Source organism: Agriterribacter humi, from assembly GCF_009192765.1.
In the GTDB taxonomy this organism is placed as follows: Bacteria; Bacteroidota; Bacteroidia; order Chitinophagales; family Chitinophagaceae; genus Agriterribacter; species Agriterribacter humi.
This window is the reverse complement of record NZ_VOHQ01000003.1, coordinates 1-461,373: the sequence shown is the minus strand read 5'-3', so window position 1 is coordinate 461,373 and position 461,373 is coordinate 1. Positions and strand designations below refer to the sequence as shown.

The window sequence follows — 461,373 nt, the reverse complement described above, 5'->3', positions numbered from 1 at the left end:
CTGAAAGCGGTTTACCAAATGCATCGGTAACCTTACCGCTTACGGTGGTAGATGGTGTTTGTGCATGCAGTGCTGATCCGCAGAAATAGATCAGCAAAAATGCAAGCAGCCGTATTGTTTTGATTGTTATCGTTGATGTATGTTGCATGTATGTATCGTTGTAAGTCAATTAAACCTGTTTACTATTTACCAACCCGCGTTCTGCCAGTTTTCTCCTGTAATAGAGAGCAGGCGATTGGCTTCGGCAAGCGGCATGGGTACCCACAAAAATTTATTGGTATAACATTTACGCTCCGAATCGCGTACCGTGCGGCGGCCATATGTATAGCTACCATCATTGTTGCGCTTGATTTCCATCGCGGTGATCCACTTGTCTGTTTTAGACAGATCGCCACCGGGTTCCGTCCAGCGCCGTATATCGAAATAACGGTTTTCTTCCATCGCCAGTTCTACCCTGCGTTCATTACGCACACGCCGGATGAGTTCATCTTTTGAAAGTCCGGCCGGTAAATCAGGCATTCCTGCTCTTCTTCTTATTTCATTAACGGCATCAGCCGCTTCTGTTAACTGGTCGGCTTCTGCAGCGGCTTCCGCAAAATTGAGGATCACCTCTCCCAGGCGGAAGAGTTTCCAGTTAGCGCCTCCCACGGGGTTATCTCCTCCTGAATTGGGATGCAAAAACTTGCGTTCGAAATATCCTGTGCGGGTAGCTTTTCTTACAGTGCCATCAATACCCGTTTGCGGTTCACCAACATAGGTGGCAATAACTCTTGTGCGATTACCAATGCCCGCAGGGTAATTTTCAGGCGATTCCGGCGATTCCGAAAAATTCCAGAAACATTTTCTTTTAGAACCATTATAATAAATGGAAGCATAAAAACGGGGGTCACGGTTTTCGTAAGGATTGTTTGGATCATATAAAGCATTATCCGTATTGTAGTTGGGCTGGAGATGCTTTTCATCGAGGTAGGGATTTTCAAGATTAAGAACAGGCTTCCCGTCAATCGTTTCATAGGAATCTACCAGTTCCTGTGAAGGACAGGTGCCGGATTTATAACCATCCTGTGCGCCTATACCATCAATATTCCAGATGTTTCCCTGACCATCCCTGCTTTGGTATATCGTTTCTTTATCTACAGGATTGGCTGTATACGCCATGTTTTGTGTGAAATATTCATTGTAGAGCGCTGATTTTTCATTTTTATCAGGACCTATAAAAGCAACATCGGAAAGATAGGTTTGGGGCAGATTTACTTTGTTGTATAATTCATAGCCGTTGCTGCGCAGGTTTTGAAGTGAAGCTTTATTAACCTCGTATGCTTCCTGCCAGTAATTGGCGCCACCATTATTAAGCGGGCTGGCTGCAAAGAGGATCATCTTCGATTTGATGGCTTCGGCCATGGCTTTATTAACACGCCCTGCTTCACCATTGGTGGTAATTCTCCAGGGTAATTCTGCTGTATTTATGGCCACATCACAATCTTCCATAATAAACTTGGCCACATCATAATAACTTGCTTTTTCAAGGCTAGAAAAGTCATCCGAAAACTCAAAAGGTTCACGGCTAACAGGTAAAACGGGTCCAAACCATTTCAGCAATTCAGCGTAATAGTATGCCCTCAGCAAATGTGCTTCAGCTTTCCACCGGCTGCGGTCAGCTTCATTTTTTACAGCAGCTTCATCAATGCGGCTGATAAAAATAGTACAGTTGCGTATAGCGCTCCAATATCTTGCCCAATAGTCGCCATTGCCTGCATCTGTGCTGATATTGGTTATCGGGTGACTGCCGGCAGATGCATCGCCGTTGTACATGCGTCCTGCCATGATCCAGGACTCCGCTTCCGCATCCGTATCCCAGGCATCATCACTCCATACCACAGGTCCGCGGCTCCAGAAAAAGTACCGGGTTCCTTTTGCCGGCATATTATTATAGCAACTGTTCAGAAATGCAGCCGTTTTATCGTTGTCGGAAAAAATTTCATCCATTGTAACCTTTCCGTCGGGCGCCATATCCAGCGCCTTTTTACAGGACTCCAGTGTAAGCAACGACACGGTTAACAATAATATGATTTGTTTAATTTTCATAATTGCTTTATCTAAATTGTTAGAAAGTAATGTTTACGCCAATATTTGCCATCCTGGTTACAGGATAATCTATTGATCCTACATTTTCCGGATCAAGATGATTTAAAGGCAAATGATCCCAGGTAATAAGATTTTGTCCGCTTACGTACAATCGCAGTTCCTGTACGCCAATTTTTGTAAGGGATCTGGCGGGAAGCGTATATGCCAGTTCAATATTCTTTAACCTTGTAAAGGCGCGGTTCATAATAAAGAAGTCGTTCGCCCGGTGATTGGTGGTAGTATGTGTGCTTAAAGCGGGGTAGGTGATCTTTTCACCGCTGGCATAACGTTCAGGTGTCCACGCGGTTTTGTGATAGCCGAAATAGGTGCCTCGTATAATATATTCATATACACCCTGTGGACTGCCAAACATACTGGAATATCGTCCTACACCCTGGAAAAATGCTGTAAAATCAAAGCCCTTATACCGCAAACCCAACGAAAATCCATAGGTTATACCAGGAATGCTGGTGTATTTAATGGGCGCCTCATCTTTGGCATCAATGGTGCCATCGCCGTTTAAATCCTGGTATATAAAATCGCCCAATCGGGGTACGCCAAAACCATAGGCCGTTTTAGCAAGATAGGCATCCAGTTCCTGCTGGCTGTTAAAATAGCCGTTGCCGTTGCTGTAGTCAATTTTGTAGCCCCATTGTTGCCCGAGTGCATAGCCTGTGCTCCTGTATTGATATGCATAGGTGTCATCGCGCATGGATTCATCTACAAACTTCACCGTATTATGATTATAGCCAAAATTGCCTCTAACTGTTAAGGAAAAATCTTTAGAGAGCGACTTGTTGTAGGTCAGTTCAATTTCATAACCCCGGTTATCAACCCGTCCCAAATTTGCTTTCGGAATATTGCCTAGTGGCACACCCTGTAGTTCAGGAATCGTTCCCCTGGAGATCAGTATCTGGCTCCTGTTTTCTACAAAATAATCGAAGGAAATGTTTAGGTCACCAAAGAGACCGAAATCCACACCAAAGTTTTGCTTTTCGGCCACTTCCCAGCTTATATTTGGATTTCCCAAAAGTCCCTGGTTAACACCCTGCCCCAAACCTAAACTGCCCAGTGGCCCTCCCCCCATAGTAATGTTATCCTGGTATAGAAAGCGGGCATTGCCCATCCTGTCATTACCCACTTTACCATAAGAGGCCCTGAATTTAAGGTTGGAAACAACATTTGAGAAAGGTTGCATGAATGCCTCATTGCTCACTACCCATCCTGCAGATACCGCGGGAAAAAAGCCAAAGCGATGGCTGGGTGCAAATTGTTCTGAACCGTTGTAGCCCATATTTACTTCGGCCAGATAGCGGTTATCGTAACCATAGGTTGCTCTTGCCGCAACACCCAATACGTTGAATGGTATTTCTCCGAGTGTTGATTCCCAGTTATCGCGCTGCACCAGAACCAGACCACCAACATCGTGCTTTCCGAACTGTTGTTTATAGTTAACAGAACCCTGGAGGTTAATATTATAACGCGAATCGGCTCCTTTCACCAATGAAAGCAAGCTTTCATCGGAACGCTTAATGGCATAGCTTAACTCGTCTGTTTCGTAATTAACATTAGCAAGGTAAAGCCGTTCCGATTTGCTTCCCTGCATGGCAGTGGTTGCCTTTGAATCGTAGGAAATCATGCCCTTTATGCTTAACCCTTCTGTTACAGTTTCACTTAAATCCCAATCCAGTCCAAAGGAACTATTCAAATTAGATCTTACTTCGTTGCGGTATCCAAAACGGTTCATGATCTCAAAGGCTGAACGATCCATATAACCCGGGTCCACAATTTGGCCCGGTGCTACGCCATAGCCATCAATAGTAGTTGGTCCGGGCGTTATGGGAAGAATGGTTTGCGCCTGGTACATAAGATCTGAGATCATCCAGTGGGTATCGCCTCCATACAGCCATGCTGCAGGCATATTCACCTGTTCAATATAGCTTCCGATATTTAAAAATGCCTTAAGGTTAGATGTTATTTTATAGTCCAGGTTAGCCCTGAAGTTATAGCGATCCATCCAGGAAGAAGCATCATAACCCAGCACCGATTCCGGCTCTGTTTTGAGGTTACCACCCTGGTGAAGGTATACACCATTCACAAAATAAGAGAGCTTGCTGGTACCGCCGCTGGCGCTTACGTTTACGCGGGTTTGCGGGGAATAGCGTGCAATATATTCACGGTAATAATCGTGGTCGGGATAGATATATCTTCTGAGCGCCGCCTTGCTTTCGTAATCAGGATCATTCGGATCAAGCCCGGCAAGCGGGTTGGCATATTTATCCATTACCTCCTGCGGAAAAGGAATATCCGTAATACCATCATTGGCGGCTGCTTCATTTCTCAAACGCATATAATCAAGCGAATGAAGGCGCTCTGGTTCGCGGGTGAAGGAAGTAAAACTCTGTTCAGCATTAATGGTCAGCTTTGTTTTTCCTATAGAACCACGTTTGGTAGTGATGAGAATAACGCCATTGGCACCCCTTACCCCAAATACGGCTGTTGAAGAAGCATCTTTTAAAATAGAAACAGACTCTACCTCGTTAGGATCCAGTGTTCGTATATTGTCTCTTGGCACACCATCTATAAGAATAAGCGGTGACTGCCCGTTTGTAGTAGCAGCCCCACGCAAATACATGGTAGCGTCATCGCGGCCAGGTTGGCCACCGCCCGACTGAATGGAGGTTAATCCCGAGAGTCTTCCTGCCAAAGCATTGGCAAGGCTTGCAGAAGAGCTTTGCCTGAGCTCATCGGAATTTACAGAAGAAACAGCACCGGTTACCGATACTTTCTTTTGCGAGCCATATGCCACTACCACCACATCTTCCAATTCAGAAACAGCAGGCAATAATACGATCTCAATATTTTTTCTATTGCCTACGGTAAGCTCCTGTATCTGGAACCCAACAGATGAAAATACGAGCACTGCTTTTTCATTGGGTACATTGATGCTGAATGAACCATTGGCATCGGTGGTTACGCCTGTTGTGCTGCCTTTTAACATAACACTTACATTGCCGAGAGGGGTCCCATCGCCGCCTGTTACCCGGCCTGTAATAACAATGGCCGGAACTTCTGCAACAGCAGGCGGCAAAGGAGCGGCAACATTGTAACGCTCCCTTTTCTTTACTACTATGGTATTGCCAACCAGTTCATAAGTTAATGGTTGGTTTTTGAAGCTGGCTTCCAAAGCCTCTTCAATGGAAACATCTTTAAGTGATAAGGTCACTTTTCCGGCAAGATCCAGCCATTCTTCCCTGTACACCATATGAAGCTTTGATTGCTTCCTGATCTTTTGCAGTACTTTTTCGAGGGAAGTATTTTGCGCTGACAAGGAAATACGCTGGGCGTATCCACTGGCGTGCACCTGCATGCAGGCAGCAATTAATAAAACAATGGTCAACCTCATAATCAGCCATGTTTTGGGATGAAGAAACATACGCACCCGCCTCGTGCAGGATAATGCTTTGCGAAACGCAATCAATCGCATAGTTTTGCTTAGTTTAGGTTAAATGAATAAAATGATCCGCTACGATTATTATTAAGAGGTTAACCTGAATACTTGCCGGAGTTCCGTTGCCGCGGGACTTCGGTTTTTCAGATCACGCTTTTACTAATAATAAGTTTATCTTTTACGGGTTCACGATAATCTTTTTGTTATCAATTTTAAAATGAACCCCGCTGAGTTCCATTACTTTTAATACTTCCGATAAATTCATATCCCTGGGAATATCACCGGTGATACGTCCTTCCGGTATACCATTATCGTAAACTATATCAACATCGTACCAGCGTGCTAACTGGCGCAATACAGCAGGGATAGCAGCGCTGCTCATCATAAATAATCCATTCTTCCATGCTACCGTTTCTTCCAGATTCACGTCTTTCAGCAATTGCAGCGACCCGGTTTTATTAAGCCTGGCCTGCTGCCCCGGTTTAATAATAACAGCCTCCAATGATTTTTCTTTCGGTTTGGATGGCGATATTTTTATACTTCCTTCAAGCAGGGTTGTGCTTATTGCATCTTCGTCATCATAAGCATTTATATTAAAATGGGTACCCAGCACTTCAACTTCCGCTCCGTTTCTGCCCGGCGTATTTATTTTTACTTTAAAGGGTATTCTTTTCGCTGCCTTCCCCTTTGAGGTCTCAGCAGTAAGATGACTTATTTCAAAGTATACTTCGCCTGTTATTTCCACTTTTCTTTCATCACCGGCAAAAGAGGCAGGATAACGTATAGATGAAGACGCATTCAACCATACTTTGCTTCCATCCGATAATACCAGTTTATATTGCCCCCCACGTGGTGTTGTTAATGTGTTAAACACTGCCGGTGCAGGTTTATCAGCACTTCCTTTTGCATTGTACATTAAATTTTCTCCCTGTTTGCGAACAGCAGTACCGCCCTGCTTTGCCAGTACGCCATCCTGTGAATCATCCAGCAATATTGTTTTCCCATTGTCCAGGGTAAGTATCGCCTTATTGGTTCCCGGAAGCGCATCATTTTGCAATGGTGGAACAGTAACGCTTACGGGTACTGTTCTTTCGTGCCGGGGAAGCAAAAAATAATAAATACCTGTGCCAATGCTTACAATAAGCATGGCCGCCACAGGAAGCCAGAATTTCTTATACCAGGGAAGCGATGGATCTATAAGGCTATCATTTCCCTCTTCAGCTTCTTTATTGGTAATGCTATCATTAATATCATGGTATAGCTCTAACAACCATATGGCTTTGTCCTTATTATTCATTAACTGCCATTCCGTATTGTGCTGGCTATTTTCTTCCAGCCATTGCTCCACAAGTTTTTGCTCCTGCGAAGTGACATTGCCTGCGATATAACGGTCTAATAAACTTTTGATCTGCGAAATACTCATTAGTTCTACAGCATTAAAAACAGGGAACCGGACTATTGAAAAATAATTCCTGGTAATTAGTCGGATGAAAAGAGGAGTAGTACTATAAAAAAATAAAAAATAACAATATCGTTACATTAGTGCAACAATAACAACACTGCCAATACAGCCAGTCTTTCCAATGAGGCACGCAGATAACTGAGTGCTGTGGTAAGCTGGTTTTTTACGGTTTGTTCAGAAAGATGAAGCTGGCATGCAATTTCCTTAACAGCCAATTGGCGGTGACGGCTTAACCGGTATATTTCTTTGGTACGCAACGGGAGGTTATTTACCGCAAGCTCCAGCGTTTGATTAAGATTTTTAGCAGTCAATTCATCTTCTGCATTATTAATAAAATCATTAGTAAGGCGCTGCGTCATTTCTGCGTACTCGCGACGGGTAATATTTTTACGGATATGATCAATGATGCGATACCGTACAGCAGCAAAAAGAAAAGATTTGAAGGAAGTGGTGATGGTAATGCTGGCTCTTTCGTCCCATATATATACAAAAAGATCGTGTATAATGTCCCGGGCTTCTTCAAGGGAGGCTAACCTTGAGGCTGCATAACCAGTTAATGAAGCTGCATATAATTCGTAGAGTGCATTAAATGCAGACTGATCACCGGACTTCAATGATTGCAGCAGTTTGGTATCGTTATGTACATTATGGGCAAGCATAATAACCCAAAAGGATCGTTAATGTTGTTCAAAAATAAACGACTTCGTTTGCACAACCATCCTGCACTTAGGGGCAGGACGGTCAGTTGCCATTACAGGAACCCGCTATGCTTCATCCATTTTGTACAAACATTCATCCATTCTTCTACAGGCATTTTCAAAACAAAGCCGTGATCGCCTTTAGGATAAATATGCATTTCGGAAGGAATTTTTTTATGCCGCAATGCTTCATAAAAGGAAATGCTGTTGTCTACATCCACTACTTTATCATCGCCGGCATGAATTAAGAAAGCGGGTGGTGTTTGTGCTGTAACCTGCAGTTCATTGGAGAATAATTGTATTTTTTCGGAAGATGGATTTTTACCAAGCAGGTTATCCCTTGATCCACGATGCCCCAGGCTGTCTGTCATACTGATGACAGGATATACCAATATCATAAAATCAGGACGAACACTTACCCGTGGTTTAACGGCAATAACAGGGTGATTAAAATGCGTACCGGCAGTAGAAGCCAGGTGTCCGCCGGCCGAAAATCCCATAATACCAACCTTCGTTGTATCTACATTCCATTGCCGGGCATTTTGCCTTATCAGGGTTATAGCTTGCTGAGCATCCTGCAAGGGGCCAGCGCTTTTGTCTTTCATTATTTTATCATCGGGCAGCCTGTATTTCAATACAAATGCCGCTACGCCCTGCTTTGCAAAATATTCAGCAATAGCAAATCCCTCTTTGTTCATTACCAGCGCACCATATCCGCCCCCGGGACAAACTATTACTGCTGCACCATTCGCTTTTTCTTTTGGTGGAAGATAAACGGTTAATGTTGGCGTAAACACTTTAAAAGCAACTGCATTAGCAGAATCATAGCGTTCTTCACTGGGAGCGTTTAATGCTCCCGGAATATTTTCTTCGTATAGAGGAATCGTTTGTTGTGCAAAAGAAGTTTGCAAACCAACCGTCAAAATAAAAACACACAAGGATAATTGTAAACGCATAAACTTAAAATATTACAATATAAAAACGCGCATGGTTTTGGGACCATGTGCACCCAATACTAATGATTGTTCTATGTCGGCTGTTTTAGAAGGTCCGGCAATAAATACGCCGAAACCATAATCCGCATTCCCAATTCTTTCATAGGCATAATGCATGGTTGGAACAATATCGGTTCTTTTAATGATAACAGCTAACTGCTGAGTTATAAAAGGCAGCACTCTTTGCGGAAGCATATCATCTGTTACCCATACCGCCGCATTTTCGGCTACGCCAAATTGCGCATTTATAATAGCAAGGTCTACTGTTTCCAGCTCATGCGGATCCGCATACTTTTCCGCTCTACCCGGCATTGGCAGTTCCTTGGATAACGATATTATTCTTTGGGCTTCTTTATATTCCTGCCCGATAATATTATCTATTTCTGCGTAGCTGTTCACCACATGCGCCAAGCCGCCAATTGCTGTTAATACATTTATATATTTTTCAAGAACTTTCGTATCCGGTTTCAAAAAGGATTGCAGTTCAGGTAATATATTTTGCGCCGGTTGATTATTTTTTACTGCGGAAAGGATTTTTTCTCTGCTGTTCATGATGATATAAATGACAAATTCTAAAAAACAAGAGCCAAACCTGTCCGCCGTGGCGGATAAATTTCAAATGGTAAATCTGAAGCCTGAAATTCGAAATTCGAAACGAAATTCTAACAATAAACTACTAATCATAAACAATAAACTCAATATTGAAACGGTACCCCTGCAACTTGTACCCTGCAACCTGTAACCCGGATCAATCTCAAATCTCAAATCATAAATTATCTTTCCTGTTCTTTTTATACCATTCTCCAAATGATTGCTTTGGAGGCTCCGGCATTTCGCGTTGCTTATACCAGGGATTCAATTTATTATTTACAATAAATGGTATTTTATCCATTATCCACCGGCCTGCTTTACCCGCAAACTGATATACTCCCGGATTGGATAGGGTAAAGGTCATTCCCTGCATGGCTATTTTTTTTGCTGCAGGAGCATAGCCTTCTTTTACCAACACCTGGCGCCATTTATATAACTGATCGTGTATATCAATTTTTACAGGGCATACATTACTGCATGAGCCGCATAATGTGGATGCAAAAGGCAGGTCGGCATATTTGCGCATATCAAGATTGGGAGCTAATATAGAACCAATAGGTCCTGCTATAGCGGTATGATAACTATGCCCCCCACTCCTTCTGTAAACCGGGCAGGTGTTCATACATGCACCGCAGCGTATACATTTAAGAGAATTGCGAAAATCCGCTCTTCCCAATTGCACACTTCTTCCGTTATCCACCAGCACAATATGCATTTGCTGCCCTTTTCGCGGCTTTTTAAAATGACTGGAGTAAGTGGTTACCGGCTGCCCCGTAGCGCTCCTTGCAAGCAGGCGTAAAAAAACAGATAAATGGTTTCGTTGCGGTACAATCTTTTCAATACCCATACATGCAATATGTACATCGGCCAAATGTGCGCCCATGTCTGCATTGCCTTCATTGGTACAAACCACGAATTCTCCGGTTTCCGCAACAGCAAAATTTACTCCCGTCATTGCTGCACGCCGGGTCAAAAATTTTTCTCTCAAATTCAGTCTTGCAGCATTTGCCAGGAATTTTGGATCGGCATTACCGGCAGGCGTACCCAGGTGTTCGTGAAATAATTCTCCTATTTCTTCTTTCTTTTTATGTATGCAGGGCAACACAATATGACTTGGCGGTTCATTTGCCAATTGCACAATACGTTCGCCCAGATCGGTATCTATTACTTCAATTCCCTGCTGTTGCAGGTAGTCATTGAGATGGCATTCTTCCGTTAACATGGATTTGCTTTTCACAATCCGGCTAATGCCATTTTGCTGCAGTAAAGCATATACAATTTCATTGTGGTCTTTTGCATCTGCTGCCCAGTGTACTACAACTCCATTGGCTTTTGCTTTTTCTTCAAACTGCAATAAATATTCACTGAGATTTGATAATACATTGTTCTTGATCTGCGAGGCGGCTTCCCTCAATTGCTCCCACTCCGGTAGAGTATGTGCTGCTTTATCGCGCTTTGCACGTACCCACCATAGGGTTTCATCGTGCCAGTTTACCCTCGGCTCATCTTCATTAAACCGTTCGGCCAATGCAGCGTGATCTTTATTTCCCTGATCCATGATTTATTATTATATGACAAATGCTCAATACGTTAATGACTGTTCAATATCTCTGCGATATGCTTTACCTGCACTTTACTTTTTTGTCTCCGTAAAATACCTTCCATATGCATCAGGCAGCTCATGTCGCCACCAATTATATATTCCACACCGTGGCTCAGATGATCATCCACCCTGTCTTTACCCATTTTTACACTAACGGATTCTTCAGCAACGCAGAAGGTTCCGCCAAATCCGCAACACTCATCGGTTCGCGACAATTCAACTATTTCCAGCCCTTCCACCATTTTAAGCAGCTTATCGGGCTTTGAAAAAGGTTCTGCTACCAATTCACTCATTTGTGAAAGTTTTAATCCGCGTTGGCCATGACAGCTTTGGTGCATGCCTACTTTATGCGGAAACCTGGCATCCCATTGTTCAACCTGGACTATATCCGTTAAAAATTCGGTTAGTTCATATACATGCGCTTTTATATACTCCGCTTCCTTTTCGTTTTCAGCCTCGTGCAAATGTTGTTTTACATGTAATGTACAACTGCCTGAAGGGCATACTATATAGTCGAATCCGGTAAAGTTCTTTACAAACAATTCATTACAGCCTTTGGTCAAATGTTCAAAACCGGAGTTGGCCATGGGTTGTCCGCAACAGGTTTGTTTTGGTGGATATACAACGGTTACACCGGCCTTTTCCAATACCTGTAAGGTGGCTATGGCTACATGCGGATAAAACTGATCTATATAACATGGAACAAATAATGCTACAGTCATTTATGAAAGTAATTATAAGGGAGCGCGTTGAATAATATATCCGAAATTAATACAATTTCATTTTGGAGCCGACCTGTACTTACCTGAATGAATAACCCCGGAAGGGAAACATACTGTAAACTACCATCAAACAATGTGCATATCTTTATCATCCTTTTTTAACAAGCTGTATAATAAGTTCCTCCCTAATTTGCGTTATTATTATGGCAATGGGTGAAAACAATACACATTTTTTTGCGAGAAGCCTTGTATTAAATACCATAGGATTGCTTACCATTCTTCCTTTGGCTCCTTTAATCAATCGCTTTATACCCCCGGTAATTGTGGGTTACTGGAATGTTGACCTGTTAATATCCATCATCGCAGCTTTTTTTCTGGTAAGAGCTATTTTATGGATATTCCGACCACTTATTATTCCCGCGTTTATTGTAGTGGCAGGCTTTGTAGTGTATAGCCAGTTTACAGAAGGCTACAACCTTGGCAATATGATCCTTGATTATAAAAACCTGGTGGTAAAAAGTTGGGATATAAGAGATAATAAAGAAAAAGATCTATACCTGATAAAACCTGATATATTTGATACGGGCGTGGAAAAAGCGGTGAAGGGATTAAAGTCGAAGATCAATCCCAAAGATTCAGTTACCAGGAATTTTGCCGTAAAGCACTCTATAGAATATTTTGATGATTACCATAAAAAGTACGGACCAAAAGTAAGGTACCTTTCCCTGTTTAAGTATATCAATAATAATTTCAAGTATGTAGCCGACCCCAACAGGGATGAATATTTCGCTTCTGCCAGGGAAACCATCGAAAATGGAATGGGCGGCGATTGTGATGATCATACGATCATGATGATATCAAGTCTTAAAGCCATTGGAGCCAAATGCAGAATGGTGCTAACAGAAAATCATGTATATCCTGAGTTATACTGTGGCGATAAAAAAAATTTTACAGAGCTACAGGAAGCCATCACTCATTTATTTGCTTCAGAAAATTTTACCGGTTTATATTACCGCGAAGAAGACGGCAATTTCTGGATCAATCTTGACTACACAGCCCATCATCCCGGCGGGCCTTATGTAGACAATAAAGCATACGCGATTGTAGAATTTTGATTGGTTAAGCGTTGCTGCGATGTTGCTCCAATTGCTGAATAGCCTTTTCGGCCCTGTTGTACGCTTCCTTTACCTTATAATTATACCATTTATCTTTAAGCAGCTTTCTCATGGCATTATCAAAGTTACGTGTAAATACCAGGTTGCTGAAACCAGTAACCCTGTCGCGGGCTGAAGATAAGGCCCGTACACTTACAGAATATCCACCCGTTACATATTGTATATAATGCCAGTAACCCGAAGGCATAAACAAGGTTTCTCCAAAACGAATAACACATTCCCATCCATTGGCATATTTTAAGGCCGGAAATTTTTCAAAATCCAGGTTTTTCATATCGCCAATTCCGTGAAAATTATAGGGAAGTTTATACAGCAGGGAGGAATTACTATTAGAAAATAAGGTTACCTTCTTTTCTCCATGAAACTGTGTAAGAAAAACATGCGACATATCAATATCAAAGTGATTCCGGGTGCTGGATCCGCCGCCACCAAAAAACATTAAAGGCAGCCAGGTAAGAATATTGTCGGTAATCTTATTAAAAACCAACTGCCTGCGTATTTCCGGTTTTTCTATTAACAGGTTAAAAAGAAACAACCGCGATTCTGTAGGTTCGCGCTGTATAAGATCCAGGTATTCGCTGAATTTCATTTTAGCCATAGGGGCACTGTGTACCATATCAGGATGAGCATTTTCACTGCCATGCACAGGCACAATAAGATCACCCGCTACTTCTTTAAAATAATCGTAATTCCAAAGATCTATAGCAGGGCTTCCCTTGATAAAATCTTTGAGAATGACAGGGGTTTTTGTTCTGATAAATTTTTCAGTAAACTCCTGCTTTGTTAAACCTTCTACTCGCTGAATGGGTTGTAAGTTCATATGATGGCATCAAATTTATTAAGCAAAAGCAAACAATGATAAAAATTATTTTTGAAACATCATACAAGTGGGCCGAAAATTACCTGCAAACCTGATTTTTTTCTTAATATGTAAATTACATGAAATACATCAATATCCAAACCAGGTCCATTTCCATTATTAAAACTACCAAATGATTATTGAAAAGCCGCAAACAATGAACTCCTATCTTTGCTTTCCCCTGATAATCTTTTTTACCGCCCTCCCCAATTTATTAAAGTTATCTATCTGGTCCTGTATTGGAGTGAGTACCAGGTCTTCAGGCTGTACACCTGTTTCCAGGTACTCAGATTGTCTTTGCTCGGGATATAAAAGTATGAGGTTGTTCTTTTCAAAGTGCTTCAGCAATTTTGAAGGTATCGTTTCCATATAAGAATGGTACGAAACGGTTCCTTTCCTTGCACTAACAGCTATAATGAGATCATTACTGCGGATTTCCCTTGCCAGTACAAGGAAATCTTCTACATCTTCAAAGTGGCGGTATGAAATTTCTGCACTAACCTTGTTTTTAGCAAACTCTTTGGCAAAGGCCTTTTGGGTATCAGCGGCGCAGCATACCTGCACCCGTGCCCCTGCCTGTTTCGACAATGCAACAACTCTTTTTACCCAATGGTGAAAGCCTATTTCGTACTCTGCATTTTTGGTTAATACCAAAATTATTTTGGCTGTTGTATTAAGCGGGTAACTGAAGCGGCATATGAAAACGGTTTCCCATACACTATTCAGAATATTCTGAGTTGTTGTGCCAAATAAAGAATTGAACAGGAACCCGGTTGCTGTATTGCTTTTATCAGACCACTCCATCACCACATCAGATATGAGCAATTCTTTTACCGCGCGCCTGATGCCGTCGGCCATGTTCAGATCAACCCTTGTAACCGCCTGTACTTTTGTATCCGTTTCGGCGCCGTGTTTTATTGCTTTCTCAAGATTTTTATTGTTCAATACTACCTTTTCCTTTAACCTGTCTTCATCCTGCATTACGGTAAGCATGTATACAGGCGTTTTTTGCTGAGAGGAGTTAATCATTACGGCAAAATCCAGCAAACCATCCGTTTGATTTGTATCATTAACAGGGATAAGTATGCGTTCCTGAATATTTATTATATCCGGAACTCTGCCGGATTCCTCTACCGCCAGCCTTTTACCCGCATTAGCAGTAACAAAAGAACCAACCATGCAGGTAATTAATATCAGGATTATAGTGCCATTCAAAACATTCTCATCAATGATCTTCATATTAAACCCAATAAGAATTACTGCAATAGTAGCCGCTGCATGGGAAGTACTTAGCCCGAACATTACATTGCGCTGGGTTGCAGAATACCTGAATATTTTTTGGGTGATAAACGCCGCGATCCATTTGGTGGAAAGCGCCATAGCGGTAAGGGTTCCGGCAATGATAAGCGCCTGGTTTCCTTTCAGCAAAACCTTCAGATCTACCAGCATGCCCACGCTTATTAAAAAGAAAGGTATGAATAAAGCGTTGCCGGCAAATTCAATCCGGTTCATTAATGGCGAAGTATGAGGTATTAATTGATTCAATGCCAACCCTGCAAGAAAGGCCCCGATAATACCTTCAACACCGGCTAACTCTGCAAAAAATGCCCCAAGAAAAACCATGGCAAATACAAATATGAAATGTGTTGTTTGATCATCCTTGATCTTCTTAAAAAACCAGCGACCCACAAAAGGAAACCCGACAAGCACCGTTAAAGAAAATACCAGGAAAGAAAAACCGAGTTTAAGCCAGAATTGCTGGTTTAATTCACCTTCGATAGATCCGGTTATTACAGCAAGGATCAGCAAAACGGCTGTATCGGTAATAATAGTGCCGCCCACCGTTATCGTTACCGCTTCATTTTTAGCAATTCCCATGCGGCTGGCTAAGGGGTAAGCCACAAGCGTATGTGTTGCGAACATGCTGGATACCAGCAATGAAGCCATAAAATTAAAATGCAATAGGTAGTTACATAAAAAGAAGCCCAAACCCAGTGGAATAATAAATGTAAAGAAGCCAAAAACCAGGCTTTTATACCTGTTCTTTTTAAATTCGGCCATGTCCAGTTCAAGCCCGGCAAGAAACATGATATATAATAATCCCGCTTTGCCGAACAGGTCAATGCTACCGTTGGCTACCAGGTTAAAGCCGTGGTCGCCAATAGCCATTCCCGCCAATATTAAACCTATAATGCTGGGTATACGTAATTTCCGCAGTAAAATAGGCGCCAGTAAAATAATAAACAATACGATAACGAAAATTGGAATCGGATCATTTAATGGAAAAGTAAAACCATTCAATATCATCATAATGCGACCATTTTACCGGTTATCGTCCGGAATGGTTTCAAAAATACAAATGTTGGGGCAGTATTTAATATTGTATCCAATATCAATGCTATACTGGTTTATATATCTGTTTTTTAAAAACAGGTTGTCGTTTTTAACGGACACGATTACAAGTGGTTAGTAAATGCTAATTTTGAAATGAAAATAATTAACAATGACGGCAGGGTACAACACATCAACAGCGGAAGATAAAAAAACCCTGGTTTTAACCGAAAAGCCATACCAACTTGTTGTATGGAATGATGAGGTGAATACTTTTGAATGGGTTATTGAAACACTGGAAGAAGTGTGCGGGCATAGTCATGAACAGGCAGAGCAATGTGCTTATATTATACATTTTAAAGGAAAATACGCAGTAAAACAGGGCGAATATGATGAGCTTAAACCCCAATGCGATGCTATTACCGAAAGAGGCATAGGTGCTACGATAGAAGTAATGGTTGATTAATTGATTGGTTACTTAGTTGATTCGTTATTTGGTTGATTCGTTGTTGGGTTTTATCAGCGCTTTAACAGAACGCATCCGGTAGGCATTGATAGCAGTTACACCCAGCTTTTTAATGAGCCTGTAATTTACTATTGCCCCAACCGGGGCGCCAATGATGGGCACCAGTTGAGCCATTTTGGCTATATCAATATAATCACGATATTCCTGCTGGAAACTGCGCCAGTCGAACTGGTGAATGTCTTCCGGTAAATGCTCCCGCTGTTCTTCCCAGTTAACCATTCGCTGATAAATGTTTTTACGATGCTGCGGGCTGGAAAAAGCCAGTTGGAAAATATACAGAATATATAACCGTTCTTTATAATCCTTGAGATCATAGCCGTAAATAGTAGCCAGTTCAAAAAGAAGTTTAAGTTTTATGCCTATAAGCAAAGGAAAATCAGCCAGTCCCAGCAAAATGCCACCAGCTCCGGTAAGACCGCCTTCGGCAGCGGCTGTTTTTTGGTAAAGGCTTATTTTTTCTTCAGCAAGAGCGTCTTTTACCTGAAGGGATACATCTTTTTTAAACTTGGTTGTCGTTATATTTGCGCCATATAAAACACCCCTTACCATTTGTTTAATGGTAACCGTAATGGCCTGGTGTATTTTTTCAGGAATGAAACTGTTCACTTTATTCTGAAAACGTTTCGAAAGGCGATCAAAAAAAGAAGGCCCTGACAGCATCCGGTATTGCCACAATTTTAATTCCCGCAATACTTTTTGATCGTAGTACCGGCTCATTTATTTAAAATTAAAGATGGAATATAGACTGTTGTGTGCTGCGATCATTATACGGCGTCTACATTGACAACAATTACTACACTTCTGAATTTTTTATTTTGATGCAACAGAACGATCTGATCTTTTATAAAAGCCTTACAGCGGTTAATAAAAACAGTGTCCTTCGGAATCTTCAATAATAGCTCCATCAGGTATTGGTTACGCACCCGGTTAACAGGAGGCTCAGCCGGCCCAACTATATATTTCCCAAGTTCCTTTTGTAATCCCAACGCAAAATATTGAGCCGCTTCCGAAGTTCGTTCTTTTAATTTATGCCGGAATGTAATAAGTATAATACGGGAATACGGAGGATAGAAAAATCGTTCGCGGCCTTCTATCTCAAACCTGAAGAATGCAGCATAATCATGCTGTTGTACAAAATGAAGTACCGGATGCTTAGTGTTAACCACCTGGATCAGTACCCTGCCCCTCTCTTCTTTTCTGCCCGCCCGGCCGCTTACCTGTTCCATCAACTGAAAGGCCCTTTCATTTACCCTGAAATCTGCAAAACTTAAAAGGCTGTCAGCGTCCAGGATACCAACCAGGCTGACATGCTCAAAATCTAAACCCTTTACCACCATTTGAGTACCCACAAGAATATCTATCCGTTTCTGTTCAAACAATTGTATAAGACTATCGTGTGCATGTTTGCCCCGCACACTGTCTATATCCATCCGTGCTATTTTTGCTTTTGGAAAAGTCTCTTCCAGGTATTCTTCAATTTTCTCTGTTCCAAAATTACGTTGTACAAAAGCATAGCTGCCACATGCAGCACAAGTGGTTACATTAGGGTATATTGTTCCGCAATAATGACAAACCAGCTTGTTACTGAGTTTGTGATAAGTGAGGCTAACATCGCAGTGCTTGCATTGTGGTATCCATCCGCAAACGGCACAGATCTGGTAAGGCGAATAACCTCTCCGGTTTTGAAATAATATAACTTGTTTGTCTCTTTCTAATGATTTTTCTATCGCTTCCTTTAATTGTGGTGAAAGGATAATCTTCGACTTATCTTTTCTTACAATTTGTTTTGTATCTATAATTTCAATTGCCGGCAGATCCACACCCCCATATCTTTCGTTCAACGCCACTATGCCATATTTACCCTGCGATGCATTAAAATAACTTTCAACAGATGGGGTTGCACTGCCTAACAAAATTTTTGCCTCAAAAAGTCCCGCATAATATATAGCACTGTCTCTTGCGTTATACCTGGGAGCCGGGTCGTGCTGCTTAAAGGAAGTATCATGCTCTTCATCTACTACAATTAAACCCAGGTCGGTAAATGGAAGAAAAAGGGAAGATCGTGCCCCCAGTATGATCTTCAGTTCCCCGCTTTTGATCTTATTCCATATTTCTATCCTTTCGTTCTGGCTAAATTTACTATGATAAATTCCTATATACCCGCCAAAATGCTTTTGCAGACGGCGTATGATCTGGGAAGTGAGCGCGATTTCAGGTAGCAGGTAAAGCACCTGTTTGCCCTGGTGAACATACTGCTCAATTAACTTTATATATATCTGCGTTTTTCCACTTGAGGTGATGCCATGTAAAAGGCAAACCTGCTTCTCAACAAACAATGCATTCAGCTTTTCATATGCTTCCTGTTGTGCGGAGGTCAGGCTAAAATCAACGTTGATATGAAGCGGGAGATAACGCAAACGGTCAACCGCCCGCTTTTCAAGCCATAGAATATTTTTCTCACTTAGTCCTTTTAATTGTGCATCGGAAGCGCCTGATTTTTTGAGCAGGGCCGATTTGGTAACCTCCCCCTCAGTTTTTGTAAGATGCAGGTAACTAAGCAATAATTCCAGTTGTTTAGGCGCTCTGCCCCAGTTATTCATCAGTTCGGATAAAGCATCTTCATTTGCATATACCGGGTTAAGAACGATATAGGTCTCTTTTTTAGCACGGTATGTTTCTTTAAGTGCTTCCCATACAAAACACACATTTTTTTCGATCAATCTTTTAATAACGGGGTATACATGCGATGAATCGAGAAGCTGCTGCACTTCCGCAAGTTTTAATTCTTTTTTTATATGGAGGGCCTCAGCAATAATGTATTCATCATTGTCAAGCGCAGAAAAGTCATCCCCGTATTCCTCATTGCATAATAAAATAGTTTCACTGCTAAGCTTAAAATATGAGGGGAGGGCTGCAGCCATTACTTCGCCTTCACTGCACATATAATATTGGGCTATCCATTCCCACAATTTCATCTGCTGTTCAAACACGATAGGTTCTGTATCCAGCACATTCAAAATATCCTTTGGCTCAAATGCCACAGGTTTATTACCATGAAGCCGTTTAATAATACCGGCATATTTTTTATTCTTTCCCAGGATAACTTCTACCCGGCAACCTGTTTTTGCCTTATCCTTTAAATGATAGGGTATTTGCCATGTATAATTTTTAGGCAGCGCTAAAGGGATGATGATCTCTGCAAAAAGAGCGGCGTAAGAAGCGATATGATCTTTATCTGGATGAATATCCGTCATGAAGAATAAAGATAGGCCTGAAAAAAAGGAAAACAAATTAGTACCCGAAGAATTTAATCTCGTCTAAAATGTCTTATCAATTAAACACAGCTCAAGTATAGGCTACGCATCGGGATAAAATAGATTGGAAAATGGATTGGAACAAGGTTTTTGATATGGATCATATATTCCTATATATTTAACAGGTGTTGTAGCATCCATTTTATTAATAAAAAAATCCGTTGAAAGCAAAAAGTTACCAACAATCCGGCTACGGTCTATTTCATACTTTGTATTATACGGAAGAGAAAACAATGGATTATCAAAATGATAATGCCATTTCAATAGTTGCTGATTGGAAAATGGCAGAGCATTAACTAAACTTTTATTTTCCCTTGAAGCCAGCAGATACTTATCAATTTCTTCTGTAGAAATGCTCAAAGATGAAGTATCCTTTATTATAATCTTACGCACTAACACTTCAAAATTTTCAAAAAAAATATATCCGCCAGCAGCAACACCTGCTGCGCCTGTCGTTAATAACCAGATAAAATTTCTTCTCTTCATTATTCCAAAATAAAAATATTAATCAAAATATTTTATCCGCAGCCATTAACGATAGCGCAGATAGCGTAAGAGTGGGATTTGCCGGTGTAATGCTTGGATAAACCCCACTCCCCAGAATAAACAGGTTTCTATACTGATGATGAATGAGATTTTTGTCTACAACACCCTCTTCCTTTGAATCACTCATCCGAACAGTTGAACAAATGTGGTACTCAGATTTCTGAAAGTAGCCATCCATCTCAATTTTTTCTACAGGTAAGAAAGAAAATATTTTATCAATGTTACCTTTCAAATTTTTCATTGCCTTGTCTACATAAGAAGTATGCTTAGCGTATTGAACCCCAGGTTTTAAAAAATTATCACTCAAAACAACTTTATTATTATCATCAGGAAGGTCCTCAAATACAAACTTCAATCTCGCTATCTTTCTCCATTTTCCAGGTTCATTGCGAATAAAAGGAATATTGGAGCTTTCAATAATACAGGCAGCCTCATTTTTTCTATGATCGCCATCATAGAGCATATATCCATTAGCCGTAATAATAGAGCTACCTCCAACATTGTCAATATCCTTAAAATACAGGTAAGCAAATGTTCCTCTTTGTTCACATAAACCCTTACCAGTCTTTGGATTAGTGTCACCAGAATTCAATAAAATATGCGCATTAAAAATTGCATTTGCGCCTAAGGCGACAATTTCAGCATTCACCTCGTAGTCTTTACCATTGTACTTGTAAGCTACTCCCTTTATCGTGTCATTTTCGGTTAGCAAATGATGTACTTGCGAACCATAACGTATCGTAACTCTCTTATCAGCATATAAATAATCTAAAGTATTTTCAATAGTAAACTTACTGTTTACCGGGCACAATCCGCAGACTGCGCTTGTGCAACAGGCATTTCTTTTACCTGTTGGGACTGTAGCTCTGGCTGTTGGCTGACTAATGTACAATTCCTTATACTTATCCTGAAGTAATTTGTCTACTGAAGAAAGCGTTTGCGGCGGCAAAGGGTAAGGCTTACTCCTGGGGAAGGGTGTAATCTCTGGCCCGGCGATCATCATAATCTCTTCAGCCTGGGTGTAGTAAGGTTCTATTTCGTCATAAGATATTGGCCAATCCTGACCCATACCATAAAGCGATTTAATCTTGAAGTCATTAGGTAAAAATCTCGGAGTACAGCCTGTCCAGCAATTAGAGCTACCTCCAAAATTGGGATCAAACATCCATACTTTGTCTTCGCTATCGTTGATAAAAGTATCCCCTGTTTTAACTCTTTTTTCAAATATATCTGATTGTTTTCCTCCTGCAGCTTTTAGCCGTTCCGTATAAGGACACATTATTCCTCTTTCCAATACGAGGACCCGATTATCCAGAGGAGATTTTTCAAGATATTTCCTTAAAAAAAAACTCGAGGCAAATCCAGTGCCTACCAGTATAAGATCAAACTTTTCCATTAGCTTTTTTAACAATAATAGAATTGGCTCAAAAAAAATGGAAGCATAGAACAAGTATGCTTCCATTTAAAATTAAGTAACTAAACCTACTTCACAACAATAATTGCGGCTTTTTCTCCTTTTGGTAATCCCAGAAGCTGAATTCCATAAGTTCCCGCAGGAAGTTTGCCTCCCTTTAATCCCATCCTATGCTCACTGATTCCTTTTTTAAGATTCGTTAATGTAGTGGAGAATATTGGTCTACCTGAGATGTCTTTAAGTACCGCAATAATCTTGCCGGCAGGGTTATTCAAAGAAAGCTTAAGTGTGATATCATCTACAAACGGATTGGGATAAGCGCCCAAAATTACATTTCTATCTGTTTTTGATACAGAACCGGAATCTATATCTAATAATGCTACATTCCTGTCTCCGGCCTGAATAACTTTACGTCCGGACGGTGTACCATCTATGTCCGTACCAACGGCTTGAATACTAAGACTATTAATGTAGCCAAATCCACTAAGAATAGTCGGGGTAAGTGATATTAGCACACTTCCCGCTGCATCAGGAACTATATTATTAATTTGTACAGTATTCATCGTATTGTTTTTGGCATCCAAATTTACGTTCTCATTTTCTATTGTGTATGTAGTTATCTGGCCTTTGCCTCTATCTTTACATCCGCCATAGAATACAAAATTGTACCGCATGCTCTGGTTCAGTCCATCAATCCGAATTTTACCTATCTGCCCATATTCCAAGAAATAAAAAGTAGACATAACGATATCGGGAACAGCTCCAGAATTATTACCTGTAGTTAGAGTATTATCTTGCCGGTTAGTGCCACTAAAGGAATTTAAGCTGCCTACTATTGTCATGTTGATGCCGGTGTTCTGGTTATCATCATTCAACAGATTCGGCAGAATAAACCCTTCATAAACCAATTGATTTGTATTATTCCATGGTGCAGGCTGAGATGGTCCAAGTTCCGAGCCATCATTAAAATTAATATTAATAGAATATTTTATTGTTGCACCGCTAACGTAATCACTAAAGTCGGAAAAGCTTGAACCTGATACAGCTCGTACTTTATAATAATAAAGCTTACCGGTTTGCAGCCCACCATCCGTATATGTAAATGTGTTAGCGGGAATGGTAACAGGAAGTTTTACATATGTACCATTTGAAGCATCAGACCGCCAAATCTCAAAACCTGTCAAGTTTGTTGCGTTACATTTCCATGAGAGGCTTATAGTACTCCTGGTACTTTTGCTCATACTAAGATTAAAAGGAGGTAGGATTATCGTATTATCATACTCCTGAATCACCATTGCATTAATAACTGCATATCTATCCATATCAGCTTTAATTACCACATCAATAACACCTCCCTGACTGGGAGTTAAACTATTGATTTGTGTGGTTTGAGTACTGTTATTGGTTGCGTCTAATGAAACGGTTTGCCCCCCTGCTGTAAAATAAGTTACCTGCGCCTGGGTGTACGATCTGCTACCAAAAAAGATCAGATTATACCTTTTACCACTATTCAATCCTGAAATCCTGATTGTCTTCTGAGGAACTGTAGACTTGGTATAAAAATAATACCCGGTCATCATTACACTATCAGGAAAAATTCCCGAATTATTGCCGGTAACCATACCAGTATAAGTCTGTGCCCATGCCTCAAGCAATTGAACACTCATCGTAGTAGCACTACCCGTTTCTTCTTTAAGATTAGAGAGTAAGGTATTCTTAACTACTGCAGTCGCCCCAACCTGCGCAGCATTAAAGCTATTCCAGTGCCCAAAACTGATCGGATAATCCTTATTATTAAAATTTACTAATACGGAAGTGATATACTTATCCGTAACAGTGACCTTTATTGTTTTAACAGAGATTGCTCCATAATGATCACTTGCTTTTACCGATATATTATATGTACCGATATGTGTGCCGGTTGGGGAAAGATGAATTGTAGCATTGCCGTTGCCATTATCCGTAAATGTAGCGAATGAGGGTAAATTTGATACTGCAAGCGTTATTATATCTCCGGGGTCATCTGTAGCCACAATAGCTATACTTTTTACATCTCCACTTTTTATATATATATCTTCAGCGCTGATCACAGGCGCTTTGTTAGGTGTAACAATCATCACTATGGTTGAATTGGTTCCCCCATTGGTATTTATAGCCCGAACAGCATAAAAATATGTTTTGTTGCCCACCGCAGTATAATCATAATATGATGTCGAATCCTTATTCGTTGCTCCGGGATTCAATAACGTATAATACCCTGTTACTGACGTTGCGCGGTAAATCTCAAATCCGGTAGCATTATAAGCCATATTTGTCCACGTTACCTGAACTCCGTTAACACTACCAACAAACCGAACAGCTATATCTTTAGGTTTAGCCGGTACGGTTCCGTCGTTAGGGTCATGAGAAGCATCTACGTGAATTACCTTAACATCAAACGAGGAAGTATCTTTACCGTTACGTCCGTCTTTAACTGTTGCTTTTACTCTGTAAACACCCGCATCTCCATAATTGGGGGCAAATGATACAGAAGCAGTGCGGTTGGTAGTTGTTATAGTTGCAAATGCCGGCAAGCCTGTAAAAGACCATATCAAATAATCATCCGCATCATCATCGGTAGCAGATAGGTTAATTTGGTTGGTTTGCATTTCATTTACAGATAAGCTGGTTAAATTATTATTAAGAATCGGAACATAATTCGAATTTACAGTAAGATTAAATTGGACAGTGCTTTTATCATTTTGCGGATTAGAGGCCGTAACCACTATATTTCCATATAAGCCTTGCTGACCTTCCGAAGGAGAAAAAGTTATTATTCCTTTTCCATTGTCAGTTTGCTGAAATGCAGCAAAATCCGGAAGATTGCTTACCTGTAAAGTTATAGCAACTGGCGACCCTGAAGTGGCTTCTACCGGCACCTGAACTGTGCTGTTAAAACGCATGTACACATTTTCTACAGGCAGTATAGAAGGAATAACTCCAAGCGTACGAGCGTCTTTTTCATTGCTATACCCCGAATTACCACCTTCGCCTGTAGCCCTCACTTTGTAATAAAACAAAGAGCTGGGGTATAACTCTGTATCATTATAGGAGGTTGCGTTCGCAGGAAGTGTGGCTAGCAATACATAATCAGCATTACCATTATATGAACGATACAATTCGATATTTGTAATGTTTGCCAAACTACTATTGACCCATTTAATATTAATAGCAGAGTTACTGAATCCAAGAGCTGTTAGATTTGTTGGAGCGGCTGGAGTGGGCGGTGGTGCTAAAGTAGTGGCATTAGCTAATATATCGCCTAATACATTCCCGGGTATCGTTTGCTTATTAATACCCGGACCCTGATAACTTACGGTTAGTGCCTCGCCTCCTGTTGCCTCAAAAAAGGTAACACTTATCGGGTATATGCCTGCGTTTAATGAAACTGTACCGGACTGCTCACCGGTAGCATCATGCAATCCGTCATTATTCACAACCGGATTGTTATTGATGTATAACCTGGACCCATCGTCAGACTTGAGATAGAAAGTATAACTTCCCGTAGTCGGTATTGTAATAAATCCATCAAACTTTACTGCAAAATTATCCCCCCTTAGTTGCATACCCAATTGAAATGCGCTCACCCTTCCTGTTCTGACAGAAGTCATTGTATTGAAATCTGGCACTACCGACATACCGGTTCTTTCATAATAAGCATAATCCACACCCGGTCCTGTCTTATCAAACGGCGATTCCCCATATTGATTTATCGCCCTGATCTTGTAATAATAAGTTGTGGCAGGCTCAACCAAAGTGTCTGCAAAGCTGGTAGTATTAGCAGGCACCACTCCAACAGTAACAAAGTTTTCCTGAGGATTTGTGGAGCGGAAAAGCTCAAAAGATTTTTCATTATTGCCGTTGTCGGTCCATGTAAGATTAATTCTTTTAAAAGAAACCGCTGTAGCAGCCAGGTTCGACGGCTTTGCTGGCACAGCTCCCGCAGGCGTAGATGGAGGATCAACAAAAGCAGAATCGGGAATGGGAGCCATTGACCAGCCGTTCTGACCTGTTTTCCGCCAGGATACGCTCATGTTTGCCCCGCCACCTTGCTGGAAGAAGGTAATAGTTATGGGATAAACGCCTGCTGCGAGGTTATCAATAGCACCCTCTGCATATTTAGATCCATGAAGTCCATCATTATTAACCAATGCTGTTGCTGTACTATTATATGGAGCAAGGTATAACTTGCTTCCGTCGTCAGAAGTGGTGCTGAAAATATAGTTGCCAGTTGACGGAATCCGAATATATCCCTCCCATAAAAAAGCGTAATTCTCGGCCTGGCTGGCGTTTGCGAGCGTTACATTAGGCACTACCCCGGTTAATATTGGAGTAAGTGTATTAAAGTCAGGCAAATTATTCCAGATACCTGTATAATGCTTAAAGGTTAACCCTTTAGCCAGAGGCTGAGCTGTAACCTGGTTACTGGCTGCGGATTTGTTACCCGCAATATCAACTGCTTTAACGGTAAAATTATACGATTTACCAAAATCCAACCCATATACCGTATACTCCGTCTCTGAGGTAACATAGGATTTGATGCTATTGACATAAATCTCATAATGATCCATACCCACATCATCCGTTGATTCGCCCCAGGCGAGCGATATGTAATTTCTCGCTGAGCCTGTCACATTCAAATTACCCGGAGCCGTTGGAGGATTGATATCCTTTTGCGTAATGGCCGAAGCTTCATTTGAAACAGGGGCTGCTGCTGTACCGCTCACAGACCTTACAATATAATAGTATCTAACTCCGGGAGTTAACCCTTCTTTTACAAAGGAAAACACATTACCATCAACCAGGCTTATAAATTGATAAGGGCCGCCGGACTGGGTTGCCTGGTAAATTTCAAAATTGGTTTGAGGGTAAACCGGGTTCGGGTTGCTACTCCAATTCAATTTCAAAGAAGTATAGGAAAGCGGGATAGCGATCAGACCGGTTGCAGCATCTGGTTTATTGGGACCATTGGCATTAATAACTGTAAAAGGATCGCTAAATGCGCTGGCACAACCAAATTGTTCGGTAACCTTCACCTTATAGCTACCTATACCAACTCCATTTACCGCGTTACCAGTACTGAGTGTTGTAGTATCACCCACTTTCTCCCATTTATATCCTGCGAAACCCTTAGGCACTTCTAAATTTACAGTAGTCTTCCCATCAGGAGCGGGCAAAACTCTACTTGCCAAACCACTCACTTTTATTGCAGGCGGAATAGTGCTGGTTTTGTATTTAATCTCAACCGGAATAGGAGACCATCCTGACCAGGTTGTTCCTTTTCTTATCCGGCATGAGTAAACGCCAATATCCGTAACCGTAAGCGTATTGGAACTGGTTCCCAACCCGGTGAGCACTACATCATTTTTTCGCCATTGGTATTCATCGAACCCCGCAGTAACACCAATAGTTGTATTAACAGAACCCGGACCTGTGTTACAAAACTCAGTTCTGCCATACAAGGGCCAAGGGTTCGCTTTGTTTGCCCTGTTTAAAAAAGGAAAATAATCAGGTTCACCCCAAGCTGAATACCAACAACCATGCCCTAAATTTGGATATTCTGTATATGTAAAATTCGCACCTGCATTTTCCGCTACACCATTAAGATATTGCGAGACACTCGGCATAGGGTTTAGATCCAGGGCTCCCTGAAATAACCAGATTGGTGTAAATTTATTGTTCACTATAGTAGTATTGTGACTGGATGAGGAGCTGCTTATTGGCAAACAGGCTGCCACCAGTTTAGGATAGAATTCAAAAAACTTCCACGTTGAAAACCCACCCCCTGAAAGCCCGTCTACAGATATTCTAAACGGATCTACATTAACCTGGGGAATAAGAAAGTCCTCTAATAATTCCATTACAAACTGTCGTTGTGCCGTACTCCAGTGACCATCGGGATCAGAGGTTTGTGGATATAAAAGAAAACCATTATAGGTACCGTTATCTACTGCATTTCTATGCAATTCGCCTCCATGAAACAATTGATATTCGTTATCGTAAATACTACCTCTTTCACCTTTTCCATGGAAGAACAGAAATAAAGGATACTTCGTATTTCCGGAAATATCATAATTTTTTGGCCATTTAAGCCGAAATGCAACTCCTTTATATATATAAGCTTTAAATGAAGAAGTGTTCCAAGGCAACCGGTTTGTTTTTACCCATTTACCAGGTTGACCGAAAACGGGCTCAGTTGGGGGATTGGAAGGATTGTAAATTACTATGGGATCATTAGGGTTAAAAACAGATTGCCCCTGGGTTGACACAACCGCTCCTATCATAAAAAACGAGAGACAACCCCAAACTAATTTGTGTACGAATTGGTTCATATTAATTTTTTGTAACTGTTTAAAGGTTCCAGGGAGGAGATTGGGTATTAGTAGAAACTTACTGGTGTTTATTAAGATAAAATCAACGGCTTTGATCTTCTTTAAACATTATACGAAAAAAAACGGAAATAGGTTTGACAGAAGACAATTGGAAAGAAAATTGATGCTAAAGTGCAGACCCGAAACATCAATAGGGATTGCAAGGTATAAAAGTATTTTTGATTATACAATACATTCACATCAGAATTTTACTTTAAATAAGCACTCATTGATAACCAGCCTGTTAAAATACGCTCCCTTTATCTTATGATAAAAATGCAGAGGTACTTTCTCATTCTTTTTGTAACACTTTTTAAATACGCTGTCATTACTGTTTTTATTTAATCTTCTAATCAGAACAATTGCCGGTAGTTTTGTTACCGGTATTGAGTAGCTCTTTTTGATTAAATGAATTAATACCAGTGCAACGCTTCTTTAAATTTATTAATCATCCTCTATTAAAAAATATCATTATTTTTCGATAATGCGTTGGAAAACTATTCCTCTTATTTTCATTTGTACCACTTTTCTGAGTAGTGTTTATGCGCAAATCTGTACCAACTTAGGACAAAATCCGGGCACAGCATTCCCGGTATGTGGCACATCTACTTTTACGCAACAAACTGTCCCGGCCTGCGGCGGGCGCTCAATCCCCGTTCCAGGCTGCGAAAATGATAATGCGGCTTATGGAGATCTCAACCCGTTCTGGTATAAGTTCACATGTTTTACTGCAGGAACCCTCGGATTAACCATCACTCCACTTACTGCATCGGATGATTATGACTGGCAATTGTTTGATATTACCGGCCATGATGCTGCCGATGTATATACCGACCGCAGCTTATATGTTGGAAGCAACTGGTCGGCACACCCCGGTGCAACCGGCACCGCAACCAATGCCGGCTCATTTACAAATTGTGCCGGATTCGACTATCCCAATACAAGTAAAATGCCCGCACTTCTTGAAGGACACCAATATCTTTTGCTGGTGAGTCATTTTACAATAACCAACCAAAGCGGGTATAAACTTTCTTTTGAAGGTGGTACAGCGAACATAACAGACCCAAAAGTTCCGCATCTCCAGGATGCAAGAGCTTATTGCGACGGAACAAATATTATTGTGAAGCTGAACAAAAAAATGAGATGTAATACCCTTGCGGCTGATGGCAGCGACTTTTCCGTTTCATACGGAGGCGCAACCATCACCGGGGCAGTTGCAACAGCCTGCCTTACCGGCTTTGATATGGACTCTGTTACCATTACGCTCAACAATCCATTGCCTGCCGGCGATTATTCACTCACTATAAAAAAGGGTTCAGATGATAATACCCTCTTAGATAATTGCGACCGGGGTATTGAAGAAGGTGAAAACATTCCATTTAGCGTTTTGCCCGTTCAGCCTACCCCAATGGATAGCTTAACCACCCCGGGCTGTGCGCCAAACTTTCTGCAACTGGTATTTAAAAAACCTATACGCTGTAATTCCATAGCTGCGGATGGAAGTGATTTTATGATAAACGGATCGCCGGCAATAGCAATTGCTTCTGCTTCCGGCCAATGCAATGATAATGATATGAGCAGTGTAATTCATGTACAACTTGCTGCCCCGATCTTACACAATGGCACATATACCATTGCACTAAACAAAGGAAGCGATGGCAACACTATTATTGATGAATGCGGAGAAGAAACACCGGAAGGCGCTGCCTTACATTTTATTACTAAAGATACTATTTCAGCCGCCTTTAATTACTCTATATTATATGGCTGCAACACCGATACAATTATATTTTCACACAACGGGGCAAACCAGGCAAATTTATGGAAATGGGCATTTGAAGATAATACTTCAGGAACCGGGCAGCATTTTCAAAAAACATATTCGGTTTTTGGCCAAAAAACGGCCACACTAATAGCATCGAACGGTGTTTGCCATGACACTGCTTCCGCTGATATTATCCTTGATAATGAACTGAAAGCGGATTTTGAGGCTCCGGAATTTATATGTCCCCGGGATTCAACAATATATGAAGATGCAAGCACCGGAAATATTTTGCGCTGGGACTGGAGTTTTGGTAATGGCACAAACAGCATTCTTAAATCTCCTCCTGCACAATCCTATTCGGCACCGTTAACAGACCAGGAATACAATATCCGGCTTGTTGTTACAAATAACCATGGCTGCATGGATACTGCAGTTAAAAAAGTTAAACTGGTAAGCAGTTGTTACATTGACATACCCTCTGCATTTACCCCCAATGGCGATAACCTTAATGATTATCTCTACCCGTTAAATGCCTATAAAGCCAGTAATCTTATTTTCAGGGTATATAACTTATATGGTCAAAAAGTGTTTGAAACTACCGATCGTTTAAAAAAATGGGATGGCACGATCAACGGAAAGATGCAGGGCAGTGGCACTTATGTATGGACACTGCAATACATACATACGGATACCGGTCGGGTATTTCATTTAAAGGGCACTACCACACTAATAAGGTAACTTTCCCGTTCCTTCACGCTTTTACATTCATTTTTACTGTTCTCATTCATATCTGGCATGGAATATGAATTATATGGCTCCTGTACAAAGAAAAACAAACTATTTATACAACATTATTTACAGGAAAATCGTTTTAATTATTAATATAAACTCCTGCCGGTATGAAAAATGCAGATAAACTTTTCTTCGCCTTTGTTGCCATAAGTTATTTTATACTTTATGGGGTTATGGCTATGCTGAGTTAATTTCGTCTCCTTATCTTTATCTTTATATTTATATCGCCTTGCACAGGCAATGCGTTATATCTTTTCCCAATAGTTATAAACCCCTTTTTTTTATGAAAAATAGCATATTGTTCGGAAAATATATTTTACTATTCGCTTTTTTTTCAACTTCTATACTCATTTCCTGCCAGAAAGATAAAGAGGAAGAACCCGCTCCCCCAACCAAAAAAGAGCTGTTGTCTAATAAATGGAAGGTATCTGATGTGAAAAATGCAGGCGGAACCAGCGTTATTGATTTTCCTCTTCCACAGATAGTATGCCTGAAAGACAATATTTTTACACTCAAGAAAGATGATACTTATACAATTGATGAAGGCGCCGTAGCATGTGAGCCCTCTACTGCTCAATCGGGCACATGGAAGCTAACCGATAATGAAACCAAAATCCAGTTTACTCCAACTACCGGAGACCCGTTAATCTTTGATCTTATTGAAGTAAATACCACTACATTAAAGATAGCTTATGCAATTACAGGTACGGGTATACCTGGTGCCGATGGCACGTATACCATCATCCTGGAAAAAGCTTAAGCCGAAAGGACAGAATATTATACAGGAGTTACCTCGTACACCGGGCTGAATAAATATATTTTCCCCGTTTTTATTTCTAAGCACCTGATGCGCTTCCGCAACTGATCACCCCGCTTGAATATTCTGCCATCATCTGTTTGGAATGACCCGTTGACATCAATTTCTTCCACCAGCTTTTTCTGATCTTGTTTCTGATCATATTTTCGCAGCACTCTTATCAAACCGTCTTCGGCGCAACTGCCGGCCGCTGGACTATGCATTGTAGTTTTTATTTCCATAGCTATGTCTCCCGGAAAAATATCAAGCAAAAGGAATTGATGCAAAATCTCACCATATACTAATTTCCACTCTTTTCCATGAGATGCGATCCGGTTTCCATATTTTGCAAAGGCTATGAGATGCGCCAGTTCATGCAACAGCGTAATTAAAAATGCAAACGAATTAAGATTGCCGTTTACACTGATACGATGATTTTTTCCATGAACAGCGAACCTGTAATCGCCTAAAACACTTCTTCGCTCTCTGGTAACGGTAAGATGCACTTTGTAGTGCTGGAGGTATTGCATTACCGCATGATAAGAACCAGCGGGCAAATAAGAATCCAAAGTAGCAAGTGGGGCTTCTCTTTTTTTACGCATTTTTTTGCTTACCGGCTTTGAGCAGCATGCTTATTTCAATAAAAGTATATAACATATAAAACACCATACAGGCAATTACAGATGCCTTATTCACCTTAGTGGCCGCTTTTGCATATATCAAAGCCACTACAGCTACTAATATGAGTTTTACCAGGAAAGAAATATAGAAATAACGGACGATGAGTTGTGGCGAAGTAGATTTCGCCGCTTTTTGCTGAAGCAAAAATGAAATGATACTTAACCCAAATAAAAACACATTTCCCCACAACAATACCTGCGTGCTAAAACCATATCCGGTGAGCATACGCTGAAAAAGCACAAACAGCCCGTTGAGCAGCAGAAAAAGAAAAAAAGAAGGCAAAAAGGCTTTTAATCCACTCATATATTCAATATTCCAAAAAGCAAATCTACAACAAGCTGAATGAAAGCCAATTTCGGTTGACGCGATATAATCCTGTGCGTAGCGCTGCATTATTCTTATATTCAAAAAAAATACTGTATAACTATTTAGCCAACAACAGCTCGTGCAGTTAAGAAATTATTGTATCCTGCTTATTTTATCATTGCATAATTTCACCTGATTTTACTACCTTTGCAAACCTTAAAACAAAAAGCATGGCGAACCGGCATGAATACGAGATTGCTTTTGTAGGGCTAAAGCCGGGCAAGCATGAATATGTTTACGAGATAAATGACAAGTTCTTTGCAGAGCAGCAACCACAGGATTTTACAGATACTCACGTTACTGTAAAATTGATCCTGGACAAAAAAGCCTCTTTTCTCATGCTTAAGTTTGAGATAGGAGGAACGGTTACCTTGTTATGCGACTTATGTGGCAATACCCTGGAAAAAAGTCTGTGGGATGATTTTGAAGTATTGGTGAAGATGGTAGACAACCCGGATGAAATGAATGCCTCTGAAGAGGATCCGGATGTTTATTACATATCAAGAACAGAAAGTCATATTAACGTGGCAGGCTGGATATACGAATTTATTAACCTGAGTATTCCATTGCAACGCACCTGCGGGGAAAATTCCGACGGAAGTTCGAAATGCAACCAGGAAGCGCTGGATATGCTCAGAAAATTGAACGAACGCAATACAGAAAATGAAAATCCGATCTGGAAAGATCTGGACAAATTCAGAAACAATTAAAATTTAGTGTTATGCCCAATCCAAAACGCAGACACTCTCAGCAACGCAGTGCGAAAAGAAGAACACATTACATAGCTGAGACAGTGACGTTAAGCAAAGACAGCGCTACAGGCGAAACGCATGTACGCCACCGTGCACATGTGAGTGAAGGAAAACTCTATTACAAAGGAAAAGTAGTAGTAGAAAAATCGCCGATTAAATAGTATTTTTTACTTTTTTGATATGGTTCCCAATTCCGGATAAATAATATTATTTGGATTTGGGATTTGTATTTTTCAGATTTTCCCCAAATTTGCTGCATGAACATCGCCTTAGATATGATGGGTGGCGACTTCGCCCCTCTTGAAGCTATTAAAGGAGCATCGGCATACTTATCGGAAGCACCAGTTCCCGCCCATCTTCTTTTAATAGGAGATGAAATTCAATTGCAAGCGCTTTTGCAGCAATACCCGCTAAAGTCAGGCGATTTTACAATTGTTCATGCAGCACAGGTAATTGGCATGCACGAACATCCCACAAAAGCGCTTAAAGAAAAACAACAATCTTCTATTGCCATTGGTTTTCATTTATTAGCCTCCGGAAAAGCAGATGCTGTTATTAGTGCGGGTAATACCGGGGCTATGCTGGTTGGGGCATTATACAGCATCAAACCAATAGAAGGTGTAAGCCGTCCAACTATAGGTGCATATATGCCCCGGGAAAATGGTAAGCTTGGACTTTTATTAGACGCAGGGATTAATGCTGACTGTAAACCCGAGAATCTTGCCCAATTTGCCATCCTGGGCTCCTTATTTGTACAGCATGTATGGAATATTGAAAATCCGAGAGTAGGATTGCTGAATATTGGTGAAGAAGAAGGGAAAGGGAACCTGCTGGCACAAGCCACTTACCCACTGCTTAAGGAAAACGCTTTAATCCATTTTATTGGTAATGTTGAAGGACGTGACATCTTTTTAGACAAAGCAGATGTAATAGTTTGTGAAGGATTTACGGGTAATGTAATGCTTAAAATGGCAGAGAGTGTTTACGATATAGTAAAACGCCGCAATATCCATGATGCCTATTTCGATCGTTTCGAATTTGAGCAATATGGCGGCGTTCCGGTTCTGGGCGTTAATAAACCAGTGATCATAGGCCATGGCATTTCACATGGGCCATCTTTTAAGAACATGATCCTGATGGCTCAAAAAATTATTGAAATAGACCTTATTGAAAAAATTAAGAAGAGCTTCAAATCACAATAATGGATTTCGGCCAGGTTACTGCGGCAATAAGTACGGGTGAGGTTACCGGAAATATTCTATAGCCCGCATGCACCTAACAATAAACTATAAACGACAACCCATAAATGATTTAACATCCCCATTTAATCAATGTAGATCCCCAGGTAAACCCTCCGCCAAAAGCAGCCAGTACAATCTTGTCTCCTTTTTTCAACTGATCCTGCCATTCCCATAAACAAAGCGGAATAGTACCTGCGGTTGTATTGCCGAACTTTTGAATATTGAGCATCACCTTTTCATGCGGCAGTCCCATGCGGTTGGCTGTGGCATCAATAATACGCTTATTGGCCTGGTGCGGAACCAGCCAGGCTATATCGTCGGCGCCCAACTGGTTACGCTGCATTAATTCATAGCTTACATCCGCCATATCCCTTACGGCATGCTTAAACACAGGTTGCCCTTCCTGGTATATATAATGCTCTTTATTGGTAACCGTTTCTATGGATGCGGGCTTAAGAGAACCTCCTGCTTTCATATGCAGGTGATGCCCGCCTGCGCCATCGCTTCTTAAAATACTATCCAGCACACCATATCCTTCCGTATTGGGCTCCAGTAAAACAGCGCCTGCACCATCACCAAAAATAATGCACGTAGTACGGTCACTATAGTCAACTATGGCGCTCATTTTGTCTCCTCCGGCTACTATAACTTTTTTGTAACGTCCGCTTTCTATTAAGGCCGCTCCGGTAGTTAAAGCATATAAAAATCCTGAACAGGCAGCCGCCAGGTCAAATCCCCATGCATTTACAGCACCCAGTTTATAACAGGCAATATTTGCAGTAGAAGGAAATATAGTATCAGGTGTAACAGTTCCAACAATTAAACAATCTATTTCTTCAGCGCTTATTTTTCTTTTGTCTAAAATTTCCTGCACTGCCGGCACTACCATATCAGATGTACCTAGATCTTTGCCCTTCAATATCCTTCTTTCCGTTATTCCTGTGCGTGTACGTATCCACTCGTCATTGGTGTCTACCATTTTTTCCAGTTCAGCATTGGTCAGGCGATATTCAGGCACATAACCACCAACAGCAGTAATAGCGGCAGTAATTTTTGAACTCATATTCACTTGTATTTCAAAATTGGGCACGAAAATACAATTATAGTGATAAACCAAATCTTAGGGTACTGCTTTTCTGGTTAAATTATATTTTAAGTATCAACCAGTCTTAAAGTGTTTTTTAAACATCTTATCATTTCTGTGCCACTAAAAACACGAACAATACTCTTTCTCAAAATTCCGGCTTAAAAATTGAACAGGGTACAACAGACACACTGATTTTTAAAAAAAAACGCTTTTATGCATTGTTTTATCGAAACAACAAATATGAAATAGCTCTTTTTCTGCAAACACAATCCGTTATCTTTGCCCTCTTTAAATAAGAGATGATAGCTTTTGTAACAGGTAAGTTTGTATATAAGTCTCCTGCGGTAGTGCATGTAGATGTTAATGGAGTGGGTTATGAAGTGCAGGTAAGCCTTAATACCTATTCAAAAATACAATCGCTCGAAAAAGGTTCCCTGTACACCTGGCTGCATATCAAGGAAGACGGGCATACTCTGTATGGATTTTTTGACATGGCTGAAAAAAATATATTTACCCAGTTAATCAGTGTGAATGGGGTGGGCACTTCTACAGCCAGGATGATGCTTTCGGCCATGCAGCCCGATGAACTGGCGCAGGCTATTGTAAAAGGAGATACCACACGTTTGGAAAAAATAAAAGGAATAGGCAAAAAATCAGCAGAAAGGATCGTACTTGAACTGAGAGATAAAATGGGCAAAACCAGTTTTGAAACCACGGGTTCTGCGCTCATAAACAATACTTTGGAGCAGGATGCGTTAAATGCCCTGGTGGCATTGGGCATTGTACGCAATATGGCAGAAAATGCAGTTAAAAAAGCCGCCGCATCCGCCCCCTCTACCGAAAATCTGGAAACATTAATTAAAAAAGCATTACAGCTTATTTGAGAAAAAATTTACCTACTAAACAAGAAGGGAAAATTGGCTTTACGAAATTGGAACATACTACGTATAATAGTATGTGCTGCTGCAGTATTAATGTTTGGCGCCGGGGCATATGCCACCCCTGTGCATGCTGGTAATACATACCAGCTTAAAGATACTATACCCTTGCCCCCAGATTCACTGCCATTCCGGGATTCATTAAAATATCCCATATCAGACAGGCGGGGCGATCAGCTTACTTCATCACGGCTTCGTGGCTTTGATCTTAAAGACCCGGCCAACATTACCGATTCGGTGATTTACGATCCTAAGGAAAAGAAATATTATATCATTGAAAAAATAGGCAACAAGTATTACCGGAAACCCACATCCCTCACTTTTGAAGAATTTACCAGGATACAGGCAAGAAAGCAGGAAAATGATTATTTCAGGCAGCGTGCCAATACGATCAGTTTATTGAACAGAAGCCTCCTCCGCCCTAAGCTTACCGCTACCGATGATCTGTTTAACCGCTTGTTTGGAAATGGTAAAATTGATATTCGCCCCCAGGGTAATGTAACCATAACTGCTGGTTACCAGGGACAAAACATTAAAAACCCCACCTTGCCCGAAAGAGCCAGAAAAAACGGGGGCTTCGATTTCGACATGGCGGCAAATCTTAATGTGATCGCCAATATTGGCAGTAAAGTAAAGCTTCCCATTTCCTATAACACACAATCCACTTTCGATTGGGAAAACCAGTTGAAATTAGAATATACCGGCACTACAGACGAAATCATTAAAAAAATTGAACTGGGCAATACCAGTTTTGCATCAAAAGGCACTTTAATACCTGGTGCACAATCACTTTTTGGGATAAAAACACAATTGCAGTTTGGCAAACTTTGGGTAACCGGCGTATTTGCCACTCAAAAGTCACAAAGACAATCAAGAGCTTTACAGGGCGGTGCATCTACATCGCAAATTACAGTCAGGGGTGATGATTATGATGAGAACCGGCACTTTTTATTGGCGCAGTACTTTAACAAAAAGTATAACGATGCCATGAAAACCATACCGGTAATAAGCTCGCAGGTACAGGTAATGCGGCTGGAAGTTTGGGTAACCAACAGGATGGGCACCACTACCGATACAAGGGATATTGTTGGTTTGATGGATATTGGCGAACCCAATCCCTATGGCCCCTGGGGTGGATCAGGGAATGATCTTGAGCTGCCCGGAAACGATGCCAACAACCTCTATCGCCAGATTACCGGAAACCAGGCCAACAGGAACCCTTCTTTGGTAGTGGGCAACCTTACCGGGATGGGTTTGCGTCAGGTACAGGATTTTGAAAAGACCTTTGCCCGGAAACTTGATTCAAGCCAATATATTTTTAACCCGCAATTAGGGTACTTGTCACTAAACGGGGCGCTGCAACCCAACGAAGTTCTGGCAGTAGCCTTTCAATATTCCTATAACGGCCGGGTATACCAGGTAGGCGAGTTTTCACAGGATATCCCGGTTGATTCTGCCTCCGGCGTTCAGAAAGTGCTGTTCCTGAAATTATTAAAAGCCACATCAGCCCGCACCCAACTACCCATATGGGACCTGATGATGAAAAACATTTATACACTCAAAAGTGATAACGGGGATTATCTCTCCTCATTAGACCGTACTGACTTCCAGTTAAATGTTTTGTATGATGAACCCGGAGGAGGACAAAAAAGATATTTGCCGGAAGGCAACCAGGCAGGTGTGCCTTTACTTACTTTGCTGAATCTTGACCGGCTGAATAACCAAAACGATCCTCAGCCGGATGGCGTTTTTGACTTTATGGAAGGCTATACGGTTATGTCCGACAAGGCCCAGATCGTATTTCCCGTACTGGAGCCCTTTGGCCGCGACCTCGCCTTTGCGTTTAGTGATCCGGCCCTGCAACAAAAATATCTTTACCTTCCGCTATACGATACCATTAAAGCCATCGCCCAAACTTATGCCAATCTTAACCGCTTTGTAATGAAAGGAATGGCAAAGGCTTCTTCACTTGGACAATCCGAAATATCCCTGAATGCTTTTAATGTACCCCAGGGTTCTGTAACTGTTACCGCCGGGGGACGTGAATTGCAGGAAGGCGCCGACTATGAGGTAAATTATAGTTTGGGCACAGTTAAAATACTTAACCAGGCCATTCTCAGTTCGGGCATACCCGTAGATGTACAATTCGAAAACCAGGCAGCCTTTGGTATGCAGCAGCGCAATTATATGGGACTTCGTTTGGATTACCTGGCAAACAAAAATCTTACTATTGGCGCCACTGCAGTAAGGCTAAGCGAAAGACCCTATTTTACCAAAATGAGTTATGGTGAAGATCCCATACGCAATACCATGCTTGGTATGGATTTCAGCTACCGCAATGAAGTGCCGCGACTGAACAGGCTGTTAGACAAGCTTCCTTTTTATACCCCAGAAGGCGTGTCTACCCTTACAGCTTTTGGCGAAGCGGCAAAAATTATTCCCGGACATGCACCCCAAATCGGCAAAGGTAAAAATGGATTGATTTATATTGATGATTTTGAAGGAACAAGGGCCAGTATTGATTTACGTTTCCCGCTTATAAGCTGGGCTTTGGCCAGTACACCCTTAGGCGCCACCGATAAAGATGGTAATGTTCTTTTTCCCGAAGCGGGCGTTTACAATAATTATGATTATGGCAAAAACAGGGCAAAATTGGCCTGGTATAATATTGAACCGGTGCTGCAGGAAAGAAGGAACGCCAATAACCCGCTGCAAAACAACATAGAGGAACTTTCTGATCCGCGCGTACGTGCTGTTTCACAATCAGAAATATTCCCCTTACGAACACCGGATTTTGGGTTAAATCAATTGGTAACGTTTGACCTTGCATATTATCCAAAAGAAAGAGGTCCTTATAACTACGATGCTACCGGAATAGATGGTACCGGAAGATTGAATAATCCGTTAAAAAGGTGGGGTGGCATGATGCGTTCTATTGACCAGACAGATTTTGAAACCAATAATGTAGAGTTCATAGAATTCTGGATCCTGGATCCTTTTATAAAAAACACCAATAATACCGGCGGACAACTGTATTTTAATTTAGGCAATGTGTCGGAAGATATTTTGAAGGATGGCAAGAGAGCTTATGAAAATGGACTTCCCACGCCCAAAATTCCTGCCCAAACGGAGAATTCTATCTGGGGTACCGTTCCTGTTAATCCCATACAGGTTACCCAGGCGTTTAGTAACGAACCCGATGACAGGCCTTACCAGGATGTGGGTTATGATGGTAACAGGGATGAGGATGAACAAACATTGCATCAGCAATACCTGCAGGGATTACAAAGCACTGTTGGCGCCGGTTCACAGGCATACCAGCAGGCGCTCAATGATCCCTCTTCAGATAATTTCAGGTACTACCGGGATGGCGCATACGACCAATCCAATACAGGTATCCTTGGCCGTTATAAGAATTTCAACGGGCCACAGGGCAATTCTCCCGTATCATCGGGAAGCTCAGAATTTTCCTCTGCAGCCACCATGTATCCCGATGCCGAAGACCTTAATAAGGATAATACGCTCAATGAAAATGAAGAATATTTTCAGTACCGTATAGCAATTAAGCCTACAAACGATCCTGAAATGCAGATCGGTAATAATTTTATCATAGATAAAAAAGAAGTAGCTGTTCAGTTGGCGAACGGAAACAAAGAAAACCAGATATGGTACCAGTTTCGTGTTCCCATCAATGCATACGATAAAAAAATAGGAAACATCCCGGATTTTAAATCCATACAATTCATCAGGATGTTCCTTACCGGTTTCGAAGACTCTACCGTACTGCGTTTTGCCAAACTGGAACTGGTAAGGAATCAATGGAGGAAATTTACTTACGAATTAGATACGGCAGGCGTTTACAAGCCCATTGATGCATCCGACCCGGTAAACTTTAATGTAGGTGCAGTAAATATCGAAGAAAACGACCGGCGTCAGCCCATTCCCTATCGCATGCCCCCGGGTATTGAAAGAGTACAGTCGCTCAGTAATGGCGGCATTAATATTTTGCAGAATGAGCAATCCATGAACATGCAGATCTGTAATCTGCCTAATGGTGAATCAAGAAGTGTGTTTAAAACCCTGAACTTAGACATCAGGCAGTTTCGCAGGTTGATGATGTTCGTTCATGCAGAAAGTGTAAATGGCCAGCCAGCACTGGCAGACGGAAGAATTAATGCCGTAATAAGAATTGGCAATGATTTCATCAATAACTTTTATGAAATAAAAATACCACTGAAAATTACTCCTTCCGGTGCTACTGCCGATACAGATATATGGCCGGAAGAAAACAATCTTGATTTTGATCTCGGAATATTAGAACAACTAAAGGCAGAAAGAAACCTCCAATTGGTTAATCCCAATGCCATTTACCGCACAACCGTTGATAACCGTACGTATTCAGTAATCGGTAATCCCAACTTTGGTGAGGTAAAAGGATTTCTGGTAGGTATTGAAAATCCAGGCGATGGCACAGGATCACCCATTTGTACCGAAGTATGGATAAATGAATTGCGGCTTTCACAAATTGATGAAAAAGGAGGATGGGCCGCATTGGGCAGGGTTGATCTTGCACTTGCTGATTTGGGTACCCTTACCTTTTCGGGCAACACGCATAGCGTTGGCTTTGGGGCTCTGGAGCAAAGAGTAAACGAAAGGGCAAGAGATAATTTTGTTCAGTTTGATGCTGCTGCCAACCTTGAGCTGGGCAAATTATTACCCCGGGGCGCAGGAATAGAAATTCCTTTTTACGCCAGTGTATCCCAAACCATAAGCACACCGGAATACGACCCTTATGATATGGATATCAAACTGAAAGACAAGCTGGGGGCGGCACAGGGTAATTTAAAAGATTCTATAAGAAATGCAGCCATTGATATCACCACTATTAAAACAGTCAATTTCACCAATGTGCGGAAGGTGCTGCCCGAAGGTAAACGGCAAAGGATCTGGAGTATTTCCAATTTCGATCTCAGCTACTCCTATACTTCCATCAAACAGCACAATCCGCTGGTTGAAAACAATGAGATAAAAAAATATAAAGCGGGTATAGGATACAATTACACCGGCCAGGTAAAATCGTGGGAGCCATTCAAAAATATGTTCAAAAGTAAATCGGCATGGCTTGCTATGGTCCGTGATTTTAATCTCAATTTCACTCCTTCGCTTATTGGTATACGTTGGGATGTGAACCGGCAGTTTGGGGCCTTGCGGCCACGTGAAGTATACGTTCCCGGCACCGCTCCCAGCCCCTTTAAAATACCGGAAACCTACGACAAGTTTTTTACTTTCGACAGGCATTATAATTATCGCTGGGATATCAGCCGCTCTCTGAATTTCGATTTTGAAGCAATGAATAATGCCAGGATAGATGAGCCTGCCGGCAGACTGGATAATAAAGCCAAAAAAGATACCGTATTCAAAAATTTGTTTAAAGGAGGAAGAAATGTATTGTATAATCAAAGAACTGACCTTACCTATTCATTACCCACTTCCAAATTGCCACTATTAGACTGGACAAACGCAAACCTTGCATATAAAACAACCTATAGCTGGATAGGCGCATCGCGGTTAGCCATTAACCTCGGCAATACCATACAAAACAGCAATGCAAAATCCGCTACGGTTGATCTTGATTTTAACAGGCTGTATGGCAAATTCAGGATATTGAGGGCATTAGAGCAACAGGGCGATAACGCTCCCAAACCACCACCGGCAGCAGGCAATCAAAAAGCTGACACTTCCAATACCGGAAAAAAACGCGACCCGAATGAATTACCCGAACTGAATGGTTTTGTAAAAGGTATCGGTAAAATCATCACATCCGTTAAACGGATTAACTTTACTTACAGTGAGGGTGCTACTTCATTTATTCCTGGCTATACCGACAGCACAAAATACCTGGGGCAAAACTGGGGCAGCATGGCTCCGGGACTGGGTTTTATTTTGGGGAACCAACCCAATAGTGCCTGGCTCGACAGGGCAGCACAAAAAGGGTGGATATCAAGAGACAGTCTTCAGAATAATCTGACACGCCAAACCTTTGATCAGCAGTTTACGGCCACCGCTCAATTAGAGCCTGTACGTGACCTGCGTATTGATCTTAGCCTGAGCAAAACGTTCAACCGAACATATAGCGAATTGTTTAAAGATACGATCGGGAACGGGCAGTTTGGGCATCTTAATCCCTACGCAGGCGGCGGTTTCAGCATCAGCTATATTGCATTTCAAACCTTATTCAAAAAAACCGACCCTAATCTTATCAGCGAAACTTTCCAAAAATTCCAGGACTACAGGCTGATCATGTCGGAAAGATTAGGCGTTAAAAATCCATACAGCCAGGTAAAAGGGTCTGATGGATATTACCTCGGATACAGCCGGTATGCGCAGGATGTGCTGATTCCTTCTTTTGTTGCTGCTTATACCAATAAAGATCCTAACCAGGTATCGCTGTTAAAAACAGGCGGAACCAATGTGCGTTCCAACCCGTTTTCGGGGTACCTGCCAAAACCGAACTGGCATATTGAATATAGCGGACTGAACCGCATTGCACCTTTAGATAAAATATTCACCAGCTTTACCCTTCGTCACGATTACAAGAGCACACTCGGGATGAATGCATTTAATTCCAACCTGCTTTTCCAGGACAGGTGGAGACTGGGCTTCCCTTCTTTCCTGGACACCATGTCCAACAATTTCATTCCCTACTTTTTAGTGCCCAATATTACTATAGAAGAGCAGTTTGCCCCATTGCTGGGCATTGATTTTTCATTGACCAACCAGTTAGCCGTAAGATTTGAATATATTAAAAGCCGCACCCTGAGTTTAAGTCTTATTGATTACCAGCTAAGCGAAATGCGCTCTTCAGGCATCAATCTTAACGCATCATGGCGTATACGCGGCTTCTCATTGCCTTTCAACATTAACCTGTTCAATAAAAGCTCAGATACGACCAGTAAAAGAGCCGAAAGCGATGTGAAATTTACCATAGACTTTAGCGTAACGGACAATATTACTTCCAACAGCCGGCTCGACCAGGCCAACGCTTTTGCTACCCAGGGACAAAAAGTGATCACTATAAACCCTTCTATTGATTATGTATTAAGCAATCGTATACAACTAAAATTCTATTTCGACCAGCAAAGAACCATACCTTATATTTCTTCCTCAGCGCCAATGGTAACTACAAGGGCAGGCGTACAGGTTAATATATCGCTGGCGCAATAACAGGATTTGAGATTTGATATTTGATATTTAAAATTTGAAATGTCCCCAGACTTCGGCGGCAGCCGGTTTTTTTGTATATTTCACATTATGAAAACCATAATTATTACAGGAGCAAATGGAAATTTGGGGGCCGTTACGGTAAAAAAATTTATAGAGAATGATTACCGGGTAATTGCCGTTGCCCGTTCGGGAAGCGAATTGGGTTTTGCAAAAGACAACAAGAACTTTGAGTTGCACCAGTTAGATCTGGCCGATGAAAGTGCTTCCCTCCTTTTTATTAAAGAAGCGATCAGCTTATATGGCAGCATTGAAGCCGGTTTATTTTTGGCCGGTGGTTTTGGCATGGGCAATATAGAAAATACCACAGGTGATGATCTGAAAAAAATGTTTACTCTTAATTTTCAGACGGCTTACCATATTTCACGCATGTTGTTTCAGCACATGTTGCAAAATGATTATGGAAGGTTGATTTTCATAGGTGCAAAACCTGTAATTCAACCGGAACATGCAAAAAATTCAGTAGCCTATACCCTTTCCAAATCTTTATTATTTAATTTAGCCAATATACTGAATGCAGAAGCCAAAGGCAAAAACGTAACCGCCTCTGTTGTGGTACCCAGCACCATTGATACCGCACCTAACCGTGAAAGTATGCCCAATGCCGACTGGAGCAAATGGGTAAAATCCGAACAGGTTGCAGATGTGCTTGAATTTATCTGCAGCGATAAGGGACTTTCTTTACGGGAACCTGTATACAAGGTATATAATGATGCATAAGAGCAAGTTCGAAGCCAGGAATTCGAAGTCCGAAGAGAAATGCAACTATAAACTGCAACCATAAACCACAAATGATAAGCACACTCTGTAACCTGCACCCTGAAACCTGCAACCCCGCTCCTAACTCACCCCCGCTCCCGGTTCTATTGCTTCTTCGGTATTTATAAAATGCAGCTTGCCGTTTTTATCTTCTGCCATCAATATCATACCATTGCTTTCAATACCGCGCATTTTACGGGGTGCCAGGTTAGCAACAACTACCACCTGTTTCCCAATAATCTCTTCAGGTTTGAAATGCAATGCAATGCCCGAAACAATAATGCGCTTCTCGAAACCAAGATCAATTTCCAGCTTTAACAGTTTATCCGCTTTTTCTACTTTTTCGGCAGATAATATCTTCCCTGTTTTCAGATCCAATTTTGCAAAATCGTCGTAAACAATTTCCTGCTTAAGCATATTTTCCATCGGCTGAACCACATTGCCTCCGGCAGATTTTTTTTCAACATTTTGCGTATTGGAACCGGCAATAGCATTTGCCCTCAACTTCTCCACCTGTGCGGCTATTTCACTATCCTCTATTTTTCTGAACAGCAATTCAGGCGCACGTAAAGTATATCCCACGCTCAGTAATTTGAAGCTGCCTGCGTTTTCCCAGTCTAACATTTTTTCTACCACTTTCAGCATATGTAATATTTTCCGCGCAGTGACGGGTAAAAACGGGTTGATGAGAATGGCAAGATTAGCTGTGAGTTGCAGGCTCAGGTGGATACAATTATCTATTTGTTGCTGCCCGTTTTCCGCGCCGGCTTTCTTCCAGGGTTCCTTTTTTTGAAGATATTGATTACCCTTGCGGCTCAGGTCAATGATCTCGAACAAAGCTTCCCTAAACCTGTATTCCTCTATGGATTGTGTAACTTTTATTTTAGCAGCCTTGATATCCTCCATAAGCTGTTTATCATCTCCATCAATAATGGCATTATGAAAAGGGGGCACTTTGCCGCCGCACAATTTATGCATGAGCACCAGCGACCGGTTTACAAAGTTGCCGAAAATGGATACCAGTTCACTGTTATTCCTGTCCTGAAAATCTTTCCAGGTAAAATCATTGTCTTTGGTTTCGGGAGCATTGGCACATAGCACATACCGCAATACATCTTCGCATCCCGGAAAATCTTTGAGGTATTCGTGTACCCATACCGCCCAGTTGCGGCTGGTAGAAACTTTCTCTCCTTCAATATTTAAAAATTCATTAGCAGGTACATTATCGGGTAACACAAAGCCACCATGCGCTTTAAGCATGGCCGGAAAAATGATACAATGAAATACGATATTATCTTTACCAATAAAATGCACCAGTTTGGTATCTTCTTTACACCAGTAATCCGCCCATTGTTTTGTTAGCTCCTTTGTTGCACTGATATAGCCTATGGGCGCATCAAACCATACATACAATACTTTGCCTTCAGTACCAGGCAATGGAACTTTAACGCCCCAGTTGCTGTCGCGTGTCATCGCCCTGCTTTGCAATCCATTATCCAACCAGCTTTTACATTGTCCGTATACGTTATTCTTCCATTCTTTATGATCTTCCAGCACCCATTGCTTAAGCCACGGTTCATAATTTTGCAGAGGGAAATACCAGTGTTTGGTTAATTTTTTTACCGGCACAGCATCGCTCAGGGTGCTGCGGGGATTAATGAGTTGTTCGGGGCTAAGCGATGACCCGCATTTTTCGCACTGATCGCCATAAGCGTTAGGATTCCCGCATACAGGACAGGTACCGGTGATATACCTGTCGGCTAAAAAAGTATTGGTTTTTTCATCGTAGAATTGTTCCGTCTCTTTTTCTTCAAACAACCCGTCATCATACAATTTCTTAAAAAAATCTGCTGCTGTTTTATGATGAACAGGGTTGGTTGTTCGTGAATAGATGTCGAATGAAATGCCCATCTTTTCAAAACTATCTTTAATGATAGCATGATATTTATCAACGATCTGCTGCGGGCTCACCCCCTCTTTCATAGCCCTGATGGTAATAGGAACGCCGTGCTCATCGCTGCCGCCCACAAATTTAATATCCTGTTTTTGCGCTCTCTGGTAACGTACATAAATATCCGCAGGTATATAACAGCCTGCCAAATGACCTATATGCACCGGCCCATTTGCATAGGGTAATGCCGCTGTAACCAAAATTCTTTTATAATCTTTCATATTTGTTAAAAAGGAATGCAAAAGTAACTCAATATGGCGACATGCCTATATCAATTCGTAAAGCTTAATAACACCAAATGCTCCCATTTTGCCGTGAGGCTACAGCAATTATCTTGGCCAGACAATCTGCTAATCATAGCAATACCTACCCGATTAAGTATTGAGAATACTTAGATAAATAAAGGCTCTTATCCCGGAATTTCATACATTTACTGTCTTCTATAAAACTTGTTTTTATTCTTTACATCAAAAATAATCTTTTATGAAAAGTCTTCATTTTAGTTTTCGCAAAACAGCAATGCTTGCAACCGTAAGCTTTTGTTTCTTCGCTTTTGGAGCAAATGCGCAGGATGAATCCAAAACAGTTTCAGGCGAAGTGCTCGACATGGCCTGCTATATGGCTAAGGGCGCTCACGGTGAAAAGCATAAGGGATGTGCTGCAGCGTGTATAAAGGGTGGCGCCCCAATGGGCTTACTTACCAGTGATGGCAAAATATACTTACTGGTGGAAAATCACGATAAAAAAGAGGCGTATGCCAAAATAAAAGATCATGCCGGCGAAAAAATTACGGTTAAGGGTACTGCCTCAACAAAAGGTGGTTTGCAGGGTTTGGTTGTGGACGAATTGAAGGAAAAGAGCTAGTGTCAAGTCAATCAAATTATGTCTGTATATTATCGTGAGATGTGAGACGTGAAATGAACTTTCACGTCTCACGTTTGACATAACACGAGTATAGCACAACGTCTTTATATGAACTTTTGGTGTTGTTGGTGCTGCGATTGGCGTTTTGCAATGGCTGCATCAACAACATTTTCTTTTACTTTAAGGCATGAATCGAAAACATTTCCTTTCTTCCCTGTTTACGACCGGTGTTTCATTTAAAGCCTTATCGGCCTCCCTGCACAATCCGGATCCATCTATACGCATTCCCCAGCACCTTAAGTCCCGAGATGTGGTAGCCATTACTTCTCCTGCCGGATATATTACCATTGATGAACTTCAACCCGCAATAAAGCAGATAGAAAGCTGGGGGCTGAAAGTACGACTGGGCGATGCCATAGGGAAACGAGATTTTGGTTTTGGCGGAACCGACCATGAAAGAGCACAGGATTTTCAGCGGATGCTGGATGATCCATCCATAAAAGCCATTATGTGCGCAAGAGGTGGCTATGGCTCCATCCGGATCATTGATCAGCTTAATTTTTCAAAATTCCTTATCAAACCCAAATGGATCATTGGCTTCAGCGATATTACCGTTATGCATTGCCATATCAACAGCAATTACAAAGTAGCTACCATTCATTCAAAAATGTGCAATAGTTTTCCCGACGACTGGGTTCTAGCTGAACCTGTGCAGAGAGAAACCATCGAATCCATAAAAGATGCCTTAACAGGCGTAAAAATGAAATACACCGCTTTACCCAATTTAAAAAACCGGAATGGTATTACCGAAGGCACACTAACAGGAGGCAATTTAAAAACCATTGAAACGCTTGCCGGATCAAAATCTGAGATTAAAACTGCCGGCAAAATTCTATTTGTGGAAGATACAGGCGAATACCTTTACAGCATTGACAGAATGTTCTGGAACCTGAAACGTACCGGGAAGCTTTCGCATTTAAAAGGACTTATTATTGGCGGCTTTAAAATAAAGCCCGACGATCCGGGCGAAGAATTTGGAAGAACATTATATGATATTGTATGGGAAAAAGTGAAACCCTACAATTATCCTGTGTGCTTTGACTTTCCTGTAGGACATCAAAAAAACAATTATGCCCTTAAGTGCGGTGTATTGCATCGCCTAAGCGTTACCACTAATGGTGTGGAATTACGGGAAGTGTGAGAGAGATGTAAGTGAGATACAGAATTACAAACAAATTAACAGCGCTCAATAAATGATAAAAATACCTCCTTACCTTAAAAAAGGCGATACCATTGGCATTACCTGCCCCGCAGGATATATGGCGGCCGAAAAAGTACAGACCTGTATTGAGACATTGCAAGAATGGGGTTATAAAGTGAAAACCGGAAATACAGTTGGTGGCACTTCAACCACTTATTTTTCCGGTACCGATGAAGAAAGATTAGCCGAGTTTCAGCAAATGCTGGATGATAAAAATATAAAGGCCATTTTATGCGGACGCGGTGGTTATGGCGCTGGGCGCATAGTTGAGCATATTGATTTTAAAAAATTAAAAAAATATCCCAAATGGATCATTGGCTTCAGTGATATTACCATTTTACATACCCACATTTATTCCAACTACCGTATCGCTACCCTGCATGCCCCTATGGCTGCCGCTTTTAATGATGAGGAATATAAAAACGAGTATGTACAATCTTTAAAAAAAGCCTTAACAGGTAAAAGAGCAAAATATATCTGCGAAACAAATGCGCTGAATATAAAAGGTAAAGCTTCAGGACAGTTAGTAGGGGGCAACCTCTCCTTGTTAGCACATGTTACAGGTACTTCTTCCGACATTCAAACCAAAGGCAAAATACTCTTTATAGAAGAAACAGGTGAATACCTGTACAGTGCCGACCGGATGCTGTATCAATTAAAACGCAGCGGGAAATTAAATAAGCTGGCAGGTTTAGTAATTGGCGGATTTACGGATATGAAAGATACCACAAGACCTTTTGGGAAAACGATATACGAAATTATTTTCGATATTGTAAAAGCTTATGATTACCCGGTTTGTATGGGCTTCCCGGTAAGTCACGATAAGGAAAATTATGCATTAAAAGTGGGTGTTGTTTATCATTTAAACGTTGCACAAAAAAAAGTAGTGCTTCAGGAAATGCCTTAATGCTGCTGTATTGCATAATAAAAACAATGGTAACAAAAAGGGCCACCCAAATATACTTCAGGCAGCCCGTATCTAACCGTCCAATATTCTTTAATACTATTGTTTCAGGAGCTTCCGGGAACCAACTGTGCCATTTTCACCTGTGATTTTGATGATATAAAATCCTTTTTCAAACCGGGCGGTTTCCGCAATAACGATATTGTTGTTGCCACTGGTTACCGTTGTTGCCTTTACCAATTGCAGTTGTCCCTGAAGATTAAAAATGGCAATACTGATCTTTTCTTTCCGGAAGGATGGATAACTGATGTTGACCTGGCTGGTAAAGGGATTAGGCGAAGCTGCAATACCGTTAACCGCCTTGGAACCAAACCTGATTGTCTTAATATCACTATATTTTTCTATGCCACCGGGTTCTATAACTTTAATGCGATAGTATACTATTGCCGGCTGATTAGAGGGTAATTCCCTGTCATAATATTGATATGTCGCATTATCCTGTCGCGGCATTTTAATAAGCGGAACAAATTCTTTTCCATTGTTACTGCGCTGCACCTCAAACAATGTTCCGGGATCAGATTCGGCAGACCAGTTTAATACGGGTATTTGATTCGCAAGGCTTACAGAAAAATCATTCCACACCAGGGGCAATATGATGGGAGCGGAAGCAGTATAACAGGGATAAATGGAGGCGGTTGCAGTATCTGGCGCCTGAAATGGAAAATATATAGTGTTGGGATGCACAGTACCCCACTGATCATCAAATATTTGGGTAGTTGTGCTGCGGTTTACCGTATACACTTTTAAGGTATCGGTAGTATACCCGTTTATCCCTATCGTTCCGCTACCAGTGGTTTTACCCGTTAAATACATAAAGCCATTTCCTTTTATAATGCCGTAGTTGGTAAATTTTACAGCTTTGATAATGCCATGGCCCAGGCTTATAAAGGTTCCCTTTTTATTATTAGTGAATTCGGATGCCTTTTGATCATTAGAAGCCCAAAATAGTCCGCTGTTATAAACCATACCTGAATTAATAGTAATCGTTTTTCCTGATGCCATTCTGCAGGTATTGGTTATGGTAGCATCGCTATTCACCGTAATGCTTTTTTGAGCATACCAGTATCCTTCATTTTGTAATTGCCCGTTACCTATGGCAAAATCTTCTCCTATCAAAACATTCTTCCTGTTTATTATGGAAACAGATGCGTAAGTACTGAGATCTTTCTCTATAATTATTTCTCCATAATTGATAAAATGGCTTCCATTTGCATTTAAAGCAAGAGAACCCGTAAAGTGAATGGTCGCATTATTAGCGTTGGTCCAGGTTTGTGCACCGCCATTCATCTGGGCATTTCCGTTAACCGTAGTGGCGCCATAATTTTGCAATTCAAAGCCGTCCGCTGTTTGGAGGGAAGGTAAAATAGCTGAACCGTATACAATATATTTACTGTGGTAACCATTTACCGAGGAGGGTTTAAAAGTAGCGCCAACGGCTATTGTTACTTTGCCTCCCTGGTCCCAGTCATTTATTTTTCCCGTAAAAGTGCCTTGCCTGATATAAAGACTGTCGCCGGTTTTTAAAGTGTAAGTTGCGGAACTGCCATTATCAACATAGGTAGTTTGCGAAAAAACTGAACATGATAGCATAACAAAGAAAAGAACAAGGGTAAAATTCTGTTTCATTTTATAGGGTTTAAGGTTTTACCAAGTGCTTTTACAAATAATCCCCTATTGTTTATAGGAAAGACATTTATTTTATTCTAAAAGTTTACACTTAGTAAACTGGGCGCAAAGTAACTGTACTTTTACTAAAAAAGCATAGTATTTTTACGATTTTGACTTTTGCTAATGGAATGAAACTACACGGAACAGGTTGAGAAAGAGGGAGCTATATACTAAAGCCCTGAGACTAATAGAAGATACGGTGACGGCTATTTTATAATACCATCTACCAAGGAAATCTATGCGTGGTTTTTAGGGTAATCAAAAAACCAAAATTGTTTGGGAGCTTTTCGGAAGTCCTGCCATTCTTTGATATTGGCTTTTATTGCAAAAATGCCACAGGTAGGAATATTGTCTACTTTAATCTCATTAGTGAGGAGATTTACAAAATTGGTAATAGCAGGATTGTGGGAACATATTGCAAGATGGTGAAACTGGTTTGCAGTACCTTCTATTACTTCATAAAATATATCAGTGGAAGGCAGGTATAGTTCTGGTTTCAAAACAAGGATGCTTTCGGGCAACCCATAAGCCTTAATAAAAAATTCGGCTGTTTTTCTGGCTCTGTTGGCAGGGCTGGAAATAAAGGAGTCGAGAGGAACTTTTCTGCTTATCAGGTGCCTTGCCATCTCCGGGGCGTCTTTCTTACCCCGTTCATTCAGAGAACGGTCGAAATCGCTTACAGATGCATTATCCCAACTGCTTTTGGCATGGCGAATGAATAATACAGACTTCATCTGTTCTCATACATTTAGGGGAACAATAGTTTAACGATAGGAGCATACTTATAATGAAAATTTCAAAAGGGTACTTCATTACAATCTAGAAAACAATATAGGAAATGCAGGATCTAAAAACGGGTGCAAAAAGCATTTCAGTGTTTGAACAAAAATCAAGCCAACAATCTGTTAATATCCCCTGATATTCTTTCCTTCCATAAAATTTATGAACGCTTTATTCACAACCCTGTTGCCGCCCGGGGTAGGGTAATTACCGGTAAAATACCAGTCGCCTGTATTGGTAGGGCATGACTCATGAAGATCCTCAATAGTTTGGTATATCACATCAACCGGTATAGTAACATCCGGCGGTGTAATGAGTTGTGCTATTTTTTTAGATATACCCTCCGCTGTAAATGGCTTATAAACTCCGCGCACTACGTTTTCGGTATGTAACTGGTTGTTCCTTTCCATCTCCCTGCATTTATTGTACAAATCCTGCAGAATATAGTCCATTTTTTGTTCCTTGAGCAAGATGATAGCTGCCTGAAAAGCAATAAAATCATTCATCTTACTCATATCAATGCCATAACAATCCGGGTACCTTATTTGTGGAGCCGAAGAAACAATGATAATTCTTTTGGGTTCAAGTCTTGACAGCATCTTTATTATGCTCTCTCTAAGCGTAGTACCACGCACAATGGAGTCGTCAATTACTACGACAGTGTCTTCCCCTTTCTTTATTGATCCATAGGTGATATCGTAAACATGCTGTACCAATTCATTACGGCTAACATCTTCCGTAATAAACGTTCTCATTTTCACGTCTTTATTGGCGATTTTTTCAACCCGGATGCGCCGGTTGATCATTTCAGCAAGCTTTTCTTCATCATAATCCTTTCCCCAGGAGGTTATTCGCTGTACTTTAATTTTATTCAAATAGTTCTCCATACCCTTTAACAAGCCATAAAAAGCTACTTCCGCGGTATTGGGAATAAATGAAAAAACAGTGTTTTTAAGATCATGATCAATTGCTTTAAGCACATGGTCGCTTAAATGATTTCCTAAGGCTATTCTTTCCTTATAAATTTTTTTATCGTTACCCCGGGAAAAATAGATCCGTTCGAAGCTGCAGGCTTTACGCTCCCTGGGCTCAATAATCTGTTCAATCCCGTAACTGCCGTCTGCCCGTACAATCAATGCATGGCCGGGCATGAGCTCTTTCACTTCACTTTCCCCAACATTAAACGTAGTACGGATAGCGGCACGTTCTGAAGCCGCCACAATAATATCATCGCTTATATAATAATAGGAAGGACGTATGCCATGAGCGTCACGCATAACAAAACCATCCCCGTTGCCGATAAGCCCGCCTACATGGTAACCGCCATCAAAAAGACTTGCTGATTTCCTTAATACATTCACAATATCAAGCCTTTCAGGATGCTGCTCATCTTCTTTAACCAAAAAATGATGGACCACTTCCATCATTGCAGCAAGATCACTTTGCTTTTGAAATACGCCAGGTTCAATATTCACTAAAGCAAACAGTTCTTCTGTATTTACAAGATTAAAATTACCGGCTAATGCAAGGTTTAAAGCCGGAATAGTATGACATTTAATAAAAGGGTGACAAAATTCAACATTATTTCTTCCCTGCGTACCGTACCGCAAATGGCCCAGTAATAACTCTCCCATAAACCGCATATTGCCTTTCATCAGCCCAGGGTGCTTTTTTAATTCCGGCTGATATTTTTCCAATTCGGCAATTTCTTCCGATACCTGGCGGAACAAATCGGCAATAGCCATGTTTTGAATACTGCGGATACGATGCATAAATGGATAGCCGGGCTCTGTATTCAGTTTAATCGTAGCTATCCCCGCCCCGTCCTGCCCCCGGTTATGCTGTTTTTCCATAAGCAGGTACAGCTTATTAAGTCCGTACATTACAGTACCATATTGCTGCAGGTAATACGAGAAGGGTTTCCTTAGTCTTATAAATGCCAGTCCGCATTCATGTTTTATAGGATCGCTCATGAAGAATATTAAAAAAGAAGCCGCAAAGGTACATGGTTTATACTAAAGAATCAGTAACAACAATAATGGAGAATTACTAAATTTTTGCTTTTATAAAAAAAATGCCCGCGGAAAATCCGGCAGGCACCAACGGCTATCTTTCATAGTAGCGCACTTTTGCGCTTTAACTGTTTCGTTTTGACTTTAATTGTTCTAAAATCTTACGCTGGGTTTCTACTTCCGTTACCTGGGTTTCCTGCTTTTTTTTGTTGTCTTCAAGATCTTCCTGGAGGTTCTTGATCTTCTTTTCTAATGAAGCCTGGTCTTTTACCAGGTCGTCATATTTCTTTTGAGTTTTTTTAGTAACCTCCTCCTGGTCCCGGATATCTTTTTCCAATCGCTCAGTTACAGTGTAAGAAGCAATGCTGCTGTAAAAACCATCTCCCGACAACATGTTGTTTTCGAAGGGTACAGGTGTTGCCTGGTCACCCGGTTTACTCGCAAAAAAATACACCAGGCTGGCTTCTTTTTCTTTCCTGCTTTTTCTTTCTACTTTTATATACAGGTCACTACGTTCATTACTGATTTCCGGATCGTCAATATCTTTAAATATCATCCAGCCTTTGCTTTCCTTCGGCTTATATCCCGATTTGAGCATTTTGCTTTTTATGGCCTGCTCTACAATATCCGGCGCGTCACTTATTTCCATTGACTTTACCGTTCTTTTGGCTTTATTGAACTCCACAACCGCTTCGCCAACCTGGGCGGACACTGTTATACCACAGGCAATAGATATCAAAAGAAGTAAAAAATATTTTTTCATATACTCATTTGTAATAAGAGACTATATATTACAGAAAAAAGGTTGCATCCCTATAAAAATTTCATTCCAAAAAGCAAAAGCACAATAAAAACCATTACGCTGAAGCCGGGAAAGAAAAACTATAGCATGTGAACCCGAACGGGAGAAATTGATTATTCAAAAGGGTTTGTGATCAAAATACTTATTCCACTTATCTTTACCGCACTCTTTTTCGTTTAAACATTTTTGTTTTTGGCAGGCATTAAACAATTAGCAGGACAAACGTTATGGTATGGAGTAAGCAGTATTATTGCCAGGCTGCTAACTTATATACTTACCCCTTACCTTACGTTAAAGCTAAGCGGGGGAAGCTATGGCGATATGACCCTGGTTTACGCCCTTACTTCTTTCTTAAATGTCATTTATACCTACGGGTTAGAAACCGGCTTTTTCCGGTTTAGTCAGCACCCGCAGTACAAAAAGGATTTGTATAATACTACAAGTATTTCAATCATTACTTCTACCATTTTGCTTACAGGATTATTGTTGCTATGTACATCGCCGCTGGCCAGTTTTGCTAATGTAGCCGATCATCCTGAGTACATTACCATTGCTATACTGATAGTAGCTTTTGACAGCCTTTCTACTATACCCTTTGCCAGGCTACGGCAGGATGGCAGACCACTAAAATATGCCTTTGTCCGTTTAACTTCTGTACTTTTAAATATTGGCACACTCTATTTCCTGCTATCCGTTACGCCAAAACTTGCAGCTTCAAACCCCAACAGCGTTTTTTCCGTCCTGAACAATAAAAACATGGGGACTACCTATGTTATTATCGCCAACCTGTTTCAGTCTGCTTTTGCGGTATTATTATTATGGAGCGAATTCCGGTTAATCCGCTGGCACTTTAATGTAAAATTATGGAAGGAAATCATGATCTATTCCCTGCCCATGTTAGTAGTGGGGTTTGGAGGTATGGTTAACGAAACAATTGACCGCCTGATGCTGGGGTGGTGGGGTGTACCGCCAGCCGGTGGCGATATGAAGGTTGAAATAGGCACATATGGCGCCTGTTATAAATTAGCAATTCTGATAACAGTTTTTATACAAGCCTTCCGCCTGGGAGCAGAACCCTTTTTCTTTAAGCAGGCCTCCGGTGAAAATCCCCAGCGTATCTACGCAAGAGTGATGAAATTTTTTGTGATCATTATTTGTGTTATGTTCCTTTTTGTGGCATTGTACATGGAGGCATGGAAATATTTTATACAAAATCCTGTTTTTTGGGAGGGGCTGAAAATTGTACCTGTCCTTTTATTGGCCAACATGTTCCTGGGCATTTATTATAACTTGTCGGTATGGTATAAAATAACCAATAAAATATCAGCAGGCGCATGGATCACTATTGGAGGGGCACTGATCACTATTTTTATTAATTACCTGTTTATTCCACGCTTTGGTTATATGGCAAGTGCCTGGGCAACCTTTTTCTGCTATCTTGCCATGATGGTAAGTTGCTATATATGGGGACAAAAAGAATACCCTGTTCCTTATGCCTGGAAAAAACTCAGTGCCTATATTGTTATTGTGGTTTTATTGTTTTACCTGCACAAGCTGCTAACACACTTATGGTCTAATATGGCTTTTAATTATACTACGGCTACTGTAATATTAGGCGCCTTCCTGCTTTTTGTTCTTAAAATAGAAAAGAATGAGTTTCAGAAACTTCCTGTTGTGGGCAGGCTTTTAAAGTAAAAAATATGTACTTCTACATTAAAGCGCTTCATATTATTTTTATAGTAACCTGGTTCAGCGGTATGTTTTACATAGTGCGCCTGTTTATTTACAATACGGAAGCCGCAGAAAAACCGGAACCGGCCAAAACCATACTCCACGACCAGTACCGTATTATGATCAAAAGATTGTGGATGGGCATTACCTGGCCTTCTGCTGTACTTACCCTCGTTTTCGGATCATGGATGTGGTATATGCTGGGTTCTCTGCCAGGCTGGCTGATTATTAAACTTTGCTTTGTACTGGGATTATTTTTATATCATTTTTCCCTGCAACACATTTACACCCAGCAAATGAAAGGCATTTTCCGCTGGTCATCCCGGCAATTAAGAATATGGAATGAAGTAGCGACCATTTTTTTGGTTGCTATTGTAATGCTGGTTTCCGTAAAACAAAATATGAGCTGGGCCTGGGGATTATTGGGACTAATAGCTTTTGTAATTGCTTTAATGAGTGCAATAAAAGTATACAGAAGGCTGAGGGAGAAAGAATCCAAGGGGAGGAAATAATCGGAAAGACAAAGAACCCAGAACCAAACTACAAAAAACAAAAAAATCCTGTCCGCCATGGTAGATACAAAACCCCGAAGAATTAAATTTCGAAATCCGAAGACAAATGCAACCATAAACCACATATAATAAACGATAGGCCCAGATGGAAACGCGTTTTCCCTGAAACCTGAAACCTTTAAAAACTAATGTATGCAATACAACACCGATAGCATCAACCATCTTATCCGTAACAGGCGTTCCGTATTTCCGGACCAGTTTGATACAGGCAAATACATACCCGATGAAATCATTGAAAATATATTGATCAATGCCACATGGGCGCCAACGCACGGGCAAAATGAGCCCTGGCATTTCTCTGTATATACAGGAGACGGGATAAAACAACTGGCTTCATTCCAAAGTGAATTGTATAAGCAGGAATCCGGAAGTAAGTTTACAGAAAGCAAATACATTAAATTACAGCAGCAGCCTCTAAAAGCCTCGCATATTATTGCTTTGGGCATGAAACGGGACGCAAATAGCAAAATACCTGAAATAGAAGACATAGAAGCTGTTGCCTGTGCGGTGCAAAATATTTATCTTTCTGTTGCTGCATATGGATTAGGAGGATACTGGACTACAGGGGGCATCACTTATTATGAAAAAGCTAAAAGTTTTTTTGGACTGGGAGAAACGGATAAGTTACTTGGCTTTTTTTATACCGGTTATATTGCTGTTCCTTCTGCAAAAGGCAAACGTATCCATATAAATCGGAAGGTAAGCTGGATCCGTTAACCCAAAGCGTTAGATGTATTTTCTAAAAAAGGATACTGACTGAAAGTAGAAGTGAACGACAGCACTGATTAAATAAGAGTGTTGTTAAAATAATGCAAAATCAATAAAAAAATAAGCTCTCTATTTTTAGTCCGGCGGTTATGTAAAAGAAGAAGGGAGCACGACTGCTCCCCTCGATCCCTAATCCCTAAACCCTGGAAAAACTTAGTATTTTTATTTAAAGAAATCTATGTGTTTGTATTTAAAGAATGAAAACACTTACTTAAAATGCTGCTGTCTTCGTATGTAAGTCTTTAATTTTCAGAAACTGTGCCAAACTTTAAAGATGTGGATAAGTGAACATCTTTCACCTCATTAAATACCATTGATTACAAACCTTATAACCACTTTGAGGTATAACCTTTCTTTACACTTCCTCCTGTTTTATTTTGTGCGCATTGTGTAAATGCACACACACTTTTGGTTATGATGGGGAAATTATTCCCGCATCTGCATCATCTACCGTATATGCATACCTGAAGATTAGCGGAAGATTATCGGGTTCCGCTTTCCTCATTTGCTGAATCATCAACATCCGGTAATTCAAATAACCACACCTTATTCATTATGGCTTTAAAATGCTTCCTGTTATAACTTCAGAATAATCATGCCAACCCTGTAGTGAACGCACACACAGGAACAATATGCCGCTCAATAGCTTATATTTCTGTAACTTCGCCAACATTTTTTGGCTTTATATGGCAATAAGGTATAAGGAATATACGGGATTGAACCTGCCGGCTACAGAGCAGGAAATATTAGCAAAATGGGCTGAGGATCAGTCGTTTGAAAAAAGCATAAGCCTGCGCAACGGAGCGCCGTCTTTCGTATTTTATGAAGGGCCGCCCAGCGCCAACGGCATGCCGGGCATTCACCACGTTATAGGCCGTACCCTAAAAGACCTGGTTTGCCGCTATAAAAGCATGAAAGGATACCAGGTAAAACGTAAGGCAGGCTGGGATACCCATGGGCTTCCTGTAGAATTAGGGGTTGAAAAAATGCTGGGCATTACAAAAGAAGATATTGGCAAAAACCCGTCTGCCGGACAGGCAGGAATATCGGTTGAGGAATACAACGCTATCTGTCGCAGGGAGGTATTAAAATACAAAGACAAGTGGGATGAGCTAACCACCAAAATGGGTTACTGGGTAAACCTCTCTGATCCATATATTACTTTTGAGAATAAGTATATTGAAACACTCTGGTGGTGCCTGAAAGAGTTATATAAAAAAAAATTGCTCTATGAAAGTGTAAGCATTCAGCCTTACTCGCCCGCAGCAGGTACGGGTTTAAGCTCGCATGAATTGAACCAGCCCGGCACTTATAAAATGGTGAAGGATACTTCCGCTGTTGTTATGTTTAAGGCAGTGAAAGACGAAAAAAGCAAGTTCTTATTTGATGCCGCCCAGAGTGATGAGCTTTTTTTTCTGGCCTGGACCACTACCCCATGGACTTTGCCCTCCAATCTTGGGCTTACCGTTGGAGCTAATATTGATTATGTATTGGTGCAAACATTTAATCCTTATACACATTTGCCTATACATGTTGTGCTTGCCAAAGCCCTGATCCATACATATTTTAAGGCTGAAGATGAGAACGGAGATTTTGAAAGATACTCCCCCCCAGCCAAAACACTGCCATGGAAAATACTCAGGGAGTTCAAAGGAAAAGACCTTGAAACGATAAGCTATGAGCAACTCCTTCCATTTAAAGCAAACTCTGCTGAAGCCATCCGGGAAATAACTCCCGGCGCAGATCCATTTCGCATTATGCTGGGCGATTTTGTAACAACCGAAGATGGCACCGGTATAGTACACACGGCTCCGGCTTTTGGTGCGGATGACTATAAAGTGGGGAAAAAGTACAATATTGGCATCCTTACTATGGTAGACAGGGAAGGAAAATTTATTGAGGGGCTTGGAGAATTCAGTAACCGATATGTAAAAAACTATAAGGATCAGGAGGATTATGCGGATGTGAACGTGGATATTGCTGTAAAACTAAAAAAAGAGAACCGCGCTTTTAAAATTGAGAAATACGAACACAATTACCCCCATTGCTGGCGTACGGATAAACCGGTACTATATTATCCTTTGGATGCCTGGTTTATAAAAACAACTGCTTTAAAAGGCAGGATGGTTGAATTGAACAAAACCATCAACTGGAAACCCAAATCAACAGGTGAAGGTCGTTTTGGCAACTGGTTAGAGAATATGGTTGACTGGAACCTAAGCAGGAGCCGGTATTGGGGAACACCGTTACCTGTTTGGAGAACGGAAGATGGCTCTGAAGAAAAATGTATTGGCTCAATACATGAACTAAACGAGGAAATTAAAAAGGCGAATGAAGTACTGGGTGGCAATGTAAATGAAAATTATTTGCACAACGGTATCCTCGACCTCCACAAACCCTATGTAGATGAAGTAATTCTGGTGAGCAATACCGGGAAACCCATGAAACGCATCCCCGACCTGGTAGATGTATGGTTCGACAGTGGCGCCATGCCTTATGCCCAATGGCATTTCCCTTTTGAAAATGTTGAAATTTTCGCCCAAAACTACCCTGCCGATTTTATAGCCGAAGGGGTAGATCAAACCCGTGGCTGGTTTTATACGCTCCACGCCCTGGGAAGCCTGCTTAAAGAATCGGTACAGGAAGAACTTCAAAAAGCCGGTATAGAAGTGAATGATGAGAAATACCCCGGGCTCGCTTTCAGAACCTGTGTTTCAAATGGTCTGGTGCTGGATAAGAATGGGAACAAGATGAGCAAGCGCGTGGGTAACGTAGTAGATCCCTTTGCCACTATTGAACAATACGGGGCAGATGCTACCCGGTGGTATCTTATTACGAATGCTTCCCCCTGGGATAGCTTAAAGTTTGACCTCCAGGGAATAAAAGAAGTACAGCGCAAATTCTTTGGTACCTTGTATAATACCTACCAGTTCTTTGCGCTATACGCCAATGTAGACGGGTTCGCATTTAAGGAAGCCTATATTCCTTTAGATCAGCGCCCGGAAATAGACCGCTGGATCCTTTCTTCTTTAAACAGCCTGAAGAAGCGGGTGACGGAATACATGGACGATTATGAACCTACCCATGCCGGAAGGGCGATTGAAGATTTTGTAGATGAGCATTTAAGCAACTGGTATGTAAGATTGTGCCGCCGCCGCTTCTGGAAAGGCGAATATGAGCATGACAAGATATGCGCTTATCAAACGCTGTACGAATGTTTGGAAACCGTACTGCAACTTATGGCGCCTGTTTCACCTTTCTTTTGCGATGCCTTATTCAACAACCTGAATGCTGTTTCCGGTAGAAACAAGGCAATATCCATTCATCATACTTTATTCCCGGAACCAGACGCAGCAATAATAGATGCAGCACTGGAAGAAAGAATGCAAATGGCCCAGGATATTTCATCGCTGATACTTTCGCTTCGTAAGAAAGTAAACATAAAAGTTCGTCAACCGCTGCGGAAAGTCCTCATTCCTGTACAAAACAAACAAATGAAGGATCAGATAATCAAAGTGGAAGACCTCATCAAAAACGAAGTGAATATTAAGGAAATAGAATATATTACAGAAGGAAATGGATTTATAAGCAAAAAGATAAAGCCCAACTTTATAGCCCTGGGCAAAAAACTGGGAGCAAAAATGAAGCCTGTAAGTACTGCGATAGCATCATTTACCCAGGAAGATATAGCTACAATAGAAACAGAAGGTGTTTACACACTTCATGTAAACGGAGAAAAAATTCCGCTTCAACTGTCGGAAGTGGAAATTCAGAGCGAAGATGTACCGGGTTGGATGGTAGCCAATAAGGGAATGCTAACCGTGGCCCTTGATGTAACACTTACGCCCGAGTTAGAAAGCGAAGGCAATGCAAGAGAAATCGTTAACAGGATCCAAAAAATCCGTAAAGACAATGGCTATGAACTGACTGACAGAATTCTGGTAAAACTATCTGAAAATACTGCTCTCAAACCGTCTATCACTGAATATAATACATATATTTGCGCGGAAATTTTGGCAGATAAATTAGAATGGTTACCAGATATTACGAATGGTATTGATATAGAAATAAATGACATACCTTTAAAAATTTTAGTGACCAAAAAAGTATAAATGCATGGCAACCAATAAGAAAGCAGCAAAAAAAGCAGCAACTCCTAAAGGAAAACCTGCTAAGGCGGCACCCAAAAAAGCAGTGAAACCTGCAAAACCCGCACCTAAAAAGGTTGCAAAGCCTTCTAAACAGGCTAAACCTGCCAAAGCGGTGGCGCACAAGCCTGTTGCGAAAAAAACAGAGAAAAAGCTGGAAACTAAAAAGCCTGCACACCCAAAAACAGCAACAAAACCTGTTGCCCCTGTAAAAAAAGTTGCGCATGCAGTTAGTCACGAGCCAGCTAAAAAAGTAGCTAAGGAAGTACCGGCTGCCCCAATAAAACAATCACCTTCAAAATTTGAACAAATAAAAAAAGCAGCGAAAGCACAAGTGGAAAAGACAAAAGCAAGCAAACCCGTTGTTATTCCCAAATTAAGTACAAACCATGCAAGGAAATACGAGCCCGAATTTACCCAGTCTGTACTTGATCGTCCGGCAGCTCAGCAAAGTGGCCCTACTATGAAGTATAGCGACTCTGAATTAATTGAATTTAGAGAACTTATAGTACGGAAATTAGAAGCCGCAAAAAAAGAGCTCAATTATCTTCAGGGGCTTATTACCCGTAAAGATGATATGGGGGGAGATGAAAGTGAAAACAGGTACATGACAATGGAAGATGGCAGCATAAGCATGGAAAGAGAACAATTGAGCCAGATGGCAAGCCGCCAGATTCAATACATTGATCATTTGGAAAAAGCCATGATGCGTATTGAGAACAAAACATATGGTATTTGCAGGGTTACCGGCAAGCTCATAGATAAAGCAAGGTTACGTGCAGTGCCTCACGCTACTTTAAGCATGGAAGCCAAAATGGGATACGCTAAAAACCCCAACATTCAATAATTGTTTGCCCAAACTATTTTAAAGCCGGATGCCCATTGAAAAAGCATCCGGTTTTTTTATACCGCCTTCTGCCGAATTCCTTTCTGCGGAAGTTCTGCCAAATAAAAATCATATGCAATCAAGACTATTTCTGCTAATGCTAATTACAGCCATCACAGGCTCTATTCTCCCCATACAGGCAGCAATAAATGCCAAATTAGGTAAAGTCTCGGGAGGGCCGGTAATTGCTGCCTTTATATCTTTTTTAGTAGGAACTGTTTTTTTAGCCGCTTACCTGATGATTAGCCGTAAGCACAGCTTTCAGTGGAATGGAATACAGTCGGCGCCGCTATGGTTGTTTACGGGGGGATTGATCGGCGCTTTTTATGTAGCGGCTATTACTTTTATTATACCTACCCTTGGAACCGCCCTGACCTTTGCTCTTATTATAGCAGGACAATTGCTGGCTGCTATGGTTATTGACCATTACGGATGGCTGGGAATGAGTGTACAGGAAATAAGCGCGGGAAGAATAATAGGCGCTGTTTTATTAATTGCAGGCGTAATATTGATCCGAAAATATTAGAACGTATCAATTGCACGTTTCTACAGTTTTGCTTTGCCTATTTTATTTTTGAGGAATGTTCTTGCTGCATGTATCCTGTCACTATCGCCAAATGCATCTTTAGGCAGTAAAAAAAAACTGCGGGGATTAAAATAAAGGTGGAAAAAATTAGGTGTTTCTATCATCTCGCTAAATTCTCTCCATGCCCAGCTTTTACTTCCCTTTGGATTTTCAATAAAAAAATGATTCTCTTCCAGCGAAACCTGAAAGCTGTCGCGGAATGTAACAGATTTTTTGTAAATGGCTGAGGGTAACCATCGCCAGAAAGCGAGCATCAGCACAACCCATAAAACAAAGCTGATCAAAAAAGCGAGCGGGGTTACTTTTTTATAATAGAATAAAATGGCAGCCACTGAGGTAAAAACATTTACCAGTATGATCATAAATTTAATTTCCCGCTTACTGATAAAATGATAGCGCAGCGCTTGTAATACCTGGGCTTTTTTATATGTTACTGTTACCTGCATAAGCCATGAAGATAAAAAAAGAAAAGTTTAAATTCCTGCATTATATAAATTAGGGAATTTAAACTTTTACTGCGCTGGTAACCGGAACCGGTAAAGTTTTGCGGAACTTTAAACAGCGCCATGCACAGCATTTTATTTTCCGGAAAACGTACAGCCTGAGCCTATGCGTTTTCCCTTCACATCATCTGATATCACGGCATTTTTTGTACCCGCCATTTGCAGCCTGGTAAGGTGTTATAGATTGGGCACAGGAAGAAAGAAAAAGAACGAAAAGTAATGCAGCGATTAATCTTATCATTTTTAAAAGTTTAGACTGTAAAGAAAATACCAGGCATGCATAAAAAAAATTATATGGACGCTAATTCTACGAGATTACACTTACCGCCTGCTCAAACGCAAAAAACGATAAAAATTGTTCATTTAACGTAAACAGCTACATAACAGCCCGCTATAAAAACAATAGTTGAAGCCTTAAAGCGCCCTGTTTCAAACTATAATATTGATTTTCAATATCAGGAGGAGCAAAAAAAATCCATCCCGGAGATCCGGAACCGATTTGTGCAGTTTTATATTCCTAACCGTTATTGTTCCTAACTTTGATACATGGCAGTTTTCAAAAAATACCGGATGGATAAAACAGCTTTCAGCATTCATACATTTGAGGAAGCGGATAATGCCATGCGGGATTACAGTAATCATACGTTCAGGGAACGGTTACATATCTATTGGCACCTTACCAGCATTGCCTACAAATTTGATTTGAACAACCCACCTAAAATGGATAAAACTTTTTTTGGCATGAGAAAACATCAAAGCTGATGCCTGATATTTTCCAGGAAGATTTCAGAGATTTTTTACACGCACTTAACGACCATGAAGTAAGATATATTATGGTCGGTGGTCTTGCTGTGGTTCTTCATGGACATGCAAGAGTGACAGGCGATATGGATATTTGGGTAGACTGTACAGAAGATAATTATAAGAAACTGGCAAAAGCTTTTGAACAGTTTCACATGCCGGTATTTGATATGACATTGGAACGGTTTTTAAATGTAAGTGCGAATGATGTTTTTTCATTTGGCCGCAACCCGGTGGGTATTGATGTAATGACAGCGGTAAAGGGTTTGAATTTTGAAGACGCTTATAAACTTTCAACAATATTTGATGATGACGGACTATTCATCAGGGTGCTACATATTAATCACCTTATGGAAGCCAAGAAAGCTGCGGGCCGTTTAAAAGACCTCGATGACATTCAACAACTCCGGAAAAGAAAGGAAAAATAAAATATAGGCTTATGCCGCATTGAGCGGTATTTGCCCGGTAACCATTGTACTAAACGTCCCTGACTGCCATTCGTTACGGCAAGTAACCCGTCAGGTCATTTAGCACGTTCCTCTTATCGCTTCCGGCGATCCCTCCTGATATATAATTGTAGTCATTGCCAAACGATAAATAGTTCAGGCTGAAATAAACATTACCAATCCTCCCTTAAGCAAAAAAAATCCATCCCGGAGACCCGGAACGGATTTGTGTAGGTTTATATTCCTAACCGTCCTAAAATGATTTTTTTAGCTGCAACCCATGCTGTTGCCACAGTTCAAACATTTGTAACAGGTGCCGCTCCGTACGGTAATGTGTCCGCAGGTATTACAGGCGGGTGCATCGCTTTGCATGCTTTTAAGATGCTGGCTCACCACATTTGTACTTGCTGCCGACCTTTGCGCTTTAGAGGGCTGAACTGCAGAACCACTATTGGGTGAAGTTCCCACCACCCTTACATCACTGAGTGCCGGTGGCTTAGGAGCGTATTCCGGGCCTGCTGGCACATCGTCCCACGCATCATTACCCGCATTCCCGACTTCTGGTTTATCCAGTACATGCACTAAATCTGTCCTTCCCAAATACTCATATGCCAGGCAGCGGAAAACAAAATCTACAATAGAAGTAGTAGACTTGATATTTGGATGATCTACCATGCCGGCGGGCTCAAACTTGGTAAAAACAAATTTTTCTACAAATTCTTCTAATGGCACTCCATACTGAAGCCCAACGGAAACCGATATGGCAAAACAGTTCATCAGGCTGCGTAATGTAGAGCCCTCTTTTGCCAGGTCAATGAATATCTCACCCAATGTTCCATCTCCATACTCCCCTGTGCGGAGAAAAATCGCCTGGCCGTTTATTTTAGCTTTTTGGGTAAAGCCACGGCGTTTGGCAGGTAAGGTTTTTCTCTCCACAATCATTGATAGCTGGCGCTTTAACTTGGTATCGGTTGATTCCTGCATGCGCTTGTGCAGTTCATCTAACAATTCATCCACAGTAAGCTTACCCATATCAATAAAATGGCTGTCCTGGCCGGGTGTTGTTTCTGCACGCTCTTCTTTTTCTTTGACCTTTGTCTTCTTTGTATCGCTTTTATTACTTAGCGGCTGACTGAGTTTTGATCCATCGCGGTATAAAGCACAGGCTTTCAAACCCAGTTCCCAGCTAAGCATATATGAATCGGCTATTTCTTCTACCGTTGCTTCATGAGGCAGGTTAATGGTTTTGGAGATCGCCCCGCTGATAAAAGGTTGTGCGGCAGCCATCATACGGATATGCCCGTGTGCATGGATAAAGCGTTCGCCTTTTTTACCACATTTGTTGGCACAATCAAATACAGGATAATGTTCCTTTTTCAGATGCGGCGCTCCTTCAATGGTCATCGTACCGCATATATAGTCATTAGCTGCTTCAATTTGAATTTCTGTAAAGCCTAATGCTGCAAGCAGGTTAAAATTCCAGTCATTGTATTGCTCAGGTGTAAAGCCAAGCCGTTCTAAGCAGGGTTCTCCTAAAGTAAATTTATTGAATACAAAGCCGATCTCAAATGCAGAGGCGAGTGCAGCATCCAGCTTTTTGATCTCTTCAGCTATAAATCCTTTTTCACTTAATGTTTGAGGATTAATAAAAGGAGCGCCGGCAAATGCAGCCGAACCAACAGCGTATTTAATAATAGCGTCAACTTCTTTTTGATTATACCTCAGGTTTTTTAATGCCTGCGGTACCGACTGGTTAATGATCTTAAAATAACCTCCGCCGCTCAGCTTTTTAAATTTCACTAAAGCAAAATCAGGTTCCACCCCGGTTGTATCGCAATCCATAACCAGGCCGATAGTGCCGGTAGGGGCTATAACAGTAGTTTGGGCATTCCGGTATCCGTATTTCTCTCCCATTTCCACAGCTTCATCCCATGCGTTGCAGGCCGCTTTTAATAAGTAATCCGGACAATACTTAGCATGAATACCCTGTGGCTTAATGCTCAGTTGCTCGTATTCATCGGCATCATATGCGGCAAGGCGGTGGTTACGCATTACGCGCATCATATCTTCCCTGTTTTCTTCATACCGGGCAAAGGTCCCCAGGTGCTGCGCAATTTCAGCAGATGTTTTATAAGAAACACCTGTCATAATTGCCGTAATGGCCCCGGCAATGCCGCGAGCTTCCCTGCTGTCGTAAGGAATACCGCTTATCATAAGCATAGAACCCAGGTTGGCATATCCCAATCCCAGGGTTCTGTAATCATATGAAAGCTGGGCTACTTCTTTAGAAGGGAACTGCGCCATAAGCACAGATATTTCCAGAACAGTTGTCCATAGGCGCACGGTATATTCGAAGCCTTTTACATCGAAAACGTTGTTGTCTTCATTAAAAAACTTACGAAGGTTTACAGAAGCGAGGTTGCAGGCAGTATTGTCTAAGAACATGTACTCACTACAAGGGTTGGAGGCCCGGATACGTCCACCTTGGGGGCTGGTATGCCATTCATTAATGGTGGTATCGTATTGGGTACCCGGGTCTGCACAACGCCAGGCTGCATACGCAATCTGGTTCCATACTTCTTTGGAAGGTATTTTTTTCATTACTCTTCCGTCAGAACGCGCCTTCAGTTCCCAATCCTCGTTATTTTTCAGTTTTTCAAAGAAATCATTTGAAATGCGGATCGAATTGTTTGAGTTTTGACCGCTCACCGTTTTATAGGCTTCTCCTTCATAATCGGATGCATAACCGGCGGCAATCAATGCAGCTACTTTATTTTCTTCCTCCACTTTCCAGTTAATAAATTCCATTATTTCCGGGTGATCGAGGTCAAGGCATACCATTTTAGCGGCACGACGGGTAGTGCCACCACTTTTAATAGCGCCTGCTGCCCTGTCGCCAATCTTTAAAAAGCTCATCAATCCGGATGAAGTGCCGCCTCCGCTCAATTTTTCGCCTTCGCCGCGTATATTGGAATAATTGGTGCCTACGCCGCTGCCATATTTGAATATACGGGCTTCTCTTACCCACAGATCCATAATGCCTCCTTCGTTTACCAGGTCGTCCTCAACACTTAATATAAAACAGGCGTGGGGCTGCGGGCGCTCGTATGCCGAAGTTGATCTTTTTAATTTGGCGTCTTTGGGGTCTACATAATAATGTCCCTGTGGTTTTCCTTTAATACCATAGCTTTCATACAATCCGGTGTTAAACCATTGCGGACTGTTGGGCACGCAGGCCTGGTTTAAAATACAATACACCAGCTCTTCATAAAATACCTGTGCATCTTGTGCGGAAGCAAAATAACCATACCGTTCTCCCCATACTTTCCAGCAATTGGCCATACGATGCGCAACTTGTTTTGCTGAAGTTTCGCGACCCAGAGATCCGTCAGGCTGGGGCACGCCGGCTTTGCGAAAATATTTCTGCGCTATTATATCCGTAGCTATCTGGCTCCACTGTCTGGGAACCTCTACATTTTTCATTTCAAATACGATTTCCCCATTGGGATTACGTATTACAGAAGTGCGGTAATCGTATTCAAACTGGTCAAAAACATCTGCTCCATCCCTGGTAAAGAGACGGTGATACCTCAAGCCACCGCTTTGTTTTTCATTTGTCATAATTATGCTGGGTTTGATAAGTTTTTCTGATAAGTTAAGTTACTATTATCAAATGATAAGAGGACGAAAATATCAGGCTTAATTGTTTTGTCAAACTGTTAAATATCAACAGCGTGTGGATAAGTGCGGAATAGGTAATACAGGGTTTGCTTTTACTATTTTTTCACATTTATCTGAAAAAAAAATTTGGTTTTACGGCTAAAGTTTTTTAAATACTATTAAAGCATTGGTTAACACTGCACTGCCCGGCATTTTGCAGGCAGGGTGAAGATTTATGGAAATGCAGGCTTTTTCTTTGACCGGGTATATTTCTATTCATCAGGATAGAAATGTTCATAAAAATCTGCTATTTCAGCAAAGGCAGGAGCATTGAATATCTGCTTTTACAAACAACCCAAATAATGCGTTTTGCGTACTTTTACCCGGCGCTTCCTTATATTTACGATGCAGCAATATTATTTTTTTAAACCGGGCTAACCCAAAAACTTTTTGCATTTTTGCAAATAAGGAATTCATAGCATGACCGATCTCATTTATCAATCCATAGCAGGCAAAAAAAAGGCGGGTAAGAAATCATTTGCCGTACTTATTGATCCCGATAAAGTAGACGAACAAAAGATAACTGAACTGTTGGATCTCACCGCTGAAGCCAAAGTGGATTATTTATTAGTAGGAGGAAGCCTGGTAATCAGCAATCACTTAGATGAAGTAGTGAAACAGATCAAAAAGCAATGCAGCATACCGGTCATACTTTTTCCCGGCACCCCTTCGCAGGTTACCCGCTTTGCCGATGCGCTGCTTTACCTCTCCCTGATTTCGGGCAGAAACCCCGAATTGCTGATAGGACAACATGTAATTTCGGCCCCATTTGTGAAGCAAAGCGGACTGGAAATTATTTCAACGGGTTATATGGTCATTGATGGCGGTGCTCCCACAACGGTTTCCTATATCAGCAATGCCAGCCCCATACCGTCCAATAAAAATGAAATTGCCATGTGCACTGCCATGGCGGGTGAAATGCTGGGCATGAAACTCATATATATGGATGCGGGCAGCGGCGCTGAATGGCCCATTACCGAAGCAATGATTGCCGGGGTAGCCAACGTAATTGAGGTACCCCTTGTTGTTGGGGGAGGCATCACCAATCCTGAAAAGGCCTATCTTAACTGCAAAGCGGGCGCAGATGTAATAGTGGTAGGCAATGCCATAGAAAAAGACGTTTCTCTTATAAAAGAAATAAGTGCCGCTGTACATAGTGTGCCGGTTCGTTTATAGATTTATCTTACATTTTCAAAATTTCACATAAAAAATACCCCTGCAAGTAAAAAAAGTATTTTCTTTGCATCGTCAAAAACTTATTAAAGCGTAGCTATAATGCAAAAAAATCTCACCACAGTACTCGCTGATGTGTTTGCCAGGGCAAACGCTACATTGCGTGGGGTTTTTCCTGTTCTGCCAGGAGCAGTTTTTTTCTGTCCCCAAACGCCCTTTCGGGTACGACGTTGATACATTTTACCATAGCACACCCACCGTTATGGAAAAAACACCGCATCAGAAAAGCTGATGGCGGCATGGTGGCAGTTATCCCCTTCTATCACTTGCTATTAAGGAACAAAAAGAATGAAAACGCAGGAACAATTTCAGATACTCATTGCCAATGAAAGCCACCTCAGCTTTGCACAGATCATTTGCGATGAAATGGCTTCTTCAGCCAAAGCCCGGGGAACAGGTATAGCCAAAAGAAGCCCCGAATACATACAACAAAAAATGCGTGAAGGCAAGGCGGTGATCGCCTTTAATAAAGAAGGGATTTGGGCAGGATTTTGCTATATCGAGACCTGGAGCCATGGCGAATACGTAGCCAACTCCGGGCTCATTGTAGCGCCCCCTTTCAGAAAAGGCGGATTAGCACGCGCTATTAAAAGAAAAATATTTGAACTGAGCCGTAAATTATATCCTGAAGCAAAGATATTTGGACTTACTACTGGTTTGGCGGTAATGAAAATCAATTCCGAATTGGGGTATGAACCGGTTACTTATTCAGAATTAACGCAGGATGAGGCTTTTTGGGCGGGTTGCAAAAATTGTGTAAACTATGATATATTGATGAGTAAGGAGCGGAAGAACTGCTTTTGTACTGCTATGCTCTATGATCCCAAAGACCATTACGAACCGGAAGAAACCAAAGAAGCATTTCAGCAACATTCAAAATTGTATGAGCGCTTTATGCGTATAAAAAAATGGAAACTGCTGCAGCCTTTTTTAAGGAAGGAAAAAGAAGAATCCAAAAGCGGGCGAAATATGAAGACAATATTGCATTTTTTCTTTAACCTGTAGATTTGCAGTTCCGGAATATATTCTTTCGGCGTATATCAGTTTAAAAAGTAAAAAGTAATGAAAAAAATTGTTCTGGGCTTTAGTGGTGGATTGGATACATCCTATTGTGTAAAGTATTTAAGTGAAGACAAAGGCTATGAAGTACATTCTGTTATTGTAAATACCGGCGGCTTTACCGGCGATGAGCTGAAGAAAATTGAAGCACACGCTTATGCCCTTGGAGTAAAAACGCATACTACTGTTGACGCTGTATCATCGTATTATGACAGTATTATCAAATACCTGGTTTACGGAAATGTATTAAAAAACAATACCTATCCTTTAAGCGTAAGCGCAGAAAGACTGAGCCAGGCGCTGCATATTGCAGAACATGCAAAAAAGCTGCATGCCGATGCGGTGGCGCATGGCAGCACAGGGGCGGGCAATGACCAGGTGCGGTTTGATATGATCTTCCATATTATGATTCCCGGTGTTGAGATCATTACTCCTATCCGCGACCTGAAACTAAGCCGTGAAGCAGAAATAGCTTACCTTAAGGACAAAGGAGTACAGATGAATTTTGAAAAAGCCGTATACTCCATTAATAAAGGGCTGTGGGGCACAAGTGTAGGCGGTAAAGAAACTTTATCATCCAAAGGCATATTACCCGAAGAAGCGTGGCCTACACAGGTTACCGCATCGGATGCAAGGGAAGTAAAACTAAGTTTTACAAAGGGCGAGCTAACCGGGGTGAATAACCAGCATTTTGGTCATCCCACAGAAGCCATTCAATACCTGCAAACCATTGCCGGCCCTTATGGCATAGGGCGCGATATTCATGTAGGGGATACCATTATTGGCATAAAAGGACGTGTAGGATTTGAAGCAGCTGCACCCATGGTTATATTAAAAGCGCATCATGCACTGGAAAAGCATGTGCTTACCAAATGGCAGCTTAACTGGAAAGACCAGTTGGCGCAGTTTTACGGCAACTGGTTGCACGAAGGACAGATACTGGATCCTGTAATGCGGAATATTGAAGCGTTTTTAGAAAATTCGCAGCAAAATGTTACCGGTGAAGTATTTGTTCAGTTGTTGCCTTACCGTTTCCAGATCATTGGTATTGAATCGCCTTATGATTTAATGAACAGCAGGTTTGGAAAGTATGGCGAGATGAATACTGGTTTCACCGGTGAAGATGTAAGAGGATTCAGCAAAATATTTGGCAACCAGGTTGCTATACATCATTTGGTAAATAAACAGGTATAAGGTGGAGGATATGATACCTTATAGCTTATTTCTTAAACCTCATACTACTGTTAAGTAAGCGTAAATTATCAAAGATATAGTCACGCATGCACGAACATTCGTGCATGCGTGGAAAAAAATACCTCGTTTTATGATAAACATGACACCACTATAAACATGAAAATAAAAGCAGGAATAATAGGCGGCGCAGGATATACCGGCGGGGAATTGATCAGGTTATTACTGAATCATCCGGATGTGGATTTTTCTTTTATTCACAGCCGCAGCAATGCAGGTAAACCACTTTATTCGGTTCACCAGGACCTGCTGGGGGATACGGATTTAATATTCACCAACGACCTTACTCCCGTACAAAATGGCAATCTTGATGTTTTGTTTTTATGCCTGGGCCATGGCGAGTCAAGAAAATTCCTTTCAGAAAATACAGTGGCGGAGCATACCAAAATCATAGACCTCGCAAATGATTTCCGGCTCACCGCTCAGTCCACAATTGGCAAACGAAATTTTGTATACGGCTTACCTGAAATAAACAGGGAAGCAATACAGTCCGCACACGACATAGCCAATCCCGGCTGCTTTGCAACCGCTATACAATTAGGGTTACTCCCTTTAGCAAAGGCCGGGTTGTTAGAGGAAGTGTATACTACGGGCATCACCGGCAGCACCGGCGCCGGGCAAAGCCTTTCATCCACTGCTCATTTTAGCTGGCGGGCAAACAATATACAGGCATACAAAACTTTAACCCACCAGCATCTCGGGGAAATTGCACAGTCGCTTATGCAGGTGTCACCGCCCAATGGTCGTGAGCAACAACTTAATTTTGTGCCCTGGCGCGGGGATTTTACACGTGGCATTTTTATAAGTTCCACTGTACATTGTGAGCGTTCGTATGAAGAGCTGATCCGGTTGTATAAAGATTTTTATAAAGATCAATTATTTACTATGGTAAGTGATGTACCAATATTTTTAAAACAGGTGGTCAATACCAATAAATGCGTTGTTCAGTTAGAAAAAGTAGGTACCAAGCTGGTGGTGCATTCCATTACCGATAATTTATTGAAGGGTGCCTGCGGGCAGGCCGTTCAAAACATGAACCTGGTGTTTGGATTAAACGAAGCGGCAGGACTGAAGTTGAAGGCAACAGGTTTCTAGAGAGGTGGGTGTAGGGTGTGAGGTTGTAAGGAGAAATATTCTTCTCAATAAAGTTTGCTAACTAAAACACCAGTTATGAGAGACTATAAAAAGCTTGAAGTATGGAGGAAATCACATGAATTGTATTTGCATATTAAAAAAGTTATTGTGGTGAAATTTCATAGGAAAGAAAAATACGAACTGACCTCTCAATTACAAAGAGCGGCACTGTCTATACCACTGAATATTGCAGAAGTATGTGGAAGGGATACAGAGAAAGACTTTGCTCACTTTCTTAATAATTCATTAGGATCGGTAAACGAAACTGACTATTGTTGCTTTGCCGCATCTGAACTGAGCTATATTAACCATGCGGAATACACAATAGTAAACAAAATGATAAATGAGACCAGAGGAATGCTGATAGCATTCCTAAAATTTTTGCGATAGCAGCATGCACCTTATACCCTACACCTTAGGCCCTATACCGTACACCTAATACCCTACACCAAAAAAAATATTTTAATACCATGAACTTATTCAACGTTTATCCCATCAACAATATCAATATTGTAAAAGCCAAAGGTTCTTATGTGTGGGATGATAAAGGAGAGCAATACCTTGACCTGTATGGCGGACATGCCGTTATTTCCATAGGGCATACACACCCCCATTGGGTTCAGCGCATAGAAGACCAACTAAAAAAAATAGCTTTCTATTCCAATTCCATTAAAATTCCCCTGCAGCAGGAACTGGCAACCAAACTTGGAAAGTTATCCGGCAAGGAAGACTATCAGCTTTTTTTGTGCAACAGCGGCGCCGAAGCCAATGAAAATGCTTTAAAACTGGCCTCCTTTCATAACGGCCGAAAAAAGGTAGTGGCTTTCAGTAAATCTTTTCACGGACGTACATCATTAGCGGTGTCCGTTACGGATAATAAAAATTATGTCGCTCCCATAAATGAAACCGGGAATGTACTCTTTCTTCCGTTCAACGATGAACAGGCTTTAGAAGATTGCTTTGTAAAAAATGGCAAAGAAATTTCTTCAGTTATTATAGAAGGCATACAGGGGGTTGGCGGCATTAATGTGGCGGAAGACAGCTTTTTGAAAAAGATCCGCAGTTTATGTGATGAATATGGTGCAGTATACATTGCCGATAGTGTGCAATGTGGTTATGGAAGAACAGGGAAATTTTTCAGTCACGATTTTGCCGGCGTAAAAGCCGACATCTATTCCATGGCCAAAGGCATGGGCAACGGATTTCCGGTAGCGGGTATTATTATTGCACCGCATATTAAGCCCAAACATTTTCAGTTGGGCACCACATTTGGCGGTAACCATTTAGCCTGTGCTGCAGGGCTGGCCGTATTAGAAGTATTAGAATCGGAAAAATTATTAGGCAATGCGGTAATGGTGGGTAAATATTTGAAAGAAGCATTAAAGAATATTCCTGAACTGAAAAATGTTCGTGGCAGGGGTTTGATGATTGGATTTGATGTGCCTGAGGCATTGAAAGATTTAAAAAAGAATTTGTTGCTGAACCAGAAAATATTTACGGGAGAGGCCAAGCCCAATGTCATCCGCTTATTGCCTTCTTTGGCTTTGAAAAAAAGAGACGCTGAAGATTTTATTGAGGCTATCAAAGAAGAAATTGCCGCTATGGTTGTTCAGGAAGCATAGCCACATGCACTTTAGAATAAGAAGAAGAAAAGACTTATAAAAATATTGTACGCTTTTATAATCATTAAGAAATGGGTTTCGAATCAAAAGAACTGCTCCAAATTCCACCATCCGGCATTGCCCGGTTTGTTTCTGCAAATGACGTAAATGATATTAATGCTTTGGCAAAGCTGGCTTTAACATACAAGGCAGATCCGTTCATGCACAAAACAAGGGGACTCAATAAACGCATAGGCCTGTTATTTCTGAACCCCAGCATGCGAACCCGTTTAAGCACGCAAATTGCTGCGCAGAATTTAGGGATGGAAGCAATCGTATTTAATGTAGGCAGCGAAGGCTGGGCTTTGGAATTTGAAGATGAAGCCATCATGAGCGGAAATAAAGTGGAACATGTAAAAGATGCGGCTCCTATTATGGGCAAATATTTTGATATCCTTTGTATCCGTACTTTTCCTTCTTTAAAAAACAGGGAAGACGATTACAGCGAGTTATACATCAATCAGTTTATTAAATATGCCGGTATTCCTGTAGTAAGTCTTGAAAGCGCCACATTACACCCTTTACAAAGCTTAACGGATATTATAACTATTACTGAGGTTCTGCAAAACCACAAACCACAAATCACAAATTGCAAACCCAAAATTGTGCTCGCCTGGGCCCCGCATGTAAAAGCATTGCCTCAGTGTGTAGCCAATAGTTTTTCGCAATGGGTGAATGCATGGGGAGAAGCTGATTTTACGATTACTCATCCTGAAGATTACGAGTTGGATGAAAAATTTACGAAGGGTGCAGCTATAACACATAACCAGGAAGAGGCGCTGAAAGACGCCGATTTTGTATATGTAAAAAACTGGAGTACATATAAGGATTACGGAAAAATATATTGCAATGACCCGGAGTGGATGCTGACGAATGAAAAATTAAGCTTAACCAGTAATGCAAAAGTAATGCACTGCCTGCCAGTAAGAAGAAATGTGGAACTGAGCGATGAAATATTAGACGGATCCAGCAGTATTGTTACGCTGCAGGCTTCCAACCGGGTATGGGCGGCACAGGCGGTTTTGTCAGAAATGTTAACCGCCATCTCTTAGAGGGGCGCTGGCAAGAGCAAAATAATTTGCATAACTACAATAAAATGCAAAGTGGAAATATTCCTTTCAAATAAATATTATAGCGTCCCTTCGGGAGGAGAGGGTGGAAAGGGAGTCGGGGAAAGCAATATGTTCTATGGTGCAGGCAACCTGATTTTTGAAAGAGCCAAAGCGTTGCGTAACAAAATGACGCCTGCCGAAGAAATATTATGGAAGAAAATCTATTAAGATTTAAAAATGAAGAAATAATTAATAATTTGACACTTACATTGGCTGCAATATCGCAAACTATACATAAGCTTACAAGCCTTCCTTTAGGCCTGCCCGTTCCGGTACAGTCGGGGGATGGGGGCAAACCATCGCTTTACGTAATAAAGATTGGCGGAAACATCATTGATGATGATAGAATGCTGTGTTCTTTCCTTGAATCTTTCGCTGCGCTCAATACCGGCACTGCGCTTATCCTGGTGCATGGCGGTGGAAAGTTAGCGACCAAACTCGCAGAAAAAGCGGGCATCAAACAGCAACTGGTTGAAGGAAGAAGAATTACCGATGCAGAAACATTGAAGATTGTTACTATGGTATATGCAGGTTATATCAATAAAAACATTGTAGCACAGTTGCAGGCCAATGGCTGCAACGCGATAGGGCTCAGTGGCGCGGATGGCAATGCTATACTTGCCCACAAAAGAATAGTAGCCGGAAATACGGACTACGGTTTTGCCGGGGATGTGGATGAAGTAAATGCAGCATTTCTAAAAACTTTACTGGAACAAAATTTTGCGGTAGTGCTTGCTCCCATAACCCACGACAAAAAAGGGCAATTGCTCAATACCAATGCCGATACCATTGCGCAGGAAACGGCCAAAGCGCTCTCCACTTTCTATAATGTAACGCTTATCTATTCGTTTGAGAAAAGCGGCGTGCTGTTAGATACTGAAGACGACACAACGGTAATTAAAGAAATCAACCCCTCTTTTTACCAGGAATTAAAATCGCAACAAAAAATATTTGCCGGTATGATTCCCAAATTGGATAATGCTTTTGCAGCACTGAACAGCGGTGTAAAAAAGGTGGTTATCGGAAAAGCGGAAACACTGGAGCTATTGCTTAATGGCAGCGCCGGCACAACCATCACCAATGAGTAAACTCATTTCCATATTAGCCGCCGAAGCAATTCATTTGTTAAAAGAACTGATCACCACTCCCTCTTTCAGCAGGGAAGAAGATCAAACTGCCGGTATAATAGGTTTGTTTTTTGCCAATAAAGGAATAGCGCATTTCCGCATTGGCAATAATATATACGCCTCAAACAAATATTTTGATGAAAGCAAACCCACTATCCTGCTTAACTCGCATCACGATACGGTAAAACCCAATAAAGCATATTCACTCAACCCCTTCAATCCTCTTGAAAAAGATGGGAAGCTGTATGGATTGGGAAGCAATGATGCAGGCGGGCCGCTGGTTGCGCTGCTGGCTTCCTTTTTATTTTTTTATGATCGTGCCGATCTGAAATACAATCTCGTATATGCAGCCAGCGCAGAAGAAGAGATTTCCGGTAAAAATGGCATTGAGTACATGCTGAATAATCCTTCATTCAATCCACCCGGAAGACAGTGGGCCTTTGCGTTAGTAGGCGAGCCTACGCAAATGCAGATGGCAGTGGCTGAAAAAGGCTTACTGGTATTGGATTGTATCGCTACCGGTATTGCCGGGCATGCGGCGCGGGAAGAAGGAGATAACGCCATTTACAAGGCCATAAAAGACATTGAATGGTTCAGCAACTTCCGTTTTCCGCGGGTATCGGATTTTTTAGGACCTGTAAAGATGAGTATCACCGTTATTGAAACGGAAAATAAAGCGCATAATGTGGTGCCATCGCAATGCAGCTTTGTAACCGATATAAGAGTAAATGAGCTGTATACCTTTGAAGAAATACTGGATATCATCAAAAGCAATGTAACCTGTGATGTACAGCCAAGAAGCTTGCGCCTGAAGTCATCTTCCATCGCTTTAGACCACCCGATCGTTAAAGCCGGGCTGGAAGCAGGCAGAACCTGTTATGGATCCCCCACAACTTCAGATAAGGCCCTGATCCCCTTCCCTGCATTAAAAATGGGGCCGGGTGATTCGGCAAGAAGTCATACAGCAGATGAATACATATATATTGATGAAATAAAAGAAGGGATTGAGTTGTATGTGAAGTTGCTGGAAAAACTATTGTAGAGCGGGTTGCAGGGTACAAGATGCAAGGTACAGGGGAAATACGTAATGCAGGGTGAAAGTTCCAGGTTACAGGGGGCAGGGAAGTACGTAATGTACCGCAAACATTTGTTTTGTATTTTTATTGAAATATTCAACCATGAAAAGTTAGCATGATCTGCAGATATATGCAGAATCAAAACAACTGGCGATTGAAATTCATAAGATCACGTTGACATTACCAAAATTTGAATTGTATGAGGAAGGATCACAAATAAGACGTTCTTCGAAAAGTGTTACTTCTTCCATTGTTGAAGGATATGGCAGAAAGAGATACAAGGCGGATGTTATAAAATTTCTGGTATACGCACATTCTGAATGCGATGAAACAATAATACATTTGGATTTTCTTTTTGAAACACAATCATTAAAAGACGAAAATAATTATAAAAGAATCAGGGCAGAATATGAATCTCTTAGCGAAAAGATCAACGTATATTCAGTGAGTTTCAGCAAACCTTAACGAATTTCCCGTATCTAAAACCTGAGACGCTTGTATTCAACCCTGCGACTTGAAACCTGCAACTTGTAACTTACACACATGAAACTTTGGCAAAAAGACAACGCTTCAACGAACGAACTGATTGAAAAATTTACGGTAGGCCGCGACAAAGAATTTGATCTGCTGCTTGCCCGCTACGATGTACAGGGGTCTGTAGCCCATGTAAAAATGCTGCAGGAAGCAGGGCTGATGACCAAAGCAGACGGGGAGCAGGCCGTAAAGGGGCTGGAAATTATTCTTGGAGACATTGACCAGCAAAAATTCACTATAGAAGAAGGTATAGAAGATGTGCACTCCCAGGTGGAATACCTGTTAACCCAACGCATAGGCGAAGCAGGCAAGAAAATACATAGTGGCAGAAGCCGCAACGACCAGGTAGCCGTTGATTTGAAATTATACCTGCGGGCAGAAATTTTGAATATCAAAGATGAAGTAAAAGGATTGTTTGATTTACTGATTGACCAAAGCGAAAAGTATAAGGATAAATTATTACCGGGATACACACATCTGCAAATTGCCATGCCCTCATCATTTGGGCTATGGTTTGGCGCTTATGCAGAAAGTCTGACGGATGATCTGGAAATGCTGGCAGCCGCCTATCATGTAGCCAATAAAAATCCATTGGGTAGTGGCGCAGGCTATGGTTCTTCATTTCCGCTAAACAGAACATTAACTACACAATTGTTGCAGTTTGCCTCTCCCCACTATAATTCCGTATATGCCCAAATGAGCCGGGGTAAAACAGAAAAGTTAGTAGCTACAGGTTTGAGTACCGTTGCTGCAACCTTAAGCAAGCTGGCAATGGATGCCTGTTTATATATGAACCAGAACTTCGGTTTCATTTCTTTTCCAAATGAATTGACAACGGGCAGCAGCATTATGCCGCACAAAAAAAATCCCGATGTATTTGAACTGATACGGGCGAAGTGCAACCGTATTCAATCTACACCCAATGAGCTCACCCTTCTAATCAATAATTTACCATCGGGCTATCACCGCGATCTCCAGCTTACGAAGGAAATATTATTTCCTGCCATTGAGGAACTGAAAGCCTGCATTCAAATGGCGGTATTGATGCTATCCCATATCAGCATTAAGGATAATATACTGGATGATGAAAAATACAGATACCTTTTTAGTGTAGAAGCTGTGAATGAACTGGTAAATAAAGGCATTTCCTTCCGCGATGCATACCGCCAGGTAGGAAACGACATAGAAAAGGGAGCATTTAATTTCGATTATAAAAAACAACTCCACCACACGCATGAGGGAAGTATAGGCAATTTATGTAATGATTTAATAGTGGAAGAGATGCGGAAGGTGCTGGGGAAGTTTGCGTAAAACTTTAAGTAAGAATTACCTGAGCACTGAAGTATATATTTCCATGAGCAACCGGCATTCGTTTTAACACCTGATGGGAATCAATTGAAAAGTTGTCGGGAATCATCCTTTTCTTTCTTTAACGTGCTTATGTTTGTAGGTCATATATTAAAAGCATTCGATTATGAAATTCCGTATTGAAACGCCCGGACACAGAGCAAGTCCTTCTTTGAAAGAATTCGTGACCAAAAAGCTGGGTTCGCTCAACAGGTATTATAAAGACATCCAGGAAATAGAAGTAACGCTGCTGAATGAAGTAAAAGGTAAAAATGAAGTAGTGAACTGTACGCTCAATATTCGCATTCCGGGTAAAGACGAATACATTAAAACCAAATCTTACATTTTTGAAGATGCTGTTTTGAAAGCCGCTGAAGCAGCTAAAAGAAGGCTTCGCATCCGTAAAACACAATTACAACTGGCCAATAAAAAGAATACAGCCAACAGGAAAGTAGCTTCAAAATTGGCAAAAAAAGCGGGCAAATAACAGCAAAATCCTCTAAAGGAATTTTTTCTAAATTATTTTTCAATATTAAAAAGATGTCAACCTTTCAGGGGTTGATGTCTTTTTAGCAAATATAAAAAGTCGTCTTCCCAGGACATATATCTGCTTTCGGCGAGCTACACTCCTTCCAATGGCAGGCTGCTGTCATTCATAATTTCCCCTATCTTCGCAGCGAAAATTTCACCCGCATGCAACAAAAATTCAAACGTATCCTGCTTAAATTATCCGGAGAATCATTAATAGGCAACAGCGGTTTTGGATTAGATCCTGATATTTTAACCAGCTTCGCTACTGAAATCAAGTCGGTGCATGATGCCGGCGTGGAAGTAGCTATTGTAATTGGCGGCGGAAATATTTACCGGGGCATGAACGAATCGGAAACAGGAATAGAAAGGGCTCATGGGGATTATATGGGCATGCTTGCTACCGTTATTAATGGCATGGCATTGCAGGCCTCGCTCGAAAAGGCAGGCTTATTTACCCGCTTACTGAGTGCCATTAAAATGGAACAGATTGCCGAGCCTTATATTCGCAGAAGAGCGATGCGCCATCTTGAGAAAAAAAGAATAGTGATTTTTGGCGCAGGCACAGGTAACCCCTACTTTACTACAGATACCGCAGGTTCCTTACGGGCGATAGAAATAAAAGCGGATGTAATTTTAAAGGGAACAAGGGTTGACGGTATATATACTGCCGATCCTGAAAAAAATCCATCAGCTACTAAATATGAAACCGTCAGCTTTAAAGAATGCATTGACAAAAACCTGAAGGTGATGGATATGACTGCTTTTACGCTTTGCATGGAAAACAAACTACCCATCATTGTTTTCGATATGAATAAGCCAGGCAACCTGCTCCGTGTGGTGAAGGGTGAAAAAGTAGGTACCCTTGTAAAGTAATAACAATACGCCGTTACAGGAAACAGCCGGACTTAACTAAAAAGGTATTGCACATCTTCTTCAGTAAGCGATTTGGCAAAACCTTCATCGGCTGATACAAGATCTTCAGAGAGTTTCTTTTTCTTTTGCTGCAGGGTAATTATTTTTTCTTCGATGGTATCTTTACAAATCATTTTATAAGCGAATACGTTTTTTGTTTGTCCGATGCGGTGCGTACGGTCTATCGCCTGAGCCTCCACAGCGGTATTCCACCAGGGATCAAATAAAAACACATAGTCGGCGGAGGTAAGCGTAAGCCCTGTATTTCCCGCCTTCAGACTTATCAGAAATAAATTAACCTTATTGTCTTCCTTTTGAAATGCGTTCACCATCTCCGTTCTTTTGGCAGGAGGCGTTTGCCCGTCGAAATGATAAAACTCCAATCCTCTTTTTTTACATTCGCCGGCAAGTAAGTGCAGCATGGAACTGAACTGTGAAAAAACAAGTGCTTTATGGTTGCCCAGAATATTATTCAACTCCTCCATTAATACTTCCGTTTTTATTGATTCGGTGCAATGCTGCAACTCCTTATCAGCCAGCAATAAAGGCGAACTGCACACCTGCCGGAGTTTCGTCATGCCCTGCAGGATTGATAACTTACTTTTTGCCAGCCCGCTTTTTTTGATCTCCAGGAAAATACTGCTGCGGGTTTGCACTAAAATCTCTTCATATACATTTCTTTGCAATCCGTTCATTTCACACCACAAAATGGACTCGGTTTTCTCCGGCAAATCCTTTGCCACCTGCTCCTTGGTGCGGCGCAGTATAAATGGCGCGGTAAGTTTTTTTAATGTAGCTATTTTCTCTTCATCCTGGTTATTATCTATAGGATCGGCGTATTCTCTTTTAAAGAACTCGCGGCTTCCGAATAAACCCGGCACAGCAAAATTAAGCTGTGTATACAGGTCAAACGTGTTGTTCACTACCGGGGTACCGCTTAAGGCCAACCGAAAAACGGACTGCAGTTTCATTACCGCCTGCGCTATCTGGGTAGCCGGATTTTTTATATTATGGCTTTCATCAATTACGGCAACTCCGTAAGTCTGCTCACCGATCAGCTCCACATCGCTCCGCATGGTATGATAAGTAGTAATAATAACCTGCACCTGCGTATCTGTAAGTTGTTCTTTTTGCCGTAAGGCGCCGTGATACACAACAGCTCGTATGCCAGGGGCAAAGCGCTCCAGTTCCTGCTGCCAGTTGTAAACCAGCGATGCGGGACAAATGATTATATGCTTTGAAGCGGGAAGTTTTTCAATAATATGAACGATTGCACAAATGGCCTGCAGGGTTTTACCCAAACCCATATCATCGGCCAGGCAGGCGCCCGCACCTATTTCATTTAGCAATAACATCCATTCGTACCCTTTTTGCTGATAGGGCCGGAGCGTAGCATTTATGGTTGGCGGAAGTATATACAATTGTCCGGCGTTTGTTTGCCAATGCTTCCATTTTTGCCACCAGCTATTTTGAATAGCCAGCTTCAGCTCAGGTGTTTCTGTTTCAGAGTCCTGCTTTGCTACCGCCATCCAGCGAAGCAATTCAATTGTATTGCCTTTTATCTTGCTGTGTTTAACAATGGACGCATATTCCCCCAGCCATTCTTCCCCGAGTATGCCCAATGACCCGTCTTTTAATAAAACCGCTTTTTGTCCGGCCAATAACATTCTTTGTAATTCATTCAATGGTATTTTCTCTTCCCCGAACAACAATTCCATTTCAAACAACAGGACGTTTTCATCTTCACTTATTGGTTTCATGGTAGTTACTGCTGCATGGGAAGAATAGCGAAAATGCCGGAGCATATCCATACCCGCTATTTCAATATCCATTTGCAGCAACTGGTGATATACTTTGAGGAACCATTGTTTTTTTTGTGCATCAGCAAAAGACAGGTAAAAGTAACCGTTGCGCTGGTTGATAAAATTTGGATGAAGAGCAACCAGCGTTTGAATGAAACTCGTTTCGGCTTCCCTATTTCTCTTCATCACCTGTATAGCCCCTTCCACTTTTACTTCAAAACGATCTTTCCATTCTCCGTCAATTAAATGCCCGTTGTATAGCCATTGCGGGGTAAGCATCAAAAAAGCGTTATTCAGCTCGCTTAACATAAGCCGGTTAACAGGAACCACCGCAAGTTCATACTTAGAGAAATGATTGTTCCGGTTTACGGTATAGCGTTCTTCCAGCGGAGCCAATACGTGCAGGGCGAACAGATCAGGCGCATTTTCATACTGCTCCCCATTTACCCACTGCAGTTTTTCGAGGGTAAGATAATCGGTATAAGACAGTATAAAATATTCATTTTTACTTTCTAATAAAAAATGGGTACGGGTAAATATTTCTATCGGGTAAACATTGTTATGAATATGCACATTGATTTTTAGGTGAAGCCGCTCCTCCTCCTTAGATACCTCAAAGCTTAGCTTAGGTTTAAAACTGCTGAAGCTGCAAGGGGCGGTAAGCAATGTTTTTTTACCGGGTTGCTGCTTTTGATGATACCATTTTATTAAGGGAAAATAAGGCTGAAACGCGTCAAGTATTTTATGCCAGTATTTGACAAAATTTTTACCTGAGAATACATCAAACGCTTCCTCATTTCTCTTCAGTGCAAAAGTTTTTTTTATAGCCGAACGGGTTTCGGCCAAAGCCTCCGTGCAGCAATTCATCAGTATATCCCTGAGTGGTTTGGGATAATCCCTGAAATGCTTTCTTACCACAGACCATTCCAGAGCAGCAGTGCTGTAACTTGTTGCTTTATCTTTTTTTTCAATTTTCAGTAAATTCACCGCTGGCTTACCTTCCGGTATGATCCATGGAGAAAGCAACAATACGGTACGAACATTTTTTCCCATTAAGAATCGTATTACAAAGAGATACAATGCTGCAAAAATAAAATGATTGACGCGGCAAAAGCAGGCATGCGCCAAATAAAACAATCTTATTTGCAATTACCTTTGCGGTTCCGATCATTAAACAGTTTACATATTATGAAAAGTGAAATAGCCACCATCCGTCTTAATTATTCCCAAAAAGTTTTATTGGAAGATGATGCAGAAGATGATCCCGTTAAACAGTTTAACAAGTGGTGGCAGGAAGCTGTGCTGTCTGAAATTGATGAAGTAAATGCTATGGCGCTTGCCACCGCTTCACCGGATGGTATTCCATCGGCACGTATCGTTTTGTTAAAGGGCTTTTCCGAAAAAGGATTTATGTTCTTCACCAACTACGAAAGCTTTAAGGCGCAGCAATTAGACAATAATCCCAAGGCCTGCCTGGTTTTTTTCTGGAAAGAGCTGGAACGGCAGGTGCGTATCACCGGACTGGTTCAAAAAGCAACACCTGAAGAAAGTGATACTTATTTTCAATCGCGACCCGAAGAAAGCCGTATTGGCGCAGTTACATCGCCGCAAAGCCGGGTAATAGAAAGCAGGGAATGGATAGATGAACGGTATGAAAAAAATAAAAAACGATTATCCGGCAAAACGATTAAAAGACCCGATTACTGGGGAGGGTATATTGTTCGTCCGGTAATTATGGAGTTCTGGCAGGGCAGACCGGGCCGTTTACATGATCGCATACAATATACTTTGCAAAATAATAATGAATGGAAAATAGAACGGCTTGCGCCGTAGGAGGTGTCAGGTATGAGGTATCCAGGTTACAGGTATAAGCAATCAACGGATTGTGTCTGTGCTTCCCTGTAACCTGTAACCTGAAACCTGAAACCTGTAACCTGTAACAAGCTACAAACCATAAGCTATAAGCTCTCAGCCTGCCGTGCTATTCTGGCTTTTTTGGGGCGGTCTTGGCTTTAGCAGGTTTAGCGGGGCGGCTTTTGCCAAATGATCCCTGCGATATTTTCCCCTTTTTTGTTTTTTTATCACCTCTTCCCATATTACTGATGTTTATTGTTTTGAAAAAATAGTTTTATACCTCCCGGCAAAAATAAAAAAAGCAAGATACAACCGGTGCATCCTGCTTAAAATGTTCTTACTGCTGGAATTACAATTTTGCAGACAATTCTTTACCGGCTTTAAAGCGGGCAACTTTTTTAGCTTTGATCTTAATAACAGCGCCAGTTTGTGGGTTGCGGCCATTGCGTGCAGCACGTTTGGAAACAGAGAACGTTCCGAAGCCAACAAGCGTTACTTTACCACCGCCTTTAAGGGTTTTGGTAACCGCTTCAATAAAAGAATCCAAAGAATCGTTAGCCTGAGTTTTTGTGATGCCTGCATCATCTGCAATCTTTGCGATTAATTCAGCTTTGTTCATGATAGAGCGTTTTTAGAATTTTATTTAGGAAAAACAAATATAGATGCTTTTTGCATCCAACAAAATTTTTTTACGCTTTTTAACCTTATGCAATTTCCTTTCGGAACCCGCACCGGATAAGGATTACATGCTGAAACAGCCTGTCTGAATAGCCGGCACTAAACAGCAAAACAAGCCAAAATCCTTGCTGGCACTACGTTTCACGACCTGATAATTGAAATGCTTGCCGGTTAAGGGTTTTAAGGGAATTTACAATAAATTTCAATTCACCAAATTGTTTTTAATTCTTTTCCACAATTAGTCCACAAGCTGCATAACTGTTCTGAAAGCAATGCATTGATTTCCCCACTTATCCACAGCTTTTTTACGCGCGGAAGCAGAACAGGTATCTACATATTGCTGGTACCGCTGCCAGGAAGAAGTAAAATACTGAACCGTAAAAGTGAGCCCTTCCGATTCATCCTGCTCCATCAAACGGTAAACTTTGTATTCATCAAACAAGCCTGTAGCCATAATTTCAGGAATATGTTCATTGGTTTGCCAGTGCAGCCATTGTTCTTTAATTTGAGGGAGGATTTTTGTGGTAATGTTATATACAATCATATTATAAACAGCTAAGCCATTAAAGATTCTTTTACTTCTCTCCTTTCATCTCTGACCAGCCATACGCACATTACAATTAACCCGGCAGCAGGTGCGTATCATGGCAATACTTTATGATTCTATTTCAAGGTATACCGGGCAGTGATCGCTATGTTTTACATCGGGGTATATTTCGGCGGCAATTAATTGATCTTTCAGCCCTTTTGTTACATTAATATAATCAATACGCCAGCCCTTATTGTTTAAACGAACGCCGGGAAAACGCTGGCTCCACCAACTGTACCGATGGGGATCAGCGCAAAAATGACGAAAGCTATCTATCCATTGCGCCTCAAAAAACTTATCCATCCATACTCTTTCCTCAGGCAAAAAACCAGATGATTTTTTATTGCCTTTCGGATCATGAATATCTATCTCTTTATGGGCAATATTATAATCGCCACACAAAATCAGTTTGGGATATTGTAAACGCAGTTTGTTGAGATAAGTAAAAAATTCATCCAGCCATTCGTATTTGAATTTCTGTCTTTCTTCGCCGCTGGTGCCCGAAGGAAAATAAGCGTTGATTAATCGTATATCGCCGAAATCCAGTTGCAAAACCCTTCCTTCATCATCGCTTACTTTGTGTTGCGTGCCATATTCAATATGGTCGGGTTTAATGCGGGTAAACACCGCCACACCACTATATCCTTTTTTTTGCGCACTGAACCAGTAGTCGTAATAACCCAGCTCATTGAACCTTGTATGATCTACATTTTCTTTTTGCGCTTTGGTTTCCTGAACACAAATAATATCGGCAGGATCGGTTTTCAGCCACTCTAAAAACCCCTTTTTAATTGCCGCCCTGATGCCATTAACATTATAAGAGATAATACGCATGGTATGTAATTGTAGCTGCAAAATACTGCAACTACAAATAAAGTCAATACTCAATTGCTGGTGAAAATTATAAAGCGGCGTGCTTCCCTACTGGTAAATTAACTCCTATGCTCAATATCATTTCATAGGTGCCAAAAGCGTGTTTGGCGGTTCCTTTGTAAATTTTAAGATGGGAGTAGCGGGCATAATCCAGCTTATTGGCATACTCAATAAAAGCATATTTAAAAAAGGTTGCTTTTACTGTCGCTTCAACACCCATGTTCCACCCGCCCAACTGAAAATGCGGTGTGTTGGCGCCACCGAAGAAACTGTTTTCTACGTGTGGTATAACGGGGCCTACACCCGCTTTACCCAGAAAATCCAATTTCAGATTCCCATCTTTTGCAGAAAGCAATTCGCATCTTTTTACCAGGTTAAACAAAAGGAAATTAGCGCCATTATTCAGGTAATAATAAAAACCATTATCCTTTGAAAATCGCACGGTGGTATCTGCATGTTTTCCATGCAGGGTTCCCGTAATGGAAGCATCCTGCCCGTCTTCAAAAATAAATTTGGTATGATCAAAGTTGATCTCAACACCCCACCCTTTTTGAGGATTAAAAAAATAACCCAGCCTGTAGTTGTATTGCGGTATGGAAATAGCTTTACGAAACAAGCCGTTATCCCAGCCTTTCTTATCATGTCCTTTAATACGGTTAAAGGTATAATCGTTAGCCAATTCGGGTTGACTAATATGCACATTACTGCGTGTATACCATTCCGTATTGTACCCCCACGAGAGATACCATTCGCTTTTAGGATAAACTTTTTTGTTTTGTGCTACACTGTTTGAAACCGAAAAGATTAAACCAAGGGTTACCAGGTAAACACCAATACGCTTAATATTCATATCGCCTGTCTTAAAAATAACCAACACCGGTGAATTTTTGAATTGCGGTGCGAAATTAGGATAATGAAATTACAAATTTACAGTAATGACTAAACGAAAAAATATAAGCTTTTATTTTCTTACTGATTTGCAGGCAGGGAAGTTGTAGCAGGCATTTTCTTTAGAAAATCTGCGAGCTTTTCAATGTGATCTGTATTGATATAATCCACCTGAAGATCCATAAAAGTATGCCATGTATGAATGTTATCCGGGCATCCCCAAAAACGGATCTTTTTATGCAGGGTATGGGCTTTTTGAATAACCGTTGTTAATGCATGCTTCTCTTTTTCAGGAATATTACCTTTCCCGTCCCATCCGGAATACTTTCTGAAATTATCGCTGAACATGCCAATGCGGCTTATTTGCTCTATATGTGCCGGGTTATTGATGTTACCGTCAAAATAAATATAAGGAGGATACTGACCGAAGGTTGAGGGCGGAGGCTGATTACCGGTAATGACAAATTGTACAGCAGTGGTTTTTGTCAGCATGGGATATTTTTCAATAATCGCAATTACTTTATTAAGTGCAGAAAGCGTCTCCGTTTTAAGATCAATGAGTAAAATAACTTTACGCGTGGTATCTTTTTGCTTTAAAAGGGCATCCTGCAGTGGCTGTATATAATCCCGCTCAAAAAAAAGAGGCCTTGCAGTAATATCCTTAGTACTATGACCTACAAACAAGCTGTCATTCTGCAAAATCACATCTGCTTCAATGGAGCCAAAGCCAAGGTTATAAGCCTGTATAAAAGGAATATTGTGCTCATAATCGTTGTGGGCGTGGGCATTGGATACATTGTATTTTATGGTTTGGCCATATCCTGTATAAAAAGCAACCATAACCACTATAAAAGAGATACACTTTTTTAAGAACAATTGTTTCATCGTTGTTGTTTAATAAAAGCTGTTTAGGCGTATAAAAGATTAAAAGTAAAGAAGATTATATAGGGAGACCGTCAAAACATCACCATTCATCATTAAAATATACCATTCATCTTTTCTTAAAAAAAATATCATCCACCTAAAATTCCACGCAAAAGCTTTACTGCATTGGATTTGGAAGGATTATGAGGGATTGTTTACTACCAACTACTGAAACAAAAATGGTACTATGTATTGCATAGTATTAAATAAGTATTTATCTTTGTTTTCAGATGAGCGGAAATGTCCGGCGAAAGATGAAAGATTATAAAAGACCGGGAAGTATTGTTAAGATGATCAATAAAATGCGGACATAAGATTGGTATAACAAATTTGTTTAACATCTTGCTTTGCCCCGGCCGGAAAAAGCAGGAAAAATCCCTGAGATTATGAATATCGAGAACACGCAGAGCCAGATGAGAAAAGGGGTACTGGAATTTTGTATCCTGTCTATAATTAAGCGTGGAGAGGTATATCCGAGTGATATTATAGAGGAAATGAAAAGGGCCAACCTTAATATTCTGGAAGGAACACTTTACCCTTTATTAACGCGATTGAAAAATGCAGATTTACTCACTTACCGCTGGGTAGAAAGTACAGGTGGCCCACCACGGAAATATTTTTCTTTAACCGACAAGGGGGCTTCTTTTTATGCTGAGTTGCAGGCTACATGGAATGAACTGGCAAATGCTGTTCACGCGCTAACACAAAACGGACAGGCTATCTCTATAGACCCCAACAACTTCAACCAATAAAATTGAACTGATCATGAAAAAGGTAATAAATATAAATTTCCAGGGAAGGGTGATACCCATTGAAGAAACGGCATATGAAACGTTGAAGCAGTATGTAGAAAGCCTGCGCCGCTATTTCGCCAATGAAGAAGGTAAGGATGAGATCATCAATGATATTGAGAACCGTATTGCGGAGTTGTTTGATGAGAAATTAAAGAAGGGCTCGGTTTGTATTACCGATGAAGATGTGAGCGTGGTAATGGCAAGTATGGGCAGGCCTGAAGATTTTGAGCAGGAAGAAGTTTCGTATAGTTCGGCGTCAACAGGAAACGGAGGTGCGGGCAATAATACCCAATCATCCATACCTGAGCCTGCGCCTGCGCCACACCGGCTTTACCGTGCGGAGAATGACAGGGTACTGGGCGGGGTATGCGCCGGGGTAGCCAATTACCTGAGAATTGATCCGGCGGTGGTACGTATCATTTTTGCGCTCATTGCTTTTGGCGGATTTGGTTTCGGCTTTTTATTGTATATCATTTTATGGATCATACTTCCTTCAAAGCCATTGCAGACCAATGTGCGTAAACGGCTTTACCGCGACCCCGACAACAAAATGATTGGTGGCGTAGCCGGTGGATTAAGCGCTTACTTTAATATTGATACCTGGATTCCCAGGCTGATATTTCTGCTTCCATTTTTGTTGAGCCTTCTTCCTAACCTGTTCAGTGGCTTCTGGTGGCATTGGAAAGGTCCCTGGGTGGCATTCAGCGGATTGGGCGGCACCTTCTTCATTACTTATATTATCCTGTGGATCGTTTTGCCCCGTGCAGTATCGGCAACGGAAAAATTAGAAATGCGTGGTGAAAAAATTGACCTGGAAAGTATAAAGAACACGGTACAGGAAGAACTGCAGAATGTGAAAGGCCGGGGCGAAAAGATAGGCGCTGAATTTAAGGAAAAAGCGAAAGATGTTGGACAAGAGATGAGCAGTACCATTCAGCAGAGAACACAGGCATTTGCATCGGAAGTTGGACCTTTTGCCAAAAAAGCAGGTACCGGAATCGGAAATGCCATAGGCGTATTGTTCAAAGCATTCTTTTTATTCATCGCCGGCATGATCGCTTTTGTGCTGCTTATTGTTTTAATAGCGCTTTTGTATAGTGGTGTTGGCATATTCCCATTGAAAAACTTTTTATTGGAAGGATTCTGGCAGAACTTTTTTGCCTGGAGCGTGGTAACCATGTTTATAGGCGTACCGATCATTGCTTTTGTAGTGTGGGTCATCAGGCGCATTATGCGGGTAAAATCAAAAAATCCTTACTTAGGTTATGCATTTGGAAGTCTTTGGATAGTTGGACTGGTAAGCTTGTTTATATTGATAGGTATGATTGCCCGCAATTTCAGAACCCGCACCAGCATCAACGAAGATGTAGCCATCACTCAGCCATCAAGTGGAAACATGATCGTAAAAGTGTCTGAAGGAAAAGTGAAGTATTACAGCAGTGATTGGTTTGACGGGGAGTTTCCTTTTCTTTCGATGAATGAAGACAGTATGTTGCTGAATACGGTAAGGATAAAACTGGTAAGAAGTCCGGACAGCAGCTATCACATCCAAAAGGTAAAATTCGCCAGGGGAAATACACCGGCAATAGCAGAAGATAATGCGGCTAATATAAACTTTGCGGTAGCCCAAAACGACAGTATAATTTCTCTGGGTAAAGGCTTCCCGGTATCTAAACAAAATAAATTCCGTAATCAGCAGGTATTGCTGGTAATAGAAATTCCGGTAGGCAAAAAAATAATGATTGACAAAAGTGTGGATTGGTACGATTGGTTTGATATTAATGTGGATCGCAGAAGGGGATGGAATATTGACTGGGATGAAAGATGGGATAATTCTTATTCGTGGAGAAATAATGTGTCGTATACAATGACCCCGGAAGGACTTGAAAGAACAGAAAAAAATGATGAAGATAAAGGGAATTTAAAAAGCGGAAAGTTCAGACTTAAAGCGGATGACAGTGGTATAGAAATAGAGGCAGAAGGCGAAATGGATAATGGCAAAGGCGTTTACCGTTACAAAAAACAAGGCGATTCCATCCTCATTGAGGAAGGAAAAAAGCCGGTTCCGCCGAAAACGCCGGCAGAGCCACCGGCACCGGTTCCGCAAAGAAAAGCTTCCGTTTCTGCAGACGACAGGCAGGAAGAAAAAGTGGTTAAAGCACGGCCAAGAGAAGATTTGCATACTCCCTTTCTTTTCCTTTCCGCCCTTTAACAAAATGCTATAGGAAAAATCGTTTCAATAGACAGGTTGAAGTTGAAACAAACACTGCCCTGCAGGTAACATTGCGGGGCAGTTTGTTGTTAGTCAGTGGTAGGTGGTAAGTGGACAGTAGTAAGTGGTGGTGAAAGGTGAAAAGAGAGAAGGGAGAGGGAGATCAATGTGCTCCGCTATCTCTGCTATCCGAAGTTTTTAACTTCGGATTTTTATGTTCTTCCCCGTTTAAAACGGGGAAGAACATAGTTCTGCAAAGTCAGGGACTTTGCAGAACAGGGTGGTAAGTATTTGCTGGTTCATGAAATGGAGAGACAGTATAGTGGTGAGTGACAATCATACCTGATACCTCCTACCCAATACCTCATCCCACCCTGCAACTTGTAGCAAACCACAAATCATAAACTTCCAAACTAAAAACTATCTGTAACAGGTGTATTCCTTTCAGGTGTATCGCGCCAGATGCGCATATACCAGTAAATGGGAAATCCCATCATATTTGCGAATATGAAAACAAGGATCCAGACCAGTCTCTCATTGCTATCTATGGTTTTATTATTAACAACGTGTACAATATAGTAAATGAGCAATCCAAAAGAAAAGATCACCATCAGTGCAATCCAAATAATCATCCAGATCATGTTGCCCAAAAAATAATCAGGCATTTCTCCGGGATATTCATTGCCCGAACCGGCAGTTCCTATCATATGTACAAAGAGTCCCATGAGCCATACAAAATAGCCAAGCAGAAAAACGAAAGGCAAAAAGCTCACTATTCCCAGTATTATTTTTCCTGATTTTGACATGACTAAGAATTTATAAGAAAGTTACGAAAAGAAAATAGCAGTGACGCATCACCAATGATGCTATATTTTTTGTACATTTTGCTAAAATTACCACCATGAACTTCATTATTCGTTTGTTAGTAACCGCGGCGGTAGCCTATGGACTGGCCTATTTTCTAAAGGGGATTCATATAGATTCTTATTGGACTGCATTGGTTTTTGCACTGGTGCTGGCTATCGTTAACCTCATTGTTCGTCCGCTGCTGGTTATTCTTACTATTCCGCTCACCATTATAACACTGGGACTTTTTTTATTCGTCATCAACGCCCTGATGGTGCTGCTGGCCTCCAAAGTGGTAGATGGCATTACTGTTGACGGGTTTTGGTGGGCGCTGTTGTTTGGTTTGCTGCTTTCCATTGTTTCATCCCTGTTTTTAAGCAGTAAAAGCGAGTAAAGCAGTAAAATACCTGCGCTGGTAATATCATAATGGCCATGCAAATTACGTTTACCCTCAAACGTAAAGTCATCAAAAAGCAAAATAACCATTTTAATAAACCGGCATATTTTCAAAAACCAATAGGTTTGTATATGCATTTTGCTCAAAAGAACTTTACCCCATCCCAGCTAGAACAATTTTATAAGTCATTGTTATTGCCCCGGATGACCGAAGAAAAAATGCTGGTGTTGTTGCGACAGGGAAAAATCAGCAAATGGTTTAGCGGCATAGGACAGGAAGCCATTGCCGTAGGCGCTACAATGGCGCTGGAAAATGATGAATGGATCATGCCGCTGCACCGCAACCTGGGCGTCTTTACTACCCGCAATATGCCGCTTAACAAACTTTTTATGCAATGGCAGGGCGCCAAAAGCGGGTATAGCAAGGGAAGGGAAAGAAGTTTTCATTTTGGAAGCAGGGAACACCATATCTGCGGGATGATCTCTCATCTTGGGCCACAGATGGCCGTAGCTGACGGCGTGGCACTGGCATATAAACTAAGAAAAGAAAACAAAGTGTCCCTTGCCTTTTGCGGAGAAGGCGCTACGAGTGAAGGCGATTTTCATGAAGCCCTGAATATTGCAGCCGTATGGGACCTCCCTGTTATTTTTTTGGTGGAGAACAACGGGTATGGATTAAGTACGCCGGTGCAGGAACAATTCAGATGCGAAAACATTGTTGATAAAGCGAAAGGCTATGGCATGGAAGGGGTTCAGATTGACGGTAACAATATACTTACCGTGTACGATACGATAAAAGGAGTAAGGGAATATTGCATTGAGCGTCAGAAACCTTACTTAGTGGAATGCATGACCTTTCGTATGCGTGGCCATGAAGAAGCAAGCGGTACAAAATATGTACCTGAAGCATTATTAGCTGTTTGGGATAAAAAAGATCCGGTTAAAACATTTGAACAATGGCTGATACAGGAAAATATTTTGACTACGGCTGATATTGAAAGTATAAAAACAGAAGTTAAAACTTATATTGATACTGAAGTTGAAAAGGGTTTTACAAATACTGCAATCATTCCTTCAACGGAAGAAGAAGTAAGTGATGTTTATGCAGAGCGAATAGCATTCGGAGGCTTTGCCACAGCCATTATTGATAATGATGCCGCAATTGAACATTCCCGCTTTACCATCCGGGAAAAAAGATTTGTAGATGCCATCTCCGAAGGTATTTATCAAAGTATGATCACCCACGATAACCTGGTTTTGATGGGACAGGATATTGCGGAATACGGAGGCGCTTTTAAAATAACAGAAGGCTTGCTGAATAAATTTGGTAAAGACAGGGTGCGCAATACTCCCTTATGTGAAAGCGCTGTTATAGGCGCCGCATTGGGACTGAGCATTGAAGGATACAAAAGCATTGTAGAAATGCAATTTGCTGATTTTATAACATCGGGGTTCAACCAGGTCATTAATAATCTTGCCAAGATACATTATCGGTGGGGCCAAAACGCCGACGTAGTAATCCGTATGCCCACGGGGGCAGGTGTGGGTGCGGGTCCTTTTCATTCACAAAGCAATGAAGCCTGGTTTGTGCATACACCCGGCTTAAAAGTAGTTTATCCTTCCACCGCAATGGATGCAAAAGGATTATTGATAGCGGCGGTAAATGATCTCAACCCGGTATTATTTTTTGAACATAAAGCATTATACCGCAGTATAAACGGACCCGTGCCCGAAGAAAATTATGAAATACCCATTGGCAAAGCAAGGCGGGTGGAAGAAGGAGAAGACATTTCCATTATTACTTACGGAGCGGGTGTACACTGGGCCCTTGAATATGCTACCCGGCATATGGATATATCATTCGATATTCTTGATCTGCGAACGCTATTGCCTTTGGATTACGATGCCATCAGCGATTCGGTATCCCGTACGGGCAGGGTATTGATATTACATGAAGATACTTTAATTGGTGGTATAGGAGCAGAGATCAGCGCATGGATACAGGAACATTGCTTTGCCCGGTTAGACGCTCCCGTTTTACGCTGCGCTTCTTTAGATACACCTGTACCTTTTAATACAGAACTGGAAAAGCATTTTCTTGCCAAATCGCGCTTGCATGAATATGTTCAAAAATTACTTCATTATTAGCTATTAGCTATCAGCATTCAGCCATCAGCTATCGGTTGTGAGCAACTCACCTCTTGTCTCTCACTATTCACTATTGCCTTCTCACTATTCACCACTCACTATTCACCAATCACCACTTCCCTCTTATCTTTGCAGCCTTATGGGCCATAAAAAATTAATACGGTTTGAAGCCATCAAAACCTTTCCTAATGTGCTGCAATACCCGCAGGGCATGCAGGGAAAATGGGGTGATTTTTTTGAAAACAGCAATGGCATTACTTTAGAATTGGCCTGCGGCAAAGGCGAGTATACAGTAGCATTGGCAAAACAATATCCCGGCCGGAATTTTATTGGCGTTGATCTGAAAGGCAACCGGATATGGGCAGGTGCAAAGAAGTGTTTGGAAGAAGGAATAAAGAACGCTGCCTTTTTACGCACGCAAATTGAAAAGATCGCCGATTATTTTACTCCTGGTGAAGTACAGGAAATATGGATCACTTTTCCCGATCCTCAACTCCGGCTTTCAAGGGCAAAGAAAAGGCTTACGCATCCCCGTTTTTTACGCTTGTACCAGCAGGTACTTGCACCCGGTGGTTTAATCCATCTAAAAACAGATTCGCCCGACCTGTACCGGTTTACTAAATTAGTGGCCGGCATATATGAACTGCCGGTACTGGAAGATTACGATAATGTATATGCGCAGCAGGATATTGCTGATGAACTGAAAATAAAAACCTATTACGAAAGTCTGGATATTGCAGGCAGCAACAGTGTACACTACCTGAAATTCCGTTTACCGGCACAGCTTCCTTTGGAAAAGGATGATCAGTTAAAACAACTGATGCATGAACCTGCAGTTGATTAAAGGAAGGGATTTTATTGTATCTTCTAATTTGTAGCACAGGGAAACTTCCAGCGAATAAAAATAAGGCGTAACATGAAACGCATATCAAAACCTTCAGCTTCAAAGCCAACAATAGCCATCCCGGCAAAAGAAAAAAGAAAAGATTCTTTTTTTGAATCGGTATACGATGTGGTGCGGCTGATACCCAAAGGACGCGCTACTTCATACGGGGCTATTGCGGAATACCTGGGCACAAAATTATCGGCCCGCATGGTAGGCTGGGCCATGAATGCGGCGGGTGCGGCTTATCCGCCTGTGCCTGCGCATCGCGTGGTAAACCGAAACGGAATGCTGAGTGGCAGGCATCATTTTGCCACACCAACCTTAATGGCCGACCTTTTAAAAAGTGAAGGCATAAAAGTTAAGAACGATACAATTGTGAATTTTGAAAAAATATTCTGGGATCCCGTTAAAGAACTGGATTTGTCATAACGCAATTGACACTCAAAAGAGAAAGTTTAAATATTTGTAGTTGATGAAATGATAGTACGCATTAGGGCGCATCCCAAATTTTCGTTCCATTTTCCCTTCGCCACCAAAGGTGGAGAGGGGATTAAAGGGTGAGGTAAAAATATGCTGCGAAAATTTAGGATGCCCCTACGCATTAAGCTCATTTAGCATTGATGTATTTTTTATATAAATTGAGGACAATAGTCTAAAATGTTCATAACTAAAGTATGGGTTACAATGCTGAAGCCGTTCATTTCAAAGGGAGGATTTTTTAAAAGTATATTGCTTTTCTTTTGTCTTGCTCATGCTTATACAATCTGCGCCCAAATATCGGCTGATTATATCCGGTCTAAAGAAGGCAGACCTGTGATAGCCCGTAAATCAATGTTGATCAACTGTCTCAAAAGTTTTAAAAAAGATAGAACTGATAAAGTTGCGGTAGAGATATGTGAATGTTATTTGAATAAGGTTGATAAACGTTTCACCAATAAAGAATATAAAGAAAATACGAAAGGAAGAATGATTGACTTTGAAGCGCTGATTAATAAAGATGCGACTATTAAGGAGCAGATTGATAGTTGCTTTAAAAATTCGGGCAGGTCAATATTAATGTCTATTGAAAGTTTTCAGAAAGAAAATATAGCTGAATGCATCTCGTCGTTACAAAAAAGCACGAATAAAACCCTTGATCCGCAAAAGGTAAAAGAATTTTGTTATTGCCAGTTTGAATTAATAAAAAGAAAGAAGCTGAGTGATGCAGAATATCAGCAGATTCATAATCCAAATTCTTTATTGTATTATGAAATGATGTACAAATGCGGGAATCCTTTTGAAGACAGCACGGTTGCCAACAATCAATGGAATGAGAACGCCCAAAAAGACATTGATGGCCCGCAATCGGATACAATAAATATTTTGAGTTTTAACGGCATGGCTTATGCAAGAATTAAAATGGGAAGTACTGTTTTATTTTGGCTGTTGGATACAGGTGCAAGTGATTTGTTGATAACCAAAGAGATGGAAGAAGAATTTAAAATGGAAAATATTCTTCGACAAGACAATTATCTGGGTGTTGGTGAATATGAAATGGCAAATGGTTCTGTGGATACCTGCCGGAAATACATTGTTGACGATGTGCGCATTGGAAAATACCACCTGAAAAACATTGTTATAGCAGTTAGTGATAAAGCAAAAAAAACAATTCTCGGCAGAAGTTTACTTAATAAGTTTAGCAAATGGATATTGGATAATAGAAGTAATGTATTAATACTTGTCAAATAGGTTGCTAAATTTTACTGAATTGAACAGGAAGAAGAAACAGGGTCTGCCCTGAATTGCATTTCGCTGTGCAAGGCCTCCTCGCCCTGCACAGATATACTATCGCTCCCGGCGATTCCATCAATACCATATTAAGCGGGCAACGCTAATAAATTACTATTCGAACTTCAGTAAAATTCTTTTAGCTTACACTTAAAATAAAAAGATATGTCATTCAATGGAAAAATAGTTTTTATTACCGGAGGCAGCAGGGGCATTGGCAAAGCAATTGCCTTACGGTTGGCTAAAGAAGGGGCGCAGGTAGTTATTGCCGCCAAATCGGTAGAAGAGAATCCAAAGCTTGGCGGAACGATCTTTTCTGTGGCAAAAGAAATCGTAGAAGCTGGCGGTCAGGCCCTGCCTGTTCAATGCGATATCCGGTTTGAAGAACAGATAGACAATGCCGTAAACAAAACCATCGAAGTATTTGGTGGTATAGACGTTCTTATTAACAACGCTTCGGCCATATCGCTTACACCCACGGAAAAAACAGATCCCAAACGTTTCGACCTCATGCATGACATTAATGTAAGAGGTACTTTTTTCGTAAGCAAAGCCTGTATACCGCATTTGCGAAAAGGCAATAATCCCCATATCCTGAATTTATCACCCCCGCTTAACATGCAGCCTAAATGGTTTGGCAATCACCTTGCCTACACACTTAGTAAATACAATATGAGCATGATTGCGATGGGGCTGGCTGAAGAATTAAAAAAGGATAAGATCGGCGTTAACGCACTTTGGCCCCGGACCACCATTGCTACCGCCGCCGTACAAAACTTACTGGGTGGAGATGCACTAGTAAAAATGAGCCGTACTCCTGAAATAATCGCCGATGCGGTTTATTATATCTTATCCCGCCCTGCGGAAACTTGCACGGGCAATTTTTTTATTGATGAGGATGTATTGGCACAGGCAGGCATAACGGATCTTGAAAAATACAGCGTGCTACCCGGGGCTAAATTGTATACCGACTTGTTCCTGTAAGAAGGCATCGGCAGCAGTAGCAATTTTGTTCTCCACATTCTCTCCCGTGTCATGGCAAGCATACGCTGGTTCCATTCAATAGTATCCATCAGGTAGCGGAAAAATGAATCGCTGACCTGACTCATCAGATTATTGTGATTTTCATACAAAATATCCATAAATGTCGTTTGTAAATGACACAATTAGGACAAAAATGTTGGTTTGAGAATACACTTTTAAAAATGACTGTAGTAATAATTTAATGTCAGTAGCGGTGATGTCAGTTATAAACAAGAAGTCAAAACTGTAATTCATCATTTTTTAAGTCAATATCTATATCATCATCTTCCTACTCATTCCATATTTTCAGGCAGGGGCAATATGCTTTAAAAATACAATCCGGTGCATAGCCGCTGCAAAAATCAAAATTCATAGATATGCTGTTTACAATATTCGTTTTCATATTTAGAGAATCTACCACCATCTTATAAGCAAATGCCGCAGGCAAACTTTCAGGCAAATCAATTCTGTGGTTCCATTTAAGAGATAATTTCCTTTTAGATCATCACAACCCTGATTCAACTCTAATACAAACATGAAGTCATCTTATTACTAAGCCTTTTTTCATGGATTCGATTGGTTGAGATGTAAATGGATTTGCTTTTGAGCAATGCCGCTTTGATGAGTGCCGGACGATGCTATTGATACGCTGATGTAAAATTCTATATCTTCAGCGAGGAAACATTGTATAAACAGATTGTATTGTAAATTGTATATTCAGACCTATTGACCCTCCTGGTTTCTTTTGCAGCCTGCAGCCTTTGGCCGGAAGAAAATAACACGCGTATTGACCGGAGTGCATCACTCAGATACATTCGCATTAGATCCTTCGCAGTTATTCTGAATGCTGAATATTGCCACCGCATCATCAAAATTCTTAATTGCTTCCACCGGCACTTTCTATGCACAGGCCACTTGCACCGGTAAATCCTGCTCAATCCTTTGAACAACTTCTCCTGAATAAAATTTGAAAATGTTCAACACTACTGTGTAAATTAGCTATCAATTTACATTCCATTCCTTTAATAACCAACCTGCCTGACTGTGTAAAAACCGGGGTTTCTTTATTATCAAATTATTAAAAAGAATACGCTTGCCCACTCATCCCCAACGAAAAAAGATATTCATCAGCTACCGTGTTCAGGATACCGCGGCAGATACCGGGCGGCTTGTGGACGCTTTGAAGCAGGCTTTTTACGAGGACCAGATATTTATGGATATCGAAAAGCTTGAGCCCGGTGTTGACTTCAGGCAGGCGATTACAAAATCTCTTGAATCCTGTGATGTGCTTTTTGCCATTATCGGTACTGACTGGGCAGGAACCGACAAGAAAGGCAATCCCCGCATTAAGCAACCCGAAGACTGGGTAAGAATTGAACTGGAAACCGCTTTAAAAAGAGATATACGGGTTATTCCCGTTTTAGTGCGTGGAGCATCTCTTCCCGCAACGGAAGATTTACCGGAGTCTTTGTACCCTTTGCTTAACCGGCAAACCTATGAGATAAGCAATAAACGCTGGAGCTATGACACGGAGCAATTGATTAATTTCTTACAAAAGATTGGATTTACCCCTAAAAAACCGGATACAGCCCTTCCTGAACAAAGCTCCGGTGCAGGCAAATGGATTATCTACGGACTTTTTGCTTTAGCGGTATTGGCTATCGCGGCTTTACTGTTTGAATCAACCCGTAACAATAAGCCTGCACAGGAGGATATTACGGTAAATACAATTAAGCCTGATACCGGTAAGGTAACCGGTAATGATGGCAGCAGCACCCCATCCGATTTTGCTGATAAGGATACTGACCCTGTAAGAGAAAAAAACCCTTCTGCTATTCCCGTGAATGTAGGAGGCGCATGGTACGATGCTACCAATCAATATACCATGTACATTGAACAAACAGGCAGCACGCTGCAATTAAAAAGCGTTACAGTTGCAGGGATCACTACCGGTGAGGGAGTTGGAACTGTGGAAGGAGATAAAATGAATTTCAAAGTTCAATTGTATAATGTTGGTGTAATATCCGGCTCCGGCACGGTCAGGAAAAACAGCTATACCTTAAATGGCAAATTTGTAGTTACAGCCAACGGAGCTTCTTATACCGAAGACTTTTACTGGACAAAACAATAGCTACCGGGGCAGGTACAAATATGGATCCGGGCATTCGTGGCGCAAAATGCGTCATTTATAATAAACATACATTGGTGCTGTGTCAAATGTGAGAAGTGAGAGGTTGAAAGAATTCACAATTGCCTGTTCACTCCCTTCCATCTTTCTTCTTTCACGATTACATACAACCATCATTTGCCTGACACAGCACCGGGTAACATTTCGCCTGCAGGATGTATATAATGCAGTATATGCTGCAAAGAAGCCCGATTGTTTTAATAACCATTAACAATGTATTTTATGGACTTTAAAAATCTCAACAATTTAAGGATTGATGTTCCATACGAACTGGAACAAAATGTATTTACATGGCTGTATTACAGCAAAGTGCTTAATTTCAATATGGAGGCGCAGCTCAGGTCGAACTGGTGCTGGGCAGCAACGGCAGACAGCGTATCTCATTTTTATGCCAAACTTTTAAATCCCTGGTCGCAATGCAAAATTGCTTCCCATGAGCAGGGGTTGTCCTGTTGCAATACACCCACGCCATCGGGTTGTAATGTGCCGTGGTATTTAGATAAGGCGCTCGACTGTACACACAATTATGTATCCATGAGCGGCGGAACAATGACATGGGACGCGGTAAAAGCAGAAATAGGTAAAGGGCTGGTAGTGGGAACACGTATAGGATGGAACGGCGGAGGCGGTCATTTTATGGTTATTCATGGGGTGTCGCGGATAGGGTTTACACATTATTTTCATATTGATGATCCTATTTACGGGAAGAGTGTATTAACAGTAGACCAGTTCTCTAATAATTACCAGGGAAGCGGCAGTTGGACACATAGTTATATCACCAAAAAATATTCTTATATGCGGTTTTTGGATCTGACATTGTACGAAAAGTTATTAATCCCCATTCCCATGATCAGGCCATTGCTTAAAATTCAATTGCCCGAGCTGAATATAGAAAAGAAATTAGATCAGCTTGACTTAAGCATGCCGCATCATGTCTTTACCGTATCATTGAAGGAGATTGATAAAGAAATAAACATCTCCAAGGAGCCATCAAGTGTACGTGTTATTGAGCTTGATGCAGCAAAACCCGTAGCGATCTATGATCTGTCTACCAATGAAAGCCGGCCCGAAGTACTGCAGGTAAGTACGGATAAAGCATATTTGAATAATATCGAAAATGGAATAGAGCAACTGAGGCGCGTAGAAAGCAGCGCAGATGATGGCAATGAACTTCGCCTGCTGAGGTTTCCCGCGCTGAACTTAGAAGCATTGTGGCTTACCGGAAACGATGGTAACGATGATAAATATTACTTAGTGCGTCATTTTGAAGACAGGGACGGTGTGCTGGATCAAAAAGAATTCAATGCTTTGGTACAAAGACTTAAAGCCACAATAGAAAAACAGGACGATACAATGGGCGCATGATGATGCGCTTATAATAAAAAAAGCAAAGCGGTCAGCCACGCACCAAACGCAGGCTGACCGTTTTTTATTTTACTCCCTGAGCAGTCAGCTTCTCCTGAGCCGTCAGCTTTCAGCAGTCAGCTATCAGTGGGTAATTACTAACGATGGGATGAACTCCTGCTCATGGCTGAAAGCCGATCGCTGACAGCCTTCATCGGATTTTGGATTTGGGATTCCTTTGGTTCTTGTTTTTTGTAATTTGGTTCTTTGCAACATCAGCTATTAGCTATCAATCGGCCAATATATACTAACGACAAGCCATTCACTATTCACAATTCACAATTCACTTCTCTCACATCCCTGAGCCAAAGCTCACCAGGATAAGTTTATAAAATTTGTAACATTTTCATGTGTACAACGTACAACAGTTCATGTTTGTATGTGCTGTCAATAAAACCGTTGAAGTGGCTTTTTCTACCATTCACCGCTAATCCGTTTATTACAGCTTTTTTCAAAAATATTTTTGCTGATTATGCTGAACCGGATGTGTTTTATGAAATACTTTTTTTACGCCTTATTCTTACTGGTTACTACAAATATTTCTGCTCAAAATATAACGGGTAAAGTATATAGAGAAGATAATAAACCGCTTGCTAAAGCGACCGTTTCCTTGTTGATTGCTAAAGATTCGTCTCAGTTATTATCCACGGCAACTGATGCATCAGGAAACTTTACATTTAGAAATGTTGCCGGCAATCAATACCTGGTAAAAATTACCGCGGTTAGCTATACTACGAATTTTTCTCCGGTATTTAATATAAATGGCGGTGATTATATTGTGCCTGCGCTAACCATGAGCAAAGCCAATACTGTCTTATCAAATATAACAGTTACGGCCAAACGCCCACCGGTTCAGGTAAAAGCCGGTAAAACTGTTGTAAATGTTGATGCTTCACCAACCAATGCAGGGCTAAATGTGCTGGAGATCCTGGAGAAATCTCCCGGGGTATCGGTAGACAGTGATGGCAATATAAGCCTGAAAGGAAAAGGTGGTGTAACTATATTAATTGACGGAAAGCAAACCTATTTAAGCGGACAGAATCTTGCAGCATTTTTGAAAAGCCTCCAGGCAGGTATATTGGATCAGATTGAAATTATGACAAATCCACCGGCAAAGTATGATGCCGCAGGAGGAGCAGGTATTATAAATATTAAAACCAAAAAAGGAACCATAAAGGGATTGAATGGCAATATGAACTTTAACTATGCACAGGGATTTTATCCAAAATATAATGGTGGCGCTAACTTTAATTACCGGAATAAAAAAGTGAATGTTTTTGGCGGTTATAATGGTGACGTATGGGAAGGATTAGGCGTGCTAACCATCAACCGGAATTTCTACAAACAGGAGGTTTTTTCAGGGCGATCAGATCAAAAAACAAACAGGCACAATATAAGCAACTGGCACAATATTAAATTAGGCGCAGATTATTATTTTACGGCGAAGGATGTAGCCGGTATTGTTATCAACGGCAACATAAATCCATGGAAGAACTGGCAACAGAGCACATCTTATTTAAGAGATGTAAACCACCAGGTAAGTTCCGCTTTTATATCCGATGCATCAACTCCAATAAGTCAAACAATATAACAACAAATCTTAATTACAAGCATAGCTTCGATTCTACAGGATGGGAAATTTCAACAGACCTGGATTACGGCTATTATAAAAGCAGTGGAAAGAATTTTTTGTCTACAGAAATTTTTAATGCTGATAACTCCAAAAGGGGTAATACCATTTTGCTTGACGGACTATTTCCTTCCATTACGAAAATATATACGGGCAAGGTTGATTATGTGCATCCGTTCAGTAAAGATCTGAAGCTTGAAACAGGTGTTAAAACCAGCTTTGTTGATATAGATAACGATGTTGTATATAAAAGAGATACCAGTACCGGTTGGTTTTTTGATGAAGAAAGAAGCAATCATTTTATATACAAAGAGAATGTAAATGCAGCATATGCAATACTTAGTGTGAACATACAGAAATGGGACCTGACCGGCGGTCTGCGCATGGAGAACACCAATGCAAAAGGCACCCAGGTAAAAGGAGATTCAGCCTTTACCAGGAATTATACAAGCCTGTTTCCAAACGCAGCGATGGAGTATACTATAAACGATAAAAATCAGCTTGGTTTGAGCTACAGCCGCAGGATCAGGCGCCCGGATTATAATGATCTGAATCCTTTTGTTTTCTTTCTCGATTCTCTTACTTACGGGCAGGGTAATCCATACCTGCAACCTCAATTCTCTAATAATATTGAATTAAGCTACACTTACAACAGGTTTTTAACTACCACTATAAATTACACGCAGACCAATGATATTATTACAGAAATTTTAAAACAGAATACAGATAAGAAAACCATATTTCAAACCAAGGAGAATTTTAGTAAAATGCGTCAGTGGGGCTTAACCGTTACTGCCAGCAAGCAAATATTAAAATGGTGGAACATGAACATTTATGGGAATCTCTTTAGCAATACCTATAAAGGATTGTATAATGATGGTACTGAAAACTTCCTGATACAAATAAATGTTACCGGCTTTATGGGCAATATGACCAACAGTTTTTCTTTTGCCGAAACCTGGACGGCTGAGCTTAGCGGCTGGTTCACAAACAGGATTTCAGAAGGACTGCTGGTAGGAGGGAATATGGGTGCTATGAATATGGCACTGGCAAAACAAATCCTTAAGAAAAACGGAACCATTAAGATCGGTGTGCGGGATATATTCCGTACGCAAAACTTCAGCGGGTATTCACGCTATGCGGATGTTGATATAGATATTCTTAATGACCGGAGAAAAGACAACAGGCAATATGTTATTTCATTTACTTATAAATTCGGGAAAAACAATATAGCTCCTGCACGCAGGCGAACCGGCGGATCGGCTGATGAACAAAGCCGTATAAGGAGCGGGGAATAAACTAATTCGCGCCGGGGTCTCACTCTTCACACAGTTGCCTGACTGTGAAGACCCCGTCGGAAAGAAAAGTCTTTTTCGGCAATATATCATCAACAGCATATCAATTGTTGGCGATACCATCCTCCCATAACTTACGCATGAGCAGCGAAAAATGGAAAAGCGGTCAGCCCGCGCATGAAACGCAGACTGACCGCTTTCTTATTGTAGTTTACTACTCACTATTCACTACCTGAGCAGTCATCTTTCAGCCGTCAGCAATCAGCTAAGGTATACTAACGATAAGCCATTCACTACTCACCACTGACTCTCACCACTCACTATTGACTACTCACTAAAACCAGCTTCCTATCCATGCTTTATTAACACTATTTCCTAATTTCCTTCTTCTGCGGGCGGTACTTATCCTTTGCTGAATCATCGTATATATCATTAACAGCATGAATACAATAGTGAAAGGCGGTATGCCCAGCATAGAGATCCATTTGCCTCCAAACTGCCTGCGCATCGGTCTTCTCAGCCTTTCAGCAATCAGGTACATACTGGGCACAATGATCAGTGTCATAAAGAAAGCGAAGATCAAACCAAAGATGATCGTCCATGCCAGCGGTTTCCAAAACCGTGCACTGTCCCCGCCAAAGAAAATATGCGGTTCAAAGCTGGAGAACAATCCTACAAAGTCAATATTAAATCCAACGGCTAATGGAATCAATCCAAATATGGCAGCCAATGCGGTGAGCAATACAGGAATGATACGTGTTTTTCCCGCTTCAATCATGGCTTCCCGTGTTTTTAAACCGCGGCTTCTTAATTCATCTGCAAACTCAATCACCAGTATCCCGTTCTTCACAACAATCCCCGCCAGGCCCACAATACCCAACCCCGTAAACGCTACCGATACTTCCATACCTGTTAAGCTAAACCCTAACAACACTCCAATAATGCTAAAAATGATCTCCATTAAAATAATAACCGGTTTGCTCACCGAATTAAACTGCAATACCAGTATAAACAATATCAGCATTAATGCAATAACCATGGCATTAACAAGAAAAGCCCCTGTTTCTGCCTGCTGCTCACCTTCACCGGTTTGCTTAATCGTTACGCCATCCGCTCTTCCCGGAAAATCATCTATATAATTCCTGATCTGCTGGTTCACCGCTGTTGGCGTATAGCCCTGCGATGTAAGCACATTGGAGCGGAGCGTTATTACTCTTTTCTGATCCTTTCGTTTTACACTGCCAAGCGTATTGGTATAATCTATTGTAACCAGTGAACTGATCGGTACATTTTTTATAGCTCCTCCGCTGGCCATATCCCTGAAAGTAATATTCATATTCAACAGATCGGAAAGGCTATTGCGTTGCAATTCATTGTTTCGCAATTGTATCTTATACTCATCTTCTCCATCCTTTATTTTAGACACTTCTCTTCCAAACAATGCTGTACGGATCTCCATGCCAATCTGCGCCGACGATACGCCTTCTATCAATGCCCTTTCCCTGTTTACGGTAATGCTGATCTCCGGATTGGTTAAATCCACATCCATCTTCAATTCTTCAACACCGGGCACCTGTATGGAATCTAAGTAATTTTTTAAGCCAACGCCTGTTTTAATCAGCTTATCAAAGTCTTCACTGGCAATTTCTATATTAATGGGAGGATCCGTGGGTGGCCCGCTGGCTTCCTGGTCTACCGAAATCTCGGCGCCCGGTATACCTTTGATCGCATTCCGTATAGAGTCCAGCAAAACCGCTGTGGATGCACCATGTCTTTTTTCAAATTCAACGAATGATACCTGCACCCTTCCCAGTTCAGGGCGGGCACTCCTGTCACCGCTTTGCGGGTCTCCGGCGCCAATGGCCACGTTGGAAATCACACTTTCCACGATCGGGTTCTTTTTTCCATTTTCCATATCCAGCACCTTGTATACACGCTGCTCCAGGCTGTGCGTAATAGAATCCGTATACTCCACATTGGTGCCTACCGGCAATTTCAGATATACATAAATAAAATTAGGATCAGCCTTTGGAAAAAACACAATGGGCACCCGCTGGCTGCTTACTGCCGAGCCGAATATCATGAAGCTCAGGATCAGCAAAACAATTGTGCCTAATAATAAATGTACAGGCCGCCATCCTTTCAGAGCCCAGCGCAGTAAACTTTCATAGTGTCCCATGATCCAGGGCAGCACCCTGTTCTGAAATGCATGAATGATGCCATCCAGTACATAGCGGTTCAATAAAACCATCAGTACTAAAAACAACAGGATATTACCCAAGAAAGAGGCACCGGAAAGATCAAGCACTATACCCGCTGCAATGGCTACCCAGAAAAAGGGTTTCCGGAAAATAGCGGATTTCTTTTCCTTTGCTTCTCCTTCGGGATGATTCATGAAATCAACCGCGAATACCGGGTTCATAATAAACGCTACAATAAGCGATGCGGTAAGCGTAAAGATGAGCATCACCGGCAGGTAGATCATGAACTTACCTATAATACCCGGCCAAAACAATAACGGGAAGAAAGGCGCCAGTGTAGTGAGCGTACCCGCCAGCACCGGGATAAATACTTCTCCTGCCGCCACAATGGCCGATTTTTCAGAGGTTAGTTTACCTTTTGCCTGTATAAATATACGATGCGTATTTTCTATAACCACAATGGCATCATCTACTATAATACCCAATCCAAACAGCAGTGCAAATAATACCATGAAATTGAGTGTAACGTTCGCCCCTATGATAAGATCCGCCGCCGGTAAAAACAAAAATGCAACGAACATGCTGAGGGGAACAGAAAGCGCAACAAAAAACGCATTGGTTACACCCATAAAAAACATGAGGATGATCAGCACGAGGATAAAGCCGATAACAATAGAGTTCACCAGCTCATCAAACGAGTGTTTGGCGTTTTTGCTTTGATCACCGGTAAGGACAATGTTCAGGTCTTTAGGAAACTCACTATCCTGCATTTCTTTCACTGCCAGCTTTACCGCATCGGCTGTTTCAATAAGGTTTTCGCCCGAACGTTTAACAATATTAAGTGTAATTACATTTTTGCCATCGAGCCGTGCATAGCTTTCTCTTTCTTTGGTAGTATCTTTGATAACCGCAATATCTTTCAAATAAATGGAGGCGCCGGTTGGACTTCTCACCACCACTTTTTCAATATCCGATGCAGAACGAAACTGGCCTTTTAGCTGCAGCGTACGTTTCATATTGCCCACTTCCAATAACCCACCGGAAATGTCCATGTTTTCGCGCGATACGGCATTGGCAATATCATCAAAAGTAATATTGGCGCTGCGCATCCGGTAATTATCTACATTAATCTGGAACTCTCTTTCAGGAGCGCCCACAATATCAACACGTGTAATTTGCGAAAGTTCTTCCAGCTTATCCTGCAGATCATCGGCATACTTTTTCAGCTTCATGTTATCATAATCCCCGCTCATGTTTACATACATAATAGGAATTTCAGATAAGCTCACTTCCATAACAGTAGGCTCTTCCGTAAGATCCGTCGGCAAATCCTTTTTTGCTTTATCTACCGCATCCTTTACTTTCTGAACCGCCACATCTATAACCACATCCGTATTAAACTCTACTACAATAGCGGAAAAGTCCTGAACGGAAGTGCTGGTGGTTTTCTGAATTTTTACTCCTGTAATACCCTTGATCTGTTTTTCGATAGGCTGGGTAACCAGGTTCTCTATATCGCGCGGGGAATTACCTACATAAACCGTTTGAATATATACCGTTGGAATTACAATATCAGGAAACTGCTCCTTGGGCAAAGTGACGAACTCGTATACGCCAATGGCACTGATAAATAACATCAGCAGGTAAATGGAAGTCCTGTTCTTTATGCTCCAGGTGGTAGGCCTGAATTCTTTAAACTTAGCGGTCAGATTTTCTAAAGCACTCATATTAATTAGTGTTGTATATCCACAAAAGATTGTCTGTGCTGATTGCAAAACCAGTAAGCCCGAAGCAAACTCTGGCGTTTACAATAATCAGTCTGAAAAATTTATTTAGCACGTATAATAATAAATAATAAAAGAGAACCCCGGTGAGCACATTTCTGTGCAACAGGTACAGTGCCTGTCAGTCACCACTCTTTTTCCACCACTTATCACTTACCACTTACTCATCATTAAATCGTATTTGTTGTAAGCGGCTGGCCCTCATACAATCCCTGGAAGCCATCGGTTATGATTTGCTCTCCTGCTTTCAAACCAGATTTCACTTCTACTTTATCGCCATACAATTGCCCTATTTCAACAGGTTTTTTGCGTGCAATCCATTTGTCGCTCTCTTTTACCGCTACCATTACAAATTTCCCTTTATCATCGTTTTGCATGGTGTTCACGGGAATGGTGATCACGTCTTTAGCCGTATAATCCTGAATTTTAACCAGGGCAATCTGGTTTGGCCGAAGTGATTTATCAGCAGGCATTTTAGCTTCAATATAAAAGGAGCGGCTGTTGGGATCAATTAACTTACCGGCAACCGATACCTTAGTAGTAATGATTTTGTTTCCCAGATCAGGAAAATTAACCAGCACCTTACTTCCAACAGCTACACGGTTTAAATAATTTTCAGGCACCTGGGCCACAATTTTAAGGTCGTTTGTATTAACAATGCGTATTTGAGGGCCACCCTGGAAAAATTCGCCCACTTTCACATTCACAGTTTCCGCAACACCCGACAGCTCAGCATATACATTAGAAAAAGAAGATTGCTCTTTTGCAGTTGCAATTTGCTTGTCAATGGATTCCACATTGTTCTTTGCGCTCAGCAATTGTACCTCAGTTCCTATATGCTGGTCCCACAGGTTTTGCTGGCGTTTTAAAATATCCTTAGCATAGGCCAGTTGAGAGTTCAACTGATCAATTTGCTTTTGCGCCATAGCATCATCGAGCTTTAAGAGCAGTTGACCTTTCTTTACATAGTCACCCTGTTTAACATATATGGCTTTTACCAGTCCGCCCTGTCCGCGCGGCGCCACATAGGCGATATTGTTGGCGTCTATGCGTCCCTGCAGATCAATATAATGTGTAAAGCTGCCGGTTTCAAGCGGTGCAATTGCCACAAGCTTCGCGTTTTCTTTTTTCTGCGAAGGGTCGAGTGTGATGATCTCTTCTTCCAGAGCGACAATTTTATCACTCAGTACTTTTTGATCTTCCTTCATTTTATCCAACTGCGCTTTTTTCTCAGCAACAATTTTGTCCTTTCCTTTTTCAACTTTAGTAGTTGTTCCGCCACACGCCGCCAATAATACCAATGCGGCTATTACTGAAGCTGTTTTTAAAACGTTTTGCATATACCTGGTTTTATAAGTCATTCAATAGTTGTATTAAAAAATTATAATCTTCCTGTTGCCTTTATATAATCTATCCTTGCGATGATAGCATTATATAAAGCATTTATATAGTTGGTTTGCGCGGCTTTCATATCGGTTTGCGCCTGGGTGATCTCTGTATTGGAACCCGTACCGATCTCAAACTTTTTCTTCGTTTGCTGGAATACCGTTTCCGCCAGTTCCATATTTTTCTTTTGATAATCCATGGTGGAAACAGCCGTACTAAAATTGTTCCGTGCAGATTCAATTTCGTTGTCAATATTAATCTTCAGCGCTTCCCGCTGGTTAAGGGATTGCTCCAGGGCAAGTTTGGCTTTGGCTATACGTGCGTTGGCCGCCATGCCGGTGAATATGGGAATATTGAGTTGCAATGAAACCGCGGAAACATTAAACCAACTTCCATCGCCCAAAAAATCAAACTTGTTGCGCTGGGCGCTTTTGTTATAATATCCATTTAAATTAAGCGTAGGCAATTTGGACAACTTATACCTGCGCACATCAAATTCTCCTAAGGCTACGCCAAGGTCGGCATACTGATAATCCCTGCGTTGTGTATAATTAAACTCACTCAATTCCAGGATGCCGTTTTTAATCTGCTCATCATTTAAAGAATCTGTAAGCATCAGAGAATCTTTAACAGGCATGCCCATTAAAACTTTGAGCCCCAGGTAACCGTTTTGTACCTGGTTCAATGCGCTTACTTTTTCAGTTTGCAGATTAGCCAACTGAACCGATAGCTTGTCGAGGTCCAGCTTTTCAGCAAAACCATTTTCATGCATTATTCTGGTATCGTGCTGTAATTTATTCAGCAGCTCAATATTGGCATCCAGCAATGCTATTTGTGTTTTACTCACTACCAACTGATAATATACTTTATATATATTGGCTCTTATCGCTTCTTCCGTTATTTCAGCTTTCTTTTCCTGGAATTTGATTAAGGTTTCTCTTGCCTGTAGTCCTACAAACACCTGACCGTCAAATACTATCTGGCTTAACGAAACGCCCGCCGTAGCGCTGAATTTGGTACCAAATTGCGCCGCTATAAAACCAAAATCTGAAGGCATTTTAATCGGATTACCATCACCATCTTTTACTCCTTCATTTACCAGCACCTGGTAGGCTGCCGGCCCAATAAAGTTGGGTATTACCTGGGTGGCCACATTGGGGTTATAGGTAGTTCCTATTGTGCCATGTATTTGCGGATAAGCCATGCCGGTAACCTCGCGATTGGTTTGTTGCTGAATCTGGATGTCCAGCAGGGCATTTTTTACCTGAACATTATTTTGTTTGGCATAGTCTATGGCCTGCTGTACTGAAAAAGCATGCACTCCGGGGGATTGCGTTTGCTGTGCCTGTACGCTTGTTGAACATATCGCCACAAGTATCATTAATCCCCACTTTGCCGGTTTCCATTCTTTCATCTGTTTATTTTTTTGTTTGGTCAGATATAAACGCTATAAAATTTTATAGTGGTGGCTCTAAAATTTTATGATTTGTTTTATTTTTGATTTTTTTGTCGTTTCAAAAGATATTTCTGAACGAGTTTTTGCCCTTTGGCGGTAGTGATGCCATATAAAAAATGGATCGTTACCTCCTCAATTACTGCACCCAGATTATATTTACCAAGGGGATAGAGATCGGGGCTGAACATCATAAATACAGAAGCCAGCCTGAATCGTGACATGATCTCCGTATCAATTTCGGGGCGATACAACTGTACCGCAATACCCTGTTCCAGGTTTTCCTTTATCAGCTTATATAAAAATTCATTCTTGTGGTCGGCAATCTTCTTATAGGCAGCCGGGTGATATTTCTGCAGGTCGTACATGATCGTAGGATTCATCGTCTTCAGCATTTCCTGCACCATATCTGTAGCCACCAGAATTTCATGGACCGGGTTTTCACTTTCTTCCCTGTGGATACAGCACTCATTGGTATTACTGCTAACCACTATATCTATCGCACTATCCACCAGGGCATCCTTATCGGCATAAAACTGGTAAATGGTTTTTTTACTGATGCCCAGTTGAGAAGCGATTTCATCCATGCTTATACTGCGGATCCCGTATCTCAAAAATAAATCGTGCGCCTTCTGCGCTATTCTTTCCTGTATCTCCATAGCTTCCAAATCGGGGACAAAACTATGGAAACTTTTTTTGTTACCAAAGTTTCCGGAGTTTTTTTATATATTTTTTGATGAACGGTAAATACAGGACAAGCTCCCGTATATTATAAAAATGGTGAAATTGTTTTATGGTACAGAAGCGGAAAATCGCCAGGCCAACGGGTGCATTTCAAATTAGCCGGGCTGGCACACCAGCAAAATACGGGATATCCCTGGCTTTTTTAGGTGGCAGATACGCAGATTAAATCGGCGCATCTGCGGCATTTTCTGCATGGGGTATATATAATTGCCGCCGGTTGGTGTCCCCACCATTTGAAATGCATCTCCGGCAATGACCAACAATTGTACGCTTAGGTTACTTTTACATTTCTAAAACATACCTGATGGCTACAAAAAACTGGTTAAAAAATTTATTGCAGATTTTTTTACAAGGGTTAATTATTCTTGCACCTATTGTTATAACAATCTGGGCATTAACTTCGTTATTCTATTTTGTAGACAGGATTCTGCCTGATATTTTTGAAAGTATAATCCCTGAGTTTTCTACCTACTACCTGCCGGGCATGGGGTTTATAGTAGCGCTGCTCATCATTTTTACGGTAGGCTATGTATCTTCTTCCTTTGTAGTAGGAAAACTGGTGGAATTGTTTGACAGTGTACTGCAAAAAACGCCGGGTATAAAAATAATTTATACCACCCTGAAGGATTTCTTTGAGGCTTTCGCCGGTAACAAAAGAAAATTCGATAAAGCGATCCTGGTATCTGTTGCAGCAACAGATGTATGGCAAATCGGTTTTATAACGCAGCAGGAGGTGCAGGAATTTGGACTGAATGAATTTGTGGCCGTATATGTTCCCCAATCTTATGCTTTTGCCGGGCATCTTTATTTTGTAAAGAGAGACAGGGTACGGTTATTAACAGACGTCAGCTCCGCCAATGCTATGAAATTTGCGATATCAGGCGGCGTAACAAACATTGATGAAGAAACACATGAAAAAAGCAAATAACCCTGCCTTTTTCCTTAAACCCTTAACATATGTTAACCCGTTGCTTATTTTTATTTTTTTTACTGTTCGCCCCTGCTTTGAATCTGCTCGCCAATGATTACGAAAATGCCTGGAAAGCGCTTGACCAAAACGACAGGAAGAAAGCGCTAAGCTTACTAAAGCATGCAATGAATGATCCTGCTACCGCAGTTGATGCGTATATAACCTATGTTTACATCAAAACTTTTGAAGGGCAGGATGACAAAATACATGATTATATATCTGAAGCATATGAAAATCTCCCCGATCCTAACGCTTATGTATACGCTATGTGGTTTAACCGGGCAGTGCTCGGCGAATATGGCAAAAAAACATCAACCCAGCAGAAGCTCCTGGCAAAAATACTTGCAGATAAAAGAATCAATGGGTCGGTTAAAGCAGCGGCTTACTATGTAAAGTCATTGCATTACCAGTTTTCAAATGATATTACCAGCGCACTTAATGAATGCGGGAAGATAGGTGCCGCCGGCCCGCTATGGCAACTGGCCGGCCCCTTCGATAATTTATCGGGCAGTGGCTTTTTCAAAAATTTCGGACCCCTGGAACAGCCTGGACCGACAGCAAGGTTTACATCATTGAATAATGCGGAAATTGCATGGTTTACTCCTCCTGTAATGAACCAAAATGGCTGGACCTATCCCTTTCCTCATATCCGGTATAATACGGCATCAGTATATGCACAAACATTTGTAAATGCCCCATCCGATATGAAAGTATTACTGAATGCGGGCTGCAGTGGAGCAATTAAAGTATGGGTAAACGATGAGGTCGCTATTGCCGAACCAAAAGAAATAGTTACAGAACTGGATTATTACAAAAATTATGTACAGCTCAAAAAGGGATACAACCGGCTGCTGGTTCAATTGTCGTATACCAACAGTTCATTTCCCAATTTCATCGTACGCCTCACCGATGATAATTACAACTCCATAAAAGGACTTGAATACAATAGTGTGTTCAGAGACTACCCCAAATTAAACAAAGGGAAACAACCCACTTCGTCCATAAAGCATTTTGCAGAAGCTTTTTTTGAGAATAAGATAAAACGCGAACCAGACAATATCATTAATTACATTCTTCTGAGCCAAACCTATCTCAGGAACATGAAAACCGCCGATGCCAGATCACTTATTGAAAAAGCGGTAGAGCGCTTTCCCGATAATATGCTGCTTCGGTTTGAGCTGATGCAGTGCTATTTAAAAGAAGCAAACCGCACATCCCTGCTTCAGGAAATGGAGCGAATGAAGGAAAGAGATCCTGATTGTATGCTGGCTTTCAGATTGAACATTGAGCAATTGATGGATCAGGAGAAATATTATGAAACAGAAGCGGAGCTGAAGCGATACGACAGTCTTTATAATAATGACGGGCAACTGACAGATATAAAAGTAAAATTATACGGCGCACAAAATAAAATGGATGATCTGATAAAGACGATTGAGGATATGTATAAAACCAATCCGGATAATCCCCAGGCGGCACAAATGATGTTTAACGTAAAAATAAAAGTGCATAAAGATGTAAAGGGAGCGCTCGGTATTTATGAGCATTTTTTAAAAACGAATTATAGCTATGATATTATTAAGATGCTGGCTAATGAATACAATAAACAGGGAATAGCAGAAAAGGAATTGCAATGGCTGAAATACCTCGCAGATAATTTTTCTTACGATCCTGAATTGTATACCAACATATCCAATTATTATTTCAACCAGCAGGAATATGATAAGGCCTCTGAATTTGGCAGAAAAGCACTGGAACTGGCTCCCTATGTGGCTACTTACTGGGAAAACCTTGGAGTAGAACTGCAACAGCAAAATATAAACGGCGAGGCCGCAAATGCATACCAAAAAGCGCTGTATTACGATGGCCGCAAATACGATGCACGGGCACGCTTAAGAGAACTTCAGAATAAACCATCCATATGGAAAGCTTTTCCCGAAACCGATGTGTATGAGCTGATCAAAAAAGCAGATAACAGCATCATTGACTATGATTTTTATTACCTGCTGGATGAGAAATTTGCAGTTGTATACCCCGAAGGCACATCTGAGGAATATTATACGTTGGTGATAAATGTTTTAAACCAGAAAGGCATAGACACCTGGAAAGAAACAGATATTTCCTATAACTCCAATTCATCTGTACTTAGTGTAGAAAAGGCTGAAACGGTAAAAAAGAATGGCGTAAAGACACCGGCAGAACGAAACGGGAACCAATTGGTATTTACCGGACTTGAAGCCGGAGACGCGCTGGTACTCAAATATAAAATACAAAATTATACAGAAGGGCGCCTTGCAAAAGAATACTGGAACAAGTTTATTTTTAATGCTTTCGTCCCTGAAAAAATTTCAAGGTTCTGCCTGCTTATTGCCAACAATATAAAATTCAATCACAAAACGCTGAACACATCAATCAGTCCCAGGGTAAGCACCTATGATGATTTTACATTATACACCTGGCAAAAAGACAGCTCAATTGCACTTAAAACTGAGCCTTATATGCCAACCCTGGGAGATGTGGGAGAATCGGTAACCGTTTCTACCATTGCTTCGTGGAAGGATATCGCTAACTGGTACAGCGATCTTTCCGCACTTAAAACAGATGATGATTACGAAGTAAGGCGGGTGTTTGGCGAACTTTTTCCCAAAGGCGTTGCCGCATTAAGCCAAAAAAATATTGCCCGCATCATTTATGATTATATTACTAAAAATATCCGTTACAGCTCTGTTGCGTTCAGGCAAAGCGCTTATGTTCCGCAAAAACCTTCTGTAACTATTAATACAAGCCTGGGCGACTGTAAAGACCTTTCTGCTTTATTTGTATCGCTGACAAAACTCGCCGGTATAAAAGCCAATCTCGTTTTGGTAAATACACGCGATTACGGGCAAAACAGCATGGCGCTTCCCTCGGTAGAATTTAATCATTGCATCGTTAAATGCTGGCTCGGAGGTGCCCCGTATTATATTGAATTAACAGACAGTGATCTTCCATTTGCAAGCCTTCCATCCAGCTTGTACCAGGCAACATGCCTTGTAATACCTTCAGGCAGTAAGGATACCATTTCAGCAGATCTCGGCCAAATTACAGCTATAAACCGTACAAAAGAAAAGCTGAAAAGAAAAGCCATAATAAACATTGTTGGAAACGACATCAGCCTCAAAGTAAATGTAACCAAAACCGGCACACTTACTTCTGCACCAAGAAACCAGTTTGCGATGCTGTCGGTAGAAAAACAAAGGGAGGAGATGGAAAAAAATATCAGCGGCCGGTACAAGAACCCTGTTAAGGTAAGTTCGGTTTCATTTAGCGGTTTAGATGAAAAAATTGACTCTGTTCACTATAGCTGTGATTACACCATACAAAACGAAGTATCGGAACTGGGTGATATCCAAATGATCAAAATACCATTTGAGGATATGGTGGCCACGATAGATAATTTTTCGCTTATTCAGCGTCGTTTCCCAGTAGAATACTGGAAGTATGAAGACGTGGACGAGTATGAAACTACAATAGACATAATAGCGCCCGATGGCACACATTTTATTGAATTACCTAAAGATGAAAAATTTATTTTCCCGGGTGGCGCCTATGCCCTGCAGTACATACGCAAAAGTCCCGGCAGGCTAACCATTATAAGAAAAGCGTCTTTAAAAAGAGATAATATTCCGGCTGCCGGTTATGCCGGTATGAAAGATTTTTTAAATAAAATCGTAAAAGCCGAATCAAAATATATAGCATTCAAAAAGTGATGCTGCTCCGGTACAGTAAATAAACACATACCATGTACTTATTCATATAGCAGGTATTTTTTTCGCATAGTCTTGTATTCAGACAATGCCGGTTCCCAGGAATTGCGGATCTCCTCAGCCGACTTACCGGCGATGATCTGTTTTTTGAATGCATAGTCGCCCGCAAGCACATCAATATTACCCATCTGCCGGCTTTGTGTTCTGTCGAAAAACTTATCCCTGAACGGGTAAGCATTGTACAGGTCTATCATCCATTGTATATTGATCCTTTTTGTTTTCCGCAGCTCATTTATATCGTAGTTCCTTAAATCAATGCCATAACAAACCGTATTCATATGCAGCGGGGTTTCGCTCATCCCTGCAATACTGACTGGTGTAAACGAAAAAGGAAATTGTCCTTTCAGGCCGGGACTGCCCAGCACCGTAAAAGGAAAATAGGTGCCGCGTCCCTGGCTGATGATCGTTCCCTCAAATAAACAAACAGACGGGTACAGCATCACGCTTTGTTGTGTATTGAGGTTGGGCGAAGGTTTTACCGGCAATACATATGGCATGTCATGCCTGTAGTTGGCTACGGGAACGATCTTCAGCTTACAGATCATTTTGCCCGGCAGCCAGCCTTCACCATTGATCATTTGTGCAAACTCGCCAATGGTCATGCCGTGGGCGATGGGTATGGGAAACATACCGATGCCCGATTTCAGCCGCATATCCAGCACAGGCCCGTCCACCAGGTAGCCATTGGGGTTAGGTCTGTCTAAAATCAGCAGTTCTTTATTATGCTCCGCACAGGCTTCCATTACATCGCGCAATACATTTATATAGGTATAAAACCGGCATCCTACATCCTGTATATCAAATATCATGATGTCCACGTTTAACAGATCCGATGCATATGGCTTACGTTTTGCGCCATATAAAGAAACTACCTTAATGCCCGTTGCAGGGTCCTGCTCATCACTCACTTCCGCACCATTGCTGGCATTACCCCGGAAACCATGCTCGGGTCCAAATACCTTTACGATATTAATACCGGCGGTAATCAAACTATCCACTAAGTGCCGTTTACCAATAATGGTGGTAGGATTTGCCAGCACTGCAACCCTTTTACCCTTTAAAAATTCAATGTATTTTTCAGTCTGTCCGGCGCCCGTAATAATGCTATCGCCCCCATCAGCAAGTGCAGCGCCCACACTGTATGCTTTACCCATTCCTGTAAAGCTTAATAACAGCAATACATACATCAGTTTCATATATGGAACTTTATTGTTGAACGTTATTATTAAGTTGCTCTTCATCCGGTACAGCGCAAACCTAACACATTGCAGGATATATCAAAAAGGAATTTGGGGCTATGAGCGGCAGTACTGTTTTCAACTGCTGTTCCGGCTGTGCGCTTCAAGTCCGGCACAGTTCCCGTATACAAATCCTCACCGGGCTTTCCGCTTCCATCCGGCAGCCCATGAGCAGCAGTCCGTCAGAAATGAAATGAGAGAAGCAAAACAAATGCCTGCCTTTGTCCTCTCACCTTCTCACAAAGAAGATGCAGCATGTTATGATGAACTAATGCTACCATCATTTATTAATTGAACCCAAACTCTGGTGCTGAGTCAGGGAACCATTTTTTCTACGGCCTTTCTCAACAAGTGTCTGCATAGTATATCAGCTTCCCTGTTGTAGTTGATGGTATCATCCTGTTTTTGATGCGCCCTGATTTTAACAAACGCAATGGATCGTTCTGAAAGGAGTTCAAAGAAAATTTTTACAAGGTCCGCATTTTGCAGGGCATTCCCTTTTTGTGTGGTAAAGTTTTGGAGCACTATTTTTTCTTTGCGTGCCGGCAGGCCTGTTACATATTGACTGTCGGTGTATACCCGGATAGGAGTGCCTGAATCGCAATGAGCCAACGCGTATTGAACGCCTTTAATAACAGCCATTAATTCCATCCGGTTATGTGTAGTATGCTGTACTGTGCCAGACAATACTTCCTTTGCTGTTCCCAAAAATGCAATGGCAACCCAGGTACCAATCCTTTGTTGCGTATGACAACTTCCATCGGTATATATTTCGGCTGATGTTTCGGGCATGGTGTAAAACTAAGGGTTTAGTAATTGGATGATTAAATACTGGCAAGAGTGTAACTATCGCAGTTGATTGGTGCAGAACGAATTGCCCGGGTGTCTCACGAACCCGTTTATAGATTATTTCTGGTGGGAAGCTAAATTTATTTTATGCCAAATGTGGACAAAAGTATTTCTTACTATATATTCCCTGCGATACCTGCCGGAATATTTTTTGGCTTCTGGATTTTTTTAAATCAACTCCATGACATGGTTTTCTCAATTCGGAGTTTACTATACTCACAGGATTCTTTGAGTTAAAGGCAAATAATTCCTGCTCCACTATTTTATTATATATGTCGTTTGGAGAAGCAAATGCTCCGGTGGAAGTCTTGATTTCAGTCAATCTATTGCCAGCTTCTTTCTTACCTGCTTTAAGAGTGAGAATGATGTTTACGATTAGAAGAATCGCAATGACTGAAAGGATTATGTATACCATTGTCACGGTTTTACATTAGCGTTCAAAATATAATTCAGGTAAAATAATTTTTGATTCCTGTTCTGCATCTTCTTTCAACCAGTAAACAATGAAATTCACTTTAGCGTGTTTTAAGTGATACCTAATTGATCCAGGGCCTTGTTGTGTTTTCATCATAGAGGTATTGATCTATAATTTCATTTTCTAAATGTGGAACATTTAACGCCATGTATATATCAGTATTTTAAATAAGGGTAGAAATTTGGGTTTTAGTTCAGGCATCTAAAATTTATAATATGCAATATAACCAAGCCCGAACAATAATTCCCAGGTTATTTATCAGTCATACATTAGTCGGGCACAAACTTCCTTATTTATTCCGGTAATTTTCAACATAAATAAATAATTGTGCGTCATCTCACAAGAAGCAGGTGCTCTTTATACTCATTTGAATTGTTCAAAAGCAGGTAGAAACCCCATTTCAAACAATATATTTCACCTTAAAGCCTGCCTGTCCTTTTAAAGCCTCAAATTCATCATCGCCTGTTACCAGTGTTCCTTTTTTTTGAATAGTTAGTGCTGCAGCGAATGCATCGGCAAAAGAAAGTTTATGGCTGGCTTTAATTTTCGCAGCTTCCAGCGAAAACTCCAAATCAATTTCAATAAAATGAAGTGGAAATTTTTTCATCGCCTCCCAAACAAGGGCCGCCCTTGTAGCGCCATCTTTTCGGTGGCTCATATAAAATACTTCTCCGGCATTCACCGTAGTAATAAACAACTCATGTTTATCTTCTGCTGCATCATTTAATAATTGTTCCACTATATCCGCACCAGATTCATCACGAAAAAATGCAAGCAATGCAAAACTGTCTAACACATAATTCGCCATTCCGCCTTATTTCTTTTTAATAGTCTTATGGATATTCAATTTCCTATCCTCCAGTTTTTTCTCATCTAATTTCATTGCTTTTATTTCTTCTTTCAGTTTTCCTGAAGAAGTTAGTATACCCCTGAAAGCTTTAAAATATTGATCATTGATGGGCCGGATTACCACTCCTCCTTCTGCTTCTTCAAAAATAACTTTCACACCAGCTTCAATACCATATTTTTTTCTCAGCCGCTTTGGTATCAGCAACTGTCCTTTGGATGTTAATACAGAAGTTTCCATAGTTTCAAATTTAGTAGTTAAAAATACAAAAGTATTACCAAATAAAAAAGTATTACTTTTAAAATGTAGTAATACCCCATACGATAGTTGCATAATATGCTGCAAATACATTCTGGAGCAAGCCATCCCGTCAGGAACACCTCAATCGTAATCAGCTAATTTTTAAATAAAAACTAAACCCTACATTTATAATACCAACCCTTCCCCATTTATGACCCTGTAATTAAAGCACAATGAAGTCATCAAATATATCACGCCGGAAATTTTTAGGGAATGCATCCCTTGGCGCAGGCGCCTTCGGACTTCCCGGTTATTTTTCACAGGCTGAAGGTATAAAATCGGGGGACAATGTTCCGCGGCATGTAAATATTGGCACCGTTTCAATCATGGACATCTCTGCCTCCAATCCACCGGATATGATTCAAAAAGTTCTGGGTATTATGGAAAATATGGTTCCGTATAAGCCAGACATTATCTGCCTGCCGGAAATTTTTGCTTATGCCAATATAGCCAATCATCATTACCAGCTTAAAGACGTAGCCGAAAAGGTTCCCGGAGCCGTTGTTACTCCTTTCCTCAATTTTGCGCGTACGCATAACTGTTATGTAATTTGCCCCACCTATTCCCTTCATGGAGAAAACATATATATTTCCGCAGTTCTGATCAGCCGGCAGGGAAAAGTAGCGGGTGAATACCATAAAATGCGGCCTGCCGAAAGCGAACTGAAAATGGGTATAACACCGGGGAAAGCTAACCCGCCAGTTTTTGAAACCGATTTTGGCAAAATCGGGGTACAGATCTGCTTCGATGTTAAATACGAAGAAGGCTGGAATGCTTTAAAAGACAAAGGAGCACAGATCATTTTCTGGCCTTCCGCTTATGCAGGAGGACAGGAAATAAGCAGCAGGGCCTGGCGCCACCAGGTGTATATCGTTACAAGCACACAAAAAGATACCAGTAAGATATGCGACATCACCGGTGAAACGATTGCTCAAACCGGCCGATGGCAGCGAAACTGGATCTGCGCACCTGTAAATCCTGAGAAAGCTTTTATCCCTACATGGCCGGCAGTGAGCCTGTTCCCTGATATTCAAAAAAAGTATGGGCCAAAGCTCCGACTTACTACTTTTAGCGAGGAGGAATGGACCATTATGGAAAGTCTTGATGCGGGGTTGAAGATTGCTGACGTGCTGAAGGAATTTAACCTTAAATCAATGCATGAAACGCTGAAGGAACTTTCTGCAGCGCATAAAAAAGCAGGAGAGAAAACTTAGCGGCGAAACTGAGAATGGAAAAACCTTTTAATTTTAATTGTACATTTATATACACAGTTTTTTCATCTTTCACCACCTAACCGCTAACCATTATGCACCAAAAATTATTGTTGCTGGCCTGCTCAGCCATTATCTGTCAGCATGCATTTTGCTGGGGCTTTTACGCCCATAAAGAAATCAACCATCACGCGGTATTTTTGCTACCGCCCGCCATGATGGTGTTTTACAAGCCCAATATTGATTTCATAACGGAACATGCCGTTGATCCCGACAAGAGAAGGTATATGGTTACTGCAGAAGGGCCCCGGCATTATATTGACCTGAACCGCTATGGTTCATACCCCTTTGACAACTTGCCCCGCGCATGGTACAATGCCGTGGAGAAATACGGAGAAGATAGCCTCATGGCGCATGGCATTGTTCCCTGGTGGATCAATATTATGCTGCAAAGACTTACCAAGGCTTTCAGTGAAAAAAACCATAGCGCTATACTTAAACTTTCTGCCGAAATAGGGCATTATATAGCCGACGCCCATGTACCATTGCACGCCCATAGCAATTACAATGGCCAGCAAACGGGTCAACAGGGTATTCATGGCTTCTGGGAAAGCCGGATCCCCGAACTGCTGGCCAAAACAGCATTCGATTATTTCATCGGCAAGGCGCAATACCTTTCCAATCCCCGGCAATTTATGTGGCAAAGGGTGTTGGAAAGCTCCGCTGCGGCAGATACCGTTTTATATGTTGAAAAAGCGCTGACAGAACAATTTTCACCCGATCTTAAATATGCCTTTGAAGAAAGAAATGGTATCATTATCCGGCAGTATTCTTCTGTGTTTACTATTGCTTATGATCAGGGTTTGCAGGGCATGGTGGAACGCCGGATGCGCCAGTCTATTTTTGCAGTGGCCTCATTCTGGTATACCGCATGGGTTAATGCCGGGCAGCCGCAATTACAGCCACTGGCTAATATCAGCTTATCAGAAACAGATAAATCCACATTTGAAACGTTAGACAGGATTTGGAAAACCAGTGATCCAAAGGGAAGAACTTGCGGGAATTGACGTATATTTGGCGCCCTCAACGAACGCAAAGTCCAATATGAATTGGGTTTATCAATTTTTCAATTGTATGCAATGATACATAACTTTAATGCGGGGCCCAGCATTTTGCCCCGGCAGGTGTTTGAACAGGCCAGCCAGGCTATTCTTGATTTTAACCAAACAGGTCTTTCCATTCTCGAAATCGGGCATCGCACCCCGCTTTTCCAGGCAGTGCTGGATGAAGCCATCGCTTTGGTAAAGGAGTTAATGCAATTAGACAGCGATCACGAAGTTTTGTTTTTACATGGCGGTGCTACCACCCAGTTCTTCCAGGTGCCCATGAACCTGCTGAACGATAACGAAACGGCCGCTTATCTTGATTGTGGCGTTTGGGGTACCAAACCTATAAAAGAGGCCAAACTCTTTGGACATGTAAATGTTGCAGCATCTTCAAAAGACAGGGGTTATACTTATATACCCAGGGATTTTGAAATACCCGCTGACTCAGCTTATTTTCATTACACTACCAATAATACCATAGAAGGAACGCAGATGCATTTTGTTCCGGAAACCACTGTACCATTGGTAGCCGATATGAGCAGTGATGTTTTAAGTCGCGTAATGGATTTTAACCGTTTCAGCCTCATTTATGCGGGCGCCCAAAAAAACATCGGCGCAGCAGGCGTAAACATGGTGGTGGTAAATAAAAACATTCTTGGCAGGGTAACCAGGCAATTGCCCTCCATGATGGATTACCGCAAACATATTGAAAACGGTTCCATGCTCAATACCCCTCCCGTATTTGCCATATATGTTTGTATGCTTACCCTGCGCTGGTTAAAAGAACAGGGTGGTGTAGCTGCTATTGAAAAAATAAACAATCAAAAAGCGGCATTGCTCTACGATACATTAGACAGCATTCCTGTTTTTAAACCCACCGTTGATAAAGCCGACCGCAGTAAAATGAATGTGGTATTTGTAATGGAAAATCCAGAACTGGAAAAAGCCTTCCTTGAGCTTTGCAAAAAAGAAGGAATGGTTGGTGTGAAAGGTCATCGCAGCGTAGGCGGGTTCCGGGTTTCCCTGTACAATGCCCTGCCGCTTGGCAGTGTAAAAACTTTAGTGGAACTAATGCAGCATTTTGCATTGAAGCATGCTTAATCAAAAAATATTCTAACCAATTATTATGGCAACTATCGTTCCGTTTACCGCATTGCGCCCGCAGGCACAATATGCCAAACAGGTAGCATCGCAACCCTATGACGTGCTGAACAGCAAAGAAGCAAAGCGGGAGGCAAGAGGCAATCCCAATTCTTTCCTTCATATTACAAAAGCAGAAATTGATCTCCCGGAAGATACGGATGTACATGCAAAGGAAGTATATGAAAAAGCAAAAGACAACTTAGACGCATTTATTCAGCGTGAAGTGTTGTTCCGTGAAAATAAGCCCTGCTATTATATCTACCAGTTGGTAATGAACGACAAAAGCCAGACCGGGCTCGTTTGCGTGTCTTCTGTTGATGATTATGAAAATGATATTATCAAAAAACATGAGTATACACGTCCGGAAAAAGAGCAGGACCGCATCAGCCATATATCCACTACCGGCGCCCAAACCGGCAATGTGTTTCTGGCCTATAAAAATGTAGCTGAGCTGGATGCGCTGATCGAAAAATGGCAGACAGATAAAAAACCGGTATACGATTTTGTGGCCGATGATGGTATTAGTCATACCATTTGGGTGATCAATGACGACAAAACCATTGCCGCTATTACGCAAGCTTTTTCAGAAAAGGTGGATCACACCTATATCGCCGATGGCCACCACCGGGCTGCAAGTGCTGCCAGGGTTCGGCTTACTGCTGCCGGCGATACAGAAGGCGCAAATTATTTTCTGACCACTTTATTTCCAGCCTCCCAATTGCGGATCCTGGATTATAACCGGGTGGTAAAAGACCTGAACGGATTAAGCAAAGATACCTTTCTGCAACGCATAGCCGAAAGCTTTGATGTTGAACCCAGCGATTCTGCCTTCGCGCCGCAGCAACTCCATAGCTTTGGAATGTATATTAATAAACGCTGGTACAAATTAACCGCAAAGCCCGGCACTTATACCGGAGACCCGATAGGCGTATTGGATGTAACCATTCTGCAGAATAATCTTTTAGATCCGGTGCTGGGCATTAAAGACCAGCGTACCGACAGGCGCATTGATTTTGTAGGTGGTATAAGAGGATTGGCAGAACTGGAAAAGAGAGTAAACAGCGGCGAGATGCAGGTGGCATTCAGCTTATACCCCGTAAGCATTCAGCAATTGTTTGATATCGCCGACAGCGGTATGGTAATGCCTCCCAAAAGCACCTGGTTTGAACCCAAGCTGAGAGACGGATTACTGACGCATTTGATTGACTGAGGGGAGCTGCAGGGTGCCGGTTACAGGTTTCAGGTCTCAGGCCTCAGGTTTCAGGTTTCAGGGAAAGGAGCGGTTGTGGGCAGATGTTTAGCTTTTGTACTACCGGCGAGTTATGCTCTTTAGCTTGTCATCCTGACGAAGCTTGCCTACCGGCAGGAAGAGAAGGATCTGGATTTTGCCGTCCAAGCGGGGTCTTCATAAGGCAGGTTTGAAGCACAGCGTGACCACGGTGCAGTAATTGTAGTTGAGTTTGTCGTTTATGATTTATTGTTTATCGTTGAACCTCCTTCGGACTTCGAGTTTCTTCCTTGGAATTTAATATCAGCCACGGCGGCCAGGTTTGAATTTTACCCGCCCCGGCGGACAGGTTTGTTTTTTGTGATTTGGCTTCTTGGTGCTTCCTTTCGAATTTAGGATTCCCCGCTTTGGATTTAATTTTATCTATCCAACTCCTATTCTTCCCCGTCATTGACTTCGACTCCTTTGGAGTCGCTAAAAACTTTTCTGTTCTTCTTCTAAACCTTATATCCTTTCAGGATAGGAAGAAAGAGCTATCAAACAGTGGTCCGACCCTCCTGCGTCGGGTATACCAAACGCTTTACATATACGGACCTGTACTGACCCTGAAAGGGTCTAAACGTTTATAACTACACGATAAAAAGTATTACGACCCTGAAGGGGTCGAACATATGGCTCGTATAAAAGCATTACGAACTATGGTTTGGCCGTAAATCAATAAACTAATTCTCCGTCTTCCCCGGAAACTTTTCAAACAACGCTTTCAGCTCAGTGGCTTTCTCCGGGAATTCCGTTAATACATTGGTTCGTTCTCCCGGGTCATAAGAAAGATTAAACAATTCCTCCTTAGCTTTTCTTGCTTTACCGGAAATACCATTGGCCGGAGCAGCTTCTATCCGCCGGTATTTCCATCCGTCTTTGCGCACTGCTTCACATACCCCATTATTTACATAATAAATTTCCTTATGACCAGGATGCCGCCCTGCTTTTCCCAGCAATACATCAGATACCGACTGGCCATCAAGTGTTCTTCCTTCCGGAAGCGGGGTATGTGTCCATGCGGCAATGGTAGGCAATACATCTAAGTTGCTTATCATATCTGTAATTGTGCTTCCCGGTTTCGTGTGGCCTTTCCAGTATACAATAAAGGGTTCGCGCACTCCGCCTTCATATGATTCACCCTTTTTTCCGCGGAAAACACCCGCCGTACCTGCATGCCAGGGTCTGGTAGCACCATCGCCCGCCATGCGGTCCGGGAAATCTATCCACGGCCCGTTATCACTGGAAAAAAAGAAAATGGTATTATCCGCTAATCCTTGTTTCTTTACAGCATCCCATACCAGCGCAAGGCTGGCATCGAGCTCTTCAATTACATCTCCAAGCGGACCGCCTTCAGATCTTCCTTTATTATTTTTGGATGAGGCAAAAGCTACCGGCAAATGCGGCATGTTATGAGAAAGATATAGAAAGAACGGCTTTTCTTTTTTTTGCTGCCGTATATACCGGATGGCTTCTTTGGTATAAAGACCGGTAAGAGAAGAGTCCGCAGGCTTCATTACTTCAGGAGTACGGTTGCGAAAGATTTTTAAAGTGGTATCTGTTTTTACATACGGATACCTGTAATCATGACTATACAACAATCCATAGTACGAATCAAAACCCTGTGCTGTGGGGTGGTGGTAGGGTGCATGATCACCGAGGTGCCATTTGCCAATCATAGCCGTATTGTATCCAATGTTTTTCAACAGTTCCGCAATCGTTATTTCCTGGTCGGGCAAACCTAATGTAGAACCCGGGCCTATCGGGTAGGGCAGATTCATGCGGGAGGCATAGCGGCCGGTTAGTAACGAAGCTCTTGAAGGTGTGCACGACGGACTGGATACTGCATAATTGGTAGCCCGTATGCCATCCCTGCTCATTTTATCAAGAAATGGGGTTTTGATTACAGGATTACCATAACAGGAGAGGTCGGCATAGCCCATATCATCTGCCAGCACGAAAATAATATTGGGCTTGTTTTGGGCAGATAACATATTGCTGAAAAGAACAAACATTGCCAGTAAAACGGAGGCATATTTCAGTCGCATTTGTTTATCGTATTATTTAGTATATAAAGTTTTAAAGATACTATAATCAACCGTTGCTTTACTTCAATACTACTGCTCTGCGCTTTCAAATGTTCACAATATTTTTATTATTGCAGGCAGTATCTTTACCATCATGAAAAAACTTACCCTTTTACTGGTATACATCCTCTTTGCAGTAATTGTTTTTGCACAGCAAAATGCCGATACCCTGCAGCAAACGGGCCGCGATTATATGCGTAAAGGAGACTGGGGAAATGCCATTATGGTATTTAACCGTGCGCTGCAGCAAAAACCAAATGATATCAGCCTGCTCAATGATATAGCCTATACTTATTTTTTGCAAAGAGATTTTGCCAAATCACTCGAAACCATAAAGCCTGTGGTAGAAAGTGATGGAGCGGATGTACAAAGCTTCCAGATTGCAGGCACGGTATACCGCGCTATTGAAGAGTTAAAGGAAGGCGCCAAAATATATTTCAAAGGCTTGAAAAAGTTTCCTAACAGTGGTGTATTATACAGTGAATACGGAGAACTGCTCTGGCAGAAAAAAGATTACGCTGCCATCACCCAATGGGAAAAAGGCATTTCAGTTGATCCCAATTATCCCGGCAACTATTATAATGCCAGTCGCTATTATTATTTTACTACCGATAAAGTATGGAGCCTGATTTACGGGGAAATTTTCGTTAACCTCGAAAGCTACACGATCAGAACGGCGGAGATAAAAAATATTTTGTTTGATGGTTATAAAAAACTTTTCGCTGATCCCGATCTCCTGAAAAATTACGACAGCAAAAAGAAAAATGAATTTGAAAAGGCCTTTCTTACTTCAATGAATAGTCAATCATCGTTGGCCACAGCCGGTATTGATCCTGCCAAACTGATTGCCATAAGAACAGGATTTATTAAAAACTGGCTTGAAACCAATGCCGCAAAATTTCCATTTCGTTTGTTCGGTTACCACAAACAGTTGCTGGAAGCCAACATGTATGAAGCGTATAACCAATGGATCTTTGGTTCAGCCATCAATGCAGAGCAGTATCAAACATGGACAAAAAGCAATTCCGAAGCCTATACTACATTTAATGATTTTCAACGCGGAAGGGTTTTTAAATTACCAAAGGGTCAATATTATCAAAATTAACAGGCTTTCTTTATTCTTTATTGTTTTTTACCTAAATTGAACCAAAGCACAAACAACGATTGTTATGATTCAACCCCTGCGATTATTTGACTGCCTCAATTACCAGTTGGAAAAGTTTCCCAAGAAGGATATGCTTGTGGCAAAGGAAAATGGACAGTGGCGCCCTTACAGTACCGAAGAAGTAAAACAAACTTCGCTGAAATTAGCAGCCGGACTACTGACCCTGGGCGTTTCGGGTAATGACATGACCACGGAAAACAGGGATAAGATCGCGATCATTTCGAACAATCGTCCCGAATGGCTGATCACCGACATGGCCGTACAGCAAAGCGGCGCTATACTTGTTCCCATTTATCCTACTACCAATCCGCTCGAAATTGAATTCATCTTTAACGATGCCGCTGTAAAGTATGTATTTGTAAGCAGTGAAGAATTGCTCCAAAAGCTACAGGGTATCCGCGCTAAAATACCCACGGTTAAAGACATTTTCACCTTTAACCCAATTGACGGCGCCAAACACTGGTCGGAAGTATTGGATAAATCTACAGACGCAGGATTAGCCGAAATAGAAGCCATTAAAGGCAAAATTCAGAAAGACGACCTGGCTACCATTATTTATACTTCCGGCACAACGGGCACGCCCAAGGGTGTAATGCTGAGCCATAATAACATTGTTCAAAATGTATTTCTTTCTAAAGAATGTTTTCCTTTCGACGACCAGCCGCAATACAAAGCACTGAGTTTTCTGCCCCTGAATCATATTTTTGAAAAAATGGTAAGCTATATCTATATGTTCAGCGGAATAGGCATTTATTATGCCGAAAGCTTGGAAACCATCGGTGCTAACCTGCAGGAAGTAAAACCCGATGTATTTACCACCGTTCCCCGCCTCCTCGAAAAAGTATATGAACGCATTATGGGTAAAGGCGCGGAGTTAAAAGGCATCAAGCGACAACTTTTTTTCTGGGCCGTAGAAATAGGAAAAAAATATGATAACCTTATTGACGGCGGGTTTCTGTATAACCTTAAATTATCCATCGCTAATAAACTTATTTTCAGCAAATGGCGCGAAGCGCTGGGTGGAAATATTAAATACATTATTACCGGCGGCGCGGCCTGCCAGGAGCGGCTGATCCGCATATTTAACGCGGCTCAAATACCTTTGTATGAAGGCTATGGCCCCACCGAAAATTCACCTGTTATTGCTGTTAACCGGCGTGAGCCGGGAGGAATGAAGTTTGGTACTGTTGGACCACCCATAAAAGGAGTGGAAGTAAAGCTGATGGATGACGGAGAAATTTGCGTAAAGGGCCCATCCATGATGGTGGGTTATTATAAACGCCCCGATCTTACTGCGGAAGCCATTATTGATGGCTGGCTGCATACCGGCGATATCGGCGTATTTGAGGATGATAAATTTTTGCGCATCACCGACCGTAAAAAAGAATTGTTCAAAACCAGCGGTGGCAAATATGTAGCCCCTTCTGCTATTGAAAATAAACTCAAGGAATCCCGTTTTATTGAACAGGTCATAGTATTAGGCGCCGGGCAAAAATTTGTAGGCGCACTCATCGTTCCGTCATTCGCTAATTTAAAAGACTGGTGTGCAAAGAATGGCGTCTCTTTTCAATCCAACGAAACTGTCGTTAAAGACCCGGCGGTAATAGCACATTACAAAGAAATTGTGGAACAGCTCAATCACAACTTCAACCATGTGGAGCAGGTAAAGCGATTTGAGCTGCTGCCGCGTGAATGGAGTGTGGAATCGGGAGAAGTTACGCCCAAGCTCAGCCTGAAACGTAAAGTGATCATGGAAAAATATAAAGATGCCATAGAAAGGATATACGCTAACGGAACGATAATATAAGTTGCAGATCGCTCCCTCAAAGCTTCTTAATATATACTGTTTTAAGAATAGATAAACAAAAATTATGAGCAACACAAATGATAAAACTGCTATTGCAGTAGTAGAAGAAATAATGAACAGGGACAGCTTCAGCAGGTGGCTGGGCATAAAAGTGCTTGAGGCGGGAGAGGGATATAGCAAAATTCAAATGGAAATACGCGATGAAATGCTGAATGGACTGGGAATAGTGCACGGCGGCATTCCTTTTTCACTGGCCGACAGCGCCTTCGCGTTTGCATGTAACAGCCGTAACAATCTTTCTGTAGCATGGGATACTTCCATCACTTTTACCAAAGCTTCAAAACTGTGGGATATATTAACCGCAGAAGCCAAAGAGCTGCACAACGGCAAAAGCACCGGACTATACATTGTTACCATCACCAACCAGCGTAATGAGCAGGTAGCCCTGTTTAAAGGCACCTGCTTCAGAACAGCCAAACCATTGATCTGAGAAGAAATTATTGTACCTGCATTACGCTGTCCTCCCGGCGTATATTTTCCAGTTCATGCATAAAAGCTTTGCCCCAGTTATCAATATCGTAATGCGTTACCTGTTCAAACAAACGCTCCATGCGTAGCTTTTTTTCGTTTTGTTCCAGCGACAAAGCCTGTTCCAGCCCCTGCACCAGGTCCTTAATATCATAAGGATTGGTACGGATAGCATACGACAATTCAACAGAAGCGCCTGCAAATTCAGATATCACCAGTACACCATCAGCGGCAGGCTTAAGTCCCTGCACACCAATATATTCTTTGGCCACCAAATTCAATCCATCCCGCAGCGGTGTGATCCATGCCACATCGGCAATAGCATAATAAGTGATTACCTCCTCAAAAGGCACCGACCTGAAAAAGAAACGGATGGGTACCCAGTCTAACCGTGCATATTTACCGTTAATTTTACCAATAGCCTGCTCCAGTTCAGCTAATATTTTATCATATACTTTCATACCCGAAGCAGGTGGTGTGCAAATATTAATCAATTCCACTTTACCATGTAATTGCGGATTGCGTTCCAGGAAAGATTGAAAAGCATTTATTTTTTCGAGCGGGCCTTTTACATAATCCAGCCGCTCAACAGATAGGATTATTTTTTTACCATCCGTTTGTTTTTGCATTTTCTTTATTTTTTCCTGCGTGGCCGGCTGCTCAAAAATGTGGCGGATATTTTTCATATTAATGCCTACAGGATGTGCGCCCAATCGTATTATTCTGCCACCGGCATCTATCTCTCTTGTCATTTTATCTACGCCCAATGCACAACTATAGGTCAAAAATCTGTCGGCGCAGGATTGCTCGGAACGTACTTTAACCGGTGTATGGCTTTTTACTACGTCCACAAAATTTTCAACATACCGTGGAATATGAAACCCTATATAATCACATTGCAGCATGCTGCCAATGATTTCTCTTCGCCATGGAATGATATTAAAAATATCGGCCGGAGGAAAGGCGGTATGATGGAAGAACCCAATTTTTACATCCGGCCTTAACTGCCTTAATATTCCCGGAACCATCCACAGGTTATATTCATGTATCCATACCGTAGCATTTTTATCGGCCTCTGCCGCCGCCCTTTCTGCAAATAAGCGGTTTACATTTACATACTGCTCCCATTGCTCATGATTGAACCTCACTTTATCGGCGAATGAAAATATTACGGGCCAAAATGCTTCTTTAGAAAATAATTTATAAAAAACTTCAATCTCTTTTTTGGTGAGCGGAATGCTGGAAGCAATAAGATTAGGGTATTTATTTTCATCAATATACCTGTCGGCACGTACTATATTTTTGTTCCGCACTTCTTCCCATGCAATCCACGCGCCTGTACGACCATTGCTGAAGAATCCTAATAAGGATGGAATAATTCCATTGGGGCTCTTTGGCGACACTTTTTCTTCTATTCCGTTTACATCCTTCATTTCGTAAGGAAGCCGGTGATACATTACCAGCAATTGCGTATCGCCTTGCGCATCCTCAGGTATATTGTTAGTTTCCTTATTAACATAACCACTGAACTCGGGGAAATGCTTCATAGATTCCAGTATCCCTCCGGCGCCATGCGATGTTGCCTGCAATACATTCGGCATATCACTGGTGTAATCAATCAGCGCCGGTTCTGCTGCGCCAACAACCACCCCTTTGTACTGTGTATCATATAAAGACCGGTCGTTAAGGGTGTCGCCGGCTACCAGTATATCCTTGGAAGAAAAATGCATTAATTTAACCAACCGCTTTAGTGTAGATCCTTTATTTATATTTTTAGGAAGAATATCCAGGAATCTTCCGGCAGACAGCAATACATCCAGCCCCATTTCATCAGCAATTTTTTTTACTGCATCAATATCCGTGCGCCCATCATAAAAAAAAGAGCAACGACGTTGCTGCGATACGGGCTGCAAGCGAAGTCCTTTTACTTTTCGCATTCTTTTTTGTATAACCAATGTACCCGGCCACTGATTCTCAATTTCTGATTGTATGGGTTGAACAGGCTCCAGGGTTTGCCCGTTTAAAATAGTTGCGCCAACATCGCAAATAATATAGTCCGGGTCGGGGATCACAGGGTTATCCAGCAAGGGCATCACACTTTCAATACCACGCCCCGTAACAAACATTAAGCGTATATCTTCCTGCTCCCGTATCAAACGATATAATTTTAAACGGTCTGCCTGCCGGCCTCCCAAAAATGTTCCGTCAAGATCAGTTGCTAATAACATAAAAGAAATTTATTGCTCTTCGTTTTAGGGAAGAACTGTTAAAAAAATTATATAAAGAACAATCGCTTGTTTTTACAACAAGTGAAATGTTTGTTTTACAAGTGTTTCTAATTATTTCCGCCTGGATAGTAGGCGAAGACTAAGTTTTATCCAAAATATGCCAACACCCTGAAGTATTTAAGGTGGTTTGGAACGGATATGCAGCGCAAAGATAAAAAAATTAAGGCAGGGGTGCAAACCAAATAATAGCCAATTTGACCAGGATAACGACACATGAGCATAAATTGAATGTGTTTTATGCTATTTTACAATGACTTCCTGGCATTTAACCCCTTAGCAATCCTTATATAAATTTGATGAATCTGTTTTGCTATATCTCAATAGTGCCATGCAGGTCATATCTTTGGCCAAAGTGCAGTATGGAAAAATCGAATTTTGTTGATCAGATCAGGATATTTTGTCGTAGCGGGCATGGAGGCGCCGGCAGTAAGCATTTCATGCGCACAAAATACAATCCGCAGGCTGGTCCTGATGGCGGTGATGGCGGACGGGGCGGGCATATTATACTTAAAGGAAATAAAAATTTATGGACCCTTTTGCATTTGCGGTATTTTAAAAATGTGCTGGCAGAAAATGGTGAAGGTGGCAGCGGCAATAACTGTACGGGCAAAACCGGAAAGGATATTACTATAGAAGTGCCACTGGGTACGATAGCCTTTAATGAAGAAACAAAAGAGAAGGAAGCCGAAATAATGGAAGACGGGCAGGAAGTAATATGGATAAAGGGTGGACGCGGAGGACTGGGCAATGCTAATTTTGCCACAGCCACCAACCAGGTACCTGAATATGCCCAGCCAGGTGAACCCGGACAGGAAGCATGGAAGGTTTTAGAATTAAAGGTACTGGCAGATGTAGGCCTGGTAGGTTTTCCTAATGCAGGCAAATCCACTTTATTATCGGCTGTTACTGCGGCCAAACCCAGGATAGCCGATTATGCTTTTACTACCATTAATCCCAACTTAGGCATGGTAGCATACCGCGATAACAAAAGCTTTTGCATTGCCGATCTTCCCGGTATTATTGAAGGCGCTGCAGAAGGCAAAGGCCTGGGTCATCGCTTTCTTCGCCATATTGAACGCAATCCTGTGCTGCTGTTTCTTATTCCTGCCGATAGCAAAGATCACCGTAAAGAATTTGATATACTCGTTAATGAACTGGAACAATACAACCCCGAGCTGCTACACAAGGAATTTATTATTGCCGTAAGTAAAAGCGACATGCTGGATGATGAATTAAAAACAGCTATCAGCAAAGAATTGCCCACTGATATTCCGCATCTTTTTATTTCATCGCTTACGCATAAAGGTTTGGTTGAGCTAAAGGATATCTTATGGCAGACCTTAAATAAAAAACTGATCAATAAATAGCAAATAATAACAAAATGCTGTAATATTACTTCCACAAAAACGATTATCTCCATTTTATTATAATGTACGATTGCCTGCCATTTTTGGCATTTATAGCGAAGCCCCCGGGTTTCGCTTTTTTGTTACATCTGCTGAAGTCAACACAAGCCGGAATAAATTATGCCCTGCAAAAAGGATTGATTTTTCCTGCAGGGATTATAATCCCTATCCCTTAACTTTATAGCACTGTTTATATTTAAGCAACCGGAGCGATTGGGTATTAATTAATACGGTTATCATTTTTAAAAATTCTGTATATGGCTTTACTACCCTGGCGCAAAGGTATAGTTACACGTATCAGGGAAGAAGCTCTCCTAACCCGCAGGTATTGGATTGAAGTGCAGGATACAGATAATTTTGATTTTACTCCCGGGCAATTTGTTACGCTCGACCTTCCTATTCACGAAAAGCCCGCCAGAAGATGGCGCAGTTATTCCATTGCTTCCTGGCCCGATGGCAGCAATGTGTTTGAGCTGGTAATAGTGTTACTGGAGGGCGGCGCAGGCACCACATATATTTTCAATGAAATAAAAGAAGGTTCTGAATTTACGTTACGCGGAGCGCTTGGCGTATTTACCCTGCCGCAGCCTATTGAAAAAGATTTATTTCTGATCTGCACCGGAACAGGTATTGCCCCTTTCCGCAGCATGGTTAATTATATCAATCTGCACAATGTTCCCCACCAGGATATTCATCTCATATTTGGCTGCCGCGAAAAATGCAACCTGCTCTATTACGAAGAGATGGTTGAACTGGAACAAAAAGTGCCTCATTTTCATTATTACCCCACTTTATCACGACAGGAATGGGAAGGAAAAACGGGTTATGTGCATGCCATTTATGAAGAACTCGCCCAAAATATTCCACCTGCACAATTTTTCCTTTGCGGCTGGAAGAATATGATTGACGAGGCCAAACAAAGAATACTTGCCATGGGCTACGACCGCAAAGCCATTCACCAGGAGTTGTATGGGTAACGGCGTATATTTCTGATTTGAAATTTTACATTTGAGATTGGTCCGGGTTGCAAGTTGCAGGTTGCAAGTAACAGATTTCAGGGACAGAAAGATCCATTTCAATATGAGCTCATCATTTAATCCCCTTTCGAATTTCAGATTTTCCAATCTTCGGGCTTTCTTCGGTTCTTCCAAAAATCTTATCTTTCATCCTTCAAATGCCAATACCATTTTATATGATAAGATCGTTCACCCGTAACACAATACTTCTGTTTTTTTTTATTTCAGTATGTACTGCATCATTCTCCCAAACATTACAAAGAGCCCCGCCTGCATCCGTACAGGTTTCTGAAGAAAGGTTAAAAAGGATTGATTTGCTTATCCAGCAGTATATAGACAGCGGCTGGATCAATGGCGCTACGGCACTTATCGCCCGTAATGGAAAAATTGTATACCATAAGGGGTTGGGATACGATGATGTTTCTTCAAAGAAACCTTTACGCAAAGATGCCATTATGCGTATTGCTTCGCAAACCAAGGCCATTACCAGCGTGGCCGTAATGATACTGTATGAGGAAGGGAAATTTTTGCTTGACGATGCAATCAGTAAATACATACCCGAATTTAAAAATCCGGTGGTGCTGAACAGCTTTAATGAATCCGACACCACGTATACCACCTTTCCTGCTAAATCGGAAATAACCATTCGCCAGTTGCTCACCCATACTTCCGGTATTCACTATGCGCAAATAGGCAACAAAGCCTTTAATGCTATTTATGCCAAAGCAGGTATTGTGGCCGGCATTGGCGTAGGCAGGATAAAGCTGGCAGACATTATGAAAAAATTAGGCCCGCTGCCTTTAGCGCATCAACCGGGAGAAAAATTTACGTACGGACTGAACACCGACCTGCTCGGCTACTTAGTGGAAGTTGTATCCGGCATGAGCTTAGATCAATTTTTGAAAAAGAGGATCTTTGATCCATTGGGCATGAAGGATACTTATTTTTACCTGCCTGCAGAGAAACAAAATCGCCTTGCCACGCTGTATACAGAAGATGACAGCAAACACATCAAAAAAGCCCCGGAAACCATGGATATTAACGGAACATTTTATTCCGATTACCCTAAAATGAACGGTACTTATTTTTCAGGCGGGGGCGGATTGTCGTCTACAGCTTACGATTATGCTATTTTTATGCAAATGCTACTGAATAACGGTGTGTATAACGGCAAACGCATATTATCACGCAATACCATTCGTATGATGACCACCAACCAGATCGGGGATCTTACATTAGGCCATGGCGATGCATTTGGATTGGGCTTTGAAATAGTAACTGAAAAAGGCAGCGCATTTTCTCCACGGCCAGAAGGCTCTTATAGCTGGGGCGGTATGTTCAGCTCTTCTTACTGGATAGATCCCAAAGAAAAAATGGTGGCGCAATTCTTTTTGCAGTTGTATCCCAATAGTCATGGCGACATCCACGAAAAGTTTAAAATACTGGCTTACCAGGCGCTTAACGATTGACCTTATTAATTTCCCATAGCATGAAAAAGATCAGCTTTATTATTGTGTTCTGTTATACAGCCTCTCTATTTGCCCAGCAGAAATCCATGGATTTTGAAAAATACGATCCGGTATCCACGCTTAAAGTTCCGGAGCATATTGTTACTAAAGCAAAATTCCCTTTTATTGACGTGCATAACCACCAATGGAACCTGTCGGAACAAACCATTCCAAACCTGCTGTCGGATATGGATAAGCTTAATATGGCAGTAATGGTAAACCTGAGTGGCGGCAATGGCAGTAAGTTGGAAGGGATGACAAAAAGTATCCGCAGCAAGTCGCCAAAACGTTTTATTGTGTTTGCCAATATTGATTTTAGCGGCATAGGAGAAGCGGATTGGACAGCAAAAGCGGTTCATCAATTAGAAGCTGATGTAAAAAACGGCGCTAACGGGTTAAAAATATTTAAAAATCTTGGGTTCTCAGTAACAGACAAAGATGGTAAACGGGTAGCCATAGACGATCCCCGCTTATATGCGATATGGGAAAAATGCGGGGAGCTGAAAATCCCCGTGCTCATTCATACCGCCGACCCCAAGCCCTTTTGGGACCCGGTGGATGAGCACAATGAACGCTGGCTGGAACTGGTTACACACCCCCGCAGAAAAAGGGAAGCCAATGATCCGGAACCATGGGAACAGCTCATTGCCGAACAACACCGCATGTTTAAAAAGCATCCCTCAACTACTTTTATTGCAGCCCACTTCGGCTGGTATCCTAATGATTTGGGCAAATTAGGCAGCCTGTTAAATGAGATGCCGAATATGATGGTTGAATTTGGCGCCATAATCGCCGAACTGGGCAGACAGCCAAGGGCCGCAAAACAATTTTTTGAAAAATACCAGGACAGGATCATGTTTGGTAAGGATAGCTGGGTACCGGAAGAATACACTACTTATTTCAGGGTTTTGGAAACAGAAGATGAATATTTTCCCTACCACAAAAAATATCATGCCTTCTGGCGCATGTACGGGATGGGGCTTCCGGATGCCATTCTCAAAAAAATATATTACAAAAATGCCCTGCGGATCATCCCAAATATTGATAAAACACTATTCCCGGACTAACATTTCCAAATTTCCCGTTATCTTGCACGTCCTTAAAATGTTATGATTGATATGGAATACAGTAAGATCATTTCTGTAACCGGCTTAGGCGGTTTATTTGAATTGTTAAGCTCCAAAGCAGATGGCGCCATTGTACGTTCGCTGGAAGATAAAAGCACAAGGTTTGTATCGTCCCGCGTGCATAATTTTTCGCACTTGGAAAGTATTGAAATATTTACGGTTCGCGATAATGTGAACCTGGCAGATGTATTTCTTGCCATGCAAAAAGATACCACGCCATTGCCCAGCGAAAAAGACAATGCTGCGGTAAAAAAATATTTCGAAGCTGTATATCCCGATATGGATTTTGAAAGGGTATATACCAGTGATATGAAAAAAATGGTGAAATGGCTTGGTATTTTAACGGCGAATAATATTGAGATCAAAGCCCCTCAACCGGAAGAAGAGGAAGAAACCGTTGATTCCGAAGATAAGCAGGAAGCAGAAGCAGTAAAAGATGCTGAAGCTGCCCCACAAAAAGCCGCACCTAAAAAAACGGAAAAGAAAAAGGAAGAAGCAGCGGAAGAAGAAAAAGAAGCGAAATCCGCTCCTAAGAAAAAAGCCGCTCCTAAAAAAGCCGAAGCGTCTGAAGAAGAGCCTGCTCCAAAAAAGAAAGCCGCTCCAAAGAAAAAAACAAAAGAATAATGTAAAGTCAGAAGTGAGAGATGAGAGGTGAAAGAAATCACCCTCCTTGCTCTTATCTTTCACCTCTCACCTTTCACCTTTTTATACTACTATGATCCAGGCAAGTGCTGACATTAAAAAAAAGACAAGACATTTTCTGCCGGAAAACTTCCAGGTAACCACATGGGAAGCTCTTGAACCGTATTTTAAAGATTTGGCTGAAAGACCCATCCATTCCAAAAAAGAGCTGGAACAGTGGTTAAAGGATTCCAGCGAACTGGAAGCTGTTGTGTCGGAAGACGCCTGCTGGCGGCAGGTACGCATGACATGCGATACAGAAAATAAAGCGCTTACGGAAGCCTTTAATTTCTTTTATACGCACATACAGCCCAATATACAACCCTATGCCGACCAGATCAACAGGAAACTGATCAACTGCGCTTATACAGCAGCGTTAGACCAGGATAAATATTTTACCTACCTGCGTTCCGTAAAAAAGAGTATAGACCTGTTCCGGGAAGAAAATATTCCCATATTCTCTGAACTAAGTGTAATGCAGCAGCAATATGGCGCCGTTGCAGGCAAAATGACCATTGAAGTAGAAGGAAAAGAATACACACTGCAGCAGGCTTCCAAATTTTTAGAAAGTCACGACCGCAGCTTACGCGAATCGGTTTACCGCAAAGTGAACGAAAGACGCCTGCGGGATAAAGACACGCTGAATGAGCTGTTCACTCAACTGATCCATAAGCGTCACCAGGTGGCTTTAAATGCCGGATTTAAAAATTACCGCGATTATGCATTTGTAGAGAAAGGCAGGTTTGATTATACAAAGGAAGATTGTTTTGATTTTCACGAAGGCGTAAAACGGTATGTTTTGCCTTTGGTAGATATCATCAACAAAAAGAAAAAGAAAAAACTGGATCTGGATCCACTAAAGCCCTGGGATACAGAAGCGGAGCCGGAAGGTGTAAAACCTTTAACTCCTTTTACCGATGGGAGGGAATTATTGGAAAAATCCATTCAGTGCTTTACCCGCCTGCGGCCTTTTTTTGCAGACTGCCTGCGCCGGATGAATGAACTGAACCATCTTGATTTAGACAGCAGGAAAGGCAAGGCTCCCGGCGGTTACAATATGCCGTTAGCCGAAAGTGGCGCGCCTTTCATTTTTATGAATGCCGTGGGGCAAATGCATGATGTAACCACCATGGTTCACGAAGGCGGGCACGCCATTCATTCTTTTTTGGCTCATCCGCTTGAATTATCGGCTTTTAAAGAATACCCTATCGAATTGGCAGAAGTGGCCAGTATGAGCATGGAACTGTTCAGTATGGATTACTGGGATACTTTTTTTGCGGATGCCAATGATTTAAAAAGAGCCAAAGAGCACCAGTTGGAGAGAGTGATCACCGTTATGCCCTGGATTGCCACCATAGACAAGTTTCAGCACTGGCTATATGAAAACCCCTTTCATACCACGGAAGAAAGAACTACCCGGTGGACGGAGATTATGAAAGAATTTTCTTCTACTGAAATAGATTTCAACGGATTAGACCAATACCGCGAAATAGCATGGCAACGACAGTTGCATCTTTTTGAAGTGCCATTTTATTATATTGAATATGGTATAGCTCAGTTAGGTGCAATAGGAATGTGGAAACAATTCAAAGAAAATAAAGAAAATGCTTTGGATAATTACATGAAAGCACTAAGTTTGGGTGGTACAAAACCCTTACCGGAGCTATACAGTTCCGCAGGGTTACGATTCGATTTTTCACCAGCCTATATAAAAGAATTAATGGAGTTTGTTCATACCGAAATGCCGGCATAGAATAATCCTTAAATAGCTACTAATCAGAGCCTTAACCAAAAGTCCCGATGTTTCTACACCGGGGCTTTCTGATTTTTATCCTCACAGCAACCTGGCAGTTCAGGAAAATTCCGAAACCATTGTGAATATAATTTTATAAAATCATCGCTATTTTCGGTAAACATTGCGATTCAAATTTTACTGTATGCCTGCTAACATACCTGTATTAAAACGATACATAGGCCGGATATTCCGTATTGCCAAAGAAGAATCGGAAGAAGAAACAAAACAGGAAATACTGAGCGAAGTAAATTTTAAAGGGGCCACACTTTGGCTACTGGTATTTACCATGATACTCACCTGCGTGGGATTAAATATGAATTCCATATATGCAATAATCGGCGCCATGCTCATGTCTCCACTGATGGCGCCGGTAATTGGATTGGGATTTGCCATTGCCACCAACGACTGGCCGATGGTAAAACGCTGTGCAAGGAATTGGCTGGTTGGGTTTGGTATCAGTTTACTGGCATCCACGTTGTATTTCAGCATAACTCCTTTTAATGAACCTACGGAGATAATGACTTCTTTTACGGGGGGAACAATATATGATGTATTGATAGCTTTCTTTGGCGGATTGGCAGGCTTTATAGGCCTTTCAAGAGTGAGAGGCATGAAGGTTATGGCCGGTGTTGCCGTGGCAACCGCCTGTATGCCCCCTTTATCAACCGCCGGTTATGGAATAGCCAATTTTCAGTGGAGCCATATATGGGGCGGTTCTTATTTTTATATTATCAATTGTGTGTTCATTGGTTTAGCGGTAATGCTGCTGGCCAAATATATGCAGTATAAAAAGGTACAACCATTTAGTGAAAAACCTGTTACAGCCCGCATTGTTTACGTGATTGCCTTCATCAGCCTTTTACCTGCAGCCTATTTTGCCTGGCAATTGGTGCAGGAAAAGCAAACGACAGGTAATATTGAACGGTTTATTAAAGAAAACTTGGTTACAGGAGATATGTCTGTGTTAAAAAAAGATATTCAGGTTAAGTCAGCTTCTCCAAAAGCTGAAGTATATATAACCGGGCACCGGCTCACGGAAGAAGAAGAAACCGCGCTACGCAAAAAATGGGCCGGCTACCAGCTTACAGGCGTTGACCTGGTTATTCATGAAACAGCAGACCTGGAAAATCTTGAAAATGACCCGGCTCTGTTAAGGCAGTTTACCATTAGCCAGGAAAAAAAATTGAATAAACAGGACAGCATTATTGCAACCTTAAGCTTCCGGCTCGACAGCATGACGAAAGTTGTGAACCGGTTACATTAAATACATATCCATTTTCAAACAGCAATAGCTTCTTTCAAAATAGATCAGGCAGCAATAAACCATACTTCCTCAATAACGTACAGTTAACCTTTTTCTGCTTTTCATTTCTGTAAATAACGTAGCTTCATAAGTATAAATTCCATTTAAAACGCTTACACACATGAAATATCTTATAGCGCTTGCTGTAGTCAGTTTATCATTTTTATCGTTTACACACGTTCCCAAAAACCAACAGGATGGATGGATATCCATATTTGACGGAACGCTGAACAACTGGAAAGTCGGAAAGAACGCATCTACATTCAGTATTGAAGATGGTAGTATCAAGGTGAACGGACCTGTTGCACATATATTTTATGATGGCCCTGTGAAAAAACATATTTTCACCAATTTTGAATTCAAAGCAGATGTAAAGACTTTGCCTGGCTCTAATTCAGGGATCTATTTTCATACCAGCTACCAGGAAGGCGGTTGGCCGGACAGGGGGTATGAAGTACAGGTAAACAACTCCCACAGCGACTGGCGCAGAACGGGAAGCCTGTATGATATCGTAGACATAAAAGAAACCTATGCGAAAGACAATGAATGGTATACTGAATACATTAAGGTAGAGGGAAAACATGTAATCATTAAAGTAAATGATAAAGTAGTGGTTGACTATACCGAACCCTGCGATGTAAAAAGGGAAGACAATCACCCGTTGCGCCTGATCACCGGCGGAACCTTTGCCTTGCAGGGACATGATCCTAAAAGTACAGTGTATTATAAAAACATAATGGTTAGACCGTTGAAGGATTAAGAAGCAACTGATATACTTTGTATATCCAAAAAGAGGCTATCTCAAAAAGGGCTGGTATAGAAGATATACCACTAAGACTCAAAGTCCTGATCTTCAGGTTTTATTTTCTTCGTGGCTTAGCGACTTTGTGGCAAAATATTACTTTTTATACAGCCCCTTATTTCTATACTCCCCAATATTTACCCGCTTTTAATATTATTTTCTCCCTGAATCCCATTCCCGGACAGCCTGTCCGGTATCGGCCGTTTTTAATCATTCGAAATTCCGCAAGCTATTCATTTTCATAGTATTCTGTTTGGCACCTCTCTTGAAAAGAAACAGGTACAAAATGTATTATGGATACGATTATTGAAGAAGAAGTGCGCGCCGGTAAAAGAAAAAAAACTGTCATTATAATCTCTGCTGCGATCATACTTTTTATTGTAATGATATGGCTGCTTCGTTTTTCTCTTTCCAGTTCCATAAAGAAAGCTGACATCCATACTGCCGTGGTTGAAAGAGGCAATATTGAAAACACCATTACCGCTTCCGGTGAAGTATTGCCGGAGTTTGAAGAAATTATTACAAGTCCTATTAATGCTTCTGTACAGGAAGTTGCTATGGATGCAGGCAGCCAGGTAAAAACCGGCCAATCTGTTCTTATACTTGACAAATCTGCTGCCCAAACAGAATGTGAGAAGTTAAAGTTTCAGCTCGAATCTAAACGGAACGATATTAAAAAATTAAAACTGGAGCTGGATAAAAGCTTTTACGATATCAGATCAAACAACGATGTGAAACAGTTGCATATCAACAGCCTGGAGGCGGACGTTGAAAATACAAAACGATTATTTAAAGCCGGGGGAGGCACAAGAGAGGATATTGAAAAAGCGGAGCTCAATCTGAAGGTAGCCCAATTGGAAAAACAACAATTGGAGAATGAAATAAAAACCAAGCAGCAAACCATGCAGGTAGAAATGAAGGAAGCAGAGATAGCTGCAGCTATACAGGAAAATGATCTGCAGGAGCTGGAACGCAAGCTGAAGCTGGCAAATATCGTTGCCAGCCGGGATGGAGTGGTTACCTGGGTAAACAAAAATATTGGCGCCAGCATTCATGAAGGCGACGCGCTGGCGCGGATCGCTGATCTCAGCAGTTTTAAAGTGCAGGGCAGTATTTCAGATAATTATCTGGACGAATTGCACCGGGGAATGGCTGCTATTGTCCGCATCAATGAAACACAGGTTCGTGGTATCGTTAGCAATGTACAGCCCTCAATTCAAAACAGTGTTGTGTCATTTGATATACAATTAGACGAGCGGAATAATAAATTATTACGGCCCAACATGAAAGTAGAAGTTTTCCTGGTAACGGCTTCACAAAACAATGTGCTGCGCGTAGCCAATGGAGCAGCTTTCAGGGGTGCTTCTTCGCAGGATATTTTTGTGCTGCATCACGGCAAAGCAGAACGCAGAACCGTAAGTATCGGCATGAGCAATTTCGATTATGTAGAGCTAAAGAATAATGTACAACCTGGTGAAGTGATCATTATATCAGATATGAGCTCCTATAAGAATGCAAAAGAAATAACCATCAGCAACTGATTGCATGAAACAACAGGCGATACATATCATTTTTTTTCTTTTGCTTTTTTATAGCGGATACGGGCAACTGCATAGTGATACCATCCGGCTTAACTTACAGCAGGTTGTAGAAATGTCAAAATTAAAATCAATAGCATCCAAACAGGCATTAACTACAAGAGAAACGAAATACTGGGAATATCGTACTCACCGCTCTAACTATCAGCCGCAATTGTCACTAAATGGAATTCTGCCCGGTTATAATAAAACATTCACAGAAGTGCAACAGCCGGATGGTACCATACTGTTTCAATCCATTCATAATAACAATTCTTCCTTAGATCTTTCTTTTAGTCAAACCATTACAGCTACAGGCGGAACTGTGTTCGGCACTACACAACTACAGCGCTTTGATGATTTTGACCGGAAGAATATTTTATACAATAGCGTACCTTTTGGAATAGGATATAATCAACCTTTATTCCAGTTCAACAGTTTAAAATGGGATAAAAAAATTGAGCCGCTTAAATTCAATGAAAGTAAACAGGCATACATCGAATCTATGGAACAGATTGCTATTACTGCCAATGGATACTTTTTTGATCTGTTACTGGCACAGGTGAATCTGCAGATAGCAGAAACAAATCTTGCCAATACGCAAAAAATACAACAGATCGCGAATGAAAAATATGATCTGGGAAAGATCTCAAAAAATGAAATCCTGCAATTGCAACTGGAGCAGTTGAAAGCGCAGAAAGCGGTGGGTATAGCCAAGCGCGATAAGGAAATTGCTACACTGAACCTGCGGGCTTATACAGGTTTACAAAACACAGATGAAGTGGCATTATTTATACCCCATGCTACAATCAATATGCTGGTAACGGCAGATAAGGTATTAGAAGAAGCGTATGAAAACAGGAGTGATGCCATTGCGTTTGTGCGCCGTATGGCAGAGGCGCAGAGAGATATCGCAAAAGCAAAAGGCGATAATGGGCTGAATGCATCACTGACCGCGCAGATAGGCTTTTCAAAAAGTGCAGTAACTGTACCCGGGGTTTACCGGTCGCCCCAAAATCAGCAGGAAGTACAACTGGTATTTGCTATTCCTATTCTTGACTGGGGAAGATCAAAATCAAGAACAAAAACGGCAGAAGCAACTCTGCAGTTTACAGCATACGCTGTAGAGCAGGATAAGCAGATCTTTACACAGCAGATCGTAACGCAGGTTACGCTTTTTGAAATGATGAAGGAACAGCTAACACTAACCGCAAGTGCGGATAGCATAGCAAGCGAAAAATACCAGATAGCAAAAGACAGGTATGTGCTGGGGAATCTCAGCATTACGGATCTGAGTATTGCCTTCCAGGAAAAAGACCAGGCGAAGAGAGATTACATAGCTGCGTTACGTGATTTCTGGGGTGCATATTATCAGCTTCGCTATTTATCGTTGTATGATTTTGAAAAGAAGCAGAAGATAGTGTACAGGTGAGAAGCGAAAGGGGAAAGTGGAATATTATTAACGATCTAATAAATCAGATATGCCAAATCAAAAATATCAAATTATAAATCTCAAATTTCAAATGATATGATCCGTTTACAGGATATAGAAAAAGTTTACCGTACAGATACAGTGGAAACACTGGCGCTGAGCAGCATCAGCTTAGATATTGCAAAAGGAGAATTCCTCTCTATCATGGGCCCTTCAGGTTGTGGCAAAAGCACTCTACTGAATATCATGGGTTTGCTGGATGCACCTACTAAAGGAGATATCAGGATTGATGACCAGAAAACAGTCCGGCTTTCAGACAAGCAGTTGGCGCAGTTCCGGAATAAAAAGCTGGGGTTCATATTTCAAAGTTATCATCTTATCAATGACCTGAAAGTATTAGACAATGTAGAATTGCCGATGTTGTATCGCAGCAGTACTGCAAAAGAAAGAACGCAACTGGCTACAGAAGCATTGAGAAAAGTTGGATTGAGCAACCGGGTTAAACATTTTCCTGCTCAACTTTCCGGCGGACAGAAACAGCGTGTTGCTATAGCAAGAGCGATTGTTGGAAAACCTGAGATCATTCTTGCAGATGAACCAACGGGCAACTTAGACAGCGCTATGGGAAATGAGATTATGGATATCCTGTTGCAGCTAAATAAAACAGAAGGCACCACTATTGTAATGGTTACACATGACGAAAATATGGCCAGGAAAACACACCGGCTGGTAAGGTTATTTGATGGGAGCCAGGTGCAGTAGGCAATGGCGAAAAGTGAATGCCCGCCCGGCTGACGCCAGTAGGACGCGGGCAATAGTGGTTATTGTGTCAACACTTTAGAGCGCGCTGTGAAAAGTGAAATGCGATAACAGATCAGACATCACAAATCAAAAATCAGAAATTCTGTTTTATGTTAAAAAATTATTTCAAAATAGCCATTGCCGTTTTTAAACGAAGGAAGTTTTTCACTTTCATCAGTTTATTTGGCATCAGCTTTACGCTTACGATACTCATAGTATTAACAGCCTTTATAGACAAGGTGATTAATGATAACTATCCGGACAGAAAAAGAGACCGGTCGCTATACGTTAATAAGATGACGGAAAGAGGAGATCAGTCGTATAACGGAGAAGCCTTATCGTTTTATTTTTTAGACCATTATGTGCGGCGTTTAAAAACGCCCGTTAAGTTGGCCGTCTCATCCGACTACCGGGGCACTAATACTTATGTAAACAACAAAAAAATTTCCATCAGCTATAAATATACCAATGCTGATTATTGGGATGTAACAGAATATGATTTCCTGGAAGGGAAACCTTTTACCAAACAACAAATAGCGAATGCTGAAAGAGTAGCTGTAATATCTGCAGACATAAAGAGGGCCTATTTTGGAGATGTTCCATCCGTAGTTGGCAAATACATAGAAGCCGATAATGTGCAATACAGGGTGTGCGGTGTGGTGAAAAATGTTCCTGTTACACTATACATGTTGTACAGTGATATATACCTGCCTTACACTGTTTCAAAAACGGATTATAGCAGCAACACGGGCTATCGTGGAGGGTATTACGGCATATTGCTTGCTGCATCAAGTGCAGATGTTCCAAAGATGAAGAAGGAGTTTGAGCAGATGGTAAAAAAGTTACCCATGAGCAGCAAGGAGTACAATAAAATTTACTGCCCTGCTGAAACTTTTATCCCGGCTTATTTAAATACGGGCAATGAAGACAAATCGGGCCTGGTATATGCGCTTACGGCAATAGCCATATTTGTTCTTTTGGTGATGTTACTGCCTACTTTAAACCTGATCAATATCAATATAACCCGCATCATGGAGCGGTCATCTGAAATTGGCGTACGCAAGGCATTCGGAGCATCTTCACAAACATTGGTTTACCAGTTTATTGTAGAAAACATTATCCTTACCATTTTAGGATGTCTCATAGGCATTATTTTATCTCTTATTGTTCTTAAGGTTTTGAACAATGCAAGCCTGATACCCAACCTGGAGCTTACTTTAAATTTCACAGTGCTATCTGTCGGGCTGCTCACCTGTTTGATTTTTGGTCTTTTGTCAGGCGTATATCCGGCATGGCGAATGTCGAGGCTAAATGTAGTAGATGCTTTAAAAGCGCAATAAAAATTAATTCAATTTTAAACTAATAAAAATGTTCAGGCATTTATTTACACTTATCTGGAATAAAAAAAAGCAAAACTTTTTATTGATCACAGAGATGCTGATTTCCTTCCTGGTCGTTTTTGCAGTTTTCACACTTGTTGTATTTAACTATAGAAATTACAGGAAGCCAATGGGACTGGAATATGAAAATGTGTGGGTAGTTAATTACAACAATACATTAAAAACGACCAATGCCGACTCTGTTATGCTCTTTTATGAAGGTCTTAAGCAGATCATTAAATCAATGCCACAAGTAAGAGAAGTAAGTTATACCAGTGCCAATATTCCATTTACGCAGAATAGTATGATGAATGGTTTGGACTATAAGGGTAAGCACATCAATCCAAACTATTGCCAGTCAGACGAAGAGTATAAAAATGTATTGCAAATAAAAATGAAGGAAGGACGATGGTTTGGCAAGGAAGATATGAATGTGAGCAAAAGGCCCATCGTTATTAATAGCACTATGAAAGAGCAACTATTTGGGAAAGAAAGCGCTACGGGAAAGCTGATTGGTGACAGTAAAGATCTTAAAATAATTGGTGTTATAGATGACGTAAAAATGAAAGGTGATTATACTGATGCAGGGGCATGGTTGTATGTAAAAATAGATACTTCTTCCATGCCGGGGATCGGGAGAATATTAGTAAGTGTTGTACCAGGCACTGACGCGGCTTTTGAAAGCCGTTTATATAAAACAATTGCCAACACAATGAAAGATTCAAATATTGAAATTGAGCATTTAACCAATAAGTTAAAGGATATCAATTATTTTGCGCTGGTACCGATGATCATATTATCCATAGTAGCCGGTTTTCTTATTATCAATGTAGCGCTGGGGCTATTCGGCGTACTTTGGTACAACATCAATAAACGCAGGTCCGAAATTGGTCTGCGCAGGGCTATTGGCGCTACTTCCGGTTCGGTATCCGCCCAACTGGTATCGGAGGCATTAATATTAGCCACCCTGTCGCTAATTGCAGGTTCCTTTTTTGCTATACAATTCCCATTGCTGAATGTATTCGATCTGCCGGCCGGCGTGTATTTAACGGCGCTTGCTTTATCCGTTGTATTTATTTATATACTGGTATTGATTTGCTCTTTGTATCCCGGCAGGCAGGCTGCCGCTATTTATCCGGCGGTAGCGCTGCATGAAGACTGATGAAGGGCATAAGGTATAAGGTGGTGCAGGTTACAAGTTGCAGGTTCTTAGCTGTTCGAACTGGATAATGAAAAATTCGCCTTTAGTTGAAAAAGGAGTTTTACGTTCAAACGAGGGAAGGCGAGCAAGCTCTTTCTATGAAATTTGATTGAGCCATAATTGCGCCACAATAAAGCCATGATTGTGTTATCTCAGGCTCAAAATGGATTCAATAAAATCACAAGCCGCTTACGCCTTCAGCCCTATGCCTCACACCTTACCCCTTTCCGCGGGAAAATTACTAAATTGCTTTCCTTCTTATGATATTGATTATTGATGACGATATTGCGGTAAGAACTTCGCTGACGCTTTTGTTGCAGAATGAAGGCTATGGAATAACAGGAGCTTCTACACAAGCTGAAGCATTGGATATGCTTGCGTGTCACAGTATTTCGCTTATTATTCTCGATCTCAATTTTTCTATTGAAACATCAGGCGCTGAGGGTATGCAGCTATTAGAGGAGATAAAAGCTTTACACAGTGCACTGCCGGTAATACTTATAACCGGATGGGGTACCATTGAGCTTGCGGTAAAAGGAATGAAGCTGGGTGCAAATGATTTTATTAATAAACCGTGGAGCAATGAGCACCTGCTGCAGTCTGTAAAAACAATATTGCAGTTGCAGGAAAAAAAGATAGTGCATCACACCCGCAAGCAGTTAGACAACCTCTACAACTTTACCTATATAATAGGAGAGGATCAGCGGATGCTGGAACTACTGGATACCATCGGGCGTGTTGCTTCAACGGACGCTTCGGTATTGATCACCGGTGAAAGCGGCACGGGAAAAGAGCTGATAGCAGAAGCCGTACATCAAAATAGTTTACGCAGCAATAAATCTTTTGTAAAAGTAAACCTGGGCGGCATTTCTACTTCTTTGTTTGAAAGTGAGATGTTTGGCCATGTACGTGGTGCATTTACAGATGCGCGAACAGACAGGGTGGGCCGTTTTGAAACAGCAAATAAAGGAACCATTTTCTTAGATGAAATTGGAGACCTTGATATGGGCAGCCAGGTAAAGTTGCTGAGGGTACTGCAAGACAGAACCTATGAAGCGCTTGGAAGCAGCCGCACCAAAATGGTAGATATCCGTGTAATATGCGCTACCAATAAAAACCTGGATGATATGGTTGCCAAAGGCACATTCCGCGAAGACCTGTTCTACAGGATTAATCTTATCAGCATACATTTACCGGCATTAAGGGAAAGGAAAAGCGATATCCCGCTGCTTGTAAATTTCTTCATCAATAATATGAAAGAAATTTACACCCGGCCTGCACTTAGCGTTACCCCGGAAACCATGAAATGGTTGCAGCAATTGCCATTGCCGGGTAACATCAGGCAACTGAAAAATTTAATTGAACGTTCCGTATTAATTAGCCGGAAAGATAAGCTGGAGGTAGAAGATTTCAGTACACAACTGGCCCTCTCCTCTGTAAAAAAGGGAAGTATACAATTGCCTGAGGTGGGCACATTGACCTTAGAAGAAATTGAGGTGCTAATGATCCGGAAAGCACTCGATTTTCACAACAACAGGATATCAAAAGCTGCAGCATCGCTCGGGCTTACGCGCAGTTCATTGTACCGCCGCCTGGATAAGCATAATATTCCCTACGATGAAACTTCGGACTAAATATATGCTGTTTGTGGTGATACTGCATCTTGTTGCAGTGGTGCTATCGTTTTTTATTTTCCGGCAGAACAAAATCCTTTTTATTGTTTCTGAGATTTTTATCATCATTTCCATTATACTATCCTGGCAACTGTTTAAAGAGCTGATCCAGCCGCTGAAATTATTAATGCAGGGTACAGAAGCTATAAAAGACAGGGATTTTAATGTGAAATTTTTGCCCACCGGGAAATATGAAATGGACGAGCTCATAGCAGTATACAACCGGATGATTGATGAGCTGAGAACAGAGCGTACAAAGCAGGAGCAGCAGCATTTGTTCCTGGAAAAGCTTATCTATACTTCTCCAACGGGTATCATCATTTTAGATTATGAAAATAACATTCAGCAGGTAAATCCCAAAGCCCTGCAGTTACTGGATGTCGAGGAAAAAGATATCCTGTCAAAATCAATTCATGAATTATCACACCCCGTCATTGAAGCGCTAAAAAGCCTGGAATCCGGTAAGGCAAAAACTTTCACATTTAATGGTATAACCACTTATAAATTACAGAAATCGCATTTTATAGACAGGGGCTTCCCCCGCCATTTTATTATGATAGAAGAATTGACTGTTGAAATACTAATGGCAGAGAAAAAAGCGTATGGAAAAGTGATCCGCATGATGGCGCATGAGGTAAATAACAGCATCGGCTCCGTTAATTCCATTTTGCAATCTGCACTGGCGTCAAAAAATATCTGGACGGAACCCACCAATGAACCCCTGCAAAATGCACTGCAGGTAGCTGTTGAGCGCAATTATAACCTCAATATTTTTATGCGCAACTTTGCAGACCTCGTTCGGCTACCCCAGCCCGATAAAAAAAAGATCAACCTGCATACAGTTATTTATTCTGTTGCACGGCTTATGGAAATGAAAGCAGGTGAAAAAAATATTTCTTTTCAATATCATTTTGCAGATGCCCCTTTTTATATTTCTGCCGACAGCCGGCAAATGGAACAGGTATTAATCAATATTGTAAAAAATGCTATGGAAGCCATAGAAGCCAATGGAATTATTTCTTTTAATATCAATAGCCGGATTAAAGAGCTGACTATTACAGATAATGGAAAGGGTATAACACCTGCTGAAGCTGCGCAGTTGTTCAGCCCGTTTTACAGCACAAAAAAAGACGGGCAGGGAATAGGGCTCACACTTGTTAAGGAAGTATTGCTGAACCATGATTTTGGGTTGTCTTTAAAAACGGTGGCGGAACGGCAAACCGAATTCAGGATCAGGTTTTAAGGTGCGTAAAATTTGAATTACGGACGGCTTCGAAATATCAAAAATTGAATACCCGGGTTTGTACTGCCCTGAGAGCAGATTTGAGATATAATATCCGCTATGGTGGACAGGTTCTCTTTGTCTGTTTCTCTTTGTCACTTTTTTTACGGAAAAAAGTAACCAAAAAAGCCCCGCCCGACTGAACGTCGTTCCCGCCTGAGTGATTTATTCGGCAGGCGTGCGGGCGCCCGAAACCCAGCCTGCCACCCGCCCGGATGAGCCGTTCGGACGGGGCTGGCAGGGATTACTGCCCGTTTTCAGGAAGGAGCCCTGATTAAGCTTTTGTGCTATTGTGACTTCAGCTTCATTCCACTGTTGCTTTCTCATTTTTCAGTAGCCCGCACTATAGCTATTTTATTTGAGCGTTGAGATTGCATTTCACTTCGAATTTCGGATTTGCAACTTCGGATTTAATATCCGCCACGGCGGACAGATTTGAATATTATTTGTTTCTTGTTATTTATTATTTGGTGCTTTTCTTATTGGCTTCTTCTCTTCGTATTTCGAAATTCAGGCTTTAGGTTTTCTTAAAACCTCCCTCCTTACCTTTGCTCCATGGATTATTTCAAAAAGCTACTGGATCTATTGAAAATGGAGCGGGAGCAGGATCGCAGGGCTTACCAGCAACTCATCGAAACATCTACTGTAGCCGAACGCCGGACAAACGGACTCACCTGGTATCCCATTGCCATACGCGATACGGAATTGGGCCGCGGCGACTATTTAACGGTAGAGGTTGAACGCACTACACACCAGGATATTCCACACCAACTTCGCTTCGGCGCATCCGCCGTTATTTTTTCCAATCACGATCCACGGGAAAACAGGGTGGAAGGGGTAATCACTTTCCAGGGTGGTAACCGGTTGAAGATTACATTGCGTACCGATGAAATGCCCGACTGGAGCCGCGACGGGAAATTAGGTATTGACCTGCTTTTTGACGACAACAGCTACGACGAAATGCAAAATGCGCTGAAGCTGGCATCAACGCTCAGTGAAAAGCCAAAGGAAGGGCATTTGATTAAAATACTTACGGGCGAAAAACCAGCTACTTTTGAAACCGCCGTTCCACATTTTAGCAGTACCATATTAAATGACTCGCAGCAGGCGGCGGTAAATAAAATTTTATCGGCCAATGAACTGGCAATCGTGCATGGCCCGCCAGGCACGGGTAAAACCACCACTTTGGTGCAAGCCGTTAAAGCATTGATACAACAGGATCATAAACAGGTATTGGTAGTAGCGCCCAGCAATACCGCTGTGGACCTGCTCACGGAAAAATTATCGGACGAAGGCTTAAATGTATTGCGTGTAGGTAATCCCGCCCGTGTATCTGAACGGCTGATGTCCCTCACGCTCGACAGCAGGATGGCTGAGCACAGCAGCATGAAGGAAGTGAAGAAAATGAAGAAGCAAGCCAATGAGCTCCGTAATATGGCGCATAAGTATAAGCGCAATTTTGGCAAAGCCGAACGTGAACAACGCAAAGCGCTTTTTGATGAAGCGCACCGCATCATTAAAGATGTTGAAAAAACGGAGCAATACATTACAAATGATCTGCTCAGCCGTGCGCAGGTAATTACCGCCACGCTGGTAGGCGCCAATCATTATACCGTGCGCCATCTCAGGTATCACACGGTAGTAATTGATGAAGCAGGGCAGGCGCTGGAACCTGCCTGCTGGATACCCATCCTCAAAGCGCAGAAACTTGTACTGGCAGGCGACCACTGCCAGTTGCCTCCCACTATCAAATCGGAAGAAGCCGCCCGCAATGGTTTGAGCACTACCCTGCTCGAAAAATGCGTACAGCTCCATCCCGGATCCGTTGTGTTGCTGGAAGAACAGTACCGCATGCATGAAACGATCATGGGTTACTCTTCCGGTGTATTTTACCAGAACAGGTTAAAAGCGCATGCTTCCGTAGCGGCACATTTGCTGTTTGATACAGATTGCCCCATGGCTTTTGTAGATACTGCCGGGTGTGGCTTCGATGAAAAAACAGAAGCCACCAGTACCTCAAACCCCGAAGAAGCAGCTTTTGTCTTTAAGCATCTTACACAATTGGTAACAGAGCTGGGCGCTCATTACCAGCCCCATAATTTTCCTTCGATAGCTGTAATTTCTCCCTACCGCCAGCAGATCCAATTGTTAAAAGAGCAGTTGCAGCACAGCACACAACTGCAGGTATATGGCGATAAAATTTCGGTAAATACCATTGACAGCTTCCAGGGGCAGGAGCGGGATATCGTATACATTAGCATGACACGCAGTAACAGCGAAAGCAGGATCGGTTTCCTGTCCGACATCCGCCGCATGAATGTGGCTATGACGCGTGCCCGGAAAAAATTAGTGGTGATCGGCGACAGCGCTACGCTGAGCCAGTTTCCTTTTTATGCCAACTTTATTGCTTACGCGGAACAGCAGAACGCTTATCAAAGCGCATGGGAATTCGTGGATATGTAAGCGAATACTGAGCTATAAGATTGCAGGATAAAAAATTTTTGAACGCGACTTTTGTATTTCTTAGCATCGCCTGTTGTGTCACTCCCTTGTACGCCCGCCACTCCAATCGGCAGTATAGCCTATTGTTTTCGGAATGAGACGCTGATAAACTTTAAACGTCCAGGTTATGGCTGTCCACAATGGCTTTTTATGAAGACCCCGGCGCGAACTGATCAACGGTTATTGAGCCAACTTACGAACTAATCAACGATGATGACAAGTATGCTGCAGTTGGGTTCACAGTAAGACTTTTGTCCAATCGAAGCGAATGGCAAACGGCTGTACATCGCCCCGTCTGCAGACGGGAAGAAAGAAGAAAAAATGGCAACAACTATTTAATACTATGTCTCAACGGACTTCAATATGCATTCGTTTCTGCCATCGTCCACGACTGCGCTTTCTTTACCGTTACCTTTTCACTGCCACTGAACACTTTTACGTTCGTACTATTCTCTAATTCAGGATATACTACCTGGGTAACACACTGCCTCCCGTTGGCAAACACTTCTATGATAGAACGGTCCAGAAAAATATCAAGCTGTAATGTTTCGTCTTTCTCCAGCTCAAAAGGCGCCCTTTGTTCCGATACCTTTTCAGGAAATCCATCTACAGGTGCCCCGAACATAGCATGAGAAGGCATTTTTACAGGGCCTTTTACAGAGGATTTAATGAAGTTAATGACCAGTTGCTTTTTAAGCGGATCATAGATGATGGCGGTTTCTTCCTTCCCATCCGGAGAACAAAAAACTTTTACCCCGTATGGGGCAGTATCTCCACCTATCATTTCTATTTTCAGCTCAATGGATTTCCCTTTTGTTTTTAATGTTTGTTCTGCATTCGCTTCCAGCACCATATTATTTTCCTGCACTTCATTCAGCCTTATGGCTTTTACTTCTTCGGGCGGATTGATCTGCAGCGCACCATTTTTAGCAAGCGACAAAACCCTGGGCAAACTCATAATGCCCGACCAGCCATAATCAGGAAACGTTTCGGGCTTGCGTTCCAGCACCCATCCCCATATAATATTCCTTCCATTATCATCCTGTAGCTGTTCGGGGGCAAAGAATGTTCCGCCCGGCCAATTCATCCGGCCATGCTGTTCTATAGCATACCGGTCATTGGCAAATCTCCCGATGAAATACTGCGCACCAATATTATGGCTGATGAAAAGCAGCATGGATTTGTTGCCGATGGAAAAAAAATCCGGACAGGAAACGTCTTCAGATGCATACAACCAGCTTTTAGTACTGTCTAACAACCGGCCGATGTGCTCCCACTTGTACATATCTTTCGATTTGAACAAAGCCGGTGTTTTGCCTCCGGAGATCTGGTAATACCAGCCTGCCTTTTTATCGTACCATCCTTCCGGATCCCATGCCGTGTATTTGCCTGAATTACCAAACGGATCATCGGCGGCAGGCGTTTTTAAAACAGGGTTGCCTTCAAATTTCTTCCATACTTTCAGATCATCATCTGTTGAATACGCCACCAGGTTTGCGGAAGCGCCCTGCCCATGATACATGATATGCGGAACACCTTCTTTTGATAAGAATGCGCCACCGCTGAAAATGCCCTGTTCCATATCCCCGTCTTTTATATTCAGCATATCAGGATATAAAGTCCAGTGAAACAAATCGGTGCTTACGGCGTGTCCCCATACATGTTCCATTTTGCCATCGCGTAATTTCTGATAGATATACCCCAGGTGGTATTTTCCTTTCCAGTAAATGCCGCCATTGGGATCAAAAGGCATGGCATGACCCTCCGGGGCTACAAAATGATAAACAGGGCGGTGGGGGTCGGATTGCATCAGCGACCGCAGGGCGCGGGTATCATTGATCATCTCAGCCATATCTTTTTGCTTTTCCTGCTGTGCCATCCCGCAATGGGTTAACAGGATAGATAAGAAGAGGGCGTTTAATTTTTTCATACAGGGTTGTTGTTTATTTTATTTACGTGCTCCATGTTGCGCACCTTTAAGGTTTGCTATTGCTCCGTTAAAGCGCATTTACCAGTGCCTTCATTTTTTGCAGGCCGGTTTTGGCCACCAGCAAAGCGTCCTGCGCCCAATACGTTTTATTAAACAACTCCAGCGATAGCACTTTTGTACCGCCCATGGCCCGGAGGTCCTGCAAAATCTGCTTAAGCGGCGCCACGCCATCACCGGGGTATACCCTGTCGCCATCCGTTTGTTCGTTTACAGGTTTATTACCCGGGTAATCGTTCATATGTATTATTTCAATCGCTTTTCCATTCACCAGCTTTAATCCGTTAAATCCCGAACCACCGCGGAAAAGATGGTATACATCCGGCAATATCCGCGCAGCAGGATCATTGGCAGCAGCAGCGATGGACAGTGCCTGTCCTAAGCAATACAGTGTACCCGAAGCGCCCCAGAATTCCAATTGCGGCATTACCTTATACTTTCTTCCCAGCTCCAGTATCTCACGGTAATATATACCCGCCTGCTGAAAATCTACCGGTTCATTTTTGCCTACACCCGAGGGCGGAGCAGCTATACGGTGGCAACCCAGCGCGGCCATTATCTTCATCTCTTCTTCCAGTTCCTGCAATCCGGCTTTCCTTTTTGTGGTATCATTCACCATCCAGGTGGTAAAGCTGATCGCATCTTCTACTGTCAGGTTGTGATCTGCAATGAATTTTGCGAGTGTATCCACTTTGTTTCCCTTTTTAAGATAATCCCTTATATCGCTCACCCACAATTCCACGCCATCGTAGCCGGCCGCAGATGCAATTTCCAATGATTTAAGCAGCCCCATGTTTTGTCCGCGTATAGTGCTGGTATTAAGACAAAAGCGAAATGCCCCACCGGCATGGTTGGGACTTGCTTTGATAAAGGAGGGCATAAAGGCTGTTAAAGCCGCTGCACCTGTTAATTTAAGAAGCCTGCGTCTGTTAAGCATATATGATGGAATGAAAATTTAAGGTAAAGTATTTTTTAGTGAGAGAACAAAGTCATTGTTGTTTTTTTCGAGCGATGGAAGCTACTAACCTAAACCAGCATCTTTAATTTATTTTTCCCATTTTCCCCACTCCTACCCGGTAGGACTCTCCTACCGGAATGCTGATATCTCCCAAACGCAGCTCCTCCCGGCCAACGGAGGTAATGTGCATCGTGCCCACCAGGAAAGAGCGGTGTATACGCTTAAAATATTTTACCGGTAAAAGCTCAGCCAGGTATTTCATGGTCATATGGGTGATATACTTTCCATCTGTAGTAACAAGAACAATATAATCTCTTATGGATTGGGCATATAGGATTTTGCTGTGGAACAGCTTCACCATGCACCCGTCAACTTTAAAATAGGAGTAGTCTGGCGCAGGTGCGGGGTCTGTATGAACTTTCAAAAAATTTTCGATACTGCGCTTGAACCGTTCGTAGGTAACCGGCTTTAGCAAATAATCCACGGCATTTAGTTCATAGCTTAGCACAGCATGCTCGGGAAATGCTGTTACAAAAACAAACGCCGGTGGATTTTTAAGCGATCTGATAAAACTGATGCCCGTCACAGAAGGCATTTGTATGTCCAGAAAGATCAGGTCCGGTGGATTAGTATGAATGCTGTCAAAGGCTTCCATCGCATTGCTACATTCCGCCGCAAGCTGCAGATCAGGGTGGCGGCGGATATACTCCGCCAGTAATTGCCGGGAAAGTGGCTGGTCGTCAACTATGCTGCAATTAATCATTGTAGTTTCAAAATTAAACTAACACGAACTTCAAATATAGTTTCATCTTCCGTTATCGTCATCTCGTGCTTACCCGGATACAGCATCTGCAAACGCTGTGATACATTCTGCAGGCCAATACCGCTTTTCTTATCCTTCTTTGAATAAGTGGGCTTGCTATTCTTTATTTCTGCAAACAGGTCGTTTTCTACCAGGCAGACCACGATATGAATAAATCCCCCTCCCGTCTCTTCGAGCAAGCCATGCTTGAAGGCATTTTCGATAAAAGGGAGGAGCAGCAGCGGCTCGATCAGTGCCCGGTTGGTGATGCCCTGCGTTTCAAAGCTGATGTGCATTTTTTCTGAATAATGCATGGATTCCACTTCCACGAAGTTCTTTAGAAATTCAATTTCCTGCGTCAAACTTACCTGCTGTTTGGATGACTCATAAAGTATATAGCGCATGGTGTCTGAATGCCGGGCAATTAAAGGCGCCGCTTTATCGGATCCCCGGAGCGTTAGGGCATAGATATTGTTAAGCGTGTTGAAGAAAAAATGTGGCTGGATCTGCACTTTCAAAAATTTCAGCTCCGATTCCAGGTGTTGCTGCTGCAGTGCGCTGATCTGCTTATCCTGGCGGGCAGAACGGATAAAATAGGCTAGTGCCGACAGCACCATCAGATCACGCAATTCATAGATGCTGATAAAATGATAGAATACGTTGTTTGTATACCAGCCCCGGGCACGGGAAACCATATCACCCGGCAGAAAGTGAGCGTGGGCTATAAGCCAGTAAACGCCGAGCCGGTAGCATTGATGCAGCACCAGGTATATCAGCAATGCCAAAAGAAACCACAGGTATTTCTGCTTAAAGAGCAGTTTTTTGATGATATACTGATAGCATATCCATGCAGGTATCATGGAGGTAAAGTCATAAAAAAGATACTCGGGCAAATGTTCAAACAAACCTGGTTTATGAGGCACCGGCTCGTAAATATAATATTCTACGCCGCTCAACACCGGGAAAAATATGAAGTAAATGATAAAGAAGATCACCTCAAGCCTGTGGTATCTGTCCCTGAAATAATTATCCTTTAACAGCATAGTTGTAAAGTACAGCATATTACTTTACTGCCGCGTTCACGTTTTCGACAAATCCCGTGTTTTTTTCGACAGACATCCTTTGTCTGATTTATACGGGGGCTTATCTAAAAAATAATCATTACCTGCAGGTAAGCGCATAGGTTTGTTCCTATCAAATATTTATACAATGAAAGCGATAGCGTTGATCTGGTTTTTGATGATTGCATCTAATATTTCTTTTTGTCAAAGTACAGCAACTTCATCTGAAGTGCTGGCCGAAGTCCTGAAAGCACAGGGTGCTTTAAAAACTGCGGAATACTCAGTTGAACGCCGGGACACGCTCCTTACCGGTGATATCCGTACTATGACCGGCACGGTTGTGATAGCGGTTGACAAAACAGATACGCTCCTGGGGTTCCGCTTTTGGGCAAAGAAACACGGAGAAAAGGAGGAGAAAGTATATGATGGACGTGTTTGCTACGCCATAAGTCCTGATACGAAGACATACAGGCTAATGAACAGTCCGGCAGCTTTGCATAGTATGTTTCTGGGTGGTGGCGGGCACCTGGTTATTCCTGATCTCGTTAAAATAGACACCGCTCAATGTAATGGCATATCAGTGATGGAAAGCCAGGATCATTATGATATCATCGTCAGCTACCCCAATCTTACAGACTATGATGTGACCAAAAGAAAAAAGATCATTACGATTGACAGGAAAAGCATGCTGCCCGTTGCCGTCAGGCAACACCAGGAGAGCTATGGTAAAGTGCAGGACCTGTATTTTAAGATCACGGAGCTCAAGGTCAATCCTCCCAGGCCTTACAACTTTACATCCCTTCCCTTTTTAAAAGCGTATACTTATGTATCGCCCGAACCGGTAAAAACGCATCGCCAGCCCCTGCAGGGAAAGAACGCACCTCAATTTAGCCTCGAGTCGTTTGACGGAAAATTAATTTCGGCAAATGATTGGAAAGGGAAGGTGGTTTTGCTGGATTTTTGGGAAATATGGTGCGGCCCCTGTATTGAATCAATGCCTGAGGTAATTGCCCTCTATAACAAGTATCATGATAAAGGGTTGGCTGTATATGGCATCACAAATGATCTTAAACAACTTCCCTCCGCCAGGGCGTTTGCCGAAAAAAAGAAGATCAATTTTCCTTTATTAATTGGGAATGAACAAGTCAAAAAAGAATATCAATTGGAGGCTGTTCCTTTATATGTGCTCATTGATAAGAAAGGGATCATTCGTTCAATCAGACCTGGATACTCCGCGGAATTGGAGGAGATGGTTTTGGATATTTTGAAGTAGCTGTACAATGTTAGTAGTATGTAAGCACATCGTATTTGACATCCATATCAAGCAAAAATCTATAGCATTTACTATGCGGCAAATGCTATAGATTTTCAAAAGGAAATACGATCGGTATTGTTTACGCGGCAAAATGCAGGGAACCATCAGGACCTGTCCCAGAAAGCTGGAGGCTCTACGCTCAGCGAACGGAGATATACATAGGCCTGACCCCGGTGGTGGATTTCGTTATCAATAAAATAAAATATAAAAAAATAACCGGTGCCTTCCCATTGGCCAAATGCTGTATCGGTTTCCTGGAAACGATGCGGGGGTATCTGTGGCCAAAGTGCATTTAACGCTTCGGTTGTTTCATCCCAGCGTTCCAGCAATTCCTTTTTTGAGGCGGGTGCTGCTGTCTCTGCAAATGCCTCATCATAAGTTTGCCATTTGCCCGTAATGATGCCTTTTATTCCCGGCACCGCCATCCCAAGCATTTCTAATACCAGTTCCGAAAAGGGCCGCATGCCACCAACAGAATAAGTAAATAATTTGTCTTCGGGAAATGCTTCTATCATTTTACGGGTAAGCTTACGATGTCCCTGCCAATGTTCGAGCAATGCTTCCGGAGTGATAACAATTAAAGGTTCGGCCGCTATTGCCTGGTTATTGTTTGCCATTGTTTTCGATTTTATGGTTTATTATTGATTTGACCATACAAAGAAAACAAGGCAGGGTGACAACCCTATGGCAGCCGGTTTTTGACAGAGGAAATATTTATTTACAGATTGGGTGAAGTGCTCTGTTTTACATTGCCTTCTTGTACATTGGGTTTTCTATGGTATCCATTCCCTGTAATTTACCTCTGTATCGTTTTTTTGTTTTTTCCCTTTTGTTGATCTTCCATTTTCAATAATAGCTTTGGCAATAGCTGACAATTCCCTTACTACGGAAGGATGATCTGAGGCTACATTATTCGTTTCTCTGATATCCGTTTTTAAATTGTATAACTGCAGATCTGGTAATCCCTGTGTTTTTGCTTCTTTTTCGGTAGGCGCGCTCCACCCCCCAGATCCCCGTGCAAAAATCAGTTTCCAGTCATTTTTCCTGATGGAAAAATTTCCGTCAATGGAATGATGAATAATGCTGGTTCTGGCATAGCCATTTTTTTGCAATAGCAAAGGCAACAGGCTAAAGCTGTCTTCGCCTTCATTATCTTTTAGCGGCTGCTGAAACATATCTGCGAGCGTTGCCATGAAATCTGTGAGGCAAATGGTTTGCGCAGTTTCAGTGCCCGCTTTTACCATTTTCGGCCATTTAACTATGAAAGGAATACGGTGACCTCCTTCAAAAATGTCGGCTTTTGCACCGCGGTAAATATAACTGGGATGATGACCGGCAGCGGAAAGTTCCTCAAAGCCGGCGGAAGGAGAACAACCGTTATCACTGGTAAAAACAATGATCGTATTTTGTTCAATGCCGGCAGTCTTCACTGCATCCAGAATTTTACCCACCACATCATCTGTCATCAGCACAAAATCTCCATAAGCATTCGTACCGGATTTTCCCTGGTAGGAATGGGTTGGCAGTATGGGCGTATGCGGGGAGGTGAGCGCGAAATAAAGAAAAAACGGATTATCTGATTTTGCTTCCCGGGAAATGTAATCTACTGCTTTGTCTGTAATCCTGTCAAACACCTCTTCGTGCCTGAAATCATTTCCTGCCGGTCCTGCTCGCCAGAATCCTTTGCCACTGTTTCCGCCCGTGCTGTCAATAGCGGTTGCAGTTACCCTGTTATTTTCAATATAAAAATAAGGCTGCATATCCAGTGAAGCAGGAATGCCGTAGAAATAATCAAACCCTGCCTGCAACGGTCCTGCTGCAAGTGGTTGAAAAAAATCAAACGCACCTGACTCATTTTTCTTCCAATCAAGACCAAGATGCCATTTGCCGATACCGCCGGTGTGATACCCATTGCGTTTTAACAAGGAAGCCAAAGTTGTTCTGCTGTTTTTTATCAGCATCGTATCATACCCCCATAATACACCGTTTTGCAATACTGTACGCCACGCGTACCTGCCGGTGATTATGCCATAACGGGTGGGAGTGCATACTGCGGAATTGCTGTGCGCATCTGTAAACTTCATTCCTCCTGCCGCCATTTTATCAATGTTCACGGTATGCAGCTTGGAATCGGCATTCAGGCAACTCACATCCCCGTAACCGAGGTCATCAGCAAGAATATAGATGATATTGGGCTTTTGCTGTGCCTGCGTCATTACTGCTGCCAAGCAACAAATAGCAAGGGTTGTAAGGTTGTTTATTGATTTCATTGCATTTTTCTTTGAGCTTCTACGCCAGGATTGTCGTTATGAAAAATCAGCCATCCTGTTTCATAAGATTAAGTTTCCGCTGTTAAAGGTTTTTCAGATGTCGGTAAAATAGCCGCCTTCTTTCCGCCAGTGCCGTTGCAAGATATTTATTTAGAAATTCTTTTTGTTCCACACTGCGCTTCCTGAGTGATGTTAGCTTTTGCCGGATGCCCTCCGTATTGTACTGGAAATTCTCTACCAGCAGCCCGATCCCGTCTAACTTTTTATTTGCCTCCGCAATCAATATACTGATCGGTTCCAGCATGGTTCTTATTACTGCATCCGGTTTTTGAGGAAGGAAGCCGTTATTACGATAATGTACAAACGAATTAAAGATATCCGTAGCGGTATTCAGGTTATCTACTGCTGCATTGTACAATTGCATATCATGCTCGCCTGCAATGATGGCAATATTCATTCGGTTATAACCCTGCCATAGCTTAACCATTTCACTATTCGCCCCTGCGTTTTTCATGCGTTGCTCAATCGCAAGGTATTGCTGCAGGCTGTCCATCTGTAAGAAAGCTTTAACAGAATCTTTATAGTGTAAGATCGGTTTATTTTTTGCTGCAGTATTGCGGTAGTTTACAGGTTTTTCCAATAATTGCCATAACGGATCAAAAGGCATATGGGTTTGTATAAAGGTAGCAGGGTGCACCATAAAATACTGAAATCCACCCTGAAACCCGGCATCCCAGGTAGGATCAAACAACCACCACTCATCATCCAAGTTTACGGCGCACCAGGCATGTCCTGTATTTCCTCTTGTACTAACGCCTATGGGACATCCATAAATGACATGGGAAGTTAAGCCGAGCCTTGATGCCAGATCAGCGAACAGCCCGGCATAATTTTCACATACGCCCTTTCTTCTGCGGAGCGTAGCGGCAATTTTTGTTTCATGATCCACACTCCTGTTAAAATAATAGGAGCTGTCGTCATCGTAACGGATATTGGCGGTAACCCAGCCATAAATGGCCTGCAACTGTGCTTTTGGAGTATCATAACGATTTTGTATATATGCCGCCAGCCCGGCAGCAGAACGACTGGTGGAATCAGGCACAGCAATAGTAAACCTGCCAAACCCCGTATAGTTATTCCAAAGCTGCCCGTTTGCAACCCCACAGGCCAGTAGCATGCCATATAGCAGCAGGCTGAATTTCATACCCTAAAGTTATTACAAAGAAAGAATGTAGGGAAGCATCGGGTGCATTTCGCTTCGGATTCCCGGATTCGGATTTTTTAATTTGTGGTTTATTGTTTGTGGTTTATAGTTGCATCTCGCTTTGCATTCGAAATTTGTTATTTGAATTTTATCCGCCCCGGCGGACAGGCCTGCCTGCCCTTTAGTTTGGTTCTTGCCATTTGGTTCTTGTTTTTGTATTCTCTTACGATTGCGGTTCAAGCAATTGAAAGAACTGGTCGAGCTGGGGAAGAATAACAATCCTTGTACGCCGGTTGGTGGCCCTTCCTTCGGCTGTGGTATTATCTGTTAACGGTTTATATTCACTTCGTCCGGCTGCAGCCATTTTGGAAGGATCAAGCGCATACTCATTTTGAAGGATGCGTACAACGGAGGTAGCCCGCTTAACGCTGAGGTCCCAGTTATCGAGGAGCACTCCGCTCCGGTAAGGCACATTATCTGTATGCCCTTCCACCATAAATTCAATATCGGGCTGGTTCTTTAGCACCTGTGCTACCTTGCCTAAAACCGTTTTAGCCTGCGGCGTTACTTCGTAACGGCCGCTTTTGAACAGCAGCTTATCCGAGATGTCAATATATACTACGCCTTTGTCTACTTTGATATTAATGTCCTCATCGTCAAGGTTACCAATAGCGCCTTTTAAGTTCATTACCAATACCATGTTCAGCGAATCTCTGCGGGATATGGCGGATTGCAGTCCCTGGATATATACATCCTTTGAGCCAATATTATCCAGTGACTTTTTGATGCTTTCGGCCTGCGATGCAGAAATTACAGAAAGATCCTGCAGTTGCTTCAGCGCCTGGGTATTGTTTTCTTTCAGGAAGGCTACCTGGTCTTTCAGGTTATCATTTTCTTTCTGCAAGTCCCCGTTCTTGCGCGTAGCCGCATCCCTGGCATCTGTACATTCTTTTAAGGTTTGCTGAACATTTACATACGTTGTGTTGAGGGCTTCATTTTTGGCCTGCTCTGCTTTGAACTTTTTACTGCTCACACATGAAAAAAGAAAAAGGCAAGTAACTACTGTTAGAAGTGGCAATCGGCGTTTCATAAAATGAATTTTTATGATGGATAAATAAATATATGCAAGATAATGCAAACACTAAAGATGCACGCTTTTATCCATTGACGGCTTATCATTATTAAAGTTAACAAAAGATAAAAGATGTAGAGTACTGTAGAAACAAACTTCGCAGACCTGGTAGAGGGATCAACATGAGAAAACAAATCTGCCTTATATAGTCCTCCGGTGAGAATATTCAAGTTTTACTATAGTATATTTTAATCAAATAACAGGACAAACTACGGAAATAAAAACTTATACTTGTCCATAACTATATTTAAAATTATATTTGTGGACGGAAATAAAAACTTATACCTGTCCACAAATACATGCCAGAAACGATCATTGGCCGAGATGCCGAGAAAAAAATTCTAAAAGACATGCTCGACTCGAAGGAAGCTGAGCTAATCGCCATTTTTGGCCGCCGCCGGGTTGGAAAAACTTTTCTTATCCGAAATTACTACCAGCAAAGGCTCGTATTTGAGTGTACGGGAATTCACGAGACTGGCTTGGCCGAACAATTGTTGAATTTTAGCAGAGCACTTCAACAAGCTATGAAGTCAGTCATCCCGCCAGCGACCCCCCATAACTGGATACAGGCTTTCATTTTCCTGAGCGACTTTCTGCAAACAAAACTTAAAGAGCAACCAGCAGTTGTCTTGTTTGATGAATTCCCGTGGATTCATACTCCCAAATCTGGCTTTTTAACGGCCTTCGGACACTGGTGGAACACCTGGGCATCACGTCAGCCGCAGTTGAAAGTTGTCATCTGCGGTTCTGCAGCATCCTGGATGATTGAAAATGTTCTTCACAATCGGGGCGGTCTCCATAACAGAATAAGCCGAACTATCCAGCTATTCCCCTTTAGTCTAAAAGAATCCGAAGCTTATCTTGTGAGTCGTGGTATCGGGCTAGACCACTATCAGATACTGCAACTATATATGGCGATGGGTGGTATCCCTCAATATCTAAAACAGGTTGACAAAGGTGAAAGTACAAACCAGGTCATTGATAAACTCTTCTTTGAAAGGAATGGCATGCTAAAAACAGAGTTTAATGTGCTGTACCGATCCCTGTTTAACAATGCCAGCCATCATGAAGCCATAGTCCGGCAGCTTGCTAAAAAAGCCAAAGGAATGAGCCGGACTGAAGTAATCGAGGCTTGTGGGCTCACGACCGGCGGGACAACAACAAGGTTGTTCGAAGAGCTCGAACAGTCAGGATTTATCTCACAACATATTCCATTTGAAAAAACTTCCCGTGACGGGATTTATAAGTTATCAGATGAGTATTCCCTTTTTTATCTGAAATTCATTGACCGTGCCCGCGCTACGGGTGCAGGCACCTGGCATAAGATCGTAGAAGGACAGTCTTATAATAGCTGGAGTGGGTATGCTTTCGAAGCTGTTTGCCAGAAACACCTGCAGCAAATCAAGAAAGCCCTGGGCATTGCAGCGGTATATACGGAAGCGTCAGGTTGGAGATACAATGCCAAAAAGGGAGAAGCTGGAGCACAAATTGATCTTCTAATTGATCGCCAGGATCATTGTATAAATATATGTGAAATGAAGTTTTCCGGCGAAGAGTTCGTCATTGATAAAAAGTATGCAGCAGAACTGGACAGCAAGGTGAAAATTTTTAAGGAACAAACAAGAACAAAAAAAACGATTTTCCCGACAATGATTACGACATACGGTATCAAGCAAAATATTTATTATACAGGACGTATCATATCAGAGGTAAAGATGGGGGATATGTTCTGATGATTATTGGCTATTGTATGTTCCTGGGTGCGTAATAAATAATACAAATAACCGAGCAGCGCAATCAAAGCGCCGATGCAATCATACTTGTCAGGAACATACACGTCAAACTTTGGTTCCTTCATTAAGTTAGCATTCAAATTTCGATAGCACGACAATAGTATTTGGGTATACGGCGTGTGAATATATTCAACATTGTTGTAGCTCTCCGGAAAAAAGTCTCCTGGGGACTCCAATTAAATAGATTATTATCATGCCTACATGGTCCCATGTCGTATTCATCTGAACAGACGGTCTTCCCAACTGCAATGTCATTCCTGTTTATCACCTTTCCCATTGCTATATCCTAAACTCCTTCGATCCGAATTTAAGTTCGATGACACTTACAGGGAAAAACCAGGTGTGATGTTCAATAGGAATAGGATATTTACGAACCGTTTTCAAATTTCCCAAAAAACACTAAATTTGTATTATGCATCGCGCTGCACATAAGAAGACCCGCAAAATGCGTCCTGTATAACAGGCGTCCCTCCTTTTATTTTCCTTATTTGATTGGTTTCTCTTTTACCACTTTTAAAAAACGTTTGCTATGCTACAGCAGGACTATAGCGCCTATACGGCAACCGATCACCATACATGGTCTGTTTTATTCAACAGACAACTGGAAAAAATAAAAAAAGTCGCCTACCTTAATTTCGAACCGGGATTATCCAAACTGGATTTCCAGCCACAGCATATCCCTGATTTTACACTCGTCAACCAGAAACTAAAATCCATTACCGGCTGGCAGATTTATGCCGTGCCGGGACTGATTGACAACCGCCTCTTCTTTGAAAAAATGCTGCACCGCCAGTTTGGAGCAACCACCTGGATACGAAAGCCGGAGCAGCTCGACTATCTTGAAGAGCCCGACATGTTCCATGATGTTTTTGGTCATATCCCCCTGCTTACCGACCCATTGATTTGCGATTTCCTGCATGGGTTGGCGGAGATCGCCGGCAGGCATCAGTATGCTGAACCTGTCATCGAAATGCTTGCAAGGCTCTACTGGTACAGCATTGAGTTTGGGGTAGTGAGCTCGAATGCAGGGTTAAAGATTTACGGGGCAGGCATTCTTTCCTCCATCGGGGAAACGGATTTTTGTCTCTCCCAAAAAGCGAACCGCGTACCGTTTGATATAGAGGCCATCATTGCAAAGCCCGTCATTAAAGACAAATTCCAGGACTGCTATTTTGCGCTGGATTCAATGCGGCAGTTGCCGGGATCATTGCTCATCATTTCAGAAAAAATCAATACCCTTTCCTATGCGTCCTGACTATCCCTCTAAAAATTTTTCGGACAGACGTAATTGTTATGTCCTTCTTCTGCTTTCGCTTGAAGAGTCCTCCTGCCGTTAACGCTAAAGGCTTCTCTGCCTTACTATTTTTTATTACTCTTCAATTTTAAAAATGCTTTTTCAATGCAAACGACACTTCGTCCGGCTGCAAACGCGTCCGGCACTAAAGACTTCCTTCCGCTTTACGGAACAGATCACATAGAGTTCTATGTAGGCAACGCCAAACAGGCTGCTCACTATTACAAAACCGCTTTCGGCTTCCAGTCACTCGCTTATGCCGGCCCCGAAACCGGCTCAAAAGACAAAGTGAGCTACGTGATCCGCCAGCATAAAATCATACTGGTACTGACAACGCCATTGAGACCGGATAACGCAATCGCCGACCATATCCACCACCATGGCGATGCTGTAAAGACCATAGCGTTGGGCGTAGAAGATGCCCGTGATGCCTGGCAGCAAACCACGGCAAGAGGCGCTCAAAGTTTTCTGGAGCTAACTGAACTCAGGGATGATCATGGAGTTGTAAAACTGGCAGGCATCCATACCTACGGCGATACCGTTCACCTGTTTGTGGAAAGACAGCATTATGATGGTGTCTTCCTGCCCGGCTTTGTGAAATGGGAACCGGAATACCAGCCTTCAGAAACCGGCCTGCTCCACGTAGATCACTGCGTGGGCAATGTGGGATGGAATGGTATGGATAGATGGGTCGGCTTTTATGAAAGCGTGATGGGGTTTAAGAACATCCTTTCCTTCGATGACAAAGATATCTCCACCGAATACTCCGCACTCATGAGCAAGGTAATGAGTAACGGCAACGGATATGTGAAATTCCCGATCAACGAACCTGCGGAGGGAAAGAAAAAATCGCAGGTGGAGGAGTTCCTCGACTATTACGGCGGCGAAGGCGTGCAGCACATCGCTGTGGCAACCAAAGACATTGTGGCAACGGTGCGCAAACTGCAGTTTCGCGGCGTGGAGTTTTTAAAAGTACCACATACCTATTATGATGATTTGAGGAAAAGGATCGGTGCTATCGAGGAAGACATTGATGTGTTAGCTGAACTGGGCATCCTGGTGGACCGGGATGAGGAAGGCTACCTGCTGCAGATTTTCACCAAGCCGGTAGAAGACCGCCCCACGCTTTTTTTTGAGATCATCCAGCGCAAGGGCGCCCGGAGTTTCGGAAAAGGAAATTTCAAAGCGCTCTTTGAAGCCATTGAAAGGGAGCAGGCGCTGAGAGGTAATTTATAAAACTAAAATTTTTAAACCATGCCTTACTATAAAATACTGGGCAACGTTCCGCACAAGCGTCATACACAGTTCCGTGCGCCGGACAGAAGGCTCTATGCCGAACAACTCTTTTCAACCGAAGGTTTTTCCAGTGACTATTCACTGTTCTATCATCTCTATCCGCCTACACAGATAAAAAATACAGGGGCTACCGTTGATCTGCGGCCTGATGCAGCAACAGAAAAAAAATTGCAGCATCGCAGCTTTGACGGATTTAAAATTCTGCCGATGGAAGATTACCTGCGAAGCCGGCAGGTGATCCTTTTCAACAGCGACTGCCATATTTCCCTCGCCGCTCCTGAGCAAAGCATGAAAGATTATTTCTACAAGAATGCCGATGCGGATGAGCTTATTTTCGTGCATGAAGGCAGCGGTATCCTGCATACCCTCTATGGTGACCTGGACTTTACTGCCGGAGATTACATCATCATTCCAAGAGGTACGATTTATCAAATGGAGTTTTCGGGTACGCTGAACCGTTTGCTTATCGTTGAATCCTTCAGTCCGATACGCTTTCCGAAACGATACCGCAGCCCTTTCGGCCAACTGCTGGAACATGCACCGTACTGCGAGCGGGATATACGGGGACCAAAGGAACTCGTTACCCATGACGAAAAAGGAGATTTTTTAGTGCGTGTCAAAAAGCAGGGGCATCTCTACAATTTACATTATGCCACCCATCCTTTCGACGTGGTGGGTTGGGACGGCTGTTGTTACCCGTTTGCTTTTTCTATCCACGATTTTGAACCCATTACCGGCAGGGTGCACCAGCCGCCACCAGTACACCAGACTTTTGAAGCCAGGAACTTCGTGGTTTGTTCCTTTGTGCCGCGTCTCTTTGATTACCATCCCGAGGCCATTCCCGCACCTTACAACCACAGCAATATTGACAGCGATGAATTGCTCTATTATGCAGACGGCGACTTTATGAGCCGAAAGAATGTAACAAGAGGAATGATCACCCTGCATCCTGCGGGCATTCCGCATGGCCCGCATCCGGGCGCCGTGGAAAAATCCATCGGTACCAAAGAAACAAAGGAACTGGCGGTGATGATAGATACCTTCCATCCGCTGCAGCTCACAAAGCAGGCAGTGGAAATTGAGAACCCCGGCTACACCATGAGTTGGGCAGAATAAAAATTTTAAATATGAAACTCGTTACTTACTTATCCGGTGCGGAAGAAAGGTTAGCGATGCTCTCCGGCAGCCTGCTATATGACATGGCAGCCCTGCACCCAACGCTACCTTCCACGATGCAGGCCTTCCTCGAAGACTGGGATGAATTTTATCCGCTGGCAATGGAGAGCAAACTCAAAGGCACAGGAATACCCGTTGACAGTGCAATACTGCTGTCACCCATACCACGCCCCGCTTCGCTGCGCGATGGCTATGCTTTTCGCCAGCATGTACAGGCGGCAAGACGCAATCGTGGTCTGGATATGATCCCGGCTTTCGACATGTTTCCTGTTTTTTATTTTGGCAATCACCTGAGTGTACAGGGGCCGGGCGATGTTCATTGCATGCCTGATCATTTTGAAAAGCTCGATTACGAGTTGGAATGTGCAATTTTGATTTGCCGGCAGGGTACGAACATTCCGGCAGCGGAAGCTGACTGTTATATAGGCGGGCTGATGATCATGAATGATATGAGCGCAAGAACCCTGCAGATGGAGGAAATGCAACTGAGCCTCGGGCCAGCAAAGGGAAAGGATTTTTCCACTGTGCTTGGTCCCTGGCTGGCGACAACCGATGAACTGGAAGTGTATGAAGCACCCTGCAAACCTGGTCATAGAGGCAAATCCTGGAACCTGGAGATGACTGCCGCCGTCAACGGCGTTACGCTAAGCAAAGGCAATCTCGCTGATATGGATTGGACCTTTGCTGAGTTGATTGAGCGGGCAAGCTATGGGGTGACCCTTTATCCGGGTGATGTTATCGGCAGCGGAACCGTTGGTACCGGTTGTCTGTTGGAACTCAATGGCACCGCCAGACATCAAACCCCGGATCATAAGGAACAATGGCTGCAAGCAGGCGATAAGGTGGAATTGGAAATTACGGGGCTGGGAAAGCTGAAGAGTACGATCATACCGCAGTCCACCCACTGGAGTATTCTCAATCATAAGAAAACACATGTTACTACAACTTGCTAAACTGTCTGCCGCCACGCGGCAACAATGGCTGCAACATGCTATCGCTCCCCGTCCCATAGCGTTGGTAAGCACTGTCAACAAAAAAGGCGAAGCGAACCTTGCGCCCTTCAGCTTTTTCAACATGGTCTCCACCGAACCGCCGCTGGTTATCTTTTCACCCGCCCGCCGGCTGCGGGACAACAGCAGCAAACATACCCTGGACAATCTTACTGAAACAGGTGAAGTGGTGATCCATATGGTAACCCCGGAGATGGTGCAACAGGTCTCGCTTGCCTCCTGCGAATATCCCGCCGGGGTAGACGAGTTTGTGAAAGCAGGATTTACCAGAGAACCGGCTACGCTGGTAGCGCCTCCGATGGTAAAGGAAAGCCCGGTTAAACTCGAATGCAGGATCATAAAAGTACAGCCCCTCGGCTACACAGGTGGCGCCGGTAACCTCGTCATCGCGGAAGTGCTCTGTATGCACGTAAGCGATAATGTGCTCAATACGGAAGGCACGATGATTGACCAGCAAAAGACATCGCTGGTGGCAAGGCTGGGTGGCGATTGGTATTGCCACGTTAACCAGCGTAACCTCTTCAAAGTGCCCAAGCCCAACACGAAGCCCGGGATGGGATTTGATGTCCTTCCGGAGCACATCAAAACAAGTGAGATCCTTACAGGCAATCACCTGGCGCAGTTGGCAAACTTTGAAGCCATTCCCTCCAGGGACGACAGCTATATCCATGAGCTGCTTAGCCTACGGCTCCGTACCGTGGAGAGGAAAGAGCAAAGAATAAAACTGGTGCACTCTGAAGCCATGCACCTGCTGGATGAAGGCTGTGCAACGGAAGCCTGGCAGGTCTTGTTAATAGATATATAACGAACGCTGAAAAACAACCGCGCCGTTTTCAGGATCAATGAAAACGATTACCGGCTGATCGTGGAAATCAACTACCAGAAAGGCTGAACATGACCCGCAGGTTACACACGCACCTGAACATCTCATACGATACCCTGGTGAAGGCGTATTGAACAGCATAGCCGCCTTAAAAGAACAACAATAATGTAGGAAAGTATGACCACTTCCGCACATCTGCTGTATCAAAACCGAACAACTTTATCTGCAATATTCACTGCATTCCATTGATTCTTAATTCTCAGTAACACTGGCACCCCTTTAGCTAAGCAATCAGTAAAGAACTTTAGCGCTACATTCAATTAAAACGGGTAAATGCTTCCGGATGCTTAAAAACTATTTCAAAACCGCTTTGCGCAGCCTGGCAAAACGTAAGGGTCATGCTGTTATCAATATCCTGGGGCTTGTGGCTGGCTTTGCCGCATTCCTGGTTATCTTCCTCGTGGTAAAATATGAAAACAGCTACGATGATTTTCATGAAAATAAAAACAGCATCTATCGGGTGGTGCGTATGGGACGGGGTACGGAGAACCGTGAATACCGTACGGGGGTGCCCTTTCCCGTGAGCCTCGCACTGCGTACTGATTTTCCTCAACTTAAAAAAGTAGCATCATTCTATACGGATCGGAATGTACAGATAAGCATACCGGACGTACCCGGCAGCAAGAATTTCAAAGAGAAAAGAATATTTGCGGCCGATGCTGCATTCTTCAGTATGCTCAACTTTAAACTGGCAGCCGGTACATTCACCAGTATCAATGAACCCAATACTGTTTTGCTGACAAAAGAAATGGCCGCCAAATACTTTGGCGACTGGCAATTGGCCATGAGCCAGACGATCAATATGGGCCGGCTTGCTTTGAAGGTCACCGGCATTTTAGAAAATCCTCCTGCCAATACAGACTTCCCGCTGAACGTAGTGGTATCCTACGCCACACTGGTAAAGAATACGGATATGGATGACTGGGGCAGTATTGATGACAGCAACTATTGTCTCGTGCAGTTGGATGAGAAAGATTCAAAAGCAGCGTTCACCCCCTTCCTTGATCGCTTTACAGACAAGCATATCAAACCGGTAAACCCCGGCTATGTATTGGGTCTGCAGCCACTGAATGAAATTCATTTCGATGAACGCTATGGCACACCTACCGGTAAAACGTTCAGTAAGGATCTGATCTTCGCCCTCAGCCTGATTGGTATCTTCCTGCTGGTTATCGCCTGTGTCAACTTTATAAACCTCACTACTGCACAGGCTATTAACCGTGCCCGTGAGGTAGGCGTACGGAAAGTACTGGGAAGTAGCCGTTCTCAACTCATCTTCCAGTTTTTAGGAGAGACAGGTATTATGACCACACTATCCATGGCAACGTCGGTGATACTTGTCATCTGCAGCCTTCCTTTTATAAATGGCTTGCTGGATATACAACTCGCTGCATTCAACTTATATAATACCAGCTTTATCCTCTTCATGTTCGGTGCGTTGGTGGCGGTTACAGTATTATCCGGTTTTTACCCGGCGCTGGTATTATCCGGTTTCAAATCGGCGATTGTATTAAAAAGCCTTGTTGCGGTGGGAAGTGGCAAGAGCATATCGCTGCGCAGGGGCCTGGTTGTTTTCCAGTTTGTTATTGCACAGGTATTGATCATCGGTACGCTGGTAGTTATTTCGCAGATGGATTATTTCCGCAATGCAGATATGGGCTTTAACCGGCAGGCGGTTATCAATGCATCCTTCCCGACAGATAGCCTTAGTCGCACAAAAATAGATTTACTGGAAAATGATTTGAAGAAACTGAGGGGTGTAACTGCGCTTAGCTTCAGTTTGTTTTCACCTGCAAACGAAGGTGGCTGGGCTACCAGCCTGAATAGGCCCGCAAATCATGCTAATGAAGATATGGTGGTGCAGATGAAACCTGCCGATACCAATTTCTTCGATTTATACAATTTAAGATTAGTAGCAGGAAGAAAATATTTTCCGTCCGATACCATGCGCGAATTTGTAGTGAACGAAAAAGTAGTGAGTAAGCTGGGTTATAAGACGCCCGACCAGGCAATAGGCAATATGATTGTCGTGGCTGGAAAGCCAGGCCCGATTGTAGGTGTGGTAAAAGATTTTCACGTCAGCTCTCTGCGCGACCCGATTGATGCAGTTGTGCTGACAGGATTTAAAAATGCGTATCGGCTTGCTAATGTGAAAATTGATCCAGGGGAATCGAAGGCCGTGATTGCCGGTATGCAGGATATATGGCACAACCATTTCCCGGATTTTGTATTCGAATATAATTTCCTTGATCAGGCGATTGCCAACTATTACCAGCAGGAAGCACAGTTGACACAACTGTATAAGATATTTTCTATACTGGCGATATTTATTTCCTGCCTGGGTTTGTATGGATTGATTTCCTTCATGGCGGTACAGCGCAGGAAGGAAATAGGTATCCGCAAAATATTGGGTGCGCCGGTCAGGGACATTGTGCTGATGCTATCAAAGGAATTTACAGTATTGATATTAATTGCATTTGTGATCGCAGCGCCGATAGCCTGGTACTATATGCATGAATGGTTGCAGCAGTATACCTTCCGGATTAAAATCACCTGGTTGTATTTTGGTGCTACTATTTTATGTTCATTGATCATCGCCTGGATGACGGTAGGATATACGGCAGTAAAGGCAGCGCTCGCAAACCCCGTGAAGTCGCTACGAACCGAGTAGCGAAAGCGCGCTATAATCACTGCGTCTGTATAGATTTCCCGTCATGGTTGTTTGCTGAACATTAAATACCAAGTTAGCTTGCTTATTTTTCCGTTTATAGTATTTCTCTTTGTGATGGTCTCGAAACTTATGGATGAAATTAGTCTGTACAGTAGAAACATTGATTAATCATTGCCCATGCACCTGGGCCTGTTTGTCAGACTAAAACAACCAGGCGTTTTCCGCTCTCAATACTCATATCCCAGACTTTTTCAAGTGAAACAACTTCATCTGCACCCAGGGTTAGCAATGCTTTCAACGACTGCTCGTTTCTGTCGGTAGTAATTTTTTTTGCACTATAATGTTTGGCTATCTGCACCGAAGTTTTCCCCGTAACGCCTGTCGCTCCATTTACCAAAACAGTTTCTCCCTTTTGTAAACCTGCTCTGAAACGCAATGCCGGCGCTGAACCCATTACTGCATTGGGCAAAGCCGCAGCCGTGGCGTCATCAATTCCAGCAGGGAGTTTTACCATTATGTCTTTTCCAATCGCTGCCTTTTCGGCGATCATTCCACTTGCGGCTATGGCGTAAACACGTGTTCCGTCTGCCAGTAAGCCCACCCCGTCTCCACCCGGAACTTTTGCCGTCCATTCTTCATCTTGGGTAGAATAATGTTTTCCGCTTGCCCGCATTTTGTCGATATTTTACAATGCAGAAGCTTTTACCGAGATCAATAACGCGTTTTCGTTTTGTACTTCCGGTTCTGCAAAATCTTCCACATATTTTGGCGCTTCGCTTTTTGAAATATTACTGCTGCTTTCATTTTGTTTAAATTTTCAGCAAAGCTACAGTTCAGTATATGGTGACCCGGTAACATTTGGTTAATAATGCCAGGTTATTTTTTCCCGATCAGCAAAGTTGCATGTGGTTTAAACTGACAAGGCTTAGGAGCTGAAGCGGATTACTTGTGATTTTTGAATGACTGCCGGTGGTGCGAATGTCTGAACGTTGCAACTTTTGACAGTACAATACTGATAACAGAAATGTATTTTATCATTACTAATCATTCAGATGTTCTTTTTGATATGTTGACAAGGTTCCCAATTTTTTATTCGGTTTAGGCATTTTACCCTTGATTACTTAAGTCAGTTTATAAATCATTTCCTCTATTTCTGCTTGTCTTGCATTTGCAAAACCTGTGTCGGAACCTACTCTCACAAATCCGCATTTTTCAAGTACTTTCTGTGAGCCATAATTGTCAAATGCAACACGCCCAAAAAGGGGTCTTGCTTTTTCAATAGTTAGAAAGGTTTTAAGTGCATTTTTAGCAACGTCCTTGCCCCAAAAATTTCTGTCTATCCAATAGGTTATTTCTGCATCTCCTTCAATTACAAATTTTGCAATGCTTCCTGCAATAATATTGTCAACCAAAATTGTTTGATTATTTATGGATGGGTCGTTTAGGAACTTTGAGTGCTTGCTTATGTAAGCTGATTTATCCGTTGGGTCCAATGAAGTGAAAGCAGCCAAATAATTTGCTTCCCTGTGAAGTTGAAAGTTAAATAGAGCCTCTAAATCATTTATAACTGGTGCTCTTAAAACTATTCTATTGTGGTCTATCATATATGATTTTATCTCCGGGTTCAATTGAAATTAAATTTTAGCATTTTGTATCCCGGCTTATGCTGTCCGGTTCGAAGGTAAGTTCGAAAAAACTTTTCGAAGAGCCCGATTTCGTTAGTGGTGGATAACGTGGATGAATATTATGAACGTATTAAAAATAATAGCGCTAAAATTCTTTCTGTACCTGAAACTAAGGAATGGGGCATGAGAGAAATGCAGGTGGAATGCCCTGACGGACACATCATAAAGATCAGGGGATGGTCAGTATCCGGTGAGGGTGAAGTCCTTGCCCTGTGTCTTGCACCGGACTGGTGGCTTAATAGGATTCGGGGAAGCGGACCAGCAACTCGCACTATTGAAGAACCAACATCATTTCAGCGCAGTGGATGTCAGCGGCCAGCGCACTACTATTGAACTGGAAGGGGCTCATGCCCGCGACGTGCTTGCCCATCTTTGGGAACAGGATCTACGGGAAAAAAGTTTTCCTGTTGGCAGTGTTTCACAGGGGCTGATTGCCAAAGCACCGGTGATCGTGTGCCATGTGGCTCCGCTTCGTTACCGGATAATGGTGAGAAGTTCTTTTGCGGTGCATGTATGGAAGGCGTTGGTGGATGCGGGGGAGGAGTGGGTGTGAGGAGGAAATGATTGGTCTTGTTGTTGGTGATTCTTGTGCATATTTACGCACTTATAAATGCCGACAACGGCAGAAATAGCTCAGTACTTCCAATAGCTTACATTTATGCCAAGTTGTTACTAAATAACATTTCAGATTCTAAATATCACCCAGTTGGATTTAACCCGGCATCTTGCTAATTTCGGATAACGGTATGCAGCTTCTGCCAAGTCAGTCGACTGATCCGGAGTTATGACAGCTAATTTTAAGTTATGAGAAGATACATTATTATATCAACCCTATTTGTTTCGATTCTTTTTATTGGTTCCTGCAAAAAGGATGAGATTCCTCCGGAATATCATCTTATCTGCTATATCAATGATACATTAAGAACTTTCAATTTTTCGCCTATAGCAGGGGTTCATAGATTTAACGGCACGGATTTCAGTGGCATCAGCATACTTGGTTTCGGAGAAGCATCACAGGATATGAATTCTCCGAGCCTGGAAATAAGGGTCGAAAATTTTCACAACAAAAAAATTGTACCAGGCATTTATGCCGATACTTCCTCAATCTTTCAAATGTATGCCCAGTATCATGCTCCTAAATCCAATCCTTCACATGTTAACTGCGGCACACGTATGCAGGCAGATGCAAGAGCTGTTAATTACAAAATTCAAAACGGATTAACAGTAGTTTTCACCAGGGTGTCAAAAACTGCGATGCAGGGCACTTTTTCAGGTGACTTTTTCTACCAGGCCTTTGGCTACGGATTTGAGAAACCTGTTCGTATCAGAAATGGCAGTTTTTACGTGCAGGTCAGGGAGTAGGAATATAAACTTTTTATACCAGCTCCATCGATAACCGGTCTTCTGGATGCTTATGCACCGGTGGACGGCTTTGTGGTGAAAATAGGGATTAAAATTGAGCTGTAGCATTAAAATAATCACACGCAACCCGCCCGGTTGCCTTTGATTTAATAAAGTTTCCCTATATAGTCCAAGCATATGAACTAACATAATAATCATCTTAAAAATACGCTGGTACCAGGCGCAAGCGTCCCGCTTGTGCCGTAGATACCTAAGGGATTGCTATAATCAATTAAAGTTTTTACATTTATTAATGAGTCGTAAATACAAGTTTGGAGATCATGATAAGTTATATTTTATCAGTTTTGCAGTGGTGTATTGGATTGATTTGTTTATTAGGAATGAATACAAGGAGATAATGGTGGAGAGTTGACGATTTTGTCAGCAGGAAAAGGATTTAGAAATATATGGATGGTGTATAATGACAAGTCATGTACACATGATTATTGGCAGTAAGGGTAGAGCTTTGGATAAAATTGTTGGGGAGATGAAGAGTTTTACATCCAGGAGATTACGAAAAGCCATAGACCAACATCCTGGCGAAAGTAGAAGAGCGTGGATGGAATGGATGATGAAGCGTGCAGGCATTAAAAATGCTAATAACAATGATTGGCAGTTGTGGCAGCAGCATAATAAGCCACTGGAAATATTAAATAGCGAAATGTTTTATCAAAAACTTGAATACATTCATATGAATCCTGTAGAGGCTGGATTTGTTGAAAAAGCTGAAGAATACATTTATAGCAGTGCAAGAGATTTTCATGGCAAGAAGGGATTGATTGAATTAAACTATATTGTTTAAACGGCACAAGCGAGACGCTTGCGCCTGCATGCGAATTCAGCTTGCCCATATGGCTTAGAGTTGAGACTTTCTGGAGAAGCTAAAAAGGTAAGTAATAAATGTTAGATTAAGATGGAAAAATCTGTTTCTTCTGTAGCCATGTCACTACTTCTGGAATTCGAAGTTGCATTTCCAGGAGAGAAACCTTTAACGCCAAAGGAATATCTTAAAGGTGGAAACATGGATGTGGTATTAAAAGCCGCTGCTGCATTTCTTGCATTTAAACAACATGAGTCCAAGTTTGATGATATCAAGGATTTTTTAAGAATGTTTTTTAGCCCAGGCAATGCTGAATTTGCGAAAAAAATATTTAGCAATATTGCAGCCTTGAAGAATAAAAACTCCATTAGAGTTATTAATCCCTATACAAGCCTAAAATTATTTGAATATTTTTTCTCATTGCCGCAAGAGGAACCTACTCAGACTGATCTTGAATTCGAGCAAAACCTTTTTAAAGCTTATTTAGGTTTTAATTCAGAATTTACAAAAGCACAGGATTATATTGGGAACGATATGGAAGATTATGACGAGGAGGCGAGAATCTATTTTATACTCCTTACTATGCAGTATCCAATAGGTGACAAGACAAATTTTGATATTCGTGAAATTTGGATTTCACAGCTATATAAAGCTTTCTACTTTTTTGAATTCTTGGAAAGTACGGATAAAACTAAGCCTTTGTTAGCTTCTTTTCTTGCTCACTTTAAATGTGAGTCTTGGAAAGTCTATCTTAAGCGACTACTTCCTTTAACATTATCCGCAGTTAAAAATCAAAATGAGTCTTTTACTGATATTGTTATTTCTAAAGGAGCAACTTTCAAAGAAGATTGTGAATTTGTTGAAAAGCTAGCAGTCCAGGAGACTGACCCAATTGAACAAAATGACTTCCTCACTACGAGGGCAAAGCCATTCTACAAAGTATCTGAGGGAGATTATAGAATTATTTTTAATTTATTTGTTGTCGAAAAAATTTTTAAGGGACTGTATTTTTTTCTTCGAGATATTAACCAAAAGCTCCCAGAGAACCAAAGGATATCGAATTGGCGATCACATTATTGTGACGAGTTTTCAGAGAAGATATTATTATATAAGATTATTCCTCTTATCTATCCAGTTAAGTCTATACAATTTACAGGGCAGGAATTGGTAAATATGCATATTGGAGGAGGCCCTGATTATTATTTAAGAAAAGGAAAAGATATTCTCCTTTTCGAATCGAAAGATTTTCTGATTCTAGCAGACCTAAAAAAATCTTTCGATTTTGCTGTTTATGAGCAAGAATTCATGAAGACTTTATATCTTAAAAAAACAGATAAGGGTAAGAAAAAACCTGCAGCCGTAATGCAATTGATTGGTTCTATAAAGCAATTGCTTCTCAAGAAATTTGAGGGGGACACCAACTATTGGTACAAAGACGTACATATTTATCCCATTATAATTACACATGATCACCAGTACGACATTCCCGGACTCCACGAATTGGTAAACTCATGGTTTTTTGATCAGTTGGCGATTTTGAAAGACGCGGGGCTGTTTATTAATAAAGTGAAGCCTGTCACAATAATAAACCTTGATATTTTGTTGTGTTACCAGGCGAGTTTTTCTGATGGAGTTTATTTACACGACATAATAAAGGAGCACAATAAGTTAAAAGATGAAAAGATGCCAAAAAGTTATGTTACACTTAACGACCGTAGAAATTTTTTCTACAAAAAGGCAATTCCTTTTTCATTTTTCTTCAGAGACTATATCGAGAACCATAATTTGAAAAGAGCACCTAACCTAAAAAAATTAATTGAAAAGCTTTTAGGATGATTCTTCTACAAACTTTTGCGCAAATAAGTGACGTTGAGAGCATTGGTGGAAGAAAATTTATCTTCTAATTAGGATTAATACCAAAAACCTGTTGAATAGCCTTAGCTATAGAATAGTGATCTACAGCCAATGCATCCAAGCGCATTACATATAGTAAAATCTCAAGAATCTTCAAATCAGATAGATGAATAGGCAAAAATGTAACCCCCAAATTTCCGTGAGCAAAAGCATTTCTAATTAGACATATCCTTTCAGGCATTGCTTCTATAATCTCGTCATCACCAATTCCATAAAAATAAAAAAGAAACGGGCTGATTATTGTTTGGTATTTTTTTAGTGCTTTTTTAATTCTTGCATCAAGACTGGAATCGCTATTATCAATGATCGAAATGAACCTCTCAACATACTTTCTTCCCTTACTGTTTAATGTAGTTTTTATTTCCGAAAGCGCCATAATTGCTTTATCCTTAGTTATCAAATATCCAGCAGACCTTATGGGAGATTCACTAAAAAAATAGCTATATTCTTTTTCGAACGCGGCGAAAATAAGAATAGCCCTTGACGGACTATAACTTTTCTGACTGTCTATATTTATGCAAAAATGACTAAACAGGATTTCATCTTTTGATACAGCTTCTAAAAGATTGATAATCTTTGAATGTATCAAATCGTAGGTGATAATTCTTCTTTCTTTAACAGAACTTTTCTCTTCTTCGTATCGATTGAGCGTAAAAATCCTTCCTGAATAAACTAATAGATTGTCCTTATCTCTACGTAAAGTTGTTACGGATCGAAGATTTACGTTTGACCTGTAACAGATAAATTTAATAAATTGTCTTACATAGTGTAGGACCTCCAAGCATCTTTGGAAGCCTATAGGCTTATCAAACATTACACGCAACATCGTTTTTTTCTTTCTAATTCCACCAGCAACATGATCAATATTATAAACAGAATAAATTTCAAGTTCAAAATCAAGTTTAATATCATTATCAATGAAAGAGCCTAAAGGTGTAATTGAATCTGACGCAGTAGCAGAATGGTGCTCGTGTGGGGTAAGTTGATTGTGATAAGGCGAAAACCTGTTTACTGAACGATTAGTAATATTATGAAAGTATTCTAGTTCGTCAGAGTGCACCGCAATAGCATAAATAAAAGCATCTTTATCATCGCCTTTGCTATATTCAAAAATGTTCTCTACTTCAACTGCTTCAAACCCATTATCGTTTTTGACAGTCTCTTTTGTTTTGAAAATCACATCGGTTTCCCTATTAGTTACACCTTTATAAAACCTACTTTCAGACCATTTATTATTCGGCTGGTTGTCTTGCAGCTTCTCCAATTCGGAGATTAACAACCTTTTTTTTCTATTCCAGTCTTCATGTGAAGGTGGAAGTAAATGCAAAACAGGCTCTATATAGCTAAATGGGTAATCTATACCATTCTGGTTTATAAATCCAAGGATTTTATTAGGAAGTTTTTCCATTAACATCTTTTCCAAATTTAATAAATCTAAATAAAGTATTTGTCCATCATAAATGCGGACAAATGCTGGCGCGTATATTCAACTGGAGCCTTAAAAATGGTTTCTTGCAACTTGTCATGGTAAGGTGGTGAACATCGATAAAGAAATAGAAGTAAAATATTGTTGTAAAAAAATAAGACAACTGTTGAGTTCTCCGCAATGTCTCCTCGTGCAAAGTTCCGTGCGCAGGCAAGGGACGTTGCGGGCGACAGTCATCTTTTTTTGCCTCACCAGCTTGCCCATATGGACTGGAGTTAAAACGTTGCGGAGGGCCTAAGGTGCTTAACGCCCTGCGCAGATTTTAAAAATCAGTTCCTGGTTGTTATTTTTACAAAACTTTTAAAAGACAATATGAAATACGAAGAACTGGTAAAAAACAATGCCGCCGAGTTGATTGAAAAGCTGGTAACAGACGTGGTGACCAAAGACCCTGTAGAAATTCGCTTCGATTTTGAAGATGATGATCAGTGGGCGATCATCAGTATGCATATTTATGAAGAAGATAAAGAAATCTCTGTGAGACTTCACGCCAACCACCGTTACTCCCTTTATTTTGGCTATTATGATGATGAAGATGAATTTTTCGAGATCACCAAAACATTAACCGAAGAAGAAAAAGATGGTCTTCCGAAACGACTCCAAAAAGTAATGGAAAAAGTACTGGCTGATGAAAAAGGCATGCGCATGCCTGGCAATTTTTTATCACGATAAAAACCTGCATAGCGCAAGTATATCGCAGCCCAACAAGCTTAGTGTCCGAAATGTGCCCCCGTATAAAGTTTTGTGCGCAGGCAAGAGACGTTGCGAGGGAATATAATCGCATTACCTAATAAATCTTCATCTTGCAACAATAGGTAGCCACAAGCTTTCCTACTTCCTGGATCCAAACTAATATGTTTATACCCACCTATCGCAGCGGAGCCAGCTAACACACCTGGCCAACTGCGGCATACGTTGCGCAGAAGCAGAGAATCTCCCGCAGATTACAGCTTGCTCACATGGCCCGGAGTTGAGACGCTGCGAAAAACCGAAAATCATTTCGATATCACTTACTTGGAGCATCCGGATCAATGCTTATCTTACAGATCAATCATGTATTAGCAATACAAACCCTTTATTATTTGTTTACAGCAAATTTGTTATTATGACATCCAATAGCCGTAGAAATTTTATCAGGAATACCGCAGTAGCAGGCGTAGGTACTTCTCTTATGGGGCCGCAGGTTTTCACGTCTCCGCTTCCTTCATCCCGTGCCGTGAAAAAAATTATTGTTGCCGGCGGAGGTATTGCCGGTTTATGTGCGGGTTATGAACTAATGAAACGCGGTCATGATGTTACCGTGCTGGAAGCCTCGGGAAGACACGGTGGGCACGTTTTTACAGCCCGTGATGGCTTATCTGATGGTTTGTATGGTGATTATGGTGCCGAACATATTACCAGGCCGGGGTATGAACGCTATTGGCAATATTTGAATGAGCTTGGTGTTGAAGCGTTGCCTTATCCCCGGCGTAAAAATCTATTGCGACAAATAGATGGCAAGTTTTATACAGAAGAAATGCTGAGTGATAGATCGGTGCTTACTAAAATGGGCTTTAATCTAACAGAAGTTGACTACTTAAGTAAGCATCCTTATTGGGATCTCGTTTCTTTATACAATAAACCTTACCTCGATAAATTTACAGACGAGTACCAACCATTCGGAGTAGGGTATGATAATATGGACAACACCCCTATCGCAGATATTTATAAAAAAGGAGGAGCTTCAGCAAAAGCGCTGGACCTATTGGGAGGAGCCAATACTTCCGCCTTATTTGAATTGTGGCGCTCAGCTATTTTGAAACTGCGTGGAGTATCACAATTTCCCGTAGATGTTTTCAGACTGAAAGGAGGTAACCAGAGTTTGCCCACTGCTTTCGCTAAAAAATTGGGTGATCGTGTACAACTGAATTGCCCCATTCAAAGCATTCAACATGATAAAGCAGGTGTGCGTGTAAAATTTAAATGGATGGGAGAGCCGCAGGAGCTTTCTGCAGATTACCTGGTAAATGCTATACCACCTCCAGCGTTCAGAAAAATTATTGTTACACCCGGGTTCTCCCCTGAAAAACAATTTGTGCTGGATAATGTGCAGTATGATTCTTACCAGCGTTTTGTATTTCAATGCAGTTCAAAATTCTGGGAGAAAGATAAAATCAGCATCAATATAGAATTTGATAGTCCTGATCTATGGTCTGTTTGGCAAAGCGCAGACGAAATAGATACGCATAGAGTGATTGTTTTAGGTACCGGTGCCGGTGGTATTACACCGCAACGGGCCATGGCTGTTTTTAAAGAAAATTATCCTGGTGCAACTAAACCTACCGTAGAGCAGGTAGTAAGTAAAGACTGGACAAAAGATGGCTTTGCACCAACTTGTGAGCGGGTGCATTTTCCTATGGGGCAGTTGCACAAATTTTGGCCGGAAATTATGAAGCCCAGTGGACGGATCTATTTTGCAGGTGCCTCCACAGATAATCTTAATTGGGGTATGGAAGCTTCTACCCGCTCCGCATACCGTGCGGCAGACGAAATTGATAAAGCATAATCCTGTATCAATAAAGCGGCATGACTAAATATCTGGCATTGTTATCCTTAGTAATTATAATAGCATTAAGCAGCTTTTCATTGTATCACCAGGATAATGATATTCCTGTTGTGGAGATAATTGACCCTTCAAACAGGAGCACCGTGAGTTACGGTAGTGTCATTAATTACAGGGTTAATATATCTGATAAAGAAGACGGCACCTCGAAGTATGACGAAATTCAGCAAACAGAAGTTTTTCTGCAATTAAAGTACCTGCCTTCAGAAAAAGACGTTTCAAACTACCTGCAGAAAGAAAAACAATCAGAGAAAGCATTTATTTTAATGAAGCAAAATGGATGTTTAAATTGTCACTCATTGCAGTATAAATTAGCCGGGCCTTCGTTTCGTGATATCGCAACCAGGTATGGGGCCGCTACTACTACTTATGAAAAATTATCAGAAAAAATCATCAAAGGCTCCCATGGGGTGTGGGGCGATAGTCAACAAATGCCCCCTCATCCTGATTTAATAAAAGAAGACGCTGTAGCATTAGCAAGGTTAGTTGTACAATATGGCACTGATAAAAATATTGATTTGTATACCGGAACCGAAGGAACAATACAACTCCGCAAAAATCAAAATAAAAACGCGGCTGTATTGTTGCTGACCGCATCTTACCTTGATCATGGTATAGAATCAGCCAACAGAAAAGAGGGACGGGCTGTGGCAAAAATATATTTGAAGTAATCATTACGTAACTCCGGATTACACTTCAGCAGACACCATCTTATAACCAAGCTGCTGGTACATGCTTAGAAAATCGAAATTATCCAGCCTTCAATGATTTTACTATCTGCAATTCTTACAATAGCCATTTTTTGCTAAAGGTGGGTCTCACCACCCACCTGCGCTGAAGAACGGTTGGTGAAGACAGCAACCGATAGAGATACAAATTCATCAATACCTTTTCCCTAACAGTGGGTGTCGTCACCCGCCGGCACATCCACTGGCCGATGTTGCCTGCAGAATTTACGCACAAATCAACGGATGGAGCCATGTGGGTGCTTGAAGGAGCAGTGGAAGAAAAATATCAGGTAACACTACGGCCGGGAGACATTTACCCAAAATATACCAATTGCCTTATGCACCTGGTTAACCTTACTGACCTGAATACCAAAGAATCGCATTTATTAATGAGCATTGTACCAGATTGGAGAGAAATTAAAAGAAAAAATTGTTGTTACAAATAACATAATAATTGGCTACTTTTCAATCGAAAGAAAATGTATGAAGAAAATAGGATTTTTATCGTTTGGGCATTGGTCTAACCATCCTGCCTATAAAACCCGTACGGCAAGTGACACATTGCTTCAGTCTATTGATTTGGCTGTTGCTGCCGAAGCAATGGGTTTAGACGGGGCCTATTTTCGGGTGCATCATTTTGCGGCCCAGTTAGCATCGCCATTTCCTTTGCTTTCGGCTATCGGCGCCAAAACAAGCAAAATAGAAATTGGAACGGGTGTAATTGATATGCGTTATGAAAATCCGCTGTATATGGTGGAAGATGCCGGGGCTGCGGATTTAATTTCGCAGGGAAGATTGCAATTGGGAATCAGCAGAGGTTCGCCTGAACAGGTAATCGAGGGGTGGCGCTATTTTGGATATGAACCGATGGAAGGAGAAACCGATGCAGATATGGGGCGTCGCAAAGCGTTAGAATTCCTGGATAAGCTAAAAGGTGTTGGCTTTGCCCAGCCTAATCCGTACCCGATGTTTCCCAATCCGCCCGGCCTGCTGCGTTTGGAACCACATTCCGAAGGACTGCGGGAACGTATCTGGTGGGGAGCGGCTTCCAATGCTACGGCTGTTTGGGCGGCCGAAAACGGGATGCATCTTCAAAGTTCCACCCTGAAGTACGATGAAAGCGGCAAGCCTTTCCATGTACAGCAGGCTGAGCAGATCAGGTTATACAAAGAAGCCTGGAAAAAAGCGGGGCACCGGCGCGAACCGAGGGTTTCGGTAAGCAGGTCTATTTTCGCGCTGGTAACCGATCAGGATCACTATTACTTTGGGCAGGAAGCCGATCGTGCAGATAAAATCGGAATGATTGAACAGGACAAACGCGCCATTTTCGGAAGAAGCTATGCCGCGGAACCAGACCAGCTCATAAAAGAATTGGCCGGGGACGAAGCTATCCGGGAAGCAGATACGATCCTTTTGACGATACCCAACACATTAGGCGTTGATTACAACGTACATGTACTGTCTTCTATTTTAGAGCATGTTGCACCCGGATTGGGTTGGCGTTAATTGTCTCATGAAGCTTTATATGTGAGCAATGGTTGTCCTGGAAAAACAATGGGCTTAGGTTTCTTACATCCAAAACCAACCAGGCGTCAATAACAAAAACCCCATGTATTTTATTGATTTCATACTCCGAAACTTTTCCTAAAGTTGCAGCCAATGTTGAAGATATTCACGATTAGGAGAAATGAGACGGAGCTTCCTTTACATTTATTTGGATTTCTGATTCATCCTACTATAAATATCGTTATATACTATAGCTGGATTAGTGTTGTTACGGCTTCACATATTTATAAATGGTCCCTTTGTCACCAGCAGCCCATCCATGATTGGCGTCAATAAAATGTAATTCACATAGTTCTGCGGCTGGTGTTTTAAGCTCAACTTTCCACGTGTTTCCCCTGTCAGTTGTTTTCATGACCATGCGTCCGTTTGTCACGTAACCTGTATCGGCACTAACGAAATGTACGTCATGATAGAATGCCGTACCATAGTCATAAAAGTCATAATAAAACTGGATAGTCTTGCCAGCAGCATTATATGTTGCGAGTTCATGAGATCCGGTTAAAAAGCCTATTTCTTCACTATAGAAAAAAATTGAACCGGGGTGGTTTTCCGGTGCTGAACCGTCAAGACCAAGTTTCTTCCAGGTAATTCCCCCATCTCCTGTAAAAAAAGCCCCATTATATTTATTTATAAAACCGTTTAGCTCATCAAGAAAATATAAGCTACGGTATTCACCTTTGGAATCATTAAAATTGTACACTTCCTGCCAGGAAGCTCCGCCATCAATTGTTTTCCAAAACTTTTTACCGATCATGAATGCAGTTTCACGGTTGATAAAGAAAACATCTGTTACCTGATCATAAAATGTCAGACTATCAAAGCTGCCTCCCCCATTTTTGGTAAAATAAACGGTAGAAGGGAGATCACCTGTGCTGTATGCAGAAAGTATCACTGCATTTTCCGCGCTGCCCATGCTGATATTTCCAAAATGCTTTGGAGAAAATAAAACTTTCTCCCAATTGTCACCGCCATCAACTGACCGGTAAAGGTGCTTTCCCGCATAACAATATCCGGTATCCCCATAAAATACAATATCGTATATATAATCGTCGGTTGGCAGTTTTATTTCCTTCCAGCCAGGCGCTAAAGTTTCAGTTACAGGGCTGTCAATTGGTTGTGTTGTATCTGTAGGATCAGGCGGCGGTGAAACTACATCGTCCGTATCTCGGGTACAGGACGTAAATGTGATGACCAAAGCTATGGCATGGCAAATAATTCTGCTTAGTGCAGGGTAGGGCATTTTAGTCGAATTCTACTTAAAAGGGAATAAACGCGGATTGCCAAATAAAAGTATCGTCGGCGTCATATCAGTTATCCAATGATAATACTGTACTGTCAGCGAACGATCCGATCAGCCATTGCTATCATTACTTGACATCGGCGAAAACAGTCAAATAACGGAAAGGAACGCATTCTTTTATTATGAAAATCTGTATGTTCTTGCAGTTGGGTCAGATAAATAAAATAGCGAATGTTAGTGTCATTTTCATTACATAGCAATAGAGGATACAGTAAAGCAAAAAATGATATATAAATACAATATCTTGCAAATCTAATATTTTATGTTATAATTGCAAGAATGATCACAAGGAATGTACAAACAGAAATAGCTCGTTTGCTTGAAGAATTTCCAGCTGTTGGAGTGCTTGGCCCACGTCAGGTGGGTAAAACAACGCTGGCCGAAGCAATTGCAGCCAGCTTTGATCCTGTGCCAATTTACCTTGACCTGGAGCAAGCCTCTGACCTGGCAAAACTCACTGAACCGGAGGATTACTTTGAATTGCACAAGGGTAAGCTGATTATTCTTGATGAGATTCAGCGTGTCCCGGAGCTATTTACTGTACTTCGCGGCGTTATTGATCGGCGACGGCGGGAAGGGCAAAGGACAGGACAGTTTCTTATCTTGGGATCAGCATCACTGGAGGTTTTGAAACAGTCATCGGAAAGCCTTGCAGGGAGGATTGCTTATAAGGAATTGTCAGGACTTACCGTTGCAGAAATTAATCACAACACCCAAGCTGATTTTGACCGGCTTTGGCTGCGGGGGGGCTTTCCCGACAGCTTTTTAGCAAAAAACGATGAAGCTAGTTTAAGATGGCGATTAAACTTTATAAATACTTATCTGGAAAGGGATGTGCCGCAGTTTGGCCCCAGGATCCCTGCAGTTACTTTGCGGCGACTTTGGACAATGCTGGCGCATAGTCAGGGAGGGCAAGCCCATATTGCCAAGCTGGGAGCAAACATAGATGTGGCTGCTCCTACGGCTAAACGCTATATTGAATTACTGGAGGATTTATTGTTAATACGAACGCTTCGCCCATGGTCAGGAAATATCAGCAAGCGCCTTGTCAAAACACCCAAGATTTATATCCGAGATAGTGGCTTAACGCATGCCTTGCTAAACCTGACAACGCTTGATGATGTAATGGGACATCCTGTGATCGGTGCAAGTTGGGAAGGCTTTGTAGTTGAAAACTTATTATCGTGTTTACCTATTGGCATTACCCCCTGGTTTTACCGAACCGGTGCAGGTGCAGAAATTGATCTTGTGATTGAAAAGAATAGCAAAGAGAAATATGCAATTGAGATAAAACGCTCTATGGCACCCGCGTTATCAAAAGGGTTTCATTTGGGGTGCGATGATATCGAAGCCACCCACCGTTATATTGTTTATCCGGGTAAAGAACGCTTTCCTGTGACAAAAGAAGTAATAGCTATTCCGCTTATTGATATGATGAAGGAGTTGCGGAAGATGAGGTAAAACAAAAGAAGGAATTTTCAACTTGATCTGAAAATTCCTTCTTTGCTGCTCCCCTTCAGGACTTGAACCTGATACCCTCGGATTAATCCCGCACGTGCGGGACGCTAACCAACTGAGCCAGTTCACCACCTGGTATAAAATCTGGGTCTATCATCTTTTCTATCAGGGCTTTACTTTTTTGCTTTTTAATAAAACGTTCTACACGGATGACTTCTTTTTCATCCTCACCAACCCGGAAAAGCCCCTTAAGTATCCATGGTCTGTATTTTCTTGATAGGTATTAAAGTTTTCCTGGTGGTTGTGTTTTTCCAATCTTACCGTAATGTCAGTAGTGTAACCTATGTAATATTTATCGGCAGAAAGAGAGTATATGATATAAAATGTAATACATGAATTAAAAAAAGGTCGGCCACTGCCAACCTTTCTGCTCCCCCTTCAGGACTTGAACCTGAGACCCTCTGATTAACAGTCAGATGCTCTAACCAACTGAGCTAAGGAGGAATATTTACTATTTATGGTTTGTTGCTTCGGGTTTTTAGTTAAGTTCCTTTGCAACATACCTCCCCTTTCGGGGCGGCAAAAATAGGTTTTTTGATGCGATCCTGCAAACAATTCCAGAAATGTTTTTATCGCCGGAATTGAAATTTAATGTGGGCTTATTTGTATGATACTATTAATAAATCCCCAACATATCCATTAAATAAATTCCGTATCAACATAAGCAGTAAATTTGTAACCCGGTTACCACAAAATCCTTTTCAAATTTCCTGCCCTATCCCGGAGACGTATATTTTATTACTGGTTGCTCTCTTAAAATTAAAAGAGCTGACCTGTAACAAATAGTTGCTATTGATGAAAACACGATAAGCGAAAAATTAATTTCAAATTTAAACTATAGTATTATGGCTTTTACATTACCGGCACTGCCGTATGCGCACGACGCATTGGAACCTCATATTGATGCTTTAACCATGCAAATACATCATGGCAAACATCACCAGGCTTATGTTGACAACCTTAACAAAGCAATAGCGGGCACCCCCAACGAAAATAAATCCTTAGAAGAGCTGGTTAAAGCTGCTGGCACCATCAGCCCGGCGGTACGCAACAACGGTGGCGGACACTGGAACCACAGCTTTTTCTGGGAAATTCTTGCGCCTAATGCCGGTGGTAAGCCTTCCGGGAAACTGGCTGCCGCCATTGACGCCGCATTCGGGAGCTTTGACGAATTCAAAACAAAATTTAGTGCCGCAGGCGCCACCCGTTTCGGAAGCGGATGGGCATGGCTGACCGTTAAAGATGGTAAATTAGAAATATCCAGTACCCCCAACCAGGATAACCCCCTGATGGATGTTGCAGAAGTAAAAGGCACGCCTATACTGGGCGTAGATGTATGGGAGCATGCCTATTACCTGAAATACCAGAACAAACGTCCCGATTACCTGGCAGCAATATGGAACGTGATCAACTGGAAAAAAGTAGAAGAAAAGTTCGAAAAAGCATAAGAAAATATAAAAGCCGCCTTTTTCCGGGGCGGCTTTTATATAATTTGAAATTTGAGATTTCTTCACGGTACCGGGTCATACCCATGTCCACCCCAGGGATGGCAACGGGCAATGCGCTTTGCCGCCAGCCATATGCCTTTGAATATACCATATTTTTTAATCGCTTCTAAGGCGTACTGCGAACAGGTAGGTGTAAACCGGCATTTAGGCCCAAGTATCGGTGAAATAAATATTTGGTAAATCCTGATCAGCCCTATGAATGGAAGACTAAGTATGCGGCGGATGGTTTTCATCAATACGATGTATAAGTTTATCCAAAATTACCTGTACTTTTTCTTTTGCCAGCAAAAAATCAGGAATCTCTTTGCCGGTATAGATCAAAAAAAGGATAAGTTGCTGACCCGTTTCCGTTAATTTTTGCTGCAAAGCAGGCTTTTGTAAACGATATGCTTCCCGGGTAAGCCTTTTGATTTTGTTGCGATGAACCGCTTTTTTAAAATTTTTACTGCTTACCGTTATGCCTGCCTGTAAAGAAGATGGCAATTGGGCACCGGCGCCGGCAACAGGTAAATATAGCACACGGTAAGGGAAAACGGAAATACTTTTCCCTTCCCTGAACAACTGTTCAATGAGCTTACGGCTTTTGAGCCGCTCCTGTTTGCTTAAAGTAAAGGTCTTTTTCAAAATCGGCTGATTTCAACAAAACATATATCACAAAAATAGCCCCGTTTGGGGCTATACATATTTAACGATCTATGCACAGGGCATAGCCGGTATTATTTTGCTATTTTCTCGTCGGATACAGTCAGTTTCTTGCGTCCTTTTTTACGACGGCTGGCTAAAACCTTGCGCCCGTTTGCGGTTTGCATGCGTTTGCGAAAGCCATGAACTGATTTGCGACGACGTTTATGCGGCTGAAATGTACGTTTCATTATTTTTACTTTTTCACTTTTTGAAATAAAAGTTCGGGAGAAGCGAACCGGGTTTCAAAATCATTTACCTTTTCCAGACGGGCCACCACGCCCTTTCTGTTGAGGCTGGATGAAAGGACGGCAAAGGTAAGTGTTCAAAATTAATTTCCGGCCTTTTTTTTCAGGTACATTATCCTCAACCACATTGGTTTTTTTAATGCGGGACAGCGTCCCGGAAGCACATATAAATACGACGTTATAAACTTCGTATAGCAACGTTTTTGCAAATAATGCCTTATTCGATGTTAACATGTTCAGAACGAATGCTTTTCCCAAAGAAAGTAGCTGCATGTGTATCAAAATCCTCCGTTGAATCGGTGGTATAAAATTGTACAGCGCCCTGCTTGCTGCAACGGCTTTCCATTTCGGGGTGCCGTTTAAAATAATCCACCAGGCTGTTGGCCACAATTTCACCCTGGGAAAGCAAGTTAACCTCATCGGGCAAATACTTTCTAATCTTATCTTTCAACAATGGATAATGGGTGCAGGCCAACAGAACCGTATCAATATGTCCACCCTTTGCAAGCAGGTTCTTTACATTCTTCTCTACAAAATAATCTGCCCCGGAACTTTCATATTCATTGTTTTCCACTAAGGGAACCCACATGGGGCAGGCCTCCTGGTATACTTTTACATCAGGATAAAACTTTTCTGTTTCAATAAGATAAGAGCCCGATAAAACAGTACCCGCAGTGGCTAATATGCCTACTTCTTTTGTTGCAGTTAAAGCCCCTATCTTTTCGGTGGTAGGCCGGATTACCCCCAAAACCCGGTTTTCGGGGTTAATAACGGGAAGATCAACCTGTTGTATGGTACGCAGGGCCTTGGCGGAAGCGGTATTACATGCCAGAATAACCAAAGGACAGTTTTGTGCAAACAGCCATTTCACACATTGAAGCGTATAACGGTAAACGGTTTCAAAAGACCGCGGACCATAAGGAGCACGGGCATTATCGCCTAAATACAAATAATCGTACTGCGGAAGCGTATGAATAAATTCTTTCAAAATGGTTAATCCGCCATAACCCGAATCAAAAACACCGATGGGTTGCTGTTTCATGGCGCAAAGATAATTGTGTTGTTATATTTATACATAAAAAGCCGCTCCCGGAATGGAAGCGGCTTTTTTATATTGATAAATTAATATACTTATTGTTTCTTCCCGCTTGTAGCAGGCTTAGCAGGCTCATTTGTCTTACCCGGCTGGTCTACGCCAGTGGCGCCTGCCGGCGATTTAACCCCCAATTTTTTAGCCACCAGTGGCAGCAGGTCATCTGTTTGCGGAGCCACCAAAAGCGCATCCTGTTTAAAAACCCAGGTATAGCCATTTTCCTTGGCTACGGTACTGATCAATTCAAAAGCTTTGGCAAAATAAGGATTCAGCACTTCAGCCTGTTTGCGCTGCATTTCATTTTGCGCAAACTGATCCCAGTTTTGAATGATCTGCAAATACTGCGCAGCTTCCTGCTGTACAGTTTGCTTAATGGCTGCAGGTGTAGCGGGAGATTTTGATATGGAATCTTTACGTTTATACTCATTTATATAAAATGGAAGAGAATTGTCCAATGAGTCCTTGCGGAATTTTTGTAACAAAGAATCTGCCTTTTTTATATCCGGCATAATGGAAACAACATCTTCAAGACTGGCATGTCCAAATTTCTGCTGAGCGCTGGCTGTATTGCCTAATATTAAAACTGCTAATGTTACTGCTATAAAAGAAAAAGCCTTTTTCATATAAGTCAATGTTTCTGTTTTATGAGTTAAAAGATGAAAATATGGTTGCGTTAGTTTGATTGCCCGCAGGCTTTAACAATTATTTATTTACCCCCAGCATCTTCAGAATATCCTCGCTCCGGTCTAATTTGGGGTCGGCAAAGATAACGGTAATTCCTTCACTTTTATCCAAAATAAAATCATAGCCTTTTTCCACTGCTAATTTTTGAACAGCATTATATACCTTATCCTGGACGGGTTTTACCAGTTCCTGCCTTTTTTTAAACAGATCTCCTTCATAACCAAAGCGCTGCCGTTGCAAATCCCTCAGTTCCTTTTCTTTATTAAACAACTCATCTTCTCTTTTCTTCTTCAGTTCATCGCTCAGCATAACCTGTTCGGCTTCAAAATCGCGGTACATTTTGTCTAATGTAGTTTGCAAGGCGTCCAGTTCCTTTTGCCAGCTCTCACTTAACTGGTCCAGTTGTTTTTGAGCCTCTTTATATTCCGGCAATTTATCTAAAATAAATTTACTATCCAGGATAGCATACCGCTGGGCGTTTGCGCTGAAAATAGCCAGGCATAAAAAACCGGCAATAAACAATATTTTTTTCATCATCACTTTTTATTTAAAGTTACATAAGCTTTTTAAGTAACCGGATATGCAGTTAGCTGTCAGCTGTCAGCGATCAGCTAAAATATACTAATGACGAGCAATTTCACTCCTCTCACTTCTCACGTTTCTCTTTTCACTTCTCACAATTCACCTTTCGCCGGCCGTGCCGTTAGCTGTCAGCCATCAGCAATCAGATCAGCTAAAGCATACTAATGAAGAGCTATTCACATGTCTCACGTTACACTATTTCCCTTTCACCTCTCACCATTCACTTCTCACCATTCACCTCTCACTTCCCCACTATTCCGGCTCAAACCCGAGCATAAAGGTAAACCGCGTTGCATCTTTAAATGTAGCTCCCGGAGCCGATAACCTGTCGAGCCCTAAGCCGTAATCAAATCCAAGCAAACCAAACATGGGCAAAAAGAACCTGGCGCCCAGACCAACAGACCGGCGAAGCTGGAACGGATTCCACTTTTTGAAGTCATACCAACCGTTGGCTGCTTCAAAAAACGCCAGCCCGTAAATGGTACTGCTGGGGTTTGTTGAAAAAGGATAGCGCAACTCCATCGTATACTTATTAAAAATAGTAAAGAATTTGGTAGTAGACTGCTGATCCGGATTGATCGTGGGATCAGAATTATCATATACCGGGTAGCCTCTGTGCGCTATGATATCGTAACCCAGTATTCCAAAATTATTGGTCAGCCCTGCATCCCCTACCTGGAATCGTTCAAACGGAGAAATTTCAAGGTCTTTATTGTACTTTCCAATAAAGCCGTATTTGGCAGCCACTTTTAACACAAACTGGCGGTTCTTTTCTTCACCTGCAGGTTTACCCAGGGGCACGTACCATTCACCGTTTACACGCCATTTATGATATTCCACTAATTTGTATTTGTCTTCCGATTTAATGGAGCCGGTACTTTTAAAGGCCGAATAAGGAGGTGTAAACGCACCACTGATCATAAAGCTGGAACCACCTGTTGGAAAGATAGGCTGATTTACAGACGATCTTGACAGGGTAAGCTTCAGGTTAAGGATATTAGATGTGGCGTCTGACAATCCCTGGAAAAACCCGGGATAGTTTTTCAATTTGTACTGGGTAAAGTTCAAAGCATATATAAGTGTAAAATAATCATCCGGCCATTTAAGCTGTTTGCCCAAAGATATCGTTGCACCCATAGCTCTCAGGTACGATGAATCCGCCCTGGCATTGGTATACCTGCCCGTATAAGGGTCGTATGCGTTGGCGTATTTGGAACTATACAAACTTACCGTAAATGAATTGCGTTTTTTCCCTCCCAGCCAGGGTTCGGTAAATGAAAAATTGGTAGACCGGAAATAACGCCCGTTACTCTGGAAGCGAAGACTGAGCTTTTGGCCGTCTCCCGAAGGAAGGGGGCTCCAGGCCGATCTTTTAAATATATTGCGCAGCGAAAAATTATTGAACACAACGCCCACCGTTCCTGTTAACCCTATACCCCCGCCCCAGCCCGCGCTGAGTTCCAACTGGTCGGAAGATTTTTCTTCAACGGTATAATTGATATCCACGGTACCATCATCGGGATTGGGAACAGGATTAATGCCGATCTTTTCCTGGTTAAAATAACCGAGGTTGGCTATTTCACGCTGGGAGCGGATGAGTTCCTGGCGGCTGAACTTTTCGCCGGGCAGGGTTCTCAGTTCCCTGCGTATTACATGTTCCTTGGTTTTGTCGTTACCCGCAATGGTAACCCGTTTTATGGTAGCCTGCGGACCTTCGGTGATCCGGATTTCATGATCAATGGTATCGTTGTATACTGAAGTTTCAACAGGATCAACGCGGAAGAACAGGTATCCGTTATCTGCATACAAAGCGCTTATATCGCCACCTTCCTGTGTAAGTTCCTTGCCTACTCTCTTATTCAGCGTTTCTAAGTTATATACATCACCCTTTTTGATACCCAGTATTACATTTAATACCGAATCAGAATATTTTGTATTTCCTCTCCAGGCAATATCTCCAAAATAATACTTGTGTCCTTCATCTACCTTAATGGCAACATTGAGGTTCCCTTTGTCATTATAATATACCGTATCCTTTTCAATGGTAGCATCACGATAGCCCTGGGAGTTATAATAGGCAATAATGCTTCTTTTGTCCTCAGCGTATTTCTTTTCGTTAAACTTGGCCGAACTAAATACTTTAAAACGGAAATAGGGATCCAAATAATCCAATGTTTTAGTTGGAGAGAGAAACCCGAAATTCTTTATATATTCCTTAAATGAAATGGTTTCCTTTTCACCATAAGGACTGGTATTTTTATCGGCAAATAAGCTAAACCTGCTTTTTTCCTTTGTTCCTTTTAATTGCTTTTTGAGCTTTAGTTCGTTTATTTTTTCATTGCCAAAAATCATTACATCATTCACCCTTACTTTATTACCTTTTGCAATAATAAAAATCAGGTCTTCACCGTTGGTATAGGCGGTATCGGGGCGTTCCTGTACTGTTATTTTAGCGCCCTGGAAGCCTTTTTCGGTATAAAATTTCTGGATAGCCTCAATGGCGTTTTGTTTCCGGGCTTCCGTTACCACCTGGCTGGCCGAAATACCTACTTTCTCTTTTAGGTCTGTTGCTTCTGATTTTTTTATACCTCTGAAAATGAGTTTAGATAACCGCGGCCGTTCCACAGCCGCAATCTCTACCCATATTTTATCGCCTTCAACTTTAGTAATGTAAATTTCAATATCGGCAAACAGGTTTTGTCCCCATAATTTTTCTATCGCTTTGGCAAAATTATCTCCACCGGGGATCCTCACCTCATCTCCCACATTCAACCCGGAAATAGAGGTAACCAAGTTGGGATCAAAATACTGGGCCCCGGTTACTTTAATTTCAGCAATGGAATATCTTTTTGGAATAGATTGATTGAACAACCCTAACAGAGCGGGATCCGCAGAAGTAGTAGGCAGTGTATCGCTTACCTGTGCGTTAGTTTTGGTTGAGATAAAACTTAATCCAAGTAAAATCGTAAAAATCGTGCAGATTCTTTGCATCCGTTTTATAAGTTTCGCCCGGCAAATTAACGGGATTAATTGAAATGGTTTGTTAAAAGAATAATGGTTTAACTTTATCTAATGCATATCTGTAGCGGATTCCCGTTGAATCTGATCTCCCGTTTTGCCAAATCGTCTTTGTCTTTGCTGAAAGTTCAGGATAGCTTCATATAAATGTTCCTTCCCAAAATCGGGCCACCGGGTATCTGTAAAATACAATTCAGCATAAGCCAACTGGTATAATAAAAAATTGCTTATGCGGTATTCCCCGCTGGTTCTGATCATTAGCTCGGGATCAGGAAAGGCACTGGTAACAAGATAGTGGCGGAGCGTATTTTCGTTAATCTGATCAGGCATTATTTTGCCGGATTTTACGTCCGCTGCAATTCCTTTTACTGCCTGTAGCAATTCCCAGCGGGAGCTATAGCTTAAGGCAATAATTAACGTTAAACCGCTGTTTGCTTTGGTAAGATCAACGGCTTCCTGTAATGACTGGCGGGCATAATCGGGCAGCATTTCAATATTACCAATCATTTGCAGCTTAATGTTATTTTTATTTAAAGTAGATACTTCCTGGCGGATGGTTTGCGCCAGCAATTCCATAAGCCCGGTCACCTCGGTTTCAGGACGATCCCAGTTTTCGGTGCTAAAAGCATATAAAGTGAGGTATTCAATTCCCAGCTCAGCGCAACCTTCTACAATATTGCGCACACTTTCAACCCCCTGGTAATGCCCAAAAAGGCGGTCTTCCCCTTTTTCCTGCGCCCATCTTCCATTACCATCCATGATTATGGCAATATGCAAGGGGAGTTGGTTTTTATCAATTTTATCCAATTGCGACACACGCATACAATTTAAAAAAGTCAGACGCGGTCTGACTTCGGCGCAAAGATATAAATATTATATATAGAGCGATAATTTAGTTGAGCTAACAGGCATCGGTATGAGGCGTCAGGCTTCCTTTTTTGAGTTTATCACTGTATGCTTCGAATTTCGGGTTTCGTCTCCAGATTTGAATTTTGATTTTTTATCCGCCACGGCGGACAGGCCTGCCTGCCTAGGCAAGTTTGTCTTTTGTGATTTGGTTCCTGGTGCTTTGTATTCTCCCGGGTTCGTCCCGTACGTGCGGGATCCGCCTTCGGGCTTTAAAATTTGTGGTCTGCGTTGCATTTGCTGATAATATTTACAAACAGGCCGTAAACCACATTGTTCACATTTGGGATTGCGGGCAACGCAAATATACCGGCCGTGTAATATGAGCCAGTGGTGCGCTTTATGGATCATTTCGGTCGGAATATTTTTAATGAGTTGCTTTTCGGCTGCCAACGGTGTTTTGGCATTGCGTGTTAATCCAATTCTGGCAGCAACACGAAAAACATGCGTATCTACTGCCATATTGGGCTGCTGATCAATAACGGAGGTAATTACATTCGCTGTTTTTCTGCCAACACCCGGTAACTGCATAAGCGCTTCCACCGTTAATGGAACTTCACCATTAAATTGCTCAACCAGCATATTGGCCATGCCGATAAGATGCCTTGTTTTGTTGTTGGGATAGGAAATACTTTTTATATAAGGAAAAAGCTCATCGAAACTTGCTCTGGAAAGCTGTTCCGGTGAAGGATACTTTTCGAAAATAGCGGGGGTGGTAAGATTTACCCTTTTGTCGGTACACTGCGCCGATAAGATAACCGATACCAAAAGCTGGTAAGGATTATCATATAGCAATTCGGTTTCCGCATCGGGTGCATGCTGCCTGAACCAGTTCAGCACATAGCTATACCTTTCTTTTTGTGTCATTGGAAATTCTCCTGATCACTCAAAAATAAGATACCCGGCTGAGAATAAGTTAATGATGTTCGACCTCTTTGCCAATACCGGCATAGCGCAATAACGACTGTATTGCAGAAGGACGTGGAGAAAGATGGATGGTATTAAGACCCTCAATTGCATTTTTAAGAATCTCAAACTTCTCCCGCAGTGTCCAGTCTGTCTCCAAAGCAAACTGTATTGCAGCAGTTTCTTCGGCTGAGGTTTCTTTGTAGAGGAATCGTATCATGTTTTCAGGTGTAAAAATATCCATGCGCCATTCGTTTTAGAATTCACAATAATCTCAATTATACGGTTTTTAGGATATTCGGGACAATACGGATTAATGGTGTTTCCAGGTGTTTGTCAACGGGCGGGGATAGAGTTGCTTTTGTTAAAACGAGGCAAGAGAACAGATATTGTGAAAAGCACAAAAATTTAGTAAAATTATTTTTCTTCGATGATAAATACATCTTCGTTGTCCTTTTTCATCATATATCTTTCCCTCGCCGCTTTTTCCAATGAAGCAGGATCATTATCCAGCTCTGAAAGTTCCTTTTTCATTTCCTGTATCTGTTCTGTGTAATAGTCCTTCCCTTTTTCAAGCTGTTTCAATTCGCTTGTTCTTTCCATCTGCACAAGCAAATCATTATGATCGAAAAAAACAAGCCACACCACAAATACCAGCAGGGTAAGGCTGTACTTGTTTCTTAACCATGGTGGTATATTTTTAAAAATCTTCATAATCGTTTGGCATAACAAAAATCGAACGAAAAGCATCACTACCACTCACTACCCCACAATCATTCACCATTGACTGCTCACTACTCACTTCCTTACCCTCTTCCAAAAATAATCTTTCCCTGTGGATATATCGCATTATCGCCCAAAGCTTCCTCAATACGAATTAATTGATTGTATTTGGCCAGGCGATCGGTTCTGGAGGCGCTGCCTGTTTTTATTTGACCGCAATTTAAGGCAACCGCCAGGTCGGCAATGGTAGTATCTTCTGTTTCCCCGCTGCGATGGCTCATAATGGTAGTATAGCCGCTTGCCTGTGCCAACTGAACGGCATTAATGGTTTCGGTAATGGTGCCTATCTGGTTCACTTTAATTAATATACTGTTGGCTATACCCCTGTCAATTCCTTCCTGCAGGCGTTTAACATTGGTTACAAACAGATCATCACCTACCAACTGGCATTTTTTGCCAACTTCATTCGTGAGGTTTTTCCATCCATCCCAGTCATCTTCGGCCATACCGTCTTCAATAGATACGATAGGATATTTTTTAACCCAGTCGCTCCAGTACGCTACCATTTCATCGCTGCTGATCGTTTTGCCGCTGCTCTTGTAAAACTTGTATGATTTGCTTCCTTCGTCAAACATTTCGGTGCTGGCTGCATCCATAGCAATGGATATTTGTTCGCCTGCTTTGTAACCGGCTGCATCAATAGCCAGCAATACGGTTTCAATAGCTTCATCGTTGCTTTGGATGTCTGGTGCAAAACCGCCCTCATCTCCTACATTTGTACTGTAGCCCTTTTTCTTCAATACCGATTTAAGCTGATGAAATACTTCCACACCCCAGCGCAATCCTTCGCTAAATGAAGCCGCACCCACCGGAACGATCATAAATTCCTGGAAATCTATCTTATTATCGGCATGTACACCTCCGTTCAAAATATTCATTAAAGGCATGGGCAATACGGTAGCGTTTACTCCCCCCAGGTAGCGGTACAAAGGCAGGTTGCATTCCTGTGCTGCCGCTTTGGAAATAGCCATGGAAACAGCCAGTGTAGCATTGGCGCCTAATCTTTCTTTGTTTTCGGTGCCGTCAATTTTTATTAAAAGATTATCTATGTAAGCCTGTTTGGTTACATCAACACCGATCAACTGGTCTGCTATAATATCATTTACATTTTTTACTGCTTTTAACACGCCTTTGCCCTGGTATACGCTTTTATCGCCATCCCTCAGTTCTACCGCTTCGTGTTTCCCGGTGGAAGCACCGGAAGGAACAGCAGCCCTGCCTACCAAACCATTTTCAGTAACTACATCTACTTCTACCGTAGGATTTCCGCGGCTGTCTAAAATTTGTCTGGCATGAATATCTGATATGAAACTCATAGAAAATGATTTACGTGTGGTTGTTTTTTTGCAAAGAAACGGTTTTCATTTTTGTTGCAAAAATAAGTGTGGGGATATTATTCGCTTTTGCCCGTTAATTCTTTAAATACCGATTCCAGGCTTTGGTTTTCGCTTTGCATGGAGATAATGTCCAGGTCATGCTGCAGCGCCAGTTCCCTTAATTGCCTGCGCAACAGCTCGGGGTTTTGTGCAAACAGTTGATAGCGTGTGCCGCTTATCTGCTGCACCTGTGCGGATTCAAGGATTTGTGTAAACAATCCGACACCCACTTCAGTGGCAAACTCAACCACAATACGATGCCTGTTTCCACTGGCTGCCTGCAGGTTGGCCACTGTATCGTCTGCCACCAGTTCTCCTTTATTGATTATAATTACCCGGTTACATATGGCCTCCACTTCCTGTAATATGTGGGAAGAAAAAAGAACAGTTTTATTTTTACCCTGTTGTTTTATTACTTCTCTTATTTCAACGATCTGGTTGGGATCCAGCCCTGTAGTTGGCTCATCCAGGATAAGCACTTCCGGGTCGTATATTAATGCGGCAGCCAATCCCACCCTTTGCTTGTATCCTTTTGAAAGTTGCCCGATCTTTTTCTTTTGCTCCGGGCCTAACCCCACCATTTCAATAACATCCTTTATAGCAGTGGTTTTGTCTTTAAGCCTGTGCACCCCGGCAATGAACCCGAGGTATTCTTTTACATACATATCATAATATAAGGGATTGGATTCGGGCAGGTAACCAATTTTCTTTTTTATTTCTAAGGGATGACCGGCAACATTCAGTCCGCAAACAATTGCTTCACCGGCAGTTTGCTTCAGGTAGCCGGTTAAAATTTTCATGGTAGTAGATTTGCCCGCGCCATTTGGGCCTAAAAAACCAACGATCTCTCCTTTGTTTACAGAAAATGATATATCATTTACCGCTTTTTGCTCACCATAAACTTTATGAAGATTATTTACCCGGATTGACATGCAACAAAAATAAGGACTCCATTTTACATTTGTCTTTTATACTCGTCTTTCCATGCATACCAGCCAAATATGCACAGGCCAATGGCAATAGGTATAAATACAATAACAAATACGGCCCATTGTATTTTGGTATCTGTTACAGGATGAAGGGCAATTTGGTGCAAAGCCGTTTTAATAAGATAGAGCATAGACAATGGCCCCATCAGCATCCATATGAGGCCCATCCATTTTCGCAATTGGTTCATCATATTTTTATTTAATCGCTTACATCAGGATCTGTTTTATTACTGATATAAACAGTCCCGATAACAAGACATACAAAAGAAATAATAATAGGGTACATCAATCCTACCAGTTTGTCGCCCGTATTAATGGTAGTTAACAATAAAGCAATAAAAGGCGTTAAGCCCCCAAACACACCATTGCCTATATGATAAGGCAATGACATGGAAGTATACCGAATACGTGTGGGGAACATTTCAACCAAAAATGCGGCAATAGGCCCATACACCATTGTAACAAAAATGACCTGCACAAAAATCAGGAATACAAATTTCCAGTAAACCGGTGCTGGCAATTTCTTCTCGGTATATACAGGCGCAGCATCCACCACGGGTTTCGATGAGCCTGCAAAAACCGTGTCCCTGCTTTTTTGCGTGTAAGCAAAGCCGTTATCAAAAGTTTTTACTATGCTGGTAGTAACGATCGTTCTTTGGTTCATTTCATCTGTCTGAACAACAGGCTCACTTATACTTGCAGGTGTTTGTGTTTGATATATGGTTGTATCGGAAAGATCAAGGAATTGCTGATAGATAGGCCGGTAAAATACAATGGCCAGGAACATGCCTGCCAGCATGATCCATTTTCTTCCCACCCTGTCGCTCCAGGAACCGAATACCACAAAAAAAGGAGTGGCAAAAAGTATAGCCCAGATCAGCATGGTACGCGATTGTTCAAAGTCTATTTTACAAACCGTTTCAATAAAGCTTTGCGCATAAAACTGACCGGTATACCACACCACGCCCTGGCCCATAGTGGCGCCAAATAAGGCCAGCAAAACCATTTTAAGGTTGGTTTTATGACCAAAACTTTCTTTCAGCGGATTAACTGATGTTTTTCCTTCCGCCTTGATCTTGGTGAACAATGGCGACTCATTCATTTTTAAGCGGATATAAATGGAAATACCCACCAGCACTATGGAAACCAAAAAGGGTATGCGCCAGCCCCAGTCGTTAAATTTTTGAATAGAAACATTTACATCGCTGTCTAATCCGTGTCTTACAAGCAATATCACGCCTAATGAAACAAATAGCCCGAGAGTAGCAGTGGTTTGTATCCACGAAGTATAATAGCCTCTTCTATTGGGGGGCGCATGTTCGGCAACGTAAGTAGCCGCTCCGCCATATTCGCCTCCCAAAGCAAGTCCCTGCAGCAAGCGCAGCAATAACACAATAACAGGAGCGGCAAACCCAATACTTTCGTAAGACGGAACAAGTCCAATGGCAAAAGTAGAGCCCCCCATAATAATGAGTGTAAGCAAAAAGGTATACTTACGTCCCACCAGGTCGCCCAAACGACCGAATACCAAAGCGCCAAAAGGCCTTACAATGAAGCCTGCTGCAAAAGTTGCCAGCGTTGATAATAAGGCGGCGGTTGGATTGGTTTGAGGAAAGAATTGAGTGGCAATTACGGTAGCCAGACTTCCGAAAATATAAAAATCATACCATTCAATAAGTGTGCCTACCGAAGAAGCGCCTATAACCTTCCAGATACCTTTTGGTGATGTTGACATTATACGCAAGCAAATTAGGGAATGAATATACTAAACATGCCGGTGTGAGCAAAAGGAAAATAAAAAGTTTATCGTTTGAAAGTTTATAGTTTATAGTTTGCATGAAAGATGAAAATTTTACAATCCCATTTATATTCAACTGAATGTGGTTAATTTAGCCCTTCCGAATATGAACTAAAATTGCATCGCTATATGTCTTATCCCTATCAGTTAAAAAGCATTGAAGCATACAGGGCAGCTTACAAAAAAAGTGTTGAAGACCCGGAATCCTTTTGGACAGAAATTGCTGAAAATTTTAAATGGAGAAAAAAGTGGGACAAAGTATTGAACTGGAATTTCAAAGAACCCAGAATAGAATGGTTTGCCGGCGGTAAATTAAATATCACTGAAAATTGTTTAGACCGCCACTTAGAAACCCTGGGTGATAAACCAGCCATTATCTGGGAATCCAACGATCCGGAAGAAAGAACCAGGGTAGTTACTTATGAAAGGCTCCACAAAAGAGTATGCCAGTTTGCACAGGTACTCAAAAACAATGGCATAAAAAAGGGCGACCGTGTTTGCATTTATATGGGCATGATCCCGGAACTGGCTTACGCAGTATTAGCCTGCGCCCGTATCGGCGCTATCCATAGCGTGATTTTCGGTGGCTTTTCTGCCCGCAGCATTGCCGACAGACTGGAGGATACCAAAGCTGAATGTATTATTACCTGCGACGGCGCTTACCGCGGCGGTAAAGACATACCGTTAAAAAGCGTGATTGATGACGCACTGGTAGGAAACAACCTGGTAAAAAAAGTTATTGTATATACCCGTACAAGAATACCTGTGAGCATGATCAAAGGACGGGATGTGTGGTGGGAAGATGAAATGCTGAAAGTAACAGATACCCTTCCCGTAGAAGGCTTTGGCGATGCGGAAGTAATGGATGCGGAAGACCCCCTGTTTATTTTATATACTTCCGGCAGCACCGGCAAACCCAAAGGGGTAGTGCATACTACCGCCGGTTATATGGTATGGACAAACTATACTTTTGTAAATACTTTTCAATACCAGCCCGGGCAGGTACATTTTTGCACTGCCGATATTGGCTGGATAACAGGACATAGTTATATTCTATATGGCCCCTTAAGCGCTGGCGCCACCAGTGTAATGTTCGAGGGTATCCCCACCTGGCCCGATGCCGGCAGGTTCTGGGACATTGTTGATAAATACAAGGTAGATATTTTGTATACTGCCCCTACTGCCATTCGCAGCTTAATGGGTTATGGACTGGATCCCATAAAAGATAAAGACCTTTCTTCATTAAAAGTATTGGGATCGGTTGGCGAACCCATTAATGAAGAAGCATGGAACTGGTACAACGAGCATATTGGCAAAAAAAGGTGCCCCATTGTTGACACCTGGTGGCAAACAGAAAATGGCGGCATATTAATTTCAAATCTTGCCGGGGTAACGCCATCCCGTCCTTCCTGGGCAACCCTGCCCCTGCCGGGGGTACAGCCTGTGCTGGTTGATGAGAATGGAAAAGAAGTTACAGAAAAAGATGAAGAAGGTTTTTATAAGGGGAATTTATGCATGAAAGCCCCATGGCCGGGAATGCTGAGAACAACCTATGGTGATCATGAACGCTGCCGCACCACCTATTTTGCTACATACGATAATTTATATTTTACAGGAGACGGAGCTTTAAAAGATGAAGAAGGCAATTATCGTATAACCGGAAGGGTGGATGATGTACTGAACGTGAGCGGTCACCGGATAGGAACGGCTGAGGTTGAAAATGCCATTAATATGCATGCCAGCGTGGTAGAAAGCGCTGTGGTGGGTTACCCGCATCCTATCAAGGGCCTCGGTATTTACGCCTATGTGATCGTAACCGGTTTTCACGGAGACGAGGAAAGAACGCGGCAGGATATTGTTCAAACCGTTTCCCGCATTATTGGCCCTATTGCCAAGCCTGATAAAATACAATTTGTAACGGGCCTGCCCAAAACACGCAGCGGCAAGATCATGCGGCGTATTTTACGGAAAATAGCAGAAGGTGAGTTGGATAAAGTAGGTGATACTTCCACCCTGCTTGACCCGGCAGTTGTAGACGGCATTAAAGAAGGAAAATTATAAGCTACTTAATGAGTTTATTTCCTGATTATGAGGAAAAAATAAACGGGTTTCGGTACAGAAAAAAGGAAGAAAGTCCACTCTCTGGCTCCAATGATGAAGCAGAAGAAAATATAAAGGAAACACCTGAAGAATTAATTGAATCCGGATAATGTCATTTATGTTCAGGCTAAAAGATGGGAAGGCGTTGTAGGGCGTCCCGAACTACACAAGTTTGTTGGCGCCCTGGCAGGACAAGGCGCCAAGAAAGGTATATTTATCACAACTTCTTCTTTCACTAAGGAAGCAGAATTGTATGCGCCAAAAAATGAAACTAAGATTGTTTTGATAGATGGTGCTAAACTTTCCCAGTTTATGATAGATTATAATCTTGGCGTTTCCATTCAAAATACCTATGAAATCAAAAGAGTCGATTCGGACTATTTTGAAGAAGATTAGCCGTTCTTATTAAAAAACCATCAGCGTCTACCTTCCTGCACCGGATACCGGCTGCGGATTATAATGCTTTACGCAATAAGAAAGCAGCAGCGGAATGAAGCTGAAGTAATTATGTAAGAAAAGCATAGTGCAGTTGTTGCGGTCATGCAGCACCAGTAGCATAAAAACTCAATCAGGGCTCCATCCGGAAAACGAGGGGTATCCCCTGCCAGCCGGCAGGCTGGGTTTTCCGGCGGCTTTTTGGATTACTTTTTTTCCGCAAAAAAAGTAACAGAAATCACCACAGTGATGCGGAGACAGAAGTGCAGTCATAGTAATTTAGTACACTTTGAGGCTCAGCATTCAGAATGAATACCTGTTATCGCTTATCAGCTTATCTGCTATACGTCTTCTCGCGTCTTTGCTGTTGAAAGGCTCTGCTTTGGTGAAACGTTTTACACCCAGCAGCATCATACGTTGCTCATCTCCCCCGGCAAATGCATTTATGGCATCGCGGCCGCTTTTATTTACCCGGTCGGCAGTATCGTACAAATAGGTACGAGCCATATCGAGATATAGGGCAGCAGCCGGCTCACCCTGCTGATCCGTTATTTTGATGGCTCTTAACAATGCGCTCTCGGCATGAAAAACGTTAATCGCCATATCAGCAATATGCATCAGTATCTCCTGTTCACTTTCAATTTTCATCATCAGCTTTTGCACGGCGGCGCCGGCTACCATCAAAATCGCTTTTTTCATGCTGGAGATCAGCTTCAGTTCTTTTGCAAAAGCGCCATCATCACCACTACCAAAATCAGGGATGCTCATCAGCTCCTTTTGTACGGCTGTAGCGGGGCCCATTAAATCCAGCCTTCCTTTCATTGCCCGCTTCAATACCATATCCACCGTGAGTAAACGGTTAATTTCATTTGTGCCTTCAAAAATTCGGTTGATCCGGCTGTCGCGGTAAGCGCGTGAAATAATATATTCAGCGCTGAACCCGTTACCGCCATGTATCTGAACGCCTTCGTCCACTACAAAATCCAGCACTTCACTGCCAAACACCTTGAGCATCGCGCATTCTATGGCATATTCCTCTGCGCCTGCCAGCAGGGCTTCGCTGAAAGGTTTTCCTTCCTGCACCAATTCCTGTTCCTTATCGTCAATCCATTTTGCCGTTCTGTACAAAGCACTTTCGGCTACCCATATGCGTGTGGCCATTTCGGCCATTTTATGTTTCATAGCGCCAAACTGGGCTATAGGCTGTTTAAACTGCTCGCGGGTATTGGCATATTGAATAGCAGTAGTGGCTGCTCCTTTTGCTCCGCCCAGTGCCGCGGCGCATAATTTTAAACGCCCGATATTAAGAATATTAAAAGCGATAATATGCCCCTTGCCGATTTCACCCAATACGTTTTCAACCGGAACTTTGGCATCCTGGAAATAGAGCTGAACAGTAGAGGAGCCTTTAATGCCCATTTTATGTTCTTCCGGTCCCTGGGTAAATCCTTCTATACCACGGTCTACTATAAATGCAGTGAACCCCGTTTTGCCGTCTGCCTGTCCGGTAGGCAGGGCAGGCAGGTCATCACCAACAACTTTTGCAAATACGGTATACACATCGGCAAAGCCTCCATTGGTGATCCAGCATTTTTGCCCGTTCAATAAATAATGTTTACCATCACTGCTGAGTTTTGCAGAAGTTTTGGCACTCAGCGCATCGCTGCCGCTGTTGGGTTCCGTGAGCCCGTAAGAGCCCTTCCATTCTCCGGTGGTTAACCTGGGTATGTATTTTTCTTTTTGTTGGGGCGTTCCAAAATATAATATAGGCAAAGTGCCGATACCTGTATGTGCAGCTATGGCTACGGAAAAGGAAAAGCCACTTCCCAATCCTTCATTTACGAGTGTGGAGGTAACAAAATCTTTTCCTAATCCACCATATTCTTCGGGTATGGATACACCCAGCAATCCCTGCTCGCCCGCCTTATCGAGCAATGAAGGCATTAATCCCGGTTCCTGTTTATCAATACGCTCAATAATGGGAAGTACTTCATTACCAACAAAAGTGGTGCACATTTCCATGATCATCTTTTGCTCTTCGTTAAAATCTTCAGGAGTAAAAATGTCTTCCGGTTTACTTTCCCTGATGATCCATTCGCCTCCTTTTAGGATGGTTGTGGCTGGTGCTCCGGTATTCATACAATTATTTTTTTTATGTTAAGCAATAATTAAGTCTCACTTAAAACGCAACTATGGAATGAAATAATATGAAAAACTTCATTCCTGTCCGAATTATTATTTCAGGTTATCATATACCCTTTGCAAAACCGATTTGCACATTTCAATCTCTTCCGTGCTAACGCCACCTAATGCCTCATTGAGCGTTTGATTCGCCATTTCCATAGTTTGATCCCTGAGTGTAGCCGCTGCTCCACTTAAATAGATCATGTTTATTCTCCTGTCTTCTACAGAAGCAACCCGTTTTACCAATTTCAGCTTTTCCAAGTTATCTACCAACCGGGTAATGCTGGGCTTATCCTTGAAAGTGGCATTGCATAATTCCTGCTGGCTCAGTCCATCCTGCTTCCATAAATGATATAGAACGCTCCATTGTTCAATCGTAATATCAATGCCATGCTGCTTAAAATTTTTCTGCAGCCGCCTTGCTATAGCCGTGGAAGCTACTCCTGTTATAAAACTGTATAATTCGCCTCTTTTAAATTGGTTGTCGGACATATAGTTAGTTATGCAACTAATTCAAAGCTATATAATATCCGGCTAATTCAAAACTTATTTTCTAAGTTTTAAACCTGTGATAACAACCCCGGTAACGGAAAAAGAGCGCTCGAAATTGGAGGAATCAATTTAATCAAAGCTGTACGAAACAATAGGCGCATTATTCATACCCACCGTCAGCAGGTCTTTACTTCCCACATGTATAAACTCCATAGAACGTGCATCGCCGCGCAGTTTTAAGCCGCTTTTATACTGTGGTGCATAGTCGAACCCTCCTTTTCCATCTCCCATCAGCATAATACCATGATTGGCCCTGTACCGGCCAAACTTAATCCTTGTCCATGCATTGTTGCCGGCAAGAATAATATCCTTTTTCCTGTCGGCATTAAAGTCTGCAGACGCCATGGCATAAACCGGAGCATATTGCACTTCCTGTGGTAAGGATTTCATTACAAAACCGGAATCACCATTGTTTTGCAAATAAACGGTAGACAATATTTCAACGTTGAGTACTCCCGCATCTTTTAGCTGTTCCCCCGAAAAGACCTCTTTTATCGTGGCATTGGCATAGCTGCTGTAATCATTAAACTTCTTTTTTAATACAGGAAGTTGTTCAACGAGGTCATCACGTGAAGCGGCAGGATAAGAAATACCATTGATATAATAGCAAAAAATTGGATCAACAGAACCATTGCCATCAAAATCTTTGTAATAAATGCTAAGCGGTTCTTTTTCGCTGGCCCTGAATTGGGCATTGGAACCCAGGTTGCCGATTATAATATCCGCATCTCCATCGCCGTCAAAATCATCAGCCAGTATTTTGTTCCACCATCCCGAAGAAGCAAAATGTATATATTTTGCTGAAGCATCTTCTAATTTCCCATTTGTATTAATGAACACTTTTACAGGCATCCATTCACCCACAATAATAAGATCGGGCTTCCCGTCTTTATTCAGATCGGTCCAAAGTGCATCCGTTACCATCCCGATATTTTTAACAGAAGGAGCAATGATTGATGCTGCATCTGTAAAATTTCCCCTTCCATCATTTAACAGTATATAGCTTTCCGGAGCCATTGGATATTTACCGGGGACTACTCTTCCCCCCACAAACAGGTCCATATCGCCATCTCCCTCAATATCCGCAGCTTTTACACAACCTGTGCTGGTTATCATTTGAGGTAACGCATTGTCAGTTTTTACAAAGCTTCCTTTACCATTATTAATATACAACCTGTCCTGCAGCAAAATATCTTTTTCAGCAAATTCATACCCACCGCTTCCAGCATACAAATCAGGATACCCATCGCCGTTAGCATCAAAGAAAACAGCGGAAACATCCTCAGCTAAAGAATCCTTTATAAGATCAGGCTGCTTTGACAGCGTAAAAGTTCCACCGGCGGTTTGTATAAACAATTGACCAGGTTTCCCTTTGGCGCCGCCAATAAACAGGTCCTCACGGCCGTCTTTGTTTACATCGGCTTTAGCCATACAGGGGCCCTGCCGGGATAAATAATTCGGTAATAAAGATTGCACGGTAAAGTCGTTGAAATTATTTTCCTTATGTGTATAATTAAATGTACTTTTTTCTGCCAGGTAAGGTGTAGTTGTTACGTTGCCGTATTGCCATTTCTGCCCTGCATCCTTAATATCCACTTTCAGCGACTGGTTAGCAGGAATATTCTGCAGTACCTGGAACTGATCATTCGGCCAAATCACTTTTATTGAATCAATTTGTGTGTGTTTACCAATGCCGAAATTCAATACCTGATCAACAGAAGACTGGTAGCCCCTTACAGGAACCTGCTCCTGATAAAAAACCTGCCCTTTGCAAAAGAGCTTTACTTTTGTGCCTATACCGGTTGGGTTTTCAGCATTCCCTTTTAAATCTATTTTTAAATAATGATTAGGTTCAGTTGATGAGCCATTGTTTTTATATATACCGGCGTAATCATTGGTATTATTGATTATGATATCCAGATTACCATCGTTGTCAAGGTCGGCATAAGCGGCGCCTGCGGCCACAGTTTTGTGATCAAAGCCCCATTCCGCATTGCTTTTTATAAAAGAGCTATTACCGTTATTTTTAAACACAGTACTGGTTAGGTGATTAACAGGCATTTTATTTATATACTCCTTTACCGCGTCTACCCTTTGTCCGCCGCGTTGTTTCACGGCGAGGTCAACCGAATATTTTATAAAATCCATATCGGTATAGTCTTTCACATAGCCTGTAGTAGCCAGCAGGTCTTTGTTACCGTCATTGTCAAAATCAGAAAGCAATGCAGCCCAGCTCCAGTCTGTATTGGAAATACCAGCTAACTGGCCTATTTCACTAAAGGTACCATCGCCATTATTTCTGTGCAGCATATTGCGGCTGTACTGGTAATAAAAGCCCAGTTTAAAAAGCATTTGAAATTTGTCAAAATTTTCCGCTCCGCTGTGCATTTTCTGGGTGCGGTTATCTTCGGGCAGCATATCCATTGTAACCAGGTCAATAAGTCCGTCATTATTGTAATCTGCTGCATCGGAGCCCATTGAGTACAATGAAACTTCATCCATACAATCGGACAGTTTATCGGTAAAGGTTCCATTTCCGTTATTAATAAACAGGTAGTCGGGTTCATTAAAATCGTTGGAAACATATACATCGGGCCAGCCGTCATCATTGATATCGGAAACTGCAAGACCCAAACCAAAGCTCAGCACATTGGAAGTTATGCCCGCCTCCGTAGTTACGTCAGTATATACAGGATGTTGCTGACCTGATGTATTGCCCTCATTGCGATAAAGCTTACACTCAAATGCGGGTTTGCTTTGTTTACGCCAGCCGGGGTTTTCAACCGCGCCTGTAGTGTATTGCTGCAAAGAATGGTTGATGAGAAACATATCAAGATCGCCGTCTTTATCATAGTCGAAAAAACTGGATTGGGTTGAATAACCATCATTGGCCAGTCCATAGGCTTCAGCCGCTTCGGAAAAAGTGAGGTCGCCATTATTAATGAAGAGCAGGTTTCTTCTCATGGAAGTACCTGCATCGGCCGATCTGCAGATATAAATATCCAGGTTGCCATCGCCATTAATATCTGTCATGGTTGCTCCTGTACACCAGCCCTGTTTAGCGGCGATACCACTTTTATCCGTTATGTTTTCAAATTTAAAATTGCCTTTATTCAGGTATAGTCTGTTCTTTACCATGTTACCGGTAAATAAAATATCCTGTAATCCATCATTATTGATGTCGCCGACAGCAACACCTCCGCCATTGTAGTAATAAACATAATTGAGCACGTTCAGGTGCTCATTGTCAAACAAAGTATTTTGAAATTCTATTCCTGTACCGGTATGATCAAGCCGGGTAAACAGGTGCTTTTCGTTTTTATCTGTGCAAGACAAAGAATTGATGAGCAGCAAAATAAAAAAGATATTTATACTGTGTTTAATCATACTTACATGTTAAAATAATTTGTACATGAAATATAAAAAGATTCCACCAGTTGTCTGGTGGAATCTTCTAAAAAATACAAATTTTGAATTAGTTCTTATCCCACCATAGCGGCGTGGTAACTTTATCTTCACCGCCAAGCAGTCCCACAGCTTTCTCTACCTCTTCTCCATTGGTCTCTTTCTCAGAATCCAAAAAGGTAATTCTTCTTATCCATTGGGTTGTTGTATTGGTTATATCAGGATTTTCTGAATTGGCTACAGGGTAAAGCTTTAGTACATGGCTCCTTCTATAATCCGCCCAACCTTCCATCCCATCGGGGAACAATGCCAGCCATTTTTGAGTAGCAATCTGTTCTTTTTGCACATCAGGATCTGTTCCAAACTTAACTGGAATATTTGTCATTGCAGGGGAGTTCAAAAAATCATTTGGAGCAACCGGAGTTGCCGTACTGTTGGTATATGCAGTAATAACTGTATTGTCCGTAACTCCCCACTGCTTAAGTGAGTTAGCAATGCCTGCTTCATATAGTTCTTTTGCAGTTCCATTCATATTCCAGCCCATCAAAGCGCCTTCGGCCCGTAAAAAATAGGCCTCAGCGGTTGGCATTATATTTTGTGGCGTTTCAAGGTGAGTACCGTCTCCTCCGAAGGCGGGAGAAGACCACCTTTTACCCACATGAGAATTGTTATCTGGTTTGTTCGCGTTTACTTCTAACTGAGCAGCCGTTAATCCATTTCTTAATCCTTCGTACGTACCTGTATTTTTTGCAGGTGAAAAATAAACAGGCATTCTTGGATCGTTGTAACCCTTTAATACCGATTCCATAGAAGCGCTCATGCGAAATTCGTTCCAGTCGGACATTATAGATAATCCATTGCCATCATCACCTTTGGTTGATCGTGCAATTAGCGCATCATCATCCGGGCTGGTAGTCAGAACACCATCCGCTACTGCGGCTTCTGCTTCTGTTTTAGCCCTTGGAGGATCCACTTTTGAGATTCTCATTGCCAGGCGTAAACGAAGCGTACTTGCAAATTTTATCCACTTCGCTACATTGCCCCCATATACCAAATCGTAAGAACCGTAAGGAGTTTCTCCTGTTTTGCTTTTTAAAACATTTACTGCATCTGCTAAACGTTTCAAAAAGTCATCGTAAATTTTATCCTGGCTATCATAAGGAACTGAATTACCTGGCAGTCCTGCATTAAAATAAGGAATAGGTCCCCAGTAATCAGTAACCTTGTGAAACACATATACCCACCAAATATTTGCCAATGCATATTCAGCGGAGCCGGGATCGGTGTTTTCAAAAATACTTTGCAATTGTGGCATCACATCTGTGTACATAGGTCTGAAAGCAGCACCTACCCAGTCCTGACGTATGAATAAACGGTCTGACGGGAAATAGGTGGCTGTGCAGGCAAAATACTGGGCATATTGATCAGAGAAAAGATTTTGAGCCACCTGGTAATTCCATTGGCTATTTGTACCAATTGACTGCGCTTTGGAAAAAAGGAAAGGAAGTTCGGCAGGACCGATAATAGCAACACTGTTTTGGTCAGTGTTGATTTCCTCATATTTTTTTGTGCAGGAAAAAGCTACTAATAATAAAACTGATATGCCGACCACCTGCATTTTCCCCGCTAAATTTTTAAATCGTTTCATATTTAAATGTTTTAATATTCAGGTTTTAGAATGTAAGTTTTAGATCAAAACCTACTGTTCGGGTAGCAGGTAAAGTACCATATTCAACACCCTGGAAATTTCCATTACCTAAGCTCATGTCGGGGTCAAACCACATGGTGCGCTTTCCTAAACCGGGTATATCTAACTTCGATTTGCCTCTGTACAACCATGCCACATTACGTGCTACTGCGGATATCCGTGCATTCTTAATAAAGAAGGCTGAGCCTACGGGAATGTCATATCCTATGGAAAGTTCTCTAATTCTGAAGTTCGTTGCGTCATAGGCAAAAAACTCTCCATTGCCATAACGTTTTCCGGAAGCTATTTGCCAAAATTGCTGAGATGTAATAGCTTGATTAACAGGTTGACCGGATGCATCAACGCCACCCAGGTTCAACCCTCCTTCGCGGTACCGGCCCGTAACTTCAGGTATGCCGCTAAATGCAAGGTTCATTTCGGTACCCGACACCATCACACCGCCTGCACGTCCGTCAAGTAACAGTCTTAAAGAAAACCTTTTATACTCAAAGGAATTACTGAATCCAATCGTTGCTTTAGGATTGAAGTTTCCTATTGATCCCCTGTCTGCAGTTATAGAAGGAGTTCCATCAGCCTTAACTACAAATTGACCTTTGGCATTCCTTTCCCACAAGTAGGATATCATATCCCCGTAATGCCCGCCTTCTTCTGCAATAGGAGTGGCAGACCGCCCATAGCCACCACCCAGGTAGAATATTTTAACATTTTCGTCAAGTTTTTTGATTTTATTGGTATTCATTCCCAGGTTAAATACAACATCCCAACTAAAGTTCTTTGTTTTAATTGGGGCTCCGGTAACTACAAATTCAAACCCTGAATTCTGGATATCACCTGCATTAATGTACTGGTTAGCATATCCCGTGGCAACAGGAAGATCCACCTGCAATAACTGGTTAGTAGAATTACTTTTATAATAAGTAGCGGTAAAACCAATGCGGTTATTGATAAATCGCGCTTCTATTCCAAACTCGAGGTTTTTTACAATTTCCGGCTTTAACCCCGGAATGGGCAGTGTTGAACTGCGTGTTAAAAAACCGTTACCTGCACCTTGTGAATAGCTATAGGTGCTTAACCGTATCTGGGATCTGCCTCCATTGCCTACAGATGCATAATTTGCACTTGCCTTTAAAAATGATATCGCCGAAGGCAATTGCATTAAGTCAGAAAGAATTACCGAAGCACCTATAGACGGATAACTAAAAGAATAGGGACTTGGTAACGGAGAGGCCCAATCGTTTCGCAAACTCGCATCTAAAAAAATCGCATCTTTAAAAGAAAAGTTTAATTGTCCGAAAACAGATTGCGTTTGTGTTTCTGACGAACTTGATGAAATTGCGGGGCTTGTAGCATAATTGAGACTAAATTTGTTGGTCACATTCAAACCATCGGCTGTATTATTAACCTCATTATATTGTCCGTCCTGGTAAATAGCACCCACCCGATATTCTATTTTCAAATCTTTGGTAATCTCGTTATTCCCTTCCAACATTACATCAAACCATTTTTGGGTTGTTGTAATTTTTCGCTGTCCGTAATATCCGCCTACTTTGCCAGCCCAAAGTTTCGTTCCCGTTGCATATTGCGACTCACCGCGATCGAATATGCGGTCTAAATTTGCCCTGCCTTGTAAACTTAACCAATCCGTAATTTTATATTTAGCGGTAATAAATCCCATTATCCTGTCTCTTACTTCGTTGATGGCTGTATTGTTAATCATCCAGTACGGATTTTGATATATAGCTTCCAATGTCGCCGGCCATGGGGTTGGTTCAGCTATCCCGACATTGTTGGTCATTTCATATTGTTCGGCTTCTGCAGTACTTACATTACGGGGTATCTGGTAAATGTCAATAGTAGGCGCATTTTCCTCTCCCGTCCGGGGCCTGTTGTGAATGGATTGTGCTATATACGTGACTTTAGCATCCGTAGAAAATCGCTTACCTATTTGATTGGTTAAACGAAGATTTACTGTATGACGGAGCAAATCATTCTTAGGTATTATACCCTGAATGCTGTTATTGGTATACGACAAATAAGTTTGCATTTTCTCAGAACCACCAGTTACACCGATTGAGTTATTTAAACTGGTACCTGTCCTGAAGAAATTTTTAATATTATTAGGTTGGGCATCGTAGGTTGCCTGTTCGCCTAAATGATTGGTATAATCTTGTCCGGTCATTTTAAGTCCCCAGCTATCTCCTAAATCCACTTCCAATGCACCGCCGGAACCTGCTCTTGCCTGCCCATACTCATTTTGAACTTTGGGAAGTGATGTAGCCTGCTCAAACACTGCACCAGAGTTTACCGTTACCGCTATTTTACCTTCTTTCCCTTTTTTGGTTGTAATAACGATCACCCCATTGCCCGCTGCACTTCCATATAAAGCAGCCGCAGAAGCGCCACGCAATACGGTTACAGATTCAATATCATCAGGATTAATATTGGACGCGCCATCAGACCCCTGCACACTTCCAAAATCACTTCCTGCGGCGCCATTTGTACCATTGGTAATAGGTACACCATCTACCACAATTAATGCATTGTTATTGCCTTGCAGGGAACGATTTCCTCTCAGTACAATTCTTGCGCCGCTGCCCGGCCCACCAGATCCCTGGGATATAGTTGCATTGGCAATTTTACCCTGGAAAGAATTGAGCACATTGTTGGCATCCCTTACTTCTGTAAGCGTTGAGGGTTTAACGGTTTGAGTAGCATAAACAAGCGTCTTCGCTTCACGGGTAATACCCAATGCCGTTACCACCACTTCACTCAATTGTTGCGAATCTTCAGATAATTCAACCGATACACTGGTTGCGTTTGCTGCTACTGCTACTTCTTTAGGCAGGAAGCCGACAGAAGTAATAACTAAAGTAACCGCTCCGGAAGGTACTGAAAGCGAAAAGCTGCCATCCGTTGACGTTGTAGTTGCCTGCGAAGTTCCTTTAACGGTAATGGTAGCGCCAATTACATTAGCCTGATCACCGGAATGGGTGACCTTTCCTGTAATCGTTCTGTTTTGTGCAAAAAGAAGGAGTGTAAACAAAGAGAAGAAACACGTTAAAAGAAATTTTAACTTGCTCATAAGCTATGCAATTTTGGAGTAAGATGAATTATGAAATCTTTGTTAAATTTACTAAAAATCCAAATACGTAGTTTCACTTATCCAAAATATAACGCAAACGGTTGCCTACAAATAATGGCTAAAACTTCCATAAGGAAGCGGTTATTATAGTAATATCACACAATAAAAAACCCCTCTGCAAATAATTGCAAAGGGGTATTTTATTATTGAACAATAATAATATTAAAAGTTCGGTCCGCCGGTATCCCACCACAAACGGGTAGCGATATCATCTTTCGCGCCGGGCCCCATTTTAGATACGGCGTCGGCAACACCCTCGGCGTTACCGGTTCTTTCGGAATTAACAAAAGGCATCCTCTTAATCCATTGATCTGCTGGAATAACTCCCCAATCCGGGCTGCTGTCGTTTTTAGCAACATGCGGAATTTTAGGATAGCCGGTCCTCCTGAAATCTACCCAGGCTTCCAATGAATTGGTGTAATTGTTGATCCATTTCTGAGTAATGATCTTTTCTAATTTCACTTCGTTGTTATCCGCGTCGTTCCAGGCAACGGTTACCGTGGAGAGAGATGTAAAATTATTCCTCGCATCCAATGGATCAACATAATTCCACGGCTTACTGGTGTTATCTGCCAGGTAAGCGTCAACACCGCTTGCACCCCAATCTGCGAAGGATAGTTTTACGCCATTTTCGTAGTTTTCTTTTGCGTCACCGGCGCCCGCCCAATTCCTGAGTGCCGCTTCAGCCTTGAGAAAACTTACTTCGGCCGCGGTAAAGGCCCTCCTTTTCTGCACCGTTTGGAAATCCGTAGATATCCTTGAGAATGGAACTCTGTCGATTTTAGCAGCTACATAAGCGCCATTGCGTATGCCTTTATACGGAAAACTTGGATGATCGGCGTAATGAGTGGGGTTATCGGCCACAGAGAAAAATTTTTCTACTCTCTTGTCCTTTAAACCACCCAGGAAAGACTCCATTACTGCACCCATTCTTGTATCATCCCACTCGAAGCAAATAACTGCAAAAGGGATCTTTTGGCCCAACAATGCAACATTAAAGTTGTCAGCATTGGCTTCTATCAATCCCGCCGGATCGCTCATTGCCTTTTCTCCCTGCGTTTTAGCCACGTCCGGAGCTACTTTTGAAATACGGATGGCTAATCGCAGCCTCAGGGAATTCACAAGCTTCATCCACGCGGTAATCTCCCCTTTATAAGATGGATCGAATTTCGCAAAACCTTTATAGCCCGTGTTTGCTGCAAACTCCGCCTGTATGGCATCTAACTCAGTAAAAAACTGGTTGTACAAATCTGATTCTTTGTCGTAGAGAATTGAACTTTCGGTGGTCCCGTAGTTGGAATAGATAACCGGACCGTGATAGGCTGTTAGTTTAGATACCGAAAGAATTCTTATCAACTTTGCCCACGTTGCAAAAAGTGGCAGGTTGTTATCTTCTGCCAACTGGATGACTTGTTTTGCGGGAGACATTACACTACCGTATACGCGGTCCCAGTAAACATTCCAACGTACATAATAGGTGGTGTTGTTTACGTTACCCACAAAAGGGGTAGGAGTTTGCAAATGCCCCATCCAGGAATCGTGGCAAAGGTCTTCTTCAATCTGGTGCCCGAAAAGATTAAATAACAAACCTGAAAACGGCGAGCCTACCAGGTTAAAGTCCTGCTTGAGCAACTCATCAGATATCTGATTCGGATCTGTATTGATGCGTTCAAAATTCTTGGTACAGGATCCGAAGATGCTCAGTATCAGTATTGCGCTAATTATTTTTTTCATACTAATGATTTTAAAAAATATTAGAAAGTAAGTCTAAAGTTGATTCCGTATGACCTTGTTGGCGGAACACTGAAAACGTCGTTCGACTGCATGGAATTGCCAGTGCTCATCGCTTGCTCGGGATCATAGGGGGCCTTTTTGTAGAAGAAAAATAAATTTCTTCCAATCAAAGAAACGGAAGCATCTTTAACTACGCCGTTGCTGTTTCTGATGGGTACATTATAACCAAGAACCAATTGAGCTAACCTCACGTTTGTTCTGGAGAAAACATAAGGTTCCATGATCCTGTTTCTGTCACCAACCGCATCATAATACACTTTAGGATCAATAGAACTTACTTTAGACGATCCCTGTATTGCAAGAATCGGAATAGTACCCGCGTCCCTGGCATCTGCAGTTCTCTGGCTTGCGCCGTAGGCATCAAGGAATGCTTCTGTTTTTGAAAATGCAACTCCTCCAAACTTACCATTAACAAGTACATTGAGGAAGAGGTTTCTATAATTCAGGGAATTGTTCCATCCTAAAAGAAAATCGGGGTTTACATTACCAACTTTTACCATGTTGGCCGCTTTTGTGGGTTTACCCTGATCGTCAAGAATGATTTCTCCCGCATCATTCCTGTTAAATTTAAATATCCACACATCATTGAAAGAACCACCTGCTTTAATAATGGAAGCAAACCCTTCATCATCACCTCCTACCTGGTAGTCAGGATTTGAGGCTATCAGTTCAACAATCTCATTCTTGTTTTGCGACAAGTTGACTGATGTTCTCCATTGGAGATTGGAATTGCTAACTACATCAGCATTCACAGTTAATTCAAAACCTTTATTGGTAATCTTGCCGGCATTTACATAATATCTTGTAAAGCCAGAGCCGGATGGAGCAGCCAAACTGAGGAACTGGTTAGTGCTTACACTATTATAGTATGTAAAGTCAAATCCCAGCCTACCATTAAAAAATCTCATTTCAGCTCCATACTCGTCGCTTTTGATCTTTTCTGGTTTCAAAGTGGTAAAAGGCACCTGCGTATTTCTGTTAATGCCTCCTATTCCATCAGGGGTGCCGGCACCGCCTATCGTATTGTTAGGAGAAACCACGTTAAAAGGCACTTCATTGGCAGTAGTAGTGCGCGAAGCTCTAAGTTTTAAGAAAGAGATTGCGGTTGGCATGGCAAACATTTCGCTGACAATAACGGAAAGACCCACAGAAGGATAAAAATAAGATTGATTGCCCGTCAATGCCAGGGTAGAAGCCCAGTCATTACGGCCAGCCAGATCTAGATACACCATCTCTTTAAACCCCAGAGTCGCGTTGCCGAACAACCCCTGCTTAATGACGGTGCTGCCTGTTTTGTTAAACATCACATTGAATGGGAAGTTAGAAAATGAGAAGAAATTGGGATACTGTAAAGCAGTTGTTCCATTACCAACGTTCATACCATCGTTAAAGGTATTTCTCTGATAACTGGCACCTAAAATTGCCGAAACACTTATTGGACCAAGGGTGTTATTATAGTTTAAAATTCCGTCTGTATAAAGCGACTGGTCTGTATATTTTGAATACGACCAGGTTCCGTTTGGACTAACACTTACTGAATTTCCTGCAGCGGCCCACCGGTTATCAAAAAGTCTGTTGGCATAATCTATATTTCCTCTGGCTTCCAATCTGAGGTGCTCTGTAAGCTCATACGTTGCTTTGGCACTTGCGATTATACGATTTGTTTTGGCCAATTTAGAATTGTTATTGAGCTCCCAAAAAGGATTGTTTTGTTTTTCCTCGGTAGAATACCAGTTCATCCTGTACAAATTCCTGGTGCTGTCAAATATCTGGTAATTCTCCTTATACTGATCAAAATTTCTTTCACGGGCAAACAGGTATAAACCGGTGAGCGGATTGTTATAATATCCTGCACCAGGCCTGTTGCGCGACAATTCGCTTGCCAACATCACATTTGAACTGATCGTTAATTTATCATTCAATAACCGGGTCGATTGATTGAAAGTGATATTATTTCTATTGTATGTATTCGTTGGCACAACCCCTGTAGCATATGTATTTGCATAGGAGAAATACGCCGTTGTTTTGTCATTTCCACCAGCTATCGAAATTGAATTTGTTGCGTTAACTCCGGTTCGGAAAAAGTCTTCGATATAGCCACTTTGGTAATTGCCTTTAGTAGACGACCAGTTGTAGTCCGATCCGTTGTCTGCGCCATATACATATTGAAAATCAGGTAGGCTGGTTACCTGATCAAAAACGGTGCTGGAACTGAAATTAACACTCACTTGCCCTGCTTTTCCTTTTTTTGTAGTGATGATAACCACGCCATTAGCGCCCTGACTCCCATACAATATGGATGCATTCGCGCCTCTGAGAACCGTCATGCTTTCGATGTCTTCGGGGTTTATCGAAGAAAGTCCGTCACCCTGATCATTACCGCCGTATGAGCCGGGCTGTCCTCCTTTATTGTTTACCATGGGAATACCATCAATAACATACAATGGTTCGCTGAGACCAACAAGTGATCTGTTGCCTCTTAATACAGCCTTTGTAGAACCACCTGCCCCCGAAGCACTTGTGGCAATGTTTATCCCGGCCGCCTTTCCACTCAAAGCATCCATAAAATTGATGTTTGACGCTTTTCTGAGTTCATCACCACCGACGGTTTGTGAAGCATAGGTTAGCGCTTTTTTGTCTCGTCTGATACCCAATGCAGTTACAACAACTTCATTCATAGCTGTAGAAGAACCAGCCATTGTAACAGATACATTGTTGTTGTTTGCTTCCACAGTAACTTCTGTTTTTTCAAAACCAATTGAAGAAATTTCTAAAACAACTCTTCCCGATGGTACTGATAGGGTGAATCTCCCATCAATATCGGTTAGCGTTTGAGCGTTAATACCCTTAACTTTTACGGTGGCGGAGGGTATACCCTGGTTGCCAGCATCAGTTACAACCCCGCTTAATTGGCGGTTTTGTGCTAACACAGCATTTGCTATTAACATGAATAGCAGCAGTAATTTAAATCTGGTCATAAGAATCAATTTAGTTTTAGTTAATAAAGACCTGAATTACACATTCTAATAAAAAAGAAGTTATTAGTCGTTTGCTTATTTAGCCTTATATAAAACTATTAAGCCGTATATAGTATGCTTTAGGATCAGTTTCCCTGGTGAGTGGCCTGTGGGAATCTCTTACACTTTAGAGCGATGGCCGTAACTTCAGATGTCAAGCTAAATTAATAACGTTACCAGTTATTGCGAGGGCCTGAATAAAAAAAGTGAGGTGGGAAAAAAATGATACACGTTAAAAGAAGCTTCAACTTGTGTACACATGGCAGTTTTGGTTTAATGTAAATATGAAAATTTACTAAATATAATAAGAAACATAATATAAGTTTCACTTTCGTAAAATAATATACAAAAGATTTGTTAACCCAGGCGTACTTACCAAATATAGGTGCCTGCCGCACCCGGATTCAGAACCGCAGTAAACTGCCGGCCCTTATATTTTATATCGAATTCTTGAGTGGAACCTGCTTCATTTAATACAATCAGTACCATTTTCCCATCTGTATTTTTAAAAGCCACATTAGGCAATGCATTAAGATTATTAGAAGCGATGCGAACAGCCCCGGGACGAACAAATTTGGATGCCTGTGCAATAATATAATAAGCAGGATTACGCGTTACCGTATTACCCTCTATGGTAAGCGCCCCCAAACACTGGGTACAGCCGCCGGGCGTGTGAGGTTCGAGTTTGGTATCGGCAGCAAGGTTCCACTCCAGCGCCACCCTGCACCAATTGCGCATGGACCCTATAATTATATTTTTAATGTGCCAGTTCAGATCAGTTTTTAAATTACCGGGTGCTCCTATCCACTGCTCCGTAAAGTAAAGATGCTTATCCGGGTAGGCATTGTGCAACTGCGCTAAAGTATCAATATTGCCTCCATACAAATGAAAGGCGGCGCCATCCACATATTGGGCTGCATCTGCGTCCTTATAAATAGTAACCGGGTAATCGGGCCTGTCTGCATTGTGGTCGTACACTATAATTTTAGTATTGATACCGGCCGCTTTAAATGCCGGGCCAAGACTTTGTTTTATAAAAACAGCCTGGTCTTCTGCCTCCATCAGTAAACTGGGGTTATTGCCGGGGTGCAGCGGTTCGTTTTGAACAGTAATGGCATCAATGGTTATACCTTCCGCCTTCATGGCCAGAACATATTTTACAAAATACCAGGCATAGGCATCGTAATATTTGGCCTGTAAACTGCCGCCTTTTGAATTATTGTTGGTTTTCATCCATGCTGGTGGCGACCAGGGTGAACCTAATATTTTAATAGCAGGATTAATTGTCAATATTTCTTTTAATACCGGAATGAGATGTTCCCTGTGGGGCGCTATACTGAATTTTTCCATCTGCTCGTCTGTTTGGCCTGCAGGCAAATCATCGTACGAAAACACATTGGCATCCAGATCGGAGGCGCCAATGCTTACGCGCAGGTAGCTAACCCCTATATTGTTGCCATCCGTTGCAAATAATTCTTTTAGTATGGCAGCCCGGCCTGCGGCATCCATATTATGGAGGTGCATGGCGCTTCCTCCCGTTAAGGTATACCCGAAGCCGTCAACATTTTGAAAGGTTTGCGCATCATCCACATCAATAACAGCATTTGTATCCGATATGGCATCTGCAAATACCAAAGGTGCTGGCTGTTCTTTAAAAAGTATACCGGCATCCGGGTCTGTAAGCCACACGGTTACTTCGTTTTTTATCGTATCCTTATTGCTTCTGTTTTGCTCACCAGGATTTGTTTTACAGCCCGAAGCCATTATTAATAGCAGCATACAATGCAGAAACAGTTTGGCCATATTTTATCTTTTAATAAAGATAGTCGTTTAAATTGGGCAAATATTTACCATTAAAACCTGTCAGGTCTGCCAGGCACGGGACCTTGCCGCAGACCTTGCAGGTCAGTAGCCCGGGTTTTGCGTAAGCCTCGGGTTACGGTCTATTTCATTTTGCGGAACCGGGTACAAAAGCCGGAACTGTTGTATAGGATAATTCAACGGTTCATTATTTGCTTTTTTAGCGTTTTGCATTACGGCAAGTGTTCGGCCGGTACGCTGCAGATCGAACCAACGGTAACCTTCAAATGCCAGTTCTAACTGGCGCTCTTTTTCAATAGCCAGCCGCAGATCTGCCTGCGTGGTGGCAGTAGTATTAGCTAAACCTGCCCTGTTCCGGATCTTATTCAAATAAAACTGTGCGCCGGAAACATCATCCAACTGGTTAAGTTCGGTTAATGCCTCTGCCTTTAACAAAAGTATATCGGCAAAACGGTAAATAATAAAATTACTTATATCTCCGCCACGTACTTTATTGATCAATGGAAGGTTATTCATCGGCCAATAAGGATCAACCCATTGCCCCGAATAATCAACCCACTGTATTGAACTGTTGAACCGCACATCATCCCCTTCTGCTTCAAAAGCCCTTACCAGGTCGTGTGAAGGCGTATTGAATTTCGGCCAGCCGCCACCGATATACATGTCTTTAATCCATAAACCATAGGTTCCGCTTCCCCAGCCTTCATAGGTGATCTCCCAGATAGACTCTGAAGAATTTTTATGCTGCCCGTCAAATAAAAAATCATAATCAGGCAGTAAGGTATACCCATCTGCTATTACAGCATCACAATACTGATTTACTTTATCCCAGTCGTGGGGTTCAATGGTAGCATACACTTTAGCGAGCATGGTATTAACTATACCTTTGCTTATAATTTGTTTCAATGGTACTTCGTTAACGTTGCGCACGTTGGTAAGGGCATACTCCAGGTCAACAATAATACTGTCATATACAACAGCCACAGGTGCTCGGGGTATAGCAACCGATTCAAAGATGGTTTTTGTGTTGGTAGTAACGATAGGTTGCAGTATCAAAGGCACATCTCCCCACAAGCGAACCAGCTCAAAATAATTAATAGCTCTTAAAGCCCTCGCTTCGCCCAGGATCTGGTTTCGTCTTTCCGGAGGTAAAGCCGCATCGGTAGCTTTTGATACTTTATCAATGGTTTCGTTCAGTTTGCCAATAGAAGTATATAACCTGCTCCAGTTCCTTTCTACATTGCCATTTAACGAATTGGTTGTAAACAGATCAATGGCATGATTGGCAGGATTATCACTACCTGCATATGCGTTATCAGCCATTGCATCGCCATTGGTCGTACGGTCAAAAGCCCAGTATTCTTCGCCGTCCCAGTACATATCATTGTATGCCCCGCTTAATAACTGTTCGGCCTCTGCAGCGGTAATGCTTCCACCGGAATTTGGATCATCTATCGTAGAGGCATCAATTTCTCCAATAGGTTTTTTGTCAAGTATTTTGCTGCAACCGGTAACGAACAGAGCCATTATCACCATTATGCAGCTAAAGTTTAATAATTTTTTTTTCATCTTTATTTTTTTAAATAATTGTTGCGAACAATTATTATTAAAGAATAGGATTGCGATTCTAAAATGTTACATTCAGTCCAATAATAAATGCCTTAGACTGCGGATACGCGCCATAATCAATTCCCTGCGCAATATTTTTTACATTGCTGTTACCATCATTTCCATAAGTACTTACTTCAGGATCGAAGCCGGTGTATTTGGTGAAGGTTAAAACATTCTGACCGGTTACATATAACGAGGCATTGCTGATCGCCATTCGCCTGAGAAAATCACTGTTGAGACGATAGGAAAGCGTAATGGCTTTCAGGCGCAAATACGAACCATCTTCTAAGAACCGGTTTGAAATATACGTATTAGCAACATCATTGCGAATTGCTTTGGGAACATCTGTAATATCGCCGGGATTTTTCCACCTGTTTAATACGGTGGTTGTTTGATTGCGGGAATCATACATGCCCTCCGTTTCTATTCTTGCCCCATTAAATATCTGGTTACCCTGTGATCCCTGGAAAAAAACAGAAAGATCAAAGTTTTTGAAAGTTACCGTATTGGTCATGCCATAAATAAAGTCGGGTTGTGCATTCCCGATAAAAGTACGGTCGCCGGGATTGATCTCCTCATTTTTATCCCTGTCTTCATACATCACATTGCCTGTTTGCGGATCAATACCGGTTGCCACGTACCCGTAAAAAGAACCCAAAGGATAACCGGCCTTCACCAAAGAAGCATTGCCCCGCTGATAAATATCTCCTGCGGGTATTTGCACATTCGGATCATCGCCGAGGTTCAACACTTTATTCCGGTTGAAGCCCATATTGAAATCGGTATTCCAGTTCCAGCTTTTACCTTTTATATTTTGGGTTGAAATATTGAACTCAAATCCTTTGTTCTCCATGTCGCCCACATTTAACGAAATATAATCCAACCCCGAAGTAGTGGGAATAGGCATACGCACCAGCACATCTTTGGTTTTTTTCTGGTACCAGTCTGCTGTAACTGCAATACGGGAATCTAAGAATGTTACATCCAGTCCTACATTTACAGAAGTTGTTTTTTCCCATGTAAGGCTGGGATTAGCAAAATTAACAAGTGTAAGATCGCCCGTAACCGGGTTTTTATAATACCGTTTCATGTAATCATAATTACCAATGCCTTCCTGGTTTCCGTTCATACCCCATCCTGCACGCAATTTCAACTCCTGGACATTGTTTACGTTTTCAAAAAAACTTTCGGAAGAAATGCGCCAGCCGGCAGAGAATGACGGGAATATACCCGTTCTGTTGTTTTCAGGAAACTTTGAAGAAGCATCCGCGCGAAGATTGCCGGTAAATAAATAACGGCTATCGTAATCGTAGGTTATGCGCGCTATGCCCGACACCAATCCCCATTCTGTTGCATACCCGGTGGTATCGGGTTTGTTGCGCGAATGCGATAAAATATAATCAATGCCCTTGGCGGCTGTGTCGCGTCCAAACTTGCCGGTATTAATGCTTGAAGGATCGTACCGGGATGTTTGCGTGGTAAAGCCAGCCAACGCTGAAAAATTATGTAATCCCAACCGCTTTGTGTAGGTGAGTGTTTGTTCTGTTAGCCATACCGTTTCTTTTGATTTTGTTCGTCCGGCAGTACCTTCCTGCTGGCGGCCGTAAATGGTAAGAAACGGGTCGAGGATATTATAATTATATCCGTCTGTATAATCCAGTCCTAGAAGGGATTTGAATGTTAGCCCGGGCATCAGTCTTATTTCAGCACTGAAATTTCCAAGAAAACGATTGTCCCTGGCATGTGATTCAGAACCATCAATAGTGCCAAGGGGATTTTCCCAGCCCGAATTGGGATTAATGCCTATTGTGCCATCAGGAGCATATTTGGGAACAGTAAAAGGCGTGGTAAGCGCTGATAATACAACACCGCCCCGGGATGAACTTGCATTATCCGTCACATCCCGGCTTACTGCGTTGGAAAAACTAAGGTTGGTGGAAAGCGTTAACCAGGAAGTTGTTTTGTGCGTTAAATTAGCGCGCCCGGTAAATCGTTTAAAATAAGCCGGTTTGATCATCCCGGTTTGATCCATATATCCTAAAGAAAAATATTGTCTGAACTTATCCGTGCCACCTGAAAGGGATAGCTGATAATTTTGTTCCACGCCTGTGCGAAAAACCTCATCAGGCCAATTAACATTGTTTGCGGCTACCACCTCATCCGTAATTATATTATCGTTATATGCTTCATTGATTAATGCCTGGTATTGTTTTCCGTTTAATACATCCAATGTATGCGTAGGTTTGGAAAACCCCACATAGGCATTCAATCCCAGTTTCATTTTTTTACCACTTCCTTTTTTTGTGGTAATCAATACTACACCATTGGCTGCCCTTGCGCCATATATAGCAGCCGAAGAAGCATCTTTTAAAATAGACATGGTTTCAATATCGGTGGGATTGATAGAACTGATGTCTGTAGTAGGCACACCATCTACTACATACAGCGGATCGTTTCCCGCACTGATAGAATTGGCGCCACGTATGCGAACGGTCATCCCAACACCCGGCTTGCCCGAAGGCTGCACCACCTGCACACCTGCGGCTTTACCCTGTATGGCCTGAGCGGCATTAATAATCGGACGGTCAGCAATGTCTTTAGCAGAAACAGTAGAAACGGCTCCTGTTATATTCTTTTTACTCTGGCTTCCATATCCTACCACTATAATCTGGTCTAATTGTTTTTCCGATGGCGTTAATTGTACATCTATTACATTCCTGCCCTTTACTTCCATTTCCAAATCGTTATATCCTATATACGAGAATATCAATACGGCATTTTCTTCGGCAGTAATGGAATAGCTGCCATTGTTATCCGTAGCCGTTCCGGTGGTAGTATTTTTAATCTGCACTGTAACTCCTGCCAGGGGCTCACTATTGGCTCCGTTTACTCTACCGGTGATGCGTACAGGCTGGTTTTGCATGGTGGCCGATAATACCACCACCAGGTTATTATCCAATAGTTTATAAGTGAGATCTGTATTGGAAAATAGTGTTGCCAATGTTTCATCAAGCGAGGCATTAACCACCTTAATGTCAATTTTTTTCTTCAGGTCCGTCAGATCATAATTATATAAAAATCTGAACTGCCCCTCTTTTTCAATTTTGTGAATAACTTTGGCAATCGCTGTTTTTTGAAGTGTAAGGGTAATATTTCCCTGACTATACACTTTGGCCTGCAAATGGCTAAAACTAAGTATGATCATCAAAAAAGACAGTTTCATAACTATCAGCAATTTAATAAGGGAAGGAACAGTTGCATAGCTTCGCGGAGCCCTGTTTTTTTTCATACATTTATGCTTTAAGGTTAATAAAATAGGAAACCTTACCACATGCCAGTGCGTATAAGCGTTCCTGTATTACCCGGGCGGGGAATGTTCGTGCATTTCCCGCTCTTCGTTTTAAAAAATTACTTTTTGAATATTTCTATTTCATTCCCGTTGATTTTATATTGAAAATTATTGGTGAGTTGCAAAGCCAGCAAAGCCTGTTGTATCGTTTCATTCTCAAAAATGCCCTTAAACCGGTAATGCAGTAATTTTTCACCCCGGATATTGATCTTCACATCATACCATCTTTCCATTTTATCGGCCAATTGCCTGAAACTGTCTCCTTCAAAAATGAGTTTATTATACCTCCATGAAGTTTCAGACATCAGGCTGTCGGCCTTATTTCCAGGCAATGACGCCACTGCGATGTTCCGCTCTGTTGTATATGTTTTCTTTTTAGCTGTGGTACTGGCAACCGCAGGCTGCGTACGGCTATTTATTTCTTTATTAAATACCAGTTTTTCATGAGGACGAAGAATAATTTTAGGCGCCGAAGGATCATTTTTTTGTGCTATTTCAACCATACCCCTGATCAGTGTTGCTTCAATTGTAGCATCTCCGGGATAGGATTTTACATTGAAGGATGTGCCTAATACTTTAACGTCAATGCCGGAGGTATGCACTATAAACGGACGACCGCTATCTTTTACCACATCAAAAAATGCTTCCCCTTCCAATTCAACTTCTCTTATACGGCTGTTAAAGGTGTTATGGTAAGTAAGCCTGCTATCGGCATTCAGCCATACTTTTGATCCGTCTGGCAGAATTATTATGGTTGACCTGCTGCCCTTTTCAGCTATCACTTCATTTGTTTGCTTTCCCTGAAGATGATGGTTGTTGGTTGGCTTCGCTGAGAACGCATATATCCATAATGCGCCTCCTGCCGCTATTATAGCGGCAGCATACATCCATTTTTTCCATGGCTTGCGGCGCAACGGAATAAATAAGTTGTCGTAAGCATATTCATGCTGTATTTCCGGTTCTGGTAAATGCTCGGGTGCATGAACAGCAGAACTGATAATACGATTAAAAACTTCCTGTGAATTATCGTCATCCGGTGACAAAGCATCGGGTTCCTGTTTCCAGTAAGCAGAAAGCATTTCATATATATATTCATTATCAAAATGCTCCCCCAGAAGCCCCTGCAAGTCGCGCAGTTCCTCCTCTGTTGCTTCCCCCGCCAATTTACGGGCCACTAATAGGTATAACCGGCTATCCTGCTGCATGAGGTATGGTCTGTGATTAATAAGACAGGTAAATAAAACACATCTACTAAAAGAAAAAATAAATTTTCTGAAAGCGCAGGTAAAGCGTTATAGTGATGAAGCTACTCTTTGGGTTTTAATCCTTTGGCGCGAATGAGGGGATAATCAATCTCTGAACGAAGTCCGGACATTATTTTTTTTATCGCAATGGCCATCTGCGCGTCAATTGTATTTACTGAAATATTAAGTATTTCAGCCACTTCTTTATACTTCAGCTTGTCTTCCCGTACCAGCTTAAATATAATTTTACAACGGGGAGGAAGTTCATCAATGGCATGCTGAATTTTTTTGTGAAGTTCTGCTGTGATCATCAATGCTTCAGGAGAGTTGATTTCTGCCAGGTCAATATTAATACAATCAAAAGGCTGTGTAAGATTTTCTTTTGCTTTTTTAGCCAGGAAGTTGAGCGATGTGTTTTTTGTTGCAGTGTACAAATACACTTTAATATTATGTATGCCGGCAAGGCTTTGCCTTATGCTCCATATTTTAATAAAAACATCTTCCACAATTTCTTCCGCGGCTTCTTTGATTTTTACAATCGCAAAAGCAAAATAGAACAGCTTCTTATAATAAAAGTTGTACAATTGCCTGAACGACTGCTCATTTCCGGCAGCAATCTGTTGCATTAACTGCACAGATGCATTTGTAATATCATTTCCGCTTTCCATAAAAGCAATCGCCTCAATGGGCACACAACAATAGAAAATTATAACTAAATGACAATATAGTTACTGTATATGCTGCACAGCAGCCAATTGAACACTGATTCTTAACCGCACAAAAAACTGTATATATGTATTAGGATCGCTGGAGATTCAAGAAAAGAATCAGCTATCCTTCAGCTTATCATTTAGTTTATGCCTTTGGGCATCGCGTATGTTTTTCTTTTCAAAATTCTTTTGCAGGGCAGTGGTTAGGTCAACCCCGGTTTGATTGGCCAGGCAGAGCAATACCCATAATACATCTGCCATCTCATCAGACAAATCCTTTCCTTTATCGCTTTCTTTAAACGACTGCTCTCCGTATAAGCGAACCATCAACCGCGACAGTTCTCCTACTTCTTCCATTAATATCCCCAGGTTGGTGAGCTCGCCAAAATAGCGTACGCCTGTTGTTTTTATCCAGTCGTCTACCTGTTGCTGGGCCTGCTGTAATGTTATTTCCATAAAGGATTTATTAAAGAACAAAGATATTGAATGTAAATCCGAAGCCTGAATTTCGAAATTCGAAGACAAGAACCAAGCGTTCGGAACGGAACTCCAGGTGAAAGTGAGAGGTGAAAAGAGAGAAGCGAAAGGAGTATTTATTCTATCGTTAGTAGTTATTCTGATACCTACACCTGGAACCTGAGACCTGGAACCTGCAACCCGAATCAATCTCAAAAATTTCAAATCCGCTCTGTTACAAGCTATAAGCCACAAACCATAAACTTTTCTAAAATACTACCCTGAAACTCCCAAATATGCCAAAGCGATCGAATGTTTTTTCAGGCAAAGGACGGGGCAATACTTTCCAGATAAAATCAAGCCGGAATATCTTAAAAATATTATCAACCCCTGTTCCGATTTCCATATAGGGTTTGCCTTCAAGACTTTTAAATCCATTCTCCACATTGTCAAAATTATATTCTTTATTGGCCTGGCTTATATCACCCCACAACACTTTAGCGCTCCAAAACTGCCTGAACTTCAACATCCTTGTTAAAGGAATAAAACGAAATAAACCATTACCAATATTGTGTTCTACGTTTATACCCGCATACCAGTCTGTTAAATACTCATACCGGGTCATCATGTTGAAAGCGTATTTATTGTAATACCATAAATTATTTCCGGGGGGAATTTCAAGCAGGGTATAGGGCAGAGTACCGAATACTTTACCTGCATACGCATTGTAATAAATACTACCGAATGGTGATATTTTTTTGTAGTCTGAAACACTACCACCCAATTTGTGATAATTATAGCTGCTGCCCAATACTCCGGATATGCCTTTTGAATAATGCGCTTCCACAATCGGGTAATCACTGCCAATACTGATCCGGTAAAAATTGCCGTCTAAAAATTTCTCTAAGTAAGCAAATCTCAGTTTAATCCCCATTTCAAAGCTATTTAGAGACTCGCCGCCATTTGCTGTAGGAAAACTATCTTTTAAAGGAAGATTGGACAATGGGCTAGACCGCCTGCGCATTCCATTTAGTGTAACCGAAAAGCCACTGTTCCATTCCTTAAAATACTCCAGCTTTTCCTGCTCTATTTTCATATACCTGAGCGGCACATTGGGCTTTCTTAAGGCAATGGCAAATAAATTATCGCTTCCCACCTCATCGTAATAAACCTGTCCGTTATCAATATCATTAATGAAAGAGGCCATTAATGTGGAGCGCGGCGACTTGTTAAACAGGTATAAACTCTGGAACCTGCCTTTCCATTTTTGATCAGCAAAACCATAGGCCAGGTAACCAGTGAGATAAATTTTTTTATTAAATCCTGTATTGGTTCCCAAATCAAACCGTAACCTCAAACCTTCATAAGCATTGGCCGTAACCCAGTTATACCACGGGCCAATTTCATAATTTCCTACATTTTTATACCCTGTGCCAATAAAATATACCAGGTCTGTAAACCGTTGAAAGCTGGGCATTTCCATAAGGGTATCAATCATCTTATAAATGCCTTTCTCGGTTTTTGTTAATTGCTCGTGGCGTGCGCCCTGCCAATAAGCATCGGAGTGTTTGGATGCCGAATCGGATACCACCACTTCTTCTCTCAGCTTATTTTTTTGCAGTGCGTTTGTTACCGATGTATCATTGACTAATATATTGCGATAAGTGCTGGTTTTTCTTCCAATAAAATTCAAACGATTTTTATCTAAAAAAATAAAGTCAGCCACAAATTTATCCTTCGACAAAAACCATACGGAATCATTGATCAACTGGTATTCCTGGACAAGATCCAGCTTTTCAACAAAATTCAGGTTGGCCAGTTCCGAAACACGAAGATTCATTTTCATTACCGCATACGATGAGTCGGCTATCCATGCATCGCCTATAAAAGTATTTTCGCCTTTGTGTTTGGGTGTAAACAAAAAATGGAAGAACCGTCTTCCGCCTATATACTGTGTATCAGGAACGCGGTAATAATAGTAAGCAGAGCCGTAATCGCTGATGGGACTAACAAAATCCTTATCAAAAACCGGTATAAAGTTTTTATACACATTTACATTCTGATACATGCCACCCAGCATTTTGCTTATGCTTGGGTTATTAAATCCCATGGTTTTAACGGCCTTAAATTCCTCTCTTGTTTTTTGAGGTCTTCTTTGATAATAATAATCCGAAAGCGATTCGGTTAAATAGAGTGGCAAAATGGGCTTGGTTTCGCTTGTTGAGTCAATATTTTTATAAATAACAGATTTAAAGGGTTTCAGCAGCGGGAACCTGATCAGCTTGTTATTGGCGGCATCGTTGAGATCAGCCTCAAGCTTATTGTATAATTCGTAGGAAAAATTATCAAATCTTGCACGGTCATTGAATTGTTTATGCTGTACGATTTTACGCCACATGATCATTCCTTTGCCGATCTTGCTTTTTATGATCACTTCCGCATTGCTCTTCCCTCTCTCCATTTCAATGATCACCTGTATTTCTTCCAGCGTAGTATCTATAGGTAAAGCATAGTCTTCAAAACCAACAAAAGTAACCATAAGTGTATCGGAAGGCCAATGGGAAAGGGTAAAGGAAAAATTGCCTGCGGAGTCGCTCAGGGCGCCGATGGTGGTGTTTTTGAACTCAAGCGATGCAAAAGGTATCCGCTCTTCACTGTGCGAATCCTGGATATGCCCGGATATCTTTTTAACCTGCGCCGAAGCACTGAATGTAAAAACGGACAAAAATACGATGCTACTAATAATCAGCCTTTTCCAGCCCATATGCACAAAAGTAAACACACTGCAATGTATAACGTACAATAGTTTTATATATTTAGAATTGCGTTAAGAAGCCCCCTGCTGTGTCAAATGTGAAACGTGAGAAGTGAAACACTTCTTTCACCTTTATCCCCCGTCTGAATGCCAGCCCGAAAGAATCATTCAGGCGGGGTTCAGTCGCCCGCCCGGATGACACCAGTCGGACGGAGGCAGTCTCTCACTTTTCACGATAACATACAGACATCATTTGCCTGGTTTTAAGAGTAGTATAAACGAATAAGCATTCTGAACTTTTCAAACTTGATAGCCTTTTTGCTTAAAACGTTGCGCAGGTGCCAGCGACAATAATATCAAATAACAAATAATTATAAAAAAGTTTGCAGATACCAGTTTTTATTAGTTACTTTGAATTTCAAAGTACTTTTTATGGAGCAAGAACATCCCGCACTGCATACCTTAAAAGATATAAAACAAATGATGGAGCGCAGCAGCCGTTTTATCAGTTTGAGTGGATTAAGCGGTGTGGCCGCAGGCATTTGCGCTTTAGCCGGCGCCTGGTTTGCCCACCAGGTTATTTCTGGGAATGAGCCGGAAAGCTACGATTACGGGAGCCTGACGATTAACAATATTATGAGATATAAACTCTTTATTATTGCCTTGCTAACATTAAGTTCGGCCATAATAACCGCTTTTTTGTTTACCTACATAAAAAGTAAAAAAAACAATATTCCCGTCTGGAGTACCGCCACCAAAAGATTAATACTGAATTTTTGCATCCCCTTATTTGCCGGAGGGGTATTTTTACTGCGCATAACAGAACTGGGGTATTTTGGAATGATCGCTCCGGGATGCCTTTTGTTTTATGGAATAGCCCTTGTAAATGCCAGTAAGTATACCCTGGGAGAGGTTAGGTATCTAGGATATGCACAAATCGTATTGGGATTGACCAGTTGCTGGTTTCCTGAACTTAGTTTAGTTTTCTGGACCCTTGGATTTGGCATATTGCATATTGTATATGGCGCTGCAATGTGGTGGAAATATGATAAGAAAAGATAAAGGATACAGGGCATTTTCGCGCTGCTTCATGTCTTTAAAAAAATGGAATGAAAAATCCGATAGAAAATTTAAATAAAATATTTGACAGCCGCATACGGTTAGGCATTATGAGTTCACTTATGGTGAATGAAGATCTTAATTTTAACCAGTTAAAAGAAATCATAGGCGTTACCGACGGTAACCTGGCATCCCATTTAAAAACCCTGGAAGAAAATGAATATATTAAAGTGCAAAAAGGGTTTATAGGCAGAAAAACCAATACCACCTATGCAGTTACTAAAAATGGAGAGAAAGCATTTAAGCAGCACTTAGAAGGTTTGGGGCAAATGATCAAATTAATAGAGTAATTTTTTTTCTTAATATACTTTGAATTTCAAAGCGCTTTTAAAAAATAAAATCATGGATACGACAAGCACATCCCATTTTCTATCGTCCAACAGGCTTACCATTAAAGGTATTATAGTAGCCGGCCTGATACTTATTATGCTTATACCCACTTTATTTATCATGAACCTGGTAAGTGAAAGAGCGGACCGCCAGGAAACCGTTGCCAAAGAAGTAAGTGCTAAATGGGCAACGGAACAAACATTCACCGGTCCGATGCTGGTAATACCTTACAGGGAAAGCATTCAATCGGAAGATGGAAAAACAACAGTGTATAAAAAGTATGCTTACTTTTTACCCGACCAGTTAAAGATAAATGGGGTATTGGAACCTGAGATAAGGCACAGAAGTATATACAACATCGTTGTATACCGGGCAAACATGCAGATAGAGGGTTATTTTAGCCCCATACAAACTGAAGGACTACAAATTGCAAAGGAGGATTTACAAATGCACGAAGCATTTGTTTGCATCGGGTTGAATGATTTCAGGGGCATTGAAGACCAGTTAAGCCTTTCATGGAATGATAGCAGCCATATTTTTAATGCAGGGATGCCGGATGATCACATCATTAAAAACGGATTGCACACTCCTGTTGCATTAAATGATAATGATCTTGCAAAATCAAATACCTTTAAACTGCAGTTGCATTTACGGGGCTCCGAAAATTTGTCTTTCACCCCTGTGGGTAAAACCACTGATGTACATTTTACTTCAGCATGGACTAACCCTTCTTTTGATGGCAGTTTTTTGCCTGTAACTACACCGCAAATAACTGAAAAGGGTTTCAGTGCTGAATGGAAGGTGCAGCATTTAAACCGCAACTATCCCCAATGCTGGAAAGACGGCAACTATAATATAGCGGATTCACGGTTCGGCATTACGCTTTTGCAGCCGGTTGATTCTTATTCAAAGACAATGCGCTCCGTTAAATATGCCATCCTTTTCATCGCACTTACGTTTGGACTGTATTTTTTTCTTGAAATATTGCAAAAAAGAACTGTTCATCCCATTCAATATGTACTGGTGGGACTGGCATTAAGCATTTTCTACACTTTATTGCTATCCATTTCTGAATACATCCGGTTTAATATAGCATACAGCATAGCGGCTGCAGCAACAGTTGCACTCATTACCCTTTATACAAAAAGCATATTTCATAAGTGGAAGATTGCAATACTGTTTGGCGTTATGCTTACCACATTGTATACATTCATTTTTATATTGCTGCAACTCCAGGATGGTGCTTTGCTTTTTGGAAGCATAGGCTTATTTATAGTATTGGCCGTAGTGATGTACTATTCGCGAAAAATAAACTGGTACATTTAAAGTAAATACAGCTCATGAAATTCATTCAATCCCTGCAATATGCCTTGACGGGCATCGCTACTTTTTTCAGGAACGAAACAAACGGGCAGATCCAACTGTGCGCGGCAATAATAGCGGTAATCCTGGGATGGGTGTTTCAAATTGATGCTATGGAATGGCTGGTTGTTGTGCTTTGCATAATGGTGGTGCTAACACTTGAAATGATAAACACTGCTATAGAAAAATGGTGTGATGTAGTGCATCCCGGTTATCACCCGCAAATTAAAATTATAAAAGACATAGCCGCCGGAGCGGTATTATTGGCCGCTCTTGGCAGTGTAATGGCCGGCGCTATTATTTTTTTACCAAAAATTATTTCATTTTTTCAAAATTGGATATGAAAAAAATACAAACCATAACGGGAATGATTTACCTGTCGCTTTTGTTTACATTGTTAATGATCGGCGCAAGAATAGCCTATAGCAGGGAAGTATACGGCACATTTCTTGTATGGAATCTTTTTTTGGCATGGGTACCTTTTGCATTCAGCAAGATACTGTATGCAAAGAAAACTGCTCGCAAATGGATACCATATGCCGTGGTATTTGCATGGCTCATTTTCTTTCCCAATGCGCCCTATATCATCACAGATTTTTTTCATCTGCAACACCGGCCTCCCGTCCCTTTGTGGTACGACCTGGTAATATTGTTCTGGGCATCATGGAATGGTTTGCTGCTGGGCTTTATTTCCTTGCTGAATGTTGAAAGATTTTTATTAACACAGTTTAAGCCCAAAATAGTAAATGGAACTGTATGGCTTTTTATGGTACTTTGTGCCTTTGGCGTTTACGCCGGCCGTTACCTGCGCTGGAATAGCTGGGATATAGTAGCCAACCCGCATGATATTATGAGAGATGTAAAATACATCGCATTAAACCCCGAAGACAACCTGCGCACCTGGGGCGTAACCTTTATTTTTTCGGTGCTGATGATGACCTGCTATTTAACGATTAAAAGTTTTAAACAGGCGATTACCACGAGTAAGGAATAAGGCAAAATGAAATGTTTGTGAATGGTGAGAGGTGGAAGAGCCCACTTACCACTCACTACTCACTTAAAAATCCAGACCCAAAGAAAAATACCACATTGGTTTACCATTAAAGAAGCCGCTCATGGGCCAGCCGGCATCCACTCTCAAAAAGTAGCCCAACAAAGTGCTTCTCACTCCAAAACCATATCCTCCCACAAAAGGACCTACGCCACTACTCTTAAAAGTTACCTGAACAGGAGGGAAGCCATAAGTTGCCGATGGCCGGCCGATTTTGTCGTAAGCTCCATTCCATGCGGTTCCCAGATCAATGAACTGAACCAACTGGAAATTCCTTAAGAAAGCATTGTTTATTGGACGGCTTAATAAAGTAGTAAAAACAGGAAGTCTGAATTCGCTGTTGATGACTACCGCATTATTACCATTGGCAGCATTTTGCCTGTAACCCCTGAGGTTAACCGCCAGCGATTGATAAGCATATGTTTGATCCTGCGCAGGCTGGTTTGCATCGTTGAACTTGGGAGAAATCCAGCTATCGGTACCACCGAGATAATATAGTATTTTCTGACTACCCCATGAAATATCCACAGCGCCGCGGCCGGCCCATATAAAATTGCGGTAAATGGGATAGTAATAACGGATATCCGTACCTACATTAAACGTAAATTTCCCTTGTTTTTGTTTTGTTAGATCAGTATTAATGTCGGTATAGATTTTATACCGCAACCCATTCCAGATATTTAATGCGGGGTTGATGCTGTTATCATGCACGTATTCAAAATGAGTAAGTATCGAATTTTTTACGGTATCCTTAATCGCTAATGCAGGAGGGTAATTAACATTGGTTCTGATCGCTACCCTGTCGGTACGCAAAGCTACATTTGCACGAAGGCTTCTTACTTTATCCCAGGGATAAGAAACATTCACCTGGTAAATATTGGAATACAATTTATTCTCTAAGGCGCTCAGGGGAAAATCATCTGCTTTATAAAAAGGGAAATTTGTTACCGTTGAACGATAGTAGGTAAGTCCCCAGTCTAATCTTTTGCGCATATTATAAAAACTAAACAGCACATCTTTATCATCAAGATTAAGCCCCAAACGGAACCCGCCTATGAATTTGATATCTTCAAAAAGATCAGAAACTCCAATTCTTACAATGCCATTTAAATTAGAGCTCCCGTTTGTAAGATAGATAGGCCCGCCGCCACCGCCATAAGGTTGCCAGCGCGTCATTAATACGGAATTGTTGAAACCTGAAACGGAATATTCCGTTGCAAACTTCAACCTGTAATCATATAGCTTGGCCTGCGAAAGTACCGTTTCATCTACGGGCTGATCGTTTACATCCATTACCCGGCCTTCAACTGTACTATCCTTTTTCTCCTCTTCAAATTCACTTTGAAAAATATCGCCTTCACTCGGGGTGCTGTCAACCGGCTGATAAATGGTAGCTGCGCCTTTTACAACCTTATCGTCCTCTATTACTTTCTTCATGTATTCCGTAGGCCGCACATTTATATTTCTTCTCTTCAGCGCATCCTCATTTACTTTAAGTTTATACAACATTTTAAGATCACCCTCCTGCCGTACTTCCGACACTTGTCCGCCATCGCCTGCTATCCTGGTTTCCTGTAGTCCGCTCTGGTAATTGGTTATAGGAAAGGCATAGGCCGAATCGGTGGTAACCGCCATATAGCCTATGGAATCGGGTTCATTTTTGTTCCAAACCTGTAGTATGGAGTCTAAATCGGCAGTGGTAGGGTTGCGCAATAATTCATCGCCAACTTTGTATATCGTATCCACGCCTGCTTTACGGGTAGTAAAAAATCCGGCATACCGGTTGGCGATCCCCATTTCATCATTTACAAATGTAAAATGGTTGGTATTATACTGCATAGGGTAACGCGCATTACCATATTTTACATGGGTAAGCTGCGAAACCTGCCTGAACTCACTCCGGTTCCAGTTGTCAACTAAAAATATATTGTATTGGTTATTGGATGGTAAAGCAGTATCGCTGTTAACAGCATTGCCCGATGGACGGTTGGAAGAAAATATAATACCTGTTCTGTTGGGAAATGCCACAAAGGAAGGATCAAGATCATCATACACATCATTGGTAATTTGCTCCAGTGTTTGTTCCTTTATTTTGTATACAAAAACATCGGAGTACCCATTTTTTACTGCGCTGAACAAAAGTGTATTCTCATCAAGCATGTATTTTACATCGGTTACCTGGTCAAATTCTTCTGGCAGCTCCTGCTTAAATTTTTTGAGCCTTGTTACCAGGTCAAAAACAAACATTTTCAGCTTATTCTTTTCCATATATACTACCACCAGTTTCGATCCTTTAGGATCCCAGGCCAGTTGCGGGTAGTTGGGGTTGATCTCATTTTGATTATCAAGCACCCCCGATTTCAATAAAATTTTCCTTTTAAATCCAAAATCTTCCAGCTCAATGCGATAAATGCCTTTTTTAAACCGCACCACGGCATAGGTACTGTTGCGGGGATTGGGATTGGCCTGAAAGCGATAATAATCCAGGTTCTTGTTCACTTCTTCCAAAGCTACTACGCTGCCCTTGGGAGCATTGCGCCTTCCTCTCAGATCCTTATAGTATTTATCAGCCTCCTTTTCCATGAATTCGTTCAATACTTCTTTAAACTTCTTCTTGGTTACCTTTAAGCTGGCCGAATTCAGGCTTTTGTATATCCTTGCCAGGTAAAGAAAATAGGTAACATTGTCTTTCCTGTAATTGTCTGCAATAAAGCGCCAGAAAGCATGACCTGCCAGCTCTGGTTTATCGAATGCAAACTGGTAAAAGGTTCTGTACTCACCGGAAAGCAGGGCTGATTTTAATTTATCATCCAAAGCGGGGCTCCAGTTCTCTGCAGCATACATGATGTATCCTTCGGTTAGCCATTTAGGTAAGTCAAGCAATGCCTGGTTGCTGGCAAATTCACCCAGATCATCACCAAATAATAAATTCTCAAGTAATATTTTAGCGATTCCCTGCCGGATCTGTTTTTTTAAATTTTCATGATCACCATTAAAATAAACGATCATTTTATTGTTCACAAACTTGGTAACGCCGCCTGTATTTTGCCAGTCAATGCCCAACCCTATATTGGATTGCTCCAGTTCATTAAAGCTATTATACATTACAATATTGATCCTTCGCTGCGACCCGTATTCTACAAAATCTTCCAGTCCGGGCAATTCTTTTTCTGCCAATTGCGCAGCATATTTCCCCAATGCCAGTCCGTTTTGACTAAAGTATACATTAAAGTTTTTTGTTTGATAATACCGCCATTTAAATTTTTCATACTGTACCCTGTTTTTCCCGAATTCTACCGAATTTACCTGGGCGAATGCTTCCTGCTGTATAATGAAAGAAAGAGCAACCAACGTTAAGTTTCCAAAATAGTACCGTAGCCTGTTCTGTAAGATTCCCATAATTTCGTGCATTCTTATATTAAAATTAGCGTTTTTAAGGTACAAAAAAACATTATGCTGGCTGTTAAAGTTTTCATATTTAGCCCTGTACAGGAGAATACATATCTGCTGTATAATGAACAGAAAGATTGTATTATAATTGATCCGGGATGCTATTACGATGAGGAACGGGAAGAACTGGCTTCCTTTATAAAGAATAACGCCTTAACGCCTAAGTTGTTGTTAAACACACATTGCCATCTTGATCACGTTTTTGGCAATAAATGGATTGCAGAAAAATACGGATTAAAGCTCCACCTTCATGAAAAAGAGAAACCGGTTTTAGACTATGCACCCACCTCCGGTTTAATGTGGAACCTGCCTTTCGATAATTATAAAGGTGAAGTGCTGTATTTACGGGAAAACGATACGGTATCATTGGGTGAAGATAGCCTTGAGGTTTTTTTTACGCCAGGGCATTCACCCGGCAGCGTTATCTTTTATTGCAAAAAGCAACAGTTCGTAATTGGCGGCGATGTGCTGTTCAGGATGAGCATTGGCCGCACAGATTTACCCGGCGGTAATTATGATGAACTGCTTAACAGCATACGCAGCAGGCTCTTTGTTCTGCCCGATGAAACGATCGTATATTCCGGTCATGGAGAACATACTACCATTGGGTTTGAAAAAAAGCACAATCCATACGCGGGGATTTAAAATTTGAAACTTGTCTGCCAACAGGCAGGTTGATGATTTGAGATGGATTCGGATTGCAGTGTGCCGGGTACAAGGTTCCAACTTTCAGGATGCAGGGAGTATCCGTTGTTGCAATTAGCAATCAGGTATCAGGTGAGTTACTACTAACGACTGAATGAATACCCCTTCTTTCACTTCTCTCTTTTCACCTCTCACCACGCTCTTGATTGCATTTCGCTTCGGATTATTTCTCGCAAAGGGCGCAACGCATGCAAAAGACGCAAAGGAAATTCGTTCACTTCTTACCAATCATTTGTCAGTTGCAGCATTGTTCAATTTTATTCAATAGTTGAAATGGAAGATTTTTTGCTCGACATTGTAATAAAGCACCGTCCCTCTCTGCTGCGTGGAGAGGGAAAGTAGGGGAGGTCATCATTCCATACTGCCCATTTGCCGTGTATACGCTTTAATGAATAAAGCGCCCAGATTTTTATAAGGGGGTATATAATTATCGAATCGCTCTTTAGCTTCACCGGTTGGAAACTGAGCGGCTAAATCTTTCCATATAGGCAGCCATTCAATGTCTTTGCCTTCCTTTAAATGGTCATTTATTTCCTTCAAAATGGGTTCATTAATAACTCTTGTGCCTACCTCTTTTGAAGAAATAATATGTGCATCAGGGCATGTTCTCAACACATCGTCGAGATTGTGAAACCCGCCACAGGAGCCTAAGATTACAATTTTTGAGGAGGGGGGGAGGTTTCTGATGGTTGAACCTACCCAATAGCTATGCCCTCTGTGAATGGTTATGCCCGGTTTAAGATTCTTCTTTTCCAAAAACTGGTGCAAATGTGTTTGGGCAACCGAGTCCAGTCCTTTTTCATAATCCAATGGCAGGTTCGCATAAATAAAAACCGGTTTTCCTTTGGTTGATTTTATTTCCACCCATTCCGCACTGCGTTTTACTTTCCAGTCGGACCCCGTAAACATGGTCATAAAATTGGCATACGATTCTTTACCATCCTGGTCGCCATAAAAGAAAACCTGTTGCACAATGCGTCCGCTGTCGTCTAAAAGATCTTTATAATTTACCCTGTATACAGGTGGTATATTCAATTTTGCGGAAACATCAATGCTGCTGTCCTGTGATGACTGGAAAATGGTTTGTAAAATATCATAAATAACGATGGCTCTTTTGTCCTGTGTTTCTTTTGCCTGTATGAGGTTTTTTTCAATTTCCTGGTCTATGAGTTTTTTTACCAGTGGATTCTTAATGCTTCCATACGAGTCCGCAACATCTACTGCATCTTCAAGGGTGCCGCTCTTTTCAAGTCCCCGCACAAAAGCCATCATTAAACGCTGCGAATTGCTATCGGGCATCGTTTGCAGAAATTCATCCAGCTTATTATAACCAGCAGCCAGCCTGATGAATTTTTTAAAGCGATCAAACCGCACACTCATCAGTAACGAATCGCCCGAAGGAACGGTCATGCGCTGCATCATGCGGTTAAATACGCCTTTATAACTCGAAGTATACATTACATCTTCACCCAAAACAATAAGGTAATACAATTCCTGCGGTGTAAGCGGATCGGTAATTTTAAACCGGGCATTATCCGGGAGATCATGCAGGGCGTTAATCTGGTCAATATATACATTTTTGGCCCTGTCCTGCAGTTTAATCAATAGTTTATCATGAGCCAGCGGAGTATCTTTTTTGATCATCCTTTCTGCATAGCCAATCTGGGTTTTAACCAATAAACGGTAATACAGCAGGTTATCATCCATGGCATGAAATATATCGGGCATGGTTAAACGTCCATGTACAATCTCATCGAGAAAGGGATAATATTGCTGCCCGCTTTTGCTGCTGGCGATAGCAACAATAGCTTTAACGAGCGAATCCCTGTTTCTTCTTATCAAACGACCTGCCTGGGTACGTGTAGCGGCGGCATAATCATATAGCTGATTGGGATTTCGATGTGCCGTTGCTTTAACAAGGCTGTCGGCAAAAGGAACATTGTAGTACTGTTCCAGCATAGAAAGGGTTTTGTCGGGATATTTTTGACAGAATTTCCTGAATAAAATAATACGGGATGCTTCAAACCCCTGGTTTTCATACATAGCGCTTCCACTTCCATTAATGTTGATATTGCCCACCTCGTAAGAAGCGCTTTCAACGATAGAGCGGATATCCTGCTTTTTAATATCGGCTGCCATTAAGGCTTTATAATTTTCCAGTAATTCCCGGGCAAGAACGGCAGTAAAACTTTTGTTGCGCCAACCCGCATTAAATCCTTTAAGGAGGTTTTCCAACCCGCTCAGGTATTTTACTTTTAATCTATGATCAAGCTGGGTACCCGATTCTATTGAATCCTTTAATATATCAACTTCTTTTATTAATGCATTTGTAACCAGTGTATTTATCTCTTTATTTGCAGATGCATTGATCCAGTCTCCGTTCCCTCCATTAAAATGCAATGCCAGTTGCTGTTCCTTTTCAATATTTTCATGATACCGGACACGGGCTATATTCACTTTCTTTTTTAAAGTATCAATATTGGCAGTTGCAGCTTCTGAAAAAAGGAATAATGCGATGAGTATAGATATTGTCTTATACATATATATTGAACTGCTACAAAATTAAGGTTATTAGATGAACGAGGTTATTGCCGGATTTTGCAAAAATATCACCTGTTTAATGAAGGACAATAACTCAACCCATTAACGTTATCAGAGAGAATTTAGTGCCAAACTGCGAAATGGGTTAACAATTTCATAATCCCGGCCTTGAGGGACATATGGCCGGCCGGGTTATTTTTGCGTAAACATATTGTTAATGGAGCAGAAAGGGAAAATACTGATCGCTGATGATGAGCCGGATATCCTGGAGATTGTGAGCTACAACCTCAGAAAAGAAGGCTACGAAACAATTACAGCCAAAGATGGAGAGGAAGCCCTGCATAAAGCAAAACTTATCAAGCCTGATCTGATTATGCTGGATGTAATGATGCCTTATAAAACAGGCATGGAGGTATGCAAAACATTGCGGTCATTACCCGCGTTCCACGACACGCTTATCATTTTTCTTACCGCATTAAGCGATGAAGTATCACATATTAAGGGACTCGAATACGGTGCAGATGATTACATTAGCAAGCCGGTTAGCCCTAAAATATTGGTGACCAAAGTAAATACGCTGTTCAGGAGAGTACAAAAACCTGAAAATGATAAAATTTTACAGGCTGGCAATATAACGATTGACCCCGTAAGGTTTATTGTTCTGGTGAATGACCAGGAACTCGTTTTAGCCAAAAAAGAATTTGAACTGCTGCATCTCCTGGCTACTAAACCAGGAAGAGTGTTCCTGCGCAATGAAATATTAAGCCAGATATGGGGAACTGAAGTAATTGTTGGAGACAGAACTATTGATGTCCATATCAGGAAAATCCGACAGAAGCTGGGTATAGACTGCATCACCACCGTAAAAGGAGTGGGATACAAAATGGTAATATGATCGGGCGTCTTTTGCAATAAGGAAGATGAATGACTTCACCTGAACAGGTATTCTACTTTGTTTGTTGCCTGCTATATATGAATCCCCTGCATTTTAACTTTACATTCAGGCAATTGTAATGGCAATGTGTTATCTTATGAAATATCTTTAAGATAAAGCCCGGCGCTTGTCAATGGGCTAAATGATCAATCCTTCGACAACTGAATTTATGCTCACTAAAAAAAACTTTTCCCCCCGCCAGTTGGCAGGCTTTACGGCATTCTTTATTGCACTTCCTGTAGCCGCAGGTATCTTTTTATTAAAGCCATTGTGGTGGGTGTTTGTAATGGCATTCGTTATTGTTATGGCCGGAAGCTATGCCCTGATATTATATACCCTTCAGCGGTTTATTTACAGAAAGATTAAGCTCATTTATAAATTCATTTATCAAACAAAAGCCAGTAAAAGAGAGGAATTTTATTATAAGAATTTGCTTCCGCAAAAAAGTATGGACGAAGTAAGTGAAGATGTTGAAAAATGGGCCGAGCAAAAGAAAAAAGAAATTGAGATATTAAAAGCGAATGAAGCCTACCGTAAAGAATTTTTGCAAAACCTTTCGCACGAATTAAAAACCCCCATTTTTGCTATACAGGGATATGTAGAAACTTTGTTGGCCGGAGCTGCAGAGAACACAGAAGTAAGTACAAAATTTTTAAATAACACATCAAAAAATGTATCCCGGCTGGTAAACCTGCTCAATGACCTGGATGAGATTACCAGGCTTGAAAGCGGGGAACAAATATTGTATAAAGAGAATTTCGTTATACAGGATCTTGTTCGGGAAGTGTTCGATTCGCTTTCCTTACTGGCCACAAATAGAGGAGTTAGATTAGGGCTAAAAAAAGGTTGCGAAGCGCCTATTGTTGTTTTTGCGGATAAGGAAAAAATAAGGCAGGTGCTTATTAATCTTACAGACAATGCTATAAAGTATGGCAAAACCAATGGTAATGTAACCGCGAGCGCCTATATAACAGACGAAAGGCATGTGCTGGTGGAAATAAGCGATGATGGCATTGGGATTGCTGAAGAACACATTCCACGGATATCTGAAAGATTTTACCGCACCGATGCCGCCAGGAGCAGAAAAGAAGGAGGAAGCGGGCTGGGGCTTGCTATTTGCAAACATATTATTGAAGCGCACGGTCAAAGTATTCATATTCGCAGCAAACCAGACGTAGGTACCACCTTCGGCTTTATTTTGAATGCAAAAAAAGAATAGCACTTACAAATCAGGTAAAAAGCCCATGTGAAATCACTTACATTACCGTAAAAATACTATCGAAAGGCTTGTCAGACGTGATTTTAAGCATGAAAAATCTTGCAAAAATCAAAAAACATTGTAATTTAGTCCCAGTTTTCATAGGGTACGGATTAAAAACGGGCCAGGGTTTCCACCCAGGCCCAATTTATTAATATTATTTTTTCCTGATTTATTCTTTGTTTGAAAACAAGGTTTTTATAAATTAATTTTCTCAAATCTATATCCTTTTTCAGTAAAATGTGCCAGTACTTTCGGTAATGCATAGGCTAAGTTTGACCAGGCCTTTGCGCTGTCATGGAACACAATAATACTTCCCGGTTTAGCTGAAACTATTACATTTTTCAAACAGGATTCACCTGAAACCGTAGCATCAAAGTCTCCGCTCAGTACCGACCACATTACCACTTTCATTTTAAAAGAATCCCTAAGATATTTGAGTTGAAATTTTGATATTTTTCCATAAGGAGGCCTGAACAAAGCAGAGTCAATATTTTTTCCTGCTTCTGCAATGTCTTTGAAATACGCCATATCATTCGCTTTCCATCCATTTAAGTGATTGAAAGTGTGATTGCCTGCACGGTGTCCCTGATTTAAAATACGACGATATATATCATTGTGTTGGGTTACATTTTTGCCAACACAAAAAAATGTAGCTTTTGCATTATATTTTTCCAATTCGTTTAATACAAAAGAAGTGGCCCGAGGATGCGGCCCATCATCAAAAGTGAGATATAAAACCTTTTCATCCGCTTGCATATCCCATATGCAGGCGGGATATAATTTTTTTATCCACCAGGGTGTTTTTACAAAGTAAAACATCACTTATTTTTTTACATGCAATGCTATAACAGCATCGTAGTCATTTATGCTCAGGCCTGGTATACTAAATGAAAGCTCATCCTTTTTTAAAGTAAAAGAAACAGGGCTTTTATCTTTTAGCCAGGTGGCGGAAATGATTTTTTTGTACGGGAACGAGGTAAGGACTATCCTGCCATCTTCAGGCTTTTTGAGTAAATGAATAAATACTTTATCGCCCTTTTCCGTTACACAGCCCCACGACTGCGGAAGTACGAATCCCCGTTTGGTGTCGTAAATACTTTCACCATACATTTTCAGCCAATCGCCCATGTATTGCAGCCTGCTGATAAATTCGGGCTGAAATTTGCCGTTGGGCATAGGCCCCACATTCAATAAAAGATTGGCTCCATTGCCGGCAGCATTTACAAGCAGCGAGATTAGCTGTTGATTGCTCTTATAAGAAGTATCAGTGAGGTTAAACCCCCATGATCCGTTAATTGTTTCACAGGTTTCCAGCGGAAGCTCATCTGAAGGCTTTTGAAAATTGAGCCCCGATTTATTTTGATGCGGCAGATCTTTTTCAAACATCTGGAAGTCCTCGCCGGGGAAAGGTGTAAGATGATGGTTATTGCCAATTAAACATTGCGGTTGCAGCTTATGGATCAGCCCGTATATTTCATCATATTTCCAGTCAATCCGGGAAGTCCTGTCTTTATCTCCTTCGGGGTTTGTCTGATCCCAATGGCCATCGAACCATATTCCCGCCACTTCCCCGTAATTGGTCAGTAATTCAGTGAGTTGGTTTTTCATAAACTGCAGGTAACTGGCATAATTCCCTTTTCCTTTTCTTCCTGTTCCCTGCCCCGTGCGGCCGGTTTCATGCGGGTAATCTTCTCTCCGCCAGTCTAACAATGAATAATAAAAAAATATTTTAATGCCCTGCTTATGACATTCATCCGCTATCATCCTTACAATATCTTTTTTATAGGGTGTGTTCATGATGTTAAAATCCGAATATTTCGTATCCCACATACTAAAGCCATCGTGGTGGCGGGTAATAAGCGTAATGTATTTCATGCCGGCATTCTTAGCGATGCTCACCCATTCGGCCGCGTCAAAATCAATTGGATTGAAAAAGTCTTTCAGCCGGGTATAATTTTCAACAGTAATATTCCTGTTGTTCATCACCCATTCCCCGCTTCCGGGTATGCTGAAGGGCCCCCAATGAATAAACATGCCAAACCGGGCCGCGGCAAACCATTCCCGGGCCTGCTTATTGGCAGCGGTAGCTTCATATTGCTGAGATTGTGCCGTAAAGGCAAGCATAAGCAGAAAGACGCTAACTATAATTCTACTTTTCACGATGCATAGTTTAAGGCTAAGGTAATTGTATTCCTGCAGATTGATTTATCCACCTTACTTTTGCGGTCTATGCACACAACAAAAAAAGTACGTGTCCGGTTCGCACCCAGCCCTACCGGCGGGCTGCACCTGGGCGGTGTAAGAACTGTTTTATATAACTATTTATTTGCAAAGCAACACCAGGGAGATTTTATACTCCGTATTGAAGATACCGACCAGAGCCGTTACGTAGCCGGGGCGGAGGAGTATATATTCAATTGTTTGAAATGGACAGGGCTTGAGCCTGATGAAAGTCCCATCCATGGCGGCGCGTACGGCCCTTACCGCCAGAGTGAAAGAAAAGCACTATACAGGCAGTATGCCGAACAGTTAGTAAAAGACGGCTATGCATACTATGCATTTGACACTCCCGGAGAACTGGAAAAAATGCGGGTGGATTTTAAAACAACGCAAAATCCTTCTCCCCAATACGATCTTACTATACGCACTAAAATGCGCAACTCCCTCACTTTAGCCGAAAGCGAAGTAAAAAAATTATTAGATGAAAATACCAGGCATGTAATACGCATTAAAATGCCGGAAAATGAAACGGTAACTTTCACCGATATGATTCGTGGCGAAGTAAGCTTTAATACTTCCGTGGTGGATGACAAAGTATTGCTGAAAGCCGATGGTATGCCTACCTATCACCTGGCGGTGGTAGTGGATGATCATTTAATGGAGATCAGCCACGCCTTTCGCGGGGAGGAGTGGCTGCCCAGCGCTCCTGTACATATTTTGCTTTGGAAATATTTATTTGGGTTAGATGCCATGCCGCAATGGGCGCACCTGCCATTAATACTTGGACCAAACGGAAAGCTCAGCAAAAGAGATGGCGCTAAATATGGCTTCCCGGTTTTTGCCATGAACTGGACCGACCCCAAAACCAATGAGCTTACGGAAGGATTTAAGGAAAAAGGATTTTTGCCGGAAGCATTCATTAACCTGCTGGCGGTATTAGGCTGGAACGATGGCACGGAACAGGAAATTTTTTCTAAAACGGAATTGATTGAAAAGTTTTCTATAGAAAGAGTACACAGTGGCGGCGCCAAATTTGATTATGAAAAAGCGAAATGGTTCAATCATGAATGGATAAAGAAGTTACAGGTTTCAAGTTACGGGTTGCAGGTAAAGGAGCTACTGGAAAATAAAGGCATAGTCATAACGGATCAGGCCCGGTTTATACAAGTGCTGGAATTGGTAAAAGAGCGGTGCCATTTGCTTACTGATTTTGCAGAACAGGGCGCCTTCTTTTTTAAAGCGCCCGAAAAATATGATGTAGATGCCGTTAAGCCCAAATGGAACGAAGCAAAACAGGTGTTCTTTGCCGAACTGATTCGCAATTTTGAATTAAACAGCAACTGGAATGCGCATGACTTAGAAACCGGTTTTAAAGAAATGGCCGCGGCGCATCAAATAAAACCTGGCGAACTCTTGCTGCCACTGCGTATTATGCTAGTAGGCGGTAAATTTGGTCCGCATGTGTTTGATATTGCGGAAATACTGGGTAAGGAAGAAACGGTTGTAAGGGTAAAGCACTTTTTGGGATTGTTGCAATAAAGATATACAGGTTTTTCGTGGAACCCCAGAGGCAAGTGTGCGTCATACAAAATGTTGAAAGTCGCCGGTGTCCCTCAAGTCACACCCTATGGGGGACTACTGCTTATTTCTTTTATTAATCGGCTTCAGCCAGGTTTCATTTCGCTTCTGCTTTTATTCCTACGGCTTGCTCGCCGGGCAAAGGTCTAATATATCTTTTCAATTTCCTGCTATTCAGGAAACGAAGGTGCACCGCACCGACCAGCAAAGCGATGATACCTTCTGTCAAAACGGTATTTTGTACGCCGAAGTATTGCGATACATAACCGATGATAAGTCCGCCCAGGGGCTGCATCCCGAAAAAGATCATGGCATAGAAACTAATGACGCGGCCCCTCATATCGGGGGCTACTGTGGTTTGTATTATTGTATTAACGATAGTAACCTGCGACATCATGCCAAAAGCACCGAACGTAGCGAATACCAATGCCAGCGGATAATGCGTGGCATGAGAAAACAATACCAGTCCCGTACCCAATACAAAGGTATTTATGGCCAATATTTTCCGCAGATTTGCCGATGGCTTTAATGAGGCGAGAAATAAGGCGCCGGCAAAAGCACCCAACCCAATGGCGCTGTCAATCCAGCCGAAAGTTGCGGCCGTACCATGAAAAATATCTTTGGCATAAACAGGTATCAATGTAATGAAAGGCAATACCAGCAAGCTTACCATACCAAGCATACCCAGGAGGAATGCAATTTCAGGAGCTTGCTTTATATAAGACAATCCTTCTTTTAATTCGCCCAAAATGTTTTTGGTATGAGGTTTAGCCTCGTATCGTGGAAGCTTCATCAGCAGCAATGAAAAGATAACGGCACCAAAGCTCAATGCGTTCAATCCAAAACAAACAACATCACCAAAAGCTTCAATAGATATGCCCGCAATGGCCGGACCGATAAGTCGCGAGAGGTTTACCATAGAAGAATTCAGAGCCAGCGCATTAGGCAAATGCGCTTTGTCGTTCACCATTTCGTATACCAATGATTGTCGTGCAGGCACATCAAATGCATTGATGATGCCGAGTAATACACTGAGCGCAATGATATCCCAAACCGTATAATGCCTGAAGAATACCAGCAATGTCAATAGCACCGCCTGTAGCATGGATATAATCTGCGTAACCAATAGCAGCTTGTGGCGGTTATAGCGGTCGGCAGTTACCCCGCCAATAAACGAAAACAGAAATGAGGGAAACATCGCGGCAAACAACGTTACACCAAGCATAAGCTTGGAATGTGTTAACGAATAAACCACCCAGCTTACCGCTGTTTTCTGCATCCACGTGCCAATGAGGGAAACCGATTGACCGGCAAAATATAGCCTGTAGTTGCGGCTCCTGAACGCGTTAAATGTACTGATGCTCATAATTAAAAAACCTCCTCCACAGCCTGTTCCACAGCCCTATTCAAAATCAATTAAACGGGTTAAGGGTGGCAATGCCCGGCGCAGCAAATCGAGCTCCCGTGCAGAGCAGGTTTGCCGCAGTGCCTCGTGCAGCCACTCATCTTTTTCGTTGCGCATTTTATGTAATACGGCCTGTCCCGCTTTGGATAACGAAATAATAGCTTTTCGCCTATCCGTAGCCGATGAGCTCCTGTTGATGAGACCAAGCTCCGAAAGGTGATTTAATATCTGTGACATGGATTGTGTAGTTACTTTTTCCATGGCTGCCAGCTCGCTGGGCAGCAGGGATGTATGCTGATCAAGCAATCCGATAGTAGAGCGCTCCGTGAGCGAAAGCCGGCTGCCCTCTGGTGTTTGCTGACGTAGCTTTTTAACCAGCCTGGTAACTACCGTTCGAAGGCCGGCAGCCAGTTCTATGTCATTTTTTTTAGTTGCCATAATATTATAAAGGAAACTTACAAGTTTACTTTATAAAAGTACAATAAAGCAATGATGGCAACAATGGCTTATACAATAAAACGTTGTTAAACAGGGTACCTGGGATCTTATTTCCTCTTCTTATCCCCCAACTGATAACAATCAGTTAATCTCCTCACACAAATCAGCGGCTGCAAGCAGGTATTTCGTATCTTCAAAACTACATTTGTCCATTAAAATACATTATTCATGAAAAAGATCATTGCCGCCGTAGATTTTTCTGAACCTTCAGTAAACGCAGCAAAATACGCCATTCAGTTAGCGTCCGACATAACAGACAGTACCGTTACGCTGTATTATGTATATGAAACGATAGTTGCGGGTTCCGATGGCACCCCATTGCTGATTGATCCCGATGCCAGGAAGAATATGGCTATTGCTGCATTAAGCAACCTCAAAAGAGAACTGGGCAGCATTGCCGGAGTACCCATAGACGTTGTAGCAGAAGAAGGCAGTTTGACGCCCACCCTGGAAAAATATGTAAATCATAATCATGCCGATCTTATTGTAATGGGCATTACAGGAAGCAGCAAACTGGAACAGTTAATTATCGGGAGCAATACGCTGAATGTGATCAGTAAAGATATTTGCCCCGTTTTTATCATTCCCGGAACGGCTGTTTACCAAAAAATTAAAAACGTAATTCTTACCTCCGACCTGAAAAACGTAGAAGCCACCACGCCGGTAAAACCATTGAAAAAATTTTTAGATATACTTCAACCTCAATTATACGTACTGCATATCACTTCGGAACAAACTGCGCTACCAGATGAAGATAAAAAAGAAAGTAAAAAATTAGAGCAGTTGCTGCAGTCCTATAATCCTCAATACTTTTCTTTGCTCGAAGAAAATTTCACAGAGGCCATAGATAAATTCTCTATTGAGCATCATGCGGATATTATTATTACCGTTCCGCGCAAACACTCATTTTTAGGAAGCCTGTTCAAAAGCAGTAATACTAAAAAGTTAGCTTACCAAAGCCGCTTGCCTATATTGGCTTTGCATTCATGGGAATAAAGGGACCTCTCCGCGCTGTGGCGAGGGACGGTGCTTAATGGTAACTTCGGGCATAGGCTCTTCCCTTTCAACTTGGAATAAAAGTGGGCCAATGTTGTAGCTGATGGCTCCTATGTCTGATTGCCACAAGGAATACGGTCGGCACCCGATGCAAGGAGGGTCAGACCGCATTTGGAAATTCGCAGGAATACAGCCCAAAAGCACCAGGAGCCAAATCACAAATCATAAACCCAACATTGAAACGGACGCCCCTGTAATCTGCACCCTGGAACTTGCAACCCAAATCAATCTCAAATCCGGATGTACTCACCACTGACTACTAACACCTCACCATTCAAGTATGCACCCTATCATTAGTAGTTATTCCCCTGATCGCCGGTTGCCAATAAAGCATCCTACCTTTACCTGCACAAAACGTATCACTGCAGATGACCGGATCATCTACAAACCGCTAAAATGAATTTTTATGAAATTGTTATCCTTATCTTTTCACAACCATACGCTAATCATCACCATCAATCGTCCTGATAAGCTGAATGCGCTTAACAAAACAGTGATAGAAGAATTGAGTGTGGCCATTGATGATGTGTATAATAATGCGGAAATAAAATCAGCAGTTATAACCGGCAGTGGCGCCAAAGCCTTTGTTGCGGGAGCCGACATTAGTGAATTTGCTGCGCTTGATGCCAAAGGCGGAAAAGCAATGGCCGAAAAAGGCCAAATGCAGGTGTTTAATAAAATTGAACATTGTCCCAAACCGGTTATAGCCGCTGTAAATGGCTTTGCTTTAGGCGGCGGCTGTGAGCTGGCTATGGCCTGTCATTTTCGCGTTGCCAGCGATAATGCCAAATTTGGCCAGCCTGAAGTGAATCTTGGTTTGATACCGGGATATGGAGGTACACAACGTTTAACGCAACTGATCGGCAAAGGACGCGCCATGGAATTGCTGATGACAGGCAGTATGATTGACGCTCCTGCAGCCCTGCAATATGGATTGGTAAATTATGTGGTGCCCCAGGAAGAACTGATGAATAAAGCCTTATCTGTTACCGAACTCATCAATACGAAAGCACCATTGGCAATAGCGGGGTGCATAAAAGCAGTCAATGCCGTTTTTGAGGAAAACAAAAATGGCTACGAAACGGAAATAAATATTTTCGGTGAACTTTTTGATACCGCCGATGCAAAAGAAGGCGCTGCCGCTTTCCTCGAAAAACGGCAGCCGGTATTTAAGGGGCTTTAATATTGAATATGTCTTTTAATGCCCGCCTTGCCGCATGATAACCACACATGCCATGCACACCTCCCCCGGGCGGAGTAGAAGAAGAGCATATATACATTCCTTTTGCTGAAGTTCTGTAAGGTGAAAAGCGCAATGCCGGCCGGGTAAACAACTGACCGATATCAATTACACCGCCGTTAATGTCACCACCAATATAATTGGCATTATAGGCTTCCATTTGTTCGGTATTCATTACATGCTTAGCCAGTATCCTTTCCCTGAAGCCCGGTGCAAAACGTTCCACCTGGCGTTCAATAGCTTCGGTCATATCTTTTGCAGAGCCATTGGGCACATGGCAATAAGCCCATGCGGTATGCTTTCCTTCCGGCGCCCTCGAAGGATCAAATAAACTTTGCTGTGCCAATAATACAAAGGGTTTATCGGGGTGACCGCCATTCCATGTTGATTGTTCCGAAGCCGTTATTTCTTCAATCGTATTGCCAATATGTACAGTGCCTGCTGTTCTGCACGCTCCGGCTGCAAACGGAATGGGTGCATCCAATGCCCAGTCTACTTTAAACACGCCCATTCCATACCTGTATTTTTGTAACTGCCATTTGTATAATGAAGAGAATTTATGTCCCGCGATCGCTAACAATTGTTGCGGCGTTATATCAAATAAAATAGCCTTTGAAGCGGGCAACTGCTGCAATGAACGAACGTAAAAGCTGGTTTCTATTTTTCCGCCTAAAGAAATAAAATAAGAGGCGAGTGCGTTAGCTATCGTTTGTGATCCTCCTTTAGCCATAGGCCATCCTTTAAGATGTGCGGCCGTCATTAATACCAACCCTATTGCAGATGTTGTGAGATTGTTTAATGGTTGAATGGAGTGTGCCGCCATGCCCGCCCAAAGCCCCCTTGCTGTTTTGGTACTAAACCTTTTGGCTAAATCTGTGGCGGAGGTAATGGCTTTAAGCCCAAACTGAGCCATTGCCAGTGGATGTTTGGGAATATGCAGGGGCGCCAGTACATCAGCGGCTATTAATGGCCAGCTTTTTATTATGGGATTGATGAGTTGCAAATATGCATCCTTGTCTACGCCCAATGAAGCCGCAGTTTCTTCAGGAGATGATTTCAAAATAGCCGCAGTTCCGTCATCGAAAGGGTGTGCAGCAGCAACAGGAGGATATATATAGGAATAGCCATGCTGTTCAAGCGGAAGGCTATTAAAAAAGGGTGAGCTAACAGCCATGGGATGAATGGCGGAACAAACATCATGTATATAGCCGGGCAATGTAAGCGCTTTCGATCGCAAGCCGCCCCCAATCGTATCTCCACCTTCCAATACGAGTACAGAAAGTCCGGCCTGTTGTAACGCAATAGCTGCCGCTAATCCGTTTGGGCCTGACCCAACCACAATAGCATCAAATTCCGTTTTTTGCACCAGCTTTTTATTTTAAACTTCCTGTCATCTCCCAAAATACAGATGATTTCCGGCAAACATTCCTAAAGGAACTACAGCACTAAAATAATGCAGTGGGATCAATAAACCGTAAACTTGTAATTTTGCACCGCCCGGCGGATAGTCCGCATCGTAACCGATTTTTTAATTCCTTTAAAATGCTGCATACCACCATGGATTACAGGATAGAAAAAGACACAATGGGAGAAGTAAAAGTTCCCGCTCATGCGTATTATGGCGCACAAACACAAAGAAGCATTGATAATTTTAAGATCGCGCAGGATATTAACCGCATGCCGAAGGAAATTATCAGCGCATTCGCTTATCTTAAAAAGGCGGCAGCACTTACTAACTTAGAAGCGGGCGTTCTGCCCAAAGAAAAAGCAAAATTGATTGGCGAGGTTTGCGATGAAATACTGGGGCATCAATTAGATGATTATTTTCCGCTGGTAGTATGGCAAACCGGCAGCGGCACCCAAAGCAATATGAATGTTAATGAGGTAATAGCATACCGCGGGCATGTATTGAATGGCGGCAAACTGGAAGACAAGGAAAAATTTTTACATCCTAATGATGATGTAAACAAATCCCAGTCGAGCAACGATACTTTCCCAACGGCTATGCATATTGCCGCTTACAAAATGCTGGACGAAGTTACCATTCCCGGAATACAAAAACTCAGGGATACACTGGCTGCTAAAAGCAAAGCGTTTATGCATGTGGTAAAAATAGGCCGTACACATTTTATGGATGCCACTCCATTAACACTTGGACAGGAGTTCAGCGGTTATGTATCGCAACTGGACCACGGGCTTAAAGCCGTTAAAAATACTTTACCGCATTTAAGTGAACTGGCTCTGGGCGGTACCGCTGTGGGAACAGGAATAAATACGCCGAAAGGCTATGCCGAAAACGTGGCCAAACATATTGCCGCTTTAACCGGACTGCCTTTTATAACCGCAGAAAACAAATTTGAGGCTTTGGCCGCGCATGACGCTATAGTTGAAGCGCATGGCGCTTTAAAAACCATTGCGGTAAGCCTGATGAAAATAGCAAATGATATCCGCATGCTTTCATCCGGGCCACGGAGTGGCATAGGCGAAATTTTCATTCCCGATAATGAACCGGGCTCCTCTATTATGCCCGGTAAAGTTAACCCTACACAATGCGAGGCCTTAACAATGATTGCGGCACAGGTAATGGGAAATGATGTGGCTATCAGTATTGGCGGAGCAACCGGACATTTTGAACTGAACGTTTTTAAGCCAGTGATGATTTATAATTTTTTACACAGCGCCAGGCTGATAGGAGACGGGTGCGTAAGCTTTAATGACAGATGCGCCTCTGGTATAGCGCCTATTGAAGCTAATATTAAAAAGCATGTAGACAATTCCCTAATGCTGGTAACAGCACTCAATACAAAAATTGGTTATTATAAGGCTGCGGAAATTGCTCAAAAAGCACACAAGGAAGGCACCACATTAAAGGCGATGTCGGTTAAGCTGGGTTACGTAACACCGGAGCAATTTGACGAATGGGTGCAGCCCGCTAACATGGTGGGTGAAATTAATAAGGAGTGATATGCCAATCACTCACTACTCACCACTAACTACTCACCACTTTCCCCTACAGCAATAAGGCATCTCACCAAACGGGAGATGCCTTTTGCTTTAAACCAACTACAACATGAGAAAAAAGACGGAATTAAATATTTTAACACAGTTAGTATCCTTAAAACGGACTTTGCATAAGAATAGTATTTATATGCCGTAAATATTAAATGCAAAATTACACACACATTACGCCGTTCCCTTTCGGGTGATGTGGAAAAACTTAAATTATCATTTGGTAAGGAGCCTTAATTGTTCTAAAAAAGATTGCAAGATTATCAAAATGAAGCATTTAATCTGTTTGTATTTTTTTTATCGGTCCAATGAAAAATAAATGCAAAAGTTAAAAAGAATATTTTGAACCGTGCTCCGTTTAAATATCTCAGATATGCCAATCACAAATACATTTATATTCCTGTTCCCTAACCCATCACCTGCAGGATGCTATAAAGCCTGCTCATTAATTGTACCCTATGGCTGTGTTAATCGCACGGCCGCTTAATCCATACCCCAAACAAAGCCTGTTGATTGATTTCACAACCTCTCAGCAACTTTGTAAACAAAAAACCCTCTTTTACAGGAGGGTTTTTTGTTTATGTGGAATGGATGATCCAACAACGTGCTTATTTACATTCATATTCAAATTTGGTTAACCCGCTAACCAGCGGCAATCCATCTATTACATCACCCGATGCATATACCTCCGTAACATAATCATCGGAAGAGAACTTATAATTGGTGTATGTTGTTTTATATGTAAGTATTTCGTTACCATCTGAATCATAAATGCTAACACCAATGTTTTCCAGCAAATTTTTTGGCTTTGCACCTACATTTACTGAAAATATATAAGGAGCCAGTTCATCCGCATCGGGGAAATAATATAAAAAATTTTTCACCGTTTTGGTATCGTTATATTTTAGTTCAGATCTTAAGGCTATCCTCTTGTCGCCGGAGGCTTCATTAACCTCCACTTTGACAAGATTTTCATTAACCCATTCGTATTTATAAACAAAAAAGGGAACATCAGTATTAAACGACATCACAAACCAGTTTTTACTGTAAAGATGTCCGCCGGCATCATATTCATAGGTATACTTGTAGCGCTCAGAACTTGTGTCGGAAGGATTCTCAAGTGTATTAAATTCTTTTATACGCCCGGCGCCATCAAGGAGAAAAAATTCATTTTCATTTACCCTGATGGTATCATTGATATAGGTAAGATCTGCATGAAAGTCTACAGTTCCGGAAGTACTGTCATACCATTCTATTTTTCCTGCAAGATTATTGTTACCAGGCGTAATATGAAATGACCCATATCCCTTTCCTGAAGCCGAGTCATAAGGTGTTATAGTGGTTACAACACAATCATTACCCAGCGGCGGGTTGCCTGTTGCCCCCATTTCACGGCTATATTCTTTTGTACAGGAACAGAAAAGAATACAAAGTATTGAAACAGTAAATGCTAATCCTGGTATTCGCGTCATAATTAATGCAGCACAGGCATTATGATACCTGCACTTCATCATTTACGGTAGTATTGGTCTCTACCGTTGGGTGCGATTCCTTCTTTTTACGTTCAAAAAAGCGTTTCTGAAACAGCAGTATGGTTATAACGCCAATAGAAATGGACGCATCCGCAATATTAAAAACCGGCCTGAAGAATTCAAACTCTTCCCCCCCCCAAAATGGAACCCACTTCGGAAAATGAGTATCGGTGATAATAGGAAAATACAGCATATCTACTACACGACCATGTAAAAAGCCTGCGTAGCCCTCTGCCGGAAATATAGTGGATATGTATGGATTGAATATATCGCCGCTGTTTTCAAATATCAGCCCATAAAACATGCTGTCTATAAGATTTCCGATAGCGCCTGCATATATTAAAGCAGCACAGATAATAAATCCCCTATGGTAGCCTTCTTTAATAATATGCCGGATATAATAGGTTCCAAATACCACTGCAAAAAGCCTGAATAAAGTAAGGATGATCTTGCCCCATTCTCCGCCAAGCTTCCAGCCATAAGCCATGCCCTCGTTTTCTATAAAATGGAGCCGGAACCATGAGCCTATGAGTAGTTTTTCTTCTCCCAGGTAAAAATTGGTTTTTATCCAAATTTTAAAACCCTGATCAATAATAAGAATGGCCAGTGTGAGAAAAATAACAGATCTGAATTTCACTATCAACAGTTTAAGCGCAAACCTACATGAAAAAGCTGATTTTCCGAACACTTCGCCTGCCGGAAGCGGTTTTCTAATTTTATGAAAGAGAAGGACTTCACTTTAAAAAAATAAAATCAATTTTTACATGATATATCATTAAAATAATTCGTTAACATTTTGATATTGCTATCTAATTATCAATTTTGTACCTTCGGGCACTTCATGGCATCAAACAGTACATATAAGCTAAAACATTATGCGTCTGCAGTCTTTATGATTTTTACGCTGTTGTGGCTTACAGTCAGTACTTCCCTTATTGCAGATATTCAGCAGCAATTGAACGACAAAAGCTCATCCCGTGCTCCTGCTCAATCAATGGAAGAAAATACAAATCCATTTTCTGGTCTCAATGAAGAAAAGTGCAGCACGAATACTTTTTCAGAATATTTGCACGAATCTTTGACACTTTCCGTACTTGCACAACCCGATCTTGAACATAGCAGCCATGCGGGTTCTCTTATTTACATTGCTTATTACGGAGAATTGATTTCACCTCCTCCGGAAGCTTAGTTATTCTTTTTGCTCCTACTTACATGAATGGGCCGTTTGCTTTTAAGTGCCTGCATTTTAATAATGCAAGTTGTTGAAAGTCGGGGGAAGTTTTTTGTTTTTTTCCCCAAATTCAGCCTGCATTTATCCAGTAAATAACGACAGATTATCATCCGGTCAATACCGGTTTATAAAAAAATATTTTTAAAAAGTATCGGGAATATCAATGATAAGATTTCCTGTTATTTAATTGTTATAGATTATGAAAAATCGCATTACACCTTATATCAGGAACTTTCCGGGCGACATGGGTTCCTCAGTAGTAGTATTTTTAGTGGCTTTACCCCTTTGTTTGGGGATAGCTTTGGGCTCTAATGCTCCCTTATTCAGCGGTATTATTTCGGGCATTGTTGGCGGTATTGTTATAGGCGTTTTAAGTGGCTCGCAATTGAGTGTGAGCGGACCTGCCGCCGGGCTTACAGCAATAGTAGCAGGGGCTATTATAATGCTTCCCTCTTTTGAAGTGTTTTTACTGGCCGTAGTACTTTGTGGTGTATTTCAATTGATACTTGGATTTGTTAAAGCGGGCTTTATAGGCGACTATATTCCTAAAAGTGTGATCAAGGGAATGTTGGCGGCAATTGGGATTATTCTAATACTAAAACAAATTCCACACCTGATTGGCTACGATAGCAATTTTGAAGGCGATCAGGCCTTTTTACAACCCAATGGAGAGAATACATTTACAGGTATCTGGAGCGGGTTGGCAAGAATAGCCCCGGTTGCAGTACTGATAGGCGTCATCTGCCTGGTTTTCCAGTTTTACTGGGGTAGTCTTGTAGAAAAAAAGGGTGGTTGGATGAAACTGGTTCCGGCGCCACTACTGGTTGTATTGCTCGGCGTTGGGATCAATGAGCTCTTAAAATGGCAAAGCGGGGCTTTTGCGCTCCGGCAGGAACACCTGGTTACTATTCCTGTAGCTTCCTCTGCCACTGAATTTTTTTCTTTTTTTACTTTTCCCGACTGGAGCAGTATTATCAATAAGCAAATCTGGATTACAGGTGTTACGCTGGCGCTGGTAGCCAGCCTTGAAACACTGCTGGGGATAGAAGCTGTGGATAACCTTGATCCACAAAAAAGAATTACGCCTACCAACAGGGAATTAAAGGCGCAGGGTGTGGGCAACATTGTATCAGGACTAATAGGCGGGCTGCCCTTAACAAGTGTAATTGTACGTTCTTCGGCTAATATTCATGCCGGTGCCAAAACAAAAATGTCCACTATCTATCATGGATTTTTTATTTTACTTAGTGTGGCCTTTATACCGCGGATATTAAGCATAATCCCTTTGTCGGCCCTGGCAGCCATATTAATTTATACCGGGTTTAAATTAGCCAAACCTTCTCTTTTCAGGGCTTTTTACCGCAAAGGATGGGATCAGTTTCTGCCCTTTGTTGCTACGGTAGTTATTATTTTATTTACTGACTTACTGGTAGGCGTACTGGCAGGATTAGCCATAGGATTGTTTTTTTCTGCCCGGAGCAATTTTAAGACAGCAGTATTTATTGTAAACGATAATAACAATTACCTCATCCGCTTAAGAAAAGATGTTTCTATTTTAAATAAAAGAGGTATCAAAAGCAAACTGGATGCTGTTCCCGAAAATTCAAGTGTATTAATTGATGCAACCCGTGCCGATTTTATTGACAGGGATATTGTTGAAATGATAACTGCTTTTACGCGGGAAGCGCATAAAAAAAACGTACGGGTGGAATTCAAAACAAATCATATCAAAGACCATGGATTTGATATAGAAGTTTCAACCCGGCAACTACATAAAAAAGCAGAAATGATATCATAATTATCTACAGGGAATCTCTCTGTTAATTCATTTAAAATGATTACAATGAAATCGAACGAAAAATTATTATTGGAAAATAAAGCATGGGCAACGGAAAAAATAGCAATGGATCCCGATTACTTTAACAGGCTGTCGGAGATTCAGACGCCGGAATTTTTGTGGATAGGCTGCAGCGACAGCCGTGTGCCGGCCAACGAAATTACCGGTACTCAACCCGGCGAAATATTTGTACACCGCAATATCGCCAATATGGTTATCCATACCGACATAAACCTGTTGAGCGTGCTGGATTACGCGGTGAATTTTTTAAAGGTAAAACATATAGTGGTTTGCGGTCATTATGGCTGCGGGGGAGTAAAAGCATCCATTACAAATAATGACTACAAAGCATTATTAAATATGTGGCTCCGGAGCCTTAAAGATGTATACCGCCACAACAGGGAAGAGCTGGATGCCATTGCAAACATAGATGCGAGAACTGACAGACTGGCTGAATTAAATGTGATGGAACAGGTAGTAAGGCTGTCGCAAACCACTATTATTCAAAATGCCTGGAAAGAACAGAAAGCGCCTGAGCTCCATGGATGGGTGTATGGATTAAAAGACGGACTGCTTAAACCGGTTATGGAAATAAAAGCCGGCAGCGCTGTTGATCCGTTATACAGGTACGACAACATACAATCGTAAAAGAAAGAAGAGAAACAAAGGAGAAAGCGGAAAGTAAGAAGGATATTGCTTGCCGCTTTCTTTTACCTGCGTTAATCCTTCCATCTCCACTCTCCTGAAATTTTTAATGCCACCTTGAGGTTACTTTGTAATAATGCCGCTTTTAGTTCATCATCATTTAAACGTTTGGCCTGTAATTCAGGCGCATCGGCCAGCCCATACAGCAACATGGCGCTGAACCGTATGGTATTCTTCAGTTCCTGCTCATTCACCAGGCTAAAAACATCGCAGTCTGCATGATAGCAATTCAGCACTTCCCTGCTCAGGCTTCCTGATACACTTCCCGCAGGAATGCCCTGCAGCATAAAAGGCTGATGATCGCTGTGCAAACCAAATCCTGAACGAAATGTATTTGAAAAAGATGTGTCAATACGATTGGCAATACTGCCGATAGCCTGAAAAAGCGCTTTATCTTCATCGGTAGTGGCTGAATATCCTTTTGGATTATTAGACATATCAAGGTTGAGCATATACTTTATATTCGCCACAGTTCCATCGTGCAATGATTTTTTCATATAGGCTTTTGAACCCAGCAGTCCCTGTTCTTCTCCCATAAACAAAACAAATTCCACGGTACGTTGAGGCTGCAGGTTCAATGCTTTAAAAGTGCGGGCTATATCTATTACCGAAAAAGAACCAATACCATTGTCAATAGCGCCTGTCGCAAGATCCCAGCTATCCAGATGCCCTCCAATCACAATTTTCTCAGCAGGCTTTATTTTTCCGGGAATGCCTGCAATTATATTCCGCGCTTTTATTTTACCTGAAAAATTGGTCATGGCAATGCTGGCGGTGGCAGGGGCTGTTTTCAGTTGCTTTTTTAACCGCATGCCGTCTTCATTACCTATACATATTGCCGGAATACTGATCAGTTTGCCCGTTACAGAAGCTGTGCCGGTAAGCAAAATACCATTCGGTGCAGCATTAAAAAGTATGATGGCTTTTGCGCCATACCGGATAGCCAATGCTGTTTTTTCTGACCGGTGCAAATTACGTAAGCCGCTTTGGGAACCCGGCAATATACCCAATGAAGCCAGTACAATTTTGCCTTTAGCCGCCCCGGGATTATCAAGATAATCTTCTTCCAACCCATTACCCATATCGGCAATACTGCCTGAAATATTTGCTTTTACGGGTGAATGTGCCAGCGAAACCGATTCGTATTTTTTATTATTGATAACAACAGAGAGTGTACCCCGGCTCCAGCTTTCTGCTTCAAAAGGAGCATACCGCACATCTAATCCATAGGATTTTAAAAGTTCGTAAGCGTATGTTTCTGCTTTAGCGCCCTGGGCAGAACCCGTTAGCCGGTGGCCAATATCTTCTGTAGCCTCCTGCAAATTACCGTAAGCGGTTGAATGTTGTTGTACTTCCGCATCAATGCTTTTAAAAATTGCATCCCACTCCGGCCTGGATTGTGAGTAAAGCATATTGCCGGAAAAAAATAAAAAAAAGGCTGATAGAAAAAATCTTATCATATACAACAAGTATGGTCTTTGATGAGCATTCTATTTGAATGTATGGGTGGTTACCACGCAACAAATTATTCAATTCAGTTTGGATAGCGTATCATTGAGCTGCTGTAAGATGTAGATGCGCTTGTTTTCATAATAATCAGGCGTTGCACTATTTTTGCTCCAGTGAATTGGTTTGAAATCGAAATCGGTAAGTACGCGATAATTTTTATCTGAAAGATGTTCCGGTAATGCATCATTGTATTGAGTAAGCAGGTGAGCAAACAGGTACATCACTTCATATCCCCTGAAGGCCATTTCTGAAGGAGAAGAATAGGTGCTCATTGCGTATCGCTGTGAAAAATCAGCACTCCATGCATGCTCTTGCCCGGGGTTAAAAAACGTGGAAGAATAAATGACAGGTAATGTTCTTAGGTCGGCAGCTTCCAATTCGCGATAGTCTTCCCAGGTAGGCATTCCTACCAGTGTAATTTTGTAAGTAGCAGCAAGGGATCCAACCGCAGTGATCAGTTTTTTACTGAAGCTCTCATCAAGGCTGCCACAAATAATAATGTTTTCCCTTGTCTTATCCAATGAAGCCGCTATATTTTCCGGGGTAAAAACTGTATTTAATGTATTGGTTTTAATATTCAGCACCTGACCCGATGAAGATGCATTAAGCGACTTAAATACTTCTGTTACCCTGTCGTCTGCCGCGCTTTGCCTGCGGAACATTACAATATTATTGGTGCCGAGGTTGCGCAAAACATAGTTATAGATAGCCTGTAAATGCGTGTTTAATTTGGAGTTCACGATAATTACAAAGGGATTTCCGCTGATGCCGCCATCGTTGGGATAAGTTGCCGAAACAAAAGGAATTTGTTTTTCCCTTGCAATGGTAGCAAGGTCTAAATATTCACTGCCGCTAACAGCGCCAATAATAAGGTCAACATCATTGAATGCACCACTATCTGCAAGCTTATAAATGGAAGTTTTGTGCCTTGTATCATATACCTGAACGTCAAGTTCCAGGCCTTCTTTATCTAATGAATCTATTGCTAAAGCTGCTCCCTGGTAAAAGTCCAAACCTGTATTTATATAGCGCGGAACAGTTTTACCAAACCTGTAATTCCCGGATGCATCAAAAGCCGAATCAAGATAAAGCGGTGCAAAAAATGCAATACGGGGTGTTCTTGCTGCACTATCCTGGGCAAAACCGATGTTTGTAATGAACAGCAAAAGTGTAAAAAAAAGAAATCCGGCTTTAGTCATACTTTCAACTTTACCATAAGACGTATCATTCCCACTCTATAGTTGCAGGTGGTTTGCTACTGATATCATATACTACGCGGTTGATACCCCTTACATTGTTAATGATTTCATTAGAGATATGAGCAAGAAATTCGTAAGGCAGATGCGCCCAGTCTGCTGTCATACCATCTACCGAAGTAACAGCCCTTAATGCAATCGTGTATTCATAGGTTCTTTCATCGCCCATTACTCCTACGCTTTTTACAGGAAGCAAAATAGCGCCAGCCTGCCATACCTTATCATACAGATCAAAAGATTGCAAAGCTTTAACATATAAAGCGTCTGCCTCCTGCAGCAACCGTACTTTTTCTTCTGTTATTTCTCCTAATATCCGTATAGCTAAGCCCGGTCCCGGAAAAGGATGACGGGAAATCATAGCCGAAGGCAGTCCTAATTCGAGACCAACCTTCCTTACTTCATCTTTAAACAAATAACGTAAGGGCTCTACCAGTTCAAGATGCATTTTTTCTGGCAATCCGCCTACATTATGATGCGATTTAATGGTAACGGAAGGGCCATGCACGGATACACTTTCAATCACATCCGGATAAATCGTTCCCTGTCCAAGCAACCCTATACCTTCAATTTTATGCGCCTCTTCATCAAATATTTCAATAAAAGTTTTGCCTATGATCTTTCTCTTTTCTTCAGGATTTGTTTTTCCTGCAAGTCTTGTATAAAAGTGTTCACGGGCATCTACTCCTTTAACATTGAGTCCAACTTCGTTATAGGTTTTCAAAACCTGTTCAAATTCGCCTTTTCTTAATACGCCGTTGTCTACAAAAATGCCAAATAATCTGTCGCCAATTGCCTTATGTATTAAAGTGGCTGCCACAGTGGAGTCCACGCCCCCGCTCAATGCCATAATTACTTTGCGGTTGCCGACCTGCTTTTTCAGGTTCTCTATGGTATCATTTATAAAATGAGATGGTGTCCAGTCCTGCTTACAACCACATATTTCCACTAAAAAATTCCGGATCAGTTTTTTACCATGGGTGGAATGATATACTTCGGGATGAAATTGCAGCCCGTAAATAACATGTGCGTCACTGCCGTTTTTTTTGAAAGCAGCTACGGGTATAGTATCCGTTGTTCCCAATAGCTCAAAGCCGGCAGGTGTTTCTAATATGGAATCGCCATGGCTCATCCATACCTGCGATTCCGCAGGCACATCCGTCCAGAGCACATCATCCTGTTTAGTCTTTAATAAGGCTCGTCCATATTCTCTTTTTCCGGATTTTTCTACTTTACCCCCAAATGCTTTGGCGGTAAGTTGTGCACCGTAACAAATGCCGAGCACAGGTAATTTCTTGCTTATCGCTTCAATATCTACAACGGGTGCATTATTGTCGTTTACCGAAAAAGGAGAGCCCGATAAAATAACAGCTTTTAGCCCTGGCGTATAATTTATGGGTTTGTTAAACGGCGTAATTTCACAATACACGTTTGCTTCGCGTACGGCACGTGCTATGAGTTGGGTATATTGGGAACCGAAGTCAAGAATAAGTATTTTTTCTGTCATTTGGTTGCGAAGGTAACGAGAAATTTAAAAAATTGCTTTTCAGGGTATAGGCTCTATAGATTCAATTACCGCTATAAAAATTTTCCCGTATAACTCTCCTTCACCTTTTTCAAATCTTCCGGCACACCGGCAAAAACAACATTGCCACCTTCATCGCCTGCTTCCGGCCCCAGGTCAATCACCCAGTCGGCGCTTTTTATTACATCGGTATTGTGCTCTATAACCCAAATAGAATGGCCCTGCTCTATTAATGCGTGAAAAGAAGTCAGCAGCTTCTTAATGTCGTGAAAATGTAATCCGGTAGTGGGCTCATCAAAAATGAACAGGATATTGCCCCGTCCGACCGTGTCATCCGGGCGGGCTTGTGCTTTCCCTTTACCCAAAAACGAAGCCAGTTTAACCCGCTGCGCTTCCCCGCCCGAAAGTGTATCGCTGGATTGCCCGAGCTTTATATATCCCAGGCCCACATCCGCAAGGGGTTTTAATTTGGTGAGAATATCCTTTTCGTCTTTAAAAAATTGCAAAGCTTCCTCTACACTCATCTCCAGCACGTCAAAAATATTCTTATCCTTATACATTACTTCCAGCACCTCTTCCTTAAATCGTTTGCCATTACAAACTTCACAGGTAAGATGAACATCGGCAAGGAATTGCATTTCCACAACCTGTTCTCCTTCACCTTTACAGGCATCGCAGCGTCCCCCTTCCACATTAAAAGAAAAATGCTTCGGCTGAAAACCGTTTATTTTGCTCAGCGGCTGTTTGGCATACAGGTCCCTTATTTCATCGTAGGCTTTAATATATGTAACAGGATTGCTCCGCGATGATTTACCAATAGGATTCTGATCTACGAGCTCTACCTGGCTAATACCATCAACATCTCCGCTTATATTTTTATGCATACCAACTTTGTCCACAAACTCCCCTTTTATTTTTTTTAAAGCGGGATATACGATCTGTTTTATCAAAGTAGTTTTCCCGCTACCGCTCACCCCGCTTATCACACATAAAATATTAAGCGGTAATTCAACAGTAATATTGTTGAGATTGTTTTGACGGGCGCCTTCCACTACCAGGGAACGCTTCCATTTACGTACAACAGCCGGCGATTCAATTTTTAATTCCCCTTTCAAATACTTCCCGGTAAGACTTTTTGTATTATTGATTAAATCATTATAATCGCCCTCCGCAATTACTTCACCACCCATATGGCTTGCTAAAGGTCCCATATCAATAATATGATCGGCTTCCCGCATCATCATTTCATCATGCTCTACCACCACTACCGTATTTCCCAAATCCCTCAGTTCTTTTAATACTTTTATCAACCGGGCAGTGTCTCTTGAATGAAGCCCGATAGAAGGTTCATCCAGGATATACAAAGAGTTGGTGAGATTGCTTCCCAAACTTCTGGTTAACTGAATGCGCTGGCTTTCTCCGCCGCTCAGGCTATTGGCCAGCCGGTTAAGGCTCAAATAGCCCAGGCCCACATCAAGCAAAACCTGTAATCTTTGCCTGATTTCAATAAGCACACGTTTGGCCACCTGCTTATCATAATCGCTTAAATGAAGTTCATCAAACCACTTTTTCAGATCTTTTACCTGCAATTCGCATAGCTCACCTATATGCTTTTGACCAACTTTTACATACAAAGCTTCTTTGCGCAACCGGTAGCCCTTACATTCCGGGCAGAGCGTTCTTCCGCGATAGCGGGATAATAATACGCGGTATTGTACCTTATATAAATTTTGTTCTACCTCTTTAAAAAAATCGTTAATGCCGTTTACATGAGTATTTCCATTCCATAATTCATCGTATTGCTGTTTGGAAAGGTCAATAACCGGTTTATGTACGGGAAAATTAAAATGCTTTGCACCCCGTATAAATTCATCTTTCCAGCGGCTAAGCTTCTCCCCTTTCCATGGCGCCACTGCACCTTCATATACACTTAACCGGGGATCTGGTATTACCAGGTCGGCATCAATACCCAGCACCTGTGAGAAGCCTTCACATACAGGACAGGCGCCGTAAGGGTTATTAAATGAAAAAAGATTGGGAACAGGCTCCTCGAATTTAATGCCGTCTTTTTCAAATCTGCCGGAATACTGTAGCTGTTTTGTACCATTTACTTCAACCACCATTTCTCCTTCCCCCTCAAAAAAAGCGGTGCCAACGGAATCGGACAACCGGTGTATATCATCTTCGTCAAACTCCTTTACCACTATACGGTCAATCAGAATATAAATAAGGAATGATGACTGCTTATTGGAGAATTTCTTTTTTAATTCAGTGTCCTTTTGTTCAAGCGCATCCTCAATACGTAATATTTCGCCAGTGGAAGATTCAGCAACGGTATACAATCTTGAAAATCCTTTTTGGAGCAAAATGTTCAATTCTTCCCTTATATTTCTTTTGCCCTGAAGTCTGAATGGTGAAAGTATCAATATCTTATCACCCTCCTTCTGCGCCCCAATGGCTTCTACCACATCCTTTACGTCATCTTTCTTCACTTCTTCCCCGCTAACCGGTGAAATGGTTTTGCCGATACGGGCATATAACAAACGCATGTAATCGTATACTTCTGTCATGCTGCCTACAGTAGACCGCGGGGTGCGGGTAATAACTTTCTGTTCGATGGCTATGGCAGGGCATAAGCCTTTAATAAAGTCCACATCAGGCTTATTCATCCTGTTCAAAAACTGGCGCGCGTATGCACTAAGACTTTCCGCATAACGGCGTTGCCCCTCGGCAAAAAGGGTATCAATAGTAAGAGAAGATTTGCCGGAGCCGGATACGCCTGTTACCACAACCAGCTTATTGCGCGGAATTTCAACCGTTATGTTTTTTAAATTATGTACCCTTGCGCCTTTTATTAAAATATTATTGTTACTGCGCTGCGCCAATTGTTTTTTCTTTTTACCCGATGTTGCTATCATAAAAGTGGATCAAAATTAATACTAAATTGTTTAGCTTAATCAAAGACGCATAAATAAGCCGTCATTTAAGAAATGGTATTATTGTTTCAGCGACTATGTATTTAATATTATGCGGTTTAGCGAAGATTTTCAAATGTTAATCGAAATTTATTTAACGAAAGTTTGGTTATATAAAAAAAAGCAATATTTTAGCAGTCCCAATATCGTACGAAAGAAACTAGAATTTAAAACATTACCGCCTATTTGGTATTAACTTCTACTTCTTTATTATGCTATTGGGGATATCAAAATCCCAACCATTAAAAACCGTAGAAGTTTATGAAATCCCTAACCAATCTGCCTGACCAGCAATTGATCCACCTTTTTATGGGTGGAGATGCGTCTGCACTCGAGATCCTCATTGTCCGCCACAAGGACAAGATTTACACTTCCATTTTTCTTCTGGTGAAAGACAAGTACCTGGCCGAAGACATTTTTCAGGATGTTTTTATCAGGGTCATTGACACCATTCGCAGTGGCCGCTACACAGAAGAAGGAAAGTTTCTGCCCTGGGCTATGCGTATTGCCCACAACCTGTGCGTAGATCATTTCCGCAAGGTTAAACGCACTCCTGCTATTAAAACAGGTGATGATCGCGACATTTTTGAAGTGATCAATTTTTCAGAGGATGGAGTAGACCGCCGGATGATGCAGCGCCAAAGTCATGACCGCGTTCGCGAAATGCTTGATCGTTTGCCTGAAGATCAACGCGAAGTGATCATTTTAAGACATTACGCTGAATTAAGCTTTAAAGAAATTGCTACGTTAACCGATTGCAGTATCAATACCGCTTTAGGACGTATGCGTTATGGTTTAATCAACCTGCGCAAAATGATGCAGGAAAAACAAATTGCATTGTAACACATTTACTCAATGAAAAGGGGTTGTATATTTTTATACAACCCCTTTTCTATTTCCCTGATCCTTTACCCTGAATATTTTTATCCGCCAATATTCACTTTGAACGAAACTTCTGCAGGAGGTAAACATTCCTTATCATCGCACACCATAAATTCCACGGAACCGCCCACATTCGTTTTGATCTTCTTCTTTAATTTTACCAGTTGTACAAACTCTACCTTGTTTTCATAATAATTCACATCGCCTCCCCACACTTCCTCATGTTTTTTTACCATTTTACCTACTTCTTTAACCTTGCCATTTAAATCTATCAATGGATTGCGGGTAAAAGTAAATGAAGTGGCTACCGGACCTTCAACACCAACATTCTGGGCATACATATGGTATTTACCGTTTATATCGGCCGTAAAACGGACCTCATAAGTATCGGCTGCAATTTTTTTAGACGAAAAATTCCAGTTTACCATCCTGGCAGACCCGTTTTGTGCAAAAAGGATATGTGCACAAAATATAAGGGTTATAAATAGTACGATTCTTTTCATAATGCTATACTTTAAACGCAGATGCCGGACAAATTTCATACAAAAAGACTTAAATATTTGCCAAAAGTATTAACCCGCCGCTACAAGCGATTTTTCTGCAATAAGTAAATCGCTTAGTATTTTTCGGCCATCAGTATTTCCCAATGCTTCATTACATGCTCTCTCGGGGTGCGGCATCATACCAAAAACATTACGGGCAGTATTGGTTATGCCGGCTATATTACGCAGGCTCCCGTTGGGATTGGCAGCAGCGGTTATTTCACCGGATGCATTACAATAACGATAAACTACCTGGTTATTTTCTTCCAGCAGGTCGAGCGTTTTTTCGTCTGCATAATATCTTCCCTCTCCATGCGCTAAAGGAATTTTTGCCGGTACGCCATCTTCTCCTTTTATATATACATTCTGGCAAACGAATTTCATATTTTCATTGCGCAATAAAACGCCGGGCAACAAACCTGCTTCACATAATATTTGAAACCCGTTGCAAATACCTAAAACTTTACCACCTTTTTGGGCAAACGCAGTCACACTCTGCATCATAGGACTAAACCTGGCAATTGCCCCGCAACGCAGGTAATCACCAAAAGAAAACCCTCCCGGTAAAACAATACAGTCATCTTTATCAAAAGCGCTCAGGTCCTTATCCTTGTGCCAAAGTTCAATCACTTCATAACCAAGATCTTCCCTCAGCGCATAAATCATATCACTGTCGCAATTTGAGCCTGGAAAAACAACTACGCCAAATTTCATAACTGATTATTAATAGGCTGCAAAGGTATGCAGTTGAAAGGATATGACAAACCAGGGGCATGGCTGCAATACTATTGTGATGAGTATGAATGTATGATTTGCCGAATTATTTACCGTTTCCCGCATTATTTTGAATTATTTGCGGTTTTATCACTTATATTTATGCATGTTTATGCATTTTTATAGAGAATAATGCAACTAAAACAATATTAATATGCTTACAACAGAAATGCCATCACGTTTTGACGGACTGGATAAAATGACAGTAATGGAAATATTGGAAGGCATCAATAGCGAGGATCAGACGGTTTCATTAGCAGTAGCAAAAGCCATCCCCCAGATAAATGCCCTTGTAACAGCCATTGTGAAAAGAATGAAAAAAGGAGGGCGTCTTTTTTATATCGGCGCCGGTACGAGCGGCAGGCTTGGTATATTGGATGCATCTGAATGTCCGCCAACATTTGGTGTGCCGGAAGACTGGGTTATTGGTATTATGGCCGGAGGAGATGGCGCCATAAGAAAAGCCATTGAATTTGCTGAAGATAATAAGGAAAAAGCCATTAATGATTTAGAAGAATATGCGATCAACAAATCAGATTCCATTATCGGTATAGCCGCCTCCGGCACTACACCTTATGTTATTGGAGGTGTGGAAAGTGCCCGTAAATCCGGACTACTCACCGGCTGCATTACCTGCAATCTGAACACACCACTTGGAGCTTCCGTACAATACCCGGTTGAAATAGTAACGGGAGCAGAATTTATAACGGGCAGTACCCGCATGAAGGCCGGAACCGCTCAAAAGCTTTCATTAAATATGATCTCCACAGCGGTAATGATACAGTTGGGCCGGGTAAAAGGAAACAAAATGGTAGATATGAAACTAAGCAATAATAAACTGATCGCCCGTGGTGTAAATATTGTTATGAAGGAACTGAATGTTGACCGGCAAACGGCAAAACAACTTATTGCAGAAAATAAAAATGTACGAAAAGCCCTTGAAGCCCGGAAACAAGAGTAAGCGAAAACCAATTTATGCAGTTATTTAAAATATTTTTGCATTTTTTATCTGCTTCTTGCTGGTTATTGCATTTTTATATTTATCTTGTTCGAACAATTGATATATCTCAATTCAACAGAAATAACATAAATATTCACAGAACAAGCTACCTATTATGCCGGTTTTGACAACAGGAAGGCGTGAGATTGTGCTGTTTTTGGCCTGGGATGAATCCACCCTATTCAAATAAACTATTAAACTTTTTAAATCATTGCTGGGTGTAAAAGCCGGTTCAAATAACAAAATAAACTCCCTTTATTCTTTATTACTAAAACGATTGCTATGACCAGATTTCAGCGCTTTTTGCTTCTGACAGGCATTTTGCTTTGTCATTTGACGTTGCCGGCACAGGAAAAAACCATAACCGGCCGCGTCGTATCTAAAATTGAAAAAGAACCACTCCCCGGCGTATCCGTAACCAATGTTGCTACCAACAGCAATACGATCACCGATGAAAACGGAAACTTCAGCATTGCCGCACAAACCGGACAAAGACTAAGTTTTTCTTTTGTAGGATTTAAAACCACTTTCGCTGCGGTAGCAGCCCGCAGTAGTGCGCTCAGTATTGAACTGGAAAATGCAGAAAATGTACTGGGTGAAGTAGTAGTGGTAGGCTATGGTACTCAGAAAAGAGAAAATCTCACAGGTGCAGTTACTACAATTGATGTACAGAAATCTGTGCAGAACAGACCTATAGCGGATGTAGGAAGAGCATTGCAGGGTGGAGCAGCCGGATTGAGTGTTACGGTTCCGAGTGGTGAGATAGGTTCAGATCCTATTATAAAAATTCGCGGGCAAATAGGTTCATTCCAGGGAGGTGCTTCGCCGCTAATATTGCTCGATAACGTTGAGATACCAAGTATACAATTGGTAAACCCTAATGACATTGCCAACATAACTGTACTGAAAGATGCAGCAGCCGCTTCCATTTACGGCTCCAAAGCTTCATTTGGTGTGATATTGATTACAACAAAAAAAGGAGCAGCAGGCGGCAAACCACAGGTTAGCTACAGCAATAACTTTTCGTGGCAGAACGTATGGAAAGATCTCGAAATGGCACGTGTGAATGGTTTAAAATATACAGTTGATGCGGCCGAGCGCGTAGGTACTTTTACTCCAACAGGTGCATTTTACTATGTAGATAGAGCGAGCTACGAAAAAGCCGCTCAGTGGGAAGAAAAATATGGCAGCTCCATCGGTAAAGGCGATCCTACTGTATTTGGAAGAGACTGGTTTGTGCAGGGCTCAAACCAAAAAATGGGTATGCGCACATACGATGCTTACGATTATATGGTAAAAGAATGGGCCCCTACGCAGCAGCACAACCTCTCATTCGGGCTTACCACCGGTAAAACTTCTTATAACCTCGGACTGGGAATGCTGGATCAGAGCGGCATGATAAAACCTGCTAAAAAGGATCAGTTTACAAGGTATAACGCCTCGCTGAAAATATCCAGCGAGATCAATAAATACCTGACCGTTAGAGGAGGCGCATTATACTCAAGAAGAAATAAAGAATACCCATATGTTACAAGCTCAACTACAGCAGATCCCTGGTTGTACCTGTACCGCTGGGGACCTTTATATCCATTTGGCAATGATCAAAACGGCGACCCCATCCGCAGCCCGGTAAGCGAAATGGCAGCAGCCAATACTGCAAATATTCTTCAGAATTATGCTAATGTAAGTTTGGGTGCTACGCTGAATATACAAAGCAACTGGAAGGTAGATTTTGATTATACTTACACCAACCAGGAGGAAATGTGGAAACGACCCGGTACCAGGTATACGGCCAGGAATTCATGGGTAGCTCCTAAATTAAGAGTAGATGCGGATGGTAACCAGGTGTATGTAAATAATGAAGGTCAGGTTGTTTCATCTACCGATCCCGGAGCTATGCAGGCTTATGATTTGTCGTACGATACGTATACTTCGTATGGCGCAAACCCTGATCACCTTGCAAGAACGGCTACCAACTTTTTAAGTAATACCATCAATGCTTTTACAACATATAATCTTGGTATCGGTAGCGATCATAAATTTAAATTTATTGCAGGTATAAACCGTGTTACGGCTACTACTGAATGGCAATTTTCACAGGTTACCAACCTTTCAGATATTACAAACCCACAGTTTAATTTTGGAACAGGAACACAAACCGTTGACGGAGATAAGTTTTGGGAAGCACAATTAGGTTATTTCGGACGAATCAACTACGCCTTTAAAGAGAAATATCTTTTTGAAGGTAATCTGCGTTATGACGGTTCCTCAAAGTTTCCAACAGATCTTAAATGGCGTTGGTTTCCCTCTTTTTCTGCTGGTTGGGTGGCAAGTGAGGAAGCATTTATGCAATGGAGCCGTCCGGCATTGAGTTTTCTTAAATTCAGGGGTTCATGGGGTTCTATAGGAGACCAGAGTGTTCCCAACAATTTGTATATCGAAATAATGCCCAGCGGACAATCTACCTGGATCGGCGCCAACGGTGCCAGGGTAAATTATGTTGGGTCGCCGGCAGCAGTTGCTTCAAGGATACGCTGGCAGGATATTGTAACCACCAACATTGGTGTAGATGCCGGATTTCTTAATGGTAAGCTGAATGTAAACCTCGACCTGTTTCAGAGAAATACCAATGACATGATTGTGCCCGCAGAGGGCGTTCCATTAACCTTTGGCACCGGTGCCCCGCAAGGCAATTATGGTTCTTTAAAGACCAGGGGCTGGGATCTGGCTGTGTCTTTTAACCCTAGATTTGAAAATGGAATGGGCATACACATCAGCGGTAACCTTTCTGATTCAAAAACAACTTTAACTGCTTATGGTTCCGGTACCCAGGTTACAGGAAATTATAATGGTAAAGTGATTGGTGAAATATGGGGATATCGTACAGACCGGTTATATCAAACAGACGATTTTGTATCAGATGGCTCAAACAAGCCTGTATTGATCACATTAACCGATGCTGAAACCGCCTTGTATGCCGGCAAACAGGCTTACCAGTTAAAACCCGGGGCAGATGGCAAAAAACCTGTTTACCAGGCATACCTGCAAAACTCCGCCAACTTCAGGTTTGGCCCTGGTGATGTAAAGTTTAAAGATGTGAATGGAGACGGAGAACTGAATAATGGTAAAGGTACGTTAGACGATCACGGCGACCTGGAGGTAATAGGAAACTCCAACCCGAGGTATGAGTATGGCTTCAGAATAGGAGCTGATTATAAAAATTTTGACATCAGCGCATTTTTCCAGGGAGTAGCCAGCCGTAAGATCTGGGGACAGGGCTTTTTAAGCATTCCGGGCTTTCAATCTTCGGATGGCGCCATGCCGGAAACTATTGCGGGCAATTACTGGACGCCCGAAACGCCAAACGCTTTTTATCCCGCTGCTTACAACAATGCCGGCAGCAATACTGCCAACAATATGCAGGTGCAGGACAGGTACCTGCTGAACATGGCCTACATGCGTTTAAAAAACCTAACAATCGGGTATTCTTTGCCGCAAGCATTGCTTAACAAAGCACACATTAATACTTTAAGAGTGTATGTAGCACTGGAGAACTTTATTACCTGGGATCACTTAGGGGGATTACCTATTGACCCTGAAAGCATAAGTGGCTATTCCATGTGGAATGAATCCAATTATAATTTGGGCCGCACAGGTACAGGCGTGCCCGCTTTTAAAAGCTTTTCTGCAGGTCTTCAATTAAACTTTTAAACTTGATCATGATGAAGAACATAAAATTAATATATAGCCTGGTGGCAGTTATTTTATTGGCAGGTTGTAATAAAAATATACTCGACCGCCCTCCTTTGACCAGCTATGTAGACGGGCAATTCTGGAGGAATGAAGATGATATCCGCATGTATGTCAATAGCTATTATTCTTATTATTTCAGTGGATATAATACGTCATTCACGGCGGATTATACCCCGGTAAGAGGATATACATTTTCAGATGATCTTACCGGCAAAAATGTACAGTCCAGCTTTGAAAGCAGCGTCCCCACATCAAGAGGATCCACATCAGAAGCTGCAGCCTGGCTTCAAACTTATGCAGGGCCCACCTGGGATTTCGCATGGGTAAGAAAATCGAACATTCTGCTCGACCGCCTCGAAAACGAAGCCAAATCCGGCATTTCTGAAGATGCATACAAGCACTGGACAGCAGTTGCCCGTTTTTTCAGGGGATTTGAATACAGCCGGTTAGTAAGTGTTTTCGGAGATGTTCCGTATTTCGATAAGGTGCTAGCCGACGATGACTTACCGGCCTTATACAAAGACAGGGACGACCGCGGAGTAGTGATGGATAATGTGTATGAAGATTTCAAATACGCATTGGGCAATATGCGTGAGAATGACGGCGCACAATTTTTAAACAAATATATAGCTGCAGCATTTATTTCAAGATTCATGTTGTTTGAAGGCACTTACCAGCATTACCATGGGTTAGATGCCGCAAGAGCAAAAAAATACTTAGATTTTGCGGTAGAGGCCGCGGAGATAGTGATGAACAGCAATAAGTATAGTTTTGGAAGAGATCTCAAATCATTGTTTTCTTCAGAAAGCCTGGCAGGCCATCCTGAAGTATTGTTGTATAGGGTATATGACGCGGCATTAACGGTAACCCATTGCATTGGCTCTTATTCAAATGGAACAGAAGTGGTGGGTGTGGATCCTAATCTTGTGCTGATCAAATCATTTATTGCCAATGACGGGAAAGTATGGCAAAACTCGGGCGTACCGGATGCCGAAAGCTTTACAATTGCCGACCTTGTAAAAACAAGAGACCCCCGCTTTGAAGCCTCATTTGTTGATAAAGCCCTTACACCATCCGCTACGCTTTTGTATGGCTTTAAGTTTGCCTCAAGAGACGCGATAACTTATATAGGTAAAACCTATCCTGCTGCCTGGGGCAGCAATACCAATACAAGTGATGCTCCTGTTATGCGACTGGCGGAAGTAGTATTAAACTGGATAGAAGCAAAAGCAGTATTAGCGGAATACCTTGGCGGCAGCCCTGTTGCACAGGAGGATATTGATAAATCCATTAATGCCATTCGCCTGCGCCCGCTTGATGCTGCGGCTGCTGATAAAGGTGTGCAACAAACAGCGCCATTGATGTTAGGAGCGTTACCCAATGATCCAGACAGGGATGCAGATGTGCCTTCCCTGATATGGGAAATACGCCGCGAAAGAAGAATGGAGTTTGTATTTGAACATACAAGGCTTTTAGACCTTAAAAGATGGAAGAAGCTTGAGTATATGGATTTCAGCACCAACCCCGATTATTTCCTTGGTCCGTGGGTAAATGTGCAGGCTGAAGCGCCGGCTTATTTAACAGATGCCTATATTGGCAGAACAAAAGTTAAGCAACCGGATGGCACAGTTATTACTTATGATGGCAATAATGCTGCTTCGTTAGTAGGTTTCTGGATGGTAGACAATGCGCAAAACAGGAATCCTTTTACGGAACAATCTTACCTAGCGCCTGTAGGGCAGTCTCAGATTATTCAATACGAGGAAAAAGGATATACCCTTAGCCAAACTCCGGGTTGGTAAGAGCAGTTGCCCGTTTTGAAAAATATATACTAACCTATACATGTATAACAATGATAGAAAAATACAGTCCGAAAAAGCCGGACTGTATTTTTCTATACGCTACCTGAAACCGCCTCCTACTTTTATTCTATTGCTGCAACATTTAATTTAACTTACAAAAACATCCGCCCTTTAATGCTTTTACTGATCATTAAAAATTGTATTTGCTATGGCTGTACTGGGTATTGACCTGGGTGGAACAAAATTATTAGCAGGTGTTTTTTCGGAAAGCGGCGAGTTATTGCATAAAGAAAAAGCATCCCTTGAAAACAGGAAGGGTACGGAAGTGGGAGTGTTCATTACTCAAAAGATAAACATACTGCAATCTGAATGGCAGCAAAAAGGAGATGGCATATTGGCTACAGGTGTAGCCGTACCAGGTATCAGTAATCCGGCAAGCGGCACCGTGTGGGCGCCCAATATACCAGGGTGGGAAGCGTACCCGCTGTTGAATGAATTGCAGCAAAACTGTAAAGACACCAGTATAATTATTGATAACGACCGGTCATGTAGCCTCCTGGGAGAAATATGGAAAGGAAATGCGCGCCAATGCAATAACGTTATCTTTCTTGCTGTAGGCACAGGAATAGGTGCGGGCATTATGGCTAATGGTAATATCATAAACGGAGCACAGGGTATATCCGGAGCTATTGGCTGGATGGCATTAACTACACCTTTTCGAGATGCATATACATCATGTGGTTGCTTTGAACAGCATGCCTCGGGAGAAGGCATCGCCAAATCGGCCCGTGAATTGTTGCAGTCAGAAAAAATTACAACCAGCTTACTAAACCGCATTCCTCTAAAAGACATTAAAGCCCGTCATGTATTTAATGCTTACAGCTATGGCGATCCTGCCGCTATAAAAATAATAAGACAATGCATTCAATACTGGGGAATGGCTTCAGCTAACCTGGTAAGTCTTTTTAATCCTGAAAAGATCATTTTTGGCGGAGGTGTGTTTGGCCCCGCATTGCAGCTCTTACCAGATATTATGGAGGAAGCCTGTCGCTGGGCGCAGCCTGTTAGCATTAAGCACACAAAGTTTGAGCCCTCTGCATTAGGTGACGAAGCGTGTTTGTATGGCGCCGCATTTTTAGCTTCAAAAAATAAATATAACCATGGCTCCGGCAACATACAATAAAACAACGCTTTTCATTTCTGCATGTTGCGGCTTGTTGCTTTTTGGTATCGCACTGCTTACATTAGGCAGCGTATCGCAGGGATTGCAGCAAAACTTTAAATTAGATAAACTGGAGGCGGGAACACTGTTTGCCATCCTTCCTGCCGGGCTGCTTACAGGCTCACTTTTTTTTGGTCCTGTATGCGACAGGTATGGATATAAGATATTGCTGGTCAGTGCCTGCCTGTTGCTGGCAACAGGCTTTACAGGCATCGCTTATTCGCCATCCACCGAATGGCTTCAGTTCTCCATCTTTATTTTTGGATTAGCCGGCGGAATCATCAACGGGGCTACCAATGCCGTAGTTGCCGATATTAGTGATGAATACAAAGGCGCAAACCTCAGCCTGCTGGGTGTATCTTTTGGGATCGGGGCGTTGGGCTTACCGTTTGTGCTCGGCATACTGAAACAGTATTACACCTACCCCATCATTCTTTCGGGAGCAGCCGTCATCGCATTTGGAGTTGCATTGTTTTACCTGCTCATCCGCTTTCCTTCACCCAAAATAACACAGGGCTTACCTTTGAAAAGAAGCTTCGGTTTATTAAAAGATACGGTGTTGCTGCTGGTTGCTTTTTATCTTTTTTGCCAGAGCAGCCTTGAGGCAATTGTAAACAACTGGACAACTGCTTTTCTGATTGAGCGAAAAGACCTTTCAGAAAGCAATGCGTTGTACGCCCTTTCGGCCTGTGTTGCCGGTATGACGCTGATGCGCTTATTAACGGGAACCGTTTTTCGAAAAATTACTGCCAGAAATATTTTATTGTTTTCTTTCGGCTTATTCCTTGGCGGGATCATTTTTCTGCAAGCGACTGCCTCTTTTTTTACTGCGCTTTCGGGACTATTATTGCTGGGTGCAGGCATTGCCGGAGGATTCCCCATTATGCTGGGGATAGTGGGTAATCGTTATGCCGCTTTATCGGGCACCGCATTTAGCCTGGTGCTGGTAATTGCTATTACCGGAAACATCCTGGTTAATTACCTGATGGGCATAGTGGCAGCAACTTATGGTATACAACATTTTATTACGATATTGTATACTGAACTCGTGGTAATGGTATTGCTTTTCATTTTTATTTTTAAAAAAATACATTAAATATTCACTTTTAAAATTTCATCTCATGTTAGCATTGGAATGGCTGAAAAACGCCAGGGATATTATGTCGCAAATTGAAAATACCCAATTGGAAAACATAAAAAAGGCCGCAGCAATAATGGCCGACAGCATTGAATGTGGCCGGTGGGTGCATACATTTGGGTGCGGGCACGCCACTTTGCCTATTGAAGAGATGTACCCGCGAATTGGCGGATTTGTGGGCTTTCACCCTATTGTTGAGCTGCCCCTTACTTTCTTTACCAATATTACCGGGCAAATGGGTGTGCACCAGTTTGTGTTTTTAGAAAGAGTAGAAGGCTATGGTATAGAGATCATGAAGGGCCATACATTTGATAAACGCGATACCATGTGGCTGTTCTCTCATTCCGGCATAAATAATGTAAATATTGATGTGGCCTTAGAAGCCAGAAAACAAGGCATGAAAGTTATTGCATTTGGATCTGCTGCCGAGGCCAAAGGAAAGCAAACCCGTCATTCGAGCGGCAAAAATATTTTTGAAATTGCCGACCTGGTAGTGGACACCTGCGCACCTGCCGGCGATGCCAGCGTACCCTTAAAAAATCACCAGGATAAAATAGGCCCTGTTTCAACCATGGCTTTTGTAACCTGCGTATGGATGACCGTTACTACTGTGGCCGAGATCCTGGCCGAAAGAGGTGTAAAACTCCATATTCATCCTTCACATAATGTACCCGGTGATACTACAGCCAAACAAAGGCTTGAGGAAGCATTGGCAGAATACAAAAAAAGAGTGGCTGGTGTATAATGTAATTTGGGTTTAATATCCAGGGTAAACCCATCGGATACTTTTAAAATCGGGTATAAACAGGTCAAACCCGGAAGTATTAAAAATCCAGGGTTGACCATTTAAAAAAACGGGGTATAACGGGGATTTATTTATAAAGTAAGATCCCAGCCTTCACGGTATTCGCGTTTTACAAACTGGTTGGCCAGGTCGTAGTTGGTAACCTTCATACTGGCTGCATCCCACAACAGTTTTTTACGTCCATTGTATTTGTCAGCAGTTCGCCTGCCTCCCGGATTATCTCTAAGCATCCAACTGCGTATGGCTACATTGCCAATCAATATGCTTTCGGTAAACGGACCGGCGTATTCGAATGGCGAACTGGTTTGCGCATTGCCATATCCGGCAATACAGGCGTTTACCCATTGCAGGTAATGATCTTCATCAGGAACCCTAACGATCGTTTCGGGAATACTGAGCAATGCATTTTCTTTAAGGGGTAAAAGCCGAGGATTAGCGCCATAGCAATCAGCCAGCAACTTGCCTTTGCTGCCAATAAACATTACGCCGCCATCAGAATTACCAAAGGCTTCACCCTGCAACAGCTCTTCCGGAACTTCGGGCATTACGCCACCATCATACCAGCTTACTTTAATATCACCTTTCCCATCTTTACGGGGATAGTTTAAATGAATGTTGGTAGAAAAAGGAGTCCAGTCGGGGTTATGGTCATTCTCTTTCAGAATAAACGTCCAGGTACCTGCTACACTGCATTCCACCGAAGTAGGATAATCAATAGGCAGTATCCGGAAAACAGGATCCAGTATATGGCATGCCATATCACCCAAAGCCCCCGTACCATAAGGCCACCAGCCTCTCCAGTTCCAGGGCAAATAGTTGGGTTTATAATCAACTTTGGGGGCGGTGCCCAGCCAGAGATCAAAGTCGAGCTCTTTCGGAATTTTATAAGTGCCCGGATCCGGTATAGCCTGCGGCCATACGGGACGGTTAGTCCAGGCCAGCACTTTATCTACGTGCCCGATGATGCCGGTATCGTATATCTCCTGCATCCTGCGCACCCCATTCCCCGATCCGCCCTGGTTACCCATTTGAGTAATCACTTTATATTTTTTTGCCGCCTGCGCCAGTATACGGGCCTCATAAATATCGTGCGTCAGGGGCTTTTGCGTGTACACATGCTTACCCAAATGCATAGCCGCTAAAGTTGCAACCGCGTGGGTGTGATCAGGCGTGGAGATAGAACAGGCATCTATATTGTTCTTTTCTTTTGCCAGCATCTCCCTGAAGTCTTTATAATATTTGGCTTTGGGAAAATTTTTTCTTGACTCCACCGCCTGGCGGTCATCCACATCTACCAAAGCAACAATATTTACATTGGGGCTTTTGGCAAATGCCGAAAGATCACCCTTTCCTTTGCCTCCCGCTCCAATACCTGCTATGTTTAACTTATCGCTCGGCGCTATATGCCCTTTACCTAATACATGGCGGGGTACAATAAAAAAACCTGCGGCAGCAATGGAACTGTTTTTAATGAATTTTCGTCTTGAGGAATTTTTAAGGGACTTAAGTTTTCCGCTCATTGTATTATTTTATCAGGAGTTAAAAAAATAGAGATTGGTAATTGCAAATATGAGGTGATGCCCGGGAAAGAGAGCGTTTTACATGTATAATACTCACTGCACCGAATAATCCTTAAGCCCTGAATACGCTTACCCATATATTTAATGCCAGAATAAAAACAACCATTACCCAATGCAACGCCGCCGGAAGCCATTTCTTTTGTGCATAAAAAAAAGTATACCCATGAAAAGCTGCAAAAGGCAGGGCGCATAAAATCCAGTATTCGAAAGTAGAGGAAAAATTGATGAACGGAATGAGCAATGTAATAAGCAGGTAGATCAGCATAAGGCTCCAGCTTTTGCGTACCTGTATGAGCATGCGTAAGATATTACCCTGGATATAAAAACCACTGACCAAAAAAGGAACGATAAGAAGAATGATGCCACCCCAGGCCCATACGTCCTGCAGAAACTTTGGAAAGCTAACAGAAATAGAAGGCAGGTAGGTAAGCGGATTCCAGGTGTTACCCAAAAAAAGAAAAGCGAACAAGAAATAATAAGGAGTAAGAATACCCAGTATAGCCACCAGCCATTCACTCAGGTAAAAAGGCCTTAGAGTAATTAATGCAAAAAATATAAGCATAGAAAACCCAATGGCGGGAAAATACAGGAAAGAAGCTAATCCCACCAGCATACCTGCATTAAATACCTGGGCCTTGGGCCGGGGATGATTAAACAACCTGCTCAGCATGGCCCATACCCAAACAAGCAAACTGTTAATGATAAGCGTAGAGGATAACTGCCACCATTCGGGGAAAAGAGAAGTAATAAGAATATAGGCCATAGCCGGCAAATAATTCGGCTTTGGCAGCAGTTTCTCATTGTTGATCAGGTTATTAAATGTAATGGCCTGTGTTAAAGTTAATGCCAGTACAATAAAAGGATAAACAACAGGCACGGATTGGCCTGCAGGCAGCAGGAAATTCAAAAATTTAAGGTATAAAAATCCATCTGTTGCCTGCGTCAGCGGAATATGAGGATGCAGAAAAGAATACCATTTCAGAACAAATGCATATGCCAGCAATAAAAGTATATTAACCGGCGTATTGGTTTTAAAAGAGCCTGTCACAGGAATGTTTTTTTAAAAATCAATTTTTGCAAAGCAAATATAATTCCTGTACATACATGGCATCACTACCTGACGGGCTCCTACCTGCTTACCATATTTGGGCAAAAATTCAAAATCCTTATCTAAATTTTTAAGCGTTGGAGAACGTTTCACGCTGCCGTTAGGCGTTACACTTTGCTCAGATAGTAGCCTAACCCGGCGTTCGAGCTGGTTATATAAGAAATTGATCTCCCCGCCGGTATTGTATATAAGATAAGACAGGGCATCAGAAGAATTGTCATCAAACTGGCTCTTGTGCAATATGTTGCTCCATTCAATGCTTGCATTGGGATCAAATGAAAAAAGTGCAATGTTCTCACTATAGTATCTTGTACTTGAACCATAATTCCATCTGTTCCAGGGATTACCATACATACCGTAAGGGCTCCAGTAGCTGTTGTATGATGAATAGGGGGACATGCTGTACGGACTATACAGGTAATCGTAACGGTTCCAGTTGTTGCCACGGGAAGAAGTGAAAAACAATTCTGCCACAATCATAAATCCGCCGTCTTTTTTGGGCAAAACCTGCCGTATGAAATAATCATTAAAAGCCGTTTTTGCCGAAGTATTTTCAGACTTTGCATCTTCCTTCAATTCATCATTAAATATAGTATAGTTCTCTGCTTTTACCCTGTTTTGTGCTTTATCCCATATAGCTATATATAACCCTTCCACATTTCCCCTGCGTTGTTTATAGTATAAGGAACTGAGAAGATACGTTTTGTTGATGTTATCGGCTTTGATTTTAACTTCATCCAAGAAATTATTGGTAAGTGGAATATCATTCACGCGAAAGCTATCTGCCATAGCGGGCTTTATCATCAGATCCATCCGTGAAATATTGTCACGGCTGCCGTTTCTGCTACAACGCGTAAAAACAAAATCGCCGTCATTATCAACTATAAAATCACTGAATACGGCGTCTTTTTTTGACATGGTCACCTGCAGCCTGCTTTTTTTCCTGAACTCCATTTTGTCATTGTAGAGCAACGTGGTAAAAAAGTAATTCCGTTCATTCCGTTTATTGATTTTAAACACCATGATATGCTGTTTGTCTTCGCTGTATATGGTAGAATAAATTTTATTGTCGCTTGCACCGCCAATTTGTGTCGTATCAATTTCTACCGGGCCTACCAGTTTTTGTCCTGCGGCATCCATTTTTACCACATTACAGTACACGATATTTCTTTTCTGATATTGGTATATCATATAGAAAAAATCCGGGTAAGGAACGAAATCCACATTAATGAGTTTATCCGGCAAAAAATCAAGGTTAATTTTATCCTTTAATTTCATTTCGTTGTCAAATATGGATAAATCATTTTTTGACCTGTAATTTTTATAGATTACTATATTGCTGCTCACTTTTCCAATGATCTCAAAATTCACCTGGCGGTAGTCGTCTCTTCCCGGGTCTGAATAATGAATACGCTGGGCCAAAACCCAAATGGGCAATGCCAGCATCATTAAAGCTGATATGATAATTTTCTTATGCCCCATTTTTATCATTTTTTTTCTTAAATATACAGCATCCGGTTGCAAATTAGATGGTTTTGGGCGATTGGATACTACCTCTGCATTATTTTTAACCAAACTTATAAATATTGTTTTCCACCAGCCCCTGCGGGGTTATATAAATCCTGCGAACTTTCTGTTTACGATTGTAATTTACCCTATACCTTTGACGTTTGGTTTAGAGCATTAGAATATAACTTAACTGTATTTCAGCCGTGGGCAAACATACCAATAAAGCTACCGTTGCCGGACTAGTTATTGCACTTGGGATCATTTATGGCGATATTGGCACGTCTCCCTTATATGTCTTTAACGCCATTATTACTGGCAGAGCCATTACAGAAGACCTGATAATAGGCAGTCTGTCCTGTATTATCTGGACGATTACGCTTCAAACTACCATCAAATATGTAGTACTTGTATTGCAGGCCGATAATAAAGGGGAGGGTGGCATATTTGCTTTGTATGCCCTGGTGCGCCGACGAAAAAAATGGCTGGTGCTGCCTGCCATGATTGGCGGCGCGGCCTTGCTTGCAGATGGAATGATAACGCCTCCTATAACGATCACCTCCGCTATTGAAGGCTTGCAAAAAGTTCCTGCTTTTCATAATCTCAGCCAGTACATTATCTATATTGTTATATTTATTTTATCCGCCTTCTTTTTTCTGCAACAATTCGGCACAGCATCCATCGGGAAATTTTTTGGACCTGTAATGGGCCTGTGGTTTACTATGCTGGCCGTACTCGGACTGTGGCATGTTTTTGATGATCTCTCTATTTTTAAAGCTTTCAATCCCTGGTATGCTGTTAAGCTGTTAAGTTCTAATCCGGGTGCCTTGTGGATTTTAGGCGCCGTTTTTTTATGTACCACCGGTGCTGAAGCATTATATAGTGACCTTGGTCACTGCGGAAGAGAAAATATCCGCATATCATGGATATTCGTTAAAACCTGTTTGCTCTTAAATTATCTCGGGCAGGGTGCCAGCTTGCTAAAAAATAACCTGAATGTGCCGGCGGCAATTCATTCGTCTATTAACCCGTTTTTTGACCTGATGCCCGACTGGTTTATCATTCCCGGTGTTATTATAGCAACCGGTGCGGCCATTATAGCGAGCCAGGCCATGATATCAGGTTCATTTACCCTTATAGGTGAGGCTATGCGTCTTAATCTTTGGCCCCGCTTAAAAATACGTTATCCTTCTGAAGAAAAGGGTCAGTTATTTATTCCCTGGCTCAACACCATGTTATTCATAGGTTGTACAGGTGTAGTATTATATTTTCAAACTTCTTCCCGTATGGAAGCTGCTTACGGTTTGGCCATTATTATTACTATGCTTATGACCACTATACTGTTTGCGAATTACTTAGTTAGCCACCGTGTAAAATCTGCATGGATATGGCTCTTCCTGATAGGATATGCCATTATTGAAGGGGGCTATTTATTTGCCCTGTTGCAAAAATTTACTCATGGAGGTTATATTACAGTAGTCATTGGCGGACTCATGTTCCTGATCATGTATATATGGTTCAGAAGCCGGAAGATCAAGAACCGTTATGTGGAATTTGTACGGTTAGAAGACTATATACCCATGCTGCAGGAACTCAGCAACGACACTTCTGTTACCAAATACGCCACGCACCTTGTATACCTTACCAGCGCCAATAATCCCAAAGAAATTGAACATAAAATCATCTATTCTATTTTAAACAGGAAGCCCAAGCGGGCCGATATATACTGGTTCGTGCATGTAGATACCTTAGACAATCCCTATACCTGCGAATTTGAAGTGCAAACCATTATACCCAATGAGATAATCCGCGTTGAATTTCGGCTGGGCTTTCGCGTTGAACCGCGCATCAATCTTATGTTCAGGAAAGTAGTGGAAGATATGGTAGCCAATAAGGAAGTAAATATAACCAGCCGTTACGAAAGCCTGCAACGCAATAATGTGGTTGGCGATTTTCAGTTTATTGTAATGGAAAAATTCCTTAGCATGGACAACGAACTGCCTTTCTGGGAAACGCTTATCATGCGGGGATACTTTTGGATTAAGGAAGTAAGCTTATCCGAAGAAAGGGGATTTGGATTAGATGCCAGCTATGTAACCGTAGAAAAGTTCCCGCTTATTGTGGCCCCGTTGTCTGAGCTGAACCTTAAGAGAATACACAGCGACTGATCTGCGTGTCAAACGCATTTAAGCCACTGGCATTGTTCAATGATGACAACGCCAGGCGGGGTCGGTAGCAGAAGAACCAAATCACAAAAAACAAGAACCAAAGAAATTTCAAACCCGAAATTTCAAATCCGAAATCCGAAGGAATACACGGTAAACTAAAAATCAGAAATCAACAAATCCGAAATCAGGAATAGTATACATTCGCTGATTAACGGCTGAAAGCTGTTATCGGTTTCCGTAATTTCATGCAATAAAACTACCTGTTGCATTGCCTGCTGCGCTTTTATATATCATTGGAGGAATTATCGTATTAACTATTGTTCTTTATTTCATACAGGACAAGTTTATTTTTAAGCCTGAAAGGTTACCCGCCGATTTTAAGTTTAATTATGATGCCCCTTTTGAAGAATTGTTTTTTGATATACAACCCGGAGTGCGCATTAACGGACTGCATTTTTATGTAAAGGACCCTTTGGGACTTATCCTCTATTTTCACGGCAACAGCAGAAGCATTAAAGGATGGGTTAAATATGCCAAAGATTTTTACAGGTACCGGTATGATGTGGTGCTGGTAGATTATCGGGGATTTGGCAAAAGCACAGGAAGGCGCAGTGAAGCAAAGATCCTCAGCGAAACTGCCACATCTATATTATTCATGGCACAAAAGACTGGCTCATACCTATCCGCCACAGCGAAAAACTGCAACAACTCAATCCCGGCAAAATTACCTTACTGCGGATCAATGGTGGCCGACATAATAATTTACCTTCGTTTCCCGAATACCACAATTTTATAAGAGACATTTTGAAATATTAGTATGGTGAACAGGTTGCAATGGCGCAAAAAGAAAAAATGGCTGCAATGGTTGAATATTACCCTGGTGGTTTACCTGCTGTGCGGCATAGCCCTTTATTTGCTGCAGGATCGCTTTCTGTTTCATCCCGTGGCAGTAGAGCGTAACAGCCCCTATGATTTTCCTGTTCCTAACAGGGAAATTAATGTGACCGCAGACGAAACAAGCAATATGAACGTGGTACAATTTCTTACCAGCGACAGTTTGCCCAAAGGGGTAGTCTTGTATTTTCATGGTAACCGCAAAAATATTGGCTGGTATGCCACCTATGCTCCTAATTTTACTGCAAACAGATACGAAGTATGGATGATAGATTATCCCGGATTTGGTAAAAGTACAGGCCACCTCACCGAACAAAAACTTTACGATGATGCCATGCAGTTATATATTATGGCACGTTCAAGATTTCCGGCAGACAGCATTATACTATACGGAAAATCATTGGGAACAGGCATTGCTTCCTGGCTGGCTGCCAGGAGAAGCTGTAAGCAGCTTATACTGGAAACACCTTATTATAGTATGACTTCACTGGTACAGCATTATATACCCATATACCCCATAAGTACCCTGCTCAAATACAAATTGCCGGTGTATAAATATCTCGGACTTGTTAATGCACCCGTTACCATTTTCCACGGCACAGAAGATAAGGTGATCCCGTACAGCAATGCACACCGGTTAACAGCAGCTATGCATCCAAAGGACAGGTTTATTACAATTGAAAATGCCGGCCACAATAACCTTAATGATTACCCGCAGTTTCATAACGCCTTAGACAGCTTATTAAATAACATTCACCAATAAAAAAATGAAGATCGCTTAAATTGCAATAATATTTGAGCCCTTGTTTTTTTTGATCTTTTCTGGCACGGAAGCAAGAATAGATCCCCGCAGCGCATCTATTAACCGCTTCTTAACAAAATCGCGCTGCACGACAAGGCTTACTTCACGTACAGGCACAGGATTTTTAAATTTGCGGATAAGCTGTAACTGTTTTGCCGGCATATCCAGTGTGGCAAGCTCCGGTATGATCGTAATGCCATCATTCAGGTCTACCATTCGCCTGAGCGTTTCTATACTTCCGGTTTCATAATCAAAATGGCTGCCCGCACGACTTTGCTTTCTTAATTCACAAAGGTTTTCTATTTGCGACCGGAAACAATGCCCCTCTTCCAAAAGCCATAATTTATTAGGATCAATATCCTGGGCCAGCACATAATGCTTTTGATAAAGCGCATTTTTTTTTGACACGTATGCCAGCATTTCTTCATAGAACAACACGTATTCTTTTATTCCTTTTTGCTGAAGAGGTGTTACCAGGATACCTGCATCTATTGCTCCCTCTTTTAGCGAATGCGTAATGATGTCCGTTGTCATTTCGCTTACAATCACTTTTACTTTTGCGTATTTCAGGGCAAACTGCTGAATGAATAATGGTAATAAATAAGGCGCCAGGGTTGGAATAATGCCTATACGCAGTTCGCCGGTAAGCGTGCCTTTTTTATATTCAATCAATTCATGAAGCGCATCTTTCTGGATAAGAATGTTTTTTGCCTGCGTTATTACTTCAATGCCCATAGCCGTAGGGATAACGGGCTGTTTACTGCGATCAAAAATGATAATCCCTAATTCTTCCTCCAGCTTTTGAATTTGCATGCTTAAGGTAGGCTGTGTAACATGACAATGGTCTGCGGCTAAGGTGAAATGCCGGAAGGCATCTAAGGCTGTTATATATTCCAGTTGAATAAATGTCATTGCTGATCAATTGAATTTATTAAAGTAAGCAAAATAATCAATTTAAACAATGAAAGCATTGGGGCTTGAAAGTTTGGAGTTTGTGCTTTGGAAGTTTATAGTTGCCTGTCCTGATACCTGAATAAAAAAAGACCCGGCATTAGAAAACGCCGGGCATCTTGTGTAGATTTTCTCTATACCCTTTATCTATTTAGTGATGCAAAACTAAGAAATGCCGTGTTAAAGATTCCAGAAAAGGAATATCAGATTGAGGTGTTTTTTCTTCCTGTATTGCTTCGTCCGCCTGCGAACAGGCAATATCATCCATCGTTTTATTGTAGGTATGACTGGCATAGCTGAACACCAAAGCACTGCTGACCAGTAAAGCAGCCATAAAAATAATTTTATTTAAATTTTTTTTCATTTTTTAAACGTTGCGAAATTAATTTCAAATTATGTATATCCAAAACCACAGATGTTAATTACTGTTAAAATGGCTTATAAAACGAAGCAGGCTGTAAAATGTTACATTACTCATTATTTTTAAAAAGCACGTAGGTTTGCAGCTTAAATATTTGCACATGAACAGGAAATTGACCGAACGCATCCGCAGCGAAGTGGAAGAAATCCGCCAAAATGGTCTTTATAAAACTGAACGCATTATAGAAAGTCCCCAGGGCGCTGATATAGAGGTAGCTGTGCCGGGAAAAAAAGAGAAAAAAAAGGTTATTAATTTTTGCGCCAATAATTATCTCGGGTTATCCTCACACCCAAAAGTTATAGAAGCTGCAAAAAAATATATTGATCAAAGGGGTTATGGCTTAAGCAGCGTTCGGTTCATTTGCGGCACACAGGATATACATAAAGAACTGGAACATAAACTTTCAGTTTTCCTGGAAACAGAAGATACAATATTGTATGCTGCAGCTTTTGATGCCAATGGTGGTGTATTTGAACCCCTGTTCGATGACAGGGATGCGATTATTTCCGATGCGTTAAATCATGCTTCTATTATTGATGGTATAAGACTTTGTAAAGCTCAGCGCTTCCGGTACGACCATAATAATATGAACGACCTGGAAGAAAAATTAAAAGATGCCCGGGCAGCCAGGAACCGAATTATTGTAACCGACGGATCATTTAGCATGGATGGCACCATTGCCCAATTGGATACCATTTGCGCTTTAGCAGAAAAATATGATGCGGCAGTAATGACAGATGAATGTCACTCCACGGGCTTTTTGGGCAAAACCGGCAGGGGCACACATGAATACAGGAATGTAATGGGCAAGGTAGATATCATTACCGGTACCCTGGGTAAAGCCCTTGGTGGGGCCTCGGGTGGTTTTACCAGTGGCAAAAAAGAAGTAATTGATATGCTGAGGCAACGTTCACGTCCTTATCTTTTTTCCAATACGGTAGCGCCAAGTATTGTGGGAGGATCTATTGCCGTACTGGATATGCTTAGCGAAACTACCGAGTTAAGGGATAAATTAGAATGGAATACAAAATATTTTAGAAGCAAAATGACAGCGGCAGGTTTTGATATTAAGCCAGGCGATCATCCGATTGTTCCTATTATGCTGTACGACGCTGTATTGGCACAAAATATGGCATCGCGCATACTGGAAGAAGGCATTTATGTAACAGGTTTTTTCTTTCCGGTTGTGCCTAAAGATAAAGCACGTATACGTGTACAGTTAAGCGCTGCACATGAGCATCATCATTTGGATAAAGCTATTGATGCTTTTACCAGAGTAGGAAAAGAACTTGGAGTGATTAAATAAAGTGTTTGATTTGCTGTTTCTTTTACAATTAACATTCTCACAATTAAAATGAAAATAAAATATTCTGCTTTCCATGTTTTAGCAATTGTTGCTATTTTACTATCCTCCTGTTCGATGAATAACGTAGAACAGGATAATTCATTTAAAAAATATTTCGATGAAAATAAGGTGAATGGAAGTTTCGCTCTTTTTGACAACGGCAGGGGAAAATTTGTGATATACAATCTTAAGAGAGATACCACACGTATATTGCCAGCCTCTACATTTAAAATAGTAAACGCGCTGGTTGCATTGCAAACGGGTGTAATAACAACAGACAGCACCATCATAAAGTGGGATGGTGTACAAAGAAATGTAAGCAACTGGAACCAGGATCTAAGCCTGGCACAGGCATTCCGGTACTCTTCCGTTCCGCATTTCCAGGAAATAGCGCGGCGTATAGGAAGAGATACGATGCAGAAATGGATAGACAGCCTTAAATATGGCAATATGAAAATTGGCCCGGCTATTGATTCTTTCTGGTTAGATAATTCGCTTCAGGTATCTCCGGATGAAGAAATGGGATTGGTTAAAAAACTATATTTCGATCAACTTCCTTTTAGAAAAGGAGTACAGAAAGCAGTAAGAGACATGATGTTGCAGGAAGATAACAGCAACTATACGATAAGTTATAAAACAGGATGGGGATTTAACGGCGAAAACCACGCCATTGGATGGGTAGTGGGATGGATAGAGGAAAACCGGCACCCCTATTTTTTTGTGCTGAACATTGAAACAGCGGACCCTGAGGCTGATATTCCCGCAATCCGGCTGAATATTCTGAATGGCATACTTAAGCAGAAGGGATTTTTTGAAGGAAAGATGTAGAGGAGAGATGTGAATGGTGAAGAGTGAATTGTGAGAGAGGAGAAGGTCAATCAATGAGTTATCAGCCCATCATTAGTACGTTTAAGCTGAAAGCTGACGGCTCAGGGCTAACAGCTAATATTTTTTTACGTTGATACGTTTTGAACATACCGAACATTTGTTATTGCTGTTGCTGATTCCGGTATTGATACTGCTATTTAAGGCAGTACTCCGCTGGAAGAAAACCACAATAAAAAAAATTGGTGATGAAAGGCTGGTAAAACAGCTCATTCATGGTTTTTCTCCCCGCAGGTATTTGACCAGGTTTGTTGTTGTATTGCTGTCCTTTGGCTGCCTTATTATTGCAGCAGCCAATCTCCAGTCTGCAACCCAGGTAGAAAAAATAAACCGCCAGGGAATAGATATCATGATTGCCTTAGATGTAAGCAGGAGCATGCTTGCCGAAGATATTAAACCCAGCCGCTTGGAAAAGTCCAAACAGTTTATAAGTAAGCTGATGAATAAACTGGAAAATGACAGGGTTGGGCTGGTCATTTTTGCGGGGAGAGCATACATGCAAATGCCACTTACCTCCGACCATACTGCTGCCGGATTGTATGTGAGCAATGCCGGCCCCGATGCAGTACCAACCCAGGGTACGGTTATTGGTGATGCATTAAAAGTATGCAACAGCGGGTTTAATGCAAAAGATAAAAAATATAAAGCGGTGGTATTGATAACAGATGGCGAAGACCATGACGAAGAGGCTGTTAAAATGGCAAAACAGTTGGCCCAAAATGGCGTAGTAATAAATACAATAGGGGTGGGCACAGCCCAGGGATCTCCTATTTTGAACCCCATTACAGCCGAAAGCAAGCGCGACCTGCATGGCAATATTGTAATATCCAGGCTAAATGAACAGGAATTGATAAACATTGCACATGAAGCGAGTGGCACCTATCAGCAATTAAACGATATAGAAACAGCAGTGGATAAAATAACAGAGCAGTTTGCAGGTATGGAGCAGAAAACAATTCAAGATAACAGCCTGCTGAATTACCGCAGCTTTTTTCAGTGGTTCCTGGTATTGGCTTTTGCCGGGCTTGCAGGAGAATTGTTCATCAGTGAAAAAAAGAAAACCCCGTAGCATGAAGCCGAGCCTGTTATATATAATGCTTTTGTTCGGTGTTCCGGTTTTTTCACAGGATATAAACCGGCTGATTGGAAAGGGCAACGAAGCTTACCGCCTGCAACAATATGAAAAAGCCGTGACGGCTTATAAGGAGGCATTAGAAACAGATCCGAACAACGTGATTGCTTCTTATAATATGGGCAATGCCCTCTTTAAAGATAAAAAGTATGAAGAAGCAGCTACTGTTTTTGATAAGGCTGCCAGGCATACAACCGATAAAAAGTTGCAATCGCAGTTATTGTATAATAAAGGAGTGGCGCTAACGCAACAAAAAAAACTGGAGGAAAGTATAGCGGCTTATAAACAAACCCTGCGCATCAACACTTCCGATACGCTTGCCCGTGAAAATCTGCAAAGGGCAATAAATGAACAGAAACAGCAACAGCAGCAGCAAAATCAAAAGGAGAAAAAAGAACAAAGAGAGAACCAGCCAAAACCCAAACCCAATAAACTTAATAAGCAACAGGTAGAACAATTGCTTAAAGCATTAGAAGAGCAGGAAAGAAAATTGCACGATAAAATGATGCAAAAAGCCCCGGTTCCCGGGCAGCCTGATAAAGACTGGTAATATTGTAAATGATGCGGGCACCCGGTGCAGTTAAACAACCGCACGAAACAGGTTTATTGCTATTTCCGGTACTTGGCCAGGTTTACCAGCAATACACCTGCCAGTATAACAACAAGCCCCGTAATTTGAAGAGCGGAAATCTTTTCACCGGCAAAAAAAACACCCAGCAATACAGCTACAACAGGATTTACGTAAGCATGTGTGCTTACCTGTGTGGCCGGCCGAACTTTCAACAACCATACATAAGCGCTGTATCCCAGTAAGGAGCCCATAGTAATAAGATATAAAACGGCCAGCCATGCCGAAGTTGAAACTCCGTGCCAGTTAAAATCATTCCAGTCTCCCCGTAAACTGCCGGTAATGGCATATGCTAATCCGGCCCCCAGCATTTGCCAGCCCGAATTAACCGTACCTGTAAATGTAACAGGTTTATATTTGGAATATAAAGAACCTGCAACCCACGCAACGGAGCCAATAACCAATACACCTATGGAAATTACTTCCCATTTATCACCATTCCCCGACAAGGCATCACCCATATTTTCTTTAAACAAAAAAATGATACCTATAAACCCTGTCACCAAACCCGCTATAATATTCGAACTGGTAAAGTTCGCCTTCCACTTGCCGTAGTCGAGCAGCACAAACCAAACAGGAGCGGACGCAAGAAAGACGGCTACTACCGAACTGGCTAAGAATTGCTCAGACCATGCCACTGCGCCATTGCCTATAAAGAGCAAAAGGAACCCGATAAAAAAGGCAAAAAGTATATCTTTCCATATAAACAGTTTCTCGCCATTGATCAAACACCAGCCTATCATAAGCAAGCCGGCAGTAAGGAAACGAAACGTTCCCATTACTGTTACCGGCATGTCCTGTATGGCCATACGAATAAAAAAATAGGTGGATCCCCATACAATATAAATAACGGCAAAAGCAGCTATTATTTTTGTTGCAGAAATTGGTGGCGTTCGGCTCTCTTCCATTCTCGCTCGTCTTTTAATTAATGTATAACTTCATTCCCGCAAGCAATCCACTGTTCTGTATATTGAAGTGCTTATTCCTTCCGCTCGGAAAAGGAAATACCGGAAGTTTATTTGAGCGGCAAACCTATAGGAAAATATTCATTAACAGGGGAAGCGGTTGGGCAAGTTTATATCTTTCCCTGCAATTATTTGTACTCCAGTATAAATTCATTGCCATTTTCATTCATCAGCGAAGGGTAACCCAAATTATTATACACATAGGTGGTTGGAGCGGTGCTGCGTACACCCTGTGCTGACGAAGGATAATTATTGTAATTAACAGAAGTGGTTTCAGTTATATTATTCTCATTTACAGAGAATGGAATATTTTCTATGCTATGATAGACTTTCCTGTACGGATTATTTTTATTATCGTACCTATAACTATGCTTAAAAGAAAGAACCGGTTCAGGGTTGAACTCGTTTCTATAATATTCTTCACTTAATACTACATTGTTGCCTTCGTAAGTGTAAAGCGTATATCCAAACAACGCGCCATCTGCCGAATACCGGGTTTGTTTAACGGGGTGCCCGAAATCATCATATGAAAAAACGGTAAAAGATCTCAGTTCATAATCGTCGTCTATTTTCAGATAGTGGTTTCTTTGTATAATTCGGTTACCGTTATATTCAAAATTGGAACGGCTGTATTGGTATTGGGTGGAAAATGTACTGCCTGAGAGGTCCACCTGCTCATCCAATTGAATTAATTTACCACTTTCATAGGTATACGCCGTTTTGGAGAAGATCAGTCCTGCTGTATAATCTTTATAGCTGATGCGGGTTTTGATGTTCCCGCTTTCGTTGTAAATGTTTTCATCCTGTATAATATCTCCCCCACTAACCTTGGTCTTTACAAATAGCAGTTTCGCGCCTGAAACATCATGGTGAATTTCGCCCTCTTTTTTACAACTAAAAATAAAGAGTACAAAGGCGAGGATATATAATTGTCTTTTCATAAACAGTACCTCTTATATTCCAATATTAAAAACACCTTATTGACATTTCAGGCCCTTATAACGTTGCACCTCCCTGCAAATAAGGATTTTAACGGAAAGCATTGGCTTACAAGCCATTCTTATTGAGCATTATTGGAAATTCCGCTTTCCTTCAATACATTTTCAAGCCTTGTTTTTAAAGTAACATAATCAGTATATCCATTGGCCAGAACGTAAAGCTTTTTTTCAGTAATCTGTAAAAACACAGCGGGGAACCCGGATACTTTAAGTTGTTTGCACAGCGCAAATTCATAGTATGCTTTTTCCCTGTACTCCGCGCTATGCAGTTTTTTATAAAAGAGCTCCGCGGGTATTTGATAATCATCCAGCAAATGGCGGTATGCTTCATCGTCACACAAATCCCTGCCTTCAAAATGTAAGGTATACTGAAGGGCGGATGCGAAGGAAACGGCAAGCCGGGGATGCTCGTCCTTGATCACACACAATGCGATAGCTGGCTTTTCAGAACTGGGGAACCAATCGCTTTTGTCAGGATTATTAATATGCCATAAATAATCCTCTCCAAATTTGATACCTGTATGTGCTTCCACTGTTTTACAGGTGTTCAGTAAATAATTTGCCATTACGCCAATATGCCTGGGCTCTTCCGGAAGGATCATTCCACCGGATAACACTTCGAAACCAATACTATCCTGATATTGCACTTCCATTTTCCTGATGACCGGGCTGAAACCATAACACCACCCGCAATAAGCATCATAACAATAAATGACTGTTGGAGCCATATTCCTTTTATTGGCTAAGGTAATTACCTGCAATTGTTATTTTAAAAAATATTTATTGAAAAATAAAAACTAACTCCTATCTTTGCGCCTCGAATTTGAGTTTGTACAGTTCCGGTAATGAAATGATTCAATCTGCTACGCATTTTCTGCTAATAGTTCAGTCGTCTTTACTTCCCTGTTTTCTCAGATTTACATTTGTAAAACTTAATCACTTAGTATGAACATTTATGTTTCCAATTTAAGTTTCAACGTCGTAGACGAGGACTTAAAAGCTTTTTTTGAAGAATATGGAGAAGTATCTTCTGCCCGAGTTATCACCGACAAATTTACCGGCCGCAGCCGTGGATTTGGCTTTGTTGAAATGCCTAATGACGAAGAAGCTAAAAAAGCTATCGGCGAATTAGACAAAGGTGTTGTTGAAGGCAGGCCTATCACTGTTACAGAAGCCAAGCCGCGTGAAGAACGCAGCAACAGCAATGACGGCGGTAACAGGCGCTCATTTGCAGGCAGTAACCGTGGTGGTGGCGGTCGCTACTAAGATGTTATCTTCCCCGGCTGTTTAACCACAACGGGAAATATCTTTTAAAGGGAGAACAAATCATTGTACAAAACGATATGTTCTCCTTTTGTTATTTTACAACCGGGGAATGGTATACCCGTTATGATAGGCCTTTGCCAGGTATTCTTTATTTACAGCATCATCTGTAAATTTTCCCGCAGCTTTATCCCAGGCCAAACGTTTTCCGCTGCGAAAGGCGATATTACCCATCTGAGCTACAATTGCTACATCTGCGCCTACCTGTATAGGGGCAGTTAACGCGTCCATTTTCCCTGAACGAATTACTGACATGAAATTCTGCATATGTTTGTCGAGCCCGTTTTCGGAAGGATTGATATGCGGCTTACTTACTTTATTCTTCGAATTTTTTTCTTCCATTACTTCCCAGCCTCCTCTGTCTAATACAAGGGTACCATTATTGCCTACAAAGGCAATGCCGTGGTCGCGACCATATTGCCCGTTATCAATACCCATAGCATGATCCCAAACCATATTAAAATTTTCAAATTCATACAATGTGGTAAGTGTATCGGGGGTTTCTTCGGCCAATTCGGGATAAGCAAACCTGCCTCCCAAAGCCATAACCGTTTTAGGCACATCGGCCTTCATGCCAAAGAGTGCATAATCTATGAGGTGTACACCCCAGTCTGTCATCAATCCTCCTGCATAGTCCCAGAACCAGCGAAAATTAAAATGAAAACGGCTTGCATTGAATGGTTTTTTAGGTGCGGGGCCCAGCCATCCGGCATAATCCACCCCTGCCGGCGGAGCAGTATTGGGCCGAACAATATCGGGCTTCATCCATCCCTGGTAGCACCAAACTTTAGCCGTTCGTATATTACCCAATTGCCCGGAATGTACAAATTCAATAGCATCCCTGAAATGCTGCTGGCTTCTTTGCCACTGACCTACCTGAACAACCTTGTCGTATCTCTTTTGTGCGGCCACCATCACATTGCATTCTGTAACAGAGTTGCCGATTGGTTTTTCAACATATACATGTTTACCGGACTGGCAGGCTTCTACCATTTGTAAACAATGCCAGTGATCGGGTGTACCTATAATTACGGCATCAATATCCTTGTTTTCCAAAAGTTTGCGGTAATCTCCGTAGGTTTTTACTTTAGCGGCATCTACATTCAGTGCAGCCAGCTCTTTTAAACGTTTATCCAGCACATTTTTATCTACATCACACAATGCAACGAGGTTTACACCCGGCACTTTTAAAGCAGCTTTCAGGTCCGACCAGCCCATACCATTGATGCCTATTACGCCAATGTTAACCTGGTCGGCGGCCATTACTCCTTTTTTATGAAATGCAAGCACATTGGGAGAGAGTGCAGATAATATAAGCCCGCCGGCGGCTATGCGTGAACCGTTGGTTAAAAATTTTCTTCTGCTGGACATATGTATTGGTTTATAAGAAAAATTGATTAAACAAAATGGGGGAATCAGCTAACCAGGTTTTTACTGATGTATTTAAAGCTTTTTTCGATGCTTTCTAAAGGTGGGCCGGGGCACTCATCCTGCTCCACAAAATAATGTTGCATTCCGGATTCTTTGGCATGAGCGAATATTTTCTTAAAGTCTATAACGCCATTCCCCACTTCTGTAAAAAACTTTTTACCGGTGTTGTCCATATCTTTTACGTGCCAAAGCGGAAAGCGGCCGGGATGCTGCTTAAACATTTCCACGGGATCTTTCCCGGCAAAACTGGCCCAATACAGATCCAGCTCAAATTTTACCAGCTTCGGATCGGTTTCTTTTAACAGTATATCAAAGCCATGCTCACCATTCATATCCACGAATTCAAAATCGTGATTATGATAACCAAATTGTATACCCGCCTTTTTACATGCTTCTGCAGCTACATTAAACTGAGCGGCAATTTTTTTATAATCATCCATTGATTTTCTCTCCGTATCTAATAAATATGCTATCACCATATATTTCTGCCCTGCAGTTACAGCATCTTCAATTGCTTTTTGCCAGTTTCCGGACAGGCTTGCCAGCATATAATGACTGCTGGGATGAGCAAGCCCGTTTGCTTTCAGCAAGGCGGAAAATTCCTTTGGCGACATTCCAAAATACTTCCCGGAATTATAGCCGAAAGATTCAACTTCCTTATAACCTATTGCGGCCACTTTTTCAATGATAGATTTTGGATCTTTTGATATATCTCCCCGGAGCGTATAAAGTTGCACTCCTATTTTTTTATTTACTTTAAGAAAAGAGGAAGGGGTTACAAAAGCTGCAACAGAGAATAAGCCGGTTTGTTTGATAAATGTTCTTCGGGTAGTCATGGCAAGAATGGTTTTAAGGAAATGAAATTAAGGAAAAAATCCAGACCCGCCCCCCGCTTAAAAAACATTATAGCTACGGCAGTGCAGCATTCATCAGGTATGGGTACAGTCACTAGCGTGACAATGATCCGCTTTGCGGCATAAGCGATAATTAATGTAATGTGCGGCAACAATCAAACCAACAGCAGGAATCAGGAGCCATATATGATAGTTATGAAACAGCTCTTTCAGCAGGAGAAAGGAAATCCCGGCGCTAAAAAAAACTACGGGCAGGGTTTTATGATGGTGCTTTTTATAACCGTGATATAAAGCATACATGCCAACAACAAAGGCCAATCCTATCATACAATATTCGAAGAAATAATTGTGGATAATATTAATCCCAAAAACGGGTAAACTGGTGAGCATCAAAGGTAATATGGCGCAATGAATGGCGCAGGCCAAAGAAGCAGTAATACCGAGGGCATCATAATTGATTCTGAACATACGTGTAGTTAAAGTGGCTGCAAATATATAAAAATTATGCAACTTTGTTGCATTTAAATAATTATAGCAAAACCGGCAACAGGTGTACAGGCATTTTATTATAAGAAGGGAACGTACCACTTACAGTTGTAACTTTGCAAAGTATAAAATTGTTATCGTATGAAGCGGAAAACGTGGTTGTACCTGGTCTTTTTTGTTTTACTTTTTGGCGGATTCTATGCTTTTTTATACGCTACTATAGATTCTTCAAAGTCGCGTTTGCCTGTTTTAAATATCGTTAAGCCTTTTTCGTTCGAGAGACAGGATGGCCAACATATAACAGGAAAAGATGTAGCGGGCAAAGTATACGCAGCAGAATTCTTTTTTACAACCTGCGAAGGCATTTGTCCTAAAATGAACAGGAATATGAAAAGGGTATTCGATCAGTTTAAAAATGAAAAGGATTTCCTGATCCTTTCGCATACTGTTGATCCGGAAACGGATAGTGTGGCGCGGTTAAAAATGTATGCCGATTCATTGGGAGCAGATATCAAAAGTTGGTGGTTTTTAACCGGAAGCAAAGACAGTTTATATAAAACTGCAAGAGAAAGTTATATTTTAGACGACCCCAAAAACAATGCCACCAATATTGACGAACAATTTATACATACACAATTTTTTGCACTAGTTGACAAGATCGGCCAGGTGAGGGGAATTTATGATGGACTGAAAAAAGACGAAATTGAAAAACTGATCACTGATATTAAGGGTTTATTAAACGAGAATCCACGGTAGCCGGGTTCAGCAAAAGTCCGCATAATATCATTTTAATGCTATTCTTCTAAACAAAACAGATATGGAACCGCATATTGCAGATTTATTAAAGAAGAACCAGTTAAGTATAACAGACAGCAGAAGAAAAATACTGGAACTCTTTTTACAAAGCGACAGCGCATTGGCACATCACGATATAGAATCAAAAACGGAAGAAAAATATGACAGGGTAACGGTATACCGCACCCTGCAAACATTTATGGAAAAAGGTATCATTCATACCATTCCCACGCCCGATAATTCTATTAAATACGCTTTGTGTAAAGACAACTGTGAAGAGGGTCATCACCATGATGATCATGTACATTTTATGTGCACCAACTGCGGCACTACTACCTGTCTCGAAGACGTGCATGTACCGGAAATTAAATTACCGCGCGGATACAAAACCCGCCAAACAGAAGTTGTTGTAAGCGGTTTATGCAAAGCATGCAGTTGAACAAATTGAAATGGAAATATGCAAAACCCTAATTTAAATACTGATAAAGCAGCGCTGAGTCCGGTTGAAAAAGAATTTGAAAACAATATACGTCCCAATGAAATTGCAGACTTTAGCGGTCAGGATAAGGTTATTGAAAATATCAAAATTTTTATCAAAGCAGCAAGGATAAGAGGCGAAGCCCTGGATCATATCCTTTTTCACGGACCACCGGGCCTGGGCAAAACTACATTAAGCCGTATAGTGGCCAATGAATTGGGTGTGCATATCAAAGAAACTTCCGGTCCTGTAATTGAAAAGCCCGCCGACCTCGCCGGTTTGCTTACCAATCTTCAACCCAATGATGTATTGTTTATAGATGAAATACACCGCCTGAGCACTGTAGTGGAGGAATATCTTTATTCTGCCATGGAAGATTACCGTATTGACATAATGATTGATACCGGACCCAATGCCCGTAGTATACAAATCAACCTCAATCCTTTTACGCTAATTGGCGCTACCACCAGGAGCGGGCTGCTAACAGCACCTCTTCTTTCCCGTTTTGCCATTAAATCCAGGCTTGAATATTATGATGCTGCTATATTAAAAAAAATAATTACCAGGTCAGCAGGAATATTACAGATAGGTATATCTGAGGAAGCGGCAAAAGAAATTGCGGGGCGAAGCAGGGGAACTCCGCGAATTGCCAATGGCTTGCTTAGGCGGGTAAGAGATTTTGCGCAGGTATTGAATGATGGCATTATAGATGAAGGCATAACGCTGCACGCACTGAAAGCCCTAAATGTTGACACCTATGGGCTTGATGAAATGGATAACAGGATTCTTTCCACTATTATTGAAAAATTTAAGGGCGGCCCTGTAGGTATTACTACCATCGCCACGGCTGTTGGCGAAGAACAAGGTACTTTAGAAGAAGTGTATGAACCTTTTTTGATTCAGCAGGGCTTTATTATGCGTACTTCAAGGGGCAGGGAAGCTACACCCAAGGCTTATGAGCATCTGGGAAAAATTTTTTCGGGAAAGAATCTTTTATTTTAGCAGCGGATAACAAGGTTTACCGTAAATGATGAATATGTACGACATAAGCTCCGGCAAATAAATTCTCTTATTGTATTTCACAATTAAATAAAATACTGCCCGCCGCGTTTACTGTAAATGGTATGACATTTGCAAAAGAAGGTTATCCTTAAGCGCCTCAAAAACAGGTCGCCTGATAACATCTTAATTAAACGTATGGATAAAAAAGTACTTGTTGTCAATTCTAAGGACGAAAGAACGGTAAAAAACAGCGAACGGAACCCGCTTGTAATGGTAGTAGAAAACGATCCCGATACCATGCTGCTGATTTCCGTTTTATTAAGAACCCTGGGATATAGCGTGATAGAAGCTTCGAATGGTGAAAAAGCATTGAAACTATTGGGAAGGTATAGCCCTGAAATAATTTTCATGGATGTGAATATGCCGGTTATGGACGGTTATACTGCTACCCGCCACATCCGGCAAATGCCTGATCCTTATTGTTCTATTCCCATTATTGCCCTGGTGGCAGATGCCCGGAGAACAGATTATGAAAAATGCAGGGCAGCGGGCATGGATGATTATATTTCAAAACCCTTTCGGCTTGAAGAAATTCAGGGAAAACTAAATCTTCCTCCGGCTGCATAGTTTTAAGCTTGCAACCTTTTGCGACAAAACTCGTCAATAATATGTTCACTTTTTAATAGCGAAATGACTACAACACAAAAGCAACCATCTTTATTGATTTGTATTGTAATGGACTTACTTGGGTATGCGAGCTATGCCCTGCCCTTTTTAGGTGAGCTTGGAGATATAATTTGGGCTCCTGTATCAGGATTAATCTTTTATAAATTATTTGGCGGATGGAAAGGAGCGGCAGGCGGTATTTTTAATTTTGTGGAAGAGTTTTTCCCGGGCCTTGATTTTATGCCCAGTTTTACTGTAATGTGGCTCATTAAATTCCTTGGTAAAAAGCAGCAAATTAGATCAATCCAACCCATATAAAGCTACGGCGCTTCAATTTGTTTGGAGCGCTATTTTTTACCCCAGAAATCCCGATGCCATCCATTGGCTTAGAAAACCTGCAATCAATCCAAACACAATATCTCCCATCCGGTGATCGGAAACCAGAAGGCGTGAGGTGCAGATTAATCCTGCAATAAAAATGGCAATTGCCAGGGGAATATTTACAAATCCCGAAGAAGTATATAACAGTACAGTAAATAAACCCATTAAACCGCCGGCTCCTGTTGCATGCATGCTTATTTTAAAAAAGATATTTGCAACAAAATCAATAATCACTGCAAGAAAAATACCGAGGCTCATTTGAGCCATAATTACAGGTATGCCCGGTTTGTTCTTAAATACATAAAAAGTCCAGAAAAAAAATATCATACTTATGGCATAGAGTATAATCCTTTCTTTTTGTGTTTTGAGATAAACAGACTGAACGAAACCCAATGCTTTACATAAAAGCACAGATAACAGAGGGAAAAAAATGCTATTGATAATGTAAATAAAAAGCACCTGTGTTTTTCCTAATACGTTGATTCCAATAAAATATTCGGGATCAATGTAAATAAGGTAAAGGGCCATATATAATCCAACCAGCAAAGGATGAAAAAGCCAGGAAAAAAAATGGGCGCCTGTTCTTACCGCCGGTAATACAGCAGCAGTATCAGGAGCAAAGGAACTATTCATAATTGTTTTCTTAAGCGTGCTACCGGAATATTCATTTGTTCCCGGTATTTTGCTACTGTTCGCCGGGCGATATTATATCCTTTTTGTTGCAGCAATTCTGTAAGCCGTTCATCACTCAGCGGTTTTTTCTTGCTTTCTCCTTCTACCATATCACTCAGTATTTTCTTTACCTCACGTGTAGAAACTTCTTCACCGCTGTCTGTACTTAAAGATTCACTGAAAAAGAATTTAAGCCGGTAGGTACCAAATTCTGTTTGCACGAATTTGCTGTTGGCCACCCGGCTTACCGTGGAAATATCCAATCCAGTACGTTCAGCAATATCTTTTAAAATCATGGGCTTTAATGTGGTTTCATCACCTGTAAGAAAAAACTCATACTGGTAATCCATTATAGCATGCATGGTAGTAAACAAGGTGTTTTGCCTTTGCTTAATAGCATCAATAAACCACTTGGCCGCATCAATTTTCTGTTTAATAAAAATGACTGCTTCTTTCTGACGCTTATCCTTTTTACTTCCCCGGTCATATTCTTTAAGCATATCCCTGTATCCCTCACTGATACGCAGGTCTGGCGCATTCTTCGAATTAAGTGTGAGCTCCAGCTTATTGGTGTTATTATGAATAAAGAAGTCGGGAATAATATAGCTTTCCCCTTTATTGGTATCGCCCACATTTCCCCCGGGCTTTGGGTTAAGCCGGATGATCTGGTTAATAGCAAGCTTCAGATCTTCGTCTGTAAGGTTTAAGCCTCTTTGTATCTTTTCGTAATGCTTTTTAGTAAACTCATCAAAATAATCCGAAAGTATATTGATCGTAATATCCACTTCCCGGCCTTCTTCTCTTTTCCGTTCCAATTGCAACAGCAGGCATTCTCTTAAATCCCGCGCACATATTCCGGGCGGATCAAACCGCTGTATCTGTTTTACCAGCAAACCTATTTCCTCTTCAGTAGCTGCAATATTCTGCCGGAAAGCCAGGTCATCTGCAATGGCGCCAAAATCTCTCCTCAAATATCCGTCATCATCTATGCTCCCCACAATATGCTCTGCAACTTTTCTTTGCTTTTCATCCAAATTCAGCATGCTGAGCTGTTCCAGCAAAGACTCGTGAAAAGTACTTTCAATTTTAAAGGGCAGTGTTTGCTTTTCGTCAATTTCCGGGTAGTTCTCGTCTTTCAGCCTGTAGTCAGCTACATCATCATCTTCGCCCACATATTCGCTTATATCAATATTATCATATTCATCCTCACTGCCTTCTGCTTCAAAATCTTCCTCTTTATCACTTTCAAATTCATCAACCAGTTCTCCCTCTCCTGCATCATGGTCTTCCTCGGTTGCTTCAAGCGCAGGATTTTCTTCCATCTCCTCTTTAATCCTTTCTTCCAGGTTGGCCGTAGGAACCTGCAGCAATTTCATGAGTTGAATTTGCTGGGGTGATAGCTTTTGTAACAGCTTTTGTTGTAAACTCTGACTCAGGGCCATAGTTGAATATATAATTATTGGAACCTGGTAAATAAAGTGAAAAAAGGACGCGCCTCCACAAAAATCAGGCCGTAAATTTAAGTACAAAACTTATTAACATCACGTATATGACAATGTTTTATTGGGATGTTAACAATTCTTTCTTATTTGAATGGGACATTTCATCTCTTTATCAGACCTGGCATCACTTTGCAAAACCCGATTGTTGGGAACAAGCAAATCAGGTTTGAAGCAATATGCGATAATATGCGTTCCCCATCCGACATTTTACAGGTTCATGATCCCGCGGCTAACACTAAATTTCTTCTTCTGCCGTTTATCTAAAACAGGAATTTTGTAATTGATCCGCATTTCCAGGAAGACTTACAACAGGTTCCTTTAGTTTTGAACAAAACAGTACATTAGCGTAGAAATTATTATAGTTCAGCCTGGCATTATTTCTAATGCGTAAACCCGATGCTGTAAATAACAGATTATGAACCCGAGGCCACTTACAAACATATCTATACTGCTGGTAGAAGACAACGAGATGAACACACTTTTAGCTTCAGCTATAATACAGGGAACCGGGGCAAAAGTTACAGAAGCCGATAATGGCATGGATGCTGTTCAACTTTTACGAAACCGTCCTTTTGACCTTGTATTAATGGATTTGCACCTGCCTGTTATGGATGGATTTGAAACAACGAAGTACATCAGAAAAAATCTTTCCCAAACCATTCCTATAATTGCTATAACCGCCAATGTAGTTAATGGAGAAGAAGAAAGGTGTATAGAAGCCGGGATGAACGGATTTATTTCAAAGCCCTATACCGAAAAAGATCTGCTTGATAAAATTGCTACCTGTATTCCTTTTAAAAATGGTATAGCCGAAAAGATTACATCAACAGCAACTACTGCCCCGGCATCCGCTCTTTACAGCCTGTCTTTCCTTGAAGATGTAAGTAAAGGAAACCGCAACATATTACAACAAATGGTTCTTGTGTTTACTGAACAGGTACCTTTGGCAGTAACCCAGCTTAAAATTGCGTATAACAACCACAGCTTTGGTGAAATGTATGCCATTGCTCATCGTATAAAACCCGATATTGATAACCTGAATATAACTTCGCTGAAAGACAATATCAGGGAAATTGAGGTATTTGCAGAACAAAAGAAGAATGGGCCCGTGCTTAAAAATCTTATTGTTGACCTGGATATTACAATCCAGCAAGTAGTCAGGGAATTGAAAGTAAACATACTGCCATAACAATTCGCTCCCCAAAATGCCCCCGTTAAATAACTTCCTTAAATCAAAGCTTAAATTTAATTAAGCAATAATTCCATTATTGTATTATTTATATTTTATTTATTTTTATTGAATATTCATTTTTATGAATGAGTTTGATAACCTCAATGATGAAGAACGCCTGAAAGCAGAGAACGAATTTCTGAAAATGAAGCTTATGCTGGAAAACGGCGCCGAATTTGAGAAAACAGAAGATGGCGCCCACCTGTCCCCGCAGGTAGAAAACGAATTCCTTAATTATATCCATGCATTTGAGAAGCAATCCCAAAATCCCAAGTATATCAAAGTTTTTGATAAGATAGAGCGGCCGGTACATTTTAAGCCTGTAGCTGAAATACGCGATGATGAAATAGAAGCGGCCTGGGAAACGCTTCAGGAATATTTGCACCAGTACCATATCAGCTTAAACGCATGCAGTCCCAATATTTCTGTTCGTGAATTATACCGCTTTACTACCGAGGAATTATTTGAACATGAAATGAGCGATATGAATATACCCGGTATGGCACACGGATTTATTTATGATGAGTTTTACCCCGATCACCTGTACGACAATACAAGATATGCTGTTGATGACTGCGTAGCATACATACTTAAAAAAACACCTTTTGAATATATGCCCTGCTTCAGGAGTAAGAACCTCCGGTTAAATGATCATTATCCACTTTCGGAAGATGCTTTTAAATTACTGGTGAACCGGTTTAAAGAAGCGTACGATACAATGGAAGATATTGAAATCAGCGATGGACTGTGTACCATTAACGACAAAACCTGCGTTGTAAAAGGCAACTATACACTAACCGGATCAATACAAAATGATGCAATAAATTTAAAAGGGAACTGGGAAGTATATTTTGAGCTGAATGAAGAACTTGGCTATTGGTACATTTGGAATGTACAAATAGGTGGCATTCATTTTTGACGGATACCGCCAATAACAACCTACAGTCTCACTAATCTCTCCGGGTTACCTTTCGATATAATTATAAAATTAACGCTTCAGTCCTCTCAAAAACCCACTGATCAGTTGTAATGCGCTTTCTATTATCTGCTCACTGCCTACAGGTATTTTTAAATAGGTTTGACCTGAAACCTTATCCTTCTCCGTTAGCCTGCTAACCAGTTGCTTTGTACTTTCGGGGTTACTGAGCGATTTTGCCAGTTGTTCAAAAAATGAATGCAGAGATTTGAGACACCTCTATATTGTATATCCGTGGTCCAAAACAAAAAAACAATGAACAAGTTAAAAACAACAGGAAAAGCATTGCGTGCCATCGGTTACCCCGAAGGTCCGGTGACAAGCGCGGCAATGAATGTGATGCAAAAAAACTGGCGTGCCTTACACCTGCCCGACCAGACGTCCGCCCGGATCGGTACGCCCGCCTGAACTGCCGAACAACAGCCATGGACAGGCAATCAAAATTGGACTATCGGCTGTATCATTGGCATTATACCAGAAATCTCCGGACTAATTTATAATTCTATTTGGTATACCTTGCAGGTATAAAAAAGTATTATGCGAATACTTTTAATTTTTGTGTTGTGTATATGGTATGCTAATGATAGCACAGCACAGGCAAACAAAACCCACCTGGTAAAAGCCGGCGAAGCGCCGGATGAAGTAATACCGGATGAAGCAAAATACATATTGCCTGCATTTACCGGAGGAACAGCTTTTTTAAGATCAGGTGCATCCGTAAAACAGCGCTTCAATTATAATTACCTGCTTGATGAAATGCAGTTTTTAAATACGAATGGAGATACGCTTGCCATTGCAGATCCCGCACTGATTAAATACATCAGCATTGATACCCTCGTATATTACTATGATAAGGGATACCTTCAGCAAACCTCACATTCCGGCTCTTATAAGCTTGCAGTAAAACAACAAATGATTCAAATTCCCGACAAAGTGGGCACTGCCTATGGCGGCTCTTCGGGCTCTTCGGCCGTAACCACTTATTCAAGCATATACTCCAGCGATAAAGTACATCGTCTTAAAGTTGACAGGGATGTACGCTTTGAAAAAGTAATGAGCTGGTATATTGGGAACCCTTATAATCGTTTTGAAAAAGCAGACAGAAAAGGATTTTATAATACTTTCCCTTCCAAAAGAGACGCCATAAAAAAATACATTGCAAAAAACAATATAGATTTCAATAAAGAAGCAGATCTGGAACAACTGCTGCTATTTTGCACTGAACAGCAATAAACCTATAGCTCTCTTTCCCATTATTTCATGCATCGTACAAATGATGGTACTGATCGTTCTGCTTGAACATTTTATTGTTGCCAGCCACCATCGCACGCTTCGCCGTTCCTTGTGTCACGCTCTTGTGCAACCGGTATGCTATGCGGCCGGTCATTAAAGAAATAAAATTCGTGTAAACCCCACCGAATGTATGGTAACAGTATACCCTATTAGCAGCCGCCTGTGCAAATGGCTTTATTTTTATTCAGGCGGCACCCTGTTACCTATGCTGTTCATAATAATTTACAGGAATGGATGCACGCAAATAAATCATTTCGTTATCTGTAAGTAAGGGTGTATGCGTAGCAGCAATAATATCGTCCAATTGTTCCATCGTTCTAACACCAACAATGGCAGCGGTAACAGGCTGTTGCTGCAAAGCAAAACGGATAGCGGTTTGGGAAGGGTTACGGTTCATGCCGGAAATAGCGTGAACGGCAGACTGTGCTTTGTACACTTCATCTTCTGTGTAATTTAAGTATGTTTTTGCGGGTTTATTTACCAATAGCCCACCTGCCAGGCATCCCCTTGCGAGTACAGCTATATCATTCGACTGCAACAGGGCAAAACAGGTTTCTTCGGCACGCCGGTCCAATACACTGTATTGCATCATTACACTTGCTATATGAGATCGCTGTACATATTCCCGGATTACATTAGGGCGTATAGACGAAATACCATAATACCGAATTTTACCTGCTGCCTGTAAGGTTTCGAACGCTTGAATGGTTTCATCTATAGGGTCGCCAATAGTACCTCCGTGCAACTGGTAAAGATCAATATAGTCCGTGTTTAATCTTTTTAAACTTTGTTCTACGGCCGAAATAATATAGTGCCTATAAGGATTCCACTCCCACCCGCTGCCATCTGGCCGCCACTGGTTGCCTACCTTGGTTGCCAGAATAACTTTGTCCCTTTTTCCCTGCAGGGCTTTCCCAACAGTAGTTTCGTTCAGTCCTTTCTGATACATATCGGCCGTATCAAAATAATTTAATCCACCCTCAATTGCACTATGTATGAGCCGGGCATTGTCTGTATCGTTATCGCCCAAAGACATGCACCCAAAGCCAACCTCGCTGATGGTTAATGATGATTTTCCTAAAAGATGATAATTCATATCCGTTCTTTTATTTATACAAAGTTCAGATTCCTGGCCGGAAGGCCAAACAGAATTCTGCAAGGTGCACGGGCTGTTATTATTTTGTAATGATTGTAATTACCTTTGCCGGTATGCAAATTGACAAACTCTATCAATTGTTTCTTCAATATCCTTCGGTTCAGACAGATACCAGGAAGCTAAAAAAAGATGATATTTTTTTTGCATTGAAAGGCCCGAATTTTAATGGCAATCTTTTTGCAAAACAGGCACTGGAAGCAGGCGCCGCTTATGTAATAGCAGACGAACCGCCCGGTTTTGAAGATAAAAGGATCATACTTACGGATGATGTGTTAACTACGCTGCAGCAGTTGGCGGGCTATCACCGCAGCCGGTTTACCATACCTTTTGTGGCTATTACGGGAAGCAATGGCAAAACCACTACTAAAGAACTGGTTCATGCAGTGCTTTCATCCACCTATAAAACATATACAACCCGGGGAAACCTGAACAACCATATAGGAATACCGCTTACTATCCTGAATATTAAACCTGATGCGGAAATAGGGATCATTGAAATGGGCGCTAACCATCTTAAAGAAATTGAAGGTTACTGCAAATACACCGAACCCACACATGGCATTATTACCAATTGCGGAAAGGCGCATCTCGAAGGTTTTGGAAGCGTAGAAGGGGTTAGAAAAGCCAAAGGTGAATTGTATGATTACCTGAAACTCCACGATGGCACAGCCTTTGTAATGTGGGATTATGATTACCTGAGAGAAATGAGTAAAGGCATACCCCACATTTTTACCTACGGAACCTCAGGAACTGAAGTAGTGGGCGATATATATAAAACAGATCCTTTTTTAGAAGTGGCTTTAATGAAAAAGAAAGAAAAGGTTATCATCCGCTCCGCGCTGGTTGGAAGTTATAACCTTCCAAATCTGCTTGCGGCTATAGCCACAGGCAGGTATTTTAACGTTACGGACGATAAGATAAAGGCGGCCATTGAAGCATATAATCCATCCAACAGCAGGTCGCAATTAATAGATAAAGGAAATAATAAAATTATTTTAGACGCTTATAATGCTAACCCCAGCAGTATGAAAGCAGCTATAGAAAACTTTGCAGGAACAACAGGCAGCAATAAGATCCTTGTACTGGGTGCTATGATGGAATTGGGAAAAGAAAGCGCAAAAGAGCATGAAGATCTTATTGAGCTGCTAAAGCATTATTTATGGAAAGAAGTAATACTGGTTGGTGGCGATTTTGCCCGCATCATACATCCTTTCAGGTTTTTTAATACCGCACAGGAAGCAAGGGAATGGCTGCTGCAACACCCCGCAGAAAATAGTGTATATCTTGTAAAAGGGTCACGCAGCATGCAGATGGAAACCATTGCAGATGTATTATGAATTTTATTATAGCATTTCGGGAGATTTTAATCCCTGATATCTGGTGGAGAATTAAGACCTTTGCAAAAATTCCCGAATGAGCATAGAAGAAAGGAAACCCGGTTATTTTTTATCAGTACTGGATAATCGTTGCCCGCGTTGCCGCAGGGGTGGAATTTTTAAAAACAGCAATCCGTACAAATTAAATACTGCCCTTAAAATGCATTCTGCATGCCCGGTTTGCAGTCAGCCTACCGAAATTGAAGTAGGTTTTTATTACGGCACTGCTTATGTAAGCTACGGGCTTACCGTAAGTTTTAGTGTATTTACTTTTATTATCTGGTGGCTGCTCATTGGCTTTTCAGTTCAGGAGGGCGATTTTCGTTTATTATGGTGGGGCATCACCAATGCCGTTTTATTGATTGTGCTGCAGCCTATATTCATGCGCCTGTCGCGCAGCCTCTGGCTTTCGTGGTTTGTAAAATATGATCCCGACTGGAAAATCAACAGCATTTCAGAAGAAAATATGGAACGCATTGTTCCCGAACAAATGAATAATTGGTAAAGTTTTGGTGAATAATCAGTTGTTGACAGTGAATGGCAAATCCACCTTTTTTATAATGCACATCATATAATCGTATGCGCCTGCCGGCAGTATCATTCCTGTAACCCGGAATATAACAGCCGCATACTTAATTTCCATTTCTTATATTGCAAACTATAACGATTGTGTAGCAGCAGGGTGATGAAGCAAATCAAATTCAACAAATCACTTTAATAAATATGACACTGCTTATTATCGCTGGCTGTATTCTGCTGCTTGTATTATTGATTACCTGGGGTAAAACCAATGCCTTTCTTGCTTTTTTAGTGGTATCCTTACTTGCCGGAGGACTGTTGGGTATTCCGCTAAATAAGCTGGCGGTAGCGGTAGAGAAAGGCATGGGCGATACTTTGGGTGCACTGGCCGGAGTAATTATGATGGGCGCTATGCTTGGAAAATTGGTTGCCGAAAGCGGCGCGGCCCAGCAAATCGCTTCTTCCCTGATGAAAGTTTTTGGTGTAAAATATATTCAGTGGGCTTTAATGATTACCGGTTTTATAATAGGTATTCCCTTATTTTATAATGTAGGGTTTGTATTAATGGTTCCGCTTATTTTTTCTGTTGCCTACCAGTTCAAGCTGCCTGCTGTATATATCGGTTTACCCATGTTGGCTTCCTTATCGGTTACCCACGGATACCTGCCACCGCACCCGGCGCCCGCGGCCCTGGTAAAACAATTTAATGCGAATATGGGATTGACGCTTTTGTATGGTTTGGCAGTTGCTATCCCTGCGATCATTATTGCCGGACCATTTTATGCCAAAACACTAAAAAAGATCGTTTCGGTTCCTTTGCAAACTTTTAAACCTGTTGTACTTCCGGAAGAAAATTTACCGGGGCTTGCCAATAGCCTTTTATCTTCCTTATTACCTGTTGTATTGCTCATTGTTACAACGGTTATACCTTTCCTTTTCCCTTCATCTGAATTGCTGGGCAATGTCTCTTCTTTTTTTGGCAATGCTATGATCGTTATGCTTATAGCCCTTATCGTTGCTACTTTTTCCCTGGGGGTATCAACAGGTATGCCAATGAAAAAAATAATGAGTGTATATGAAAGTGCGGTAAAAGATGTTGCCATGATATTGCTGATCATTGCAGGAGCCGGGGCCTTTAAGGAAGTACTTACGGTAAGTGGTGTAAGTAACGATATAGCACAGGCCTTGCATCATTGGCCCTTACATCCTTTATTGCTAGCCTGGATTATTGCGGCCATCATACGCATCTGCATTGGCTCCGCTACTGTAGCCGGACTCACCACTGCGGGCATTGTTGCGCCAATTGTTATGCAGGGTGGTGTAAATCCCAACCTGATGGTTTTATCTATCGGCGCGGGCAGCCTGATGTTTTCGCATGTAAACGATGGTGGTTTCTGGTTGTTTAAAGAATACTTTAACCTGAGTGTAAAAGATACCATCCGCTCATGGTCGCTGATGGAAACGATTGTTGCTATAGTAGGACTTGGCGGAGTAATGTTGTTAAGTATGTTTGTGTAGGGGAGCCGTCAGGTATGAGGTATCAGCAGTCGGTTATCAGCTTTCAGTGATATGTAACAGTAGGATGAATACTTGAATGGTGAGGATATACAACCCTATCCTTTTTTCTTTAATTTTTCGAGCGCTGCTTTTGTAAAGGGATTGATTACCAGTTTGCCGCTGATAGCAGCCCGTTGATGTAATACCGTATCCCAATTCTCAGTTCCCTCCCATAATATCTTCTTCAATTCAGCTATGGCTTCAGGATTAGCATGGGCCAGTTCATTGGCCAGGCGCTGTATGGACTCATTCATATCTTCCGCAGTGGGATGCAGTTCAGCATATAAACCATGCCTTCTCGCCCAATCTGCGGGACGCCAAATGCCAGCATCAATAGCCAAATGGCTGAAAGCGCTCAACCCTATTTTCCTTTCTATTGCCGGACCTACCACAAAAGGACCGAGTCCTATTGACAATTCACTCAGTTTCACATCGGCGCCTTCCAAAGCAATAGCATAATCAGCCGCTGCCGCAAGTCCCACTCCGCCACCAACACATTTACCCTGTATACGTGCTATAATTAATTTAGGGCAGCGGCGCATGGCATTAATTACATTTGCAAACCCACTGAAAAATTTTTTGCCTTCTTCAGCAGTAGCAATAGCCAGTAATTCTTTAAACGAAGCTCCGGCGCAAAATGCAACAGTGCCTCCCGATCGCAAAATAATGACTTTCGTTTCTTTTTGTAACCCCGCGCTATGTATTTCCTGGCTAAGATCATTTAATATAGCTGCAGGTAAGGAATTACCCTGCGGATGAAAAAATTCAATAACAGTTACTTCTTTCTGATGCTCAACCTTTACATATCCTTCCTGTATTTCATGTATCATATAGCTATTGATTTGTAACACAAATTACTAAAATTAAAGAAGTGTAGCATCTTCCGCTTTACCTTTGCGGTAATCTTATACACTGGCGTATGATAAAAATATTTATTCCGGTTATTGTGGTGATAATGGCCATGGCCTGTAACAGCAATAGGAGCACTTCCGGCAGTGAAGAACAGCAGAATAACTCATCCATCCCCAAAACGCTTTCCGACAGTTTATACAAAGCGGCAATGGAAGGGCATGATGCCGGAATGGCAAAAATGGGTGAAATTGCCCGTTATCAGGGATTGGTAAAACAGAAAATAGATTCGGTTGCGGATTTAAAAAACAAAGCGAAACTTCAACCGCCATTGGATTCTGCATTGCAGGGACTTCAATATGCCGAAGAACTGATGAACCAGTGGATGCAGGACTTTAATCCTGATAAAGCAGGCAGTACCGAAGCTGAGAAGGTTAGTTTTTACAGGAGTGAAAAAGAAAAGATTGATACGGTTAATGCACGAATCTCTAAAAGTATTGAAATAGCAAAGCAACTGATGAATGAATAGCCGACTGGTTGATTTGTTTCCCCGGTTGCTTGTAGCTTTACCGCTCATAGCTGAAAACTGACCAACAGCCCTTCCCCCTTCAGATTTACACCTTCAGGATGCTAGGATTGTCTTTTGGTCCCTGCTTCCCTGTAACCTGCAACTAACTCACTTACCACTCTTCCTGTCCACTTCTTTGCAGAGCGCGGCAAAAATTTCATCAATGCTGCCCTCTCCTTTTACCTGTTTTACTTTATCAAACTTTTTGTAATAGTCTGCAACAGCCGATGTTTTTTTATGATATTCTGCGATCCGGGCACGAATAACCGTTTCATTGTTATCATCGCTGCGACCGGAAGTTTTTCCCCTGTTAAGTAAGCGTGATACCAGCTCTTCCTCGCTAACATCCAGCGCCAGCATGAGATGTATGCCTGTTTTTTTGAGCTTAAGCAGCTTATCTAAGGCTTCGGCCTGCGCCTCTGTACGCGGGAAACCATCAAACAAAAAGCCTGCAGCTTCCGGATTGGCATCTAATGCTGAACTGATCATACCAATTACCACTTCATCAGGAACGAGTTGACCCTTGTCCATAAAGTTCCTGGCTTCCAGCCCGAGGGGTGTTTGACCGGCAATTTCACTGCGCAGCAAATCCCCGGTAGAAAGGTGTTTTAACCCATATTTTGAGATCAGTTTTTCCGATTGCGTACCCTTACCACTTCCCGGGGGACCGAATAAAATCAAATTAAACATGTACTTATTAGCCTTGGGTGAGGGGCAAATATAATGGAACAGCTTTAAAATTCTCTTAACAATTGCAGGAAATCATATATAAACGGATCACATTTCTAATCGGCCGGCATTATAGGGAAGCCTTGAAACCGGGTGTTGAGTGCGGGGCGCAAGTTGCAGTTACAATTGCAAAACTCTCACTACTGACTATTCACCATTGACTACTGACTACCCCCCACTATTAAACATCCTTCAAAATAATCTTGGCTTCTCCCTTAACAGAGGGTAATTTTGCGCCATATGGAAAACAAATTACAACAGCAGGAATTGATGCCAGAGAATATTATACCCCGGGAGCATTTTTCACAGCTTGCAGAAACCTTAATTGGCTCGGAAATCGTTAAGCTGGGCGGTGAAATACGGGAGAAAATAAAACAGGGAGAAAAAATATACAATTTTACGATTGGCGATTTTGATCCTGAAATTTTTCCTATTCCAAAAGAACTGGAAAATGAAATTATAGACGCTTACCGTAAACATTTTACCAATTACCCGGCGGCAGAAGGCAATTTTGACCTTCGCGAAGCTATAGCGGCCTTCCTGCAGCAGAAAGAAGGATTGGTATACAATACCTCCGAAATATTAGTAGCATCCGGGGGACGGCCGCTGATCTACGCTTTTTTTAGAACGATCGCCGATAAAGACGATAAAATAATTTACGCCGTTCCTTCCTGGAACAACAATCATTATACGCATTTTGTTGAAGGCATTCATTGCGAAGTAGAAGCCAGCGTCGAAAATAATTTCATGCCAACAGCCGAGGATATCACCCCTCATATTAAAGATGCTGTAATATTAGCCCTTTGCTCGCCGCAAAATCCAACGGGCACCACCTTTACCAGGGAGGCGCTGGAAGCTATTTGCGATATGGTGCTGGAAGAAAACAGGCGCCGGGGCCAAGGTGAAAAGAAATTGTATGTTTTATACGACCAGATGTACTGGCAGCTTACTTATGGTGATATCCTGCATTACGACCCGGTATCGCTCCGGCCCCAAATGAAAGCGTATACGGTTTATATAGATGCTATAAGCAAATGCTTTGCCGCCACCGGCGTAAGAGTAGGATGGGCCATGGGTCCCGAAGTGATCATGAACAAAATGAAAGCTATCCTTTCGCACGTGGGCGCCTGGGCGCCTATGGCCGAGCAAAAAGCCGTTGCACGGTTTTTATTGCAGTATGACGCGGCAAATCAGTATCTGCAACAGTTTAAAACCGAAATATCGGTACGGCTTCAAAAAATATACGATGGCTTTATGCGTTTAAAAAAAGAAGGCATGCCGGTAGATGCCATTGCCCCGCAAGCTGCTATTTATCTTACCATCAGGGTAAATGCAAAGGGTATGAAAACCGCTGCAGGACAATTGCTTGAACAGCAAAAAGATGTTACCAGCTACCTGCTCAATGAAGCCGGAATTGCAATAGTCCCTTTCTATGCATTTGGAGCGTCAAAAGATTCCAGTTGGTACAGGCTGAGTGTAGGGGCGTGTAAGAAAGAAGAAATTGATGCTATGATTGAAGCACTGGCCCGGGCATTGCGTAAGTTGAAATAGTTACCAGCAAATCATCCTTTAAAAAAACCAAAAAATAACTTTATGAAAATACTGCTGGCGATTGTCATTTTTGTTTTACTAACCGGCTGTGAAACTGCACAACAGGTATTAAACGGTATGAATACCGGCACGCCTGCATTATCCACGGCAGAAATTGCGTCAGGTTTAAAGGAAGCCCTGCGCATTGGAACTCAAAATGGCACTGGTAAACTTTCGGCTGCGGATGGGTTTTTCAGCAATGCCGCTGTTAAGATACTGATGCCCGAAGAAGCTAAAAAAGTGGAAAGCACTTTAAGAAGCATCGGGTTGGGCAGCCTGGTAGATAAAGCAGTGCTTTCTATGAACAGGGCTGCTGAAGATGCCGCCAAATCTGCCACCCCCATTTTTGTGGATGCTATAAAAAAGATGACAATAACAGATGCGCTTGGCATATTAAAAGGCGGGGATTACGCAGCTACCAATTACTTTAAAGATAAAACCACAGTTTCCTTAACCAACGCCTTTCGTCCTGTAATTGAAAAAGCGTTAACCAAAGTTGATGCCACCAAATACTGGAACGATGTATTTACTGCATACAATAAATTCGCTGCAAAACCTGTGAATACCGATCTTGCCGGTTATGTAACAGAAAGATCTTTAGCAGGTATTTTTTATGAAGTGGGACAGGAAGAACTGAAGATCAGGAAGGATCCTGCGGCAAGAGTAACCGAACTGTTAAAAAAAGTTTTTGGCAGCAACACACCTTAAAAGAGAAGGCTGAAAGGTGAAAGGCATGCCTCAAACCGGCATTCCCCCGGCTCCCCGCAAGGAATACATTTACGATTTTAGGAGAATGTTACCATAGAGGAAGAGGTTTCACGGGGCATTTTGACGCTATAATCTTAATTTTGCTGTTATTTCAATGATCATGAGTACAACAGCAATTCCTCCCCAGCCCACTTTAACCGCTAAAGATTTTGCTACCGACCAGGAAGTAAGGTGGTGCCCGGGTTGCGGGGATTATTCCATATTGGCACAGGTACAAAAAGTGATGCCCGGCATAGGCATTCCTAAAGAAAACATAGTCATTATTTCAGGTATAGGTTGTTCATCGCGCTTTCCCTATTATATGAACACATATGGAATGCATTCCATACATGGAAGAGCGACGGCTATTGCGTCCGGTTTAAAGGCTTCAAGACCTGACCTGAGTGTATGGATTGTTGCGGGTGATGGAGATGCCTTAAGTATTGGTGGTAATCATACGATACATTTACTGCGGCGCAATTTTGACGTAAACATGCTATTGTTCAATAACCAGATATACGGCTTAACCAAAGGACAATATTCACCCACTTCAGAACAACAAAAAATAACCAAGTCTACCCCATTGGGAAGTATAGACCATCCCTTTAATCCACTCGCACTGGCTATGGGGGCTGATGCTACATTTATTGCACGCAGTATGGACCGCGATCCAAAGCATTTGCAGGAAATGCTGGTGCGCAGCCACAGGCATAAAGGCGCTTCCTTCTTAGAAATATACCAGAACTGTAATATTTTCAATGATGGCGCTTTCGAAATGTTTACCGAAAAAAGTTCCAAGCCCGAACAGGCAATTTTTTTAGAGCAGGGAAAACCGCTGGTATTTGGCGCAGCAAAAAACAAAGGCGTAAAATTAGATGGCTTTAAACCCATAGTAGTGGAACTGGGGAATGGCTTAAGTGAAAACGATCTTTGGATACACGATGAAAAAGATTTTTACAAAGCACAGATATTGGTAAGAATGTTTGATGATCCTGCCATAGAGGGTCATTTACCGCGTCCTTTTGGGGTTTTTTATGAAACAACAAGAGCCTGTTATGAAGATGTAATGTCCATGCAGATTGAAGAAACCATAGCAACAAAGGGGCCAGGTGATTTAGATAAATTATTAAGAGGAAGGGAGGTTTGGGAAATAGCATAGGGAATTTGAAATTGTTTCAGGTTACAGGATACAGGGCACGCCCGCTTCAGTGCCGAGGTTATTGTTTATGATCGGCCACAGCAGACAGGTTTGTAGTTTATCGTTAGAATATCCCTTCGGATTTCAGGCAATCAGATTCAGGTGAGTGGCTATATGAATACTTCCGTCTTTTACTTCTTTCTATACGGCTGTATTGTTCACCCTTATTGAATTTCTGAAATGGAAGAACCTATGTCTGGCCCGCCCGGATGAACCCCGCCTGAATGGCTCAGTCGGGCAGGCGTTCGGACGGACATTCCCCCTCCCCCCTCTCTACTGTGTGGAGAGGGGGGAGGGGGAATAAAAATGCCGGCGATAGACATCACCGGCCTGTGCTTACCTCTGAAACCACAAAAAGAAAAAGTTGATATGCGTAACGTATTAATAAAACAAAAACACATTCAATTGTTACCCGCAGCAGCTTTATTCAGAAACTGCAGGTTATAATAAACCTGAATTAGATTGACAACTTGCCTGTAGTAAATATTAGATTTTAAAAAGAGGGAGATTGGACAATAAATTGAGGGAGATTGGATATTAATCAGTGTAATACCTTATGCGAAAGTAAATGATTACATTAATATTTCAAATAAAAAGTGAATATGTTTCCGGGCTTTGCTACTTTTCCCCGTACTGTTTCAATGATGCTTCCGTAAATTCAAAAGATGACTGCTTATTATAAACAAACTCCTGGGATGAGCAGGTTGAGTCAGGCTTCAGTTTCTTCCAGTACCTTTTGAGCAGCGATCATGGTCTTTTCGTTCTTAAGCTGATCCCACCATTTGGGAACGGTCTTTTTCATAAGGGTATCTATATTGCGCATGCCTATTAAATTCCAGGCGCCTTTCACTTTACCCCCTATACCCTGGTGGAGTGCTCTCAGGCTCATGGCAAAGCCACTGTCTATATATTCCATATGATGCCAGTATCCGGCCGGCATATACAGGGTGTCGCCATGCTGTAAAGTTACCTCGTATCCTTTTGCTAACTTTAAAGCCGGAAACCGGTCGTAATCCGGTGTGCCGTTATGCTCATAATAACGGGAAAAGTCGGCCAGGCTCAATACCTCAAAAGGCTTCCTGTATAGTTTATGCTGCTCTTCATAGGGAAAAAGCAATACTCTTTTTCTGCCCACGAATTGTGTATGCAGGATATGCGAAAGATCAATATCAAAATGGAGATGTGTAACAGAAGTCGCTCCGCCTACAAAAAGCATGGGAAACCGTTTAATAAATCCTTTCATAAAATCATCCGGCCATTCAAAATCGTGTGTCAATTGAGGTGCGTGATCAAAAATATTAAACAAAAAAATACGCCAGCCTGCCGGTCCTTTCCTGATCATGTCAATGTATTCGCCAAAACTGGTATACTCATCGGCTTTATTTACCGGTGTAAAAGCGTCACTTTTATTATTATTAAAAATGCCCACCCGCTTATCGCCCACCATTTCTTTAAAATAATCCCATGTCCATTTATGATATGCGGGCCAATCCTTAGACATGCTTTTTATTACTACAGGTTTCCCTGGGTCATAATATTGGTTTTTAAAACCTTCTGGCGTAATGGTGTCCACTGCTTCAACAGGCTGTAACAGCATATAAGCTAATTTAGTACCGGCAAAAATAATTCTTCCATACATACCAGATGTTAAAAGGTTGACAATCTGAAAAATATAAAGATAGATGGCATCTGCCGGTATTATCTTATATTAGAAGACACAAATTTTTAGAATCACACGAGCGGTTTACTATGTACGAAAACAATTACACGGATCCTTATAAATCCCATATATCATTTTCATAAAATTCTATGAATTACCTGGCTCATGCCTTTTTATCTTTCCGGCATCCGCAAATATTAGTGGGCAATATGATCAGTGATTTTGTAAAAGGCAAAAAAAAAGAAGATTATCCTGATCTCATTAAAAAAGGGATCATGCTGCACCGTGCTATTGACAACTTTACAGATTTGCATGAGACTACCACGTTCGCAAAACAATTTTTTAGGCCCCATTACAGGTTGTATTCGGGTGCATTTGTTGATGTTGTGTATGATCACTTTCTGGCAAATGACAGCAACGAATTTAACCATAGCCGGCTAATGGAATTTTCACAACAAACCTATGCAGTGCTTGATCAGTATAATGCTTACCTGCCTGAAGGTTTCAGCAATATGCTACCGTATATGAAAAAGCAAAACTGGTTGTATAACTACCACTACAGGCGGGGCATTCAAAACAGTTTCGGAGGACTGGTGCACCGGGCGACCTACTTAACAGAAAGTAAAAAGGCTTTTGAGGTTTTTGAAAATCACTACAATGAACTGCGTGAATGCTATGATGCTTTTTTCCCAGATGTAAAAAAAATGGCGTGGCAGCATTTTCAATCGGTTCTTACTGCCTGACAAAAAGGAAATCAACCGGTCATTATTATCTTTTTCATAATCATGCAAACCTGTACATTTGTTCCCTATGAAAAAAATACTTGCCTTTACGCTTGGGCTCATGCTTGTAATTTCTGCCGGTGCACAGGAAAATTGGCCCCCTTTAGACAATTCTCCAATGGATATGATCTACCTTCCTGTTGATTATCCTATTCTTAAGATCAGGAAATCTGCTCCGCAAACACCCGTGATGAAAATCATATACAGCCGGCCACAGAAAAAAAGCAGGAAGGTATTTGGTGAACTGGTTGAATATGGGGCGGTGTGGCGGCTCGGGGCAAATGAAGCTACAGAATTAGACCTTTTTAAAGACGTAAAAATCGCCAATACTAAAATCAAAAAAGGAAGATATACGATGTATGCTATCCCTTACAAAGAGAAATGGACAGTGATTATTAATAAAGACAATGATGTGTGGGGATCGTTTGCGTATGATGCAAAAAAAGACATTCTGCGCACAGATATTAAAACAGAAAAAAATGCTGAACCTGTTGAATCTTTTACCATGATGTTTAAAGAAACGGATACAGGCGCCAGCCTTCTGATTACTTGGGAAGACGTAAAAGTATCACTGCCCGTTACATTATAAAAGATCATGTTTCGTATATGACTCATCCGTCCTGCAATTTATACAGTATAGGTAGTGTGTTATTGTGTTTGATGCTTTGCTCCTGCGATGCTCACTCCCCATCTCAAAAAACAGCAGCAGATACCACTATTTTACCCGTTCCCCGGCAGGAAAATGGCAACAGCTTTTACATGCTGGACAAATCACCAATGGATATCATATACTTTCCCCCGGAATATCCCAAGCTGAAGATGATGGGTAAAATAACGACAGCCCCGGCATTAAGAGTAATATACAGCAGGCCACAGAAAAACGGCAGGAAAATTTTCGGAACACTGGTAAAATATGGCGAACACTGGCGCCTGGGAGCGAATGAGGCTACAGAAATAGAATTCTTTGAAGATGTTATCATACAACAAACAAAAATTCCTGAAGGAAGGTATATGCTGTATTGTATACCTCAACCAGCAGAATGGACACTTATTCTGAATAGTGATTTATACAGTTGGGGATTGAGAATAGATGATCAAAAAGATATTTTCAAATTCACTGTACCTGTCTCTCATGTAAGCAGCACCATAGAAGCTTTTACTATGGAAACTGAAAAATCCGGTGAGGGTGCACTGTTGTGGATTGGATGGGACGATACTAAAGTTTCTTTGCCTATACAATTACCGGCGAAATAATACCATATACTTCCCTCATTTCTTTCTATATTTCCGTTGCCTTACTGGCCTATATCTGAATATTTTCACCGTTAAAACGCTTGCTATGTTGCGCACAAAAATTGCCGGAATAGGAATGTATGTTCCCGAACAGGTTGTTTCCAATGATGATCTGAAAAAATATATGGATACAAATGATGCATGGATACAGGAACGTACCGGCATTAAAGAAAGAAGATATGCAAAACGCACCGGTGAAACAACCACTACTATGGGTGTGGAGGCTGCAAAAAAAGCAATGGAAAGGGCGGGTACTACCGCACAGGATATTGACTTTATTATTTTTGCCACATTAAGCCCCGACTACTATTTTCCGGGTTGTGGCGTATTGGTTCAGCGGGCGCTGAAAATGAAAGAAATAGGTGCATTGGACGTTCGTAACCAATGCAGCGGATTTATATATGCGCTAAGTGTGGGCGACCAGTTCATTAAATCGGGCATGTATAAAAATATCCTGGTGATAGGAAGTGAGAAACATTCTTTCGGGCTGGATTTCAGCACCAGGGGTCGAAATGTGTCTGTTATTTTTGGAGATGGTGCGGGTGCTGTAGTATTACAACCTGCAGAAAACGATAAGCAGGGAATATTAAGCACACACTTGCACAGCGATGGGGAAAGCGCTGAATTATTAGCAATGTACAACCCGGGTACGCATGCCAATTACTGGACAGAAAAGCAACTGGCAGATTTTGATGATGCTGAAATAGCAAATATGTTCATGAGCCATAACATGATTGACAATGCTCAGAATTTTCCTTTTATGGATGGGCCATCCGTATTTAAAAAGGCTGTTGTAAAAATGCCCGAAGTGATTATGGAAGCGCTTGCTGCCAATCAACTTACACCCGCTGATATCAATATGCTGATTCCGCACCAGGCCAATTTACGCATCAGCCAGTTTGTTCAGAATCAATTGGGATTAAGAGACGACCAGGTGCACAATAATATCCAGCAATATGGTAATACAACCGCTGCATCTATTCCTATAGCCTTGTGCGAAGCCTGGGAAAAAGGGAAAATAAAGGAAGGCGACCTGGTTTGTCTTGCCTCATTTGGAAGTGGCTTTACATGGGGCAGTGCATTACTGAGATGGTGAACCTTTTTTATTTTTTTTGCCGGTCAAAACCTTTATTATATCTGCATCACCATCCAGGATATTCATTTGCAACAGCACCCATGGATAGCGAACCGCTACAAAGCGTGATAAAGGTTTTACCGTGTACCGGACAGGGTTAGGCAATGATGATGCGATCATAGCTGCTTCACTCCTGGTAAGTTTAGCGGCAGGTTTTTTAAAATAATGCTGCGCAGCGGCTTCAATGCCAAATATACCCTTCCCCATTTCAACAACATTAAGGTAAACTTCCAGTATGCGCTCCTTTCCCCATATCCATTCGATCATAAAAGTGAAATACATTTCCATTCCTTTGCGAATCCAGTTGCGGCTCTGCCATAAAAAAACATTTTTGGCTACCTGCTGGCTAATGGTGGATGCGCCCACGATCCTGTTCTTTTTTTTCTGGTTCTTTTCAATCGCTTTTTGAATGCTTTTCCAGTCAAAGCCATTATGATCGGGAAAAAGCTGATCTTCCGAAGCAATAACGGCTAAACCGGCATGTGGAGATATTTTATCAGCAGTAACATAATCTCTTGCCAGCCCGTTGCCACTCAGGAAGCTACCTAACTGGGTAAGCGTTATGGGGGGATTGATCCATTTCAAAATAATAATATATACAAATTGTAAAATGAATAGGATCAGGAACAGCCTTTTACAAAAACGCCAAACGCGGGCAAAGAAATTTTTCACAATATGCAAAATAATAAGGCTGCAAAATAAAACAAATGCATTAGCCTTACGCGTTATTTCTGCGGTGATGACATTTTTATATATTCCATTTTATATTTTTTTCCTACAGGGTAATAATATTTCCTCAGCTTACGCATTGTAAAACCCAGCACTGCCACACCACCTGAAATGGCCAGGGTTGAAGGATAAATTTTTCTTTTTTGTATCAGTCCGTTAAAAGTGTGCAGGAAAGCATAACCTCCGCCGCCTATCATAAACAATGTACCATTGCGTATAAATTCAAATGCTTTTGGCGGCTTGGGTATGGCAGCTATTTCTTTATAGTGAAACTGCAGATCATAGTGACCAATGGTATCCTGCACGTTTGTACCCCATGGGGTGGGAGACATTCTAACATCATACTGTATCATGTATATGGTATCGTTATAAATCTTCTCAATAACTCCATTTACCGCCGACCCGTTAAGATGAATAAATTCAATGAGCATTCCTCTAAAATAAGTTTTGATGGTGCGGTCTTTTTTCCTGAATGATAAAAAATCACTCTGTTGGGAGAATGAAAAAAGAGAAATGAAAAAGCATGCCGGCAGCAATAGAAGTTTGCGCATGAAATAAATTTATGGTTTGTAGCTGAGGTCTTTTGACCCGATACCCTTGTAACCTTGCAACCTGTAACTTGTAACCTTAATGCACCTTATCACTCCAAAAAATTATTCCGTATATAAGAGCAAAGGCAAATCCAATTAAGATACCTCCTGAAATTTTTGTGATCAATGAAATATTATGCACGGTTAATCTTTTGCGCAAACTGCCGGCCAGCAATACTTTGGCAGCATCTGCCAGTATATTGAACAATATGCATGTGGTAAATATTATGATACGCTGCTGAAGTGTATGGGTAACCGCAAATGCAGTGGCGTTTACCAGCCAAAAGATAATAACGCTTGGATTGAGGGTATTGATCAGAAATCCGGAAAGAAAGATCTGGGTATGATCCTTCCTGTCTAATTTAACTTCCAGCCCGCTGCCGTTTGCCCTGATCTTAACTTTTTTAAAAAAAAGATAATATACGCCCATGGCCAGTAAAAACGAACTTCCGGTATAGCCGATCAGCTTTTTATATTCCAGCAGCTCCTTTACCAATTCGGTAAACGCATTGCTTAATATCACCAGAACGATGTCGCTTATCCATACTCCTGCTACAAAGCTAAAACCACCTTCATGGCCATTATAAATACTTTGTTTGATTATAGTAAAAATAACCGGACCTACAGATAAGGCTAAAATTAACCCCAAAGCCAATCCTTTCAAAAGGGCCTCAATCATGATTTACCTTTTAGATTCATCAATTTGAAGGTATAAATGTAAGAAACCATGGTTAACTGTTCTTGTAAAAAACCGTTAACGAAAACAGGGAACATCGTTTATATGGTTGCAGAAGTAATAAATTGTTGCCATTCTTCCAGCATTTTCCCCTTCATAACCCTGGGAAACTTGTGTTGCCCGCCCAACTTGCCCTTTTGCTGCATAAATTCCATAAAGTTCTTTTCACTCAAAACCGTCAGTAATACTTCCTTCAATGCACTCCTTCTTTCTACAGCATAGTCATCATTCAGGTCTTTCAGATTATTGTCTATAGCTACACGCAGCTTTTCTGCATCTACGGCATCATCACAGGCAACATACCAGTGATGTGCAAAAAATGATTCATAAGGAATGCCCGCGACCGTAAATTCGGGAATGGAAATATTCATTTGCTGTCCCGCCAGTTGAATGGCTTTATTCATATTATCAACACTCAGGTGTTCTCCCACCAGGCTCAGGAAATGTTTTGTTCTTCCGGTAATAATTATTTCCGATCTTTTTTTATCTGTAAACCTTACAGTGTCTCCAATAAGATACCTCCATGCTCCCGCGGAAGTGCTCAGTAAAATAGCATAATCCTTTTCTTCTTCCACTTCATCTAAAAGCAGCGCCTGTGCATTGGCTTTAATATTTCCTTCAGGATCGAAATTTTGATTATTGAAAGGAACGAATTCAAGAAAAATATGCTCGTTGGTGCTTAATTTCATCCCCTTTCCGTTCTGCCTGTCCTGGTAAGCGATAAAACCTTCCGAGGCAAGATAGGTTTCAATATAGGTAAGTGGTTTGCCCAGCAATTTTTCAAACCCTTTTTTATAAGGATTAAATGCTACGCCACCATGCACATAAAAGGCAAGGTTAGGCCATATTTCATGTATGTTCTTCAGGTGATACCTATCTATGATCATCTCCATACACATCTGGATCCATGCCGGCACACCTACTACAAATCCTATATCCCAGTGAGGGGCCTGCTCAACCACCTCATCTAACTTGGTATTCCAGTCTTTGGTGCGTGCAATTTTTTTTCCCGGCTTATAAAAAGGAGTAAACCAGAAAGGCACTTTTTTAGCGGTAATGCCGCTCAGGTCGCCCGAATAGTAACCGGGCCCTTTTTGCAGATCAGTACTTCCCCCCAGCATGAGCCAGCCTTTGCGGATAGACCGTACAGGAATATTTTCATAATTGCGCAGGGTAAGCATTTGCTTGATCATTACGATACGGTTACCCCGCATCAGGTCGTTGGTAATGGGTATATATTTACTGGCAGATCCCGAAGTGCCTGAGCTAAGTGCAAAAAATTCAATCTTCCCCGGCCAGCATACATCGGGAATACCGTCTAATGTACGGTGCCACCATTCACTGTAGATGCTGTCGTAATCAAAAACAGGAACATGTTGCTGAAACATTTTCTCAGGGTGTTTGTGCAGCAATATTTCATCAAAATGATAGGTCTGCCCAAACTCGGTGTATCGTGCCTTTTTTAATAATTTTTTTAAAACACGGCCTTGTTGCCGCTGTTGCGGCCCCGCATGCAATTTTAATGTTCTTGCAATTGTTTTAGGAATCGGTATTTCAATAAGCCCCATTGAATAGAGATGGGTTAAATGATATTTTGTTAACGGGCAAATGTATGACACTAGTTCGTATGTGCCTAAATTCCTGTAGCTTTTGTACTATACAGACGTTGCAAATTCAGTTGTTTTGTGCCCCGGTATATTCTTAAGCACACGTTTCAAATAAATAATAAATATTTCATAGCATGTTCCTTACAATGCCTGTCATTGCCGCATAAACAACTCCCAGGCTATGCCTTTACTCCCGGCAGCATGTATCCCTACCCTTATTCCCGTGCTGTTCAGCCCCTCTGTTAACCTTATTATTTCTCCGAAAGCGTATTTTCCTTCACAAATAACAATGTTTTTGATATTGCCATTTTTTAATATGCCGGACATATTACTGTGGCTTCCCGCAGCATTTTGCTCAACCGGTAAAAAATCAATTTTCCAGGCCTTCCTGCTATTGGTATTGTTTATCAATGCCAATACCTCTTTATAATTTTCCTCTTCACCTATAACAAGCACCTGTCTTGAACTTTCCTTGTTTTGTATTTTATTAAATTGCTTTTTAGCCGCATTTGCATTATTTCTTATCCAGTACAGCAAATTCGCTATAGCCGCCCTTAACCATATACCTGCTTGTATGCAGGCATTATATAAGCCGGATCTGTGCTTTCCATAATGTTTATTAGCGAAAACCCGCATGGCCTGGTAAAACATACGCACATAGCGCATGTTTTTCTGAGGGGTACTTTTTCCTTTAAAATGAAGTATGGTTACTCCGGGATAATAATAATTCTTATACCCCTGCTTTTGAATACGGTAGCTCAGGTCAATATCTTCGCCATACATAAAAAAAGCTTCATCAAAGCCGCCGGTAATATCCAGCACGGTTTTCTTTATCATCATAAAAGCGCCGGCCAGCACATCCACTTCATGGATTTGGCCTTCGCTTAAGTTGCCGAGATAATATTTTGCAAGGCGTGTGGAAAGGGGAAATAAACGGGCAAGCCCTGTGAGCTTAAAAAAAGAAGTTGCCGGTGAAGGAAAAGCTCTTTTGCTTTCTTTTAAAAAATGACCCGATTCGTCAATCATCCGTACACCCAGGGCGCCGGCCTGTGGATGTGATTTGAAAAAATCAATGCATTTTTCAAAGCAATCTTCGCCAACAATGGTATCGGGATTTAAAAAAAGAATATACTCCCCCGTGGAATGTACTAAGCCCAAATTACAGGCTTTTGCAAAACCCAGGTTTTCGCTGAGCCAGTAAAATTGCACCTGCGTAAAGCCCTCTTCGAGATAATCGCGGCTGCCATCGGCAGAATGATTGTCAACTACTATTACTTCCATTGCAATACCCCGCCCTGCCTTATACACGGCGTACAGGCATTGTTCCAGGAAATATTTTACGTTATAGTTAACGATGATTACAGAAAGCACAATAATATCAGATTAAAGCAACGAATTAAGAAATTTTAAAGAAGGCCGCAAAATCTTATCTGTAATTCCCATATTCAGACAAACTCATGACTGAAATTTTTGCCTGCGCAAATGCATGTTGAACTAACTTTGCAAAGTTTCATTTAAATAAGAACAATGGCTACTAAGACAGAAGTTTTACAGGAAGTAGTAATCAAATTTGCAGGAGACAGTGGTGATGGCATGCAGCTTACCGGGAGCCAGTTCACCAATAACACCGCCCTTTTGGGTATAGATCTGGCCACTTTCCCTGATTTCCCCGCAGAGATACGCGCTCCGCAGGGCACATTACCCGGCGTAAGTGGCTACCAGTTGCGTTTTTCCAGTGATATGGTGTACACACCCGGCGATGAATGCGATGTGCTGGTGGCCATGAATGCGGCAGCTTTGAAAGTAAATCTGAAGTCACTGAAAAAAGGGGGAAGAATAATCGCCAACACGGACGGGTTCGATGTTAAAAACCTCAGGCTGGCCAATTATCCTGATGGTATTAATCCCTTAGCAGACGACAGCCTCAGCAGCTATGAGGTAATAAAAATGGATGTTACCAAAATGACCCGCGAGGCATTGAAGGATATTACCATGGGTACCAAGGAAAAAGACAGGGCGAAGAACATGTTCGTACTGGGTTTTTTATACTGGATGTACAACCGCAGCATGGACAATACGATTCAGTTCATTGAAGAAAAATTTGGAAAGAAACCCGAAATATTTGAAAGCAATGTAAAAGTGCTTAAAGCCGGATATAATTATGGCGATACCACTGAGGCTTTTGGCACCACTTATACCGTAGCCAAAGCACGCATGGAAAGCGGCACTTACCGCTCTATTATGGGCAACCAGGCGCTCACTTACGGGCTGATCGCTTTTTCTCAAAAAAGCGGGCTGCCCATATTCCTGGGGTCCTATCCCATTACACCAGCTTCGGATATTTTACATGAGCTCAGCCGCCATAAGTCCTTTGGCATACGTACTTTCCAGGCAGAAGATGAAATTGCAGGAATTTCCGCTTCCATTGGCGCTGCCTATGGGGGCAGCCTGGGTGTTACTACCACTTCCGGGCCCGGGATGGCTTTAAAAACAGAAGCAATGGGACTGGCTGTTATGCTTGAAATTCCACTGGTTATTATAGATGTTCAACGGGGGGGACCTTCTACCGGTTTACCCACCAAAACGGAGCAAAGTGATTTATTGCAGGCATATTATGGAAGAAACGGAGAATGTCCTATGCCGGTAGTTGCCGCTTCTTCACCGCACGATTGTTTTGATGCCATATATGAAGCCTGCCGTATTTCGGTGCAGCACATGACCCCCATTATTTTTTTAAGTGATGGTTATATTGCCAATGGAGCCGAGCCCTGGCGTTTTCCCCAAAGCAGTGATTTACCGGAAGTGCCGGTTCATTTCAAAAAAGAACTGGGGCATGGGGAAGAAAAATATCATCCTTACCTGCGCGATGAAAAACTGGTTCGTTCATGGGTAGTGCCGGGCACACCCGGACTGGAACATCGTATTGGCGGCATTGAAAAGCAAAATATTACAGGAAATGTAAGCTATGATCCTGAAAATCATCAGTTGATGGTAAAGATCAGGGAAGAAAAGGTAGATAAGATAGCCGATGATATTCCCGAACAACGATTAGACAGTGGTGCGGAAAAAGGCAAATTGCTGGTGCTTGGCTGGGGCTCTACTTATGGAGTTATAAAAAGCGCTGTTGCAGAACTGCAATCCCAGGGGCATGAAGTTTCCCATGCGCATATCCGTTATGTAAGGCCATTTCCACGCAATCTTGGGGATATCATTAAAAACTTTGAACAGGTACTTATTCCTGAGATCAATAATGGACAGCTCATTAAAATTATCCGCGACAAATACCTGGTAGACGCCAAAGCCTATAATAAAATCATGGGTATACCTATTACCAAAGGCGAATTAACAGAGGTGATGAAGAAAATGCTGGTTTGACTCAAATCCCTTTTCTGTGTGCCTTAATGAGGGGAAAAGCAATGGCAAACCATGCTGTATAATGACCGGGATCTGCTTCCAGTTCTTCCCGGATCGCATCCATTGACTTATAACAAAACGCATTTACCTCCGATGGATCCGGCACAATTTCTCCTTCATATTCACCCATAAATACATGGTCAAATTCATTTTCTGTAAGACCATTATCAAAACCGGCTTTATATATGAAATCAAAGGCTTTCTGCAGGGGAACAACAAAACCAAGTTCCTCTTTTAACCGCCTTTGAGCACCGGCTATAGTGGTTTCACCCGGACGGGGATGGCTGCAACAGGCGTTGGTCCACAAGCCCGCACTATGATATTTGCCCCGGGCCCGCTGCTGCAACAACATTTCTCCTTTATTATTAAAAATAAATACACTGAAAGCCCTGTGTAAGAGCGCCTTGCGGTGTGCCTCCATTTTTTCCATGGTACCTACCTGCTCATCCCTTTCATTCACCAAAATAATATCGTGTACCGGGTTATTCACTTCAATGTTTTTAAGGATTTAACGCCTGGCTGCAAACCTATATCATTTAATTTTTACTTTGATGTAACTTTTATGCCGTTTAACCGTATAATAAACAAAATCACACATTAGGGAGGTAATTTTAAGGGAATTTAACTGACTGTATGACCGAAAGAGAGTATAATGAATGTGTTAACTGCTATGCAGACAATGTATACAGATTTATCCTGAAAAATCTCAGGCATGAAGAAGATGCCCGCGATGTAGTACAAACCGCATTTGAAAAGTTGTGGCGAAACAGGAATGAAGTACACTATGAAAAAAGCAAATCATACCTGTTTACTGTGGCCTATAACCAAATGATTGATCACATCAGGAAAGGGAAACGCATAAGCTTAAAAGAAGATTTCAGGGAAGATGCCGGTATTGCGCAGCCAAAGCACAGTGTAAGAAAAATACTGGAGCAGGCATTGGCAAGATTGAACGAGACCCAACGTTCATTGGTGATGCTGAAAGATTATGAAGGTTATTCGTACGAAGAAATTGGCAAAATAACGGGACTGAGCGAAAGCCAGGTAAAAGTATACCTGCACCGCGCCCGGTTGCAATTAAAAGAATACCTGGTTAAAATGGAAAATGTGATATAAGTGGTAAGTGACAAGAAAAAAATTAAACATGAAAATTAACAGGCATAATTACGAAATGTTCTTTCTGCTGTATGCAGATAATGAACTGGATATGGCAGAGCGTAAAGTGGTGGAAGCCTTTGTTGACCTCCATGCCGACATGAAGGAAGAATTACAATCCCTCATGCAAACCCGCCTCTCTACCGATGAAATAATTCCCTTCCCGCATAAAACAGCCTTATATAAATCAACGTCCTCCCTCATTACTACAAACAATTACGAAGAATATTTTGTGTTGTATGCAGATGACGAGCTCAATGCAGAACAACAAAAGGAAGTAGAAGATTTTATAGCAGCACATCCGCAGAAGAAGGCAGAACTTACACTTTTGCAACGTGTAAAATTACAACCCCATAATGCAATTGTATTTGCCAATAAGGATTCATTGTACCGTACAAAAAAAACAACGGCACGGGTGCTTTTATTGCAGTGGAGACGAATGGTTGCGGCCGCTGCCATTATAGCAATAGGCAGTTGGCTGTGGATGAACGCCGGCAACATTATTCCCCGCCAGGCAAAAGAGCAATCCTTGGCGGTGGAAAAGTGGCTAACTCCCCGGGAGCCCATCCAAAATGAAAATAAAGAATCAAAAGAAGCCCCTCCTTTGATGGAATTAAAAGGATCTGGCGGGCAGTTGGCTGCAACGGAAAAAGAAGAGTCGGCCAATAAAAATGCAATGGCCGCTAACAAAGAACAAAAGAACAGCAACCGTACATTGAACAGGCTCCGGGCGCCAGCAAACAGTATTGCAAATGCTGAAAGAATAAAAGCGCCGATGGCTGTTGATCATGAACCACCTTCTGCTGATCAAACTGAAAAACTGGCTGCGCAGATTCCGCTTGTCATTAAAGAGAAAAAGTTGATCAAAAGCAGTGCTGTTGTTGCAGAAGAAGTGAAACCCCTGATCCTTGATCAGGCTGTCTTCCAACAGAAGGATAATGAAATGATGTATGAAGCGATAACCAAAACGGATGAAGGCATCGCCTATTTAGATACAGATAATACAGAAAAAAAATCAAAAGGAATGTTTCGTGGATTATTAAGAAAGGCGTCCCGCTTTGTTGATCACGTTACAAATCCCGACATAAACGATAAACAATCTGTTGTGCGGGTTGCCAGTTTTGAAATTACCAGAAAATAACAAACTCATCAATTTTAAACCAGGAACAATGAAAAAAGTACATCTAATGATGATGGGCGGCGTATTGCTATGCCTTACAGGAATGGCACAAACAGATACTATGCCACAGGAAAAACCCACTACGGATACCTTAAGAGTAGGCTCTATTATTATTATTAAAAACGGGAAGGAAGACAAAAGTGAAGATGATATGCGTCACAAACAAGGGAACCCGCACAGAAGCCGCTGGAAAAACAAAGTCTCTACCAATTGGTTTGTTGTGGACCTGGGCTTTGCCAATCACAATGATAAAACAAATTATGGCACTGCAGAAGCCCAGTCATTTGTGCATGGGGCCACACTGGCGCACCCTGCTGATAAGAGTGATTTTAATGTAAAGACGGGATCCTTCAATTTTAATGTCTGGCTTTTTATGCAGCGCATGAGCCTCTACAAACAGGTAGTTAACCTTAAATATGGGGCGGGAATAGAATTGTATAAATATTATTACAAATCGGGTATCCGCTATATAGAGGCTCCCAACCCTTATGTGGAAAGGCAAAATACCAGTTTCAAAAGAAATAAGCTGGCTTTTGATTACGTAACTGTTCCGCTAATGCTGAATATTAACCCAAACCCCGGGCACAAAAATGGCGGATTGAATATTAGCGTGGGTGCAAGCGCCAGTTATTTGTATGGTGCAAGAAATAAACAAAAGAGCGATGATCTGGGCAAACAGAAATTCGCAGGCGACTTTAACCTCGAAAGATGGAAGCTCGCCTATATTGCAGAACTGGGATTAGGACCCGTGCGCCTATATGGTTCGTATGCTATTACTCCTTTACACCAGTACGGCGTGGATCAGCACCCTTACGCAGTGGGCGTACGTTTTAGCAGTTGGTAAAATTGTAGGTTATACCGTTTCTCCTGTTGTTTGATCACCTCCTGAATGAGCAGGAGGTTTTTTTATGCCAGGAAGCATAATATGGGTGCATGGGATTCAAAATCATGCGCAACAAAATATTTCTTTAATTTTGGGCAGCATCATCATTCTATCACAGCAACTATTCATTTATGTTAGTTGTAAACAGAAAAACCATTCCATTATGAAGCATCTGCTACTTTCTCTTGCAATCTTGATAGTTTGCGCCAGTTTTACCTCCTGTGTGTCCAAGAAAAAATTCGTCCAGGCTACCAATGCCATTAACGCATTACAACAGGATAGTCTCCGTTTTGAAAATGACCTTTCAACCCTGCGTAAAAACCTGAGAGAAAGCGGGCAGCAAAATGAATCTTTAAAAAAGGAGCTTAATGATATTACTTCAGCCAAAAGCCTGAAAGAGCAGGAACTGAACAATGCACAGCAACTCCTCACCAGCACCAAAGAACAACTGAGCAACACTACACTTACTATTGAAGAGCAGCAAAAAAGATTAGAAGCGTTGCAAAAGCTTATTGATCAGCAGCGCAGTGTGGTGGAAAACCTGCGTAAGACCATTAACAATGCGCTGGGCCAATATAAAGCCGAAGATCTTGATGTATTTGTAAAGGATGGTAAAGTATATGTATCCTTACAGGAAAAGCTGCTTTTTAAATCGGGTAGTGCAGTGGTGGGTAAAGACGGGCAGGAAGCATTGGGTAAAATAGCCCAGGTGCTGAATACCGATCCTAAAATACAGATCGTGGTAGAAGGGCATACCGATAGTATCCCTATCCGCAGAACATTTGAAGATAACTGGGCATTAAGCACAGCACGGGCAGTTTCCATCGTGCGCATCCTGACGAAAGATTACCAGGTAGACCCTGCAAGGGTGGTAGCCTCGGGACACAGCTATTTTGACCCGCGTGATACCAATGCCACAACAGAAGGCCGGGCACTTAACCGCAGAACAGAAATCATTCTTTCACCCAACTTAGATGAATTGTACAGGCTGATGGAATAAATAATATTTAAATCATTCCGGATACATGAATAAAAGCGGCACCTGAACTCCTGTGCCGCTTTTATTTTTACAGGTATTGAACTCAGACTAAGAGGTTGCAATCTTCTGTTATTACAATTGTGTAGTTTTGATAAAAGAACAATATATGAAAAGACTAACCTCATTTGCAATATTTATCTTTCTGTTCTTATCTACCGCATTCACACAAGTTCGTTCTGCAACGGAAATTTTAAATGAAGCCAATGCACAGGCGGCAAAAGAAAATAAAAATGTATTCGTGATCTTTCATGCTTCATGGTGCGGATGGTGCCATAAAATGGATAGTGCCATGAATGATCCCGTATGTAAAAAATTTTTTGACGATAATTTTATCGTCTGCCACCTGGTAGTGATGGAATCAAAAGGAAAAGAGCATTTACAAAATCCGGGAGCCATGGCTTTGATGAACAGATACACGGCCGGTAATTCAGGTATCCCCTTCTGGCTGATTTTTAATAGCGAGGGGAAACTGCTCGCCGATTCAAAAATACGCCCGCCAGGCGCTTCTTTAGATGCACCTGGCAAAAACAGCGGTTGCCCGGCTTCAGAAGCGGAAGTGGCCAACTTTATACAAGTACTCCGGAAAACCGCTTCCTTAAATCAGGAACAACTACTCACTATTCAAAAACGGTTCAGGCAAAATGAATCAAAGTAATTATAGCTTATCGCGGATTGATTATCAGGCTGCCCTAAAACAGTTTGTACATTGGAGAACCTGCCCCGGAAAAACCTTAACTTCTACCTAATTTAAAAAAATCATGGCAGAAAAGAAATTACAAAATCAAGTTGCCATTATTACCGGCGCCAGTTCCGGAATTGGCACCGGTGCAGCAAATGCGCTGGCGGCAGCAGGAGCAACAGTGGTAGTAAACCATCCTGTAGCTGCCACTAAAGATGCCGCGGAAATGGTGCTTGCCGCCATTAAAGCAGCAGGCGGTGAAGGCATTACATTTCAATGCGATGTTAGCCGCGAGGAGGAAGTTGAAAAAATGTTTGCTGAAACGATAGCCCGGTTCGGCACCATTGATATATTGGTAAACAATGCTGGCTTACAACGCGATGCAGCTTTTGAAGAAATGACACTGGAGCAATGGAATACGGTGCTGAGTGTAAACCTCACCGGACAGTTTCTTTGTGCAAGAGCTGCCGTCCGTGAATTTTTGAGAAGAGGCGTCGTACCGCAAAAGTCTAAAGCTGCGGGCAAAATCATTTGCATGAGCAGCGTACACGAGGTAATTCCCTGGGCGGGACACGCCAATTATGCCGCCAGCAAAGGAGGGATTATGCTGATGATGAAAAGCATTGCCCAGGAATTTGCTCCTAAAAAAATCCGGATTAACAGTATTGCACCCGGAGCCATTAAAACGCCTATCAACCACGATGCATGGGCTACTGCGCAGGCAGAAGAAAAATTGCTGCAATTAATACCATACCAACGGGTAGGTGTAGTGGAAGATATTGCCGCGGCCGTTGTGTGGTTAGCCAGCGATGACTCCGACTATGTGAACGGCACTACCTTATTTGTTGACGGTGGTATGACCCTGTATCCGGGATTTAGTGAAAATGGATAAATGATATATTGAGAATAACTTAAGTTATAAACCCTTTTATTGGCTTAATATGAATATAGAACAGGAGCGGCTTTTAATAAAAGGATGGAAAACATGGGGACCTTATGTATCGGAACGGCAATGGGGAACGGTGAGGGAGGATTATAGTTCCAATGGCGATGCATGGCAGTTCACTACGCATGATAAGGCCAGAAGTAAAGCCTGGCGCTGGGGTGAAGAGGGATTGGGTGGTATTTGTGATGATAAACAATTGCTCTGCTTCGCTCCGGCGTTTTGGAATGGTAAGGATCCAATTATTAAGGAACGTTTATTTGGTTTGTCCAATGCCGAAGGCAATCATGGAGAAGATGTAAAAGAGTTATACTACTATCTTGATGCTACGCCTACCCATTCTTACATGAAAATGCTGTATAAATATCCGCAGGCCGAATTCCCTTACCTGCAACTCGTCAGGGAAAATAAAAACAGGAACCGGTTGCAGCCGGAGTTTGAATTAATGGATACCGGAATTTTTAATACCGATGCCTATTTTGATATTTTCATTGAATACGCCAAGGTGGATACCGATGATATCCTTATTCAATTAACCATTTGCAATCGTTCATCCCAACCGGCATCGCTCCAGGTTTTACCTACGCTTTGGTTTCGCAATACCTGGTCGTGGGGTTATGATAATGAAAAGCCATCGCTTTTTGCTGATGATAACCAGTCCATTGCTGTACAGCACACGCGTATGAAACCATTCCGCCTGTATTATCAAAATGCGAATGAGCTTCTATTTTGTGCGAATGAAACGAATACTAAAAAATTGTATGGCTATGATGATGGGAAAAAATATTGCAAAGATGGTATTAATGATTTTATCGTTCATCATCTTCCAACAGTTAATGGCACGAACACGGGAACAAAAGCCGCGATTCATTATGATATCACAGTAGAAGGTAATCAATGTCATGTTATTAAACTGCGCCTGGCGGCTATAGAGATTGATGATGCTTTTGCAAATTTTGATGAACTGCTTCAGCAACGTTTGGAAGAAGCAAATAGTTTTTATAGTGACCTTCAGAAAAATATTAGTTCCGAAGATGAAAAGAATGTACAGCGCCAGGCATTAGCAGGTATGCTATGGAGTAAGCAGTTTTATTATTATGATGTTGGGCAATGGTTAAAAGGCGACCCTGCCGGTCCATTACCTTCTGCCGAAAGACTTGCAGGAAGAAATAATGAATGGAACCATCTGAACAACGCCGATATTATTTCTATGCCCGATAAATGGGAATATCCCTGGTATGCGGCATGGGACCTGGCTTTTCATTGTATTACCCTTGCAATGGTGGATGCTGCATTTGCAAAAAGGCAACTGCTGCTGCTAACGCATGAATGGTATATTCATCCCAATGGCCAGTTGCCGGCTTATGAATGGGCACTGGGTGATGTTAATCCTCCTGTACATGCCTGGGCAACTTACAGCGTATATGAAACCAATAAAAAAAATAACGGGGGCAAAGGCGATACCGCCTTTTTAGAAACGGTTTTTCATAAGCTGATGCTCAACTTTACCTGGTGGGTAAACCGCAAAGATGAAACCGGAAATAATATTTTTGAAGGCGGCTTTCTGGGGATGGATAATATTGGTGTATTTAACCGCAATCAAAAATTTCCCGGAGGAACCGTCTTGGAACAATCGGATGGAACCAGTTGGATGGCGGCCTATTGCTTAAACCTGATGCGGATCGCGCTGGAACTTGCTGAAACCAACCCCGTTTACCAGGATATGGCAACTAAATTTTTTGAACATTTTATGTATATCGCCGGCGCCATGTCTATTATGGGCGAAAATGATAGTGGCTTATGGGATGAAGAAGATGACTTTTATTATGATGAGTTAAAAATACCGGGAGGTAAAGAAATTAAACTGAAGGTAAGATCAATGGTTGGCCTCATCCCTTTGTTTGTGGTGGAAATACTACATGAAACCATACTCGAAAAGCAACCGAAATTCAGAGGGCATCTGGATTGGTTCTTAAAACACCGTCCCGAACTTGCTAACCTGGTTTCGCGCTGGAATGAAAAAGGCGCCAATGAGATGCACCTGCTTTCTTTGCTGCGGGAGCACCGCATGAAAAGGATTTTATACCGCATGCTTGATGAAACGGAGTTCCTCAGCCCATATGGTATCCGGTCGCTGTCCAAATTTCATGAGCAGCATCCCTATACATTAACCAATGATGAAGGAACGTATAACATGCAATATGCGCCCGCTGAATCACCTGTTCCGGTTTTTGGAGGAAATTCCAACTGGCGTGGGCCGGTATGGATGCCGTTAAATTTTTTGATCATTGAATCTCTGCAAAAATTCCACCTGTTTTATGGCGATAAGTTTAAGGCTGAATACCCCACCCATTCCGGCCATTATTTAACACTGGCTCAAATTAGCCAGGAGCTGTCGGTACGATTGAAACAGTTGTTTTTAAAAGACGCCAATGGGAAACGGCCTATATATGGCGACAACGATAAACTCCAAAACGATCCGCATTTTAATAACTATATTTTATTTCACGAATATTTTCATGGCGATAATGGTAAAGGATTGGGTGCATCTCACCAAACCGGGTGGACGGGATTGATAGCGGGATTGCTCTAATGGAGGTTTGTTCAATAAAAAAACCGCCACTCCTGCGAGCAGCGGTTTGTAAATTTTGTATAAAAAATAAAATCTCTTTAGAGGGGCACCTTATTTCCTGCTGTTCAGTTTCGCCAGTAATCTTAATATTTCAAGATAGAGCCATACAATGGTAACCAATAAGCCAAAAGCGCCATACCATTCCATAAACTTAGGGGCGCCCGCATCGGAACCACGCTCAATCATATCAAAATCCAGTATCAGGTTAAGGGCGGCAATAGCCACAACAAACAATGAAAAAATAATTCCAAATGTGCTGCCCTGGTGAATAAAAGGAATATCTATGCTAAAAAAACGAAGTACAATAGAAATGAGGTAAAAAATGGCGATACCTGCGGTTGCTGTTATAATAACCGATTTAAAAGTTTCGGTAGCGCGGATTATGCGCATATTGTACAAAATAAACATGGCAATGGCTACGCCAAACGTTAACCCAACGGCCTGGGTAATAATAAAAGGAGCTGTTGTTTCAAAAGCATGATTATAATAAGCCGATATAGCGCCTACAAACAGCCCTTCCAGTAAAGCGTATGCAGGAGCCAGAAAAGGAGCCCATGTTTTTTTGAAAACGATCACCAGTGCCACAACCAACCCGCCTATAGCGCCGCCCCACATGTAAGGCGTTACATCTACCCCTTTACCAAAGCTGTACCAGCTAAAAAAAGCAGTAGCCATAACCATTAAAAAGAGGAAACCAAATTTATTCAATGTTCCTCTTACGGTCATAACATCCTCACGGTCTGCCGTTAATGTTGATTTGAACATTTTTTCACTAAGGGTGGGATTACCGGATTTAAATAATTCCATATGTATGTGTTTAGGTTTGTGGGTAAAGATAACTCTTTTTTGAAGTTTTGATTTTCCTCCAAAGTTAATTTTATCAATAGATAGCTAAAAATTGCCCCGGCTGGCTGATGATAAAACACAGAAGGCTTTCTGTTGGCTTTTTATATGCGAAAGCAGATGTACATACACATTTTCCAAGTTGTTATCTTTGCGCCATGTTAAAACCAACTTTATTAGAGGCTGCCGAAGCGGCGGGCACCATTATGCGGGATTCGTTTAACGGCACATTCAAAATTTCCAACAAAGAGGGGATCAATAACTTAGTGACAGAAATAGACCATGCGTCCGAAAAAGCCATTATTGATATTATCAAGAAAAGTTATCCCGGTCATTTTATCCTGAGTGAAGAGATTGGGGAAATTGTTATGGATTCCGCTTATAAATGGATCATTGACCCTATAGACGGAACGGTTAATTACGCCAATGGTATTCCGCTTTGCTGTGTAAGCATAGGTATAGAACACGAAGGGAAAATGATACTGGGAGTGGTATACAATCCCTTTATAAATGAACTTTTCGTGGCCGAAAAAAGCAGGGGTGCAACCCTGAACGATAAACCTATCCGTGTAAGCTCAAAGCCCGACCTGGCCAGTTCCTGCCTGGTTACCGGCTTTCCATATAGTCTTTTAGATGAGCCAAACGGCCCGTTAGATGTTTTTAATGGCCTGATCCGGAAAGGTATCCCGGTGAGGCGTTTAGGTTCTGCAGCCATTGACCTGTGCTGGGTAGCTGCTGGCAGGTTCGATGGTTTTTATGAACACAAGTTACAGGCATGGGACAGTGCTGCTGGTTTTTTAATGGTAGAAGAGGCCGGGGGAAAGATCACAGACTTTAGCAACAACTACTATTCTCCTTACCAACCGCAGATACTGGCTACCAACGGAAAAATACATGATGCGTTGTTAGCCTGCATAAACGGAACTCAATAATATTAACCAGGGTGAAAAACAGGGCGCACCTGCATTTCATCATTCACTTTTTACGCTTAATCTTTTTTCATGTCATCACGTACAGAAATAGCATCGCTTGGCGAATTTGGTTTGATTGATCATCTCACCCAAAACAATGAAACACATCATGCCTCCACTGTATTAAGCATAGGCGATGATGCCGCGGTGCTGGATCATTTTGGTAAACAGATTGTAGTAACCACCGATCTGCTGATAGAAGGCGTTCATTTTGATATGGTATATACACCGCTCACGCATTTGGGATACAAAAGTGTAGTGGTAAACATCAGCGATGTATATGCTATGAATGCCACTCCCTCGCAAATTACCCTGAGCATAGGCATCAGCAACCGCTTTAGTGTGGAAGCTCTGGAAGAATTTTACGAAGGCGTATACGCTGCATGTGAAAAGTATAATGTAGACCTTGTAGGAGGAGATACCACCACTTCCAATAAAGGATTCATTATAAGCGTTACGGCAATTGGCGAAGTGGCGCCCGATCGCTTTGTAAAACGCGATGGCGCCAAAAAAGGCGACCTGGTTTGTGTGAGCGGCGATTTGGGGGCGGCTTATCTGGGATTATTGCTGATGGAAAGAGAGAAAAAAATATTCATGGAAAGCCCTTCCGTACAACCCGACCTGGAAAGCCAGGATTATATTTTACGCAGGTTATTGAAGCCTGAAGCAAGAAAAGATATCATCAGTTTTTTTGAAGAGAACGATATACTTCCTACCAGCATGATGGATATAAGCGATGGGCTGAGCAGTGAAATATTACATATTTGTAAACAAAGCAACGTGGGTTGTGTACTGCATGAAGATAAAATTCCTGTTGACGAAGCATCGCGGCAGTTTGCTTTTAAGCTTGACCTTGACCCTACTGCCTGCGCATTAAGCGGTGGCGAAGATTATGAATTGCTTTTTACCATTAAGCAGGAGGACTACGATAAAATTGTGCTGAATGAGCAGATCAGTGTAATTGGCTATATTACAGAACCGTCCGAAGGCAGCCATATAATAACCCGGTCGGGCAACAAACACGCTTTAACCGCGCAGGGCTGGAATGCGTTTAAGTAGGTTGCAGGTCTCAGGCATGAGGTATGAGGGTGAAGAGCCGCCAACAACAGGATGTCCCCTGCAACTTGTAACCTGAGACTTGCAACCATCTCCCCATTTCTCACATTTCCCCCATTCTCACATTTTTCCCCTCCGTTTGGATTTTGGATTTTATTTTTACCGGTATGGCAAACAGGTCTAAGCATGGTTTACTATTATCTGTCCTTATAATATTCGCGGCAAGTTGTGGAACCACCAGGAAAATGATGGATCCGGCTAAAAAATTTCCGGCCGAAGCTTTGCGTAAAGATTATGCCCTGCTTCGCGAAATAATGGAGGAGTTTCACCCCGCCCTGTATTGGTATACGCCAAAAGACAGCATGGATTATTATTTCGATAAATACTACAATGCCATTACAGATTCTATGACCCGGCAGCAGTTTGGCTTTACCATACTTGCCCCTTTAACTACCAGAGTGCACTGCGGACATACCAGTTTTAATTATCCACGGGCATACAGCAGGCGCCAGCGTGAGCATGCACAACCCTCTTTTCCGCTGTTCATGAAAATATGGCCCGATACCATGGTGCTTACTTCCAACCTCAATAAAAAAGACAGTACTTTAAAAAGCGGCACATTAATTACCCGCATTAACGGGCTTGATGTGCAGCAACTGGCAGATACGCTATTTCAGTTTATGCCAACAGACGGCTATGCAGAGAACGTGAATTATATACGGCTCAGCGCGGCATTTCCATATTATCACCGCAACATTATGGGCTTGTCGAAGAAATATACAGTTGAATATACAGACAGCACAGGCACTGAAAGAACAGATACCGTTGCATTATTTGATCCGGCTACCGACAGCCTGGCAAGAAACTTTATACGAAACAGGAACAAACAAATTGACCCGGAAGAGAAGCCGGCGAAATGGGAGAATTTTCGATCGCTGAAAATGGATACTACCCATTCACTGGCTATAATGACTGTACACAGTTTTGGAAGCAAGGGAAGACTGCCTTCTTTTTTTAGAAAAAGCTTCAGGCAACTCCGGAAAAAAAATATTCCCAACTTAGTTATTGACCTGCGCACCAATGGGGGCGGCAAGGTAAATAACTATACCTCCCTTGCCCGGTATATACGCGATACACCGTTTAAAGTAGCCGATACAGCCACAGCCATGCACAATGGACTGGGGCGGTATAAACGATATTTCAGCTCGGGATGGCTCAATTCGATGATCCTCTTTTTTACCACCACTAAAAAGGAAGATGGCAGGTATCATTTCAGGTACTGGGAAAACCATGTATTCCATCCCCGGGAAAAAAATCATTATAAAGGGAAGGTTTTTGTATTGATCAACGGACCCACATTTTCGGCTTCCACTTTATTTTCACATGCCGTAAAAGGACAGTCCAATGTATTGCTTGTGGGTGAAGAAGCCGGCGGCGGAGCGCATGGCAACAGCGGTATACTTATTCCGGATGTGGTATTGCCTGAAACCAAAATGAAGGTGAGGATGCCTTTATTCAGGCTGGTGCAATATCATCATGTGTCAAAAGACGGAAGGGGCGTTATGCCCGACATTTATGTGCCGCCTACGGTTGAAAATATAAGGAAGGGCAGAGATGGCAAAATGGATAAGGTGATAGAGATCATAAAAGATTCATCTGCAATACAATAAATACAGCGGGTACTAACGGATAAGCATACCTTACAGGAACCTTGCCGGAGATAATGCAATAATAACACAGTCCTTTCTTTTTTTATCCTTATATAATTATTACTTTAGCAATCTGATTATCCCGATCGAATCCCTTATCCCAATGTCTTACTTCTAATCTTACACTATCACAGCATGTAGCTGTATTAAATTTAACATCAAGTCAATCCCTATATAAGAACCTCCGTTACCTGCGGCCTCTACCTCTGTTTACAAAAGGAAACTTTAAAGTAATTATATAAAATGCGTATCATTTTTATTGCGCTTTTGCTGTGCTTTACAGCAAGCTACTCCCTTCGTGCACAGGATGTGCCGGGTTGTATGGATCCATTGGCTAATAACTATGAGCCATCGGCCACGGTTAATAATGGTTCATGCACATATGGTACTACAAGCGGTTCTCTTACTAAAAAAGCCGATCTTTCCTCAACGCTTGCAGAAATAAGCGGTATGATCCATATTAATGGTAAATTGTATGCGCTGAATGATGGAGGGAATGCCCATGCTATTTATGTGCTGGATTCAACAAGCGGCGCTATTGATCAAACAATTACATTAGAAAGTACCACCAATGTTGACTGGGAAGACCTTACAACAGACGGGACCTATATATATGTGGGTGATTTTGGGAATAATGCTAACGGAGCCAGAACCGATCTTAAATTTTACCGGGTTCCTGTGCAAAGCATTGCAGATATTACCGGAACCACGGGTACGGTGCCTGCGGCAGATATAGAAACCATCAATTTCAGGTATGAAGATCAGCCCGATCCTCCCAGCCCGGTAGGAGCCAATTCTACTCCTTTTGATTGCGAAGCGGTGATTTATCATAATGGCATGTTGCACTTGTTTACTAAAAATTGGGATGGTAACGGTAGCAAACATTATACATTACCTGCTACACCAGGAACGCATGTCGCCACATACCTTGAGAGTTTCAGTACGGGAGCCTTAATTACAAGCGCTACAAAAGCCAATGATAATATTGTTGTTTTGTTGGGTAGCAACATATTTTCGTACGGCGCCATTTGGATGATCTCCGGCTTTTCGGATATGAATTCTTTATTTACTACAGGCAACAAAAGAAGTATTAGCCTTACAAATGGCGGATACCAGCTTGAAAGTATCACCGCTGTTAACCAAACCCGTGTTTTAATTGCCAATGAAAATTTCATCTCAGGAGAAGAGCAAAGTTTATACGGATTAAACACCGATGCCTGGACAGCCCAATACGTCCTCCCCTTCGGCATTGCCAATTTCACATCGCGCATCAGCACTAACGAAGTAGTGCTTACCTGGGAATATAGTGAAGCCGGCGCTGCCTATTTTGAAGTGGAAGCTTCTGATAATGGCAACGGAGCATACAGGTCTATAGGCAAAGTGTACAACACGAATACCGGCTCCCAACTGTTCCGTTTTACAGATAAAGAACCCCTGGTATCCGCACAGAGATTTTACCGGGTTAAGATCATTTCACCCGATGGAAAATATACATACAGTAAAACACTGAGCGTAAAGGATAGCAGCAATATGCAATTCAATTTGATTGTGGCGCCCAATCCTTTCAGGGATAAATTAGACATCAGCTTTTACAGCGACAAACGCCAACCCGTTCAGTTCAGCATCACAGATATGCACGGAAGAACACTAATGCTTAAGCAATTGCAGTGCACACCCGGCAGGTACAGCTATATGATGGATGGATTACAGGGCCTAAGCAATGGCGTTTATTTTTTAACAGCCAGAACTCCGGGTAATAACTATGTTCGGAAGATTGTAAGGTAATGACACTGAACGTCATTTACGAGACCCTGAACTGATCCAAAATGATGCGCGATCATTTTTAAGGGTCGAAGAGTAATCCCCAATGGCGGAGGTGGATTATCTTTCCTGCATCAGGGCGACAGGCTGTGGGTTCCGTGCCGGGCTTATTATGGAGGGTTCCGGCGTTGGACAAATTATCAGGCAGTAGCCACTTCCTTCACTTCCAGCGCATCATTAAAAACCACGAACTCCGCGGCATAACCTGCTTCTATTTTCCCTAAAGGCACACTGGTTTTTAACAATTGCGCAGGATAGGCAGATGCCATGCGCAATGCTTCTTCAAGAGGTATGCCTGCATGCTGCACCGCATTTTTTACCGCTTGCATCATGGTTAAAGCGGAACCCGAAAGCGTTCCGTTGGGAAGTGTATAACGGTCGCCCTTAAATACATGCTGGTATTCACCTTTAGCGGTTTCGGCAACAGCATCTGTTATAAAGAAGAGGCGGTCACCCATAATTTTTTTGCTGATGCGCAGCGACACAAAATCAACGTGTATCCCATCCGGCACAATACTGCTTTTAACGGTATCATTATTATAAACAGCCCCAACCATTCCCGGCTCCCGGCTTTGGAATGGCGACATAGCATTAAACAAATGTGTAGCAGCGGGAATGCCCAAAGCAAATCCTTTTGTGGCTTCGGCGTAAGTGGCATTGCTATGCCCGGCCGAAACAATAATATCATTGTTAATGAGCAGCCTTATTATTTCCTCATCACATACTTCAGGCGCTATTGTCATCATTTTAAGAACACCTTTACCCTTTTCTAACAGCATGGCTACTTCGTCAATGGTGGGCTTTTTAATGTATTCCAAAACATGCGCTCCTTTTTTTGCAGGATTAAGATAAGGTCCTTCCATATGCAATCCCAGCACGCCTTTGCCGCCTTGTTGCCAGTACTGCTTCACCAGTTCAATGCCTTTCAAAAAATTTTCAATGGTATTGGTGGCCATGGTAAGCATAAACTGTGTACAGCCACCTCCGAGGCAATACCGGTAAGTAGCATCAATAGCACCTGTATTCAATTCGGCCGAAAACAACCAGCCATCGCCACCATAAATCTGCAGGTCAATAAAAGCAGGCGCTATATTAAGTCCGCCAAGGTCTTTAACAACATATGCTTCCCCAATCTCATTTTCATCAACCACTCCTTCAATAACATTATTGTTAACCAGGATGGCTTTGCCCGTTTCCTTTTTATTTCCGGTATAGATGCTGCAGTTCAACCAGGCTGTCTTCATTACATATAATTATGGGGTTCAGGGATCAATTAAAAAGCTATCAGCATCTTTCCAGAAAGGAAATTTCATGCGTACTTCTTCAAGTTTGTCTTTATGCAAAAGGCAGGTAAAAACATCTTCCTTATGCGCTTGCGTATACAGCACTTCACCAAGCGGATCAATAATCATGGAATCGCCGCTATGGTATATATCATTTCCATCGTTTCCTACACGGTTAACGCCCGCCACATAACATTGATTTTCTATAGCCCTGGCCTGGAGCAGTGTTTTCCACGCGTGATTGCGCCGTTCCGGCCAATTGGCCACATAAATAATAAGATCATATTCATTGTGTGTTGCCATTCCGTCTCCCTGCCGGGGAAAATTTCTTTGCCGCACCCAAACCGGAAATCGAAGATCATAACAAACCTGCAGGTTAATCTTCCATCCCTTTACTGAAGCGATGAGCCTTTTTTTTCCGGCAGTATAGCATTGATCTTCCGAAGCATAAGCAAATAAATGCCGTTTATCGTAATAACCATAATTACCATCGGGCAGCATCCATATCATGCGGTTAAAGTAGTTCCCCTCTTCCTCAATAATCACACTGCCGGTGAGGACTACTTTTTTATGTGCAGCCGCCTTTTTCATCCATTCTATAGTAGTGCCATCCATTTTTTCGGCCAAAATCTCCGGGTGCATGCTAAACCCTGTACTGAACATTTCAGGCAGAATAACGATTTCCGTTTTCTCCGGGATAGCATTGATCTTTTCCATTAACATCCGCAGATTGGCTGTTTTATCTTCCCAATGCAACTGGGTTTGAATGATAGTGACAGAAAGTGCCGACATGTTTAATGCATAAAAACCTGCCTCCGTGAAGCAGGAATGAATTGTTATGTAAAATAATTGATTTTTGGCTGGCGTTACGCCATCCCGGCGTTATTAATAAAATTTACAAGTGCCGCCGTATTTTTTAAGTTCAGTTTTTTTAGAATATTGTGCCGGTGAACTTCTACCGTTTTAAGTGTTATGTTTAATTGTTGTGCAATTTCCTTTGAGGATTGCCCCTGTTTAATAAGGTCAATTATTTCTATTTCCCGCTGCGATAAGAGATTAATGTCAGGCTTCTCGTTATCCTCCAGGATTTGTTCGGAAAGGATGGCCTTTACTTCATGGCAGATATATTTGTTGCCGTGTGCCACCTCACTAATGGCGCCAATCATTTCTTCTTTAGAGGAGTTTTTTGTGATATAACCCATAGCGCCAACCTGAAGCATTTTTTTTGCATAGGCGGGTTGGGAATGCATAGAAACACCAATGATCTTTGATTCGGGTGATACTTTCCGGATTTCTTTTGTGGCTTCAAAACCGTTCATCGGGCTCATATTAATATCCATTAATACGATGTTGGGATGATTGTTTTCAGCAAGGCCAATAGCATCTTTCCCGGAATCGGTTTCAGCAATAACCTGAAAGCGCGGATCGCTGTTTAATATAAACGACCAGGTGTCCCTGATCAGTTTATGATCATCAACTATTAAAATAGTAATTTTATCATTCACAGGATTATGTACAAACATATTCGGATAAGGTTTTTACGAATATAAACAGAACTTAAAAACTTTTGATGCAATGGTTGGTTTCAGTGATCATAATATGCAGTAAAGAAACAAAATCAATCTTATAAATATAAAAGATGAATTGGATTTAATTACCCCAATTAAATATCACTGCAAAGATATTTAATATAAAGTAATGCAAACCAATTATTTCGCTGGTCTATCGGCAAATAAACCCTTAACAGATCTAAATTTATACTAAAGTATAAGATGTATTTTTTATACGTTTGCAGTAGCTGCTATTGACGGCACAACATTTTTAACTACTTCGAATCCAAATTGTACACAATTAAATCTAACCACTATGGCATTCAATCTTGTTGATTCTGTTAACAATCTTTTCAGTAATGATCTGATAAGCAAGGCTGCATCTGCGTTTGGAGAGAATGAAGGCGGTATTCAGAAAGCATTAAGCGGAGCGGTACCATCGGTTTTAGCCGGCTTTTTAAACAAAGCAGAAAGTGGTGACGGGGCTCAATCGCTTTTAGATCTCGCTAAACAGGCGGGCAGCAGCGGCCTATTAAGCCATCCCGGAGGATTGTTAGAAGGCAGTGGCGGAACGTTTTCGGGTTTGTTGAGCATGGCGGGCAATTTATTTGGTAATAAATCAGGCACTATTTCCAGCCTTATTTCAGGATTTTCCGGTATTAAGCAATCCTCTGCTTCCTCATTGCTGAATATGGTGGCGCCTGCTGCTTTGGGAAGCCTCGGCAAATATGCTTCAGATAATAATCTTGGCGCTTCGGGGATCGCTTCTTTTTTAGCCTCACAAAAAGATAATATCCTTTCCGCAATTCCTTCCGGTCTCAACCTGGCAGGCGCCTTAGGGCTGAGCAGCCTTTCTGCAATGGCATCAAAGCCAGGTGCTGCTTTGACGGGTGTGGGAGAAAGCAGTGCCCATGTGGTACATCCTGCACAAATCACTGCGAAAAAAAGCAACTGGCTGCTTCCCCTCATCCTGGCAGTGCTGGCTTTTGCCCTGTTGCTTTACTTGTTTAAAAGTTGCGGTAGCGATACAATACAAATACCCGCAGCAGATACTGTTGCTTCGCAGCCAGCCGAAACCCACCCGGCAGCTATGGAGCCGGTTCGTGAATCCATAAAAGTAAAATTACCCGACAATACAGAAATTGACGCCTATAAGGGAGGCATTGAAGATATGCTGGTAACATACCTGCTTTCGAACGATGCTATAAGCAAAGACAAATGGTTTGATTTTGATGATTTGAATTTTGAAACAGGAAGCTCCACTGTTACTGCGGCATCTTCAAAACAGGTAGATAATATCGCAGCTATTTTAAAAGCTTTTCCCTCAGTCAAAATCAAAATAGGCGGCTACACAGATAATACCGGCGATTCAACCGCCAATGTAAAACTATCGCAAGCCAGGGCCGATGCGGTTCTGGAAAAGCTAAAAGCATCGGGAACAGATGTCAAACAGTTAGCAGGGGCCGAAGGTTATGGACCCACGCATTTTGTGGCGCCCAACGACACTGAGGAAAATAAAATCAAAAACAGGCGTATATCCATTAATGTAAGAGAAAAATAAATCTACAAGGCTATGCATTTAGTTTGCCAGGCCTTGCCCTGATTAAATTCCGATTAAATACCAATTACATTTTTTATTGTGCCATAGGTACATTTTGTGGGTAGATGGTTTAATTACAACCGCACCAGACATTACGAAGGAACGTTTGGTGCATTCTTCGGAATATTCTACCCACCACAAGTCCCGCTGAGACTTGATAAAACAATTCACAGCTTTGCTACCATTGATTTTGCGAACTAAATACATAATTCTATAAATCTGTAATCACAATCCGGCAATCAGGCAGCCTTCTACCTTGACGTATTCAATAAATCTTTTACTATTTGCTCCCATTCCTGCTGCAGCGAAACGGCAGGAAATGGCTTACCTGCACGATTATACCAGTACCGGGCATTGGAGGAATCACCTTCCTTGTGGTGCAGGTATGCATGAATCAGTGCAGCTTTGCTGTCATCAATATCCTGTATAATATCATGAGCCTTATCCCAATCTCCCTTAGCATCAAACCACATAGCCTGCAAATAAGCAGATATTATTTCGGGCGGTGAAGGAGCGGTAAGCGTAGAAATAAAATTTTCAAATTCCATATTGCAAAAATAAAACGAATCAATATCTCTGAGGGGGTTAAAAACCCTAAAGTCTTAATTTATTTGACTTAGTTTTGCACGGTTTTAAAACAATGTATTGATCATTTGATAAATGTATAACCATGTCTGTGATAGTTGTTGGATCCATGGCTTTTGATGCAATTGAAACGCCTTTCGGAAAAAGTAATAAAATAGTGGGCGGAGCAGCTACCTATATTGCCTGGAGTGCATCTAATTTCACCAGGCCTGTTCAGCAAATCTCCGTTGTAGGAGGCGATTTTCCGCAGGAGGAACTGGATATGCTGGAGGCCCGGGGAGTGCAGATGGAGGGAGTACAGATAAAAAAAGATAGAAAATCGTTTTTCTGGAGTGGCAGGTATCACATGGATATGAATACACGGGATACCCTTGAAACGCAGTTAAATGTTCTCGGAGATTTTGAACCCATTGTGCCTGACAGTTACCAGGGAGCCGATATTTTAATGCTGGGCAACTTGTCGCCTGCTGTTCAGCTTAGTGTAATAGAACAATTAAAGAAACGTCCTAAACTGATTGTTCTGGATACCATGAATTTTTGGATGGATACTGCGATGACTGAGTTGGAAAAAGTACTTCAAGAGGTGGATGTACTGCTGGTAAACGACAGCGAGGCAAGGCAGTTGAGTGCGCAATATTCTTTGGTGCGGGCTGCCAGGGAGATCATGAAAATGGGACCCAAATTCCTGGTTATAAAAAAAGGGGAGCATGGCGCCCTGCTTTTTCATGGCGATCATGTATTTTTTGCACCGGCCCTGCCGTTAGATGAAGTGTTTGACCCTACCGGCGCCGGAGATACTTTTGCCGGTGGATTTGTTGGTTATTTAGACAGTACCAAAGATTTTTCTTTTGAAGGCATGAAGTCGGCTATTGTTATCGGTTCGGCAATTGCTTCCTTTTGTGTGGAAAAATTTGGCACTACCCGGCTGAAGGAACTCACTAAAAGCAATATTGATGAAAGAGTGCAGCAATTTGTTGAGCTGGTAAATTTTGATATTGCATTGGTATAAGTAGATGGCTTGCATTGGAGAAACCACAAACGAAGCGTTGGCGCATATGCATTATCTCCGGCCCACAAAAAATAAAACAAACGTTTAGCTATGCCATTATTATTGCCCGTAAAGGGAGTATCTCCTGTTTTTGGCCAAAATTGCTATATAGCGCCTAATGCTACAATAGTGGGGGATGTAACAATGGGGGATGACTGCAGCATATGGTTTAATGCGGTGGTAAGAGGCGATGTTAATTCCATCCGCATAGGCAATAAAGTTAATATACAGGATGGGGCCGTGATACATTGCACTTATCAAAAAACAAAAACCATTATCGGAAATAACGTTAGTATTGGTCACAATGCCATTGTGCATGGCTGCACGGTGCACGACAATGTTTTGATTGGTATGGGCGCCATTATAATGGACAATGCCGAAATAGGAAGCCATTCCATTATTGCGGCGGGAGCTGTAATATTAGAAGGCGTAAAAGTAGAAGCAGGTTCCATTTATGCAGGCGTACCTGCAAAAAAAGTGAAGAATGTACCGGAGGAACTGATCAGTGGAGAAATTAACCGCATTGCTAACAATTATCTTATGTACAGCAATTGGTTTAAGGAAGAGGGGGAAGGCGGTAAGGAGTAAGGAAGAGGGAGGGGATGCAGGGTGCAGGTTACAAGTTGCAGGGAAAGGGCAGGTTGCAGGGATGTGCCGGTCGCTTATGCAGCAGCGGGTTTGCAGTAAATATGATACTATTGTCAACTTAACAATATCTGACGTATTCACTGTGAAGAGAATAAGGGGTATGGTATAAGGTATGTGAACAGGCAATAGATGATTTAAACCTTTCACTATTCACCTCTCACTTTTCAAGATAACATGCAGACTAACATTATTTTAATATTCGATTTTCATGAAACAAACAGCTTTTACAGCAAAACATATTGCTGCCGGTGCCAAAATGGCTGAGTTTGCAGGGTACAATATGCCTATCAGCTATACAGGAATTAATGATGAACATGCTGCCGTACGTAACAATGCCGGTGTTTTTGACGTTAGCCATATGGGGGAGTTTATATTTAAAGGTGAAGGAGCTTTGGATCTCATTCAGCGGGTAACCACCAATGACGCATCAAAACTTACTGCCGGCAAAATACAATACAGTTGCCTGACTAACGAAAATGGTGGAATTATTGACGACCTGCTGATATATTGTATCGAATACAATAAAGTATATATGCTGGTGGTTAATGCTTCTAATATTGAAAAAGACTGGGACTGGATCAGTCATCATAATACCGGGAATGTGGAAATGCACAATATTTCGGATAAGACCTGCCTTTTGGCAGTACAGGGTCCCAATGCGGCTAAAATGCTGCAACCGCTTACGGAACTGGATATATTGAACCTGAAATATTACAATTTCATAAAAGGCAAATTTGCGGGTATAGACAATGTGCTGATCAGCGCCACGGGTTATACCGGGGCCGGTGGTGTGGAAATATACTTTGAGAACCTGCCTGCCGGTAGGCAGGGTAAAGAGGGTAATGCAGACACGGTATGGAATGCCCTGTTTGAGATAGGCGGCCCAATGGGCTTAAAACCTATAGGGCTCGGCGCAAGAGACACCCTTCGCTTAGAGATGGGCTATTGTTTGTATGGAAATGATATTGATGATTTTACAACACCGTTAGAAGCAGGTTTGGGCTGGATCACCAAATTTACCAAATCCTTTACGGCAAGTGAGTATCTTCAAAAACAGAAGGCAGCGGGCGCCGACAAAAAATTAGTAGGCTTTGAAATGACGGATAGGGGCATTCCGCGCCATGATTACCGGATTAAGGATGCAGAAGGAAACTTAATTGGCAGGGTAACATCCGGTACGCAGTCTCCTACCTTAGGACGGGCCATTGGGATGGGATATGTAACAACCGAATTTGCGGATATAGACAGTGAAGTGTATATTGAAGTAAGAGATAAACTGCTAAAGGCGAAAGTAGTAAAACTGCCTTTTGTGCAACAAACATAATGCTTATAAAAACCTTTAATATCCCATGAACTCCATTCATCTTACCACATTCATTAAGGCCCCTGTTGAACGGGTATTTGATCTTTGCCGCAATACCACCGTGTATAAAAAAGCGCTGGAAGGCAGAAATGAAAGTTTATCTGCAAGCGCTGCCGGAATATTGGTAAACGCCGGCGATACGATTACGCTTTCTGCCAAACATTTGGGCAAAACCAGGATGATAACCGCAAGGGTGCTGGAGATGAATATTCCCGAAAAATTTGTGGAAGAACAGGTAAAGGGGGATTTAAAAAGTTTCAGGCATGAGCATCATTTTAAACCAGTTGAAAACGGCACTTTGGTCATTGATCTCATTGAAATGGAAGAACCCAGGGATGCCGTTGGCGGCATGCTGGGAAAGCTTTTCATGAAAAATTATTTTGAAGCTTTGCTGAACAAACGCAATGCGCTGGTAAAACTTTATGCCGAATCGGAAAAGTGGCGTGCCGTAATGGGCTGATCTTTTATGTAAATCCCGCTTTCTTTCAGATATTTGCAGCTTTCGCGACAGCGTGGTTTTACTATGAACGGAAACAAACCTGCATTACATACGGCGCTTTCGCCTTCCATGCTGCATCTTTACGATGCAAACAATACTATTGTTGTAATCATTGATGTTTTGCGGGCTACTTCTACTATCGCCACGGCATTATACAATGGCGCCAGTTATGTTGTGCCTGTAGATACGGTGGCCGGGTGCATAGAATTAGGCAAGGAGCCCGGTACGGTTACTGCCGGAGAGCGGGATGGAAAAATAGCTGAAGGACTGCAATATGGAAACTCTCCATTCGAATATCCCCGTACGTTCATTGAAAATAAAATACTTATACTTACCACTACCAATGGTACCCGGCTTTTATATATGGCGCTTGAAAAAGGCGCAAAAAATATTATTACAGGTTCCTTCCCTAATTTATCAGCCGTGGCCACCCACCTCATTGCACAAAAACAAAATGTGGTATTAGCCTGTGCTGCATGGAAAGACAGGATAAACCTGGAAGATACCCTGTTTGCCGGAGCGGTTATTGACAGGGTAAAAGGATATTTTAATATCAACTGCGATTCTTCCACTATAGCACATACGCTTTATACGGAAGCAAAAGCGGATATTTATCAGTTTGTTAAAAACAAGCAGGCTTCGCATTACCTGCGGCTAAGCAGCTATGGACTGGAAAAGGACATACAGTACTGTCTTTCTCCGGATGTTGCAGATATACTGCCTGTATACGCCGAAGGGAAGCTGGCAGTAGCATTCAACGGACATTCCCGGCCATAAAATATTATGCCTTCCTTTTTGACTTAGCCATCTACTGAGCTTTTTTTTGTAATTTCGCCAATTAGCCTTTTCTGAACGATGGGCTTGAATTACTGAATTTTTCTCAAGCATGGCTTTACCACATCTTATTAAGTTTGTATATAATAATGGCACAGATGAAGTGATCCGCAGGGGTAAAAAAATCCATTCTATTGGCTACGTTGAATTAATAGAACACGATGACCTGCTGGGTTCGGTTACCTTTAGAGTAAAGGATGACAGTTATGCCACTTTTTACAAAGTATATGTCCAAAAATATAAAGACCCCAAAGGTCTGTCGGTTCGCTGTACCTGTCCGTACAATTTGGGGGATATTTGTCGCCATGAAACAGCAGCTTTACTCCAGTTGCAGGAACTGTTAGATAAAAATGTGCTCGGTGAAAAAGATGTACTGTATCACCAGCGCCATACCGTCATAAAAATGAGGGATATTGAACTTAAAAGCATCAGGCTGCTGAGTTCGCCCGATATTTATACTGAAGCCGAAAAAATACTTCAAAAACAAAAGGCGAATATCATAAGTGCGGCAAACGAAAGAGTAGAAGCAAGCCTGGTATACAATGGCGAATCCTTCCCTTTGGTAATACAAAAAAATGAGGAAAGAAATTTTGACACTTCCTGCAAGTGCGATGAACAGGAACATCCGCTTTGTGTACATAAAGTGGCCCTGTTCCTGCAATTGCTCAATGCCTACGGCCCTTATTATTTTGACTCTATCCGTAACTGGGATAAGCAAAAAAATAAATTGCTGGAAGCATATGGCTATTCGCTGGATGATGACCTGACGGGGAAGTTTGAATTTACCTATAAAGACGGGAAGCCTTTTTTGCGGGTGCTTGATGCTTCTATTAAAAGAGCGGATCCTGTATCCGGTGGATTGCTCAAATCCCGCACTGCTGTTCCTGAACAGGAACCGGTAATAGCTGAAGAAGAAGTTCCGCTGCCCGCTGAAAATACCAACCGCATTGGCGTAGTATTTAATGAAACAAAAGGAGTATACCCTTACTTTGGACTGGATGCCATTAGCGGTGAAATAAATGACAGTGGTATAAGTTTTAGCGGCAAAATTGAAAAGCTTGATATTGCAAAGTTTGTAAATGCAGATCAGTATACAGACCAGGATAAACAACTGCTGCAGCAAATCCGTAAACTGAACGAAACTGAAGTAAATAAATATGTGAGCCGCAATTCCCCTTTTTCGGGGATCTGGGAAAACATTATCCATCATGAAGACGATGATCTTCCCGAAGAAACCAAATCCCTGATCACGGAGTACTGGTATCCTAAACTGCTTAAATTGTTTAACGAACAAAAAGATAACCCGCTCATCTATTTTTTACCACACCGGAAAAGTTTCATTACATCCAATCTCCTTCCGGTTCAGCTATCTGATGAAACAGCAACACCCGTTTTTCATGTAAATACCCAAAAAACAAAAGTGGAAATAGCCTGTTATGTGCAGGTAAACGGGGCTGAAGTGCCTTTACAGGAAAACGAATGGAACAGTTATATGGTTTTTAAGTATGCGGATACTTTTTATAACTGGAGCAGGCAGGAAGATATAATGGAAATTGAAAGGTTTGCCCAAAAGGAGAACCAGCTTATTGAGGGGGAAGATTGGCCCGATTACCTGAAAAAAATTATTATCCCGCTAACAAAAGATTATAAAGTACGGTTTGCCGAAAACCTTGTCCAGGAAGTAAAGGATGGCGATCCGGAAGTGAAAGTACTGCTGCAGGAAAAAGGAGATTACCTGTTGTTTGTACCTGTATTTTCCTACAAAGGCTTTGAAACACGGTTTAATGCAAAAGATATCATTACGCTGCCGATAAACGATAAAGTGCTGGAAATTCACAGGAACCGGCAGGTGGAGTTACAATTTATAAAAAAGTTAGAAAGTCTTCATTCCAATTTCATTCATCCCGAAGGTGCGGCCACACTGGCTTTAAAAGGTGCGGATGTTTTAAAGAACAACTGGTTCTTTTTGTTTGTTGACAGCATGAAAGAAATGAATGTGCCGGTAGTGGGTTTTGATGTGCTGAAAAACTTTCGCTTTAATACAGCCCGTCCTTCTACTGAAATTCATATCAGCAGTGGCATGGACTGGTTCGATGCCAAAGTAAAAGTAGTGTTTGACGGCCAGCAGGTAAGCATAGACGAAATTAAAAGAGCGCTGGTTAATAAACAGCAGTTTGTTCAGCTTAATGATGGCACACTGGGCATATTACCCGAGGGCTGGCTAAAAAAGTACTCACTCCTGTTCAGAGTAGGTGAAGGCAAGAATAATTCTTTGCGTCTTTCAAAATACCATCTCAGTGTAATAGATGAATTGTATGAAGAAAGGAATGAAGCCGAAGTTTTAATAGAACTGGAAGAGAAATACAACAGGCTGAGAGGATTTAACCGCATTAAAGAAATTGACCCGCCTCCAAGACTGGAACATATTTTACGTCCATACCAGGTAGCGGGTTATCACTGGCTTAATTATTTGAGCGAGGTAGGCTGGGGTGGCATTTTAGCCGATGATATGGGCTTGGGTAAAACAGTACAGGCCTTATCATTTTTACAATTTTACCGCGATACCCATGATTCACTGAAGGCCATAGTGGTTTGCCCCACCACCCTGATGTTCAACTGGGAAAATGAAATAAAAAAATTCACCCCTGATCTTACCTATCACATTCATCATGGTGGAGACAGGGGCCGGAATAAAGAAGTTTTTAATGCCTATAACGTTATTATCACAACTTATGGCACTTTGCGCAGCGATATTAAGTTGCTTACGGAAATGCATTTTGATTACGTTATTCTTGATGAATCGCAGGCTATTAAAAACCCGCAGAGCAAGGTAACCAAAGCTGCCGGCCTGCTGTTATCAAAAAACCGGCTTTGCCTGAGCGGTACGCCCCTGCAGAATAATACATTTGATATTTATGCGCAGATGAATTTTTTGAATCCGGGCATGCTCGGCAGTGTTGAATATTTCCGGAATGAATTTGCTACTCCTATTGATAAATTTGGAGAGCAGGACAGGAAAGAACATTTAAAAAAGCTGCTGTATCCATTTATCCTGCGCCGCACCAAAGAACAGGTGGCAAAAGATCTTCCCGAAAAAACAGAAACGATCCTGTTTTGCGAAATGCAGACCGAGCAAAGAGAAATTTACGAAGCTTTCCGCAACGACTACCGGAATAAGATATTAGGCGTAATCAGTGAACAAGGGATTGAGCGTTCGCAGCTAACCATTTTGCAGGGGTTAATGAAGCTGCGACAGATCTGCGACTCCCCCGCAATTATGAATGAACCGGAAAAATATCCCAATCATTCCATCAAGCTGGAAGAAATAGCGAGAGAGATCACCGAAAATATAAGCAATCATAAGGCGCTCGTTTTTTCACAGTTCCTGGGTATGTTGGCCCTGATCAAGGAAAAACTTAAAGCACTGGAAGTGCCCTTTGAATATTTCGACGGAAGCACTCCGGCACACGAAAGAGAAAAGGCCATCAACCGTTTTCAGAACGATGATACCTGCAGGGCATTTTTAATTTCTCTTAAAGCCGGTGGCGTGGGATTGAATCTTACCGCGGCTGATTATGTATATATCGTGGATCCCTGGTGGAACCCTGCCGTAGAACAGCAGGCTATTGACCGTACACACCGTATTGGACAAACGAAAAACATTTTTGCCTATCGTATGATATGCAAAGACACCATTGAGGATAAGATCCTGCAATTGCAGGAGAAAAAGCGTTCTTTAGCGCGAGATCTGATCGCAGACGATAACACTTTCGTCAAGAGCCTTTCGAGGGATGATGTGGAATATCTTTTCAGTTGATGAGCGGTTGGTCGGGTATCAGCCGTCAGCTATCAGCATCAGAATGCACAGAGTCAGTATACAAAGTCTGATAACTTCCTAACCATAAACTTCCAAACTTCAAACTATAAACTTTCCAGTTCGCTTTTTCCCCGTCTTCTTCTATGATAATACTTTATGGGATAGAAATCAGGACGTTGCATAATTTTATTCAGCAAACTGAAAAACAACCTGTTAAGATCAAATGGCTTTCTCGTTGTAAAGGAGTTCATGATGGCTATTTTAATAATATTGGATGAAGTGGATTTATAAGTAACGCAGCACCAAACATTTTATTATATTTCAGGGTGAGATGTTAATTAAGGTTAAAGCAATAACCACGTGAAAGTGGTAAACTATATTTTTGCTGCCACATGAACCGCAAATTCAGCATATCGGTTGGTTTAATGGTAGCAGCCATCGTATTGATTGCTGCCTTCCAGGTATATTGGATCGTTATAAAAATTAACGAAGAAAAAAGAGTGCTTCGCTTTCGTACCAATGTAATATTCCGCGAATCGGTTTTCGACCTGCAGTCTTCCAAACTAAAATTAGACAGTACCACAAGGTTACGCTATGGCTTGCCACCCGATATAGCCCGGTTTACAGAAACGATAAGGAAACGCATGAGCGATTCCTTATATAACATCCCACCGCAACCCACACGCAATTCTATTATTACAGTGGAAAGATCTGCAGGTTCGATGCCCGACGATACCAGGCTACGCAGAAGTTACAAAGCCGGTGGTCGCTTTTTTGAATTTTTAATCGGCATAGATTCTCTCCAGGATTCACTAAAGGTTATGGATATCAGGGATGCGTACACAAAAAACCTGCAGAAGGAAGATATTGATGTTCCTTTTTCTATTGTGCGAAAGGAGGAATCTGAAATAAAACGCGATGGTCAATCGCGGCCCGAATGGAATAAAGCCACCATTGGGTTTACACACCCGATCAGCTACCAGGTGCAGTTAGGCAATACCTTTAATTATATATTTGAAAAAATTTTACCTCAAATTATTTTTTCTATTTTCCTCATAGGACTAACCATCACCGCCTTTTCTGTTTTATACAGGAATCTCAGGGCTCAGCAAAGGCTTACTGATATTAAAAACGATTTCATCAGCAATATCACCCATGAGCTAAAAACGCCTATTTCTACAGTGAGTGTAGCCATTGAAGCGATAAAAAACTTTAATGTATTACAGCAGCCCGAGCGTACAAAGGAGTACCTTGATATAGCAGGAAATGAATTAAACAGGCTGTCTATGCTGGTAGATAAAGTGCTTAAACTTTCGATGTTTGAAAAACAGCAGACAGAACTAAAATATGAACATTTTGACATAAAGCAACTGGCAACCGAAGTAATAGACTCCATGGGGCTGCAATTTGAAAAAGCGAAAGCAAAAGTTAACCTGCACAGTTCCGGCAACCAGTTTATGATAACGGCCGATCAGTTGCATATTACCAGTGTGTTGTATAATCTTTTGGATAATGCGCTCAAGTACAGCAAAGAAAAGCCCCTCATTGATGTGAGCATAAGCTGTAAAGACAATGAATGCACATTAAGCGTGAAGGATAATGGCATTGGGATACCCGCCGAATTCAAAAACAAAATCTTTGAAAAATTCTTCCGCGTTCCAACCGATAACAGGCATAACATAAAGGGATACGGTTTAGGCTTAAGCTATGTAGCCCATATTATTCAACAGCACCACGGCACCATTACGCTGCACAGCGAACCGGGCAGTGGAAGTGAATTCATAATAAAACTGCCTCTTACCTATGAAGAAAACTAAAATACTGTATGTTGAAGATGAAACATTCCTGGCGAAAATTGTAAAAGAAAGCCTTGAAAGCAGGGGATATGAAGTTTTGTTGGAAATGGATGGTGCGGATGTGATGACACGATTCCATGAAATCAAACCTGATATTTGTATCCTGGATATTATGCTTCCCAATAAAGACGGTTTTGCCATTGCGGAAGAAATCAGGCAGGCTGACATTGCCATGCCCATTATTTTTTTAACAGCCAAAACCCAAACCATCGACCTGGTAAAAGGATTTCATAAAGGCGCCAATGACTATATCCGTAAACCTTTTAGCATGGAAGAACTTATTGTACGTGTGGAAAATGCTTTGCGCTACCGTAATGGTGAAGAACAAAACCAAGGGCAAAAGGATGAGATAAGAATGGGTAAGTATATTTTTAATCCGCACCGGCAAACTTTAACCTACAATGCGGAAGAGAAAAAATTATCTTTCAGGGAAAGTGAATTGCTGAAACTGCTGCATGAAAACCGGCAGCACGTTATTGACAGAAGAGATATCCTGAACGTGTTATGGGGAAGCGATTCCTTCTTTAATTCACGAACATTAGATGTATACATCACTAAAATCAGGGGTTATCTTAAAAGTGATCCTGCATTAGAAATCATTACCGTAAAAGGGGTTGGCTACAGGTTTGTAATGGAATAAAAGAGCCCGGTCTCCGTAGCAGACCAGGCTTCAACCTTAACCATTCTTATATTTATCTTAACCGTTTAAAACCGTAGAAAGATTTAAATATTTTTTATTGGGCGAATAAATAAACAAACAGGATCCTTCCTTGATAGCATCAATAATGGCCCTGTGATTTTCCATGGGAATGGCGGGACACCCAAAGCTTCTTCCCAGTATTCCTTTTTCCTGCAAAAAATCATCATCGGCATAACCGGCACCATGTATCACTATACTTCTCCTGAATGCTTTATCGTTAATATTCCTTTCCATTCCCTGCAACCGGAGCGAATAACCGTTTTCGCCACTATAGGTTTTTGCTGTTACATAAAACCCCAGGCTGCTTTTATGGGAAGACATAACATTAGAGAATTGCTGTGCATATTCCATCCCCGAGTTTTTTCCATGCGCTACCCTGCTGTTAAATAAAAGCTCAACATTTTTCAGGTCAATAATATACATTCTTTTTTCACGCGATGATCTTGAAAAATCAATAATGGTAAGAATGCTGTCCCTGTTTAACTTGCCGTTGTTTACCAGTTTACTAAACCCTTTCATTGCCAGTTCGAGTACATTTTTTTGAAGCCCCAATTCGTGTAAATGAATGCTGTCGTATAAGCGGTTTACAAATACTTTACGGATTTCTGCACGAAAGTCGGTTGGAAGATAATAGCTAACTGTTGGAAGAACAGGGGAAAATCGGTTTGCTTTGATGCCCGAAATGAGCACGGGCGCAAGAAAAAGAAAGGCAAGTGCCAGTTTTTTAGGTACGGAATGGAATTTCATCGGATTATAATTTCTAAGCCTCATATTAACGGCATTAGCTTTTGGATATTGTAAATATAAACTGGGACAATATTTTCTTAACCCAGTTTAATATCTTACCTAATCTTTTTAAGATCAGCGTAATTGCCCTCATTGAAAAGGCTACAAAGATACAAATCCGGGATGCAATGGCTGCTTTGTTTTGACATACATTAACAGATTTAAAACACAAGATGTAAGATATTCTTAAAATTAAGGATTTACTTAAAATATTCAAAGCGGTTGCATTCCAAATTGTCGCAGTCTTGTGTCGCACCGGCCGGGGCGGTGCTTGCCTACGGGCAGGCAGGTTTTCACCGCCCACATGAAGCAAAGCGATGCAACAATGAGAAATGCACCCTTAAAAGCGCTTTATCACTTATCAATAACGTTTTTTAATTTTCTAAGCACATTATTAATGTCAATTGTTATGGTATAAATCAATTCAAACTGATCCGTTATGGTTTTAAAGCCCGACAGCGTTTTTCTTACATTACTGTTTGCCGCCCCTTCTGTTAACTCAGACACTCTTTGCGTTAAAAGATCCTGTACAATATCACGTATCTGCGCAAACCCTTTTTCCGTGAGATCAGTTACTCCGCTCCCGCTGTTTTGAGACAGGGCAATACCCCTTTGCATTTGCCATTCTATGCTGTCTGCTACCGATCTAAATGCATCAGAATGATACCTGGGCGCCAGGGATTGCATGTACATACCCAGGGTGGCAATATGAGAGGTTAGCATATGATTGCTTACCACCAGGTGATGGAGTAATTGCACCTGCCTTGTTTTGTTTTTAGGTTCCGATAAAAGGCGCTGAAAAGCATCTGAAAGATTGGCCAATGCAACATAAGTGTCTTTTCTTGCTATTTTATATACATTGACCTCCGCGGCTACCGTATAAAATGCACGGGCTACCGTACTAAAATACTGAAGGTTGGCTTCCATTAATTTATGAATATATTCATTTACCTGCTCCCGCTCCCACCTTGGTAAAAAGAAGAAAGCGGCGGTAAAAGAAATAGCTGACCCTATGGCCGTGTCTATTACACGGTCTGTTGCCAGGCTTTTGAAATCTGCAGGGTGCAGGAAGTGAAAGGCAAGCAGTACATATACCGTAATGGCCGCCACGCTTATTGAATATTGGATCTGCAGAAAACTATAGCCAATGATCATAACAATGATCATTACGCCAAATAACACGGTATCGGTTTGCACATTGTACAACAATAAAAATCCGGCTCCTGCGCCGGTTAATGTACCCAGCAGCCGCTCCACATTTCGCTTTTTGCTGATGCTGTAGGCAGGTTTTAATATGGTAACAATAGTTAAAAGTATCCAGTAGCCATGACCAAAAGGAAGAAACTGCGCAATAATATACCCGGCCAAAATACACAGGCTAACCCGGAGAGAGTGACGAAATATATTGGACTTCAGTGAAAAATTCTCTGCCAGTAACTTCAGGTCAAATTCCTGGCGTGAAACAAAGTGTTCAGCATCTATTTCATGTTTTATTTCCTTGTCTGCTTCGCTGCTGTAAGCTGTGTATTTGTGCAGGCGTTTAATGCGATCAGCAATATCCTTTACGGAATTGAGTATGTGCCTGAGGCTGATAAAGCCTTCCAGGTTACCAGGCTTCAGGAAGGCATCCCTGTATGCTACAAACGCATCCTCCGTTTCTTTGATAAGCGTGTTTAAGCTGTCTGTATCTCTTGATGGGAATCCGCTTTGAATAACCAGTCCTATTTTATCCAATTCATTTGCTGTTTCCAGGATAAGCTGTCTGAATTGTTCCAGTATATTTCCTTCTTTAAAATATTCATGAAGAGATTTATAATTTTGTTGTGATGTCATTACCTGCTCAAACAGGTCAACAGAATCAATGAACATCATCAATAAAATCCGTCCCCTTGTTGTAGACTCCCTGGTAAATCCCCGTGCTTTGAATAATAATTCCCGTAATTGTTCCTGCTGATGATGTATGCTAATTTGCAGGGGAAGAAGTTCTTTATACACTTCATCGTAAACCACATTGCCCTTGTATAACTTTGATTTTGTTTTAAGATATGAGGCGGTAAGCATAATACATTCACCAAGCGCCTGCTGTATGAGCCGATACGGTTTTAAGGAATACAGCAAAAGACTTAGCAGCATATACCAAATGCCTCCGCCCAGCATAAAAAGGGCATCGCTGATTACCCGCTCCTGCGCATAATGTACGTCAATATTAAGTACGATTACAATAATGGCAATAAGTCCTATGGCATTGGTGCGGTTGCCATAGATACCGATAAAGGAGAGAAAGAAGCTCAATACAGTAAGCTCTATGGCCAGCAGCCAGGGATAATTACGTGTATACCCGATAATTATGGCAACAATAAAGTTAAGGATATTGCTGGCCAGCATGCCATTTCTGCGGTGATGAATCGGTCCGGGCGAGTCGGTAAGACTAACCATTAAAGCCCCCAATGGCAATGCAATACCAACCGACAGCAGGTTGAACTTGTATAAAATCCAGGCGGGCAATATTGCCCCTACCGTAATTCTCAGCCCTTTTGTAAGGTATTGCCCGGTTATAAATTTCTTAAACTCGGTCACATAATTCATACCTGGAATTGTACGCAGCATTTGCAGGTAAAATTAGGTGATAATGAAGGGAAAAACGGACTGGTTAAATTGGAGTGTAGAAAATACAAATCAGCGAAACGAATCCCTGATCAGCACCTTAACAGAGTGAAGCAATCGGTTCAATCGGGCCATTAGTGTATTTATGGTTTCGCCGTTGGACATTTATAAGAAGTAAGCGTAAATGCCAATCCCACTTCCGCTATTACATAGGCATCTGTTTGATTCCTGAATCCTCTCTGGCGGCCTTTTGTTCCCACCCTTACACCATCCCCGGTTTCATAGGAACGATCCTGCAGTAAATACCACGGAGTAGGCGCACCGTCAGGCAGGGTAGTTGCAAAAGCATCAGGATAGTAATAAGTGCTTACATCATCTATATAATCGGAAGTGGTAAACCGGTAAGCCACTTCAAAAGAGAAATTAATATTGGGATTAATATTGTATTTAAAGCCCATGCCCAAAGGCATGCAAAAAGCTACCGCACTATAAGGTTTGCGCCCGGGATACAGGGATGAACCCTGGCCCTCTGTACCCAAAGTCCGCAAAAAATATTTTTTTCCCTGTAAATATGCGTAAGGATCGTAGTTAAAAGCACCAACACCCAGCGTAACATACGGGGTAAAGCTTAAGAAAGGCTCTCCCGGCACAAAGCGCATAAAGTTAAAATCTCCCTGGATGGTTGCTTCCCAAAGATTGCTGTTAAAACTGAGGTTCCTCCTTTTTTGATAATCGTTCTTACTATAAATGTCGGAATATCCTAATTGTGCATAATGTACACCAAGACGTAATGCGATGTATTCTCCAAACTGTTTACGAAAAAAAATACCCAGTGCCGGCTTTGGGCGGTTAAGTGATGCGTTGGTATTGATGTCGCCAAAATAATGTGCGGCACCCACAGTAACGCCAAATTCACCTTCCTGCACAACGCCGTCTACCTGTGCCATGGAGGATGAAAAAAAGGCTATACAGAAAATTGATAGGAATAATGTTTTCATCAATACAAAATTTGTTTTTACAAAACACTCATCGCTAAAGTTGAAACAACTTAATACGCACCAGAACATCGTATCCTACCACCACATTAAGTAATGCAAAATACAGGATTAGTAGCTAATGTCAATGATATTGTGATTGATTTTAATGAAATCTTAATAGAAAACCAGGCTCAGTTTCTTTTATCAAGCCCCCAGGAAAGCTTGCTTCTGAGGGTTTGTAAGTAGCTGTTTTCGCTCAACCGTAGCAGTCCTATCGTAAATGCTTCTTTTTTAACGGCTAACTGTATGTCTTTATTCACAATTTCACGACGGGAGTCCAGCGCACATATGAACTGGTCTGTCCGGCCTTCTATTTCAAAAGAAACAATGCTGTCATCGGGAATTACTATAGGCCTAACGTTAAGATTATGAGGAGCTACCGGTGTTATAATAAAGCTTCCGGATTCGGGAAACAATATTGGTCCGTTACAACTTAACGAATACCCGGTTGATCCCGTAGGTGTAGATACAATTATGCCATCCGCCCAATAGGTGTTTAAAAATTCTCCGTTGAGGTAGGTATGGATCTTAATCATGGAAGAAGTATCTCTTTTGTGGATGGCGAATTCATTAAGGGCGTAAGGCGTTTTACCAAAAAGGGGAATATTGGCATCCAGGTGAATAAGGCTTCTTCTGTCTACAACATAAGTACGGTTCACCAAAGCGGTTACAGTATTGGTGAGTTCATGCTTACCAATGGTAGCCAAAAAGCCCAGTCGGCCGAAATTAATACCCAGCACAGGAATATTACTATCCCTTATAAAAGTCAATGTATCCAGTAAGGTGCCATCGCCTCCCATGCTTATAACACACTCAAAACTGTCGTCCAAATCGCCTGCATCAATAAATGTGGGGTATTGGGTGGATTGGAAAAGGTGCTTGACCTGTTCAAAAAAATCATGATGCATATAACATGATATCTTTTGCTTCTCCAGTTCATCTAAGAGCAGCATAAGGTCTTCTTGCCTTACTGTTTCACCACCACGGCTGTATATCGCGATTTTCATCAGTATGTTTTTATATTTTTAAAGGTCTGATGCCTGCCTGTTCGGCAGGCAGGGAACTCCGCAAAATATACATTTCCCTCTGTGAGAAAAATTTATCATGCTGCGTTTCATTAAAGTATTTTCTAAAAGCCAAGACGGGCCTGTAAAAATAAGCCGTTTTCACCTAACTGGTTAAAGCTATATTCCAGGAAAAGGGTAAGATCATAAATAGAAAGCATATCTAACCCCACGCCACCTGTATACAATAAGCGATTATTGAGTGGGTTAGCACCCAGCACTTTTTTACTGTACACATAGCCTAAATCGCCGTATGTTTTCAGGTAAAATTTAAAAGGAATAACCCCGTAAGACCTGGATTTTAATCCGGTTTTTAATTTAGGGCTCCATATTTCCCTTCTCAATGTTATTTTAGACATACCGCCGGCAACCCCGTCTACCACATAATATTCCAGCCCGCGCATAAACATATCGCCATAGCCCATCATTTGCTGATTAAAATAAGGCTGCTCAAAAGGAAGTTTTACGGTTGCCACACCCTGTACTGAAAAATAGTATTTGGGAAACAATTCCCAGTATTTCCCTGTTTTTGCGGAAAGCTCCCATAGGTTCATGTCTTTGGTAATGCCTCTTTTCATGAAAGAAAATTCCCATTGAAAACCGTTTAACGGAAAGGGGATATAATTGACATTGAAATATTGGTATTGATAATTCAGTTCGGGGTATTTTACTTCCTTTGTATTATTTCCATAATACTCCGGGTTAAGACTGAATACGGAATCATTGATCTTATTGACATTATAGCTCAATTTTACGTTGTGTCTCCTGATATAGCCGGTACGGTAACTATAGCCTAACCCTACCCGCAGTTTTTCGGTTACAAACCTGCTTTCATCCTTATAAAATATCTGTTTGTTATTTTCCGTGGTATAATTAAGCTCTTTATTTTGCGAGAACTGGAAGTCAATGCTCATGCCGTTTTTTAATGTTTTATCAAAATAAGGCGCTGTATAGTTCAGCAGCACCTGCTTCGAATATCCGGTAATGAGCCATATGTTTAACTTATCGTTCCTGCCACTTACATTATTACCAATGAGTTTAATGCCGTAGTTTACTCTTGCCAGGCTGGCGCCGTATTCATTGATCCAAACATTAAAATTGCGGTCAACAGGCTTAAAATAAGGAACAGGAAAATAATACCATCTTTCCTTTACATCAATAACAATGTCCATCGAATCATTGAACCAATTGGAAAAATCAACCGTAACATCAATAAACAGCCCTGTATTGATTAAATTTTGCTTTGACCGGGGAAGGTTTTTAAGTATGTCTGAAATGGAGTATTGACCATTTTCCTTCATGGGTATTTCTCTTGCAATGATATAGGCTTTGGTAATTTTATTGCCGGTAATGATAATATCGCGTATGGTAAGAAACGATGACTTCAGCACGTTGTCATCTTCATGGGGTATTTCTTCTTTTTCCTGGGCTAACAGACATTGAAAAAAGCAAAGCATCATCCCGCACAATAACAAGTATTTATACTGTACCCTCATCCGCTCTATTGATGTATATTGTTTTTTAGTGACCAAAGAACTAAAACAGGATTATTACAGAATTGTATTCGTGCTATAGCTGCTGCTGAATTAAATATTAAGATAATTCATTAAATGAACAAAATTATTCTGTAATTCATTCTGGTACAGCTCTTCGCCATAATAATATTTTATATTGTACTCATGACGTTGCAGGGTTGCTACAATATCCGATATCTCGGCTTTATTAATGCGGAGGGTAATGGTAAGGAGTTGGGAAGTTGTATCGAAAAAACTATTGAGTTGCGTAATGTAAGCATCGTTCGATTCAATCAGCCTGTTTAGTTCTCCCGCCGAAAAATCATTCTTCTCCATTTCAAGGATAATGATGCCGCCCTGCTCTTCAATACCGGCAAAAACAGCCAGATGCCTGAACAAATCGTCTTCACCAATGGCGCCTAATAATTCATACTGTTCAGTTATTACAGGCACCACAGACAAATGGAGGTCTTTTGCACGTTTTACAGCAAGCAAAAAAAAGTCGTTCTCACGTACAAAAGGTGCGGTAAAAATTCCCTGCAGGCTTTCCATCGTGCTGCTTTCATCATTGTCCAATAAATTATCTTCGCTTATCAGGCCCAGGTATTTATCGTCATTTGCAACGGGCAGATGAGAGACATGAAAATCATTCATCTCCTGCAATGCTTTACCCGCACTGTCATCCAAATGCAAAATGGGAATGTTCTGTGATATAAGTTCTCCTGCAAACATAAGAAGTAAATTTTCTTATTCAGTATAGATGCAAATTAACCGGTTACCGCTGCAGGTTCGTTCAATTTTGTGAGAAACTGGTGCAAAATTTTGTTAAACTCATTCGGGACCTCCATCATTGGAGCATGCCCGCACTGATCAATAAAATGCAATTCACTGTTTGGAATAAGGCGGTTAAATTCCCTGCCAACAAAGGGAGGGGTAATGGTATCATTGTTTCCCCAAACCAGTAAAGTAGGTTGTTTAATTTCATTCAGTTCTTCACCCAGGTTATTGCGGATGGCACTTTTAGCCAATGTAATAATCTTTATCACTTTTAACCTGTTGGAAGTAATTTCAAATACTTCATCTACCAGCTCTTTAGTGGCCATTTTAGGATCATAAAAAGTAAGCTCTGTTTTGGTCCTGATGTACTCATAGTCGCCCCGCTTGGGATAAGTATCTCCCATCCCGCTTTCAAATAGTCCCGAACTGCCGGTAAGTATCAGTGATTTAATGTTTTCGGGATGTTTCAAAACATAAAGCAAAGCCACATGCCCCCCCAGGGAATTACCCAGTAGATGAATGTTTGTATAGGATTTGTGCTCTATAAACTTATGAACAAACTTTTCTATTCCGCCAACAGAAGTGTGCAGCAGATCAAGCTCCAGCAATGGAAGCATGGGTACCACCACTTTATACTGGCGGCGGAAATATTCAATAAGGTCACCAAAATTACTCAGCGCCCCAAAAAGGCCATGCAGTAAAATCAATGTTTCACCGCTGCCTTCCTCAACATATTTGAATTTGCCATCTTGTTTGATTTCGTAACTCATCCTGTTTATACCTCAATTAATTGCTAAAATAATTTTTTTGCTCCATATACAGCACCGTTCCTTACAAAGAAAAGGAAAAATCTTTGAAATAAATGGTTATCACCGGCCCCAACGATATGCTTTGTACATAAGAAACGCTTAAATTTGAATATCCTTTTATATTATTGATTATTAATTTTTTAAGCATGGATTATCGCAACATGGGACACACAGGGCTGCAACTAAGCGTTGTTTCTTATGGCAGTTGGGTTACTTTTCATAAGCAGGTTGATGATCGTTTGGCAGATGAGCTGATGGGCATTGCCTATGACAATGGAATTAATTTTTTTGACAATGCGGAAGTATATGCTTTGGGTGAGAGCGAAAAACTGATGGGGAGGGTGCTCAAAAGAAAAAACTGGGATCGCAGTTCATACATTGTCTCATCCAAAGCTTATTTTGGCTGGAGAGGAAAAAACAACAAACCCAATCAAACCGGGTTAAGCCGCAAGCATTTGGTTGAGGCCTGTAATGAAGCTTTACAGCGGTTACAGGTTGATTACCTTGATTTGTATTTTTGCCACCGGCCCGATACCACTGTGCCCATTGAAGAAGTTGTATGGACGATGAACCATTTAATTCAACAGGGCAAAATTCTGTACTGGGGCACGAGCCAGTGGAGCGGTGCCGAAATTATGGAAGCATATCGTGTAGCCGGGCAATATAAGCTCATTGGTCCGGCTATGGAACAACCCCAGTATAATATGTTTGAGCGTTTTAAAATGGAGCAGGATTATTTACCTGTTTTCCAAAATGTTGGTTTAGGTACCACCATCTGGAGCCCGCTGGCGGCAGGATTTTTAACAGGCAAATATAATGAAGGCATTCCTGCCGGATCGAGGCTGGCCATTGAAGGCTTTGACTGGCTGAAAGAAAGATGGATCCAGGATGATAAAATAAAAAAAGTAAAAAAATTGGGCGAACTCGCAAAGAAGATGGATGTATCGCTGGCATCTCTTGCCATTGCCTGGACAATCAATAACCCCAACGTTACCACAACCATACTGGGCGCAACAAAAAAACAGCAACTGGAGGAAAATTTAAAAGCACTCAATGTGGTTAAAAAACTTACCCCTGAGATAATCGAAAAAATCGAAAAGATATTACAGAATAAACCGAAATTAGATTTGGCCTAACAGCGCAGCGTTAAACCTTTTTACATGTCTTCCACCGTTGCTTTGCAGAACATGCGTGCCTTTTATAACAACGGAGGTACGCGTTCATATACTTTCCGAAAACAACAGTTAAAAAAATTAAAGCAGGCACTCTTACAGCATGAGGAAGAAATATATGAGGCCTTATATGCCGATCTGAAAAAGAGCAGGGAAGAAGCTTACTTAACAGAGTTAGGACTTATACTTGCTGAGATCAGAACGATACTTAAAAATTTGCGCCAATGGATGAAACCAAAACCTGTTACAACCAACCTTTTTAACTTTGCGTCATCCAGTTCCATTTACCGTGATTCACTTGGGGTTGTATTGGTTATTTCTCCGTGGAATTTTCCATTGCAGCTTGCATTGATGGCAGCAGCAGGAGCCATGGCTGGAGGAAACTGTGTAGTAATAAAACCTTCTGAACTTGCCCCGGCCACAGCGGCTATCCTTCAAAAAATAATCACTGCCAGCTTCCCGCCGGAATATGTATGCGTAGCACAGGGAGATGGAGCCGAAGTAGTAACTGAAATGATGGAATCGTTTCGCTTCGACCATATATTTTTTACAGGCAGCGTAGGAGTGGGCAGGGCTGTTTATGAATTGGCCGCGCCAAAGCTTATTCCGGTTACCCTGGAACTTGGCGGTAAAACCCCTGCTATAGTGGAAGCAGATGCCAATATTGATATTGCAGCAAAACGCATAGCGGTAGGAAAATATACCAATTCGGGGCAGATATGCATAGCTCCTGACTATATACTGGTACACACATCCGTTAAAGAGAAACTCCTGAAAGCTTTGATTAAAGCTATTAAAAGCTTTTATGGCGATGATCCCGGCATTAGTTACGATTACGGAAAGATCATAAACAAAAAACGCTTCGATAAATTATTAAACTATCTGCAGCAGGGTAATATTGTTGCCGGGGGGAGGTATACAGCCGCCTCCCTGTTTTTAGAGCCCACCATCATGGATGGCATATCATTAGAATCGGAGTTGATGAAAGAGGAAATATTTGGGCCTGTTTTACCCGTTATTCCTTTTGAAACAATGGAAGAGGCTTTAGCGGTTATTGCAATCAATCCTAACCCGCTGGCGCTTTATCTTTTTACAACAGATAAAAAGAAGGAACATGCCTGGATCAGTACCGTTCCTTTTGGGGGTGGCTGTATTAATAATACTCTTGTGCATTTCTCTAATCCCAGCCTTCCTTTTGGGGGCGTAGGCAACAGCGGCATAGGGCATTATCATGGAAAATACAGCTTTGAGTTGTTTACAAGGCCAAAAGCAGTATTAAAATCTCCCACATGGTTTGATCCCTCATTAAAATATCCTTCTTTTAAGGAAAAACTAAGAATAATAAAAATGATACTGCGATAAAATGATTTTTGATTACCGATGTATTAATTTGGAGATGGAATGGGAGAAGTAAGTCCCAATTTTAAAATTCAATTTCTGCATCATAATTTTTTATTGATCTTAAAAACTATGGTATGCTCACCAAAGCAGATATTGAGCAATATTTTATTGCCGAAAAAAATGCAGGTATGCTATTGCTGATCATGGGTGCTGCCGCCGTTTTGATAGCTGTTATTTTTTTTATTTTTTTAAAATCTCCCATATACAAAGGTGCCGCATGGCCATTGATTATCCTCGGCGCCCTTCAACTGGGGGTAGGCTATACTATATATGCCCGAAGCGATAAGCAACGTATTGATACAGTATACGCCTATGATATGAATCCCGGCAAACTAAAGACTGAAGAATTTCCGCGGATGGAAAAAGCAATAAAAGGCATAACCATTTTTTTAGCACTGGAATTTGTTTTGCTGGCTGCCGGCATACTACTGATCTGGGCAAACCGGCTTTTTTTTGTAAATGTGCAACCGGGAGGTTCTGCATTTTGGGTAGGTATAGGAGTAGTATTTATTATTCAGTCGTTACTATTATCAGGTGCAGATTATCTCGCTTATAAAAGAGGAAAAGAATACATAGCCAGGCTGGAACATTTTATCAGTAAACCTTAGTACACTGATTAGCATAACCGACTCTTCATTACTCCCGCATTTGGATATTAATTTTAACATTTCCGAAGTCTTTCGTATTTCACAGAAATGCTTTACATTTGATCTACTAATAATTTCGTAATTAAAATCAAAATAGTATGAGAACAGTATTTTTTAAAAGCTCTGTGTTTACAGCGCTGGTATGTGCCTTCATGCTGATCACTGTTTCGGCTAACGCGCAGAACACCAAAAATAAGAAGCAAAAGCAGGAAGAGATCATCATCAAAAAAAAGGGTGATAAAGATGAGAAAATGACTATTGTGATAGAGGGAGATAAGGTAACGGTAAACGGCGAACCACTGGCAGAATTCAAAGATGATGATGTTGTTATCAGGAAAAGAAATTTTTTTATTTCTCCCGATGGACAAGATTGGGGAAGCAGGGATTTTCGGGCGCCCCGTTCACCCTTTCCGCCAACCCCGCCTAGGGCATGGGGGTTTTCAGGCGATGATGCAATAATTGGCGCTGAGCCACGGGCTATGCTTGGCGTATATACAGAGAAAGATGAGAAAGGAGCTAAAATTAGCCAGGTGATGGACGATAGCCCGGCAGAAAAAGCGGGTTTAGCCAAAGGAGATATTGTAACAAGAGCCGGGGATAAAGACATTACAGATCCATCCTCTTTGTCGGATGCTATTGGCGGTTTGAAGCCCGGAGACGAAGTACAGATCCAGTACCTCCGTGATAATAAACAGAAGAAGGTTAAGGTAACATTAGGTGAACATAAATCACCAGCGCGAACATTTCATTATAATACGTCTCCTTTCAAAGAAGATATGATGAAGGAGTTTAAATTTCGCGGACCACAAAACTGGCAGGGCGATTGGGATGTGTTTAACAGCAAACCCCAGCTTGGCATTCGTATACAGGATACCGAAGAAGGTAATGGCGTAAAGGTAGTAGATGTAAATGAGGCATCGGCTGCCGAAAAATCAGGTATAAAAAAAGATGATATCATCACCTCTATTGATGGTACCGAAATAAAAACAGCAGATGACGCCAAAAAGAAAATGGCTGACCTAAAAGACAAATCAACCTATCCGGTTAAGGTGTTGCGCAATAATGAAACATTAAATATTGATGTAAAAATTCCCAGGAAATTAAAAACTACCGACCTCTAACAAAGAACATCATTGTTTATACTTAGGCGGTTGCACATGCAGCCGCCTTTTTTATACTGGTTAATGTTGAATATCTTTGCGGGCCGAATGATTTTATGTATATGAAACACAGCTCCCCGATAATCAACTTATTCATAATCCTTTTGGTTTTTACTGCCTGCAACCAAAAACAGGAACTGACACAGGTGAATGTTACCATACAGAACAATCCGCAAAAACAGGTGGTATCCCTTATTGGGAAGTCCTATGGATCATCAGCCGTTGTATTGGATACTGCCACTATGGATGCGGGAAATGGCAGTTGCCGCTTTGAAACACTTACAGATGCACAGGGTATTTATAGTGTGAAATTTGAAGCGGATGGCAGGTATATATTATTCAGCAATGATGAGCCGGTTATTGGTATAACTGCCGACTGGAATAATTTTTCAGCGTATTCCGCATCCTCTCCGGGTTCTTCCTCACTTAAAACCCTGCTCGTTACGTTCAATAATTATTTGACCGCTATTGATACCCTGAAAAGCAATAGCATGCGCAGTGAAACAGACAGTATAAAAAATATATGGAACCAGGCTGAGCAAAAGAAAACACAAGAAACGCAGGAATACCTGTTGCATTATACAGATACGGCAAAGACCCCGGCAGTGGCCTTATACGCGCTGGGCATCCTGCAGCAAAAACAAACAGATCCGGCCATAATGAAACCACTTATCACCAGGTTGTCCAATCGTTTTAAAGACAATGAGGAAGTAAAAAAAATCAGCGAAGCCTATAACGCATTTCTTACAAAGCAAATGGCTATGCCGGCTGTTGGCAAAACCGCGCCGGTATTTAGTTTACCGGATACCACAGGACAAACGGTTTCACTGCAATCCTTCAGGGGAAAATATATCCTGGTAGATTTTTGGGCAAGCTGGTGCGCCCCATGCAGAAAAGAGAACCCGGCCGTGTTAGCTGCATTTAACACGTATAAAGATAAAAATTTCACTGTTCTTGGAGTGTCCTTAGATAAGGATAAAGCAGCATGGTTAAATGCCATTCATAAAGACGGACTAACATGGCAGCATGTAAGCGATTTAAAGGAATGGGAAAGTATGGTAGTGCCTTTGTACAGTATCGAAGGAATTCCTTTTAACGTGTTGTTAAACCCTGAAGGAAAAATTATTGCCATGAATTTAAGAGGAGACGCACTGGAAAAAGAACTTGCAGCGGTATTAGACAATGCAGGACAGGAATAGGTTTATGAGATGTTACAAGTTGCAGGATTCGGGATTTGCGGCTATCAGGTATCAGCCGTCAACTATCAGTTGAATCATTACTAATGACAGCTGGATACTCCTTTTTTCTTTTATCCTCCTGTTCATAGGTGATTGACAGTCTCCTTCGGATTTCGGCTGTCATTGACAGGAACGAACCATCTTTAATATAATTTGGTTCTTGTGATTTGCTTTTTGGTGTTTTGTATTACCGCTCCCTTATTCCTTTAACCGTATATCCTTCTTCCCGCAACAGGTTTATTACGCCTTCCGGTCCTCCGAGATGCCCGGCGCCTACCGCAAAAAATACTTTTTCTTTTTGCATGGCTTTTTCCATAATGGGTATCCATCTTTTATTACGGTTAAATAAAAGTACTTCTTCCGATCCGGCAATATCCGGAGAAGACATGATATGCTGGTATATAGCATCCAGATCCTCTTGCTTATAAGCGGCGGCCATTTTTGCAAATTCCTTTTTCTGCACCTGAAATTCATCCACAAACCGCATTACCATCTGCACCTGAAGGCTGTCAGGCATATCGTCAAATATTTTCATTTGCTCTTCAATGGTTTCCAGTCCCAACACTTCTTTGCTTTGTGCTTTCGCCATTTCAATAAATCTAAGTTCATACGATTCCTGTTCGGAACAGGGAAGACTTTTTTGAGTAAGAATACTGAACAATATAAAGGGCTTCATCGTATTCAGTAAGGTAAGTGGCATACCAATGGTATCGCGAAAGAAAATATTCAGTTTATGATAATCACTGTCACTAAAAATGTCGCTGAGTTTTTTTCCCTGCAACATGGAAAGCTGCATCATTTTCATATTCATGGCAGGATCATCCATATCCACTTCGAGGTAAACTTTTTGTGAGGCTTTAAACTTTTCCTTTAATTGTTCACCTATTATAAAATCCTCAGCACAAATCATATGCATGGTACCATACAAATAAGATGCACTGCCGAGGTCATTTCCTGAAATCTCCCATAGCAGCGCATTATTTCCGGTTGTTTGAGCAGTAACTGCGGGGGCACAAAAATGTTGTATCAAAAAAGCAGTAAATAAAACAGGGAGTTTTTGCATTACAATTCAATTCTTTAATGCCGGTAATAAAAATTATTCTTCCATTTCCTGCAACAGGCTTTTTAATTTTTGTATATGCCTGCCGTAAAGGCGGTTTATATACCACCTGTTTAGAAAATAAAAAATGATGGTAAAAATACTGGTAAACAACAGATATAACAAAGTAAATCCAATAGCCCCCTTTTCAGCATGCACAGCAGGAAAAAGAATAATGTGTTTATAATAAAAAAGAACATAAAAGAAAAGCATCACAACCGGAGCCATAGCCGTACCTGCAATTAAATAAAGCCGCACATATTTTTCCAGTGTTACCAGTTGAAGCTGAAGATTAGATTTTACCCTGCATGCAGGGCATTCCATGGCTTTAAGTAATTTATTTTTTTTATAATAGTAACTTATAAAACCCACAGCCAGTAATATATAGGCCCAGCTTACTTCTTTAAGTGCACCGCCAAATGAAATAAAGTAGAAGGCGGCTATTGCCGTAACACAAGCCAAAACAATAAGCAATTCATAAAAAAGATTGCGTCTCATTCTTGAAACAAGGCTTTGGGAGCGAATGTCCGGTATTTCTAATACCTGCTCCCTGCCCATGACAATAATCTCTTTTTGGTTTGCCGCCTCTTTCCATACTTCTTTTAAATATTCTAACTCCATGGCTTATATTATTAATGTACCCGATAAACTGAGTTGTTTACACCTGCCCAACCTGCCTGCGCAGCTTTTCTTTAATACGATTCATCTTAACCCGCAGGTTTGCCTGGTTAATTCCCAATACTTCTTCCATTTCCTGGTAATTCTTTTCTTCCAGGTATAACATCATTAAAGCCTTTTCAATATCAGACAAGCGGTTAACAGCCTGCTGCAGCACTACCAGTCTTTCTTTTTGTTCGATATGATTATGATCATACAAACCCGCACTTTCGTGTAATGCATTGTTAACTGTACTGATCCTTCGCTGCTGCTTGCGAAAGTCTGAGATAGCGGTATTTAATGCAATACGATACATCCATGTGCTGATCTTTGATTCATTCCTGAATTTTGGGAAAGCCTTCCAGAGTTGCATTAAAATCTCCTGAAAAAGATCCTGCCTGTCCTGGGCCGAATGGCAATACAGGTGACATACCTTATGTATGATGCCATTATTTTCCTTTACTAGTTCCAGGAACTGTTCTTGTATGTGATTTGTAGCCAAGCTGTTATTATACCTGCAAATATATTTGTCGAAGCAATAGCAAAATTGTTACAAGTACGGGAACAGAGAATATTAAATGCATTCTGCAAGCAAAACAGCCTGCCCGGTAATATCCCATACCTTTATAGCGTAAAAGAAATGACAATGAAACGGATATTTTACCTTGCCCTGGCGGCTTTTTTATCATTCTGCCTGTTCATTAATCAAAGCCAGGCACAAACATATGATGCCGGTAGCATATCAAAAAATCCGGCTATAGCTTACAATCGTTATACACGAAATCATGATGACGGGTTTCAGCACCAGCCATTGTATAGGGATAGTATAAAGATGGTTCGCAGTATACTGCGTTTGCAGCCTGCTGGTATAGTGCCGCCCGGCCAATTGCCCGCAAGCTATTACAGTTCCTGCTTAGGCTTTTTCTGTAAAAAAGAATGGCAGATTGAAAAAGCTGCAAAAATTCCACTTCGTGTAAGATTAGGGTCTCTTGATTATTGTGATAAGATGGAAGGAAAATAAAAAGATAAACCCCGGTGATTGGTGTAAGAAAACATAACGGATAAACGCAAACCTGTTACCAACGGCTTATGCATTGCAAATTATATAACAAGACGGTTAAACTCCTTTATCAGTTCTTATTGCAAAGGAATATAAAGGGCTTTAATTCGCTTTGGTACATCAACTGCACCAAACATTTCTGGTCATGAAGCACCTTGTATTTATTCATGTCAACGATTTCATTTGCCCTGCAAAACGTATCAGTGGATTCTACATGAAAAAGTATTTCATTTAACAGCTCCACCTCATGTTCTATGGCCTGGTTATCCATAGATTCGTCTTTCAGTAATACAAGCAGATCTCGATTGGATGTTTTCATAACTATGGGATTTCAATTATGGGATAGTGTACTCGTTTTGTTAATAACCTACCATTCCCTTTTTACTGGGACAACCACACCCTTTCTGCCCTCCTTTAAAAACACCGCAGCCTGCAGTCATAACTGCTATCAGCAGAAACAACACTAAAAAAATCTTATAACTCCTTTTCTTCATTATTTTCCGGATTGCTGTGTGGCGTAAATTTAAACTAAATTATCTTTAAATTATTGTTATGGCAAATCGCTTTTTAAAAGCATTAACAATATTACTCATTATAATTTGAAACCTGGTATGCATTTCCCCAAAATATTAGTAGCGCCTTTAGACTGGGGATTCGGGCATGCCACACGCTGCATTCCCGTTATAAATGAACTGGTTAGCCGGAATTGCTCCGTATGGCTTGCAGCCGGGGGAAGCGGTTTACAGCTCCTTCGTAAGCAGTTTCCCCAATTGCCTTTTTTGCCATTAAAAGGATATGAGGTTTTTTATCATAACACAAAAAGCAATTTCAGATGGACTATAGCCAGGCAAATTCCTAAAATAAGAGCTTCCATAAAACAGGAGCACAATTGGTTAAAAAAAGCAATGGAGGATCATCACTTTGATGTGATAATAAGCGATAACCGTTACGGACTTTATTCAAATCAAGCGGTATCTGTTTTTATTACCCACCAGTTGAACATTAAAACAGGAATGGGGAGCCTGGCGGATAGATTACTTCAAAGGATCAACTACAGGTATATCAAAAATTTTGATGAATGCTGGATACCTGATTTTGAAGGACAGCAGAATTTGGCCGGTAAGCTATCGCATCCTTCTGTATTGCCTCCTCATACAAAATATATAGGCGCTTTGTCGAGATTTAAAAGAAAGGAGGAAAGTAAAAAATATGATCTGCTGATCGCATTGTCGGGCCCCGAACCGCGGCGTACAATATTTGAACGGCTACTTTTAAACGAACTGGAAACGTATAAAGGAAAAGTTTTACTGGTTAGGGGATTGGTGGATGGTAGCAATCCTTTAAACACTGCAACCAGCGCGGAAGTAGCTGATTTTCTTTCTTCGGATGAATTAAATACTGCCATACAACAATCTGAATGGGTAATCTGCCGCAGCGGGTATACTTCGGTTATGGACCTGGTACAACTGGAACACAAGGCCATACTGGTGCCCACACCGGGGCAGCCGGAACAGGAGTATCTTGCGCAATGGCTTCACCAAAATAAAATTTTTTATACCAGCGCCGAAGTTTCATTTTCGTTACAACAAAGCCTTCAGGAAGCAACGCAGTTCCCTTTCCGTTTTACTGCATTTCAACCTTCGCTTTCCGGTTATAAAATGCATATTGACCAGCTCATACAAAAACTGAAGTTAATGCGAAACGGCTTTTAGCCCGATGATGGAACCGATAAGCGTAGCTATAAAGAAAACACGCCAAAAATCAGCAGGATCCTTAAATACAAAAATACCAACCAAAGCCGTTCCTACAGCGCCTATGCCTGTCCATACCGCATAAGCTGTACCAATAGGTAATGTCTGCGTTGCCTTAACCAGCAAATACATACTAATGGCGAGGCATACAAAAAAACCGGCATACCATAAATTAGCTGTGCTGCCGGTTGATTCCTTTGCTTTACCCAAACATGATGCAAAGCCAACTTCAAACAAACCTGCAATAATTAATAACACCCAGTTCATAGCCGTTTTATTAATGCCTAAAAAAAATTATGTATTTAGAAAAAGAGCGGCCGGGAATTATAATAATTTCACGGCTCTTTTCAGGTCTTCGGGCGTATCAATACCAACGCCTTTATAATCTACAATGGTCATACGCAGGGGGATGCCGTATTCGAGGAACCTCAGACATTCTATTTTCTCGGCATCTTCGAGTGGTGTAACGGGCCAGTTTGTAAATTTCAGTAATGCCTGTTTCGTAAAAGCATATATACCTATATGTTCATAATGTACAATAGCAATGGATTCGTTGCGCGGATAAGGAATGACATTCCTGCTGAACAGCAGGGAGTTCATATTAAGATCGGTAACTACTTTTACGATATGGGGATTTTCAATCAATTCTTTTTCCATAAGCGGGCGCATCATTGAAGCCACCTCCACCGTTTTATCTTTAAATAATTCAATGAGCTGCTGCAATGGCTTACGTTTAACAAATGGCGTATCTCCCTGCACATTCACAATAATATCAATATCCATTTGTGCAGCGGCTTCTGCAATACGGTCGCTGCCACATTCATGTTCTTTTATGCTCATGAGCGCATTACCGCCATGCATTGTTATTTCATCATAAATAATGTCGCTGTCTGTTATTACCCATACTTCATCAAATAAACCCGTGGCAACCGTATTATCGTGCGTGTGCCGTATAACACTTTTATCGCCCAGCATTTGCATCAGCTTACCCGGGAAGCGGGAAGCGGCATACCGGGCAGGAATCATGGCAACGATCTTCATGAGTAATTTTTTTTCAAAGATAGGGTGATCATTAATAATCCGTCTTTATGGTTTTGTCAAATGGTATTCTGAACTGATAGCCGATATTCTCGTCATCCCTGCCCTCCAGTACATCTAATCCGTACGTAAGGTTCCGGGGATCTTCATAAGCAAATGTATCAAACAGCCTGTCCCACAGTGAAAAGATATTGGCGAAATTGGTATCGGTATATGGCCGTTTAAAATGATGATGGACCTTATGCATATTGGGGGAAACAAATATCCAGCTAAACGGTTTATCCAACCATAGTGGCACCCTTATATTGGCATGGGTAAAATGCGTAAAAAAACCTGCTACACTGCGGTACAGAAAATAATAGCCAACAGGAACGCCCAGCACCAATACCCCTATAACAGTTGAAGCTTCGCGGAACAGCCACTCGCCCGGATGATGGCGCGTACCAGTGGTTACATCTACCTTGGTATCACTGTGATGTATCATATGAAATTTCCACATCCATTTAATTTTATGCATCAGGTAATGAGGGGCATACTGTCCAAAAAAATCGAGAAAGAAAAGCGCAATAATTATTTTTATCCATACCGGCATATCAAATAAATACAGCAAACCAAACTGATGTGCTGTTACCCAATTGCATACTATAATGGTAGTATAGCCAAAGATGATATTAAGCACCAGTGTGCAGGCTAAAAAAACAAGGTTAACCCCCGCGTGCCGGTATCTTTTAAATGAAAAGCTGAATAAAGGATAATAGCCTTCGATCAGCCAAAAAATTATCATTCCTCCCATCAATATGAGCACCCGGTGAGCGCTGGGTATATGCTCCCAGTATTGGAGAAAATCATTCATACAGCAAATTATACAGAAAAGTTACGAAGATTTTTTTTGAGGTCAATTGGGAGAAAAATCAGGAGAAGAGGCATCGGGTAATTCATCAAACTCAAAACCGCATACAAAGCAGTGATATACTTTTTTAATGCTTATAGCATAACTTCCAAAAAGAAAACCAATAACAGCGCTTAACCAGTTGCCCGATTTTTGCGGGTTACTGATGTATTCTACATTATGTGAATGACAGTTGGGGCATTCGAGATGTTTTCTTTTTTCTTTATCGAACAGCAGCAGTAAATCAACAGCTTTTTGGGCATCGGATTCCGGAACGGTTAGCTTTATACCACCAACGGCATTGGTTAATATCGGATCAATGGTTACGGTGTATTCATCGCGCAAAAAACAGGTAATGCCTTCATTTTGTAATTTCCCGAGTATTATATTGGCGTCAATATAATTATCAAAACTTCTTACCGTAATGAAGTTCATAAGCCGTAAAGTTAAAAATGCTATTGATTCAGCATCAGGGGCATAGCCAGCATCAGCAGTTCCTCATTCTCCTCTTTTTCTACAGGGGTCAGAATACCGGCTTTTGTAGGTGTTGACAATTCCATTACCACTTCACTACTATCAGTGGCATTAAGGAGTTCTATTAAAAATTTAGCATTAAAGGCAATCTGTATATCTTCTCCCTCGTAGCGGCAGTTCATTCTTTCATTACCTTCAAAGCTAAAATCAATATCCTGGGCTGCTAATTGCAATTCCGCGCCTGTAATGCTGAGCGCTACCTGGTTGGTGCTTTTGTTGCTGAACACGCTCACCCGACGGAGTGCGTTTTGAAAATCGGAACGGCTTACTGTCATTTTATACGGGTTTTCTGCGGGAATCACTACTTTATAATCGGGAAAGCGGGCATCAATGAGGCGGCAAACCAGCTCGGTGGTACCGTGATCAATAAAGAGATGATTACTGTTATAAGATACTTTTAACTCATCCTCATTATCCGGAAGCGCGCTTTTTAAAAGATTCAATGGTTTTTTGGGAACAATAAAAGTATCTTTCTGAGGGCAGCTCACATCCGTTTTGCGATAGCGTACCAGCCGGTGAGCATCGGTAGCCACAAACGTAATTCCTTTGGGATCCAATTCAAAAAAAACACCTGTCATTGCAGGGCGAAGGTCATCGTTGCTTACAGCGAAAAGCGTTTTGTTAATGGCGGTTACTAAGGCGGAAGAACTCATGGTAAACATATTGGTATCTTTTGCCGCCGGTTCTTTGGGAAAATTGTCAGGGTTTTCGCCCATTACCTTATATTTACCGTTGTCGCTTGTAATTTCCACTCCAAAATTCTTATCAATCGTAAAAGTAAGTGGCTGATCAGGAAGATTTTTTAATGAATCTATCAGGATCTTTGCTGGTATACATATGCGTCCGCTGTCGCGGGCTTCAATTTCAAGATGGATTTTCATTACCGTTTCCAGGTCGGTAGCCACCACGGTGAGCTTGCTCTTGTCTATTTCAAATAAAAAATCTTCCAGGATAGGCAACACGGTGTTGGCGCTGATAACGCCGCTAATATGCTGTAACTGCTTTAGCAATGCGGATGAGGAAACAATAAACTTCATAAATCGCTTAAAATTAGGATTATGGCAAATATAGAATTAAGCCGATAAAACTACCCTTATTTTTTCAAACAATATCAACCACTAATCCACTAACTTTCCGCTCCGGCCAACAGGCTGTTATATTTATTGATATGATACCACGCGGCAAGGTTTCCAAAGAACAGGCGCTCACAAAAATAAAGCACTACTGCGCTTACCAGGAGCGGAGTCATAAGGAGGTTATGGGTAAATTATACGATTTGGGCCTGTACAAAAATGAAGCAGAGCTGTTGCTTTCGCAATTAATAGAAGAAGGATACCTGAACGAGGAACGTTTTGCCATACAATTTGCAGGAGGCAAGTTCCGAATAAAACAATGGGGAAAAAAGAAAATAGAGCAGGGACTGAAAGAAAAGCAGGTAAGCAGCTATTGTATAAAAAAAGCCATGGCGCAAATTGATGACGAAGCTTACCACAAAACACTGCAATATTTGTGCGCTAAAAAATGGGAGCAATTGAAGGGAGAGAAAAATATTTTTATAAAAAAAAGAAAATTGCAGGATTACCTCTTGCAAAAAGGTTATGAATATGAACTGGTGAAAGAAGCCGTGAACAATGTGGGGAAGAGTGAGGGGGTGACTGGTGAGTAGTCAGTGGTGAGAGAGGGTAGCCATTAACAGGGTTTACAAATATTTATTTCCGGAATCATTGAAATAGCTTTCTTTACAAAAATCCAGGCATTGCCGGATGGTTCATTACCGGATAAGTAAAAATTCCCGGATACCCTCCACTGCCCTGCCCGGAAAGATACCGAGCCAGAATAACAGAAGCATCATTACAATTAAGGCAATATAGGTAGAAATATAAAAGAAGGGGTGCAGGGTTTTTGCTGTAGTGCCGGTTGACGAAGATGCTGCAAATAAGGTACTGATAACGCGCAGGTAATAATATAAACCAATAACACTGGTAATGACCAGCACCAGAACAGGAAGCCATAGGTTTTGCTGAACACCCGATGCCAATATAAAAAATTTAGCAATAAATCCGGCCGTAAGCGGAATACCCGCAAGTGAAAGGAAACAAATACTTAATACAGCCGTTAATATGGGTTGTTTATGAAAAAGCCCTTTATAAATAACCAGATCCTCAGCATCTTTCATACGGGTTGATAATACTGAAATAACACCAAACACAGCTAATAAAGTAATCGAATAAGCAAGCAGGTAAAAAGCGGCAGCCTCCACCCCGGCAGCATTACCCGGCAGAAACGCAACCAGCAGGTAACCAAAATGCGCAATAGACGAATAGCCCATCAGGCGCTTTATATTTTGTTGCCGCAATGCCAGCAGGTTACCCACTATCATAGACGCCATGGCAATAACAGAAAAAATGCTGATCACCAGCGGGTACTGTGGCAGATTAACCGATTGGGCAAAACGCAACAATACAGCAAACACACCAATTTTTGATACCGTAGCAATGAAGGCAGTTACCGGTGAAGGGGCGCCCTGGTATACATCGGCTGCCCATAAATGAAATGGCACCAATGCCAGCTTAAAACCTATGGCTACCACCATAATTCCGAAGCCCATGCTGAACAGCACCGATGATGATGATTCCTTTATGCTTTGCGCGATGCGCTCAAATTCCATGCTTCCGGTTTCCATATATATAAGGGCCATTCCAAATAAAAGAAATGCGGAAGACACCGCCGCCAGTACCAGGTATTTCATGCCGGATTCCACAGCATTGTTGCGGTTGCGCAGGTAGGCGATCAGCGCGTATAAGCTCACACTCAGCACTTCAAGCCCAATGAACAGCGAAATAAAATGGGTACTGATGGTAAGCGTCGCGGCGCCCAGTGTGGCAAGGAATAACAGTATATAGTATTCTTTCGGATTTTCCTCCCGCTCCTCAAAATAAATATAGGAAAACAAACCTACTGCCATCATGGAAAAAATGATCATGCCCGTAAACAATGCCCCAAAGCCATCTACCACAAATAAGGGCGGCACGCTTTGCGGCAGCGTATCTTTTACATACCACATGGCAAAGATCACCAGGCATGCCATAAGGAATGCTGCTACCTGTATAACAGTGTGGCTCATCCGAAATGCGATCAGTAATATTACCGCCATAGAAGCCGCCGCCAGCACTATAAAAGGAAGAAGCGCTTCAAATTGAAGTTCATTCATACTTCAGCAATAAACAATGAATAATATGGGTTTCGGCGATCGGCTGTTAGCGATCAGCTATCATCAAATACAAAACCCGTCATCCGCTCATCCGTTAACCAATCAATTAATTATACATCATAAAAATGTGCACTGTTTTTTATGAGCCGGGCCACAGGATTACTATTACTCTTCCGTTGCGTCGCACCCTTGTACTTTCTGTTCATTATTGAGCATTGCACAAATTTATCAGGCGCCGGTATAGACAACTAACTAATCAACCAACGCCCCCACTACTCCCTTCACCATATCTATAACAGGCTGCGGAAACAGTCCTAATACAATAATTCCGATGGTCAATGCCGACATCATTACCCATTCCCGCACATTCATATCTTTCAGCGGCGCTGTTACCGTAGCAGGGCCCAAAAAAACCTTTTGCATCATCCGCAAAGCATAGCATGCAGAAAAAATCAGCCCGAGGGTGGCCAGCACCGTTAGTGCAGCACTGGCTGAAAAGGCCCCGATAAGGATCAGGAACTCCGCAATAAAATTACCCAGCATCGGCAAGCCCAGGGAAGCCATGGTAAACAGCATTGCCGCGCCACCCATGAAAGGCATAGCCGTCCATAACCCGCCCATCTGGTTAATATCCCTGGTGTGCAATCTTTCTTTGAGCATGCCGGCCATTACAAACAAAGCGCCGGTACTTATGCCGTGCGTAAGTATTTGCATGATCACGCCCTGCATGGCTATTTCGTTAAAAGCAAAAATACCCAGCAGCACAAATCCCATATGGCTAACCGATGTGTAGGCGATCAATCGTTTCAGATCTGTTTGGGCAAAGGCAAGGAAAGCGCCATATAAAATGCCAATGGCGCCCAGCAGCATGGCCCACCACCCAAATGCCTGTGCCTGCTGGGGAAATAATGTGAGCACAAAACGGATAATGCCATAAGCCCCCGTTTTTAATAGCAGCCCTGCGAGGATTAAACTTCCCGCTGTTGGTGCTTCGCTATGCGCATCGGGCAACCAGCTATGAAAAGGTACAACCGGAAGTTTAACCATAAAGGCAAAGAGAAATCCCATCATGATCCATTTTGCAGTGGAAGCGCCGGGTGAAGTATGGAGAAGATCAAAATAATCAAAAGAATATATACCGGTTTGTTGTGCATGAATAAAATACAAGGCCAGTATAGACAACAGCATCAACAAACCTCCTGCCTGGGTGAAGAGAAAAAATTTATAGGATGCATAGCGCCGGTTGGTATCGCCCCATATTGAGATCAAAAAATACATGGGCACCAGCATTACCTCCCAGAAGAAATAGAAGAGAAAAAGATCCATCGCTACAAATACACCACAAATGCCCGCGAGGGTCCATAGCAGGTTAAAAAAATAAAACCCGTGCTTTTCTTTGATCTCATTCCATGAGCAAAGCACCGACAAAATACCCAGGAAAAAAGTTAACAACAGCAGCACCAGGCTTAACCCGTCTAAGGCCAAATGAAAACTAATGCCGAAAGCAGGGATCCAGCTAAGCCGGTAATTGATAAACCATTCGCTGCCGGCACCGTCTCCGGAATTTTTATATTGCAGGCAAAGCCATACCATAAGTACAAGACCGGCAACAGTGGCACATAAAGCGATCCATTTAGGAAACACTTTATTCCACTGCGCCAGCAGCCAGCACAATGTGCCTCCAATGAGCAATATTGCTATCAGCCATACCAGTATCATAATAATTGCATGGTTATAATGAATAAAATGCCGAGCAGTACACCTGCAATATACCAGCGCAAGGAGCCATTCTGCGTAAGCGACAACAGGCGGTTAATATTGATATTAGCCTGCGCAATGCCATTGTACAGCCGGTCAAATACATCTTTCTTATTGATGCGGGTAATGAAAAGAAAAGGCTGTACAAACAATGCATGATACAAATCATCAAAGCCCCATCCCCCCAGTAAAAAATTTCTGATTGCCAGCAAAGCCGCAGATTGCCGCCAACCTTCAAGTATCCCCTTGTTGCTATAATATAAAACATAACCAGTGTATAGTCCCGCAAATGTTACAAGGGCGGCAATACCCTGGAAAATAAGTTCGGAAGGAAGGTTTTGTTTTAAGACAACGGCGGGTAATACTTTCTGCACCTGTTCCGAAAACAATGTAAAATGCACAAGGTTGTGGGGCCATTCTATAAACCCCGCTGCAACCGAACCTATGCCCAAAATAACGAGCGGCACCGTCATCCATTTGCCGGGATGGTCTCCAACAGGCGTCTTTCTTTCACCCCAAAAAACAACAAGCATTAACCGGGTACTGTAAAAAGCCGTAATAAATGCACCGGCTATTGCCAGTATCCATAAAAAAGGATTGCCATTTGCAGCGCCCCATGCATACCACAATATAGGATCCTTGCTAAAGAAGCCGGCAGTTACCAATGGCAGGGCGGCCAGCGATGCAGCACCGGCCAGGAAAGTAAGAAATACAACACGCATGCTATTTTTTAATCCGCCCATTTTAAAAATATTATGTTCATGGTGCAGGGCTTCTATTACTGCCCCTGCGGCCAGGAACAATAAGGCTTTAAAAAAGGCATGTGTAAAGAAATGAAAGATGGCCGCGCTCCATGCTCCCACGCCCAATGCTAGAAACATATACCCGATCTGGCTGATGGTAGAATAGGCCAGTATTCGTTTTATATCTGTTTGTACCATAGCGCTGCAACCTGCTATAAATAGGGTAAGCGCCCCTATTACCGCAACAACGGTCATAGATACAGGAGAAAGCTGAAACAGTGTATGCATCCGCGCAATAAGGTATACGCCGGCTGTTACCATAGTAGCTGCGTGGATCAATGCGCTTACAGGTGAAGGGCCTGCCATGGCATCGGGCAGCCAGGTTTGTAACGGCAGTTGCGCCGATTTGCCAATACCGCCTGCCAGCAATAAAAGCGCAATAAGGGTAATATGCGTATCGCCTGCTTCAAAATGTTTTGGCGCCTGCTCTATGATGGTGGCAATATGCAATGAGCCCAATTCTTTAAACAGCAAGAACAAACCAATAGCCATAGCGGTATCACCGATGCGCGTAATATAAAACGCCTTATTTGCCGCATGGCAATTGGCAGGGGTTTCGTACCAGAACCCGATAAGCAGATAACTGCACAGGCCTACGCCTTCCCACCCCAAATACAGCAGTACCAGGTTGTCGGCCATTACCAAAACGAGCATGGAACACACAAACAAATTCATACTCGCAAAAAAGCGGGCATAGTCGCGGTCCCTGCGCATAAAGGCGGTGGAATAAATATGAATGAGCGCTCCAACAAAAGTGATGACGAAAATAAACACCAGTGTCAAAGCATCTGCAGTAATACTAACGGCAACGGATAGCTGTCCTGCACTGAACCAGTTCCATAACAATTGTGTATAGGCGCCTGAAGCGGGCGGACTTTGTAAAAATTCAATGCCCAGCAATATAGTAATGAGTGCCGCTGCACCTATTGTACCTGCACCAATCCATGCTATAACCCTTTTATGCAAATGTTTCCCTGCCAGGGATAAAATAAGAAATCCCAGTAAAGGTAGTGCAGGTATAAGATACAAATACTGATGCATGAAATACCAGTTATTCAATTTAAAGATGGCGGCGGATGCTTTAACACATGTTACTGTTTAAACCATCACCAGTTATACCATTTCGTCTACAGCTTCATCTTTTAATGCTGTTATATTTTCAACATCTAATGTTTTATGCTGGTGATAGATCTGCAGTACCAATGCCAGTCCTATTGAAACCTCGGCGGCAGCCATTGCCAGTATGAACAGGAACATCACCTGCCCATCGGGCTGCTGCCATTTTGCACCTGCCGCCACAAAAGCAAGGCCGGCAGCATTCAACATAATTTCCACCGATATAAGCATAAAAATGACATTCTTTCGCGTGAGCACACCAATCAGTCCCAATACAAAAAGTACTGCTGAAACAATTAAAACGGTATGCACGGTGAAGGAAGGCATTGGTCGTTTATAGTTTATGGTTTATAGTTTATGGTTTATAGTTTTTAGTTCAAAAAACGGTGAAGGATCTTTTTCTTTTGCTTTCCGATATGCGCTGCGCCTACAATTCCTGCCATGAGTAAAAACCCAACCAGTTCCAGTGCAATAATGTATTCGCCGAATAAAGACAGGGATACCTTACGCGGATCAACTACAGTTATATGCATAGTTACATCCGGTGCATTAAGGAGCAGTACGATCATTTCAACCAGTAATATTAAAACCAGCAGGCACGGGCCTGCCCATACTTTTGGCCGAAGCCAGTTCTTTTCCTGCAGGGCCGTGTCCTTACCAAGGTTGAGCATCATTACAACAAAAATGAACAGTACAATAATGGCCCCGGCATACACGATCACTTCCAGCACTGCTATAAAAGGCGTGCCAAGGGATAAAAAGATCATCGCCGCGGCAAGAAAAGAAACCACCAGGTACAATAAGGCATGTACAGGATGAAAACGGGTGATAGCCAAAATGGTTGCCGCAACAGCCACAAAAGATGATATGTAAAATAGCAGGTTCATAACATGGTGAACGTTCAGTAAATGTATTTATGGCAGCAGGCTTTTAATATCTACAACAGGTTCTTCATTATCTCCTTCCCCCTTTTCCTTAACGCCGGCATCCATGCCCGCCACTTTGTAAAAATTATAACCGGGATATTTTCCCTGACTGTTGATCAGCAGGTCTTCTTTTTCAAATACCAGGTTTTGCCGGTTGTATTCCGCCATTTCGAAATCCGGTATAAGCTGTATAGCATAGGTTGGACAGGCCTCTTCGCAATAGCCGCAAAAAATGCATCTGGAAAAATTAATGCGAAAAAATTCCGGATACCTCCGGCCGTTCTCATCTTCTGTTGCCTGCAATGCAATGCAATCAACAGGGCAGGCTACGGCGCATAAATAACAACCTACGCAACGTTCCCCGCCATCGGGGTCTTTCGTTAAAACAATGCGTCCACGCCACCGCGGGTGCAGTTTTATCTTCTCTTCGGGATACTGGATTGTTTCTTTTTTATGAAACAGGTGTAAAAACACCAGCCACATTGTTCTGAGATTACTCAACATAATTTTTACTCCGCCTCCCGGAAGAGTGCTCTGCCGCACCCCGGAGAACTATTTTAAATTATAATTAAAGCGTCTTTCTTTCCTGCTATCCTGCTCTTCTCTTTTGCCCTGTTTAAACTATGAGGCTTTGCCCCCAATTACCCATCCCGCAAACCTCATGGATTGTGCTGCTTCACATTAACCACCTTTCATCCATAATGCAATGGCCCCAGTGATCATTAGATTTGCCAGTACAACCGGCAGCAATATTTTCCACCCATATTCAATCAACTGATCATAACGCGGCCGGGGCAGTGAAGCCCTGAGCAGTATGAACACGCCTATAAAGAAAAAAGTTTTCAGCGCAAACCATGCTAATGGCGGCAGAAACGAAGGTCCCAGCCAGCCTCCAAAAAACAGGGCCACCATCATTGCTGAAATCAGGGTGATACCCAGGTATTCGCCAATAAAAAACATCCCGAACTTCATGCCTGAATATTCTGCATGATAGCCTGCTATCAATTCACTTTCGGCTTCAGGAATGTCAAAAGGCAGGCGATGTGTTTCAGCAATACCGGCAATAAAGAACACAAAAAATCCCACGGGTTGAGTTACGATAAACCACATGTCTTTCTGAGCTTCCACGATAGCACCCATATTAAAAGATCCCGTAAGCATTACCACACCCATCAGCGACAAACCCATAAATACTTCATAGGCTATCATTTGTGAAGCGCCGCGCAATGCACCCAGCAAAGCATACTTATTATTGGATGCCCACCCACCCAGAACAATACTGTATACCCCCAGGGAAGACATAGCCAGGAAAAACAACAGGCCAATATTCAGATCGGCCACAACAATATTGGGCGCAAAAGGAATGATCACAAAACTCAGTAATACACTCCCCACTACAATAGCAGGCGCCAGTATAAATATCTTTTTATCGGCAAAAGGAGGAATCCAGTCTTCCTTAAAAAACAATTTCAGTGTATCCGCTAACACAATAAATAAACCCAGCGGGCCTGCACGATTTGGTCCGAGCCTGTCCTGCCATAAGGCCAATAGCCTGCGCTCTACCCAAATAAGTCCTGCAGCAATATTGAGCAGCACGAATAATACGCCAATCACAATCCATATATGTTGCATAACCGTCATACGCTTAATTTAACCCACGATCCCCATGGTGGAGCAGGCATTCCCTGATACCCTGCAGAAGCCAGTACAATTCCGTTGCACAGCTCGTCATGGATGATCAATGGTAAACGATATTGAAAATCATTTTTTTCTATGGTGATCAATGTTCCGTTTGCTGCACCTAAATCTGCTGCATCTTTTTTTGATAAGACAATCGTTGCTGCAGGAACCAGTTCGCTTATTGCCTTGCTGTGTATGCTCAATTCGCCGGAACCAAACAACTGGTATTGCGGCAGCAGCAAATACTTACCCGGCCTGGGAATAAACGCTTCAGGACTGTCTTTAAAGAATGGCGATGCGCCTTCTTTTTTATTGGCGAATAAACAGATCCCCGGATCTTCTTTTCGCAGTGCACCACCCATTTCCTGCTGGTATTTATTAACAGCCTGTCCCGAGTTCCAGCCGGGCGCCCAGAAATAAGGGATCATGGACGAAGGCGGTATTCCTGTGTATCCTTCCATTGTATAGGTAAGCGGAGAGTCATCATCCTGCAATGGTTTGGGCTCACTTACTGCCAGATTGGCCTGCATGGCGGTACGGCCACTATAACGGTGTGGCTCTCGCGGAATAGCCTGTCCGTTAATTCGGAAATGATGCGATGGCATTACTTTAGCAATATTGGCAAACTGTGGTAATGTTACTTCCAGCTTTGCCAGCCATTCATCAGGATGCTGCTGTAGCCCGTTGGCGGCTTTTGCCTGCATTGTTTTCATTTCCCCAAGCCATCTCCAGCTTTCTTTAATATGAGTATTTACGGGCATAAACACCTGGTAAAAATGTTGTGCACGCCCTTCATTGTTTACAAGGGTTCCGTCGGCTTCGGCAAAAGTGGCCGCGGGTATCAGCACATGTGCTTTTTCGGTTGTGCGGTTATGCAAGCTATCCATTACAACCAGGTTTTTGCATTGTGCAAAGAAGGTATCTGCTTCAGCGGCCGGAATATGCCTGTACAAATCATTTTCCAATACAATTGCTGTGCAGTTATCATCGGTTATAACCCTTTCCAAAGCACCTTCAAAAGAGGGCGCTTTCATTAGAGCGAGCCCCGTACTGTTGCATTCGGGAAGCACAAAAGAAATGCCTGCCTTTCTTTCGGGTGTATGCAGTGATTGCACAATATTGAAAGCTGCTTTAATGAGGGCTTCATTACAACAGGAACTACCGGTTATGATTACCGGCCGCTGTGCATGCTGTAAAGCATTGGCAATATGCTTTGCTGCCAGCATTTCCTTTTCTGTTATGCCGGAAACAGCAGGTATGCCGGCGTTGAGCAAATGTGCAACAGCAAAACCCAGCCTGGCCATGTTGTCCGGGCTCTCATGCACAGCAATAGCAGAGATGGCATCAAGCGGCGATGACAAAATAGTAATATTTGCCAGAAATCCTTTTTCCTCCTGCACAAGTTCTTTGATCGCCGCATCATGCCAGGCAAACAGGGAGGATTGTTGCGTAGCCTGATTAGCAGCCGTTTTCATTACAGATTGTCGGACTGCAAGGGCCATAATGGGAGCGGTGTTCCAAATGTCTTCACCCAATACCAGCACTGCATCGGCCGCTTCTATTTCTTTAAGTGAAACACTGTGAACGTCACCCTGTTGTAACAGTTCAACCATCCTTCCCTCGAGGTATGCTGTATCATCACTTATGCCCTGGTAAAAATTTTCTTTCCCCACCAGTTGCATCAGTGCAAAATTGCTTTCCATTGAAGCCCGCGACGAACCAATACCAATTACAGGATGGAGGGTGATCAGGTTTTTCAAATGATTCATCAACGTTGTTTCATCCACAGCTTCAACCGGGCGGGTACGGATAAGCGGTTCTGTTATCCTGTTTGCACTATTAACGAATTCATAGCCATACCGGCCCTTATCGCAAAGGAAATAGCCATTCACATCGCTGTTATACCGGTTCACAATACAACGCAACTGGCCGTACCGCTCCCCGGCTATTATATTGCATCCCAGGCTGCAGTGATGACAAACAGAAGGAGCAGTGGTGAGATCCCATTTGCGGGTATAATGTTTTTTAAGCGTTTTATCGGTAAATACACCAGTTGGACATACTTCGGCCAGGTTGCCGCTGAAAGGGCTTTGCAATACCCCGTCTTTTTCTCTTCCAAAATAAACATGGTGATGCGCCCCGAACACATTCAGATCATCGCCTCCTGCATAATCGCGGTAAAACCTTACACAACGGTAGCACTGTATGCACCGGTTCATTTCATGGTGGATAAGCGGCCCCAGGTACTGATTGGTATAGGTCCGTTTTTTAAATTCAAAACGCCGGTAATCATGCCCGGTCATTACCGTCATATCCTGCAAATGACAACTGCCACCTTCATCGCAAACCGGACAATCGTGCGGATGATTGGTCATCAGCCATTCAATAACCTGCTCTCTGAAAGCCCTGGCAGTAGTATCGGTAATGGACATACGTAAACCATCCTTCACGCCTTCCATGCAGCTCATTACTATTTTTCCATTAGCATCCTTTTCATCTTTGAATATTTTTATGGCACATTGCCTGCAGGCTCCCACACTTCCCATAGCCGGGTGCCAGCAAAAATAGGGAAGGTCAAAACCAAGGCTCAGGCTGGTTTCTAACAGGTTTTTTCCTGCTTTTACTTCGTATGGCTTGTTATCAATATAAATGGTTGGCATAATGCCTTAATTTAATATGGACATTTTTGTTCCCTGATATGCCTGTCAAAATCTTCCCTGAAATATTTAATAGCGCTTTGCAGCGGTTCCATTGCTCCGGGCGCCAGGGCGCAAAATGTATTGCCCGGCCCAAGCAATTGTGTATGCATCTGCAACAGCTCTATATCTTCCTGTTTTCCTTCTCCTTTTTCAATAGTTAGTAATATTTTCTCTACCCAGGGCAATCCTTCCCTGCATGGTGTGCACCAACCACAACTTTCCTGTGCAAAAAAATGCTGCAGGTTATGAACAAATCCAACGGGGCAGGTGGCGTCATCCATTACCACCATGGTAGCGGTGCCCAAACGGCTTCCTGCCGCAGCAACCGATTTAAAATCCATTTTAATATCTAAGTGTTGCTCCGTTAAAAAATCGGTAGAAGCGCCTCCCGGCAGCACCCCTTTAAGGCGGTATCCCTTTTTCATTCCACCCGCATGTTCCTCAATCAGTTCCCGCATGGTTACGCCCATGGGCAGTTCCCATGCACCGGGATTATTTACTTTGCCGCTAACGCCATATATTTTTGTTCCGCTATCTTCGCTATAGCTCAGGCTTTGAAACCACTCTGCACCATTATTTACAATATGCGGAACACAGCAAAGCGTTTCTACATTATTAACAATGGTGGGTTTTCCAAATAACCCGCTCACCTGCGGAAAGGGAGGTTTTGCCCTGGGTGTAGCCCGCTTACCTTCCAATGCATTCAGCAAAGCGGTTTCTTCGCCACACATATACCTTCCCGCGCCGGTATGCAGGTGCATGTTGAGGCTAAAGCCGGACCCCAAAATGTTCTGTCCCAGCCAGCCAGCCTCGTAAGCCTCATGAATAGATTGTTCCAATACCCTGGCTGCTTTTTTATATGCCCAGCGTAAAAAAATATAAGAAATATTTGCCTGGATAGCATAAGCGGCAATGATCATTCCTTCAAGTAACTGGTGCGGGTTGCCCTCCAGCAGTAAGCGGTCTTTGAAAGTTCCCGGTTCCATTTCATCTGCATTGGCAATAAGATATTTTGGCCGTGGTGCATCCGCTCCCATAGGAACAAAACTCCATTTCATACCGGTATTAAATCCTGCTCCTCCACGCCCTTTGAGATTGCTTTTCTGCACTAATTGCTGCACTTCCTGCGGCGTATTGTTTTTTAACACCTGCTGTAAAGCAGTATAGCCACCGGTGGTGGTATATTCCTTAAGACTGAGCGGCTGCCGTCCGGCATGGATATTTTTGGTGAGCGGACGTTCCATTGATAAAAGTTTGATCAGGTATATTTCAACAATATGTCATCCAATGTTTCGATACTAATATCTGTGTACAGTTCCCCGTTAATGATCAATGCCGGTGCATGATCGCAGCAACCCAGGCATGCATTAGGCAGCAGGGTAAACCGCTGATCAGCGGTAGTTTCACCGAATTTTATTTTTAGTTTCTGTTGTAATGCTTCATAAATGTTTTTATAGCCCATCACATAGCATGAAATGCTGTCGCAAAGCAAAATAACATGCCGCCCTACCGGACTGCGGAAAATGAGGTTATAAAAAGTAGCTACACTGTCCACTTCAGCCGCACTCATTTCAAGGCATTCTGCAATATCGCTTACGCTCTCATCATTGATCCAGCCGCGGTGCTGCTGAACAATTTTCAATGCTTCAATCACCGCCGCTTTTTTATAAGGCAGTTTTGCCGCTTCATGATCAATGTCCTGTATTTCTTCGTTCGAAAGCATAATTATTTGTCAATAGTTAAGGTTTAAAACTTTTATTGCCCGTCAAATACGAATAAGCGTTTTGAAATTCAATTATTCGCCTCACCCCGGCCCTCTCCTCGCGGAGAGGGAGCAGAACTCGCTACCGCAAATGATCTCATCAACTTTATACATTTTTTATCGGATAATGCTGGTTTAAATCTTTCAGTGTCTCCATTTTCAAGTTTTCATACCGGCTTGCCGAAAGATTTTCTCATCATAATATCTTTACATTTACATATTCTCACATTTACACACTTCCACATTATCTACCGGTCAATATCCGCCAGCACAAAATCAACGCTCCCCAATATCGAAAGCAGATCGGCAACCGTATATCCCTTGCTGATATAGGGCACCATCTGCATATGCGGAAACGAGGGCGTTCTGATCCTCACCCGGTATGCGGCGGTGCTTCCATCGCTGATCAAATAATAACTGTTGGCCCCCTTTGTAGCTTCAATGCAGCTCATCGCTTCACCGGCAGGAATTACAGGTCCCCAGCTCACGTTCAAAAAATGTGTGATCAGCGTTTCAATATCCTGCATCGTATGTTTCTTCAATGGCGGAGTGGTAAGCGGATGATCTGCTTTATAACTGCCTTCGGGCATATTGTTGAGGCATTGCTCTACGATCCGGAGGCTTTGCCGCATTTCTTCTACCCGCACAACCGACCGGTCATAACAGTCGCCATTATGCGCAATGGGAATATCAAAGTCGAACAGCTCATACCCCGAGTAAGGCCTTTTTTTTCTGAAGTCCCACTCCAACCCGCAGGCCCTCAAACCCGGGCCGGTTACTCCCCATTCAATGGCTTCATCGAGCGTGTATATGCCAATGCCTTTTGTTCGGGCCCGGAAGATGCTGTTGCGCATCACCATGTTGTTGTATTCTTTTAACTGCCCGGGGAAATGATCAACAAATGACTGCACTAAGGGTTCCCATCCTTTGGGAAGATCCTGCGATACACCGCCAATGCGAAACCAGTTGGGGTGCATGCGACCACCGCAGATGGCTTCGATAATGTCGAAAATTTTTTCGCGGTCGGTGAACATATAAAATACCGGCGACAACTGGCCCACATCCTGGGCAAATGTGCCAAACCATACCAGGTGGCTGGCAATGCGGAATAGCTCGCACAGCATTACTCTTATCACTTTTACCCGGTTGGGCACTTCAATACCAGCCAGCTTTTCTACGGCCAGCAGGTAAGCCAGGTTATTCATAACGCCACCGAGGTAATCTACCCGGTCTGTATAAGGAATATAAGTATGCCAGCTTTGCCGTTCGCCCATTTTTTCGGCGCCGCGGTGGTGAAAACCAATTTCCGGAACCGCATCCACAATATCTTCACCATCAAGCTGCAAAATGATCCGCAGCACACCATGCGTACCAGGGTGCTGGGGGCCTATATTGAGGAACATAAAATCTGCATCATCGCTTTCGCGCTGCATACCCCATTCTTCGGGTTTAAACCGCAATGCTTCCTGTTCGATGTCCTGCTTTTCATCCCACAACTGGTAAGGGCCCATTTCTGTTGCCCTGGCCGGATGTTCTTTGCGAAGGGGATGTCCCTTCCAGGTAAGCGGCATCAGGATGCGCTGCAGGTGAGGATGTCCTTCGAAGCGGATGCCAAACATATCGTACACTTCCCTTTCGTACCAGTTGGCATTTTTAAAAACAGCAGCAATAGAAGGGAGTGCAGGATACTCACCCTGCAAAGCTACTTTAAGTCGAATGAAATGATTGTGACGGTATGAAAACAAGTGATAAACCACCGTAAAGTCTGAAGGCGGAGTATTTGCTTTTTTTGTTCTGTTGCGTTCATCAATGCCGCTGAGATCATACAGGAATGAGAAAGATTGAATGGGATCGGATTTGAGGTATTGTATTACAGGTATAATTCTTTCCTTAGGTACCCAAACTGTGGGCATCTCATCAACGGTAATTTGCTGTTGAAACGCATCATTGCTGAACCGTTCCTGCAGATGCTGTAATATGGCATTCGCAAGCTGCATACAGTTTGTAATTTTATTCCTGTTGTACAATTCCTGCTACACTTCATCCACTCCTTTGTATTGTACGTTGTTCATTCTTTCTTCTCTTTTCCGTTCTTTCATGGAAGCAGGTTGCGGTTTAATAACTCCTTGCTCTCCTATCACCCAGCTTAATGGCCGTTTTTCTTTTCCTACTGCATCAGCAAGCAATATAAGTCCCTGCATAAAAGCATCGGGCCTGGGCGGACAGCCCGGCACGTATACATCAACCGGTAAAAATTTATCTACACCCTGTACCACGCTGTAGATATCGTACATACCCCCGCTGTTGGCACAACTGCCCATAGAGATCACCCACCGTGGTTCCATCATTTGTTCGTGCAACCGTTTAATAATAGGAACCATTTTTATAAATACCGTTCCGGCAATCACCATTACATCCGCTTCGCGTGGTGTACCACGGATGACTTCGGCGCCAAAACGGGCTACGTCGTATTTGCTCGTAATACTGGTTGCCATTTCTACAAAACAACAACTCAATCCAAAATGAAAAGGCCACATTGAATTTTTGCGCCCCCATGCCACCAGGTCCTGCAACGAAGTGAGCATAATGCTTTTGCTTACTGCTTCTTCCATCGTTCCCGAACCGGAAATATTGCCTGTTGAATCGCCTGCTTTACTTACCCACCATTTCATTATTGCCGTTTAATTTTTTTTGATGCATTACTTTTAATAATTTCTTCCCGTTTATTCCTATATCTAAGGCTCCTGTTCCCCATTCATAAATCAATACCACCACTAATTGCGCAACAAATATGGAAGCACCGATATAACCCGGCCACCCTAATTCGTAAAACCCCAGCGCCCACAACATGATAAATACTGCTTCAATATCAAAAATGACAAACAGCATGGCCACCAGATAAAATTGTGCTGAAAAACGAAGCCTCGCGGAGCCGGTTTGTTCAATCCCTCCTTCATAAGGTTTGCCTGTAGCCCTGTCGTTGTGATGCTGACCCAATAAATAAGATAAAATAAGAATAGCACCCAGTAATACAATAACTATTCCTGCATACAGGAACAAAGGCCATAATGGCATATTATATATTGCATTCTCAGGCATACACGCTGCTTATTCACTAATGAGGAATATAACAAGGTTCAGCTCTTTTGCACAAAGGGAAGGATAAGAGCGCGTTCCAAAATTTTATACTGCTTTGTCCCCTGCATCCCGCCATGTGCGGGAAGGAGAAAAAATACTATAAAAGTGCAGCGAAAATTTGGGAATGCGTCCCATGATAAACCAAATGCCTTTAACTGGAAATATAATGCTCAAGGTTTTCAATGATAAAATCTTTCTGATTCATAATATAATTCACCAGGTCACCAATAGATACCAATCCAACTAATTTTCCATTCTCGAGCACAGGCAAATGGCGAATGAATTTCTGGCTCATCAGCTTCATGCAATCACCAATTTCTATATCAGGAGTAACGTATACTGGTCTTTCTGTCATGATGTGCCGGACCAGCGTTTCTTTTGAGGAGCGCCCCTTTAAAATAACTTTGCGGGCATAATCGCGTTCTGTAAATATTCCGTTCAGTATACCGTCATCTTCCACCACCACAAGCGATCCGAGATTGTTTTCTTCCAGTATCTCCAGTGCTTCATACACCGAACTATCGGGGCACACAGTGTATACCATGTTTCCTTTTAATTGCAGGATATTTCTTACGGTATCCATGACATTAAATTTAGAGAACTAATTGCACTGTTAAATTAAATCTTTTTATTAAAACATGCAAGCATTTGAGATTTGAAATTTAATACCTCCGGCCAGCAGGTTTGAGATGGAGCGGATTTATAGTTTATAAGTTTGTGGTTTATCGTTTAGATGATTTTCTTTCGGATTGTGTCCTGCATTTAACTTCATACCTTTTGAAACCTTGCCGTAAAATGCCGCAGGTAAGGAGTTTCATATATTATTTTATACCCGGTTATATTTTTTCTCTGCTCAAAAACATCTATAATTACTTCTGCTGTATAATCAATATGACTTTGGGTATACACCCGGCGGGGAATAGCCAAACGAACCAATTCCATAGCGGCAGGTATAAGGCTCCCGTTTTCCCCGTATTTGCCAAACATTACCGACCCTATTTCCACACCCCGTATGCCGCCTGCAACGTACAGGGCGCCGCACAATGCCTGCCCGGGATACTGATCGGGTGAAATATGCGGTAAAAAAGCCCTGGCATCTAAATATACCGCATGTCCGCCCGTAGGTTTTATATAAGGCACCCCTGCTGTATCTAATTTTTCGCCTATGTATTCAATACTGCGAATGCGGTATTTTAAATAAGGTTCCTCCATCACTTCGTTTAAACCTATGGCAATGGCTTCAAGATCCCGGCCGGCCAATCCACCATAGGTAGGAAATCCTTCTGTAATGATCAGTATGTTGCGGCATTGCATGGCTAAAGATTCATCACGCATGGCTAAAAAACCGCCTATGTTGGCCAACCCATCTTTTTTAGCGCTCATGGTGCATCCATCGGCACAGGAAAAAAGTTCCTGTGCAATTTCCAGGATGGATTTGTTTGCATATCCCGCCTCTCTGATTTTAATAAAATAACAATTCTCCGCAAAACGACAGGCATCAATAAACAGCGGTATATGGTATTTATTGCAAACCCGTTTTGCCGCCCGGATGTTTTCCATACTCACCGGTTGCCCGCCACCCGAATTATTGGTAATGGTAATTACAACCAAAGGAATTTGCTGAGCTCCTTTTGCCACGATGAAGCGTTCAAGCGCTTCAACATCTATATTGCCCTTAAAAGGCGCCGGAACGGAGGGCAACATCCCTTCTGAACATAAAAGATCAATACCTTCTGCACCGGAAAATTCAATATTAGCCCTCGTGGTATCAAAAAGTGTATTGCTTACTACATATTTTCCTTTACCTCCCACAATGCTGAATATAATTTTTTCGGCGGCCCTTCCCTGGTGCGTGGGTATAATATAAGGCATGCCGGTTATGTTCCGTACCGCTGCTTCAAATCTGAAAAAACTTTCGCTACCCGCATAGCTTTCATCGCCCCGCATAATGCCGGCCCATTGTTCGCTGCTCATGGCGCTGGTTCCACTGTCTGTAAGCAAATCAATCATCACCTCTTTTGCCTGTATCAGAAATGGATTATAAAAAGCTTTTTGAAGTATTTCCTCTCTTTGTTGTGGAGTGGTAAAATAAATGGGTTCAACCGATTTTATTTTAAATGGTTCAATAATGGTATGCATAAACAAATCAGGTTTAATGAAATGAAGAAGTGAAACGGGACTTTATAGAAAGAATGAGTCGGGAGTGGAGCCCCATTAAGTGGGATTTTTAATGATATTTTTCCAGATAGTCACTGCTGAGCGGTAATTGAACGCTAAAATAACAATAATTAAGTAGCAAAACGATTGTGCTCCCATGGATTTGTTGTAGCTTTGCACCCTCAAAAAAATAGCCATCTGGCTTTAGGTGTCTCATACAGCCTTAATGGGCGTTGCTGATTTCTAAAGGCTGAGTTAAAGAATTTAAAAATGCAGATAAGAAACATAGCCATCATCGCCCACGTTGACCATGGTAAAACCACACTGGTTGATAAAATTTTACATCAAACCAATGTATTCCGCGCTAACCAGGAAAGTGGCGAACTGATCATGGACAGCAACGACCTGGAAAGAGAAAGAGGCATCACTATTTTTAGTAAGAATGCTTCTGTTATCTATAAAGGCGTAAAGATTAATGTAATAGATACCCCTGGTCACTCCGATTTTGGCGGCGAGGTAGAAAGGGTACTGAAAATGGCCGATGGTGTGCTGTTGTTGGTAGATGCTTTTGAAGGTCCTATGCCACAAACCCGTTTTGTGCTGCAAAAGGCCCTGCAATTGAACCTGAGACCAATGGTGATCATTAATAAGGTAGATAAAGCAAACTGCCGCCCCGATGAGGTACATGATGCGGTGTTTGAATTGTTTTTTAACTTAGATGCCACCGAAGAGCAATTGGATTTCCCTACTTTTTACGGATCCGGTAAAAACGGCTGGTTCAATGATTCGCTTACGCCTTCCGAAGATATTACTCCCCTTTTAGATGGTATTTTAAAGTATGTGCCCGAACCTAAGATAAATGAAGGACCGCTGCAGATGCAGATCACCTCATTGGATTATTCCTCTTTTCTGGGGCGCATAGCGGTAGGTAAAGTTACCCGCGGCAGCATAAAAGAAGGTCAGCCTTTTGCACTGGTACAGGCGGATGGTTCCATCAGGAAATCGAGGGTAAAAGAATTATATGTATTTGAATCGCTGGGCAAGAAAAAAGTTACCGAGGTAATAGCCGGTGATATTTGTGCTGTTGTAGGACTGGAAGATTTTAATATTGGCGATACCATTGCCGATGCGGACAACCCCGAAGGATTGCCGGTAATCAGCGTGGATGAACCTACCATGAATATGCTGTTCAGCATCAACAATTCTCCCTTCTTTGGCAAAGATGGAAAATTTGTTACCAGCCGGCACCTGCGCGACAGGCTGATCAAAGAAACAGAGAAAAACCTTGCACTTAAAGTTTCAGATAACGATAATGGCGACAGTTTTATGGTATATGGCCGCGGCATATTGCACCTGGGCATATTAATAGAAACCATGCGCAGGGAAGGCTACGAATTAACAGTGGGCCAGCCCCAGGTAATTGTAAAAATGATTGATGGCAAAAAATGTGAGCCTTATGAAATTTTAGTGGTGGATGTGCCTGAAGCATTTGCCAGTAAGGCCATTGACCTGGTATCGCGCCGCAAGGGTGAAATGCTGGTAATGGAAACAAAAGGCACTATGCAGCACCTGGAGTTTGAAATTCCTTCACGCGGTTTGATAGGATTGCGCACACAACTGTTAACGGCAACTACCGGCGAAGCTGTAATGGCACATCGCTTCAACGAATACAAGCCGTGGAAAGGGCCTATTCCGGGAAGGAACAATGGGGTATTGCTTTCCAAAAACCAGGACAAAACAACCGGTTATTCCATTGATAAATTGCAGGATCGCGGAACCTTTTTTGTAGATCCGGGTGAAGATGTATATGCAGGACAAATTATTGCGGAACATATTAAACCGGGCGACCTTGTAGTGAATGCCACTGAAGGTAAAAAACTCACCAATCACCGCGCCAGCGGCAGCGATGATGCTACTCGCATAGCGCCTAAAACGATCATGTCGCTCGAAGAATGCATGGAATATATCCAGCACGATGAATGTATTGAAGTTACGCCTAACCATATCCGTATGCGCAAAGTGATATTAGATGAAGAGGAACGCAAAAAGCAATCCAAAAAACTGAGCGTACAGGAAGCGTAAAAGCGGTTAGTATTTTTTTAAAGGCCGGTTCGGGAGGATCGGCCTTTTTTTGTATAGCAGTATTTTGCGGGACAGGAGTCCCGGGAGAACATAGTGATACGAAGTCTGGAGACTTCGTTATAGCGAGTGATGCGAAGTTGGAAACTGCGTATAGCGGTTTTGGTGTACAGCACTCCAAATGCGGGGCAGCAATAACCAATCAAGCCGGTTTTTATTTTTACCGTAGCAAGAATACCTTTACAGGATATGCAACTTACCATTTTTAAAGACTACAATGCCTTATCGCAACAAGCGGCAGATGAAATTATAGCATTGGTAAAACGCAAACCGGATGCCGTTTTGTGCCTGGCTTCGGGAAGCACACCCCTGCTTACCTGTCAGCTATTAACAGAAAAAGCCTTAACGCAAAATATTGATTTTTCGCGTTGCATTTTTATAGGATTAGATGAATGGGTGGGCATCCCCCCTGAAAATGAAGGAAGCTGTGCATTTTTTTTCCACAACCAGGTCTTTAAACAGTTGAACTTTTCTTCTTCCCGCATCCATTTGTTTAACGCTTTATCCGAAAACCTTGCACGGGAATGTGAAACAATGGATAATGTTATTGTTGAAAATGGTGGCATTGACCTGATGCTTGTTGGCGTTGGAATGAACGGGCATATAGGTTTTAATGAGCCGGGCGTATCCTTTGATCTTTATGCGCATGTAGCAAAACTGGATGAAACTACCACTTCTGTAGGTCAAAAATATTTTAGAGAAGCTACTGAACTCAGGCAGGGCATTACGCTTGGATTAAAACATCTTTTGGAAAGTAAAAAGGTATTAATGCTTGCCAATGGCAATAAAAAAGCCGCAATAATACAAAGGGCCATTGAAGGTGAGATAACCAACCAGCTACCTGCAAGTATTATACGCCGGCACCCCAATAGCACAGTAATGATTGATGAAGACGTTGCAGCTATGCTTGGACGTTAGTGACTGTTTATATGATTGCCAAAAAAGCGAATCAATAATTAACCCTTTATTTCTTCAGGTGACCTCTCTTATAAGCCTGTAGTTCTCGCGCATCGGGTATTGCCCGCACCAGGTAAATCAGTATGAAAATTTTAATAATAATGCTGCCACCCAGGTAAGTAGGTTTAAGTGCGGCCGAAATAATAGAAATTATAATAAAAAGGAATAATGCAGATAAAATAGAGGGGTATGGATTTCTTTTGGCTAAGAAAGCCAGTATACCAAAAAGAAAAACTTCAATTGATGTAAGTATAGTAACTGCCCACGAAAAATGATTGCTGGCTAATATAGATATGATTTCACCCGCGATAATCAGGCACAAAGTGTCCAAAATTGTATTTCTCGTTTTATTTTCATCCATTTTCCAACGGGGCCCAGGTTGCCCGGAGAGGGAAGAAGGTGGGTTGTTTCGCTTTCCCATTCATTTTTGAAACAAAATAAAGCAAAAACGCAATACCCCCAAAGGAATAGTCGTTTGTTTTAACACAATTATTTACAGATTGCATTTATTTACATGTACTTAGGAACTTCATGGCATCACAAACTTATCTTGTTCCCCCATCCAGCGGGATATCCCGTTTTAGCATATCGTTACGATTGGCCATATCCCAGGCAGTAAAAAATATCAGCTTTGCTCTTTTTTGCATCAGGCTGTAATTGATCTTATCCGGCGTATCGGTTGGCTTATGATAATCGGGATGTAAACCGCTGAAATAAAATATTACAGGTACCCCGTTTTTGGCAAAATTATAATGGTCGCTGCGATAATAGATCCTTTCCGGGTCTCTGGGATCATTGTATTTATAATCCAGTTCCAGTTTGCTGTATTTTTTATTAACCGCCTCGCTAATGGGCTTCAGGTCGGAGCTCAGCTTATCATCACCAACAATATAAATATAGTTGGAGGAGTCTCCGTGTTTACGACTGGGATCTATCCGTCCTACCATATCAATATTCAAATTCACCGTGGTTTTATCCAAAGGCAGGGCGGGATGCGATGAATAGTAACCGGAACCCCATAAGCCTTTTTCTTCGCCACTTACGGTCATAAACAAAATACTTCTCCGCGGACCCTTACCCGCCGCTTTCGCCTTTGAAAATGCTTTTGCCAGTTCCAGTATGGTTACTGTACCCGAGCCATCGTCATCGGCGCCATACCATATGGTATCATTTTTTGTTCCCAGGTGATCGTAATGGGCGGTAAGTACCACATATTCATCCTTTAAGTCGGTTCCTTCCAAAATGCCCAGCACATTGCTGCTTTGCAGGGTAATGGTTGTTTTATTAAAGCTGAGTGCTATATTGGCCGGATAAACCTGTGGCGTATACCCTGCTGTTTGGGCTGCTGCTTTTTGAGCGTTGTATCCTGATCCTATTATTTTTTCTGCCAGTTTTTCGCTGATGTAAAACGTATTAATACCTTGCGTTTTCTGGTAGCGGTTTACATACATACTGCCTCTGCTGTTTGTGGGGGTAATATTTTTATTGATCACTAAAAGCGCAGCGGCGCCGTTTTCCATTGCAGCGCTTTGTTGTGTAAACCCGCTGAAACCTTTCCGGCTCCCCGCCGGAACATCCTCAGACCATACCATCACCAATTTTCCTTTTACGTCCAAACTTTTGTAATCATCCCGTGTTGAATCGCTTATCCCATATCCTGCAAAAACAACCTCTGAGAAGTGGTAGCCCGCAGGGTGATTGGCCATAAGATTTACAGAAAAATCTTTGCCTGCTACAAATGCGGTGTCGTTTACAGATAAGGAAAGGTTTTGTAAAGAGTCAATATATACGGGGAAGTACATCTGGTAGTTGTTGTTATTTCCCGGAGCCAGGCCAAGTGTTTTGAATTCATTTTGAATATAGGCCGCAGCTTTTCGCTGTCCTTCAGTAGCCGTTTCGCGGCCTTCCATTTCGGCGCCGGCAATAATATATAAATGCCTTTGCAAATCTTCAATAGTAATATTTTTTGCAAAAGGTTTGGGGTTGGCTTTGCGCTGGGCCTGAACCAGCAGGGCGGATAAAACAAAAACTAACAATACCAGTTTTTTCATAATACGATCTTTTGAAAATAAATATGCCCAAACATAACGGAAAATTACATTTGGGCATACAGTTGTTATGATAAATGGTAACAAACAGGCTAAATTACATACAGGCTATTTTACCTACTCTTTTCGCATGGCGTCCGCCTTCAAATTCTGTTTTAATAAACTTCCATATCATTTCCATGGCAAGTTCAACAGATACAAAACGACTGGGTATACAAATAATATTGGCATCATTGTGCATGCGCGCCATTTTACTTACCGTAACACTCCAGCAAATAGCAGCACGCACATGCTGGTGTTTATTGGCTGTTATGGCCACGCCATTGCCGCTTCCACACAAAAGAATGCCGAATGCCACTTCTTCTTTTTCAACAGCCATGGCAACCGGGTGAGCAAAATCGGGGTAATCAACCGACTCTTTAGAATCCGTTCCGAAATCCTGCAGTTGAAGGCCCTCCGTTTTCAGTTGGGTAATAATTTCTTCTTTATAAGCAAAACCGGCATGGTCGCAACCGATAGCAATAGGTTGAAAAAGATTAAAAGACGACCGCAGTATACTCATATATACAATGTTTGCCCGTGAAAGAATGCAGGATACAAAAATAGGCAAAGCAATGCATAACCCTGTATTAAAAAATTTCACTTGCTACTCAGGAATTTGTATCTTAACAAGTGGTTTCGTTCACTTTAAAAGAGTGGTATGATCAACACTTACGATTTTCAGGTAGAACATCCCGAAATGTTTGCACATCTGGCGGTAAAGGATTTGCTTTTTCTCCACTACAAATGTCCGCAGGAGGATAAAATGATCCATATTTACACTCACCTCAACAAATTCATATTTGTATTAGAGGGAAAAAAAATGCTCCACCATCGCAATCAGTCATTGTTGCTTACCACTGAAACCGCCGTCTTTTTTAAAAAGACAGCATATAGTTCGGAAAGGTTCCGGGATATAGAATGGGAGGTGCTTTGCTTTTATTGTCCCGACAACTATTTGCGGCAGATTTTTTCAGAATACCGTCATCAACTTCCTTTAAAAAATTTACCGGTTGCCTGTAGTGATGTGCTGATTGAAATAAATATAAATCCCATTACCCGCGCATTTTTCTATAGTATAGTGCCATACTTTAAACAACAACCCCAGCCTTCCGAAAACTTGCTGGAGCTAAAATTCAAAGAATTACTTTTCAGCATTCTTGCTAACCCCGCCAATGCGCAACTGCTGGCGTATGTAAACAATATCATTGATCAGCATAAGCCTTTGTTATCCGAAATTATGGAAGCCAATTTCACTTTCAACTTGTCGCTGGCGGAGTTTGCAAGGATAGCGCAACGAAGCCTGGCAAGTTTTAAAAGAGAATTTACGAAAATCTATCACACCACTCCCGGCAAATGGCTTTCACAAAAAAGACTGGAATATGCGCAACATCTTTTGGATACCAGTACAAAAAATGTAAATGAAGTGTCATACGATAGTGGTTTTGAAAATGTCACCCATTTCAGCCGGGTATTTAAAGAAAAATTTGGATTAGCTCCGCTGAGATACCGTAAGCAAAATGCATCGTTGACTTTATTAAACCAATAAAACCTGTTGCTGATGCCGCTGTATATGGATTTTCATAAGTTCGAAAATGTAACCATTGAAGCCGTAAAAACGGCCCACATAGCGGATATTGGAGTGCAGGATAAATATGGCGTGAAGTATCACCAGTTTTGGGTAAACGAAGAAGAAGGCTCTGTTTTCTGCCTGGTAGAGGGCCCCGATAAAAAGACCTGTGAAAAGGTGCATCAAATAGCACACGGCAATGTAGCCTGCGCTTTAACAGAAGTGAACCAGGGCTTGTATGCAAAGTTGATGGGTAAAGACTACAAGGTAGATCATGGGCATGTTAGTCATGCAGATGGAACGATTGACCTGGGATACAGGAATATCCTGGTTGCATCTCTATATGGTATTACCTCAGCTAAGAACTCTAAAGACCTCTCATTATTAGTAACACCTTATTGGGCAAGAAAACTGATTACAAAAAAAATGGAAGCCTTTAACGGCCGTGAAATAAAATGGGATACCGATGACAGCCTTATTGCTGTTTTTAATGATTCTGCAGAGGCAGTACGATGCGCCTTACAGATACAAAAAGAATTGATTGAGTCAGAAACAAAAAATCCTGCTATTGTTTTTAAAATAGGTATCAGTGCAGCGCAGCCCGTAACAAAAGAAGGAGATTTTTTTACAGAAGCTATCAGGCTGGCCCATCGCTTAAGTATTACTGCCAGTAATAACGAGGTGCTTATTTCTTCCCTGGTAAAAAAACTTTGCAAGGATGAACAACTGATAAACAACAGCAGTTCTGCCAGGTCTCTCAGTTGTACCGAAGAAGAATTCCTGTCAAAACTTTTGGGCATCTCCGAAACAAAATTATCCGACCAGGATTTTGAGCTGAATGATCTTTGCACGGAGGTGGGTATCAGCCGGCCCCAACTCTATCGTAAAGTGAATGCCATTACCGGCCACTCTCCTAATGACTTTATGAAAAACCTGCGCCTGAATAAAGCCCTGGAATTATTAAAACAAAAGAAAGCCAATATTACAGAAATAGCTTTTGAAACAGGCTTTAACAGCCCTTCTTACTTTACCAAATGCTTTACTGAAAAATTTGGCTGCACCCCTTCCCGCTTTGCTAAAATTAATGTAGCCTGAACAACGAACTGATCAGATATTGATATTCTTTGAATAATAATTGATACCTCCATGTCCGCAGACGTTCTACTTTTGTGATAAGTTGTTCTTCACGCTCGCGTTACTATTCTTCCAACAGATCCTTTGAATGTTCCTGCTTTCTTTTTGATACCCAAAGAATAATTGAACCTGTAAGACAGAATTTTGAGCTTTTAAGAAAAGCATACGACCCTGCCGCTCAATAATTTTGTAAAGGTTTTAGCACGTAATTCATCACTTCAAATATTGCTATATGACATCTAAAACGATTGCTGCTTTCAAAGCCAGTTTACGGGGAAAACTGATTCAGCCGGAAGATGCTGAATACAATACCGCCAGGAAAGTGTACAACGGTATGATTGATAAACATCCTGCGCTGATTGCTCAATGCGCAGATGTGCAGGATGTGATTGCCTGCGTAAATTTTGCAAGAGATAACAAAGTTCTATTAGCTGTGAGGGGAGGGGGTCACAATGCCGGGGGACTCGGCATTTGCGATGATGGATTGGTCATTGATCTTTCTTCCTTTAAAAGCATACAAATAAATGAAAAAGACAAAACAGTAAGAGCTGGTGGCGGCTGCTTACTGAAAGAAATTGATGAAGCCACGCATAAAGTAGGAATGATCGTTCCTTCGGGCATATTCGGCACCACCGGAGTAGGCGGATTGACCCTGGGTGGAGGCCTTGGCAATTTCACCCGTTCGTTTGGTCTTACCATTGATAATTTACTGGAAGCGGAGGTGGTGCTCGCCGATGGCGCTACGGCAACCGCATCTGCCAGTGAAAACCCCGATCTCTTTTGGGCTTTGCGGGGTGGCGGCGGCAACTTCGGAATTGTCCTTTCATTTCTTTTTAAGCTGCAACCGGCACATACCGTGTATGCAGGCCCCATGCTTTGGGAGCTGGAAGACGCCGCCGAAATGATGGAATGGCATCATGATTACATCACTAAAGCCCCCGATGAAATGAATGGGTATTTTGCTTTTCTCACTGTTCCGCCGGTTGATCCTTTCCCGGCACACCTGCATATGAAAAAAATGTGTGGCGTTGTGTGGTGCTATACAGGCCCATTGGAAAAAGGAGAAGAAGTTTTTAAACCTGTCAGGGCCAAAAAAACGCCTGCACTTGATTTCACCGGTCCTATGCCGGTTCCCGTATTGCAAACATTATTCGATGGATTATATCCTCCGGGATTTCTTTGGTATTGGAAAGCGGACTTTGTAAAAGACATCGAAAAAGAGGCCATCGATTTGCATATAAAATATGCTAATGCTTTTCCTACTCCGTTCTGCCAGATGCACATGTATCCCGTTAATGGGGCTGCTTCCCGTATTGGTAAAAATGTAACGGCCTGGAATTACCGCGATGCCAATTATGCCATGGTGATAGTTGGGATAGATAATAATGAAGCCGGCAAAGAGAAAATAATAGAATGGAGCAAGGCTTACTGGAATGCATTGCATCCATATTCCTGTGGCGGGGCTTATGTCAATTTTATGATGGATGAAGGAGAAGAAAGAGTCAAAGCCACTTACGGAGAAAATTATGAAAAGCTGGTTGAGATAAAAACCAAGTACGATCCCAATAATTTATTCAGGGTAAACCAAAATATTAAACCGCAAAAAGCATCAGCAGGGGCAATGGCCTGATGAATAACAAAGTCCTGATTTCTATGATTCGATGTGGAACCTCGATGCTGTTTACATAACAGTGCAATTAATGCTTAAACAGTTTGATATGAAAAAGAATTATTTCTCTCTAAGTCTCTGGCTGCTTCTGTTTTATTTGTGCTCATGCAATAACAGTAATACGGGCACAACAACGCAAAATGAAGCCAACGCTGCTCCTGAAGTGAAAGCTGTTTTCATTAATGGTGACAGCATCCATTACATTGACATCGGAAAAGGGGATCCTATTGTACTCGTACATGGAGTAATGGGAGATTACCGAACCTGGGAAACGCAAACAGATGTTTTTTCCAGGAACCATCGGGTAATTGTTTACAGTTTGCGCTATGGGTATCCAAACAAACAAACATTGGATAGTACAGCCGATTATTCGCTTAGCCAAAATACCAAAGACCTTATTATATTGATTAAAGCGCTAAAACTGGAACCTGTTCACCTGGTGGGGCATTCATCCGGAGCTTTTGCAACCTTAATAACCACGATAGAGCACCCGGAATTGGTTAGAAGCCTTACACTTGCGGAACCACCTGTGATGTCGTTGCTGAAAAATGTTCCCGGGGGTGACACATTGGAGAAGAATTTTTGGAAAGCGGTCTTTCCCGCGATTGAATTATTTAAAAATAATGATGACGAAAAAGCTGCAGAAATTTTTGTTCATGCTGTGATGGATGACAGCCAATATTTCGCCAAACACCCTCAAAGGATGAGAGAAATCATCATGGCAAATACTGCGCAATTGAAAGGATCCATTCTTTATCCCAAAACCGTATTCCCCCCCGTTAGCTGTAATGATCTTAAGAAAATAAAAACACCTGTTTTATTGGTGGAAGGAGACCAATCACCCTTGTTTCTGACTTCAATTATCGATGAACTTGAGCGTTGTTTAGGCAATAAGGAAAAAGCAACCCTTCCCCATACTTCGCATGGATTGGAATATGAAAACCCGGCGGAATTTAATAAGGTAGTGCTTGGATTTATAGATAAAAATTAATTGCGGAGTGATAGCAGGGTTTTAGGGACAGCATCGCGCATTCAGGGTAAACCAAAATATTAAACCACAATTGGCAGAGACAGATGCTGTAGCATAAGGAGTTTGTGGTTTGTAGTTTATGGTTTATAGTTTCCTTAAATTCAAAACCGTAAAAAAAATTTGCTGCCATTTTTCTTCTGCGCTCTTTGCGGGTAACCAGCCCGTGGCGCAACCTCTTTTAAAATTACCAATACTATCCATTACCTGCTGTTTCCTGAAAAACAGAAAAAACCGACTATTAGTTTGGTGATTTAACATTATGTCTCCAAAAATTTTCTTTTATGAAAAAGATTCTTATCACAGTTATACCCGTTTTGTTTTTTATGGTACCATGTCAATACAGCGATGCACAGTCATTCAATGGAAATAAAAACTTAAATCAATTTTCCATTCCCGCGGCCCAAAGCTTCGCTGAGGAAAAACCTCCCCCGAAAGCCAGGCAATATTTAAACAGCATCAACATAAGAGCAGTAAGAGATTTCATGAAACGACATGCAAATGTTGATAATGAATCCTGGGTTGTTATGGACGATGGCGGATCTAAAGTAAATTTTATTGCCGGCGGTATTGATTATACAGTTTATTATAATAAACACGGAAACTGGACAAACAGTTTGAAAACGTATACAGAAGCGCAATTGTCATTTAAGATACGCGCTATGATTAAACGGGAATACTATGACTATAGCATTGCACATATCTATGAAATTGAAACGATCAAAAGCAATAACAGCCCCACTTATATTATTCGTTTGGAAGATGAACATTCATTTATCTTTATCAGGATACAGGATGAGGAAATGGATGTTTGGAAGGAACTGGAAAAACTGGAATAAGGTATTGGAGTATGGCTTATCATTATTGTTTGTTCCCTTTCGCAGCTTTCATAAGGCGGAATTGTTCTAATTTCGGCTTCTATGCAGGAGGATATACATTTCATGCAACAGGCATTGAAGGAAGCCAAAAGGGCCTTTGAAGAAGAAGAAATACCTGTAGGCGCCATTGTAGTAATGAACAATACCATAATTGGACGCGGATACAACCAGGTTGAAAAATTAAATGATCCCACCGCGCATGCAGAAATGATCGCGCTTACTTCTGCATTTAATTATCTGGGCAGCAAATACTTACCGGAAGCCAGCATCTATATTACAGTGGAACCCTGCCTGATGTGTGCGGGCGCTTTATACTGGAGCAAGATTGGCAGAATTGTTTTTGGCGCTGCAGATGAAAAAAACGGGAGCATCAGCCGGCCACCCTTCAGCACGCAGCCGCAACTATCCCCCTTTCATCCCAAAACCATTGTGCAAAAAGGTATTCTGCAGGATGAATGCGCACAACTGATGAAAAGTTTTTTTAAGAACAGAAGATAGAGCAATGTGAAAATGTGAATCCTAAAATATTAAGAAAAGAACCAAATAACAAGAACCAAATAAAGTGCGAAGGCAAAAATCCGAAATCTGAAATAAAGCACCAAGAACCAAATAATAAGAACCAATAAAATCCCAAATCCGAAAGAAGGCAGTCAGCGACCGGCTGTGAGCTATGAGAGCGCTACAACAAAAAAAATACATTCTGCCATTGGTAGCTACTGATCTGATCGCTGACAACCACAACCGATAAGCACTCATTGGCGAACCCTCCCTGCAACTTGAAACCTGTGCCCTGAATCACAATCTCAAATCCGTCTCCTAATCATCATCCCCACCGTCGCCTCCGCGGTTATTGCGGTGTAATAAAGAAAAATCGGCTTTACCAAATTTATAGCTGAACGATATGCGAAAACCTCTTACACTCCATCTCCTGTATGCATCCTGGTAAAAGTTTTCTGTATCATAAATGGTTCCCCAGCGCCTTGTGTTAAATACATCGTTAATGCCGAATGTTACAGAAGCCCTGTTGTTCTTTAAGAAATCTTTACGCATAGCAAAATCAACATCGAATTCGGCAAGCCGTCTGCCCTGCGGTATTACCTGTGGCGATTCATAGTCGGCTATAAGCTGAAAGCTGAGGTTATTGAACAGTGCGCTTTTTTCAGTTTTAATCTTATAATTACTGATCAGCCGCGACTCCCAGTTAAATCCCTTATTGCTCAGATCCGTGTTGTTGATCTTTGCCTGTACCGTGCGGTACTGCAGGTTAAAAGTGGGTGTAATTTCGAAATTGGGTCCTATTTTATGTTGCACGGTAAATTCGGCCCCATACCTGTTGGTGGTATTGGCGTTTACCCAGGTATTCAAAATGGCATTGGGATCAACCGCTGCATTTTGCAATTGCTCAAACTGCGCTGCTGTTATGGTATCACTGTATTGTGTAATATCATTAGGATTGCTTCTCCAGTACAAAACGCCTAAAAAATTTCCGCTGGGATAATTTTTGCTGTAATTCAATTCAAAGGAACTGATGAACTCTGGTTCCAGTTGCGGATTACCCTGCCGCAGGTTAACGGGGTCATTGATCTCTATATAAGGATTTAACTGCCAGAAATCAGGCCGCCTGATCCTCCTTGAAAAGTTAACCTGGATCTCGTCATCCTCCCCGATTTTTTGAGTAAGGAAAAGGCTTGGAAACAAGGCGTTCCATATATTTTTAATGGAAGCCGGATATTCATAACCAAACTTAAACGCACTATCAATCAGCAGTCCGTCAAATTTAGAATATTCAGCCCTTAAGCCCGCCTGGTATGAAAATGTTCCGATCTTTTGCGAATAGGTGCCATATACGGCATTCACGTTTTCGGTGTATTTGTAATTATTGCTTAATGGCAGTTTTGTTTCCTGCCCGTTGTCAAAACCAAAGACATTGAAGTAGCTTTTATAGTCGTTAAAATAGGCCCTCAATCCTGTCTCAAATTTTGCATTTTCTCCTATAGGGTGCACATAATCGGTTTCAAAAGTCATCTGGTTGTTTTTGTTGCTCCCATCATTATTCACTGTGGCGGGAGATTTATATTCTGTACCATCGGGAAAAAAATAAGTATTGAATATGGTTGAATTGGAGCTGCTATTGCCATAGTTATATGTAACATCCGCCGTAAGTTCCCTGCCTTCCTGTGGAAAAGTATGTTTGTAATTGAGCCGGGTGCTGTTGCGGTTAAATCCCCAGCGGCCGTCCTCGGAGCGGTCGCCGTAATATTGTACAACTTTATCGCTGTTCAGGTATTCCTGATGCTGCAATTCATCATTTCTGGAATTTCCGCCTCCAAAACGTTGTGTGATGGAAATGGTATTGCGGTTATCTACAAAATAATCAAACCCAAAATTAATGGAGTTAAATTTCCGGTGCCGGGTATTAACACTGTTCTGATTAAAAAAATCCCTCGTAACACCCTGCGACTTATTTTCCCGCAATGTTCTTCCCTTGGCCTTACCTCCGGATTGGTTATAACCGCCGCTCATGAAAAAATTTAATTTCCCCTGCCGCATATTTAAACTCAGGTTGCCGCTTAGTATTCCCGGCGTACCTACAGATGCGGTAGCAATTCCATTTAAGCCTATGCGTTTTTCTTTTTTTAATACCACGTTAATAATACCGCCCGAAGTGGAAGCATCAAATTTTGCCGATGGATTGGTAATCAGCTCTACCTTTTCAATATGATCGGCAGGTATCTGGTCTAAGGTAAGAATGGTAGGCCGCCCGTCTACAAATATCTGGGGGGTACTGTTGCGCAATTCCACATTACCGTCAATATCAACAGATACCGATGGAATATTTTTCATAACGTCAACTGCTGTTCCGCCTGTGGCCGTTAAACTCTTAGCCACATTAAATACTTTACGGTCTATACTCATTTCCAGCGCCGGTCGGGTAGCCGTAATGGTTACATCGGCCAATTGCTTTATTTCGGGATGGAGGGAAATATTACCCAGGTCTTTCTCAAATCGCCCCTTCCCTGCGGAGGACGCCCTGATGGTACGCTCCACCGGTTCATATCCCAATGCGGAAATGATGAGCTTATAATTATGCCCAGTTGAGATATTAGTGAAACTAAAATTACCATTGGATTTGGTGAGCATCCCACCGTATAAGCTGTCTTTATCTGCCAGGTACAATTGTACCGAGGCCGCTTCTATACCCTTACCAGAATTTTCATCTATTAATTTTCCATAAATCCTGTTCGTCCTGACCTGCAGAGTTGGAATATCCCCCGATGGTTGTTGCTCAGGATTCTGGGCATTGGCTTCACAAAAAATAAAAGTAAAAACCAGTAATGGTATAAAAATCTTCATACTTCATATTTGGGTTGATGAATCAAAAATGACTACTAACCTGATCGACAGATCATAAGTAAGCACCAGGGGTTTGATAAGTACAATTTCCTGGCTTAAGGTGCCAAAAAGGGATGTATAAGAGAAAAGTCAAAGATACGCTTTTATGCAGGAGCCGGGTATTATGGGGCAGCATTTAAAATGCATCGTAAAATATTTTAACTTTTCATTGCCATAATTTTTCCGTTACGGTAATAGTTGCCGCAACATATGCCGCAGCAACACTTCACAAGGACAATTTCCCTGCCTGCACAAAAACAAACTCATGCTTTTTTCTTCAGCAAAGCCGCTGCTGCTTCATCCACAAACCAATGCAGTTCACCTACGCGGGGTTGTATTATCTGTGAGGGATAAAGGTCGGCATCAGCGCTGCCTTCCAGCACTTCATACAGCGCCTTTGATTTGTTAGCGCCAAAGGTTAAAAACACAATAAACGAAGCCCGGTTCACTACAGGTGCAGTAAGGGTAATGCGGTACATTTGCTGGGAAGTTAAATAAAAGGCCTTCACCCATGCTTCCTTTTCGTGAATAACTTCGGTACCTGGAAAAAGGGAAAGCGTGTGCCCGTCATCGCCCATGCCCGATAATACCAGGTCAAAACTTTTTCCGTCTTCACCAAAGTACTGGTGCAGTATTTTTTCGTATTCCAGCGCTGCCTGCTGCGGTTCTGCGTCTGTACGCATTACATGCACCTGTGCCGGAATCACAGGCACTTTGTTCAGCAGGTGTGCATAGGTCATTTTTGCGTTGTTGCGGTCATCGCTAAAAGGCACTGCACGTTCATCTCCCCAAAAAATATGTAATTTATTCCAGGCAATACGCTCTTTATACGGACTTGCCGCCAGCATATCATACAAGGCTTTGGGCGAGTTGCCTCCCGTAAGCACCCAGGTAAACCGGTCCTGCTTTTGTAAAGTAGTTTCTATGGTCCGCGTTATCCATTCCGCTAATGCAGCGGTTATAGCCGAAGGATTTTTTTGTATATGAATCATAAGGAGATTTGAGATTTAAAATGGCAATCTTGTACTCAGGAGTTTGTAGTTTATTGGATTACTTTTCTAATTACGGACTCCCAGCTTCGGATTTTCCTCATGCTGAGCCTGCCCGCCGCGGCGGGGAACGAAGTGTCTATATCTTATTTGTTTCCTGTCATTTGGTTCCTGCTATTTGGTATTACAGGTCTTCTCTTCCCCCGCTCCAAACCTATGAGGCCACTCTGCCATTGCCATCGCGCAAGTCTCATGGGTTTGCTATTCGCCGCTCAGCGAAGGCAGCGTTACCCAATTAAATCCATCTCTTGCAATTAAAGCTTCCGCATCTTCCGGTCCCCACGAATCGGGTGCATAATTAGGGAAATCTACCGGCTGCCGGTTTTGCCAGGTTTCCAGGATCGGCATAATGATCTTCCATGCCGCTTCCACCTGGTCTACCCTCATAAACAAAGTGGCATTGCCCTCCATTACATCTAATAAAAGCGTTTCATAAGCCTCGGGTTCATGCTCGTCGTAGGCCTCATCATAGTTGAAGATCATATCCACAGGACTTAAGGTCATATCCTGTCCGGGCCTTTTGGCCTGGAAACGGATGCGGATATCCATTTCGGGTTGTATACTTATGGTGAGCCTGTTGGGGCGCCAGGTATCGGCTGCTTCCCGGGGAAAAGCAAAGCTGGGGGCCGGGCGAAACTGCAGGGTAATAATGGTACTTTTGTTGTGCATCCGTTTGCCCGTACGCACGTAAAAAGGAACGTCCTGCCAGCGCCAGTTGTCAATATAAAATTTAACGGCAGCAAAGGTTTCAACGTTCGATTCCGGGTTCACGTTTTTTTCCTGCCGGTAGCCCGCAATCTTTTCCCCTTTCATCCATCCTTCGGCATACTGACCCCTTGCCGCAAAATCCTGCACACTGGCATGGTCTATTTTACGGATGGCATTCAGCACATCTACTTTTTTATTGCGGATCTCGTTGGCATCAAAAGAAACCGGCGCTTCCATAGCAATCATACACATCAGTTGAAGCATATGGTTCTGCACCATATCGCGCAGGGCGCCCGATTTTTCATAATAAGCGCCCCGGGTTTCGGCGCCAACCGTTTCGGCTGCGGTGATCTGTACGTTTTCAATATAATTGCGGTTCCATATGGGCTCAAATAAAGCGTTGGCGAAACGCAGGGCCAAAATATTCTGTACCGTTTCCTTTCCCAGGTAATGATCAATACGGAATATCTGGTCTTCATCAAACATGGTGCTCAGCAAATGATTCAGTTCCCTTGCGCTTTGCAGGTCGTGACCAAAAGGCTTTTCAATAACGATGCGGGTGCATTTGGTATCGGCGCAAATGTTGAGCGGACCCAGTTTGGCGGCAATATCGGGCACCAACTGGGGCGCCACGGCCAGGTAAAAAATAACATTGGGATGTTCGCCAAACGCGGCTTCTCTTTCTTTAACGATGGCGGATATCTGCTGGTACGCCCCTTCGTCTTCAGCATCCATTTGCAGGTAGCTGATGTGCTCCGCGAAATTTTTCCAGTTGCCGTTTTCCTCGCCTTTTCGACGGGAGAATTTTTTGATGCCATCGAGCAAATGCTTCCTGTATTTATCGTGGGTATATTCACTTCTCCCAATACCCACTATACCAAATTTTTCGGGCATCCATTCGTCAAGGAACAGGTTATATAAGGCAGGCGTTAATTTACGGAGATTGAGATCGCCGCTTCCGCCAAAAATAAAGATCAGCGAAGAAGGGGGACGTTTATGGTTTTGCGTACCAGAAATATTTGAATGCATGGAATTGTAATATGAGCGTTACTGCTTAAGAAATAAATAAAAATGGACAACTTGTTCCATTTTTACTTTTACACTACAGATGATCTATTGCCAGTTGGTATGAAAAATCCCTTCTTCATCAATACGCTGATACGTATGTGCGCCAAAAAAATCGCGCTGGGCCTGTATCAGGTTGGTTGGCATCACTTCGCTGCGGTAAGCATCAAAATAGCCCAGCGACACTGACAGTGCGGAAACAGGAATACCTGCCTGCACAGCCGTGGCGATAAACTTGCGGGTATTGGCTGTTCTCGGTTTCAGCAGAGCAGCGATATGGCTATCTAATAAAATATTAGACAGTGCAGGGTTATTGGAATAGGCCTGGTAAAATATTTCCAGTAAGGTGGAGCGGATGATACAACCTCCTCTCCATATTTTTACCACTTGCGGAAGCGGGATCTCCATGTCGTATTCTTTAGAAGCCACGAATAACAAAGCCAGCCCCTGTGCATAGCTGATCAATGTGCCCAAAAACAGGGCTTCTCTTGCCTGCTGAATAATCTCTTCTTTGGAAACCCCCGTTATTTTAATAGCGGAAGGATATATTTTGGATGCGCTTACCCTTTCCTGTTTGAGCGCCGAAAAATTACGCATACTCACGGCAACGTCTATGGTGGGGATGGCAATCCCCAGATCCATGGCATCCTGCGATGTCCATTTACCTGTTCCCTTGGAGCCCGCTTTATCCAAAATCATATCCACAAGCCGTTTGCCGGTCTTATCGTCTGTCTTTAAAAATATATCACGGGTTATTTCCACCAGGAATGACTGCAGTTCGCCCTCGTTCCATTGTTTAAATACTTCATGCAGCTCATCATTGGTTAAGCCATAGCCGCGGTGCAATACATCATATACTTCGCTGATCAGTTGCATAATGCCATATTCAATACCATTGTGCACCATTTTTACATAATGGCCTGCGGCGCCCTTACCCAGGTGCGCCACACAGGGCTCGCCGTTTACCTTGGCCGAAACAGCTTCCAGCATCGGTTTTACATGGGGATATGCTTCGGGATCACCGCCCGGCATAATACTGGGACCTCTCCTGGCGCCTTCTTCACCGCCCGAAACGCCCATACCCATAAAATGAAAGCCCTTTTCCTGCATATACTGCACACGGCGCAGGGTATCGGTGTAGTGCGAATTACCACCATCAATTACAATATCGCCTTTATCGAGCAGGGGAATCAGCTCGCTGAGCACATCGTCTACCGGTTTACCTGCCTGTACCAGCATCATAATCCTGCGGGGCGATTTAAGCGCGTCTGCCATTACTTTCAAATCGGAAGTGCCTTTTACCGTAGTACCCGGAACGATCTCGCTTTCTAATTCCGTAACTTTTTGCGGGCTCCTGTTGTATCCTATTACAGCAAAGCCATGATCGGCCATATTTAATAACAGGTTGCGTCCCATAACGCCTAACCCAATCAATCCAAAATCGAATAATTGATTTGCCATTGTAGTATAAATAAAATGAAAAGGAGCGCAAATTTAGGTGATTTCATCTGTTTATCTTTCGATGATTTTCAGATACCCCATCCCCGGGGAAAAATGATGCACAAGAATAACTGCTTGAATGATAGACAGTATGGCATACTATTTCAACTCCTCGAAATCAATATATTCCCCCGCAGGAGATTTTTTGGCAGCCTGCTGCCGGGGTGGAGCTGTAGAAGAAGATTGTTGCTGCATCTGGTCGTGCATGTGCTGCTGCATTTCGTTGAACTGCTTTTTAATTTGTTTTCCCGTTCTAAAAACGGGGATCAAAAAGCCCGTAATGAAGCGGTAAAGCACATAACCCAGGAGTATGTATAAAATATATTTCATTGCAGGCAACGAAGTTAATATTTTTCTTATTTCTTAACCATAGCAAGATGTTAAAGAAAATCCGAAGATTGGAAATTTGAAATACGAAGGAATACAGCCGACAGCACCAGATAGCAAATAACAAAAACCAGATAAAGGCAATTCCGAAGACTGGAAAACCGAAATCCGAAAGGAGTACAAACAGTGAAAGGGTGAAAGGAGAGAAGTCAAAGATTGTCTTTATCGTTTTTTGCATCGCCCACGGCTTTTCCCCCTGAAACCTGTAACCTGTAACATCTTAGAAATCTATCCCCGCCCCTGCACACGCTCAATCTTAAACCCTCTTTCCCGCATCCCAATCCTCCTCTCCTGCAACTTGAATTGCTTTTTACCTCTATATTTGCCGAAAGAAATTTCCGGGCACTTTATATAAGTTCCTGAGTATGTTGAAGTTCCTTCCTGGCGTTGATGCGGGGCCCGGTTTTTTACATAAAATCAAATCCGGGTACGATATATGCTAAGGGAAGGCGGCAAAAGAAGGCGTTTGGTTTACCGGTTACAAAAAGGAGGATGTAACTGAGGAGGCGAAGCTATGCCATTTATCCATCAAATGCCAATGCAGCGTATTTAGCCGATCAATAATAAACTGTGCTGCATAAACCATATATCAACATAATCTACGTTTCAAATCTGAAGTTCCCGTAACTTTGAAATCGTATGAACAACACTAAAAAATGGTACGCTGTTTATACCAAGCCCCGGTGGGAAAAAAAGGTATATGCCCTGTTGCAGGAAAAGCAGATCACGGCTTATTGTCCATTAAACAAAGTGCGCAAAAAATGGAGCGACAGGTACAAAATAGTACACGAACCCCTTTTTAAATCTTATGTTTTTGTGCAGGTTGAAGAGAATGAAATCACAAATGTGAGGATGGTAAGCGGGGTGGTGAACTTCGTATACTGGAACGGCAAGCCCGCTGTTATAAAAGAAGAAGAGATCAATACGATCAGGCGGTTTTTGAATGAATATGGCCATGTGGAAGTTGAACACATGCAGTTTAAACCCAACCAGCGGGTAAAAATAATGAGCGGCGTGCTCATGGATGAAGAAGGGATTGTGGTGCGGTCGGATAAAAACAAAGTGCAGGTAATATTACAAAGCCTGGGCTTTAAATTAACAGCCCGGCTGAGCAGCAATGAAATAAGGCCCGTGTAGAGGCTACTATAAAACTTCCAAAAAATTTAAACCATTTTTTAAAATAAATGGTTTTTACTATCATACTAACAGGTACATACGCTCCATAATAAATTTAAGTACGTTTTTCTGAAATTAGTGCTTTATGTGGAACAAAATTTGATATACCTTTATAAGGGGAGATTTCCCCAACCTTCCCTGAAAAAGAAAAACCTAATTACCACTCTGTTACTACATAAAGAAATGTATGGCGCGAAAAAATATAGTCCTGCTGGGAGGCGGCGGGCATTGCAAATCCTGTATCGAAGTCATTGAATCTACCTGTATGTATAATATTACAGGTTTTTTTGACGATGATGAAACCCAAATATTGCCTGGCTTTCCTTACCAGCGATTGGGAAATCAGTCTTTTTTACCGGATTTTGTAAGTCCTGATACGGATTTTCTTGTAGCTGTAGGACAAATCAAAACCGCTCTGTTAAGGAAAAGGCTTTTTACCCTGATCAGTCAAAACAAAGGGTCGCACGCCACTGTAATAAGTCCTTTTTCCATTGTTTCCTCCAGAAGTTCGGTAGGAGAAGGATCCATAATACATCACCAGGTAATTGTAAACGCCAACTCGCTTATAGGAAAAAATGCAATCCTCAACAACAAAAGTCTTATAGAGCACGATTGTGTGGTGGGCGACCATTGCCATATTTCTACAGGCGCTGTATTAAACGGAGGCTGCAATATAGGCAATGAAGTATTTGTGGGCAGCAACAGCGTATTGATACAGGGCATTAGTGTCGCCTCCAGGGTGGTTATAGGCGCTGGCAGTGTGGTAACAACAAACATCACAGAACCAGGAGTATACGTTGGCAATCCTGCACAAAAAATAAACAACAGAAAGATGCGGCTGTATGCGTAGGTAACCCATTTAAGCCGGCGCAGTGCGATAATCGGTCTACTAAGACTAAGAGATTTTCTTACATGCTTTATTTTGCCCATGCCACTACAGTTATTGATGAGGATTGCATGATTGGCAATGGAACGAAGATCTGGTGCTTTTCGCATATCATGACCGGGGCCCGCATTGGTGAAAACTGTGTAATCGGGCAAAATGTAATGGTCGGTTCCGGGGTTGTTTTAGGCAATAATGTAAAAGTGCAGAACAATGTATCTGTTTATCCCGGCGTGGTTTGTGAAGATGATGTTTTTATAGGGCCTTCCGCTGTATTTACCAATGTGTTCAATCCACGCAGTGCCATACCCCGCAAAGATCAGTATCGCCAAACGATAGTACGCAAAGGAGCTACCATTGGCGCCAATGCCACTATTGTTTGCGGGTATGAAATTGGGGAATACGCTTTTATTGGCGCAGGCGCCGTTGTTACACATCCCGTTCCGCCTTATGCACTGGTAACAGGCAATCCCGCCCGACAAACGGGCTGTGAGCGCATATGGACATAAGCTGCATTTTAATGAAACAGGCTTTGCCAGTTGCCCCGAATCCGGGGAAAAATACAGGTTAAGCGATGGGTTGGTGAGGAGGATGTAATAAAAGACTCGTCTTTGCGAGGCATAAGCAAATGCCGGAACTTAAAAAAACGATGCACGCAGAAGCCTGCCTGCCGTCCGCCCGGATGAGCCATTCGGACGGGGCAGGTAGGCAAGCCGCCTCAAGCGAAGCAATAGGCCGATTCAGAAATTTAATCTCTGTACAAATCCGGAGATTACTTCGACCTTGTGACGTATTTACATGACATTTTAATCCCTTTAGGGTCTCGTAATGACGTTTATATAATATCCCCGGTTACCATACGTTAATTTCTCCTGAACTCGCATACCAACCACAACAACATTGTAAATACCAGTGAATGACCATTCATAAGCTTATTCGTAAACAAACTAGCATAGCTGTTTTGTTCACAATGGCGCTCAGCCTGCTGCTGTTTTCGTGCAAAGTTCAAAGAGCTGTGCCCTACCTCCAGGGACCTATTGACACTGCCGCGCTCAGCCAGGTGAATCTGCCGGAACCAACAATCCAGAAAGGTGATTTGGTAGGCATCACCGTTTTTAGCGATAACCCCGAAGCCACGGCCATCTTCAACCAGCAAATGAGTGCCGGCATTTCGGCCAACGGAACGGGTGCAACTAGTACAGGAGGCTCTTCGCCTCAAATGCCGGGTTACTTAGTAAATAATGAAGGGAATATCCAGTTTCCATCCCTAGGGCAAATCCACATCGAAGGACTCACCAAAGCGGGGCTGGCTCTGTTGCTTAACGAAAAGCTGACACCCTATCTCATGAACCCCTATTGCAATATTCGGTTTTTAAATTATAAGTTTACGGTACTGGGTGAAGTGTCGAACCAGGGTGTGTACACTGCCCCGGGCGAAAAGGTGAATATATTAGAAGCCCTGGGCATGGCAGGCGACCTTACCCCTTACGGGTTGAAGGACAGTATTATGGTAATAAGGGAAACCAATGGAAAAAGGAGTTTTGGCAACTTAAACGTAAGCAGGGCAGATGTGCTTGCCTCCCCTTATTATTACCTGCAGCAAAACGATATCGTAATTGTGAAGGCTCACCCCAAAAAGCCCGCTGCCACCGACCAAACCATTAACCGGAACCGTACCATTATAACTACCATTGCCAGTTTAGTTACCACCATTGCGGTAATCATCAATCTTGTTACCCGGTAATGCCGGTTGGTTTTCTAATAATCATGAATAAAACGAAATGCATACATGTCAGCAAATGACGATACAGGTTTCGACAGCATGCCTGCGGCAAAAGAATTCAATTTAAAGGAATTCATCTTTAAATATTTGCGGTATTGGCCCATGCTGGTAGCCTTTGTGCTGATTGCCCTCGTACTGGCCTTTCTTAAAGTAAGATACGCCACTCCTATTTACAATGTGAGTGGTAGCCTGTTTATCAACAAAGAAAACAACAACAATGCCAGCGGAGAGGCACTGGAAAATATGTTTATGTTTCCGAGTAACCTAAACCTGAAGAACGAGCTGGAGATCTTAAAATCCAAGCCCTTGGTGCGACGTGTGGCCAAAAATCTTGACCTGCAGGTGAGTTATTATAATAAAGGCAATGTACGCACTTCAAACATTTATGGAGCCTCCCCCCTGCATTTGGATATTATCTCGCTTAAAGATTCTGCCAATGCGTTTAGTTTTGAAATAGAAGCTTCCGAAAAAGGATTCAGGTTCCTGAATGGGAATGCCGGCCTTGAATATGGTAAAATATTCGAGACGCGAAATGGTGTTTTCAGGCTTAATAAAGTGGCTTCCGTATCCTTTGCCGGCTATAGCAGCGATCATTTTATCATTGTTTACCGGCCCCTTGAGGCTGCCGCTGCCAGTCTTGTTTCAGCCATTACTACCGCCCAAACCATAGAGCAGGCCACCATTCTCGATATTTCCATGGAAACGGATAATATCGCCCTGGGAAAGGACGTGATCAATGAACTGATGAATGAATACGGCAAAATGAATATTGAAGATAAACGGAGGATCTCGCAGGTAACCATGCAATTCATTGATGAACGCTTAGATACCATTAAAAATGAACTGGGCGGCGTAGAAAGCGGACTATTAAAATATCGCGAAAAAAATGAAGTAATTGACCTAACCCAGCAATCCACCCAGTATTATGAAACGCTTTCCGAGAATAACAGGCAATTGAATACGCAGCTAGTGCAAAGTGGCATACTGGATTATTTGCTCCAATATATGCAGGAGCCGGGCAACCGCAACAGCCTGGTACCTGTTAACCTCGGCATAGAGGAGCCTGTATTATCACCATTATTCAACCAGTATAATGGTTTGCAGTTACAACGCAATAACCTGCTGCAAACCACAGGACCTGCTAATCCTTCGGTAACGGCTATTGACAGGAATTTGGAAAAATTAAGGGAACAGATTCTGGAAGCCCTGAAAAATGTAAAGCGTTCTTACAGCATCGCTTCCAATAAAACAAAAGAAGAAATAGAACGCTCCCATGCGGCCATCCGCAAAGTGCCTTCCAAGGCCATGGGCCTTTTAGATATTGAACGCCAGCAAAAGATCAAGCAGGACCTCTACCTGTTCCTGCTGCAAAAAAGGGAGGAGGCCGCCATTGCCGCTGCTGCCACGGTTGCCAGCTCCAGCCCGTTGGAAGAGGCTACCGGTTCGGGTACACCGGTAAAGCCCAATCAGAAAAACATTTATTTGATAGCCCTGCTGGCGGGTATACTGATCCCTGTGGGAATTATAGCGCTTATAGAAATGCTGAACGATAAAATCAGGGAGCGCGAAGAGATCGTAAGGCAAACCCAGGCGCCCATTATCGGTGAAATAGGTCATGCGGGCGAGGAGACGCTAATCGTTCAGGCGGGCAGCCGAACGGTAGTGGCCGAGCAGTTCCGCATCATGCGCACCAATTTGCAGTACTTAGTGAGTAGGATCAATAAACCGGTAATACTGGTTACTTCCTCTGTAAGCGGCGAAGGCAAATCCTTTGTGGCCACCAATTATGGCGCCGCCCTTGCGCTTACCGGCAAAAAAACGGTGGTGCTTGAGTTTGACATCAGAAAGCCCCGCCTGTTGAAGGGTCTGGATATGCAAACTACAAAAGGCCTCAGTAATTTTATTATCGGCAATGCGGGCATAGAAGAAATTGTGCAGCCGGTACCCGAATTTTCAAATCTATACGTAATTGGCTGCGGGCCCGTGCCGCCCAACCCTTCAGAATTATTACTAGACCAACAGGTGGGGAGATTGTTTGAAGAGCTGAAAATACGGTTTGATTATATCATCATAGACAGTGCACCCGTAGGCTTAGTAAGCGATGCTTTTACCCTCAGCGCCTTTGCCAATGCCAGCCTCTATATTGTGCGCCATGGCTATACCCTTAAAAGGCAGTTGAGCATGGTGGATGACCTGTACCAGCAAAAACGCCTGCCCAACATGGGACTGGTGATCAACGATATACAAACCCAGGGCCGCTATAAAGGCTATTACGGCTATGGTGGAGGAAGCTATTATGGATATGGGTATGGATATGGATATGGCGGTGATTATTTCCAGGAGAGCAAAAACCAAAAGAAAAGCAACTGGAAAAAACTCTTCGGGTGAGAAAATAAGGTTCGCATAATGACGCTACAGCGTAACACTTGACAAAGCAATACTTAAGAAAAATATTTTACAGGATCAGTGCGTAAATATCTGCATTTCATAAGCCGGCTATACAACAAAAAGATAGACGCGGCAGGGCTGAGTGTTTTCAGAATAACGTACACCTTTATTTTACTGTGTGAAGTGTTGCAACTTTATTACTTCCGCCACCTCATATTTGATAAAATTCCTTTCATTCAGCCTGCTGAAATTAACTTAGGGCCTGCACTAATAGCATGGATGGTTACGATCGTTTTTTTAATGCTGGGTCTGTTCAGCCGGCAGGCCGCACTCATCAATTATTTGTTCTCCCTTGTTTTTATTGCTACCATAAAAACATATGAATACCATATGTTTTATTTATATATGGGGATAAATTTTCTATTACTCTTTATCAATGTTTCACAGGTAAATTCTCTGGACAGGTTGAGGATTAAACTTAAATATTCTAATACCAGGTTCAACTTTTCACCTCCCCGCAATGTGTCTGTATTAAATTATTACCTGCCAGTATTAGTCGGCATTGCTTTTGTTTATTTTGATTCCATTTTTTTTAAATTCGATTCTTCGTTATGGAAACATGGATTAGGGTTCTGGCTGCCCGCATCCGTTCCACAAGTTGCTTACCTTGATTATTCCTGGATTTTAAATATGAAGGCCATTGTGATCTTTCTTGGATATCTCACACTGGTTTTTGAAATCGTTTTTCTTTTTTTGTTTGGTGTTAGGAAATGCTGGATACTTCTTTTTCTCATTGGTGTTGGTTTTCATTTAGGCATTCTCCTGATTTTTCCTATACCCTGGTTTGCCCTCGGCGTTATTAGCATTTACCTCCTGCTTGTTCCAGCTTCCCTGTGGCTGAAAATTTACGGGAAATTCCAATTTAAAAAGAAGCAAATTGATCTCTATTATGATGAAGATTGCCCCTTATGCAACAGAACTAAAATTATAATATCACATTTCGATATTTTCAACGCAGTTGAATTTAAAGGAGTCCAAACATATGGAGCTAAAAATAAAAAGCTTTCTCACCTTTCCCCGGAAGAATTACTAAACAATATTTATTCAATTACAAAAAAAGGAAATGTATTAAAAGGAATTAACACCTACAGGAATACTTTCTTAAGAATACCCTGCTTATTTTTAGCGGGTGTACTACTATATTTACCGGGTATATATCATCTGAGCAAATGGATATATTCAAAAATAGCAGCAAATAGATTTATTGAAAGGTGTACAGAGGAAAACTGTGGTTATACCGTGCCCCTTCTCCCTCAGGGTTCAGATAATATCAGGTTATTTACAAGGCTTTCTGCTGGATCGTTAAAGATCTTTTTAATATCGTTAGGTATTTTTTTTCTTTGCATTCTTCAGATTATATCCACGTACAGATCCCCACTAATATCTGATCTTACCGAAAGAACTGGATTCAATAAAACCAGTTTTGGAATATTTTTGACAAGCCTGAGCTGGCAATCTCAAAAATTCTCAAAAACTTATTTTGGAATAACGGGGCATTCTGTTTTTTTGGACAGCCATTTTGAAGGATATAATCACATCATTGCTATTGAGTATATAGGAAAGGATAAAAATGAATGGCTACCAATTATAGAAAAAGACGGAAGGCCCGGGAACTATTTATTGGGCCCCACCTGGGCGAAATGGTCTTTCAGAGTCAACAGCCCATTGGTTAATCCTGTGAATCTTAAAAACGGCATAAGAGATTTTTCAGCGTTTTGGTTAAAAAAGAGTGGACATCCCACTTCCGATGCCCATTTTATAATTTGGGTAAAGAAAATTGAAACGCCGCATCATTGGAGTGCTGATTTCCTGGAAATACAAAGACGCAAACCATGGATTGAGGCTGGTATCGCTACATGGGTAAACGAAGAGATTTTCTTTGACATAAAGGATATTGAAAAAATTTAAGAAGGTATGGATTGATGAAATTCTTAAAAATTCTTTTACTTCTAAGAGTGTGGGTAAGAAAAATAAATTCAGCATGTGGGAATCGAATTAGTTTGTAATTGATATTCCGACAGAGGAATCTTTGTAATGCGTATATATTTTAAAGGGCTTTCAGAAATAAGGGCAATAGCGGCTTTGGCTGTAGTATTTCATCACATTGAACTTTTTAAACACAGGGAAAATCTACCCAGCCTTTTTAACTCATTCCTTTCTGGCTTTATCGGTACACTTGGAAAAAACGGCGTCTATTTATTTTTTGTACTCAGCGGATTTTTGATCACTTACCTCTTATTGACAGAACTCGGACAGTTTGGAAAAATAAATGTAAAGAAATTTTATTTAAGGCGGATCTTACGAATTTGGCCCTTATACTATTTGTTGCTTGTTATTGGTTTTTTTCTGCTGCCTCAATTGGTTAGAACCAGTACCGCCTTTTGGGGTAACAACAATTATTATGACCTTATAACAGGCATAGAGACTGATTTTACAAAAAAACTATTACTTTTTGTCTTCTTTTTTCCTAATGCCGCCCTTGCTTTTTCATACAGGGTAGCCGGCGTTACCCAAAGCTGGTCCGTTGGTGTAGAGGAACAGTTTTACCTGCTTTGGCCATGGATCATTGGTAAGTTCAAAAACAATATTTTAAAGGTGCTGGTGTCCGTAATAGTTTTAAAGTTTTGTTTTTTATTGATCTTTTGGACAGCTCATAAAACCTTCGGAAATGCTTCTTTTTACCTGTTGTACAGCTTCCTTAGTAATTTCAACATTGAATTGATGTCCTTAGGAGGTATTGGTGCGTACTTTTTATATGAAGGTAAACTGAATAGATTTTTTTCCGGAATAAATAAAATACAGGTCTTATTGCTGATTATAGCTATTGCTGGAATTATGCTGCTGGGCTGGAACTATTTTTTACTGGGCATATGTTTTTTGTTGTTCATTTTAGCCAATACTTTTCAACATCTTAATATACTTCATAATAAAGTGCTTTCCTTTCTTGGAGATATATCCTACGGTATTTATATGTACCACCCGGTTTGCATGTATGCCGCTTTTTGCACTTCGCGGTATTTTTACGGAACGGAGCACAATACAAGGTTCAACCTGTCATTTTATATATTAACGGTAGTTTCAACAATCCTGGTAAGTTCTCTCTCCTATACCTTTTTTGAAAAGCGATTTTTGGTTATCAAAAAGAAACTCGCTGTAGTCCAAAGTGGAAAATGAATAAATCTGTTTTAATAACAGGGATAAATGGCTTTTTAGGGAGGCATTTGCTGAACGCTTTGACCGCCAAAGACTACCGCGTGGCGGGATTGTGCAGAACTGATACGTCATTAATACCGGAGAATCCGGGCGTAAAGCTTTACACCAACGCAGAAGCGCTTTTCCGGCAAGAGCCCGGTTTTGAATACATATTTCACCTGGCATCTTTTATTCCCTACGGCAAGTTTCATGAGCCGCATGCGGAATTCTATACCACCAATATTAAACTTACCGGGCTCATTGATGAGCACTATGCATCCTCAAAATTTGTATTTGCTTCAAGCGTGGCTGTATATGGCGTTCCCCTGCAGCTCCCCCTGCAGGTGAATAGTCCTTTTAACCGGCCGGATTATTACGGCTTATCCAAAATTGCGGGTGAAGCCATCGTTAAAAATCACGCCAATCATGCCATCATCCGTTTTTCTTCCATTATTGGAAAGGGTATGAAACCCGTAACCCTTATTCCCAAAATGATTGAACAGGTTAAGCAAACAAAAGCTATACAGGTGTGGGGTACCGGGGAAAGAATGCAGAATTATATAGATGTGCGGGATGCAGCAAGGCTGTGCATGCAATGTGCAGATTACAGCGAGAATATAATAACATTGGGGGTAGCGGAAAAATCCTATACCAACAACCAGGCTGCTCAACTGATCGCGCTCAATACAGGTGCAATTATTGAATATACCGGCGAAGATGCCAGTCCTTCATTTACTTATGACCCCAGCCCGGAATATAAAACACTGCACTTTAAACCGGCAATAACGTTTGAACGAACCATAGCTGAAATGAAAGTATGAGAAAAAGTATAATAGTAACCGGAATCGGCGGAGTAGTAGGACAGGGCATTCTTAGGAATATTGCCGATCTGGGCCTTGATGTGGACATAATCGGGGTGAATGTAACAGCAGTGAGTGCCGGCAATTATTTGTGCGACCGGGTGTATGAAGTACCCTTTTCTTATGACAAGGCATATATACCCGCCATGCAGGGTATCTGCAAAAAGGAAAACACGGCACTCATCATTCCTTCAACAGATTATGAATCTTTTTACCTGGCGGAAAGCAAAACAGTATTCAACTGCCCGGTGGCCGCTTCTCCGGCAGCCATTACAAAAATGTGCCTGGATAAATTCAGTAATTATGAAGGGTTTGGGAAATATGATATCCCTTTTGCATCATCGGTATTGCCTTCAGCTTATGCCGGCCAATTCAATAAATGCGTGGTGAAGCCAAGGGAAGGAAGAGGCTCGAGAAATATTTTTGTTGACCCGCCAAATCCCGCCTCATTTGATGATTCTTATGTGGTGCAGGAATATTTGGAAGGCCCGGAAATCACTACCACTTTTTATGTAAGAAAAGATGGTGCATTCCATGGACTGATCACTTTTGAGCGGGAACTGGAACAGGGAAATACAGCCAAAGCGGAGGTGATAAATGATTATGACGAAGAAATGAAAAGCATTATCCGGAAAATGCTTTCGCATTACAATTTCCGCGGATCCTGCAATATCCAGTCGCGGGTTACTGCAAATGGAATCATTCCCTTTGAGATCAATTGCCGCATTTCAGGCACCAACTCTATACGATCGCAGTTTGGATTTAAAGATGTGGCTTATACGGTGCAGGAATATTTTTTGAACGAGATTCCCGAGGCACCGGATGTTAAACCCGGAACAGCATTAAGGGTGATGCTGGATATCATCTACCCGGGAAAAAAGTTGTCGGAGATCACCGATAAAAATGATACCTTCTATATTCGTTGAGAATTATGATAAAAGCTGTTTTTTTTGATGTCGCCAATACGTTGCTGTACAAACCCGACCTGTTTAACAGGATAGGCGACGTTTTAAAAAAAAATGGTTATACTGTTAAACAAAATTCCCTCATTCAAAAACATAAATTGTTATCAGAGGTATTTGCCTTCCCCGATAAAACATCAAAAGAATTCTATACTTCCTTTAATACGGAGTTGCTGTATTTGCTGGGAATTCCCGCGAATGAAACATTGGTAAGAGAAATCTTTGAGGCTTGTTCATATCTCCCCTGGCAACCTTTTGAAGACACTCCGTTTATCCAAACCATTCAACAGCCGGTAGGTGTTTTATCGAACTGGGATGATACCCTGCCGGGGAAACTGAAGGAACACTTCGCTTTCCCGTTTTCGTGGATATTGGGTTCGCAGTTAAAAGGCGTTCGAAAGCCTGATCCTGCATTTTTTACAATGATGATCGAATCGGCAGCGTGCGATCCGAAAGAAATTTTGTACGTGGGAGATTCTTTGAAATTAGATATCGCACCTGCCTTGCAGGCAGGGATAAACGCAGTTTTAATAGACAGGGCTGATATTTTTGAAAACAGCCCTGTAAAGCGTATAACCAACCTGGCCCAACTGGAAAAATACTTATGAAAAGACTCGCTATAATCGGTTCGGGCGATCTTGGTCAGCAAATAGCCCATCACGCTTTAACGGATAAGCATTACCAACCTGTTGGATTTTTCGATGATTTCCAAAAACCGGGCGTATTGCGACATGGATATCCTGTGCTGGGCGATGTGGAAGATATCGTAAGGCTTTACAAAGAGAACGCATTTGACGTTTTGATGACCGGGATAGGGTACAAGCATTTTGAAACACGTGTTGCCGTTTTTGAAAGATTTTCATTTCTTATTCCTTTCGGTTCGGTTATTCATTCCAGTTCTTATATTGACAGCAGTTGCCACATCGGGCAGGGCGTTTTTATATATCCCGGCTGTAGCATAGATATGAATGCCACCATTGGCAATAACGTATTGATCAATGCAGGCTGTATCATTGCCCATGACAGCCACATCGGGGACCATTCTTTTTTATCGCCCGGTGTAAATATTGCCGGATTTGTAACTACAGGCAAGGCTGTTGGCCTGGGTATAGGAACCATTGTTATAGATAATATTACAATCGGACCCGGCGTTCGTACCGGAGCGGGTGCAGTAGTAACAGAAAACATCAGCGCCCCTGGTTTATACCTCGGTGTGCCTGCAAAATTCAGGAAACTTCTATGATCCCTTTTAATAAACCTTATTTAAGCGGAAAGGAAACCCTGTATATCCAGGAAGCCGTACAGTCCGGGAAAATTTCCGGGGATGGCATATTCACCAAAAAATGTCATAGCTTTTTTGAACAGCGCTATGGCTTCCGCAAATGCCTGCTCACCACTTCCTGCACCGACGCGCTGGAAATGGCGGCCCTGCTATTGGATATACAGCCCGGTGATGAAGTGATCATACCTTCTTACACCTTTGTTTCCACCGCGAATGCATTTGCATTAAGAGGCGCGAAGATTGTGTTTGCTGACAGTACGGGGTTCAATCCCAACCTTGATGCATCTGCAATTGAATCATTGATCACGCCTAAAACCAAAGCCATTGTTCCCGTGCATTATGCAGGCATTGCCTGCGATATGGATATCATTATGACCATGGCGGATAAACATTCCCTTTGGGTAGTGGAAGATGCGGCTCAGTCCATTGATTCCTTTTATAAAGGAAAACCACTGGGGAGCATTGGTCACCTTGGCGCTTTCTCTTTTCACGAAACCAAGAATATTATTTCGGGTGAGGGCGGTATGCTTGCAGTGAATGATGAAAAATTTGCCCGGCGGGCAGAGATCATAAGAGAAAAAGGCACGAACCGTTCTGCATTCTTTCGGGGAGAGGTAGATAAATATGGATGGGTATCCCTGGGATCTTCCTTCCTTCCTTCTGAAATCATCTCCGCATTTTTATATGCCCAGGTAGAACACTTAGATGAAATACAGACCAGGCGCAAATGGCTCTGGACCAGGTATTGGGAGGGATTGTATGAGCCCCTGCAAAAAAAAGGTATACAGTTTCCCCGGCTTATTGAAGGCGCTACCAATAATGCCCACATGTTTTATATGGTGTGCAAAAACCTGGAACAGCGGACTGCCCTGCTGAATGCCCTTAAATCGGCAGGTATCTGGGCGGTGTTTCATTACCTGAGCCTGCACAAAAGTCCTTATTTCCTTCATGAACACACTGGCGGAGAACTGCCCTGGAGCGATTATTATTCAGATGCCCTGGTAAGGTTACCATTATTTTATGAATTGAAAGAAGAAGAACAGGATCATATTATTTCGGTTATCCTAAAAGTGCTTTGATTTGAGTACACAAAGCTCAAAAACAAAAAAAGGATTGAAATGGTCGGTCATTGACCAGGTAGTAAGACAATTCATTACGTTAGTTATATCGGGCATCCTATCGAGATTACTCACTCCTGCTGAATATGGTTTACTGGGCATGGTAACGGTGGCGATTGGTTTTTTACAGGTATTTAAAGATATCGGTCTTGGATCAAGCATTATACAAAAGCAGGGCATTACAGCAGAGGAGCAATCTACCATATTTTGGCTGAGCATAATGATAGGACTTGTTCTGGCGCTAATGCTCGTGTTAACTGCACCATTGATAGCGGATTTCTTTAATGAACCGCAACTAACCCTCCTTATACGGGTTATGTCATTGAATTTTTTATTTAGTTCAATGGCCATCGTTCCCGATGCGCTCATACAGAAAGCCATTGATTTTAAAAGCTATTTTTACCGTAACCTCGGTACCACGCTATTAGGAGGGCTACTGGGAATAGGGCTTGCCTTTAAAGGCTTTGGGGTCTGGGCCCTGGTGGGGCAAAGTTTATTAACCAGCTTTGCCGGGCTGATCATCAGTTTCCGGATGGTGCAATGGCGTCCTCAGTGGATATTCAATAAGACGTTGTTGAAAAGTCACTTGCGATTTTCCCTGCCTTTACTGGGCGACAGTTCTATTAATTACTGGGTGCGAAACATTGATAATTTGTTGGTTGGGAAATTCTTGGGTGCTGTTTCTTTAGGCATATATAATCGTGCATACGGCCTAATGCTTTTACCCCTAAGGCAAATATCTTCTACAATATCGCGGGTGATGTTTCCTTCTTTTGCATTGATTCAACATGATGCTGCCTTAATATGGGACCAATATTGCAAAATGATGTCTCTTGTAGCAATGGCCACGTTTCCGTTAATGGCTTTTTTAGGGGTATACGCTCATGAAGTTATCCTCATTGTATACGGCCCAGGCTGGATGGAGGTAGTTCCTTTGTTAAAAATTTTAAGTTTTCTCGGAGCAGTTCAGTCCATCGCCACGCTGGCAGGGCCAGTTTATTATGCAAAGGGAAAGACCTTATTATTATTTAGGGTTGGATTGGTTTCCAAAACACTGATGATTGCGGGAATCATATTAGGGCTTGTATACGGAGGGTTAACTGGTATGGTATGGTGCTATCTGTTATCGAGCATGATCGCATTCTTTGTAGAAGTTTATTTTGTTTGCTATATGCTGTTTAAAAAAATTACAGACTTCTTTACAAATGTTGCACCTGAATTTATTGCTTCTCTGCTTTACCTCGGAATTTTATTGATTGCCAAATACTGGTATGGCAACACTGGGAATTTTTTATCACCCTCCTTCATTGGGTTTCATTTTGTTGTGGGGCTTTTAGCGCTGCTGGCATATATTTATATATTGCATATCATGCGCAGTAAAGGGCTTCAAATAGCAAAGAAAAATATCTATGGGAAAAGAAAAGAAGTTCCTTCATTTAATGATGGACGAAAGGTTCATTGATTATTTTATAACACAGTCGGAAGAAGTTAAGCCGGGCGGTTCGGTGTACTGGGTCGCACAAAAGCAAACAAAAGAACTAAAGCATACGAAATCACCTCTAATAAAGCAAGTTAAATGGACGAAGCAAACAATCCCTTTCCTGGCAAAAGAGGCCAATCAATATGACAAGCTGGTGTTACATAGTTTTTTTTTCGATCAATTGGAATCTTTTTTGAAAAGCCTCCGGAAAGACACTGAGGTGATCTGGATGTTTTGGGGTGGCGATGGCTATAAATTTACTCCGGCTGAAAAAAGATGGTACCTGCCATTAACCTGGCAATACAAAAAAAATGTACTGAAAAAGGATATTGGAACTGCCAGAAGTATTGTTCGGGAATTAAATGCTTTTCGCTTACGTTGGATAAAGAGCCGTGCAACCTGCGCTTTGATCAGGCGGGTAAGTATTTGTGCAACCTGGGTAAAATATGATTATGAGATGATCCGCCATCTCAACACAAAAATGAAATGGACCTATTATTCTTATTTCACAGCGGAACAAATGGCACTGGCTACATTGGGGCCACAAACGCTGAATGTAAACAGGCTATGGTTAGGTAATTCGGCAACCGACACCAATAATCATTTAGACGCATTGCATTATCTCAAGGGTATCGGCTGGAAAGGAGATATCGTTGTCCCTTTATCTTATGGCGGAAAGGATTATGCCCAAAATATAATAGCTTACGGAAAGCAATATTTCGCTGAAAAATTTATCCCGATCACGGAATTAATGCCGTTGGATCAGTACCAGCAATACATCAACTCCTGTGGAATAGTTTGGATGAACCATATCCGTCAGCAGGCCGCTGGTAACACTCTCGCTGCCCTATATATGGGGAAGGCTGTGATCATGAACAGCAACAACAATTTATATAAAACCTTAAAAGATTGGGGTGTGCGTTTTGCGGAGAAAAGCGTTTTGGAGAATGTTGAAAATATAAAGGGAGAGCTGTTTAACCATAACAGACTGATCATTGAAGCTAATCTTTCACAAAAGGAAAATTTGGTTGCCGTGGCTAAAATATATAGTTAGTATAAATTGAATCAATCGAAAAAAGAATTAAAACATTATAAAAGAACTAAAGGCATAAAAAATTTATTAAAGAAAATGGAGAGAATTACTTTTCAACCAAATTCATATTCGTATGTCCTTAGATAATACCTACTCACATCCTACCGCCTTAATTGATGAAGGTGCAATCGTTGGAAAAGGTACCAAAATCTGGCATTTCTCTCATATTATGCAGGGTGCAACAATTGGTGAATCCTGCAATCTCGGGCAAAATGTAGTGATATCGCCGGGCGTTGTATTGGGGACCAATGTAAAAGTGCAGAACAATGTTTCTATATACACAGGAGTTATATGCGAAGACGATGTTTTCCTCGGCCCGTCTATGGTCTTCACCAATGTGATCAATCCCCGGAGTGCCATAGCACGAAAAACAGAGTACAAGCAAACCCTCGTCAAGAAGGGCGCTTCAATAGGAGCTAATGCTACCATCGTATGTGGCAACACCATTGGCGCGTATGCCATGATTGGCGCCGGCGCCGTTGTTACAAAAGAAGTGGCGCCCTACGCCTTAGTAGTAGGTAATCCGGCAAAGCAAATCGGGTGGGTAAGTGAGTATGGCCATCGCTTGAAATTCAATGATGAAGGAAGAGCAACCTGCCCGGAGAGTGGAATGGTATATGAACTAAAAGCAAATACAATAAGCAAGGTTAAATAAAAATATGGAAAAGAAAAAGATCAGGTTTGGCGTGATAGGTTGCGGGCATATTGGCAAAAGACATGCTACCATGGTGTTGAATAACCCGGAATGTGAATTGGTGTGCCTTTGCGACAACCGTTCTGCAGCCGAAACAAAAACCGAAGAATTCAATGTGCCATATTTTAAAGAACTGGAGCAAATGCTGAAGCAGGGGCCGGCATTTGATGTATTGTGCATTGCCACGCCCAACGGCCTGCACGAAGCGCATGCCATACAGGCTCTGCGGGCAGGCAAACACGTGGTGGTGGAAAAACCTATGGCGCTTACCAAAGCGGGTTGTGAAAAGATCATTTATGAATCATTGCACCAGCATAAGCAGGTGTTTTGTGTAATGCAAAATCGTTATTCGCCACCTTCGGTGTGGCTAAAGCAAATCATATCCAACAATATCCTGGGCAAAATTTTCATGGTGCAGATCAATTGTTACTGGAACCGCGATGAAAGATATTATACCAAAGCCAACTGGCACGGTTCAAAAGCTTTAGACGGCGGCACATTGTTCACGCAGTTCTCGCACTTTATAGATATCATGTTCTGGTTGTTTGGCGATATTGAAAACATTCGGTCGAACATCAAAACATTCAACCACCACGGATTAACAGAGTTTGAAGATTCAGGAAATGTACTCTTTGATTTTGCGAATGGGGGCTCGGGCGTATTGAACTTTTCCACCTCGGTATGGGATAAAAACCTGGAAAGCAGCATCACGATCATTGCAGAAAAAGGTACAGTGAAGGTGGGTGGGCAATACATGAATGAAGTGGAGTATTGCCATATCAAGGACTATACCATGCCCGAACTGCCACCATCCAATCCTCCCAACGATTATGGCGTCTATAAAGGCTCTGCAGCCAACCATCATTTTATTTTTGAAAATGTGGTTAACGTTATATCCAATACCCATCCTATTACCACCAATGCACTGGAAGGTCTAAAAGTAATTGAGATTATAGAAAGGATTTATAAAAGTGCATAGAACTCCCTGCAGTATTTCAATGGAAAATAATTTGATCGAAGAAAAGAAATGTTCGGGGTTGTATATTGTTTCTGAAACCGCTTGCTTGAATCCTAACACCGGTGCTAACAACCACATTAACGCCGGACTTTCACAACTACAGAAATATTTTGATATCAAGCTGTGCTTATTTTGCAAACCCTATAAACCTCCAACAAGAGAATCTTCATCTTACCCTTTAAAATCAAACAATACCATTGGGTCACTAAGAGGAAAATTAAAAAGTTCTATAAAATGGATTTACATTTTACTAATCAATCATGTTCACTTTTTTACATGCTTGAAAAAAGTAAAACAGGCCTCCCCGGTATTTATATATGAGCGCTCAAGCTATCTGAATTTTAATGGCATTATTATCTCGAAGCTACTTCGAATACCACACATGTATGAAGTAAATGGAATTCTCTCGCATAGTAATTCCAGGTATTTTCCAAAATTTCTTAATAAAATTTCTTTTGAGCTCGAAAAGAAGGCCTATCGTAATACTTTTGGCTTTTATGTAGGCGGAATAAATGAATTATTAAATATTCCTTATCATAACTATTTTATCATTCAGAATGGTGTTGATGAGGAATTTGCGGTAAAATTCAAAGCCAGGAACAATGTTGTTAAGGATAAAATAAACTTGGCGTTTATAGGACATGTAATGCCTCATCACCGGTTGGATGTATTAACTGAATCATTGCAACTGCTTGCCAATCCTTTTGCATTTAGATTGCATTTAATAGGATCGAACCTCGAATCTTTAAAAGATAAAATCCCTGATTCGGTGGAAACCATTTTTTATGGTAGTTTAAATCATAATCAAATTTCTGAATTAATAAAAGATTTTCATATTGGCGTTATTACTTTTGCTTTACCTTATTTTAGTCACGTTAAGGCCTTCATGTACGGCGCTGCAAAACTGACAATGATAGTTCCGGATTCCAGGAATTTTAAAAATATATTTTCTGACAATGAAGTAGTTTTCATTAAAAATGCGGACGCCAAGGACATGGCAGACAAACTGAATTTCCTGGCAGCAAACCCATCAGCATTGGAGAAATATGGCGAAAATCTGTATAATAAAATTCGTAATAAGTTTACCTGGGAAAAGATCTACGAGGAAATAGGTTGCAAAATCGATAAAGTTATCAAAGAATACCACACTTAGTTTTTATAAATTCCTCGTTTCAAAAGGGAGGGCCGATGCTGCAAACCAAATCCCTTTTTAGTAAGAGCTAATTTCTGAAACCTTATTGCTTTATTACTCCGTATCACTACTTTTAAAAAAGCACTATTGACCATTTTACGCGTACATGAAAACCCAACCATTAAGGGGGGCAGCGAAGTATACATCAGGGATGTAAGTGAGCAGCTGGAAAGCAGGGGCATTAAGAATATTCTACTTTTTATAACAGAAGAACAACCAGGATACAGAATATTTGTTAACCGGGAATGGATATCCAACATTCCGAAGGAGGATTTAACAATAACCTTAGATGATATTTTAAAGGATTATAAGATTGACCTGGTGCATATTCATGGTTTGTCCATAGTTAAAGCCATTGAATACATGTTGTCACGCTACAAAGTAGTGCGCACAATGCACGAACCGCGAATGGTTTGCCCCGGTTATGGCAAGTTTTGGGTTACAGATGGCAAGCCTTGCACCGTAAAATACGGTTTTCACTGCTTTTATCACGCCTATACACAAAAATGCTTCAGGAGCCGTATGCCCTTCAATGTGTTTAAAGACTATCAAAGAACAGAGTTCGAGGTTAAGAATGCGGGGAAACGTTATGCCGCCATTTTAACCATGTCCGAATACATCCGCAACGAAGCGATCATTGGAGGGATCCCGGAAGAAAAAGTGATCTGCAATCCGCATTTTACAAAATTTGAATTGCCCTATTTAGCCTTTGAAGAAAGGGAGAGAAAATTTTTATTTGTAGGGAGGTTGATTGAGCATAAAGGCATATACCAGTTATTGGATGCCATACTGCCGGTATTACAGCAGAATGCCGATACCGCTTTACAAATAATAGGAGATGGCCCGCTATATAATTATGTCATGGATTTTGTAAAAGGTCATCAGCTACAACACCAAATAGTAGTTGAAAAATGGAAATCATCCGCTGAGATCAGTACACTGATGAAAACATCCTACTGCGTTCTTTTTCCTTCTATTTACCCGGAAGCATTCGGGTTGGTGGGTATAGAGGCAGCCATGCATTCAAAACCCGTGATCGCCTTCAATACCGGGGGGGTGTCCACCTGGCTGAAAAACAACTTTAATGGGTTTTTATTAAATGAGGTATCAGCGGATGCTTTACGCGGAAGCATTCAAAAAATGATTGATAATCCTGAACAGTACAAGCAAATGTCAAAAAACGCCTGGGAGTTGGCCAGTTCTTATTTCTCACCCAAACGACATGTAGAAATGCTGATCGATATATACCTTAAATGCCTTGCAACATAAAATAGTAACATGCATTTCAATATAGCTTATGAAACGGAAGATATCGCGACTGATTAAGAAAACACTGGTATCCCTGGGGTGGGATGATTTTGTAGCAGATCAATACCACAAAACACACGGGTATCTTTTTAAAAAATTAATACCCGACAGAACTTTTTATAAAAGGGAAGAAGAAAAAACAATTAAAAGATATAATACCTGGTTTACAATACAACCAGCGGATTTTACACAATGGTTGCTTTTTCGCGATAAAGCCGATACGCATGTTGATGCGGCATTAAAAATAATAAACCCCGGAAAGGAAGGGCTGATCCTTGACATTGGCGCTAATTGTGGAAATTTTTCTTTAATAATGGCACAAAAAATAAAGGAAAAACAATGGCAAAAACAGGTAATGGCTTTTGAACCAAATCCCCGCATATTTAGCAGGATAAGTCAAAACCTCAGTTTAAACCCACAAATTGAATCTATACTAAAACTGGTAAACAAGGGAGTTGGCGAAAAAGCATCTGTACTTGAACTTCAGTTGCCATTAAGGAATTCCGGTGCAGCTTCATTGATACGTAATTATGAACATGAACCCCATGAAAAACATCTTGTGGATATTGTAAGCATTGATGATTTTTTAGCAGATAACAATACGCCTGTTGAGTTTATGAAAATTGATGTGGAAAATTTTGAGTACTATGTGCTTAAAGGTGCAGCCAAAACAATCGAAAAGTTTAAACCGGCCATTTATATTGAAATGGGAAAAGGGCAATTAAACCAGGCAGAGATTTTTGCTTTTTTTGCAACGCATTGCTATACTTTATTCGGAGAAGATAGTAATAATTTTGTATTAATAGAATCCCCTGACGCTGCCAATGCAGAACGATACAGAAATATATTGGCAACCGGCAACAAAGAGCATGCCTCAAAAATGAACAGGGAACTGATTTAATCAGGATGAAGATAGCATTGATAACAGATGGTATTTGGCCCTATGTGATTGGCGGCATGCAAAAGCACTCTTATTTTTTGTGCAAATACCTGGCAAAAAACCATGTTGATGTATTGCTGGTGCACACGGCTACCACCATAACAAAAGAAATAAAAAACTTAAACTGCTTTACAGATGAGGAAAAAAAATACATCAATCCGGTTATAGTAGAAAAACCGCGGGTAAAATCATTCCCCGGTCATTATATTTACCAGGGCTGGCTATACTCAAAAAAGATATACGAAACACTCAATGGTTTTCCCGCTGTGGATTTTATCATTGCCAAGGGCATGACGGGCTGGTATTTCCTGCACAAAAAGGATCCAGGCGCACCGCCTGTGGCCATCAATATCCATGGCTACGAGTTTATGCAAAAAAAGTCCGGTTTTAAAATGCAGCTCGAAACCTTATTACTCCGTTTTCCACTTACATGGGTAAATCGCCATGCCGATTACATTTTTTCGTACGGGGGTAAAATAACGGGCTATATCAAAAAGCTGGGCATATCCTCAGATAAGATCATTGAGATTCCCGCGGCCATTGAGCGCGAGTGGATGAACGCCGATAATGTGGAAGTGAGACCCGAAAGGAGATTCCTGTTCATAGGACGCTACGAAAGAAGAAAGGGCATTGAAGAGATCAATGCCGTCATTATAAAGCTTGCCGGTAAATATCGTTTTTCCTTCGCATTTGTGGGACCTATTCCCGAAAATAAAAGGCTTGATTTACCGGAAATGGTATACCACGGCACCATCCGCAACAGGGAAGATTTACAGGCCATCCTGGCGCAGTCGGATGTGCTGGTTTGCCCCAGCTATTCGGAAGGCATGCCCAATGTAATACTAGAGGGTATGGCCAACGGCTGCGCGGTTATCGCCACAGATGTGGGCGCTGTATCTTTACTGGTAAATGAACAGAACGGATGGCTGATCCCTCCAGCCGACAGCCATGCGCTGGAAACGGCAATAGCAGATGCCATCAATTGCAGTAACGAAATGTTGCAACAGAAAAAAAGATCAGCCTACCGGTGGATTGCGGGTAAATTTTTATGGCCCGATGTGAGCCAAAAATTGATCAGTGCCATTGAAGATAAATTGAGCCGATGAAAAAAATATTATACCTGCTGTGGCTTTGCGGTTGTGGGTTGCTTTTAAGAGCGCAGCAACCTGTGCATTACTGGACATTCGAGGGCAGCGAACTGCTGAATGACCAGGTGGTAAGAAAAGCGCTCAATATAAAAAATTACAATGCAAAAGTTGCACCTGTTAAAGGTATTGTAGGCAGTGGCATTGAATCTGTTTTTTCTGATAGACTGCTTGTGACCAATCTTTTAAAACCGGTGCGGGATCTGTCTGATTTTACACTGGAACTGGCTTTCAATGGCAGGCAATTCATGTTCACTACTTTTCCCAAACCGGATTTCCGGTTGAATTTTTCCTCCGGGGGTATAAATATCCGGTATACTGTTAAACGAAAGGAGAAAGAGGCGATTGAAAACTGGACCATCCCCCTGAAGGGAGCGGGAGTGGCCAGTTATAATAATCTTGTTAACAGGCAATGGCATCATTTTGTTTTTACAGCCCAAAAATCAGGGAGTTTTGAAGTATGGATAGATGGCAAAACCGACCCGACATTCACAAAAAAGATAGAATCCTTTGATAATTGGGTAATCGAGGGCGGAGACGGACTCAGACTGGATGCCGCTATAGATGAACTGGCATTTTATACAAGCGCTCTTTCTTCCGAACTCATACAGCAGCACGCGCATGAATTGGAAAACGGGCAACATTATAGTTTCCGGATTAATCCTGCTGTTATCGCCCGGCGAAAAAAACTGCCGCAACAGGAAAGCTATACCATGGATGAAAAAGAGTTTGCACCCGGTTATCCCGATTATACCGTGCAGGCCACCGAGCAGTTAAAGCAATTCCCACTTCCCCGGTATGCTCCCGGCATCAGCCTGCCCCGTAATTTCCCCTGGATGGATATAACCTACCTGCACAGGGAATTGCCCGGTGATGGTGGCAACGGCTTTGGTAAAATAAATCCAAAAACGGCGGTACAACTAACCGGAGAACTTGCCGAAAACTGGAATTACTATATTGAGCTGCCCACGCTTAGGGTAGATTCGGCTACAGCACAAAAAAGGTACAGCAGCCCAACTGAAATATTTTCCTCCCTGATAGGCTATGCCAATAAGCACCCGCAATTGCCCGCCGCTACAGTATTGATGCAGGTGCAGAATAAACCGGCGCAGGCGGGTTTCGACAGGACGTCCCCGTATGTTACGGCAAAAAACCTGTCGGATAAGTATTATCTCCGCAATAAAGCTGGCAAACCAATAGTGTACAACAATAAAAAATGGCTGAACCCATTTTCCTCAATGGACCTGGTTCAGCAAGATGCCCTTACCTCTGTTTTTTACCTTAAACAGTTAGCCAGGCATTTAACCCGCAACATTAACATGATCAATGAAAACGGGGAATGGTTTGGCCACAAATGGCCTGCACAGCTTTTGCAACAAAGCCCTGAAGTGGCCGCCTGTCTCAAAAAATCAGGAATGGATTACGATCGTTTTAACGGCTGGATGCACAACCGGTTTGATTCGGTGTATAAAGCTACCATCCTGGAAAATATCCCCTGGAAAAATGTGACATTTACCTTTTACAATGTAAGCGCTTACAACAGCGCCTATTGGCCCCAATACAGCGAAAGAATAGGGACCAACAGCCTGTTTAACGGAGCACCCCGTTCCACACCTGCTTTTTATCCCGCCCGGCCCGATAACTGGCGTCTTGCTTCGGGACCCTTAAATGGTTACGGCACGGTAGCAGAAGGCAGGAAAAAAGAAATAAGTTTAGGCGTTAAATTTTTCGCACCTTTTATCAGTGCCGGATGGAGCCTTGAAGAAAAAAATATCCGGCCGGCGCAATGGCTGGGCTTATTAAAATCCATGGTGATGCTGGGCGCCGATTTTTTTCATGTGGGCTATTTTAACGTTACAGGCAAAACGGGCTGGCCCAATGGTAAGGGCCCCAATGATCCGCGGGGATATATTTACCAGGCGGCCATGCCGGCCTATGCCCAGGCCATCGCCTCACAGGCATGGGAATTTTTAGATAAGGGTGTGCTGTTGGAAGATCCTTTATCGAAAGAACAGCGCATGCCTTTTGCCTTTGCCGCTTCAGCATCTAACCATTTGGTGCTGGTGCGTAAGCTGGATAAAAAATACCTGATCTATGGCACTGTGCAGCCGAGCTCAAACTACAAGGGCAATACGGTACTGGAAGCAACCACCTCTATCACCCTTGAAGGTAAAAAAATTAGTTTCAATATCAGGCGGCAGGGCAGCATGTATGTGCTCGATCTTTCAGGAGCCCAACCGGTGTTTTACCAGTTGGATGGCTGGCACCAGTATGAGCACCCTTATTACTGGTCAAAAGCCGTTGAAATAGAAGCGGAAAATGTAAAGTACCTTACGGGGCTAAACTTAATAACCGAGAAAGGCACTGCACCGGAAAATGATTTTTCTGATTTTGCCACATATGTTCAAATGGTACCTGGTAAGTCTATAGGGGTTAATATACCTAAAAAACGCAATGGTGAACTATCCTTTTCTTTTTCAGCCAAAAGTGCCAATGGCAATGTGTCTATAATATTTAAATCAGCTTCAGGAACCATAAGAAAGACGATCTCTTCAGGTGATCTTAAAGAGATAACCCTCACTGCGGCTGATCTGCATGTATTGCAACTAAAACCTGGTGAAAGATTGAACCTGGGTGCAGAGAACGGAAATGTGTTGTTGGATAAACTTAGATTTTGAGCAATCCCAAATGATACCAGGCTACTTACATACGATACAATCGCCTGATAAAAAAAAGATATACATGGCCTCACTTGTGGAGGTGCTGCTGGTATTATCTGTATTTACGAAAGAGATCGGATCAAGAAGGATTTTCGGTATTGACTTCGACTTTATCGCCTACCCCTTCGCTATTGTTTTCTTTTTGTTTCATTTGAAGGATATTGTCCTGGCGGAAACATTTCCTTGGAAAATCTATCTGTATCTTATAATTATCAGCTTGTTTTCTATCCTCCTCCTGCAGCTAAGCTATGGGGGATTTTTAAAGCAGTTTTTACCTATTCTAATAATATATTCCATCAATTTTTTTATTATCGGAACCTATAACTGGCGAATGCTTTTCAGGCTCTACCTGAAATTCACGTGGCTATCTGCGATATTCGGAATCATACAAGTTATAGTTTCATATGGAGGGATTGATTTGATTAACCGGCAAGCTGGAAGGCTTGATTCCATCGCATATGAACCATCGCATTACGCCGCCATCCTGGTGCCTGCCCTAGTTTTTGCATTTTTCCATTTTAAGCAATACAAACTGTATTTCTTTACGATGCTCGCCGCGCTTCTTCTTACCTATAACCTTACGGGGTATCTGGCCTTCCTGGCCGTGATCAGTATCGCATATATAAACCCCTTGTATGTTATGATCTCCGTTCCTTTATTATACTACCTGGTTTTTCATGTGCTGGTAAATTTTAACGAGAACTTTAATATACGCATCACGGAAACGCAACAGGTGTTCAGTGGCGACGTGAATGTGTTAACCCGGCAGACCGTTGCCAATGGCACAACGGTTTCGCTCTACTCTAACCTGATGGTGGCGGAAGAGAACTTAAAAAACGGGAACATCTTTGGCAGCGGTTTGGGAGGCCACGAAGAAATGTACTATCGCTATTTTGAAAACTCTTCTTTCAGGTACAGTTGGTTTTACGGCCTCAATGCGCCATCGGGCCATTCACTCACCATCCGCATTTTTTCGGAATTTGGTTTAACTGGATTGATTATTTACTTTGTTACATTAATAAGAAAAGTAGTGCTATTAGATAATGGGCTGTATAGGAGCATTTCACTTGCCTGCTTAAGTCATTTTGTTTGTAAATCTTTCAAGCTGGGTGGATATATTGACTATGGAACACCCTTCTTTTTTGCCATGCTGCTTATCAATTACAGGCACTATCACAAGTATACCACAAAAGCCCAACTAAAAAATGAAAGAAAAAAGCCAGTGCTACCTGTTCCTTTACAGCCGGTTGCCTGATTATTTTTTTCGTTGTGTGCAATATTTGCTGCAAACCAGTGCTGGCGGTTCGGAGGCTCGGATAGTGTGTTACCCGCAGGACAGCAATGCACCCTACCAATATGAAGATGCACCCGGCGCCATCAGCATTATTGAAAAAAAGAATTTGGCTGCAATTAACAATTGGGAACCCGATGTAATATATATGGCCGGCTGGGGCGATAAGGAGTACAACCAGGTGGCAGCCAAATGGATAAACAGGATACCTGTAATTATAGGGATGGACAACCCCTGGAAGGGCACTGCAAAACAAAGGCTGGCGGGTCTTATAGCTCCATTTTATCTTAAAAATAAAGCTACTCATCTATGGGTGGCGGGATATCCTCAATATGAATACGCAAGAAGGATGGGGTTCCCGGCTAACCGGATAATTCATGACCTGTATTGCGCGGATACCGCAAAATTCAGGAAGCTCCTGCCTGGTTTCCGGAAGCGTATCGTATTTGTGGGGCGGATGGTGGAATATAAACGTCCGGGCTGGTTGCTGGAAGCTTTTACTGAACTACTGGCAAACTATCCCGAACTGCAGGATTGGGAATTGCTGATGATTGGTAACGGACCTTTGCAACAGGCCTTGCAAAACAAATATACCGGGGTAAAGCAGGTGTCGTTCCTGTCTTTTGTGCAACCGGCCGAACTGGTGCAGTATTATCATCACTCTTCCGTTTTTTGCATGCCCAGTTTATACGAGCATTGGGGCGTGGTAGTGCAGGAAGCCGCCGCGGCAGAACTGGCATTATTGCTTTCGGATACCTGTGGTGCAGCGTCTACATTCCTGATCAACGGATTTAATGGCTTTGTTTTCGATTCCGATAATAAAAATAACTTCAGGCAAAAACTATATACGCTAATGAAGGTAGAACCTGCCGAACTACAGAAAATGGGTAAGCGAAGCGCGGCGCTTTCGGAAAGAATAACACATGATACCTGGTGTGGAAATTTGAAAAGCGTACTGAATGGCGAGAGTTAAAATAATGGTCTTCACCGACTGGTACGAACCCGCATTCAAGGCAGGAGGCCCCATCCGTTCATGCGTGAACTTTGCGGCGCACATGAAAGCGGATTATGATATTTATATTTTTACCGGCGACAGGGACCTGGGTGACACAAAAGCTTTCCGTGCAATTGAAACGAATCGTTGGTTAGACAGTGATGGCGTTTATCTTTTTTATGCTTCTCCCGGCGCGCTGAACTGGGAAAACATTCTGGTGCAGGTACAGGATATTAAGCCGGAATATATTTACCTCAACAATATGTATTCGAGGTATTTTACCATTTATCCCCTGCTGATGAAACGGCTGGGCTTTATTAAGGCGAAGGTAGTACTGGCTCCAAGAGGTATGTTGCAAGAGGGCGCTATACGTTTTAAATCGGGTAAGAAAAAGAAATTTCTATCCGTTCTTAATTTCTTAGGCGTGCCCAAACACATTCATGCGCATGCCACGGATGAACAGGAGAAAGCTGATATTTATACTTATTTACCCAGGGTAAACAAAGTAACGGTTATACCAAATTTCTCACCTGCCACACAGTCCGCACCGGCTTATCTTAAGAAAAATAAGGGAGAATTGCGTGCTGTTTTTATTTCGAGGCTTGCCCAAAAAAAAAATATTTTATTCTTTCTTTCCCTGTTATCTCAACTGCCTATGCATATGCAATTGTTTTTTACCATAAGGGGAAGTATGGAAGATGAAGGGTACTGGCAGGAATGCCTCAACTGTATTGCAAATTTACCGGCGAATATTTCAGTTCAATTTGAAGGTCCCGTTGAAAACAACGAGGTAACCAGCGTAATTCAACAGCACCACGTTTTTGTATTGCCCACGCTGGGCGAAAATTTCGGTCATGCCATTTTCGAAGCCCTGGGTGCCGGCCGGCCGGTGCTCATCAGCGATCAAACGCCCTGGCGCAATTTGCAGGAGCATCATGCAGGTTGGGATCTGCCCTTAAGCGATGAAAAAGCTTTTGTGCAGGTGCTGCAGGAAGTGACCAGTATGGATGATGAAGCCTTTCAACGGTGGAGCGCAGGGGCATGGCAGTATGCAAAGAATTTTACGGAAAGCTCCAAACTGAAGGAAAAGTATAAGGAGTTGTTCAGTTAAAAGGCCCGTCCTTGCGAGGCGTAAGTGAATGCAGGAACTTTGTAGAATTACACACGCCGCGGCAAGCCCCCTGTAGCGCAGCGGAGTAATAAGCCAGTTCAAAAGAATTTAATCCGCCTCCGGCATTGGGGATTACTTCGACCCTTAAAAGTATTACCCGTCATGCAGACTTGTTCAGGGTCTCGTAATGACGTTCAAAAAGGCAAATCAGGGGATTATTTCGGCCCTGTGACGTATTTATATAGCATTTGAATTCCTTTGGAGGTCTCGTAATGACGTTTGTAAAAGGCGGCTTCGTTTATATCATAACCAATAAACATCATACAGTGCTGTATACAGGCGTTACAAGCAACCTGGCAGCAAGGATTCAGGAACACAAGGAAAAAAAATATCCCAAAAGCTTTTCAGCCAGGTATAATACTGAGAAACTGGTTTATTATTTTTTCTTTCCAACCATAATGGAAGCTATTGAAGAAGAAAAAAGAATCAAGGCAGGAAGCAGGTCGGCCAAAATTAGAATGATTGAAAGTATGAATCCGGAATGGAATGATCTGTGGAAAGAAATAAAGGAGTGGTGACCATAAAAGGCCCGTCCTTGCGAAGCGTAAACGAATGTTCGAAGTTAGAAGAATTATGCACGCCGAAGCCTGCCTATCGGCAGGTAGGCAAGCCCATTGAAGCGAAGCGGAGTAATGAGCCAATTCAAAGCATATAATCCGCCTCCAATCCGGGGGATTACTTCGACCCGTAAAAGTATTATCTGCCAGTCAGGTTTGTTTTGGGTCTCGTAATGACGTTCATAAAAGCATTATACAAACCAATGCCCCGCACAGACTACAGCACATATAACAACAACTGGTACAAACAAACCATAGGAGCGGGCAAAATAAAGCAGGCCCTTTGGTATTTTACCAATGTGCTTTTTTTCATCAACCCGCTGAACCCCCTGTCGGGTTTAAAATGCTGGTTATTAAAATGTTTTGGCGCCAACCTCGGCCGCGGAGTGATAATAAAACCTGGTGTTAACATCAAATATCCCTGGAAACTGGTTATTGGCGATCATTGCTGGATTGGTGAATCGGTTTGGATAGATAACCTGGGTAAAGTAACACTCGGTAACCATGTTTGTATTTCACAGGGAGCCATGCTGCTTACCGGAAACCACAATTATACAAAAACAAGTTTTGATTTAATGGTAAAAGAAATCATACTGGAAGACGGGGTTTGGATAGGAGCAAAGGCCGTAGTTTGTCCCGGCGTTACCGCTTTTTCGCATGCCATGCTCAGCGTGGCATCAGTAGCCAACAAAAACCTGGAAGCCTATAGTATTTATTCGGGCAACCCGGCAATTATGCTTAAACAAAGAGTGATTGTATAGAAACGCGAACCTGAGTTGCATGAAAATCTCCCTCATCACGGCCACTTACAACAGTTCATCCACCATAAGAGATACATTGCAATGTATACAGGCGCAGGATTATGCGGATATTGAACATATTATAGTAGATGGGGGATCAGCAGACGATACATTGCGTATTGTTGCGGAGTTTCCGCATATTGCCAAACTCATTACCGAAAAAGATGAAGGCATTTATGATGCCATGAACAAGGGCATTGCGGCCGCAAGCGGCGACGTGATCGGCATTTTGAATTCGGATGATGTGTATGCCCGCAACACGGTTGTTTCAACGATAGCCCGGGCTTTTAGCAATCCTGAAGTTCAGGCTGTTTATGCTGACCTGCAGTTTGTGCAGCGTGATGACTTACATAAAGTAGTACGCACATGGAAGGCCGGCCCATACAGTAAAAGGAGCTTCTATTATGGCTGGATGCCGCCCCATCCTACTTTTTTTGTACACAGGAAAGTATATGATAAAGTGGGCCTTTTCAATTGCAGCCTGCGTTCCGCTGCCGATTATGAACTTATGCTGCGCATATTGCTGAAACATGAAATACCGGCCGTATATATTAATGAAGTGATCATTAAAATGCGGGTAGGCGGTGTAAGCACGGCATCATTAAGAAACAGGTTAAAGGCCAACAGCCAGGACAGGCTGGCCTGGAAAATAAACGGACTGGATCCTTATTTCTTTACCTTGTATATGAAACCGCTGCGAAAGCTGGGACAGTTTTTGAAACGATAGTCAGGGTACAGGTTGCAGGGTGCAGGTTGCAGGTTGCAGGGTACAGGGGGCAGATTGCAAGTTGCAGATTGCAGGGTGCAAGTTGCAGGGTGCAGGGTGCAGGGTGCAAGTTACAGGTTGCAGGGTGCAAGTTACAGGGCACAAGTTGCAAGTTGCAGGTTGCAGGGCGTGAAAGTTACAGAGGGCAGGGGCAGGGAACGAACTAAAGCTCAAATCCGGTGCAGACTGTCAGCTTTCAGCCGGACACAATAATCTCAAATTAGAAACCTTTCCGCTGTGGCGGATCAAAAATCAGAAATCAAAAAATCAGAAATCATAAATCTATTCATATTCCATCATGAGTAAAACCGCTTTAATTACCGGCATCACCGGGCAGGACGGCGCCTATTTGGCCGAATTATTATTATCCAAAGGATATTTTGTGCACGGCATCAAACGCCGCAGCTCACTGTTCAACACCGAACGTATAGATCACCTGTACCAGGATCCGCACGAAAAAAATGTACGGATGAAGCTGCATTACGGCGATCTTACCGATTCCACCAATCTCATCCGCATTATTCAGGAAACCCAACCGGATGAAATATACAACCTGGCGGCCATGAGCCATGTGCACGTGAGCTTTGAAACCCCTGAATATACGGCCAATGCCGATGGGCTAGGCGCCTTGCGCATATTAGAAGCCGTTAGGTTCCTGGGATTGTCCCAAAAAACAAGGGTATACCAGGCATCCACCTCCGAATTATACGGGCTGGTGCAGGCAGTGCCACAGTCGGAAACCACACCATTCTACCCGCGTTCTCCCTATGCTGTAGCGAAGCTGTATGCATACTGGATTACGGTAAACTACCGCGAGGCCTATACTATGTTTGCAACCAACGGCATATTGTTCAATCATGAATCGCCATTGCGCGGGGAAACATTCGTTACCCGAAAAATAACAAGGGGCGTTGCCAAAATCGCCCTGGGCATGCAGGATAAGATCTATCTCGGCAATTTGAATGCGCGGCGCGACTGGGGCCATGCAAAAGATTATGTGGAAGCCATGTGGCTGATACTGCAGCAGGATAAACCGGAAGACTATGTAATTGCCACGGGCATTACTACACCCGTGAGGGAATTTGTGCGGATGGCATTTGCCGAGGTAGGCGTGGAAATTGCTTTCAGCGGAACCGATGATAAAGAAACAGGCGTTGTACAATCCTGCAGCAACCCGGCGTATCAACTGGAACCGGGTAAAGAAGTAATAGCCGTTGACCCCAAATATTTTCGTCCAACGGAAGTAGACCTGTTGATTGGCGATGCCACCAAAGCCAGAACAAAACTGGGCTGGAAGCCAAAATATGATCTGCCGGCATTGGTAAAGGAAATGGTAGCCGCCGATGTGGAGCTTTTTAAAAAAGAAAAACTTTTGAAAGAAAGCGGGTTTACAGTGAAGAATCAATATGAGTAGATTGAAGCACCAGGAACCAAATTACAAAAAGCAAAACAAATTCGATATTTAAAGCGCGAAATCCGAAGAACTGTGAACCCAAACCATAAACAACAAACCAAAAACTATAAATAATATCCTTGAACACACACGATAAAATATATGTTGCCGGTCACCGGGGAATGGTAGGCTCGGCTATTGTACGAAAGTTAGGGGAGCAGGGTTTTGAAAATATAGTTGTACGCACATCCGGCGAATTAGACCTGCGCAACCAGCAGGCTGTGGAAGATTTTTTTGTACAGGAAAAGCCCGCTTATGTTTTCCTGGCTGCAGCCCGCGTGGGGGGCATTATGGCCAATAACAGTTTCCGCGCCGATTTTTTGTATGATAACCTCATGATCCAGAACAATGTGATGCATGCGGCATATAAAAACAAGGTAACCAAGCTCATGTTCCTCGGATCATCGTGCATCTATCCCAAACTGGCGCCACAACCATTAAAGGAAGCGTACCTGCTTACCGGCCTGCTGGAACATACCAATGAGCCTTATGCCATTGCCAAAATAGCAGGTATTAAATTGTGTGACGCCTTTCGTGCTCAGTATGGCTGCAATTTTATATCGGTAATGCCCACCAATTTATATGGACCAAACGATAATTATGACCTGAAAAAATCGCATGTATTGCCCGCGCTGATGCGGAAATTTCATGAGGCCAAAATAAACGGTCACAACAGCGTAACCATCTGGGGTACGGGTACCCCGCGCCGTGAGTTTTTACATGTTAACGACCTGGCCGATGCCTGCTATTTTTTAATGCAACGATACAATGAACCGGGGCTGATCAACGTAGGCATTGGCGAAGATATTACCATAAAAGACCTGGCATTGCTGATAAAAGAGATAGTAGGCTATAGCGGCGCAATAGAACACGACATGTCGAAGCCCGATGGCACACCCAGGAAATTAATGGATGTAAGCCGCCTGCAGGCATTGGGCTGGAAAGCGAAGATCCATTTAAGAGAAGGAATAGCCGAAGTGTATAAGGATTTTGCAAAACAATGAACCACGGAGACACGGGGAAGTTTGTAGTTTATAGTTTGTGATTTATACTTTCTTAAATTCAAAACGCTCTTTGCGCCCGTTGCTCCTTAGCAACCCCTGAACCACGGAAGCACAGCGGCACAGAGAAGCACACAGGGGAATGCATGATCTGCACTTTATGATTTCCTGCACCCAAAAGTGCCCCAATTTTTCTTTGCGTTCTTTGCTTCTTTGCGTGAAACGCCCCTGCAACCTGAACCCTGTAACCTTTTAAATCTCAAATTCCGTTATGTTTTCCCTCTTCAAAAAAAAACAACCTGATTTCAGCGGTAACCTCAGTGTACTGAAATGCGATATGCATTCGCACCTTATACCTGGTATAGACGATGGGTCGCCTGATATGGATACCTCCATACAACTTATTGAAGGGTTGCGCGATGCGGGCTATGAAAAGCTGATCACCACACCCCACCTCATGCCTGACCTCTACCCCAATAACAGGCAAATCATAACACGGGGATACGAAAAGTTGAAGGCAGAGGTAGAGAAAAGGAATATCAATATCCGTTTGCAGGCAGCGGCGGAATATTTCTTAGATGATCATTTTGATCATTTGCTGCAGCAGGATGAACCATTGCTAACGATAAAGGATAATCTTGTACTGGTGGAATTTTCATTTGCAAGTGCGCCGCTGGATTACAAGGAAAAAATATTTGCTATACAAATGAAGGGCTATAAGCCTATACTCGCACACCCCGAACGCTATTCTTATTTTCATCATAAGCCCGAAATATACGATGAGCTGAAGAATGCCGGTTGTTTGTTCCAGGTTAATATACTTTCATTGAGCGGTTATTACGGTAAAGGCGTGGCGCAAACGGCAGCGCGCCTTTTTAAACTCAAATACATTGATCTTTTGGGAACCGATCTTCATCATCACCGGCATTTAGAGCATTTGCAAAGCCCTGCGGTATATCAAAAAGTAAATGAAATTGCCGCAACTTTGCCACTCCTGAACAACCAGTTGTGAAAGGTTACAGGTTACAAGTTGCAGGTTGCAGGGTGTGTATGCCTAAAATAGGTTGACAAAAAACAGTCACTTATGCGGCAAGTTAACTCAAAATTAGAAATCCGTGAGCATCGGATTTTCTCTGAGGAATTAAAAAAGAAAGCGATTAAGGAATT

At 41.9% G+C, this 461,373-nt stretch carries 384 protein-coding genes, 1 tRNA gene and 1 pseudogene (1 of these 386 only partly in view); 214 read left to right on the top strand and 172 right to left on the bottom strand.

Annotation, left to right across the window (positions count from 1 at the left end; genetic code table 11):
* The 9 genes from FRX45_RS08290 to FRX45_RS08250 form a co-directional block, all read right to left on the bottom strand.
* Positions 1 to 148: the 5' portion of a SusC/RagA family TonB-linked outer membrane protein gene (locus FRX45_RS08290; RefSeq protein ID WP_152267928.1), read on the bottom strand. It extends 2,978 nt beyond the left edge of the window; only the first 148 of its 3,126 coding nucleotides appear in the window; it begins with the start codon at positions 146 to 148; its stop codon lies off the left edge, out of view.
* A gap of 38 nt (positions 149 to 186) precedes the next feature.
* The gene (locus FRX45_RS08285) at positions 187 to 2,085 is read right to left on the bottom strand and encodes a RagB/SusD family nutrient uptake outer membrane protein (protein WP_152267927.1); all 1,899 of its coding nucleotides are present in this window, start codon (positions 2,083 to 2,085) and stop codon (positions 187 to 189) included.
* Between the two features lie 19 nt (positions 2,086 to 2,104).
* Positions 2,105 to 5,611: a TonB-dependent receptor gene (locus FRX45_RS08280; RefSeq protein ID WP_226805107.1), complete on the bottom strand. Its 3,507-nt coding sequence runs from the start codon at positions 5,609 to 5,611 to the stop codon at positions 2,105 to 2,107.
* 142 nt (positions 5,612 to 5,753) lie between these two features.
* Positions 5,754 to 6,998: a FecR family protein gene (locus FRX45_RS08275; protein ID WP_152267926.1), complete on the bottom strand. Its 1,245-nt coding sequence runs from the start codon at positions 6,996 to 6,998 to the stop codon at positions 5,754 to 5,756.
* A gap of 116 nt (positions 6,999 to 7,114) precedes the next feature.
* A complete protein-coding gene (locus tag FRX45_RS08270; RefSeq protein WP_152267925.1) occupies positions 7,115 to 7,696 on the bottom strand; it encodes an RNA polymerase sigma factor in 582 nt (193 codons plus the stop codon).
* A gap of 92 nt (positions 7,697 to 7,788) precedes the next feature.
* Entirely contained in the window at positions 7,789 to 8,691 is a 903-nt protein-coding gene (locus FRX45_RS08265; RefSeq protein WP_152267924.1) for an alpha/beta hydrolase, read from the bottom strand.
* A 12-nt stretch (positions 8,692 to 8,703) separates the two neighbouring features.
* Positions 8,704 to 9,282 carry a LutC/YkgG family protein gene (locus FRX45_RS08260; protein WP_152267923.1) on the bottom strand — a complete coding sequence of 193 codons (579 nt, stop codon included), beginning with the start codon at positions 9,280 to 9,282 and terminating at the stop codon, positions 8,704 to 8,706.
* A 214-nt stretch (positions 9,283 to 9,496) separates the two neighbouring features.
* Complete coding sequence (locus tag FRX45_RS08255; protein WP_152267922.1) at positions 9,497 to 10,879, bottom strand: lactate utilization protein B; 1,383 nt, start codon at positions 10,877 to 10,879, stop codon at positions 9,497 to 9,499.
* A 32-nt stretch (positions 10,880 to 10,911) separates the two neighbouring features.
* On the bottom strand, positions 10,912 to 11,646 hold the full coding sequence (locus tag FRX45_RS08250; protein ID WP_152267921.1) for a (Fe-S)-binding protein: 735 nt from the start codon (positions 11,644 to 11,646) through the stop codon (positions 10,912 to 10,914).
* 203 nt (positions 11,647 to 11,849) lie between these two features.
* Between FRX45_RS08250 and FRX45_RS08245 the strand changes: the two genes are divergently transcribed.
* The gene (locus FRX45_RS08245; RefSeq protein WP_226805105.1) at positions 11,850 to 12,761 is read left to right on the top strand and encodes a transglutaminase domain-containing protein; all 912 of its coding nucleotides are present in this window, start codon (positions 11,850 to 11,852) and stop codon (positions 12,759 to 12,761) included.
* 4 nt (positions 12,762 to 12,765) lie between these two features.
* Here FRX45_RS08245 and FRX45_RS08240 read toward each other — a convergent pair whose 3' ends face one another.
* Entirely contained in the window at positions 12,766 to 13,641 is an 876-nt protein-coding gene (locus FRX45_RS08240) for a cupin-like domain-containing protein (RefSeq protein WP_152267920.1), read from the bottom strand.
* 204 nt (positions 13,642 to 13,845) lie between these two features.
* On the bottom strand, positions 13,846 to 15,990 hold the full coding sequence (locus FRX45_RS08235; RefSeq protein WP_152267919.1) for a cation:proton antiporter: 2,145 nt from the start codon (positions 15,988 to 15,990) through the stop codon (positions 13,846 to 13,848).
* Positions 15,991 to 16,183: 193 nt separating this feature from the next.
* Here FRX45_RS08235 and FRX45_RS08230 point away from each other — a divergent pair, with 193 nt between their 5' ends.
* Positions 16,184 to 16,477, top strand: a complete 294-nt coding sequence (locus FRX45_RS08230) for an ATP-dependent Clp protease adaptor ClpS (RefSeq protein WP_152267918.1) — start codon at positions 16,184 to 16,186, stop codon at positions 16,475 to 16,477.
* A gap of 24 nt (positions 16,478 to 16,501) precedes the next feature.
* Here FRX45_RS08230 and FRX45_RS08225 read toward each other — a convergent pair whose 3' ends face one another.
* The 5 genes from FRX45_RS08225 to FRX45_RS08205 all read right to left on the bottom strand — a co-directional run bounded on the left by FRX45_RS08225 (position 16,502) and on the right by FRX45_RS08205 (position 28,182).
* The gene (locus FRX45_RS08225; RefSeq protein ID WP_152267917.1) at positions 16,502 to 17,254 is read right to left on the bottom strand and encodes an EcsC family protein; all 753 of its coding nucleotides are present in this window, start codon (positions 17,252 to 17,254) and stop codon (positions 16,502 to 16,504) included.
* 47 nt (positions 17,255 to 17,301) lie between these two features.
* Positions 17,302 to 19,791 (bottom strand): replication restart helicase PriA, encoded by a 2,490-nt coding sequence (gene priA, locus FRX45_RS08220; protein WP_152267916.1) that lies wholly within the window; start codon positions 19,789 to 19,791, stop codon positions 17,302 to 17,304.
* A 102-nt stretch (positions 19,792 to 19,893) separates the two neighbouring features.
* Positions 19,894 to 20,337, bottom strand: a complete 444-nt coding sequence (locus FRX45_RS08215; RefSeq protein WP_152267915.1) for a hypothetical protein — start codon at positions 20,335 to 20,337, stop codon at positions 19,894 to 19,896.
* Between the two features lie 22 nt (positions 20,338 to 20,359).
* Positions 20,360 to 21,793, bottom strand: a complete 1,434-nt coding sequence (locus FRX45_RS08210; protein WP_226805103.1) for a GMC oxidoreductase — start codon at positions 21,791 to 21,793, stop codon at positions 20,360 to 20,362.
* An 86-nt stretch (positions 21,794 to 21,879) separates the two neighbouring features.
* The gene (locus FRX45_RS08205; protein WP_152267913.1) at positions 21,880 to 28,182 is read right to left on the bottom strand and encodes a fibronectin type III domain-containing protein; all 6,303 of its coding nucleotides are present in this window, start codon (positions 28,180 to 28,182) and stop codon (positions 21,880 to 21,882) included.
* 523 nt (positions 28,183 to 28,705) lie between these two features.
* Between FRX45_RS08205 and FRX45_RS08200 the strand changes: the two genes are divergently transcribed.
* Together FRX45_RS08200 and FRX45_RS08195 are read left to right on the top strand one after the other, a co-directional pair.
* Positions 28,706 to 30,724, top strand: a complete 2,019-nt coding sequence (locus FRX45_RS08200) for a T9SS type B sorting domain-containing protein (RefSeq protein WP_152267912.1) — start codon at positions 28,706 to 28,708, stop codon at positions 30,722 to 30,724.
* A gap of 337 nt (positions 30,725 to 31,061) precedes the next feature.
* Positions 31,062 to 31,538 carry a DUF5004 domain-containing protein gene (locus FRX45_RS08195; protein ID WP_152267911.1) on the top strand — a complete coding sequence of 159 codons (477 nt, stop codon included), beginning with the start codon at positions 31,062 to 31,064 and terminating at the stop codon, positions 31,536 to 31,538.
* 17 nt (positions 31,539 to 31,555) lie between these two features.
* Here FRX45_RS08195 and FRX45_RS08190 read toward each other — a convergent pair whose 3' ends face one another.
* Positions 31,556 to 32,176 (bottom strand): SprT-like domain-containing protein, encoded by a 621-nt coding sequence (locus FRX45_RS08190; protein ID WP_152267910.1) that lies wholly within the window; start codon positions 32,174 to 32,176, stop codon positions 31,556 to 31,558.
* The gene (locus FRX45_RS08185) at positions 32,169 to 32,558 is read right to left on the bottom strand and encodes a hypothetical protein (RefSeq protein WP_152267909.1); all 390 of its coding nucleotides are present in this window, start codon (positions 32,556 to 32,558) and stop codon (positions 32,169 to 32,171) included. Before FRX45_RS08185 ends, FRX45_RS08190 begins: the two co-directional genes overlap by 8 nt.
* A 233-nt stretch (positions 32,559 to 32,791) precedes the next feature.
* On the opposite strand from FRX45_RS08185, the gene FRX45_RS08180 reads away from it, so the two are divergent.
* The 3 genes from FRX45_RS08180 (at position 32,792) to plsX (ending at position 34,575) form a co-directional block, all read left to right on the top strand.
* Entirely contained in the window at positions 32,792 to 33,331 is a 540-nt protein-coding gene (locus FRX45_RS08180) for a YceD family protein (RefSeq protein WP_152267908.1), read from the top strand.
* 11 nt (positions 33,332 to 33,342) lie between these two features.
* The gene (rpmF, locus tag FRX45_RS08175; RefSeq protein WP_152267907.1) at positions 33,343 to 33,534 is read left to right on the top strand and encodes a 50S ribosomal protein L32; all 192 of its coding nucleotides are present in this window, start codon (positions 33,343 to 33,345) and stop codon (positions 33,532 to 33,534) included.
* Positions 33,535 to 33,630: 96 nt separating this feature from the next.
* On the top strand, positions 33,631 to 34,575 hold the full coding sequence (gene plsX / locus FRX45_RS08170; protein ID WP_152267906.1) for a phosphate acyltransferase PlsX: 945 nt from the start codon (positions 33,631 to 33,633) through the stop codon (positions 34,573 to 34,575).
* 109 nt (positions 34,576 to 34,684) lie between these two features.
* Here plsX and FRX45_RS08165 read toward each other — a convergent pair whose 3' ends face one another.
* Complete coding sequence (locus FRX45_RS08165; RefSeq protein ID WP_152267905.1) at positions 34,685 to 35,677, bottom strand: beta-ketoacyl-ACP synthase III; 993 nt, start codon at positions 35,675 to 35,677, stop codon at positions 34,685 to 34,687.
* 323 nt (positions 35,678 to 36,000) lie between these two features.
* Between FRX45_RS08165 and ruvA the strand changes: the two genes are divergently transcribed.
* The 3 genes from ruvA to FRX45_RS08150 all read left to right on the top strand — a co-directional run bounded on the left by ruvA (position 36,001) and on the right by FRX45_RS08150 (position 44,640).
* Positions 36,001 to 36,585 carry a Holliday junction branch migration protein RuvA gene (gene ruvA, locus FRX45_RS08160; protein WP_152267904.1) on the top strand — a complete coding sequence of 195 codons (585 nt, stop codon included), beginning with the start codon at positions 36,001 to 36,003 and terminating at the stop codon, positions 36,583 to 36,585.
* A 33-nt stretch (positions 36,586 to 36,618) separates the two neighbouring features.
* Positions 36,619 to 43,863, top strand: coding sequence for a T9SS outer membrane translocon Sov/SprA (gene sov, locus FRX45_RS08155; RefSeq protein ID WP_226805101.1), 7,245 nt, complete (start codon positions 36,619 to 36,621; stop codon positions 43,861 to 43,863).
* A gap of 87 nt (positions 43,864 to 43,950) precedes the next feature.
* A complete protein-coding gene (locus tag FRX45_RS08150) occupies positions 43,951 to 44,640 on the top strand; it encodes an SDR family NAD(P)-dependent oxidoreductase (RefSeq protein ID WP_193311628.1) in 690 nt (229 codons plus the stop codon).
* 120 nt (positions 44,641 to 44,760) lie between these two features.
* Here FRX45_RS08150 and metG read toward each other — a convergent pair whose 3' ends face one another.
* Positions 44,761 to 46,851, bottom strand: a complete 2,091-nt coding sequence (metG, locus tag FRX45_RS08145) for a methionine--tRNA ligase (RefSeq protein WP_152267902.1) — start codon at positions 46,849 to 46,851, stop codon at positions 44,761 to 44,763.
* 262 nt (positions 46,852 to 47,113) lie between these two features.
* On the opposite strand from metG, the gene FRX45_RS08140 reads away from it, so the two are divergent.
* The 3 genes from FRX45_RS08140 (at position 47,114) to FRX45_RS08130 (ending at position 49,662) form a co-directional block, all read left to right on the top strand.
* Positions 47,114 to 47,494 carry a hypothetical protein gene (locus FRX45_RS08140; protein WP_152267901.1) on the top strand — a complete coding sequence of 127 codons (381 nt, stop codon included), beginning with the start codon at positions 47,114 to 47,116 and terminating at the stop codon, positions 47,492 to 47,494.
* 187 nt (positions 47,495 to 47,681) lie between these two features.
* Positions 47,682 to 48,695, top strand: a complete 1,014-nt coding sequence (locus tag FRX45_RS08135; protein ID WP_152267900.1) for a S66 peptidase family protein — start codon at positions 47,682 to 47,684, stop codon at positions 48,693 to 48,695.
* A 52-nt stretch (positions 48,696 to 48,747) separates the two neighbouring features.
* Positions 48,748 to 49,662 (top strand): S66 peptidase family protein, encoded by a 915-nt coding sequence (locus FRX45_RS08130; RefSeq protein WP_152267899.1) that lies wholly within the window; start codon positions 48,748 to 48,750, stop codon positions 49,660 to 49,662.
* Positions 49,663 to 49,758: 96 nt separating this feature from the next.
* Here FRX45_RS08130 and FRX45_RS08125 read toward each other — a convergent pair whose 3' ends face one another.
* The 4 genes from FRX45_RS08125 to FRX45_RS08110 all read right to left on the bottom strand — a co-directional run bounded on the left by FRX45_RS08125 (position 49,759) and on the right by FRX45_RS08110 (position 54,942).
* A complete protein-coding gene (locus tag FRX45_RS08125) occupies positions 49,759 to 51,345 on the bottom strand; it encodes a T9SS type A sorting domain-containing protein (protein WP_152267898.1) in 1,587 nt (528 codons plus the stop codon).
* Positions 51,346 to 51,623: 278 nt separating this feature from the next.
* Complete coding sequence (locus FRX45_RS08120; protein WP_152267897.1) at positions 51,624 to 52,121, bottom strand: SixA phosphatase family protein; 498 nt, start codon at positions 52,119 to 52,121, stop codon at positions 51,624 to 51,626.
* A 171-nt stretch (positions 52,122 to 52,292) separates the two neighbouring features.
* Positions 52,293 to 54,140 carry an amidophosphoribosyltransferase gene (locus FRX45_RS08115; RefSeq protein WP_152267896.1) on the bottom strand — a complete coding sequence of 616 codons (1,848 nt, stop codon included), beginning with the start codon at positions 54,138 to 54,140 and terminating at the stop codon, positions 52,293 to 52,295.
* A gap of 163 nt (positions 54,141 to 54,303) precedes the next feature.
* A complete protein-coding gene (locus FRX45_RS08110; RefSeq protein ID WP_152267895.1) occupies positions 54,304 to 54,942 on the bottom strand; it encodes a hypothetical protein in 639 nt (212 codons plus the stop codon).
* Between the two features lie 231 nt (positions 54,943 to 55,173).
* Here FRX45_RS08110 and FRX45_RS08105 point away from each other — a divergent pair, with 231 nt between their 5' ends.
* The 6 genes from FRX45_RS08105 to FRX45_RS08080 all read left to right on the top strand — a co-directional run bounded on the left by FRX45_RS08105 (position 55,174) and on the right by FRX45_RS08080 (position 63,612).
* On the top strand, positions 55,174 to 56,676 hold the full coding sequence (locus FRX45_RS08105; RefSeq protein ID WP_152267894.1) for a lipopolysaccharide biosynthesis protein: 1,503 nt from the start codon (positions 55,174 to 55,176) through the stop codon (positions 56,674 to 56,676).
* Positions 56,677 to 56,681: 5 nt separating this feature from the next.
* The gene (locus FRX45_RS08100) at positions 56,682 to 57,224 is read left to right on the top strand and encodes a CopD family protein (RefSeq protein WP_152267893.1); all 543 of its coding nucleotides are present in this window, start codon (positions 56,682 to 56,684) and stop codon (positions 57,222 to 57,224) included.
* 192 nt (positions 57,225 to 57,416) lie between these two features.
* Positions 57,417 to 58,001 (top strand): nitroreductase family protein, encoded by a 585-nt coding sequence (locus tag FRX45_RS08095; RefSeq protein ID WP_152267892.1) that lies wholly within the window; start codon positions 57,417 to 57,419, stop codon positions 57,999 to 58,001.
* 737 nt (positions 58,002 to 58,738) lie between these two features.
* A complete protein-coding gene (gene ileS, locus FRX45_RS08090; RefSeq protein ID WP_152267891.1) occupies positions 58,739 to 62,164 on the top strand; it encodes an isoleucine--tRNA ligase in 3,426 nt (1,141 codons plus the stop codon).
* Between the two features lie 4 nt (positions 62,165 to 62,168).
* Positions 62,169 to 63,047, top strand: coding sequence for a TraR/DksA family transcriptional regulator (locus FRX45_RS08085; protein ID WP_152267890.1), 879 nt, complete (start codon positions 62,169 to 62,171; stop codon positions 63,045 to 63,047).
* A gap of 112 nt (positions 63,048 to 63,159) precedes the next feature.
* Complete coding sequence (locus FRX45_RS08080; RefSeq protein WP_193311627.1) at positions 63,160 to 63,612, top strand: DMT family transporter; 453 nt, start codon at positions 63,160 to 63,162, stop codon at positions 63,610 to 63,612.
* A 20-nt stretch (positions 63,613 to 63,632) separates the two neighbouring features.
* Here FRX45_RS08080 and FRX45_RS08075 read toward each other — a convergent pair whose 3' ends face one another.
* On the bottom strand, positions 63,633 to 64,118 hold the full coding sequence (locus FRX45_RS08075) for a YcxB family protein (RefSeq protein WP_152267888.1): 486 nt from the start codon (positions 64,116 to 64,118) through the stop codon (positions 63,633 to 63,635).
* 603 nt (positions 64,119 to 64,721) lie between these two features.
* Here FRX45_RS08075 and FRX45_RS08070 point away from each other — a divergent pair.
* Positions 64,722 to 64,937 (top strand): hypothetical protein, encoded by a 216-nt coding sequence (locus FRX45_RS08070; protein ID WP_152267887.1) that lies wholly within the window; start codon positions 64,722 to 64,724, stop codon positions 64,935 to 64,937.
* Positions 64,937 to 65,404, top strand: coding sequence for a DUF6036 family nucleotidyltransferase (locus FRX45_RS08065; RefSeq protein ID WP_152267886.1), 468 nt, complete (start codon positions 64,937 to 64,939; stop codon positions 65,402 to 65,404). Before FRX45_RS08070 ends, FRX45_RS08065 begins: the two co-directional genes overlap by 1 nt.
* A 285-nt stretch (positions 65,405 to 65,689) precedes the next feature.
* Here the strand turns inward: FRX45_RS08065 and FRX45_RS08060 are convergent, their stop codons facing one another.
* The gene (locus tag FRX45_RS08060) at positions 65,690 to 69,043 is read right to left on the bottom strand and encodes a vitamin B12-dependent ribonucleotide reductase (RefSeq protein ID WP_152267885.1); all 3,354 of its coding nucleotides are present in this window, start codon (positions 69,041 to 69,043) and stop codon (positions 65,690 to 65,692) included.
* Positions 69,044 to 69,562: 519 nt separating this feature from the next.
* Here FRX45_RS08060 and FRX45_RS08055 point away from each other — a divergent pair.
* The 14 genes from FRX45_RS08055 (at position 69,563) to pyrH (ending at position 82,080) form a co-directional block, all read left to right on the top strand.
* The gene (locus FRX45_RS08055; protein WP_152267884.1) at positions 69,563 to 70,318 is read left to right on the top strand and encodes a geranylgeranylglyceryl/heptaprenylglyceryl phosphate synthase; all 756 of its coding nucleotides are present in this window, start codon (positions 69,563 to 69,565) and stop codon (positions 70,316 to 70,318) included.
* Positions 70,319 to 70,663: 345 nt separating this feature from the next.
* Complete coding sequence (locus tag FRX45_RS08050; RefSeq protein ID WP_152267883.1) at positions 70,664 to 71,380, top strand: GNAT family N-acetyltransferase; 717 nt, start codon at positions 70,664 to 70,666, stop codon at positions 71,378 to 71,380.
* A 57-nt stretch (positions 71,381 to 71,437) separates the two neighbouring features.
* Entirely contained in the window at positions 71,438 to 72,628 is a 1,191-nt protein-coding gene (locus FRX45_RS08045; RefSeq protein ID WP_152267882.1) for an argininosuccinate synthase, read from the top strand.
* A gap of 156 nt (positions 72,629 to 72,784) precedes the next feature.
* A complete protein-coding gene (gene argC, locus FRX45_RS08040) occupies positions 72,785 to 73,780 on the top strand; it encodes an N-acetyl-gamma-glutamyl-phosphate reductase (RefSeq protein WP_193311626.1) in 996 nt (331 codons plus the stop codon).
* A gap of 75 nt (positions 73,781 to 73,855) precedes the next feature.
* Positions 73,856 to 74,209, top strand: a complete 354-nt coding sequence (locus tag FRX45_RS08035; protein ID WP_152267881.1) for a four helix bundle protein — start codon at positions 73,856 to 73,858, stop codon at positions 74,207 to 74,209.
* A gap of 80 nt (positions 74,210 to 74,289) precedes the next feature.
* The gene (locus FRX45_RS08030) at positions 74,290 to 75,441 is read left to right on the top strand and encodes an aspartate aminotransferase family protein (protein ID WP_152267880.1); all 1,152 of its coding nucleotides are present in this window, start codon (positions 74,290 to 74,292) and stop codon (positions 75,439 to 75,441) included.
* A gap of 71 nt (positions 75,442 to 75,512) precedes the next feature.
* Complete coding sequence (locus FRX45_RS08025; RefSeq protein ID WP_152267879.1) at positions 75,513 to 76,532, top strand: Rossmann-fold NAD(P)-binding domain-containing protein; 1,020 nt, start codon at positions 75,513 to 75,515, stop codon at positions 76,530 to 76,532.
* Between the two features lie 51 nt (positions 76,533 to 76,583).
* Positions 76,584 to 76,760 (top strand): hypothetical protein, encoded by a 177-nt coding sequence (locus tag FRX45_RS23235; protein ID WP_193311625.1) that lies wholly within the window; start codon positions 76,584 to 76,586, stop codon positions 76,758 to 76,760.
* Positions 76,742 to 77,680, top strand: a complete 939-nt coding sequence (gene argB, locus FRX45_RS08020; protein WP_152267878.1) for an acetylglutamate kinase — start codon at positions 76,742 to 76,744, stop codon at positions 77,678 to 77,680. The genes FRX45_RS23235 and argB overlap by 19 nt, the downstream gene beginning before the upstream one ends.
* Positions 77,673 to 78,761 (top strand): M20 family metallo-hydrolase, encoded by a 1,089-nt coding sequence (locus FRX45_RS08015; RefSeq protein ID WP_152267877.1) that lies wholly within the window; start codon positions 77,673 to 77,675, stop codon positions 78,759 to 78,761. The genes argB and FRX45_RS08015 overlap by 8 nt, the downstream gene beginning before the upstream one ends.
* A 154-nt stretch (positions 78,762 to 78,915) precedes the next feature.
* Positions 78,916 to 79,260 (top strand): four helix bundle protein, encoded by a 345-nt coding sequence (locus FRX45_RS08010; RefSeq protein ID WP_226805121.1) that lies wholly within the window; start codon positions 78,916 to 78,918, stop codon positions 79,258 to 79,260.
* A gap of 78 nt (positions 79,261 to 79,338) precedes the next feature.
* Positions 79,339 to 80,640 (top strand): argininosuccinate lyase, encoded by a 1,302-nt coding sequence (gene argH / locus FRX45_RS08005; protein ID WP_152267876.1) that lies wholly within the window; start codon positions 79,339 to 79,341, stop codon positions 80,638 to 80,640.
* A 163-nt stretch (positions 80,641 to 80,803) separates the two neighbouring features.
* The gene (locus FRX45_RS08000; RefSeq protein ID WP_152267875.1) at positions 80,804 to 81,163 is read left to right on the top strand and encodes an HPF/RaiA family ribosome-associated protein; all 360 of its coding nucleotides are present in this window, start codon (positions 80,804 to 80,806) and stop codon (positions 81,161 to 81,163) included.
* 206 nt (positions 81,164 to 81,369) lie between these two features.
* Entirely contained in the window at positions 81,370 to 82,080 is a 711-nt protein-coding gene (gene pyrH, locus FRX45_RS07995; protein WP_152267874.1) for a UMP kinase, read from the top strand.
* 32 nt (positions 82,081 to 82,112) lie between these two features.
* On the opposite strand, the gene FRX45_RS07990 is transcribed toward pyrH, so the two are convergent.
* Positions 82,113 to 84,974 (bottom strand): DEAD/DEAH box helicase, encoded by a 2,862-nt coding sequence (locus tag FRX45_RS07990; RefSeq protein ID WP_152267873.1) that lies wholly within the window; start codon positions 84,972 to 84,974, stop codon positions 82,113 to 82,115.
* Between the two features lie 135 nt (positions 84,975 to 85,109).
* On the opposite strand from FRX45_RS07990, the gene pdxH reads away from it, so the two are divergent.
* Positions 85,110 to 85,754, top strand: coding sequence for a pyridoxamine 5'-phosphate oxidase (pdxH, locus tag FRX45_RS07985; RefSeq protein ID WP_152267872.1), 645 nt, complete (start codon positions 85,110 to 85,112; stop codon positions 85,752 to 85,754).
* 148 nt (positions 85,755 to 85,902) lie between these two features.
* On the opposite strand, the gene FRX45_RS07980 is transcribed toward pdxH, so the two are convergent.
* From FRX45_RS07980 to FRX45_RS07955, 6 genes are all read right to left on the bottom strand, one after another.
* Positions 85,903 to 86,016 carry a 30S ribosomal protein THX gene (locus tag FRX45_RS07980; RefSeq protein ID WP_152267871.1) on the bottom strand — a complete coding sequence of 38 codons (114 nt, stop codon included), beginning with the start codon at positions 86,014 to 86,016 and terminating at the stop codon, positions 85,903 to 85,905.
* A gap of 108 nt (positions 86,017 to 86,124) precedes the next feature.
* Complete coding sequence (locus FRX45_RS07975; protein ID WP_152267870.1) at positions 86,125 to 86,394, bottom strand: HU family DNA-binding protein; 270 nt, start codon at positions 86,392 to 86,394, stop codon at positions 86,125 to 86,127.
* Positions 86,395 to 86,691: 297 nt separating this feature from the next.
* Positions 86,692 to 86,997 (bottom strand): DUF4286 family protein, encoded by a 306-nt coding sequence (locus FRX45_RS07970; protein WP_152267869.1) that lies wholly within the window; start codon positions 86,995 to 86,997, stop codon positions 86,692 to 86,694.
* Positions 86,998 to 87,108: 111 nt separating this feature from the next.
* Positions 87,109 to 87,876, bottom strand: a complete 768-nt coding sequence (locus FRX45_RS07965) for an exodeoxyribonuclease III (protein ID WP_152267868.1) — start codon at positions 87,874 to 87,876, stop codon at positions 87,109 to 87,111.
* 67 nt (positions 87,877 to 87,943) lie between these two features.
* Complete coding sequence (locus FRX45_RS07960; protein ID WP_152267867.1) at positions 87,944 to 88,765, bottom strand: hypothetical protein; 822 nt, start codon at positions 88,763 to 88,765, stop codon at positions 87,944 to 87,946.
* 119 nt (positions 88,766 to 88,884) lie between these two features.
* Positions 88,885 to 89,688, bottom strand: coding sequence for a PI-PLC domain-containing protein (locus tag FRX45_RS07955; RefSeq protein WP_152267866.1), 804 nt, complete (start codon positions 89,686 to 89,688; stop codon positions 88,885 to 88,887).
* A 425-nt stretch (positions 89,689 to 90,113) separates the two neighbouring features.
* On the opposite strand from FRX45_RS07955, the gene FRX45_RS07950 reads away from it, so the two are divergent.
* Positions 90,114 to 90,479: a PadR family transcriptional regulator gene (locus FRX45_RS07950; RefSeq protein WP_152267865.1), complete on the top strand. Its 366-nt coding sequence runs from the start codon at positions 90,114 to 90,116 to the stop codon at positions 90,477 to 90,479.
* 13 nt (positions 90,480 to 90,492) lie between these two features.
* Entirely contained in the window at positions 90,493 to 92,733 is a 2,241-nt protein-coding gene (locus FRX45_RS07945; protein WP_152267864.1) for a PspC domain-containing protein, read from the top strand.
* 413 nt (positions 92,734 to 93,146) lie between these two features.
* On the opposite strand, the gene FRX45_RS07940 is transcribed toward FRX45_RS07945, so the two are convergent.
* Complete coding sequence (locus tag FRX45_RS07940) at positions 93,147 to 93,539, bottom strand: PLDc N-terminal domain-containing protein (protein ID WP_152267863.1); 393 nt, start codon at positions 93,537 to 93,539, stop codon at positions 93,147 to 93,149.
* A gap of 95 nt (positions 93,540 to 93,634) precedes the next feature.
* Here FRX45_RS07940 and FRX45_RS07935 point away from each other — a divergent pair, with 95 nt between their 5' ends.
* The 10 genes from FRX45_RS07935 to FRX45_RS23475 all read left to right on the top strand — a co-directional run bounded on the left by FRX45_RS07935 (position 93,635) and on the right by FRX45_RS23475 (position 106,319).
* A complete protein-coding gene (locus FRX45_RS07935; protein WP_152267862.1) occupies positions 93,635 to 93,973 on the top strand; it encodes a phage holin family protein in 339 nt (112 codons plus the stop codon).
* A gap of 206 nt (positions 93,974 to 94,179) precedes the next feature.
* A complete protein-coding gene (locus tag FRX45_RS07930) occupies positions 94,180 to 96,123 on the top strand; it encodes an alpha-ketoacid dehydrogenase subunit alpha/beta (protein WP_394350024.1) in 1,944 nt (647 codons plus the stop codon).
* 139 nt (positions 96,124 to 96,262) lie between these two features.
* Positions 96,263 to 96,967 (top strand): tRNA (guanosine(46)-N7)-methyltransferase TrmB, encoded by a 705-nt coding sequence (gene trmB, locus FRX45_RS07925; RefSeq protein WP_152267860.1) that lies wholly within the window; start codon positions 96,263 to 96,265, stop codon positions 96,965 to 96,967.
* A gap of 72 nt (positions 96,968 to 97,039) precedes the next feature.
* Positions 97,040 to 97,438, top strand: a complete 399-nt coding sequence (locus tag FRX45_RS07920) for an MGMT family protein (protein WP_152267859.1) — start codon at positions 97,040 to 97,042, stop codon at positions 97,436 to 97,438.
* Positions 97,439 to 97,822: 384 nt separating this feature from the next.
* Positions 97,823 to 98,737, top strand: coding sequence for a retroviral-like aspartic protease family protein (locus FRX45_RS07915; RefSeq protein WP_193311624.1), 915 nt, complete (start codon positions 97,823 to 97,825; stop codon positions 98,735 to 98,737).
* A gap of 204 nt (positions 98,738 to 98,941) precedes the next feature.
* The gene (locus FRX45_RS07910; RefSeq protein ID WP_152267857.1) at positions 98,942 to 99,760 is read left to right on the top strand and encodes an SDR family oxidoreductase; all 819 of its coding nucleotides are present in this window, start codon (positions 98,942 to 98,944) and stop codon (positions 99,758 to 99,760) included.
* Positions 99,761 to 100,892: 1,132 nt separating this feature from the next.
* A complete protein-coding gene (locus FRX45_RS07905; protein WP_193311623.1) occupies positions 100,893 to 101,930 on the top strand; it encodes a toll/interleukin-1 receptor domain-containing protein in 1,038 nt (345 codons plus the stop codon).
* 279 nt (positions 101,931 to 102,209) lie between these two features.
* Positions 102,210 to 103,352: a papain-like cysteine protease family protein gene (locus tag FRX45_RS07900; protein ID WP_193311622.1), complete on the top strand. Its 1,143-nt coding sequence runs from the start codon at positions 102,210 to 102,212 to the stop codon at positions 103,350 to 103,352.
* Positions 103,353 to 103,884: 532 nt separating this feature from the next.
* On the top strand, positions 103,885 to 104,982 hold the full coding sequence (locus tag FRX45_RS23480; protein WP_226805093.1) for a TonB-dependent receptor: 1,098 nt from the start codon (positions 103,885 to 103,887) through the stop codon (positions 104,980 to 104,982).
* Positions 104,877 to 106,319 (top strand): outer membrane beta-barrel family protein, encoded by a 1,443-nt coding sequence (locus FRX45_RS23475; protein WP_226805091.1) that lies wholly within the window; start codon positions 104,877 to 104,879, stop codon positions 106,317 to 106,319. Before FRX45_RS23480 ends, FRX45_RS23475 begins: the two co-directional genes overlap by 106 nt.
* A gap of 331 nt (positions 106,320 to 106,650) precedes the next feature.
* Here FRX45_RS23475 and FRX45_RS07890 read toward each other — a convergent pair whose 3' ends face one another.
* The 4 genes from FRX45_RS07890 to FRX45_RS07875 all read right to left on the bottom strand — a co-directional run bounded on the left by FRX45_RS07890 (position 106,651) and on the right by FRX45_RS07875 (position 113,799).
* Positions 106,651 to 110,244, bottom strand: a complete 3,594-nt coding sequence (locus FRX45_RS07890) for an efflux RND transporter permease subunit (RefSeq protein ID WP_152267854.1) — start codon at positions 110,242 to 110,244, stop codon at positions 106,651 to 106,653.
* Positions 110,245 to 110,471: 227 nt separating this feature from the next.
* Entirely contained in the window at positions 110,472 to 111,641 is a 1,170-nt protein-coding gene (locus FRX45_RS07885) for an efflux RND transporter periplasmic adaptor subunit (RefSeq protein WP_152267853.1), read from the bottom strand.
* 41 nt (positions 111,642 to 111,682) lie between these two features.
* A complete protein-coding gene (locus FRX45_RS07880; protein ID WP_226805089.1) occupies positions 111,683 to 113,101 on the bottom strand; it encodes a TolC family protein in 1,419 nt (472 codons plus the stop codon).
* 77 nt (positions 113,102 to 113,178) lie between these two features.
* Positions 113,179 to 113,799, bottom strand: a complete 621-nt coding sequence (locus tag FRX45_RS07875) for a TetR/AcrR family transcriptional regulator (RefSeq protein ID WP_152267852.1) — start codon at positions 113,797 to 113,799, stop codon at positions 113,179 to 113,181.
* A 389-nt stretch (positions 113,800 to 114,188) separates the two neighbouring features.
* Here FRX45_RS07875 and FRX45_RS07870 point away from each other — a divergent pair, with 389 nt between their 5' ends.
* Together FRX45_RS07870 and FRX45_RS07865 are read left to right on the top strand one after the other, a co-directional pair.
* On the top strand, positions 114,189 to 114,812 hold the full coding sequence (locus FRX45_RS07870; protein ID WP_226805088.1) for a DUF502 domain-containing protein: 624 nt from the start codon (positions 114,189 to 114,191) through the stop codon (positions 114,810 to 114,812).
* A gap of 29 nt (positions 114,813 to 114,841) precedes the next feature.
* Positions 114,842 to 118,603 carry a DUF3857 domain-containing protein gene (locus tag FRX45_RS07865; RefSeq protein WP_152267850.1) on the top strand — a complete coding sequence of 1,254 codons (3,762 nt, stop codon included), beginning with the start codon at positions 114,842 to 114,844 and terminating at the stop codon, positions 118,601 to 118,603.
* Between the two features lie 38 nt (positions 118,604 to 118,641).
* Here the strand turns inward: FRX45_RS07865 and FRX45_RS07860 are convergent, their stop codons facing one another.
* The 5 genes from FRX45_RS07860 to FRX45_RS07840 all read right to left on the bottom strand — a co-directional run bounded on the left by FRX45_RS07860 (position 118,642) and on the right by FRX45_RS07840 (position 122,309).
* On the bottom strand, positions 118,642 to 119,856 hold the full coding sequence (locus FRX45_RS07860; protein WP_152267849.1) for an exo-beta-N-acetylmuramidase NamZ family protein: 1,215 nt from the start codon (positions 119,854 to 119,856) through the stop codon (positions 118,642 to 118,644).
* Between the two features lie 357 nt (positions 119,857 to 120,213).
* On the bottom strand, positions 120,214 to 120,690 hold the full coding sequence (locus FRX45_RS07855) for an RNase H family protein (protein WP_152267848.1): 477 nt from the start codon (positions 120,688 to 120,690) through the stop codon (positions 120,214 to 120,216).
* Positions 120,691 to 120,832: 142 nt separating this feature from the next.
* Positions 120,833 to 121,162 (bottom strand): hypothetical protein, encoded by a 330-nt coding sequence (locus tag FRX45_RS07850; RefSeq protein WP_152267847.1) that lies wholly within the window; start codon positions 121,160 to 121,162, stop codon positions 120,833 to 120,835.
* A gap of 460 nt (positions 121,163 to 121,622) precedes the next feature.
* Positions 121,623 to 122,030, bottom strand: coding sequence for a type II toxin-antitoxin system VapC family toxin (locus tag FRX45_RS07845; RefSeq protein WP_152267846.1), 408 nt, complete (start codon positions 122,028 to 122,030; stop codon positions 121,623 to 121,625).
* A 6-nt stretch (positions 122,031 to 122,036) separates the two neighbouring features.
* On the bottom strand, positions 122,037 to 122,309 hold the full coding sequence (locus FRX45_RS07840; protein WP_193311621.1) for an AbrB/MazE/SpoVT family DNA-binding domain-containing protein: 273 nt from the start codon (positions 122,307 to 122,309) through the stop codon (positions 122,037 to 122,039).
* A gap of 233 nt (positions 122,310 to 122,542) precedes the next feature.
* Between FRX45_RS07840 and FRX45_RS07835 the strand changes: the two genes are divergently transcribed.
* From FRX45_RS07835 to FRX45_RS07820, 4 genes are all read left to right on the top strand, one after another.
* On the top strand, positions 122,543 to 123,583 hold the full coding sequence (locus FRX45_RS07835) for a carbon-nitrogen hydrolase family protein (protein WP_152267844.1): 1,041 nt from the start codon (positions 122,543 to 122,545) through the stop codon (positions 123,581 to 123,583).
* 92 nt (positions 123,584 to 123,675) lie between these two features.
* Positions 123,676 to 124,647, top strand: coding sequence for a zinc dependent phospholipase C family protein (locus tag FRX45_RS07830; protein WP_152267843.1), 972 nt, complete (start codon positions 123,676 to 123,678; stop codon positions 124,645 to 124,647).
* A 72-nt stretch (positions 124,648 to 124,719) separates the two neighbouring features.
* Positions 124,720 to 125,787: a 3-phosphoserine/phosphohydroxythreonine transaminase gene (serC, locus tag FRX45_RS07825; protein WP_152267842.1), complete on the top strand. Its 1,068-nt coding sequence runs from the start codon at positions 124,720 to 124,722 to the stop codon at positions 125,785 to 125,787.
* A gap of 25 nt (positions 125,788 to 125,812) precedes the next feature.
* On the top strand, positions 125,813 to 127,039 hold the full coding sequence (locus tag FRX45_RS07820) for a DUF1015 domain-containing protein (protein WP_152267841.1): 1,227 nt from the start codon (positions 125,813 to 125,815) through the stop codon (positions 127,037 to 127,039).
* 740 nt (positions 127,040 to 127,779) lie between these two features.
* On the opposite strand, the gene FRX45_RS07815 is transcribed toward FRX45_RS07820, so the two are convergent.
* Positions 127,780 to 129,144, bottom strand: a complete 1,365-nt coding sequence (locus FRX45_RS07815) for a sulfatase family protein (RefSeq protein WP_152267840.1) — start codon at positions 129,142 to 129,144, stop codon at positions 127,780 to 127,782.
* A 133-nt stretch (positions 129,145 to 129,277) separates the two neighbouring features.
* On the opposite strand from FRX45_RS07815, the gene FRX45_RS07810 reads away from it, so the two are divergent.
* From FRX45_RS07810 to paaI, 3 genes are all read left to right on the top strand, one after another.
* Positions 129,278 to 130,288 (top strand): tetratricopeptide repeat protein, encoded by a 1,011-nt coding sequence (locus FRX45_RS07810; RefSeq protein WP_152267839.1) that lies wholly within the window; start codon positions 129,278 to 129,280, stop codon positions 130,286 to 130,288.
* A gap of 64 nt (positions 130,289 to 130,352) precedes the next feature.
* Entirely contained in the window at positions 130,353 to 132,155 is a 1,803-nt protein-coding gene (locus FRX45_RS07805) for an AMP-dependent synthetase/ligase (protein WP_152267838.1), read from the top strand.
* A gap of 64 nt (positions 132,156 to 132,219) precedes the next feature.
* Positions 132,220 to 132,645, top strand: coding sequence for a hydroxyphenylacetyl-CoA thioesterase PaaI (paaI, locus tag FRX45_RS07800; RefSeq protein ID WP_152267837.1), 426 nt, complete (start codon positions 132,220 to 132,222; stop codon positions 132,643 to 132,645).
* Positions 132,646 to 132,652: 7 nt separating this feature from the next.
* Here paaI and ggpS read toward each other — a convergent pair whose 3' ends face one another.
* Positions 132,653 to 134,911, bottom strand: coding sequence for a glucosylglycerol-phosphate synthase (ggpS, locus tag FRX45_RS07795; protein ID WP_152267836.1), 2,259 nt, complete (start codon positions 134,909 to 134,911; stop codon positions 132,653 to 132,655).
* A 419-nt stretch (positions 134,912 to 135,330) separates the two neighbouring features.
* Between ggpS and obgE the strand changes: the two genes are divergently transcribed.
* From obgE to FRX45_RS07720, 15 genes are all read left to right on the top strand, one after another.
* A complete protein-coding gene (obgE, locus tag FRX45_RS07790; protein ID WP_152267835.1) occupies positions 135,331 to 136,338 on the top strand; it encodes a GTPase ObgE in 1,008 nt (335 codons plus the stop codon).
* 296 nt (positions 136,339 to 136,634) lie between these two features.
* Positions 136,635 to 137,354, top strand: a complete 720-nt coding sequence (locus FRX45_RS07785; protein ID WP_152267834.1) for a ferredoxin--NADP reductase — start codon at positions 136,635 to 136,637, stop codon at positions 137,352 to 137,354.
* A gap of 353 nt (positions 137,355 to 137,707) precedes the next feature.
* Positions 137,708 to 138,862: a serine hydrolase domain-containing protein gene (locus FRX45_RS07780; RefSeq protein WP_262884197.1), complete on the top strand. Its 1,155-nt coding sequence runs from the start codon at positions 137,708 to 137,710 to the stop codon at positions 138,860 to 138,862.
* A gap of 20 nt (positions 138,863 to 138,882) precedes the next feature.
* On the top strand, positions 138,883 to 139,968 hold the full coding sequence (locus FRX45_RS07775; RefSeq protein ID WP_152267832.1) for an amidohydrolase family protein: 1,086 nt from the start codon (positions 138,883 to 138,885) through the stop codon (positions 139,966 to 139,968).
* A gap of 51 nt (positions 139,969 to 140,019) precedes the next feature.
* Positions 140,020 to 140,652 carry a DUF5606 family protein gene (locus FRX45_RS07770; protein ID WP_152267831.1) on the top strand — a complete coding sequence of 211 codons (633 nt, stop codon included), beginning with the start codon at positions 140,020 to 140,022 and terminating at the stop codon, positions 140,650 to 140,652.
* A gap of 46 nt (positions 140,653 to 140,698) precedes the next feature.
* Positions 140,699 to 142,462, top strand: a complete 1,764-nt coding sequence (locus tag FRX45_RS07765) for a M3 family oligoendopeptidase (protein ID WP_226805086.1) — start codon at positions 140,699 to 140,701, stop codon at positions 142,460 to 142,462.
* 184 nt (positions 142,463 to 142,646) lie between these two features.
* Entirely contained in the window at positions 142,647 to 143,768 is a 1,122-nt protein-coding gene (locus tag FRX45_RS07760; RefSeq protein ID WP_152267830.1) for a DUF389 domain-containing protein, read from the top strand.
* Positions 143,769 to 143,928: 160 nt separating this feature from the next.
* Entirely contained in the window at positions 143,929 to 144,567 is a 639-nt protein-coding gene (locus FRX45_RS07755) for a 3-keto-disaccharide hydrolase (RefSeq protein ID WP_152267829.1), read from the top strand.
* A 335-nt stretch (positions 144,568 to 144,902) separates the two neighbouring features.
* A complete protein-coding gene (locus FRX45_RS07750) occupies positions 144,903 to 146,150 on the top strand; it encodes an efflux RND transporter periplasmic adaptor subunit (RefSeq protein WP_152267828.1) in 1,248 nt (415 codons plus the stop codon).
* 4 nt (positions 146,151 to 146,154) lie between these two features.
* Positions 146,155 to 147,618, top strand: coding sequence for a TolC family protein (locus tag FRX45_RS07745; RefSeq protein ID WP_152267827.1), 1,464 nt, complete (start codon positions 146,155 to 146,157; stop codon positions 147,616 to 147,618).
* A 96-nt stretch (positions 147,619 to 147,714) separates the two neighbouring features.
* Complete coding sequence (locus FRX45_RS07740) at positions 147,715 to 148,380, top strand: ABC transporter ATP-binding protein (protein WP_152267826.1); 666 nt, start codon at positions 147,715 to 147,717, stop codon at positions 148,378 to 148,380.
* Between the two features lie 149 nt (positions 148,381 to 148,529).
* Entirely contained in the window at positions 148,530 to 149,759 is a 1,230-nt protein-coding gene (locus tag FRX45_RS07735; protein WP_152267825.1) for an ABC transporter permease, read from the top strand.
* 28 nt (positions 149,760 to 149,787) lie between these two features.
* Entirely contained in the window at positions 149,788 to 150,960 is a 1,173-nt protein-coding gene (locus FRX45_RS07730) for an ABC transporter permease (RefSeq protein WP_152267824.1), read from the top strand.
* Positions 150,961 to 151,259: 299 nt separating this feature from the next.
* Positions 151,260 to 152,633, top strand: a complete 1,374-nt coding sequence (locus FRX45_RS07725) for a sigma-54-dependent transcriptional regulator (RefSeq protein ID WP_152267823.1) — start codon at positions 151,260 to 151,262, stop codon at positions 152,631 to 152,633.
* Positions 152,617 to 153,915 carry a sensor histidine kinase gene (locus FRX45_RS07720; RefSeq protein ID WP_152267822.1) on the top strand — a complete coding sequence of 433 codons (1,299 nt, stop codon included), beginning with the start codon at positions 152,617 to 152,619 and terminating at the stop codon, positions 153,913 to 153,915. The genes FRX45_RS07725 and FRX45_RS07720 overlap by 17 nt, the downstream gene beginning before the upstream one ends.
* Before the next feature lie 204 nt (positions 153,916 to 154,119).
* Here the strand turns inward: FRX45_RS07720 and FRX45_RS23230 are convergent, their stop codons facing one another.
* Positions 154,120 to 154,281, bottom strand: coding sequence for a hypothetical protein (locus FRX45_RS23230; protein WP_193311620.1), 162 nt, complete (start codon positions 154,279 to 154,281; stop codon positions 154,120 to 154,122).
* Between the two features lie 228 nt (positions 154,282 to 154,509).
* Here FRX45_RS23230 and FRX45_RS07715 point away from each other — a divergent pair, with 228 nt between their 5' ends.
* Positions 154,510 to 156,417 carry an AAA domain-containing protein gene (locus FRX45_RS07715; protein WP_152267821.1) on the top strand — a complete coding sequence of 636 codons (1,908 nt, stop codon included), beginning with the start codon at positions 154,510 to 154,512 and terminating at the stop codon, positions 156,415 to 156,417.
* Positions 156,418 to 156,814: 397 nt separating this feature from the next.
* On the opposite strand, the gene FRX45_RS07710 is transcribed toward FRX45_RS07715, so the two are convergent.
* The 4 genes from FRX45_RS07710 to FRX45_RS07695 all read right to left on the bottom strand — a co-directional run bounded on the left by FRX45_RS07710 (position 156,815) and on the right by FRX45_RS07695 (position 161,264).
* On the bottom strand, positions 156,815 to 158,386 hold the full coding sequence (locus tag FRX45_RS07710) for a glycoside hydrolase family 32 protein (RefSeq protein ID WP_152267820.1): 1,572 nt from the start codon (positions 158,384 to 158,386) through the stop codon (positions 156,815 to 156,817).
* 67 nt (positions 158,387 to 158,453) lie between these two features.
* Positions 158,454 to 159,380, bottom strand: coding sequence for a sugar phosphate isomerase/epimerase family protein (locus FRX45_RS07705; RefSeq protein WP_152267819.1), 927 nt, complete (start codon positions 159,378 to 159,380; stop codon positions 158,454 to 158,456).
* A gap of 103 nt (positions 159,381 to 159,483) precedes the next feature.
* Complete coding sequence (locus tag FRX45_RS07700) at positions 159,484 to 160,164, bottom strand: LytR/AlgR family response regulator transcription factor (RefSeq protein ID WP_152267818.1); 681 nt, start codon at positions 160,162 to 160,164, stop codon at positions 159,484 to 159,486.
* Positions 160,161 to 161,264, bottom strand: a complete 1,104-nt coding sequence (locus FRX45_RS07695) for a sensor histidine kinase (protein WP_152267817.1) — start codon at positions 161,262 to 161,264, stop codon at positions 160,161 to 160,163. The genes FRX45_RS07700 and FRX45_RS07695 overlap by 4 nt, the downstream gene beginning before the upstream one ends.
* A 148-nt stretch (positions 161,265 to 161,412) precedes the next feature.
* Between FRX45_RS07695 and FRX45_RS07690 the strand changes: the two genes are divergently transcribed.
* A complete protein-coding gene (locus tag FRX45_RS07690) occupies positions 161,413 to 162,537 on the top strand; it encodes a peroxiredoxin family protein (RefSeq protein ID WP_152267816.1) in 1,125 nt (374 codons plus the stop codon).
* A 146-nt stretch (positions 162,538 to 162,683) separates the two neighbouring features.
* On the opposite strand, the gene FRX45_RS07685 is transcribed toward FRX45_RS07690, so the two are convergent.
* From FRX45_RS07685 to FRX45_RS07670, 4 genes are all read right to left on the bottom strand, one after another.
* Entirely contained in the window at positions 162,684 to 163,196 is a 513-nt protein-coding gene (locus FRX45_RS07685; protein ID WP_152267815.1) for a DinB family protein, read from the bottom strand.
* A gap of 156 nt (positions 163,197 to 163,352) precedes the next feature.
* On the bottom strand, positions 163,353 to 164,849 hold the full coding sequence (locus FRX45_RS07680) for a sulfatase family protein (protein ID WP_152267814.1): 1,497 nt from the start codon (positions 164,847 to 164,849) through the stop codon (positions 163,353 to 163,355).
* Positions 164,850 to 164,931: 82 nt separating this feature from the next.
* Positions 164,932 to 166,053: a transglutaminase domain-containing protein gene (locus tag FRX45_RS07675; protein ID WP_152267813.1), complete on the bottom strand. Its 1,122-nt coding sequence runs from the start codon at positions 166,051 to 166,053 to the stop codon at positions 164,932 to 164,934.
* A gap of 223 nt (positions 166,054 to 166,276) precedes the next feature.
* A complete protein-coding gene (locus FRX45_RS07670) occupies positions 166,277 to 167,143 on the bottom strand; it encodes an OmpA/MotB family protein (RefSeq protein ID WP_152267812.1) in 867 nt (288 codons plus the stop codon).
* A 341-nt stretch (positions 167,144 to 167,484) separates the two neighbouring features.
* Here FRX45_RS07670 and FRX45_RS07665 point away from each other — a divergent pair, with 341 nt between their 5' ends.
* The 8 genes from FRX45_RS07665 to FRX45_RS07630 all read left to right on the top strand — a co-directional run bounded on the left by FRX45_RS07665 (position 167,485) and on the right by FRX45_RS07630 (position 177,308).
* A complete protein-coding gene (locus FRX45_RS07665; protein WP_152267811.1) occupies positions 167,485 to 168,918 on the top strand; it encodes an AAA family ATPase in 1,434 nt (477 codons plus the stop codon).
* Positions 168,919 to 169,507: 589 nt separating this feature from the next.
* Positions 169,508 to 170,233, top strand: coding sequence for a phenylalanine-4-hydroxylase (locus FRX45_RS07660; protein ID WP_152267810.1), 726 nt, complete (start codon positions 169,508 to 169,510; stop codon positions 170,231 to 170,233).
* A 144-nt stretch (positions 170,234 to 170,377) separates the two neighbouring features.
* A complete protein-coding gene (gene hppD, locus FRX45_RS07655; RefSeq protein WP_152267809.1) occupies positions 170,378 to 171,508 on the top strand; it encodes a 4-hydroxyphenylpyruvate dioxygenase in 1,131 nt (376 codons plus the stop codon).
* 18 nt (positions 171,509 to 171,526) lie between these two features.
* A complete protein-coding gene (locus FRX45_RS07650) occupies positions 171,527 to 172,684 on the top strand; it encodes a homogentisate 1,2-dioxygenase (RefSeq protein WP_152267808.1) in 1,158 nt (385 codons plus the stop codon).
* Between the two features lie 11 nt (positions 172,685 to 172,695).
* Complete coding sequence (locus FRX45_RS07645; RefSeq protein WP_152267807.1) at positions 172,696 to 173,697, top strand: fumarylacetoacetate hydrolase family protein; 1,002 nt, start codon at positions 172,696 to 172,698, stop codon at positions 173,695 to 173,697.
* Complete coding sequence (locus FRX45_RS07640) at positions 173,678 to 174,559, top strand: flavin reductase family protein (RefSeq protein ID WP_152267806.1); 882 nt, start codon at positions 173,678 to 173,680, stop codon at positions 174,557 to 174,559. The genes FRX45_RS07645 and FRX45_RS07640 overlap by 20 nt, the downstream gene beginning before the upstream one ends.
* 6 nt (positions 174,560 to 174,565) lie before the next feature.
* On the top strand, positions 174,566 to 174,646 hold the full coding sequence (locus tag FRX45_RS23830) for a type II toxin-antitoxin system HigB family toxin (RefSeq protein WP_152268019.1): 81 nt from the start codon (positions 174,566 to 174,568) through the stop codon (positions 174,644 to 174,646).
* 274 nt (positions 174,647 to 174,920) lie between these two features.
* Positions 174,921 to 177,308: an ABC transporter permease gene (locus FRX45_RS07630; protein ID WP_152267805.1), complete on the top strand. Its 2,388-nt coding sequence runs from the start codon at positions 174,921 to 174,923 to the stop codon at positions 177,306 to 177,308.
* Between the two features lie 196 nt (positions 177,309 to 177,504).
* Here the strand turns inward: FRX45_RS07630 and FRX45_RS07625 are convergent, their stop codons facing one another.
* Both FRX45_RS07625 and FRX45_RS07620 read right to left on the bottom strand, forming a co-directional pair.
* Positions 177,505 to 177,981: an MDR/zinc-dependent alcohol dehydrogenase-like family protein gene (locus tag FRX45_RS07625; protein WP_193311619.1), complete on the bottom strand. Its 477-nt coding sequence runs from the start codon at positions 177,979 to 177,981 to the stop codon at positions 177,505 to 177,507.
* 448 nt (positions 177,982 to 178,429) lie between these two features.
* A complete protein-coding gene (locus FRX45_RS07620; RefSeq protein WP_152267804.1) occupies positions 178,430 to 178,912 on the bottom strand; it encodes a GNAT family N-acetyltransferase in 483 nt (160 codons plus the stop codon).
* Between the two features lie 117 nt (positions 178,913 to 179,029).
* Between FRX45_RS07620 and FRX45_RS23825 the strand changes: the two genes are divergently transcribed.
* The 5 genes and pseudogenes from FRX45_RS23825 to FRX45_RS07600 all read left to right on the top strand — a co-directional run bounded on the left by FRX45_RS23825 (position 179,030) and on the right by FRX45_RS07600 (position 183,050).
* On the top strand, positions 179,030 to 179,326 hold the full coding sequence (locus FRX45_RS23825; RefSeq protein WP_394350023.1) for a hypothetical protein: 297 nt from the start codon (positions 179,030 to 179,032) through the stop codon (positions 179,324 to 179,326).
* Positions 179,268 to 179,546, top strand: coding sequence for a sarcosine oxidase subunit gamma (locus tag FRX45_RS07615; protein ID WP_193311618.1), 279 nt, complete (start codon positions 179,268 to 179,270; stop codon positions 179,544 to 179,546). The genes FRX45_RS23825 and FRX45_RS07615 overlap by 59 nt, the downstream gene beginning before the upstream one ends.
* Before the next feature lie 251 nt (positions 179,547 to 179,797).
* On the top strand, positions 179,798 to 180,355 hold the full coding sequence (locus FRX45_RS07610; protein ID WP_152267802.1) for a hypothetical protein: 558 nt from the start codon (positions 179,798 to 179,800) through the stop codon (positions 180,353 to 180,355).
* Positions 180,356 to 180,788: 433 nt separating this feature from the next.
* Positions 180,789 to 181,196 (top strand): annotated as a pseudogene (locus FRX45_RS07605) (transposase); the annotation flags it as partial.
* A gap of 111 nt (positions 181,197 to 181,307) precedes the next feature.
* Positions 181,308 to 183,050, top strand: coding sequence for a hypothetical protein (locus FRX45_RS07600; RefSeq protein WP_152267801.1), 1,743 nt, complete (start codon positions 181,308 to 181,310; stop codon positions 183,048 to 183,050).
* 64 nt (positions 183,051 to 183,114) lie between these two features.
* Here FRX45_RS07600 and FRX45_RS07595 read toward each other — a convergent pair whose 3' ends face one another.
* The gene (locus FRX45_RS07595; RefSeq protein WP_152267800.1) at positions 183,115 to 184,536 is read right to left on the bottom strand and encodes a hypothetical protein; all 1,422 of its coding nucleotides are present in this window, start codon (positions 184,534 to 184,536) and stop codon (positions 183,115 to 183,117) included.
* Positions 184,537 to 184,926: 390 nt separating this feature from the next.
* Between FRX45_RS07595 and FRX45_RS07590 the strand changes: the two genes are divergently transcribed.
* The 5 genes from FRX45_RS07590 (at position 184,927) to FRX45_RS07570 (ending at position 189,450) form a co-directional block, all read left to right on the top strand.
* Complete coding sequence (locus FRX45_RS07590; protein WP_152267799.1) at positions 184,927 to 185,286, top strand: hypothetical protein; 360 nt, start codon at positions 184,927 to 184,929, stop codon at positions 185,284 to 185,286.
* 433 nt (positions 185,287 to 185,719) lie between these two features.
* On the top strand, positions 185,720 to 187,159 hold the full coding sequence (locus FRX45_RS07585) for a flavin monoamine oxidase family protein (protein ID WP_152267798.1): 1,440 nt from the start codon (positions 185,720 to 185,722) through the stop codon (positions 187,157 to 187,159).
* A 20-nt stretch (positions 187,160 to 187,179) separates the two neighbouring features.
* A complete protein-coding gene (locus tag FRX45_RS07580; protein WP_152267797.1) occupies positions 187,180 to 187,887 on the top strand; it encodes a c-type cytochrome in 708 nt (235 codons plus the stop codon).
* 266 nt (positions 187,888 to 188,153) lie between these two features.
* Positions 188,154 to 188,390, top strand: coding sequence for a hypothetical protein (locus FRX45_RS07575; RefSeq protein ID WP_152267796.1), 237 nt, complete (start codon positions 188,154 to 188,156; stop codon positions 188,388 to 188,390).
* 37 nt (positions 188,391 to 188,427) lie between these two features.
* Positions 188,428 to 189,450, top strand: coding sequence for an LLM class flavin-dependent oxidoreductase (locus tag FRX45_RS07570; protein WP_152267795.1), 1,023 nt, complete (start codon positions 188,428 to 188,430; stop codon positions 189,448 to 189,450).
* Between the two features lie 268 nt (positions 189,451 to 189,718).
* Here the strand turns inward: FRX45_RS07570 and FRX45_RS07565 are convergent, their stop codons facing one another.
* Positions 189,719 to 190,750, bottom strand: a complete 1,032-nt coding sequence (locus FRX45_RS07565; RefSeq protein WP_152267794.1) for a WD40/YVTN/BNR-like repeat-containing protein — start codon at positions 190,748 to 190,750, stop codon at positions 189,719 to 189,721.
* 339 nt (positions 190,751 to 191,089) lie between these two features.
* Here FRX45_RS07565 and FRX45_RS07560 point away from each other — a divergent pair, with 339 nt between their 5' ends.
* Entirely contained in the window at positions 191,090 to 192,271 is a 1,182-nt protein-coding gene (locus FRX45_RS07560; RefSeq protein ID WP_152267793.1) for an ATP-binding protein, read from the top strand.
* A 198-nt stretch (positions 192,272 to 192,469) separates the two neighbouring features.
* Here the strand turns inward: FRX45_RS07560 and FRX45_RS23820 are convergent, their stop codons facing one another.
* Both FRX45_RS23820 and FRX45_RS07550 read right to left on the bottom strand, forming a co-directional pair.
* Positions 192,470 to 192,643, bottom strand: a complete 174-nt coding sequence (locus FRX45_RS23820; protein WP_226805116.1) for a GIY-YIG nuclease family protein — start codon at positions 192,641 to 192,643, stop codon at positions 192,470 to 192,472.
* A 55-nt stretch (positions 192,644 to 192,698) separates the two neighbouring features.
* Positions 192,699 to 192,772: transfer RNA gene (locus FRX45_RS07550), tRNA-Asn, on the bottom strand.
* A 401-nt stretch (positions 192,773 to 193,173) separates the two neighbouring features.
* Here FRX45_RS07550 and FRX45_RS07545 point away from each other — a divergent pair.
* A complete protein-coding gene (locus FRX45_RS07545; RefSeq protein WP_152267792.1) occupies positions 193,174 to 193,776 on the top strand; it encodes a superoxide dismutase in 603 nt (200 codons plus the stop codon).
* Positions 193,777 to 193,838: 62 nt separating this feature from the next.
* Here FRX45_RS07545 and yidD read toward each other — a convergent pair whose 3' ends face one another.
* The 15 genes from yidD to FRX45_RS07470 form a co-directional block, all read right to left on the bottom strand.
* Positions 193,839 to 194,069 (bottom strand): membrane protein insertion efficiency factor YidD, encoded by a 231-nt coding sequence (gene yidD, locus FRX45_RS07540; RefSeq protein ID WP_152267791.1) that lies wholly within the window; start codon positions 194,067 to 194,069, stop codon positions 193,839 to 193,841.
* Positions 194,044 to 194,460 (bottom strand): ribonuclease P protein component, encoded by a 417-nt coding sequence (gene rnpA / locus FRX45_RS07535; RefSeq protein ID WP_152267790.1) that lies wholly within the window; start codon positions 194,458 to 194,460, stop codon positions 194,044 to 194,046. The genes yidD and rnpA overlap by 26 nt, the downstream gene beginning before the upstream one ends.
* A 92-nt stretch (positions 194,461 to 194,552) precedes the next feature.
* Complete coding sequence (rpmH, locus tag FRX45_RS07530; RefSeq protein ID WP_152267789.1) at positions 194,553 to 194,708, bottom strand: 50S ribosomal protein L34; 156 nt, start codon at positions 194,706 to 194,708, stop codon at positions 194,553 to 194,555.
* Between the two features lie 274 nt (positions 194,709 to 194,982).
* On the bottom strand, positions 194,983 to 195,807 hold the full coding sequence (gene murI / locus FRX45_RS07525) for a glutamate racemase (protein WP_152267788.1): 825 nt from the start codon (positions 195,805 to 195,807) through the stop codon (positions 194,983 to 194,985).
* An 89-nt stretch (positions 195,808 to 195,896) separates the two neighbouring features.
* Positions 195,897 to 196,481, bottom strand: coding sequence for an OmpH family outer membrane protein (locus tag FRX45_RS07520; protein WP_152267787.1), 585 nt, complete (start codon positions 196,479 to 196,481; stop codon positions 195,897 to 195,899).
* A 79-nt stretch (positions 196,482 to 196,560) separates the two neighbouring features.
* On the bottom strand, positions 196,561 to 197,079 hold the full coding sequence (locus FRX45_RS07515; RefSeq protein WP_226805084.1) for an OmpH family outer membrane protein: 519 nt from the start codon (positions 197,077 to 197,079) through the stop codon (positions 196,561 to 196,563).
* Between the two features lie 297 nt (positions 197,080 to 197,376).
* Complete coding sequence (locus FRX45_RS07510) at positions 197,377 to 200,115, bottom strand: BamA/OMP85 family outer membrane protein (RefSeq protein WP_152267786.1); 2,739 nt, start codon at positions 200,113 to 200,115, stop codon at positions 197,377 to 197,379.
* Positions 200,116 to 200,193: 78 nt separating this feature from the next.
* Positions 200,194 to 200,958, bottom strand: a complete 765-nt coding sequence (locus FRX45_RS07505) for an isoprenyl transferase (RefSeq protein ID WP_226805082.1) — start codon at positions 200,956 to 200,958, stop codon at positions 200,194 to 200,196.
* Between the two features lie 108 nt (positions 200,959 to 201,066).
* On the bottom strand, positions 201,067 to 201,915 hold the full coding sequence (nth, locus tag FRX45_RS07500) for an endonuclease III (RefSeq protein WP_152267784.1): 849 nt from the start codon (positions 201,913 to 201,915) through the stop codon (positions 201,067 to 201,069).
* Positions 201,916 to 201,964: 49 nt separating this feature from the next.
* Positions 201,965 to 202,198, bottom strand: coding sequence for a hypothetical protein (locus FRX45_RS07495; protein ID WP_152267783.1), 234 nt, complete (start codon positions 202,196 to 202,198; stop codon positions 201,965 to 201,967).
* A gap of 173 nt (positions 202,199 to 202,371) precedes the next feature.
* On the bottom strand, positions 202,372 to 202,668 hold the full coding sequence (locus FRX45_RS07490; RefSeq protein WP_152267782.1) for an FtsB family cell division protein: 297 nt from the start codon (positions 202,666 to 202,668) through the stop codon (positions 202,372 to 202,374).
* A gap of 92 nt (positions 202,669 to 202,760) precedes the next feature.
* Complete coding sequence (eno, locus tag FRX45_RS07485; protein WP_152267781.1) at positions 202,761 to 204,053, bottom strand: phosphopyruvate hydratase; 1,293 nt, start codon at positions 204,051 to 204,053, stop codon at positions 202,761 to 202,763.
* Positions 204,054 to 204,130: 77 nt separating this feature from the next.
* Positions 204,131 to 205,045: a gliding motility-associated ABC transporter ATP-binding subunit GldA gene (gene gldA / locus FRX45_RS07480; protein ID WP_152267780.1), complete on the bottom strand. Its 915-nt coding sequence runs from the start codon at positions 205,043 to 205,045 to the stop codon at positions 204,131 to 204,133.
* A gap of 23 nt (positions 205,046 to 205,068) precedes the next feature.
* Positions 205,069 to 205,293 (bottom strand): DUF6814 family protein, encoded by a 225-nt coding sequence (locus FRX45_RS07475; protein ID WP_226805080.1) that lies wholly within the window; start codon positions 205,291 to 205,293, stop codon positions 205,069 to 205,071.
* Between the two features lie 8 nt (positions 205,294 to 205,301).
* Positions 205,302 to 206,837 carry an MFS transporter gene (locus FRX45_RS07470; protein ID WP_152267779.1) on the bottom strand — a complete coding sequence of 512 codons (1,536 nt, stop codon included), beginning with the start codon at positions 206,835 to 206,837 and terminating at the stop codon, positions 205,302 to 205,304.
* Between the two features lie 192 nt (positions 206,838 to 207,029).
* Here FRX45_RS07470 and acs point away from each other — a divergent pair, with 192 nt between their 5' ends.
* Genes acs through FRX45_RS07460 form a run of 3 tightly spaced genes read left to right on the top strand, consistent with a single transcriptional unit; the run spans position 207,030 to position 209,396 of the window.
* The gene (gene acs / locus FRX45_RS07465; protein WP_152267778.1) at positions 207,030 to 208,961 is read left to right on the top strand and encodes an acetate--CoA ligase; all 1,932 of its coding nucleotides are present in this window, start codon (positions 207,030 to 207,032) and stop codon (positions 208,959 to 208,961) included.
* A gap of 8 nt (positions 208,962 to 208,969) precedes the next feature.
* On the top strand, positions 208,970 to 209,110 hold the full coding sequence (locus FRX45_RS23225; RefSeq protein ID WP_193311617.1) for a hypothetical protein: 141 nt from the start codon (positions 208,970 to 208,972) through the stop codon (positions 209,108 to 209,110).
* The gene (locus tag FRX45_RS07460) at positions 209,097 to 209,396 is read left to right on the top strand and encodes a restriction endonuclease (protein ID WP_152267777.1); all 300 of its coding nucleotides are present in this window, start codon (positions 209,097 to 209,099) and stop codon (positions 209,394 to 209,396) included. The genes FRX45_RS23225 and FRX45_RS07460 overlap by 14 nt, the downstream gene beginning before the upstream one ends.
* Before the next feature lie 342 nt (positions 209,397 to 209,738).
* On the opposite strand, the gene FRX45_RS07455 is transcribed toward FRX45_RS07460, so the two are convergent.
* The 14 genes from FRX45_RS07455 to FRX45_RS07390 form a co-directional block, all read right to left on the bottom strand.
* On the bottom strand, positions 209,739 to 211,574 hold the full coding sequence (locus tag FRX45_RS07455; RefSeq protein WP_152267776.1) for an acyl-CoA dehydrogenase family protein: 1,836 nt from the start codon (positions 211,572 to 211,574) through the stop codon (positions 209,739 to 209,741).
* Positions 211,575 to 211,670: 96 nt separating this feature from the next.
* Positions 211,671 to 212,111 carry a MarR family winged helix-turn-helix transcriptional regulator gene (locus FRX45_RS07450; RefSeq protein ID WP_152267775.1) on the bottom strand — a complete coding sequence of 147 codons (441 nt, stop codon included), beginning with the start codon at positions 212,109 to 212,111 and terminating at the stop codon, positions 211,671 to 211,673.
* A gap of 129 nt (positions 212,112 to 212,240) precedes the next feature.
* Positions 212,241 to 215,558 (bottom strand): VCBS repeat-containing protein, encoded by a 3,318-nt coding sequence (locus tag FRX45_RS07445; RefSeq protein WP_226805078.1) that lies wholly within the window; start codon positions 215,556 to 215,558, stop codon positions 212,241 to 212,243.
* Between the two features lie 88 nt (positions 215,559 to 215,646).
* Entirely contained in the window at positions 215,647 to 217,224 is a 1,578-nt protein-coding gene (locus FRX45_RS07440; RefSeq protein ID WP_193311616.1) for a SusD/RagB family nutrient-binding outer membrane lipoprotein, read from the bottom strand.
* Positions 217,225 to 217,249: 25 nt separating this feature from the next.
* Positions 217,250 to 220,366 (bottom strand): SusC/RagA family TonB-linked outer membrane protein, encoded by a 3,117-nt coding sequence (locus FRX45_RS07435; RefSeq protein WP_152267774.1) that lies wholly within the window; start codon positions 220,364 to 220,366, stop codon positions 217,250 to 217,252.
* 222 nt (positions 220,367 to 220,588) lie between these two features.
* Entirely contained in the window at positions 220,589 to 222,160 is a 1,572-nt protein-coding gene (locus FRX45_RS07430) for a SusD/RagB family nutrient-binding outer membrane lipoprotein (RefSeq protein ID WP_152267773.1), read from the bottom strand.
* Positions 222,161 to 222,180: 20 nt separating this feature from the next.
* Positions 222,181 to 225,198: a SusC/RagA family TonB-linked outer membrane protein gene (locus tag FRX45_RS07425; protein ID WP_152267772.1), complete on the bottom strand. Its 3,018-nt coding sequence runs from the start codon at positions 225,196 to 225,198 to the stop codon at positions 222,181 to 222,183.
* 411 nt (positions 225,199 to 225,609) lie between these two features.
* Positions 225,610 to 227,040, bottom strand: a complete 1,431-nt coding sequence (locus FRX45_RS07420) for a glycoside hydrolase family 30 protein (RefSeq protein ID WP_152267771.1) — start codon at positions 227,038 to 227,040, stop codon at positions 225,610 to 225,612.
* 102 nt (positions 227,041 to 227,142) lie between these two features.
* Complete coding sequence (locus tag FRX45_RS07415; protein ID WP_152267770.1) at positions 227,143 to 228,627, bottom strand: RagB/SusD family nutrient uptake outer membrane protein; 1,485 nt, start codon at positions 228,625 to 228,627, stop codon at positions 227,143 to 227,145.
* 58 nt (positions 228,628 to 228,685) lie between these two features.
* Positions 228,686 to 231,958: a TonB-dependent receptor gene (locus tag FRX45_RS07410; protein ID WP_152267769.1), complete on the bottom strand. Its 3,273-nt coding sequence runs from the start codon at positions 231,956 to 231,958 to the stop codon at positions 228,686 to 228,688.
* 119 nt (positions 231,959 to 232,077) lie between these two features.
* Entirely contained in the window at positions 232,078 to 233,223 is a 1,146-nt protein-coding gene (locus FRX45_RS07405; protein WP_152267768.1) for a FecR family protein, read from the bottom strand.
* A gap of 101 nt (positions 233,224 to 233,324) precedes the next feature.
* The gene (locus FRX45_RS07400; protein ID WP_226805069.1) at positions 233,325 to 233,954 is read right to left on the bottom strand and encodes an RNA polymerase sigma-70 factor; all 630 of its coding nucleotides are present in this window, start codon (positions 233,952 to 233,954) and stop codon (positions 233,325 to 233,327) included.
* 135 nt (positions 233,955 to 234,089) lie between these two features.
* On the bottom strand, positions 234,090 to 234,428 hold the full coding sequence (locus FRX45_RS07395) for a nucleotide pyrophosphohydrolase (protein ID WP_226805067.1): 339 nt from the start codon (positions 234,426 to 234,428) through the stop codon (positions 234,090 to 234,092).
* A 268-nt stretch (positions 234,429 to 234,696) separates the two neighbouring features.
* A complete protein-coding gene (locus tag FRX45_RS07390) occupies positions 234,697 to 237,192 on the bottom strand; it encodes a DUF5686 family protein (protein WP_152267767.1) in 2,496 nt (831 codons plus the stop codon).
* A 423-nt stretch (positions 237,193 to 237,615) separates the two neighbouring features.
* Here FRX45_RS07390 and FRX45_RS07385 point away from each other — a divergent pair, with 423 nt between their 5' ends.
* The 5 genes from FRX45_RS07385 to FRX45_RS07365 are packed head-to-tail and all read left to right on the top strand — an operon-like array spanning position 237,616 to position 240,988.
* Positions 237,616 to 238,245, top strand: a complete 630-nt coding sequence (locus tag FRX45_RS07385; protein WP_152267766.1) for a hypothetical protein — start codon at positions 237,616 to 237,618, stop codon at positions 238,243 to 238,245.
* 47 nt (positions 238,246 to 238,292) lie between these two features.
* Positions 238,293 to 238,592, top strand: a complete 300-nt coding sequence (locus FRX45_RS07380; protein WP_152267765.1) for a winged helix-turn-helix domain-containing protein — start codon at positions 238,293 to 238,295, stop codon at positions 238,590 to 238,592.
* A gap of 52 nt (positions 238,593 to 238,644) precedes the next feature.
* A complete protein-coding gene (gene creD / locus FRX45_RS07375; protein WP_152267764.1) occupies positions 238,645 to 239,958 on the top strand; it encodes a cell envelope integrity protein CreD in 1,314 nt (437 codons plus the stop codon).
* 14 nt (positions 239,959 to 239,972) lie between these two features.
* Positions 239,973 to 240,338 (top strand): diacylglycerol kinase family protein, encoded by a 366-nt coding sequence (locus tag FRX45_RS07370; RefSeq protein ID WP_152267763.1) that lies wholly within the window; start codon positions 239,973 to 239,975, stop codon positions 240,336 to 240,338.
* On the top strand, positions 240,335 to 240,988 hold the full coding sequence (locus FRX45_RS07365) for a DUF1361 domain-containing protein (RefSeq protein WP_152267762.1): 654 nt from the start codon (positions 240,335 to 240,337) through the stop codon (positions 240,986 to 240,988). Before FRX45_RS07370 ends, FRX45_RS07365 begins: the two co-directional genes overlap by 4 nt.
* Before the next feature lie 63 nt (positions 240,989 to 241,051).
* Here the strand turns inward: FRX45_RS07365 and FRX45_RS07360 are convergent, their stop codons facing one another.
* Positions 241,052 to 244,444 (bottom strand): hypothetical protein, encoded by a 3,393-nt coding sequence (locus tag FRX45_RS07360; protein WP_226805065.1) that lies wholly within the window; start codon positions 244,442 to 244,444, stop codon positions 241,052 to 241,054.
* Positions 244,445 to 244,498: 54 nt separating this feature from the next.
* Between FRX45_RS07360 and FRX45_RS07355 the strand changes: the two genes are divergently transcribed.
* The gene (locus tag FRX45_RS07355) at positions 244,499 to 245,140 is read left to right on the top strand and encodes an MBL fold metallo-hydrolase (RefSeq protein ID WP_152267761.1); all 642 of its coding nucleotides are present in this window, start codon (positions 244,499 to 244,501) and stop codon (positions 245,138 to 245,140) included.
* A gap of 411 nt (positions 245,141 to 245,551) precedes the next feature.
* Here the strand turns inward: FRX45_RS07355 and FRX45_RS07350 are convergent, their stop codons facing one another.
* A complete protein-coding gene (locus FRX45_RS07350; RefSeq protein WP_152267760.1) occupies positions 245,552 to 247,741 on the bottom strand; it encodes a hypothetical protein in 2,190 nt (729 codons plus the stop codon).
* A 217-nt stretch (positions 247,742 to 247,958) separates the two neighbouring features.
* Here FRX45_RS07350 and FRX45_RS07345 point away from each other — a divergent pair, with 217 nt between their 5' ends.
* Positions 247,959 to 248,636 carry a response regulator transcription factor gene (locus FRX45_RS07345; protein WP_152267759.1) on the top strand — a complete coding sequence of 226 codons (678 nt, stop codon included), beginning with the start codon at positions 247,959 to 247,961 and terminating at the stop codon, positions 248,634 to 248,636.
* Between the two features lie 208 nt (positions 248,637 to 248,844).
* Positions 248,845 to 249,894: a sensor histidine kinase gene (locus FRX45_RS07340; RefSeq protein WP_152267758.1), complete on the top strand. Its 1,050-nt coding sequence runs from the start codon at positions 248,845 to 248,847 to the stop codon at positions 249,892 to 249,894.
* A 237-nt stretch (positions 249,895 to 250,131) separates the two neighbouring features.
* Here the strand turns inward: FRX45_RS07340 and FRX45_RS07335 are convergent, their stop codons facing one another.
* Both FRX45_RS07335 and FRX45_RS07330 read right to left on the bottom strand, forming a co-directional pair.
* Positions 250,132 to 250,692, bottom strand: coding sequence for a polysaccharide deacetylase family protein (locus FRX45_RS07335; protein ID WP_226805113.1), 561 nt, complete (start codon positions 250,690 to 250,692; stop codon positions 250,132 to 250,134).
* Positions 250,693 to 250,758: 66 nt separating this feature from the next.
* Entirely contained in the window at positions 250,759 to 252,096 is a 1,338-nt protein-coding gene (locus FRX45_RS07330; RefSeq protein ID WP_226805063.1) for an alpha-L-fucosidase, read from the bottom strand.
* Between the two features lie 69 nt (positions 252,097 to 252,165).
* Between FRX45_RS07330 and gltX the strand changes: the two genes are divergently transcribed.
* Entirely contained in the window at positions 252,166 to 253,695 is a 1,530-nt protein-coding gene (gltX, locus tag FRX45_RS07325; RefSeq protein ID WP_152267756.1) for a glutamate--tRNA ligase, read from the top strand.
* A gap of 136 nt (positions 253,696 to 253,831) precedes the next feature.
* On the opposite strand, the gene FRX45_RS07320 is transcribed toward gltX, so the two are convergent.
* Positions 253,832 to 255,100, bottom strand: coding sequence for an MFS transporter (locus FRX45_RS07320; protein ID WP_152267755.1), 1,269 nt, complete (start codon positions 255,098 to 255,100; stop codon positions 253,832 to 253,834).
* Positions 255,101 to 255,136: 36 nt separating this feature from the next.
* Complete coding sequence (locus FRX45_RS07315; protein WP_152267754.1) at positions 255,137 to 255,577, bottom strand: MarR family winged helix-turn-helix transcriptional regulator; 441 nt, start codon at positions 255,575 to 255,577, stop codon at positions 255,137 to 255,139.
* 228 nt (positions 255,578 to 255,805) lie between these two features.
* On the opposite strand from FRX45_RS07315, the gene FRX45_RS07310 reads away from it, so the two are divergent.
* Together FRX45_RS07310 and FRX45_RS07305 are read left to right on the top strand one after the other, a co-directional pair.
* Positions 255,806 to 256,633: a universal stress protein gene (locus FRX45_RS07310; RefSeq protein WP_152267753.1), complete on the top strand. Its 828-nt coding sequence runs from the start codon at positions 255,806 to 255,808 to the stop codon at positions 256,631 to 256,633.
* A 466-nt stretch (positions 256,634 to 257,099) separates the two neighbouring features.
* The gene (locus FRX45_RS07305; protein ID WP_152267752.1) at positions 257,100 to 257,876 is read left to right on the top strand and encodes an enoyl-CoA hydratase/isomerase family protein; all 777 of its coding nucleotides are present in this window, start codon (positions 257,100 to 257,102) and stop codon (positions 257,874 to 257,876) included.
* Here the strand turns inward: FRX45_RS07305 and FRX45_RS07300 are convergent.
* A complete protein-coding gene (locus FRX45_RS07300; protein ID WP_152267751.1) occupies positions 257,863 to 259,299 on the bottom strand; it encodes a phytoene desaturase family protein in 1,437 nt (478 codons plus the stop codon). The genes FRX45_RS07305 and FRX45_RS07300 overlap by 14 nt on opposite strands.
* Before the next feature lie 176 nt (positions 259,300 to 259,475).
* Between FRX45_RS07300 and fumC the strand changes: the two genes are divergently transcribed.
* Positions 259,476 to 260,897 (top strand): class II fumarate hydratase, encoded by a 1,422-nt coding sequence (fumC, locus tag FRX45_RS07295; protein WP_226805061.1) that lies wholly within the window; start codon positions 259,476 to 259,478, stop codon positions 260,895 to 260,897.
* Between the two features lie 653 nt (positions 260,898 to 261,550).
* Here fumC and FRX45_RS07290 read toward each other — a convergent pair.
* Both FRX45_RS07290 and FRX45_RS07285 read right to left on the bottom strand, forming a co-directional pair.
* On the bottom strand, positions 261,551 to 262,414 hold the full coding sequence (locus FRX45_RS07290; protein ID WP_152267750.1) for a hypothetical protein: 864 nt from the start codon (positions 262,412 to 262,414) through the stop codon (positions 261,551 to 261,553).
* Between the two features lie 19 nt (positions 262,415 to 262,433).
* The gene (locus tag FRX45_RS07285; RefSeq protein WP_152267749.1) at positions 262,434 to 263,111 is read right to left on the bottom strand and encodes a lipoprotein signal peptidase; all 678 of its coding nucleotides are present in this window, start codon (positions 263,109 to 263,111) and stop codon (positions 262,434 to 262,436) included.
* Positions 263,112 to 263,315: 204 nt separating this feature from the next.
* Between FRX45_RS07285 and FRX45_RS07280 the strand changes: the two genes are divergently transcribed.
* The 3 genes from FRX45_RS07280 to FRX45_RS07270 all read left to right on the top strand — a co-directional run bounded on the left by FRX45_RS07280 (position 263,316) and on the right by FRX45_RS07270 (position 266,190).
* Positions 263,316 to 263,663: a hypothetical protein gene (locus tag FRX45_RS07280; protein ID WP_152267748.1), complete on the top strand. Its 348-nt coding sequence runs from the start codon at positions 263,316 to 263,318 to the stop codon at positions 263,661 to 263,663.
* A 241-nt stretch (positions 263,664 to 263,904) separates the two neighbouring features.
* Complete coding sequence (locus FRX45_RS07275; protein WP_152267747.1) at positions 263,905 to 265,503, top strand: SulP family inorganic anion transporter; 1,599 nt, start codon at positions 263,905 to 263,907, stop codon at positions 265,501 to 265,503.
* Between the two features lie 45 nt (positions 265,504 to 265,548).
* Complete coding sequence (locus FRX45_RS07270) at positions 265,549 to 266,190, top strand: carbonic anhydrase (RefSeq protein ID WP_152267746.1); 642 nt, start codon at positions 265,549 to 265,551, stop codon at positions 266,188 to 266,190.
* Between the two features lie 71 nt (positions 266,191 to 266,261).
* Here the strand turns inward: FRX45_RS07270 and FRX45_RS07265 are convergent, their stop codons facing one another.
* The 4 genes from FRX45_RS07265 to uvrA all read right to left on the bottom strand — a co-directional run bounded on the left by FRX45_RS07265 (position 266,262) and on the right by uvrA (position 273,452).
* Positions 266,262 to 267,659: a M28 family peptidase gene (locus tag FRX45_RS07265; protein ID WP_226805059.1), complete on the bottom strand. Its 1,398-nt coding sequence runs from the start codon at positions 267,657 to 267,659 to the stop codon at positions 266,262 to 266,264.
* Positions 267,660 to 267,776: 117 nt separating this feature from the next.
* Entirely contained in the window at positions 267,777 to 268,955 is a 1,179-nt protein-coding gene (locus tag FRX45_RS07260) for an ABC transporter substrate-binding protein (protein WP_152267744.1), read from the bottom strand.
* A gap of 25 nt (positions 268,956 to 268,980) precedes the next feature.
* Positions 268,981 to 270,516: a glutamine-hydrolyzing GMP synthase gene (guaA, locus tag FRX45_RS07255; RefSeq protein WP_152267743.1), complete on the bottom strand. Its 1,536-nt coding sequence runs from the start codon at positions 270,514 to 270,516 to the stop codon at positions 268,981 to 268,983.
* A 71-nt stretch (positions 270,517 to 270,587) separates the two neighbouring features.
* A complete protein-coding gene (uvrA, locus tag FRX45_RS07250) occupies positions 270,588 to 273,452 on the bottom strand; it encodes an excinuclease ABC subunit UvrA (protein ID WP_152267742.1) in 2,865 nt (954 codons plus the stop codon).
* Positions 273,453 to 273,770: 318 nt separating this feature from the next.
* Between uvrA and FRX45_RS07245 the strand changes: the two genes are divergently transcribed.
* Positions 273,771 to 274,352, top strand: a complete 582-nt coding sequence (locus FRX45_RS07245) for an RNA polymerase sigma factor (RefSeq protein ID WP_152267741.1) — start codon at positions 273,771 to 273,773, stop codon at positions 274,350 to 274,352.
* A gap of 80 nt (positions 274,353 to 274,432) precedes the next feature.
* Here FRX45_RS07245 and FRX45_RS07240 read toward each other — a convergent pair whose 3' ends face one another.
* The gene (locus FRX45_RS07240; RefSeq protein ID WP_193311615.1) at positions 274,433 to 274,894 is read right to left on the bottom strand and encodes a protein-disulfide reductase DsbD domain-containing protein; all 462 of its coding nucleotides are present in this window, start codon (positions 274,892 to 274,894) and stop codon (positions 274,433 to 274,435) included.
* Positions 274,895 to 274,963: 69 nt separating this feature from the next.
* On the bottom strand, positions 274,964 to 275,647 hold the full coding sequence (purQ, locus tag FRX45_RS07235) for a phosphoribosylformylglycinamidine synthase subunit PurQ (RefSeq protein ID WP_152267739.1): 684 nt from the start codon (positions 275,645 to 275,647) through the stop codon (positions 274,964 to 274,966).
* A gap of 214 nt (positions 275,648 to 275,861) precedes the next feature.
* On the opposite strand from purQ, the gene murQ reads away from it, so the two are divergent.
* The 6 genes from murQ (at position 275,862) to FRX45_RS07205 (ending at position 285,367) form a co-directional block, all read left to right on the top strand.
* Entirely contained in the window at positions 275,862 to 276,668 is an 807-nt protein-coding gene (gene murQ, locus FRX45_RS07230; RefSeq protein ID WP_152267738.1) for an N-acetylmuramic acid 6-phosphate etherase, read from the top strand.
* Between the two features lie 321 nt (positions 276,669 to 276,989).
* Entirely contained in the window at positions 276,990 to 280,418 is a 3,429-nt protein-coding gene (locus FRX45_RS07225; protein WP_152267737.1) for a SusC/RagA family TonB-linked outer membrane protein, read from the top strand.
* Positions 280,419 to 280,426: 8 nt separating this feature from the next.
* Positions 280,427 to 282,262, top strand: coding sequence for a RagB/SusD family nutrient uptake outer membrane protein (locus FRX45_RS07220; RefSeq protein WP_152267736.1), 1,836 nt, complete (start codon positions 280,427 to 280,429; stop codon positions 282,260 to 282,262).
* Between the two features lie 208 nt (positions 282,263 to 282,470).
* Positions 282,471 to 283,445 carry an ROK family protein gene (locus FRX45_RS07215; RefSeq protein ID WP_152267735.1) on the top strand — a complete coding sequence of 325 codons (975 nt, stop codon included), beginning with the start codon at positions 282,471 to 282,473 and terminating at the stop codon, positions 283,443 to 283,445.
* The gene (locus FRX45_RS07210; RefSeq protein WP_152267734.1) at positions 283,423 to 284,580 is read left to right on the top strand and encodes an MFS transporter; all 1,158 of its coding nucleotides are present in this window, start codon (positions 283,423 to 283,425) and stop codon (positions 284,578 to 284,580) included. The genes FRX45_RS07215 and FRX45_RS07210 overlap by 23 nt, the downstream gene beginning before the upstream one ends.
* A gap of 25 nt (positions 284,581 to 284,605) precedes the next feature.
* Positions 284,606 to 285,367, top strand: coding sequence for a sugar isomerase domain-containing protein (locus FRX45_RS07205; protein WP_152267733.1), 762 nt, complete (start codon positions 284,606 to 284,608; stop codon positions 285,365 to 285,367).
* A 131-nt stretch (positions 285,368 to 285,498) separates the two neighbouring features.
* Here FRX45_RS07205 and FRX45_RS07200 read toward each other — a convergent pair whose 3' ends face one another.
* The 3 genes from FRX45_RS07200 to FRX45_RS07190 all read right to left on the bottom strand — a co-directional run bounded on the left by FRX45_RS07200 (position 285,499) and on the right by FRX45_RS07190 (position 289,597).
* On the bottom strand, positions 285,499 to 286,947 hold the full coding sequence (locus FRX45_RS07200) for a Gfo/Idh/MocA family protein (protein WP_152267732.1): 1,449 nt from the start codon (positions 286,945 to 286,947) through the stop codon (positions 285,499 to 285,501).
* Positions 286,948 to 287,059: 112 nt separating this feature from the next.
* Positions 287,060 to 288,055, bottom strand: a complete 996-nt coding sequence (locus FRX45_RS07195; protein ID WP_152267731.1) for a hypothetical protein — start codon at positions 288,053 to 288,055, stop codon at positions 287,060 to 287,062.
* A 12-nt stretch (positions 288,056 to 288,067) separates the two neighbouring features.
* Positions 288,068 to 289,597 carry a hypothetical protein gene (locus FRX45_RS07190; protein ID WP_152267730.1) on the bottom strand — a complete coding sequence of 510 codons (1,530 nt, stop codon included), beginning with the start codon at positions 289,595 to 289,597 and terminating at the stop codon, positions 288,068 to 288,070.
* Between the two features lie 230 nt (positions 289,598 to 289,827).
* Here FRX45_RS07190 and FRX45_RS07185 point away from each other — a divergent pair, with 230 nt between their 5' ends.
* The 3 genes from FRX45_RS07185 to FRX45_RS07175 all read left to right on the top strand — a co-directional run bounded on the left by FRX45_RS07185 (position 289,828) and on the right by FRX45_RS07175 (position 293,446).
* Positions 289,828 to 291,789: a KUP/HAK/KT family potassium transporter gene (locus tag FRX45_RS07185; protein ID WP_152267729.1), complete on the top strand. Its 1,962-nt coding sequence runs from the start codon at positions 289,828 to 289,830 to the stop codon at positions 291,787 to 291,789.
* Positions 291,790 to 292,057: 268 nt separating this feature from the next.
* Complete coding sequence (locus FRX45_RS07180) at positions 292,058 to 292,585, top strand: alpha/beta hydrolase (protein ID WP_226805057.1); 528 nt, start codon at positions 292,058 to 292,060, stop codon at positions 292,583 to 292,585.
* Between the two features lie 21 nt (positions 292,586 to 292,606).
* Entirely contained in the window at positions 292,607 to 293,446 is an 840-nt protein-coding gene (locus tag FRX45_RS07175) for an alpha/beta hydrolase (protein WP_152267728.1), read from the top strand.
* Positions 293,447 to 293,461: 15 nt separating this feature from the next.
* Here the strand turns inward: FRX45_RS07175 and FRX45_RS07170 are convergent, their stop codons facing one another.
* Positions 293,462 to 294,397, bottom strand: coding sequence for a hydrogen peroxide-inducible genes activator (locus FRX45_RS07170; RefSeq protein ID WP_152267727.1), 936 nt, complete (start codon positions 294,395 to 294,397; stop codon positions 293,462 to 293,464).
* A 190-nt stretch (positions 294,398 to 294,587) separates the two neighbouring features.
* Entirely contained in the window at positions 294,588 to 294,800 is a 213-nt protein-coding gene (locus FRX45_RS07165; protein WP_152267726.1) for a hypothetical protein, read from the bottom strand.
* Positions 294,801 to 294,957: 157 nt separating this feature from the next.
* Here FRX45_RS07165 and kbl point away from each other — a divergent pair, with 157 nt between their 5' ends.
* From kbl to FRX45_RS07145, 4 genes are all read left to right on the top strand, one after another.
* A complete protein-coding gene (gene kbl, locus FRX45_RS07160; protein ID WP_152267725.1) occupies positions 294,958 to 296,163 on the top strand; it encodes a glycine C-acetyltransferase in 1,206 nt (401 codons plus the stop codon).
* A 48-nt stretch (positions 296,164 to 296,211) separates the two neighbouring features.
* Positions 296,212 to 297,030: a class D beta-lactamase gene (blaOXA, locus tag FRX45_RS07155; RefSeq protein ID WP_152267724.1), complete on the top strand. Its 819-nt coding sequence runs from the start codon at positions 296,212 to 296,214 to the stop codon at positions 297,028 to 297,030.
* 130 nt (positions 297,031 to 297,160) lie between these two features.
* On the top strand, positions 297,161 to 298,156 hold the full coding sequence (locus FRX45_RS07150; protein ID WP_152267723.1) for a VWA domain-containing protein: 996 nt from the start codon (positions 297,161 to 297,163) through the stop codon (positions 298,154 to 298,156).
* 1 nt (position 298,157) lies between these two features.
* A complete protein-coding gene (locus tag FRX45_RS07145; RefSeq protein WP_152267722.1) occupies positions 298,158 to 298,769 on the top strand; it encodes a tetratricopeptide repeat protein in 612 nt (203 codons plus the stop codon).
* 59 nt (positions 298,770 to 298,828) lie between these two features.
* Here the strand turns inward: FRX45_RS07145 and FRX45_RS07140 are convergent, their stop codons facing one another.
* From FRX45_RS07140 to FRX45_RS07130, 3 genes are all read right to left on the bottom strand, one after another.
* Complete coding sequence (locus FRX45_RS07140) at positions 298,829 to 299,755, bottom strand: EamA family transporter (RefSeq protein ID WP_152267721.1); 927 nt, start codon at positions 299,753 to 299,755, stop codon at positions 298,829 to 298,831.
* Positions 299,756 to 299,940: 185 nt separating this feature from the next.
* The gene (locus FRX45_RS07135) at positions 299,941 to 300,753 is read right to left on the bottom strand and encodes a hypothetical protein (protein WP_152267720.1); all 813 of its coding nucleotides are present in this window, start codon (positions 300,751 to 300,753) and stop codon (positions 299,941 to 299,943) included.
* A gap of 119 nt (positions 300,754 to 300,872) precedes the next feature.
* The gene (locus FRX45_RS07130) at positions 300,873 to 301,538 is read right to left on the bottom strand and encodes a DsbA family protein (protein ID WP_152267719.1); all 666 of its coding nucleotides are present in this window, start codon (positions 301,536 to 301,538) and stop codon (positions 300,873 to 300,875) included.
* A 217-nt stretch (positions 301,539 to 301,755) separates the two neighbouring features.
* Here FRX45_RS07130 and FRX45_RS07125 point away from each other — a divergent pair, with 217 nt between their 5' ends.
* Positions 301,756 to 302,076, top strand: coding sequence for an RNA recognition motif domain-containing protein (locus FRX45_RS07125; protein ID WP_152267718.1), 321 nt, complete (start codon positions 301,756 to 301,758; stop codon positions 302,074 to 302,076).
* Between the two features lie 96 nt (positions 302,077 to 302,172).
* Here the strand turns inward: FRX45_RS07125 and FRX45_RS07120 are convergent, their stop codons facing one another.
* The 3 genes from FRX45_RS07120 to FRX45_RS07110 form a co-directional block, all read right to left on the bottom strand.
* Entirely contained in the window at positions 302,173 to 303,504 is a 1,332-nt protein-coding gene (locus FRX45_RS07120; protein ID WP_152267717.1) for a Gfo/Idh/MocA family protein, read from the bottom strand.
* Between the two features lie 44 nt (positions 303,505 to 303,548).
* Positions 303,549 to 304,400, bottom strand: a complete 852-nt coding sequence (locus FRX45_RS07115; protein WP_152267716.1) for a sugar phosphate isomerase/epimerase family protein — start codon at positions 304,398 to 304,400, stop codon at positions 303,549 to 303,551.
* 93 nt (positions 304,401 to 304,493) lie between these two features.
* Positions 304,494 to 304,886, bottom strand: a complete 393-nt coding sequence (locus FRX45_RS07110; RefSeq protein WP_152267715.1) for a MerC domain-containing protein — start codon at positions 304,884 to 304,886, stop codon at positions 304,494 to 304,496.
* Positions 304,887 to 305,045: 159 nt separating this feature from the next.
* Here FRX45_RS07110 and FRX45_RS07105 point away from each other — a divergent pair, with 159 nt between their 5' ends.
* The 5 genes from FRX45_RS07105 (at position 305,046) to FRX45_RS07085 (ending at position 308,163) form a co-directional block, all read left to right on the top strand.
* On the top strand, positions 305,046 to 305,660 hold the full coding sequence (locus FRX45_RS07105; RefSeq protein ID WP_152267714.1) for an SCO family protein: 615 nt from the start codon (positions 305,046 to 305,048) through the stop codon (positions 305,658 to 305,660).
* Positions 305,661 to 305,721: 61 nt separating this feature from the next.
* Positions 305,722 to 306,138: a Fur family transcriptional regulator gene (locus tag FRX45_RS07100; protein ID WP_152267713.1), complete on the top strand. Its 417-nt coding sequence runs from the start codon at positions 305,722 to 305,724 to the stop codon at positions 306,136 to 306,138.
* Positions 306,139 to 306,156: 18 nt separating this feature from the next.
* The gene (gene ruvB / locus FRX45_RS07095) at positions 306,157 to 307,179 is read left to right on the top strand and encodes a Holliday junction branch migration DNA helicase RuvB (RefSeq protein ID WP_152267712.1); all 1,023 of its coding nucleotides are present in this window, start codon (positions 306,157 to 306,159) and stop codon (positions 307,177 to 307,179) included.
* 195 nt (positions 307,180 to 307,374) lie between these two features.
* Positions 307,375 to 307,806 carry a response regulator gene (locus tag FRX45_RS07090; RefSeq protein WP_152267711.1) on the top strand — a complete coding sequence of 144 codons (432 nt, stop codon included), beginning with the start codon at positions 307,375 to 307,377 and terminating at the stop codon, positions 307,804 to 307,806.
* A 63-nt stretch (positions 307,807 to 307,869) separates the two neighbouring features.
* Positions 307,870 to 308,163, top strand: a complete 294-nt coding sequence (locus FRX45_RS07085) for a hypothetical protein (protein ID WP_152267710.1) — start codon at positions 307,870 to 307,872, stop codon at positions 308,161 to 308,163.
* Positions 308,164 to 308,199: 36 nt separating this feature from the next.
* Here the strand turns inward: FRX45_RS07085 and FRX45_RS07080 are convergent, their stop codons facing one another.
* Positions 308,200 to 308,859, bottom strand: a complete 660-nt coding sequence (locus FRX45_RS07080) for a hypothetical protein (RefSeq protein ID WP_152267709.1) — start codon at positions 308,857 to 308,859, stop codon at positions 308,200 to 308,202.
* Positions 308,856 to 310,274, bottom strand: a complete 1,419-nt coding sequence (gene rpoN / locus FRX45_RS07075; protein ID WP_394350022.1) for an RNA polymerase factor sigma-54 — start codon at positions 310,272 to 310,274, stop codon at positions 308,856 to 308,858. The genes FRX45_RS07080 and rpoN overlap by 4 nt, the downstream gene beginning before the upstream one ends.
* A 541-nt stretch (positions 310,275 to 310,815) precedes the next feature.
* On the opposite strand from rpoN, the gene FRX45_RS07070 reads away from it, so the two are divergent.
* The 4 genes from FRX45_RS07070 to FRX45_RS07060 all read left to right on the top strand — a co-directional run bounded on the left by FRX45_RS07070 (position 310,816) and on the right by FRX45_RS07060 (position 313,840).
* Positions 310,816 to 311,589, top strand: coding sequence for a response regulator (locus FRX45_RS07070; protein WP_152267707.1), 774 nt, complete (start codon positions 310,816 to 310,818; stop codon positions 311,587 to 311,589).
* A 124-nt stretch (positions 311,590 to 311,713) separates the two neighbouring features.
* Positions 311,714 to 312,550, top strand: coding sequence for a hypothetical protein (locus FRX45_RS07065; RefSeq protein WP_152267706.1), 837 nt, complete (start codon positions 311,714 to 311,716; stop codon positions 312,548 to 312,550).
* A gap of 312 nt (positions 312,551 to 312,862) precedes the next feature.
* Positions 312,863 to 313,015 (top strand): hypothetical protein, encoded by a 153-nt coding sequence (locus FRX45_RS23220; RefSeq protein ID WP_193311614.1) that lies wholly within the window; start codon positions 312,863 to 312,865, stop codon positions 313,013 to 313,015.
* Between the two features lie 129 nt (positions 313,016 to 313,144).
* Complete coding sequence (locus tag FRX45_RS07060) at positions 313,145 to 313,840, top strand: hypothetical protein (protein WP_152267705.1); 696 nt, start codon at positions 313,145 to 313,147, stop codon at positions 313,838 to 313,840.
* A 259-nt stretch (positions 313,841 to 314,099) separates the two neighbouring features.
* Here the strand turns inward: FRX45_RS07060 and FRX45_RS07055 are convergent, their stop codons facing one another.
* Positions 314,100 to 314,996 carry an aldo/keto reductase gene (locus tag FRX45_RS07055; RefSeq protein ID WP_152267704.1) on the bottom strand — a complete coding sequence of 299 codons (897 nt, stop codon included), beginning with the start codon at positions 314,994 to 314,996 and terminating at the stop codon, positions 314,100 to 314,102.
* Positions 314,997 to 315,085: 89 nt separating this feature from the next.
* Between FRX45_RS07055 and FRX45_RS07050 the strand changes: the two genes are divergently transcribed.
* The 3 genes from FRX45_RS07050 (at position 315,086) to FRX45_RS07040 (ending at position 318,469) form a co-directional block, all read left to right on the top strand.
* Positions 315,086 to 316,393 carry a UDP-N-acetylmuramoyl-tripeptide--D-alanyl-D-alanine ligase gene (locus FRX45_RS07050; protein WP_226805055.1) on the top strand — a complete coding sequence of 436 codons (1,308 nt, stop codon included), beginning with the start codon at positions 315,086 to 315,088 and terminating at the stop codon, positions 316,391 to 316,393.
* 76 nt (positions 316,394 to 316,469) lie between these two features.
* On the top strand, positions 316,470 to 316,937 hold the full coding sequence (locus FRX45_RS07045) for a DUF983 domain-containing protein (protein ID WP_152267703.1): 468 nt from the start codon (positions 316,470 to 316,472) through the stop codon (positions 316,935 to 316,937).
* A 218-nt stretch (positions 316,938 to 317,155) separates the two neighbouring features.
* Positions 317,156 to 318,469 (top strand): gluconate:H+ symporter, encoded by a 1,314-nt coding sequence (locus FRX45_RS07040; RefSeq protein ID WP_152267702.1) that lies wholly within the window; start codon positions 317,156 to 317,158, stop codon positions 318,467 to 318,469.
* Positions 318,470 to 318,564: 95 nt separating this feature from the next.
* Here FRX45_RS07040 and FRX45_RS07035 read toward each other — a convergent pair whose 3' ends face one another.
* Positions 318,565 to 319,338 carry an enoyl-CoA hydratase/isomerase family protein gene (locus tag FRX45_RS07035; protein ID WP_152267701.1) on the bottom strand — a complete coding sequence of 258 codons (774 nt, stop codon included), beginning with the start codon at positions 319,336 to 319,338 and terminating at the stop codon, positions 318,565 to 318,567.
* An 89-nt stretch (positions 319,339 to 319,427) separates the two neighbouring features.
* On the opposite strand from FRX45_RS07035, the gene FRX45_RS07030 reads away from it, so the two are divergent.
* Positions 319,428 to 319,886, top strand: coding sequence for a hypothetical protein (locus tag FRX45_RS07030; RefSeq protein WP_152267700.1), 459 nt, complete (start codon positions 319,428 to 319,430; stop codon positions 319,884 to 319,886).
* Positions 319,887 to 320,033: 147 nt separating this feature from the next.
* Here the strand turns inward: FRX45_RS07030 and FRX45_RS07025 are convergent, their stop codons facing one another.
* On the bottom strand, positions 320,034 to 320,615 hold the full coding sequence (locus FRX45_RS07025; protein WP_152267699.1) for an adenylate kinase: 582 nt from the start codon (positions 320,613 to 320,615) through the stop codon (positions 320,034 to 320,036).
* Positions 320,616 to 320,894: 279 nt separating this feature from the next.
* Between FRX45_RS07025 and FRX45_RS07020 the strand changes: the two genes are divergently transcribed.
* From FRX45_RS07020 to FRX45_RS07010, 3 genes are all read left to right on the top strand, one after another.
* Positions 320,895 to 322,205, top strand: a complete 1,311-nt coding sequence (locus tag FRX45_RS07020) for a pyridoxal phosphate-dependent aminotransferase (protein WP_226805053.1) — start codon at positions 320,895 to 320,897, stop codon at positions 322,203 to 322,205.
* 42 nt (positions 322,206 to 322,247) lie between these two features.
* Positions 322,248 to 322,952: a DUF4197 domain-containing protein gene (locus tag FRX45_RS07015; protein WP_152267698.1), complete on the top strand. Its 705-nt coding sequence runs from the start codon at positions 322,248 to 322,250 to the stop codon at positions 322,950 to 322,952.
* A 160-nt stretch (positions 322,953 to 323,112) separates the two neighbouring features.
* Positions 323,113 to 324,150 (top strand): 2-oxoacid:ferredoxin oxidoreductase subunit beta, encoded by a 1,038-nt coding sequence (locus FRX45_RS07010; protein WP_152267697.1) that lies wholly within the window; start codon positions 323,113 to 323,115, stop codon positions 324,148 to 324,150.
* Positions 324,151 to 324,898: 748 nt separating this feature from the next.
* Here the strand turns inward: FRX45_RS07010 and FRX45_RS07005 are convergent.
* The gene (locus FRX45_RS07005; RefSeq protein ID WP_226805051.1) at positions 324,899 to 325,828 is read right to left on the bottom strand and encodes a cupin-like domain-containing protein; all 930 of its coding nucleotides are present in this window, start codon (positions 325,826 to 325,828) and stop codon (positions 324,899 to 324,901) included.
* A 170-nt stretch (positions 325,829 to 325,998) separates the two neighbouring features.
* Here FRX45_RS07005 and FRX45_RS07000 point away from each other — a divergent pair, with 170 nt between their 5' ends.
* The 4 genes from FRX45_RS07000 to FRX45_RS06985 all read left to right on the top strand — a co-directional run bounded on the left by FRX45_RS07000 (position 325,999) and on the right by FRX45_RS06985 (position 329,020).
* Positions 325,999 to 326,592, top strand: coding sequence for an acyl carrier protein phosphodiesterase (locus tag FRX45_RS07000; protein WP_152267696.1), 594 nt, complete (start codon positions 325,999 to 326,001; stop codon positions 326,590 to 326,592).
* A gap of 67 nt (positions 326,593 to 326,659) precedes the next feature.
* Complete coding sequence (locus FRX45_RS06995) at positions 326,660 to 327,220, top strand: DUF2911 domain-containing protein (RefSeq protein WP_152267695.1); 561 nt, start codon at positions 326,660 to 326,662, stop codon at positions 327,218 to 327,220.
* 17 nt (positions 327,221 to 327,237) lie between these two features.
* Positions 327,238 to 327,885, top strand: coding sequence for a DUF2911 domain-containing protein (locus FRX45_RS06990; protein ID WP_152267694.1), 648 nt, complete (start codon positions 327,238 to 327,240; stop codon positions 327,883 to 327,885).
* An 85-nt stretch (positions 327,886 to 327,970) separates the two neighbouring features.
* Complete coding sequence (locus tag FRX45_RS06985) at positions 327,971 to 329,020, top strand: 3-oxoacyl-ACP synthase III family protein (protein ID WP_152267693.1); 1,050 nt, start codon at positions 327,971 to 327,973, stop codon at positions 329,018 to 329,020.
* Here the strand turns inward: FRX45_RS06985 and mtgA are convergent.
* From mtgA to FRX45_RS06960, 5 genes are all read right to left on the bottom strand, one after another.
* Positions 329,006 to 329,731, bottom strand: a complete 726-nt coding sequence (gene mtgA / locus FRX45_RS06980) for a monofunctional biosynthetic peptidoglycan transglycosylase (RefSeq protein ID WP_193311613.1) — start codon at positions 329,729 to 329,731, stop codon at positions 329,006 to 329,008. The two genes, FRX45_RS06985 and mtgA, sit on opposite strands and share 15 nt — an antisense overlap.
* A gap of 53 nt (positions 329,732 to 329,784) precedes the next feature.
* Positions 329,785 to 330,339 carry a hypothetical protein gene (locus FRX45_RS06975; RefSeq protein WP_152267692.1) on the bottom strand — a complete coding sequence of 185 codons (555 nt, stop codon included), beginning with the start codon at positions 330,337 to 330,339 and terminating at the stop codon, positions 329,785 to 329,787.
* A gap of 76 nt (positions 330,340 to 330,415) precedes the next feature.
* A complete protein-coding gene (locus FRX45_RS06970) occupies positions 330,416 to 331,057 on the bottom strand; it encodes a LysE family translocator (RefSeq protein WP_226805049.1) in 642 nt (213 codons plus the stop codon).
* Positions 331,058 to 331,155: 98 nt separating this feature from the next.
* The gene (locus FRX45_RS06965; protein ID WP_152267690.1) at positions 331,156 to 332,682 is read right to left on the bottom strand and encodes a GH3 family domain-containing protein; all 1,527 of its coding nucleotides are present in this window, start codon (positions 332,680 to 332,682) and stop codon (positions 331,156 to 331,158) included.
* 192 nt (positions 332,683 to 332,874) lie between these two features.
* Positions 332,875 to 334,092, bottom strand: a complete 1,218-nt coding sequence (locus tag FRX45_RS06960) for a glycosyltransferase family 2 protein (protein ID WP_193311612.1) — start codon at positions 334,090 to 334,092, stop codon at positions 332,875 to 332,877.
* Between the two features lie 156 nt (positions 334,093 to 334,248).
* On the opposite strand from FRX45_RS06960, the gene FRX45_RS06955 reads away from it, so the two are divergent.
* Entirely contained in the window at positions 334,249 to 336,096 is a 1,848-nt protein-coding gene (locus FRX45_RS06955; RefSeq protein WP_152267688.1) for a 2-oxoacid:acceptor oxidoreductase subunit alpha, read from the top strand.
* 1 nt (position 336,097) lies between these two features.
* Here FRX45_RS06955 and idi read toward each other — a convergent pair whose 3' ends face one another.
* A complete protein-coding gene (idi, locus tag FRX45_RS06950; RefSeq protein ID WP_193311611.1) occupies positions 336,098 to 336,625 on the bottom strand; it encodes an isopentenyl-diphosphate Delta-isomerase in 528 nt (175 codons plus the stop codon).
* 143 nt (positions 336,626 to 336,768) lie between these two features.
* Between idi and FRX45_RS06945 the strand changes: the two genes are divergently transcribed.
* The 7 genes from FRX45_RS06945 to FRX45_RS06915 all read left to right on the top strand — a co-directional run bounded on the left by FRX45_RS06945 (position 336,769) and on the right by FRX45_RS06915 (position 344,607).
* Positions 336,769 to 337,251, top strand: coding sequence for an RNA polymerase sigma factor (locus FRX45_RS06945; RefSeq protein WP_152267687.1), 483 nt, complete (start codon positions 336,769 to 336,771; stop codon positions 337,249 to 337,251).
* Between the two features lie 28 nt (positions 337,252 to 337,279).
* On the top strand, positions 337,280 to 338,431 hold the full coding sequence (locus FRX45_RS06940) for an anti-sigma factor family protein (protein ID WP_152267686.1): 1,152 nt from the start codon (positions 337,280 to 337,282) through the stop codon (positions 338,429 to 338,431).
* Positions 338,432 to 338,459: 28 nt separating this feature from the next.
* Positions 338,460 to 339,314 (top strand): outer membrane beta-barrel protein, encoded by an 855-nt coding sequence (locus FRX45_RS06935; RefSeq protein WP_152267685.1) that lies wholly within the window; start codon positions 338,460 to 338,462, stop codon positions 339,312 to 339,314.
* 202 nt (positions 339,315 to 339,516) lie between these two features.
* On the top strand, positions 339,517 to 340,353 hold the full coding sequence (locus FRX45_RS06930; RefSeq protein WP_152267684.1) for an OmpA family protein: 837 nt from the start codon (positions 339,517 to 339,519) through the stop codon (positions 340,351 to 340,353).
* A gap of 145 nt (positions 340,354 to 340,498) precedes the next feature.
* Positions 340,499 to 341,047, top strand: coding sequence for a thioredoxin family protein (locus FRX45_RS06925; RefSeq protein ID WP_152267683.1), 549 nt, complete (start codon positions 340,499 to 340,501; stop codon positions 341,045 to 341,047).
* 103 nt (positions 341,048 to 341,150) lie between these two features.
* Positions 341,151 to 341,963, top strand: a complete 813-nt coding sequence (locus tag FRX45_RS06920; protein ID WP_152267682.1) for a glucose 1-dehydrogenase — start codon at positions 341,151 to 341,153, stop codon at positions 341,961 to 341,963.
* A gap of 49 nt (positions 341,964 to 342,012) precedes the next feature.
* The gene (locus FRX45_RS06915; RefSeq protein WP_152267681.1) at positions 342,013 to 344,607 is read left to right on the top strand and encodes an MGH1-like glycoside hydrolase domain-containing protein; all 2,595 of its coding nucleotides are present in this window, start codon (positions 342,013 to 342,015) and stop codon (positions 344,605 to 344,607) included.
* 90 nt (positions 344,608 to 344,697) lie between these two features.
* Here FRX45_RS06915 and FRX45_RS06910 read toward each other — a convergent pair whose 3' ends face one another.
* Positions 344,698 to 345,453, bottom strand: a complete 756-nt coding sequence (locus FRX45_RS06910; protein WP_152267680.1) for a Bax inhibitor-1/YccA family protein — start codon at positions 345,451 to 345,453, stop codon at positions 344,698 to 344,700.
* Between the two features lie 107 nt (positions 345,454 to 345,560).
* Here FRX45_RS06910 and FRX45_RS06905 point away from each other — a divergent pair, with 107 nt between their 5' ends.
* From FRX45_RS06905 to FRX45_RS06890, 4 genes are all read left to right on the top strand, one after another.
* The gene (locus tag FRX45_RS06905) at positions 345,561 to 346,421 is read left to right on the top strand and encodes an inositol monophosphatase family protein (protein WP_226805047.1); all 861 of its coding nucleotides are present in this window, start codon (positions 345,561 to 345,563) and stop codon (positions 346,419 to 346,421) included.
* A 69-nt stretch (positions 346,422 to 346,490) separates the two neighbouring features.
* Positions 346,491 to 347,519 carry a thiamine-phosphate kinase gene (gene thiL, locus FRX45_RS06900; protein ID WP_152267679.1) on the top strand — a complete coding sequence of 343 codons (1,029 nt, stop codon included), beginning with the start codon at positions 346,491 to 346,493 and terminating at the stop codon, positions 347,517 to 347,519.
* A gap of 164 nt (positions 347,520 to 347,683) precedes the next feature.
* On the top strand, positions 347,684 to 349,186 hold the full coding sequence (locus FRX45_RS06895; protein WP_152267678.1) for a S41 family peptidase: 1,503 nt from the start codon (positions 347,684 to 347,686) through the stop codon (positions 349,184 to 349,186).
* Positions 349,187 to 349,468: 282 nt separating this feature from the next.
* Positions 349,469 to 351,010 (top strand): T9SS type A sorting domain-containing protein, encoded by a 1,542-nt coding sequence (locus tag FRX45_RS06890; protein ID WP_152267677.1) that lies wholly within the window; start codon positions 349,469 to 349,471, stop codon positions 351,008 to 351,010.
* 176 nt (positions 351,011 to 351,186) lie between these two features.
* On the opposite strand, the gene nagA is transcribed toward FRX45_RS06890, so the two are convergent.
* The 3 genes from nagA to FRX45_RS06875 form a co-directional block, all read right to left on the bottom strand.
* Positions 351,187 to 352,290: an N-acetylglucosamine-6-phosphate deacetylase gene (gene nagA / locus FRX45_RS06885; protein WP_152267676.1), complete on the bottom strand. Its 1,104-nt coding sequence runs from the start codon at positions 352,288 to 352,290 to the stop codon at positions 351,187 to 351,189.
* An 18-nt stretch (positions 352,291 to 352,308) separates the two neighbouring features.
* The gene (locus tag FRX45_RS06880) at positions 352,309 to 353,121 is read right to left on the bottom strand and encodes an amidohydrolase (protein WP_152267675.1); all 813 of its coding nucleotides are present in this window, start codon (positions 353,119 to 353,121) and stop codon (positions 352,309 to 352,311) included.
* Positions 353,122 to 353,195: 74 nt separating this feature from the next.
* Entirely contained in the window at positions 353,196 to 353,852 is a 657-nt protein-coding gene (locus FRX45_RS06875) for a response regulator (protein WP_152267674.1), read from the bottom strand.
* Positions 353,853 to 354,195: 343 nt separating this feature from the next.
* Here FRX45_RS06875 and FRX45_RS06870 point away from each other — a divergent pair, with 343 nt between their 5' ends.
* Positions 354,196 to 355,440, top strand: a complete 1,245-nt coding sequence (locus tag FRX45_RS06870) for an OmpA family protein (protein WP_152267673.1) — start codon at positions 354,196 to 354,198, stop codon at positions 355,438 to 355,440.
* Between the two features lie 290 nt (positions 355,441 to 355,730).
* On the opposite strand, the gene FRX45_RS06865 is transcribed toward FRX45_RS06870, so the two are convergent.
* Positions 355,731 to 356,027, bottom strand: a complete 297-nt coding sequence (locus tag FRX45_RS06865; protein WP_152267672.1) for a hypothetical protein — start codon at positions 356,025 to 356,027, stop codon at positions 355,731 to 355,733.
* Between the two features lie 122 nt (positions 356,028 to 356,149).
* On the opposite strand from FRX45_RS06865, the gene FRX45_RS06860 reads away from it, so the two are divergent.
* The 6 genes from FRX45_RS06860 to FRX45_RS06835 all read left to right on the top strand — a co-directional run bounded on the left by FRX45_RS06860 (position 356,150) and on the right by FRX45_RS06835 (position 364,273).
* Positions 356,150 to 357,073 carry a PfkB family carbohydrate kinase gene (locus FRX45_RS06860; protein WP_152267671.1) on the top strand — a complete coding sequence of 308 codons (924 nt, stop codon included), beginning with the start codon at positions 356,150 to 356,152 and terminating at the stop codon, positions 357,071 to 357,073.
* Between the two features lie 90 nt (positions 357,074 to 357,163).
* On the top strand, positions 357,164 to 357,700 hold the full coding sequence (locus FRX45_RS06855) for a gamma carbonic anhydrase family protein (protein WP_152267670.1): 537 nt from the start codon (positions 357,164 to 357,166) through the stop codon (positions 357,698 to 357,700).
* Between the two features lie 268 nt (positions 357,701 to 357,968).
* Complete coding sequence (gene gcvT / locus FRX45_RS06850) at positions 357,969 to 359,084, top strand: glycine cleavage system aminomethyltransferase GcvT (protein WP_152267669.1); 1,116 nt, start codon at positions 357,969 to 357,971, stop codon at positions 359,082 to 359,084.
* A gap of 25 nt (positions 359,085 to 359,109) precedes the next feature.
* Positions 359,110 to 359,583: an SRPBCC family protein gene (locus FRX45_RS06845; protein ID WP_152267668.1), complete on the top strand. Its 474-nt coding sequence runs from the start codon at positions 359,110 to 359,112 to the stop codon at positions 359,581 to 359,583.
* A 63-nt stretch (positions 359,584 to 359,646) separates the two neighbouring features.
* The gene (locus FRX45_RS06840; RefSeq protein WP_152267667.1) at positions 359,647 to 360,399 is read left to right on the top strand and encodes a 2-phosphosulfolactate phosphatase; all 753 of its coding nucleotides are present in this window, start codon (positions 359,647 to 359,649) and stop codon (positions 360,397 to 360,399) included.
* 109 nt (positions 360,400 to 360,508) lie between these two features.
* The gene (locus tag FRX45_RS06835) at positions 360,509 to 364,273 is read left to right on the top strand and encodes a DEAD/DEAH box helicase (protein ID WP_152267666.1); all 3,765 of its coding nucleotides are present in this window, start codon (positions 360,509 to 360,511) and stop codon (positions 364,271 to 364,273) included.
* 104 nt (positions 364,274 to 364,377) lie between these two features.
* On the opposite strand, the gene FRX45_RS23215 is transcribed toward FRX45_RS06835, so the two are convergent.
* Positions 364,378 to 364,524: a hypothetical protein gene (locus FRX45_RS23215; RefSeq protein WP_193311610.1), complete on the bottom strand. Its 147-nt coding sequence runs from the start codon at positions 364,522 to 364,524 to the stop codon at positions 364,378 to 364,380.
* 141 nt (positions 364,525 to 364,665) lie between these two features.
* Between FRX45_RS23215 and FRX45_RS06830 the strand changes: the two genes are divergently transcribed.
* Positions 364,666 to 366,090, top strand: a complete 1,425-nt coding sequence (locus FRX45_RS06830; protein WP_152267665.1) for a sensor histidine kinase — start codon at positions 364,666 to 364,668, stop codon at positions 366,088 to 366,090.
* The gene (locus FRX45_RS06825) at positions 366,077 to 366,769 is read left to right on the top strand and encodes a response regulator transcription factor (RefSeq protein ID WP_152267664.1); all 693 of its coding nucleotides are present in this window, start codon (positions 366,077 to 366,079) and stop codon (positions 366,767 to 366,769) included. The genes FRX45_RS06830 and FRX45_RS06825 overlap by 14 nt, the downstream gene beginning before the upstream one ends.
* Positions 366,770 to 366,826: 57 nt before the next feature.
* Here FRX45_RS06825 and FRX45_RS06820 read toward each other — a convergent pair whose 3' ends face one another.
* The 7 genes from FRX45_RS06820 to FRX45_RS06790 form a co-directional block, all read right to left on the bottom strand.
* Positions 366,827 to 367,576 (bottom strand): murein L,D-transpeptidase catalytic domain family protein, encoded by a 750-nt coding sequence (locus tag FRX45_RS06820; protein ID WP_193311609.1) that lies wholly within the window; start codon positions 367,574 to 367,576, stop codon positions 366,827 to 366,829.
* 393 nt (positions 367,577 to 367,969) lie between these two features.
* Complete coding sequence (locus FRX45_RS06815; RefSeq protein ID WP_193311608.1) at positions 367,970 to 370,201, bottom strand: FUSC family protein; 2,232 nt, start codon at positions 370,199 to 370,201, stop codon at positions 367,970 to 367,972.
* A gap of 161 nt (positions 370,202 to 370,362) precedes the next feature.
* Positions 370,363 to 371,217 carry a type IX secretion system protein PorG gene (gene porG / locus FRX45_RS06810; protein WP_152267661.1) on the bottom strand — a complete coding sequence of 285 codons (855 nt, stop codon included), beginning with the start codon at positions 371,215 to 371,217 and terminating at the stop codon, positions 370,363 to 370,365.
* A 170-nt stretch (positions 371,218 to 371,387) separates the two neighbouring features.
* Positions 371,388 to 372,263 carry an NAD kinase gene (locus FRX45_RS06805; protein WP_152267660.1) on the bottom strand — a complete coding sequence of 292 codons (876 nt, stop codon included), beginning with the start codon at positions 372,261 to 372,263 and terminating at the stop codon, positions 371,388 to 371,390.
* A 122-nt stretch (positions 372,264 to 372,385) separates the two neighbouring features.
* A complete protein-coding gene (locus FRX45_RS06800) occupies positions 372,386 to 373,816 on the bottom strand; it encodes a POTRA domain-containing protein (RefSeq protein WP_152267659.1) in 1,431 nt (476 codons plus the stop codon).
* A 90-nt stretch (positions 373,817 to 373,906) separates the two neighbouring features.
* The gene (locus tag FRX45_RS06795) at positions 373,907 to 374,566 is read right to left on the bottom strand and encodes a CBS domain-containing protein (RefSeq protein ID WP_152267658.1); all 660 of its coding nucleotides are present in this window, start codon (positions 374,564 to 374,566) and stop codon (positions 373,907 to 373,909) included.
* 35 nt (positions 374,567 to 374,601) lie between these two features.
* Entirely contained in the window at positions 374,602 to 375,381 is a 780-nt protein-coding gene (locus FRX45_RS06790; RefSeq protein ID WP_152267657.1) for an alpha/beta fold hydrolase, read from the bottom strand.
* A 185-nt stretch (positions 375,382 to 375,566) separates the two neighbouring features.
* Here FRX45_RS06790 and FRX45_RS06785 point away from each other — a divergent pair, with 185 nt between their 5' ends.
* The 5 genes from FRX45_RS06785 to FRX45_RS06765 all read left to right on the top strand — a co-directional run bounded on the left by FRX45_RS06785 (position 375,567) and on the right by FRX45_RS06765 (position 380,999).
* Complete coding sequence (locus tag FRX45_RS06785) at positions 375,567 to 376,556, top strand: potassium channel beta subunit family protein (protein ID WP_152267656.1); 990 nt, start codon at positions 375,567 to 375,569, stop codon at positions 376,554 to 376,556.
* A 24-nt stretch (positions 376,557 to 376,580) separates the two neighbouring features.
* Positions 376,581 to 377,954: an aldehyde dehydrogenase family protein gene (locus tag FRX45_RS06780; protein WP_152267655.1), complete on the top strand. Its 1,374-nt coding sequence runs from the start codon at positions 376,581 to 376,583 to the stop codon at positions 377,952 to 377,954.
* Between the two features lie 113 nt (positions 377,955 to 378,067).
* Positions 378,068 to 378,601 (top strand): hypothetical protein, encoded by a 534-nt coding sequence (locus tag FRX45_RS06775; protein ID WP_152267654.1) that lies wholly within the window; start codon positions 378,068 to 378,070, stop codon positions 378,599 to 378,601.
* 137 nt (positions 378,602 to 378,738) lie between these two features.
* Positions 378,739 to 379,761, top strand: coding sequence for a PDZ domain-containing protein (locus FRX45_RS06770; RefSeq protein WP_152267653.1), 1,023 nt, complete (start codon positions 378,739 to 378,741; stop codon positions 379,759 to 379,761).
* A gap of 101 nt (positions 379,762 to 379,862) precedes the next feature.
* The gene (locus FRX45_RS06765) at positions 379,863 to 380,999 is read left to right on the top strand and encodes a TlpA family protein disulfide reductase (RefSeq protein WP_226805045.1); all 1,137 of its coding nucleotides are present in this window, start codon (positions 379,863 to 379,865) and stop codon (positions 380,997 to 380,999) included.
* Positions 381,000 to 381,225: 226 nt separating this feature from the next.
* On the opposite strand, the gene FRX45_RS06760 is transcribed toward FRX45_RS06765, so the two are convergent.
* The 3 genes from FRX45_RS06760 to FRX45_RS06750 are packed head-to-tail and all read right to left on the bottom strand — an operon-like array spanning position 381,226 to position 383,296.
* Positions 381,226 to 382,101, bottom strand: a complete 876-nt coding sequence (locus tag FRX45_RS06760; RefSeq protein ID WP_152267652.1) for a TraB/GumN family protein — start codon at positions 382,099 to 382,101, stop codon at positions 381,226 to 381,228.
* 33 nt (positions 382,102 to 382,134) lie between these two features.
* Positions 382,135 to 382,758 carry a hypothetical protein gene (locus tag FRX45_RS06755; RefSeq protein ID WP_152267651.1) on the bottom strand — a complete coding sequence of 208 codons (624 nt, stop codon included), beginning with the start codon at positions 382,756 to 382,758 and terminating at the stop codon, positions 382,135 to 382,137.
* Positions 382,759 to 382,795: 37 nt separating this feature from the next.
* Complete coding sequence (locus FRX45_RS06750; RefSeq protein WP_226805043.1) at positions 382,796 to 383,296, bottom strand: RNA polymerase sigma factor; 501 nt, start codon at positions 383,294 to 383,296, stop codon at positions 382,796 to 382,798.
* A 144-nt stretch (positions 383,297 to 383,440) separates the two neighbouring features.
* Here FRX45_RS06750 and FRX45_RS06745 point away from each other — a divergent pair, with 144 nt between their 5' ends.
* Positions 383,441 to 383,815 carry a hypothetical protein gene (locus FRX45_RS06745; protein WP_152267650.1) on the top strand — a complete coding sequence of 125 codons (375 nt, stop codon included), beginning with the start codon at positions 383,441 to 383,443 and terminating at the stop codon, positions 383,813 to 383,815.
* A 109-nt stretch (positions 383,816 to 383,924) separates the two neighbouring features.
* Here FRX45_RS06745 and FRX45_RS06740 read toward each other — a convergent pair whose 3' ends face one another.
* Complete coding sequence (locus FRX45_RS06740) at positions 383,925 to 384,173, bottom strand: hypothetical protein (RefSeq protein ID WP_152267649.1); 249 nt, start codon at positions 384,171 to 384,173, stop codon at positions 383,925 to 383,927.
* 292 nt (positions 384,174 to 384,465) lie between these two features.
* Between FRX45_RS06740 and FRX45_RS06735 the strand changes: the two genes are divergently transcribed.
* On the top strand, positions 384,466 to 385,566 hold the full coding sequence (locus FRX45_RS06735; protein ID WP_152267648.1) for a glycosyltransferase: 1,101 nt from the start codon (positions 384,466 to 384,468) through the stop codon (positions 385,564 to 385,566).
* Here the strand turns inward: FRX45_RS06735 and FRX45_RS06730 are convergent.
* Genes FRX45_RS06730 through dnaN form a run of 5 tightly spaced genes read right to left on the bottom strand, consistent with a single transcriptional unit; the run spans position 385,546 to position 389,103 of the window.
* Positions 385,546 to 385,872, bottom strand: coding sequence for a DMT family transporter (locus FRX45_RS06730; protein WP_152267647.1), 327 nt, complete (start codon positions 385,870 to 385,872; stop codon positions 385,546 to 385,548). The genes FRX45_RS06735 and FRX45_RS06730 overlap by 21 nt on opposite strands.
* A gap of 57 nt (positions 385,873 to 385,929) precedes the next feature.
* Entirely contained in the window at positions 385,930 to 386,646 is a 717-nt protein-coding gene (gene kdsB, locus FRX45_RS06725; protein WP_152267646.1) for a 3-deoxy-manno-octulosonate cytidylyltransferase, read from the bottom strand.
* A gap of 31 nt (positions 386,647 to 386,677) precedes the next feature.
* Positions 386,678 to 387,496 carry a sterol desaturase family protein gene (locus FRX45_RS06720; RefSeq protein ID WP_152267645.1) on the bottom strand — a complete coding sequence of 273 codons (819 nt, stop codon included), beginning with the start codon at positions 387,494 to 387,496 and terminating at the stop codon, positions 386,678 to 386,680.
* Positions 387,497 to 387,538: 42 nt separating this feature from the next.
* Entirely contained in the window at positions 387,539 to 387,967 is a 429-nt protein-coding gene (locus FRX45_RS06715; protein WP_152267644.1) for a putative signal transducing protein, read from the bottom strand.
* Between the two features lie 20 nt (positions 387,968 to 387,987).
* Complete coding sequence (gene dnaN / locus FRX45_RS06710; RefSeq protein ID WP_152267643.1) at positions 387,988 to 389,103, bottom strand: DNA polymerase III subunit beta; 1,116 nt, start codon at positions 389,101 to 389,103, stop codon at positions 387,988 to 387,990.
* Between the two features lie 131 nt (positions 389,104 to 389,234).
* Here dnaN and FRX45_RS06705 point away from each other — a divergent pair, with 131 nt between their 5' ends.
* Positions 389,235 to 389,732 (top strand): regulatory protein RecX, encoded by a 498-nt coding sequence (locus FRX45_RS06705; RefSeq protein WP_152267642.1) that lies wholly within the window; start codon positions 389,235 to 389,237, stop codon positions 389,730 to 389,732.
* Positions 389,733 to 389,837: 105 nt separating this feature from the next.
* On the opposite strand, the gene FRX45_RS06700 is transcribed toward FRX45_RS06705, so the two are convergent.
* The 15 genes from FRX45_RS06700 to FRX45_RS06630 form a co-directional block, all read right to left on the bottom strand.
* Positions 389,838 to 391,277, bottom strand: coding sequence for an NADH-quinone oxidoreductase subunit N (locus FRX45_RS06700; RefSeq protein ID WP_152267641.1), 1,440 nt, complete (start codon positions 391,275 to 391,277; stop codon positions 389,838 to 389,840).
* 252 nt (positions 391,278 to 391,529) lie between these two features.
* Positions 391,530 to 392,996 carry a complex I subunit 4 family protein gene (locus tag FRX45_RS06695; RefSeq protein WP_152267640.1) on the bottom strand — a complete coding sequence of 489 codons (1,467 nt, stop codon included), beginning with the start codon at positions 392,994 to 392,996 and terminating at the stop codon, positions 391,530 to 391,532.
* Complete coding sequence (nuoL, locus tag FRX45_RS06690; RefSeq protein ID WP_152267639.1) at positions 392,993 to 394,879, bottom strand: NADH-quinone oxidoreductase subunit L; 1,887 nt, start codon at positions 394,877 to 394,879, stop codon at positions 392,993 to 392,995. The genes FRX45_RS06695 and nuoL overlap by 4 nt, the downstream gene beginning before the upstream one ends.
* 72 nt (positions 394,880 to 394,951) lie before the next feature.
* Positions 394,952 to 395,281: an NADH-quinone oxidoreductase subunit NuoK gene (gene nuoK / locus FRX45_RS06685; RefSeq protein ID WP_152267638.1), complete on the bottom strand. Its 330-nt coding sequence runs from the start codon at positions 395,279 to 395,281 to the stop codon at positions 394,952 to 394,954.
* 44 nt (positions 395,282 to 395,325) lie between these two features.
* Positions 395,326 to 395,841 carry an NADH-quinone oxidoreductase subunit J gene (gene nuoJ, locus FRX45_RS06680; RefSeq protein ID WP_152267637.1) on the bottom strand — a complete coding sequence of 172 codons (516 nt, stop codon included), beginning with the start codon at positions 395,839 to 395,841 and terminating at the stop codon, positions 395,326 to 395,328.
* 27 nt (positions 395,842 to 395,868) lie between these two features.
* On the bottom strand, positions 395,869 to 396,384 hold the full coding sequence (gene nuoI, locus FRX45_RS06675; RefSeq protein WP_152267636.1) for an NADH-quinone oxidoreductase subunit NuoI: 516 nt from the start codon (positions 396,382 to 396,384) through the stop codon (positions 395,869 to 395,871).
* Between the two features lie 177 nt (positions 396,385 to 396,561).
* Entirely contained in the window at positions 396,562 to 397,521 is a 960-nt protein-coding gene (nuoH, locus tag FRX45_RS06670) for an NADH-quinone oxidoreductase subunit NuoH (RefSeq protein ID WP_152267635.1), read from the bottom strand.
* Complete coding sequence (gene nuoG / locus FRX45_RS06665; RefSeq protein ID WP_152267634.1) at positions 397,518 to 400,220, bottom strand: NADH-quinone oxidoreductase subunit NuoG; 2,703 nt, start codon at positions 400,218 to 400,220, stop codon at positions 397,518 to 397,520. Before nuoG ends, nuoH begins: the two co-directional genes overlap by 4 nt.
* A gap of 11 nt (positions 400,221 to 400,231) precedes the next feature.
* Entirely contained in the window at positions 400,232 to 401,503 is a 1,272-nt protein-coding gene (nuoF, locus tag FRX45_RS06660; protein WP_152267633.1) for an NADH-quinone oxidoreductase subunit NuoF, read from the bottom strand.
* 14 nt (positions 401,504 to 401,517) lie between these two features.
* On the bottom strand, positions 401,518 to 401,982 hold the full coding sequence (gene nuoE / locus FRX45_RS06655) for an NADH-quinone oxidoreductase subunit NuoE (protein WP_152267632.1): 465 nt from the start codon (positions 401,980 to 401,982) through the stop codon (positions 401,518 to 401,520).
* A 287-nt stretch (positions 401,983 to 402,269) separates the two neighbouring features.
* Positions 402,270 to 404,048: an NADH-quinone oxidoreductase subunit C/D gene (nuoC, locus tag FRX45_RS06650; RefSeq protein WP_317163096.1), complete on the bottom strand. Its 1,779-nt coding sequence runs from the start codon at positions 404,046 to 404,048 to the stop codon at positions 402,270 to 402,272.
* A gap of 6 nt (positions 404,049 to 404,054) precedes the next feature.
* A complete protein-coding gene (gene nuoB / locus FRX45_RS06645; protein ID WP_152267630.1) occupies positions 404,055 to 404,693 on the bottom strand; it encodes an NADH-quinone oxidoreductase subunit NuoB in 639 nt (212 codons plus the stop codon).
* Positions 404,674 to 405,120: an NADH-quinone oxidoreductase subunit A gene (locus FRX45_RS06640; RefSeq protein WP_152267629.1), complete on the bottom strand. Its 447-nt coding sequence runs from the start codon at positions 405,118 to 405,120 to the stop codon at positions 404,674 to 404,676. Before FRX45_RS06640 ends, nuoB begins: the two co-directional genes overlap by 20 nt.
* Positions 405,121 to 405,310: 190 nt before the next feature.
* On the bottom strand, positions 405,311 to 405,742 hold the full coding sequence (locus FRX45_RS06635) for a CBS domain-containing protein (protein WP_152267628.1): 432 nt from the start codon (positions 405,740 to 405,742) through the stop codon (positions 405,311 to 405,313).
* Positions 405,743 to 405,927: 185 nt separating this feature from the next.
* Entirely contained in the window at positions 405,928 to 407,298 is a 1,371-nt protein-coding gene (locus FRX45_RS06630; RefSeq protein WP_152267627.1) for a tryptophanase, read from the bottom strand.
* 288 nt (positions 407,299 to 407,586) lie between these two features.
* Here FRX45_RS06630 and typA point away from each other — a divergent pair, with 288 nt between their 5' ends.
* Positions 407,587 to 409,398, top strand: coding sequence for a translational GTPase TypA (gene typA, locus FRX45_RS06625; RefSeq protein ID WP_152267626.1), 1,812 nt, complete (start codon positions 407,587 to 407,589; stop codon positions 409,396 to 409,398).
* 246 nt (positions 409,399 to 409,644) lie between these two features.
* Complete coding sequence (locus tag FRX45_RS06620; protein WP_152267625.1) at positions 409,645 to 410,373, top strand: 6-phosphogluconolactonase; 729 nt, start codon at positions 409,645 to 409,647, stop codon at positions 410,371 to 410,373.
* Between the two features lie 46 nt (positions 410,374 to 410,419).
* Here the strand turns inward: FRX45_RS06620 and FRX45_RS06615 are convergent, their stop codons facing one another.
* The 3 genes from FRX45_RS06615 to rpiB form a co-directional block, all read right to left on the bottom strand.
* Positions 410,420 to 410,833, bottom strand: a complete 414-nt coding sequence (locus FRX45_RS06615) for a hypothetical protein (protein ID WP_152267624.1) — start codon at positions 410,831 to 410,833, stop codon at positions 410,420 to 410,422.
* 124 nt (positions 410,834 to 410,957) lie between these two features.
* Positions 410,958 to 412,463, bottom strand: a complete 1,506-nt coding sequence (locus tag FRX45_RS06610) for a M28 family peptidase (RefSeq protein ID WP_152267623.1) — start codon at positions 412,461 to 412,463, stop codon at positions 410,958 to 410,960.
* Between the two features lie 94 nt (positions 412,464 to 412,557).
* Positions 412,558 to 413,022 (bottom strand): ribose 5-phosphate isomerase B, encoded by a 465-nt coding sequence (gene rpiB, locus FRX45_RS06605; protein ID WP_152267622.1) that lies wholly within the window; start codon positions 413,020 to 413,022, stop codon positions 412,558 to 412,560.
* A 138-nt stretch (positions 413,023 to 413,160) separates the two neighbouring features.
* Here rpiB and FRX45_RS06600 point away from each other — a divergent pair, with 138 nt between their 5' ends.
* The 6 genes from FRX45_RS06600 to FRX45_RS06575 all read left to right on the top strand — a co-directional run bounded on the left by FRX45_RS06600 (position 413,161) and on the right by FRX45_RS06575 (position 419,275).
* Positions 413,161 to 414,048 carry an AraC family transcriptional regulator gene (locus tag FRX45_RS06600; RefSeq protein WP_152267621.1) on the top strand — a complete coding sequence of 296 codons (888 nt, stop codon included), beginning with the start codon at positions 413,161 to 413,163 and terminating at the stop codon, positions 414,046 to 414,048.
* A 12-nt stretch (positions 414,049 to 414,060) separates the two neighbouring features.
* The gene (locus tag FRX45_RS06595; RefSeq protein ID WP_152267620.1) at positions 414,061 to 415,164 is read left to right on the top strand and encodes a nickel-binding protein; all 1,104 of its coding nucleotides are present in this window, start codon (positions 414,061 to 414,063) and stop codon (positions 415,162 to 415,164) included.
* 271 nt (positions 415,165 to 415,435) lie between these two features.
* Complete coding sequence (locus tag FRX45_RS06590; protein ID WP_152267619.1) at positions 415,436 to 416,833, top strand: FAD-binding oxidoreductase; 1,398 nt, start codon at positions 415,436 to 415,438, stop codon at positions 416,831 to 416,833.
* 88 nt (positions 416,834 to 416,921) lie between these two features.
* Positions 416,922 to 417,863: an alpha/beta fold hydrolase gene (locus tag FRX45_RS06585; RefSeq protein WP_193311607.1), complete on the top strand. Its 942-nt coding sequence runs from the start codon at positions 416,922 to 416,924 to the stop codon at positions 417,861 to 417,863.
* A gap of 320 nt (positions 417,864 to 418,183) precedes the next feature.
* Positions 418,184 to 418,738 carry a hypothetical protein gene (locus FRX45_RS06580; RefSeq protein WP_152267617.1) on the top strand — a complete coding sequence of 185 codons (555 nt, stop codon included), beginning with the start codon at positions 418,184 to 418,186 and terminating at the stop codon, positions 418,736 to 418,738.
* A gap of 81 nt (positions 418,739 to 418,819) precedes the next feature.
* A complete protein-coding gene (locus tag FRX45_RS06575) occupies positions 418,820 to 419,275 on the top strand; it encodes a nucleoside deaminase (RefSeq protein WP_152267616.1) in 456 nt (151 codons plus the stop codon).
* Between the two features lie 318 nt (positions 419,276 to 419,593).
* Here the strand turns inward: FRX45_RS06575 and FRX45_RS06570 are convergent, their stop codons facing one another.
* The 5 genes from FRX45_RS06570 to FRX45_RS06550 all read right to left on the bottom strand — a co-directional run bounded on the left by FRX45_RS06570 (position 419,594) and on the right by FRX45_RS06550 (position 426,822).
* Complete coding sequence (locus FRX45_RS06570) at positions 419,594 to 422,131, bottom strand: outer membrane beta-barrel protein (RefSeq protein ID WP_152267615.1); 2,538 nt, start codon at positions 422,129 to 422,131, stop codon at positions 419,594 to 419,596.
* 302 nt (positions 422,132 to 422,433) lie between these two features.
* Positions 422,434 to 423,162 (bottom strand): 6-phosphogluconolactonase, encoded by a 729-nt coding sequence (gene pgl, locus FRX45_RS06565; protein WP_152267614.1) that lies wholly within the window; start codon positions 423,160 to 423,162, stop codon positions 422,434 to 422,436.
* A 258-nt stretch (positions 423,163 to 423,420) separates the two neighbouring features.
* A complete protein-coding gene (gene zwf, locus FRX45_RS06560; RefSeq protein ID WP_152267613.1) occupies positions 423,421 to 424,956 on the bottom strand; it encodes a glucose-6-phosphate dehydrogenase in 1,536 nt (511 codons plus the stop codon).
* Between the two features lie 84 nt (positions 424,957 to 425,040).
* Entirely contained in the window at positions 425,041 to 426,453 is a 1,413-nt protein-coding gene (gene gndA, locus FRX45_RS06555; protein ID WP_152267612.1) for an NADP-dependent phosphogluconate dehydrogenase, read from the bottom strand.
* A 138-nt stretch (positions 426,454 to 426,591) separates the two neighbouring features.
* The gene (locus tag FRX45_RS06550) at positions 426,592 to 426,822 is read right to left on the bottom strand and encodes a hypothetical protein (protein ID WP_152267611.1); all 231 of its coding nucleotides are present in this window, start codon (positions 426,820 to 426,822) and stop codon (positions 426,592 to 426,594) included.
* A 696-nt stretch (positions 426,823 to 427,518) separates the two neighbouring features.
* On the opposite strand from FRX45_RS06550, the gene nusG reads away from it, so the two are divergent.
* From nusG to FRX45_RS06395, 30 genes are all read left to right on the top strand, one after another.
* Positions 427,519 to 428,016: a transcription termination/antitermination protein NusG gene (gene nusG, locus FRX45_RS06545; RefSeq protein WP_152267610.1), complete on the top strand. Its 498-nt coding sequence runs from the start codon at positions 427,519 to 427,521 to the stop codon at positions 428,014 to 428,016.
* Between the two features lie 226 nt (positions 428,017 to 428,242).
* On the top strand, positions 428,243 to 428,905 hold the full coding sequence (locus FRX45_RS06540; protein WP_152267609.1) for an acetyltransferase: 663 nt from the start codon (positions 428,243 to 428,245) through the stop codon (positions 428,903 to 428,905).
* Between the two features lie 62 nt (positions 428,906 to 428,967).
* The gene (locus FRX45_RS06535) at positions 428,968 to 429,447 is read left to right on the top strand and encodes an acyltransferase (RefSeq protein WP_317163095.1); all 480 of its coding nucleotides are present in this window, start codon (positions 428,968 to 428,970) and stop codon (positions 429,445 to 429,447) included.
* A gap of 407 nt (positions 429,448 to 429,854) precedes the next feature.
* Positions 429,855 to 430,682 carry a polysaccharide biosynthesis/export family protein gene (locus FRX45_RS06530; RefSeq protein ID WP_152267608.1) on the top strand — a complete coding sequence of 276 codons (828 nt, stop codon included), beginning with the start codon at positions 429,855 to 429,857 and terminating at the stop codon, positions 430,680 to 430,682.
* A 45-nt stretch (positions 430,683 to 430,727) separates the two neighbouring features.
* Positions 430,728 to 433,109, top strand: coding sequence for a GumC family protein (locus FRX45_RS06525; protein WP_152267607.1), 2,382 nt, complete (start codon positions 430,728 to 430,730; stop codon positions 433,107 to 433,109).
* A gap of 78 nt (positions 433,110 to 433,187) precedes the next feature.
* Positions 433,188 to 435,077: a DCC1-like thiol-disulfide oxidoreductase family protein gene (locus FRX45_RS06520; RefSeq protein ID WP_152267606.1), complete on the top strand. Its 1,890-nt coding sequence runs from the start codon at positions 433,188 to 433,190 to the stop codon at positions 435,075 to 435,077.
* A 126-nt stretch (positions 435,078 to 435,203) separates the two neighbouring features.
* On the top strand, positions 435,204 to 436,343 hold the full coding sequence (locus FRX45_RS06515; protein WP_152267605.1) for an acyltransferase family protein: 1,140 nt from the start codon (positions 435,204 to 435,206) through the stop codon (positions 436,341 to 436,343).
* A complete protein-coding gene (locus tag FRX45_RS06510) occupies positions 436,340 to 437,182 on the top strand; it encodes an NAD-dependent epimerase/dehydratase family protein (RefSeq protein WP_152267604.1) in 843 nt (280 codons plus the stop codon). Before FRX45_RS06515 ends, FRX45_RS06510 begins: the two co-directional genes overlap by 4 nt.
* The gene (locus FRX45_RS06505) at positions 437,179 to 438,147 is read left to right on the top strand and encodes an ATP-grasp domain-containing protein (protein ID WP_152267603.1); all 969 of its coding nucleotides are present in this window, start codon (positions 437,179 to 437,181) and stop codon (positions 438,145 to 438,147) included. The genes FRX45_RS06510 and FRX45_RS06505 overlap by 4 nt, the downstream gene beginning before the upstream one ends.
* 5 nt (positions 438,148 to 438,152) lie before the next feature.
* On the top strand, positions 438,153 to 438,791 hold the full coding sequence (locus FRX45_RS06500) for an HAD family hydrolase (RefSeq protein ID WP_152267602.1): 639 nt from the start codon (positions 438,153 to 438,155) through the stop codon (positions 438,789 to 438,791).
* Positions 438,788 to 439,426, top strand: a complete 639-nt coding sequence (locus FRX45_RS06495) for a NeuD/PglB/VioB family sugar acetyltransferase (protein WP_152267601.1) — start codon at positions 438,788 to 438,790, stop codon at positions 439,424 to 439,426. The genes FRX45_RS06500 and FRX45_RS06495 overlap by 4 nt, the downstream gene beginning before the upstream one ends.
* Positions 439,423 to 440,544: a dTDP-4-amino-4,6-dideoxygalactose transaminase gene (gene rffA / locus FRX45_RS06490; RefSeq protein WP_152267600.1), complete on the top strand. Its 1,122-nt coding sequence runs from the start codon at positions 439,423 to 439,425 to the stop codon at positions 440,542 to 440,544. The genes FRX45_RS06495 and rffA overlap by 4 nt, the downstream gene beginning before the upstream one ends.
* A 1-nt stretch (position 440,545) precedes the next feature.
* Entirely contained in the window at positions 440,546 to 442,045 is a 1,500-nt protein-coding gene (locus FRX45_RS06485; protein ID WP_152267599.1) for an MOP flippase family protein, read from the top strand.
* A complete protein-coding gene (locus FRX45_RS06480) occupies positions 441,993 to 443,117 on the top strand; it encodes a TDP-N-acetylfucosamine:lipid II N-acetylfucosaminyltransferase (protein ID WP_152267598.1) in 1,125 nt (374 codons plus the stop codon). The genes FRX45_RS06485 and FRX45_RS06480 overlap by 53 nt, the downstream gene beginning before the upstream one ends.
* A gap of 112 nt (positions 443,118 to 443,229) precedes the next feature.
* On the top strand, positions 443,230 to 443,811 hold the full coding sequence (locus FRX45_RS06475; protein ID WP_152267597.1) for an acyltransferase: 582 nt from the start codon (positions 443,230 to 443,232) through the stop codon (positions 443,809 to 443,811).
* A gap of 4 nt (positions 443,812 to 443,815) precedes the next feature.
* A complete protein-coding gene (locus FRX45_RS06470; RefSeq protein ID WP_152267596.1) occupies positions 443,816 to 444,829 on the top strand; it encodes a Gfo/Idh/MocA family protein in 1,014 nt (337 codons plus the stop codon).
* Between the two features lie 19 nt (positions 444,830 to 444,848).
* Complete coding sequence (locus FRX45_RS06465; RefSeq protein ID WP_152267595.1) at positions 444,849 to 446,021, top strand: glycosyltransferase family 4 protein; 1,173 nt, start codon at positions 444,849 to 444,851, stop codon at positions 446,019 to 446,021.
* A gap of 126 nt (positions 446,022 to 446,147) precedes the next feature.
* Positions 446,148 to 447,329: a glycosyltransferase family 4 protein gene (locus FRX45_RS06460; RefSeq protein WP_152267594.1), complete on the top strand. Its 1,182-nt coding sequence runs from the start codon at positions 446,148 to 446,150 to the stop codon at positions 447,327 to 447,329.
* Between the two features lie 28 nt (positions 447,330 to 447,357).
* Entirely contained in the window at positions 447,358 to 448,269 is a 912-nt protein-coding gene (locus tag FRX45_RS06455) for an FkbM family methyltransferase (protein ID WP_152267593.1), read from the top strand.
* Between the two features lie 5 nt (positions 448,270 to 448,274).
* On the top strand, positions 448,275 to 449,414 hold the full coding sequence (locus FRX45_RS06450) for a glycosyltransferase family 4 protein (protein ID WP_152267592.1): 1,140 nt from the start codon (positions 448,275 to 448,277) through the stop codon (positions 449,412 to 449,414).
* Positions 449,411 to 452,131, top strand: coding sequence for a LamG-like jellyroll fold domain-containing protein (locus FRX45_RS06445; protein ID WP_152267591.1), 2,721 nt, complete (start codon positions 449,411 to 449,413; stop codon positions 452,129 to 452,131). The genes FRX45_RS06450 and FRX45_RS06445 overlap by 4 nt, the downstream gene beginning before the upstream one ends.
* A gap of 64 nt (positions 452,132 to 452,195) precedes the next feature.
* Entirely contained in the window at positions 452,196 to 453,428 is a 1,233-nt protein-coding gene (locus FRX45_RS06440) for a hypothetical protein (protein WP_152267590.1), read from the top strand.
* The gene (locus FRX45_RS06435) at positions 453,379 to 454,437 is read left to right on the top strand and encodes a glycosyltransferase family 4 protein (RefSeq protein ID WP_152267589.1); all 1,059 of its coding nucleotides are present in this window, start codon (positions 453,379 to 453,381) and stop codon (positions 454,435 to 454,437) included. The genes FRX45_RS06440 and FRX45_RS06435 overlap by 50 nt, the downstream gene beginning before the upstream one ends.
* Positions 454,424 to 455,569, top strand: a complete 1,146-nt coding sequence (locus FRX45_RS06430) for a glycosyltransferase family 4 protein (RefSeq protein ID WP_152267588.1) — start codon at positions 454,424 to 454,426, stop codon at positions 455,567 to 455,569. The genes FRX45_RS06435 and FRX45_RS06430 overlap by 14 nt, the downstream gene beginning before the upstream one ends.
* A 272-nt stretch (positions 455,570 to 455,841) precedes the next feature.
* Entirely contained in the window at positions 455,842 to 456,147 is a 306-nt protein-coding gene (locus FRX45_RS06425) for a GIY-YIG nuclease family protein (protein ID WP_152267587.1), read from the top strand.
* 242 nt (positions 456,148 to 456,389) lie between these two features.
* Positions 456,390 to 456,947: a WcaF family extracellular polysaccharide biosynthesis acetyltransferase gene (locus tag FRX45_RS06420; protein WP_152267586.1), complete on the top strand. Its 558-nt coding sequence runs from the start codon at positions 456,390 to 456,392 to the stop codon at positions 456,945 to 456,947.
* Positions 456,948 to 456,966: 19 nt separating this feature from the next.
* Entirely contained in the window at positions 456,967 to 457,713 is a 747-nt protein-coding gene (locus FRX45_RS06415) for a glycosyltransferase family 2 protein (RefSeq protein ID WP_152267585.1), read from the top strand.
* A gap of 337 nt (positions 457,714 to 458,050) precedes the next feature.
* Positions 458,051 to 459,166 carry a GDP-mannose 4,6-dehydratase gene (gmd, locus tag FRX45_RS06405; protein ID WP_152267584.1) on the top strand — a complete coding sequence of 372 codons (1,116 nt, stop codon included), beginning with the start codon at positions 458,051 to 458,053 and terminating at the stop codon, positions 459,164 to 459,166.
* A gap of 119 nt (positions 459,167 to 459,285) precedes the next feature.
* On the top strand, positions 459,286 to 460,209 hold the full coding sequence (fcl, locus tag FRX45_RS06400) for a GDP-L-fucose synthase (RefSeq protein WP_152267583.1): 924 nt from the start codon (positions 459,286 to 459,288) through the stop codon (positions 460,207 to 460,209).
* A 268-nt stretch (positions 460,210 to 460,477) separates the two neighbouring features.
* Positions 460,478 to 461,218: a tyrosine-protein phosphatase gene (locus FRX45_RS06395; RefSeq protein WP_152267582.1), complete on the top strand. Its 741-nt coding sequence runs from the start codon at positions 460,478 to 460,480 to the stop codon at positions 461,216 to 461,218.
* Positions 461,219 to 461,373 lie beyond the last annotated feature (155 nt).

Excerpts from the sequence above, each read along its gene's own strand:
- FRX45_RS08285 (WP_152267927.1), bottom strand. The coding sequence starts at position 2,085 with ATGAAAATTAAACAAATCATATTATTGTTAACCGTGTCGTTGCTTACA.
- FRX45_RS08280 (WP_226805107.1), bottom strand. The coding sequence starts at position 5,611 with ATGCGATTGATTGCGTTTCGCAAAGCATTATCCTGCACGAGGCGGGTG.
- FRX45_RS08275 (WP_152267926.1), bottom strand. The coding sequence starts at position 6,998 with ATGAGTATTTCGCAGATCAAAAGTTTATTAGACCGTTATATCGCAGGC.
- FRX45_RS08270 (WP_152267925.1), bottom strand. The coding sequence starts at position 7,696 with ATGCTTGCCCATAATGTACATAACGATACCAAACTGCTGCAATCATTG.
- FRX45_RS08265 (WP_152267924.1), bottom strand. The coding sequence starts at position 8,691 with ATGCGTTTACAATTATCCTTGTGTGTTTTTATTTTGACGGTTGGTTTG.
- FRX45_RS08260 (WP_152267923.1), bottom strand. The coding sequence starts at position 9,282 with ATGAACAGCAGAGAAAAAATCCTTTCCGCAGTAAAAAATAATCAACCG.
- FRX45_RS08255 (WP_152267922.1), bottom strand. The coding sequence starts at position 10,879 with ATGGATCAGGGAAATAAAGATCACGCTGCATTGGCCGAACGGTTTAAT.
- FRX45_RS08250 (WP_152267921.1), bottom strand. The coding sequence starts at position 11,646 with ATGACTGTAGCATTATTTGTTCCATGTTATATAGATCAGTTTTATCCG.
- FRX45_RS08245 (WP_226805105.1), top strand. The coding sequence starts at position 11,850 with ATGGCAATGGGTGAAAACAATACACATTTTTTTGCGAGAAGCCTTGTA.
- FRX45_RS08240 (WP_152267920.1), bottom strand. The coding sequence starts at position 13,641 with ATGAACTTACAACCCATTCAGCGAGTAGAAGGTTTAACAAAGCAGGAG.
- FRX45_RS08235 (WP_152267919.1), bottom strand. The coding sequence starts at position 15,990 with ATGATGATATTGAATGGTTTTACTTTTCCATTAAATGATCCGATTCCA.
- FRX45_RS08230 (WP_152267918.1), top strand. The coding sequence starts at position 16,184 with ATGACGGCAGGGTACAACACATCAACAGCGGAAGATAAAAAAACCCTG.
- FRX45_RS08225 (WP_152267917.1), bottom strand. The coding sequence starts at position 17,254 with ATGAGCCGGTACTACGATCAAAAAGTATTGCGGGAATTAAAATTGTGG.
- priA (WP_152267916.1), bottom strand. The coding sequence starts at position 19,791 with ATGACGGATATTCATCCAGATAAAGATCATATCGCTTCTTACGCCGCT.
- FRX45_RS08215 (WP_152267915.1), bottom strand. The coding sequence starts at position 20,337 with ATGAAGAGAAGAAATTTTATCTGGTTATTAACGACAGGCGCAGCAGGT.
- FRX45_RS08210 (WP_226805103.1), bottom strand. The coding sequence starts at position 21,793 with ATGGAAAAGTTTGATCTTATACTGGTAGGCACTGGATTTGCCTCGAGT.
- FRX45_RS08205 (WP_152267913.1), bottom strand. The coding sequence starts at position 28,182 with ATGAACCAATTCGTACACAAATTAGTTTGGGGTTGTCTCTCGTTTTTT.
- FRX45_RS08200 (WP_152267912.1), top strand. The coding sequence starts at position 28,706 with ATGCGTTGGAAAACTATTCCTCTTATTTTCATTTGTACCACTTTTCTG.
- FRX45_RS08195 (WP_152267911.1), top strand. The coding sequence starts at position 31,062 with ATGAAAAATAGCATATTGTTCGGAAAATATATTTTACTATTCGCTTTT.
- FRX45_RS08190 (WP_152267910.1), bottom strand. The coding sequence starts at position 32,176 with ATGCGTAAAAAAAGAGAAGCCCCACTTGCTACTTTGGATTCTTATTTG.
- FRX45_RS08185 (WP_152267909.1), bottom strand. The coding sequence starts at position 32,558 with ATGAGTGGATTAAAAGCCTTTTTGCCTTCTTTTTTTCTTTTTCTGCTG.
- FRX45_RS08180 (WP_152267908.1), top strand. The coding sequence starts at position 32,792 with ATGGCGAACCGGCATGAATACGAGATTGCTTTTGTAGGGCTAAAGCCG.
- rpmF (WP_152267907.1), top strand. The coding sequence starts at position 33,343 with ATGCCCAATCCAAAACGCAGACACTCTCAGCAACGCAGTGCGAAAAGA.
- plsX (WP_152267906.1), top strand. The coding sequence starts at position 33,631 with ATGAACATCGCCTTAGATATGATGGGTGGCGACTTCGCCCCTCTTGAA.
- FRX45_RS08165 (WP_152267905.1), bottom strand. The coding sequence starts at position 35,677 with ATGAGTTCAAAAATTACTGCCGCTATTACTGCTGTTGGTGGTTATGTG.
- ruvA (WP_152267904.1), top strand. The coding sequence starts at position 36,001 with ATGATAGCTTTTGTAACAGGTAAGTTTGTATATAAGTCTCCTGCGGTA.
- FRX45_RS08150 (WP_193311628.1), top strand. The coding sequence starts at position 43,951 with ATGAAAACCATAATTATTACAGGAGCAAATGGAAATTTGGGGGCCGTT.
- metG (WP_152267902.1), bottom strand. The coding sequence starts at position 46,851 with ATGAAAGATTATAAAAGAATTTTGGTTACAGCGGCATTACCCTATGCA.
- FRX45_RS08140 (WP_152267901.1), top strand. The coding sequence starts at position 47,114 with ATGAAAAGTCTTCATTTTAGTTTTCGCAAAACAGCAATGCTTGCAACC.
- FRX45_RS08135 (WP_152267900.1), top strand. The coding sequence starts at position 47,682 with ATGAATCGAAAACATTTCCTTTCTTCCCTGTTTACGACCGGTGTTTCA.
- FRX45_RS08130 (WP_152267899.1), top strand. The coding sequence starts at position 48,748 with ATGATAAAAATACCTCCTTACCTTAAAAAAGGCGATACCATTGGCATT.
- FRX45_RS08125 (WP_152267898.1), bottom strand. The coding sequence starts at position 51,345 with ATGAAACAGAATTTTACCCTTGTTCTTTTCTTTGTTATGCTATCATGT.
- FRX45_RS08120 (WP_152267897.1), bottom strand. The coding sequence starts at position 52,121 with ATGAAGTCTGTATTATTCATTCGCCATGCCAAAAGCAGTTGGGATAAT.
- FRX45_RS08115 (WP_152267896.1), bottom strand. The coding sequence starts at position 54,140 with ATGAGCGATCCTATAAAACATGAATGCGGACTGGCATTTATAAGACTA.
- FRX45_RS08110 (WP_152267895.1), bottom strand. The coding sequence starts at position 54,942 with ATGAAAAAATATTTTTTACTTCTTTTGATATCTATTGCCTGTGGTATA.
- FRX45_RS08100 (WP_152267893.1), top strand. The coding sequence starts at position 56,682 with ATGTACTTCTACATTAAAGCGCTTCATATTATTTTTATAGTAACCTGG.
- FRX45_RS08095 (WP_152267892.1), top strand. The coding sequence starts at position 57,417 with ATGCAATACAACACCGATAGCATCAACCATCTTATCCGTAACAGGCGT.
- ileS (WP_152267891.1), top strand. The coding sequence starts at position 58,739 with ATGGCAATAAGGTATAAGGAATATACGGGATTGAACCTGCCGGCTACA.
- FRX45_RS08085 (WP_152267890.1), top strand. The coding sequence starts at position 62,169 with ATGGCAACCAATAAGAAAGCAGCAAAAAAAGCAGCAACTCCTAAAGGA.
- FRX45_RS08080 (WP_193311627.1), top strand. The coding sequence starts at position 63,160 with ATGCAATCAAGACTATTTCTGCTAATGCTAATTACAGCCATCACAGGC.
- FRX45_RS08075 (WP_152267888.1), bottom strand. The coding sequence starts at position 64,118 with ATGCAGGTAACAGTAACATATAAAAAAGCCCAGGTATTACAAGCGCTG.
- FRX45_RS08070 (WP_152267887.1), top strand. The coding sequence starts at position 64,722 with ATGGCAGTTTTCAAAAAATACCGGATGGATAAAACAGCTTTCAGCATT.
- FRX45_RS08065 (WP_152267886.1), top strand. The coding sequence starts at position 64,937 with ATGCCTGATATTTTCCAGGAAGATTTCAGAGATTTTTTACACGCACTT.
- FRX45_RS08060 (WP_152267885.1), bottom strand. The coding sequence starts at position 69,043 with ATGACAAATGAAAAACAAAGCGGTGGCTTGAGGTATCACCGTCTCTTT.
- FRX45_RS08055 (WP_152267884.1), top strand. The coding sequence starts at position 69,563 with ATGACCGATCTCATTTATCAATCCATAGCAGGCAAAAAAAAGGCGGGT.
- FRX45_RS08050 (WP_152267883.1), top strand. The coding sequence starts at position 70,664 with ATGAAAACGCAGGAACAATTTCAGATACTCATTGCCAATGAAAGCCAC.
- FRX45_RS08045 (WP_152267882.1), top strand. The coding sequence starts at position 71,438 with ATGAAAAAAATTGTTCTGGGCTTTAGTGGTGGATTGGATACATCCTAT.
- argC (WP_193311626.1), top strand. The coding sequence starts at position 72,785 with ATGAAAATAAAAGCAGGAATAATAGGCGGCGCAGGATATACCGGCGGG.
- FRX45_RS08035 (WP_152267881.1), top strand. The coding sequence starts at position 73,856 with ATGAGAGACTATAAAAAGCTTGAAGTATGGAGGAAATCACATGAATTG.
- FRX45_RS08030 (WP_152267880.1), top strand. The coding sequence starts at position 74,290 with ATGAACTTATTCAACGTTTATCCCATCAACAATATCAATATTGTAAAA.
- FRX45_RS08025 (WP_152267879.1), top strand. The coding sequence starts at position 75,513 with ATGGGTTTCGAATCAAAAGAACTGCTCCAAATTCCACCATCCGGCATT.
- argB (WP_152267878.1), top strand. The coding sequence starts at position 76,742 with ATGGAAGAAAATCTATTAAGATTTAAAAATGAAGAAATAATTAATAAT.
- FRX45_RS08015 (WP_152267877.1), top strand. The coding sequence starts at position 77,673 with ATGAGTAAACTCATTTCCATATTAGCCGCCGAAGCAATTCATTTGTTA.
- argH (WP_152267876.1), top strand. The coding sequence starts at position 79,339 with ATGAAACTTTGGCAAAAAGACAACGCTTCAACGAACGAACTGATTGAA.
- FRX45_RS08000 (WP_152267875.1), top strand. The coding sequence starts at position 80,804 with ATGAAATTCCGTATTGAAACGCCCGGACACAGAGCAAGTCCTTCTTTG.
- pyrH (WP_152267874.1), top strand. The coding sequence starts at position 81,370 with ATGCAACAAAAATTCAAACGTATCCTGCTTAAATTATCCGGAGAATCA.
- FRX45_RS07990 (WP_152267873.1), bottom strand. The coding sequence starts at position 84,974 with ATGGGAAAAAATGTTCGTACCGTATTGTTGCTTTCTCCATGGATCATA.
- pdxH (WP_152267872.1), top strand. The coding sequence starts at position 85,110 with ATGAAAAGTGAAATAGCCACCATCCGTCTTAATTATTCCCAAAAAGTT.
- FRX45_RS07980 (WP_152267871.1), bottom strand. The coding sequence starts at position 86,016 with ATGGGAAGAGGTGATAAAAAAACAAAAAAGGGGAAAATATCGCAGGGA.
- FRX45_RS07975 (WP_152267870.1), bottom strand. The coding sequence starts at position 86,394 with ATGAACAAAGCTGAATTAATCGCAAAGATTGCAGATGATGCAGGCATC.
- FRX45_RS07970 (WP_152267869.1), bottom strand. The coding sequence starts at position 86,997 with ATGATTGTATATAACATTACCACAAAAATCCTCCCTCAAATTAAAGAA.
- FRX45_RS07965 (WP_152267868.1), bottom strand. The coding sequence starts at position 87,876 with ATGCGTATTATCTCTTATAATGTTAATGGCATCAGGGCGGCAATTAAA.
- FRX45_RS07960 (WP_152267867.1), bottom strand. The coding sequence starts at position 88,765 with ATGAATATTAAGCGTATTGGTGTTTACCTGGTAACCCTTGGTTTAATC.
- FRX45_RS07955 (WP_152267866.1), bottom strand. The coding sequence starts at position 89,688 with ATGAAACAATTGTTCTTAAAAAAGTGTATCTCTTTTATAGTGGTTATG.
- FRX45_RS07950 (WP_152267865.1), top strand. The coding sequence starts at position 90,114 with ATGAATATCGAGAACACGCAGAGCCAGATGAGAAAAGGGGTACTGGAA.
- FRX45_RS07945 (WP_152267864.1), top strand. The coding sequence starts at position 90,493 with ATGAAAAAGGTAATAAATATAAATTTCCAGGGAAGGGTGATACCCATT.
- FRX45_RS07940 (WP_152267863.1), bottom strand. The coding sequence starts at position 93,539 with ATGTCAAAATCAGGAAAAATAATACTGGGAATAGTGAGCTTTTTGCCT.
- FRX45_RS07935 (WP_152267862.1), top strand. The coding sequence starts at position 93,635 with ATGAACTTCATTATTCGTTTGTTAGTAACCGCGGCGGTAGCCTATGGA.
- FRX45_RS07930 (WP_394350024.1), top strand. The coding sequence starts at position 94,180 with ATGACCGAAGAAAAAATGCTGGTGTTGTTGCGACAGGGAAAAATCAGC.
- trmB (WP_152267860.1), top strand. The coding sequence starts at position 96,263 with ATGGGCCATAAAAAATTAATACGGTTTGAAGCCATCAAAACCTTTCCT.
- FRX45_RS07920 (WP_152267859.1), top strand. The coding sequence starts at position 97,040 with ATGAAACGCATATCAAAACCTTCAGCTTCAAAGCCAACAATAGCCATC.
- FRX45_RS07910 (WP_152267857.1), top strand. The coding sequence starts at position 98,942 with ATGTCATTCAATGGAAAAATAGTTTTTATTACCGGAGGCAGCAGGGGC.
- FRX45_RS07900 (WP_193311622.1), top strand. The coding sequence starts at position 102,210 with ATGGACTTTAAAAATCTCAACAATTTAAGGATTGATGTTCCATACGAA.
- FRX45_RS23480 (WP_226805093.1), top strand. The coding sequence starts at position 103,885 with ATGAAATACTTTTTTTACGCCTTATTCTTACTGGTTACTACAAATATT.
- FRX45_RS23475 (WP_226805091.1), top strand. The coding sequence starts at position 104,877 with ATGGAAGAACTGGCAACAGAGCACATCTTATTTAAGAGATGTAAACCA.
- FRX45_RS07890 (WP_152267854.1), bottom strand. The coding sequence starts at position 110,244 with ATGAGTGCTTTAGAAAATCTGACCGCTAAGTTTAAAGAATTCAGGCCT.
- FRX45_RS07885 (WP_152267853.1), bottom strand. The coding sequence starts at position 111,641 with ATGCAAAACGTTTTAAAAACAGCTTCAGTAATAGCCGCATTGGTATTA.
- FRX45_RS07880 (WP_226805089.1), bottom strand. The coding sequence starts at position 113,101 with ATGAAAGAATGGAAACCGGCAAAGTGGGGATTAATGATACTTGTGGCG.
- FRX45_RS07875 (WP_152267852.1), bottom strand. The coding sequence starts at position 113,799 with ATGGAGATACAGGAAAGAATAGCGCAGAAGGCGCACGATTTATTTTTG.
- FRX45_RS07870 (WP_226805088.1), top strand. The coding sequence starts at position 114,189 with ATGGCTACAAAAAACTGGTTAAAAAATTTATTGCAGATTTTTTTACAA.
- FRX45_RS07865 (WP_152267850.1), top strand. The coding sequence starts at position 114,842 with ATGTTAACCCGTTGCTTATTTTTATTTTTTTTACTGTTCGCCCCTGCT.
- FRX45_RS07860 (WP_152267849.1), bottom strand. The coding sequence starts at position 119,856 with ATGAAACTGATGTATGTATTGCTGTTATTAAGCTTTACAGGAATGGGT.
- FRX45_RS07855 (WP_152267848.1), bottom strand. The coding sequence starts at position 120,690 with ATGCCCGAAACATCAGCCGAAATATATACCGATGGAAGTTGTCATACG.
- FRX45_RS07850 (WP_152267847.1), bottom strand. The coding sequence starts at position 121,162 with ATGGTATACATAATCCTTTCAGTCATTGCGATTCTTCTAATCGTAAAC.
- FRX45_RS07845 (WP_152267846.1), bottom strand. The coding sequence starts at position 122,030 with ATGGCGAATTATGTGTTAGACAGTTTTGCATTGCTTGCATTTTTTCGT.
- FRX45_RS07840 (WP_193311621.1), bottom strand. The coding sequence starts at position 122,309 with ATGGAAACTTCTGTATTAACATCCAAAGGACAGTTGCTGATACCAAAG.
- FRX45_RS07835 (WP_152267844.1), top strand. The coding sequence starts at position 122,543 with ATGAAGTCATCAAATATATCACGCCGGAAATTTTTAGGGAATGCATCC.
- FRX45_RS07830 (WP_152267843.1), top strand. The coding sequence starts at position 123,676 with ATGCACCAAAAATTATTGTTGCTGGCCTGCTCAGCCATTATCTGTCAG.
- serC (WP_152267842.1), top strand. The coding sequence starts at position 124,720 with ATGATACATAACTTTAATGCGGGGCCCAGCATTTTGCCCCGGCAGGTG.
- FRX45_RS07820 (WP_152267841.1), top strand. The coding sequence starts at position 125,813 with ATGGCAACTATCGTTCCGTTTACCGCATTGCGCCCGCAGGCACAATAT.
- FRX45_RS07815 (WP_152267840.1), bottom strand. The coding sequence starts at position 129,144 with ATGCGACTGAAATATGCCTCCGTTTTACTGGCAATGTTTGTTCTTTTC.
- FRX45_RS07810 (WP_152267839.1), top strand. The coding sequence starts at position 129,278 with ATGAAAAAACTTACCCTTTTACTGGTATACATCCTCTTTGCAGTAATT.
- FRX45_RS07805 (WP_152267838.1), top strand. The coding sequence starts at position 130,353 with ATGATTCAACCCCTGCGATTATTTGACTGCCTCAATTACCAGTTGGAA.
- paaI (WP_152267837.1), top strand. The coding sequence starts at position 132,220 with ATGAGCAACACAAATGATAAAACTGCTATTGCAGTAGTAGAAGAAATA.
- ggpS (WP_152267836.1), bottom strand. The coding sequence starts at position 134,911 with ATGTTATTAGCAACTGATCTTGACGGAACATTTTTGGGAGGCCGGCAG.
- obgE (WP_152267835.1), top strand. The coding sequence starts at position 135,331 with ATGGAAAAATCGAATTTTGTTGATCAGATCAGGATATTTTGTCGTAGC.
- FRX45_RS07785 (WP_152267834.1), top strand. The coding sequence starts at position 136,635 with ATGGCTTTACTACCCTGGCGCAAAGGTATAGTTACACGTATCAGGGAA.
- FRX45_RS07775 (WP_152267832.1), top strand. The coding sequence starts at position 138,883 with ATGAAAAAGATCAGCTTTATTATTGTGTTCTGTTATACAGCCTCTCTA.
- FRX45_RS07770 (WP_152267831.1), top strand. The coding sequence starts at position 140,020 with ATGGAATACAGTAAGATCATTTCTGTAACCGGCTTAGGCGGTTTATTT.
- FRX45_RS07760 (WP_152267830.1), top strand. The coding sequence starts at position 142,647 with ATGCCTGCTAACATACCTGTATTAAAACGATACATAGGCCGGATATTC.
- FRX45_RS07755 (WP_152267829.1), top strand. The coding sequence starts at position 143,929 with ATGAAATATCTTATAGCGCTTGCTGTAGTCAGTTTATCATTTTTATCG.
- FRX45_RS07750 (WP_152267828.1), top strand. The coding sequence starts at position 144,903 with ATGGATACGATTATTGAAGAAGAAGTGCGCGCCGGTAAAAGAAAAAAA.
- FRX45_RS07745 (WP_152267827.1), top strand. The coding sequence starts at position 146,155 with ATGAAACAACAGGCGATACATATCATTTTTTTTCTTTTGCTTTTTTAT.
- FRX45_RS07740 (WP_152267826.1), top strand. The coding sequence starts at position 147,715 with ATGATCCGTTTACAGGATATAGAAAAAGTTTACCGTACAGATACAGTG.
- FRX45_RS07735 (WP_152267825.1), top strand. The coding sequence starts at position 148,530 with ATGTTAAAAAATTATTTCAAAATAGCCATTGCCGTTTTTAAACGAAGG.
- FRX45_RS07730 (WP_152267824.1), top strand. The coding sequence starts at position 149,788 with ATGTTCAGGCATTTATTTACACTTATCTGGAATAAAAAAAAGCAAAAC.
- FRX45_RS07725 (WP_152267823.1), top strand. The coding sequence starts at position 151,260 with ATGATATTGATTATTGATGACGATATTGCGGTAAGAACTTCGCTGACG.
- FRX45_RS07720 (WP_152267822.1), top strand. The coding sequence starts at position 152,617 with ATGAAACTTCGGACTAAATATATGCTGTTTGTGGTGATACTGCATCTT.
- FRX45_RS23230 (WP_193311620.1), bottom strand. The coding sequence starts at position 154,281 with ATGAGAAAGCAACAGTGGAATGAAGCTGAAGTCACAATAGCACAAAAG.
- FRX45_RS07715 (WP_152267821.1), top strand. The coding sequence starts at position 154,510 with ATGGATTATTTCAAAAAGCTACTGGATCTATTGAAAATGGAGCGGGAG.
- FRX45_RS07710 (WP_152267820.1), bottom strand. The coding sequence starts at position 158,386 with ATGAAAAAATTAAACGCCCTCTTCTTATCTATCCTGTTAACCCATTGC.
- FRX45_RS07705 (WP_152267819.1), bottom strand. The coding sequence starts at position 159,380 with ATGCTTAACAGACGCAGGCTTCTTAAATTAACAGGTGCAGCGGCTTTA.
- FRX45_RS07700 (WP_152267818.1), bottom strand. The coding sequence starts at position 160,164 with ATGATTAATTGCAGCATAGTTGACGACCAGCCACTTTCCCGGCAATTA.
- FRX45_RS07695 (WP_152267817.1), bottom strand. The coding sequence starts at position 161,264 with ATGCTGTACTTTACAACTATGCTGTTAAAGGATAATTATTTCAGGGAC.
- FRX45_RS07690 (WP_152267816.1), top strand. The coding sequence starts at position 161,413 with ATGAAAGCGATAGCGTTGATCTGGTTTTTGATGATTGCATCTAATATT.
- FRX45_RS07685 (WP_152267815.1), bottom strand. The coding sequence starts at position 163,196 with ATGGCAAACAATAACCAGGCAATAGCGGCCGAACCTTTAATTGTTATC.
- FRX45_RS07680 (WP_152267814.1), bottom strand. The coding sequence starts at position 164,849 with ATGAAATCAATAAACAACCTTACAACCCTTGCTATTTGTTGCTTGGCA.
- FRX45_RS07675 (WP_152267813.1), bottom strand. The coding sequence starts at position 166,053 with ATGAAATTCAGCCTGCTGCTATATGGCATGCTACTGGCCTGTGGGGTT.
- FRX45_RS07670 (WP_152267812.1), bottom strand. The coding sequence starts at position 167,143 with ATGAAACGCCGATTGCCACTTCTAACAGTAGTTACTTGCCTTTTTCTT.
- FRX45_RS07665 (WP_152267811.1), top strand. The coding sequence starts at position 167,485 with ATGCCAGAAACGATCATTGGCCGAGATGCCGAGAAAAAAATTCTAAAA.
- FRX45_RS07660 (WP_152267810.1), top strand. The coding sequence starts at position 169,508 with ATGCTACAGCAGGACTATAGCGCCTATACGGCAACCGATCACCATACA.
- hppD (WP_152267809.1), top strand. The coding sequence starts at position 170,378 with ATGCAAACGACACTTCGTCCGGCTGCAAACGCGTCCGGCACTAAAGAC.
- FRX45_RS07650 (WP_152267808.1), top strand. The coding sequence starts at position 171,527 with ATGCCTTACTATAAAATACTGGGCAACGTTCCGCACAAGCGTCATACA.
- FRX45_RS07645 (WP_152267807.1), top strand. The coding sequence starts at position 172,696 with ATGAAACTCGTTACTTACTTATCCGGTGCGGAAGAAAGGTTAGCGATG.
- FRX45_RS07640 (WP_152267806.1), top strand. The coding sequence starts at position 173,678 with ATGTTACTACAACTTGCTAAACTGTCTGCCGCCACGCGGCAACAATGG.
- FRX45_RS07630 (WP_152267805.1), top strand. The coding sequence starts at position 174,921 with ATGCTTAAAAACTATTTCAAAACCGCTTTGCGCAGCCTGGCAAAACGT.
- FRX45_RS07625 (WP_193311619.1), bottom strand. The coding sequence starts at position 177,981 with ATGCGGGCAAGCGGAAAACATTATTCTACCCAAGATGAAGAATGGACG.
- FRX45_RS07620 (WP_152267804.1), bottom strand. The coding sequence starts at position 178,912 with ATGATAGACCACAATAGAATAGTTTTAAGAGCACCAGTTATAAATGAT.
- FRX45_RS07610 (WP_152267802.1), top strand. The coding sequence starts at position 179,798 with ATGAGAAGATACATTATTATATCAACCCTATTTGTTTCGATTCTTTTT.
- FRX45_RS07600 (WP_152267801.1), top strand. The coding sequence starts at position 181,308 with ATGGAAAAATCTGTTTCTTCTGTAGCCATGTCACTACTTCTGGAATTC.
- FRX45_RS07595 (WP_152267800.1), bottom strand. The coding sequence starts at position 184,536 with ATGGAAAAACTTCCTAATAAAATCCTTGGATTTATAAACCAGAATGGT.
- FRX45_RS07590 (WP_152267799.1), top strand. The coding sequence starts at position 184,927 with ATGAAATACGAAGAACTGGTAAAAAACAATGCCGCCGAGTTGATTGAA.
- FRX45_RS07585 (WP_152267798.1), top strand. The coding sequence starts at position 185,720 with ATGACATCCAATAGCCGTAGAAATTTTATCAGGAATACCGCAGTAGCA.
- FRX45_RS07580 (WP_152267797.1), top strand. The coding sequence starts at position 187,180 with ATGACTAAATATCTGGCATTGTTATCCTTAGTAATTATAATAGCATTA.
- FRX45_RS07575 (WP_152267796.1), top strand. The coding sequence starts at position 188,154 with ATGTTGCCTGCAGAATTTACGCACAAATCAACGGATGGAGCCATGTGG.
- FRX45_RS07570 (WP_152267795.1), top strand. The coding sequence starts at position 188,428 with ATGAAGAAAATAGGATTTTTATCGTTTGGGCATTGGTCTAACCATCCT.
- FRX45_RS07565 (WP_152267794.1), bottom strand. The coding sequence starts at position 190,750 with ATGCCCTACCCTGCACTAAGCAGAATTATTTGCCATGCCATAGCTTTG.
- FRX45_RS07560 (WP_152267793.1), top strand. The coding sequence starts at position 191,090 with ATGATCACAAGGAATGTACAAACAGAAATAGCTCGTTTGCTTGAAGAA.
- FRX45_RS07545 (WP_152267792.1), top strand. The coding sequence starts at position 193,174 with ATGGCTTTTACATTACCGGCACTGCCGTATGCGCACGACGCATTGGAA.
- yidD (WP_152267791.1), bottom strand. The coding sequence starts at position 194,069 with ATGAAAACCATCCGCCGCATACTTAGTCTTCCATTCATAGGGCTGATC.
- rpmH (WP_152267789.1), bottom strand. The coding sequence starts at position 194,708 with ATGAAACGTACATTTCAGCCGCATAAACGTCGTCGCAAATCAGTTCAT.
- murI (WP_152267788.1), bottom strand. The coding sequence starts at position 195,807 with ATGAAACAGCAACCCATCGGTGTTTTTGATTCGGGTTATGGCGGATTA.
- FRX45_RS07520 (WP_152267787.1), bottom strand. The coding sequence starts at position 196,481 with ATGAAAAAGGCTTTTTCTTTTATAGCAGTAACATTAGCAGTTTTAATA.
- FRX45_RS07515 (WP_226805084.1), bottom strand. The coding sequence starts at position 197,079 with ATGATGAAAAAAATATTGTTTATTGCCGGTTTTTTATGCCTGGCTATT.
- FRX45_RS07510 (WP_152267786.1), bottom strand. The coding sequence starts at position 200,115 with ATGCAAAGAATCTGCACGATTTTTACGATTTTACTTGGATTAAGTTTT.
- nth (WP_152267784.1), bottom strand. The coding sequence starts at position 201,915 with ATGACACAAAAAGAAAGGTATAGCTATGTGCTGAACTGGTTCAGGCAG.
- FRX45_RS07495 (WP_152267783.1), bottom strand. The coding sequence starts at position 202,198 with ATGGATATTTTTACACCTGAAAACATGATACGATTCCTCTACAAAGAA.
- FRX45_RS07490 (WP_152267782.1), bottom strand. The coding sequence starts at position 202,668 with ATGAAGATTTTTAAAAATATACCACCATGGTTAAGAAACAAGTACAGC.
- eno (WP_152267781.1), bottom strand. The coding sequence starts at position 204,053 with ATGAGTTTCATATCAGATATTCATGCCAGACAAATTTTAGACAGCCGC.
- gldA (WP_152267780.1), bottom strand. The coding sequence starts at position 205,045 with ATGTCAATCCGGGTAAATAATCTTCATAAAGTTTATGGTGAGCAAAAA.
- FRX45_RS07475 (WP_226805080.1), bottom strand. The coding sequence starts at position 205,293 with ATGATGAACCAATTGCGAAAATGGATGGGCCTCATATGGATGCTGATG.
- FRX45_RS07470 (WP_152267779.1), bottom strand. The coding sequence starts at position 206,837 with ATGTCAACATCACCAAAAGGTATCTGGAAGGTTATAGGCGCTTCTTCG.
- acs (WP_152267778.1), top strand. The coding sequence starts at position 207,030 with ATGTCTTATCCCTATCAGTTAAAAAGCATTGAAGCATACAGGGCAGCT.
- FRX45_RS23225 (WP_193311617.1), top strand. The coding sequence starts at position 208,970 with ATGAGTTTATTTCCTGATTATGAGGAAAAAATAAACGGGTTTCGGTAC.
- FRX45_RS07455 (WP_152267776.1), bottom strand. The coding sequence starts at position 211,574 with ATGAATACCGGAGCACCAGCCACAACCATCCTAAAAGGAGGCGAATGG.
- FRX45_RS07450 (WP_152267775.1), bottom strand. The coding sequence starts at position 212,111 with ATGTCCGACAACCAATTTAAAAGAGGCGAATTATACAGTTTTATAACA.
- FRX45_RS07445 (WP_226805078.1), bottom strand. The coding sequence starts at position 215,558 with ATGATTAAACACAGTATAAATATCTTTTTTATTTTGCTGCTCATCAAT.
- FRX45_RS07440 (WP_193311616.1), bottom strand. The coding sequence starts at position 217,224 with ATGAAACGATTTAAAAATTTAGCGGGGAAAATGCAGGTGGTCGGCATA.
- FRX45_RS07435 (WP_152267774.1), bottom strand. The coding sequence starts at position 220,366 with ATGAGCAAGTTAAAATTTCTTTTAACGTGTTTCTTCTCTTTGTTTACA.
- FRX45_RS07430 (WP_152267773.1), bottom strand. The coding sequence starts at position 222,160 with ATGAAAAAAATAATTAGCGCAATACTGATACTGAGCATCTTCGGATCC.
- FRX45_RS07425 (WP_152267772.1), bottom strand. The coding sequence starts at position 225,198 with ATGACCAGATTTAAATTACTGCTGCTATTCATGTTAATAGCAAATGCT.
- FRX45_RS07420 (WP_152267771.1), bottom strand. The coding sequence starts at position 227,040 with ATGGCCAAACTGTTTCTGCATTGTATGCTGCTATTAATAATGGCTTCG.
- FRX45_RS07415 (WP_152267770.1), bottom strand. The coding sequence starts at position 228,627 with ATGAAAAAAAAATTATTAAACTTTAGCTGCATAATGGTGATAATGGCT.
- FRX45_RS07410 (WP_152267769.1), bottom strand. The coding sequence starts at position 231,958 with ATGAAAAAAAACAGGGCTCCGCGAAGCTATGCAACTGTTCCTTCCCTT.
- FRX45_RS07405 (WP_152267768.1), bottom strand. The coding sequence starts at position 233,223 with ATGCAGCAGGATAGCCGGTTATACCTATTAGTGGCCCGTAAATTGGCG.
- FRX45_RS07395 (WP_226805067.1), bottom strand. The coding sequence starts at position 234,428 with ATGGAAATAACATTACAGCAGGCCCAGCAACAGGTAGACGACTGGATA.
- FRX45_RS07390 (WP_152267767.1), bottom strand. The coding sequence starts at position 237,192 with ATGGGCTGGAAAAGGCTGATTATTAGTAGCATCGTATTTTTGTCCGTT.
- FRX45_RS07385 (WP_152267766.1), top strand. The coding sequence starts at position 237,616 with ATGGAGCAAGAACATCCCGCACTGCATACCTTAAAAGATATAAAACAA.
- FRX45_RS07380 (WP_152267765.1), top strand. The coding sequence starts at position 238,293 with ATGAAAAATCCGATAGAAAATTTAAATAAAATATTTGACAGCCGCATA.
- creD (WP_152267764.1), top strand. The coding sequence starts at position 238,645 with ATGGATACGACAAGCACATCCCATTTTCTATCGTCCAACAGGCTTACC.
- FRX45_RS07370 (WP_152267763.1), top strand. The coding sequence starts at position 239,973 with ATGAAATTCATTCAATCCCTGCAATATGCCTTGACGGGCATCGCTACT.
- FRX45_RS07365 (WP_152267762.1), top strand. The coding sequence starts at position 240,335 with ATGAAAAAAATACAAACCATAACGGGAATGATTTACCTGTCGCTTTTG.
- FRX45_RS07360 (WP_226805065.1), bottom strand. The coding sequence starts at position 244,444 with ATGGGAATCTTACAGAACAGGCTACGGTACTATTTTGGAAACTTAACG.
- FRX45_RS07355 (WP_152267761.1), top strand. The coding sequence starts at position 244,499 with ATGCTGGCTGTTAAAGTTTTCATATTTAGCCCTGTACAGGAGAATACA.
- FRX45_RS07350 (WP_152267760.1), bottom strand. The coding sequence starts at position 247,741 with ATGTATAAGACAATATCTATACTCATCGCATTATTCCTTTTTTCAGAA.
- FRX45_RS07345 (WP_152267759.1), top strand. The coding sequence starts at position 247,959 with ATGGAGCAGAAAGGGAAAATACTGATCGCTGATGATGAGCCGGATATC.
- FRX45_RS07340 (WP_152267758.1), top strand. The coding sequence starts at position 248,845 with ATGCTCACTAAAAAAAACTTTTCCCCCCGCCAGTTGGCAGGCTTTACG.
- FRX45_RS07335 (WP_226805113.1), bottom strand. The coding sequence starts at position 250,692 with ATGCAAGCGGATGAAAAGGTTTTATATCTCACTTTTGATGATGGGCCG.
- gltX (WP_152267756.1), top strand. The coding sequence starts at position 252,166 with ATGCACACAACAAAAAAAGTACGTGTCCGGTTCGCACCCAGCCCTACC.
- FRX45_RS07320 (WP_152267755.1), bottom strand. The coding sequence starts at position 255,100 with ATGAGCATCAGTACATTTAACGCGTTCAGGAGCCGCAACTACAGGCTA.
- FRX45_RS07315 (WP_152267754.1), bottom strand. The coding sequence starts at position 255,577 with ATGGCAACTAAAAAAAATGACATAGAACTGGCTGCCGGCCTTCGAACG.
- FRX45_RS07310 (WP_152267753.1), top strand. The coding sequence starts at position 255,806 with ATGAAAAAGATCATTGCCGCCGTAGATTTTTCTGAACCTTCAGTAAAC.
- FRX45_RS07305 (WP_152267752.1), top strand. The coding sequence starts at position 257,100 with ATGAAATTGTTATCCTTATCTTTTCACAACCATACGCTAATCATCACC.
- fumC (WP_226805061.1), top strand. The coding sequence starts at position 259,476 with ATGCTGCATACCACCATGGATTACAGGATAGAAAAAGACACAATGGGA.
- FRX45_RS07290 (WP_152267750.1), bottom strand. The coding sequence starts at position 262,414 with ATGACGCGAATACCAGGATTAGCATTTACTGTTTCAATACTTTGTATT.
- FRX45_RS07280 (WP_152267748.1), top strand. The coding sequence starts at position 263,316 with ATGGCATCAAACAGTACATATAAGCTAAAACATTATGCGTCTGCAGTC.
- FRX45_RS07275 (WP_152267747.1), top strand. The coding sequence starts at position 263,905 with ATGAAAAATCGCATTACACCTTATATCAGGAACTTTCCGGGCGACATG.
- FRX45_RS07270 (WP_152267746.1), top strand. The coding sequence starts at position 265,549 with ATGAAATCGAACGAAAAATTATTATTGGAAAATAAAGCATGGGCAACG.
- FRX45_RS07265 (WP_226805059.1), bottom strand. The coding sequence starts at position 267,659 with ATGCTTTACTCACAATCCAGGCCGGAGTGGGATGCAATTTTTAAAAGC.
- FRX45_RS07260 (WP_152267744.1), bottom strand. The coding sequence starts at position 268,955 with ATGACTAAAGCCGGATTTCTTTTTTTTACACTTTTGCTGTTCATTACA.
- guaA (WP_152267743.1), bottom strand. The coding sequence starts at position 270,516 with ATGACAGAAAAAATACTTATTCTTGACTTCGGTTCCCAATATACCCAA.
- uvrA (WP_152267742.1), bottom strand. The coding sequence starts at position 273,452 with ATGATAGCAACATCGGGTAAAAAGAAAAAACAATTGGCGCAGCGCAGT.
- FRX45_RS07245 (WP_152267741.1), top strand. The coding sequence starts at position 273,771 with ATGAAATCCCTAACCAATCTGCCTGACCAGCAATTGATCCACCTTTTT.
- FRX45_RS07240 (WP_193311615.1), bottom strand. The coding sequence starts at position 274,894 with ATGAAAAGAATCGTACTATTTATAACCCTTATATTTTGTGCACATATC.
- purQ (WP_152267739.1), bottom strand. The coding sequence starts at position 275,647 with ATGAAATTTGGCGTAGTTGTTTTTCCAGGCTCAAATTGCGACAGTGAT.
- murQ (WP_152267738.1), top strand. The coding sequence starts at position 275,862 with ATGCTTACAACAGAAATGCCATCACGTTTTGACGGACTGGATAAAATG.
- FRX45_RS07225 (WP_152267737.1), top strand. The coding sequence starts at position 276,990 with ATGACCAGATTTCAGCGCTTTTTGCTTCTGACAGGCATTTTGCTTTGT.
- FRX45_RS07220 (WP_152267736.1), top strand. The coding sequence starts at position 280,427 with ATGATGAAGAACATAAAATTAATATATAGCCTGGTGGCAGTTATTTTA.
- FRX45_RS07215 (WP_152267735.1), top strand. The coding sequence starts at position 282,471 with ATGGCTGTACTGGGTATTGACCTGGGTGGAACAAAATTATTAGCAGGT.
- FRX45_RS07210 (WP_152267734.1), top strand. The coding sequence starts at position 283,423 with ATGGCTCCGGCAACATACAATAAAACAACGCTTTTCATTTCTGCATGT.
- FRX45_RS07205 (WP_152267733.1), top strand. The coding sequence starts at position 284,606 with ATGTTAGCATTGGAATGGCTGAAAAACGCCAGGGATATTATGTCGCAA.
- FRX45_RS07200 (WP_152267732.1), bottom strand. The coding sequence starts at position 286,947 with ATGAGCGGAAAACTTAAGTCCCTTAAAAATTCCTCAAGACGAAAATTC.
- FRX45_RS07190 (WP_152267730.1), bottom strand. The coding sequence starts at position 289,597 with ATGGGGCATAAGAAAATTATCATATCAGCTTTAATGATGCTGGCATTG.
- FRX45_RS07175 (WP_152267728.1), top strand. The coding sequence starts at position 292,607 with ATGGTGAACAGGTTGCAATGGCGCAAAAAGAAAAAATGGCTGCAATGG.
- FRX45_RS07170 (WP_152267727.1), bottom strand. The coding sequence starts at position 294,397 with ATGACATTTATTCAACTGGAATATATAACAGCCTTAGATGCCTTCCGG.
- FRX45_RS07165 (WP_152267726.1), bottom strand. The coding sequence starts at position 294,800 with ATGAAAAAAAATTTAAATAAAATTATTTTTATGGCTGCTTTACTGGTC.
- kbl (WP_152267725.1), top strand. The coding sequence starts at position 294,958 with ATGAACAGGAAATTGACCGAACGCATCCGCAGCGAAGTGGAAGAAATC.
- blaOXA (WP_152267724.1), top strand. The coding sequence starts at position 296,212 with ATGAAAATAAAATATTCTGCTTTCCATGTTTTAGCAATTGTTGCTATT.
- FRX45_RS07145 (WP_152267722.1), top strand. The coding sequence starts at position 298,158 with ATGAAGCCGAGCCTGTTATATATAATGCTTTTGTTCGGTGTTCCGGTT.
- FRX45_RS07140 (WP_152267721.1), bottom strand. The coding sequence starts at position 299,755 with ATGGAAGAGAGCCGAACGCCACCAATTTCTGCAACAAAAATAATAGCT.
- FRX45_RS07135 (WP_152267720.1), bottom strand. The coding sequence starts at position 300,753 with ATGAAAAGACAATTATATATCCTCGCCTTTGTACTCTTTATTTTTAGT.
- FRX45_RS07130 (WP_152267719.1), bottom strand. The coding sequence starts at position 301,538 with ATGGCTCCAACAGTCATTTATTGTTATGATGCTTATTGCGGGTGGTGT.
- FRX45_RS07125 (WP_152267718.1), top strand. The coding sequence starts at position 301,756 with ATGAACATTTATGTTTCCAATTTAAGTTTCAACGTCGTAGACGAGGAC.
- FRX45_RS07120 (WP_152267717.1), bottom strand. The coding sequence starts at position 303,504 with ATGTCCAGCAGAAGAAAATTTTTAACCAACGGTTCACGCATAGCCGCC.
- FRX45_RS07115 (WP_152267716.1), bottom strand. The coding sequence starts at position 304,400 with ATGACTACCCGAAGAACATTTATCAAACAAACCGGCTTATTCTCTGTT.
- FRX45_RS07110 (WP_152267715.1), bottom strand. The coding sequence starts at position 304,886 with ATGTTCAGAATCAATTATGATGCCCTCGGTATTACTGCTTCTTTGGCC.
- FRX45_RS07105 (WP_152267714.1), top strand. The coding sequence starts at position 305,046 with ATGAAGCGGAAAACGTGGTTGTACCTGGTCTTTTTTGTTTTACTTTTT.
- FRX45_RS07100 (WP_152267713.1), top strand. The coding sequence starts at position 305,722 with ATGGAACCGCATATTGCAGATTTATTAAAGAAGAACCAGTTAAGTATA.
- ruvB (WP_152267712.1), top strand. The coding sequence starts at position 306,157 with ATGCAAAACCCTAATTTAAATACTGATAAAGCAGCGCTGAGTCCGGTT.
- FRX45_RS07090 (WP_152267711.1), top strand. The coding sequence starts at position 307,375 with ATGGATAAAAAAGTACTTGTTGTCAATTCTAAGGACGAAAGAACGGTA.
- FRX45_RS07085 (WP_152267710.1), top strand. The coding sequence starts at position 307,870 with ATGACTACAACACAAAAGCAACCATCTTTATTGATTTGTATTGTAATG.
- FRX45_RS07080 (WP_152267709.1), bottom strand. The coding sequence starts at position 308,859 with ATGAATAGTTCCTTTGCTCCTGATACTGCTGCTGTATTACCGGCGGTA.
- rpoN (WP_394350022.1), bottom strand. The coding sequence starts at position 310,274 with ATGAAATTGCTGCAGGTTCCTACGGCCAACCTGGAAGAAAGGATTAAA.
- FRX45_RS07070 (WP_152267707.1), top strand. The coding sequence starts at position 310,816 with ATGAACCCGAGGCCACTTACAAACATATCTATACTGCTGGTAGAAGAC.
- FRX45_RS07065 (WP_152267706.1), top strand. The coding sequence starts at position 311,714 with ATGAATGAGTTTGATAACCTCAATGATGAAGAACGCCTGAAAGCAGAG.
- FRX45_RS23220 (WP_193311614.1), top strand. The coding sequence starts at position 312,863 with ATGAACAAGTTAAAAACAACAGGAAAAGCATTGCGTGCCATCGGTTAC.
- FRX45_RS07060 (WP_152267705.1), top strand. The coding sequence starts at position 313,145 with ATGCGAATACTTTTAATTTTTGTGTTGTGTATATGGTATGCTAATGAT.
- FRX45_RS07055 (WP_152267704.1), bottom strand. The coding sequence starts at position 314,996 with ATGAATTATCATCTTTTAGGAAAATCATCATTAACCATCAGCGAGGTT.
- FRX45_RS07050 (WP_226805055.1), top strand. The coding sequence starts at position 315,086 with ATGATTGTAATTACCTTTGCCGGTATGCAAATTGACAAACTCTATCAA.
- FRX45_RS07045 (WP_152267703.1), top strand. The coding sequence starts at position 316,470 with ATGAGCATAGAAGAAAGGAAACCCGGTTATTTTTTATCAGTACTGGAT.
- FRX45_RS07040 (WP_152267702.1), top strand. The coding sequence starts at position 317,156 with ATGACACTGCTTATTATCGCTGGCTGTATTCTGCTGCTTGTATTATTG.
- FRX45_RS07035 (WP_152267701.1), bottom strand. The coding sequence starts at position 319,338 with ATGATACATGAAATACAGGAAGGATATGTAAAGGTTGAGCATCAGAAA.
- FRX45_RS07030 (WP_152267700.1), top strand. The coding sequence starts at position 319,428 with ATGATAAAAATATTTATTCCGGTTATTGTGGTGATAATGGCCATGGCC.
- FRX45_RS07025 (WP_152267699.1), bottom strand. The coding sequence starts at position 320,615 with ATGTTTAATTTGATTTTATTCGGTCCCCCGGGAAGTGGTAAGGGTACG.
- FRX45_RS07020 (WP_226805053.1), top strand. The coding sequence starts at position 320,895 with ATGGAAAACAAATTACAACAGCAGGAATTGATGCCAGAGAATATTATA.
- FRX45_RS07015 (WP_152267698.1), top strand. The coding sequence starts at position 322,248 with ATGAAAATACTGCTGGCGATTGTCATTTTTGTTTTACTAACCGGCTGT.
- FRX45_RS07010 (WP_152267697.1), top strand. The coding sequence starts at position 323,113 with ATGAGTACAACAGCAATTCCTCCCCAGCCCACTTTAACCGCTAAAGAT.
- FRX45_RS07005 (WP_226805051.1), bottom strand. The coding sequence starts at position 325,828 with ATGTATGGAAGAATTATTTTTGCCGGTACTAAATTAGCTTATATGCTG.
- FRX45_RS07000 (WP_152267696.1), top strand. The coding sequence starts at position 325,999 with ATGAATTACCTGGCTCATGCCTTTTTATCTTTCCGGCATCCGCAAATA.
- FRX45_RS06995 (WP_152267695.1), top strand. The coding sequence starts at position 326,660 with ATGAAAAAAATACTTGCCTTTACGCTTGGGCTCATGCTTGTAATTTCT.
- FRX45_RS06990 (WP_152267694.1), top strand. The coding sequence starts at position 327,238 with ATGACTCATCCGTCCTGCAATTTATACAGTATAGGTAGTGTGTTATTG.
- FRX45_RS06985 (WP_152267693.1), top strand. The coding sequence starts at position 327,971 with ATGTTGCGCACAAAAATTGCCGGAATAGGAATGTATGTTCCCGAACAG.
- FRX45_RS06975 (WP_152267692.1), bottom strand. The coding sequence starts at position 330,339 with ATGCGCAAACTTCTATTGCTGCCGGCATGCTTTTTCATTTCTCTTTTT.
- FRX45_RS06970 (WP_226805049.1), bottom strand. The coding sequence starts at position 331,057 with ATGATTGAGGCCCTTTTGAAAGGATTGGCTTTGGGGTTAATTTTAGCC.
- FRX45_RS06965 (WP_152267690.1), bottom strand. The coding sequence starts at position 332,682 with ATGGGGCTTATTGAAATACCGATTCCTAAAACAATTGCAAGAACATTA.
- FRX45_RS06955 (WP_152267688.1), top strand. The coding sequence starts at position 334,249 with ATGGCTACTAAGACAGAAGTTTTACAGGAAGTAGTAATCAAATTTGCA.
- FRX45_RS06945 (WP_152267687.1), top strand. The coding sequence starts at position 336,769 with ATGACCGAAAGAGAGTATAATGAATGTGTTAACTGCTATGCAGACAAT.
- FRX45_RS06940 (WP_152267686.1), top strand. The coding sequence starts at position 337,280 with ATGAAAATTAACAGGCATAATTACGAAATGTTCTTTCTGCTGTATGCA.
- FRX45_RS06935 (WP_152267685.1), top strand. The coding sequence starts at position 338,460 with ATGAAAAAAGTACATCTAATGATGATGGGCGGCGTATTGCTATGCCTT.
- FRX45_RS06930 (WP_152267684.1), top strand. The coding sequence starts at position 339,517 with ATGAAGCATCTGCTACTTTCTCTTGCAATCTTGATAGTTTGCGCCAGT.
- FRX45_RS06925 (WP_152267683.1), top strand. The coding sequence starts at position 340,499 with ATGAAAAGACTAACCTCATTTGCAATATTTATCTTTCTGTTCTTATCT.
- FRX45_RS06920 (WP_152267682.1), top strand. The coding sequence starts at position 341,151 with ATGGCAGAAAAGAAATTACAAAATCAAGTTGCCATTATTACCGGCGCC.
- FRX45_RS06915 (WP_152267681.1), top strand. The coding sequence starts at position 342,013 with ATGAATATAGAACAGGAGCGGCTTTTAATAAAAGGATGGAAAACATGG.
- FRX45_RS06910 (WP_152267680.1), bottom strand. The coding sequence starts at position 345,453 with ATGGAATTATTTAAATCCGGTAATCCCACCCTTAGTGAAAAAATGTTC.
- FRX45_RS06905 (WP_226805047.1), top strand. The coding sequence starts at position 345,561 with ATGATAAAACACAGAAGGCTTTCTGTTGGCTTTTTATATGCGAAAGCA.
- thiL (WP_152267679.1), top strand. The coding sequence starts at position 346,491 with ATGTCATCACGTACAGAAATAGCATCGCTTGGCGAATTTGGTTTGATT.
- FRX45_RS06895 (WP_152267678.1), top strand. The coding sequence starts at position 347,684 with ATGGCAAACAGGTCTAAGCATGGTTTACTATTATCTGTCCTTATAATA.
- FRX45_RS06890 (WP_152267677.1), top strand. The coding sequence starts at position 349,469 with ATGCGTATCATTTTTATTGCGCTTTTGCTGTGCTTTACAGCAAGCTAC.
- nagA (WP_152267676.1), bottom strand. The coding sequence starts at position 352,290 with ATGAAGACAGCCTGGTTGAACTGCAGCATCTATACCGGAAATAAAAAG.
- FRX45_RS06880 (WP_152267675.1), bottom strand. The coding sequence starts at position 353,121 with ATGTCGGCACTTTCTGTCACTATCATTCAAACCCAGTTGCATTGGGAA.
- FRX45_RS06875 (WP_152267674.1), bottom strand. The coding sequence starts at position 353,852 with ATGTTTGTACATAATCCTGTGAATGATAAAATTACTATTTTAATAGTT.
- FRX45_RS06870 (WP_152267673.1), top strand. The coding sequence starts at position 354,196 with ATGGCATTCAATCTTGTTGATTCTGTTAACAATCTTTTCAGTAATGAT.
- FRX45_RS06865 (WP_152267672.1), bottom strand. The coding sequence starts at position 356,027 with ATGGAATTTGAAAATTTTATTTCTACGCTTACCGCTCCTTCACCGCCC.
- FRX45_RS06860 (WP_152267671.1), top strand. The coding sequence starts at position 356,150 with ATGTCTGTGATAGTTGTTGGATCCATGGCTTTTGATGCAATTGAAACG.
- FRX45_RS06855 (WP_152267670.1), top strand. The coding sequence starts at position 357,164 with ATGCCATTATTATTGCCCGTAAAGGGAGTATCTCCTGTTTTTGGCCAA.
- gcvT (WP_152267669.1), top strand. The coding sequence starts at position 357,969 with ATGAAACAAACAGCTTTTACAGCAAAACATATTGCTGCCGGTGCCAAA.
- FRX45_RS06845 (WP_152267668.1), top strand. The coding sequence starts at position 359,110 with ATGAACTCCATTCATCTTACCACATTCATTAAGGCCCCTGTTGAACGG.
- FRX45_RS06840 (WP_152267667.1), top strand. The coding sequence starts at position 359,647 with ATGAACGGAAACAAACCTGCATTACATACGGCGCTTTCGCCTTCCATG.
- FRX45_RS06835 (WP_152267666.1), top strand. The coding sequence starts at position 360,509 with ATGGCTTTACCACATCTTATTAAGTTTGTATATAATAATGGCACAGAT.
- FRX45_RS23215 (WP_193311610.1), bottom strand. The coding sequence starts at position 364,524 with ATGAACTCCTTTACAACGAGAAAGCCATTTGATCTTAACAGGTTGTTT.
- FRX45_RS06830 (WP_152267665.1), top strand. The coding sequence starts at position 364,666 with ATGAACCGCAAATTCAGCATATCGGTTGGTTTAATGGTAGCAGCCATC.
- FRX45_RS06825 (WP_152267664.1), top strand. The coding sequence starts at position 366,077 with ATGAAGAAAACTAAAATACTGTATGTTGAAGATGAAACATTCCTGGCG.
- FRX45_RS06820 (WP_193311609.1), bottom strand. The coding sequence starts at position 367,576 with ATGAAATTCCATTCCGTACCTAAAAAACTGGCACTTGCCTTTCTTTTT.
- FRX45_RS06815 (WP_193311608.1), bottom strand. The coding sequence starts at position 370,201 with ATGAATTATGTGACCGAGTTTAAGAAATTTATAACCGGGCAATACCTT.
- porG (WP_152267661.1), bottom strand. The coding sequence starts at position 371,217 with ATGAAAACATTATTCCTATCAATTTTCTGTATAGCCTTTTTTTCATCC.
- FRX45_RS06805 (WP_152267660.1), bottom strand. The coding sequence starts at position 372,263 with ATGAAAATCGCGATATACAGCCGTGGTGGTGAAACAGTAAGGCAAGAA.
- FRX45_RS06800 (WP_152267659.1), bottom strand. The coding sequence starts at position 373,816 with ATGAGGGTACAGTATAAATACTTGTTATTGTGCGGGATGATGCTTTGC.
- FRX45_RS06795 (WP_152267658.1), bottom strand. The coding sequence starts at position 374,566 with ATGTTTGCAGGAGAACTTATATCACAGAACATTCCCATTTTGCATTTG.
- FRX45_RS06790 (WP_152267657.1), bottom strand. The coding sequence starts at position 375,381 with ATGAGTTACGAAATCAAACAAGATGGCAAATTCAAATATGTTGAGGAA.
- FRX45_RS06785 (WP_152267656.1), top strand. The coding sequence starts at position 375,567 with ATGGATTATCGCAACATGGGACACACAGGGCTGCAACTAAGCGTTGTT.
- FRX45_RS06780 (WP_152267655.1), top strand. The coding sequence starts at position 376,581 with ATGTCTTCCACCGTTGCTTTGCAGAACATGCGTGCCTTTTATAACAAC.
- FRX45_RS06775 (WP_152267654.1), top strand. The coding sequence starts at position 378,068 with ATGCTCACCAAAGCAGATATTGAGCAATATTTTATTGCCGAAAAAAAT.
- FRX45_RS06770 (WP_152267653.1), top strand. The coding sequence starts at position 378,739 with ATGAGAACAGTATTTTTTAAAAGCTCTGTGTTTACAGCGCTGGTATGT.
- FRX45_RS06765 (WP_226805045.1), top strand. The coding sequence starts at position 379,863 with ATGAAACACAGCTCCCCGATAATCAACTTATTCATAATCCTTTTGGTT.
- FRX45_RS06760 (WP_152267652.1), bottom strand. The coding sequence starts at position 382,101 with ATGCAAAAACTCCCTGTTTTATTTACTGCTTTTTTGATACAACATTTT.
- FRX45_RS06755 (WP_152267651.1), bottom strand. The coding sequence starts at position 382,758 with ATGGAGTTAGAATATTTAAAAGAAGTATGGAAAGAGGCGGCAAACCAA.
- FRX45_RS06745 (WP_152267650.1), top strand. The coding sequence starts at position 383,441 with ATGAAACGGATATTTTACCTTGCCCTGGCGGCTTTTTTATCATTCTGC.
- FRX45_RS06740 (WP_152267649.1), bottom strand. The coding sequence starts at position 384,173 with ATGAAAACATCCAATCGAGATCTGCTTGTATTACTGAAAGACGAATCT.
- FRX45_RS06735 (WP_152267648.1), top strand. The coding sequence starts at position 384,466 with ATGCATTTCCCCAAAATATTAGTAGCGCCTTTAGACTGGGGATTCGGG.
- FRX45_RS06730 (WP_152267647.1), bottom strand. The coding sequence starts at position 385,872 with ATGAACTGGGTGTTATTAATTATTGCAGGTTTGTTTGAAGTTGGCTTT.
- kdsB (WP_152267646.1), bottom strand. The coding sequence starts at position 386,646 with ATGAAGATCGTTGCCATGATTCCTGCCCGGTATGCCGCTTCCCGCTTC.
- FRX45_RS06720 (WP_152267645.1), bottom strand. The coding sequence starts at position 387,496 with ATGAATGATTTTCTCCAATACTGGGAGCATATACCCAGCGCTCACCGG.
- FRX45_RS06715 (WP_152267644.1), bottom strand. The coding sequence starts at position 387,967 with ATGAACTTCATTACGGTAAGAAGTTTTGATAATTATATTGACGCCAAT.
- dnaN (WP_152267643.1), bottom strand. The coding sequence starts at position 389,103 with ATGAAGTTTATTGTTTCCTCATCCGCATTGCTAAAGCAGTTACAGCAT.
- FRX45_RS06705 (WP_152267642.1), top strand. The coding sequence starts at position 389,235 with ATGATACCACGCGGCAAGGTTTCCAAAGAACAGGCGCTCACAAAAATA.
- FRX45_RS06700 (WP_152267641.1), bottom strand. The coding sequence starts at position 391,277 with ATGAATGAACTTCAATTTGAAGCGCTTCTTCCTTTTATAGTGCTGGCG.
- FRX45_RS06695 (WP_152267640.1), bottom strand. The coding sequence starts at position 392,996 with ATGATACTGGTATGGCTGATAGCAATATTGCTCATTGGAGGCACATTG.
- nuoL (WP_152267639.1), bottom strand. The coding sequence starts at position 394,879 with ATGCATCAGTATTTGTATCTTATACCTGCACTACCTTTACTGGGATTT.
- nuoK (WP_152267638.1), bottom strand. The coding sequence starts at position 395,281 with ATGCCTTCCTTCACCGTGCATACCGTTTTAATTGTTTCAGCAGTACTT.
- nuoJ (WP_152267637.1), bottom strand. The coding sequence starts at position 395,841 with ATGAACCTGCTATTTTACATATCATCTTTTGTGGCTGTTGCGGCAACC.
- nuoI (WP_152267636.1), bottom strand. The coding sequence starts at position 396,384 with ATGTTGAGTAATCTCAGAACAATGTGGCTGGTGTTTTTACACCTGTTT.
- nuoH (WP_152267635.1), bottom strand. The coding sequence starts at position 397,521 with ATGACGGTTATGCAACATATATGGATTGTGATTGGCGTATTATTCGTG.
- nuoG (WP_152267634.1), bottom strand. The coding sequence starts at position 400,220 with ATGCCAACCATTTATATTGATAACAAGCCATACGAAGTAAAAGCAGGA.
- nuoF (WP_152267633.1), bottom strand. The coding sequence starts at position 401,503 with ATGGAACGTCCGCTCACCAAAAATATCCATGCCGGACGGCAGCCGCTC.
- nuoE (WP_152267632.1), bottom strand. The coding sequence starts at position 401,982 with ATGCTTTCGAACGAAGAAATACAGGACATTGATCATGAAGCGGCAAAA.
- nuoB (WP_152267630.1), bottom strand. The coding sequence starts at position 404,693 with ATGAAATGGTGGGTAAGTAAAGCAGGCGATTCAACAGGCAATATTTCC.
- FRX45_RS06640 (WP_152267629.1), bottom strand. The coding sequence starts at position 405,120 with ATGCCTGAGAATGCAATATATAATATGCCATTATGGCCTTTGTTCCTG.
- FRX45_RS06635 (WP_152267628.1), bottom strand. The coding sequence starts at position 405,742 with ATGGATACCGTAAGAAATATCCTGCAATTAAAAGGAAACATGGTATAC.
- FRX45_RS06630 (WP_152267627.1), bottom strand. The coding sequence starts at position 407,298 with ATGCATACCATTATTGAACCATTTAAAATAAAATCGGTTGAACCCATT.
- typA (WP_152267626.1), top strand. The coding sequence starts at position 407,587 with ATGCAGATAAGAAACATAGCCATCATCGCCCACGTTGACCATGGTAAA.
- FRX45_RS06620 (WP_152267625.1), top strand. The coding sequence starts at position 409,645 with ATGCAACTTACCATTTTTAAAGACTACAATGCCTTATCGCAACAAGCG.
- FRX45_RS06615 (WP_152267624.1), bottom strand. The coding sequence starts at position 410,833 with ATGGGAAAGCGAAACAACCCACCTTCTTCCCTCTCCGGGCAACCTGGG.
- FRX45_RS06610 (WP_152267623.1), bottom strand. The coding sequence starts at position 412,463 with ATGAAAAAACTGGTATTGTTAGTTTTTGTTTTATCCGCCCTGCTGGTT.
- rpiB (WP_152267622.1), bottom strand. The coding sequence starts at position 413,022 with ATGAGTATACTGCGGTCGTCTTTTAATCTTTTTCAACCTATTGCTATC.
- FRX45_RS06600 (WP_152267621.1), top strand. The coding sequence starts at position 413,161 with ATGATCAACACTTACGATTTTCAGGTAGAACATCCCGAAATGTTTGCA.
- FRX45_RS06595 (WP_152267620.1), top strand. The coding sequence starts at position 414,061 with ATGCCGCTGTATATGGATTTTCATAAGTTCGAAAATGTAACCATTGAA.
- FRX45_RS06590 (WP_152267619.1), top strand. The coding sequence starts at position 415,436 with ATGACATCTAAAACGATTGCTGCTTTCAAAGCCAGTTTACGGGGAAAA.
- FRX45_RS06585 (WP_193311607.1), top strand. The coding sequence starts at position 416,922 with ATGAAAAAGAATTATTTCTCTCTAAGTCTCTGGCTGCTTCTGTTTTAT.
- FRX45_RS06580 (WP_152267617.1), top strand. The coding sequence starts at position 418,184 with ATGAAAAAGATTCTTATCACAGTTATACCCGTTTTGTTTTTTATGGTA.
- FRX45_RS06575 (WP_152267616.1), top strand. The coding sequence starts at position 418,820 with ATGCAGGAGGATATACATTTCATGCAACAGGCATTGAAGGAAGCCAAA.
- FRX45_RS06570 (WP_152267615.1), bottom strand. The coding sequence starts at position 422,131 with ATGAAGATTTTTATACCATTACTGGTTTTTACTTTTATTTTTTGTGAA.
- pgl (WP_152267614.1), bottom strand. The coding sequence starts at position 423,162 with ATGATTCATATACAAAAAAATCCTTCGGCTATAACCGCTGCATTAGCG.
- zwf (WP_152267613.1), bottom strand. The coding sequence starts at position 424,956 with ATGCATTCAAATATTTCTGGTACGCAAAACCATAAACGTCCCCCTTCT.
- gndA (WP_152267612.1), bottom strand. The coding sequence starts at position 426,453 with ATGGCAAATCAATTATTCGATTTTGGATTGATTGGGTTAGGCGTTATG.
- FRX45_RS06550 (WP_152267611.1), bottom strand. The coding sequence starts at position 426,822 with ATGAAATATATTTTATACATACTCCTGGGTTATGTGCTTTACCGCTTC.
- nusG (WP_152267610.1), top strand. The coding sequence starts at position 427,519 with ATGAACAACACTAAAAAATGGTACGCTGTTTATACCAAGCCCCGGTGG.
- FRX45_RS06540 (WP_152267609.1), top strand. The coding sequence starts at position 428,243 with ATGGCGCGAAAAAATATAGTCCTGCTGGGAGGCGGCGGGCATTGCAAA.
- FRX45_RS06535 (WP_317163095.1), top strand. The coding sequence starts at position 428,968 with ATGCTTTATTTTGCCCATGCCACTACAGTTATTGATGAGGATTGCATG.
- FRX45_RS06530 (WP_152267608.1), top strand. The coding sequence starts at position 429,855 with ATGACCATTCATAAGCTTATTCGTAAACAAACTAGCATAGCTGTTTTG.
- FRX45_RS06525 (WP_152267607.1), top strand. The coding sequence starts at position 430,728 with ATGTCAGCAAATGACGATACAGGTTTCGACAGCATGCCTGCGGCAAAA.
- FRX45_RS06515 (WP_152267605.1), top strand. The coding sequence starts at position 435,204 with ATGCGTATATATTTTAAAGGGCTTTCAGAAATAAGGGCAATAGCGGCT.
- FRX45_RS06510 (WP_152267604.1), top strand. The coding sequence starts at position 436,340 with ATGAATAAATCTGTTTTAATAACAGGGATAAATGGCTTTTTAGGGAGG.
- FRX45_RS06505 (WP_152267603.1), top strand. The coding sequence starts at position 437,179 with ATGAGAAAAAGTATAATAGTAACCGGAATCGGCGGAGTAGTAGGACAG.
- FRX45_RS06500 (WP_152267602.1), top strand. The coding sequence starts at position 438,153 with ATGATAAAAGCTGTTTTTTTTGATGTCGCCAATACGTTGCTGTACAAA.
- FRX45_RS06495 (WP_152267601.1), top strand. The coding sequence starts at position 438,788 with ATGAAAAGACTCGCTATAATCGGTTCGGGCGATCTTGGTCAGCAAATA.
- rffA (WP_152267600.1), top strand. The coding sequence starts at position 439,423 with ATGATCCCTTTTAATAAACCTTATTTAAGCGGAAAGGAAACCCTGTAT.
- FRX45_RS06480 (WP_152267598.1), top strand. The coding sequence starts at position 441,993 with ATGGGAAAAGAAAAGAAGTTCCTTCATTTAATGATGGACGAAAGGTTC.
- FRX45_RS06475 (WP_152267597.1), top strand. The coding sequence starts at position 443,230 with ATGTCCTTAGATAATACCTACTCACATCCTACCGCCTTAATTGATGAA.
- FRX45_RS06470 (WP_152267596.1), top strand. The coding sequence starts at position 443,816 with ATGGAAAAGAAAAAGATCAGGTTTGGCGTGATAGGTTGCGGGCATATT.
- FRX45_RS06465 (WP_152267595.1), top strand. The coding sequence starts at position 444,849 with ATGGAAAATAATTTGATCGAAGAAAAGAAATGTTCGGGGTTGTATATT.
- FRX45_RS06455 (WP_152267593.1), top strand. The coding sequence starts at position 447,358 with ATGAAACGGAAGATATCGCGACTGATTAAGAAAACACTGGTATCCCTG.
- FRX45_RS06450 (WP_152267592.1), top strand. The coding sequence starts at position 448,275 with ATGAAGATAGCATTGATAACAGATGGTATTTGGCCCTATGTGATTGGC.
- FRX45_RS06445 (WP_152267591.1), top strand. The coding sequence starts at position 449,411 with ATGAAAAAAATATTATACCTGCTGTGGCTTTGCGGTTGTGGGTTGCTT.
- FRX45_RS06440 (WP_152267590.1), top strand. The coding sequence starts at position 452,196 with ATGGCCTCACTTGTGGAGGTGCTGCTGGTATTATCTGTATTTACGAAA.
- FRX45_RS06435 (WP_152267589.1), top strand. The coding sequence starts at position 453,379 with ATGAAAGAAAAAAGCCAGTGCTACCTGTTCCTTTACAGCCGGTTGCCT.
- FRX45_RS06430 (WP_152267588.1), top strand. The coding sequence starts at position 454,424 with ATGGCGAGAGTTAAAATAATGGTCTTCACCGACTGGTACGAACCCGCA.
- FRX45_RS06425 (WP_152267587.1), top strand. The coding sequence starts at position 455,842 with ATGACGTTTGTAAAAGGCGGCTTCGTTTATATCATAACCAATAAACAT.
- FRX45_RS06420 (WP_152267586.1), top strand. The coding sequence starts at position 456,390 with ATGCCCCGCACAGACTACAGCACATATAACAACAACTGGTACAAACAA.
- FRX45_RS06415 (WP_152267585.1), top strand. The coding sequence starts at position 456,967 with ATGAAAATCTCCCTCATCACGGCCACTTACAACAGTTCATCCACCATA.
- gmd (WP_152267584.1), top strand. The coding sequence starts at position 458,051 with ATGAGTAAAACCGCTTTAATTACCGGCATCACCGGGCAGGACGGCGCC.
- FRX45_RS06395 (WP_152267582.1), top strand. The coding sequence starts at position 460,478 with ATGTTTTCCCTCTTCAAAAAAAAACAACCTGATTTCAGCGGTAACCTC.